This is a genomic window from Streptomyces umbrinus, from assembly GCF_030817415.1.
GTDB lineage: Bacteria > Actinomycetota > Actinomycetes > Streptomycetales > Streptomycetaceae > Streptomyces > Streptomyces umbrinus_A.
Genome location: NZ_JAUSZI010000002.1, coordinates 10,222,979 through 10,684,351, shown reverse-complemented (window position 1 = coordinate 10,684,351; position 461,373 = coordinate 10,222,979). Strand labels below are relative to the sequence as shown.

The following is a 461,373-nucleotide window of genomic DNA, read 5'->3' as shown; positions in this document are numbered from 1 at the left end:
GTTGCACCGCAACGTGCCCCCAGCGGTGCTGGACCGGATCCGGCGCAGTCACATCTCCAACTACTCGATCCATCTGCTGGGCGACCGGCTGTTCGGCTACTTCGAATATCACGGCGCCGATCTCGAGGCGGACCTGGCCGTGATGGCCGAGGACGAAGCCACGCAGCAGTGGTGGAGACTCACCGGCCCCTGCCAGGAGCCGGTGGCGGAAGCGGCCACCGGGGAGTGGTGGGCGACGGCAGAACAGGTGTTCCTCATGGAGTGACGGAGTCAGGCGGCGCGGCGCGTCTACCGGATCTACCGGATCTACCGGATCTACCGGATCTACCGGATCTACCGGATCTACCGGATCTACCGGATCTACCGGATCGAGGACGCGGGGGCGGGCTCGTCGCCTTCGTCGCGCTGGCGTTCCATGCTGCGCGTGAGGTGCTCAGTCATCGCCTCGGCCGCCCGCTCGGGATTGCGGCGCAGCACCGCGCGTACGATCCGCTCGTGCTCCGCGACGGTCGGGCCCCCCGCGCCGACGACGTTGCTGAGCCGGAAGATGTGCAGGTGGGCGTGGAGCCGCTCCACCGCGTCCGCCAGCAGCGGCCGGTGCGCGGCCTGTCCGATCGCCTCGTGGAAGCGCTGGTCGAGAGCGGCGAAGTCGCGGTAGGACGCGTACCGTCCGTTCGGGCTCGGTTGGACCTGCATCTCCTCGACGATCCGTTCCAGGCCGTCGAGTTGCGCCTCGGTGGCGTTCGCGGCAGCCAGAGCGGCCGCCCTGGGTTCCAGCAGCAGGCGCATCTCGAAGAGTTCCTCAAGGCCCTGACTGGTCAGCAACTCCGTGGCCCGATAGCCGGAGAGAGCGCGCTTCACCACCAGGCCGTCGGACTCCAGCCGGGCCAGCGCCTCCCGGACGGGGGTCGGCGAGACCTTGAGCGCTCGCGCCAGCGACTCGATGCCCACGCGTGCGCCGGGGGCGATCTCGTGGTCCATGACCATCGCCTTGATGCGTTCGTAGACACTGTCCGACAGGGCCTGCCGGACGGGCGGCTCACTCCGCTCGTCGCCCTCGTCCGGGACACCGGCCGCGGAAGGGCTGTGCGGCGGCATCCCGGCTCCTCCTCAAGACTCGGCGTATCCCTCACAGTTTAAGCCGGTGGCGGTGAAACACACCGGGAGTGGGTCAGGAAGCGCTGTCGCGCACGTCCAGGTGGGACCAGAGATCCTCGGCCGGCGGATCACCGGCGGCCTCCTCCGCGGCCACCGCGGCGGCGGCCTCCTCCGCGGCACGCTTCGAGAACGCCACGGCGCGGCGGGCCTTGGCGATGACCTCGGCCTGCTCCGCACCGAACCTCGCGGAATCGAGCCGGGCGTTGAAAGCGGTCAGCACCTCGGGGTTCATCACCTCGAGCGCGGCGCGCAACTCGGCGAGCGTCTGGGGGCCCTCGGCGAATTCAAGCTGGTAGGGATCTTCGAACTGGTACGGATCCGAATCGGCCTGCGGGCTCGGCTCGTGCGGTAGCGCGGACATGTGCGTGACCTCCGGTCTTGATGGATCCCACGGTACGCGGTCGATGTGCCCCGCCGTGCAGGGGTACGAACGATCAGTAGTCCCCGCCTGCCTGTTGACCCTGAGGAGCGAGCTAAGAGCGGAGCGTGACATCGACGAGGGATCCGGCCACGGAAACGCCTCGTCGCGCCGGAGGTGGCGAAGAACACGTCCGGGCGAAATGCGCAGCCCGCCCGCCGGAGCGGCGCTTCGACCCGACCCGACTGACGCGCCATCAGGCTCCCGCCAAATCCCTTGCGACACAACCCTGTTGGGCCCGTCGACGGGAGCGTGAGACCCCGGAGAAAGATCAAGTATGTCCGTGATCGGGCGTCGATGTCGCATTCCGTACCGGGCGCCGCATTCGCCATCCCCACTGGCGTTCACCGAATGCGGGCACATACTCAGTCATGCGCTGCTGCTTCTCCGCTCCCCTCGCGGCCATGTCGGCCCTGCCCTCTCCCTGTGAAGTCCTACGTTCGGGTGCTCTGCTCGCCCCCACCCTGCTGCGGGCAGCCGCCGGAGCCCTCCACGGGTCCACACGCAAGAGCCACGCCCACCACCCCGACGCCTTGACGGCCGTCCACCTGGAACTGGTCACCCTGACCGAGGACCGCGCCATCATCACCTGGTACACCGGGGTGCCCGGCACCAACGACGGACTGGGCCACATGCTCCCCGCCGTCACGGAGGGTGAGGTCGTCTACGGCACCCACCCCTCCCGGCTGGACCGCAGCGCGGCGGAGGACCGGCCCACGGCGCACCACCATGTCGAGCTCACGGACCTGGAGCCGGGGCAGACGTACTACTACCAGGCCCGCTCGCGGGGCACGGCGGCCACACCCACGCCGCTGCACCTCATCCGCGGCAACGCCGTCGGCACCAACCGCTACGGGCTCGGTTCGAGCGGGGGCCCGTACTCCTTCACCACACCGCAGCCCCCGCCGGGGCGGCATCTGCTGTCGATAGCGCTCTGCAACGACTTCCACATCGGGGAGACCACCGCCGGTCTGATGGCCGGCCTGCCCCTGCTGCGTGGGGTCGCGCAGGAACCGGGGCTCGCGCCGTATCCGGAGATCATGACCCGGGCCCTGGTCGAGGAGGCACGGCGGCGCGGGGCGGATCTGCTGCTGGCCGCCGGGGACATCTCGGCAGGCGGGGCGCCGCGGGACCTGGCGGAGGCCAAGCGGATCCTGGACGGCTTCGGCAGCCACGGACAGGACTACTTCGCCGTACGCGGAAACCACGACCGGCCCCGTCACCGCGACGCCGGAGACGCCTTCCGCGCGGAGTTCCTCGGCGGCACGGGGCCCGCGTACTTCGCCCGCGACCTCGGCGGGTTGCGGATCATCGGGCTCGACACGTACGAGAAGGACGGCAACGGCGCCGACGCCGGCGGGCTCGGTGACGAGCAACTCTCCTGGTTCCGGGCCCGGTTGAAGGAGCGCGGCGATCAGCCCACCGTCGTGTTCGGCCACCATCCGCTGACCGTGCGGGACTCCCTCTTCCCCGTGAGCGGTGGGCAGCGCCTCGGCCGCCGCCAGGCCCGCTCCATCCTCGACGCCTACGCCTCCGCGCCCGGTGTCTTCCTCCACCACGCGGGCCACACCCACCGCAACAAGCGCACCCTCCTGCCGCAGGCACCGCACGTCACGCTGCAGGAGGTCAGTGCCGCCAAGGACTATCCCGGCGGCTTCAGCCTGCTCCGGATCCACTCCGGCGGCTATGCCCTCAACCACTACAAGACCAGCAGTGCGCAGGCCCGTGAATGGGGTGAGCGCAGTCGCCGGGTGGCCGGGGGGCTGTGGCCGCACCACGCCCTGGGCCGCTCGGTCGCCGACCGCAACAGCATGACCGCCCATGATCTGTCCGGCGTCAGCCCTCGGGGCCTTCCGGCCACGGCATCGGTAGGCGCCCGTCCCGGCCCGGGCACCGCCGCCTCATGACCGTCCCCTCATCACCGCCGCCTCATGCGGGTTCCGGAAACCCGGCCGGGCCCGTCGAAACCGGCAGGGGAAAGATCAGCCGCAGCTTCTGAACCCTTCTGTTCTCGCGGAACATGAGCCAGGCGAGGGTCGGCGGGCAGATGTGGTCGGCGGCGGGTCGGTGACGTGGTGCGTGACGTCCATTTCCCAGATGGTGATGTCGCGGCCGGCCACCACATGGCGCAGGCTCTGGCGCACCCCGAAGTCCAGGGTCTGGCGCATGACAGGGACAGGATGGGTACGTTCTCCCGGCCGGCTGAGCGGACCCACCAGTTCGCTGTCCGCAGGCCACAACTCGGAGATCTCCTGGGGGAGTTGGCCGCGCTCGGATGCCTCCAGGGTCTCCACGGCCTCGTGTCGGCTGTCCTCGGTGAGTGCGGCGGCGTCGTCGTGCGTCTGGTTGGCGGTCGACAGCAGCACCTGGGCCATCTTCTCCCTGGCCTGGTTGAGCCGGCTGCGTACCGTGCCGACCGGTACCTCGCAGACATCGGCGATCTCCTGGTAGGAGGTGACGCCGCTGAAGTGCCGCAGCATCCGCACCAGCCGGAGCTTCGGCGGCAGTTCGTCCACCGCGTCCCAGATCCAGTCCCGCATCGCGTGCTGCTCGATGAGCTGCTCCGGGTGCGAGGTCTCCTGGTCGCGAAGCCGCAGGTGGTCGAGCCCGTCCAGGCCGGGCGTCTCCCGGGTGTCGCGCAGGCGCGTGCGGGAGGCGTTGCGCACGATCGCGCGCAGCCACGCTCCCACGGCCGCCGGATCCCATACGTCGCCGATGCGCCGCAGCGCGGTGTCGGCGTGCCGGATCACGTGGGTGTTGGCGGGCGTCACGGTGAGGTCGACGGTGGCGTTCCCGCGGATGTACGGATGTCCCTCCAGCTTCCGTGTACGTATCCACCGGTTGCGGTACCACTCGGCGCGTCCGCCCCGCAGCCGGATGCCGTGGAGCATGCCGTGACCGGTGAACCAGTGGCCCGTGTCCCGGCCGGGCAGCGGGTTGGGGCCGTTGCGCAGATAGCGGCCTCCAGGTCGGTCGGCAGAGAGCCCCGCACGGTGAGACCGGCCGCGCCGTGCTCCTCGGGGACCGGGGCGAAGCGGCCCCGCAGATACAGGGGAAGAGCTGTCTGGTCGGTCATCGCGCTCTCCTCGTGCCCTTGGCGCGGTGAGTTCTTCGGCCGCGCGAGGCTGCCGGAGCCCTGCGGAGGGGACCGCCTGTCAGGGAGCGGCCGTGGCCGACGCCTGGGCCAGCAGTCGCGCCTGGGCCCGGGCGGAATGGACCTTCGTGAAGACGGCAGGTCCGACGAGGCCCGCGACGTGGGCGGAGATGCCGGCCCAGGCCGGGGCGTCGAGGGCGCCCGCAGACGGCCAGGCTGACGGCGATGAAGGTGAAACCGGCACCCCAGGCCGTGGTGATGTGGTTGTTGACCCGGATGAACTCCGGCATGTCCCAGTACTCGCGGGGTGTCTGGCGCCGGGCGATGCCGAGTGTGAAGGGGCGGCGGATCGCCGTGGTTCCCCACGCGGTGGCGGCCAGCCAGCCGAAGGAGATGACGTCGGTGTGGTCGGCCAGAACCGAGTCCGGGTCGGTGACGGCGACTGCGCCGACCACCACGAAGTACATGATGGCGCTGATCTCCAGGACCAGGGCGTCGAGGTCGACACCGCGGCGGCGGTCCTGCAGCAGGAGCAGTAGCCCCGTGACGAGTCCTCCCATCGCACCCCAGCGCCAGTCGAAGGACGACACGACGCCGGAGACGATCCAGGGGATGAATCCACGCAGATAACCCATTGAACGTTCCTTGGTGAACAGAAGTGGACGGCCGCGGAGGAGTGGCGTTCCGCGGCCGGTCGATGGCCGGACGCCGACTGGATGCACGGCGGACGCCGAAGTTCGAACTTCGGCGTGTGGCGCTCGTCACAGGTGTTCGGGGGCGCTGGGTGAAGGGGGGTTGCCCCCGGCCGAGGGAGGTAACCCCGGCCGGAGCGCTAGGAGGTCGCGGTCGCCGGGAGGTCGGGGCGGATCGAGTGGGCGCCGGGCGCGGCCGGGAGGGTGAGGACCATGGTGAGGCCGCCCCCGGGGGTGTCCTCGGCGGTGAGGGTGCCGCTCATCGCCTCCGCGAAGCCCCGCGCGACCGCGAGACCGAGGCCCACTCCGGATCCGCGCGGAGCGTCGCCGTACCGCTGGAAGGGTTCGAAGATGCGGTCCTTGGCCATGTCCGGGACGCCCGGGCCGCGGTCCACCACCCGGACCTCCACGCGATCGGCCATGGCACTCGCCGACACCAGGACCCGTTCCTCGGCGGGGCTGTACTTCACCGCGTTCTCGACGAGGTTGGCGACCGACCGCTCCAGCAGGCCGGGGTCGACGGCGACCATCGGCAGCGTCTCGGGGATGTCCAGTTCCACGCTGTCCTCGGGGACTCCGCCGAGCGCCATCGGGACGACCTCGTCGAGGTCGATCTCGCGGATCAGCGGCGTGACGGTGCCGGTCTGGAGCCGGGACATGTCGAGCAGGTTGCCCACGAGGTTGTCCAGCCGGTCCGCGCCCTCCTCGATGCCTTCGAGCAGCTCGGCCTGATCCTCCTCGGACCAGGCCACGTCCTCCGAACGGAGCGAGGAGACCGCGGCCTTGATCCCGGCGAGCGGGGTGCGCAGATCATGGCTGACGGCGGCGAGGAGGGCGGTGCGGATGCGGTTGCCCTCGGCCAGCGCACGTGACTGGTCGGCCTGGGACTGCAGCCGCTGGCGGTCCAGGACCACCGCGGCCTGCGCGGCGAACGCGGCGAGCACCCGCCGGTCCTCCGCCGGCAGCACCCGTCCCGACAGCGCGAGGGCCATGTGGTCACCGACCGGCATGTCGACGTCCGCGTGCTCGGGGCTCTGACAGGGCCGCGGGCCCACGCTGCCCGCGCAGGTCCACGGATCGACGTCGCTGTCCCGTTCCAGCAGGGCGACCGACTCCATCCCGAAGGTCTCCCGGACCCGCTCCAACAGCGCCTCCAGGCTGGTCTCCCCGCGCAGCACACTGCCCGCCAGGACCGAGAGGATCTCCGACTCGGCCCGCAGCCGGGCCGCCTGATGCGTACGCCGGGCCGCGAGGTCCACCACGGAGGCGACCGAGACGGCGACACCCACGAAGATGGCGATGGCGACGATGTTCTTGGGGTCGGCGATCGTCAGGGTGTGCACGGGCGGGGTGAAGAACCAGTTCAGCAGCAGCGAGCCCACCACGGCCGAGGCCAGCGCCGGGAAGAGGCCCCCGAGCAGGGCCGCGGCCACCGTCAGCGTCAGGAACAGCAGCATGTCGTTGGCCAGGCCGACCGAAGGCGTGACGCCGGTGAGCAGCAGTGTCAGGAGGGCGGGGCCGCCCACACCGACCAGCCAGCCCCAGATGACCCGGGACCGGCCGAGCCGCGCGCTCCGGGCGACGGGCAGACCTCGCCCCTTGCCCGCCTCGTCGTGGGTGATCAGGTGGACATCGAGGTCGGGCCCCGACTCCCGGGCCACCGTGGCTCCGACGCCGGGTCCGAAGACGTACTGCCATCCCTTGCGGCGGGACACCCCGAGAACTATCTGCGTGGCGTTCACCCCGCGCGCGAAGTCCAGGAGCGCCGTCGGTATGTCCTCCCCTATGACGTGGTGGAAGGTGCCGCCCAGGTCCTCCACGAGGGTGCGCTGGACGGCGAGTTCCTTCGGGGAGGCGGAGGTCAGGCCGTCGCTGCGGGCGATGTAGACGGCCAGTACCTCGCCGCCGGCACCCTTCTCCGCCAGCCGGGCGGCTCGGCGGATCAGCGTACGGCCCTCCGGTCCGCCGGTCAGGCCGACGACGATCCGCTCGCGGGAGCCCCAGATCTTCGAGACCCGGTGCTCGTTGCGGTACTCGGTCAGGTATTCGTCGACGCGGTCGGCAACCCACAGCAGCGCCAGCTCGCGCAGGGCGGTGAGGTTTCCGGGGCGGAAGTAGTTGGACAGTGCCGCGTCGACCTTGTCCGGCTTGTAGATGTTGCCGTGCGCCATCCGGCGGCGCAGGGCTTGCGGAGACATGTCGACCAGCTCGATCTGGTCGGCCCGCCGTACGACCTCGTCCGGCACGGTCTCCTGCTGCCGTACGCCGGTGATGGACTCGACGACGTCGCCCAGCGACTCCAGGTGCTGGATGTTGACCGTCGTGATCACGTCGATGCCGGCCGCGAGGAGTTCCTCGACATCCTGCCAGCGCTTGGTGTTGCGCGAGCCGGGGATGTTCGTGTGGGGCAGCTCGTCGACGAGGGCCACCCGTGGGTGCCGGGCGAGCACCGCGTCCACGTCCATCTCGGTGAAGACCGTGCCCCGGTACTCCAGTTCCCTGCGGGGTATCTGCTCCAGACCGTGCAGCATCACCTCCGTACGCGGCCGGTTGTGGTGCTCCACGAACGCGACCACGCAGTCGGTGCCCCGCTCGACACGGCGGTGCGCCTCGGAGAGCATCGCGTACGTCTTGCCGACGCCGGGCGCCGCACCGAGGTAGATCCGAAGCTTGCCGCGTGCCATCTTCTCGTCTCTTCGTCTCTACGGGCTTCAGTCTTCGAAGCGGTAGCCCATGCCCGGCTCCGTGATGAGGTAGCGGGGGTGGGAGGGGTCCGTCTCCAACTTGCGGCGCAGTTGCGCCATGTAGACCCGGAGATAGTTGGTCTTGTTGCTCTGGGAGACGCCCCACACCTCCTGGAGCAGGTGCTTCTGTGTGATGAGCCGCCCGGGGCTGGTGACCAGGATCTCCAGCAGATGCCATTCGGTCGGCGTGAGGCGTATGTCGCGTCCGGCCCGGGTGGCCTTCTTCGCCAGCAGGTCGATGGTGAAGTCGTCCGTCGTGACCGTGGCGGTCTCCTGGGCGAGCGGGGCGGTCTCGGTCCGGCGGACGGCGGCCCGCAGGCGGGCCAGCAGTTCGTCCATGCTGAACGGCTTGGTGACGTAGTCGTCGGCGCCCGCGTCGAGCGCCGCCACCTTCTCGTCGGAGGCCCGGCGGGCGGACAGCACCAGGATCGGTACGCGGGTCCAGCCGCGCAGGGCCTTGATGACGTCCACTCCGTCCATGTCCGGCAGGCCCAGGTCGAGGACGACCACGTCGGGCTGGCGCGTGGCCGCGAGACGGAGCGCGGTGGCGCCGTCGGGTGCCGGGTCCACTGCGTACTTGCGGGCCTGCAGGTTGATCACGAGGGCCCGGACGAGCTGAGGGTCGTCCTCCACCACCAGTACCCGGGTCATCGGCGTACGCCTTTCCTGTCGCGCGGAGGGCCGAGGTCGTGCGGAACAAGCTTCATGGCTACGGGAGTTGACGGCACGGGGTGTCGCTCCGGCCGCCAAGTCCCGCATGGTGCGCGTAAGGCCATCAGCTCTTGGCCACGAGTTCCTTGAGCGCGATGTTGAGTTGGAGGACGTTGACCGTGGGCTCTCCGATGAAGCCGAGCGTACGGCCGTCGGTGTGGTCGTCGACCAGCTTCTGGACCTGGGCGACGGACAGCCCGTTCTTCTCCGCGACCCGGTGGACCTGGATGTCGGCGTACGCCGGGGAGATGTCCGGGTCCAGTCCTGAGCCGGAGGAGGTGACCGCGTCGGGCGGCACGCTCTTGACCGTGTAGCCGTTCACGGAGTTGTCCTTGATGACGGCGTCCTTGGCGGCGACGACCCACTGGCAGAGGGTGGCTTCCTCCGCCTTCGCCGGATCCTTCGGGCACGCTCCGTCGACCGCGCCGTTGTCTCCGGAGCGGTTGGTGGCGCCCGACAGGATCAGCTTGTACTGGGTGTTCACGCTGTTGGTGCCCAGGCCGTTCTGCGGACGGCCCTGGAACCACTTCAGGTCCGGCTCCGGCGTCTCCTGGCCCTTCTTCAGGGGCAGGTTGTACGCCTGGCCGATGAGCGAGGAGCCGACGACCTTGCCGTTCGACGTGATCTCCGAGCCGTTCGCCTTGTCGTTGAAGAGGCCCTGGGCGACGCCGGTGATGGCCAGCGGGTAGACGATGCCCGTCACCACCGTCAGGACGAGAAGCGCGCGCAGGCCGGCCCAGAGCAACCGAGCAGTGTTGGATACCGAGTTGTTCATAGTTGATCAGCACGCTTTCAAAAAGTTACAGCCCGGGGATGAGGGAGATGATCAGGTCGATGATCTTGATGCCGATGAAGGGCGCGATCAGCCCGCCCAGGCCGTAGATCCCGAGATTGCGCCGCAGCAGCTTGTCCGCGCTCACCGGCCGGTACTGCACACCCCGCAGGGCGAGCGGCACCAGCGCGATGATGATCAGCGCGTTGAAGACGACCGCGGACAGGATCGCGGAGTCGGGCGAGGACAGCTGCATGATGTTGAGCTTGTCCAGGCCCGGGTAGACCGCCGCGAACAGCGCCGGGATGATCGCGAAGTACTTCGCGACGTCGTTGGCGATGGAGAACGTCGTCAACGCGCCCCGGGTGATGAGGAGTTGCTTGCCGATCTCGACGATCTCGATGAGCTTGGTCGGGTTGGAGTCGAGGTCGACCATGTTGCCGGCCTCCTTGGCGGCCGACGTACCCGTGTTCATCGCCACGCCGACGTCCGCCTGGGCCAGCGCGGGGGCGTCGTTCGTGCCGTCGCCGGTCATCGCGACGAGCTTGCCGCCCGCCTGCTCCCGCTTGATGAGGGCCATCTTGTCCTCGGGAGTGGCCTCGGCAAGGAAGTCGTCGACGCCGGCCTCGTCCGCGATCGCCTTGGCGGTCAGCGGGTTGTCGCCCGTGATCATGACGGTCTTGATGCCCATGCGGCGCAGTTCGTCGAACCGTTCGCGCATGCCGTCCTTGACCACGTCCTTGAGGTGGATGACGCCCAGCACCCGGGCGCCATCGGTGTCTTCGACCGCCACGAGCAGCGGAGTGCCGCCCGCCTCTGAGATCCGGTTGGCCAGGGTGTCGGCGTCCTCGGACACCTCGCCGCCCCGCTCCCGGACCCAGGCCATGACCGAACCGGCCGCGCCCTTGCGGATCCTGCGCCCGTCGACGTCCACGCCCGACATGCGGGTCTGGGCGGTGAAGGCGATCCACTCGGCGCCGGACAGCTCGCCCTGGCTCCGCTCGCGCAGCCCGTACTTCTCCTTCGCCAGGACGACGACGGAGCGGCCCTCGGGCGTCTCGTCGGCCAGCGAGGAGAGCTGGGCGGCGTCGGCCAGAACGGCGTCGGTGGTGCCGCTCACCGGCACGAACTCGGCGGCCTGGCGGTTGCCGAGCGTGATGGTGCCGGTCTTGTCGAGGAGGAGGGTCGACACGTCGCCCGCGGCCTCAACTGCCCTGCCGGACATGGCGAGTACGTTCCGCTGCACCAGCCGGTCCATACCCGCGATGCCGATCGCGGAGAGCAGCGCGCCGATCGTGGTCGGGATCAGACAGACAAGCAGGGCCACCAGCACGACCATCGTGAGGTGCGTGCCCGCGTAGTCCGCGAACGGCGGCAGCGTGGCGACGGCCAGCAGGAAGACGATCGTCAGCGAGGCGAGCAGGATGTTCAGCGCGACCTCGTTGGGCGTCTTCTGCCGGGCGGCGCCCTCGACCAGGGCGATCATGCGGTCGATGAAGGTCTCGCCCGGCTTCGTCGTGATCTTGATGACGATGCGGTCGGACAGCACCTTCGTACCGCCGGTGACCGCGGACCGGTCGCCGCCGGACTCGCGGATGACCGGGGCCGACTCACCGGTGATGGCCGACTCGTCCACGGACGCGACGCCCTCGACGACGTCACCGTCGCCGGGGATGATGTCGCCCGCCTCGCAGACGACCAGGTCGCCGACGCGCAGTTCGGTGCCGGGCACCTGCTCCTCGGAGCCGCCGTCCTTGGACAGCCGTCGCGCGACGGTGTCGGTCTTGGCCCTGCGCAGGGTGTCCGCCTGCGCCTTGCCGCGGCCCTCTGCCACCGCCTCCGCCAGGTTGGCGAAGATCACGGTGAGCCAGAGCCAGGCGCTGATGGCCCAGCCGAACCAGTCGCCCGGGTCCTTGAAGGAGAACACGGTCGTCAGGACCGAGCCCACCAGCACCACGAACATCACGGGGGACCTGACCATCACCCGCGGGTCGAGCTTGCGACAGGCGTCCGGCAGCGACTTCAGCAACTGCTTCGGGTCGAACAGACCCGCGCCGACGCGTCCTTCGTCCTTGTGACCGGTCGGCACATCGCTGTGCGGCGCCCGAGTGGGAGTAGTCGTGGACACGGTGTCCTCTTGCTTCTCTGTGCGGGTGGTCATGACGCCAGCCCCTCGGCCAGCGGTCCCAGCGCGAGCGCCGGGAAGTAGGTCAGACCGGTGATGATGAGAATCGCGCCCACCAACAGCCCGGTGAACAGCGGCTTTTCGGTGCGCAGCGTGCCCGCGGTCGCGGGCACCGGCTTCTGCTCGGCGAGCGAGCCGGCCAGCGCGAGCACGAACACCATCGGCAGGAAGCGGCCGAGCAGCATCGCCAGCCCCAGTGTGCTGTTGAACCACTGCGTGTCCGCGTTCAGACCCGCGAACGCCGAACCGTTGTTGTTCGAGGCCGAGGTGTAGGCGTACAGGATCTCGGAGAAGCCGTGCGCCCCGCTGTTCGTCATCGAGTTGCCCGGGGTCGGCAGGGCCATCGCCGCGGCGGTGAAGACGAGCACCAGCGCCGGGGTGATGAGGATGTAGCAGGCGGCGAACTTGATCTCGCGGGTGCCGATCTTCTTGCCCAGGTACTCGGGCGTACGGCCCACCATCAGACCGGCGATGAACACCGCGATGATCGCCATGATCAGCATGCCGTAGAGGCCGGAGCCGGTACCACCGGGCGCGATCTCGCCGAGCTGCATGCCGAGCATGGTGATGCCGCCGCCGAGTCCGGTGAACGAGGAGTGGAACGAGTCCACCGCGCCGGTCGAGGTCAGCGTCGTGGCCACCGCGAAGATCGACGAGGCACCGACTCCGAAGCGGGTCTCCTTGCCCTCCATCGCACCGCCCGCGATGTCGAACGCCGGGCCGTGGTGGGCGAATTCGGTCCACATCATCAGGGCCGTGAAGCCGATCCAGATGGTGACCATCGTGGCGAGGATCGCGTAGCCCTGCTTGAGCGAGCCGACCATCCGGCCGAAGGTCCGCGTGAGCGCGAACGGGATCAGCAGGATCAGGAAGATCTCGAAGAGGTTGGAGAACGCGTTGGGGTTCTCGAAGGGGTGGGCGGAGTTGGCGTTGAAGTAGCCGCCGCCGTTGGTGCCCAGCTCCTTGATGGCCTCCTGGGAGGCGACCGCGCCGCCGTTCCACTGCTGCGATCCGCCCGTGAACTGGCCGACCTCGTGGATGCCGGAGAAATTCTGGATCGCGCCGCACGCGACGAGCACGATCGCGGCGATCACCGAGATCGGCAGCAGGATGCGGATGGTGCCGCGCACCAGGTCGGACCAGAAGTTGCCGAGCTCACCGGTGCGCGAGCGGGCGAAGCCGCGGACGAGCGCGACGGCCACCGCGATACCGACCGAGGCGGACAGGAAGTTCTGCACCGCGAGGCCGCCGGTCTGTACGACGTGGCCCATGGCCTGCTCGCCGTAGTACGACTGCCAGTTGGTGTTGGAGACGAACGACGCGGCGGTGTTGAACGCCTGGTCCGGGTCGATCGAGGAGAAGCCGAGCGAGCCGGGCAGGCTGCCCTGGAAGCGCTGCAGCAGGTACAGGAACAGCACACTCACCGCGGAGAAGGCGAGGACACCGCGCAGGTACGCGGGCCACCGCATCTCCGTGTTGGGGTTGGCGCCGATGCCCTTGTAGATCCACTTCTCGACGCGCAGGTGCTTGTCCGAGGAGTAGACCTTGGCCATGTAGTCGCCGAGGGGGCGATGGGCGAGCGCCAGTGCCGCTATCAGAGCGAGCATCTGGAGCACAGCAGCGAGGACGGGACTCATAGTGCTTCTCAGAACCTCTCCGGGAAGATCAGGGCGAGGACGAGATAGCCCAGCAGGGCGACGGCCACGATCAGGCCGACGATGTTCTCGGCGGTCACAGCTTCGTCACCCCCTTGGCGACCAGAGCCACCAGCGCGAACACCGCGATCGTGGTGACGACGAAGGCCACGTCGGCCATCGCAAGCTCCTAGATGAGGTTCGAATCGAACGGACGATTAGAGGAAAGCGCCTCTCCGGCCGGATTCGAGCGCCGTTGACGGCTCCCATACGCAGGTTCGTACGGCTTTGACGGAACCCATACGGCGGGCTGATCCAACTGCGTGAACCAATCCCCCCGGGCGCCTGAACACCCCGTCCGTCCCCGGCGCGGGACATGCGGGATCAGATGAGGAACCGCAGCCGGCAGATCACCGCGTCCGTGTCCTTCCGGACGGCGTGGGCGACCACGGCACCGCGCTGGTTCTGCAGCAGCCGCTGCCACAGCCGGTCCGGCTCGGCCTCGGGGATCAGCACGGTGACGCGGGTGCCGGGCACGGCGGCGGCCGCCTCGCCCACGTACGCGGCGATCGGACGGCCCAGGGCGCGACGCTCGGAAGTGAGCCGGATCAGCGGCACCCCGGGGTCCCAGCGCGCCCAGTCGCGCTCCAGGGCGTACAGCTGGGCGCGATCCTCGGGGTCGGGGTTGCAGACGGTCACCGCGCGCACCTCGTCGCCGAGCGAGGCGGCGGCGTTCAGGGCCAGATGCTGGACGTTGAGGGCCGTGACGACATCGATCCCGGCCGCGAGCAGTTCCTCGATGTCCTGCCGCCGCTTGGGGTTGCGGCCTCCCCCGGGAACGTTGCTGTGGGCGAACTCGTCGACGATCGCGACCTGCGGGCGCCGCGCGAGGACGGCGGCGAGGTCCATCTCCTCGAACTCCCCACCGCGGTAGGCCCACTGGGCCCGCTCGACGACCTCCAGACCGTCGAGCATCCCTTCCGTGCGGGGCCGCCCGTGGCACTCGACGAACCCCACCACGACATCGACACCACGCGCCGCCCTGCGCCGCGCCTCGTCGAGCATGCGGTAGGTCTTCCCCACTCCCGGGGCGGCTCCGAGGTAGACCTTGAGGCGTCCGGGGCGTCCAGGACGTACGTCACCCGCACCGGCCCCAGCCCCGCTCCCGCCGGTCCGTACGTCACTCGTCCTGTCCCGTACGTCACTCATCGCAGCCGACGTGCTCCGCTCACTGGCGATCAACTCCCCGAGGGGAACGGTTACTTCCCCCACCGAAGCGCTTGTCCAGGGCTCTCGGAGCACTCCTTGACGCATCCTTGTCGCCGGTCACAAGGACGTTGACACCGCCTTGACGGGGCCCGGGCCGAGCAGGTGACGAGGGTGTGCCGCGTCGGGCGGGCAGGGCCATGCCGACGAGCGGTCGGCCTCCCCGTCGGATGCCTTGCCCGCCATGGATGTCGGCGCCTTCGCATCGCCCGTACGGCACGAGAGTGAAACGGTGACCTCTCCGCCGGAAGACGCGCCGATACCGATCAGCGAGGACGACCGCGACACGGCCGTGCAGCGCCTCCAGGACGCCTACGCCGCAGGACACATCTCGCACGAGGACATGGACGGACGCCTCGACCTGGCGCTCACCGCCAGGACGCACAGCGAGCTCGTTCCGGCGCTGGCCTCGCTCCCGGCGGAGAGTACGACCACCACGTCCACGATCGCCGCCGCCGGGGGACGGATCCATCGGCGCGGCCCGTGGCGGGTACCTCGGTTCCTCAAGGTCGAGTCCGCGGTCGGCAGGGTGCGCCTGGACCTGTCCCGGGCGGTCATCGAGCATCCGGTGGTCGACATCGAGCTGCAACTGGGCACCGGCAGGGCCAAGATCAAGGTGCCTCGCGACGCGATCGTCGAAATCGAGGGTCTGCGCACCGGGTGGAAGGACTCGCGCTACAAGCCCCGGCGACGCTCCCCCGGCACCGGCGGCCCGACGATCCGGATCTCAGGGGCCATGGGGTTCGGACGGTTGACGATCCGCCACGCCCGGCGTTGAGGCGCCGTCCGGCACGGTGACGATCCCGTTCGCGGCGGCGCATGCCGACCGACTTCCGCACACAGCCGGGACCGTGCGCTGGTGCACCCCGAGTCACACGTCCAGTTGCGCGCGGATGAGCGTGTCGAGTCGCTGCCACGCCGGGGACGAGGCGTTGACCGTGCCCTGGATGAGGGCGGGGATCTCGGAGGCCGCGTCCAGCCCGGGCAGTTCGTCCGGTCCGTAGCGTTCGCGGGTCGCTTCGGCGGCACGGCGGGCGAGGTCGTCGATGCGGGGATCGTCGGCGTCGAGGCCGTACGCGTGGTCGTAGTCGAGGAAGAGCTGCCGCAGCGCCGAGTCGGCGAGGATCTCGGCCTGGTCGTGGAACAGGGCGATCGCGCGGTCCGGGTGGGTGGCGAACACGAGGATCCACAGGTCGCGTTGCAGGTCCACCCAACGAGGCGTGAATCCCCACCGGGCCAGGTCCTCCAGATGGGCGCCGACCTCGGCGGGCAGCGATGCGACATCCCCGGCGGCGAGCCTGCGCAGGCGCCCCTGCGTTGCCCGCAGGCCACGGATGCGGTCGGTGAGCCCGTCGTCGATCTCGCGCAGCGCCTGCTGGAACTCCTCGTCGCCCGCCGATCTCAGGTCCCGGATACGAGCCAGGGGGACGCCGGCTTCGGCGAGCGTGCGAATCTTGATCAGGTCGATGACGTCGTTCGCGCCGTACCGCCGGTAGCCGGACGCGTCGCGGTCGGGCTCGGGGAGCAGGCCCTTGTCGTGGTAGACGCGGATGGTCTTGACCGACACCCCGACGTACCCGGCCAGCTGCCCGATGGTGATCACCCGGCCATCGTGCCACTTGACCCTGCCCCTGGGGCGGGGTTGCAGCATGGCCCCATGACGAACATGAATGTCGACCCGGAGACCCTGCGCGAGCTGGCCGATGCGGGCAACGAGACCGCACTGGACCGCCTTGCCGACCTCGCCGACTCGGCCGGTGACCTCGGGGAACTGAGCGAGCTGCTGGACGAGGGATCCATGCGCGCGGGCTTCCTGCTCACACGACGCGCAAAGGCGACGGGCGACCTGCGCGAGCTGCAGCGGATCGCCGACGCCGGGTACGACGAGGCCGGGCACGAGCTGGACCGACTGCTGAAAGCACCGACCGAGGGGCAGTGGGATTGATGCCCCGGCCGCTGCGGCGGCTGGCGCTCCGGGCCGCGTCGATCGGCACGAGGCTCCTTGCCGGTCCGCGTCACGTTCGTGCGGAGAACCCGTCTGACGGCGTACTAGGTGACGCTGGGCGTCCGTGCCCGACGGGCACGCCAGAGCTCCCCTCGAACGGCCCAGGCCACTCCCCCGAGGCCAAAACGTCGTCGTCCTGATGTCCCACCGACGCTCGAACGGTCTGTCTTAACGGAAGCTTGACGCCTGTGGCGGCCTCATCCGTGGGCCTGTGCGTCACGCTCTGCATACGCTGGTGCCGCCGTCCGCGTGATGGCCGGAAACCGCACGTCGAGCCGGACATCTGGAGCACGCCGATGGCCACCACCGAACACCCTCCGCCCAGTCGCCTGCGCGCCTGGATGCTGGAGGGGCTGTCCGACATGGGCAAGGGCCGGCAGGCGGCACCGCGGCCCGCCGAGCCGGAGCCCGTGCACAAGGGCCAGCGCTGGTGGCGGGTGATGTGCCTGACCGGCGTCGACTACTTCTCCACGCTCGGCTACCAGCCTGGCATCGCGGCTCTCGCCGCCGGGCTGCTGTCACCGGTGGCCACCATCGTGCTGGTCGTCGTCACACTGGCGGGCGCGCTGCCGGTGTACCGGCGGGTGGCCGAAGAGAGCCCCCACGGCGAGGGCTCGATCGCCATGCTGGAGCGGCTGCTGACCTTCTGGAAGGGCAAGCTGTTCGTCCTGACCCTGCTCGGTTTCGCCGCGACCGACTTCCTGATCACCATCACCCTGTCGGCCGCCGACGCCTCCACCCACCTGGTGGAGAACCCGCATCTGGCCGACGCACTGCACGACAGACAAGTGCTGATCACGCTGGTGCTCATCGCTCTTCTCGGCGCGGTGTTCCTCAAGGGCTTCCTGGAGGCGATCGGTGTCGCTGTGGCGCTGGTGGGCCTGTATCTGGCGCTCAACGTCGTGGTCGTGGTGACCGGGCTCTGGCACGTGGTCACCGAGGGGCATGTGATCAGCGACTGGTCCACCGCTCTGACCGCCGAGCACGGAAACGTTTTTGCCATGGTGGGGGTGGCCCTGCTGGTCTTCCCGAAGCTGGCGCTCGGCCTGTCCGGCTTCGAGACCGGCGTGGCGGTCATGCCGCACGTCGAGGGCGACCCCGACGACACCGAGGAAAACCCCAAGGGCCGTATCCGCGGCACGAAGAAGCTGCTGACCACGGCCGCGCTCATCATGAGCGTGTTCCTGATCGCGACCAGCTTCATCACCACGCTGCTCATCCCGGAGAAGGAGTTCGAGTCGGGCGGCGAGGCCAACGGCCGCGCGCTCGCGTATCTGGCGCACAAGTACCTGGGCAACGCCTTCGGCACGGTCTACGACGCGTCCACCATCGCCATCCTGTGGTTCGCCGGCGCCTCCGCCATGGCCGGGCTGCTCAACCTGATGCCCCGCTATCTGCCCCGCTACGGGATGGCCCCGCACTGGGCGCGCGCCGTCCGCCCGATGGTGATCGTCTTCACCCTGGTCGGGTTCCTGGTCACCTGGATCTTCGACGCTGACGTCGACGCACAGGGCGGCGCGTACGCGACCGGCGTCCTCGTCCTCATCAGCTCGGCCGCGATCGCGGTGACCATCGCCGCGCGCAAGGCCGGCCAGCGCAACTGGACCATCGCCTTCGCCGTGATCTCGGCGGTCTTCCTCTACGTCACCGTCGCGAACGTCATCGAGCGCCCGGACGGCGTGAAGATCGGCGCCTGCTTCATCGCCGGCATCATCCTCGTCTCCCTCCTCTCGCGCCTCGCCCGTGCCTTCGAACTCCGCGTCACCAGCGTGACCATGGACGGGATGGCCCAGCGGTTCGTACGGGACATCGCCAGCCGCCGGATCCGGTTCATCGCCAACGAACCCGACAACCGCGACATCACCGAGTACCGCGAGAAGATCGAGCAGATCCGCGCGGACAATGACGTGCCCGCCCAGGAGGACTTCGTCTTCGTCGAGGTCACGGTCCTGGACCCGTCGGAATTCGAGGCGGGCCTGACCGTACGCGGCGAGGTCCTGCACGGCCGCTACCGCGTCCTCACCCTGGAGTCGTCCTCCGTCCCCAACGCCCTGGCCGCCCTCGTCCTGCACGTCCGCGACACCACCGGCTGCATCCCGCACATCTACTTCGAGTGGACCGAGGGCAACCCCTTCACCAACTTCCTCCGCTTCTTCCTCTTCGGCCAGGGCGAGGTCGCCCCGGTCACCCGGGAGGTCCTCCGCGAGGCGGAACCGGACCGGGCACGACGGCCGCGGGTGCACGTCGGCTGAATCGGACCGACGTTCGACGTAGAACCGTTCCGCGTAGAACTGTTCCGCATAGAACCAACTGGCTGAAGCCGGTCAGCCGTTGCGGTAGAGAGCCGTGAGCAGTTCGATCGCCGCCTGGGTGGCGGGGTGCGGGTCGTCCCGCCACCAGGCGAGGCGTACGGCGATGGGTTCCGCGTCGCGGACCGGCCGGTAGACGATGCCGGGCCGGGGGTACTGGTGGGCGGTGGACTCCGCCGTCAGGCCGATGCAGCGGCCGCTGGAGATCACGGTGAGCCAGTCGTCGACGTCGGACGTCTCCTCGGTCTCCGGGCGGGCGTCCGGCGGCCAGAGTTCGGCGGTCGTGGTGCCGGTGCGACGGTCGACCAGCAGGGTGCGCCCGCCGAGGTCGGCGAGCCGGACCGAGCGGCGCCCGGCCAGGGCGTCGTCGGCGGCCAGGGCGCACAGACGCCGTTCGAGCCCGACGATGGCGGAGTCGAACCGCCGGTCCTCCTCCAACGGCCTGCGCACGACCGCGAGTTCGCAGGCGCCTTCCGCCAGACCGGCGGTGGCGGAGTTGACGCGGACCAGCCGCAGGTCCGTCTCCGGTTGCGCCTTGGCCCAGCGACGCTGAAAGGCCGACGTGTGGCGGCCGAGCGCCGACCAGGCGTACCCGATCCGCAGACGCGTATGACCCGACCTGGCCTCCTGGACCAGATCGGTCACCTCAGCGAGCACCCGCCGGGCGTGCGCCACCACGCGCAGTCCCGCCGGGGTCGGCGCCACCTCGCGCGAGGTGCGGCGCAACAGCCGTACGCCCAGGGCTCGTTCGAGCGAGGCCAGGGTCCGGGACACGGCCGCCTGGGAGACGCCGAGCGCGATGGCCGCGTCGGTGAAGGTACCCTCGTCGACGATCGCGACGAGACAACGCAACTGCCGTAGCTCCACATCCATGACTGAAGCGTATAGATTTATCGCTGGGTGCATTTTGCGCAAGAGCTGCCAAGTCACACGATCGAAGCATGCGAGCCGCACCCACACCGGGCACCACCGCCTCCGTACGCCCCACAGTCGCGCCCCGCCCCGCGGCACCCGCGCGCCGGGCGGCCCAGGGTCTTCCGGATCCGCGGCCGACCGGACCGTCACAGCGGCTCGCCGGTGTGGCCACGATGATCGGCAGTGGTCTGTCCACGCAGACCGGCGCCGCGATCGGGTCCCTCGCGTTCCCCGTGCTCGGTCCGGCCGGGGTCGTCGCGGTCCGCCAGTACGTCGCCGCGGTCGTCCTGCTGACCGTCGGCCGGCCGCAGCTGCGGTCGTTCACCTGGTGGCAGTGGCGGCCGGTGCTGATGCTGGCCCTGGTGTTCGGGACGATGAACCTGTCCCTCTACAGCGCCATCGACCGCATCGGCCTGGGACTGGCGGTGACCTTGGAGTTCCTGGGCCCGCTCGCCATCGCCCTCACTGCCGCGCGCCGCCGCGTGGACATCCTCGCCGCGGTGGTCGCCGCCGCCGGCGTGGTGACGCTGATGCGCCCCCAGCCCTCGACCGACTATGCCGGGATGGCCCTGGGCCTGCTCGCCGCCGCCTGCTGGGCGTCGTACATCCTCCTCAACCGGACCGTCGGCCAACGCGTCCCCGGTGCACAGGGTTCGGCCGCCGCGTCGGGAGTCTCCGCTCTGATGTTCCTGCCGGTCGGCGTCGTCCTGGTGCTCCGGCACCCGCCGACCGCCGAGGCCGTCGGTTACGCCGTCGCCGCCGGGGTGCTCGCCTCGGCGGTGCCGTACCTCGCGGACATGTTCACCCTGCGCCGCGTACCCGCCCAGGCCTTCGGGCTCTTCATGAGCGTCAACCCCGTCCTCGCCGCCGTGGTCGGCTGGATCGGCCTCGGCCAGAACCTGGGCCCGACGGAGTGGGCGAGCATCGGGGCCGTCGTCGCCGCCAACTCCCTCAGCATCGTCACGCGGCGCACCTGACCGGTGCGTGATCCTCACGTGTCGTCCACCGGCCACGACGACCGAAGGAGTATGCGTGTTCGGTCGGAGGAAGAGCCCGCGGACGTCGCACCACCTGCAACTCGAAGCCGGGTAGCCTCTGTTCACATCAAGCGGAAGCTCGTGGACCACCGGCTCGTGACCCTTCGTGGCGGTGAGTGGGGCCGAAGTGCCGACCGAGGGGAGACAGTCAGATGACGAAGCCGTCGACAGACGACTTCGATGCCACCTCCGGTGGGGTTGGCGACAGAATCGGCCGGTACCGACTGCTCAGAACCCTCGGCGCGGGCGGCATGGGCCGCGTCTGTCTGGCGCGTTCGGAGGGCGGGCGCACGGTCGCGGTCAAGCTCATCAAGCCGGAGCTGGCCGCCGAACCCGAGTTCCGCGAGCGCTTCCGGCTGGAGGTGGCGGCGGCGCGCAGGGTGAGCGACCGCTGGACGGCGCCGGTCCTCGACGCGGACACCGAGGCCGAAACGCCGTGGGTGGCCACCGGCTACATCGCGGGTCCCTCGCTCGAACACATCGTCTCGCCCCACGGACACGGCCCGCTGCCCGCCCCTTCCGTACGCACCCTCGCCCATGGACTCGCCTGCGCCCTGCTCGACATTCACGGCGCGGGACTGGTCCACCGGGACCTCAAGCCCTCCAACGTCCTGATCACCATCGACGGCCCCCGGGTCATCGACTTCGGCATCGCGCGGGCGCTGGACGCGGTACCCGGTTCGACCCCGACCAGCTCGGGCGTGCTGGTCGGCTCACCCCGCTTCATGTCGCCCGAGCAGCTCAGGGACGAGCCGGTGGGCCCGGCCTCCGACGTCTTCTGCATGGGTACGGTCCTGGCGTATGCGGCGACCGGGCAGACGCCGTTCGGCGGTGGCGGTTCCGGCGGGGTCCACGCCGTGATGTTCCGTATCGCGCAGGAGGAGCCGGACCTGACGGGGATCGAGGAGCCGGTACGGGGACTCATCGCCGACTGCCTCGCCAAGGACCCGGCGGCCAGGCCGACTCCGCAGCAGGTGGTCGAACGGATGCGACCGGTGGCAACCGGCGCCTCGTCCCCGCCGTGGCTGCCTGCCCAGATCATCGCCGAACTGGGGCGCAGCGCCGTCCAGTTGCTCGACACGGACACTCCGCCGCATGCGAGCGCGATGGCAGCGCCCGCACCGGCCACCGTCGTGTCGTCGCCCGCACCGGCCGCGCCGGCGCCTTTGTCCGCGACTTCGACCGCCGCCTCGCTCGTCACCTGGGAGGAACCTCCCGCGTCGGAGCAGTCGGAACGGTCGGAGTGGGGAACCCAGGTCGTGCCGAGGCCGGACCACAGGCACACGGAGTCGACTCCTTCGCCGCGCCCTCGCCCGACGGGCAGGGGCCGACGGGCCGCGCTCGCGCTGGCGGCGGCCGCCGTGGTGGCAGGAGGCGCGTACGCCGCGTGGGCTGCCGATCTCCCGCTGCCCGACGGGGGCTCGGAATCCGGCTCCAATGACAGCGGCGGCGTGACGTCCGACGTGCCCGAGGCGTTCGTGGGCATCTGGGCGGGCGAGGTCGAGCGGGACGGGAAGCCCACCGATCAGTACCGCCGGTTCGTCGTCTCGTCGGGGCAGGTGGGCGAGGTCGTCGCCACCAGCATCAGCCTCGGCAAGGAGTACGAGTGCAAGAGCGACGGCAAACTCGCCGCCAAGCCGTCCGGCGGCGGTACGTCTCTACGGCTGGACACCAAGGTCGTCAACAGCGTCCCCCCGGGCTCCTGTTCGGCCCTCGGCGAGCATGTCCTCTCCCGGTCCGGCGGTGACTCCCTCCGCTGGGAAGCGGCGGGGCGCAGCGCCGAACTGCACAGGATCAAGGGCCCGGAGAAGCTGCCCGAAGAACTGCTCGGCACCTGGCAGCGTTCCCTCGCCAACGGCGGCACCCAGCGCATGACCATCGACCGGTCGCCGGTGGGCAGCCCGGCCGCCACTCTGGTCTCGAACGGCGGCGGCGAACACTGCGAGGCCGACATGAACCTGGTCTCCGTGGGCGACACGAACGATCCGGCACGCTTCGCCCCACCGGCGATCGACCGGACCGCCTCCTCCGGCCCCTGCCTCCGCGGCGGCTCCTCCACCCTGCGCACCGAGGGCGACACACTCGTACGCGAACTGGCCGACGGGCGGCGGCTCACGTATACGCGGGTCTGAGGGCCGCCGGACCGCCCACCCGGACCACGTACCGGCCCGGCCCGCCTCAGCGCCCCACGTCCATGCTCTGCGTGCCGATGACCGACAGCAGTCGCAGTGCCTCCTCGGACGGTGAGCCGGGGGCGGCGGTGTAGATCACGACCTGCTGGTCCCGGTCGGTGATGTCGAGGGCGTCGCAGTTGACGGTGACCGGGCCGACCAATGGGTGCTGGAAGGTCTTGCACAGGGTGGGCTCGGCGCTCACGTCGTGGGAGGCCCACAGCCGGCTGAAGTGCTCGCTTCCGGCGAGTAGTTCACCCACCAGCCCGGTCACCTCGGGGTCGTCGGGATAGCGGGCGGCGGTGGCGCGCAGCCGTTGCGTCGCGTTGCGGGCGAACGCGTCCGCGTCCGACACTCCGTACAGCCGCCGCCCCTGCGGGTGCGGCCCGAGGAAGACACGGCGTACGAGGTTGCGGTCGCGCCGCGGAAGGGCGGAGAAGTCCTCCATGAGGGCGGCCGCCAGATCGTTCCAGGCGATCACCTCGAACGTCGCGGACGTCACGATGGCGGCGGCCTGCGGCAGCCGGCTCAGCAGGTCGAGGATGCTCTGCCGCACCTCGCGCGAGGGCCCGGGCGGCGGGCCGGGCGGTGCGCCGGCGAGGTGGTGGAGGTGGTCGCGCTCGGCGTCCGACAGGCGCAGGGCCCGGGCCAGCCCGGCCAGCACCTCGCGCGACGGGCGCGGGCCGCGGGACTGCTCCAGGCGCGTGTAGTACTCGGTCGAGATGAACGCCAGCTGCGCGACCTCCTCGCGGCGCAGTCCCGGCGTGCGGCGGCGCGGCCCGGCGGGCAGCCCCACGTCGGCGGGGGTGATCCGCTCGCGCCTGCTGCGCAGGAAGGCCGCCAGTTCTTGTCTGTCCACACCCCCAGTGTGCGCGGGTGGCGTGGGCCCATCCAGGTACCGCCGGTGCCTGGATGGGCTCCGCGGACCGGCGCAGGCTCACTGCCATGGACAACACACGAACCACCGGCACATCCGCCGCCCCTGCCACCTTTGGCCTGCTGGACGGCAAGGTCGCCTTCATCACGGGCGCCGGTCGCGGGATCGGCGCGGCCGCCGCGCGGCTGTTCGCCCGAGAGGGCGCCCGGGTACTGCTCGCGGCCCGGACGGAGGCCCAGCTGAAGGCGGTGACCGAGGAGGTCAGGGCGGCGGGCGGCATCGCGGACCACGTGGTGTGCGATCTCGCCGACCCGGACGCCGTACGCGCCGCCGTGGACCGCGCCGTGGACCTGTACGGCCGTCTCGACATCGCCTTCAACAACGGCGGTACGTTCGTGCCGCCCGGCCCGATGGACCAGGTAACCGAGGCCGACTTCGACCACGTCTACGCCGTGAACCTCAAGGGCCCGTGGCTGGCCATGGTCGCCGAGGTCGCCGCCATCCGGGCCACCGCCGGGACGGGGGCCATCGTCAACAACTCGTCCGTCGGCAGCCTGATGGGCAACCCCGAACTGCCCGCGTACGGTGCGATGAAGCGAGCGGTCAACAGCCTCACCGAGTCGGCCGCCATCACGTACGGCCCGGAAGGCATCCGCGTCAACGCCATCGCCCCCGGCAACACGCTGACCGAGATGATCCGTACCTGGGAAGAGGAATCACCCGGCCTCCAGGAGCGGCTCCGGGCGCACACACCTCTGCGCCGCGCGGCCGACCCCGACGAGATCGCCCAGGCCGCCGCCTGGCTCCTCAGCGACCGCTCCTCGTTCGTGACCGGCACGGTCCTGCGGGTCGACGGCGGCGCGCGAGCCTGAACCGTAGGCACGCGTTTGCGTTCACCGGATGAGCCCGGGCGACCGGGCACTAGAGTGAAGGGTCCCTGTCAGGAAGACCCGGGCCGGAACCACCCAGGCGTGCATTGGTGAAGGAGACACGGTGACCCTGCGCGAGAACGATCCGCGGTCAGTCGGCGGCTACCGGATCGAATCGCGGATCGGGAGCGGCGGCATGGGCGTCGTCTATCTCGGCAGGTCGGCCTCGGGGCGGGCCGTCGCCGTCAAGGTCGTACACACGAGGTATGCCGACAACGCCGAGTTCCGGGCCAGGTTCCAGCAGGAGATCGTGGCCGCGCGCCGGGTCAGCGGGGCGTTCACCGCGCCGGTCGTGGACGCCGACCCGGACGCGGAACGACCGTGGATGGCAACCGCGTTCGTCCCGGGCCCCACTCTCGCCGAACGGGTCGCCGAGGCGGGTCCGCTGGATTGGCGGGCGCTGCGTCGCCTCGGCACCGAACTCGCCGAGGCGCTGCGTGAGATCCACCGCGCGGAGGTCGTGCACCGGGACCTCAAGCCGAGCAATGTGCTCCTGCTGGAGGGCGAGGGCGACGACGGGGCGGCACGCGTCATCGACTTCGGCATCTCGCGTGCGGCCAGCAGTGATGTCCGCACCCAGACGGGCATGGTGATGGGCTCGCCGCCGTTCATGGCACCGGAGCAGTTCAGCCGCCCGCGCGAGGTCGGCCCCGCCGTCGATGTGTTCTCGCTGGGGGCGGTACTCGTGTACGCGGCCACCGGGCGCAGCCCCTTCGAGGCGGAGAACGCCTATCTCGCCGCGTACAACACCGTGCACAGCGAACCCGAGCTGGGCGGGCTGCCGGAGCCACTGCGTCCGTTGGTCGCGTCCTGTCTGGCGAAGGAGCCGGCGGACCGTCCGACGTCGAGCGAGGTGCTGGGCGCACTGACCGGGCTGCCGGAGGAGCCGGCTGACGAGGAGTCCGACGAGGAGCCGTCCCGGATCCCGGTGACCGTGCTGTCGGAATCAGGGGCGTCGCCGTCCTCGGGCGCGAAGCCGACCGAACGGAAGCGCCGTGGGAAATGGCTGTGGACCGCCCTCGTCGGCGCGGTCCTCCTCGGTATGACGGGCGTTGCTTCGGTCACCGTGCTGGACGACGACCCGGCGAGCACGGTCGACGAGGCCGACCAGGCCGGCCCGCAGGCGTCGCCCCGTGGTTCGGCACCAGCGGGCTGGCGGCCCTGGCACAACGCACTGGAGCCGGACGAGGACGATCCGATGCCCATGGGCCCGACGTGTGTTCCGGACGCGCTCGGTGTCTTCTGCTCCTCTCCCCAGGTCGCCCTCATGCGACTGAGCTCGGCGACGGGCCGGGTGGACTGGACGAAGCCCATGAGCAGGAAGCAGGTCGACGGTTTCTCGCTGCGCGATCCCGTCGTCCGCGAGGGTGTGGTGTTCGTCAACAGCTCGGACCGTTCCGAGGGAGTGGACGCCTACGACGCCAGGACCGGCGCGCGGCTGTGGCATGTGGACGGTCCGGTGGGCGACTTCGCGTACCTGAGCGGGGTGCTGCTCGTACGGCTGGACGAGCTCGGGCCTTCCGACACCGCGCGCTTCGCGGCGTACGAGCCGCGCACAGGGGAGGAACTGTGGCGGCGCAAGCTGGCTTCCGCGTCGGCGAGCCCGTTCCACGAGGGGTCCAAGGGGACGTTGTACGCCGATCTGCGCGGCGGCTCCGGCGGCATAGCCCGCCTCGACGCACGGACCGGCCGGACCCTGGGCAACGTCGAGGCACCCAAGGGCGATCTGTGGCTGGCCACCGTCCACGACGACACGGCGTACTACGCCCGCTGGGACGACAACTCCGGGGTATCCGCCGCCTTCTTCATCCAGGAGCTCGACAGCGGGAAGACCCGCCGAATCGACTTCCCCTGGAGCGTCGAGCCGGAAGCGCCGCCGCTGGTCCGCGGCGACACCATGTACATCTTCGACTACGGCAACGAGACCCTGCTCGCCCTCGACCTGAAGCGCGGGAAGCCGCTCTGGACCAGCTCGCGCGACCTGCGCGTCTTCAGCGAACCGGCCCTCCACGACGGCCGGTTGTACGTCACGATGCCGGACACCAGCGTCCTGGCCCTCGATCCACGCACCGGCAAGGAGATCGGGCGTACCGCCTCGTCCTTCGACACCGAGGGCCGCTCCTTCGAGGAACTGACGCCGAACTCGGTGCCGCCGCTTCTGGTGGGCGGTGTGCTGTACGGGGTCAGCGGGCCGGGGGTCTTCTCGGTGGCCGATGTTCCCTGAGCGCCGAGGTCGTCGGGTTGAGCGGCCCTGACGCCCAGCGCGCCGGAGCGCCCGAACGTCGGAGCACCGGAGCCCCCGAGCGCCGGGCGACGCCCTTGCCCAGCCCCCGGCTCCGTATCGCCCTCACCACGTTCTTCGCCCTCGACGGCTTCATCTTCGCCGGCTGGGTCGTCCGCATTCCCGCCATCAAGGAACAGACCGGCGCCTCCGCCAGCACACTGGGACTCGCCCTCCTCGGCGTCTCCGCCGGAGCCGTCGTCACGATGATGTTCACCGCCAGGCTCTGCCGCCGCTACGGCAGCCACCCCGTCACCGTCGTCTGCGGCATCCTGCTCTCCCTCAGCGTCGCACTGCCACCCCTCACCCACACCACCTGGACACTCGGCACGGTCCTGCTGATCTTCGGCGCCGCGTACGGCGGGATCAACAACCAGCAAACACAAAGACTCCCGCAGCCGACCGGACTGCGAGACCTTCGGGCGCCGCCGTGACGCCCCCTCTCCTGGTTGAAGGCCAACGGAGTGTTTTGTCCTGGGGAAAGTGTTTGGTGACTCTTTGGGCGTCAGGTCGATCCAAGAGTGCCGGGGCCAGGGATATCTCGTGTGTCAGGTGATGCAGTTGACGACAGGCGCAGGCCCTTTTCGGCCCGTTCGCTCCTGTCTGATCCCAAGGCGCCCCTGCTGAACCCCTTTTCGCCCTGTCGATGCGAGGGTCTCGACGGCAATACCGAAACATGACGCGACAGCGCCCGTATCCCAGCGATCTGTCCGATGCCCGCTGGGAGTTGATTGAGCCCGCCCTGACCGCCTGGCGGGCCGAGCACAGGGGAATGGGTCTGGATATCGGGCGCCGGCCCCAGCATGACCTGCGCCGGATCATGGACGCCATCCTGTATGTGGACCGGACCGGGATCCCTCGGCACCACCTGCCGCACGACTTCGCACCGCGGGAGACCGTCTACGGGTACTTCGCCGCGTGACGGAAGGACGGTGTCTTCCACCAACTCAACGGCGCCCTTCGCCATTTGGTGCGCCAGGCCGAAGGCCGGAACGCCGAGCCGAGCGCCTGCGCGCTCGATGCCCAGAGCGTCAAGACCTCCGCGAACGTGCCGGCTTCTGGGCAGGGAATCGACGCAGGGAAGAAGATCGCAGGCCGCAAGCGTCACCTCGGCGTCGACACTCCCAGCCGACTCCTCGCCGTCCGGGTCACCGCTGCCAGCGTCTCCGACAACATCGGCGGCATCCACCTACTGTCCCGGATCGCCACCTCAAACCCACAGGTCAGAAAGGCCTGGACGGACACCGGGTACCGCACCAAAGCCATCGGTCACGGCGCACGTCTCGGTATCGACGTCGAAGCCGTCCGCCGGGATCCGTTCGCGAAGGGATTCAAGGTGACCCCGCGGCGCTGGGTCGTCGAGCGGACCTTCGGCCTGCTGATGCACCATCGCCGTCTCGTCCGCGGCTACGAGACCCATCCGCATCGCCCCGAAGCCATGATCCGCATTGCGATGATCGACCTCATAAACAGACGACTAACCCGCGAACCCACCCTGAACTGGCGCAATGCCCGACTTGGAACCAAACAACAAAATACTCTGCACAGATCCGAACGCTCGTTACGCCCCGCGTCTCACGACGTGATGACATGCACCACCGGGAACGATTCGAGGGACCAGCCGCTGCTTCTGCCCCTTCCGCTCGGGTAACGAGTGCCCTGCCGTCTACTATGGATCTGCGTACAACAACGGCGGAGAGGAACGGTCATGCGGCGGCTGGGAGATCTCGAGGCGGAGATCATGGACCGCCTGTGGAAGTGGAACCGTCCCGCCACGGTGCGTGAAGTCGTGAACGACATCAACAAGCAGCGGGAAGTCGCGTACACCACGGTCATGACCGTGGCCAACATCCTCTACAACAAGGGCTGGCTGCTGCGCACCAAGCAAGGCCGCGCCTGGCTGTATGCGCCGGTCCGCACCCGCGAGGCCTACTCGGCTGCGCTCATGGAAGACGCGCTGGGTGCCAGCGAGGACCGCTCGGTGGCCCTGTCCCACTTCGTGGAGAACATGTCCGAGGACGAGATGGCCGCCCTGCGCAAAGCCCTGCGGAACGCGGGGCGTCGGGCCAAGGCCTGAGCACCTCCCCATCGGTTACGCGACGACGATCGACGTTGCCGCGCCATATGCGACAGCGCACAGCACCCGAACCGCATCGCGCACCTGTACCCATCTGGTGTACGTGGGCACGCGTCAACGCACCTGCTGGTCACCTATCCCTTCCGAACCACGACAACCGTGGGCGAGAACCCCCCTTTTCGGACTCGGCTTGCCACCCGTTCTACGAATCTACTAAGTTTTCCCTCATTCGGGCGACGTAATCCATGCACGTCCCGGCCCACGTGCAGACGAGCAGAGGAGTGCCCACGGAATGGGAACCCACCGCCGCCCGAAGCCGCCCAGTCGCACCCGGATCGCCACCCTCGGCATAGCTGCCGGTGCCGTCAGCCTCCTGCCGACGCAGAGCCAGGCCGCCCCGAAGCCGACGATGGACGAGGTGCGCAAGCAGGTGGAGAAGCTCTACGAGGAGGCTGAGGCCCCCACCGAGGAGTACAACGCGATCCGCGAGGAGCAGAAGAAGCTCCAGCGCGAGGCCGACCGCGGGCAGGACCGCATCGCCCGCAAGCAGGAGGAGGTAAACGAACTGCGCGCAAAGATAGGCCCGTTGGCCACCGCGCAGTACCGCAGCGGCGGGATCGACCCCAGCGTGCAGCTCTTCCTGTCCGGCGATCCGGACGACTACCTCGACAAGGCCCAGATGATGGGCCGTACCAGCGACCGGCAGGCCGACGCTCTGCGCGCCATGCAGAGCAAGCAACGCGAGCTCACGCAGGACCGCGCGGCCGTCACGAAACGGCTGAAGTCCCTGGAGGAGACGCGCGCCAAGGCCGCTGAGACAAAAGACGAGGTCCAGGGCAAACTCGCCGAGGCCCGCAAGCTGCTGAACAGTCTGACCGTCCAGCAGCGCGCCAAGATGGAAGCCGACCAGGAGCGCGACGACGCCGCCACGGGCGCCAGCGACACAGCCGCCTCCTACAACGGCCCCGCCAGCGGCCGCGCCAAGGCCGCACTTGACTTCGCCTACGCACAGCTCGGCAAGCCCTACGAGTGGGGCTCGACCGGCCCCAACTCCTTCGACTGCTCAGGGCTGACGGGTGCGTCTTGGCGTGCGGCGGGCGTCTCGCTGCCGCGCACCGTCCAGCAGCAGTACGACGCGGGCCGCAAGGTGGCCAAGTCGGATCTGCAGCCCGGCGACATCATCTATTGGTACAACAGCACCCAGCACAACGGGATGTACGTCGGCAACGGCAAGGCCATCCACGCCCCGCGCACTGGCAAGAACGTCGAGATCGTCCCTCTGGACAGCATGCCGTTCTTCGCCGCCAGCCGACCCTGACCTACGCGGCCGACCGGCCCTGGGCATCAACACCCGCACCGCCCGAGGAACTTCCGTGACTGCACGCCCGGCCGCCCGCCCTCTCCTCGCTGCTGCGAGCGTCACGCTCGCAGCCCTGGTCCTCGCCGCCTGCAGAGGCGGTTCGTCAGACACGGACACGGGGACAGACGCATCGGGTTCCTCGGAGATGCTCGCGCATGTGCACGGCCTGGGTGTCGATCCGGCCGACGGACGTGCGTACGTCGCCACTCACAACGGTCTCTACACGGTGGCCAAAGGGCAGAAGCCGAAACTCGTCGGCGACCGCAAGGACGACTTCATGGGCTTCACGGTGACCGGCAAGAACACGTTCATCGCCAGCGGACACGGCGCGCCCGACGGCGACCGCCCCGGCAATCTCGGCGCGATCGAGACCAAGGACGCGGGCCGAACGTGGACGTCGCGGTCGCTGTCGGGAGAGGCCGACTTCCACTCGCTGAACTCGGTCAAAGACACGGTCTACGGATACGAGAGCGGACAGGTCAAGGTCAGCGGTGACCTCAAGAGCTGGGACAACAGGGCAACACTGGACGCTCTGGCCCTCGCGGCGGACCCGACCGGAAACGAGACTCTGTTGGCCACGACGGCCGAAGGGGTTGTCTCCAGCGCCGACGGCGGGCGCACCTTCGACAAGGGGGCCGGACCAGTCCAGGCCTTCCTGTCCTGGCCCGTCGAGAAGGCCCTGTTCGGCATCGACCCGGCCGGAAAACTGAGCCGCAGCGAGGACGGCGGCACGACGTGGAAACAGCTGTCGGCCGTACCGGGCGGGCAGCCCCAGGCGCTGACCGCCGTGGACGCCGACCACGTCCTCGCCGCGACTCAGACCGGCGTGTACGAGTCCCGCGACGGCGGGAAGACCTTCACCGAGCTCGCACCGCTTACCTCCTGAGACCCAGCCTGCGAAGTACGCTGCCGAATTCGCGCGGCCCCGCCCATTCGCTTGTCCAGTGGCACAGCGTCGAAGGTCGGAAGGTCGGGGCGAAGTCGCCGGATGAGGGCGGCTCGACTGGCCGCGTTCCCCGGAGGCGGGGATTCATGGTCATGACGATCCGTGGCTGCTCATACCGCCGCCGATCGCATCTTCGGCCCTCTGGGGCTGGCAGTACTTCTCACCGCTGCCGTCAGCTTCTTCGGTCTGCGCGCGGTGGCGGAGGGGATGGCTGAACCCTCCGGCGAGAGCGGACACAGCCACGGCGGCGGCACGGAGGAGGAAACGACCGAGCACGACACCAAGGAGGACCCGCCCGCCTCCGCCTCCGAGTCCCCCGCACCGGAATCGAGCGTGACCTCCGCGGAGTCCCGTCACGAGGAGGACGGTCACGGTCACTGACTCCAAGAGACAAGCCACCTGTACGCCGCGTTCGGCCGGACTCACCAACCGCCGGTGAGTCCGGCCCTGCACGGGAAGCGATCGTCAGGCCCGATAGGCCACGTTCGCCATCATCCCGGCCTCTCCGTGGTACGCGTTGTGGCAGTGCAGCATCCACTGGCCCGGGTTGTCCGCGTCGAAGAACACGGACAGCTTCTTCTTGGGCAGCACGATCGCGGTGTCCTTGCGCGGGCCGGAGCCGCCGAGTTGATACGTATGGCCGTGCAGGTGCATCGGGTGCCACATGTCGGTGGTGTTGACGAAGTCGAGCCGCACCCGCTGACCCTCCTCAACGAGGATCGGGCTCGCCTCGGGGGCGTTCATGTCGAACGGCTCTCCGTTGATGGCCCAGTTGTACTTCTCCATCCCGCCGGTCAGCTCGATCCGGTGCACGACGTCGGCCTCGGCAGACTTCAGGCGCACCTCGTCGGCAGCCCGCAGCCGGGACGCCGTCATGATCATGCCGTCGAGCTCCTTCGGCCGGACGGCGGCGGACGGCGTGCCCCCCGAGCCGGTCCGCACCAGGGCCAGGCCAGTGGCGTCCTTACCCTCGGCCAGGGCGACGAGCGGAAAGACGCCGTCGCCGAGGGTGACGAGGACGTCGTACCGCTCCCCCATGCCGACCAGCAGCGCGTCCACCTCCTGGTGCCGGACCGGGAAGCCGTCGGTGTGGGTGATGGTCAGCTTGTGGTCGCCGAGAGCGACCCGGTAGGCGGTGTCCCCGCCCGCGTTGATGATCCGCAGCCGCACCTTCCTGCCGGGCCTGCCGGTGTAGACGTCCGGATCGGCCGCCACCCGGCCGTTGACCAGGTGGTGCGGGTATTTCACGTCGCCGGCGTCACCGCCGAGCAGATCGCTCTCTGCGCCCATGAGCATGAACTTCATCGACATACCGTCGGACGAGGCGGAGGCCGAGGGGGACGCGGCCTCACCCATGTCCATCCCGCCCATGTCCCCCATGTCGTGGCCTTCCATGCCGCTGGAGCCCGCGCTGGGGCTGCTGTCCCCCATGCCCATGCCGGCCATGCCCTGCTTCAGCTCGGCGAAGACTTCGTCGGGGGTGCCGGTGACTCCGTCCACCCAGTCGTCGAGCAGGACGACCCACTCGTCGTCGTAGTCGAGGCTCTCCTTCGGGTCCTCGACGATCAGCGGAGCGTACAGGCCACGGTCCAACTGGACGCCGACGTGCGGGTGGAAGAAGTACGTACCGGGGGCGTCGGCGATGAACCGGTAGGTGAAGGTGGAGCCGGCCCGAACGGTGGTCTGGGTGGCGGGCGGCACGCCGTCCATGTCGTTGCGCAGCGCGATGCCATGCCAGTGGATCGACGTGGCGGTCTTGTTCGGGAGCTGGTTGGACAGCTCAGCGACCAGGGTGTCGCCGACGGAGAGCCGGACCTCCTTGCCCGGAGCGCGGCCGTCGAACGCCCAGGTCTTGGGCATGACGCCGCCACCCAGGTCGATCATGGCGGGTGCGGCGGTCAGGGTGAGCCTGTGCTTCCGTCCGGTGCTGGCGCGCTTCTTCTCGCTGTCGGCGACCGCCGAGCCGGCAGGGTTGACGAGAGCGGTGTTGCTGGAGCCGCTGCTGCAGGCGGCGAGCGCGCCGGCCCCGGCGACGCCCAGCCCAGCGAGCAGGACGGAACGGCGGTTGGTGCTGTTCATTGCCTTGTGTCCTCTGTTTGAAAACTGCCGATGTGGTCGCGGAGGGACGGCACATCGCGCGCCGTCCGGCGCGGCCTATATGCGCAGTTGAGAGAGGACGGACAGATCGGGCGGTGCACGGCCGACCGTGGCGCCGGGCGTGCGTCCGACCGTGTACTGCCGCAGGTTCGACAGCGGGTCGAACGCGATCAGGCCAGGCACGGCGAGCTGCACGGAGCCGATGCTCACCGTGGCGCAGTGCTGCATTCCGGGTGCGGCACACCCGCTGTCGCCGACGTTGTGCGGCGAGGCGCCCGAGACGGACCATGCCGCCTCGCCCGGCATCACGTGGAGGATATGAGCAGCGCTCGACATGGCGCCATGTGCTGCGCGCTGCGCCGACGGGACACCTGGCGCGGACGTTTCGTGGTGAACGAGAACGGCCAGCGCGACAAAAAGGGCGAGGAACGCCCCGTACGCCCAGCGGACGGCAGTGCCGCCGACGCTGCGAGCTGCCCGTATCGTCATCGTCTCCACCTGTGGTTCGGCACCTGCCGTGTCGCACAGCCGTGTGCGAGCACCGAAGCCCTGTACGACTATACCCCCGGGGGGTGTTGTACGTTTTCCCGGACCACCCCGCTCCGAGCCCTCCATTGGCTACAGCAGGGCCACGGCTGCGGACGACGCCCGGCACTCGCGTACCGCTTCCTGTGCGCCAAGCCGCGACCGCGCCCCACGACCGGCCGCGCAAACGTGCGGCCGGAGTCCACCGTGCCACTCAGGGGCCGGACGGGTGCTGCGCTTGCGGCACCCACCGACCGGCAGGGATACGAAACATCTTAGTAGACGCAGACGGTGCTCAGTCCGCGGCTGCATCGCTCTGCCCGCATACGATCATCGATGCGTCAACTCGCCCGCAGGATTCCGAGGCACCGCCGACAGAGACATAGACCCCAGTCGAGGCCGACTCCTCCCAGCACGCCCAGTGGGCCCGGGCCGCCCAGCCCCGCTCCCCCGAAGGAGAGCAGCGGCAGACGGCTGTCCTCGCCCTGGGTCTACCGTGGTTGGCGACCGTAGAGCCGACCGGCACCTTCCTGGTGGACGTCCCGCCCGCCTCACCGATCGCCGCACTCGGCATATCACCGGCATACACCCCGGCGAAGATGTCTGGCGTTCTGCAGGATCGCGGGCCTGGCCTCCGGCATCGTCAACACCACCTACCAGGTGGGCTCCACCCTCGGTCCGGCAGCGGGCACCGCGGCCGCCGGTGGCCTGCTGACCGCACCGCCTGATGCGCAGTAGCGGGTCCGCGAGCCACCAGGGAGCGCAAGAACCCACTGCTCGACCGCAGGACGAATCCGCGAACACCTAGGAGGTCAATGGAACTCTGTGACTTCCTGCACAGGAGGCGACCTGGGCGGGCACCGCATGAGCCGGTCGAGGGGTGGAATCCTTCGGGGACCGTACGGGGCCCGTCCCCCTGTGACCGGGGCACTCAACTCCACGAGCAGCACAGCGCCCCACGCATTCGCTACGAGCAACTCGCCTAATCCACACACCAGTTGTTAAGACACCGTTCCGGAACCGGGTCATCCATGCGGCAACGGACGCGTTAGGATCACGGCGTGGTTACGCCTTGGTCTCCCTCCGGTACGCCGCAGACTCGCCCTTGGGCCGGTCTGCTGCATCTGTTTGGGCTGGCCACCATGCTGTTCGGCCTTGTATACGCCCATAGCGTGAGCACGGAGAGCGTCGCGAGCCACGTTGCCCCCGCCACGGCGACGGCCACCCATGGCGGCAGCGGCCAGGCCGAGGCCGCCACCGAGGATGCGGAGCCGGTGCTCCTGGAGACACCGTCGGGCTCCCATGGCGACGGTCATCAGACCTCCCACCCCGCACAGAAATGCGTCCCCGGTCAGCCGCAGCACGGCGTCTCACTCGACGCGCCCGGCACCTCACCGCTGGACATGGCGTTCTCGGCCGCCGAAGCGACACTCGGTCAGGCCGCCCCTATCGGATCGGGATCTACCGGGTCCGGGCTCGCGGAGTCCAGAACGTCAGCTGTGATGCAGGTCTAGATTTCGGCGCGCCCCTTCACTGGCCAATACCGTTCTGAGCCACATGGACCACTAATGTCCACTGTGTGCGGCTTTGGCTGGATCCAGGCGCCCGACCTCCCGTACGGCCTCTCGCAGGCCGTGAACGGGCCGGACGAGGGCGCTCGCTCACCGCTCGCCGACGCCTCGCCGCTCCCCTCTGCCCAACCATGCCGGGGGGACGGCTGCCGCACGGAGGACCTGTGCCGATCCCTCCCCTCGTACGTCTCGCCCGACCGGGCTCGCCGTCACCCCGGCGGTTACTGGCCTGGGTGCTGGGCGCGCTCCTGCTGACGGGCGTCCTCCACTGCCCTACTTCGCCTCATGACGCGGGTCACGGTCACTCGCCGCCGCTGGTACTGGCCAGTGACGCCTCGCCCGAGGCAGAGTCACCCGACCGGGACGCGCCCGCGCATTCGCATTCCGGCACTCTCTGCACGGCCCTCGGCCTGACCCCCCAAGCCCACGGCGGAACGAACCCACCGGCGCGTACGGCGCTCCTGCCTCTCACCGGAGTCGCTGAGGGCGCAGCTGCCGAACGCCTGTTGCCGACTCCACGCGGGTCTGACAGACGGATAGCCACACCCGGCCGCTCCACGCTCACGATCGTCTGTCGGTGGCGCATCTAGACCTCTCGGCCGCAGCCGTACGAACCGGCTGCCGCGCGCTGCCCGACCAGGGCCGGGGCACCCCCTGCCCTGGTCGGGCCGCATGCGAGATGAGCGAACACCTGACGCACATCTTCGAACGAGAGCGGACCATGAATTCCCCCACAACTGATCTGACCTCTCCTGCCCGCTCCACCCTGTCCGGGCTGGTCGGCAATACCCCTCTGCTGCACGTATCCGAACCCCTCGCCTCGGCAGGACGCGGATTCTGGGCGAAGCTCGAGGGCTTCAACCCCGGCGGCATCAAGGACCGTCCGGGCCTGCACATGGTGGAGCGTGCACGCGCCCGCGGCGATCTGCGCCCCGGAGCCAGGATCATCGAGTCGACCAGCGGCACGCTCGGCCTGGGCCTCGCCCTGGCCGGCATGGTCTACGGCCATCCGGTCACCCTGGTAACCGATCCGGGCCTGGAGATGTCCATGACCCGGCTGCTCACCGCGTACGGAGCCCAGGTCAACCTCGTCTCCGAGCCACACCCGACCGGCGGCTGGCAGCAGGCCCGCCGCGACCGGGTCGCGCAACTGATGGAGCAGTATCCCGGCTCGTGGTGCCCGGACCAGTACAACAACCCCGACAACACAACTGCGTACACTCCGCTCGCACTCGAACTGGCCACGGAACTCGGTCACATCGACGTACTGGTGTGCAGCGTGGGCACCGGCGGACACTCCGCCGGAGTCTCCCGGGTCCTCCAACAGCTCTATCCCGATCTGAAGCTGGTCGGCGTCGACACCATCGGCTCGACGATCTTCGGGCAGCCCGCCCGGCCCCGGCTGATGCGGGGACTCGGCTCCAGCATCTACCCGCGCAACGTCGCCTACGACAACTTCGGCGAGGTCCACTGGGTCGCCCCGGCAGAAGCGGTGTGGACCTGCCGTCAACTCGCCGCGTCCCACTACGCAACCGGCGGCTGGAGCGTCGGCGCGGTGGCGATGGTCTCCGGCTGGCTGGCGCGCACGCTACCCACGGACACCCGGATCGCGGCGATCTTCCCCGACGGCCCGCAGCGCTATCTCGGCACGGTCTACGACGACGACTACTGTGCCGCGCACGGCCTGCTCGACGCCCCGCCCGCACCCGAACCTGAGGTGATCGGCCGACTGAACGAAAAGGAGGTCACCCGCTGGACCAGGTGCACCACCGTGGTGGATCCGCTCGCGCTGAACGGCCGGGAGCAGGACACCGACGTGGTGGACCTTGCTCCCGCCTCCGAGGCCGACTCCGAGGAGACGCCGTGATGAAGAGCACCCTCGCGCAGGTTCGTACCTACGAGCGCAGTGTTCAGCTGCTGATGGTGAATCAGTTCAGCATCAACCTCGGCTTCTACATGCTGATGCCGTACCTGGCCGCGCATCTGGCAGGCCCGCTCGGCCTGGCCGGCTGGCTGGTCGGGCTGATCCTCGGCGTGCGCAACTTCAGCCAGCAGGGCATGTTCCTGGTGGGCGGCACGCTGGCCGACCGGCTCGGCTACAAGCCGATGATCATCGCCGGGCTCGTACTGCGGATCGTCGGCTTCGCGACCCTCGGTCTGGTGGAGTCCGTACCCGCCCTGCTCGCCGCTTCGGCGGCGACGGGACTGGCAGGAGCGCTGTTCAATCCGGCCGTGCGGGCCTACTTGGCCGCGGACGCGGGTGAGCGACGGGTCGAGGCGTTCGCGCTGTTCAACGTCTTCTACCAGGCCGGGATACTGCTCGGCCCGCTGGTGGGCATGCTGCTGACCGGTGTGAGCTTCCGCGTCACGTGCCTCGTCGCGTCAGGGATCTTCGCTCTGCTGAGCATCGTCCAGATCCGGGCCCTGCCCGCCCGCCGCGGCGATGACGCGAAACGCGAGCAGGACCAGGAGAGCGTGCTGGCCCAGTGGCGCGGCATCCTCGCCAACCGGCCGTTCCTGCTGTTCTCCGTGGCCATGATCGGCTCGTATGTCATGTCCTTCCAGGTCTATCTCGCGCTGCCGCTGGAGGTACGGCGGCTGGGCGGAGACGGGACGTTCGGCACGGCCGCGGTGGCGCTGCTCTTCGCCGTCTCCGGACTGAGCACGATCCTCGGGCAGACCAGGGTGACCGCATGGTGCAGGGCCCGCATGGAACCGGGCCACGCGCTGGTGTGGGGTCTGCTGGTCATGGGAGTGGCGTTCGTGCCGCTGTTGGCAGCGACCGCAATTCCCGTACCGGACGGCGGAATGGGCCTGTGGCTGCTGGCGGCCGTGCCTCCGGCACTCTCCGCGCTGCTGCTCGCTCTGGGCACGATGATCGCGTACCCCTTCGAGATGGACACCATCGTCCGCCTCTCCGGTGACCGCCTCGTGGCCACCCACTACGGGCTCTACAACACCATCTGCGGCATCGGCATCACCCTCGGAAACCTGCTCACCGGTGTCGCGCTCGACGCCGCCCGGGACGCCGGGATGTCCGCGTTGCCGTGGATGGCGCTGCTCGTGCTCGGCCTCAGCTGCGCGGCCGCCCTGTACGGGCTGCACCGCACGGGTCGGCTCGCACCGCCGACGCGCGTCAAACAGCGCGAGCCCTCGACGGCCTGACACAACCGGCCCATAACGGAGACGCATAACAGAGGGGCGGGCGGTGCCAGCGAGCATCGCCCGCCCTTCCGCTCTCAAGAAGTCGAACTCCGCACCGTCTGAGAGTGGTTGTGGCCGTGACGGGTCCCCTTGTCCGGTAACCAATGGGTTCTGCGGCGCCTCTCGGTCTACCCTCGTATACTACGAATACGCTTCGTAGCAATCCACGCTCCCCAATCCTGACAACCGCGACACACAGCCGCGTTGACCCCACGCGAGCCCTGGAGCCACGAGCCCCAACCTGCGGGAACCGAACAAGGTCGCCGCTCGTCTACTAATCTACTTAGCTGTATTTGGATGGAGGACGACTGTGCAAGACAGCCGACGGGGGCACAAGGAGCGCGCAGAGCAACGGCCTCGGCGCAGGCGGCTGGGGTTCGCCGCACTCGCCGTGGCCGGAATCGTGACTCTGGCCGCCTGCAGTCAGTCCGACGGTGGAGCCTCGAAGGAATCGCCGGCCTCGGATTCAAAGCCGGGTGCAGAGGTGGACGGGGATTCCGGCAGGAACGGGTCAGCTGCCGTCACGGTCTCTCCCGCCACGGACAGCAAGGACGTCATACCCGGCGAGCCGCTCACAATAAGGGCGAGCGACGGGAAACTGGCATCGGTCACGGTCACCGCCGGTGACGGCAAGGCACTCGACGGCTCGCTGTCCTCCGACGGCACCTCCTGGATCTCGTCCCATGCCACCGGGTACGGCACCACCTACACACTCAAGGCCCAACTCGCCGCCTCCGACGGCGAGAAGAAGACCCGCACCAGCAGCTTCACAACGCTGAGCAAGGACGAGATCTTCGTCGGCACCTATAACGTCGACAAGGGCGCCACCGTCGGCGTCGCCCTTCCGGTGTCGATCGTCTTCAACAAGGCGATTCACGACAAGGCGAGGGTGGAGCGAAGGCTGAACGTGACCTCCTCGCCGGCCGTCGAGGGCGCGTGGAACTGGATGAAGGACCGGGACGGCAAGGACCGGGTCGACTTCCGGCCCAAGGAGTACTGGAAGCCCGGCACCAAGGTGAAGCTGCGGTTGGACCTGGTCGGCGTAAAGAACGGCGAGCTGATCGGCACCCAGAAACGCGAGGTCGACTTCACCATCGGCAAGTCGGTCGTCAGCACGGTGGACGTGGTCAAGAAGACCATGACCGTGGCCGAGAACGGCAAGGTCATCAAGACTCTCCCGGTCTCCACGGGTAAGAAGACCTTCGAGACCTGGAACGGCACCATGGTGGTGCTCAGCAAGGTGCCGACGATCCGGATGAACTCCGCCACGGTCGGCATCTTCGGCCCCGAGGCGTACGACCTCGGCGCCGTCAAGTGGGACGTCCAGCTCACCCCCTCGGGCACCTACGCCCACGCCGCCCCGTGGAACGACGGCAAGTTCGGCAAGGTCAACGCCAGCCACGGCTGCATCGGCCTGAGCACCTCCAACGCCAAGTGGTTCTACGACCAGGTGAACTACGGCGATCCCGTCATCGTCGTCAAGTCCACGGACACCGTGGACGTGAACAACGGCTACAGCGCCTGGAACGTCAACTGGGAGACATGGAAGAAGGGCAGCGCGCTCGCCTGACGTCCGCGCACCCGAAGAGAGCCCTGCCCGCCGACCCAGTGTCGGCGGGCAGGGCTTCGTCATGTGACACGTCCGAAGGCATGGAGAGCATGCCCGGCGTGCCCTGAGACTCAGCAGTGCTGCGCCGGATCCGTCGGCCGGGACGTGGCACCGCTGGTCCACTCCCTGCACAGCCTCCGGCTCCGGCACTCGTCGGTGCGACTTGTCCGAAGGCATGCGGTCGTACGAGGCTGTGGTGGAGGCGACGAGGAGGCCACCCGGCTTGTCGGACCTGGTTGGGAATCACCCGCACGTCCGTTCCTGGGCCACCGATCAATACACACTCGTGGAGATCTTCCGGAATTGCGGCGGGCGACACTGCCGCCGATGGCTACCCGGCTCCGGTCGCGCGAGGCCTGCGCCAGCCGCATTCACGGAGTCGATCCGTGAGGAATGCCGCCGACCGTGACGTACTGGGGCTGGTGGAGCAAGGCCGCGATGTGGTGTCGGCGGTCGCGGAGGCGTCCCTCCGGTGCAGGTACGGCATCGACCGCGCGGCGGTCAGGAGACCATCATCAGCAGCATCGCCGACATGGCCCCTCCCATGCCGATGTGTGCGGCCAGGGCCGCGTCCGGCGCAGCACCGAGGCGACGACGACGCCCGTGGCCGCTGTTGCCCGCGACGGCGCCGCGCCCACGGGCGGTGCGGGCTTTGTCCCATACGGAGATGGTCAGGGAAGCGATGAAGACGACTACGGTGTCCGGCATCGCGAGCGCCCAGTGAACCCAGGCCCTGCGACGACCTGCTTCCCGGCCTGTCGCGGATGCCATCCGATCGGTGCCGCGGACCCGCGCCCACACAGACGCACCGATCGACAGCAGGAAGTACACCGCTAGCGCCCCGACAACGAACCGCCACACAGAGGTGGAAGCAGAAGCAACCGGAGTGTCACTGCCGGCTGCGGCGGCGGCCATGCCCGGCATCTCCATTCCCGCCATGCCCTCCATTTCCGCCATGCCCTCCATACCGGCCATGTGTTCCGTGCCTGCCGTCGTGTTGTCCATGCCGGCCATGTGCTCCATGCCCGGCATGTCCGCCATGGAGTTTCCCAGAGCGAGTACCGGCCCGGAGGACGTGCTCGTCATGGCCAGCGTCATGATCACCATGCCGACGCTGCCCACGATGAGGTGTACCCAGTGGCGGCCATGGCTCCAGCCGGATTCCTTCGTGTGACGTACGGCCATCACCACACCGCCGAGACCGAGAAGGGCGAACGCCGCTGCCCACCACATGCCGTACCCGGCGTACCAGGCCGCGGTCGCAGGCAACGCCATGGCCGCCATGCACACACCCATCAACAGATCGCCGCCTGCGGCGAACCTCACTCCGCCCCTGGTGGTAAGCACCCGAACCATGCTGACTGCGGCTACCAAGCCGGCGATCAGCGCAACCGACCAGCTCAGAGACAGACTTCCCATCATCACCCTTCCGCATCGGCCGGCTGGCGAGCGGGCGCGGCCGAACACCGACTCGCGGCACGGCAGCCTTCGAGTCCTCCGACGGTCAACTACTGATGTCCTTAGTACGTAGCGGAATAGGTGACCGTTCACGGGACGGCGGGATTTCAGGTGCTCGATGATCCACATGCAGACTCGCACGGCCGCAGTGGGAGTGACCGACTGCGGCCCGTCGGATACGCCACCTGCGGTGCCGGCACGCGGACCGGACCCCGAGGGGGCGTATCAGGGCGCTTCAGATCATGTCCCGATTCCCTACCGTGCGCAGGGTGAGCGGGCGGGCAGCACGCAGCGGGCCACCGTCGAGACGGGCGGCGCGGTTACCGGCGGATCTACCCGATGCTCGGAACACAGCCGACAAGCAAGGGGATCAGCGGGACAATCGCGGCTGCGGCCGCCATCGAGATGGACAGCAACGGATGCGGGCGCCGCGGCGGAGCGAGCACGCGCTGGAGCCGTGCGAGGGCGGCGGGGCCACCGATGGCGAAGGCGCCCTCAGGCGCCTTCGCGGCGGCCATCTCGTACAGGGCCGTGGCAAGAACCTCGCGTGACTGGCAGCGCAGGGCACGGTCATCAGCGCTCATCTCCAGGAGCATCGCGGTCTGCTCCCGCGCGTGCCGGCCCAGCGGCAGCCACCAGAACACCCACGCGAAGGCCTCCGCGGTGGCCATGGCCAGGTGGTGGCGGCCCGCGATGTGAGCCCGCTCGTGTTCCAGTACGGCTTCGAGCTGGTCGTCGGAGAGCAGGCGCAGGGCACCTCGGCTGACGACTACACGAGGGTGCCGGCCGGGCAGGCAGTAGGCGGCGGGCAGGTCGTGTTCCAGGACGGTGGCGCGCAGTGAGGTCGAGCGGCGGCCGACGACGTCCAGAATGTACAGATGGCGCGAGCGTGCCCGACGCGCGCGTACCACTTGGTAGGCGAAGGACCCGAGCAGGAGCGCCATCAGCAAGACGGGCAGGGCGATCGCCAGAGCGTCCGCCGTGTCCGGATTGGGCGTGCTGCCGGTGTCGAGAGCCAGTCCACAGGTGTGGAGGATGCCGACCACACCTGCATGGAGGTGCTCCGTCGGCACGGCGAGGTGGTAGGCAGCCAGCGCGACCGCCAGGGTGAAGGACACGGTCAGCGCATGCCACGTCGCGACGGCAAGGGCAGGTGAACGGTGCGTCCACGTGCTGCGGAGCAGGAGACGCGGAACTGCGACACCGACGGCGGCCGCGTAGCCGATGAGGGCGGGGACTGCATTCATGCGGCGCCGCACCTCCCCGCGGTCCGCACGGGACCGTGTCCGACAGCCGCGGGGCAGTCCTCGCGGCTGTGGACCGGCTCGTGCAGCACGGCTCGGCTCTGCATCTGTTCCCGCACCAGCACGCCCTTACTGTTGGGTGATGTCGCCGACGGCCATGGCCGTGACACACGTGACCACTCTGGTCCTGTCGAACTCGTCGTCACTCCCCCGCGCTGCCACCGGATGTCTCCGTCTGCGCAGGCTGTTCACAAGCTCCGCTTCAACGTACCCGAGCCGCCACATGAGTTTTCTCCCGTGGAGCAGCAGACGCGGTTCATCGTAGAGCCGTTGCAGGCCCGGTACCCGCCGATCGGTACCGGGCCTGCACCAGGGGCTCAGGCGGCTGCGCGGAATCGGCGCAGCCGCAGCGAGTTCCCGACGACGAACACGGACGAGAAGGTCATGGCGGCCCCCGTAATCATGGGGTTCAGCATGCTCGCCGCGGCCAGAGGCAGGGCGGCGACGTTGTAGCCGAAGGCCCGGAAAAGGTTGCCTTTGATGGTGGCCAGGGTGCGGCGGGAGAGCCGGATGGCATCAGCCGCGACCCGCAGATCGCCGCGTACGAGCGTCAGGTCGCCGGCCTCGACGGCCGCATCGGTGCCGGTGTCCATGGCCGGACCGAGGTCGGCCTGGGCAAGGGCTGCGGCGTCGTTGACCCCGTCGCCCACCATCGCGACCCGCCCCCACCGCGCGGAGCATCAGGCGGCATCCGCACCAGGGCGGCAAAGGGTTGATCTCGGTCGAGCGCCTCACTCAGAGTGCGCGCCACGAGCGAGCGGGCCTCGGCGTGCGGTAATTCGGCGGCGTTGATCTCCAGCAAAGGCCACCCCGACCATTCGGCGGACATGGATCTCTCCTCTGACTCGATATCAGGTTGGGCAACCTAAATCTTGTGGACGCGCGTCCACAAGATACTCAAGTACGGTTCCCCGCACGGGTTCTGCCTGTGACGAAGACCCCGAAGCAGCAGGCACATCTTCGGGCCGCCGCGCCTGGGGAAGTCTTGGCCGTGCGCAGATCGTGGCCGCCGCTCTGGAGATCGCGCGCAATGAAGGCATGCATGCGCTGACGATCCGGCGGCTCGCGTCCGACCTCGGTGCCTCGCGTATGGCGCTGTACCGGCACGTGCCGGACAAGAACGGGCTGATCGATCTCGTGATGAACGCCATCGCGGAACACGATGTCGTGCCGCCGGACATCGACGAAGGCCCTTGGCAGGAGCGGCTGCGGCGGCTCGCCGACGGCATGCGCCGCGAACTGGCCGCCTATCCCGGTCTCGTCGACATCCTCATGACCCGTGCCAACCACGGACCCGGCGCGCTACGGCTGGTCGAGACCGTGCTGGACATCCTCGCCGACGCCGGACTCGACGAGCGCCGGGCGGTCCGCCACTACGTGCTCTTCATCGACCTGGTCCTCGGACGGCTCCACCGTGAACTGCTCGGCGATCCCATGGATCACCACCGCACCGCCGGCCTGCCGGCTCTGGCCGAGGAGGTCGGCGAGTATCCGCGTCTCCGCGCCGCCGGTCCCTATCTGCGCGACATCACGTCCCGGCAGGTCTTCGACGACGAGATCGCCATGCTCATCCTGGCCATCGAGTCCTCTGCCCGCGAGGCGTGACGCCGGCTTTCCGGCCCTACAACCGAGGTTCCGTCCTGCGGTACAGCCGGCATCAACACCCGCCCGCCCACGCCCAAGTGGCGATCAGAGCCGACGAAGCAACCGTGAACAGAAAGCCACCCATGGCCGCCAGAGACTGTCGTCCCCCACTCGCGGGAGCCCTGCTCAATCGGCGGATACGTTCACTGGCGCCTTCGGTGCCCGCCTGCAACGCCCCCGCGCCGAGCGGCATCGCGACCAGGACGGACAATGCCGTGGCCACCGTCTCCGAGCGGAACCGACGGGACGCATGGTCGTCCGCGGCCAGTTCGATGAGCCGGGCCATCGCAGGGCGGACCAGGTGGAACAACGGCACGTAGGGGAACGCCCGGGCGAGCGAAGCCGCCAGAGCCGCCATCAGGTGATGCCGACCACGCAGGTGCGCCTGCTCATGGGCTATGACGGCGGACACCGTGCCGGGCGGCAGCCGCCGCAGTGCACTGGAGGTGAGCACCACGCGCCCTCCTTTGGTCGGTACGCAGTAGGCGGCCGGCGCGGTGTGTTCCAGGACCACTGCGGGCAAGTCCTCCAGCGGACGGGCCAGCAGGTCAAGTGCGTCCACGTGATCGCGCCATCCCCTACGCAGGCGCCAGAGCGAGCCCGTGCCGACGATGACGCCTCGCAGGACGACCACCGCGGCGCTCAACGCACCCGCCACGCACAGGATGACCACCAGGTGTCCCCCCAAGGCGTCAAGGAGCCGTGTCCAGCCCCAGACGAGGTCGGCGGCATGCCACCGCACGTGCCGCGCGGTCATCACTCCAAATGCCACCGCTCCGGCCGAAACCGCCACCACCAAGCCCGCCCAGAGCGCGATGGCCGCACGAGGGAAACGCGAGACCCATGCGGCCCGGGACAGCAGCCACGGAACCCAGGTCGCGCACACCACCAAATAGCCGGCCAGCAGCGTGAGGCGGATCATGCGTCGGCATCGTCTTCGGCGGGGAGCCGGTGGAGGGCGGAGCGCAGCGCTGTCGATCCCTCCGAGCCGAGTCCTTCGACGAAGTGGAGGAGTGCGACCTCCGGATCGGCGCTCTTTCCGAGCACCTGCGTCATGAGACGGGCGACGCATGCGTCCCGAGCCTCGACGGGTGCGTAGAAGTACTGCTTGCCGGACTTGCTGCGCTCCAGCCAGCCCTTGCGGAACAGCTTGTACATCGTGGTCATGACCGTGGTGTACGCGAGCGGTTGTGCCCTGGCAGAGTTGATCTCACCCGCCACGTCGCGGACCGTGACCGGTTCCTCGTTGGACCAGATCCGGTCCATCACCTCAGCCTCGAGACTTCCCAGGTTCCACATCGCCCGTCCTCCCCAGCGCGCGCTGCGATCATAGCGACGGAGACGCGCCCGGTTCCCTCCCGGACTCCGGTTCCTCCTGGGCCTCGGGCTTTTTGAGCACGGCGAGCAGGGTGCGCTCCAGCGTGGATGCGGCCTCCCCGGCCTTGAGTCGCCGCGCCCCGGTCTCCCCGGCCGCTGCGTGCAGCAGACTGTAGAAGACGGTGACCAGCCAGGGACGGGGAAGGTCGGTGCGGAAGACGCCTTCCTCCTGGCCCCGGGCGATGAGCCGGTCGACCCGGTCCAGCACCTTGCGGTGCTGCCGTCGCCGACGCGGCTCTCCGACGAGCCCTTCGGACGCCGTCACCAGAAAGGAGTGCTGCGCCAGGATCCGCCAGCAGGAACGCACCATCCGGACCATGCTCTCGTCGGCGGGTCCGCTGTCCAGCTCCTGCGCTTCGAGTGCCTTGTCCGCCTCGCTCACCGAGTAGGCCAGGACTGCCTCGAACAACTCCTCGCGCGAGGGGAAATGGGCGTACAGCGTCACCCGGCTGACCCCTGCGGCGCGAGCGACGGCTGTCATGCTGGCGTTCGGGTCCTCGCGGAAGCACTCAAGCCCGGCGGCGACGATCGAGCCGATGCTGCGCTCGGCGTCGGCGCGCCGCCGTGGCGCCCCACCGGATGCGCCGGAAGCCGTCCGCGCCGCGCCGCCGTACTGCGCGTTGCGGCTGGGAGTCGTAGGCATGGGTGGAGGGTACGTCACCGGCCCTTTCTCATCCAGAACTGCTGACCTTGGCCTGACACTCCGCGGTCGCCGAATCGTGCGCCGGGACGAGATGCCGGGAGACGCTGCGCAGCTTCTCGCAGGTTTCCTCGAATTCACGCTCGGGGCGGGATTCGCCGACGATGCCGGCTCCTGCCCGAAGCCACGTACGCCCGCGGCTCCGGTACACGGTGCGCAGCACCAGGGCCGCGTCCAGATCACCCTCGCTGCTGACCATCAGGACCGCGCCGCTGTACAGACCTCGGGGTTCGGGCTCATGACGGCGGATCAGGTCGTACGCGGCCGATTTGGGCACGCCGGACGCGGTGACGGCCGGGAAGACCGCGGCCAGGGCCGGCCAGGGTCCCTCGGTGCGCTCGGCGAGGCGACCGGTGACACGCGAGGCGATGTGCTGGACACTGCCGCGCTGCTTCACGTCCATCAGCTCCTCGACCCGTACCGACCCGGGGGCGCAGGCCTCGGTCATCTCGTTCCAGGCCACCTGAACCGATATGGCGTGCTCGTACACCTCCTTGGCGTCTGCGAGCAGTTCGATCCGTAGTTGTGCGTCCTGGGGCGCGTCCCCGGTCAGGGCGCGGGTGCCGGCAAGCGGTTGGGTGGAGACGGTTCCGTCGGCGGCGACCTCCACGACGGTTTCCGGACTGAACCCGGCGGCTTCGATCCCGCCGAGACGCAACAGGAAGGAGCGGGCCGGGTTGTTGGCCCGCCGGCCCGTCACATACGTGCCGACCAGATCTATTTCCTGCTCCACCTCGACGGTCCGGGAGAGGATGACCTTGTGCAGTTCGTTGTTGCGGATGGCCGAAACCGCGGCGGACACCGCCGTCTGGTACGGCTCGCGTCCGCCGTCGACGATGTCCGCGGAGAACGCAGGCGCGGGCACCGGGTCGGAGTCCGCGCCGGCCAGGAGGCTGCGGACCTTGTCCGCCATCGCGGGGTCGGTACATCGGATCAGTGCTTCGCCCGAGCGGAGGCGCACCTCCACCGCGGGTACGACGAGATGCAGTAAGGCGTCCCCGCCCACCGGGACCTCTTCGTCTGCCCGGTCGGCGAGCGCGTATGAGAGCTCGAACGTCGCCCAGCCGAATGCACGCCAGCCGTCGAGCGGCAGGCTGCCGAGCAACTGGTGCACCTGCCGTAGCGGTTCGTGCGCGCACGGCACGGAGGAGCGTTCCGTCCCTGCCCTGAAGTCGATGACGTCGCGGAAGACGGTGAGTTCGGCTTCAGCGCCCCCCGCGTAGTACCAGGCTCCCTGTCGTTCGTACACCACGTACTGCTCGTACGGTCCGCGGCGGGCGAGGCGGGTGGCGTGAAGCATCGGGTCGCCCTGAACCGGCACGGTGAATTCGAAGTAGCGCTGCCGTTCGGCCATGGGTGTCCTCAAGGTTGAAGGTCATCTGGTCGGACCGGAACACGCCGATGGGCGGGATCCCTCCGGGCCCCGCCCCGGGATCGCCGGAGCGGAGATGCATCCCAGAGGCACCGGGAGCGGGGATCCGCCCTGGGGTCACCGGGCGCGGAGGTCCGCTGCCGTCGCACCGGGGTCGGGCGCGACGGACCGGGCAAGTTCGCGTTTGTCGACCTTGCCCACGCTGGTCAGAGGGAAGGAGTGGCAGATCCTCACCACGTCGGGGATCTTGTACGCCGCCAGCCCTCGGTCGTGCAGGAAGGCGGCCATGTCGGGCACGTCGTCGTACCCTTCGCGCAGGAGCAGGCAGGCACAGGTTCGCTCGCCGAGATACGGGTCGGGAACAGGCACCACGGCGGCGTCGAGGACCGCGGGGTGAGCCCGCAGATGGTTCTGCAACTCGTCCGCGGAGACCTTGTCTCCGCCTCGGTTCACGAGGTCCTTCTCCCGACCCTCGACGACGAGTCGACCTTCCGGGGTGAGCCTCACCAGATCGCCGGTGCGGTAGAAGCCGTCCGGGGTGAAGGCCCGGAGGTTGTGTGTGGGCGCGCGGTAGTAGCCGCGCAGCGTGTACGGACCTCGGGTGATCAGGCTGCCGACGGCACCGGGCGGGACGTCTCGGTCCGCCTCGTCCACGATCCGTATCTCGTCGTCGGGGCAGAGCGGGAGGCCTTGAGTTGTCGCGACGGTCTCCCCGTCGTCGCCCCGGCGGGTATAGCTGAGCAGGCCCTCCGCCATGCCGAACACTTGCTGGAGTTCGCAGCCGAGGGCCGGGCCGATGAGCCGGGCCGTGTCCGGGGAGAGCCGGGCACCGCCCACCTGGAGGAGGTCGAGGCTGCTGATGTCGGCGGTATTCCATTGGACGGCCTGGGACCACAGAGCGGCCAGGGGTGGCACGACCGCGGTGACCGTCGCCTTGAACCGTTCGATGGCGGCGAACGCGACCTCGGGGCTGGGTGACGGGCACAGCGCGACTGCGCCGCCGACGTGGAGCACCCCGAGGACGCCTGGGCAGGCGAGCGGAAAGTTGTGCCCCATGGGCAGCACCGCGAGGTAGACGCTGTTCTCGTCCAGCCCACAGACCTCAGCGCTGGCGCGGAGGTTGTAGAAGTAGTCGTCGTGGGTGCGCGGGATCAACTTGGGCAGCCCCGTGGTGCCGCCGGAGACCAGCAGCAATGCCGGGTCGCTCGCCCGGGGCGCGGGCCATGGCCGTGGGGCGGCGTCGATCTCGTGCAAGGGAGTGTGCGCCCCCGGTTCCCCGGCGACCAGCACGTGGCGCAGTGAGGGTGCCTTCGCGCGCACTTCCTCGGCGAGCCTGCGGTAGTCGAAGCCGGTGTCCGGATCCGTGTCCGGAATGACGTAGGCGACGGCATCGGTGCTCAAGCACAGGTGAACGGCTTCGCTGCTGCGGTAGGCGGGCAGCCCCAGCACGGGGAGAGCGCCCAGGCGAAACAGGGCGAAGAGCAGCGGCAACATCTCGGGGACATTGGGAAGTTGGACGACCACCCGGTCCCCGGCGCGGATGCCCAGTTCGGCCAGTCCGGCGGCGAGCCGGTCGCTCCGCTCGTCGAGCTCGGCGTAGCTCCACAACAGGTCACCGCAGAGCAGCGCAGTGGCATCGGGGTGCTCGCGCGCTCCATCGCGCAACAGGTCGCCCAGCGGTCGTCCCCGCCAGTATCCGGCACGGCGATACCGTTCGACGAATTCGGCGGGCCACGAAACCACGTCCACAGGATTCACACCCCTCAAATCGAGATTTTCAGGGATCCACGAACTCTTACTGAACCGTAAAGAATCTGTCTCCTCCAAAGAGCCAAGTCAATAAATGAATGGCAACTAATAGGTAAAGTAAAAGTCAAGTTCGGCTCCATTTTGGGCGGATTTGAAAGGATTAACCGGTCAATTACGACATACCCCCGCCGGGTACTACTCCTTCGAGTACCTCCCTTCCCGGAGACGCACATGGTGTTTTACGTTGAGTCGGCATGAGCGACTCCAAGGACAACGGCATGAATTCTATGAATTTCCCGCGATCGCCATTAGAAAATCGCCGGTAACCCAGCCGGCGAGGCCCCGGAGAGAGGACAGCGATGACACACGCCGCACCCGCTGTGGAACGCCAGATCCGCGAGGCCGTGTCCGAAGTGCTCGGCCTGCCGCCGGACGCCGTGGCGGAGACGGACAACCTGATCTCGCACGGGCTCGACTCGATCCGCACCATGGCCCTCGTCGGGCGCTGGCGCTCGTCCGGAGCCGAGGTCGACTACGCGGAACTGGCCCAGGAGCCGACCATCGGCGCCTGGACACGGCTGCTGACGCAACGACTCTCCGGTACCGGGACCGCGGAAGTGGACCGATGTACCGACGGCCCGCCCGGACCGGCCGAGACCGTGGCGGACGAGGCGGCCGCCTTCCCCCTGACACCGGTGCAGCAGGCGTACTGGATCGGGCGGACGGACGGCCAGTCGCTGGGCGGCAACGGCTGCCACGCGTATATGGAGTTCGACGGCCGGGACGTACGGGCCGACCGCCTCGAGTCCGCCGTGCGGGCCCTCATCGCTCGACACGCAATGCTCAGGGCCCGCTTCCTGGAGGACGGGACCCAACGCGTCGCGACCACCTCACCGTGGCCGGGGCTGACCGTGCACGACGTGCGGACGTTGCCCCGGGCAGAGGCGGACGAAGCCCTCAGCCGCGTCCGCGAACAGCTCTCGCACCGGCGGTTCGACGTGGCCGCCGGTCATGTCTTCGACGTCCAGCTCTCCCTGTGTCCAGACGGTGCCACACGCATCCACTTCGGGATCGATCTGCTCGTCGCCGACGTCCTCAGTATCCAGCACCTGCTCGCCGAGATGGCCCTGTACTACGCCGAGCAGCCGGAGGCATCCAGCAATCCGCCGGCCGAGCCCGCGTACTCCTTCCCCCGCTACCTCACCGACCTCGCCGGGCAGCGGAGTTCGCCCAGGGAGAAGGCCCGCGCCTACTGGCAGGACCGGCTCCCCGAGCTTCCGGGCGGCCCCGCGCTGCCGCTGGCCGTGGATCCCGAGCCGGTGGAGCGGCCGAGGTTCACCCGCCGTCGTGCGCGACTGGCACCCGATGCCTGGCAGAGTTTCACCGAGCGGGCCCGAGCACACGGAGTCACGCCTGCCATGGCCCTGGCCGCCGCCTACGCCGAGGTACTCGGTGCCTGGAGCGCCCAGCAGCGCTTCGTACTGAATCTCCCCCTCTTCGACCGGCAGCCCGTGCACCCCGACGTGGGCAGCCTGGTCGCCGACTTCACCAATCTCGTCCTGGTGACCGCCGACACCTCGGACGGAGGGCCTTTCATCGCTCACGCCCGACGGCTGCAGGCGCAGTTCCAGAGCGATGTGGCACATGCCGAGTACTCGGCGGTCGAGGTGTTGCGCGACCTGGCGCGTGCCCGGCCCGGGGAACGGGCATCCGCCCCCGTCGTGTTCGCCAGCAATCTCGGTTCCGAGTTCGTCGACGAACGCTTCCGGAACACACTGGGTGAGTTCGGCTGGATGATTTCCCAGACCCCGCAGGTGTGGCTCGACCATCAGCTGTACGAGGATGCCGAGGGGTTGCTCCTCGCCTGGGACGCGGCCGAGGAGCTGTTCCCTGACGGCCTGCTGGACGCCATGTTCAGCGCATACGAGCAACTCGTCGAAGCCCTCGCCACCACGGACAATGCCTGGTCCTCCCCCGTCACCGGGCTCCTGCCCGCTCAGCAACGCGCCACCCGTGAGCGCGTCAACGACACCGGCGCGCCCGAGACAGGACAGTTGTTGCACGACGCCGTCGTCCAGGCGGCGCAGTGTCACGGCCGGCACATCGCGCTGCGCTGGGGTGCCGACGGGCAGATGAGCTACGACGAACTCCTGCGCCGCGCCCTGGCCGTGGCCCACGAACTCCGTGCCCGGGAACTGCGGGCCGCCGAGCCGGTCGCTGTCATCCTGGACAAGGGCTGGGAGCAGATCGTCGCAGTCCTCGGCATCCTGCTCGCAGGCGGCGCCTATCTGCCTGTGGACACCAATCAGCCGCCGGCCCGCCGGAACGTCATGCTCGCGGACGCCGGAGTGCGTGAGGTCCTTGTCCACTCCCGGTCGGCGGCCTTCGAGGAACTCCCCACCCCACTGCATTCCGTCGAGGTCGACACCCTCACCCCCGCTGCCCCCGGCACGGAACTGCCCGAGCCGACGGCGAGTGGCGACGATCTCGCGTACGTCATCTACACCTCGGGCTCGACCGGTCGCCCCAAGGGCGTGATGATCAGCCATCGGAGCGCGGTCAACACCGTCACGGACATCAACCACCGGTTCAAGGTCACCGCCGAGGACCGTGGGCTCGCCCTCGCCGCCCTGGGATTCGACCTGTCCGTGTACGACGTATTCGGCCTCTTGGGTGTCGGCGGCTGCCTCGTCCTGCCGGATCCGGAGCGCCGCGGCGATCCCTCGCACTGGGCGGAACTCATCGACCGTCACTGCGTCACCGTGTGGAACTCCGTACCGGCCCAGCTCCAGATGCTTCAGCACTACGCGGAGAGCGAGCCGACGCCAGACCTGGCCTCACTCCGGCTCGCCCTGATGTCCGGGGACTGGATACCGGTGACCCTCCCCGATGCCGTGCGCCGGCGCTGTCCAGGTCTCGAACTCATCAGCCTCGGCGGTGCCACGGAAGCGGCGATCTGGTCGATCTACCACCCCATCGGTGAGGTACCCGCCACCTGGCGCAGCATCCCGTACGGCACACCGCTCGCCAACCAGACCTTCCACGTGCTGGACGCGGCTCTGCGACCCCGCCCCGAACTCGTACCGGGCGAACTGTGGATCGGAGGTGTCGGCGTCGCCATGGGCTACCTGGGTGACGAACAGCGCACCGCCGAGCGGTTCGTCACCCACCCCGCCACCGGGGAACGCCTCTACCGCACCGGCGACATGGGCCGCTACCTCCCGGACGGCAGCATCGAGTTCCTCGGCCGTGAGGACACCCAGGTGAAGGTGCGCGGGCACCGGATCGAACTGGCTGAGATCGAGGCGGCGTTGCTCGCGCACCCGGACGTCGCAGCCACGGCTGTCGTCGTCGACGGCACGAACTCCGCGAACCGACGGATCGCCGCAGCGGTGACCGGCAGCCGCCACAAGGAGCCCACCACCGCTGCCGAAGAGGCCCGCGTGCTGGCCGGGGCCGCCCACTCCGCGGGCGCGCGAGCAGCCGGACGGACGGCACTCACGCATGTCGAGGCGGCGCAGCACCGGCTGAACCAAACGGCGTTCACCGCCATGGCGGCGGCCCTGCGCAGCCTCGGTGCCTTCCCACCCGGTGCCGAGCCGCCGACGGCGGAGCAGGTGCTGCGACGCGCGGGGGTGCCGCTTCGCTTCCACCGCGTCGTGCGCCGTTGGCTCGCGGTGTTGGAAAGTGAAGGCCTGGTGCACCGCGACCCGGACACGGGACGCTATCGGGACCTGATGCCGGCCGACGACGCGCTCCTCGCCGAGGAGCTGTACCGGCTGGAGACCGAGGGCTGCGAGCCCATGTGGACCGCACCCGTCCTCCAACTGCTCACGGCGAGTATGCGGCGGCTTCCCGAACTGCTGCGCGGTGAACTGGATCAGGTCCGGCTGCTGTTCCCCGACGGAGAGTCGGAGGCCGCTCGGGCGCTCTACGCGGACAACGCGATCATGCGGTACCTCAACCGTGCCACCGCGGGCCTCGCCGCGCACCTTGCCGCCGGCGCCGACCCCGGACGCCCCCTGCGCATACTCGAAGCCGGAGCCGGGGTCGGGGCGACGACCGACCAGATGATCTCAGTGCTGCCCGGGGCCGCAGGGGCTCCGGGGATGGAGCCCGACTACCTCTTCACCGACGTGTCGCACTTCTTCCTCAACGAGGCACGCAGCAGGTTCGCCGCCCATCCGTGGCTGCACTACGGCCTGTTCGACTTCAACGCCGACTACCGCGGCCAGGGTCTCCGGCCGCAGAGCTTCGACATGATCGTGATCGCCAACGCGCTGCACAACGCCCGTGACATCGACGCGGTGCTCGGCAGGCTCAGGGAACTGCTCGCTCCCGGTGGCTGGCTGGTCTTCACCGAACTCACCGTGGACCGGCCCGACTTGATGACCTGGATGGAGTTCCTCATCCAGCTCGACGGTACGGCACCGGACGCGGAGGGAGACTTCGAGGACCGGCGGCGTGGGCGCGACCAGACCTTCTTCGGCGTGGACGAGTGGCGCACGCTGCTCGCCGAGGCCGGGGCGCAGGCCGTGGTGGTACTCCCGGAGGACGGTGCCGAACTCGCCCTGTTCGGACAGCATCTGATCGCGGCCACCTTCAAGCGGGACCGGGCCGGCATCGATCTGGAGGACCTGCGCGAGCATCTGTCCGAACAGCTCCCCGAATACATGGTTCCTGCCCACATCGAGACGGTCGAGGCCCTGCCTCTCAGCTCGAACGGCAAGGTCGACCGCAAGTCCGTGCTCTCCTGGGTCACCGAGGGCCGCAAGGAGGACGCGGTTCGCTCGGCGCCCCCGTTGGACGAGCTGGAACGGCTCCTGGCCGGCATGTGGGCGGAACTGCTCTCCGTACGCTCGGTCGCCCGTGACGACAACTTCTACGACCTCGGCGGGGACTCCCTGCTCGTCGCCCAGTTCATCGGACGGCTTCGCCGGGAGCTGTCGGCGGCCGCGGCGCTGTCCTTCGACGAACTGCTGCGGACCATGGTGCGCCGGCCCACTCTCGCCGCGGTCGCCGAACGGCTGCGTCAGATGGACGGAAAGGTGGCGGACCGGTGAACCGGACGATACCCGGGGTCACCGGCCTCGCCCAGGAGTGGCTGCGCAACCCACGGCCGCGACGCCGCCCGCGACTGCGCCTTGTCTGCTTTCCGCACGCGGGGGGATCGGCCCGTTTCTTCTACCCGTGGCTGCGTGAACTCCCTGTGGCAGTCGAGCTGCTGGCAGTTCAGTACCCAGGACGCGACGATCGCCTCGACGAGCCCGTGCTCGACCGGATGGACCTGCTGACCGACCCGCTCGCCGAGGCCGTCGCCGAGGTCGCCGACGTACCGCTGGTGCTGTTCGGACACAGCATGGGTGCATCCGTGGCCTTCGAAGTGGCACGCCGTCTCGACAGTCGGTCTCCCGATCTCGTACGCCACTTGTTCGTCTCGGCACGGCCGGCCCCCTTCTCCTCCGATCCCGCTCTCGCACAGCAACGTGACGACGACACCCTGGTCCGGGAACTGGCCCGGCTCGGCGGGACGGACTCAACGCTGTTCGACGATCCCGAGATACGTGCCACGCTCCTGCCCGCCATCCGCGGGGACTACCGGCTGATCGAGGGCTACCGCTACCGGGCGGGCCCACCGCTCACCTGCGCCACCACAGCCGTGGTGGGGAGCCATGACCCGGAAGTGCCGAACCGTCTGGCCGAGGGGTGGCAGGCGGCCACCACCGGCACCTTCACGCTGCGCGTCATGCCTGGCGGCCACTTCTACCTGACCGAGCGCAGGTCCGAACTGATCGCCTACCTGCTCACCGCCCTCGGAATGCGGGGCGGCCACGGAGGCGGCCACGCCTCGACCCCGTGATCCGGACCACGCTCACCGTATTCAGCCCATGCCCGAGAACCGGACCACTTCATGGAGGACACGTGAGCGGGCTCGACAACGGACACATGCCCGAGGGCGGTTCCCGGTGAACGATCCGCTCGCCAAACCCCGCGAGGCGTGCGGTGTCGTCGGCGCCTGGGGCCCGGCCACGCCGGCCGTGCGCACCATGCTCATCGCCCTCCAGCACCGCGGGCAGCAGAGCGCCGGCATCGCCATCTGCCGAAACTCCGGCATCGACTGCCGGACCGGATCCGGCCGGGTGACGGACGTCTTCCCGAACCCCGAGGCACGTGCACTGCAGGGCGGGGCGGGGGCCATCGGACATGTGCGGTACGCGACTTCGGGCGGCGAAGGGCCCGACGACGAGCTGGCTCAGCCCATCGTGATGCAGGCCGGCACGAACAGCACTCTCGCCCTGGCGCACAACGGCACGCTCGTGAATACCGACGAGGCCCGTGCGGGACTGGGTATCTCCACCGATGCCACCGACACCGCCGTCCTCGGTCGGCTGCTCACGGCGGTCATGGAGAACGCCGGCATGACCTTGTCCCAGGCACTCCACGAGGTACTGCCGCAGGTCACCGGCGCCTACTCGCTCGTGCTCACTGACGGCCGTCGGATGTACGGGGTCCGCGATCCCCAGGCGTTTCGGCCCCTGTGCCTGGGCCAACTCGAGGACACCTGGCTGCTGGCCTCGGAGTCCGCCGCCATCGCCGCGGTCGGCGCAACATTCGTCCGCGAGCTGGAGCCGGGCGAGGTCCTGGAGGCCGATGCCGACGGCATTCACAGCAGCCGTCTCGACGTGCCGGGGGCTCGGCGCGCCTCGTGCCTGTTCGAGCATGTGTACTTCGCCCGCGCCGACTCCCGTATCGGCGGCCGGAGCGTGTACGAGGCGCGGTACGCGGCCGGGCGGGAGCTGGCAGCGTACGCTCCTCCACCGCCGTCCTCGGACGTGGTGGTGGCCGTGCCCGATACGGCCCGGGTCGCGGCCGACGGATATGCCTGGCACGCCGGACTTCCCGCCGTACAGGGGCTGTTGCGGCACGAAGGCGTGGGCCGCTCCTTCATCACCGGCGACCCGGCGGGCCGCGAGGCCGCCGTCCGTCAGAAGCTGTCCGCCGTGCCTGCCGCCGTCGCGGGACGCGAGGTCGTCCTCGTCGACGACTCGCTCGTCCGGGGCACCACCATGACAGCCGTGGTGGCCATGCTCCGGACGGCCGGAGCGCGCGGCGTCCATCTGCGGATCGCGTCCCCACCGCACCGCTGGCCGTGCTTCTACGGCATCGACACCGGGCGCGGGGACGCGCTGCTCGGCGCACAGGTTCCTCTGGACCGGCTGGCCGGGCATCTCGGCTGCGACAGCGCGGAGTTCCTGCCGCTGGAGTCCCTGCTCAACGCGGTCGGCGGAGATCCGGACACCTACTGCACCGCCTGTCTCGACGGCCGGTTCCCCACCGCGGTGGACCTCCGAGACGGGGCTTTCCTACAGCAGCAGCGATGACACGACTTGTGCCGCACCGGCCAACCGGAGGGAACCGATGAGTACTTCACTGCAGATCCGAGTCCTCAATCTCCTCTCAGCGGCCGGACGCCCGATGCAAGGGCGCGAGGTTCAGGAGCAGCTCAACAAGGAACGGGAGGACCGGCTCGCCTACACCACGGTCCTGACCGTGCTGACCAGGCTGGTCAGCAACGGCGCCGCCGCCCGCCACCGCAACGGGCGGCATTACGTCTACCACGCCACATGCCGAGACGAGGTGGGCCTGGCCGTACGAAAAGTGCTCACCAGTTTCGGGACCGACGCGGTCGCCCACTTCGTCGACCAGGCGTATGCCGACCCCGCACTGCGGGCGGAACTACGCCTGGCCGTCGACGGATCGGCGCTACTGAGCGAGCCCTCCTAGCGTCGCGAGAGTGTGGTCACGCAGGCGCTGCACGGTCTCCTCTTCGCAGCACGCGCCGTCCCACCACCAGTCGATGTGGATCCTGCCGGACTGCCGGTAGGTGCGCACATCGAGCGCGTGGCCACGAGCCAGGGCGGGCTCGCCGAGGGGGAGGTCACCCAGTGGTACGGCTTGTAGTGGCGTCCGGCGGGTGGTGGCCGTCCCCTCCTTTCGCACTCCGCCGTCACCGAAGGTCACGTCCGCAGCGGACAGCTGTCGCAGGGCCTCGGCTGTCTGCGGGTGAAGATGACGCAGCACGCCGTAGTGCACGCCGTGGAACGGGATGCTGTCCAGCGCCTCGCGCGTATCGCTCAGCAGGCGCGTCCGGTCGTCGCGGTTCGCGCCGACGACGAGCGGGTGCACGGAGGTGCAGCGGCCCACGGTCCGGCTGAGATCGATACCCGGGAACTCGCCGTTCCTCGCACTGTCCATGACGTCGATCAGTACACCCTCGCCACCCGCCTCGTCGGCGAGCGCCGCGGACACGGCCGCGAGCACCAGCGTGGCGGATCCCAGGCGCTCCCGCCTCTGCACGGCCCGAAGCGAACCCGTCAGTGACGCGTCGACCGTGCTGCGCAGTAGGTGTACGGGTCCTCGGGCTCCCGGTGCACCTGGGGCGTTGCCGTCTCCGGACGCAAGCGCCGGCCGTGCGCCCGCGCGGCGCATCAGGTCCAGCCAGAACGGGCGCTCAAGCAGCACGGCGTCGTCGAGCGCCCAGGTCGTCAGACAGTCGGACCAGGTCTGCCAGGTGGTGCTGACGGCTGGCAGGTTGACCGGCCGTCCTGCAAGGAGCTGGCGGCAGGCGGTGGTCACGTCCTCGGCGAGCAGGCGCTGTGCGGTGAGGTCGATCGCCGTGGCGTGAACCAGGAGCACGAGGTGACGACCCCTCTCCGTCCCTCCGTCGACGAGTACAGCCTCCACGGCGGCGCGCCTCCCGGGAATGCGACGGCGCCGAGCCTCGGCAGCGGCGGCGTCGACCATCGCGGCAGGACCCGTAGGGCCGTTCTCTTCCCACGACATGACGGTCAGCAGGGGGCCGTCCAGGGCCGCCCTGCGGTGCTCCCACATCCCGGACCGCTCGACCAACTCCACCCGAAGCGCTTCGTGATGGCCCACCGCCCGCAGCACGGCTTCGTCGAGCACCTCCGGGGCAACCTCGTCACCGACGCGGAACACCAGGGGAACGTCCAGGTCCGGCAGGACGGAGGAGTCAGCCGTCAACTCCAACTGGGCTGGCGTCAGGGGGAGTTCTTCAGTCCCGGACACCGGTGGGCGGCTAGAGGCGGCGGTCACCTGGGGCGTCGAACCGGTCGCGTCTGGGTCCACCGCATCACTCAAGGACCGCAGCGTGGGGTGCTGGAACATTGCCCGAGGGCTGAACCGCAGTCCGGCCGAGCGCGCGCGGCCGGCAATCTGCGCGGCCATCACCGAGTCGCCGCCGAGCAGGAAGAAGTCGTCGTCGGGGTTGACCGAGTCGATTCCGAGAACATCGGACCAGAGGGCGGACAGGACCTGTTCCGTCGTACCCGCCACGAGGTCGGGCTCCGCGCTCACCGGGGCGCCGCCGTTCGTCGTGTCCCCTTGGATCGCCGCTTGTGTTTCGGCGTACGTCGAGTCCAGCCAGTGCCGCGACCGCTGGAAGGGATATCCGGGGAGAGGGGTCCGGCGACGTCCGGGACGCATCGGCGCCCAGTCCACCGGCGCTCCGTGCGCCCACAGTCCCCCCAGGGCGCCCAGGAAGACCGCGGCGTCGTCGGCATCCTCATCACGGCCGCGTACGAGGTGCAGATCTGCACGCCCCCGGTGTTGAGGTCCCGCATCGACGAGCAGGTACTTCCTGTCGGCCAAGGCGGTGTCCAGTACCACGTCCCAGCGCACAGGCGCGCCGGGAGTCTTCGACCACCGTCCGGCATCTGTCGCCTCGTCCGGGGACAGCCATTTGCCGGTCTCCGCCGAGAGGAGAGGCAGCGTGGGCGCCGCCAGTGTCAGGTCCGCAGGTTCTCGCCCGGCGACGAGCCGCACAGCATCAGGGAGGCTCATCACTCCCGCCAGTTCGGCTGCGACGTACTCACCGACGCCTCCGCCGGCGACCGCGGTCGGGTGCACCCCCCATCCCTCCAGGGCGCGGGCCATCGCGTATTCCACGCAGAACGTGCGTGCCTCGGCTGCCCGTGGGTACTGCGACGATCCCACTGAGTCCGGACGGAGAGCGTCCCCGAACTCGGCGCCGAGCTCTGTGGCGAACAACTCCGCGCAACGGTCGAAGGGTTCCGCGAACAGTGGATCAACCTCGTACAATCCCGATGCCGTTGGCGCGTGGCTCTCCACCGCTCCCGAGAACAGCAGCAGCACGGCTGGTGCTTCGCCGGTCGCCTGACTGTCGGCGACCGGGTGTGCGGTCCGGAGCGCGGTCGCAGCTTCCTGTCCGTCACGTGCGACGACGGCTCGGCGGTAGCGAAACGCCCGGCGGCCGTCCGCGAGAGTCAGCGCTGTGTCGGCCAGGTCGGCGACGGGCCGCTGACCAAGGTGTGCCGCGAGACGCTCACCCGACTCGGCGAGGGCTCGTTCGGTACGCGCGCTCAGCACCAGTACCTGTGGTTCGGAGTGCGCGGACGAGACATCGCGCTTCGGCGCTTCCTCCAGCACCACGTGCACATTGGTACCGCCCGCACCCAGCGAGGTCACGCCGGCAAGCCGCGGCCGGTGGCCGGGCCAGTCGGCCAACTCGGCCTGTATGCGGAACGGGCCTCCTGCCAGCTCGAGTTCGGGATTGGCCTCGGTGAAGTGGAGTGTGGGCACCAGGGTCTGGTTCTCGAGACACAGGACGGCCTTGATGAGGCCGACGACTCCGGCCGCCGTCTCACAGTGCCCGACGTTGCCCTTCACCGAGCCGAGCGCGCACCAGGGCCCGTCGGGCTGCTCGCCGAACGCCCTGCGCAGGGCGGCGACTTCCACGGGGTCGCCGAGCGCGGTGCCGGTACCGTGCGCCTCCACGTATCCCACGTCGCGCGGGTCCACCCCGGCCACGGCGAGAGCTTCGCGGACCACGGCCGCCTGCATTTCGACGCTGGGGGCGGTGTACCCCATCTTGAGGGAGCCGTCGTTGTTGACCGCGGAACCCCGGATGACGGCCCGGATGTCGTCACCATCGGCGAGCGCGTCGCTCAGCCTCTTGAGTGCGACCACTCCCCCACCACTGGTGAAGACCGTCCCACCGGACTTCGCGTCGAACGGCCGGCAGTGACCGTCCGGCGACATCACCGAGTCGAGATCTCGGAGGTAGCCGACGCGGTGCGGCACCTTGACGGACATACCGCCCGCCAGCGCCATGTCGGACTCGCCGCACAGCAGACTCTGGCAGGCGAGATGGACGGCGGTGAGTGCGCTGGAACACGCGGTCTGCACACTCAGTGCCGGGCCGTGCAGGTCGAAGGCATGGGCGATACGTGTCGCGTAGAAATTGACGTCGTTCGCCGACCACAAGGACATTTGGGCCGACGACGAACCCGCGCCCAGCAGCGTGCGCAGATTGTGCCGGGACAGTACGTGATACGGGTAGTAGCCGCAGGCGGATCCGGAGACGAACACCCCGATGGAGCCCCCGTGGCGTGCCGGATCGCACCCGGCGTCCTCCAGCGCGTGCCAGGAGCATTCGAGCAGCAGCTTCTGCTGCGGGTCCATCGTGGCCGCGAGGCTCGGTGCGAAACCGAAGAACTCAGCGTCGAACTCCTCGATCCCCTCAAGTGTTCCGGCACGCCGCATATAGGTGGGATCGCTCAGCACGGAGTCGGGTACGCCCTGGCGACGGAGTTCCTCATCGTCCAGGGTCTCCAGGCATTCCCTGCCCTCTCGCAGGTTGCGCCAGAACTCGGCGACCGTGCCCGCCATCGGGAAACGTCCAGCCATTCCGATGACCGCGATGCCCTCAAGCGGTTCTTCCGCCATGTCCATATCCTGCGCGGGTCCGACGTTCACTGAGGCCGCCTCCTTCGTGCCTGCTGTGCCGTGCGTGTACGACGGCTTCGGATTCGCCGCTCGGCCTGGCCGGCTGCAGGTTCCGTCGGCTCCTTCGCCTGGTCGGTGAGACCGGCGACGATTTCGGTGGCCAGCGCTGTCACGCTCACCCCCTGCAAAAGACGGGACACAGGGATGTCGAGGCCGAAGTCGTCCCGTAGAGCGTTCTTGATCCGCACGGCGGCCAGGGAGTCGAGCCCCAGATGAACGAGGGGTGTGCCGAGCGGCAGTCTGGTGGTCCGGTGGCGGAGCAGCGGGCGGATCCGCTCGGTGAGCCTCCCTGTCACCGCATGACGCACCGCCTCCAGGCTCATTGCCTGGAGGCGGTGCCGGTCGAACCGGGCCGTGTCCGCCAGGTCCTGTGCCAGTCCCGCGACGATCCGCGCGAAGTAGGACGAGCGGCGGATCTCCGGGAACACGGTCGAGAAGTCGCGCCCGAGACGCACGACACCTGCCTGGGTGCAACCGTGGGCCAGCAGTTCCTCCAGGGCGGTGAACGCCTCCCGCGGGCGTATTTTCCCGAGCCCGCCGACGCTCGACTCCCGGGCTCCCCCGATCTCGGCCCAGGGCCCCCAGTTGACGGAGAGCGCGGGCAGTCCGTGCGCGTGCCGCCACCAGGCGATCGCGTCCAAACAGGCGTTGGCGGCGGCGTAGTTGGCCTGACCGGGGGCATCCAGCAGTGCGGCGGAGGACGAGTAGCCGATCCACCAGTCCACACCGTCCTCCGGTGTGGCGAGGTGGAGCCGCCAGGCTCCGACGGCCTTCGCCGACCACACCCGTCCGATGCGTTCCGCGTCGAGGTCTGTCACCAGGGCGTCGTCGAGTACGCCGGCGGCGTGCACCACTCCGCGGACCCGGGCACCGACTTCCGTGACCGCCCTCATCACCAGGTCGGCGACGCCCGGTTCCGCGATGTCGCCGAGAACGACCACGACGCGGGTGCCGGTGGCTCGGATCTCCTCGATGCCGCGGGCCGTGTCGGGTCCGGGAACGGAGCGCCCGTTCAGCACGACACAGCCGGCGCCTCGTTCCGCCAGCCAGCGAGCGGTGGCGAGCCCGAGTCCCCCGGTGCCTCCCGTCACCACATAGCCTCCGCCCGGCCGCACCACCGTGCGCTCGGGTGCTGCGGGGCGATCGGCCTTCATCGGATTCAGGCGGGCCACGTGGCGCACCCCGCCCCGCCACACCACCTCGTCGTCCGCCGCGGCGGAGCACAGTTCCCGTACCAGCTGGACGGGGTCGGGTTGCGGGTCCAAGTCGACCAGGGTGGGCCTCAGTTCGGGCCGTTCGGCGCGCAGCGACCGGGTCAGTCCGACCAGCCCGCTCTGAGCGAGGTCGAAGGGAATCTCTCCGGTGGGCGGGCATGCACCACGCGTGACCGCGTACAACCGGGGTGATCCGGCCGCCTCGGAGCTGCGAACCAGTCCTGCGGCGAGCTGCACCATGGACAGCAGGCGACGGTCGGCGCCGACCGTCGCATCGGGGCCGTCCGAGGTTGTCCGGCCGGTCTCCCAGCCGAGGAGTACCACACCCTGTACAGCCGGTGCATCCGTCTCGGTCTCGAGTGTCCACTCCGAGTGGTCTGCGCTGTCGAGCAGTGTCGGCCGAAGGCCGGCACGCTCCATCTGCGTGAGCAGCTGCGCGCTGAACTCCTCTTCCGCGCCGCCGCCGCACACCAGCCAGGTGCCCGTCGGCGGCGACCCGGATTCAGTCGGCAGGGGTACCGGTTCGTACTCCAGCGTGTAGAGCAGTCCGTCCGTGGAGGCGGGGAAGGCATCCTCGTCGATGTACCGAAACGCCACTCCGAGAAGTTCTGCCACGAGCAGCCCGTCCTCGTCGTACACCTCCAAGTCGGCCGTGCAGCCACGGTCGTCGGTTCGGACCCGGGCTCGGCATACGACGTTGTCGCTCAGCTCACCGGTCAGCCTCACGCTGCCGACGCCTTCGGGCAGACAGGCCTGGCCGGTGTCACGTACCAGCTCCGCGGCCACTCCGTGCAGGCAGGCATCGAGCAGAGCGGGATGGAAACCCATCCGGGGGTCGGGCTGCGCGGCAGCCGGGCGGCTCACTCTGGTGAGAGTCAGGTCCCCGGTGGCCGAGAGCCCGGTGAGGCCGGCGAACGCCGGACCGTGGTGGAGACCGGCGCCGCGCAGCTGAGAGTAGACCTCGGCGGGACTGAGGAAAGGGCCGGACAGGCCATTCGGGTCCAGTGTGTCCGTGTCGGCTGGTTCCCGTGTCCGTACGGCGACCTTCGCCGTCGCGTGGACGATGTCCGCGTCTCCTTGCCGGCCGGCGATCTCCACTTCTCCTTCGCCTGCCCCGGTGACGGTCAGAGACGTGGTCACGGTCACGGGTGAAGCGAGGGGCAACAGCCTCCGGAAGGCGACCTCTGTCAGGACGATGTCCTCCGGTTTCGCCTCGAACGCGACACACGCCGTGGCCAGTGCCATTTCGCAGTAGCCGGTGCCGGGAAGGAGAGGAAGCTCATCGAGGCGGTGGTCGGCCAGCCAGGTGAGGCGCGAGGTGTCGAGGGTCGTCTGCCAGATGTGCCGAGCCGGCGTGCTGGGCAGCCGGACGTGCACCCCCAGCAGCGGGTGAGTGCGTTCGGCCGCGACGGCGACGCGGCCGGTCACCGGTTGACGCTGCCCGTGGTCCCAAGGCGTCGACGGAAGATCCACGAGGCGGCCCGACGGATACAACCGCGCCCAGTCCACGTCGAGGCCCCGGCAGTGGGCCCGAGCGAGCCCGAACAGTACGGCGGATCCTGCCGATTGCCCTCTGCGCAGGGACTCCCAGACGGCGACGCCGCTCACCTCGTTGTCGGCCAGGGTGTCGGCGAGGGACCGCACGGCGACGGGGTGCGGGGCGACCTCGATGAAGGTGCGCAGACCATCCGCCACGGCAGCGTTGACCGCGTCCAGGAGCCGGACCGGACGGCGGACGTTGGCCGCCCAGTAGGCGCCGTCGAAGGCCGGTGTGGAGCGGGGGTCCGGCAAGGTCGTGGAATAGAAGCGGACCGAGGGCGTCGTGCCGTTCACATCCGAGAGGAGGGCGGTCAGCTCCGGTACGACGTGGTCGGCGAACCTGCTGTGCCCGGCGGCGTGACCTCCGCGGACGGGATACGTTGCGATGCCGTCAGCCTCGCAGGACGACAGGAAGTCCTCCATGACGTTCCGGTCGCCCGCCACCACGGTGGCTCGCGTCGAGCTGTAGACGGCGATTTCGAGATCGATACCGGCCCTCAGCCGCCGCTCCACCTCCTGAGCGGGCAGCTCCACGACGGCAGTGGCGCCGAGACCGAACATGCGGCGCTGCATGACCTCGGAGCGCCGCAGAATGACGTGTGCCGCATCCGCGAGGGACAGCCCGCCGCTCACCACGGCGGCGGCGAGTTCCCCCATCGACTGCCCCAGGACCGCAGCAGGCCTGATGCCATACTCCTGCCAGACCACGGCGAGCCCCACCTGCATGGCGAACAGCGCGGGCTGTACGAACGAGGCATCCGCCTGCGAGAGGTCGGTCCCTGTCAGCAACTGACGCAGCGAACCGCGGCCTTCGGCACGAAAGATGGGCTCTAGCTCGTCCAGCACGGCGGCGAAGGCCGGTTCCGCGAGCAGGCCGCCGCCCATGCCGTCCCATTGCGAGCCATATCCGGAGAAGACGAAGACCACATCGGACGCTCCCTGTCGCGCTGCCTCCGCAGCGACGATGCCTTCCCCGCTCTCGCCGGCCGCGAGCGTGTGGAGCCGGTCCATGAGCTCATGGCGGTCATGGGCCAGCACCACGCCCCGCACGGGGAGATGGGAGCGACGTCGGGCCAGTGTGTGGGCCACATCGGCGAGGTCGGCATCGGCCCCAGGACCCGTGAGCCAATCGGACAGACCCGCGGCCCTGGCTCGTATCCCCTTCAGGGAGCGGCACGACACGGGAAAGAGCAGCGGGCGCGCGGCCGGCATCTGTTCACTCATCACAGGTACTCGGCCTGTTCGCTCAGTTCCGTGTACCAGTCGAGGAGTGGCAGCACGTCCTCCCTCTCGCCGGGAGGCAGCGTGAAGACGCACCGGCTGACGCCCGCCTCCATGCACCGGGCGACCGCCTCTTCCTCCGGCGGAACCTCCACGACCGTGACCGGAACCTGTCCGAGCCCCAACTCGGCGGCCTGCTCGTTGAGCTGGGCGATCCGCTCGGCCAGGCCCTCGCCTTCCAGGCCGTACATGGGCATCCATTCCGCCCGGGCCGCTGTCACGCGATCCAGTGCCCTGGTTCCGGTCAGCCCCATCAGGATCGGCGGATGCGGTCGTTGCACCGGCTTCGGCAGCGAGACGATGGGATCGAACTTGACGAACTCTCCGGCGAACGAGGCCTCGTGGTCGGCCCAGATGGTCCGCATGACCTCCAGGTATTCCATGAGGCGCGCGGTCCGGGTGGCGGGGTCCACCCCGTGGTTGAGCAGTTCTTCGCGTACCCAGCCGGTCCCGACGCCGAACAGGAACCGGCCCTGGGAGAGCACGTCGAGGCTGGCAACCTGCTTGGCCAGGATGATCGGATCGCGGGTCGGGACCTCGCAGATCCCGGTGCCGATGAGCAGTCGGGAGGTCGAGGCGGCGATCGCGGACAGCGCCGTGAAGGGGTCGAGGCCCTGCATCGCTTCGGGGACGACCGGTCCGCCGTCCGGCCGCCGGCTTTCGATGTGTACGGGCATGTGCGTGTGCTCCGGTACGAAGAGGGAGTCGAAGCCGCGCTCCTCCGCCTGGCGTCCGAGTTCTCTCGGGTCGATGGAGAAGTCGGTGATGACGGAAAGCAGTCCGAACTTCATGAACACCTCGCAGTCACGGGCGTACGGGTCGGGGCAGGTCGGAGAGAACGGCGTGCGCGTTGGTCCCGCCGATGCCGAAGGAACTGACACCGGCCACGCGTTCGCCGTCGCCCGCGGGCCATTCGGTCAGTCGCGAGACCACTTCCATCCCCAGGCCGGTCAGTTCGATGGCGGGGTTGGGCCGCGTGTAGTGGAGAGTGGGGGGAATCCGTCCGTGGTGCAGCGCCAGGATGTTCTTCACCAGGCCCACGAGACCGGCGGCGGCTTCGAGATGGCCGAGGTTGGATTTGACCGATCCGATCAGCAAGGGGGCGGCTTGCGGCCGGTCACGCCCCAGGACGTTTCCCAGGGCACCGGCTTCGATGGGGTCGCCGAGGCGGGTGCCGGTGCCGTGCGCTTCCACATAAGCCACCGCGGTCGACGGGATGCCGGCACTGGCGTACACCTGAGCGAGCAGAGCTTCCTGCGCTGCGGGGCTGGGCGCTGTCAGTCCGTTCGACCGGCCGTCCTGGTTCATGGCGGTGGCGCGTACCAGGGACAGCACCCGGTCGCCGTCCCGCACCGCGTCGCCGTACCGTTTGAGTACGACGCTCACGCAGCCTTCGCCGCGTACGATCCCGTCCGCGTCCGCGTCGAACGGGCGGCAGCGTCCGGTGGGTGAGGACGCCGACGCCTGGTCGGCGTACACCGTTCCACCGGGCGAGAGCAGCACATTGACGCCACCGACGATCGCGAGTTCGCTCTCGCCCGTGAGCAGGCTCTGGGCCGCCAGGTGCAGAGCGACGAGCGAGGACGAGCAGGCGGTGTCCACGGTGAGGCTCGGGCCGCACAGGTCAAGAACGTAGGACAGCCTGTTGGCGATCACGCTGAGGGTCGTGCCCGGCAGCGACCAGCCGTTGATGCCCTGAAGGTCCTCCATGCGTCGACGCGCGAAGTCGTCCCCGCTCGCGCCGACGAACACCCCCGTGCGGCTGCCCGCCAGGGTGTCCGCCGGGATCCCCGCATGTTCCAGGGACTCCCAGGCGACCTCCAGAAACATCCGCTGCTGCGGGTCCATCTCGGCGGACTCCGCGGGAGAGATGCCGAAGAACTCCGCATCGAATCCATCGATGTCGTCGAGGAAGCCGCCGAATTGGGTAGTGCGGTCGAGCACCGTGGCATGTGCCGGGGATGCCAGGCGGTATGCCTCCCATCGGTCCTCCGGTACCCGACGGACTGCGTCACCACCGGCTCGGAGGAACTCCCAGAGCCCGTCGGGTGTGGAGATTCCGCCCGGCAGCCGACAACCGATACCGACCACGGCGAGAGCACGATCGGCAGTCTCGCCGGGGCGGACGGTGGTGGCCGCTTCGCCGTGCCGGAGCTTCGACGCAGGCTGCGCGGTGCCGTCCAGGTGGTCGGTCAGCCGACGTACCGTCGGGTGTTCCCAGATGATCGTCGGGGCGACGGCCCTGCCGAGGAACTGTGCCAGCTGGCCGGACAGGGCGACCAGGTTCCTCGACGTCAGTCCGTACTCCCGAAACGGCCGGTCGACATCGATCCGGTCGGCCTCGGTGGCGCACAGCCGGGCGAGCCGCTCCACCAGCCACTGCCGCAGTTCCGTCATGAAGGCGTCCGATCGGCAGCCACGATCTGCGCTGCGAGCTCCCCGCCGGTGTACATGTCCCGGCAGACACGGCGGCGGAGCTTGCCGCTGGAGGTCTTGGGAATGGTGCCGCGGGTGACGAGAGCGACGTCGTGCAGATCGATGTGGTGCGCGTCCGCCACAGCGGCGCGGATCGCGGTGCGCAGGTCCTCCGGGTCGACGGTGGCATCGGGACGCAACTCGGCGACCACGACGGCCAGTTCACGCTCCCCCGTCTCGACCGGGAAGGCGGCGACATGCCCCCGCCGCACCGCAGGGCTGACCTGCTCGACCGTCACCTCGATGTCGATCGCGTGGTGGTTGCGTCCGTCGACGATCACGATGTCCTTCGTCCGGCCGGCGATGAACAGTTCGGCGCCGTGGAAGAAGCCGAGGTCGCCGGTGCGCAGCCAGTGGGCCTCGCCGTCGAGGACGTTGCGGAACGTCTCGTCGCTGTCCGCGCGCTGCCAGTACCCCTGGCACACATTGCCGCCGCGGACGAGCAGTTCGCCCACCTCGCCGACGGGTACCTCCTGCCCCGTGGCGGGATGAACGACGCGGACGTCCTGTCCCTGGAAGGCCTCGCCACATCCCACGAGAGGGCGTGCCGCCGGGTCGGTGTCTGCACACGGTTCGACGCGGCCTGCGGCCAGTGCCGTACGGTCGAAGCTGCTCACCACCGGCTCGGCCTCTGCGCTGATCCCGGTCACGATCAGAGTGGCCTCGGCCAGACCCCAGCAGGGCGAGTGGGCGGTATGCCGGAAACCGTGCGGGGCGTACGCCTCGGTGAAGCGCTCCAGCGATTGCGCCCGGACAGGTTCGGAGGCGTTGCCGAAATACCGTATGGACGAGAGGTCGAGGCCCGGCCTGTCCTCCTCGGGGATCGCGTCCACGCACACGTCCAGGCCGAAGTTGGGAATCATCGTGTGTGTCCCGCGGTACTCGCCGAAGAGCCCTAGCCAGCGCAGCGGTTGCTGGATGAAGGCGTACGGGGTCATCTGCACCGCGGGAATCCCGACACCCAGCGGAAGGATCAACGCGAAAACGAGCCCCATGTCGTGGAAGAACGGGAGCCAGCTCACGATCGTCGAGTGCTCGTCGACCCGTTGGCGGTCGACGTGCTGGGCGACCGACACCGCGATGTTCTGATGCGTGACCTCGACGCCGCCCGGATTCCTCGTCGAGCCGGAGGTGTACTGGAGGTAGGCGGTGCCGGAGAGATCCGTGTCCACAGGGATCCACGAGGCCGCGTGCGCATCGTCCACTTGGTCGGCGAGGACGATATGCGCACGAGATGTTGAGCCGCCGACCGTGGCGAGTGCCTCCGCGACCGAGTCCTGATGCCGGCTGATCGTGACGACCACCGCGGGTGCGCAGTCCGCGAGGGTGGGGGCCAGCCGCTCGGTGCGGCGCTGGAGCTCGGGCGGCAGCAGGGTTACGGGCAACAGCCCGGCGTACAGGCAGCCCATGAAGGCCGCCACGTACTCGGGTCCGTTGGGACAGAGAATGGCCACCCGGTCACCTGGACTCGCCAGCTTCTGCAGCAGTCCGGCCATCGCGGTCGCTCTGCTGTCGAGATCACCGCGGGTCAATCGCGTCGTCCGGCCCGCCCAGTCGGTTTCGTAGTCGAGGAACGTCATGGCGACCGCATCGGGGCGTTTCCTGGCGAGTTCCCGCACGGCTGGGGCGAATCCGCCGTTCAGTGCGGAGAGTTCCTCCCGCAAAGCCGACGTCACGATGTCGTGCACAACGAGTCACCGTCCTTCGCAAGCCAGTTGGAGAACGCTGCCAGGTCGGGAAGGATCACCGTCGAGCACGAAAGAACGGCCACGTTGTAGCGCATCTCCGTGATCGTGACGACGGTCCGTCCCGCCTGGAAGGCGCCGTACATTTCGGCGGCGGTGCCCATGCTCGGTTCGTGTCCGGGCAGCCAGACGACGCAGATGTCGCTGGCCGAGGCGAGCCGGGCCATCTCGTGGAACACGTCGAGGAGTTCGAGCACCTCGGGATCGAGGTGCTCGCGGACGATGACAGGGGCGTCGGTGGCGGCCGCGAGTGCCCCTCGGATCTCGGTTACGCGGTCGCCGTAGCGCCGCAACACCAGTTCATGGGGGTCGTGCACCACGGCGGAGGGGCGGAGTCTTTCGATCATCCTGCGCAGCAGGAGACGGTAGGACTGGTCGGCGGCATCGATGTCGCGGCGGCTTCCCTGCATGACGCCGGCCAGGAAAAAGCTCGTTGTCACTCGTCCTCCGCTGAGTATTCGGGCCACTTCTGGTCGAGCGGTACGACCCGGTGGTAGATCGCCGCGGCATCCATGACGAACTCCGTGACCTCGGCAGGTGTGCCCTTCACCGCGTCGGCGATCAGCTCCAGTACGCGGTCGAACGCGGGTGTCCCGGCTCTGCTCACCCGGCCCTGGTTGTCCTTGGCGATCAGGAAGGCGGGGTCCACCAGTTGGTCCCGCGGTCGTCCGCCGAACGGCAGGACGAGCTCGCCCATCCTGAGTTCCTGACGGTGCAGGGCGCGGATGGAGAGGTTGTTCTGCATGGGCTCCAGCAGAAGTCGTCGTGCGAACCCCGACGGCACTGGGAACGCCGGAAGTTCGGTGCCCAGATGAAAGGTGAATGCACGATGCGTCACCATGGCGGATCGTCGGGGGCTGTATCGGGAGTACTCGAGGAGGAAGACCCCGTCGCCCACCCACCACGTCGCGCTCAACCGTGACGGCGCGGGCGTCCCGTCGGCGCGGACCCTGAGCGGATAGGCGTCCGTACCTGCCCGCACCGTTCCGGACACCGTGTCCGCGCGGCGCAGTCGGAGCGGTTCGAGATGGGGCAGATAGGGGTCGAGGACTGTGATCTCCCCCTCTCCGAAGTACATCGCCGGCGAGTGGCCTCCCGCATACAGATGCGTCGGGCGAGCGCCGCACCGCTCCTCCACGAGTCGCGCGACCTCGAAGGTCTGCCAGCCGCAGCCGCGGCCCAGACGCCACGGCGGCGCCCCTTTCCCGTAGTACTCGTGATAGGAGGACGCACTGCTGTACGGCACTCGGAACTGCACCTCGGCCAGCGCTTTCGAGAAGACTGACGCCCCCGTCACCGGCGGATCGCCGTTCCGGTGAAGTAGGGCCCGCTGAAGGGGGGCCTGGGCTTGATCGGCACCGGCGGATCGGAAACCTGCACCTCGAATCCCAGGGCCTGCATGCGCTCGATCGACCGCCGGTTGGGACGGCAGCCGAACTGCACGCGCCGGAGCAGCGGGCTGGTCAGGTCCTGGGTCCGGCCGCGTCTGCCGACGTCACGGACATGCTCGAAGAAGGACAACCTTCCTCCAGGCTTCAGGACTCGGTGAATTTCGGTCAGCACGCCGTCGAGATCGTCCACCACGCACAGAAGCAGAAAGGAGACGGCGGCGTCGAATTCCTCGTCCTCAAAGGGGAGACGTTCGCCCGTCGCATCGATGACTTCGACCGCTGGTGCCGCGCTGTCTATTTTCCCCATCAATTGCGAGCGCATCCCGGAGGACGGCTCGACGGCAACGACGTGGTCAGCCTTGCTGTAGTACGGAAGATTACGTCCGGTGCCCGCACCTATTTCCACCACCCGACCGGTCAAATCACCCACGAGAGTGGTGCGCAGTTGGGGCCCACCGATGCCTCTTTCAAGTCTTTCAGAAATGCGATCGTATTGTCGGGCGAGCACTTGAGATACGCGACCGTTTCCCATGCCTGGCGACTCTAGTCCCGAGGTCTGAACCGCCGCAATAGGCAGATGAATTTCTACGAATTCGTAGAACTACAACGTCGTAGAAAATTTGAGGACCTGTTGCTTCTGTCACGCATTCATCGCTACGGTCATTTCAGGAGACGAGGAGGCGAACGTGATCCACACTGATGCTTGGGTGCTCCATGCCGGTCCGGAGACCGCCGACGCGGAGACTCGACCGACCGGGACTCTACACCGAGAGTCGTTTTCCTTCGTCGAACCGAGAGACCACGAAGCATTGGTCGAGCCCCTGTACGGATCATGGGAAGCGAACATTGAGCATGCCAGGTCGCGAAGGCCGATCGATGTCTGCCGTCTCCGGCACGAGGAAAAGGTGGTTCTGGGAAACCTCGGCATTGTGAGGATCCTGAACCCGGGCACGTCTGCTTCCCTCCAAGAAGGAGACATCTGCATGGTGATGCCCTTCTCTAAGCGCGACCGCTATGGCTATGCGGAACTTGTCTACGCCTATGAGGCGCCCCGGACCGTTGGGCTCCTGGCGAAGCGCACAAAGATAGACTCCGAACTCCTCCTGCCCATTCCCGAGGACAGCAAGTACTCGCTCCCGCAGTGGGCGGCATACGCGCGCTACTTCACCGCTTGGGACAACTGGCGCATCGCCCACCGCTGCTGGTCGACACAGATGGAAGGCCAGGACCCCGGCGACCACCTGGTTTTCGGGTGGGGCGGCGGCGTCGTGCTCGCCGAGCTGCAACTGGCCAAGCGCGCCGGGTTCCGGGTCGCCATGACCGCCGGGAGCAATGCCCGGCTGGCCGAACTCGACAGGCTCGGCATCACCGGAGTGGACCGGCGGCTCTTCCCTCATCTGACCAACGATCCTGACAACCCGCCGAGCGATCCCGCCTCAGTGGCGAGTTACCGCACGTCCGAGAAGGAATTTCTGAGAACGATCAACGCACTCAGCGACGGGGCCGGCGTGGCCATATTCGTCGACAACATGGGGGCACCGCTGTACAAGGCAACGGTCAAGGCCATGGCTAGGCAAGGAGTCATCACCACCGTCGGCTGGAAGCAGGGGATGCGAACCTACAATCTGCGGGCAAGCGAGTGCATCAATCGGCACCTCCACGTGAACACACATGTCTGGCGATACGACGACTGCGCGACCATACGCGACCAGCAGGAGCGCACGGACTGGATTCCCTCGGTCGATCCGGCCGGAATCTACGACTTCGACGACGTCGAGCAGCTCGCTGGGGACTACTCAAAAGGAAGGGTCGAATCCTACTTTCCGCTCTATCGCGTGCACCAGACCTGATGACTTGTCGCACGATACCCGCTCGGGAAAGGAAATTACTCCATGGCGAGGCATTCACTGTACGAAACGGAGAGCCAGCCAGGGGTGGGAATCAGAGCGATCGGCCGCTACCTCCCGGCCCGTGTCGTCACCAACGCCGAGCTGGCGCGGACACTTCCGACGAACGATGAATGGATTCGCGAACGAATAGGTATCGAGGAACGCCGCTTCTCCGCGCCCGACGAGTGGTCGTCCGATCTGGGAGCGAAAGCCCTTGCCGACGCCTGCCACCAGATGAACATCAACGTCCGCGACGTGGACCTGGTCATCTGCAGCACCTACACGCCCGACCATATGCTGCCCAATACCGCGGCCGCGATCATGCACAAGGCCGGTATGCCGCCCACTCCAGGTTTCGACGTGAACAGCGGAGGGTGTCCTGGAGCAGTATTCGCACTCGACATCGGTGCGAAGTACGTCTCCTCCGGTGGTTATCCGCGTGTTGCCGTAGTGCTCACGGATGTGGGATCGAAGCTCTTCGACCCGGAGGATCGCACGGTCGGCGTCATCTTCGGCGACGCGGCGGCCTGCTACATCCTGGAGCCGACGCTCCCAGGAAAGGGGATGAGGGACGTCCTCCTTCGCAGTGACCCCGATCACTACTCGTCGGTGTACGCAGCCCGCGAGTTACGCACGGACCGGAACGGGCTGCCGAAGAAGTCCGCGTTCGGGGACAACTTCACGACCATGCGGGGAAACGACATCAAGGAGTTCGTCCTCGGCGTCATACCTGACTTCATCCGAGAGTTCGTGCTGAAGGCCGGTCTGGAGCTCGACGACATCGACTTCTTCGCCCTGCACCAGGCCAACCGAAATCTGGTGCACGGAATCGTTGACGCGCTCGGCCAACCGCGCGACAAGACACTGACGAACATCGAGCGCATCGGCAACACCTCCGGCGCGTCCGTTCCTCTCGTCCTGCGGGAGGCGGTCGACTCGGGCCGGCTGCTTGCAGGCCAACTCGCGTTGCTGACTGCGTTCGGCGGCGGACTCAACTACGGGGCCGCCCTGGTCCGTTGGTGTGGGCCAGAAGACTTCGTCATCCAAGAGACGTGATCCTCACCCGGCAAGGAGACAACTCTTGCACGTCACCTATGACTTCACCGGACGGACGGTGCTCATCACCGGCGCCGGCCGGGGCATCGGCCTGGCCGCGGCCCGGTTCTTCCACTCCGCGGGAGCCGTCGTATGGCTCGTCGGCCGTGACGGGGCCCGGCTCAAGGAAGCGGCCGACAGCCTGGACGGTGCCCGTTTCGCGGAAGTCGACGTCACTCGCACACAGGAGGTCGACACCGTCGTGTCGGATGTCATCTCGGACACCGGCCGGATCGACATCCTGATCAACAATGCAGGAATTCTCCGGGACAGGATGATCTGGAACCTTGCCGACGAGGACTGGGACTCGGTGCTCGCAGTGCACCTCGGAGGTCCCTTCCGCTTCATTCGTGCCAGCGTTCCGCACTTCCGTCGGCAAGGCTGGGGCCGTGTGGTGAACGTGACGTCGTACGCCGGCATGCACGGCAACGTCGGTCAGACGGCCTACTCCGCCGCGAAGTCGGGGATCATCGGTCTCACCAAGACGGTGGCGAAAGAACTGGTGCGATTCGGTGTCACCGTCAATGCGATATCTCCCGTGGCCGAAACCCGAATGATCACAGCCCTGCCCGATGAGCAGCGCGAACGACTCCAGGACATCATTCCAGCGGGATACTTCGCCCCCGCAGCCGAAATATCCTGGGCCTTGGCGTATCTCGCATCCGATCAGGCCGGCTATGTGACAGGCACTGTGCTCCCTGTCGACGGCGGGATGTCGATCTGACTCCGGATCCTGGCCGCCGACGAGGTAGGCCATCATCGAACGCTGTCGGTCAGCCGGGCTGCTTCTCCTGGAGGCGAATACTCTCCGCCCTGCCGGGAGCAAGGAGCAGGACGGCCACCGCACCGACCGCCACGAACGCCGCGGCAACGAGCATCGCCCGATCCAGCCCGTCGGCGAAGGCATAACCGGCCGCGTCAGCCACCCGGGCGCCGGCGCTTCCGCCGATCCGCTCCGCGATGGCCAGCGCGGCATCAATGGAGTTACGCACCACAGCCAGCGACTCCGAAGGGATCGAGTCGCTGCGTTCACCGACACCGGAACGGTAACCACTGTTGAAAGCGCTGCCGAGGATTGCGATGCCCAATGCTCCGCCCACTTCGCGGGTGACATCGTTCACCGCGGACGCCACGCCCTGCTTCGAGGCCGGAAGGGAGGCGACGATCGAGTCGGTGGCCGGGGCCAGACACATGGCGATCCCCGCACCGACGACCGACGTGCCCAACAGCACGGGAAGGTAGGTGGAGTCCTTGTCCAGAGTGGCCAGAACTCCCATACCCCCGGCCATGATCGTCATGGCCACCGTCATCACGACCCGCAGGCCCAAGCGCCGTACGAGAACGGGAGCGGCGGGCGAGACCACAGCGACAGCGACGGTCATGGGCATCAGGGCAAGGCCCGCGACCAGCGGCGAATAGCCCTTGATCCACTGCAGGTACTGCAGCATCACATAGAACAGGCCGAAGATTGCCACGCTCGCCATGACGATCACGACCGAACCGGCGGCGAAGGCTCCGATACGGAAGAACCGGGGGTCGAGCAACGGATGTTCGACACGCAGCTCCCACAGCACGAAGGCCAACAGAGCCGCGGCACCACCGACCGCCGCCACCACGACGGCGATATCGGTCCAGCCGCGCTCGGGGCCTTCGATGATCGCGTACACGATGGCCACGAGCCCGACGACCGACAGCAGTGCGCCGACCACATCCACGGGGGTCTCGTCCGGATCCTTCGAGGTCGGAACGGCCGCGAGAACGAGAACCCCGGACACGACTGCGAGTCCGGCGCTCACCCCGAAGGTCGACCTCCAGGAAAACGCCTCCAGCAGAGCTCCGGAGATCAACAGACCCATCAGCGCGCCGCCTGCGGCCACCGCCGACCAGATCGCCACGGCCCCCGCCCGCTCTTCCGACGGAAAGATGGTGGTGACGATCGAGAGCGTCATCGGCATGATCATGGCTGATCCCACACCGGCCACCACCCGTAAGAGGATGAGCACGCTCGGATCGTCCACCCACATGGCCGCCGCCGACGCCGCTCCGAAGACGAGCACACCGGCCAGCAGCATGCCCTTGCGACCGTATCGATCGCCCAAGGCTCCGGCGGGCAGCAGGAATCCGGCGAAGACGAGACCGTAGGAATTCATGATCCACAGCAACTCGGCCTGACTGGCTCCGGTGTCTCCGGCAATGCCCGGCAGCGCCACGGTGAGCCCGACGACCATGCTGACGATCATCATCAGGGCCACACACATGACGGCCAGAACGAACCGCCGTCGCGCCAGTCCGGGCGGCGCGCTCGCTACGGGAGACGGAGTCGTCCCCTGCGCTTTCTCCATGTTTCGCTCCTTGCGCGGCCATGCCCGAGTGAGGCGGCGGCCTGCCGATGTAAACGATTGATTGAAACGATCGCTTGAACTACCGTACGGGAGGCGCGTCGAGCGCCGCAACCAGGTGCGCAGCACCAACGACCACGGGAGGTAATCGCCTTGACTCCGCAGGGCAACATCGAGAAGAACAAGGAAACGGTTCGCGCTTTCATCGACGCGCTCAATCGTCAGGACCTCGCCGGGCTGGATGCGCTCCTCGCGGATGACGCGACATGGACGGTGTGCGCACGCGATATTCCGGGAGCCGGCTCACACGAGAAGAAGGTGGTCCTGGAGCGGATTCTCCCGACCATGCTCGCGATCTTCGAAGCGGGCGAGCCTCGGACAGAAATCACCCGCATCGTCGCCGAAGGCGATGTCGTCTGTGCGGAGGCGGTCAGCCACGGCCGACTGCTCCACGGCGCGGTCTACAACAACCAGTACTCGCACGTGTACGAGGTCCGAGGGGACCGCATAGCGTCCATCAGGGAGTACACGGATACCGACTACGCGGCGAAAATCATGGCGGGAGCAGTCGAAGCAGGCCATTCGCTCGACCTCTGACGAAAATCGGGCGCGGTACGACAGGACGCGACACCAACACGCTGGGCCCGTACCGCTCTACTCGCCTTGAAAGACCGCCAGCACAGCGCCCACGAGTCGCTCCGTTTCCCTGTCCGGCTCCGTCGGCTCGGGAGCGGACCGCGCGGCAGCACCGTGCGGAGCGAGGTCGGCGAGCGCACCCGCCTGATGCAGGGCGAGGAGACCGACCATGACGCGGTAGCGGAAGGTGACCTCGTCCGGCGACAACGCGGGCAGGGCTCGGATCAACTCCTCCAGATAGCGGCCTTCCACCGTTTCGACTTCCTGGGCGAACAAGTGCCGGACCTCCGGGTCCGGTTCCACCATCACGCGACCGAGGAGGCGTACGACAGCCGGCGTTCCGTCCCTCCGTTGCCGCGTCAGGTTTGCGCCCGTACGAACGAAGGCACCGACGAGGTCGGCCACTTCGGGCTTGGCTTCGCCGGCGAGGAAATCGTCCAACAGGCGCTGCCGCTCCTCGTTGACCGGCCGCATGGCCCGTCCGACCACCGCACGCAGCAGGCCTTCTTTCGACCCGAAGTGGTAGTTGACCGCGGCCACGTTGGCGCCGGCGGCTTCGGTCACCGCGCGAGTCGAGGTCGCCGCGTAACCACGCTCACCGAACAGCCGCTCAGCGACATCGAGAATCCGGTCCCTGGTGCCCGGAGGCGTGGCCGCGCCCTTCTCAGTCATGACCTCAATCTAAAACGGTCGCTTGAAACGGGCAAGGCCGACCTTGCCCAAGGCGGGACGCAACACCATGCACGCCGGCAAGCGGTCGCGGATGCCGGCGACCAGGACGGCATCAACCCGGCACGACAGCCGGAGGAATCTTTACATCACTGTTCACTTTAGGAGTCGACCTCGCTACGGTAACCCTTACAGAACTGTTAGAGATCAGGAGCACCGGTGACCCAGGAGAGCCCACCCCACGGCCCCGCCCACGCAGGAGCGCAGCACCATGAGCACGAAATCCACCCGCCTGTCCCGCGCCGCTGGGCGACGCTGGCTCTGCTGTGCATGGCTCAGTTCCTGCTCATCGTGGACGTCACCGTCATCAACGTCGCCCTGCCCACGGTCGGCGACGAACTCGCCCTGACTGCCGGCCAACTGACCTGGGCTGTGACCGCGTACACCCTGTGCTTCGGCAGTCTGCTGCTGCTCGGCGGCCGCGCCGGTGACACCGTAGGCCGCAAACGGATGTTCCTCGCCGGACTGCTCGTCTTCACCGCTGCGTCCCTGGCGTCCGGTCTGGCCGAGGACGGCGGAACCCTGATCGCCGCCCGCGCCGCTCAGGGTGTGGGCGCAGCCATGCTGTCGCCCGCCGCGATGGCGATCATCACGTCGATGTTCCATGGCGCCGAGCGCAATCGCGCGCTCGGCGTGTGGGCAGCCATCGGAGGCAGTGGTGCCGCCTTCGGAGTACTGCTCGGAGGTCTGCTGACCACCAGCCTGGGCTGGGAGTGGGTGTTCTTCATCAACGTCCCGATCGGGGCGGCGGTCTTCGTCTGTGTCGCCATCGTGCTCAAGGAGAACGCGGAGAGCCCCGAGGGCCACCGCCGGGACTCCCCCGGAGGCATCGACCTGGCCGGCGCACTCACCATGACTGCCGCGCCCGGTCTGCTGATCTACGGACTCGTCCAGGCCCGCGACCACGGTTTCGGCTCGGCCTCGAGCCTGCTGCCCCTGGCAGGCGCGCTGGTCTGTGCGGGGGTGTTCGTGGCGGTGGAGAAGTCGGTCCGCGCCCCGCTCGTCCGGCTCTCCGTGCTGACGCGCCGCAACCTGGTCGGCGGCAGCGTGGTCATGCTCGCCGCATCAGGCGTCCTGATCTCCATGTTCTTCCTCTGCTCGCTCTACCTGCAGCACGTCCTGGGGCTGAGCGCCCTCAAGACCGGGCTGGTCTTCCTTCCTGTGGCGGTCGCCATCACGCTCGCCGCGCACCTGAGTTCGCAGGCGATCGGTAGGTTCGGCTGGCGCCCCGTGGCGACCACCGGGTTCGTGCTCGGCGCCGCTGGCAGCCTGCTGCTGTCCCGGGTCGAGGAGAGCGGGAGCGCATGGACCCAGGTGCTCCCCGGCTTCCTGCTCGTCGCGATCGGCCTGGGCGCCGGGTTCGTTTCAGCCACCACCAGCGCGATGAGCGACCTGCCGCACGAGGACATGGGGCTCGCCTCGGGCCTGGTGAACACCTGTCATGAGATGGGCGCCGCCCTGGGCGTGGCCGTGGTGGCCGCGGTCGCGGGCGCGAGTCTGGAAACCGGAGGGAATTCGGCCCCGTCGGTGAGCGGTTTCGACAGCGCGTTCCTGGCCTGCGCGGTGATCTCACTGGGCGCCGCTGTCGCCGGCGCGCTGCTACTCCCGCGTGGGCGCCCCGACCCGTCGCAAGGACCGGTCTTCGCACACTGACCCGGCACTGCCTGCCATCTGGCGCTCCAGGTCAAGCGGCGTTCATCAGACGCCCACGCAACGCCCACCACCCGGCCGTTTCCCCCGAGGCGGCCGGGTGGCGGGTCGCTTCAAACTGCTTGACTATGTAAATACGGCGATCGATAGTACTTTCCGATGACAAGCATTGTTCGTTGTCTATCGGGAGGGACATCGTCGTGGGGGAAGACCGTTCCTGTTGTCGTCAGGCACAGTGCTTATGACTGCGGCCACGGGGGGCCGCAACACAACGTCCGAGCAGTACGGCCCACCAGCGAAGAACCGCTCGGACGGCCACATCCTTCTGATCGATCCCGACCCCACCTCCCGGATCCTGATCCGACGGGCCCTGGAGGAAACCAGCCCATCCGCACCAGTGACATCGGTCGCTACCTCGGCGAGCATTCCCGTCGGCGGTCTGGGCGCTCCACTGACCCTGGTCGTCTCCTCCGAGGTCAACCATCACGATGTAGCGCCCCTCGTGGACTTGCTGACCCGGCAGGACACGCACGTCGTCATGATCCTGCGTATGCAGACGCGCGAACGATTCGAGGATCTGCTGGGCTTTCCCCTGGACGCCGTCGTGCATAGCGAGGATCTTCGCGGCCCGGCGGTGGCCGAAGCCCTGGCCCACCGAGCCGACGAGACGGTCGCGGTCTCCCGGCACGCTGTTCGCCAACTGCTCCATCTGGCCGGCAACTCGGCCGCCTCGGAAATCTCCGCACCTTCGCTCACCGCGCGGGAGGTGGAAACGCTAAGCGGCATGGCGGCGGGCATGAGCAACCGTCAGATCGCTCGCGACATGGGCATATCGGAGCACGGGGTCAAACGCCACGTCGCTCACATCTTCGCCAAGCTGAACTGCCGTAACCGCACAACCGCCGTGGCCGTGGCCCTCCGAACAGGTCTGGTGCCGTATCGGCCCACACAAAGTCGGTGATGCCCAGGCTGGTGCGGTCTCCGCTCTGGGCTCGGGGCTGCTCAGTCCTCGCCCACGACGGTCAGGTCGTCGTCCAAGGCCGCGGCGATCTGGGCAGCCCTGGAGTGGTCGTCCAAGCGACGCGTCAGATAGGCGCAGCCATGTTGGTGCCGGAGCGACCACCAGGCGGCCGAGCCGCCGATCCCGCCCTTGGCGATCTTTCCCTTGTCTCGTACGAAACCCAGCGTCCAGGTGATCCTGGTGCCGAACACCTCGTCGTAGTCGGTGACTTGGGAGGTGAGGAGCTCGGTGTGCAGCTGCGGCCCCAGCAGTTCTCGTACTGGTCCGTCCTCGCTGGTGAGACGGGAGAAGAACGCCGCCATCGCGGTTGCGGTGGTGTGCAGGTTGACCGCTCCGAAAACCGACTGCCGCCAGGCCCGGGAGTTGGCGCGCTCCGTGTCCAGAACACCGGCGGGGATCTGGAGCCAGGGTGCCGCGTGGAGCTGCCGCGGCCAGTCCGGGTTCGCGTACTCGAGGTCGGCGACGCGGTCCAGCGCCTGATCCGGCACGCCGAACCAGGCGTCGAGCCCGAGCGCGGGCCGCACCACGTCGTTGAACATCTCCCCCAGCGTCGTCCCGGCGCCCGCGCGCAGGATGCCGTCGACCAAGTGGCCGTAGGTCAGGGCGTGTTCTCCGAGCGACGTCCCGGGAACGTACTCCGGAGCCGCCTGCGCCAGGCTCTCCCGCAGCCCGCTGTCGTCCAGCAGGTCGAGCCCCGCGGCTTCGGGCGCGAAACGCGGCTGGCCCGCCCGGTGCGTGAGCACCTGTCTCAGGGTGGTCCGCTCCTTGCCCTGGCCCCCGTACGCGCCCCAGTACCGGGCGATCGGTTCGTCCAGCGCCAACGCGCCGTCACGGACCACCACCAGGACGGCGAGCGTGACGAACGCCTTCGACAACGAGTAGGGCTGGACCAAGGTGTCGCTGCGCCAGGGCCGGCTTCGACCGGCATCGGCCCACCCGGCGTTCAACCGGACGACCTCACGCCCTTCCCGCCAGACCGACAGGCCGGCCCCCGTTTCCAGACCATCGTCCACCAGTCGCTGAAAGACCTTGCGCACCTCGCCGTATCCGTCCCCGGCAAACCCCTCGACGTCCATCGTGCCCGCTCCCTTCATGGCTTCGGCTCGTCACCAACCGGATTGGATACCCCGGTGGGGTATATGCCTACCAATGCTCTCCCACGACGGCAAGCCCCGGGAGGACGGTTGGCGGTCGAAGCGGTCATCAAGCGCCAACTAGGCGTGCTCTGCTGGTGTTACGCGGGCACGGCCCAAAGCCCCGAGCAGCGACCTTCGATCAGCATGGCGATGAGGACGGCGTCCAGGATCACCGACGCGATCGCGTGCCGACCGTGAGGACGGCGGCGGTTCCCGACACAACGGCGAGCAGGGCGTAAGAAGCTTGCGGTCCAGCGAACGCGGCGAGCGCCCCCGCGATGATGGCGGGGGTGCCGTGAGCAATGCAGAGCGGCTGCCGTAATGAGTGCAGGCCCTAGATCAGCCCCTGTTGCGCGGCCTTGGCCGCCAACTCCCCGCGGTCGACGGCCCCCAGAATTGTCATGAGCCGCTCAATCCGGCGCGAGATGGTACGGCGCGAGACACCCACTCCGGCCCCGACGTTGGCGATGGACTCGTCCTGACCCATCAAGCGGAGAATTTCGACGTCCAGCGGGGCTAGCTGAAGGTGGGGCGTGTCGGCCGTGGGGCGGGCCGGCGGCGGGACCGTGCCGTCAGCCCACCCCGGAGCTCCAGCCTGCTCAGTCATGACGTCGTTTCCCTTCTGCACCGGCAAGAGGGGGGCGTTGACCCCTCCCCGGGGTGACTTCCTACCAGAGAGCGGCGTGTCCGCGCCGGGTTCGCTAGAGGTTGAGGCCATCCTCCGCCAGAGCGGCGGAAGCCACGTTCAGAAACCGCACCAGTCCCCCGGCCGGTCGCCCGGTGCGCCGCGCTGCCCATCCAATCGGGACGAACAGCCCCCGGGAGGCGACAGGAGCCCGCGACGACTGCCTAGGTCGTCAGCTCCGTGCGGCTGGGCTCCATTGACCGCAGAGACGTTTCCTTCCGGCACCCCAAGCCCCTGGCGACCAGGCACCGAATACGCCCTTGCCCAGCCCCCGGCTCCCGCCTAGCCTGAGTTTGTGCCGCTAATAAACAAATCCCGAACGCACAAAGACGTGCCGGGCCACAGCAAGGACCTCACCCGGCTCCGCATCGCCCTCACCACCTTCTTCGCCCTCGACGGCTTCATCTTCGCCGGGTGGGTCGTCCGCATTCCCGCCATCAAGGAACAGACCGGCGCCTCCGCCAGCACACTGGGACTCGCCCTCCTCGGCGTCTCCGCCGGAGCCGTCGTCACGATGATGTTCACCGGCAGGCTCTGCCGCCGCTACGGCAGCCACCCCGTCACCGTCGTCTGCGGCATCCTGCTCTCCCTCAGCGTCGCACTGCCACCCCTCACCCACTCCACCTGGACACTCGGCACGGTCCTGCTGATCTTCGGCGCCGCGTACGGCGGGATCAACGTTGCCTTCAACAGCGCCGCCGTCGACCTGGTGGCCGTACTGCGGCGGCCGATCATGCCCAGTTTCCACGCGGCCTTCAGCCTGGGCGGGATGATCGGCGCCGGTCTCGGCGGACTGGTCGCGGGCTCGCTGTCGCCGACGCGGCATCTGCTGGGCCTGACCGTGATCGGCCTGCTGGTGACGGCTGTCGCGGGACGCGCCCTGCTGCGGCACAAGTCCCCCGCACCGCAGCCGGCTCCCGGACAGCCCGAGGAACATGCGCCGCGCAGACCGGACCCCCGTACGCGCCGGCTGGTCGTCGTCTTCGGTCTGATCGCCCTCTGTACGGCCTACGGAGAGGGGGCCCTGGCCGACTGGGGCACCTTGCACCTGGAGCAGGACCTGGACGCGCACCCGGGCATCGCGGCCGCGGGCTACTCGTGTTTCGCGCTCGCCATGACGATCGGCCGGCTCTGCGGGACCACGCTCCTGGAGCGGCTCGGGCGGACCCGGACAGTGGTCGCGGGCGGCACCATGGCGGCTGTCGGCATGCTCGTCGGATCGCTCGCCCCCTCCGTGTGGGCGGCCCTCGTCGGCTTCGCCGTCACCGGGATCGGCCTCGCCAATATCTTCCCGATCGCCGTCGAGCGGGCCGGTGCCCTGGCCGGCCCCAGCGGCGTCGCCGTCGCCTCCACCTTCGGCTACGGCGGCATGCTCCTCGGGCCGCCCGCCATCGGCTTCATGGCCGACTGGCTCTCCCTGCCCATCGCCCTCACCAGCGTGGCGACCCTGGCCGCGGTGGCCGCCGTCATCGGATACGGGACGCGGCGGGCGACGGCCGACTGACGGCTTCGTCGGAGCCGCCACCGGGACCCGGTGCGCGGCGCGCCCGGCCCGACATCGCCACGGCACACAGCACAGCACAGCACGCCACAGCAGGGCAGGGCAGGGCACAGTGGTAATCGACGCACCATACGGATCAGGAAAGTTGATGTCATGACCGACAAGCTCACCGTCAGTGTCCTCGGCACCGGGATCATGGGCGCCGCGATGGCCCGCAACCTCGTCCGCGCCGGACACACCGTCCGGGCCTGGAACCGCTCCCGCGACAAGGCCGAGCCTCTCGCCGCCGACGGCGCACACGTCGTCGACACCCCCCTGGAGGCGGTCGAGGGCGCCGATGTCGTCCTCACCATGCTGTACGACGGTCCCTCCGCGCTGGACGTGATGCGGCAGGCCGCGCCCGCCCTGCGTGCCGGCACCGCGTGGGTGCAGTCGACGACCGCCGGGATCGAGGCCGTCGTCGAACTGGCCGACTTCGCCCGCGAGAAGGGCCTGGTCTTCTACGACGCGCCGGTTCTCGGCACCCGACAGCCCGCCGAGGCCGGTCAGTTGCTCGTCCTGGCCGCCGGTCCGGTCGACGGCAGGGAGGCCGTGACCCCGGTCTTCGACGCCGTCGGTGCCCGTACGGTGTGGACGGGTGAGGACGGTGCGGCGGGCAGCGCCACCCGCCTCAAGCTCGTGGCCAACAGCTGGGTCCTCTCCGTCACCAACGCGACCGGTGAGGTGCTGGCCCTGGCCAAGGCTCTGGACGTGGACCCGCAGAGCTTCTTCGACGCCATCGCAGGCGGCCCGCTGGACATGGGCTATCTGCGCGCCAAGGCGGGGCTCATCCTCAACGACCAGCTTTCACCGGCCGCCTTCGCCGTGGGCACCGCCGCCAAGGACGCCCGTCTGATCGTCGAGGCGGGCGAGCGGCACGGCCTCCGTCTCGACGTCGCCGCCGCGAGCGCCGAACGCTTCGCCCGCGCCGCCGCCCAGGGCCACGCGGACGAGGACATGGCCGCCGCGTACTTCGCGAGCTTCGACGAGAAGGACGCGAACGCCGGGGGCTGACCGCGGAGTTGGACGCGCGCCGCCTCATGCCGAGCGGGCCGCACTCGGTGTCGTCGTACCCGATGACAGTGTCGCAGTACCCGATGACAGGCCACGTCGTCGGGTACAACGCTCCGAGCGGCGGGCCGCACCACCCGGGTCAGAGGCGGAAGCGAGTCGCCCGCCGTCCCTCCTGGAGCCCGCCCCATCCGGCACACTCGCCTGCATGGAGACTGCCGAGTTCGTTCGAAGCCTGGACCGGGAAGGCGGGTTGCTGGCCGAGGCCGCGGAGGCGGCCGGGGCCGACGCCAAGGTGCCCACCTGCCCGGAGTGGCAGGTCCGGGACCTATTGCGGCACACCGGCATGGTGCACCGCTGGGCCACGGCGTTCGTGGCCGAGGGGCACACCTCGTACCATCCCGACGGCGGCCTGCCCGGGCTGGACGGCACGGAGTTGCTGACCTGGTTCCGGGAGGGGCACCGCAGGCTCGTCGACACGCTCGCCTCCGCCCCTCCCGACGTGGAGTGCTGGAGTTTCCTGCCCGCCCCTTCGCCGCTCGCCTTCTGGGCTCGGCGGCAGGCCCACGAGACGACCGTGCACCGGGTGGACGCGGAGTCCGCACGCGGTGGCGCCCCGACCGCGGTCCCGGTGGACTTCGCGGTCGACGGCATCGACGAACTGCTGCTCGGCTTCCACGCCCGCAGCAGGAGCAGGGTACGGACGGACGAGCCGCGCGTCCTGAGGGTGCGGGCCTCGGACTCGGACGCCGTGTGGAGCGTACGGCTGTCGGCCGAACCCCCGGCGGCCGAGCGGGGCGAAGTGGCGGACGCGGACTGCGAGTTGGTGGGGACGGCAGCTCAGCTCTATCTGGCGCTGTGGAACCGCGGCCCGTTCCCGGGTGTGACGGGAGACTCGTCGATCGCGACACTGTGGCGGGAGAAGTCGGCGGTCACCTGGAGCTGAGGGGCGGCACGCGACAACAGCGGCGGCGGGCGGGCCGCATCAGCGACTCAACCGGCCCGGCCAGTTCGCCCCGCCCAGCCAGTTCACCCCGCCCGGCCGATCTCGCGACCCGGCCGGGCTCCCAGCCCAGTCGTTGGCCCAGCCCGGCCGGACCGCCTCACCCGGCGGAGCCACCCGCCAGCATCCGCCCCAGCACCGCGCGCTGCACCGGCAGCACCTCGCCGTGCAGCGCGCGCCCCTTCGGTGTGAGGGCGACCCGGACGCCTCGCCGGTCCTCCGGGCACATGCAGCGCTCCACGAGGCCGTCCTTCTCCAGGCGACCGATCAGCCGGGAGAGCGCGCTCTGGCTCAGATGAACCCGCTCGGCGATCTCCTGGACGCGGTAGGAGATGTCACCGCCGTCGGCCGGCGCGGTCGCGGCCAGCACGTCCAGGACCTCGAAGTCGCTTGCACCCAGGCCGTGTTGGTGCAGAGTCCGGTCCAGTTCGCAGAGTGTGCGCGCGTGCACCGCGAGGATGTCGCGCCACTGGTCAACGAGGCCCTGCTCGGCCTTCTCGACAGCCGCCATGGCCCGCACCCTAGCAAAAAACCACCTTTGTTGCATCCGCATTAAATGCGCTTGCATTGAATGCATGCGCATGTACTGTGTGGCGCATGACCTCTCCGCTCACCCCCTCCGCGGCACCGTCCTCGACGGTTCGCTGGACGCCTCGCCTGTGGGGCACCCTCCTGGTGCTCTGCGCCGCGATGTTCCTGGACGCGCTGGACGTGTCGATGGTCGGCGTCGCCCTGCCGTCCATCGGTTCCGAACTCGATCTCTCCACCTCGACCCTGCAGTGGATCGTCAGCGGCTACATCCTCGGCTACGGCGGCCTGTTGCTCCTCGGCGGACGCACCGCCGATCTCCTCGGCCGCCGTCAGGTCTTCCTGGTCGCGCTGGGCGTCTTCGCGCTCGCCTCGCTGCTGGGCGGGCTCGTCGACTCGGGCCCGCTGCTCATCGCGAGCCGGTTCATCAAGGGCCTGAGCGCCGCGTTCACCGCTCCCGCCGGCCTGTCGATCATCACCACGACGTTCCCGGAGGGCCCGCTGCGCAACCGCGCGCTCTCCATCTACACCACCTGCGCCGCGACCGGCTTCTCGATGGGTCTCGTCCTGTCCGGGCTGCTCACCGAGGCCAGCTGGCGCCTCACCATGCTGCTGCCCGCGCCCATCGCGGTCATCGCCCTGATCGCCGGCCTCAAGCTCATCCCGCGCAGCGAGCGCGACCGGACCCACCGCGGCTACGACATCCCCGGCGCCATCATCGGCACCACCTCGATGCTGCTGCTCGTCTTCACCGTCGTCCAGGCACCCGAGGTGGGCTGGACGACGGCCCGTACGCTGCTGTCGTTCCTCGCGGTGGCCGTCCTGCTGACCGTGTTCGTACGCGTCGAGCAGCGCAGCCCCAGCCCGCTGATCCGGCTCGGGGTACTGCGCTCCGGCAACCAGGTCCGGGCGCAGTTGGGCGCCATGGCGTTCTTCGGCTCGTACGTGGGCTTCCAGTTCCTGGTGACGCTCTACATGCAGTCGCTGCTCGGCTGGTCGGCGCTGCACACCGCGCTGGCCTTCCTGCCCGCGGGCGCGCTGGTGGCGCTGTCCGCGACGAAGATGGGGGCGATCGTCGACCGGTTCGGCACTCCGCGGCTCATCGTGGCCGGCTTCGCCCTGATGGTCGTCGGCTACGCGCTGTTCCTGCGGGTCGACCTGGACCCCGTGTACGCGGCGGTGATCCTTCCGTCGATGCTGCTGATCGGCGCGGCCTGCGCACTGGTCTTCCCCTCGCTCAACATCCAGGCCACCAACGGCGTGGACGACCACGAGCAGGGCATGGTCTCGGGTCTGCTCAACACCTCGGTGCAGGTGGGCGGCGCGATCTTCCTCGCGATCGTGACGGCCGTGGTGACCGCGAACTCCTCCGAGAGCTCCTCGCCCCAAGCTGTCCTCGACAGCTACCGTCCCGGTCTGGTCGTCGTCACCGCGATCGCCGTGGCGGGCCTGCTCATCACGGCCACCGGACTGCGCGGGCAGCGGACGCGGCAGACGACGATCCTGGTCGCCAAGTCCGACGACGTGCGGGAGGACGAGCGGGTGCAGGAGGACGCGGGGGAGCAGGAGGACGCGCGGGTCGCGGCCCGCGACTGACACCCTCCAACGCGACTACGCGCCCCGGCGGGGGCCTTCCCTCACGACGACGTGCGCCCGGCGGCCTTCCTTGCCCGCCGGGCGCGCCTTTCCTTGCCCCGCCGGGCGGTCCCCTGTGAGACTGCCCGTATGGGACAGACCAGGGGGCGGCGGACTCAGTCCGAGCGGGACGAGATGACCGTCGAGATCGGATACGCGTTGTTCAGCGCCGCGTTCGCCGCGGCGGTGGCGTTCGGAGCCCTGGCCGGACCCGCACTGCTCTTCGACCTGCCGGTCACCATCGAGAAGATCCAGCTCGCGGCCGGGACCTCACTCGCGGCCGTGCTCTTCGTCTTCCGGGTGGCCAGTGTGCTGGTCCGTTTCCGGCAGCCGCCTCAGCCCAACCAGCCCGGCCGCACCAGGCCCGACTCATAGGCCAGCACGACCAGTTGGGCCCTGTCGCGGGCGCCCAGCTTCACCATGGTCCGGCTGACGTGGGTCTTCGCGGTCAGCGGGCTGACGACCAGCCGGCGCGCGATCTCGTCGTTCGACAGTCCGATGCCGACCAGCGCCATCACCTCCCGCTCCCGCTCGGTGAGTTCGGCCAGCGCCCCGGCGGCCGCGGGCTCCTTGGAGCGCGCCGCGAACTCTGCGATCAGCCGACGGGTCACACCCGGCGACAGCAGTGCGTCACCCTCGACCACCGCCCGCACGGCGCGCAGGAGTTCCTCCGGTTCGGTGTCCTTGACGAGGAAGCCGGACGCTCCGGAGCGGATGGCCTCGAAGACGTACTCGTCCAGCTCGAAGGTGGTGAGCATGACCACCTTGACGTCGTTCAGGCCGTCGTCGTCGGTGATGCGGCGGGTCGCGGCGAGGCCGTCGAGCAGGGGCATGCGGATGTCCATCAGGACGACGTCCGGCCGCAGTTCGCGCACCGCGCGCAGCGCCTCCTCGCCGTCGGCGGCCTCTCCGGCCACCTCGATGTCCGGCTGTGCGTCGAGGAGTGCCTTGAAGCCTGCGCGGACCAGTGACTGGTCGTCGGCGAGCAGTACGCGGATCACCGGTCCTCCTTGAGCTTGAGGGATTCCTCGGACCTCTCGGACGTCCCGGCCGACGCCCCTGACGTCCCGCGCGAGTTCTTGAGCGGCAGCAGGGCCAGCACCCGGAAGCCTCCGTCCTCGCGCGGTCCGGCCTCGATCGTGCCACCCAGGGCCGCGGCCCGCTCCCGCATTCCGGCCAGCCCGTTGCCGCTGCCGCCCGCGTCCTCGCCCGTCGCGGGTCCGTCGTCGTCGATACGCAGCGTCAACGCGTCGCGCGCGTAGTCGACCCGCACGCGGGCGTGCCGTGATCCGGAGTGCCGTACGACGTTGGTCAGCGCCTCCTGGATGACGCGGAAGGCGGCGAGGTCGGCACCCGGCGGCAGGGCCCTGCGGTCGCCCCCGCTCTCGACGTCGACGGTCAGTCCGGCACCCGCGGCCTGCTCGACGAGTTCGGGGAGCCGGTCGAGGCCGGGCGCGGGCGCGCGCGGCGCGTCTCCGGACGTACGGAGCGTGTCGAGGACCTGGCGCACCTCCCCCAGGGCCTCCTTGCTCGCGGCCTTGATGGTGGTGAGCGCGGTGCGCGCCTGTTCGGGGTCGGAGTCGAGCAGCGCGAGGCCGACACCCGCCTGGACGTTGATGACGGAGATGCTGTGCGCCAGGACGTCGTGCAGTTCCCGGGCGATCCGCAGCCGCTCCTCGTCGGCGCGCCGCTTGGCCGCCTGCCGACGCTCCGCCCGGTCGCGGTCCCACTGCTCACGGCGTACCCGGGCGAGTTCGGAGACCGCGAGGATGGCGATCATCCAGGCGGCGATGGCAACCTCCTCGCCCCACGAGGAGACCGGGTCGCCCTTCGGCGGCAGCCACCGGTAGAGCCAGTGCCCCACCAGGAGATGGACCACCCACAGCGTGCCGAGCGCGGTCCAGGCCGCCCAGCGCTGCCCCGCGACGATCGCGCTGAAGCACGCGAGCGCCACCGTAAGGAAGATCGGCCCGTACGGATATCCGGCGCTGAAGTAGACGAGCGCCGTGGCCGCGGTGCCGAACACCACGGCCACGGGATACCGCTGCCGCCACAGAAGCAGAGCGGCGCCCCCGAAGAGGAGGATCCGCGCGAGGACGTCGAGCTCTTCCCGATCGGGCTGTTGCTCCGCGGCGAAGTTGCTGCCGACGAGGACGAACACGGTGAGGAGCAGCGTCGAACGCCACGGCCAACGCGGACGGCCGCCGCCCTCTTCCTCCTCGTCGCGGCGGTTCCACCACGGGGGTCCGTGCCACCGGCCCCGCGGCGGGCCGCCCCCGGCCCAGGGGGGTCCACCCCACCGGCGTGTGCGCTGCTCTTCCATGCCTGCCACGCTAGACGCCGCGGGTCGCCGGAGGCGTCAGCCGAGCGTGGTGATCACACGTACTCCCGGCGGAGTACCCGCTCCGGCTCGGGCTCGGGCTCGGGCGCCTCCTTGATCCGGAAGCGGCGCAGCGGCTTCGGCGCCCACCAGTTCGCGCGCCCCGCGAGCCGCATCGTCACCGGCAGCAGGACCACCCGGATGAGGGTCGCGTCGACGAGGATCGTCAGGGCCGTGCCGATGCCGAGCTCCTTCAGGAAGACGACGCCTCCGGTCGCGTACGACAGGAAGGACAGCGCGAGGATGCCGGCCGCCGCCGTGATCAGCGGGGCGCTGCGCCGGATGCCCTCGGCGACCGCGCGCCCGGTGTCGCCGGTGCGGTCGTGTTCCTCCTTGATGCGGGACAGCAGGAACACCTCGTAGTCCATGGACAGGCCGTAGGCCACGCAGAACATCAGCACCGGGATGCTCGGCTCGATCGAACCGGTCGGCGTGAAGCCGAGCACTCCGGAGAGGTTCCCGTCCTGGAAGACCCACACCAGGCAGCCGAACATCACGGACAGGCTGAGCAGGTTCAGGACGGTCGCCTTCAGGGGGAGCAGCACGCTGCCGGTCATCAGGAAGAGGATCAGGTACGTCGCCCCGAGGACGAGCCCGGCGGCGAGCGGCAGCCGGTCGAGGAGCGTGGCTCGGAAGTCGGTGGTCTCGCCCGGGTAGCCGCCGACCAGTACGCCGGCGGGTGCGGGGACGTCACGGACGCGTTCGACGAGCGCCGGTACGTCTCCGCGCATCGTCTCCTGAGTGGGCACCAGCGCCAGCCGTACGCGGCCGTCGGGCGCCGTCAGCCGGTCCTGGCCCGGCGCTCCGGTCCGCTGCCCGTCTCGGTAGGTGCCGGAGGGGGCGTCGACCTGGAACACGCCCTGGATCGAGGAGAGTTCGGTGGCGTAGGCGCGCGTGGCGGCCGTGGTCGTGGGCGCCTCGGTGGGCGCACCCGTGAGTGATTTCGTGATCGGTTTCGTGAGGACGACCTGGATGGTGTCGGTGGCCTCGGCGGGGAACTCCTCGTGCACGATCTCGGAGGTGGTGCGCGAGGAGGTCCCGTCGGGGAGGGCCCGCTCGTCGGGGAGTCCGAAGCGCAGCCCGAGGAGGGGCGAGGCGGCGAGGAGCAGGACGGTGAGCACTCCGGCGCCGGCGAGCAGTGGGCGGCGCATGGCCGCCAGTGCCGTGCGGTGCCAGAAGCCGGACGACGTGCGGGCTGCGGGCCGTTCGACCCGGTGGCCCCAGCGGGCCAGGGCAGCCGGCAGGAAGACCACCGCTCCGGCCACCGCCGTCACCACGACGAGGACACCCGCGTACGCGAACGAGCTGAGGAAGAAGAACGGGAACACCAGCAGAGCGCTCAGCGACACCGCCACCGTCACTCCGCTGAACACCACCGTGCGCCCGGCGACCGCGGTCGCCCGAACGACGGCGTCGGGCCCCGGGCGCCCGGCCGCGCGTTCCTCGCGGTACCGGCTGATGACGAACAGGCTGTAGTCGACGCCGAGTCCGAGGCCCAGGACGAGGGCGAGGTTCGCCGCGAAGGTCGACACCTCGGTGAACTGCGCGATCGCGCGCAGCCCGGCGAGGGTTCCGAGGACGGACAGCAGACCGACCGCGACCGTCAACAGGGCTGCCGTGGTGCGTCGGTAGACCAGGACGAGGAGGAGCAGGACGGCGGGCAGTGCGAAGAGTTCGGCGCGCAGGAAGTCGGTGCGGGCCTGTTCGCCGACCTGGCGCGAGATCTCCTCCTGGCCGCCCACCTGGACGGTGAGCTCGGGTGTCGTGCGCGTCAACCGTGGTGAGAGTGTGGCGAGTTGTTCGCGTGCTTCCGTGGCGCTTGCTTCGAGGCGGACGAGGACGAGCGCGCGACGGCCGTCGGTGCCGCGCAGGGCGAGGCTGTCGGCGTCCCAGTACGAGGTGACGTCGGTGACCAGGGGCAGCCGCTCCACCTCCTGGGCGAGCGCGCGGGCCGCCTCCCGTGTGCGGGCGCTGTCCACGTCGCCGTCGCGTGCCGTGACGAGCAGTGCCAGGTTGGGATTACCGGTGCCGAACTCCTCGCGCAGTACGTCCCCCGCGCGCACCGACTCCGTGCCGGGCGAGCTCCAGCGCGCGAGGTCCAGGTCGTTCTGGGCGCCGGCCCCGTAGGCGGCGAGGCCGAGGAAGGTGAGGAGTACGCCGATGAGGACGGCGCGGCTGCGCCGCACCGCCAGGCGGCCGAGCCGGGTGAGCATCGTGGTGTGGCCTTTCGCCGGGGATCCGTCGCGGCCACGGTCGTCGGCGCCGCTGACCGTCCGCTGGAAGATCCACTGGAACGCCGGTGCCGGGATACTCTCGACGCATGGGTGAGGGGACACCGAGGGGCTTGCGCGAGAGCGGTTCGGCCGAGGCCGAGGGGGCGTCCGACGGCCTGCGCTTCGAACTGCTCGGCCCGCTCAGGGCATTGCGCGACGGCGTCGAGATACCGCTCGGCCCGCCGAAGCAGCGCGCCGTACTCGCCGTACTGCTCCTCCAGGAGGGGCGCTCCATCTCGTACGACGCCCTGGTCGAGGCCGTGTGGGGAGGGGCCCCGCCCCTGCATGTACGCAACCTCGTGCAGAAGTACGTCTCCGGGCTGCGCCGAGCCCTGGGCGGCGCCGCGGAGTTGGTGTGGACGGGCAGCGGCTACCGGCTCACCGGCGCGGACGCCGACGACCTGCGCGAGCGTCGGCGGTGGGTGGACGAGGCACTCGCGGCGCGCGACGCGGGTGAGCTGCGGCGAGCCGGCGAACTGGTCGAGCGCGCCGAGGAGTTGTGGCGCGGCGAGTTCGCCGAGGGGCTGCAGGCGCCCTATCTGGCGGCGGAACGGCTGCGCTGGGCCGAGAAGCGACTCACGGTGCTGGAGGCCCGGCTGGCCGGCGAGATCGAACTCGGCAGGTCCTTCGAGTACGTCCATGAGCTGGTCCGGCTCGTAGCCGCTCACCCGCTGCGGGAACGGCTCGTGGAGCTGCTGATGCTCGCGCTGTACCGGACGGGCCGCTCCTCGGACGCGCTGACCGCCTACGAGGCCGCACGGCAGCGGCTCGCCGAGGCGCTGGGCGCGGACCCGGGGCCGCCGCTCCGGTCACTGCACGCGCGGATCCTCCGTCAGGATCCCGCCCTGCTGCCCCGGCCGCCCGTGCCGGTGTCCTGAGGGAACACGAGGCCCACACCATGACCGAGTTGGGCGACGGCGTGCCGGAAGAACGGCTCGCGGTCCTCCACGACTCGGTTGAACTGCCCGAACAGCTCGAAGCCGACGAGTCCGTAGAGCTGCGCCCAGGCCGCGACGAGCGCGGTGACCACCGCGGGCGGCAGGTCGGGGGCCAGGTCATCGGCCAACCTCCGCGCCTCGGGCCCGAGTTCGGCGGGCAGCGGAGGAAGGGCGACGCCTGCGCCCTGTTGCGCGTCCCGGAGGATGCCGATGAGGAGCAGCCCGACGCGGGACGCCGCCGGCACGGTGGTGGCGGGTGCGACGTACCCGGGCACGGGCGATCCGTAGATCAGCGCGTACTCGTGCGGGTGCCCCAGAGCCCACTCGCGCACCGCCTCGCACACCGCGGTCCAGCGGCGGACCGGTCCGGCGTCGGCCACCTCGGCGTGCGCCGTTTCGGCGGCGGCGCCGAGCGAGTCGTAGGCGTCGATGATGAGCGCGGTCAGCAGGTCGTCGCGGCTGGGGAAGTAGCGGTACAGCGCGGAGGAGACCATGCCGAGCTCGCGGGCCACGGCCCGCAGGGAGAGCTTGGCCGCGCCGTCCTCGGCGAGCTGTCTGCGCGCCTCGTCCTTGATGGCCGCGGTGACCTCGATCCGGGCTCGGGCGCGGGCTCCTTTGGCGGTACTCATGCACGCCAGTGTTCCATATTTCCAGAGCAGTGCACACAAACGAGAGCGGTGCACGCAAACGTGAGCAGTGAACCACTACGAGAGCACTGCTCTTGCTTTGGATCACCGATCTCGTGCACACTGCTCTCAAGCGAGAGCAGTGCTCACACTTTCCGCTTCAGGAGGAAGTCACCATGACCACGTCCACGCACGTGAAGAAGCCCGGCTGGTTCACCGTGAAGGTCTTCAACAGGACCATCGCCTGGATGACCCGCCGCGGCCTCAGCGTCTGGGGCTCCCGGGTCCTGGCCGTCCGCGGCCGCAAGAGCGGCGAGTGGCGCACCACCCCCGTCAACCTGCTGACCGTGGACGGCACGCAGTACCTCGTCGCCCCGCGCGGCCACGTCCAGTGGACGCACAACATGCGGGTCGCGGGCGGCGGCGAGCTGCACCTCGGCAAGAAGGTGGACGTGTTCACCGCCGTGGAGGTCGCCGACGACGACAAGGTCCCGCTGCTGCGCGCCTACCTCAAGCGGTGGAAGGCCGAGGTCGGCGTGTTCTTCAACGGCGTCGGCCCCGACTCGTCCAACGAGGAGCTGCGGCGCATCGCCCCCGACCACCCGGTCTTCCGGATCACCGTCAAGAGCTGAGCCCTCAGGTCACCGGTCGAGCGCGGTCAGGGCGCGCCCCGCCATCGGATGCGAACGTACGAGCTCGCCCAGCGAGGTGGATCCGCGGGTGATGCCCGCGAACGCCTTCCAGGCGGGCCGGAAACCGGTGAGCGCGGCGTGGAACATGCCGGGCCGCCGCTGGAAGATCGTGAGCATGCTCTTGCCGACGCTCATCTCGACGCCCAGTCCCGCCTTGATCGCGAAGGCGTAGTTCAGCGCCTGCCGTCGCGTGTCCACGGCGTCGTGCGCCTCCGCGATCCGCACCGCCCACTCCCCCGCGAGCCGCCCCGAGCGCAGCGCGAAGGAGATGCCCTCGCGGGTCCAGGGTTCCAGGAGCCCCGCCGCGTCCCCGCACACCAGCACCCGCCCCCGCGACAGCGGCGAGTCGTCGGCACGGCAGCGCGTCAGATGCCCGGACGAGATGCTCGGCTCGAAACCGGCGAGGCCGAGCCGGGCGATGAAGTCCTCCAAGTACCGCTTGGTGGCGGCGCCTTCGCCCCGCGCCGAGATCACTCCGACGGTGAGTGTGTCGCCCTTGGGGAACACCCATCCGTAACTGCCGGGAAGGGGGCCCCAGTCGATGAGGACCCGTCCCTTCCAGTCCTCCGCGACCGTCTCCGGCACCGGGATCTCCGCCTCCAGGCCGAGGTCGACCTGGTCGAGCTTCACCCCGACGTGTGCCCCTATGCGGCTGGCGCTGCCGTCCGCGCCGACCACGGCCCTGGCCAGCACCGTCTCGCCGTCCTGGAGGACGACGGCCACCGTGCGCCGGTCGGGGACGGCCGAGCCGTGCTGCTCCACCCGCGAGACCGTGACGCCCGTACGCAGTTCGGCGCCCGCCTTCTGGGCATGCTCGACGAGCTGCTGGTCGAACTCGGGCCGGTTGATGAGCCCGAAGAGCATCTGCTTGGAGCGGCGGGTGCGCGTGAACCTGCCGTCGAGCGAGAACGTGACCGCGTGCACCCGGTCCTGGAACGGCAGCTCGAAGCCGGGCGGCAACGCGTCACGGGTCGGTCCGATGATGCCGCCGCCGCACGTCTTGTAACGGGGGAGCTCCGCTTTCTCCAGCAACAGGACGCTGCGCCCCGCGACCGCTGCCGCATAGGCGGCCGAGGCGCCCGCAGGCCCCGCGCCGACCACGACGACGTCCCACACCCGCTGTGCGTCGTCCGAAGAGTTCTCGCTGCTCACGATGGTCTGCTGCTCCGATCCAGCCGCCTGCCGCACCTACTCCACGCATCCTACGGCGACGTCCGGCCAGGACCGCTGTGGGAGGATCTGCAGCGAATGCAGCGCGCACACCCGTATGCGCGCATCGCAGACGTACCCATCCGTATAACGTCGCACCCACGAGGAGCGTGCCCATGTCGTCGAATCCGGTCGCCGAGACCGTCGCCTCGTTGATGCCGCGGGCGAAGGCGGAGCTCACCGAGCTGGTGGCCTTCAAGTCGGTGGCGGACTTCGACCAGTTCCCCAGGAGCGAGAGCGAGGGCGCCGCGAACTGGGTGGCCGACGCACTGCGCGCCGAGGGCTTCCAGGACGTCGCGCTGCTCGACACCCCCGACGGCACACAGTCGGTGTACGGCAGCCTGCCTGGCCCCGAGGGCGCGAAGACCGTCCTCCTGTACGCGCACTACGACGTGCAGCCGCCGCTCGACGAGACCGGCTGGGCGACCCCGCCGTTCGAGCTGACGGAGCGGGACGGCCGCTGGTACGGGCGCGGGTCCGCCGACTGCAAGGGCGGCCTGGTCATGCACCTGCTGGCGCTGCGCGCGCTCAAGGCCAACGGCGGGGTCCCGGTCAACGTCAAGGTGATCGCGGAGGGTTCCGAGGAGCAGGGCACGGGCGGCCTTGAGCGGTACGCCGAGGAGCATCCCGAGCTGCTGGCCGCCGACACGATCATCATCGGCGACGCGGGCAACTTCCGGGTCGGCGTCCCCACGGTGACGACCGCGCTGCGCGGCATGACGCTCGTCCGCGTCCGGGTCGACACCCTCGAAGGCAACCTGCACTCCGGCCAGTTCGGCGGCGCCGCCCCCGACGCACTGGGCGCGCTGATCCGCGTACTGGACTCGCTGCGCGCCGAGGACGGCTCGACGACGGTCGACGGGCTGACGGGCACCTCCCGTTGGGACGGCCTGCAGTACGACGAGGCGCAGTTCCGCAAGGACGCGAAGGTGCTCGACGGTGTGGAGCTGATCGGTTCGGGGACGGTCGCCGACCGCATCTGGGCGCGACCGGCCGTGACCGTGCTGGGCATCGACTGCCCGCCGGTGGTCGGCGCCACCCCGTCCGTGCAGGCGGGCGCCCGCGCGCTGGTCAGCCTGCGGGTGCCGCCGGGCGTGGACACGGTCGAGGCGACCAAGCTGCTCCAGGCCCACCTGGAGGCGCACACCCCGTGGGGCGCGCGCGTGCAGCTCGAACAGATCGGCCAGGGCCAGCCGTTCCGGGCCGACACGACCAGTCCGGCGTACGCGGCGATGGCGCAGGCGATGAGCGTCGCGTACGACGGGGCGGAGATGCAGTACGCCGGTCAGGGCGGCTCCATCCCGCTGTGCAACACCCTCGCGTCGCTGTATCCGCAGGCGGAGATCCTGCTCATCGGGCTGAGCGAGCCGGAGGCGCAGATCCACGCCGTGAACGAGAGCGTGTCACCCGAGGAGCTGGAGCGGCTGTCCGTCGCGGAGGCGCTGTTCCTGCGCAACTACGCGGCGAACTAGGCGAGTCGGTCCGACTGGCGTGCCCCACACACAACCGGGGCACGCCAGTCGTCCCTCGTACGCCCTTCGCCCCCCCACCGTCGCCGGGACAGCTACCCCTTGGGCACCCCGGCCTCCAGGTACAGCGCGGCTCCCCGCTCCCGTGCGCGTAGTGCCCAGCGCAGGCGCTCGTAGCGGACGGGCGGCAGCAGTCCGGCCGCCTCCTCCTCGGTGACGAAGCGCCAGGCGCGCAGTTCGGGGCCCGGCAGCAGCATCCGCCGGGCCTCGTCGCCGTCGAGCCGGCCGCCGTCGTAGAGGAGACGCAGTCCGCCGTAGGCGGGAGGTACCGGTGGCTCCCAGTCGACGACCAACAGGCTGGGTACGTCGACGAGTTGGATGCCCGTCTCCTCGGCGACCTCGCGGATGCCCGCGCGCGCGGGCGCCTCGCCGGATTCGACGACGCCGCCCGGGAACTCCCAGCCGGCCTTGTAGGTCGGGTCGACGAGCAGCACCCGGTCCTGCTCGTCGAAGAGGAGTACGCCCGCGGCGACGGTCTCCGAGGTGGGCTCGGGGGTCTGCACGATGTCGCAGACGGGGACGGTTCCGCCGCTCACGGCCCCGGCGATGCGCACGGCGGCCTCGTACGGGGTGAGCGCGCTGGTGTCGACCGGGTGGGCGTCGGCGGTGAGCCAGCCGGCGAGGGCGGCGTGGTACGGCTCGATGTGGTCGTACGACCACTGCCGCACCCGTATCTCCCCGTCGGGGAGGTCCGGCGGGACCTCCCGGTCGGCTATTCGCTCGCGCAGGATCGTTTCCGCCGGGGCGAGAAGCACATGGCGTACCGCGATCCTGCGGGATGCGAGTCCGCCGAAAATCTCGTCACGGTAGTCCTGGCGGAGCAGCGTCATGGGGACCACGAGTACGCCCCCGAGCTCGGCGAGCATCGCGGCCGCGGTGTCGACCACGAGCCGTCGCCAGATCGGCAGGTCCTGGAAGTCGCCGACCTCGGCGAGGCGCTTGGCGGGCAGGAGCCGCGTCAGCCCGGCGCCGATGAGCTCGGGGTCGAAGAGTGTGCTGTTCGGGATCAGGTCGATCAGTTCCCGTGCGGTGGTGGTCTTCCCCGCACCGAACGCACCGTTGATCCAAACGATCACGGTTCCCCCTCTGCTGTTGGCCCCCTGAGGCTTGCCCGCTCCACCCTGCCACGGAAACCAGGCCCTGAAGAGGTCGCGTTCGACGGGTCGGACGCATGCGAAAGCCCGGCCCTCGACGGGCCGGGCTGATGGTCGGGACGGTCCTGACTCGTGGGTCAGCCCCGCTGCTCCTCGGGCTTGTCGTCCGTGGCCAGACTGCCGTCGCTGATCGTCTGGTCGAGGCTGCTGAGCGTGTTCTGTACGTCGAGGCTGCCGAGGGCGTCGCCACCCTCCGCGGAGTGGGACGGCGTGACGGCCGCGACCACGAATCCGGCGGCGAGGGAGGCGATGGCGAGCATGCTGCGCTTCTTCATGCCCGGTTCAACTGCCGACCCGCCCATGGGTCACGGTCGGCCTTTCCGTCGTTCCGCGGCACGGCCGCGCCACACAGGAGATTTCGCGGGGACATCCGATGTCCCGCCGCACTTCCGGGCACCACGGGCTCCTTGAGCGATAGCCATGCCGCCACTCCCGCCGTGGGGCACAACTCAACACAAACACACGCGAGGCTTGAATCCCATTCCCTAGTGAGAGCATCGTCTAGGGTTTTGACGGGATATCGAACAAACGTTACCGCACCTCTTCCACCACAGTGCGACAGGTCCTACCGTAAACGCGCACGGATGACGCGGACATGAAGACATCCAACCTTTCGCGAGTACGGAGGACGTAACGATGCGTCACTTTCTCACCCGCACGACTCGCCGAAGAGTGGTCGGAGCGCTCACCGCAGGGCTGCTCGGCACCTTGGGGCTGACCGGGCCGGCCCCGGCCGCCAACGCGCAGACACCGGCCGGAACCTCGGCCGGAACTCCGGCAGCACCGGCCGCACCCGCCCCGGCCGAAGGTCTCGCCCTCACCCCGCCCATGGGCTTCAACAACTGGAACTCCACGCACTGCCGTGCGGAGTTCAACGAGGAGATGGTCAAGGGGATCGCGGACATCTTCGTAGCCAAGGGGCTCAAGGAGGCCGGATACGAGTACGTCAACCTGGACGACTGCTGGGCGCTGCCCGCCCGTGACGCGAACGGCAAGCTGGTGCCCGACCCGGTCCGATTCCCGGGCGGGATCAAGGCGGTCGCGGACTACGTGCACGGCAAGGGACTCAAGCTCGGCATCTACACCAGCGCGGGCACGAAGACGTGCAACGACGCCGGCTTCCCGGGTGCGCTCGGCCACGAGTACAGCGACGCCCAGCAGTTCGCGGACTGGGGTGTCGACTACCTGAAGTACGACAACTGCAACAACCAGGGCGTGGACGCCAAGCAGCGGTACACGACGATGCGTGACGCCCTGAAGGCCGCCTCCGAGTCGACCGGCCGCCCCATCGTCTACAGCATCTGCGAGTGGGGCGAGAACAAGCCCTGGGAGTGGGCGGCCGACGTCGGCCAACTGTGGCGTACGACCGGGGACATCAGCGACAACTGGGGCTCGATGCTCTCGATCATGAAGCAGAACCTGCCGCTCACGCAGTACGCGGGTCCCGGGCGCTGGAACGACCCCGACATGCTGGAGGTCGGCAACGGCGGCATGACGGACACCGAGTACCGCACACACTTCTCGATGTGGTCGATCATGGCCGCGCCGCTGCTCATCGGCTCGGACCTGCGCTCCGTCCCCGAGGAGACCTTCGACATCCTCGGCAACAAGGAGGTCATCGCGGTCGACCAGGACCCGCTCGGCAAGCAGGGCGCGGTGCTCTCCTCCGAGGGCGGCCGCTGGGTCGTCGCCAAGGAGATGAAGGACGGCAGCCGCACGGTCGCCCTCTTCAACGAGACCGGCAGCGCCCAGCGCATCGCCACGACCGCGAAGGCCGTCGGACTGCCCGAGGCGGACGCCTACACGCTGCGCGACCTGTGGCAGCACAAGAGCTACAACACGGCGGGCGCGATCTCGGCGACCGTCCCGCCCCACGGCACGGTCCTCGTACGCGTCTCGACGGACGGCCGCTGGGCCAAGTACCCGCCCGCCGTCGAACTCGGCCTGGACGGCAGCACGTTGATCGAGGCGGGCACGCCGACCGCCCTGACGACCTCGGTCACCGACCTGGGCCGCACCCCCGCGAAGCGCGTCTCCGTCTCCGTGAGCGGACCCCAGGGCTGGAAGGTGAAGGCCAAGTCGCCCACCACGACCGGCTCCCTCCCGACCGGCAGGGCGCTGCGCACCAAGTGGACGGTGACCGCGCCGGCGAGCACGCCCGCGGGGTCGTACGAGCTGACGCTGAAGGCGACTTACCGCTCGCCGAACGGGGTGCGGGCCGAGAGCGTGCTGCCGCTGACGGCGTCCGTCGTGGTGGCCCCGCCCTCGGGCGCTTCGAACCTCGGTGACCTCCCCTGGCTCTCGACGACCAACGGCTGGGGGCCCGTCGAGCGCAACACCAGCAACGGCGAGAGCGATGCGGGCGACGGCACCCCGATCACGATCAACGGCGTCGTCTACGCCACCGGGCTCGGCGTCCATGCGGAGAGCACCGTCGAGTACTACACGGGCAAGGCCTGCGAGACCGTCACCGCGAAGGTCGGTGTGGACGACGAGGAGGGCACGGACGGGTCCGTCGCCTTCGAGATCTGGGCCGACGGCACAAAGGTGGCCTCGACCGGCGTCCTCACCAACGCCCAGCCAGTACAGGCCCTTTCGGCCGACGTGAGCGGCGCCCAGGTCATCCGCCTCGTCGTCACGGACGGCGGAGACGGAATCACCTCGGACCACGGCGACTGGGCAGACACCCGACTCACCTGCTGACACCAGCCCACCCCACTGCGGGCCGGTGGGGGCCGACCAATCAGCTTCCCCGCGCCCCGAGACACCTGGGGGCGCGGGGAACTGCGCGACAAGCCCCCACCGGCCGCCACACAACAACGCTCGGATCGAATCCCCACCCGAACCACAGGGGGCGGCTCAGCCGCCAACCACCGCCGTGGTGGCGCTCGACCTACGGCTGAGCGCAGCGGCCGCCGCACCCACAAGCCCCGCATCCGTCCCCATCTGCGCAGGCGTCACAGTGAGCCGCTGCACGAACGACAAGGTTGCGTAGTCGCGCAACGCGGCACGCAGCGGCGTGAACAGGACGTCACCCGCCTTCCCCACTCCCCCGCCAATCACCGCGATGTCGATCTCCACCAGCGTCGCGGTCGCCGCGATTCCGGCGGCCAGGGCCTGGGCGGCACGCTCGAAGGACGCCACCGCGACGGGATCGCCGGCGCGGGCGGCGGCGGCCACGGCGGCCGCCGAGGTGTCGCCCTCCACCCCGGGCTGCCAGCCGCCCTCGATGGCGCGGCGCGCGATGTTCGGGCCGCTCGCGATGCGCTCGACACAGCCGCGGGACCCGCACGGGCAGCGGTCGCCGTTGAGCTCCACGCTGATGTGGCCGATGTGACCGGCGTTGCCGGTGGGTCCGGGGTGCAGCTGTCCGCCCAGGACGAGACCGCCTCCGACACCGGTCGAGACGACCATGCAGAGCGCGTTGTCGTGTCCGCGGGCCGCGCCCTGCCAGTGCTCGGCCGCGGTGATCGCCACTCCGTCGCCGATCAGCTCGACGGGCAGCCCTGCCGTGGCGGCCCGGACCCGCTCGACGAGGGGGTAGTCGCGCCAGCCGGGCACGTTCACAGGGCTCACGGTGCCCGCCGAGGCGTCCACCGGGCCCGCGCTGCCGATGCCGATGGCCGTGGCGCGGCTCCACAGCGGCGAGACGGTCAGTTCGCCGAGCACGGCGTCGACGGCCGCCATGACGGTCTCGCCGCCCTCCTGCGCGGGCGTCGGCCGCTGGGCGCGCAGCAGGATCCGGCCGTGGCCGTCCACCAGCGCTCCGGCGATCTTGGTGCCGCCGATGTCGAGCGCGGCCACGAGGTCGGTGTGCATCAGTGTGAGTTCTCCCGTTTGGATCCCATTTGGACCATGAGAAAAGGGCAGGCCGGTCTCGCAGTGAGGAAGGGTAGGCCGGAGATTGCGATGGACAGTCTCTCCCGCATCTGACAACGTTGTCCAGGCTCTATGCTCGACGCCACACCCCGATCTGGCGACCAACCGAGCATCCTCAGGACCGACGCAGCCCCATGGACTACAGGACAGGACAGCGCATCGTGGCCGAGACCGCCCGCCGAACCGAGAGCCGCTACGGCAACCGTCCCACGATGAAGGACGTCGCGGCGCGTGCCGGAGTCGGCCTGAAGACGGTATCGCGTGTAGTCAACGGCGAGCCAGGAGTCACCCCGGACACCGAGCGCCGGGTGCAGGAGGCGATCGACGCGCTGGGCTTCCGGCGCAACGACAGCGCTCGGGTGCTCCGCAAGGGGCGTACGGCGAGCATCGGCCTCGTACTGGAGGATCTGGCGGACCCGTTCTACGGCCCGCTGAGCCGGGCGGTCGAGGAAGTGGCCCGCGCCCATGGCGCCCTGTTGATCAACGGCTCCAGCGCCGAGGACCCGGACCGCGAGCAGGAGCTGGTCCTCGCGCTGTGCGCGCGTCGCGTGGACGGGCTCGTGATCATCCCGGCCGGTGACGACCACCGCTATCTGGAGCCCGAGATAAAGGCGGGTGTCGCCACGGTCTTCGTGGACCGCCCCGCCGGACAGATCGACGCGGACGTCGTGCTCTCCGACAGCTTCGGCGGTGCGCGCGACGGCGTCGCCCACCTCATCGCGCACGGCCACCGCCGGATCGGGTTCATCGGTGACATGCCGCGCATCCACACCTCCGCCGAGCGTCTGCGCGGCTATCGCGCCGCCATGGAGGACGCCGGTATTCCGGTGGAGGACGCCTGGATGTCCCTGGGCGTCACCGACCCGCAGCGGGTGCGCAAGGCGGCCGAGGACATGCTTTCTGGCCCCTCCCCCGTCACGGCGATCTTCGCGGGCAACAACCGTGTGACGGTCACGGCCGTGCGCGTCATCGCCGAGGGTTCCCGCCCGGTGGCCCTGGTCGGTTTCGACGACATCGAGCTCGCCGACCTCCTCCAGCCCGGGGTCACCGTCGTCGCCCAGGACGCCGCGCAGCTCGGCCGCACCGCCGCGGAGCGCCTCTTCCGTCAGCTCGACGGCTCGCTCGTCCTTCCCGAACGCATCGAACTCCCGACGCGTCTGATCACCCGCGGCTCGGGCGAACTGCCGCCCTCGGGCTGACACATGACGGCCCGCGACCCGTACGCCGCCCGCACGCTGGAAGCCCTCGGCCTGGCCGAGGCGCCACGCGACCGTCCGCTGACGTATCCGGGCGCCTGGCCCGAGGAATCCGGACTCCTGGACGGGGACCGGCTGTTGCCCCTCACCGGCCACACGTTCCCGGGCCGCGTCCCGGTCCTCGCGGTCGGCTCCAACGCCTGCCCCGCGCAACTCCGGCACAAGATGCGGGATTACGAGCTGTCGTCCCCGATCCCGCTGGTGAAGGCGCGGGTCACCGGGTTGGAGGTGGGCGTCTCGGCGCACGTCAGCGCGATGGGGTACGTGTCCGCGTCGCCCTTCTGCGCACCCGGGCACACCCGCGAGCTGTTCATCACCTGGCTGGACCCCGCACAACTCGCGGCGGTCGACGCGAGCGAGGGCGTCACGGCGCCGGCGGGGGCGTACGACCGTGTGTCGCTGCCCGCCTCCGACGTCCGGATCGAGTTGGAGTCGGGCGCCGCGCTCGACGGCGCCCACCTCTACGTCAACCGGCGCGGAGTCCTCCACGACGGTACGGGGACGCCGCTGAGGCATCCCGGCGAGCGGCCGCTGCTCACCCAACTCCTCGGCCGGTCACCGCGGTTGCGGGACCTGTTCGGCGCCACGCCCGAGGAGTTCTGTGCCCGGGCGCGCGGCGATCTGCGGCTGTGCACCGCGGGCACCCGGCTGTTCGCCGAGGAGGGGTGGACAACGGCCTCCGGACTGGAGAAGTACCTGCCCGGTCAGCAGACCGGCAGCCCCGGGACCGGCGCGTCGTTGTCGCCGCCCTTGATGTAGACGTCGCTGACGAAGACGTTCGTGTTGCCGCTGTCGTCGTCGGTCTTCGCCCACCAGACGTTCGTCCACTCGCCGTAGGTCTCACGGCGGCCGAGGTTCTGCTGGCAGTAGAAGTAGTTGGTGCCCGCGTTGAGAGTGCCCGCCTCGGCGCCGGCCGCGGTGTAGGACTTGGACGTCTTCCAGACCTCGCAGTTGTACTTGCCGCCGCCGATGGCGTGGCAGACCGGGGCGGGGCTGGACTCGCCGCCTCCACCGGTCGTGCCGCCGTCCGAACCACCGCCCGTCGTACCGCCGTTGCTGGGCTCGGGCGAGGGAGTCGATGCCTTGTCCGTGGGCTTGGTGTCCTCGGTGCGATCCGGCTTCTCGCTCGGCTTCGCCGACTCCTTCTTGTCGCCCTGCTCCGTGGGCTTGGTGTCGTCCGACAGGTCGATCGAGCCACGGCTCGCGCCCTCTGACGGGGTGGCGTCGCCGCCCTGGGAGGCCCTGGGCCCGGCGGTGGACTTCGACTCGTCGCCGCCGTTCATGAGAGCGACGGTGACGCCGGTCGCGGCCAGCACGACGGTGACCGCGGCGGCGGCGAGAAGGACCCGGCCCTTATGGCGCCGGAGGCCGGCCGGAACGGCGGGCTGAGCCATCGACTCGGGCGGACCGAAGCCCGGCCCGGCCATCGGGGGTGGCGCGGAGGAGCCCACGGCCGAGGGGGTGCCGTGGCCGCCTGCCTGCTGGGCCCCGGGTGCTGTCGGGCCCGCGTCCGGGAATCCGGGCCCGGAACCGCTCGCCGCGGAAGGCGATGCCGAGGCGCCCGTCCCGTCCGTCGCCGGACCTGCGGGCCCCGGCTGGCCTCCTCCGGCTCCGGAGGCTCCGGGCCCGGTCCCGCCGACGCCCGCTGCGCCGAACGCGGCTGCTCCTGCACCCGGGCCCGCGGCCCCGGCCGGTTCCGGGGCGCCGAAGCCTGAGTGACCCGTCGCCGGAGCGCCGGGCGCGGAGCCGCCGAACGACCCGGCTTCCGCCCTGTGCTCGCCCGCGGGTCCGAAGCCCGCGCCGCCCGACTCCGGCGGGCCGAAGCCCGGCGGCACCGCCGGCACGCTCCGCTCGGTCGCCTCGCGCGGCCGGGGCGCGGGCGGGCGCAGGCCCGTGGTCGCCGAGTCGGGGCTGGTGGTGGCGTCCGCCACCGCTTGCAGCAGGCGGCTCGCTTCGTCGGCGTCCGGGCGGGACTCCGGCTGCTTGTGCATCAGTTGCTGCAGGACGGGACCGAGCGGTCCGGCGCGCTGCGGCTCCGGCAGCGGTTCGACCACGATCGCCGTGAGCGTGGACCAGGTCGACGTACGCCGGAACGGCGAGGCCCCCTCGACGGCCGCATACAGCGTGGCGCCCAGGGCCCAGATGTCGGAGGCGGGACCCGGTTCATGGCCCTGCGCCCGCTCGGGTGCCAGGTAGTCCAGGGAACCGACCAGTTCGCCGCTGCGGGTGAGATGGGTGGCGGAGCCGTCGCCCGGGTCGTCCATCGTCGCGATGCCGAAGTCGGTGAGGACGACCCGGCCGGAGCGGTCGAGCAGGATGTTGCCGGGCTTCACGTCACGGTGGAGCACTCCCGCGCGGTGGGCCGCGGAGAGCGCGTCCATGACCTTCGCACCGATCCCGGCCACCTCGCGTGCGTCGAGGGTGCCGCGCTCGCGCAGGACGTCGTCCAGGGACGGCCCGTCCACCAGCTCCATGACGATCAGCGGCCGGCCGTCGACCTCCGCCACGTCGTGCACGGCGACGACTCCGGGGTGGCGCACGCGGGCCGCCGCGCGCGCCTCGCGCTGCATGCGCAGCCCCAGGTCGGCCAGTTCGGGCGCGCCCGCGTCCGAGTACGTACGCAGTTCCTTGACCGCGACCTCGCGGCCCAGGACCTCGTCGAGCGCCCGCCAGACGACGCCCATGCCGCCGCGGCCCAGTTGGGCGACGACGCGGTAGCGTCCGACGAGGAGCCGGCCGATTCCGTCGGGCTGGTCAGGCCCGTCCGGCCGGTCCTTCTCCTCTGGTTGTTGGTTCTCCCCCGAAGACACCGCTGCCCCGTTCCTGAGTCACACCAATGAGTGGCGTCCAGAGTACGGGGCGGAAGTGACAGTGGGGGCGGGGGCGCTGTCGCTGTGACCTGGTCGCTACGTGCGGGGTGCCACCGGTGTGCGGGGGCTACCGGTCGTCGTGGTGCCGCGGGCCGTCTGTGGCTTGTCGCGCAGTTCCCCGCGCCCCTGGCGGGGCGGGGGGCCCTACGGAGTCGAGATTGTCAGGTCCGCTCGCCTCGGGCTTGCGAAAGCCTCCAGGTCGGCGCGGGTCAGGCCCGCCGCTCGGGCCACCTCGGCGATGTCGAGGGCGCCGCAGTCCAGGCCGCGCAGGAGGTAGCCGCTGAGGGCCTTGGCGGTGGCCGGCTCGTCCATGACGTCGCCGCCGGCGTGGTTGGCGTACCGGGCGAGACGCCCCGCGGCCTGCTCGAAGCCCTCCCGGTAGAACGCGAACACGGCCGCGTAACGCGTGGGGATGTGGCCGGGGTGCATGTCCCAGCCCTGGTAGTAGGCGCGGGCGAGCGCGCGGCGGGTGAGGCCGAAGTGCAGCCGCCAGGCGTCGTGGACCTTCGGCGTCGGGCCGACCGGCAGGACGTTCGTGGAGCCGTCCGAGACACGGACGCCGGTGCCCGCGGCCGCGACCTGCATGATCGCCTTGGCGTGGTCGGCGGCCGGATGGTCGCTGGCCTGATAGGCGGCGGAGACGCCGAGGCAGGCGCTGTAGTCGAAGGTGCCGTAGTGCAGGCCCGTGGCCCGCCCCTCCGCCGCCTGGATCATGCGGGCGACGGTCGCGGTGCCGTCGGTGGCGAGGATGGACTGGCTGGTCTCGATCTGGATCTCGAAGCCGATCCGGCCCTGCTCCAGGCCGCGTGCCTTCTCGAACTCCTCAAGGAGCCGCACCATGGCCGTGACCTGCTCGGCATAGGTCACCTTGGGGAGGGTCAGCACCAGCCCGTCGGGCAGGCCGCCCGCCTCCATCAGGCCGGTCAGGAAGATGTCGAGCGTGCGGATGCCCCGGTCACGGACCGGCGCCTCCATGCACTTCATGCGGATGCCCATGTACGGGGCCGCCGTGCCGGTCTCGTACGCCTCCGACACCAGCCGTGCCGCGCGGGCCGCCGCCTCGTCCTCCTCGGCGTCCGGGCGCGGGCCGTAGCCGTCCTCGAAGTCGACGCGGAGGTCCTCGACGGGCTCGCGCTCCAGCTTGGCGCGTACGCGGTCGTACACGGGCGCGGCGAGGTCGTCGGACAGGCCGAGGACCGCGGCGAAGGAGGCGGCGTCGGGCGCGTGTTCGTCGAGGGCCGCGAGGGCCTGGTCGCCCCAGGAGCGGATGGTGTCGGCGGCGAAGACGTCACCGGGGACGTACACGGTGTGGACGGGCTGGCGGGTGCCGGGGTCGCCGGGGTAGCGGCGCTCCAACTCGGCGTCGACCGGGGCGAGGGAGGCGCTGATCTCCTCGCTGACCGCGCCCGCGAGGCTCGTCGCCACCTTCTCGTGCTGGCCCTGACCCATTCCACACCCTCCTGTTTTCCGCTTCACGGAATCAAATATCCGTAGAGCGAAGTTATCCGCGGACCTTCCCGCCGGTCAACACCCTCCGGACTCCCGGGTCACCCCCAGGGCTCCCGCCCCGACCGCATCGGATACCCTGCCGGGCCACGTCCGTATTCCTTCCCTGGTCGTCGCCGGATCCCTTCCCCGGCGGCCCGGGACTCGCACCGCGGCCGCCCCTGAATTCCCTCGGGGCCGCCCTCGGGACTTCCTTCGGGGTCCACCCCGGGATCTCGACATGTTCACGCCCAGCTTCGAAACTGCGATGCGCACGACTCGCCGCCATCCGCAGCAGAACCGGTGTCCCTCACAGGAACCGGCCTCCGCCAGAGAAGGAGCCACCCGTGCCCCATCGCAGTCGAGTCACGCGTCGCCTGGGTCTCAAGACCGCTCTCGCAGCGGCGGTCACGCTGCCTCTGTCCAGTACAGCACTGTCGACCTCACCCGCCTCCGCGTCGAACCGAATATCGCGGAGCCGCCGACTGGAGGTCATGTCGTTCAACCTGCGTTACGCGAGCACCGCCGAACCCAACAGCTGGACCGTCCGCCGCCCCGTGATGCGCGAACTGCTGCGCCAGGAGCAGCCGCACGTCATGGGCGTCCAGGAGGGCCTCTACCAGCAGGTGCGCGACATCGAGGCCGACCTCGGACCGCACTACGACTGGATCGGCACGGGCCGCGCGGGCGGCAGCCGCGACGAGTTCATGGCGGTCTACTACGACACCCGCAGACTCGCCCCGGTCGAGTACGACCACTTCTGGCTCTCCGACACCCCCAACGTGATCGGCTCGAACACCTGGGGCGGCGGGTCCATACGCATGGTGACCTGGGTCCGCTTCCGCGATCTGGGCGACGGCGAGCGGCAGTTCTACGTCCTCAACACCCACCTCGACAACGCGAGCCAGAACGCACGCGCGCGTGCGGCGTCCCTGATCACCTCACGGATCGCCGGTCTCGACCGGACCCTGCCGCTCCTGGTGACCGGCGACTTCAACATCGCCGCCCACCAGAACCCGGTCTACGACACGATGCTGGCGGCCGGACTCACCGACACGTGGGACACCGCGGCCGAGCGGAGCACGCTGTACGCCACCTTCCACGGCTACCAGCCCCTGATCCCGGGCGGCGACCGCATCGACTGGATACTCGCCACGCCCGGCGTGACCGCCCACCGGGCGTCGATCAACACCTTCTCCGTGGGGGGACAGTTCCCGAGCGACCATCTGCCCGTACAGGCGTCGCTGACCCTGGCATGAGACGAGGCCCCGGAGACCGTGACGGTCTCCGGGGCCTCGTAGGTCACGGGGTACCCGCGAAACACCTGCGGGGCACCTGTGAGGCGATCAGCCCTTTCGGGTGTTGATCTCCTCGGTGAGCTGCGGGACGACCTCGAAGAGGTCGCCGACCACGCCGTAGTCGACCAGGTCGAAGATCGGCGCCTCGGCGTCCTTGTTGACCGCCACGATCGTCTTCGAGGTCTGCATGCCGGCGCGGTGCTGGATCGCGCCGGAGATGCCGGAGGCGATGTACAGCTGCGGGGAGACCGACTTGCCGGTCTGGCCGACCTGGTTGGTGTGCGGGTACCAGCCGGCGTCCACCGCGGCACGCGAGGCGCCGACGGCCGCGCCGAGCGAGTCGGCGAGGGCCTCGATGATCGAGAAGTTCTCGGCGCCGTTGACACCGCGGCCACCGGAGACCACGATCGCGGCCTCGGTCAGCTCGGGGCGGCCCGTCGACTCGCGCGGGGTGCGGCCGGTGACCTTGGTGCCCGTCGCCTTGGCCGAGAAGGAGACCGCGAGGGCCTCGACGGCGCCGGCGGCCGGGGCGGCCTCCACGGCGGCCGAGTTCGGCTTGACCGTGATGACCGGGGTGCCCTTGGAGATGCGGGACTTGGTGGTGAAGGAGGCGGCGAACGCGGACTGCGTGGCCACCGGGCCCTCGTCGCCGGCCTCCAGGTCGACGGCGTCGGTGATGATGCCCGAGCCGATACGGACCGCGAGACGGGCGGCGATCTCCTTGCCCTCGGCGGAGGACGGCACGAGCACGGCGGCCGGGGAGACGGCCTCGTACGCGGCCTGCAGCGCGTCCACCTTCGGGACGACCAGGTAGTCGGCGTACTGGGCGGCGTCGTGCGTGAGGACCTTGACCGCGCCGTGCTCGGCGAGCGCGGCGGCGGTGTCGGCGGCGCCGGGGCCCAGCGCGACGGCGACGGGCTCGCCGATGCGGCGGGCCAGCGTCAGCAGCTCAAGGGTGGGCTTGCGGACGGCACCGTCCACGTGGTCGACGTAGACGAGAACTTCAGCCATGGGAATGCTCTCCTGCTTGCGAAAGATGAGGGGCGGTCGGCGAACAGAGGTTCAGCGAGCCTCGAACGGGCCCTAGATGAACTTCTGGCCCGCGAGGCTGCATCAGACGAATTTGCGCTCCGCGAGAAAGGCGGCGAGCTGCTTGCCGCCCTCGCCCTCGTCCTTGACGATCGTGCCGGCGGTGCGAGCCGGGCGCTCGGTGGCGGAGTCGACCTTGGTCCAGGAGCCTTCGAGACCGACCTCGTCCGTCTCGATCTCCAGGTCCTCCAGGTCCCAGGACTGCACCGGCTTCTTCTTGGCGGCCATGATGCCCTTGAAGGACGGGTAACGCGCCTCGCCCGACTGGTCGGTGACCGACACGACGGCCGGCAGGGAGGCCTCGAGCTGCTCGGAGGCGGTGTCGCCGTCGCGGCGGCCCTTGACCGTACCGTTGGGGCCACCCTCGACTGAGACCTCGGAGAGCAGCGTGACCTGCGGAACACCCAGACGCTCGGCGAGCAGCGCCGGGACGACACCGGCGGTGCCGTCGGTGGACGCCATGCCGGAGATCACCAGGTCGTAGCCGGCCTTCTCGATGGCCTTGGCCAGCACGAGCGACGTACCGATGATGTCCGTGCCGTGCAGGTCGTCGTCCTCGACGTGGATCGCCTTGTCGGCGCCCATGGACAGCGCCTTGCGCAGGGCGTCCTTGGCGTCCTCGGGGCCGACGGTCAGCACGGTGATCTCCGCGTCGTCCGCCTCGTCGGCGATCTGCAGGGCCTGCTCGACCGCGTACTCGTCGAGCTCCGACAGCAGGCCGTCCACGTCGTCACGGTCGACGGTCAGGTCATCGGCGAAGTGCCGGTCGCCAGTGGCGTCGGGCACGTACTTCACGGTGACAACGATCCTCAAGCTCACGCCGGCTCTCCTACTGCATCGTCTTTTCTGGGCTGCCTGCTTATGGGCAGCATAGGCGCCTGAAGCGGCCGTTCCCGGTGGGGGCGACCCGCGCTCCGAGCGAAATATTACTCGCCAGTACGCACATCTACGCTCCCGCAGGTGGTTCCATCTAAGCAAGCGCTTTGAACTGTGACCTTCGCAACGCAGCGTAATCGGAACTCGACGCTCACGCAGGCGAGGTGGGCCGTACGGCCCGACGCGTCATTCCCGCAGCCCCTTGAAGTCGCCCTGGTGGTACAGGAGTGGGCGGCCCGCGCCGGCGGGGTCCCCGAGGACCACCTCGGCCAGCACGATGCGGTGGTCTCCGGCCGGCACGCGGGCGACGACCCGGCAGACGAGCCAGGCGAGGACGTCGTCGAGTACGGGAACGCCCTCGGGGCCCTCCCGCCAGGCGGTCGGCGCGCCGAAGCGGTCGGCGCCGCTGCGGGCGAAGGTGGCCGCCAGCTCGCGCTGGTGCTCGCCGAGTATGTGGACGCCGACGTGGTCCCTCTCGGCGATCGCCGGCCAGCTGGAGGCGCCGGTGCCGACACCGAAGGAGACCAGCGGGGGTTCGGCGGACACCGAGGTGAGCGAGGTGGCGGTGAAGCCCACCGGACCCTCGTCGCCCTGGGCCGTGATCACGGCGACTCCGGCCGCGTGCCGACGGAAGACGGAACGCAGGAGGTCCGGGGAGGCGAGTTCGGGAGAGGTGAGTCGAGGGGTTCCGAGATCGGGCGTGGCCGTCATGGAGTTGTCCTTCTGCGGGAGGCGACGAGCAGGTCCTGGGCTGGTCAACAGCCCGGACAGTGCGCGCTCGCGCAGCGGCCGGGAGCCGCGGTCCGAGGGCGTTCGCGCTCGACGAGAAGGAGTTCCAGGGGCATACGGTCAGGCTGACGATAGGTGGTGCGTGCAGTCAAGTGCGTCCCGGCATATGGGAGATGCGTCACCGGTGCCCTCCAGCCTCATGCAGCTTCACAGGTCAGGGTGTTCCGACCGCCTCACCGAGCGCGGCGATCACGTCCGCCTTGCGCGGCTGCCCCGTCGCGCGCCGGACCACGCGTCCGTCCGCGTCGAGGACGAGCACGGTCGGCGTCTTGAGGATGTCGAGTTCCCGTACGAGGTCGAGGTGGTTCTCGGCGTCGATCTCGACGTGCGCCACGCCCGGAACCAGTTCGGCGACCTCGCCGAGGACCCTGCGGGTCGCCCTACAGGGTGCGCAGAAGGCGCTGGAGAACTGGACGAGTGTGGCTCGCTCACCGAGGTCCCCGCCCAACTCGGCCGCGCCCAGCCGTTTTCCGCCGTCCCGCCCGCGCACTCTGACTCTCCCGCTCCGCCGTCGGTTCAGCACTCCGAAGGCGCTCGCCGCCACGAGCACCACCACGCACACCACGATTCCGGCCATCTCCGCCTTCAGCATTCACGAGACTGCAAAGATTCCCGTGGCGGCGAATCGTTTTTCATGCGGAATGCTTGATTCATGGACATCGATGCAAGAGGGCCGCGTTTCGGAGCGGCCGTGACGACCGTCGTACTGGCGGTCGTACTGATCACCGGCAGCGCCTGGCTGCTGGCCTGGCAGACGCTGGCGTTCGCGCTCGGCGCCGCCGGTGGCGTGGCGCGTTCCCCGTACGGCTGGCTGTTCCGCAAGGCGGTGCGTCCCCGGATCGGGCCGCCGACGGAGTTCGAGGCGCCGGAGCCGCCGCGGTTCGCGCAGGCGGTCGGTTTCGCGTTCGCGGCGCTGGGGTTGATCGGCTTCGGAGTGGGGCCCGAGTGGCTGGGACTCGCGGCGACCGGGGCGGCGCTCGCGGCGGCGTTTCTGAACGCGGCGTTCGGGTACTGCCTCGGTTGCGAGATGTACCTGCTCGTACGTCGGCTCACGGTTCGCGCAGAGTAAAGGCGGCTTAAAACTCCGAGGTGGATCAAGGGGTGACGTGACGAGGATCTCGCCCTTGCGCGGCACGAGGACTGGCCACTCGTCCGTTCTTGGGGCACGATCTGCGCAATGCCGTAAACCTACGGCAGCGTAACTTCCCGCCGGGAGCCGCCTTCCCAGGCAGACCAGAGAGAAGGGTCCACTCCGTCCATGGCTGAGCTTGCCTACCGTCCCGCCATCGGTCTCGCCCAGACGTTGTTCAAGGCCTGGGACCTGAAGATCGACCTCAAGGGAACGGAGAACATCCCGCGCTCCGGCGGTGCGGTGCTGGTGAGCAACCACATCAGCTATCTCGACTTCATCTTCGACGGTCTGGCCGCCCTTCCGCAGAAGCGCCTGGTCCGCTTCATGGCGAAGGAGTCGGTGTTCCGGCACAAGATCTCCGGCCCGCTGATGCGCAACATGAAGCACATCCCGGTGGACCGCAAGAACGGCGAGGTGGCGTACGCCCACGCGCTCGACTCGCTGCGCTCCGGCGAGATCGTCGGCGTCTTCCCCGAGGCCACGATCTCCCAGTCGTTCACGCTGAAGAGCTTCAAGTCGGGTGCCGCGCGCATGGCCCAGGAGGCCGGCGTCCCGCTGATCCCAATGGCGGTGTGGGGCACGCAGCGGCTGTGGACCAAGGGGCACCCGCGCCACTTCAAGCGCAGCCACATCCCGATCACCATCCGCGTCGGCGAGGCCATAGAGGCCTCGCGCGACAAGTACGCGGGCGCGATCACCCGCCAGTTGCGCGAGCGTGTGCAGGAGCTGCTGGAAGCCGCGCAGCGCGCATACCCCGTACGCCCCAAGGGCCCGAACGACACCTGGTGGATGCCGGCCCACCTCGGCGGCACGGCCCCGACCCCCGAAGAGGTCAAGGCCGCCGAGGCCCGCTGAGCGACCACTCGCGCCGGGCCGCTACCGAGGCGCTTGGACGGTGATCCGCGCCCCTGGGCTGAACTTCTCCAGCAGTTCGGCGAGTTCGGCCCCCGCCGCCTCGACGTCGGCCACCGGCATGGGTGTGAGGCTCTCCAGGAGGAAGACCGCCGAGGTCGACTCCTCGGTGAGGCGGGTGCGCGGGCCCTGGCGCCAGTTCCAGCGGCGGCAGGTCACGCCCCTCTCGTCGCACCACACCACCTCGCCGGCGTCGGGGTGTTCGACGGTCTCCTCCCCCGCCGTGACGGTCACGAAGTCCTCGTCGCCCGTGGCGCGCACGAGACGCATCCCGCCCTGGATCCGGTCGAGGTCCTCCCCGCCGACCGGGACGAGATGGGCGACGCTGATCGCGTTGTAGAGGTCGACCAGCACGTTGATCCGGGGCAGCCCGGCGTCCGAGAGGGCCCTCTTCGCCAGCGCCTCCGCCGAGTTGCGCGTACGCGAGGGCTTGGAGCCGAACGCCGTGTAGACCTCGCGCCAGGCGGCCATGTGCGGGTCCTCGTGCGGGGCGCGCCCGGCGAGGCGGGCGGCGAGTCGGCGGGCCGCGTCGTCGAGGAGTTCCGAGGTGCCGTCCGTACTGGGCCCGTTGACGAGTCCGTACGCCTCGACGGTGAGGTGAGTGAAACCGGGCGCGAGGGCGCGCACCTCGTCGGACACGGTGAGCGGGAGGGTCATCTTCTGCCTTGTCTGCCTTGCCTCAGAGTGCGGTGGGGAGGTTCTTCCACAGGTGCGGCCGGTCGGGGGCTGCCTTGAGGGCGCTCAGGACGACCGGATGCGGTTCAGCGTACAGTACTGGGTAGTCCACCTCATTGGACTGCGCATCGACGGGGAAGGCCAGCCGTTCGCCGTCGAGCGAGAACCGGGCGTCCACGCCCGGCTTGTTGCCGCGACAGTCCTGCCGATGCCAGGCCCCGTTGAACCGCACGGCGACCAGGCCGTGCACGACATGCCCGCTTCCGTCGTCATGGAGAAGCGACTGGTAGCAGAAGGCGGTGGGGATGTCCTCGGCCCGCAGGAGCGCGGCGAGCGCGTGCGCCTTGGCGTGACAGATGCCGGTGCGCAGTTCCAGGACGTCGGAGGCGCGCCAGGTGACGCGCAGATCGCCCGAGTCCTGGGAGTGCGGGACGGTGTCGCGCACGAACTCGTACGCGGCGCGCGCATACTCATACGAGTCCGCCACCCCCTCGGCGAGACGCGCAGCCGTCTCCCGTACGAGCGGATGATGGTGGTCGACCACCTCGTCAGCGGCCAAGTATGCGGACAGGTCGCGGGTGTTCTGGATCAGCTCCATGCCCGCAGAGCATAGGAATGCGATCACCCAAGAGTCAATGACTTTTCGGGTGACCGCATATCTATGCAATCGATGCTGGGTTGCTAGCGGGCCATTTCCTCCTTGAGCGCCGCCACGAAACCGTCGACGTCGTCCTCAGTCGTGTCGAAGGCGCACATCCAGCGGACGTCGCCCGCGGCCTCGTCCCAGAAGTAGAAGCGGTAGCGCTTCTGCAGGCGCTCGCTCACGTCGTGGGGCAGCCGGGCGAAGACGGCATTGGCCTGCACGGGGTGGAGGATCTCGACGCCGTGCACCGCGCGCACGCCCTCGGCGAGGCGCTGGGCCATCTCGTTCGCGTGGCGGGCGTTGCTCAGCCACAGGTCCTTGGCGAGCAGCGCCTCCAACTGCACCGAGACGAAGCGCATCTTGGACGCGAGCTGCATCGACAGCTTGCGCAGGTGCTTCATGTGGCTGACGGCGTCGCGGTTGAGGACGACGACGGCCTCGCCGAACAGCGCGCCGTTCTTCGTACCGCCGAAGGAGAGGACGTCCACGCCGACCGCGTTGGTGAACGCCCGCATGGGGACGTCCAGCGAGGCGGCCGCGTTGGCTATCCGCGCGCCGTCGAGGTGCACCTTCATGCCGTGCGCGTGGGCGTGCTCGCAGATCGCGCGGACCTCGTCGGGCGTGTAGACAGTGCCCAGTTCGGTGTTCTGGGTGATCGACACGACCTGCGGCATCGCACGGTGCTCGTCGTCCCAGCCGTACGCCTGCCGGTCGATCAGCTCGGGAGTCAGCTTGCCCTCGGGCGTGGGCACCGTGAGCAGCTTGAGCCCGCCCATACGCTCGGGGGCGCCGCCCTCGTCGACGTTGATGTGTGCGCTCTCCGCGCAGATCACCGCGCCCCAGCGGTCCGTGAGCGCCTGGAGCGCCACGACGTTCGCGCCGGTGCCGTTGAAGACGGGGAACGCCTCGGCACTCGCGCCGAAGTGGCCCCGGATCACCTGCTGGAGGTGGTCGGTGTAGTCGTCCTCGCCGTACGCGATCTGGTGCCCGCCGTTGGCCAGGGCCAGGGCGGCGAGCACCTCGGGGTGGGCCCCCGCGTAGTTGTCGCTGGCGAATCCGCGGATCTCCGGGTCGTGACGCCGCCGGGCGTCGGTCTTCGGAGGGTTCACGGCTTCTCGGTCAGCCACAGACGCTTTCCGTTCACTTCGGAGGCGGGCCGCTCCCAGACGCCGGTGATGGCCTCGGCCAGCTCCTTGACGTCCGTGAAGCCCGCGAACTTCGCGTTCGGGCGCTCGGCGCGCATCGCGTCGTGCACCAACGCCTTCACCACCAGGATGGCAGCCGCGGACGTCGCCCCGTCCGCGCCCTCGGAGACTCCTGCCTTGCGGAAGAAATCGGCCATGGCCAGCGTCCATGCCTCGGCCGCGGCCTTGGCGGCGGAGTAGGCGGCGTTGCCCGCGGTGGGCTTGCTGGCACCGGCGGCGCTGATCAGGACGTACCGGCCGCGGTCGCTGCGCTGCAGCGCCTCGTGGAAGGCGAGGGAGGTGTGCTGCACGGTTCGGATGAGCAGCATCTCCAGCAGGTCCCAGTCGTCCAGGACCGTCTTGGTGAAGGTCTCGCTGCCGCGCCAGCCGCCCACGAGGTGGACCAGGCCGTCGACCCGCCCGAAGTCCTTCTCGATGCGGGCGGCCCAGTCGTGGCTGGACTGCAGGTCGAGCAGGTCGACCGTGTCGCCGACGACCGTGGAGCCGCCGTGCGCGTACCGGGCCGCGTCCACCGCCTCCGCGAGCCGCTCGGGATCGTTGTCCGCGCCGACGACGGTCGCACCCGCCTCGGCGAGCCGCAGAAGCGCCGCCCGGCCCGCGGGTCCACCCGCGCCGGCCACCGCGATCACCGCACCGCTGAGAGCCCCATTCCCCATGATCCTCGCCTCCTGAGCAGTGTTTTTGGCGCGGTCGCTCACGCGGCCACCCGCTCGGCACTCTCCGCCGTGATGCCCTTCGTGGAGGCGATCACGTTCTTCAGCTTCTTGGAGAGGGCCTCATAGAACATGCTCAGGGGAAACTCGTCCGGAAGCACGTCGTCCACGAGCTTTCGCGGCGGCTGGTTCAGATCGAGGGCGTCCGGGCCCTTGGCCCAGCGGGATCCCGGGTGCGGGGCGAGGTACTGGGACACCATGTCGTACGCGGCGAACCAGTGGACCAGCTTCGGACGGTCGATGCCGTCGCGGTACAGCTTCTCGATCTCGGCGCACAGCTGGTTGGTGACCTGCGGGGCGCGCTGCCAGTCGATGTGCAGCTTGTTGTCGGTCCAGCGGACGACGTCGTGCTTGTGCAGGTAGGCGAAGAGAAGCTGGCCGCCGAGCCCGTCGTAGTTGCGGACGCGGTCGCCGGTCACGGGGAAGCGGAACATGCGGTCGAACAGCACCGCGTACTGCACGTCACGGCCCTGCGGGAAGCCGTCCGCCTCCAGCTTCACGGCCTCCTTGAAGGCGGTGAGGTCGCAGCGCAGCTCCTCCAGGCCGTACATCCAGAACGGCTGGCGCTGCTTGATCATGAAGGGGTCGAAGGGCAGGTCGCCGTGGCTGTGGGTGCGGTCGTGGACCATGTCCCACAGGACGAAGGCCTGCTCGCAGCGCGCTTGGTCGCCGACCATCTCGCGGATGTCGTCGGGCAGTTCCAGGCCGAGCGTGTCGACGGCGGCCTCGGTGACCTTGCGGAAGCGGGCGGCCTCGCGGTCGCAGAAGATGCCGCCCCAGCTGAACCGCTCGGGAGCCTCGCGCACGGCGATGGTCTCCGGGAAGAGGACGGCCGAGTTGGTGTCGTATCCGGCCGTGAAGTCCTCGAAGGTGATGCCGCAGAACAACGGGTTGTCGTAGCGGGTGCGCTCAAGATCGGCCAGCCACTGGGGCCAGACCATGCGCAGGACGACCGCTTCGAAGTTGCGGTTCGGATTGCCGTTCTGCGTGTACATCGGGAAGACGACCAGGTGCTGGAGCCCGTCCTCGCGGTGCGCGGCGGGCTGGAAGGCCAGCAGGGAGTCGAGGAAGTCGGGGACCTGGAAGCCGCCCTCGGCCCAGCGGTGCAGGTCCTTGACCAGCGCCTCGTGGTAGGCGACGTCGTGCGGAAGGAGCGGGGAGAGCTCCTCGACCGCGTCGATGACACGGCGCACGGCGAGACCGGCGTCGGCCTGATCAGGGGCGCCCTCGGCTTCGAAGTCGACCGAACCGTCCTTGGACTGCCATGGCCGGATCCGCTCCACAGCATCCTTGAGCACGGGCCAGGCCGGGTGCTCCACCACCCTGTCCCGGGGAGGAGCCTGCTCCTCCGTACCCACCTGCACAAGAATTTCCGTCATGACCCATCCTCCACGGGAGAACCTCGCGTATGGACACCGTATGCGTGCAGGGTTCTCCGCCACAAGTGCAGACTCGGGAGATTATCCTGCCTCTCCCTGCCTTCACCGCTCTTTTTCCTGCCGGACGCCACGGGGACGACTACTTCCGCCGATCGCTGGGTAGCCGTCGGAGTTCGGTCAACCCACCCGGGACTCGCCCACGCAGGAGTGAGGCGGGAGGGGCCCGGCGCGGCCTGTTCTCGCCGCTGGAAGGCCTCATTCCCCGCCGCCGGAGCGGGTTCAACGCCGGGCCGGGCCATTAGGCTGCGGCCTTGCCGCGTGGGCACGGGACCGCAGCACGTGGCAGCCGAGCCGCCGTCGACGGAAGCGGAGTCAGCCTTGAACTTTCTCACCATCGGGCACCGCGGAATCATGGGTGTCGAGCCCGAGAACACCCTCCGCTCCTTCATCGCCGCCCAGCAGGCCGGCCTGGACCTGATCGAACTCGATCTGCATCTGAGCAAGGACGGCGCGCTCGTCGTCATGCACGACGCCGACGTGGACCGTACGACCGACGGTTCGGGGCCGATCGCCGAGAAGACCCTCGCCGAGCTGCGGGTGCTCGACGCGGGCCGCGGTGAGCGCATCCCGGTCTTCGAGGAGGTACTGGACGCCGTCACGGCTCCTCTGCAGGCCGAGATCAAGGACGTGGCCGCGGCCCGGGCGCTGGCGGAGGTCATGAACCGGCGCGATCTGGTCGGCAGGGTCGAGGTTCTGTCGTTCCACGACGAGGCCATCGCCGAGATCGCGCGGCTCGTCCCCGGCGTCCGCACGGCGCTGGTCGCCAGCCGCTATGGCATCGATGTCGTCGAGCGGGCGACCGCGGTCGGCGCCACGAGTCTCGTCCTGAACATCCGGCGGCTGACCCTGGAGGTCGTGGAGCGGGCGCGCAAGGCGGACCTGCGGATCATCGGCTGGGTCGTGAACACCCAGGACCATCTGCGCCTCGTACGCGCCCTGGAGCTGGACGGCGCGACCACCGACTATCCGGAGATCAAGCGCACCGGCCGCTTCACCGCGTAACGGCCGGGCCGCACGGCGTAACGATTATGCGAGCAGCTTGACTATGTGAGCGGCTTCACCAGGAGCTCGAACTGCAGGTCGTCGCGCTGCGGGATGCCGAAGCGCTCGTCGCCGTACGGGAAAGGGGTCATCTTTCCCGTACGGCGATAGCCGCGCCGCTCGTACCAGGCGATGAGGTCCTCGCGTGCGGAGATCACCGTCATGTGCATCTCCTTGACGCTCCAGGTCTCGCGGGCGAACCGCTCCGCCTCGGCGATGATCACCTTGCCGAGGCCGGCGCCCTGGAGCGTGGGACTGACCGCGAACATGCCGAAGTAGGCGTGGTCGCCGCGGTGTTCGAGCTGGCAGCAGGCGACCACCGTGCCGTCGCGCTCGACGGTCAGCAGGCGGCTGTCGGGAGACTTGATGACCGCGCGCACGCCTTCCGGGTCGGTCCGCTGGCCCTCCAGGATGTCCGCCTCGGTCGTCCACCCCGTGCGGCTGGAGTCTCCCCGGTAGGCCGACTCGATCAGCACGACCAGGGCGTCCACGTCGGCGTCGGTGGCATCGCGGAACGTCAGTCCGGTGGCGGCGGTGTCCATGGAGCGGTTCTCCGATTCTCGGGCGCGGCTCGGGCACCGCTGAGCGTAACCCCCCTACTAGGCTCCGGGCGCATGGTGCATGTACTGAGCAGCCGGACCTTGCTCCGCCCCACCGACCCCGAGCGTTCCCGTGCCTTCTACGGCGAGAAGCTGGGCCTGCCCGTCTACCGCGAGTTCGGTACGGGTCCCGAGCGCGGCACGGTCTACTTCCTGGGCGGCGGCTTCCTGGAGGTCGCGGGCCGCTCCGAGGAACCCCCCTCCCCCGCCGTCAAGTTGTGGCTCCAGGTCGCGGACGCCGCAGCGGCCTACGAGGAACTCGTGGCCGCGGGCGTCGAGGTGCGCCGGCCGCCGGTGAAGGAGCCGTGGGGGCTGATCGAGATGTGGCTCACGGATCCGGACGGCACGGAGATCGTGGTGGTGGAGGTACCGGCGGACCATCCGCTGCGGTACCGGCCCTGAGCGGAGGCACTGCGCGGACGGTCCTCGGCGGACGGCCCTGGGCGACGGCTCCTGCGGGCCCCCTGGAGAGCAGCGCGAACGCCCGTCGCGCTTCCGGTCAGTCCCAGCACAGGCAGAACGGGTGGCCGGCCGGGTCCGCGTACACGCGCCATCCGCGGGTGCCGCCCTTGTCGTCCAGGTCGAGCGGGGTGGCGCCCAGGGCCAGCAGCTGCGGCTCGGCCGCTTCGATGTCCTGCACGGTGAAGTCCAGGTGCAGCTGCTGGGAGTTCTCGTCGGCGCGCGGCCAGTCCGGCGGGCGGTGGTCCGGGACCCGCTGGAAGGAGATGCGGTGACCGCCGGGCACGTGGAGGTCGTACCAGTCGTCGTCGTACTGCTTGACCTCACCGCCGAGCACGCCCGCGTAGAACTCCGCGAGGGCGGGTGGGTCCGGGCAGTCCAGGGCTACGAGGGTGTACGTGGCGATGGCCATGATCTTCCCTTCGGTCGGCCGCCGAGAGGTCCCTTCGGAGGCCTGAGAGACCCCTCAGAGGTCCTTCACAGGTCCTTCAGTGCGGGGAGCAGTTTCTTCTCGGCCCAGTCCAGGAAGGGGAGTTGGTGGTCACCGCCGATCTGGACCAGGGCTGTCTCGGTGAAGCCGGCGGTGACGTAGGGGCGTACGGCCTCGACGAAGGTGTCGACGTCGTCGCCGCACGGGATCGACTCCGCGACGTCCTCGGGCCGGATGTGCCGGGTGGCCGTGTCGAAGCCCGTCGGGCCGGGCAGTTCGGAGTTGACCGGCCAGCCGCCGAGCGACCAGCGGAACTGTTCGTGGGCCCGCCGGACCGCGGCGTCCCTGTCGGGGTCGTAGCAGACGGGCAGTTGGCCGACCTTGGGCCTGCCGCTGCCGCCGTGCCGTTCGAAGGAGTCGACCAGTTCGGCCTTCGGCTCGGTGGCGATCACGAGGTCGGCCAGCCGGCCGGCGAGGGCGCAGGAGCGTTCGCCCGAGACGGCGATGCCGATCGGGGTCGGTTCGTCCGGCAGGTCGAAGAGCCGGGCGTTCTCCACGTCGAAGTGCGGGCCGTGGTGGTTGACGTTCTTGCCGTCGAAGAGCGCACGGATGATCTCCACAGCCTCTTCCAGCATCTCCAGGCGTACGTGCGCGGCGGGCCAGCCGCCGCCCACCACATGCTCGTTGAGGTTCTCGCCGGAGCCGAGTCCGAGCCGGAAGCGGCCCTCGGCCAGCAGTTGCGTGGTGGCGGCCTTCTGGGCGACGACCGCAGGGTGGTAGCGGGTCGTCGGACAGGTCACGTACGTCATGAGGGGGATCGTGGAGGTGGCCTGCGCCGCGGCGCCGAGGACGCTCCACGCGTACGGGGCGTGCCCCTGCTCCTCCAGCCAGGGGAAGTAGTGGTCGGACGTGACGGAGAAGTCGAATCCGGCCTGTTCGGCGGCCACCACGTGTTGTACCAGGTCACGGGGGCCCGCCTGCTCGGTCATCATCGTGTATCCGATGTGGGTCATGTGTTCCGAGTGGCCGGTCGGGGGTACCCGAAACGTGCCCGCAGGGCGGCGCCACCAGTGGCCGCCCCGCGATGCTCCAGTCCCCGGACAAGTGGAGGAAGGGAACCCATGCCCAGGCCGCAGATCAAGGACGAGAGCACCTACCAGGCGCTGCGCCGCGAGGGCGCGGGCAAGGAGAAGGCGGCCCGGATCGCCAACAGTCCGAAGTCCTCCTCGCGCAAGGGCGGCAGGAGCGGCTCGTACGAGGACCGGTCGAAGCAGGATCTGTACGAGCAGGCGAGGAAGGTCGGTGTCGAGGGCCGCTCGTCGATGTCGAAGGACGAGCTGATCAAGGCTTTGCGGAACCGCTGACTGCCGGACGGCCGAACTACCCCTGCCCCTGCCCCTGCCCCTGCCCAGACTCCGGCGAGACCGGCGGCGAGCGCGTGATTCCGTGGTCCTCGGGCCGATGCACGAGGGAGCACGGACGAGGACGCATGGACGCGCCGAGGAGTTTTGGCGCCTTATACGGGCAGAACGCTCCTCATGACACCGCGACTCTCCGTGACAGCCCGCACCGCGGGGCCCGGCGTCCTGCCGCCCCTTCGTCCGATCCCCCTCGGTGGCACGGGTCCCGAGGATGTCGTCGTCGACCGTGAAGGCCGCGTGATCACGGGCGTGGCCGACGGCCGCATCCTCCGCGTCCGGCCGCGCGGTCCCGCCCGTGTGGTGCAGATCGCCCGGACGGGAGGGCGCCCACTGGGACTCGAAGTCCTGCGGGACGGGCGGCTGTTGGTGTGCGACGCGGAGCGCGGACTGCTGCGGGTCACGCCGGAGGCCGACTCGGGGTCGGGGACCGGGTCCGCAGGGAGGGTCGAGGTTCTGGTCGACCGTGTGGCGGGTGAGCCGTTGCGGTTCTGCAGCAACGCGGCCGCGGCGGCGGACGGCACCGTGTACTTCACGGCCTCCAGCAGGCGCTTCGGGGTTCAGGAGTGGCTCGGCGACCTGATGGAGCGGACGGCGACAGGACGGCTGCTGCGGCTCCCGCCCGGCGGTGGCGAGCCCGAGGTCCTGCTGGACGGCCTGGACTTCGCCAACGGAGTCGTGCTGGCCGAGGACGAGTCCTGGGTCGCCGTGGCCGAGACCGGTGCGTACCGTCTCACCCGGCTGTGGCTGTCCGGCCCGCGGGCCGGACAGCGCGACACCCTGGTCGAGAACCTCCCCGGATTCCCGGACAACCTGTCCCGTGGCGCGGACGGCACGGTGTGGGTCGCGCTGGCGAGCCCGCGGCAGCGGCCCCTCGACTGGCTGCGTCGTACGCCCGCGGGCGTACGACGGGCGGCGTGGCGAGCGGCCCGGCCCCTGCCGATCCGCCCTCTCCCCGTCGCCCGTGTGCTGGGCATCGGCCCGGGCGGTCGCATCCGTCACGACCTCAGGCGTCGCAGGGCGGGCTACCGGATGGTGACCAGCGTGTACGAGCACGACGGCATGCTGATCATGGGCAGCCTGCTGGAGAAGGGGATCGTCGTGTGCGACCTGCCGGGGCGGGCGTGAGGGCGCTGCAACGGAACCTGGCGCCACAGGGCCCGTACGCCCCAGTGCCAGATCCCCTCGGCGGTGGCCGGTCCCGTCAGTGGTGGCCGAGCCCGCCGCTGCCGAAGCCGCCGCTGCTGTTGCGGCCCCAGATCGGTCGTGTCTGGTCCTTGGCGCGGCGCGAGGACACGTTGCCGTGCAGTTCGTGCGGGGTGAGGACCCTGCCGTTGTGCGGCATCTCGTCGGGCTCGCGCATTTCGCTGATCTCGTGGACCGCGCCACCTGCGGGCAGATGGGGGTGGTCCTCGGGGCGCGGTGGACCGGGTTCCCGGGCGCGCACCCGCATCCCCCACCACACCGCGACGATCAGCATCGCCGTGATCAGAAGTCCCACCACGAAGGGTGCCGAACCGGCCACGACTTCGTGGGGAATGGCTATCTCCCTGCCGAAGCTGTCCATAAAGGCATAGTACCCACCCATAACGACCCAAACAGAGCCCCGTCGGCGTTCCCTCGACGGTGTGCCGAGGGCCGCCAAGGGTACGGAGAGGGGATGCGTATGGGTGTACTGGACGTCGGCTCGAACACGGTAAGACTCGTCATCGCGGAAACAGATGGAGCCGTTCCGCTCCCCGTGCACACGGCCAAGCGCCGGCTGAGGCTCTCCGACCATGTCGAGCGGGGCGGTCACCTGCCGGAGGAACAGGTGAACCGGCTGGTGGAGGCGGTGGCGGAGGCCAGGGTGGAAGGCAGGCGGTGGGGGGTGACCCAGCCCTTCGCCTTCGCCACGGCGATCGTGCGGGACGCCCCGAACCGCCCCGAGATCCTGGAGCGGGTCACCGCGGAGGCGGGAGTGCCACTGCATGTCCTGCCCGGCGAGGTCGAGGCGGAGCTGACCTTCCTGGCGGCGCGGCGCTGGATGGGCTGGCGCGCGGGGCCGCTGGCCATGCTGGACATCGGGGGCGGCACGCTGGAGGTGGCGTTCGGCCGGAGCAAACTGCCGGACTTCGCGATCTCGCTGCCGCTGGGGGCCGGCCGCCTGACCCGCGAGTTCTTCCGCGGCCAGGACCCGCCGTCACTTCGCCGGGCCAAGCTGCTCCGCCGGCACGTACGCCACCAGCTGCGTGACGTCGCGGCCCGTATCCGCTGGGAGGCACCGCGTACGACGGTCGCCACCTCGCGCACGCTCCAGCAGCTGGGCCGGCTGTGCGGCGCGGCCCCCGGCCGGTCGGGGCCCTTCACCCCGCGCGGCATCACCCGTACCGACCTCCGCGTGGCCGTCGAGCGGCTGGCGGTGCTGCCCGCCGCCGATCGCGCCCTCCTGCCGGGCATCTCCCCCGCACGGGCCGGTCAGTCCCTGGCCGGGGCTATCGTCACGCACACCACGATGAAGCTGATGGGCATCGAAGAGATGACCCTCTGCCCCTGGGCGCTGCGCGAAGGGGTCCTGCTGCGCTGTATCGAGGACGGCAATGCCGACTGGTGGGACGGAACGGCCCCCAGCCTCCGCGATCAGGAGGCCGTACCGCCGCGGGTGCTCCGCCCTGTCGGAGGAGTGGACGCGAGCGCTGCGGTGTCCGCCACCGCGTCCTCCGCTCAACTCCCCAGCAGGTCGGGGCAGTTCACCTGATGCCGGGCGCCGGCGGGCAGGTCCCGTCGGCACCCGGTGCGCCAGGGCTGGGCACCCCCGCCCCCTAGGACACCGTGCAGGCCGTTCCGTTGAGGGTGAAGGCGGTGGGATCGGTGTTGCCGCCGGACAGGAGCCGTTGAAGCCGAAGGTGACCGACGCACTGGGCGCGATCGCGGCGTTGTAGGTGGCGTCGGCCGCGGAGACCGCGGAACCCGACTGGGTGACGGTGGCGTTCCAGGCCTGCGTCACGCTCTGCCCGGCGGACCAACTCCACGCCAGGGTCCAGCCGTTGACGGCGGCGATGCTCGTGTTCCTGGTGGTCACCTCCGTCCTGGAACCGGTGCTGCACGAGGAGCTGCGTCGCCTCGGCGTACCCCTCGTGGTGATCGACCCGGCGGGCTCACCCGCGATGGACGTGCCGACGGTCGGGGCGACGAACTGGGCGGGCGGGATGGCCGCCGCCGAGCACCTGCTGCGGCTCGGCCATCGCAGGATCGGGTTCGTCGCGGGTCCGCCCCGGCTGCTCTGTTCCCGGGCCCGCCTCGACGGCTACCGCGCGGCCCTGGACCGTGCGGGGATCGCCGTCGACGCGTCGCTGATCGTGCCCGGCGACTTCTACCAGGAGTCCGGCTTCACCGGCTGCAACGCCCTCCTCGGCCTCGCCGAACCGCCCACGGCGCTCTTCGCCGCGAGCGACCAGATGGCGATGGGCGCGGTCGAGGCCCTGCGGCGACACGGAGACTCCGGGCAGGGGCGTGAGCGACGGCAGGTCGGCCACGTCGGCGTTCAGGATGACCTCGGTGTCGCTCGTGTGCCGGAAGCCGGCCCTTTCGTAGGCGGCACGGATGTGCGGCCAGGGCCGTGGCAGTCCGTAGACGACGGGTGCGGGCAGGGATCCGTCGGCGTATCGGAGGCGGACGTTCCAGCGGGCCAGCTGGGCCAGGCAGGCAGCCATCAGCAGATCGGAGGCCTGGTCGGAGTCCGGCCAGAAGGAGGCGGGCGGATGACAGACGAACCAGTCGATCGCGCCGGCGTCCCGGAAGCTCTCGCCGACCTCGGTGTCGGCGCGGTAGCGCAGGAGATGCGCGCCGGCCACCACGTACCGGCGCTGCTCGGCGACGAGCGTGATCCGCTCGGCCACCCACGGGTCGGTGATGAACTCGTCCGGCTGCCGTGTCATACCGCTGAGCACGGCGTTCACGGAGACGGAGACACCGGGGACGACAGCGGCGGGGGCCCCCGCTCGAGCGAAGTCGAGAGTGGGGGAGCGCGTTGACGAGTTCGGTGAGCTGGTCGCGGTCGTCGCGGTGGAAGGGGCGCACCGTGAGCGCGGGCATGCGGAGACCTCCGGATCGGGTACATGAGGAGGCCGCCATGAGGTGCGGTACGCGGGCGAGAGTACGCCTCACCGGGTGCCGCCGCCATGTGGTCTTCCGTCGGCTCGCCGGGGCCCGTGGCCGGGACTAGCGTGCGAGGAGGAGCCCGTCGCCCTCCTGACGTGCTCCCTTCCGAGAGTCGGAAAGAAGGTCGGCCATGAAACTGGACAAGCCGGTGCCCGGTGGGCCCTGCTGGACCGAGCTGGGGACCAGTGACCTGGAGGCGGCCAAGCGGTTCTACGCCGATGTCTTCGGCTGGCGCCCGGAGACGGATCCGCGCGCTGAGGCGGGCGGCTACACGCTCGCGCACCTCGGCGACGCGGCGGTGGCCGCCCTGACCCCGCTGTTCCAGGAGTCGCAGCCGGTCGCCTGGAACGTGTCGTTCGCGGTGCCCGACGTGGACACGACCGTGCGGGCGGTACGGGAGGCGGGCGGCTCGGTCGTCCTGGAGCCGATGGACGTCTTCGACCTGGGCCGTTTCGCGGTGGTGGCCGACCCCGGCGGCGCGGTGTTCCAGCTCTGGCAGGCGCGCTCCTTCGCCGGTGCCGGTCTGTTCAACGCCCCCGGCGCGCTCGGCTGGGTCGAGCTGATGACACGTACTCCCGACCTGGTCACCGCCTTCTACACGACGGTGTTCGGCTGGACCGTCAACGCCTCGGAGCACTACACGCAGTGGGGCATCGACGGCGCCGACTTCGGCGGCATGGTGGAGATGGGCGACAAGTTCCCCCACGAGGTGCCCTCGCACTGGCTGCCGTACTTCGCCGTCGAGGACGTCGAGGCCACTGCCGAGGCGAGTACGCAGGCGGACGGCGGCGTCCTCATGGAACCGACGTCGGTCCCCGAGGGCCCGCGCATCGCGGTGCTCCGGGACCCGCAGGGCGCGGTGTTCGGCATCTACAGGGCGGGCGACGAGGGCTAGGGAGCCAGAACGAGCCGGAAGCGATCGGGACTCGACGCTGTCGGCGGTGGGGCGTCAGCCGCGCGGGGTGCGCAGCCGGCCCTCCAGCTGGACCAGCAACTCGCCCAGCAGCGCGGCCAGTTCTCGTTGTTCGGCGTCGTCGACCCCGGACAGGACCGCGGTCTCGTACGAGAGCTGCTCGGGCAGGATGGAGTCGACCAGTTCGCGCCCGGCGTCCGTGAGGCGCACATGGGCGACGCGTCGGTCGCGGGTGTCGCCCCGCCGCTCGACCAGGCCTCGCTCGGTCAGCTGCTTCAGCCGCTTGGTGACGGCGGCGCCGGAGGAGAAGGTCTCGCGGGCCAGCTCGCCGGGGGTCAGTTCGAGGCCGGTGCGGCGCAGGGCGCCGAGGAGGTCGAACTCGGGGCGGGTGAGTCCGGCGTGTCGCAGGGGCGCGTCCTCGGCCTGCTGGAGGAGCGCCGCACAGCGGTTGATGCGGCCGATGATCTCCATGGGACCGGTGTCGAGGTCGGGGTGAACTGTCTTCCACTGCCGTACCACCGCGGCGAGGGTGTCCCCCGCGGCCGCCCCTCCATGGACCGCGCCGCCCCCTCCGCCCGCCGTCCGCCCGTTCGCTGCCGTCATGCCCGTGTGCCCTCCAGAACGTGCAGTCCCTGCCGTCGTACCGCAGTCGCGAGCGTACGGTGTCCGGTCCGCTCTGCTTGCAGCACCCGCTCCTCCGGCACGGCGCGCTGCCACCACTCGCCCGCGGCCGCGTCGGCCGTGGCGCGCAGCTCGACGAGCGCCGTGGCCAGCCTGCGGCGGGCGGCCTCCAGAGCGCCTGGGCCGGGCCGCTCGGCGGCGATCAGTCGCGCGGCGTGCTCCCGGGCGCGTTCCACCGTGTCGAGGGCGTTCTCGATGCGGTCTCCGGCTCGCCGGTTGGTCACCGCGACCGCGCCGGCGAAGCCGACCAGCGCGCCGACGGCCGTGTCCACGATCCGGTCCGTCATCAGTTCGCCGGGCTGCTGGAAGCCCGTGAACTCGGTGATCAGCAGCGCCATCGGGGTCACACAGATGCTGCCGAGCCAGTAGTTGCGGCTGATCAGGGCCTCCGCGCCGAAGTTGAAGGCGAGGCAGCACAGGACTAGGGCGGCGGGGCCGAGGTGGGCGAGCGGGGCGACGGCCGCGAAGAGGAGTACGCCGACGAGGTTGCCGACGACGCGCTGCACTCCGCGGCTCCAGGTCAGCGTGATGTTCGCCTGATAGAGCGAGGCGGCGGTGACCAGGGCCCAGTACGGGCGGCCGACGCCGAGGGCCAGCGACACGTAGCCGGCGAGGGCGCAGCCGAGTGCGGTGCGCAGGGCGTGGGGCAGGAGCGGGCCGAGTCTGTCGGCCAACGGGCTCCTGTCTGCTGCCCGTTCGGCCTCCACGCCGAGGAGTTCGTCGGCCGCCGATGCCAGCTCCACGCGCGGCGCGGGGCCCGTTCCGCGTAGGTCGCGTGCCCAGGAGCGAAGCCGCCCGGGGTCCGTGCCGACGGGTGCGGCGAGCGCGATCTCGGCCCGCACGACGAGCCGTTCGAGGGCACGCCGGGGCTCCGAGCGGGCGCCGCCGGCGAGCAGCGACTGCCAGGCGGCGTGCACGGCTGCGGCCGCGGCTGCCCCGGCGCGCTCGCGTCCGGGGGAAGCGGTGGCGGTCGTCTCGGCGTACGCGGCGGCCGCGTTCAGTGCCCGGGCCGTGGCCCGGCGCTCCGGCCCGTGCGGTCGTACGAGGCCGGGGGCCATGCCGACGAGCCACGCCCAGGTGCCCGCCGCGGCGGCGAGGGCGAGATGGCCGGGGACCTGGCCGAGCGTCTGCGGGGTGAAGAGGGCGGCCGAGCTGATGAAGGCGAAGATCACCGGTCCGGGCGGACCGATGCGCGTCGCGTCGCAGAGAGCTTTCTGGGTGGCGGCGAGCAGCGCGCCGACGGCGACGAGGACCAACGCGGAGGACGTGAGCGACGCCGTGACCAGGGCGACCGCCACCGAGGCGAGCATGCCGAGCATGACCCAGGAGAGGGCCCGGGCGCGGGCCGCGTACGGCAGGTTGTGGGCGTAGAGCGCGCAGAGCGACCCGGCCATCGTGTACATCGCGAGGTCCAGCCGGCCGAGCGCCAGCAGCGTCAGGTTCGGCACGCCGACCGCGACGACCACGCTCAGCGCGGGCTTGAACCAGATGTCGGAGGGGCGGCCGACGCGCAGGACGCCGGCGAGAGGCAGTCGGCGTGCGGGGGTGGGGCTGGGTGCGGCGCTGCTCATGACAATAAGGTTAGCAGGTGTTTTACTCGTGAAGGATATCGTCCGCACTCCCGCACGCTCCCCCGCGTACACCCTTGCGCTCGCTTGCGCTCCGCCCCGTCCGGGCATCTCTTCGAGCGGACTGTTCGACACCGTCGAGCGGGGAGGTGCGCGGTGCACGGTCCTGCGTCACCGGGCTGGCTGCTCGTCGCGCTGTGCGCGGCGACCGGGGCCTACTGTCTGCTGCGGATGCGCAGCAGTGTCGAGGAGCAGCGCCTCACCGCCGGCGGTGAGGCGCTGATGGGGTTCGGGATGGCCGCGATGGCCGTGCCCGCGGCGGCGCTCGCGCCACCGCGCTGGGCCTGGGCCGCCTACGCGGCGGTGTTCGGGGCGGCCGGGCTGCGCGCCCTGTGGGCAGCCCGGAGCAGCACTCACCATCTGCACCACCTGGTGGGCGCGTTCGCGATGGTCTACATGGCGGCGGTGATGGCGAGCGGGGTGCACGCCGGGGTTCCCGTCCTGACGGGGGTTCTCCTCGCGTACTTCACCGCGTATGTGCTGTGGACCGGCACGCGGCTGATACCGGTCGCCGTCGCAGGGGGTGGCCCCGGAGAGAGTGTCCGGGCCGCCGGGTGGGGCGACCGGCTGGAGCTGGCGCGGGCATGCCGCCTCTCGATGGGCATCGGGATGCTGGCCATGCTTCTCACACTCTGAACCGGAACTTCTCACGTTCCGGGCCGATGCCGCCCACGTTCCGGGCCGGCGGCATCTCACGTTCCGAACGGGCATCTTCCGGTTCCCGGGCCCGCTTTACGAAACCGTGGTGTACGTCACTTGCCGCGACAGCCCGTATCCGCCGGTGGTGCCCCGCTCATAGGCTGCAGCCATGATGGTCCCCGCGGCACTGCTGCTGCTCGGCGCCCTGGCCGCCGTCCTCGCTCCGCGGCTGCTTGCCCGAACGGACTGGCAGGACCGTGAACCGGTGGTCGCCCTGTGGGTCTGGCAGTGCGTGGTGATGGCCGTTCTGCTGTGCTGCGCGCTGTCGATGACGCTCAGTGCGGCGGCCGCCTGGCAGGCCGTCCGCGGCCATGTCTTCGCCCCCGCCCCGCATGCCGTCGTGGAGAGCTACGCGCTCGCCGGAGGCCCCTGGGCCGCGGCGACCGCGGTGGCACTCGCGCTCGGCGGTGTCTGGAGCGCCGCGATGCTGGCCCGCGAGATCACCCGGGCCAGGACCCGGCGCCGTCGTCGGCGGGCCGAACTCCTCGTACGTGCCCCGGTGTTGCCCGGCGAGGAGCCCGGCAGCGATCGGCTGGTCGTCCTTGAGGGCGAGCGTCCGGACGCCTGGTGGCTGCCGGGGGCGGCGCCCCAACTCGTCATCACCACGGCCGCGTTGCGCCGCCTCAAAGGCCGGCAACTGGACGCGGTGCTCGCCCACGAGCAGGGGCACGCGCAGGCCCGGCACGACTGGCTGCTGCACTCCTCGGCCGCGCTGGCCAACGGCTTTCCGCAGGTCCCGGTGTTCGCGGCGTTCCGCGACGAGATGCACCGGCTGGTCGAACTCGCCGCGGACGACATGGCGTCACGCCGCTTCGGCCGGCTGACGATCGCCCTCGCGCTGGTCGAACTCAACGAGGACAGGGGCGTGTTCGGCCCCTGCCCCACGCTGCAGGCCCATGTTCCGCAGCGTGTCCACCGGCTGCTCACTCCCCCGGACCGCCTCCCGCCCGCCCGCCGGCTGCGGCTCACGGCGGCCGCCGCGCTGGTGCCGGTGGTCCCGGTCCTGGTGACCTTCGTACCGGGTCTGCGGGCGCTCGGTTAACCGGCTCGCAGCGCCCCGGGCACCCCGGGGTCGCCTTTCACCCCACCGGTCGGCGAGGATCGGTGTATGCACTCCCCACCCGTCGACTCGCCGCCCCACGCTCCTGGTCCCGGGATCGCCGTACGTGTCGCGGCGGCTGTCGCCCTTCCGTCCGTACTGTTGCTCGTCCTGGTCGCGATGTCCTGGGACCCGCTCATCGCCCTCGACGGCGACATCGCCCGCACCACCCACCGCTGGGCGGTGGACGACCCCGACACGACACAGACGTTCCGCATCCTCACGGACTGGGTGTGGGACCCCTGGACGATGCGTGCCCTGTGCGCCGTCGCCGTGCTGTGGCTGGTGCTGCACCACTCGGCATGGTGGCTCGCGCTGTGGCTGACGGCCACCTGTGTGCTCGGCACACTGCTCCAGCAGGGACTCAAGGCGGCCGTCGACCGGAAGCGTCCGGTCTGGACCGACCCCGTGGACTCCGCCCACTTCGCGGCCTATCCCTCCGGCCACGCCATGACGGCCACGGTCGTGTGCGGCCTGCTGCTGTGGCTCCTGCACCTGTACGGCGCCGGACGCGTCCTGTGGCGTATCGCGCTCACCCTCTCCGTCGTGTCCGTCCTCGGTGTCGGACTCACCCGTATCTGGCTGGGCGTGCACTGGTCGTCGGACGTGCTCGGCGGCTGGCTGCTCGGCGTGCTGGCGGTGGCGCTCGCGGTGGCGTCGTACACGAGGTTCCAGGGCACCGCCGAGCTGCGCTGACAGCGGCGTCGGCCCGTCCTGCGGCCTCCACTTGCGGACGAGACTGTTCAGCCCCACCCGCCCCAGGACCGTGCATACGATCGAGCACGGCTCCGGGAGACACCCGGCAGAGCCGCGCAGAGGGGGCGCCTTGTCCAGTATTTCGAGACGTTCGTTACTGGGGTACTCGGGGACCACCGCGGCGGGCGCGGTCGTCGGTGCCGCCGGGTCGGCACAGGCGGCGGAACCCGATGCCCCGACCGCGGCCGAGTCGTCGTCGGCCGACTTCCCGAGCGGCACCAGGTTCAGCGCGGACTACAGCATCGGCCCCATCGACGCGTATATGACGCTGACCTTCAGCGTCTCGGTCATGGACACTCCGACGCAGAACGTCATCACCCCGATCGAGATCGCCAACCTGCTCAACGAGCTTGCGGAATCCCGCGGTTGGCCACCCGCCACCTTCTACGGCACCCCGGCTCCGGCCCCACTGACCTGAACCACCCGAGGAAACGCCGGCAGTGATCCACCCCGCCGGAGCCGACGCCCTCGGAGTGACCCGGTGGCACTGCTCCGGCGGGGTGACCTCCAGAGCCAACTGCCCGGCCGCCACCCGCACGTCGAGCCTTGCCACGGACTTGCCCGAGCGGTCCGGCATGCGGTGGATCCGCGCCGCCGGGTACCTCAGGCTCGTCAGGTTGCTGTCGGCGACCGCCCACATGAGGGCCCGTACTCGATCCACCGGCACATCAGCTCACCAGCGAGCATCCGTTCACCGAATCCGCCGCCGTCGGCAGTCTCGGCCGAGGTGCCCTAGAGTCGCCGGATGCGGCGAAGGACAGGACTGGCGATGGCCGGGGTTGCGGCCATCGCCTGGGGCGAGTGGTTGAACTGGCGCTGGTCTCGAACACTTGTGGGGACCAGCGGGGGCGCTGCCGAGACCGTGGTCGTGTTGGGTTTCCGGAATCCCGAAGCGACGGCGAACGTCATCAACCGATGGCGAGTCCGAGCCGGCATTCGCTCCATCACCGCTGACAGTGCGCAGGGCACCCGCGTGATCTTCAGTGGCGGTGCGACCAGCGGTGGCGCTTCGGAAGCCCAACTGATGGCCGACTACGCGAAGTCGGTGCTCGAGTTCGACGGCACAGTGCTCCTCGAAGAACAGAGCGCGACGACCTGGGAGAACATCACGAACGTGATCCCCCTGCTTGAGGACGCCGATCACATCAAGATCGCCTCGCAGCCGGCTCACGCGCTCAAGGCCCGCGCGTACCTGCGGCGGCAACGCCCTGATCTCGCAACGAGACTGGTGCGCGCGGACGACTACCGCCCTGGCGAGTGGCTGCTCGTCAAACCGCTGCTGGCCGTGTACGGACTCTGGGCCCTCCGCGGCCTCAAGGCCGACGAACGGAAGATCTCGCCGTAGCCGGAGTCTCGGTCAGCGGCCTCCTGGCCGGCAGCGCCTACCGGCTGCTGCCGGCCAGGAGGTCCGGCCTCACTTCAGGTGTCGGTCCAGGAACCGGCACCCGTCTTCCAGCTCGAACCACGGGGTGCCGGTGTGCCCGCCCAGATTGGCGTGCAGCGTCTTCTCCTTGCTGCCGAAGGCGTCGAACAGGTCCAGAGCCCGTTGCCGGGGGTTCCCTTGGTCGTCCCACTGCAGCAGGAACATCAGCGGGATGGTGACCTGCCGGGCCTCCTCGCGTTGGGCGCGGGGCACGTAACCCCCGGCGAAGAAGCCCGCGGCCGCGATGCGCGGCTCGACCACCGCCAGCCGGATGCCGAGGGCGGCCCACCCCCCGGAGTACCCGACCGGGCCGCCGATCTCGGGCAGCTCGAGGAGGGCGTCCAGGGTGGTCCGCCATTCCGGGACCGCGTTTTCGACCAGCGGGCCGATGAAGGACTCGAAGATCTCATCGACCGGCTCGCCGGCCTGCATCGCCCGCCGGAGGTCGGCACGGGCCTGCTCGTCGGCGGCGGAACGAGGCCGGTCGCCGCACCCGGCGGCGTCGATGGTGGCCACCGCGTAGCCGCGCGCCGCGGTGTACCGGGCCCGGGCCGCCAGCCGGGGATCCGCCTTGGGCAGGCCGTTGTTGTGGGACATCAGAATCAGCGGGGCCGGTTCGGATCCAGGCGTCCACAGGGTGCCGGGGATCTCGCCGAGGGTGAACTCGCGCTCGAGGACGCCGTCGTCGAGGCGCTGTTCGGATGTGAATTGCATGGTCGGGCCTTTCGGGAGGGCTGCTTTACGGCGCTCCCGGACGACCTACCGCCCGACCGTGACCCCGGAGGGGAGCACCCATGTCGAAACTGCGTTCACGGGTACCACCTCCTCGTTCTGTCGCACGGCCTCCGGAAAAGTAACAGTGGTCGCCGTGGTCCACCAACGGGTTTTCGCGGAGACGCCGCGGCCGGATGCCGCCCCACTGCACAGGGCCGGTACGCACAGGACCCAGTACCGCATCCCGGGCAACCGGACACGGCTCCGGCCTGGCCCCCGCAGGTGCGGGGGCCAGGCCGGAGGATTCACCGGCGCCGGGCAACGGCCGCCGTCGTGCGGTCACTTCATGGGGCGAGCCGGTAGGCGTTCGTGATCGTCTCGCGCACGGTGTTGCCGCCCTTGTCCTTCAGGTCCACCCGGAAGGACACGGCCTTGGCGGTCGCCGGGTGCTCGACGCTCACCGAGCGCGCCCCCTTCGCGTCGGTCGTCACGGTGAGCGGCTTCCAGGTCCGGCCGCCGCCGTAGGAGACCTTCACGGTCAGCGCGGCGACCTGCCCGGCCACGGCGACCGCGCCGCTCAGCTTCAGCGGCACCGTGAGCGTGCCGCCCGCCGGAGCCGTCCCGCGCAGACTCAGCTTCGGAGCGAGCCACACCGTCGACAGCGGCGGCCTGGCCGTGGGTTGGGACGTCGGCAGGGCCGAGCTGAACGTCCACACCCCTGTCACCTTCGTGCTGGTGGAGGTGTCCTCGGCGGAGCGGCTCGCCTCGACCGTCAGGCGGTACGGGGCGGAGGCGGCGGGGTCTTCGGTGGTCAGCCATTCCGTGGGCGAGCCCTCGCTGAGGATCCGCCCGCCGGATTCCAGCCGGGTGAAGCCGCCGGTGACGACCGAGGACCCCGGGTTACCGCTGCCGTCGTTGAACAGCGGGATCCTGGCGCTGAGGTGGTCGCCGGTCCGCTCGGCGCCCTGCAGCTCCGGGCTCCCGGCCGCGAGATCGGGACCGGCCACACCGGTGTTGAACCTCAGCGTGCGGCTGAAGCCCGGCTTGTAGGTCACCCAGTCCTTCGTGTGGACGATGCGCTCCTCACCGCCGGCGTCGAGCTGCGCGGCCTTCCAGGACCAGTGCACGCCTTCCGCGCTGAGGTAGTGCGTGGTGCTCTGCTCCTGCGGGTCCTGTATGCCGACGCCGATCCCGCGCTCGTCCAGCGGCGTGATGTGACTGCCGCCCACAGCGCCGGGGCACCGAATTGGGCGTCTCCAAAGCCTCGCCGTCGACCGCACGCAGCGCACGGCGCTCCCGGACGGCCACACCCGCGAACGGGTCACCGACTGAGGCCCTTGCTTCGGCGCCGCCCTTCCGGTAGCCGACGATCAGCGGCAGCGTGGTGCGGTGCGCGTCGTCGTACCCGCCCTTGACCAGCTGCGCGACGTCGAACAGCTTCCGGTCGAGCACGCCGTCGGCGACCGGGCGCAGGGCGTCCTGCGGGAGGGCGTACGTGTGGCCGGCCTCGCGCCGCACGGAGAAGCCGATCTCCTCGCGGCCCTTGCCGCGCTTGAGCCGAACCACCCGGCCGTCGGAGTCGACGTCCACGCGGTCACCGGTGATCAGCGTGACGGTAGCCGGTGGCTTGGTCTTCGCCTTCGCCTTCGCTTTCGCCGAGGCATTCGTCCCGTCCTGCGCGGCGGAGCCGGCGGCTTGCGCCGGCTGGCCGCCCGCCGATACCACCCCCCGTGACCACCGCCCCGGCCACCGCGGCGGCCAGTGCCGCCGTTCTCGCGCGTGCTGTGAATCCCACTCGCGTTTCCCGCGCCCTCGTGTGCATGCCAACGCGTTCTCCGCTGTCACGCACGGAGATCGCGTTCGGTTGTCGGCGGCACTCGCAGATCGACGGAGGGCAGCAGGCGCGGCCGGCCAGTGGCCTTGCCGAACCGGGCCTGTTGCCGAAGGGGCTGCAACTCCCTGACGTTCACGGCGAGTTCAGCGCGCGAACCGATGCCCAGCTCGGTGTCGTCGAGGCGGCCGGTAAAGTCCCGCGCTTGGCTGCCGTGTTGTTCGACTTCTCCGGAACCCTCTTCCGAATCGAATCCACCGAGTCCTGGCTGCGCGCGGTCCTGGCCGACTCCGAAGTCTCCCTGCCCGAGCCGGAGTTGATCCGGGCGACGAAGGAACTGGAGGCCGTGGGCGCACTGCCGGGCGGGGCCCCTCCATCGGAGCCGGTGCCGGACGACGTGGCCCCGCACTGGGGCGTCCGCGACCAGAGCTCCGAGCTGCACCGGGCGGCGTACACCGGTGTCTCCCGTCAGGTGACGCTCCCCGATCCGGACCTGCACGACAGGCTGTACGACCGCCATATGGCGCCGGCCGCCTGGCGCCCGTACCCCGACACCGCCGAGGTGCTGGGCGCGCTGCGCGAGCGCGGTGTCGCCGTCGGCGTGGTCAGCAACATCGGCTGGGACCTGCGGCCGGTGTTCAGGGAGCACGGCCTCGACCCGTACGTCGACGCCTACGTGCTGTCGTACGAGCACGGCATCCAGAAGCCGGACCCCAGGCTGTTCGCTACCGCCTGCGACGCACTCGGGGCCGATCCGCGGGACACCCTGATGGTCGGCGACGACCGGCGCGCGGACGGCGGAGCCGCGGCCCTCGGCTGCGGGGTGCACTTCGTCGACCACCTGCCGGTCACGGAGCGCCCGGACGGCCTGCGGCCGGTACTGGACCTGTTGGGATGACCCTCGGCGGGCCGGTCAGCTCTGGTAGCCCTCGACCTGCGTCGACGGACGGACGTGCGCCTCGTCCGGGTTCTCGCCGAACTCGGACTTCGCGCGCCGCTGGCGCAGCAGGTCCCAGCACTGGTCGAGCTCGCGCTCCAGCTGTCCGAGCCGTTCGTGCTCGGTCGTGCTGTCGATCTGCCCGGACGCGACGGCGTCACGGAGCCTGCGTTCGTCGTCGACCATCGCCGTGATCCTGGCCAGGATCTGCTCTTGATCCATGTCCTACGCCTCCTCGGCACTCCAGCCCACTGTAAGGAGCGGGCGACGGCTCGGCGACAGCTGCTGGTCAGACCCGGGCGTCTGTGCGGGACGGCACGGACGCGGCAGTACTTCCCGTCCGCCCGGGACGATCCCCCGCGTCGCCCCGAGCGGACGGCAGCCCGGAGAAGATCCCTGACGGGACTCGCTCCGGACGCGCTGAGTATAGTTGGCTGGCAGCCAGTCAACGCAGGAGTACATAGGATGTCCCCTCGCAGCGCCTCGGTCAATGAAGAGTTGCGGCGGCGTTCCCGCGAGAGGCTTCTGCAGGCGGCCCTGGAGCTGGTCAGCGAGCGTGGGTACGAGGCCACGACCTTGGGCGACATAGCGGACCGGGCGGGCTCCGCCCGTGGCCTGGTCTCGTACTACTTCCCGGGCAAACGCCAGCTCGTACAGTCGGCGGTGCACCGGCTGATGCACCGCACGCTGGAGGAGGCGCTGGAGCGCGAGCCGCGTACGGAGGACGGCCGGGAGCGCATGGCGCGTGCCATCGACGCCGTCCTGGGCCTGGCGCGGGACCATCCCATGCTGATGCGGCAGCACATGGCGGGCATCCTGCAGGCCGAGGGGTTCATGCAGTGCCCGGAGCAGCAGCGCCTGGCGGAACTGCTCAGCGACACTATGGCCCGCTACGGCTCACCGGACGCCGCCACCGACTACCCGATGCTGCGCGCGCTCCTGATGGGTTCGGTGTACGCGGCGCTGGTGCCCGGGGTCCCGATGCCGCTCCGGACGCTGCGGGCCGAGCTGTTCCGGCGCTACCGGCTCGACTGGGAGCGGGGTGCCCCGCCGGGCGCCGAGGCACCCGACGGGACCTGCCACGAGGACCTCTCACGGTTCTTCGCTCCCCAGAGCCGCGAACAGGGCCGTGAGCACAACCGTGAGGCGGACGAGACCGACCGGCCCGGCCGACCGGAGTAGTCCGGCCGGCCGACCAGGCCGATCGAAACGGTCCGGTCGGCCGGAGCCGTCCGATCGGCCGAAACAGTCCGTCCCGCCAGAACAGTCCGGTCAGTCGAAGTAGTCCGGCTGCGTCTGGACGTTCAGCTCACGCAGGCGCTGCCACTTCGCCGGGTCCGTACGACGGTCATTGATCTTCAGAACGTCGAAGCCCTTGGCGATGTCGTTCGAGTAGATGTAGCCGTTGTAGTAGTACGCGGACCAGGAGCCACCGGTGACCATGCTCGTGGTGCTCAACGGACCGCGCTCGAAGTAGGCGATCTCCTTGGGCTTCGAGGAGTTGGTGAACTCCCAGACGGAGATGCCGCCCTGGTACCAGGCCTGGACCATGATGTCCTTGCCCTTGACCGGGATCAGCGAGCCGTTGTGGGCCACGCAGTTCTCGGTGTCCGCCTGGTGGCGCGGGATCTTGAAGTAGCTCTTGAAGACGAGCTTGCGCTTGTCGCCCTTGCCGACGATGTCGTAGATGCCGTCGGCACCGCGGTTCGGACCGGTGGCCTCGTTGCAGGTGGCCGCGCCGCCGCCGCCCAACTCGTCGGTGAAGACGACCTTGTTGGCCTTCTGGTTGAAGCTCGCCGAGTGCCAGAACGCGAAGTTCACGTTGTCCTGGACCTGGTCGATGATCTTCGGGTTCTCCGGGTCCTTGATGGAGAACAGGATGCCGTCGCCCATGCAGGCGCCCGCCGCGAGGTCCTTGGAGGGCAGCACGGTGATGTCGTGGCAGCCGGTGGTCTTGGAGACGCCCGGGTTGGTGGGCCCGCCCGGGTTGCCGCCGCCGTCAGGCCCCGAACCGGGGAACAGGACGGGGAAGTTGACGATCTTCGCCTTCTGCGGGGCCTTGCGCGGCACCTTGATGACCGAGATGCCGTCGTGCGGCGGCTGGCAGTCGGGGAAGGAGGCGCTGGGCGAGTACGAGGAGACGTAGATGTAGACGTTCTTGCGCTCCGGCACCAGCGTGTGGGTGTGCGAACCGCAGGCGGTCTCGACGGCAGCGACGTACTTCGGGTTCTTCTTGTCGCTGATGTCGAAGACCTTCATGCCCTCCCAGGAGGACTTCTCGGTCGCGGGCTGCGTGGTGCTGTTGCAGGAGTTGTCGCTGCGCGAGGAGTCGGTGGAGAGGAAGAGCAGGTCGCCGGAGACGGTGATGTCGTTCTGCGAGCCCGGGCAGAGCACCTGGGAGACCGTCTTCGGGGACTTCGGGTTGCTGATGTCGAAGATGCGGAAGCCGTCGTAGTTGCCGGCGAACGCGTACTTGCCCTGGAAGGCCAGGTCCGAATTGGTGCCCGCCAGCGTGCCCTTGGGGATGTTGGCGAGGTGCTCGATGTTGTCCGAGTGGACGATCTCGTCGTGCCCGGGTATCTCGCCGTTCGCTATCGCGGCCCTGGCCTCGGCCGCCTCGCTCTTGGAGACCTTCTGCGACGTGGTCGGCGAGTCCCCGGGGTCTGGGGTCGCGACCGCCGGACCGGCCGTGAGCAGCGCGGCCAGGAGGCCGGCCGCGGTGGCGGCAACTCCCAGACGTCTGCGCCGCGTTCGGTGATTGTTCAACAGGGTCACTGCGTCCTCCCTTGTAGCCGTTCGCAGTCGAACGGTTCAGGTTCCTCCGAAGTATCGTCTTCATCATGCACAGATCAACAGGCGGCAACGCATTCGTAATGAATGTTTTTGATCAATCACGTTCAGCAGCGTGCTAAGACGGTCATCAACACTCACGAGGTGTCTGTTGTCCCGGGTGACTCAGGAGGTCGCTGTGCCGTTTGGCCGTACGTCCCTGTTCCGCGTCGCGATCGCGGTGTCCGCCGTCCTCGCACTCGGGGGCTGCACCGGTTCGGACGACGAGAGCCCGTCCAAGTCCGCGGCGGGCACGGGCCCTTCGGTCATCGCCCCCGGCAAGCCGGGCGAGGCCGCCCAGACGCTCTCCGCCGAGGACGCCGCGAAGCACCGGGCGGAGGACGACTCACCCAACACCGCCGACCGCGACTACGCGCGCATGATGATCGAGCATCACGCGCAGGCGCTGGAGATGACGGAACTCGCCGCGAAGCACGCCGAGTCGACCCGGGTGAAGGGGCTGGCCGACCGGATCACGGCCGCGCAGCGACCCGAGATCAACACCATGAAGAGCTGGCTCAAGAACCACGGCGGTGCCGGGAAGAGCAAGTCCCACGACCACGAGCCGATGCCGGGCATGGCGACCGAGGCGCAGCTCAAGAAGCTGCGGGCGGCACAGGGCAAGGCGTTCGACGAGCTCTTCCTGAAGCTGATGATCACCCACCACGACGGGGCCATCACCATGGCCACCGACGTGAAGGCCCAGGGCAACAACCTTCAGATCGAGGAGATGGCCGACGACGTGATCGCCCAGCAGACGGCCGAGATCAGCCGGATGCGCGACATGTCCTGACGGCGCCCGACCCGGTCGGCGGCGGATCAGCGGCGAACATGACGCGGCGTCAGCAGACCCGCGTCCCGCGCTCCGGCGATCAGCCTGAGCGCGCGTCGGCGGCCGTGTCCGGTCGCGGACATCACCGCGAGCACCGGGTCCAGGCCCGCCCCCTGAGCCGCCAGATACTCCCCGGCGACGAAGCGCCGGCCCTCGATGCCGCGCGGCCGGGCGGGGCGCGCGTGCCGCTTCTCCGGAGCCCCGTCGGCCAACGCGGCGCCCACCGGTTCCACCGCGCCCCCGCACGCCTCCAGGAGCGGGCCCTCGATCCAGTCCGGAAGAGCCGCCAGGTCGTCGAGCGAGAGCGCCGGCCGGGCCCGTACGTCCTCGACGGAGACACATCCGTCGCACACCACGGCAAGCATGTCGACCTGGGCACCGTCGTCGAAGGACAGTCGGACGTTGCACCACGCCGTGGCGGTGTCGCGCTCCTCCCCGTGCTCCCGCACTTCCCAGGCGGGCCACACGGACACGACACCGTCCGGCGCATATCGATCAAAAAGATTAAGAAAGGATGCTTCCAGCACATACTCAACGTAACCGCATGATCACATTCACTGCGAATGGGCACGCATACGTTCCCGGCGGGGCACCCCGTCGGCGCAGCACCGTGTTCTGCCCCTCCCCGGGCGCGCCGTGCGGTGCGATGCTGGAAGCACCAGCGATCTCCTCGTTCTCCTCGGGGAAGGGGCTCAGCCGTGCTGCAGGTCGCCGTCGTCGGCTCGGGGCCGAGTGGGGTGTACACCGCGCAGGGTCTCGTCCAGCAGGGCCAGGTGCCGGAAGTCAGAGTGGATGTCCTGGACCGGCTGCCGTGCCCGTACGGGCTGGTGCGCTACGGCGTGGCACCCGACCACGAGAAGATCAAGTCACTGCAGAACAATCTGCGTACGGTCCTGGAACACGAGCGCGTCCGGTTCCTCGGCGGTGTCCTGGTCGGCCCGGACGGACTGCCTGCCGCCCGGCTGCGAGAGCTCTACCACGCGGTCGTGTACTGCGTGGGCGCCGCCACCGACCGGCATCTCGGGGTGCCCGGCGAGGAGCTGCCCGGCAGTTGGTCGGCGACCGAGTTCGTGTCCTGGTACAGCGCGCATCCGGACTCCCTGTCCGACGGTTTCGTGGTCGGCGCGCGGGCGGCGGTCGTCATCGGCGTCGGCAACGTGGCGGTGGACGTGACCCGGATGCTGGCCCGCGGCACCGCGGAGCTGAGCCCCACCGACATGCCCCAGTCGGCGCTCGCCGCACTGGCCGACAGCCGGGTGCGGGAAATCCAGATGGTGGGACGGCGCGGCCCGTCACAGGCCCGCTTCACCACCAAGGAGCTGCGCGAACTGGGCGGCCTGCCGGACACCGAAGTGGTCGTGGATCCAGCCGAGTTGGCGCTCGACCCGGCGTACGCCGACCCCTCCGCGCTGCCCGCCGCACAGCGCCGCAACGTCGAGGTGCTGCGCGGCTGGGCCGAACAGCCACGCCCTTCCGGCACCCGCCGGATCCGTCTCCGCTTCTTCCTCCGCCCGGTCGAACTCCTCCCGGACGCCGGGCGCGTGGGCGCCGTCCGCTTCGAACGGACACTCCCGGACGGCCGGGGCGGCGTGACGGGGACGGGCCGATTCGAGGACATCGAGGCCCAGTTGGTCCTGCGCTCGGTCGGCTACCGCGGAGTGCCCCTGGAGGGCCTCCCCTTCGACGCGGGCCTCGGCACCGTGCCCCACCTCGCGGGCCGCGTGCTCCGCGACGGCTCGGTCTCCCCCGGCGAGTACGTGGCCGGCTGGATCAAACGCGGCCCCACAGGCGTCATCGGCACCAACCGCCCCTGCGCGAAGGAAACGGTGACGTCACTCCTGGAGGACGCGCCCACGCTCGCGCGTCGCGATGTACTGCCCGACCCGCTGACTGCGCTGAGGGCGGAGGGCCTGCACCCGGTCGAATGGGAGGGCTGGCAGGCAATAGAACGGGCGGAGGCAGCACTGGGCACCTCCCTGGGCAGGCACGTGGTCAAACTCCCCGACTGGCAGTCCCTACTGGAAGCAGCCCGCGCAACAGACGCCCCTTAAGGGGCTCGGGGAACTGCGCGACCAGCCACATCCAGCCCGCGGATAGCCACGCACCTCTCGGGGCATGACACCTGCCGCAACAGACCGGAAATCAACAAACTGTGTAATCCGCATACGGTCTCAGGCAGTCCCCACCTCCCCGCCGCTCCTGGAGTGCCCATGGCAACCCCAACCCCCACCCCCGCACGTCAAGTGCACCCCGTGGACGAGGTCCCACCTGTCCGCCACCTCGCCGCCTTCGGCCTGCAGCACGTCCTCGCCATGTACGCGGGCGCGGTCGCGGTCCCGCTGATCGTCGGCAGCGCGATGAAGCTGTCGCCGGCGGACATGGCGTACCTGATCACGGCCGACCTGCTGCTGTGCGGCATCGCGACGCTCATCCAGTGCGTCGGCTTCTGGCGCTTCGGCGTGCGGCTGCCGATCATGCAGGGCTGCACCTTCGCGGCCGTGTCGCCGATGGTGCTGATCGGTACGGGCGGCGGCGGACTGCCCGCGATCTACGGGTCGGTGATCGTCGCCGGGCTGGCGATCATCCTGCTGGCGCCGGTCTTCGGGAAGCTGCTGCGGTTCTTCCCGCCGCTCGTCACGGGCACGGTGATCCTGATCATCGGGCTCTCGCTGCTGCCGGTGGCGGGCAACTGGGCGGCAGGCGGGGTGGGTTCACCTGACTTCGGCGAACCGAAGAACCTCGCGCTCGCGGCCTTCGTCCTGGCGGTCGTGCTCGCCGTGCAGCGGTTCGCGCCGGTCTTCCTGAGCCGGATCGCGGTGCTACTCGGCATCGCGGTGGGGCTCGCGGTCGCCGTGCCGTTCGGCTTCACGGACTTCGACGGGGTCGGGAACGCGGACTGGCTCGGCATCAGCACGCCGTTCCACTTCGGCGCCCCCACGTTCGAGGCGTCGGCGATCGCTTCGATGCTGGTCGTGGCGCTGGTGACGATGACGGAGACGACCGGTGACTTCATCGCGGTCGGCGAGATGACCGACCGGAAGATCGAGCCCCGCTCGCTCGCCGACGGCCTGCGCGCGGACGGCCTGTCGACGGTCCTCGGCGGTGTCTTCAACACGTTCCCGTACACGGCGTACGCGCAGAACGTCGGTCTCGTCGGCATGACACGGGTCCGCAGCCGCTGGGTGGTCGCCACCGCCGGCGGCATCCTCGTCCTGCTCGGCCTGCTGCCCAAGCTGGGCGCGGTGGTCGCGGCCATACCTGCTCCGGTGCTCGGCGGCGCGGGCCTGGTCATGTTCGGCACGGTCGCCGCGAGCGGGCTGCGGACGCTGGCCCAGGTCGACTTCAAGGGCAACAACAACCTGACGGTGGTGGCCGTTTCGGTCGCCGTCGGGATGCTGCCGGTCGGAGTGCCGACGGTGTACGCGAAGTTCCCCGACTGGTTCCAGACGGTGATGAACAGCGGTATCAGCGCGGGCTGTCTCACCGCGATCGTGCTGAACCTGCTCTTCAACCACCTTCCCTCGAAGGGCGGTTCAGCCGCTCCCGAGGCGGACGGCCTGGCGAGCGGCGGCGGCGAGGACACTGTCGAGAAGCCCCGGGAAGAGGTCGTCTAGGTCGTCCCGCCGCAGCCCGTTCATCTTGGCGGTGCCCCGGTAGATCTGCCGGATCACGCCCGCCTCGCGCAGCACCCGGAAGTGGTGCGTGGTCGTGGACTTGGTGACGGGCAGGTCGAAGTGCGAACAGGAGAGATCGTCGCCGTCGGCGGCGAGCTCTCGCACGACCGACAGCCGCATCGGATCGGAGAGAGCGTGCAGCACGGCCTCCAGCCGGATCTCCGCGCGCCCGGGGTGCGGAAGGTCGCGGCTGCTGCTGGTGGGGGCGGCGGTCGTCACGGCGGCTCCAGTCCGTCGGGGCCGGAGATCTGAGGTCCGAGATCTCCGGAGAACCTCATTGTACGAGAGGTCTCGTAGTTTGACATCCGCCGTACTACGATGCCTATCGTACGAGTCGTAACCCGGCCCCGTCACGAATTGGAGTCCGCCGTGAGCGCGCTCTTCGAGCCCTACACCGTGCGCGATCTGACCGTCCCGAACCGGGTCTGGATGCCGCCGATGTGCCAGTACTCGGCCGCGCCGGAGGGCCCGGAGACGGGCGCCCCGAACGACTGGCACTTCGCGCACTACGCGGCGCGGGCCGCCGGCGGGACGGGCCTGATCATCGTCGAGGCCACCGCGGTCAGCCCCGAGGGGCGGATCTCGCCGTACGACCTGGGCATCTGGAACGACACCCAGGTCGAGGCGTTCCGGCGGATCACGCGGTTCCTGGTGTCCCAGGGCACGGTTCCCGCGATCCAGCTCGGGCACGGCGGCCGCAAGGCCTCGACAGACCGCCCCTGGAAGGGCGGCGCGCCCGTGGGCCCGGACGCGTACGGCTGGCAGCCGCTCGGACCGAGCCCGGTGGCCTTCGACGAGAACCACCCCGTGCCGACCGAGCTGACGGTGGACGGGATCAAGGAGATCGTCGGCCAGTTCGCCGACGCCGCGCGGCGGGCGCTGGACGCCGGCTTCGAGGTCGCCGAGATCCACGGCGCGCACGGCTACCTGGTCGGCGAGTTCCTCTCCCCGCACTCCAACCGGCGCACCGACGCGTACGGCGGCTCGTACGAGAACCGCGTGCGCTTCGCCCTCGAAGTCGTGGACGCCGTGCGCGAGGTGTGGCCGGACGACAAGCCGCTGTTCTTCCGCGTCTCGGCCACCGACTGGCTGGAGGAGAACGGCTGGACGGCCGACGACACGGTCCGCTTCGCCGCCGAACTGACCGCCCACGGCGTGGACCTGCTCGACGTCTCCACGGGCGGCAACGCGTCCGGCGTACGCATCCCCGTCGGGCCGGGCTACCAGGTGCCTTTCGCCGCGCGCGTGAAGGGCGAGACGTCGATGGCCGTCGCGGCCGTCGGTCTCATCACCGATGTCGAGCAGGCCGAGAAGATCGTCGCCAACGGTGAGGCGGACGCCGTTCTGCTCGGCCGGGAACTGCTGCGCAACCCGTCGTGGGCCCGGCACGCGGCCCGCGAACTCGGGGGCGATGTGCACGTGCCGGACCAGTACCACCGTTCCGTCTGACGGGACCTGCCTCTGACGCGGCCTGCTTGCTTACGCGGCCTACTTCTGGCGGCCGAGCCATTCCGTGAAGCTCGTCCCGGCGACGTGGGCGTCGGGGCCGGGCAGCAGCTCGCGCCCCTGGGGGTGCGCGCCGAAGTAGCCCACGGACTCGTCGGTGACGACCTCGCGCGGGTCCTTCTCGGCCGCCAGGCCCGTGCGGACGAACTCGTCGAGGTGGAGCTCCTCGGGGCCCGCCACCTCGGTGGTGCCGTTCAGCGGAGCCGCCTCGGCGGCCCGGGCGACCGCCGCGACCACGTCGTCGGACGCGAGCGGCTGGAGGAGCGAGGAGGGCAGCCGGACCGTGTCGCCCTCGGTGGATCCTGCAGCGATGCCCTTCACGAACTCGAAGAACTGGGTGGCGCGGACGATGGTGTACGGGATCCCGGAGCCCTTGATCAGCTCCTCCTGGGCGACCTTGGCGCGCAGGTAGCCCGAGTCGGGCAGCTGTTCGCTCCCCACGACCGACAGGGCCACGTGGTGTCCCACGCCCGCCGCGGACTCGGCCGCGACGAGGTTGCCTGTGGACGTGCGGAAGAACTCCAGCACCGCGCTGTCCTCGAAGGAGGGCGAGTTGGACACGTCGACGACGACCGAGGCGCCCTTGAGCGCGTCGTCCAGGCCCTCGCCCGTGATGCTGTTGACGCCGGTGTTCGGCGAGGCGGGCAGGACCTCGTGGCCGTCCGCCCTGAGCCTCTCCACCAACTTCGACCCGATGAGCCCAGTGCCGCCGATGACTACGATCTTCATGGTGCAAACCTTCCGGTTTCGTCCGACGGAATCGGACCTGCTGACCATGTGGACCGGACAGGGTCCGGGTTTGTGACAGCCGCGGTCCTCTTCCTGGCGCCGCCCGGCTCTCCTCCCGGCGCCCGCCTGCTACGAAGTGCTGCGAGGACCCGACAGCGACCGGACGTACGGGTCGAGCTTGGCGGGGTTCATCACCCACATGATCCGCTCGATGCCCTGCGCGGAGGCGTCGACGGCGAGCAGGGCGACGGCTCGGCCCTCGTGGGAGACGAGCACGGCCGGGCGGCCGTTCGCCTCGGCCCACTCGACCTCGGCGCCGGGCCAGAACCTCGGCGCGAAGGCCGCCAGGTATTTGGCGACGCGGGCACTGCCGAGCACCGGGATCCTCGACGCGCCACGCACTCCCCCGCCGTCCGAGTAGCTGACGACGTCCTCGGCGAGCAGCTCTTCGAGTACCGCGAGGTCACCCGTCCGCGCCGCCGCCAGGAAGGCTTCGAGCAGCCGCCGGTGCTCGCCCGCGTCCACCGGCTCCCGCCGCTCGGCGGCCAGGTGTCGGCGCGCCCGGCTGACCAGCTGACGGGCGTTGGCCTGCCCCGTTTCGAGGATGGCCGCGATCTGCTCGTACGGGTAGTCGAACGCCTCGCGGAGGACGTAGGCCGCCCGTTCCGTCGGCGTCAGTTTCTCCAGGATCAGGAGCACCGCGAGCTCCACCGCCTCGCCCCGTTCGGCCCCCACCTGCGGGTCGAGGCTGGTGTCCACGGGTTCGGGAAGCCACGGGCCGACGTACGTCTCGCGGCGCACGCGTGCGGACTGGGCGACGTTGATCGCCAGACGGGTCGTCACGGTGGCGAGATAGGCGGGCGGGTCCAGGACGACCGTGCGGTCCGTCGACTGCCAGCGCAGCCAGGCCTCCTGGACCACGTCCTCGGCCTCCGCAGCGCTGCCGAGCATGCGGTAGGCGATGCCGAAGAGCTGCCGCCGCACGCCGACGAAGACCCTCGCCGCCTCGTCCAGCGCGCCCTTCTCGGGGTCCTGGTCTGGATCCTCCGAATGCGTCGCCTCTGCGGCTCCCTCCGGATGGTGCGAACCCGTCGTCCCGGCTCTCTCCGGCTGGTCCGAACGCATCGCCGCCGCTGCCTCCGCCTCCGTGAGCCGCTCCGTGAACGTGCGGATTGTTTCACGGGGCACACAACATGCCGCGGGCGGCCGCGGTGTTCACGCCACCGCGGTCCGCCCCCTCAGCCGGTCTTCCAGCCCCACTGGGGACCGACCCGCTCCCACTCCGTGTCCCACTCGTCCATCCGCCGCCGTTCCAGACGGCCGCGGACCACCCGCCCGCCGGCGAAGGGCACGGCCGCGGCACTCACTCCGATCAGAATGCCGATCATCGCCGCCCGCAGAGCGGCCTGGGCCTCCGTCGCGGGCCTGGTGACGAGGAGGCCGTCGGGGTCGGTCCAGACGGTGACCGGGGTGCCGGCCGTGCTGCCGGGGTCGACCCGGGTCTGGCCCTCGTGGGCCGTACCGTCGGGCGCGGTCCAGCGGACCTTCGCCCACACCCGCTCCACACCGGCTTCCCTGGTGCCGGGCGCTCGCTCGGTGAGCAGTGCGGGTACGGGCCGCCACTCGACGCGCTCCCTGGCGAGGGTGCGCTCGACCGACTGAGCGGCCGCCAGTCCCGCGATCATCCCGGCGAGCAGGACGAGCAGCCAGGTGGCGAGCACGGCCCAGGCCTCCAGCCTGTCGCTGCGGCGTCGCAGCGGATTGGGCCACCAACGCCACAGCAACGCCCTCGGACCTCGTAACGCCGCCATCGCGGGCCCTCCCTCATCACCAGCACACCGACGCCCTCCCATACGAACGCCACCGCCCTGTTGCTCAGGAGACGTACCCCACATCGTCGGCGCCACCGAAGAAACGTTCTGACCTGCACGAATGTCGCGTCCGGGGGTGACTGTCAGTGCCGGGGTGCAGACTGGCCGATATCTGAGACACCGACGTCCGGAGGTGGCCGGCATGGCCGAGGTACTGCTCACGGTAGGCACACGCAAGGGACTGTTCATCGGGCGGCGGCGCGGCGGTGCCTGGGAGTTCGACGACAGTCCGTATTTCAATGCCCAGGCGGTCTATTCGGTCGCGATCGACACCCGTGGTGACGTGCCGCGGCTCCTCGTCGGCGGCGACAGCGCGCACTGGGGCCCGTCCGTGTTCCACTCCGACGACCTGGGCCGCACCTGGACGGAGCCGGCCAAGGCCGCCGTCAAGTTCCCCCAGGACACGGGCGCTTCGCTGGAGCGCGTGTGGCAGCTGCACCCGGCGGCGGCCGAGCCGGACGTGGTGTACGCGGGCACGGAACCGGCGGCGCTGTACCGCTCGACGGACCGCGGCGAGTCCTTCGAGCTCGTCCGTCCCCTCTGGGAGCACCCCACCCGCTCGAAGTGGGTGCCCGGCGGCGGCGGAGAGGGCCTGCACACCGTCCTCACGGACGCGCGCGACCCGCGAGCGGTGACGGTCGCCGTCTCCACGGCCGGCGTCTTCCGCACGAAGGACGGCGGGGAGAGCTGGGAGCCGTCCAACTCCGGTGTCGAGGCGGTGTTCCTGCCGGATCCGAACCCGGAGTTCGGCCAGTGCGTGCACAAGATCGCGCAGGACCCGACGACCCCTGACCGCCTGTATCTGCAGAACCACTGGGGCGTCTACCGCAGCGACGACGCCGGGGCGCAGTGGACGGACATCGGCGAGGGCCTGCCGTCCACGTTCGGCTTCGCCGCGGCGGCACATCCGCATCGCGGTGACACCGCCTACGTCTTTCCCATCAACGCCGACTCGGACCGGGTTCCCGCCGAGCACCGATGCCGTGTCTTCCGCACGGCGGACGCGGGAAGGAGCTGGGAGCCGCTCTCGGCGGGGCTGCCGCAGGAGGATCACTACGGCACGGTGCTGCGCGACGCCATGTGCACGGACGACGCGGACCCGGCGGGCGTGTACTTCGGCAATCGCAACGGCGAGGTGTTCGCGTCGGCGGACGACGGGGACAGCTGGCAGCAGCTGGCGTCCCATCTGCCGGACGTCCTCTGCGTACGGGCCGCGGTGATCGATTGAGCCCCGGGACCGGGCTGGCCCCCGCCACCCTCCGGGGCCCCAACACCCGCCGCTGTCACCGCACATACCACCCCGGGCCGTGCGGCGACCACCGGTTGATCGACCATGCGCGTACGGCAGTAGGGTGACGCCGTGGCACCACGACCGTTGCATGAAATCGTCGAACAGGGCTGGGCGAAAGCCCTCGAACCCGTGGCCGGACGGATCGCCGAGATGGGGGACTTCCTGCGCGCGGAGATCGCCGCGGGACGCACCTATCTACCGGCGGGCCCGAACGTGCTCCGCGCCTTCCAGCAACCCTTCGACGACGTCCGGGTCCTCATCGTCGGCCAGGACCCCTATCCGACCCCGGGACACGCGGTGGGGCTGTCGTTCTCGGTCGCACCCGAGGTGCGTCCGCTGCCCGGCAGCCTCATCAACATCTACCGGGAGCTGACCACCGACCTGGGCCTGCCCCCGCCGACGAACGGCGACCTGACTCCCTGGACCCAGCAGGGCGTGCTGTTGCTCAACAAGGCGCTGACCACGACCCCGCGCAAGCCGGCCGCCCACCGCGGCAAGGGCTGGGAAGAGGTCACCGAGCAGGCGATACGGGCACTGGCCGCGCGCGGACGTCCGCTGGTGTCGATCCTGTGGGGGCGCGACGCCCGCAATCTCCGGCCGCTGCTGGGCGATCTGCCGTCGGTGGAGTCGTCGCATCCGTCACCGATGTCGGCGGACCGCGGCTTCTTCGGTTCGCGTCCGTTCAGCCGGGCCAACGACCTGCTGGCCCGCCAGGGCGGCGCCCCCGTGGACTGGCGGCTGCCGTGACCCGTCCCGGCGGGACGTCGGGGGTGTCGGGCGTACTGGCTGTGGATTCCGGGGGTTCGGGGCTGCGTGTCGTCCTGGCCGTCGACGGCGGCCCGGTCACGGCTCCGCTGGCCTCCCGGGAGCCGGTGCGTACCGGCCCCCGGGGCATCGACGCCGGGCATCTCCTCGAACAACTGGTGCCGATGGCCCGGCGGTTGACGGCCGGGACCGGGGTCGAGGGGCTCCGGGCGATCGCGATCGGCGCCGCCGGTCTCACCACCCTGGGCGATTCGCTGCGCGCCGATCTGCCGTCGGCGCTGGCCCGCGAGCTCGGCGTACGGAGGCTCGCGCTGGTCGCCGACGCCGTCACGGCGTACACGGGTGCGCTGGGACAGCGGGTGGGCGCGGTCGTCGCGGGCGGCACGGGGATGATCGCGATCGGCACGGATCTCAAGAGCTGGCGCAGGGCGGACGGCTGGGGCCATCTGCTCGGCGACTGCGGCAGCGGCGCGTGGATCGGGCGGGCCGGACTCGAAGCGGCGCTGCGCGCCGACGACGGACGGCCCGGCGGCTCCGCCGCGCTCCTCAGCCGCGCCGAGGAGATGTTCGGCTCGGCCTCGGCGCTGCCGGGGCAGCTCTATCCGCGCTCGGACCGCCCCGCCGTGCTGGCGTCCTTCGCCCCCGAGGTGGCCGCCTGCGCCGACGACGACCCGGTGGCGTCGGACATCCTTGCCGCCGCGGCCCGGCACATCGCCGACTCGGCGGCCGCGGTGTGCCCGGACGAGGGACCGGGAGAAGTCCACGTCGCTCTCACGGGTGGTCTCTTCAAGATGGGCGACCCCCTCCTCGTACCGCTGCGGGACGCCCTGGCGAAGCGGCTGCCCTACGCCCGGCAGGTCCCGGCAGCGGGCGACCCGCTCGACGGTGCCGTACGCATCGCCGTCGACCTGGCCGACGACCGGCTGACGCTGCCGCGCGACGAGAGCATGCTGTACGTCGTGACGGACACCGCGGAGCCCCCGGACCCCCACCGACCGACGCACTCCCCTTGATCCGTGGACAGCCAGTGAGATCAATCCGTCCGTAACTCATCAGACAAAACCGGACGGATACCGCTCACCTGCACCCTCCCCGAACAGGGGAGCCCAGGAAACCAGTAACATTCGGCGCCATGAGCTCCCCCACTGGGCCCGCGTCCGGCCTGCCAGTACGAATGCCGCGACCCCGCCAGCCCGGCCGGCACCGCCGACCGGAACCGTTGGCGGCTCCCGAGGGCGCGCCCGCGCTCGTCCTCGCGGTGCCGGGCATGCCCAGCGCCGCCACCCGCAGCCTCGCCGAGGAGGTCGTGAGCATCGCGCGCTCCGAACTCCCCGGTCTCGACGGCCGGATCGGGTACCTCGACGGGGACGACTCGGAGTTCCCCACGCTCCAGTCCGTACTCGCGCACGCCTCCGAGGAGCGCATCGCGCGTTTCGAGCAGGCCCGCGCCGCCGGTGTGGACGTGGTGGAGCCCGACGGCCCGGTCGCCGTGGTCGTGCCGCTGCTCGCGGGTCCGGACGGCGCGCTGCTGCGCCGGGTCCGCCAGGCCGTCATGGACAGCCGCGTGGCGGCCGAGCTGACCGATGTACTCGGCCCGCACCCGCTGCTCGCCGAGGGGCTGCACGTGCGGCTGTCCGAGGCCGGTCTGGCCCGCGCCGACCGCGCCCGGCTGTTCACCGTGGCCACGGCCGCGGACGGCATCATCCTGGCGTCCGTGGGCGGCGACGAGGCCGTGCAGGCGGCCGGGATCACCGGCATGCTGCTCGCCGCGCGGCTCGCCGTGCCCGTGATGGCGGCGGCGCTCGACGTGGACGGCGCGATCGCGGCCACCGCCGAGCAGCTGCGCTCCTCGGGCTCGCAGCAGCTTGCGCTCGCCCCGTACCTGATCGGTCCCGAGCTGGACGCGGGGCTGCTCGACGCCGCCGCGAAGGAGGCGGGCTGCTCCGCCGCCGAGGCGCTGGGCCCGTACCCGGCGATCGGCAAGCTGGCGCTCGCGAAGTACACCTCGGCGCTGGGCATCGCGCCCCCGCAGCCGCAGGGCGCGCCGGTCCGCTGACGCGGGCCGCAGTCGCACACGCACAAATCCCGAAGGGCCCGCTCCGCTGACCGGAGCCGGGCCCTTCGGGGTTTCGGGGTTCTTCCCTCGGATGTCCTGGCGGTCCTCCCCGCCGGTGTCCTAGTCGAGCACCACGCAGGACGCCGCGGGTGCCTTGACCGAGCCGCCCCGCTTCGGCACGCCCGTGTCCTGGTCCACCTCGAACCACGTGACGTTTCCCGAGCGCTCGTTCGCCACGTACAGGAAGCGCCCGGTCGGGTCGAGGGCGAGCGCCCGCGGCCAGGTGCCCCCACAGGGCACTGTGGTGACCAGTCGGGGCCCTTCGCCGGGCGGGCCGGGCACGAGCACGGAGAGGACGTCCTGGCCGCGCGTGGCGGTCCACAGGAAGCGGCCGTCGGGCGACACGACGATGCCGGACGGGTAGGCGTCTCCGTCGGGGAGGTCCGGCAGCACGGACGTCTCACCGACCGGCCGGAGCGCTCCCTCGACGGCGTCCCACCGACAGGCCGTGACGGTCGGCGCGAGCTCGTTGAGGACGTACGCGCGCTCGCCGTCCGGGTGGAACGCCAGGTGGCGGGGCCCCGAGCCGGGCCGCAGCGCGAACTCGCGGTGCAGGGCGAGCGCTCCGTCCCGCAGCGCGCACACGCGTACCGAGTCGGTTCCGAGGTCGACGCTCACGGCCCAGCGGCGGCTCGGGTCGGGCTGCACGTGGTGGGCGTGCGGGCCCTGCTGGCGCTGGCCGTGCGGGCCCGATCCCTTGTGCCGCAGCACACCGGAGGCGGTGGCGAGGCTCCCGTCGTGGCGGATCGGGACGGCGCTGACACTGCCGGAGCCGTAGTTGGCCGTCAGGACGTGCCCGTCGAAGAGGCTCAGATGGGTGGGTCCGCTGCCGCCGACCGGCACCAACGGGCCGGCCAGGGAAGGCTCATCGCCCTTCAGCCGGTACGCGGCGATCGCGCCGTCGGCCGTCTCGCTCACCGCGTAGAGCATGTCCCCGGCGGGCGACAGGGCGAGATACGAGGGGTCGGCGACGCTGTTCACGGCGCCCAGCAGCGTCAGGGCGCCGCTCTCCTCGTCCACGGCCGCGGTGAGGACACCGAGGCCCCCTGCCGCCGTGAAGGAGCCGATGTAGGCCCGTCGCCGCCGTCCGTCGTCGTCCGCCACTGCCGTCCCCTCTCGGTACCCAAGCCGTTCGGGGCGACGGTAGCAGTCAATGGCCTAGACCAGACGGGAGGCCTCGGCCGTCGGCCCGCCGGTTCCGTCGCCCGTGAGGCGTTGGCCGGTTCTGTGCGGGGCATTGCGCATCGTGCGCGCTCAGGCGGCCGCGCCCGCGGACCGCTCCCGCGCGGCCCGCGGACTCCGTGCGGCTGACAGCCGCGGGGTTACCCGTCCGACGGCCTGATCCACCCTCTACGTGACCGGTGAAACTGTCTCATTCATGGGCAATGTGTCCAACCGCGGTGCGTACGGAGAGGGTTCAGGCGCTCACGGCGGCCGAGCCGCGCAGGGGCGTGGCCAGCGCGGCGAGCGCTCGTTCCAGGCCATGGAGGTGGGCCAGCGCCTGCTCGGTGCCGGGGTGGTGGACCCGGGCCGCGGAGTGGTGGCCCGGCGCGCCCGCGGTCGTCGTCACGGCGCGTTCGGGCACCGCGCCGACCAGGACCTCCACCGCCGCTTCGACACGCCCGCAGGCGGCCGTCAGGCGGGCGTCGTACGAGGCGTCCGGGTCGGCGACGACGGCCGCGAGACCGCGTGTCTCCCGGGCGCAGTCGTCGAGGAGGGCGAGCACCTGACGGGCCCGGGCCTTGCGGGCCCGCATCGGGTTGAGGGGGTGCACGAGCGGCGCGAGGGCGAACCGGACCCGGCCGAGCATCGCCTCCAGTTCCGCCGCCTGCGGCGCGGGGTCGGCGTCGGGGTCACCCGCGAGGCGTCGGGCCGCCGCCGCGGTGCATCCGTGCACGGCGCGTACGGCCTGGCCCACCCAGCGGTCGGTGACCGCGTGCGTGGTGACGGGCAGGATCACCGCGACGGCGAGCGCGGCGCCGAGCGCGCCGGCGGCGGTCTCCGCGAGACGCAGCCCCAGCAGGCCCGGGTGCAGCACACCGAGCAGCCCGTAGAGCAGGCCGGCCATGACGGTGACGAAGAACATCATCCAGCTGTACGAGAGAGCCGCGGTGTAGAAGATCCCCCAGACGCAGACCGCCACGATCGCCGCGGTGGGTGCGGGGGCGCCGTCCAGCGGTACGGCGATCAGCAGGCCGGCCACGATGCCGGTGACCGTGCCGACGACGCGCCGGAAGCCGCGTACGAGGGTCTCGCCGCGCGAGGACGTGTTGACGAAGATCCACCAGGCGGTGCCGACGGCCCAGTACCAGCGCTCGTGGGAGAGGACCTGGCCCGCGGCGATCGCGAACGCGCAGGCGGCCGTCGCCTGGAAGGCCTGGCGGGTGGTCGGCCGGGAGAGCCCGCGGCCGGCCGGCGCGGCGGGCGTGACGGGCGGAGCGGTGCGCCGCTCGATGCACCACACGCCGAAACGCACCACCGAGGACGCGGCCAGCCCCAGCGCCATCGCGGCGTACAGCTGCGGGAGCTGGCCGGGCACGGCGTGCAGGAACTGCGTGATGAAGAAGGTCATGAACGCGAAGATGCCGAGCGCGTGGCCGCGGGGACCCCAGCGGCGGGCGTACACCCCGCAGAAGATCACGGCGAGCCAGATCGCGTCGCGGACGGTCGGCATCGAGTGGAGCGTGGCCGCGAGGGCGAGCACGGGGAAGCCGACGACGGGCAGCAGGGCGGTGGTGACCGCCTGGCCGCGCACGGTCGGGTCGCTGACGGTGAACAGCGCGAGGAGCGCGGCGAGACCGCCCGTGATCGAGGCGGGCAGCGAGAGTCCGGCCAGCTCCGACGCGGCCACCGCGAGACCGATGCCGAGCACCGCCCGCAGCGAGATCCGCAGCCGTGCCAGGCCCGGATCCGGAGCCATGAACATCTTCTTCACCGTCGGCAGCCCGCCCCCACTTCGTGTCGACCCCACCGTCAGGACGTGCCTTGTTCAAGACGTGCCTTCAGGACATGGCAATGGCGCCGCGGGTCCGGATCCGGCTTCCTTGCCGTCCGGCGCTTCGCGGCGCCATGAATGACGCGTGTCCGCGCCATGGATACCCACAAGGTAAGCAGTGCGAGGGCAGTGGCTCAACCGGCTCGTGATCGACTGAGCCATTGGTACAGTCGGGAACGATCATCCCAGACCGCAGGGAGACCAACGGACCATGGCCGTGGACGAGCTCGACACCCGCATCCTGCGGCTGCTCATGGAGCAGCCGCGCACCAGCGTGCGCGAGTACGCGCGCATCCTCGGCGTCGCCCGCGGCACCCTGCAGGCGCGGCTCGACCGGCTGGAGCGGGACGGCGTGATCACCGGTACGGGTCCCTCGCTCTCCCCCGCCGCGCTCGGGCACCCGGTGCTCGCGTTCGTGCACATCGAGGTCACCCAGGGGCATCTCGACGACGTGGGGGACGCGTTGGCGGCCGTACCGGAGATCATCGAGGCGTTCTCGATCACCGGTGGCGGGGATCTGCTGACGCGGGTCGTCGCGCGGGACAACGGCCATCTGGAGGATGTGATCCAGGCTCTGATCAGCCTGCCGGGCGTCGTCCGCACCCGGACCGAGGTCGCGCTGCGCGAGCGGGTGCCGCAGCGGATGCTGCCGTTGGTGGAGTCGATCGGGCGTACGGCCCAGGGGTGACCGGAGCGTACGGCCCGGGTTGACCGTGGGTGCGGCCCGGGGTTGATCGTCGGCTTTCGGGACCCGGCATCCTGGATCCCATGAGCAATCTCGGCAGCACTTCGGTCATCTTCGATCTCGACGGAACGCTCGTGGACAGCGAGCCGAACTACTACGAGGCGGGACGGCAGACGCTCGCCGGGCAGGGCATCACGGACTTCACCTGGGCGGACCACGAGCGGTACGTCGGCATCAGCACGCAGGAGACGATCGCGCTCTGGAGGGAGCGGTACGCCCTGGAGGCCCCGCTGGACGTGCTCCTCGCGGACAAGAACCGGCGCTATCTGGAGCTGGCCCGCGCGTCCACCCCGGTCTACCCGGAGATGCGCAAGTTCGTGGAGCTGCTGGCCGGGGAGGGTGTGCCGATGGCTGTGGCCTCGGGGTCGTCGCGCGAGGCCATCGAGGCGATCCTGGCGGGCACGGGGCTGTCCGCGTATCTGCGGACGATCGTCTCGGCGGAGGAGGTCGCCTCCGGCAAGCCCGCTCCGGATGTCTTCCTGGAGGCGGCACGGCGGCTCGGGGCGGTTCCCGGGGACTGCGTCGTCCTTGAGGACGCCGCGCCGGGGGCCGCCGCGGCGCACGCGGCCGGGATGCGGTGCATCGCGGTCCCGTACGTCGCGGGGCAGGCCGATGATCCGGCGTTCGCGACGGTGGGGTTGCTGTTGCGGGGTGGGCAGGCCGAGTTCACGGCTCGGGCCGCGTACGAGTGGCTCCGCCGGTTGGGCGGGGAGGCGTAGGTGAGCTTGTGCTTGTCGGCTGCGGGTTGGCTGTGGCTGAGCGCGCAGTTCCCCGCACCCCTGAAGGGGGTGCGGGGAAGTCTTGCGTCTGCGGGTCGGCTGTGGCTTGGCGCGCCGTTCCCCGCGCCCCTGAGGGGGCGCGGGGAGGTTTGCGGCTGTCGGTTGTTCGTGGCTGAGCGCGCAGTTCCTCGCGCCCCTGGAGGGCGTGGCTGGCGCGGGTGGGTCTCCCGGCTCAGCCCCGTAGGGCCCGTGCGCGGTCCTCGTTTTATGCGACGCCCGCCGCGTCCAGCAAGGCCGTTGCCGTTGTGGTGGTCAGGCCGGCCAGGGTTTCTGCCTTTGCTCCGGCTCGGGCGCTTGCTCCGTCGAAGACGAGGGTGAGCTGGCGGGCGAGGAGCTGGGGGTCGCGGGCGCCGCCGCGCTCGGCCTCGACGCGGAACGCCTCGGTCAGGGCGCCCTTGGCCCGCAGGGCGACGGCCCTCGCCGGATGCTCGGGGTCCTTCACCTCGACCAGGGCGGACAGGAACGGGCAGCCGCAGTAGTCGTCCCGCGTCGAGGCCTGCTCCAGCAACTCGAAGACGTGCAGGATCCGGGCACGGGGCGGCCGGGTGTCGTCGGGGTCGAGGTCCAACTGCCGCGCGTACTCCGGCGCACGCCGCTCCAGGCTCGCCGCGAGCACCTCGTCCTTGCTGGCGTAGAGCTGGTACATCGAGCGCTTCGACACCCCGGCGGCCCGGCACAGCGCCTCGACTCCGATGGAGACGCCGTCGCGATAGAAGAGCTCCGTGGCCGCGTCGAGCAGCCGGTCCCTCGTGGATGTCTTGTCCGTACTGGCCATGAGCGGAGGGTACCTCCGTCGGGGAGGGCCCCCAAAACCGATCGGTCTACTGCCGACGCGGTTGCTGGAGGCTAGGCGACGAGCTGCGGATACAGGACCGAGAGGTCCGCGGACAGCCCGGACTTCACCTGGCGGGACAGATCGTCGGCCAGCACCTCGAACGCTCCGCTCTCGATGCCGTCGAGCGCCTGGGAGGCCACATCCTCGGGCGAGGCCTTGGGGGCGTCGATCTTCGCCGTCATGTCCGTGTCGACGTAACCGACGTGGAGCCCGGTGACACCGATCCCACGCGGCTTGAGGTCGAGCCGCAGGGAGTTGGTCTGGGACCAGACCGCGGCCTTGGACGCGCTGTACGAGCCGGCGAGGCCGATCCACGACAGCACGGAGTGGACGTTCAGGATGTGGCCGCCGCCGTTGCGCTCGATGACCGGGACGAACGCCCGCGCGGTGAGCAGCGGTCCGTAGAAGTTCGTCTCGAAGTCCCGGCGCACATCCTCGACCGGCGCCTCCAGGAAGGACGCGTTCACGGAGACCCCGGCGTTGTTGATCAGGATGGTGACGTCGCCGGCCTGCTCGGCCGCCGCCGCGACGGACGCGGGGTCGGTGACCTCCAGCGCCAGCGGGACCGCCCGGGGATGCGTGACCGTCCGCGGATCGCGGGCCGTGGCATACACCTTCTTCGCCCCCCGCTCGAAAAGCCCTTCCACCAGCGCCTTGCCGATCCCCCTGCTGCCGCCGGTCACCAGGACGACGGAACCCTCGATAGCAGTCATGTCACTCTCCGAACTCAGTACACGAACACCTGGAAACCGATCGGTTTCCCTTCATCAGGAACAGTAAACCGATCGGTTTCACAAAGCAAGGCGGGCGAACCTCGGGCGAACGCGAGTGGGGCCCCGTCGCAGTGACGGGGCCCCACATGGCCGGTGAACCGGTGCCGGCCGGTTGGATCAGTGCCGGTCCGCGGAACCGGTGGCGGTCGGTCGTTGTTACGCGCCGCTCGCCCTGAGCATGTCCTCGCGCTCGACGAGCTTCACGCGCTCGCGGCCCTGGGGCTCGCCCAGCGCCTTCTCCGCGGCGTCCAGGCGGTACCAGCCGTCCCACGTGGTGAAGCGGACGCCCCGCTCGGCGAGGAACGCATCCACAGCCTCCGGACCAGGCGAAACAGGCGTGTGCAAACGGCCGTTGGCGTGGTCGTCCAGCAGGCTGGCGACCGTCTCGTTGGCATCACCCTTGGTGTGGCCGATCAGGCCGACGGGCCCGCGCCGGATCCAGCCGGTGACGTACGCCGACTGCAGGTGCTCGCCGGTCTCCTCCATCACCCGGCCGCCCTTGTCCGGGACAGTGCCCGTCTCCATGTCCCAGGGCAGCTTGGGCAGCTTGTCGGAGAGGTAGCCGACGGCCCGGTACACCGCGCCGAGGTCCCAGTCCTTGAACTCGCCGGTGCCCTTGACGTTGCCGGTGCCGTCGAGAGTGGTGCGCTCGGTGCGCAGACCGACGACCTTGCCGTCCTCGCCGAGGATCTCGGTCGGCGACTCGAAGAAGTGCAGGAACAGCTTGTGCGGCCGGTCGCCGACATCGCGGATGGCCCAGTTCTCCAGGGTCTTGGCGACCATGTCGGCCTGCTTGTTGCCCCGCCGGGTGGCGATCGAGCCGTCGTCGTAGTCGATGTCCTCGGGGTCGACGATGACCTCGATGTTCGGGGAGTGGTCCAGCTCCCGCAGCTCCATCGGGCTGAACTTCGCCTGCGCCGGGCCACGGCGGCCGAACACGTGGACCTCAAGAGCCTTGTTGGCCTTGATGCCGTCGTACACGTTCGCCGGGATCTCGGTCGGCAGCAGTTCGTCGGCGGTCTTGGCGAGGATTCGCGCCACGTCGAGCGCGACGTTGCCGACGCCGAGGACGGCGACCTTCTCCGCCTCCAGGGGCCAGGTGCGCGGCACGTCCGGGTGCCCGTCGTACCAGGAGACGAAGTCCGCCGCCCCGTACGAGCCGTCGAGGTCGATGCCGGGTATGTCGAGGGCCCGGTCTGCCGTGGCGCCCGTGGAGAAGATCACCGCGTCGTAGAAGGCACGCAGGTCGTCCAGGTTGATGTCGCCCGGGTAGTCGACGTTGCCGAAGAGACGGATCTGCGGCTTGTCGAGCACCTGGTGCAGGGCGTTGATGATGCCCTTGATGCGCGGGTGGTCGGGGGCGACGCCGTAGCGGATCAGGCCGAACGGGGCCGGCATCCGCTCGAAGAGGTCGATGGACACGCCGGGCTCGACGGCCACTGCGGACTTCAACAGCGCGTCGGCGGCGTAGATCCCGGCGGGGCCGGCTCCGACTATGGCTACCCGCAGGGGGCGAGACATGTTCAGGTTCCCTTCGAGCGATGATCGATCAGGAGTACTCACCCGGAGCCTAAACTAAGGCATGCCTAAGTCAGTAGTCGGGCCCGATCTATGACCCCATAAGGCCGCTTTATGGGGTCCGCGCGCATGAAGAGGCAGGGATCGACTCCCGTGTCGGCTCAGCTGTCGTAGTCGACGGTCAGCGTCTCGGAGACCGGATACGACTGGCAGGTGAGCACGTACCCCGCGTCGACCTCGGACGTTTCGAGGGCGAAGTTGCGGCGCATGTCGGCCTTGCCGTCGGTGACCAAGGCCCGGCAGGTGCCACAGACGCCGCCCTTGCAGGCGAACGGCAGATCGGGGCGGGTCTTCTGGGCGCCGTCGAGGATGCTCCGGTCCCGGGCGAGGGCGGCGGTGGTGGAGCGCCCGTCGAGGGTGATGGTCACCTGGCTGACGGCCCCCTCGACGGCGGCCTCCTCGTGACGCACTTCCCGTACGGGCTCGTCGTCGGCGTAGAACAGCTCCTGATGGACGCGGTCGCCGGGCACCCCGAGACCGGCGAGGACCTCCTGGGCGTCACGGACCATGCCGTGCGGGCCGCACAGCCACCAGTGGTCTGCCGCCTTCACGTCGACCAGGGCGTCGACGAGCGCCGCGAGCCGCTCGGCGTCGAGGCGGCCGGAGAGCACCTCGGCCTCCCGGGGCTCGCGCGACAGCACATGGGCGAGCTGGAAACGGGCCGGATACAGGTCCTTCAGGTCCGCCAGCTCGTCGGCGAACATCACCGTGCCGGTGCGCCGGTTTCCGTAGAAGAGGGTGACGGTCGAGCGGGAGTCCGCGGCCAGGACGGACTCGGCGATGGACACCATGGGCGTGATGCCGGAGCCCGCAGCGATCAGCACGTGATGGCCGTGCGTGGTCAGGTCGGGGGTGAAGAAGCCGGTGGGGGCCATCACCTCGACGGTGTCGCCGGGGCGTACGTCCTGCACGAGCCACGCCGAGAACAGGCCGCCCGGCACCACCCGCACCCCGATGCGCGGCACCGAACCGGCCGGGGAGCAGATCGAGTACGAGCGCCGCTCGTCCCGTCCGTCGATCTCGCGCCGCAGCGTGAGCGACTGTCCGGGCGCGAAGGCGAACTCCTCGGCCAGCTCCTCCGGGATCTCGAAGCTGACGGCCGCCGCGTCCTCGCACAACGGCTGCACGGAGGCGACGCGCAGGGTGTGGAAGACCGGGCGTCGGTTGCGGCCACGCGGACGCACCGCCGGGCCGGAAGCAGGACCGGAAGCGGGAGCGGCGGCCGACACGGCCGCGTCCTTCAGCCCTCCCATCGGCTCTTCCCTCAGGCCTTCCATCAGATCTCCTTGACGTACTCGAACGGCTCGCGGCAGGCGAGGCAGCGCCACAGCGCCTTGCAGGACGTGGCGGCGAAGCGGGAGGTCTCCTCGGTGTCCGCCGAACCGCAGCGCGGGCACGCCACCGTGCGCCGGACGGGCGACAGCACGAGCGGTACGGGACCGGCGACGCGGCGGGGTGCGGCTCCGGGCGGCGCGATGCCGTTCTCGGCGAGCTTGCGCCGGCCCTCCGGGGTGATCCAGTCACTCGTCCACGGCGGGTCCAGGACCGTACGGATCTCCACGCGCGCAAAGCCCGCGCCGCGCAGCCGTGCCGCCACGTCCGCGCGCATCTCGGCCATCGCCGGGCAGCCGGAGTAGGTCGGCGTCAGACTCGCGACCACGGTCCCGTCATCGGTCACCTCGACGGAGCGCAGGACGCCGAGGTCGGCCAGGGTCAGCATGGGCAGTTCGGGATCCGGCACCCGCTCGGCGATGTGCCGGGCGCGCCGCACGTCCGTCAGTACGGTCACCATGTCGCCCCCGGGTGCGCTCGGGCCACGCTCTGCAACTCGGCCAGCAGCGGCGCGAGATGCTCGGTGTGCTCCCCCGCGCGGCCGGCGCCGGGCAGCGGCCGGTACACGGGCATGGGCAGCCCGGCCGCCTCGGTGACCTGCCGCAGCACGGCGACCACCTCGTCCCGCACGTCGTACGCCGTGAACAACTCGCCGAAGTACGGGGCGACCTGCTCCATGGCCCTGCGCGTCCGGCGGCGCGACTCGTCCGTGCCGTCACCGAGACGCACCGCCCACTCGGCCGCGTACTGCCGGTGGTAGGTCAGCTCCTTGACGCCCTTGGCGGCGATGGCCGCGAGGACGGGGTCGGGGTGCGCCGAGAGCTGCTCGAAGTGCGCCAGGCGCCAGCTGGACAGGACCAGCAGCCGCACGATCGAGAACGCGAAGTCCCCGCACGGGAGTTCGGCCAGGCGGACGTTCCCGAAGTCCTCCGCGTCCCGGAAGTAGGCGTACGCGTCCTCGTCGCGCCCGGTGCCGTCGACCTGCCCGGCGCGTGCGTACAGCAGGCGGGCCTGGCCGAGGAGGTCGAGGCCGATGTTGGCCAGCGCGACCTCCTCCTCCAACTCCGGGGCGCGGGTGGTCCACTCGGCCAGCCGCTGTGCGGAGACCAGCGCGTCGTCGGCGAGTGCCACGCAGTCCGCGGCCAGCCGGCCCGCGTCGACACCCTCGGGCACGGTGGTGTCCACGCCGTGCAGCGGGTCCTCGAAGCCGGTGCCGTACGCCCAGCGGGCGTCGTCCTCGTGTCCCTCGGCGAGGGTCATGTAGACGTGGTCGTCACTCATGCCCTGCTCCTCAGATGTGCGGGACGTCGTCGGGGATGTCGTAGAAGGTCGGGTGGCGGTAGACCTTGTCGGCGCTGGGCGCGAAGAAGGGGTCCTTCTCGTCGCGCGTGGACGCCGCGATGTGCTCCGAGCGCACCACCCAGATCGAGACGCCCTCGTTGCGCCGGGTGTACAGGTCGCGGGCGTGGGTCAGCGCCATGGCGTCGTCGGCTGCGTGCAGCGAGCCCACATGGACGTGGTTCAGCCCGCGCTTGCCGCGCACGAACACCTCGTACAGCGGCCAGTCGCCCTTGCCGGTGCCCTGAGTGGGGCCCGGGGTGATGTCACTCATGCCGTCGCTCCTTCGCGCGCGCGTGCCGCCTGCTTGGCCGCGTGGGCCGTGGCCGCCTCCCGCACCCAGGCGCCCTCCTCATGGGCGCTGCGGCGCCGCTCCACCCGCTGGGCGTTGCACGGCCCGCCGCCGGAGATCACCTGCTTCAGCTCCGCCCAGTCGGGGGTGCCGAAGTCGTGGCTGGCGCGCTCCTCGTTCCAGCGCAGGCCCGGGTCCGGCAGCGTGACGCCGAGCTTCTCGGCCTGCGGGACGGTCATGTCGACGAACCGCTGACGCAGTTCGTCGTTGCTGTGGCGCTTGATCTTCCAGGCCATCGAAGCCGCCGAGTTGGGCGAGTCGCCGTCGGGCGGGCCGAACATCATGAGCGACGGCCACCACCAGCGGTTCACCGAGTCCTGGACCATGGCCTTCTGGGCCTCGGTGCCGCGCATCATCGTCATCAGCAGCTCGTAGCCCTGCCGCTGGTGGAACGACTCCTCCTTGCAGATCCGCACCATCGCGCGCGCATAGGGCCCGTAGGAACTCCTGCACAGCGGAACCTGGTTGCAGATCGCGGCGCCGTCCACGAACCAGCCGATGACGCCGACGTCGGCGAAGGTCGGTGTGGGGTAGTTGAAGATCGACGAGTACTTCTGGCGCCCTTCGATGAGCCGCTCGGTCAGGTCCGCGCGGTCGGCACCCAGGGTCTCCGCCGCCGAGTACAGATACAGCCCGTGGCCTGCCTCGTCCTGGACCTTCGCGAACAGGATGGCCTTGCGGCGCAGCGAGGGCGCGCGCGTGATCCACTCGCCCTCCGGCTGCATGCCGATGATCTCCGAGTGCGCGTGCTGCGCGATCTGCCGCACGAGCGTCTTGCGGTAGCCGTCCGGCATCCAGTCGCGCGGCTCGACCCGCTGGTCCCGCGCGATCGTCGCGTCGAACTGCTGCTGCAACTCCTGGAGCGGCACCTCGGCGGAGTGTGTCGTCGTCATCGATACCAGCTTCCCAACCGACCATTCGTTCGGTATCAGTGTGACGTGTTTCTGCCGACCGGGCAAGACCCGGGCACAATCAGGGGCGGTGCGCCTCGGGGCCCGTGAGCACCTGGGCCACCCACGACCGCCGATCATGTGATTGTGGAATAATTCAACATCAGCTACGAAAGGTTACTTTCGTGACCAAGATGAGCAATGAGGCCGGCTACGAGAGCATTCGGTTTGACCGCAGCGGTCAGGCCGAAGCCTTTGACGCCATCGGCGACCGTTATGACGAGGCCTTCCCGCACAAGGAGGGCCAGCTCTCCGCCGGAGAATGGCTGATCGACTCGCTGCCGGCGGGTTCCCGCGTGCTCGACCTCGGCTGCGGCACCGGAGTGCCGACCACGCGCCAGATGACGGACGCCGGATTCGAGGTGGTGGGCGTCGACCTGTCGCGCAGGATGGTGCAGCTCGCCCGGGGGTACGTTCCCGCGGCGACGTTCCACCAGCTGGACATCGCCGACCTGCGCCCCGGCGGCCCGCAGGACCTCGGCCGTTTCGACGCCGTCGCGGCCTTCTTCTCCTTGCTGATGCTGCCCCGCGTGGAGATACCCCTCGCGCTGCAGACGGTCCGCCACCTGCTGGTTCCCAGTGGCCTGTTCGTCCTCTCGATGGTGGAGGCCGATGTGGACAACTACGCGATCCCGTTCCTCGGCAACACGATCCGGGTTTCCGGATACGTACTGGAGGACCTGCACAAGGTCATCGAGGCCGGTGGCTTCGAGATCGTCAAGGAGACCGCTTACACCTATGCCCCGGCGGTCGCCGACGTCCCGCCCGAGGAGCAGGTCTTCCTCTGCTGCCGACGGCTCGACTGAACAGGCACGACCCTTCACCGCGGACCGCGGCGCACCGACGGGACGAAACGCGTGACGGAGCACCCCACCCCACAGGGCCCGCGGGTCACCCGGACCCCTCAGCCGTCCCCTCCGCACGGCCGCCGTGCGGAGGGCGGGGGCTCCCAGTCCCAGGACCCGGTGCCGGGCAGCCCTCCGGAACCAGGTCCTGACAGGGGAGGAGAGCAGACCGACAGGCTCCAGTACCTGGACGTGGCGACCCGACGGATCGCCCGCGGGATGGACCTGGACGAGACGCTCCGCGAGCTGCGCCGGGCTGCCGTCCCCTCCTTCGCCGACGCGATCATCGTCCATCTGCACGATCCGCTCCCCGTCGGGGACGAGAAGTCGGCTGCACCCGTCGTCCTTCAGCTGCACAGCGTCAGCAGGAAGCCGCAGGCTCCCCAGGCCTCCCGATCGCCGCTGTTCAAGACCCATCCCCTGCACTCGGACATCGCCGAGCTCGTACGGCCGGACGTCGCCGGACGGCTCTCGAAACTGCTGCTGGCCGGACGGCCCGCCTTCGGTGACGCGCCCGGGATCGCACCCGCGGTTGCCGAACTGCTCGGACCACTGGCGAGTGTGCCGGAGGCGATTCCGCCGGGGCGCCGGCTGATCATCGCCCCGCTGCACGGCCGCAGGCACGTCATGGGAACGGTCGTCCTCCTGCGCCGGCCCGACCGGACCCCCTTCACCCGCGACGACCTGCTCGTCGCCTCACAGCTCGCGACGCACACCGCCATCGGCGTACAGAAGGCGGTGATGTACGGGCATGAGGCCTCCGTCGCGGACACGCTGCAGCACACCATGCTGCCGTCGTCACTGCCCGAGCCCACCGGGATCCGGCTGGCCAGCCGCTATCTGCCCGCCTCGAAGACCGCCCAGGTCGGGGGCGACTGGTACGACGCGATCCCGCTGCCCGGCAACCGCGTCGCGCTGATCGTCGGAGACGTCATGGGGCATTCCATGACCTCCGCCGCGATCATGGGCCAGCTGCGCACCATCGTGCAGACCCTCGCCGGGCTCGACCTGCCTCCGGACGAGGTCCTGCACCACCTGGACGAGCAGGCCCAGCGCCTCGGCAGCGACCACATCGCGACCTGCCTCTACGCGATCTACGACCCGATCTCGCACCGGCTGCTCATCGCGAACGCCGGCCACCCGCCCGCGGTGCTCCTGCACCCGGACGGCCACGGCGAGGTGCTCCGCGTCCCACCGGCCGCCCCCATCGGTGTCGGCGGGGTCGACTTCGAGTCCGTGGAGATGCACGCCCCCACCGGAGCGACCCTGCTGCTCTACACCGACGGCCTCGTCGAATCGCGCGAGACGGACGTGGGAACAGGCGTCGAGGCCCTGCGCACCAGCCTCCGAACCGTGGCGAGCGGACACTCCGCCCCCTCGCTCGAACTGCTCTGCGACCACATCCTGGGCGTCATGGTCCCCGGCTCCCGGGACGACGACATCGCTTTGCTCACCGCCCGGTTCGAGGGCTTCCCCCCGGACAGCGTGGGGTACTGGCACCTGGACCCCCACCCGCTGACCGCCGGACAGGCCCGCCGCCTGACCCGCAGGGCACTTCGCCGCTGGGACCTGGAATCCATGCTCGACTCGACGGAACTCATGGTCAGCGAGGTCGTGACGAACGCCGTCCGTTTCGCCTCACGGCCCATCGCACTACGGCTGCTGCGCACCGACATCCTCCGCTGCGAGGTGACCGACGACTCCTCCCAGGTGCCCCGGATGCGGCAGGCCCAGCCGGGCGACGAGGGCGGCCGAGGCCTCTTCCTCGTGGATCAGCTCGCGCAACGCTGGGGAGCGACGAGGCTCAGCACGGGCAAGGTCGTCTGGTTCGAGCAGCAGATCCCGAAGAAGCCGAAGGAGTAGCCACCCCAGCCGTCACCAGCCTGACCGGTGATGACCCTTGCATGCCCTGATGTCACCCGTCAGGATGGTGACGTGAATCTGGATCATGCCTTCTTCTGCGGGAACCCCGCGCTCGACTTCGCGGCCACGCTCCGCGCGCGCCGCACGCTCCGGTTCGAGACGCTCGTGTCGCCGGACCGGCTGGACGCCTGGTACGTCGAGTCCGGAGTCGTCGACGCCGTATCCCCCAGCCGGGAGGCCGACGTCGAGCAGGCGATCGTCGTCCGGGAGGCCGTCTACGACCTGATCACCGCCCGGCGGTTCGGCGCGGCCTACGACGAGGAGGCGCTCGCCGCGGTGAACGGCGCGGCCCGCAGGCCCTCGGCGACGCCTCAGCTCACCGCGACGGGGCGATGGACGGCCGCGACGCCCGAAGAGGCACTGGCCACCGTGGCACGCCAGGCCGTCGAAGTCCTCAGCGGACCCGACGTTCCGCTGCTGAAGGAATGCGGCAATCCCGAATGCACCCGCGTCTACATCGACCGGTCGCGCGGTGTGCGCCGGCAGTGGTGCGGCATGGAGTCGTGCGGAAACAAGGTCAAGGCCGCGGCCTACCGGGCTCGCAAGAAGCAGGCGCAGACAACCGCAGCGCACTGACGCACGGGGATCTCAAGGTTCCCGAGCCACGGTAAGCATCCGCGGCCTACGCCGGCAGCCGGGCCCCGAGGATGGCGAGGCAGTTCCTCCAGAGGACGTCGAGGCGCTCGGGGTCGTTGTAGAGCTTGGCGAAGAGCACCTGGCCCTCGAGTTGCGCGACGACGGACCGGGCGGCCTCGCGGTGGTCGCCGACGGCGATCTCTCTCCGCTCCGCGGCCTCGGCGACGACCTCCTCGACCATGCCGACCTGCGCGTCGAAGATTCCTTGCAGGCGCGAACGAACGGCCTCGGTCTGGTTGCTCAGTTCCAGGGTCAGATTCCCGAACAGGCACCCTGAGACCGTGCCGCAGCTCTGCTGTCCGGCGCGCTGGCCCGCCTCGGTCTCCTCGAACAGCCGGCGCAGCCGCTGGAGCGGTTCACCGTCGCCGCGCAGGATGCGGCTCCAGTCACCGCGCTGGGTCTCCCAGCGCTCGTCGAGAACAGCCAGGGCGAGCGCTTCCTTGGTCTCGAAGAAGTAGTAGAAGCTGCCCTTCGGCACGCCCGCGACCTTGCAGATCTCGGCGGTGCCGAGGGCCGAGTAGCCTCGCTGCCCGATGAGTGACTGCGCGGCGGTGAGGATCTTCTCCCTGGCGTTGCTGGTCCGTCCCATACGACCAATATACGACCGATCGACTATTTACCCCGCGGGCCAATCACCCGTGGGATCCGGTCACCCGTCGGTGTTCCGGCGCGGGTTCGGGTCAGAATCCGCGCCAGATGTTGTCGAAGGCCGCGTCCTCGATGGATCGGCGCTGGCGCACGGCCTCCAGTTCCATCACCGCGTCGTTGACCGCGGCCAGTACCGTCGCCACCGCGTCGTCAGTGATGTCCGGGACGTCGGGAGGCTTCGGGGATTCCTCGGCGTCCTCGTCGAGAGGCTCGCCGTGCAGCGCGGCAGCCGTCACGAGGGCGACCAGCACGGGCTCGTGGGATTCCCAGCGGTCGACCGCTCCGCGGCGGGCCGGGGAATCGACGAGTGCCACGTCACCGGCCCGGAAGGACATCAGGCGGCGGCGCTGCCGGGTGAGCCGGCCCTCGGTCTCGAACGCGGCCAGATACACCGAGGACAAGTCACGGCCTCGGCGCCACAGCCAGTCCTCGACCGACTCGTACGGCTCCTGGCGGGTCAGCGCCGACTCGGCCTCGCGCAGCAGGGGGTCGTCCAGGGAGGGCCGGCCGCCGGGGACGATGCGATCGCCGTCCAGCTCGACCGCTCGGGCACCGAGGAGGTCGATGACCTCGGCCCCGGCGAGCGCCAGGGACAGGCTGCCGCGGTCCGCAGGGCGGCCGGACTCCACATCCATGGCAACGATCAACAGGTCCCGCGGTGTGGTCATGATCCGGTTCCCCTCGAAGGTATGAGCAAGCCTACGTCGCCGCCGTCGAGGCCCGCCGTCCGGTCGACCGGACTCACAGGCACGTACGGACGAGCCACTCGTCGGAGTTGTACGTGTCCCTCGCCGGGTCGGGCACGGTCGCCGGCCTCTCCTCGACCATGTCCGCCAGGCCGATGCGCTCCGGCAACGTGCCGAATCGCGTACGGCGTGCGGCCTGGGCGGCGTCCGGAACGTTCTCCTGATGCGTCATCTCGTCCTCCTGAGTTCGGTCCGGGTCCGATCGTGGCGAAGGCGGCGTCACCCGACTCGCTCGCGTCACCTGCGAAACAGGTGATGATGATCGCAGCGGCTTTCGTCACCTGTCAAGGTGGTGACGCACCGGTGATCCCCGTCAGAAGCCCCACCGCGGCCGGAAACGGCAGCCCGGACGCCCGCGGCGACGATCTGTTCGGCAGGACTTACCAAACTTGGAACCTTCGCTTTCTTGAACTGTTCGTGTTTAGGACGCTAGGTTTGGCGCCATGACCACACCCCGTACTCCGACCACCGCAGAGGAGCTGCGCGGTGTCGGCCTGCGGGTGACGGCCGCCCGCGTCGCGCTGCTCGAGACCGTCCGCGGAGGCGACCACCTCGGAGTCGAGGCGATCGCCTCCGGGGTACGCGACCGCGTGGGCCACATCTCCCTCCAAGCCGTGTACGAGGCCCTCCACGCACTCACCGCGGCAGGGCTCATACGCCGCCTCGAACCGCCCGGCAGCCCGGCCCGGTTCGAGGGACGCGTCGGAGACAACCACCACCACCTCGTGTGCCGTACGTGCGGTGTCGTCGTCGACGTCGACTGCGCGGTCGGCCACGCCCCCTGCCTGACCGCGTCCGACGACCGTGGTTTCGCGATCGACGAGGCCGAGGTCATCTACTGGGGCCTGTGCCCCGCCTGTTCCACCAGCAGCAGTTCCTGAGCACCGTGATCCACCCAGTTCGGAAGGACTCTCATGACTGAGAACCATGATGCGATCGTCACTGACCCGAAGCCCGAGGAGGCAGGCGGCTGCCCGGTCGCGCACGGGCGCGCGCCGCACCCGACTCAGGGCGGCGGAAACCGCCAGTGGTGGCCGGAGCGGCTCAACCTGAAGATTCTTGCCAAGAACCCCGCGGTGGCGAACCCCCTCGGTGAGGACTTCGACTACGCCGAGGCGTTCAAGAACCTCGACCTCGCTGCCGTTAAACAGGACATCGCCGAGGTACTGACCACCTCGCAGGACTGGTGGCCGGCCGACTTCGGCAACTACGGCCCGTTCATGATCCGTATGGCGTGGCACAGCGCGGGCACCTACCGCATCAGCGACGGCCGCGGCGGCGCCGGTGCCGGTCAGCAGCGCTTCGCTCCCCTGAACAGCTGGCCGGACAACGGCAACCTGGACAAGGCCCGCCGTCTGCTGTGGCCCGTGAAGAAGAAGTACGGCCAGAGCCTCTCCTGGGCCGACCTCATGATCCTCACCGGCAACGTCGCCCTGGAGCAGATGGGCTTCGAGACCTTCGGCTTCGCCGGCGGCCGTGCGGACGTCTGGGAGTCCGAGGAGGACGTGTACTGGGGTCCCGAGACCACGTGGCTCGACGACCAGCGCTACACCGGCGACCGCGAGCTGGAGAGCCCGCTGGGCGCCGTCCAGATGGGCCTCATCTACGTCAACCCCGAGGGCCCCAACGGCAACCCGGACCCGATCGCCGCGGCCCGCGACATCCGTGAGACCTTCCGCCGCATGGCGATGAACGACGAGGAGACCGTCGCCCTCATCGCCGGTGGTCACACCTTCGGCAAGACCCACGGTGCGGGCCCGGCGGAGAGCGTCGGCGACGACCCCGAGGCCGCCCCGATCGAGGCGCAGGGCTTCGGCTGGAAGAACTCCTTCGGTACGGGCAAGGGCGCGGACGCCATCACGTCCGGCCTGGAGGTCACCTGGACCACCACGCCCACCCAGTGGAGCAACGGCTTCTTCGACAACCTCTTCGGCTACGAGTGGGAGCTCACCCAGAGCCCCGCCGGCGCCAATCAGTGGAAGCCGAAGGACGGCGCGGGCGAGGGCACCGTCCCGGCCGCCCACGACGCCTCGAAGAAGATCGCCCCCTCGATGCTCACGACCGACCTGTCGCTGCGCTTCGACCCGATCTACGAGCCCATCTCCCGCCGCTTCCACGAGAACCCGGCGGAGTTCGCGGACGCGTTCGCCCGCGCCTGGTACAAGCTGACGCACCGTGACATGGGCCCGAAGTCGCTCTACCTCGGCCCGGAGGTTCCGGCGGAGACCCTGCTGTGGCAGGACCCGCTGCCCGCGGCGGAGGGCGAGGCCATCGCCGCCGAGGACGTCACCGCTCTCAAGGCGAAGATCCTCGGCTCGGACCTGACCGTCTCGCAGCTCGTCTCCGCCGCGTGGGCCTCGGCCTCGACGTTCCGCGGCAGCGACAAGCGCGGTGGCGCCAACGGCGCTCGCGTCCGTCTGGAGCCGCAGCGCGGCTGGGACGCCAACGACCCCGACCAGCTCGCCCAGGTGCTGCGTGTCCTGGAGGGCATCCAGGCGGAGTTCAACTCCGGTGCCAAGAAGGTCTCCCTGGCCGACCTGATCGTGCTCGGTGGCAGCGCGGCCGTCGAGAAGGCCGCCAAGGACGCCGGTCACGACGTCACGGTGCCCTTCACCCCGGGCCGTGTCGACGCCACGGAGGAGCACACCGACGCGGAGTCCTTCGCCGCGCTCGAGCCGACCGCCGACGGGTTCCGCAACTACCTCGGCAAGGGCAACCGCCTGCCGGCCGAGTACCTGCTGCTCGACCGTGCAAACCTGCTGACCCTCAGCGGCCCCGAGCTGACGGTCCTCGTCGGTGGTCTGCGCGTCCTGGGCGCCAACCACCAGCAGTCGTCTCTCGGTGTCCTCACCGAGACCCCCGGCAAGCTGACGAACGACTTCTACGTCAACCTGCTCGACCTGGGCACGACGTGGACGGCGACGTCCGAGGACGCGACCACCTTCGAGGCCCGCGACGACGCCACGGGCGACGTCAAGTGGACCGGCACCCGTGCCGACCTCGTCTTCGGCTCGAACTCCGAGCTGCGCGCGCTCGCCGAGGTCTACGCGGCCGACGACGCGAAGGAGAAGTTCGTGAACGACTTCGTCGCGGCGTGGACCAAGGTCATGGACCTCGACCGGTTCGACCTCGTCTGATCAGTTCATCCTGACGTCCGGGCCGGCCTGCACAGGCCGGCCCGGACGTTCTCGTTCCGGGACCCCTCCCCGAACGGGTCCGTATAAGTGGGAGGGGGATGTCCCCTCGCCCAGAGCTCGGAGCTCAACGGCGGTAGCAGGCGTACGAGTTGACACGCGTCGAAGGGTGAGCGGATGAGCACGGGCAGGGGCCGGGTCGGCGTGGCGGGGGCGCTGACCCTGATGGTGGTCCTCAGCGGCTGCGGAGGGGGTGGCGGCGGCCGGGACGACGGCTCCGGGGAGGGGGCGGAGTCGTCTTCCACGCGTACACCGTCGGAGTCGGCGCGGCCGTCCTCGCAGGCGGCGTCGCCGTCCACCTCTCCGTCCGCGAGTGGACCGGGCACGTCGGACTCCCCCGACGACCGCACCGGCGGCGGCACCGATGCCGACGCCTGCTTCGACGGGCGGTGCGAGATCACCGTGCCGAAGCCCATGACCATCAAGGTCGACAGCCGGTTCGGCGTCAGCAACCTCCGGGTCACGAAGGTCACGGAGGATGCCGTCATGCTCCAGTCCTCCGGCTCCGGCGTGTTCCTGAGCACGTCGGTCGGCGAGGGCGGCACCGGCGGGCTGAACAGCCTGGGCTTCCGCGTGAAGTCCCTGAAGGGCGGCAGCGCGGTGCTGGAGTTCTTCCCCAAGGACTGACTCCCGGCCGGGGGTGATCGGTCGCCCGGCACCACCCGTGAAGGGGCCATACGAACCTCGTACGGCCCCTTCACGGATATTCGCGCTCCCTCACCCGGCCCCTCAGCGCACGACCAACGGTCGGAACGCGGAGCGCACGTCGGACTTGGACTCGCTGACGTACCTGGTCGACGGCGGGCCCGAGTCGGAGTCGCTGGAGGTGAAGTACGTGATGAGGGAGGGGCAACTCGACCCGTTGATCTGGATCTTGCGCTTGGCGACGAGTTTGCCGGTGCGTACCTCGTAGACCTTCACCGGGATCGCGATCTTGTGGAAGGTCACGTACGTGGTGGAGCCGGAGGACCGGCCCTGGTACGGGCAGGTCCGGACGGACGAGCCGAAGGTGTCCTCGCCCATGCAGACCACCAGGACGGCGTCGGCCGCGTCGGCCGCCTTCCAGGAGCCGGGGAGCTTGTCGGAGTAGTCGTCGCCGTATGTGCTGCCGGTGTAGAACAGCGCGCGGTTGGTGCCCTTGCCCATGGGCTTGGCGCCGCTGTACTTCGCGGGGCGGGAGCAGTACTCGGGCTGGGCACCGGTGCCCGGTGTGAGCAGGCTGCGCACGTTGGCCAGCTCGATGCTCTGGGTGGCCTTCCGGGCTCCCTTCCTGGCCTTGTCCGCGAGGTCGTCGCCGGGGTAGCGGTCCAGCAGCTGCTCGTAGTGCGTCAGGGCGTTCTGCCAACTGCTGTCCGCCATCAGCTCGTCACCGCATCCGACGAGCGCGGCGGGTGCGGTCCGCCGGGCCGTGCCGGCGGACCGGTCCAGTACGTCGTGGCTGCGCTTGCGGTCGCGGAGCCATTCGGTGACGGTGACGGTGGTGCAGGGGTCCTTGGCGGGCAGGCCCCCGAGGAAGCCGGTCAGGGTCGTCTCGACCGTCTTCTCGTTGCCGGGTTCGGCGAGGACGGAGGCGAGTGTGCCGAAGCCCTCGTCCAGGGCATCGGTGTTCCCGGTCAGCGCGGTGTTCAGTTCGGTCCGGGCCGACCGCAGCCGGTCGCATGCCTCTACGCTCTCGTCGCCGCGGGCGGACAGCGGGGCGTCGGCGACGCGATGCCCGAACCACACCCTGTCCTGGGCACTCAACACCCCCGCGCAGTCGCCGCTTTCGCGGGCCTCGGTGACGCTCTCCTCGATCCTGGACGCGTCGAATCGCAGCAGTGTCACGGCCAGCACCACCGACAGCGTGATGCAGAGTGCGACCACGCGCCGGCCGCGCAAGGCGACCCCGCTGCCGCTTCTGCGCGCCAGGAACCACCCGTGGGCGACGACCGCGACCCACCACACGAGCACGGCGATCTCGTACGCCGGCCGGGCGGTCGAGACGAGCCGGGAGACGAGCACGACGGTGACGACCGCTGCGGCGACGGCGAGTCTGCGCCGCCGCAGCATCAGGTAACCGACGCCGAGAAGGGAAGCGTTGCCGAGGGCGACGGCCAGCGGGTCGTGCGCCCGGCTCTCGATAGGCGTGGGCTCCGGCACCTCGGGCAGGGCATGCGTCGGTTCGTTCATCCTGGTCTCCCCCGGTCGCAGAACGAGTCTCGATGTCGGCATGGTGCGGCCCCGCCCCCGGGACCCCTCCCGGGGATCTGCGCACTCAGCGCATGAGCGCGCCGCGCAGTGTGAGGCCGTAGTTGGTACGCAGGCGGCGCAGTTCCCAGAGGCCCACCGCGGTGACCGACAGCGGCGCGCCGAGCGTGACAACGATCCGGACGGGCCCCGGCAGGGTGTCGTAGGCCCCTGTGAACATGTCCACCAATGCCATCTCCCACACGAGCGTGATGGCCAGCAGCGGCGGCACCGTCTCATGGATGTCCGCGGTGCGGAAGACATGGACGAGGGACACGCCGATGCCGTAGAAGACGAACGGGAGGACCCAGACGATCGTGAGCAGTATGACGACCACCGTGACCACCGTCATCGCGGGATTGGTGGCGAACCTCCCGCTGACGAAACCCGTGAGCACGCCCGCGGGGAACACGAACATGGCGCCCATGATGGCCAGGATCGAACCGAAGGGCTTCGCGGTGCGGCGCAGCAACTCCTGACGGGCCGGCGGCCGGGCCGCGGCGATCAGCACACCGACGGCCACCGGGAAGGTCACCGCGAGCACAAGTACGTTGTTCCAGGCCTGGTTTCCGCGGTCGCTCGCGATGTCCCCAGCGGACTCGGCAAGTTTGTAGGAGATCGTCACCCACACAACGGCACACAGGCCGACGATGGTGCGAATCTTCTGGATGCGGGCGACCACCTCGTCGTCCACCCGGCCCGGCCGCGACGGCGTGAAGACCTTGCGCCCGATCGCGATGGGCCCCGCTGTGCGCCAGAGCCGCCCGAGCGGTCCCACGCGACGCGGGGGCAGCGGCCCCGGGTACGGCGGGCCGGGCTGCGGAGGATAGGGATACGGGCCGCTGGGATACGGGGCATTGGGATACGGGGCGTTGGGCGGGTAACCGCCGGGCGGCGGTGCGGTGTTGTACGGGTACGGACCCTGGGGCTGCGGGGGCATATTGCCACCGTGCGGGTCGTACGGCGGCGGCCCCTGCGGGTTCCAGGCGTTCATCTCTGCGGCTCCCCCGATTCGCGGCTGAAGTGACGGACGCGTCGCCGCAGTGTATTGGTTGCAGACGGGAAGCATTTTCCGAGGCCGGGGCGAGGGGCGAGGGACTCGGCGGGGTCACTCCCAGACGACGACGTTGCGTCGCACGGGCACCGTCGAGGCGTCGGTGGCGAACAGTTCCGGCGAGTGCGCGCGGATGCGTTCGATGTCGCTGAAGACGGCCCGCAGGTGCGTACGCATGGCCGTGCGGGCGAGCGGGACGTTCCCGCCGACGATCGCCTCGAAGATCTCGTGGTGCTGGGCGGCGAAGACGGCCGGGGACACGTTCTCGTGCAGGCCGAGGCGCCGGGCCCGGTCCAGGTGGCCCTTCGCCGCGGCGACGGTGGTCCACACGTTGCCGTGACCGCTCAGGCGCATCAGGCCCTGGTGGAACGCCTCGTCCAGATCGAAGAACTCCTCCAGGTCGAGGTCCGCGCGCCGCTGGCGGTTCAGGTTGCCCCGCAGCTCCTCGACGACCGCGGGGTCGAGCCGCTCCGGAAGATCGTCGAGCGATGCCAGCTCCACCGCCTCCCGGAGGAACTGCGCGTCGGCGACCTGCGCCGGATCCACCCGCGACACGAACGACCCGATCTTCGGGAAGACCTGCACCAGGCCCTCCTGGGCGAGCAGGATCAGGCTCTCCCGCACGGGCGTGCGGCTGACGCCCAGCGACGCGGCGAGTTCGTTCTCCGAGAGGGCCGCGCCCGGGGGAAGTTCGAGGGTCAGGACCAACTGACGCAATTTCAGATAGATATCGCGCCGACTCGTCCGCCCGTTCGTTTGAGCCATGTGCACATCGTACGTAGGGCTGCGGCACAAGTATTGCCTTGCTGCGCGACAGATGCTTGTATACAAGCACTTCGCGACCAAGGAGTACCTGTGAGCAAGATCGAACGCGTCGAGGTGTTCGTCGCCTCCCCCGGCCGTACCTTCGTCACACTGCGCATCACCACCACGGACGGGGTGACCGGGCTCGGTGACGCCACGCTCAACGGTCGTGAACTGTCCGTGGCGAGCTATCTGCGCGACCACGTGGTTCCCCTGCTGATCGGCAAGGACCCCGCCCGCATCGAGGACATGTGGCAGTACCTCTACAAGGGTGCCTACTGGCGGCGCGGGCCGGTCACCATGACCGCGATCGCCGCCGTCGACACCGCCCTGTGGGACATCAAGGGCAAGACCGCCGGGCTGCCCGTCTACCAGCTCCTCGGCGGCCGGTCCCGCGACGGCGTGCTGGTCTACTCGCACGCCAGCGGCACCGACACACCCTCACTGCTGGACGACGTCGAGCGCTATCTGGAGCTGGGCTACAAGGCCGTACGGGCGCAGGCCGCCGTGCCCGAGGTCGGCGGCACGTACGGCGTGCGCAAGGGCAAGGTCTACGAGCCGGCCGCGACCGAGCTGCCCGACGAGCAGCCCTGGGACACCGAGGCCTATCTCGGCTTCGCACCCACCTATCTGGAAGCGGTGCGGGAGCGCTTCGGTTTCGGCTTCCACCTGCTGCACGACGTCCATCACCGGCTGACCCCGATCGAGGCGGCCCGGTTCGGCAAGAGCGTGGAGGGGTGCCGGCTGTTCTGGATGGAGGACCCGACCCCGGCCGAGAACCAGGAGTCATTCCGGCTCATCCGGCAGCACACCACGACGCCGATCGCGGTCGGCGAGGTGATGAACTCGATCTGGGACGTCCAGCACCTGATCACCGAGCAGCTCATCGACTACGTACGCACCACCGTCGTCCACGCCGGCGGGATCACCCACCTGCGGCGGATCTTCGACCTCGCCGCGCTCTACCAGGTGCGGACCGGATCCCATGGGGCGACCGACCTCTCCCCCGTCAGCATGGCGGCCGCCGTGCACGTCGACATCACCGTGCCGAACTTCGGTATCCAGGAGCACATGGGCCACCCCGACGAGACCGCCGAGGTGTTCCGTACGGGGGTGACCTTCGCCGACGGCATGCTGCACCCCTCCGAGGAGCCGGGCCTCGGCGTCGAGTACGACGAGAAGGCCGCCGAGCGCTTCCCCTACCAGCGGCGCTACCTCCCGGTCGCCCGCCGTCTCGACGGGTCGGTGCACGACTGGTGAGCGCCGACGACCTGTTGAGCCGTGAGGCCCTCCTCCGGCTCCCACCCGAGCAGCGGCCCGCCGTCGATCCGGCCGAACTGCGCACCCGTGTCGTCCACTTCGGGCTCGGGGCCTTCCACCGGGCGCACCAGGCCGTGTTCACCGAGCAGGCCGCCGCGCGCTCGGGCGAGCCCTGGGGCATCACCGCGGTCGCGCCCCGGTCGGCCGCGACCGTGCGCGCCCTGCGGGACCAGGACTGTCTGTACTCGCTCACCGAACGCCGTCCGGACGGGCACCGCACGCGTGTCGTGGGCTCGGTCGTCGGTGCGCTGGCCATGGGCCCCGATGCCAGGACCGTCGACGCCCTGCTCGCCGACCCCGAGGTGACGGTGGTGACGTTGACCGTGACGGAGAAGGGCTATCACCGTTCCCCGTCGACGGGCGGCCTCGACACCGCGGCCGGACCGGTAGCCGCCGACCTCGCCGCGGGCCCCGACGGGCCACTCACCACGGTGGTCGGACGGCTGGCCGCCGGGCTGGCCGCGCGGATGCGGGCGGGCGCTCCCCCGGTCAATGTCGTGTCCTGCGACAACATGGCCGACAACGGCGCAGCGCTGAGCCGTGTGATCCACGACTACATCCGTGCGTCGGCCTGGCCGGACCGTGCGGAGATCCTGGACCGGATGGCCGAGGCCGTCGCCTTCCCCGCGACCGTCGTGGACCGGATCGTGCCCGCCACGAGCGAGGCCGACCGGGCGGCGGCCGTCGTCGCGCTCGGGGTGCGCGACACCCTCCCCGTGACGGGCGAGCCGTACCGGCAGTGGGTGCTGGAGGACTCCTTCGCCGCGCCCCGGCCGCCCTGGGAGCTCGACGGCGCCCTGTTCGTGCCGGACGTCGCGCCCTACCAGCTCACCAAGCTGCGGCTGCTCAACGGCTCCCACTCCGCCCTCGCCTACCTCGGCAGCGCCGCGGGGCTCACCACGATCGCCGAGACCATGGCGGCGGACTGGGGCGAGCGCCTCGTACTGGCGCTGTGCGCGGAGGTAGACCCCACCCTCCCGGCCGACGGCCCCGATCCGGTCGCGTACGCCGACGATCTCGTCGTACGTTTCCGCAATCCCGCCATGCACCACCTGCTGCGGCAGATCGGCTCCGACGGATCACTGAAGATCACGGAACGCTGGCTGCCGGCCCTGCGCGAACTGCGGGCCCGCGGCGCGAGCACCTCGGTCCTCGAACTCGCCCTCGCCGCCTGGGCGGACAGCACCCGCCGGGCCGACGCACCCACCGATCCCGCCGCCGAGGCGCTCACCGCCTGCTGGGAGCCCGCGACCCGTCCCGCCGAGACCGTACGCGCGCTGCTGCGCGTGCTCGGCGCGGCGGACCTGGCGGACGACGAAGCGCTCACCGGCGCCGTCGCGGACCGGCTCCCCGCGCTGCGGGCCGGCCGCGTCGAGCTCTGATCCAGGTCCGTTCCCTCAGCTTCCCCAGTCCCTCCCCGCTGCTTCCCCCCGTCCCCGAACATCGTTCGCCGAACAATGGAGTTCACGATGAAGGACAGCGTCATAGCCGCTCAGCAGACGCCATCCGCTCAGCGCAGCACCCGCGATCTGACCCGGGCCGCCGTCTCGGGCTGGCTCGGCACGGCCATGGAGTTCATGGACTTCCAGCTCTACTCGCTGGCCGCCGCGATCGTCTTCAACAAGATCTTCTTCCCGGACGTCAGCCCCGCCATCGGGCTCATCGCCGCGATGGCCACCTACGGCGTCGGATACGTCGCCCGGCTCGCCGGCGCCGTCTACTTCGGGCGGATGGGCGACCGGATCGGCCGCAAGAAGGTCCTGTTCCTCACGATCCTGCTGATGGGCGCCTCAACCACCCTGATCGGCGCCCTGCCCACCTACGCCACCATCGGCATCCTCGCGCCGATCCTGCTCGTCGTGCTGCGCCTGGTGCAGGGTTTCGGCGCGGGGGCCGAGATCGCCGGAGCGACCGTGATGCTGGCCGAGTACGCGCCCGTGAAGAAGCGCGGGCTGATCTCCTCGCTGGTGTCGCTCGGCACGAACTCCGGGACGCTCGCCGCCTCCGGTCTGTGGGCCATCCTGCTCGCCGTGCTCAGCGAGGACCAACTGCTGTCCTGGGGCTGGAGGTTGCCCTTCCTGCTGAGCTTCGGGTTGATGATCTTCGCGGTCTGGATCCGCCGCAGTCTCAAGGAGAGCCCGGTCTTCGAGGAGCGCCCCGACGTGGTCGACGGTGTGGCGCTGGCCCGTGACGAGGTCGAGTCCGTGATCGCCACGTCGGACGAACACAAGGGCAGCGTCCTGGCGGCGGGCATCCGCCAGCGCAAGGGCAAGGCGTTCTTCCTCGCGCTGGGGCTGCGCTTCGGCCAAGCGGGCAACTCCGGACTGATGCAGACGTTCCTGGTCGGCTACATCGCCACCAACCTCGCGGTCGGCCGGTCCGTACCGACGGACGCGATCGTGTACGGCTCGCTGGTGGGCTTCGCCACCGTGCCCGTGATCGGTCTGCTGGGCGACCGCTTCGGACGCCGCGTGATCTACCTCGCGCTCTCGGCTCTGACCGTCGTCCTCGCCTTCCCGGTGATGCTCCTCATCACCTCCGGCTCGACCCCGGGCATCATGCTCGGCATGGTCCTCGGCCTGAACGTCGGCGTCCTCGGGCTGTTCTCGCTGGAGAGCGTCACGATGGCCGAACTCTTCGGCTCCCGCACCCGGTTCACCCAGCTCGCGCTCGCCAAGGAGATCGGCGGCATCCTCGCCACGGCGATCGGACCGGTCCTCGCGGCCACGCTCACGGCCGTCACCGGCAGCTGGTGGCCCATCGCGGCGATGCTCGTCGTCTACTCACTCATCACCTTCGTCAGCGCGTTCCTCGCGCCCGAGACACGCGGACGCGATCTGGTCCGGCTGGAGGACGCCGTATGAGGGCGGTTGTGGTGCACGGTCCCGGCGACGTACGCGTCGACGAGCGGGCCCGGCCGGTACCGGGCGCGGGCGAGGTGCTACTGGCCCTGGAGTGGGGCGGGATCTGCGGATCCGACATCGCGTACTGGAAGAAGGGCGCGTCCGGCACGGCCGCGCTCGCTCACCCGCTGGTGCTCGGGCACGAGTTCGCGGGCCGGGTCGCCGCGCTCGGCAACGGGGTCACCGGCCTCCGGGAAGGGCAGCCGGTCACCGTGCACCCGGCCCAACTGGTCGGCGACGGCGTCCTTCCCGAGCGGATCGCCGGACGGACCAACCTCTACCCGCGCGTCCGCTACTTCGGCTCGGCGGCCTTCGACCCGCACACCGACGGCGGGTTCAGCGAGTACCGGGCGGTCCCCGCGGCCCAGGTCCGGCCGCTGCCGGACGGTGTCGGCACCGAACAGGGCGCCCTCGCCGAGCCGTTGGCCGTCGCCCTGCACGCCGTCGGCCGGGCCCCCGAGCTGAGCGGCCGTACGGTCCTGGTCAACGGCTGTGGCCCAATCGGTTCCCTGGTCGTCGCCGCCGCGCGCTATCGCGGAGCGGGCCGGGTGGTCGCCGCCGATCTGGCCTCGTCGTCCCTCGCCGTCGCCCGCGCCATGGGCGCCGACGAGACGTGCGACCTCTCCGCCGGTGACGCGCTGCCCGAGGACGTGGACGTGGTCTTCGAGGCGTCCGGCGCCCCGGCCGCGCTCGGTCCCGTACTGCGGGCCACGGCCCGCGGAGGCACCCTCGTCCAGGTGGGCAACCTGCCCGGTACGGCCGTGGCCGCCGCGCTCGGCGACCTGGTGACCCGGGAGATCACCTGGATCGGCTCGTACCGTTTCGTCGAGGAGATCGACGAGGCGCTGCTCGCGCTCCGGGACGGCCTGGACGTGACCCCGCTGATCACCCACCGCTTCCCGCTGGACCAGGCCGAGGAGGCGCTCGCCGTCGCCGCGGACCCGGGGAGCGGGAGCAGCAAGGTGATGTTGCGACTTGGGGCAGATATACCCGATGCACCCGATACGTCCGACGTCACCGCAGCCGCCGCAGCCGTCGGGTTGTGACGCGGCGGGTCCTTGTGCCCGGGCCCGCCCACCACGCCGCCTCGCCATTGAGTCCGCACTCCCGTCCCGCCCCGTCCGCCAGGAGAATCCCGTGTCCCTGCCGTACCCTCCCCTCGCCGCCGACAGCCAGGAACCGGTGGCCGACGTCGTGTGCGTCGGCGAGACGATGGCCGTGCTCAGTCCGCCGGACGCCCGCCCCCTCGCCGAGCAGGCCGTGCTCAGCATGGCCATCGGCGGCGCCGAGTCCAACGTCGCCTGCGGACTGGCCGGACTCGGGCACCGCGCCGCCTGGCTGAGCCGACTCGGTGACGATCCCTTCGCCCGTCGCATCCTGGCCGAACTCACCGCGCGCGGCGTGGACGTGAGCGCCGTCGAGACCGATCCTGAGCGGCCGACCGGCGTCTACTTCAAGGACCCGGGTCCGGACCGCACCCGGACGCACTACTACCGCGGCGGATCGGCCGCGTCCCGGATGGGGCCGGAGCTGGCCGGACGGCCCGCACTCCGCCGGGCTCGCATCGTGCACCTGTCGGGCGTGGCCGCGGCCGTCTCCGACAGCTGTGCCCGCCTGTTGGAGGCGCTGCTCCTGGGCCGGGAGGGCCGCGCCGGGCGTGGTCCGGTCGTCTCCTTCGACGTGAACCACCGTCCCGCCCTCTGGCGCGGCGGCGATGCGGACGCCGCGCGAAACCTGCTGGCGCTCGCCCGCGCCGCGGACATCGTGTTCGTGGGACGGGACGAGGCCGAGGAGTTGTGGGGCACCGCCCGTCCTGACGACATCGCGGCCCTGCTCGCTCCCGCACCCGTCGTAATCGTCAAGGACGCCGAGCACGGAGCGACCTCGTACGCCGACGGGGTGCGGACGTTCGTGCCCTCGCTGCCCACCAAGGTGGTCGAACCGGTCGGCGCGGGGGACGCGTTCGCGGCCGGCTATCTGGCCGGCGTCCTGGAGGACCGCGACGAACGGTCACGGCTGCGCCTCGGTCATCTGGCGGCCGCCGCCGCGCTGCGGACCCGGGACGACGTTCCCGTCATGCCGCCGCGGACGGAGACCGACCGGTGCCTCGCCCTGGACGACGACGCGTGGGCCGCCCCGGCACCACGCTGAGGAAAACGCCGTGCAACAGCCCGAGCCGGGCCCCACCGAGCCAGGCCCCACCGAATCGGGCCCACCGAAGGAGAACTCCCGCCCATGACCGCCGACTTCCTCTCCCAGCTGTCGAAGGACCGCGTGATCGCCGTCGTCCGCGCACCGGAGATACCCGACGCGGCGGCGTTGTGCGCGGCCCTGCGCGCCGGCGGCATCCGCTGGATCGAGTTCACCCGCACCACCCCCGGACTCGCCGCGCACCTGCGACGGGCGGTGGCCGAGGACGGGGACGGCATCGGCGCGGGCACGGTGATGACCGGCGAACAGGCCGAGGAGCTGATCGACGCGGGAGCCAGGTACCTCGTCACCCCCGGCTGCCGCCCGGACGTGGCGAAGGCGGCGTCGGCGGCCGGAGTGCCGGTCGTGCTCGGTGCCCTCTCCCCGACGGAGGTCGGGCTGGCGCTCGACCTCGGCGCCGACGCGGTGAAGATCTTCCCCGCGCGCGCCTTCGGCCCCGGCTACCTCCGGGATCTGGCCGGCCCGTTCCCGGACGTGCCGCTGGTGGCCTCGGGCGGCGTCGACGAGGACAACGCGGCCGCCTTCCTCGCCACCGGGGCACGTGCGGTGTGCGCCGGTTCGAACGTCGTACCGCCCTCCCTGGTGGCCGCCGGGGACTGGCCGGAGATCACCCGACGGGCCCGTGCCTTCACGGACTCCTGTCGATGAGTCGATGACGGCCGGGGGCAGCCTCAGGCGGGCCTGTCCCACAGCACGTGCAGGGTGAGCGGCTTGCGGAAGACCAGACCGTACGGAGTGGTGGGGTGCTCCGGGTCGAGGCGCAGGGCGGGGAGGCGTTCGAGCAGCTGCTGGAGCGCGATCCGGGTCTCCAGGCGGGCGAGGTGTGCGGCGAGGCAGTAGTGGGGGCCGTGGGCGAAGGCCAGTTGGAGGCGCGCGTTCTCGCGGCGCACGTCGAAGCGGTCGGGGTCGGGGAAGACGGCCGGGTCGCGGTTGGCGCCCGTCAGGGAGACGGTGACCAGGTCGCCCTTGCGTATCGAGGCCGGGCCGAGGACGGTGTCACAGGTGGCGTAGCGGTCCACGACCGCGGCCCCGGGTTCGAGGCGCAGCGATTCCTCGATCGCGCCGTCCAGGAGGCCGAAGTCGCCCCGGACCAGGGCGAGTTGGTCGGGATGATGAAGCAGATGCAGCAGCGCGTTGGTGATCATCCCCTCGGTGGTCTCGATGCCTCCGAACATCAGGACCGCCGCGTTGGAAGCCACTTCGGGCACCGCCAGCCGTCCGGCGGCGGAGACGAGGAGCGACGACGTGCCCCGGTCCGCGAGGGTGGCTTCCACGGCGGCCCGTAGTTGCGCATACGCAGCGGCGCCGGCGGGCGCCGCCTCATGTCCGGCGGTGATGTCGGAGACCGACCGCACGATGGTGTCGTACCAGGAGAGCACGGTCTCCGCGTCGGTGCCCACCAGCCCGAGCGCCTCGGTCACGACGGCGACCGCGAGCGGTCCGGCGAAGGCGCGTCGCAGGTCGACGGCGCCGGCCGGTTCCAGTTCGGTGATGAGCCGCTTGGTCTCCCGCTCGATGAACGAGGCGAAGCCGTCACGGACCTCGCGCGGGCGGAAGGGCTGGTTGAAGGGCTCGCGGTGGCGGGTGTGCTCGTCACCGTCCAGCGACAGCATGCTCGGCCCGACGACCTGAGCGGTGGAGAACCGGGGGTCGTCGACCGTGAAGGTCGCCGCGTCCCGCATCACACGCAGCGCGAGGTCCCGCCGGGTCACCAGCCAGCCGTCCAGCTCGGGCAGCCACGAGACGGGCTCCCGCTCACGCAGCTGTGCCAGTCGCGGATGCGGATCCCGGGCGAGCTCGGTGAGCGTGGTCGCGGCCCCGAGCGGGAAGGAGTCGACGACGCTCATCGCGTACTCCGGCATCGCGTACTCCGGCCGTGTGCAGAGAAACCGATCATAGCCAATGCTAGCCGCTGAGTGCGGGAGCAACGAGAAGCGGCCTGTCCCCTCCCCCGTGAGAGGACAGACCGCGGTTCCTCACCTCAAAGGGCGACGATCCGACTCGGCGTCCCCTTTGGTGTCGTCTTCGACGTCAGCAGGGGAAGAAGACGCTGTTGTCGTTGGCGAGCCGCTTGAACGCGGCCTTGGTACCCGATCCTGCGATCCCGTCGATGGCGCCCGTGTAGCCCCAGTTGAAGGCCAGCTTGCGCTGCAGCGCCTTGATCGTGTTGGGGCCGACGATGCCGTCGATGGCACCGGTGTAGCCCCAGTACTCCTTGAGCCAGCGCTGGTACGCCTTCCAGCTGTTGGTGCCCAGCAGTCCGTCGATGGCGCCGGTGTAGCTCGCCGGAGCGTTCCTCAGGAAGCACTGCATGTTCTTGGCCTGCTGAGTGCTCAGGCCGAGGTTGTTCGTCGCGAGGACGGTGACGTCCTGGGCGCTCACCGCCGGCTTCGCGGCCGGTGCGGAGTCCGCGAAGGCGGCGCCCGAGCCCGCCAGGCCGCCCGCGGCGATCCCGACTGCGGCGGTGACACTGACGATCGTCCTCGTCAGAGCTCGCATACTTTCCCCTCCGATGCTTCGGTTCCCTCTGTGCCCTCGGTGGGCGGGGCCAACCGTGTGGTCGGCTCGGCAATCAGACTGTGTGGCGGGCGGTGTGCCGCGCCACGACCGCCGGGAAAGTGACGTCATCGCGGGACGTCCCACCCGCTGACCTGCGAGGACCTCATTCACTGGAACGAACCCGCGGGACGGTTCCGGCCGGGCCGCCGTGGCGGACGATGGCCGATTCGGTACGGAGGCGGAACCGGTGTATGGGGCACATCGTGAAAGCTGATGCAGAATGCGCGGGAAAATCGGACCGCTGACCTCGGTCCGCGAACGCGAGTGGGGGGAACATGTCGCGTTGGAAAGTGCTGCCCGGAGAACTGGATCCGCGTGTACGGCAGTTGGTGGTGCGTCTACGCCGGCTCAAGGACCACAGCGGTCTGAGCCTGCGGCAGTTGGCGGCGAAGACGGGGTACAGCGCGTCGTCGTGGGAGCGGTACCTGGGCGGGCGGTCGCTGCCGCCCCGGGAGGCCGTCGAGGCGATGGCCCGGATCGGCGGTGACGATCCGACCCGGCTGCTCGCGTTGCACGAGGTCGCCGCCGAGGCCTGGGGAGACGGACGCACGGGCACGCCGGCACCGGAAGCGCCGGAAGCATCCGAAGCAACTGGCACGGCTGGTGCGGCTCACACGGTTGACGTTGCTGGGGCGCTTCAGGCAGCCGGAGCCGATGACACCGGGCCGTACAACCTGTCGGCCCCCGACGAGGAGACGCGGCACGGCCGTTCGCTGCGCGTCGCGCTGGTGGCGGGGTCCGTGGCGCTGGTGCTGGCCGTCTCCTCGGCGGTCCTGCTGGCCGTACGGCTCTCGGACGGCGACAGCAGGGCGTCGGCCACTCCTCTCGGCTCGGCCGGCTCGTCCGTGTCGGCGTCACCGTCGCCGTCGGGGCCACGTACGTACGCCTGCGAGGTGGAACGGATCGACGGCCGCTGGTACGCGGGCAACAGCCGTACCCGGGACGCCGTCCTGGCGGAGGGCCTCGCCGGTCCTGAGGTGGCCGAGGCGCAGTGTCTGCTGCGCAGGGCGGGCTTCGCCCCGGGGGTCGTGGACGGGATCTTCGGTCCGCACACCAAGAGCGCGGTCGAGCAGTTGCAGAAGCAGGCGGGCCTCGTCGTGGACGGCATCATCGGCCGGCACACCTGGGGAGCGCTACGGCGATGACGCGCACGACGCCGTCGCCGGAACGTGCACGACTGGCGGCAGCGCTGCGGGACCTGCGGACACGTACCGGTCTGAGCATGGCGGGCCTGGCGGAACGGACCGCGTTCAGCAAGTCGTCCTGGGAGCGCTATCTCAACGGCAAGAGCGTGCCGCCGCGCGACGCGGTGCGGGAACTGTGCCGGCTCGCCTCCGAACCGGAGGGGCGATGTCTGGCGCTGTGGGAGATCGCGGAGTCGGAGTGGAGCGGGCGCGCGGCACAGGCACGGCGTACGGATGCGCCTGCGGAGACGCCGTCGACAGCTCCGGAACCGGTCCCGTCCGAGGCGTCCGCTCCGGCCGCGCGGGATGACACGCGCTCAGGGCACAGGGGCGCGGCCGTGGCGGTGCTCGCGTCGGTGTGTGCCGTGGTCGTCGGCGGTGTGGCGATCACTCTCTTCCTCGTCCTGGGCAAGGACGCGCCATACCCGTCCCCCTCCGCCTCCCCGTCAGCCACCGGGCCACGCTGCCGGGGAGCGGCGTGCGAGGGCAGGAACCCGATGGACATGAAGTGCGGGGTCGGGCCGCAGACCCTCGCCTCGCACCGCACCGCCTCGGGAGCGATGCTGGAACTGCGCCACAGCCAGCCGTGCGGGACCAGTTGGGCCCGGATGTGGGGGACGCGGATCGGCGACCGGCTGGAGGTGACCGCGGACGGCCGCCCCCGTTCCGCCGAGGTCGAGGACGAGGCCGACGCGGAAGCGTACGTCTACACCCCGATGACCACCGCCCGCTCCGGCCAGGTCGTACGGGCCTGCTTCCGTCCGGCGCCGGACGGCAGTGCGGACGGCAAGAAGGAGTGCTTCGAGAGCCGCGTCCGCTGAACGACTGATCGCGCGCCCGGCGGGCCCACCCGAATCGCACGCGCCGGACTGACCGGCCGACCGGACCGGTCCGAGGAGCCGTCACCTCTCCGGACCGGCCTCGGCGGTCAGCCCAGAGTCACCCGCAGGACGCGGTCCGCGCCGTCCGGCTCGCCTCCGTTGGCGTCGGCGTTGGTGGTCGCCAGCCACAGCTGTTCGCGGCCTGGCACCTTGACGACCGTACGGAGCCGGCCGTACGTGCCGATGTAGTACGCCGTCGCCGTGCCCACGTTCTCGGTGTCGCCGTCGATGGGGATGCGCCAGAGGCGTTCCCCGCGCAGTGCGGCCATGTAGACGACGTTGTCGGCGATGGCGATGGCGCTGGGCGAGGCCTCGCCGGTGGTCCAGGTCTTCTTCGGGTTGGTCATCCCGGCGGTCGAGCAGGTGCCCTCGCAGGTGGGCCAGCCGTAGTTGGCGCCGGGCTTGATCAGGTTCAGCTCGTCGAACCGGGTGTTGCCGAACTCGGCCTCCCACAGCCGCCCGTTGCGGTCGAAGGCGAGTCCCTGCGGATTGCGGTGGCCGAGGCTGTAGACATGGTTCCCGAAGGGATTGCCGGGGGCGGGCTGCCCGGAGGTGGTCAGGCGCAGGATCTTGCCGTTGAGGGAGTTCCGGTCCTGGGCGAGAGCCGTGTTCTGGGCGTCGCCGGTCGTGGCGTACAGATAACCGTCGGGGCCGAAGGCGAGCCGTCCGCCGTTGTGGTACCGGGCCTTGCTGATGCCCTGGAGGATCACCGTGTAGCCGGTGAGCGAGGTGCCGTTGTACGTCATGCGGGCGATGCGGTTGCCCTCGGCGGCGGTGTGCATGAAGTACACGTAGCGGTTGGTGGCCCAGCCGGGGTCGACGGCCACCCCCATGAGTCCGCCCTCGCCGTTGGTGGTCTGGCTGTTGGGGACGGTCCCGACCTGGGTCTTCGCGCCGTCGGGGGTGACCTTCCAGACCCGGAAGTCGTCGCGCTCGGTGACCAGGGAGTGGGAGCCGTCGGGCAGCCAGCCGACGCCCCAGGGGACGGTCAGCCCGGTGGTGATGGGGGTGACGCCTGTCGGTACGCCGGCGACTGCCGCCGGGGCGGTGGTGCCGGCGGTGTCGGCCCGGGCCGTGCCGAGTCCGGGGACTCCCGTGAGCAGCAGCCCGGTCAGGAACAGGGCCGCGCCCGCGGTCAGTGCTCTACGGGTCATGCGCCTGCTGGTCGTTCGCATCGGTCCTCCAAGTGGGGGTTGGAAGGGTTCTGGTGGTGGGTCACACCCTCCGAGGGCCCTGCGGGGCGCCTCGCGGGGGATGGGAACGGGGGACCGTCGGCGGGGCGGCCCGCGATACGGGCGCGTCGACGAGTGTCCGTACCAGACCGTGGTCGGGGGACAGCCGGCACACGGGATCGGTGCGGGAGGCGTCGCCGGTGAGCGCGTACGCCTGGCAGCGGCAGCCGCCGAGATCCGTTTCCCGCTCGGGGCAGGAGCGGCAGGGTGCGGCCATCCAGTCGGTGCCCCGGTAGCGGTGGAACGCGGGCGAGTGGCGCCAACTCCACTCCAGGGAACGGTCCTTGACGTTCGGGGCGTCGAGCCCCGGCAGTGTGGCGGCGGCCGGGCAGGGCAGCACCGTGCCGTCGGGGGCCACGGTCAGCGAGACGGCACCCCAGCCGCCCATACAGGGCTTGGCGATCCCGTCGATGTAGTCGGGCACCACCCACACCACGTCCACCCGACCGGCCAGTTGCTCCCGCCGGGCCTCTACGACGGCCCGCGCCCGGTCGATCTGCTCCCGACCGGGCAGCAGGCGGTCCCGGTTGACCAACGCCCAGCCGTAGAACTGGGTGTTCGCCAGCTCGATCCGCTCGGCGTCCCAGTCCAGGGCGAGATCCAGGAGGGCGCCGATCGCGTCCAGGTTGTCCCGGTGGAGTACGACGTTCAGGCCCAACGGCAGTCCCGCCTCCCGGACCAGGGCCGCGGCCTTCCGCTTGGCGGCGAAGGAGCGGGTCCCGGCGATCCGGTCGGAGGCGGCGGATTCGGCGTGCTGCACGGAGAGTTGGACACTGCGCAGCCCGCGGTCGATGAGGGCGGTCAGCCGCTCCCGGGTCAGGCCGACGCCGCTGGTGACCAACTGGGTGTAGATGCCTGCCGCGTCGGCCGCCTCGACGATCTCGGGCAGGTCGCGCCTCAGCAGCGGTTCACCGCCGGAGAGGTGGGTGTGGACGACGCCCAACTCCCCGGCCTGGCGCATGACGTCGGCCCACTCGTCGGTACGGAGTTCCGCGGATCTGCGGACCAGCTCCAAGGGGTTGGAGCAGTAGGCGCAGTGCAGCGGGCAGCCGTGCGTGAGTTCCGCGAGCAGCGCCCAGGGAGGGGCGACGGGCGCGGCGGAGACCTCGGTCATCGAATCCAGCCCTCCTCACGCATCCGCCCGAGGAACTCCGGAACCTCCGTGGCGACCGACGCGTCGGGAAAGCGCTCGGCCAACTCGGCGACGATCGCCGCGACTTGGCGTCGGCCGTCGCAGAGCCTCAGGACGGCACCCGCGCTGCCCCGCAGCACGACCACCCGTTCCGGCATGAGCAACAGGTCGGTGCCGCGCACCCGGTCGTGCCGGAGCATGACGGACCGGCTCAGCGCCGGAGTCCAGTGCCCGGCGTCCGCAACGGTGCCTTCACCCGCCTCCGCGCCCGTGTCCGTGATGGCGTCCTCGTTCGCGGGCGAGGCGCGACCGCCGGGAGGCGCCTCCCTCAGGGGTTTCATGGCCCCTCCCCCGCCCCGTCCACGGCGTCGAGCAGCGACCACAGCACATCGCACTTGAAGGCGAGCGCGGCGACGGCCCGTTCCTGTTCCTCGCGGGTGAGCGCCCACCGTTCGACCAGTGCGAGCGCCTCGGCGCTGTCCCGGCTGCCCTGCTCGACGCGGGTCCGGAAGTAGGCGAGCCCCTCGGCCTCGATCCAGGGGTAGTGGAGTTCGAAGGCGGCGATGCGGGTGCGCATGATGCCGGGAGCGGACAACTCGGTGAGGGAGGCGGCGACGGCTTCCAGCGGGGACCTGAGCCGGCAGAAGTTGACGTATCCGTCGACGGCCAGCCGCACCCCGGGCAGTACATCCTCGGCCGACCACAGCCGTTCCCGGTCGAGCCCGGCCGCCTCGCCGAGCCGCAGCCAGCGCTCGATGCCGCCTTCCCCTTCCCGTACACCGTCGTGGTCGACGATCCTGCGCAGCCACATGCGGCGCAGCGCCGGGTCCTCGAACTTGGCGAGGATCAGGGCGTCCTTGACGGGGATGTGCCGCTGGTAGTGGAAGCGGTTGGCGATCCAACGGCGCAGCTCGGCCGGGGTCAGAGCGCCCTCGTGCATCCGTACGTTGAAGGCGTGGCGGTCGTGGTAGCGGGTGGTGGCGATGTCGCGCAGTCGCTCTTCGAACTCCGGGCGGCTCCAGGGGTTCTGCCGGTCCTGGGCGGTCGTGTCCCGTACAGGTGTTGTCGTCACAGCTCGATGACCATTCCGTCGGCGGCGACCTCTAGTCCCCGGTCGGCCAGTTGTTTGTGCCGGTCGTCGTCCGGGTCGGTCAGGGGGTTGGTGTTGTTGAGATGCGTGTACAGACAGCGGGCGCGCAGCCCGGTCAGCCGGTGCGCGGTGCCGGCGGGGCCGTCGATCGGCAGATGTCCCATGCCGCTCGCGGTCCTGGTGGAGATGCCGGTGCGCACGGGCTCGTCCTCGTCCCAGAACGTGCCGTCGACGATGACGCAGTCGGCGGTTTCGGCGGCCTCCTGCAGCGCCTGGGGCCAGGCGGCGAGGGCGGGGCCGTAGACGAGGGTCTTCCCCGTGGACGGTTCGCGGAGCACGAGGGCGACCACCCAGCGCGGGTCGTCGTCGCCCGTTCCTACCGCGTACCGGGGGCGTTTGGCGGCGATGGGCACGGCGACGGCCTCCAGTTCCGGGCCGAGCGGCAGCGGAGCCGTGCCCAACTCCCGCCAGAGCAGCTCTGTGTACGGTCCGAGCACGGCTCCGAGGCGCGGGCCCGCGAGCAGTGCCTCGCGCACCGGGGCGGTGGCGACCAGTTCCACGCCGTCCGCCTCGCGCAGCCGCGCGACGCCGAGGGTGTGGTCGAGTTCGGCGTCGGTGAGGACGACGCCCGCGACCGGCGTCTGCCGGGCACCGGGGCCGGGGTGCAGTGCGGGGGTGTCCTCGATCTGGTCCCCGATGTCGGGGGTGGCGTTGACGATGTACCAGCGACCGGCGTCCGCTCGCACGGCGAGGGACGCGTGGCGGCGGCGCCGCTCCGGATGGGCGCGTGCCCCGGCACAGCCGGGACACGCGCAGTTCCACTGGGGCAGTCCGCCGCCCGCCGCGGTGCCGAGCACCTGCAGCAGCACAGCGGCGGGGTTACCGCGTGACCAGTGCGTACGCCGTCACTTCGAGCGCGGTGTCGACGACCTCGTACTCGGGTGACTGCCAGCCCGTCCCACCGGTGAAGGTGGCTCCGGACCGGTCCGGCGTCTCCTGGGTCCTGCTGATCTCCTGGGGCTCCCGGATCTCCTGCATGTCTGTTCCTGCCTTCCTGCGTGGGGGTTCAGGATCGAACAGATCATTACTGGTGTACCTGGACAGACTGGACACGGCGTTCATAAGAGTGCTTCGCGTTCAGTCCTCTGCTCCAGCATCACCATCTGACGGAACACGGTCAATCACTCGAACCGAACCGAATCAGATCCGACCCGATTCCGCGCCGGACGGAAAATGCGTCGACACCGCCTCGCCGGGCCCGGCAGAGTGACCGGTCGTGACGAGCAGTGAGCTGTGGACCCGAGCGACCGCCGACCGCTACGACGCCGAGGAGAGCGAGAGGTCCTCGGCTGCCTTTCTGGGACCGGCCCTCGCATTCCTCGCCGACCTCGCGGGAGACGGCCGGGCGCTGGAATTCGCGATCGGAACGGGTCGGGTGGGCCTCCCGCTCCGGGAACACGGCGTGCCGGTGGCGGGCATCGAGCTGTCCGAACACATGGCGGCGGTCCTGCGACGCAAGATCGACGAGGACACGCTCCCGGTCACCATCGGGGACATGGCCACGACCGTCGTGCCCGGCGATTTCACGCTGGTCTACCTCGTCTACAACACCATCACGAATCTGCTCACGCAGGACGAGCAGGTCGAGTGCTTCCGCAACGCCGCGCGCCACCTGACACCCGGCGGCCGATTCGTCATCGAGTTGGGCGTGCCGCCGCTGCGGTTCCTGCCGCCCGGGCAGGTGGCGGTGCCGTTCGACGTGTCCGAGCGGCATCTCGGCTTCGACACCTTCGACCTCGTCGAGCAGATGCTTGTCTCGCACCACTTCACCCGCGACGGCGACGACGACCGCTACCGCCGCGACAGTTCACGGCACCGCTACGCATGGCCGGCGGAGCTCGACCTGATGGCCCGGCTCGCGGGGCTCGAACTGGAACGGCGTGTCGCGGACTGGTCCGGCGAGCCCTTCACCGAGAACTCCGCGAAGCACATCTCGGTCTGGCGCAAACCGGCCTGAAACGGGCCCGCACCGGGGCCACCCGGGAAACGACGGGCGAACCCGACGACTAACATTGTCCCGGTTCACCGTAGGTTCGAGTCCGCTCCCCCAAGGAGCTGCGCTTCCTGCCGGAACCGGCTGCCGTACGAGCTGGTCGTACGAGCTGACCGGAGCCGAGTCCTTCTTGGCGGCGGAGGGAAGTCCGGAAGCCTCCTCGCCGGGTCGGAGACGGCGGTTCGGCCTCCGGTGAGACCGTAACGCCCGGATCGCCCGTACCCTTCGAGGTGTCTACGGCGTCACATAGCGGGCGCCAAACTACTGGAGGCAACACCTCGTGCTCATTGCTCAGCGTCCGTCCCTGACCGAAGAGGTCGTCGACGAGTTCCGCTCCAGGTTCGTGATCGAGCCGCTGGAGCCGGGCTTCGGCTACACCCTCGGCAACTCGCTCCGCCGCACGCTCCTCTCGTCGATCCCCGGCGCTGCTGTCACCAGCCTCCGCATCGACGGTGTCCTGCACGAGTTCACCACCGTGCCGGGCGTCAAGGAGGACGTCACCGACCTGATCCTCAACATCAAGCAGCTGGTCGTCTCCTCGGAGCACGACGAGCCGGTCGTGATGTACCTGCGCAAGCAGGGTCCGGGTCTGGTCACCGCCGCCGACATCGCGCCCCCGGCCGGTGTCGAGGTCCACAACCCCGACCTCGTCCTCGCCACGCTCAACGGCAAGGGCAAGCTGGAGATGGAGCTGACCGTCGAGCGCGGTCGCGGTTACGTCTCCGCCGTGCAGAACAAGCAGGTCGGCCAGGAGATCGGGCGCATCCCGATCGACTCGATCTACTCGCCGGTCCTCAAGGTCACCTACAAGGTCGAGGCGACCCGTGTCGAGCAGCGCACCGACTTCGACAAGCTGATCGTCGACGTCGAGACCAAGCAGGCCATGCTTCCGCGTGACGCCATGGCGTCGGCCGGCAAGACCCTGGTCGAGCTGTTCGGTCTGGCCCGCGAGCTCAACATCGACGCCGAGGGCATCGACATGGGCCCGTCCCCGACGGACGCCGCGCTCGCCGCCGACCTGGTGCTGCCGATCGAGGAGCTCGACCTCACCGTCCGCTCCTACAACTGCCTCAAGCGCGAGGGCGTCCACTCCGTGGGTGAGCTCGTGGCCCGGTCCGAGGCGGACCTGCTCGACATCCGCAACTTCGGTGCGAAGTCGATCGACGAGGTCAAGGCGAAGCTGGCCGGCATGGGCCTGGGCCTCAAGGACAGCCCTCCCGGATTCGACCCCACCGCCGCCGCCGACGCCTTCGGCGCGGACGACGACGCGGACGCGGGCTTCGTGGAGACCGAGCAGTACTGATCCGTGCGCCACGACCGGGTCACGGGGGACCCGGGACAACAGTGGAGCCGGTGAAGCGGAAACAGCACGCCAGAGGGCGTCCGCCGCGGCGGACGCCCTCTGGCGGCTGGCCTTCTCAGGATGAGCCGGCCGGCACCTCACCCGTTCTGTCCGCGACGCCAACCTCCATGAGCGCCGCATCGGTTGTTCCGAGGCAGACGAGGCTGGACGAGTCGAAGACCCGGCCGTAGCCCTTTGGGGCACCCTCGAATGTAAGACCGACGCCCGCCCGTCCCGCGGCATCCTTGATGTGGTCCACGACGCGTACGCCAGGGAGCTCGGCCATGGCGCGGTAGATCGCGGCGCCGAGGTCGGGCAGCAGGGTGGCGTCGTCGATGCCGGCTCGGAGGCTCTCGACGACGACCTCCGTGCGGCGGCTCGCTGCCACATTCCTGGCGTCGCCGGAGAGCTTCTTCAGCAGCGCGCCGGGATCGGTGGGCAGCGCCTGAAGCTGCCGGAAGCCCAGGTATCCGGCGCCGCTCATGGTCATCACGTCCTTGTGGGCAAGGTCGGGTTCGCCCGTCGAGGACAGCCCGCCGGACTTCCGCACCGTCCCGCTCGCCGTCCACCGAATCCCACTGCTCTCGCCGGACGGTTCCCTCGTACGCCACCGGGACGGGCGTGACGAGCCCCTTGGCGTCCTTCGGGGGCATCGCGGGCCGGCCCAACTCGTCTGACGACCCCTGCGACTTGGTGTAGACGTACTGGTCGTCGCGCACCGTGACCGCGGGGCGGTCGGCCGCCACCACGCCCAGTCCGACGACTGCGGCAAGGCGCAAGCGGCGCGGCGACGAGAACGAGGCACCGCCCGGGGCGCCGGCGTGCGGGAATCACGGGTGAGATGCTCGACGAGGCATTCGTCGTGCCCAACTGCTCGTGGGCGCTCTGCTCGTGGGCGTTTTCGCGGGTGATGTGCTCCATCCTCCATCAGATCGTCCCTCAGTACGCGATGGACCAGCCGTGCCCAGCTTGTCGCGGGGACCTACGTCGTCGTGCCCGCCGAACGCGTGCCACCGTGGCGCCCGGTGCGCGTCATGGTGGGCCGGGCAGGGGAGAATGAGGGCCGTACCCAACGGTCGACCCTTGCGGAGGAGCGGGCACATGCAGAATGCGCGAGCGGGGCAGGTCGCCGGGCCCGAGGACCTCATCGATGTGGCCCGCCTGGTCACGGCGTACTACGCGCTGCATCCCGACCCGGCCGAGCCCGGGCAGCGGGTGGCGTTCGGCACCTCGGGACACCGCGGCTCGTCCCTCGTGGCGGCGTTCAACGAGGACCACATCGCGGCCACCAGCCAGGCCATCTGCGAGTACCGCGCCGCCCAGGGCACCGACGGCCCCCTCTTCCTCGGCGCCGACACCCACGCCCTGTCGGAGCCCGCGAGAATCACGGCGCTCGAGGTCTTCGCGGCCAACGACGTCACCGTCCTCATCGACCAGACCGACGGCTACACGCCCACCCCGGCCGTCTCGCACGCCATCCTCACCCACAACCGCAACCGCTCCTCCGGCCTCGCCGACGGCGTGGTGGTCACTCCCTCGCACAACCCGCCCGCCGACGGCGGCTTCAAGTACAACCCGCCGAACGGCGGCCCCGCAGGATCCGAGGCGACCTCCTGGATCCAGGACCGCGCCAACGAGATCATCACCGGCGGCCTGAAGGACGTACGGCGCATCCCCTACACCCGCGCCCTGGCCGCACCCGGGACCGGCCGCCACGACTTCCTCGGCACCTATGTGGCCGACCTGCCGAACGTGCTGGACCTGGAGGCGATCCGGTCCGCCGGAGTGCGCATCGGCGCCGATCCGCTGGGCGGGGCTTCCGTGGCCTACTGGGGCCGGATCGCCGACGAGCACCGGCTCGACCTCACTGTCGTGAACCCGCTCACCGACCCCACCTGGCGCTTCATGACGCTGGACTGGGACGGCAAGATCCGCATGGACTGCTCCTCGCCGTACGCCATGGCCTCGCTCATCGAGCAGCGCGACCGGTTCGACATCGCCACCGGCAACGACGCCGACGCCGACCGGCACGGCATCGTCACGCCGGACGGTCTGATGAACCCCAACCACTATCTGGCCGTGGCGATCTCCTACCTGTTCTCGCACCGGGAGCAGTGGCCCGCGGGCGCCGGGATCGGCAAGACCCTGGTGTCGTCGAGCATGATCGACCGGGTCGCGGCGGACGTCGGCCGTCCGCTGGTCGAAGTTCCCGTCGGCTTCAAGTGGTTCGTGGACGGCCTGTCCGACGGCACGCTCGGCTTCGGCGGCGAGGAGTCGGCGGGCGCGTCCTTCCTGCGGCGCGACGGCTCGGTGTGGACCACCGACAAGGACGGCATCATCCTGGCCCTGCTCGCCTCCGAGATCACGGCGGTCACGGGCAAGACCCCGTCGCAGCACTATGCCCGGCTCACCGACCGCTTCGGCGCCCCCGCCTACGCGCGCGTCGACGCACCTGCCTCCCGCGAGGAGAAGGCCCTGCTCGCCAAGCTGTCCCCGCGCCAGGTCACCGCCGACACCCTCGCCGGCGAGCCGGTCACCACGGTGCTCACCGAGGCTCCCGGCAACGGTGCGGCCCTGGGCGGCATCAAGGTCGCCACCGCCAACGCCTGGTTCGCGGCCCGCCCTTCGGGCACCGAGGACGTCTACAAGATCTACGGAGAGTCCTTCCTCGGCCCGGACCACCTGCGCCAGGTCCAGGAGGAGGCCAGGTCCGTGGTGCTGGCGGCGCTGAACGCCTGACGCGAACGAGAAGCCGTATCTCAACCGCTCTTGCAGCATGACGCTTGACGGCTGCGGCTGCGGCTGCGGCTGCGGCTGCGGCTGCGGCTGCGGCTGCGGCTGCGGCTGCGGCTGCGGCTGCGGCTGCGGGAACGGTGATGCACGCTACGTGCGGTGTGCAGCCGTTGAGCGCGGTTACTTCGATTCCGGCTGCGGGCGCCACGTGCCGTCGAGCGGAATGCCGGCGGCCGCCGCGATCCGGTTGCGTGATTCGAGCAGTCGGGTCCTCAGCGCCGGCAAGTCCACGCCCACCAGCACGCCGTCGCGTTTCACGACGCGGCCGGCGACTGGGACGGTGTCCACCAGGCCGGGATGGCCGGCGCTGACGACGGTGGCGACCGGGTCGGTGACCGGGAACACGGTCAGGTCGTCGGCGCGCAGAAGGATGATGTCGGCGTCCTTGCCGGGCGTGAGGCTGCCCGTTCGGGCGTCGAGCCCGCACGACTGGGCGGCATCAATGGTGGCGAACTCCAGCAGGTCCCGGGAGCGCAGGCCGCCGTCCGGGCCGCGTTGCACGGCGAAGGCGGTACGCATAGTGGAGAACATGTCCCCGCCGACCGACGGGACGTCGTCGATGGACAGCGTCGGGCGCAGGCCGGCGGCCAACGCCCGGCCGGTGACCGGCGATCCGAACCCCATCTTCAGCTCGACGTCCGGGCTGATCGACAGCGAGCTGCCCGCGTCGGCGAGCATCCGCAGCTCTTCGTCGCTGATCCCGTTGGCGTGCACGAACGTGGTGGTGTCCCGCAGGAGACCGTGCTCGCGCAGGTCGGTGACCGTACCGCTCGCTTCGATGTGCAGGCTGGTGTGCAGGCCGAGTTCGGCCGCCAGCTTCAGTTCGCGGGCGACGGTGTCCATACCGGTGGCCTCGGGTCCCGCGCAGCCCCAGTGCCATGGTGACCAGGCCGTCGCCGGCCAGGTCGGACCGGACGCGGCGGATGTCGGCGCCGAGGAGGTCGGCGGTGCTCCAGCCGGCGCCGAGGCAGAAGATCGACCGTCCCGGCGCGTCCCGCAGCGCGGCGACGGCGGCGTCCTCGTGCTCGTGGCTCTGCGCGACGTACCAGTCCAGCATCGTGGTCACGCCGGAGTGCAGGGCCTCCAGGCGGCCGAGGAGGGTGCCCGCGTAGACGTCCTCGGGTTGGTAGTGGGGTTTGACCGTGCGGTGCATGGCCAGCGCCCACTCGGGGAACGTCCAGTCCGCGCCGACGCCTCGGAAGGCTGTCTGCCAGGAGTGGCGGTGGTTGTCGACGAAACCGGGCATGACGATCCGGTCGGTCGCGTCGATCACCTCGGCGTCGGGCGCGTCGACGCGCTCGGCCACCTCGACGATCACACCGTCCTCGATCAGGACGTCACCGCGGTCGAGATCGCCGACGGCCGGGTCCATGCTGACCACGGTGCCGCCGGTGAGCAGGGTCTTCTTCGTCATCGGATGCACTCCTTCACAGTCACGCACGGGCGCTCACGGGCGCTCACGGTCGCGCACGGGCGCTTTCGGGTGGTTGAAGATCAGGTCTGCGCAGCGTTTCCGGCGAGCCCCGCATCCGCCGCTTCGAGCGCGTCGGCGACCAGGTCGGCCGTGTCCTCCGTGCTCGCGGCCAGCCGGACCAGGCCGGGCGGAACGGACTCCGCGAGCTGTTCCTCGCTGAGCATTCCGCGCCACATCGACGCCGGATGCACGGCCAGCGATTCCACACCGCCGAGGCCGGCCGACCGGCGGGGATGGCGCAGCCGGCCGAGGAAGGCGTCTGCCATCTCGAACCCACCGGCGAACTCGATACCGAGCACCCCGCCGAAACCGCTCATCTGGTCGACGGCCAGGTTGTGTTGGGGGTGGGTCGCCAGACCGGGATAGTGCACCTTCGCCACCACCGGATGCTCGTTCAGCGCCTCGGCGAGCGCCAAGCCGTTGGCGTTGTGCCGCGGCACCCGCAGCGGCAGGGTGCGCATACCGCGCAACAGCTCGTAGTGGCGCAGCGCGCGGACGCTCACTCCCGCCTTCTCGGCGACCTGACCAATACGTACGGGTCTTCGCCTCGTCCGGCAGGTTCGATTTGCACCTGACATCAACGTCAGGTTTTAGCGTAGTGGGCGTCGGCGCTCGCCGAGCATTCACCCCACTGGTTTCGCGAACGGCCGGTTCAGGCCGCGTGGAAAGGCAGAACGTCATGCGCGCAGTCCGCTATCACGAGTACGGCAGTGTGGAGACCCTGGTGGTCGAGCAGGTGCCGGACCCGCATCCCGGGCCCGGCGAGATCCGCGTCCGCGTCGCGGCGGCCGGCGTCAATCCCGTCGACTGGAAGGTGCGTTCCGGTGCGGTGCACGAGGTGCTCCCCGTGGACCTGCCCGCGATTCCTGGGCGTGAAGCCGTCGGCGTGGTCGACGAGACCGGCGAGGGCGTGCAGGGGGTGAGCATCGGCGACCGTGTCTTCGGGCTGGGTGGCGTCACCGGCGCGACAGCGGAGCTGGCCGTGCTCTCGGCCTGGGCCCACGCGCCCACCACGTGGACCGACGAGGAGGCCGCCGGCGCCGGTCTGGCATCCGTGACCGCGATGGGCGGACTGAAGGCGCTCGGTCCCCTGCGGGGGCGCACCCTTCTCGTCGAGGGCGCCGCCGGCGGCGTGGGCAGCGCCGCGGTCGAGATCGCGGTGGCTCAGGGCGCCACCGTGATCGGGACGGCCAGTGAGCGCAACCACGAGTTCCTCACCTCTCTCGGAGCCGTCCCCACCACCTACGGCACCGGCCTCGCGGAGCGCCTCGCCACCCTGGCTCCGGACGGTGTCGACATCGCGCTCGACACCGCGGCCTCCGGATCCCTGGCCGATGTCGTCGCGATCGTGGGCGACCCTGCTCGCGTGTCGACGATCGCCGACCACACCAACGCGCATCGCCTGGGTGTGCACATAGCCAACGCGGAGAACGACTCCACGCTCCTCGCCGAAGCGGGCGAACTCGGCCGGCAAGGCCGCTACACACCGCGCGTCGAGCGGGCCTACCCGCTCGAACGGATCGCGGAAGCGCACGCATACGCCGAGCGCGGACACACCCGAGGGAAGATCGTGGTCTGCATCTGAGCTTGTCCCACTGCTTGTCCCCGTTCGGGGCTTCCCACGGCTTCAGCTGCGGGAAGCCCGCGCCTCCGGATCACCGGTCCTGGAGTGATCCGACCACCTCGGAGATCATTCGTCTGGAGCTCTTGGCCAACCGGCGGGTCACTCCACAGACCGTGGCCGCCTCAGGCGAAGTCCGCTGCGGTGATGCCGTCGGGATGTCCGGACGGCCACTCGACCAGCTCGATCCGGTAGCCGTCCGGGTCCGTGAGCCACGACGTCCTCGGGCCGTGAGGGCCACCCGGGTACTGGAGGGGTTCGGGCCCAAGGCCGGCTTCGGTCAGCGTCTCCAGGGTGGTGGCTAGCGTTTCCACCTGGATCGCGAGGTGGTCGAACCCGCTGCCCACGTCGACCGGTCCGTCGCCGGGGCGGTGGACCAGTTCGAGCGAGGCCGCCGGCTCGTCGGGGAACTTGAGGATCACGAGGTGAGCCCCGTCGCCGCCCTCGACCCTGCCCAGTTCGACGTAGCCCAGGGCGGTGTAGAAACCGAGCGAGCGGTCCAGGTCGGTGACGCGGTAGGAGACGAAGAGCGTCTTCACGCGGCCTCCCCGGACCGACGCACCCGGTAGCGGAGGTGCGTGACGTCTCGATCCTCGAGCCGTCGGACCAGGTCGAGTTCGATGTGATCACTACCCAAGTGGTCGAACAGCCGTCGGCCCTCCCCGAGGAGGACCGGAATCAGGTGGATCTCCATCTCGTCGACCTGCCCGGCCCGGAGAAGCGCTTGCGCAGCCCCCGCCCCATGGACCATGACCGGCCGGTCCCCTGCGGCTGCGCGAGCCTGACGGGCGCAGTCCTCGACATCGGTGACGAAACGCGCGTGGCCGGGTGGCACGTCCCCGTCGTCCACCTGGTGGGTGAGGACGAGGATCGGCACGCCGTCGTGGTGGTCGCCCTGCCAGCGCCCGGCGAGTTCGAAGGTCCGTCGGCCGGAGATCACCGCGCCGGTCGCCAGCGCCTCGCGGTAGACCTGGCCGCTCGGACCGTCGGACTCCCGGTCGTCGAGCCAGTTGAAGAGCCGCCCACCGTCGCGCCCGAGCTCCTGCCCGGGCCGATCGTCCGGGCCGGCGACATAGCCGTCGAGCGACATCGACATGTACAGCCGAATCGGACTCTTCATCCTGGCCTCCGTCTCTCCTCCATGACACCGGGATCCGGCGTTTCCCGATCCGCCGACGGGGCGGGAGTGTCACAAGGGAGACTTCGGACAACCGGCAAACTCATCGGCCCGACCCGCTGCCGAGGCGGCCACCGGCCGCCTCGGCAGCGGTGAGGACGATCTCGCTCATCCCAGGAAGCTCAACCGCACGTGACGGTCGGTATTGGAGATGTTGGTGTCGACCAGGCACACCGACTGCCACGTCCCCAGTTCCAGGCGGCCTCCCAGTACCGGCAGCGTGGCGTGCGGGGGCACGATCGCCGGGAGGACGTGGTCGCGGCCGTGGCCGGGGCTGCCGTGGCGGTGCTGCCAGCGGTCGTCCGAGGGGAGGAGAGTGTGGAGGGCGGCGAGCAGGTCGTCGTCGCTGCCGGAACCCGTTTCGATCAGGGCTACTCCGGCTGTCGCGTGGGGCACGAAGACGTTGAGCAGGCCGTCACGATCGCCCGCGACCTCGCGGAGGAAGGCCTCGCATTCACGGGTGAGGTCGACGACCCTCTCCCTGGATCCGGAGGCGATGTTCAGTACACGGCTGGTGAAGGCATCGGACATGGGCCAATCCTCGCCGATCCCCCGGATTCCGCACCCGCTGTCGGATCCCACGCCCAATACGGCTTGGGTTCCGCGGGCCCGGCCGCTCCTCATCAGTCCCGGCAACTCCCCCGTCCAGCAGTACCGGCCGCTCCCCGGCCCACCAGGGCACCCCACTCGCCCGACCCGTGATACCCGAGGTCCACTCCGCGAGACGCCATTGACCGTACGCGGCCCAGCTGGCTACTTTCAGCCGCATGTTGCGTTCAGTCATGCTCACCACGCGCGGTCACATCGACCTGCTGCGGGTGGCCTCCGCCGCGTGTCGCCGCGGACACTGACGCCTTTTCACCCGCTTCACCTCTCCTGCGCCTCAGCACACCTCTGCGTCCGCACGTCTGATCTGAGCCGGACGCCGGGACGCTGACGCGCGCCCCGCCCCTCGCACACCCCCTGCACCCCGCATCTCCCCTGCGCGTGCCCTCCGTCGCTCTCCTGCCGTGGAGCCCTCATGAGCATCAGCCATGCCCCGCCGGACTCTCATGGACCCGATATTTCGGGAATATCAGAGTTCGCTGACCCCAAGTCCAGTGGCCCAAGGCCCGGCGACACCACGTCCGCCGACCACGCCCTTCCCGAGCTCGAACCCATCGTCCCCGCCTCGACCCGCCGCACCCGCGTCCCCCGTTGGCTGCGCCGCACCTCCGGCCCCGTACTGCTGCTCGTCCTGTGGCAAGTCCTCAGCAGTACGGGCGTGTTGACGGCCGATGTGCTGGCCTCGCCCGGCACCATCGCGCGGGTGGCCGGCGATCTGGTCTCCGACGGGTCACTGACGAACGCGATGGGTGTCTCGCTCCAGCGCGTCGCGGTGGGGCTCCTGCTCGGCACCGTCGTCGGTACCGGACTCGCCCTGGTCTCGGGCCTGTTCAGGATCGGCGAGGACCTCGTCGACGCGAGCGTCCAGATGCTGCGGACCGTGCCGTTCGTCGGCCTGATCCCGCTGTTCATCATCTGGTTCGGCATCGGCGAGGCCCCGAAGGTCGCGATCATCACGCTGGGCGTGTCCTTCCCTCTCTACCTCAACGTGTACGCGGGTATCCGCGGCGTCGACTCCCAGCTGATCGAGGCCGGCGAGTCACTGGGCCTGTCCCGCTGGGGACTCGTACGGCATGTCGTTCTGCCGGGCGCCCTCCCCGGTGCCATGACCGGTCTGCGCTACTCGCTGGGCATCGCCTGGCTGGCGCTCGTCTTCGCCGAGCAGATCAACGCGGACGCCGGCATCGGCTTCCTGATGGTCCAGGCGCGCGACTTCCTGCGTACGGACGTGATCGTGGTCTGCCTGATCGTCTACGCCTTCCTCGGCCTGCTCGCCGACTTCATCGTCCGCTCCCTCGAAAGGCTGCTGCTGCAATGGCGACCGACGTTCACCGGCCGGTGACCACCGAGAAGGTCACGACCGTTCCCGCCGCACCCGCCCCCTCCTCGGTGGTACGCGTCGACGGCCTGACCCGCTCCTTCGACGGCCGCGCCGTCATCGACAACCTCCGACTCGACGTGAGGCCGGGCGAGTTCGTGGCCCTCCTCGGTCGCAGCGGCTGCGGCAAGTCCACCCTCCTGCGCATCCTCGCCGGGCTCGACCGCGACATCGAGGGCACCGTCCTCGTGCCGCGCCGCAAGGCCGTCGCCTTCCAGGCACCCCGGCTGATGCCGTGGAAGAAGGTGTGGCGCAACGTCCTGCTCGGGCTGCCCGGAAAGCCCGAACGCGCCGTCGCCGAGCAGGCGTTGACCGAGGTGGGCCTCGCCGACCGCGCCGACGCCTGGCCCAAGACCCTCTCCGGCGGAGAGGCCCAACGCGCCTCGCTGGCCCGCGCGTTGGTGCGCGAACCTGATCTGCTGCTGCTCGACGAGCCGTTCGGCGCGCTGGACGCGCTGACCCGGATCAAGGCCCAGCGGCTCGTCGGCGAGCTGTGGCAACGGCGGGGCTGCGCCGTCCTCCTGGTCACGCACGACGTGGAGGAGGCGGTACTGCTGGCCGACCGCGTCCTCGTGATGGACGACGGCGTGATCGCGCACGAGACCGAGGTCGAGCTGGACCGTCCGCGGGACATCACCGACCCGCGGTTCGCCGAGCTGCGCGCCGGGCTGCTGGAACGGCTGGGCGTCGACACCGCCGCCGAAGCCGCCTGAACCTCCCCTACAGACAGCTCAGTTACGCCGCCCCCTCCCCCCCCTCTGAACACCCACCGAACGGAATCCTCATGCGACGACACCTCGTCCCCGCCGCCCTGCTCCTCCCCCTGGCCCTGCTGGCCTCGGCCTGCGGCGGGAACTCGTCGGCCAGCACCTCGACGGGCGACGGAACCGACGGGAAGGGATCGCTCATCCTCAACGTCGGTGACCAGAAGGGCGGTTCGGAAGCGGTACTGCGGGCCGCCGGAGAACTCAAGAACCTCGACTACAAGATCAAGTGGTCGACGTTCACATCCGGCCCGCCCCTCCTGGAGGCGGTCAACGCCAAGGCCGTCGACATCGGCGGCGTCGGCAACACCCCGCCGGTCTTCGCGGCCGGCGCCGACTCCAAGATCACAGCCGTCGCGGCCTACCGGGGCAGGTCCAAGGGCGACGCGATCCTCGTTCCCGAGGACTCGAAGCTGAAGAAGGCCGAGGAGCTGAAGGGCAAGTCGGTCGCGGTGGCGCAGGGTTCGTCCGCGCACTACCAGTTGGTCGCGTCGCTCAAGGCGGCCGGGCTGACGCTGGGCGACGTCAAGGTGAAGTACCTCCAGCCCGCCGACGCGCTGGCCGCGTTCACCTCCGGCAAGGTCGACGCGTGGGCGGTCTGGGATCCGTACACCTCCCAGGTGCTGCAGGCCAAGCAGGGCAGGGTCCTGACGGACGGCGACGACGTGGTCAACGGGCTCACCTTCCAGGTGGCGGCGCCCGGAGCGCTCAAGGACAAGAAGAAGGCCGCGGCGATCCGCGACTACCTGGACCGGCTGCGGCGGGCGCAGGACTGGGTCTACGAGCACCCCGAGGAGTGGGCCAAGGTCTGGGCGAAGGACACCGGGCTGCCCTACGAGGTGGCGCTGGCCTCGGTGAAGCGGACCAACGCGACCAGGGTTCCGGTGGCCATCGACAAGCCGCTCATCGCCTCCGAGCAGGAGATCGCGGACACGTTCACCGACCTGAAGCTCATCCCCCGCAAGGTCGACTTCGGCGACTTCGTGGACACCCGCTTCAACGGCGACCTGCCGCCGTCCACCACCACTCCTCGCCCCTCGAAGGAGTCGTGACGTCATGACCGTACATCTGCACTGGTTCCTGCCGACGGGCGGCGACGGCCGCACCCTCGTGGACCGGCACGCCTACGCGGCCAACCCCGTCGACCGCACCCGGCCGGTCAGTGGGGTGCGCCCGCCCGACATCGAGTATCTGGCCCAAATCGCCAAGGCGGCTGAGCAGTTGGGCTTCGAGGCGGTGCTCACACCTACCGGTACGTGGTGCGAGGACGCCTGGCTGACGACGGTGGCGCTGGCCCAGCACACCGAGCGGCTGAAGTTCCTGGTCGCGTTCCGGCCCGGAGTCATCTCGCCGACGCTCGCCGCTCAGATGGCTGCCACATACCAGCGCATCACCCGGGGCCGGCTGCTCCTGAACGTCGTCACCGGCGGCGACTCCACCGAGCAGCGCCGCTTCGGCGACCGACTCGGCCACGACCAGCGGTACGCGCGCACGGACGAGTTCCTGTCCGTCGTGCGCGGGGTGTGGAGCGGGCAGCCGTACGACTTCGACGGGGCGCACTACCAGGTCGAGGGCGGGCTGACCGCGCTGCCACCGGATCCGCTGCCGGAGATCTTCTTCGGCGGTTCCTCGGCGGCCGCGGGGCCGGTCGCGGCGCGGCACGCGGATGTGTATCTGACCTGGGGCGAGCCGCCGGCGCAGGTCAAGGAGAAGATCGACTGGATCCGCTCGCTCGCCGAGCGCGAGGGGCGTACGGTCCGCTTCGGCATCCGGCTGCACACGATCTCGCGGGACTCGTCGGCCGAGGCGTGGCGGACGGCGGGTCGTCTGCTCGACGACCTCGACCCGGAGTCCATCGCCGCCGCGCAGGCGGCGCTCGGCCGCAGCGAGTCCGTCGGCCAGCAGCGCATGCTCGCGCTGCACGGCGGTTCGTCCGACCGGCTGGAGATCTCCCCGAATCTGTGGGCGGGCGTGGGTCTCGTGCGTGGTGGCGCCGGTACGGCGCTCGTCGGCAGCCATGCCGAGGTCGCCGACCGGATCGAGGAGTACCACGCGTTGGGCGTCGAGCACTTCGTGCTGTCCGGGTATCCGCATCTGGAGGAGGCGTACTGGTTCGGGGAGGGGGTCATTCCCGAGCTGGCCGTGCGGGGGCTGTTGTCGCGTGTTCCTGCCTCCGGGGCGCCGATTCTGGTCGCCGGCGGTCGCTGAGCGATCGGCTGGTAGCACCGTTCGCCATCTGCGGGCCGTCCGTGGCTGATCGCGCGGTTCCCCGCGCCCCTGAAGGGGCGCGGGAAGATCCTTGCCATCGGCGGGGTTGGTAGAAGCGTGAACAACACCGGAGCGCAGGCGGGGGCAGTGCGGGAAATCGATGTCGTCGTGATCGGCGCCGGGCAGGCCGGACTGTCCAGCGCCTATCACCTGCGGCGCACGGGCTTCGAGCCGGAGCGGGACTTCGTGGTCCTGGACCACGCTCCGCGGGCGGGCGGGGCGTGGCAGTTCCGGTGGCGGTCCCTCACGTACGGCAAGGTGCACGGCATGCACGCCCTGCCGGGCATGGAGCTGACGGACGCGGATCCGGCGCGGCCGTCCTCCGAGGTCATCGCGGAGTACTTCGACACCTACGAGCGCACCTTCGATCTGCGGGTGCGGCGGCCGGTCGACGTGAAGGCCGTGCGCGAGGGCGATGGAGGCCGGCTGCTCGTCGAGACCTCCGACGGTACGTGGACGACGCGGGCGCTGATCAACGCGACGGGCACCTGGGACCGGCCGTTCTGGCCGCGCTACCCGGGGCAGGAGACCTTCCGGGGGCGGCAGTTGCACACGGCCCAGTACCCGGGTCCCGAGGAGTTCGCCGGCCAGCGGGTCGTCGTGGTCGGCGGGGGCGCGTCCGGCACGCAGCATCTGCTGGAGATAGCGCCGTACGCGGCCGGGACCACCTGGGTGACGCGGCGGCCGCCGGTGTTCCGCGAGGGTCCGTTCACCGAGGACGTGGGCCGGGAAGTGGTCGCGCTGGTGGAGGAGCGGGTCCGTCAGGGGCTGCCGCCGAAGAGTGTCGTGTCGGTGACCGGGCTGCCGCTCAACGACGCGATCCGGCAGGGCATCGAGGACGGTGTCCTGGACCGGCTGCCGATGTTCGACCGGATCACTCCGGACGGCGTGGAGTGGGACGACGGGCGTCGCGTGGCCGCCGACGTCATTCTGTGGGCGACCGGTTTCCGCGCCGCGATCGACCATCTGGCACCACTGCGGCTGCGTGAGCCCGGCGGCGGCATCCGTGTCGAGGGGACCCGCGCGGTCGCCGATCCGCGGATCCATCTGGTCGGGTACGGGCCGTCGGCCAGCACGATAGGAGCCAACCGCGCCGGGCGCTCGGCGGTGCGGGACATCAGGCGGCTGCCGGCGGTCGCCCCGGACACCGCCCCGAGGGCTGCGACGAAGGTTGCGCCGGTGGGATGAGCTCAGCCGGACTTCGGCGACGCGCTCTTGTTGGTGCGGTTGAACTCCGCGACGTTCCTCCGGTGCTCCTCGTAGTCGGCGGTGAAACGTGTGTCACCGGGCTTGACGGTGACGAAGTAGAGCCAGTCGCCCTGCGGCGGAGCGACCGCGGCACGCATCGCCTCCTCACCGGGGTTGGCGATAGGCGACGGCGGCAGCCCCATCCGCACGTACGTGTTGTACGGGCTGTTGAGCCGCGTGTCGTTCTCACTGGTGCGGAGGGTGTTGCGGTTCAGCGCGTAGTTGATCGTGGAGTCCATCTGCAGCGGCATGCCCCGGTCGAGCCGGTTGTAGATCACGCGGGCCACCCTGCCCATGTCCTTCTTGGTGGCCGCCTCGGCCTGGACCATGCTCGCCACGGTGACGGTCTGATAGACGTTCATCGCGTTCCGCTCGGCCCCGGCCGTGACCGTCCCGCCGCCGAACCTCTTGTTCGCCGTATCGACCATGTACGTCAGCAGGGACACCGGGGTCGACTTCTTGTCGATGGGATACGTGGCCGGGAACAGATACCCCTCGGGGTTGCCGCTCGCGTCGTTCGGAAGCTTGAGGTTCGCCTTCTCCAGGGACTTCTTCGTGGTGCCCCCGGGCAGGGCGAGGACCTTGTCGACGGCCTCGTAGACCTGGCCGGCGCGCCAGCCCTCCGGGACCACCAGGGCGAGCGGCTCCTTCTTCTCGTCCGTGCTCAGCAGCGGCACCGCCACGGCGGTGGCCGCCACGACGGCGCCGGTCACGATGAGGGCGGTCCGGCCCCGGCTCGTCAGTCGAATCGTTCTCCGTGGCCGACTGGGCGGCGTGTAGATCTGCATGCGGGCACGGTAACCCGCATATCGCCATAATCTCGACATATATTCATCTTGTTGGCTCCAGTTGGGCGTCTCTGCGGACCAGTGCGGCGTAGCGGCCCTCGCGCTCCAACAGCTCCTCGTGCGTGCCCCGTTCCGCCGGTCGGCCACCGTCCAGGACCACGATCTGGTCGGCGCCCCGAATGGTGGACAGCCGGTGCGCGATGGTGAGGGTGGTCCGGTTGGCCGACAGGGCGTCGATGGCCTCCTGAACGGCTCGCTCGGTGCGGGTGTCCAGGGCGCTGGTCGCCTCGTCGAGGATCAGGACCGGCGGGTCCCTCAGAATCGTCCGGGCGATGGCCAGGCGCTGCTTCTCGCCGCCGGAGAACCGGTGTCCGCGCTCCCCCACCACCGTGTCGTACCCGTCGGGCAGCGACGCGATGTGGTCGTGGATCTGCGCGGCCTTCGCGGCCTCGTACAGCTGCTCGTCGGTGGCGTCCGGCTTGGCGAACCGCAGGTTCTCGGCGACCGTGGCGTGGAAGAGGTACGTCTCCTGGGAGACGACGCCGATCCCGCGGGCGAGGGTGTCGAAGTCGAGGTCGCGCACGTCCACCCCGTCGAGCGTGACACGGCCGCCCGTGACGTCGTACAGACGCGGCACCAGGTAGCTGAGCGTGGACTTGCCCGCGCCGGTGGCGCCGACGACGGCGAGGCTGCCGCCGGCGGGCACGGTGATGTCGATGCCGTCGAGGACGGGGCCGCTCTTGTCGTCGTAGCGGAACTCCACGCCCTCGAAGCGCACGTCTCCCTTGACCTGGTCGAGGTGGATCGGATCCTCGGGCTCGGTGATGTCGATGGGCAGGTCGAGGTACTCGAAGATGCGCTGGAACAGGGCGAGCGAGGTCTGGATCTGGACGCCGGTGGACAGCAGACTCACGGTCGGCCGGAAGAGGCCCTGCTGGAGCGAGACGAAGGCGACGAGCGTGCCGATGGAGATGGCGGGTCCGCCGAACTGGAGGGCCATGCCCGCGGTCCAGTAGATGACGGCCGGCATGGCGGCCATGACGATCCCGATGACGGCCATCCGCCAGCGGCCCGCCATGTTCGACCGGACCTCCAGGTCGACGAGGCCCTCGGACTCGTCGGCGAAGGAGCGGGTGAGCGAGTCCGAGCGGCCCATCGTGCGGCCGAGCAGGATGCCGCTGACGGAGAGCGACTCGGTGACGGTGGCGGCCATGGCGGCCATCTGCTTCTGGCGCTCGGTGGTGATCTTCTTGCGTTCGTTGCCGACGCGGCGGCTGATCCACACGAACGCCGGCAGCAGGAGCAGCGAGACGACGGTCAGCCGCCAGTCCAGGGCGACCATCGCGACGATCGTGGCGATGACGCTGGTGAGGTTCGAGACGAGCGAGGTGGCGGTCGAGGTGACCGTGGCCTGCATACCGCCGATGTCGTTCGCGATGCGCGACTGGACCTCGCCGGTGCGGGTCCTGGTGAAGAAGGCGAGCGACATGCGCTGCAGCCGGCCGTAGACGGCGGTGCGCAGGTCGTGCATGACGCGCTGGCCGACCGTCGTGGAGATGAGGGTCTGCAGGACTCCGAAGACACCGCCGAGGACGGCACTGAGAATCATGCCGAGCGCGAGCAGGCTCAGCAGGCCGGTGCGGCCCTGCGGGATCGCGGTGTCGAGGATCTCCTTGAGCAGGAAGGGCGTGGCGACCGAGACCAGGGACGCGGCGCCCACGAGGAGGCCTACTACGGCCAGTCGGCCGCGGTAGGGACGGAAGAGCTTGAGAATGCGGCGCACCTGCCGGGGCTGTCCGTCCTCGACAGGTGGCGGTGTCCAGTTGATGTCGTCGCGGGGCATGGGCTCCTACGGAGGGTGAGAGAACGATGACTGACGGAGCATAGCTCATTGTTACCTATACTCACAATGAACGAGGTCCTGATATTGTTCCCGTCATGGACACCCCCGACGCCGACGGTCTGCTCGCCGAGCAGCTGCTGCGGTTGACCCGCCGTGTGCACCGCATCCAGAAGCGTCAGCTGGAGAAGCGCGGGCTCGGCATCACTCCGGCCCAGTCCCGGCTCCTGCGCACCCTCGCGCACTACGGCTCGCCGCCGCGCATGGCCGACCTGGCCGAGCGGCTGGAGGTGGTGCCCCGGGCCGTGACGACGCTGGTCGACGGTCTGGAGGCGAGCGGCAAGGTGCGTCGCGTACCGGACCCCACCAACCGCCGGGTGATCCGCATCGAGCTCACGGACGACGGCCGCGGGGCCCTGCGCGAGCTGCGCGCCGCGCGGCGGACCGCGGCGGAGGACATCCTGGCACCGCTCTCGGACGACCAGCGCAAGGTCCTTGGGGGGCTGCTGGACACGCTGGTGGACGGAATGGGCGCGGTGGAGGCGCCCAAGCGCGACTGCTGAACGGGGTGGTGCCGACGGGGGCCGCCGGAAGGCGCGCCGACAGGGTGAGGGGCCCGCTCCCACTGCGGACCACGGGCCGACGCATGCCCCGCTCCACCACCGGGCCGGGCTGGCGATGGCTCCGCGCCGCCCACTCTCACCCGCGCACAGAAGTCCAAAGACCCAGCCCCGGAAGTCCAACTCCCTGGCCACTTCGGCCCCTTGCGACCCGGTCGGCCCCCTAGGAGGGTGACAGCGCGCCGAACCCGCGCTCACCCACCGAGGAGGTCCGATGCACGACGAGCACGCGACACCGGAACCTGACGAGAACCCCAAGGGCTACTCCCGACGCTCGGTCCTGCGCACTGCCGGAGCCGCCGGAGCGGGTCTGGGGATCGGCGCGCTCGCGGGTGGGGGCACGGCTCACGCGGCCGAGCCCGGGGCGGCGGCGGAGGCCGCACCCGGGGCCGCGGCGGAAGCCGAGTCCGCCATGCCCGCCGCGAAGGGCAGAACCATGATCGGCGTGCCCTTCGAGGGGCGCGGCACGGTACGGGTGGGGATCATCGGGCTCGGCAACCGTGGCAACGGCATGATCGACCTGTTCCTCGCCCTCGACGGAGTCCGCGTCGTCGCGCTGTGCGACCCGGTCAAGGACAAGACCGCGAGCGCCGCGGCCAAAGTGGTGGCCGCGGGACAGCCCGCCCCGGCGACGTACACGAAGGGCGATCACGACTTCGTCGGTCTGTGCGAGCGCGGCGACCTCGACTTCGTGTACGTGGCGACGCCCTGGGACTGGCACTTCGAGATGGCGAAGACGGCGATGCTCAGCGGCAAGCACGTCGGCGTGGAGTGTCCGATCGCGATGCGCCTCGACCAGCTCTGGGAGCTGGTCGACCTCTCCGAGCGCACCCGCAGACACTGCATGCAGCTGGAGAACTGCTGCTACGGCAGGAACGAGATGCGGGTCCTGCGCATGGCGCACGCCGGGAAGTTCGGCCGGCTGCTGCACGGCGCGGGCGCCTACAACCACGATCTGCGGGGCCTGATGTTCGACCCGGACTACTACGAGGGCCCCTGGCGGCGGCTCTGGCACACCCGGCTGCGCGGCGACCTCTACCCGAACCACGGTTTCGGGCCCGTCGCCAACTACATGGACGTCAATCGCGGTGACCGTGTCACCCACGTCTCCAGCTTCGGCACGCCCTCGCTCGGACTGGCCGAGTACCGCGCCGCGAACATGCCGCCGGGCGACCCGAGCTGGAAGGAGACGTACATCGAGAGCGACCGGACCATCAGCCTCGTACAGACGGCGAAAGGGCGGGTGATCCGGCTCGAACACGATGTGTCGACGCCACATCCCTACTCGCGGATCAACAGTCTCGGCGGCACGAAGGGTGTCTTCGAGGACTACCCGGAGCGGATTTACCTAGAGCCCGACCACACAGATGACGCCTGGGGCGACTTCGGGGCGTACGCCGACTGGGATCACTGGCTGTGGAAGGAGCACTCCAACCCTCCCGGCGGACACGGCGGGATGGACTACATCATGCTGTTCCGGCTGATGCAGTGCATGCGGCTCGGGCTCGTACCGGACTTCGACGTGTACGACGCCGCCACCTGGACCGCGCCGGTGCCGCTGAGCCATGCCTCGATCAAGGCGCACGGGGCACCGCAGGCGATCCCGGACTTCACGCGCGGACTGTGGAAGAAGGAGCGGTCGGGGGTGGACTCGGAGAAGCCGCAGGGGTGACCGGGCGGGAGTGACCTCCGGTGCGGGTCCTCCTGGAGTCCTTCGGGAGTCCTCCGAGGCCTTCAGGGGCCTTCGGGGATGGGAAGCGTGGGGCCCGGCGTCGAGCGGATGCGCCGGGCCCCGGCGCTCAACTCACCTCGCCCGCAGGCTCCTTGGCCAACGAGGCCTTGGGCCCCGCGGGATCCTCCGCCGTGTCCGCAGGCTCCTCGCCCGCGTCCGGAGCGTCCGCCGGCGCGGTCTGGGCGGTCTTGGCGGTCTTGGCGGTCTGCGAGGGCACTTCCGCCGTCGGGTCGCTGCCGGCGGGCGTCACGTCCTCCTCCACGAAGGCGATCTCGCCGTCGAGCATCTTCTTCGCCCGGTCCATGTCCAGGGCGCCCTCCCAGCGGGAGACCGCGAAGACGGCGACGCAGTTGCCGAGCAGGTTGGTGACGACGCGCATCGAGTCCATGATGCGGTCGACGCCGAGCAGCAGGGCGACGGCCCCGGCGGGGATGGCGCCGAGCGAGGAGGCGGTCGCCGACAGGGCGAGGAAGGCCGAACCGGGGATGCCGGCCATTCCCTTGCTGGTCAGCATGAGCACCAGGATCACGGTGACCTGCTGGCTCAGGCTGAGGTCGACACCCACGGCCTGCGCGATGAACAGCGTGCCGATGGAGAGATAGATCGAGGCGCCGTCGAGGTTGAAGGAGTATCCCGTCGGCAGCACCAGACCCACCGCGTCGTCACGGGCACCCGCCTGCCGCAGCTTCTGCATCATGCGCGGCATGACCGTCTCGCTGGACGCGGTGCCGAGCGCGAGCAGCAACTCCGCGCGCGTGTAGCGGACGAACTTCCACAGGCTCAGCCCGGTGACCAGCTTCAACGCGACCGCGAGCAGCACGAGGAAGAGCACCGCCACGGCGTAGCAGAGAACGATGAGCTTGCCGTACGTCTTCATGACCCCGAGGCCGTACTCCCCCACCAGGTGGACCATCGCGCCGAAGACGGCGAGCGGGGCCAGCTTCATGACGAAGCCGACGATCGCGAAGATGATCTCCTGCGCCTGCTCGATGGCGGGCAGGATCGCGGGCACCTTGGTGTGGCCGAGGTGGAGCAGCGCAGCACCCGTGAGGCAGGCCAGCACCAGGACCTGCAGCAGTGAATTCTCGGCGAAGGCGCCGACCGCGCTCTGCGGCAGCGCGTTGAGGACGAACTCGGTGGTCGACGGCAGCGCGCCACCGGCGGTCTTGTCGTCGACCGCCGAGGCGTCGAGCTTCGACGGGTCGACGTTCATGCCCGACCCGGGGGCGAAGACGTTGGCGGCGATCAGGCCGATGAGCAGCGCGGCCGTGGAGGCTATCTCGAACCAGATCAGGGCCTTGAGGCCGATCCGTCCGAAGGCCTTCAGGTTGCCGGCCTTGGCGATGCCGACGACGACCACGCAGAACACGAGCGGCGAGATCACCGTCTTGATGAGGCGCACGAAGCCGTCGCCGAGCGGCTGGAAGGTCGTGGCCGTGTCCGGCCACAACCTTCCGACGACGATTCCGAGTACGAGCGCGCAGGCGACCTGCGCGAACAGTGAGGTACGCAAGATGCGTGCGACGCGTCGCGGGGACGGTACAGACGGCGGCACGGGCACTCCTCCAGGGGGACTTCTGGGATGCGGAAAGCGGATTCCGCGGTGATCACTATCGGGGGAGTTTGCTACCGCCGGAGACCTCGATGTGACAGGCATGTAAATCATCGAGGGATGTGGCACGTCCCACACCGGACCGTTCAGCAGGCCGCGCGGTCCTCGGTGAGCGTCCCCTGCACGGTCACCAGCGTCCGGTCGTGACAACCGCCCGTTCCGTACAACCGGTAGCGCTCACTGGTCGTACCGACCGCGTGCCGCTGGTCGCGCGGCACGTTCGCCGTATACGTGGCGTCACCCGCGTAACTGTCGTCGAGCCGGGACCACGCCGTGCGCCGGCCGCCTCGCGTCTCCTCGACCGCGGCCCGGTCCCCCAGCGACAGCACCGTCCGCAGCCGGTCGCCCGCGCCGAGTGTCGTGGTGCCGTCCATGGTGTAGGTGCGGTGCGTCCGGGTCGACTTGGCGGGCCCGCGACCGTCCACGGTGACCGTCTCGTCGTCGGTCCAGGTCCCCTTCAGCGCGTCGGTGTTCTCGCCGTCGGTCCAGCGGTGCACGGAGGTGTTGGCCAGCCTGCGATCGACGGTGGTCTTCACGCGGCCGTGCGAGGTGTCGACGTACCCGGCCACGGTCAGCCGATGCCCGGCCTCTGTGTCGAGACGGTGCTCCGAACCCGGCGTGTACGCAGAGGAGTTGTCGAGGTCTCCCGCCCTGTGCGCGGTGAGCTTCCCGGTGACGTGCTTGCTCTTCGCGTCCTGCCAGACGAGGACGTTCACCGGGGTGCTCCAGCCGGCCTGCCCCTCGGGAACGCCCACTACGGAGACGTCGATCCGGTGCGGTCGGCCGTCGTTGAGGAGCCCGGCGAACGGTGTCAGGTCGTACTCGACGGGCTTGATGTCGAAGGCGCGCGGGCCCGGAATCACGTACCAGAGGAAGGGGTTGGACCAGCCTCCGGTCCAGACGGTCGGGAACGGCGCCGCGATGCCCGCGAGCCGGCCGTCGACCTTGACCTGCACCTCGCGGTAGGGGCCGTCGCCGGCCTTGCAGGAGTACGGCGCGACGTCGGGCACCGTCAGATACCAGTACTCCTCGCAGCCGCCGCCCGACCCTGTGGCGTATACCTCGGCGACGATGCGTTCACTGTTCCGGGGCGTGGTGAGGGTGCCGTCCTGGAGGGTGAGGACGCGGTCGGGGGTCTTCACGGCGGTCTCGCCCGCGTTGATCGTGGCGGCGGGCTCGCCCGCGTAGAAGGTGAGTGTGACCTTGACGTCGATGATGCCCGTGTAGGTGTCGTCGACGACGTTCCCGATGAGCATCTCGACATCCTGGTCCTCGCGCAACGTGTCGCTGTAGCGCGTGACGTCCTTCTCCACCGACCACTCGATGCCGTCGGGCGAGGGCTGCGGCGTGGACGTACGGAAGACCTCGACTCCGCCGATGTGCAGATAGCCGAGCCGGTCGAACTGCCGTCCCTTGACCTTGCCGTCGAGGCGCAGGACAACCTTGTTCCAGCGGTCGCCGCAGCCGCGCGGGGGTGCGTACGTGCCCTTGTAGGGCGTGAAGTCGCGGAACTGTGCCTCGGCGACGGTGACGTCGCAGGACTTGGTGTCCGGTCGGGTGACCGGTGGGGCGGCGGTGACCGGGTCGTGCCAGTCGGCGCCGAACTCGGCAGGCACGTCGGCCGATTGCGCCGGGGCCGCCCCGAGGAGGGCTCCCGCCACGAGGGTCACCCCGGCGAGCATGGACATGATGATCCGTCTTCTCATGGGCGGTGTTCTACGGGGAGTTGGCCCGGGCCGCAATGCGTCCTCGGGTCATGACGGGCCCCCTCGACCGGATCGGTCCCCCTCAGTACGGTGATGCCACCGGTTGGCGGGGGGACGCTATGGATCGGGAACAGGACGACGCGCCATGCGAGTTACCTCGTTTCACCCTCGGTCCCGTGGCGGCTCTGGCGGCCGTTCTCGCCGCCGTACTGACCGCGCTGTCGGGCCGATACGGGTACCACCGCGACGAGTTGTACTTCCTCGCGGCGGGCGATCATCCGGCTTGGGGGTATGTCGACCAGCCGCCGCTGACGCCGTTCCTCGCGCGGGCGGCCACTGCGCTGTTCGGGGATTCCACCGTCGCGCTGCGGGTCCCGGCAACGTTCGCGTTCGTGGGCGCCGTCTTCGTGGTCGCCCTCGTCGCACGGGAGTTGGGCGGAGACCGCAGGACGCAGGTGGTCGCGGCGGGGCTCGCGGGCGTGTCCGCGCAGCCGTTGGGCGTCGGGCACATGATGTCGACCGCGACCTTCGACCTGCTGGCCTGGCTGCTGATCTGCTGGCTGGTACTGCGCCTGCTGCGCACCGGCGACGGGCGGTGGTGGCTCGCGATCGGCCTGTGCGTCGGGGTCGGTCTGCTGAACAAGTACCTCGTGGCGCTCCTGGTCGTCGCGCTGCTCGCGGGCGTGCTCGCCGTGGGGCCGCGGCGGGTGCTGCGCAGACCGTGGCTGCTCGCCGGCGCTGCCGTGGCTCTCGCGGTGGCCGCGCCCAATCTGTGGTGGCAGGCGGATCACGACTGGCCTCAACTGACGGTCGCGGAGGGGAATGGCACGGACGACGGGACCGAGAACCGGATCCTGTTCGTGCCCGAGCAACTCATCTATCTGTCCCCGCTGTTCGTGCCGGTGTGGGTCGCGGGCTGGCTGCGGCTGTGGCGCGATCCGGCCCTGCGCTGGGCTCGTCCGGCAGCGGTCGCGTACCCCCTGCTGTGCGTGCTGGTCGTGGCGCTGGGCGGCAAGGGGTACTACGTCGTTCCACTGCTGATCGTGCTGCTCGTGGCGGGCTGCGAGCCGGCTCTGGCCTGGACGCGGCGGCACGGCCGTACGTGGCCCGTGGTGGCCGTGCTGGTGACCGTCGCGGTCAACGCGATGGTCACCCTGCCCGTGCTGCCGCCGAGTTCGCTCGCCGTGCCGATGGCGCTCAACAAGGAGCAGGGCGAGCAGATGGGCTGGCCCGCGCTCGCCGACGCGGCCGCGGAAGGCTGGGCCGCGATTCCCGCGGGTGAGCGGGCGCGCGCCGTGGTCTTCACGCAGAACTACGGAGAGGCCGGCGCCCTGGATCGCTACGGCCCCGCGCGCGGGCTGCCTCGGCCCTACTCCGGCCATATGAGCTACGCCGACTGGGGCCCTCCGCAGGACTCGGCCGACGGACCGGTGCTCGTCGTCCGGCAGGAGGACGCGGACGGCATCGAGCGGTACTTCACCGACTGCCGTCGCGTCGCGCGCGTGGACAACGGGCACGGCGTGGAGAACGAGGAGCAGGGCGCGGCCGTGGTGTTGTGCTCTGGGACGACGCAGCCGTGGTCACGCCTGTGGCCGTCGCTTCGCCACTACTACTGAGCGGCCACGGTGGTACGGCTGAGGACGTGTTGGTACGGCTGGGGGCAGGTGGTACTGCTGAGGGCGCGGTGGCCGGTGACGGGCGGTCAGGCGGCCTTGAGGTTGGCCTTGTCGCCCATCACCACGACCGGTTTCTGGTCCGGGTCGAGGGTGCGCAGCAGGTACTCCATGCCGGACTTGGGCAGGCTCACACAGGCCGACGTACCGCTGCCGTGGTCCATGTGCAGCCAGATGCTGCCGCCCTTGGACTGGCCCTGGGGGCGGGTCGGGTCGTTCGGTGAAGTGCCCTTGACGCGGTTGTAGTCGATGGCGATGACGTAGTCGAAGTCGTTCCAGTGCGACTTGGCCCAGTAGTGCGGGGCCTGGAAGCCCGCCGACTCGGTGTACGGAAGCTTGGCACCGGGGTCGGTGAGGACGCCGCCCGCGTCGCTGAGCGTGAAGACCCCGACGGGGCTGCGCTTGTCGTTCTCGCGGTGGTTGGTCGTCCAGCCCTTCTTGCCGTTGTGGCCCTTCCAACTGCGGGTCTTGTCCCAGGTGGAGCCGGACTTGGTGTAGAGGACGATCGTGGAGTCCGCCGAGTTCTCGCCCTCTCCATAGACGGCCACGACCTGGCGGGAACCCGAGGGGATCTGCTTCTGCAGCTTGTCGCCGATGTCGGGGATGGCCTTGAGGTCGACGGTGCGCGCCTGCCCGGTCCCGGTCCCGTCGCCGGCCTGTCCGTCGCTCTTCTTCCCGCTCCCGCCGTCCGAACCGCCGCAGGCCGCCAGGGACATCAGAAGGGCACCGGACACCGCGGCCGCGGCCGTCGTACGCATCGCACCGCCTGTTCGCGTCGCACCGCCTATTCGCATCGGTCCATCGTCGCACCACGATCCGGACGATTGCGTCCGGCCCCCCGGCTTCCGGGCGATATGCGGGCGGTCCGGGCCGAATCTTTGCCTCGCGGCGGAAAACCGTTTGCCTGCGGACACGCTGTGACGCGAACCTTTCACGGTTTGTTGCCTCCCCCACTCCGTTCAACGACCCCCCTGGGACGTCATGCAGATTCAAGACCTTCCGTATCCCGACCCGGGTGTGCCCGACGCACGCTCGGGGCCCCGGTTCCTGGTGTGGCTCGGCCGGAATCAGCTCGGCGGACAGGCGAAGGCCCTGGCCTGGGGGCTGATGCACTTCCTGTCCGTGTCCGGACTGCCCTTCTGTGTGGGCTTCGCCGTCCAGGCCGTCGTGGAGCGCTCCGGTGCGCGGCTCGGCATGGCGGGCGGGCTGATGGCGCTGTGCGGGGTAGGTATCGCGCTGGGCGACTCCATGCTCCACCGGGCCGCGGTCACCAACTGGATCACCGCGGCCGCACGCGTCCAGCAGCTCCTGGCGCGCAGGACCGCCCTGCTGGGCTCCGCGCTGACACGGCGCGTGGCGGCAGGTGAGATCGTCGCGGTCTCGACCGGTGACGTGGAGAAGATCGGCTGGTTCGTGGAGGCCGTGTCGCGGTTCACCGCGGCAGCGGTCACGATCGTGTTCGTCTGCGTCGCCCTGGTGGTCTACCAGCCGGCGCTCGGCGTCGTCGTCGCCGTGGGTGTGCCCGTCCTGGCGCTCGCGGTGCTGCCCCTGCTGCCCCGGGCGACCCGGCGCGCCGACTTCCAGCGCGAGAAGGCGGGACACGCCACCGAGCTCGCCTCGGACACCGTCGCGGGTCTGCGCGTGCTGCGCGGCATCGGCGGCGAGGAGCTGTTCCTCGACCGCTACCGCCGCGCCTCGCAGGAGGTCCGGCACGCGGCCGTGCGCAGCGCCCGCATGTGGGCGCTGATCTCCGCGATCCAGGTACTGCTGCCCGGACTGCTGCTGATCGTCGTCGTCTGGCACGGCGTGAACCTGGCTCGCGACGGCCGGATCACCGTCGGCGAACTGGTCACCGTGTACAGCGCCGTCATGCTTCTCACCTATCCGCTCCGTCACTTCGAGGAGATCGCGATGGCCTACTCCTTCTCCCGGCCGTCCGCGAAACGCGCCGCCCGGGTGTTGTCGCTGGAGCGGGCGACGGACGGCGAGGGCTCGCGCGGGGCCGTCGTACCGGCCGGTGATCTGTACGACCCCGCGACCGGGCTGCTCGCGCCCGCCGGACGGCTCACCGCGGTGGTGTGCGGTGACCCGGACGTGGCGGGTGTGCTGGCCGAGCGGCTCGGCGGTCACGCGGCGGACTCCTCGGAGCTGCCGTCGGCGCTGGTCGGCGGCGTGCCGCTGGACGAGCTGCCGCTCGACTCCGCCCGCAGCGCCGTCCTCGTCCAGGACAAGGACCCGGTGCTGCTCTCCGGCACCCTGCGCGAACTGCTCGACGTGCCCGCCTCCGGGGACGTCAGTGCCGAGAAGGCACTGGCCGCCGCGCAGTGCGGCGACGTCCTGGACGCGCTCGCCCAGGGGTCGCTGGACGCCACCGACCCGATGGACGCCCGGATCACCGAACGCGGCCGCTCCCTGTCTGGCGGCCAGCGCCAGCGTCTCGCGCTGGCCCGGTCCCTGATCACGGACCCGGAGGTGCTCGTCCTGGACGAACCGACGTCCGCGGTCGACTCGCACACCGAGGCACGCATCGCCGACGGCGTCCGCTCCCTGCGCCAGGGCCGTACGACGGTGGTCTTCACCTCGTCGCCGCTGCTCCTGGACCACGCGGACCGGGTCGTACTCGTCCACGAGGGCGAGGTCGCGGCGGTCGGCGTGCACCGCGAGCTGCTGCACAGCGAGCCCCGGTACCGGGCCGTGGTGACCCGAGAGACCGAGGACGAGGCCGGCGCACACGAACTGGGCCGCCTGCGAGAACTGGAAGAAATCGAGGAAACCGCATGATCGGCGTGGCGCCACCGGCCTACGACCCGGCGGCCCCAACGACCGCAGAGACCCTGCCCGTCGGCGCCCCCGCGACCGTACGCGCCTACGTGGCCGAACTGTTCCAACGGCATCGCCGGGCCTTCCTGCTGCTCATCACCGTCAACACGGTCGCCGTCATCGCCTCGATGGTGGGCCCCTATCTGCTGGGGTCGCTCGTCCAGCGCGTCTCCGACGGCACGGCGGCGGCACTCGAACTGCACATGGAGCGCACCGCCGCGCCGTTCGTCCTCGCCCTCGTCGTCCAGGCCGTGTTCGTACGCCAGGTGCGGCTGCGGGGCGCGATGCTCGGCGAGCGGATGCTGGCCGACCTGCGCGAGGACTTCCTCGTACGGTCGGTGGGGCTGCCGCCGGGCGTTCTGGAGCGGGCCGGGACGGGCGATCTGCTGTCCCGGATCACCACGGACATCGACCGGCTGGCCAACGCCATGCGCGAGGCCGTGCCGCAGCTGGCCATCGGTGTGGTGTGGGTGGCGCTGCTGCTCGGCGGACTCGCCGTGACCGCGCCGCCGCTCGCGCCTGCCGTGCTGGTCGCCGTCCCGATCCTGGTGGTCGGCTGCCGCTGGTACTTCAAGCGCGCGCCGTCCGGCTACCGCTCCGAGGCCGCCGGTTACGCCGCGGTGGCCGCCGTGCTCTCGGAGACCGTGGACGCCGGCCGCACGATCGAGGCGCACCGCCTGAGCGAGCGCCGCATCGCGCTGTCGGACCGGCGGGTCCAGGAGTGGACCGCCTGGGAGCGCTACACCCTGTGGCTGCGCTCGGTGCTCTTCCCGGTCATCAACCTCACCCATGTCACGGTCCTCGGCTCGGTCCTGATGATCGGCGGGTACTTCGTCCTCCAGGGCTGGATCGGGGTGGGGCAGCTGACGACGGGCGCCCTGATCGCGCAGATGCTCGTCGACCCGGTGGGTCTGATCCTGCGCTGGTACGACGAGCTCCAGGTGGCCCAGGTCTCGCTGGCCCGGCTGGTCGGCGTCCGCGACATCGAGCCGGACGCCGGTGACGCGTCGCTGGCCCCCGAAGGACGGGACGTGCACGCCGACGGGGTGCACTTCGGCTACCGCGCGGGCGTCGACGTGCTGCGCAAGGTCACCCTGGAGGTCGCGCCGGGCACCCGGCTGGCCCTGGTCGGCCCGTCCGGCGCGGGCAAGTCCACGCTGGGCAGGCTGCTCGCCGGGATCTACGCACCCCGGGCCGGCCGGATCACCCTGGGCGGCGCCGAACTGTCCCGGATGTCCGCCGAACGGGTCCGCTCCCATGTGGCGCTGGTCAACCAGGAACACCACGTGTTCGTGGGCGCCCTGCGCGACAACCTGCTCCTCGCCCGCACGGAGGCCGACGACGCCGAACTGTGGGCCGCCCTCGGCGCGGTCGACGCCAACGGCTGGGCGCGGGCGCTGGACGACGGCCTGGACACCGAGGTCGGCTCGGGCGGGCTCGCCCTCACCCCGGCGCAGGCGCAGCAGATCGCGCTCGCCCGGCTGGTGCTCGCCGATCCGCACACGCTGGTCCTGGACGAGGCCACCTCGCTCCTCGACCCGCGCGCGGCCCGGCATCTGGAGCGCTCCCTGGCCCGCGTCCTGGACGGCCGCACCGTGGTCGCCATCGCACATCGGCTGCACACCGCCCACGACGCGGACGTCATCGCGGTCGTCGAGAACGGCCGCATCAGCGAGCTGGGCAGCCATGATCAACTGGTCGCCGCGAACGGCGCGTACGCGGCACTGTGGCGGTCCTGGCACGGGTGAGCGGGCGCTGCCCCCTGTGTGCGCGTGCACTGCCCCGGGTCGGCCTCCGTGCGGGCCGACCCGGGGCCGCTCCGAGGTCCACACATGAACGGAGCGGGGTCGGGCAACGGCGTGCTCCCCGCCCCGGCCCGTTCCCACCGCTGGTGAGAGGGCCGGAGTCTGCCGACGGGCCCCGTGCCGTTGCGCGGTGTCGAAGAGGGGTGGAAGGGTGGATGTCGCCACCGGCTCGGGGAACGCCCGGGAACCGCCTGGTTCCGAGCGCTCCGTACGCCGTACAGGCGAGGCCTGGGCCGAGCGGCCCGCGCACCCGCCACCGAACACGGTGACAGCAGGCCGGCCCGCACCACCTGGAGGTACCCGTGGACAGCGCCGACGGTTGGGGAGACGACGTCTACCAGCCCGACGGATCCGAGGTTCAGGACGACGCGGGGCTGCTCGACGCCGAGGACACCTTGGAATCCGACGGCGTGGACGATCCTCTGGACCGGGGCTGGTCACCACCGGAGCGACCGTGGGCGGTGGAGCGCAACGACGTGACCGCCGCCGAGCGGCATCGAGGCGAGACCCTGGACGAGCGCCTTCTGGAAGAGGTCCCGGAGATCGCGGCGCCGGACGGTGACGGCATCGGAGACTGCCCGGACTCGGACGGCGAACCCCTGGACAACGAGGTGGGCGACCTCCGCTCCGGCCGTCTCGTGGCGCCGAACGAAGGAGCGCACGAGGATGGGGAGAGCGGCCTGATCGCCACCGACGTGGGGATCGACGGCGCCGCGGCCTCGGCGGAAGAGGCCGCCATGCACATCGTCGACGAGGACTCCCCGTACGGCTGACGGGGCTGATCCCGTCGTCTCCCCCGACCTGTCCGCGCACCTTCTCCCCAGGCAAGGAGCACTCATGCAGCAGGACAAGCAGCCCGACTACCACCCCGTGGTCTTCCGTGACCGCGCCGCCGGATACGCCTTCCTCACCCGGTCCACCGCGACGAGCGACCGGACGATCGACTGGGACGACGGCGAGACGTACCCCGTCGTGGACGTGGAGATCTCCTCCGAGAGCCACCCCTTCTACACGGGCAAGGCCCGGACCGTGGACACGGAGGGCCGGGTCGCCCAGTTCGAGAAGCGGTACGGCAAGGGGAGCCAGGACCAGGCGCCGGGCGGGGGCGACGCGGCCTGATCGTGTGCGGCCTGATCGTGTTCCGGGGCGAGTGTCGGGCCGTCGGGGGACGGCGCTCGTCCGGTGGTCACGGTCGTTCAGATGAAGTTGAGAGCGGCCGCGCAGCCCACTCCGCCGAGCAGCATGAAGGCCGGCATCAGGACCTTCAGCTCGACCCAGCTGCCCGCCCTGAACCGCATCGCCTTCGGCGGTCCGATCGGGTACCAGCGCTTGCGTCCGACCGGGATCGGCCACAGGATCGGGCAGCCCGACACCGTCAACGCGTCCCCGATGTCGTGCACCAGCGCGCCGAGCAGGATCGGCAGTCCGAGCCACAGGTACTCCTGGCCGGGCGCCGTGAACAGCCAGTCGGCTCCGTTGCCGGGCTTGTCCAGTACCCCCGCGAGGATCCAGGCACTCGTCGCGGCCAGCAGCCACACCAGGATGTCGGCGCTGGAGCCGCGCGTCGCCCGCCAGAGCAGGCCCTCGATCGCGAGCACTATGTGCACGAAGAGAAGTGCCAGGACTCCCCAGCGGCCTCCCGTGATCGCGATGGCCGAGGCCCCGGCGCCGATCATCACCGCCCACAGCCAGGTGTGCGTCAGGGTGCGGTGCCCGCCGGAGCGACGCGGGTCGCCCGCCTTCTTCGTCCCCTTGTAGACGGCGTAGGAGAGCTTGTCGACGATCTCGCACAGCCCTCGCGAGACGGGGCCGAAGGCCCGCGAGATGGTGGCCGCCTTGTGGTCCAGATCCGGGGCGAGTGCCGCGCCCGCGCAGATCAGCGCGCCGACCAGGAGGACCGGCCAGGGCATCGTGTGTCCCGTGGCGGCCGCCGCGGCTCCGACGCCCAGCCAGGCCGCCGCTCCCGACAGTGAGTGTGCTGGTCCCATCATCGCCGTACCCCGCCCCATTCCACTTGTACTGACAGCCAGTTGCCCAGGCGCGCTGACGCTCCGTCGGCGCCACAGCGTAGCGTTCGTGATCTTCCGCCCCACAGCCGATTCCCCCCTCAAGGGCGTTCACAGGCAAGATGGGTGCGTGACCCTTATCGATCAGCTGCCGAAGACCGCAGATCCCGACGCCCTCTACGAAGCCTTCGAGTCGTGGGCCGGGGAACGCGGTCTCACGCTCTACCCCCACCAGGAGGAGGCGCTGATCGAGGTGGTTTCGGGTGCGAACGTGATCGTCTCGACACCCACCGGTTCCGGCAAGAGCATGATCGCCGCGGGCGCGCACTTCGCGGCGCTCGCCCGGGACGAGGTCACCTTCTACACGGCGCCGATCAAGGCGCTCGTCTCGGAGAAGTTCTTCGAGCTGTGCAAGATGTTCGGCACCGAGAACGTCGGCATGCTGACCGGCGACGCGTCCGTGAACTCCGACGCGCCGGTCATCTGCTGCACCGCCGAGGTCCTGGCGTCCATCGCGCTGCGCGACGGCAAGCGGGCCGATGTCGGCCAGGTCGTGATGGACGAGTTCCACTTCTACGCCGAGGGGGACCGCGGCTGGGCGTGGCAGATCCCGATCCTCGAACTGCCGCAGGCCCAGTTCATCCTGATGTCGGCGACGCTCGGCGACGTCTCGATGTTCGAGGAGGACCTGACCCGGCGCACCGGGCGTCCCACCTCGGTCGTCCGCTCGGCCACCCGGCCCGTACCCCTCTCCTACGAGTACAAGCTGACGCCGCTCACGGAGACACTCACCGAGCTCCTGGAGACCAAGCAGGCGCCCGTCTACATCGTGCACTTCACGCAGGCGCAGGCCGTGGAGCGGGCGCAGGCGCTGATGAGCATCAACATGTGCACGCGCGAGGAGAAGGACCAGATCGCCGAGCTGATCGGCAACTTCCGCTTCACCACCAAGTTCGGCCGCAATCTCTCCCGTTACGTACGGCACGGCATCGGTGTGCACCACGCCGGCATGCTGCCCAAGTACCGGCGTCTGGTGGAGAAGCTGGCGCAGGCCGGTCTGCTGAAGGTCATCTGCGGCACGGACACCCTGGGTGTCGGCGTCAACGTCCCCATCCGCACCGTGCTGTTCACGGCTCTGACGAAGTACGACGGCACCCGGGTGCGGACGCTGCGAGCTCGTGAGTTCCACCAGATCGCGGGCCGTGCCGGACGGGCGGGCTTCGACACGGCCGGCTTCGTCGTGGCGCAGGCTCCCGAGCATGTCGTGGAGAACGAGAAGGCCCTCGCCAAGGCGGGCGACGACCCGAAGAAGCGTCGCAAGGTGGTGCGCAAGAAGGCGCCGGAGGGCTTCGTCGCCTGGACGGAGAACACGTTCGCGAAACTGATCTCGTCCGATCCGGAGCCGCTGACCTCGCGCTTCCGGGTCACTCACACCATGCTTCTGTCGGTGATCGCCCGGCCCGGCAACGCCTTCGCCGCGATGCGGCATCTGCTGGAGGACAACCACGAGCCGCGCAAGCAGCAACTGAGGCACATCCGGCGGGCGATCGCCATCTACCGCTCGCTCCTCGACGGCGGGGTCGTGGAGAAGCTCGACGAGCCGGACGCCGAGGGGCGCATCGTGCGGCTCACCGTCGACCTGCAGCAGGACTTCGCCCTCAACCAGCCGCTGTCGACCTTCGCGCTGGCCTCGTTCGAGCTCCTGGACCCCGAATCGCCCTCGTACGCCCTGGACATGGTGTCCGTCGTGGAGTCCACGCTGGACGATCCGCGGCAGATCCTCGCCGCCCAGCAGAACAAGGCCCGCGGCGAGGCCGTCGCGGCGATGAAGGCGGACGGCGTCGAGTACGAGGACCGCATGGAGCGGCTCCAGGACGTGTCGTACCCCAAGCCGCTGGAAGAGCTGCTCTTCCACGCGTACGACACCTACCGCAAGAGCCATCCGTGGGTGGGCGACCATCCTCTCTCCCCGAAGTCCGTCATCCGTGACATGTACGAACGGGCCATGTCCTTCACGGAGTTCGTGTCCTACTACGAGCTTGCCCGCACCGAGGGCATCGTCCTCCGGTACCTGGCAAGTGCCTACAAGGCCCTCGACCACACCGTCCCGGACGACCTCAAGTCGGACGACCTGGAGGATCTGATCGCCTGGCTCGGCGAGATGGTGCGTCAGGTCGACTCCAGCCTCCTCGACGAGTGGGAGCAGCTCGCCAACCCGGAGGTGATGACGGCCGAGGAGGCCCAGGAGAGGGCAGACCAGGTCAAACCGGTCACCGCCAACGCCCGCGCCTTCCGCGTACTCGTCCGCAACGCCATGTTCAGGCGCGTCGAGCTCGCCGCCCTCGACCATGTCCGGGAACTCGGCGAGATGGACGGCGAGTCCGGCTGGGACGCCGACGCCTGGGGCGAGGCGATGGACAAGTACTGGGACGAGTACGACGACCTCGGTACCGGCCCCGACGCGCGCGGACCCAAGTTGCTGCTCATCGAGGAGGAGCCGCAGAACGGGCTGTGGCGCGTTCGCCAGGCCTTCGCCGACCCGAACGGCGATCATGACTGGGGTATCAGCGCGGAGATCGACCTCGCGGCCTCGGACGCCGAGGGCCGCGCCATCGTCAAGGTCACCGACGTCGGCCAGCTGTGAGCACAGGAGAGCGCGACACATGACGAATCCAGCGGAGAGACTCGTCGACCTGCTCGACCTGGAGCAGATCGAGGTAAACATCTTTCGTGGCCGGAGCCCGCAGGAGTCCCTGCAGCGGGTCTTCGGCGGGCAGGTGGCGGGCCAGGCCCTGGTCGCCGCCGGCCGCACCACGGACGGCGAACGCCCCGTGCACTCGCTGCACGCGTACTTCCTGCGCCCGGGCCGGCCGGGCGTGCCGATCGTGTACCAGGTCGAACGGGTCCGCGACGGCCGGTCGTTCACCACGCGTCGCGTCACCGCCGTGCAGCAGGGCCGCACGATCTTCAATCTGACCGCCTCCTTTCACAAGCCTGAGGAAGGGAGCTTCGAGCACCAGCTGCCGCCGGCCCGTGAGGTCCCGGATCCCGAGTCGCTCCCGACCGTCACTCAGGAGATCAAGGAGCATCTGGGCGCGCTCCCCGAGACGTTGGAGCGCATGGCCAGGCGCCAGCCCTTCGACATCCGCTACGCGGACCGGCTGCGCTGGACCCCCGAGGAGATCGAGCACGCCGAACCGCGCAGCGCCGTGTGGATGCGTGCTGTCGGTCCCCTGGGCGACGACCCGCTGGTTCACACCTGCGCGCTCACCTACGCGAGCGACATGACACTCCTGGACGCCGTCCGCATCCCGGTGGAACCCCTCTGGGGCCAGCGCGGTTTCGACATGGCGTCCCTGGACCACGCGATGTGGTTCCACCGGCCGTTCCGTGCCGACGAGTGGTTCCTGTACGACCAGGAGTCGCCGATCGCGACAGGCGGCCGCGGGCTGGCCCGGGGCCGGATCTACGACCTGGAAGGACGTCTGCTCGTCTCGGTCGTCCAGGAGGGACTGTTCCGCAAGCTCGAGGGCTGACGCCGACGAGGTCAGGCGTTTCTGCGGCGCAGCCAGCCGAGGAGGCGTCGAGGGCGTTCCGGTTCGTCGATCGTCGGTCGTGCTTCGGCCTGGTCCCGGCGCACTCCTGTCAACTGCCGTACGTCGGCGTGTTCCTGCAGTCCTGTCGGCTGCCATACGCCGGCCGGCCGGAGGGGTTCGGTCGGCTGCCGCACGTCACCGGACCGTCGCCGCTCCTCGATCAATCGCCGCCGCTCCTCGATCAGTTCTGATCGTTCCCGACTCGCGACCGAAGTCGAGGGCTTCGGTGTCGGCCTCGGCGCCCGACGGTGTGCGCGCGCCTCTTGCAGCGTGTTGGCCAAGTCGGACCGGAGCCAGCTGATCTCGTCAGGGTCCTCCGCCGTCATGATCCGTGCGGCGACGTGGGCGGCGGGCGAGTCGGGCGCGCCGTGCGTGGTCCGTTCCGGATCGAAGCGGTTCATGTAGGCGCGTTCGTATGGATCGGCGACGATCTCCGCGACCTGCGCGGGATCGAGCAGTGAGGCGACCGCCGCGGCACGGGCCCAGGGATCCTCGGTCTGCCGCAGCAGGAAGCCCACGTGGCGTCCTCGCCAGTTCCGGGCCCTCAGGTCCAGGCCCGCGTCCAGTTGGTCGCGCAGCCCTTCGGGGGTACGCCCGTTCAACAGCGGAGCGTTCTCCTCGGCCGCGGCGAACTGCCGCAGTTCCTCTGCCAGGTACAGCCAGACGACGGCCCTGTAGCGGTTCAAGTAGAACTTGACGGGCACGACGAATCCCAGGCGCGCGAACCTCGTGAACCGGGCCGCCGTCACATCCATGAGAGCCGCGCCCTCCGACGTACCGACCGCCTCGACACGTTTCCTCAACCCGTCCGGGAACCCGTCCTCGGACATCACCCGGTCGATCTCCGCGCGGGCCACGCGACGGCCTCCGCCGCCTTCGTCCGGGACGGTTCGGATGCAACCGAGTCGCACGGCGAGGTCGAACTCGCCTCGTTTGAGCCCCAGCTCCCGTGCCGCGCGGCTCTGTGCGAGCGTCTGCCGGGGCACCGTGGCGACGGCCGGATTCACGCCGACGACGGTGGCGTTCACAAGAGTGGCAGCGGTGTTGGCGCTGGGCGTGACGGACTGCGTGATGGTGTTGCCGGACATGGTGGTTCTCCCCCGTAGCAGTGGTGTGCACTCGCGTGCGCTTGCTTCGAGAAAAACCGTAGCCGGTTCGCCGCGACTCCCGCAGAGCCTGTGGATAACTCTGGCGGCAGAGCGTTTACGCAGGTCAGAGGTCGATCGAAGAGGAGTGTTCCGGCTGACGAGCATCGACGTGGAGGTGTTCGCCGACGCGGTTGACGAGCAGCGTCATCTCGTACGCGACCTGGCCGATGTCGGCCTCCGCCGCGCTGAGCACGCACAGACAGCTGCCGGTACCGGCCGCCGTGACGAAGAGCACGGCGTCATCGAACTCGATCATCGTCTGGCGCACCCGGCCCGCGCCGAAGTGCCGGCCCGACCCCTTGGCGAGGCTGTGCAGGCCCGAGGAGACGGCGGCGAGATGCTCGGCGTCCTCCCGCCTGAGCCCTGTGCTGGCCCCGGTCACCAGGCCGTCGTTCGACAGCACCAGCGCGTGTCGTACGTGCTCCACACGCTGGGTGAGGTCGTCCAGCAGCCAGCCAAGTCCCTGGTTCTCAGCCATGATCCGTCTCCCCGTGGATATGTGGCTCCCCCTGGCCGGAGGATCTGATCAACCAGCCTTCCCCACCACCGCCGTCCGGGCAAGGAGGATAGGGGCATGGCACACAAGATGACCGATGAGGAATGGCGGGCCTTCGTCTCGAACGGCACCCGCACGGGCAAGTTGTCGACCGTCCGGGCCGATGGGAGCCCGCACGTGGCGCCGATCTGGTTTCTGCTCGATGGGGACGACCTGGTCTTCAACACGGCGAAGACCACGGTCAAGGGACGGAATCTGGCCCGCGACGGCCGCGTCGCCCTGTGCGTGGACGACGACCGGCCGCCGTTCGCGTACGTCGTCCTGCAGGGGCGCGCCCGGATCTCGGAGGACCTCGACGAACTCCGGCTGTGGGCGGGGCGGATCGGAGCCCGCTACATGGGCGAGGAACGGGCCGAGGAGTTCGGCGCCCGCAACGGCGTGCCCGGCGAACTGCTCGTACGCGTGAGGATCGAGAAGGTCCTCGCGGAAGCCGGCGTCGCGAACTGAACGGGCCTGCGGGGCGAGTGAGCAAGGGACCCGCGTCGGCCCACTGAAGGTCTTCGTGCCGGCCGAGCGAAGTCCTTCGTATCAATCCAGCGAAGTTCTTCGCGTCAGCCGACCGAGTCGAGCAGCCGGGCGGTGTGCATCCGCCCGGCGTACTCGACGAGCCGTATCAGCACCTCCTTTCCCGAGTCGCGGTCACGGGCGTCGCAGAGCACCACGGGCGTGCCCTTGTCGAGGTCGAGAGCGCGTGACACGTCGTGAGCGCCGTACGTCCGCGAGCCCGTGAAGCAGTTGACGGCCACCACGAAGGGGATGTGCCGGTGCTCGAAGTAGTCCACCGCGGGGAAGCAGTCCTCCAGCCGCCGGGTGTCGGCGAGGACGACGGCGCCGAGAGCCCCTTGCGACAGTTCGTCCCACAGGAACCAGAATCGGTCCTGGCCAGGCGTACCGAAGAGGTAGAGCGACAGGCCCGACCTGATGGTGATGCGGCCGAAGTCCATGGCCACGGTCGTCGTGACCTTCTGGTCCACCCCGTCGGTGTCGTCCACCGACTGGCCCGCCTCGCTCAGCAGTTCCTCGGTGCGCAGCGGCCTGATCTCACTGACCGCGCCCACCAGGGTGGTCTTGCCCACGCCAAATCCGCCGGCGACGAGAATCTTCAACGCCAAGGCTGTCTCGCCGCTCGTGGCGTCGGGGTGTTCGGAGACCATCGATCACTTCTCTCGTGAGTGCCGACAATGGTCGACATCAGTACATGTGTGCGGATTCAGCATCATGACAACTGCGGCTCCACTTCGAGGGGTTTGACAGCAAATTAGCCGTTCTGGCGGTCCCGTGCCCGTTCGGCGTCGGGATGAGCGCGGAACGCGGTGCGGACCGTTCGGCAGAGGATGTGATCCGTCATCTACAGGGCCCTCAGTCCTTCGATGACCTCGCGCAGGATGCGCTCGTCCGGCAGTTGCGCGGGCGGCACCGGGAGGCTGACCTTGACGCAGCCGAGTTCCAGGAGGTCGCCGAGGAGCACGCGCACCACGCCCACGGGCAGGTCGGCGTCCGCGGCCAGTTCGGCGACCGACTGGGTCTCGGTCCGGCAGAGTTCGATGAGGGCTCTGTGTTCCGGCCCGAGTCCGGTGTCGTCGCGGACGTCTGGTGCCCCTGTGTCGAGTGAGACGAGCGCGATCAGGTCGAAGCGCACCCCGGTCGGGCCGGACTTGGTCCGTCCGCCCGTCATCGCGTAGGGGCGGACGAGCGGCCCGGCCTCGTTGTCGTACCACTGACTGCCCGGCTGTTCAGGAGGGCCTGTCCGGTCCTCGGCCATGTGCGCCGGCATCGTCGCTCACCTGGCCGCGGGCGGGTGAGCGGCTGTGCGGGGAGCCGAGTAGAGGTGCTCCCCCACCCGTTTGACCAGGAGCGCCATCTCATAGGCGACCAGGCCGATGTCGGCCGTTACGGCGCTCAGGACGGCGAGGCAGGAGCCTTCTCCGGCGGCCGCCACGAACAGGAAGCCGTCGTCCATCTCCACCATGGTCTGGCGTACGCCACCGGCGCCGAAGTGACGGCCTGCCCCCTTGGCCAGGCTGTGGAAGCCGGAGGCGATCGCGGCGAGATGCTCCGCGTCCTCGCGCCGGAGTTCGCTGGACGCGCCGACCGCGAGGCCGTCGTTGGACAGCACGACGGCATGCCGCACTTCGGCGACGCGCAGCGCCAAGTCGTCCAGCAGCCAGTCGAGTTCGCCGGACCGCTGGGCGGTCCCCATGCCCGGTTCCTGGATCATGCGGGGTCTCCTTCGCTGCTGTCGCTGCCCGCTACGGGGTCGGGGGTGACGCCGAGGCCGGGTGCCCGGCCGCCGCCGCGGGTCCACCCCGCGCGATAGGCCGCCATGCGGTCCCGTACCGCCTCGGGGGTGCGTTCGTCGTCCGTCCGAGGCGGTGCTTCCGCGGGCTCGTCGGGCCGTCCTTCGCGCAGTTGCGGGGCGAGGCTGGCTTGTCGTACACGCCGTGGGAGTTCGTCGGATTCCACGGTGTCGTCCTCGGGTCGGTGCAGGCGCAGGGTGGTGACGCCTGGCGGCGTTCGGCTTTCGCGTTCGCCTTCGGAGGAGGCTTCCGCCTCGATCGGTATGGGGGGCACCAGGGCCGGCCGCTCGTTCAGCGCCTCTACCGACGGTGCCTCTACGGAGTCGCGTTTCCGGGCGGGGCCGGGCACGCGCGCGTACGTCCGTTCCGCGGCCTTCTCCGGGTCCGCCCGGCGGCCACCGGAACGTTCCTCCGCGGCGGCCTGCAGGAGTGGCGTGGGCAGCAGGACGACCGCGGTGGTGCCTCCGTAGGGCGAGGTCCGCAGGTGGACCTTGATGCCGTGGCGGGCCGCGAGCCTGCTGACCACGAAGAGGCCGAGCCGGTCGCTGTCGAAGAGGTCGAGTGCCTCGGACTGCTCGATGCGGCGGTTGGCCTCGGCGAGTGTCTCCTTGCCCATACCGAGCCCCCGGTCCTCGACCTCCACGGCGTAGCCGTTGCCGACCGGCTCTCCGGTCACGCGCACCCGGGTGTGGGGTGGTGAGAACTGGGCGGCGTTCTCGACGATTTCGGCCAGCAGGTGCGTGAGGTCCGCCACCGCGGCTCCGACGACCGAGGTCTCCGGGAGCTGTCGCACCTCCACGCGCGCGTAGTCCTCGACTTCGGAGACAGCGGCACGGACCACGTTCGTCAGGGAGACCGGCATGCGCCAGGCACGGCCGGGAGCGGCTCCGGAGAGGATGATCAGGCTCTCCGCGTGGCGTCGCATGCGGGTGGTGAGGTGATCGAGCCGGAAGAGGTCGCTCAGCTCGTTCGGGTCGTCGGAGCGGCGTTCCATGGCGTCCAGCAGGCTCAGTTGGCGGTGGACGAGCACCTGGCTGCGGCGGGCGAGGTTGACGAAGACCCCGGAGATGCCGCTGGCGAGTTCGGCGCGCTCGACCGCGGCGCGCAGGGCGGCCCGGTGCACGGTGGTCAGGGCTTCCGCGACCTGTCCCGCCTCGTCCTCCGCGGGTGGTCCCGGCGGAGCTTCGGCACGGACGTCGATCTCCTCCCCCGCGCGCAGTTTCCGTATGGCCTGCGGGAGTTTGCGCCGGGCGATCTCCAGTGCGGTGTTGCGCAGACTCACCAGCTCGATGACGAGGCCGCGTCCGATGCGTACGGAGATGACGAGCGACGCGGCCACGGCGACGAGTCCCAGCAGAACAGCGGCACCGGCCGGGGCGAGCAGACCGCGGCTGAGCGGATCGGCCCGGTCCGCGACACCGCTGCCGGCGTCCGCCTCGATCGTTCGCATGTCGCCCTGCACGCGCGCGTGTGCCGCGTTCCAGGTCTCCTCGGGCGCGGCGCCGAGCGCCCTGCCGCCCGGACCGGCCGCCAGCACGTCGTTCTCGACGGCGTGTACGTCGGCGTACGCGCTGCCCTCCACGAGGTTCTGCCAGGCGACTCGTTCGGAGCCGCGCAGATCGGCGACGGCCGACTCGGTGAGCAGCCTGCGGGTGTCGACCGCGCCGGTGAACATCCGGAGCCGCTGCCCGTCGAGGGTTCCGGCGAGCCGGGCACCCGTGAGTACCGCGTCCTCCTGCGCGAGGGCCTCACCCGCCCGGGAGAACTCGAGCAGCACGCGCGCGTCGGAGCCGATCTCCGCGTCCTGGATGCCGGTGAGCGCTCCGCCCACCGAGAAGGCCATCGAGATGGTCTTGGTGTACCGCTCGTGCGTCTCGTGCCAGCCGGCCCTCCGGTCGAGTACGGCGGTCCGCAGGGAGCGGAGCTGTTCGGCTCCGGAGACGAAGGTTTCGAGGCGTTCGGCCACCCCGGAGGGCAGCTCCTCGCTGTCGGCGACGGTGCTGTCGTCCCCGAGCCGGAGTTTCACCACGGCCCGGTCGGTGCGTGCCGTCAGCCTCTTGAGGTCGCTCGCACGGTCGGCGGCGGGTTCGGTCGCGTAGCCGACGGCCGCCGCCCGTTCTTCCTGGAGCGCGGCGACGGCCGCGGCGACCGGGGCACGCACCTGGGAGTCCACGCGCTGCAACTGGCGCAGCCTGGAGACGTCCTGGGCGGTCGTGACGGTGGCGTACGCCCAGAGGGCGAGCAGGGAGACGACGGGCACCATCAGCAGGCAGACGATCTTCGCCCGCACGGTCCGGGGACGCAGGCTCCAACCTCCCGCGCGCGTGGGTGCGTCAATGAACTCCGTGTCGGCGGATTCCTCGGGGCCGGAGCCCTCGTCGGCCGGCGGTCCGGCGTGCGCGCGGCGGCCCCGCACCGGGTTGAGCGGTGTCTGGGAGCCGTCTGTCGGGGTCCTACGGGGTGTACGCATGGCCTCCTCGCTCGGAGTGGTTCGGTGGACGCGCTCTCCGGGGCGCCGGTCCGGGCCCTCCGCTAGCGGAGGGCGCTCTCGACGGGCCGCTGGGCCGAGGCGGAGGCCTCGCGCTCTCCCGCCGTCGGGGAGAGCGCGACGAACGCCGATGTCAGGAAGAGATAGGACCCGAGGCCGACGGCGAGGGGGAAGATGAACTGCATCGCCGTGGCCCCGGGCAGGACGTCGCCGGAGGGCGAGACCCGCACGCCGACCGCGATCATCCCGGTGTAGTGCATGCTGCTCACCGCCCCGCCCATGACGAGCGAGGCGACTGCGACTGCGATCGGCGACTTGATGTTGAGCGCCGCCCACAGGGCCGCGGTCGCCGCGACCACGGCGATCAGGACGGAGATCCCGACGAGCACCGGGTCGTAGCTGACGTCGCCGTGCAGCCGCAGTGCGGCCATGCCCAGGTAGTGCATGCTCGCCACGCCGAGCCCGGTGGTGAGCCCGCCGAGCACCAGCGCGCGGCCGCGGTCGCGGCCGTAGCCGACGGCGAACACGCCCGCGCCGACGACGACCATGGCGACGAGCAGGCTGAGCATGGTCAGTGGCACGTCGTAGCGGATGTCGGTGCCGCTGACGCTGAAGCCGAGCATCGCGACGAAGTGCATCGTCCAGATGCCCGTGCCGATGGCGGAGGCCGCGGTGAGCAGCCAGTTGCGGCGCGACCGCCCCGAGGCACCGAGCGCACGGACCGTGCAGCGCAGTCCGAGGGCGGCGCCTATGCAGGCCATCACGTACGACAGCGCGGGGGTCAGCCAGCCGAAGGTGGCGTGGTCCAGGTGTCCCATGGCTCCGGGACGCTAGTCCTGCCGGGAGCGCACGAAGGGGGCGCGTTTCGAAAGGTGGTGGAATCTGGCGCAGCAGTACACCGGAACGATCGCGTCACGCTCGAACATGCGCGCCGCGCCGTGCTCCGTGTCGACGTTCGATCGCGTCCCTCACCCGTCGGTACGAGATCATGCGGTGTATGAGCGACGACCACACGCATGTCCAGGAGTTCTTCGGGGCCCGCGCGGCCGACTGGGACACCCGGTTCCCCGACGACGGTCCGGTGTACGCGGCGGCCGTCACCGAACTCGGGCTGCGGGAGGGCGACCGGGTGCTCGACGCGGGCTGCGGTACGGGTCGTGCCCTGCCGCCCCTCAGGGACGCCGTGGGGCCCTCCGGAGTGGTCCTCGGCGCGGACCTCACCCCGGCCATGCTGGAGGCCGCGGTACGGGCGGGCCGTGACCGGGACGGACAGTTGCTGCTCGCCGATGTGGCGGGGCTGCCGTTGCGCTCGGGGTCCCTCGACGCCGTGTTCGCGGCCGGCCTCATCGCCCACCTGCCCAACCCCTCGGAGAACCTACGGGAGTTGGCGCGGGTCGTAAAACCCGACGGGACACTGGCCCTCTTCCACCCGATCGGCCGGGCGGCCCTCGCGGCACGTCAAGGCCGGCAGATCACACCGGACGACCTGCGGGCGGAGCCCAATCTCCGCCCGCTCCTGTCCGGCTCCGGCTGGCGTCTGACCTCGTACGTGGACGAGGACTCCCGGTTCCTCGCGCTGGCCGTACGCCTTCCCTGAGGCCGCGTATCAGGGCGTCCCGTCGGCCTCAGACCGTTCCGTCGACCTCAGACCGTTCCGTCGACCTCAGGCCGTCCCGGCAATCTCGGCGGCGAAGGCGGCCGGGTCGTCGAACATGACGTTGTGCCCCGCTCCGGGCACCGTCACCACGCGCACTCCGGCGTCCTCCAGGGCTTCCCTGCCCTTGAGTTCACCACTGAGAGCGCCCTGCAGATACACCCGGTCGATCGCAAGGCCTTCGAGCATGCGGCGCATCGTGGGGTTCGATCCGCGGAAGAGTCCGGCCGCGGTGCGGTGGAGGGCACGCGGGTCCGCGAGCCGCATGGTCGCCGCCCACTGCGGGCCGACCTTCTCCAGCACGCGCGCGTGGCCGTCGTTGACGTAGTCGTCCTCTTCGTAGGAGGCGATTCCGCTGCTGCCCGCGGTGACAGGAGGGCGCGGATCGAGGTTGGCCTCGGTGAGGACCAGCCGTGAGACGAGATCGGGCCGCCGATGCGCGAGCACGATGGCGACGGAACCGCCCATGCTGTGCGCGATCAGTTCCGCGTCGGTGGCGCCCGCCTCGTCCAGCGCCGCCGCCAGCGCGTCCGCGTGGTCCTCCAACGTGTAGCCAAAGTGCTCCGGCCTGTCGCTGATGCCGTGTCCGGGCAGGTCGACGAACAGGGAGCGCCGACCCGCCAGTTCGGGCCGCGCCGCGATGTGGGCGTGGTAGACGGTCGATGCGGCCCCCAGGCCGTGCACGTACACCCGCGCGGGATCGTCACCCGCCGTCTCCGTCCAGCGGACCCAGTTCCCCTTGCCGTCGAACTCGGCCTGCTTCATCGCCACTCCCCTGTTCCGTCGCATACTTCTCCAGGACAATACATCGGAACCGATGTATTGTTACTCCGATGTACCACGAGAGTGAGGCAGAATACGGGGATGCTGGAACTCGCCATCCTCGGTTTCCTGTACGACACCCCGCTGCACGGCTATGAGCTGCGCAAGCGCATCACCGCGCTCGCGGGCCATGTGCGGCCCGTGGCCGAGAGCACCCTGTATCCGGCGATCAAGAGACTGGAGACGGCCGGTCTGCTGGCTCGCGCGACGGAGCCGGGCACGGTGGCCGCCCCGCGTCACGTCCTGACGCTCACCGAGGACGGCAGGGGCGAACTGCGCCGCAGGCTGACGGAACCCGTTCAGCGCGACATCACCGACGAGAACCGCTGGTTCACGGTGCTCGCCTTCCTCCGGCACCTCGACGACGCCGCGGCCCAGGCCGCCGTTCTGCGGCGACGGCTCGCCTTCCTCGAGGAACCGGCGAGCTTCTTCTACGAAGGTGACCGACCGCTGCGGGCCGAGGAGTTGGACGATCCGTTCCGGCGCGGGATCCTCACCATCGCGCGCGCCACGAGCCGGGCCGAACTGGCATGGCTGCGATCCATGATCGACTCACTTGACCCGGGTGGACGGTGACCGCCCCACGACCCTGCCCCTCTTCTGAAGTCGAAGCTTCAACTCTACTTTGAGTAGCAGTACATGAGCGATCGGCTACGGCAACCGCACAGGGGGAAGGTGGCCCGCATGTCCGGCATATTGGCCAGACTCTGGAAGTTCGCTTCACGCCCGCGACCGATCGCGTCCCCGGAGCATCCGCCTCCGGCGAAGCGCCGTCCGGAGAAGCGCACCCACAACCTGTTCGAGGCCGCCGCGGCGTACGTGTCGGCGTGCGCCGAGGACGACCAGGACGGGATCGACGAGGCCGCGACCTGGGTGTCGCCGGAGGCTCTGTCGTTCGGGGTCAACGAGCTGGCCTGCCGGGCTGTCATCGCGATCGCGCGGGAGCGCGACGAGTCGCCCGCGACGGTGGCCCGGACGCTCCTGGGCCTGCCTGCCGCCTGACGCCGGCGGGTACCAGGACGATCCCGAGGCGGACCCCGGTGGGGACGGACGCGGGACGGGCGGGGCGGCGACCAGCGGTCGTTTCGCCCCCGTCCAGGGGGACAACCGCAGCTCCGTACGCATTCGGGACCCGTGACAAGCGCCGCGGGGGCGCATTAGGGTGCGCCGACGGACGTAGCGATGGGGAGGCAGGGATGGCCGGGACGGACGATGAGGCCGTCGCCGCCGGGGACGACGACGCGCTGTATGTGCTGACGGCGGTGCTCTTGACGCCTGCGCAGTTCCCCAGCGTGCTGGGCGACGACTACCCGGAGGCGTGTGCGGCTCTGGCGCTCGCGCCGCTCTCCGACGGGTACGGCCTGGTGCTCGGCCAGGACGGTGACGGGTCACGGTGGACGGTTGTCATCGACGACGTGTCGCTGGTGGCTGTCGCCATCGCGTCCTGGGACTGCGGCATGGAGTACGACCTGTCGCCGGACGAGCGCTCGATGGTCGCGGCGCTGCCCGGGTGGCCGCTCGCCGTGGCCGTGGCGGCGCCCGGTGTGCCCGCCCCGCACGATCCGCCGCCCGACATTGCGGAACAGGCGCCCCTGTCCCCGCCGGACACGTCCACGTGGGGCCCGGCTCAGCGGCGTCTGGGCGCCGACGAGATCGCCCTCCAGTGGGCGGCGTGGCGGGAGCAGATCGACGACAAGGAGTTCGCCGGCCAGAACGGCGAGGCACCGCCGGCGCAGGACACGCAGGACGACGAGGCCGGCCAGGGCGGCGAGGCCGGTGACAGCGGGAGCGTGCCTCTCACCGGCGTCCAGCGCGTCCTGGCCGAGGCTCGCTCGTACGTGGACTCGGCACCTCCCCTCGGCCGAGTGCGGTCGTCCTTCGCCTCGGGTGACGCGCGGATGCTTCGGGTCGACGGGCCGGGCTGGTCGATGGTGGCCAGGACCGACGACATCGCCTTCGTGCTCCTCGACGAGAAGCCCGGAGAGGTTCTGCCGGTCGGCCGCGGGCCCGAACTGCCCGGGCTGCTGGACGCGCTGGACAAGATAGCCGTACGTCCCAGCTGAGCCCGGTGGAACAGCTTCCGGGGCAGCTGGGGCCGCGTCCGAAGTGCTGCCCGGCTGACGGCAGACGCGATCACGGCGTGGGGTGGAGCAGGGGCGCGCGACCGCTCCCGGGCCATACCCTCGGCAGGGCCCGTGAGCGGCGGCATGGTCAACTCCTGCGCTCTGGAAGGGAATCGACCGGATCGGCGCCGCCTCAGCGGCCCAGCTCCTTGCGGGACACACGGCGCAACCTGCGCCGCTGTGAGGGGTCCAGCGTCAGATACGCTGCCGTCGGAACTCCCAGGACGATCAGGAGGGCAGCCCACCAGGGCAGCCAGATGAGCAGGAGAAGCCCGACCGCCACACCCCCTACGGCGATCTTCGCGTTCTTCGACATGTGCGTAGCCTCCTTCGCGGCCACTGCCGCTCTCTGTCTTGAGAACGGGTCCGTGTTCCCAGCAGTTCCAGGCCGCGACCCTGATACAACCCTGAGTCGCGTCCCCTACTCGACCCTGAGCGGCTCCCCGACCTCGTACATGTGCCGCAGGGCCTGCCGGTAGGAGTCCACGAGTCCCGTCTCCGCGTAAGGGATACCCAACTCTCGGCAGTGTGCGCGCACCAGGGGCCGGACGAGCTTCAGATGAGGACGGGGCATGCTCGGAAACAGGTGGTGCTCGATCTGGTAGTTGAGGCCACCCAGAAACCAGTCGGTCACGGCGCCCCCTCGGATATTGCGCGACGTGAGCACCTGGCGACGCAGATGCCCCCATCCCTCGCCATCGGGGTCGGGCATCTCCATGCCCTTGTGGTTCGGTGCGAAGGCCAGACCCAGGTGCAGCCCGAAGAGCGCCTGGTGGAGCGCGGCGAAGACGAGGGCCGCGCCGAGGGGCATCGAGCCGAGCAGCAGCGTCACGTACCCGGCGACGTGTGCCACCAGCAGGAAGCCCTCGACCGCGCGTTCCCGCGGAGGCTGTCGACGCAGGTCCTGGAAGCCGTGGAACTTCAGTGCGATGCCTTCGAGGAGGGTGAGCGGGAAGAAGAGCCAGGCCTGGTTGCGGGTGAGCCAGCGCCGGAAACCGCTGCGGTCCACGGCCTGTCCGCTGGTGAAGACCAGGACGTCGGCCACGACGTCGGGATCCTTGTGGATGTGGTTGGGGTTGGCGTGGTGGCGGTTGTGCTTGTCGTTCCACCATCCGTAGCTCATCCCGAGCAGCAGATTGCCGTGGATGAGCCCGATGAGACGGTTCACCGAGCGGTTGCCCGCGATCTGGGAGTGCCCCGCGTCGTGGCCCATGAAGGCGGTACGGGCGGACATCACGGCGAGCGGCGGCGCCAGGAGCAACACCCACCAGGAGTGGCCGATCAGGACGACGCCCGCGACGATTCCGGCCAGGACCAGCGCGTTGCCGGCGATGGCCAGCGCGTACCAGCCCTGCCTGCGGTCGAGGAGACCCTGGCCCTTGACGGTGCGCAGGAGCGGTGTGAACTCGCTTCCGGCGGAGACCCTGGGAGGGCGTTCCACGACGGCTGAGACGTTTTCGGGCATGGCTGGACTCCGGTTCTGGAGACTGGAGGAGCAGGCTGGAAGAGCGCTTGCGGCGGACCGGCCGCGGGGAACGCCGACCTCAAGAAACGTACGGATCAGCGACCCTGGGCGACCATGGCGCCACCCCCCGTGTCCGGGCGGGGGACAACCTCGGCCGCCGGGTGGACCTGACGACACCCCCTGGAGAGAGTGGCCTGTGTCACACCAATCGATGGCCGCCGAGAGTTACTCGTGCTGTATCCTCGGCGACCCTGACCCCAGGTAGTCAAATTTGAGGAACGCGTCATCGCTGTGCAGAGGATTCCTGCGGCAACCCCCTCCGAGATCTCCGAACTGGCCCGCTGCTGTGCCGTTTTCATGCCTGCCGATCCGGCCCGTACCGGCACCGTCGCCTTCTGGATGCCCGACGGTGAAGGGCCTCCCGCGGTCGACTCCGGTGCCGTCGAGGATCTGACGGTCGCGCTGCCCGGCGAGGACGGTGTCGAGCTGGTGACCGTGCCGGCCGTCGTGCTCCCGGTGCGGGCCGCTCTGCCGGTGCTCACGCGCGCGCGTGCCCTGGCGCACGCCCACAGGGCGACCGCCTTCTGGGGTGCCGCGGCCGTGCTCGCGCTCCAACTCGCCGCGCGGGGGCTGCTGCTGCCGGGTCTGAGCGCCGGTGACCACGACGCGTGGCGTACCGGGCCCATGGGGGCGGCGGACCTGGGGCGGATCCGTGAACTGGCCGCCGCGATGCCGCCGCACGCACACGCGGTGCCGATCGACGAGGCGGAGCCGCTGCGGCTCCCCGAGCCCGAGTGGCTGCTGCGTGCCTTCCTCGATGCGGTCGCCGACACACTGCCCCGCTCCCCCGCCGCGACGCTCGCGGCGGGCGGCCACGCCTTCGCCGCTCCCGAGCCGCAGCACGTGCCCGAGCAGCGTGCGTGGGCCGCCGACGTGGCCGCGGGGCACGACGCCGGCGTACGGATCTCGCTGCGCGTCGAGGTGCCGGGCCTCGCGTCGGTCGTGGCGGACGAGACCCGGCTGCCGTTCCGGGCGGTGCCGCAGTTGCACAGCGTGAGCGATCCGGCCCTGCTCGCGGACGCGTCCGAGGTCTGGGGCGGCACGAGTCCGGCTTTCGGCCCGCGCGCCCGGATGGACGCCCTGCTCGCGTTGCGTCGCGCCGCACGGGCCTGGGCCCCGCTCACTCCCCTGCTCTCGGCGAGCGTGCCGGACTCGATCGAACTCGCCGACGAGGAGGTCACGGAACTCCTCGGCGAGGGTGCCCGATCACTCGCGGCCGCCGGTGTGGAAGTGCACTGGCCCAAGGAGCTGGCTCACAAACTGACGGCCCGCGCGGTCATCGGTCCACCGGACGACGAGCGGGGCCCCGACAGGCTGTCGTCGGACACCCCGTCGTTCCTGTCGGCCGACGCGCTGCTGGCCTTCGACTGGCGGTTCGCCCTGGGCGACCAGCAACTGACACGTCAGGAGCTGGACCGACTCGCCGAGGCGAACCGCCCCATGGTGCGGCTGCATGACCAGTGGGTCCTCGTCGATCCCCAGGAGGTCCGTCGCGCCCGCGCCCAGCAGGATCACAAGCTGACGCCCATCGACGCGCTGAGCGCCGTTCTGACGGGCTCCACGGAGGTGGACGGCCAGCGGGTCGACGTACGGCCCACGGGATGGCTGACGACGCTGCGGGACCGATTGTCGGACCCGGAGGGGCAGGAGCCCGTCGGGCAGCCCGCCGCGCTGGACGCGACCCTGCGCGACTACCAGCTGCGCGGGCTCAACTGGCTGGCCCGTATGACCTCGTTGGGTCTTGGCGGCTGTCTCGCGGACGACATGGGCCTGGGCAAGACGATCACGCTGATCGCGCTCCATCTGCACCGGCAGACCGACGAGTCCGCCGCGGGCCCCACGCTCGTGGTCTGTCCGACGTCCCTGATGGGCAACTGGCAGCGCGAGATCGAGCGGTTCGCCCCGGGCACCCCTGTCCGCCGCTTCCACGGTGCGCGGCGGAGCCTCGAAGGGGTGGCCCCCGGCGAGTTCGTACTCACCACGTACGGCACGATGCGGCTCGACGCGCCACGGCTGGCCGAGGCGTCCTGGGGCATGGTCGTCGCCGACGAGGCACAGCATGTGAAGAACCCGCACTCGGACACGGCCAGGCAACTGCGGACGATCGGCGCCCACGCGCGCGTGGCGCTCACCGGAACTCCGGTGGAGAACAACCTCTCCGAGCTGTGGGCCATTCTCGACTGGACGACACCGGGCCTGCTGGGCCGGCTCGGCACCTTTCGCAACCGGTACGCCAAGGCGGTCGAGGGCGGGCAGGATCCAGGGGCGGCGGACCGGCTCGCCCAGCTCGTGCGGCCGTTCCTGCTGCGCCGCCGCAAGTCCGACCCGGGCATCGCACCCGAGCTGCCGCCGAAGACCGAGACCGACCGTGCCGTGTCGCTCACCAAGGAGCAGGCGGGTCTGTACGAGGCGGTGGTCCGCGAGACCCTCGCCGAGATCTCGGGCGCCGACAACATGGCGCGACGCGGACTGATCGTGAAGCTGCTGACCGGGCTGAAGCAGATCTGCAACCACCCCGCGCAGTTCCTCAAGGAGGACAGGCCGAGGATCCCCGGGCGCTCCGGAAAGCTGGAACTGCTGGACGAGTTGCTCGACACGATCCTCTCCGAGGGAGCATGCGTTCTGGTCTTCACGCAGTACGTACGGATGGCGCGGCTCATCGAGCGGCACCTGAGCGCACGCGGCGTCGCCTCGCAGTTCCTGCACGGGGGGACGCCGGTGCCCGAGCGCGAGGCCATGGTGGAGCGCTTCCAGGACGGCGAAGTGCCCGTCTTCCTGCTGTCGTTGAAGGCGGCGGGCACGGGTCTGAACCTGACACGGGCGGAACATGTCGTGCACTACGACCGCTGGTGGAACCCGGCCGTCGAAGCCCAGGCCACCGACCGGGCGTATCGCATCGGACAGACGCGGCCGGTGCAGGTGCACCGGCTCGTCGCCGAGGGGACGATCGAGGACCGCATCGCCGACATGCTGGTGCGCAAGCGGGAGTTGGCGGACTCGGTGCTCGGGTCCGGCGAGTCGGCCCTCACCGAGCTGACCGACACCGAACTGGCCGACCTGGTGGAACTGCGAGGAGGCACCCGATGAGTGACCCGTACGACAACACCCCGGAGCGCACCTTCGCCGCCCTGCCGCCCGCGCACGGGAGGGGCTTCGCGCTGACCTGGTGGGGGCAGGCCTGGCTGAAGGCCCTGGAGGACGCGGCGCTGGACACCCAGCAGGTGAAGACGGGCCGCAGGCTGGCCCGGGCTGGAGCCGTGGGAGCGGTGTCGGTGCGTCCGGGGCGCATCACCGCGGTGGTCCACGACCGCGACCGCACCTCCCACCGCGCCGACGTCCTGTTGCAGGAGCTGTCCGAGGAGCAGTGGGACCGCTTCCTGGGCATGGCCGTCGAGCGGGCCGGGCACATCGCGGCGCTGCTGGACCGCGAGATGCCGACGCACCTCGTCGAGGACGCGGAGGCCGCCGGTGTCGAACTCCTTCCGGGTCTGGGCGATCTGGAGGCGCAGTGCGACTGCGGCGCGTGGGACCACTGCGGTCACACGGCGGCGCTGTGCTACCAGGTGGCGCGGCTGCTGGATCAGGACCCGTTCGTGCTGCTTCTCCTGCGCGGTCGCGGCGAGCGCGAACTGCTGGACGAGCTGCAGGTGCGCAGCGTCCCCCGGACCGAGACCGAGGCTCCAGGGCAGGAGCAGGCGTACGAGGGCGTGGACGCGGCCGAGGCGTACGCGGAGGGGCACCTCCTGCCCCCGCTGCCCGACGCGCCTCCCGTGCCCGCAGAGCCGGGGCTGCCGCCCTCCCTGGACACGGAGACCGATCCGGCGTCCGGGGTCGATCCGGCCGCGCTGGAGTTCCTGGCGACGCAGGCCGCCCGCGAGGCGCACCGACTGCTCGCCGAGGCGCTCCGGGCGGGCCACGAACAACACTCCATAGCGGCCGAGTTGACGCTCTCACAGGACGCCGTGCGACTGGCGTCGGGTGTTCCCGACACCTCAGTGGCCGACCGGCTCGCGGAGGGGTCGGGCCGGGACCGCGAGGGGCTGGCCCTGGCCGTCCGCGCCTGGGAACACGGGGGCACCGCCGCGCTCGACGTGCTGGAGGCCGACCGGCCGGCGCAGCCGGAGACCCTCGCACGCGCGCGTGCCGCCCTGGAGTCGGCCTGGGAGGAGGACCGGCGGCCTGCCCTGCGCGCGTCCCGCAACCGCTGGACCGCGGCCGACGTCCGGACACAGTTGCGTCTGGGGACGGACGGCCGCTGGTGGCCCTATCGCAAGGAACGGGGGCGCTGGGCTCCCGCGGGTCCCGCGTCCCAGGATCCGGCGACCGCGCTCGCTCTGGCGGAGGGGCAGGAGTGACGCCTGCCTGACGGGCGCGCAAGGCGCGCAGGACATGCACGGCACGCACGGCAATTGGAGCACTGAGCACCGGAACCGGCACCGTCCTCCGGATGAGTGGTGGACGCCCGGTGTTCACTCTCCGGCCGTGCGGCGTTCGGGGCGGGGGCGAACTCTGGCCGCTGTCACCGAATTCGTTCCTCAGGAGGCCCCATGTCCCCGTACGCCGCAGGCCGGCGCAGCGTCCACCGTTCCGTCGCCGCGGGCGTGCCGCTCGCCCTGCTGGCCGCTCTCGCGGTGACGGGCACCGCGGTCGGCGCGCCCTCCGGGGAGGCGCGTGTCACGGGTTCCGCGACGCTCGGCGACATTCCGCTCGGCACGTTCAGCAACGCGCTGCTGCCGGGCACGGTGGGCGACGACCGGGGCGTGGACCTCGGCGGCATCGGCAGCGACATCTACCCCGCGGGCCGCAAGGGCGAGTTCTGGACGGTCACCGACCGCGGCCCCAACGGCCAGATCAAGGTGGCCGGCGCGAAGCGCCGCACCTTCCCCGTGTCCGGCTTCGATCCGGCGATCGTGAAGATCCGGGTGTCCGGCGGCACCGTGAAGGTGCTGGACGCGATCCCGATCACCACCTCTTCGGGGAAGCCCGTCACAGGCCTGTCCAACCAGAAGGGGCGCGACGAGGCGCCGTACTCGTACGACGCGAAGACACCGCTCTCGTACAACCCGAACGGTCTGGACACCGAGGGGATCGTGCGGGCCGAGGATGGCAGTTTCTGGCTCGTGGACGAGTACGGGCCCTCGCTGATCCACGTCTCCGCGCGCGGGAAGATACTCACCCGGTACGTGCCCAAGGGACTGAGCCTGACCGGTGCGGACTACCGGGTGGTCGAGGCACTGCCCGCCGTCCTGCTGCACCGGAAGATCAACCGCGGCTTCGAAGGGCTCGCCCAACTGCCTGGCGGCGACCTGGTGATGGCCGTGCAGAGCCCGCTGTCCCTGCCGGACACGGATGCGGGCGAGGCCTCGCTCACGACGCGCATGCTGCGCTTCTCGACGAAGAAGCGGGCCGTCACCGCCGAGTACGCGTACCGGTTCGACCCGGTGAACGTGGTCGACCCGAGCGAGGACGACACCTCCGAGCTGAAGATCTCCTCCGTGGTGGCCGTCGGCCGCGACCGGCTGCTCGTCGAGGAGCGCACCGACAAGGCCGCCCGGTTGCAGGTCGTGAAGCTGACCCGCGGTGCGGACATCCTCGGGGACAAGTGGGACGACGACACGACGTCGCCCTCCCTGGAGCAGCTCGACGACCCCGCGGCCTCCGGCGTTCCGGTGCTGCGCAAGCGTCTTGTCGTCGACCTCGGCGCGGTGAAGGGGGTGCCCGGGAAGATCGAGGGCGTCGCGCGCGTGGATCACGACACGCTGGCGCTCATCAATGACAACGACTTCGGGATGACGGACGGGCCGGAGGCTTTCGACGCCCGGGGACGGCTGGTGGACAGCGGCATCGAGACCACCGTGACGTACGTACGACTGCCGCGCGGGATCTGAATTCCCGCCCCCGCTCGGCGTTTTCACACCTCTGCGCGTACGTGCCTCACGTCAGCGGTTTGGTGAGCTTGCGTTTTCCGGCACCGACGTCAGCGGCCAGACTGCAGGCGACCTTGTCGATGCCGAGCTTGAACCCCGTGGGGTCGGGATACTGCACGAGGGTGCCCCGCACGGTGCCGGCGGGCTGCTTGGCCGCCTTGGTGTCCAGGGGTTTCGCGCAGAGGGCCGATGCCGCCTTCTTGAGGGCGGCATCGGTCGTGTAGGTGCCCTCCAGCTCGGCCACCTTCACGACCTCGGCGTCGTGCGCCGCGCGGCACGAACGCTTCGCGGCCTGGCCCGGCTTGGTGTCGTCGATGTTGAAGCAGTCACCGGTTTGCAGCATGTAGTACGGCACGTCGTCGCCCGCGAGGGACGGGAGCAGCGAGTCCAGGTCGGTCGGAACGTCGCTGGGCAGACCTGACGGCACATCGGTGGGCAGGGAGGGCAGTTCGCTGGGCAGCTCCGAAGGGATACTCAGCGAAGGCGTCGGCAGTCCCCCTGTGGTGGAGTCGCTCTCCGACGGCGACTTCTTGTCGGACGAACCGTCACCACTGGTGGCCACCAGGGCGACCGCGGAGCCGGCGCCGAGGACCACGATCACGGCCAGCACGAGGAACAGCACCCGGCGGCGCCGTCCAGGACCGCCCGGTCGCCCGGGAGGCGGCGATGGTGGCGGTGGCGGTGGGGGCTGCCAGCCTCCTCCGCCGCCCTGCCACGGCGGACCGTTGCCTCCAGGAGGAGGGCCGTAACCCTCTGGAGGAGGTCCGAAGCCTTCGGGCAGCGGGCCGAATCCACCGCCACCCGGAGGAGGCGTGTTGTCCGGCGGCCGAGGAGGCTGAGGCGGTAAGGGCGGCGTGGCCATACCGTCAAGAGTCGCCTCGAACCGGTCACGATGCGACCCCTGCGCGGAACTTGATACGGACTCATGGCGTGGATCGCATGATTCCGGAGGATTCCGCGCAGGAGTTCCAGGCCGCACGCCGACTGGTTACGACCAGTCGCAATCGGCCGTAACCAGTCAGAACGGAACGAAAGCCGAACAGAAGTCGTACGGAATCAGCCCCGGGCGCCCAGCAGGTGGTCCATGGCCAGCTGGTCCAGGTGCTCGAACGCCATCCCGCGCGCGGCGGCCGTCTCGGCGTCGAAGTCCTCGAAGGCCGCACGGTCCGCGAGCAGCGCCTGGAGACCGTCCGAGGCTGTGGGCTGCGCCAGTTCGTCCAGACGCGAGGCACGCAGGGCCTCCTGGACCTCGGGGTCGGCCCGGAAGGCGGCCGTCCGATCGCGCAGGATCAGGTAGTTGCGCATGCAGCCGGCGGCCGACGCCCACACGCCGTCGTAGTCCTCGGTCCTCGGCGGCTTGAAGTCGAAGTGCCTCGGACCCGCGTAACCAGCCGTCTCCAGGAGGTCGACGAGCCAGAACGCGGACCGCAGGTCGCCCGCTCCGAAGCGCAGGTCCTGGTCGTACTTGATGCCGGACTGGCCGTTGAGGTCGATGTGGAAGAGCTTGCCCGCCCACAGGGCCTGGGCGATGCCGTGCGGGAAGTTCAGCCCGGCCATCTGCTCGTGGCCCACTTCCGGGTTGACGCCGTACATCTCGGGCCGCTCCAGGCGCTCGATGAACGCCAGGGCGTGACCGACCGTCGGCAGGAGGATGTCGCCGCGGGGCTCGTTCGGCTTCGGCTCGATCGCGAAGCGCAGGTCGTAGCCCTGGGAGATCACGTACTCGCCGAGAAGGTCGAAGGCCTCCTTCATGCGGTCGAGCGCGACCCGTACATCCTTGGCAGCGCCGGACTCGGCGCCCTCACGGCCGCCCCAGGCGACGTAGATCTGCGCGCCCAGCTCCACCGCCAGGTCGATGTTGCGGATCGTCTTGCGCAAGGCGTACCGGCGTACGTCCCGGTCGTTGGCGGTGAAGGCGCCGTCCTTGAAGACGGGGTGCGTGAAGAGGTTCGTGGTGGCCATCGGCACGGTCATACCGGTCGTGTCGAGAGCCTGCCGGAAGCGCTTGATGTGCGACTCGCGCTCGGTGTCCGAGGACCCGAAGGGGATCAGGTCGTCGTCGTGGAAGGTCACTCCGTAGGCGCCGAGCTCCGCCAGGCGCTGCACGGATTCGACCGGGTCCAGGGCGGCCCGGGTGGCGTCGCCGAACGGGTCCCTTCCCTGCCAGCCGACGGTCCACAAGCCGAAGGTGAACCTGTCCTCGGGGGTGGGCTGGTAGTTCATGCCGCGGCTCCTTGCTTGCTCCGACTATTTCGTCATGGCACTTAACAAATTAGTATGCGGAGGCATCTCTGGGAAGAGACAAGATGTCCTCGAACGGGGACGAGGAGTGGAATGCGCGCCGCGTGGGCCCGGATCCACCCCGAAAACACCAGGTCAGATCCCGCGGAGCCGCGGAAGAGGGAGAGCCCGATGTCAGCAGCCGAGGGTCCGCTCGTCGTCGGCGTGGACACGTCCACGCAGTCCACCAAGGCCCTGGTCGTGGACGCGGCCACCGGCGAGGTCGTGGCGAGCGGCCAGGCGCCGCACACCGTCTCCTCCGGGGCGGGGCGCGAGAGCGATCCGCGGCAGTGGTGGGACGCGCTGTGCGAGGCGCTGCACCAGTGCGGGGACGCGGCACGCGAGGCCGCGGCGGTGTCCGTGGGCGGCCAGCAGCACGGGCTTGTCACGCTCGACACCCAGGGCGACCCCGTCCGACCGGCCCTCCTGTGGAACGACGTGCGCTCGGCGCCGCAGGCCCGCCGGCTCGTCGAGGAGCTGGGCGGCCCGAAGGCCTGGGCCGAGCGCTCCGGCAGTGTGCCGGGCCCGTCCTTCACGGTCACCAAGTGGGCGTGGCTCGCCGAGCACGAGCCCGACTCCGTCCGGGCGACCGCGGCCGTACGACTCCCCCACGACTACCTCACCGAGCGCCTCACGGGGCTGGGCACGACCGACCGCGGCGATGCCTCCGGTACGGGCTGGTGGGCGTCCGGTACAGAGGCGTACGACGAGGAGGTCCTCCGCCATGTGGGGCTCGACCCCGCCATGCTGCCCCGGGTTGTCCGGCCCGGCGAGGTCGCCGGAACGGTGCGCGACAGCGGCGACCTGCCCTTCTCCAAGGGCACGCTGGTCGCACCCGGCACCGGTGACAACGCCGCCGCGGGCGCTCGGGCTGGGGCTGCGTCCGGGTACCGCGGTGCTCAGCCTCGGGACGTCCGGAACCGTGTACGCGGTATCCACACGCCGCCCCGCCGACCCCACCGGCACCGTGGCGGGTTTCGCCGACGCGCGCGGCGACTGGCTGCCGCTGGCCTGCACCCTCAACTGCACGCTCGCCGTGGACCGCGTCGCCGCTCTGCTGGGCATCGACCGCGAGGCCGTCGAGCCGGGCACGAGCGTGACACTGCTCCCCTACCTGGACGGCGAGCGCACTCCCGACCTGCCGCACGCCTCGGGCCTGCTGCACGGGCTGCGGCACGACACGACACGCGGGCAACTGCTCCAGGCCGCGTACGACGGGGCGGTCCATTCACTGCTCGGCGCTCTCGACCTGGTGCTCGACGAGGACGCGGACCGTTCGGCACCGCTGCTGCTCATCGGAGGAGGCGCGCGGGGCACGTCCTGGCAGGAGACCGTACGACGACTGTCCGGGCGGCCCGTTCAGGTGCCCGAGGCCAAGGAGCTGGTGGCGCTCGGTGCCGCCGCACAGGCCGCCGGCGTGCTGACCGGCGAGGATCCGGCGGCCGTGGCCAGGCGTTGGGACACGGCCCGCGGGCCGGTGCTGGACGCCGTGGAGCGCGACGAGGCGGCGCTGGCGCGGATCGCCGGGGTACTCTCCGACGCGGCCCCGCTACTGGAGCGGGAGGCTGATCAGCGCTGACGCCCGCGTCCGAGGAGGCGGGGCCGATCAGCACCGGCGGCCCCCTTCCGCAGGCGGCGCACACACGAACAGATCAGCACGCACGGACAGAACCGCCCTGAGGCGACCGGCCGGACGAGGACTGACGGAGGCATGACCGCACCGCTGCACGAGGCCCATCCCAGCAGTCCCGGCCGTCGGCTGCCCGACACACAACAGGGCATGCGGCGCCGCAACCTCTCACGGGTGCTGCACGCCGTGAACGCCGAGGGGCAGCTGTCCCGTGCCGCCGTCGCCTCACGCATCGGGCTCACCCGCGCGGCGGTCTCCACGCTCGTCGACGAGCTGATCCGCTCAGGGCTCCTCGATGAACTGGGCCCCGAGCGGCCCGGGCGGGTGGGGCGGCCCGGCTCGGCGCTCGCCCTCAGCGGGCGCGGTCCGGCCGGTATCGGTGCGGAGGTGGGCGTCGACCATCTCGCCGTGTGCGCGGTCGATCTGCGCGGCGAGGTACGGGCCCGGGCGGTGCGGCACGGCACCAACCGCGGGCGGTCGCCCGAACCGGTGCTGCGGGAACTGACCCGGCTGATACGGCAGGTCGTCGCCGAGGCAGCCAAGGAAGGCCTGCGGCCCGCGGGACTCGCCGTCGCCGTGCCCGGCCTGGTGGCGCGCGACGCCCGGACCGTGGTGCGCGCCCCCAACCTCGACTGGCACGACACGGACCTCGGCGCTCTGCTGCCGGACGAGGTCCCGCTGACCGTCGACAACGAGGCGAACTTCGGCGGACTGGCCGAACTCTGGCTCAACGAGACCGCGCCGCGCGACTTCGTGCACGTGTCCGCCGAGATCGGCATCGGCGGGGCGGTTGTCGTGGACGGGCGGCTGCTGCGCGGAACTCATGGCTTCGCGGGCGAGTTGGGGCACATCCCGGTACGCCCCGAGGGGCCCGCGTGTGCGTGCGGCGGGCGCGGCTGTCTGGAGCAGTACGCCGGCGAGGAGGCCGTTCTGCGCGCGGCCGGCCTGGAACCGGGCGAGGACCGTGTCGGCCTGCTGGCCGAGCGTGCGGCGCAGGGCGACAAGAACGTGCGCCGAGCATTGCGTGACGCCGGGACCGCGCTGGGCATCGCGCTGACCGGCGCCGTCAATCTGCTCGACCCCGAAGCCGTTGTACTGGGCGGGGCTCTGTCCGGGCTCGCGCCCTGGCTGCTGCCGTCGCTGGAGCGCGAGTTGGCCCGCAGGACCGCCGGTCCCGTCTGCGCGGTGTCCGTCTCGCGGCTCGGCCCCGAGGGCCCGCTGCTGGGTGCCGCGCACTCGGTTGTGCGGGCCGTGATGGATGATCCGGCGGCGGTGGGGGGCGGGGCGTAGGGCACGGCGAGGACGTCCTGGGCCTGCTGGACCTGCTGGACCTGCTGGACGACTCGGGCTCGGGCTCGGGCTCAGGCGGTTCTCGGCCTGGTCTTCAGCCCCCGTCACAGCGCTCCCTTCGCTGCGACCCGGCTCCTCAATCCCCCTTGTGGGTGGCGGAGTTATCCACAGTCACAGCGTTGTCCACGGACCTGAGAGCGTTCTTCCTCCCCAACCGGCGAGAGCCGTACCGTGATTCACGCGAGACGCCACCGTCGGACGAACCGGACGGAGGCGTGTCCAGGCTGACGGCGCCGGTGTCGTACGGGGATTCGGTCGCCGCTGCCTGGATGATGGCCGCAGTGGTGGTGCTCGTGGTGCCGCTGCGACGTCGTCCGCCGCCCTTCGGCAGAACGGAGCTGTGCACCATGAGCGACCCGCGAATCCTGACCGTGCGTCCCGAACCCGGCGAGTACGCCTGGACGTTCGGCGGTGCGCCGCCAGTGGCGCGCATCGCGCCGGGCACGGTCCTCGACCTCTATACGGAGGACTGCTTCGCCGGCCGCGTGCGGTCGGAGAAGGACCTCGTGTCCGAGGTGTGCGAGTTCCCGTTCCTCAATCCGCAGACGGGGCCGTTCCATGTGGAAGGCGCGGAGCCGGGCGACACGGTCGCCGTGCACTTCGTGTCGATCGAGCCGGCGCGGGACTGGGCCGCGTCGACGACGGTCCCCCTGTTCGGAGCGCTCACGTCCACGCACACCACGGCCACACTGCAGCCGCCCCTGCCGGAGACCGTATGGATCTGGCAGCTCGACCGGACGCGCCGCACCGCGCTGTTCAGCGCTCGCGACAGCGACATCCGGATCGAGCTGCCCATGGACCCGATGCACGGCACCGTCGGTGTGGCGCCCGCCAACCTCGAGGTGCGTTCCGCCCTCGTACCGGACGCGCACGGCGGGAACATGGACACACCCGAGATGCGGGCCGGTGTCACGTGCTATCTCGGAGTGAACGTCGAAGGGGCACTGCTGAGCCTCGGTGACGGGCACGCGCGGCAGGGTGAGGGCGAGACCTGTGGGGTCGCCGTCGAGTGTGCGATGAACTCCGTGGTGATCGTCGAGTTGCTCAAGGGGGTCGCCACCCCGTGGCCCCGCATCGAGTCCGACACCCACATCATCTCGACCGGTTCGGCGCGCCCCTTGGAGGACGCGTTCCGCATATCGCAGCTCGACCTGGTGCAGTGGCTGGTGCGGGACTACGGGTTCAGCGAGCTGGACGCCTACCAGTTCGCGACCCAGACCGTCGAGTCGCCGCTGGCCAACGTCTGCGACACCAACTACACGTGCGTCGCCAAGCTCCGCAAGGAATGGCTGCCCGCACGGGAGACCCACCGGGGCCTGCACGCCCGGCTGCGCGAAGCCGCCGCCGCGCTGGGACGTTGAGTCGCCCCACCGCCACCGACACCGACACCACCGCGACTTGGCAAAGGCGCCCTCACCGCTCCCACCCCACTTCCCTTCTCGCAGAGAGGCACTCTCATGGACCGAGCCAAGTTCCTGCCCACGTCCCTTCCCAGCCGCCGGCGTCTGCTGCAGAGTGCGGCCCTCGCCACGCTCTCCACGGCGTTACTGCCCACCACCCGGGCAGGCGCGAAGCCTCAGGGGATCGACTACCCGCCGTCCGAGTGGTCGCCGGCCAGCACGTCCAACTACACGGTCGCCAACCGCCCGACGAGCCATCCGGTCGACTTCGTGATCATCCACGTGACGCAGGCGACCTACTCGGACACCCTGGCCATCTTCCAGAACCCCAAGAAGAAGGTGTCCGCACACTACGTCGTCCGATCGGCCGACGGCCACGTCGCACAGATGGTGCGCGAGCGCGACGTCGCCTGGCACGCGGGCAACTGGGACTACAACACCCGCAGCATCGGCATCGAGCACGAGGGCTGGGTGGACAAGCCCGCCTACTTCACCAACGCGATGTACGAGGAGTCGGCGAAGCTCACCGCGGCGATCTGCACCAAGTACCGGATCCCCAAGGACCGTTCGCACATCCTCGCGCACTACGAGGTGCCGGGCAGCGACCACACGGATCCCGGCCCCCACTGGGACTGGACGCGCTACATCAGACTGGTCAACTTCGCCTGACCAGCGGCCCGCCGAAAAGAAGCTCGAAGAGAGTCGGAGGGAAAGCCGTAGAGAAGCCGGAGGAAAGCCGGAGGAAAGCCGGAGGAAAGTCGGAGGAAAGTCGAAACAGAGCCGAAGGAGGGTCGAAAAGGGGAGCATCGGTAGCCACCACGGCTTGTGGTGGAGCCGGACCCGGAGTGGCCGCGGCACTTGTCCGCATCCGCCACCGGAGTGACGATGTCCCCAGCCGCACAGCCTTCCGGGGAGGCCGAGTTGACCGATCCATGGGTGGCCCTGGAACCGGGCGCCGATCCCGTCGAGCGGGTGCGCGTCCTGCGCCGCGCCCACGAGACGTTCACGGAGGCGGGCACGGTCCCGCGGCCGGTGCGGTCCGTGGTCGCCGACTCGTGGCGGCGTTCGGCACGGGCCGGGGTGGGTCCGGACGGTTCCGCGTGTGTGGAGCTCACGGACGGGGACCTCGGGTCGTATCGGGCGGAGCACCCGCTGGCACGGGTGATGCCACTGTTCCGTGAACTCATGGGGACGTTCGCGGCGGACGGCGAACACCTCCTCGCGGTGTGCGACGCGCAGGGCAGGCTGCTGTGGGTCGAGGGTCATCCCGGGACACGGCAGAAGGCGGACGGGATGAACTTCGTGCCGGGTGCGCGGTGGGCGGAGTCGGCGGTGGGCACGAACGCTCCCGGTACGGCGGTCGCGCTCGACCGGCCGGTGCAGGTGTTCGCGGCGGAGCACTTCATCCGGAGCGTCCAGCCGTGGACGTGCGCGGCGGCTCCGGTTCACGATCCGCGTACCGGACGGCTGCTCGGAGCGGTGGACATCACCGGCGGAGACGGGCTGGCCCATCCGCACAGTCTGGGTTTCGTGCAGGCCGTGGCCCGTGCCGCGGAGTCCCAGCTGGCGCTGCTCACTCCGGCCCAGGCCACGACCGACGTGCTCGAACTGACCGCTCTGGGCCGGGACGAGGCGCTGCTCGTCGCGGGCGGCAGCAAGGTGCGCCTGAGCCGCAGACACAGCGAGATCCTGGTGCTGCTGTCCCGACACCCCGAGGGGCTGACCGGCGACGAGTTGCTGTGCGCGCTGTACGAGGACGAGTCGGTGACGCCGGTGACGTTGCGCGCGGAGCTGGCCCGCCTGCGGCGCCTTCTCGGGGCGGGGGCGCTCGGTTCGCGGCCGTATCGGCTCACGGTTCCGGTCGAGTCCGACGTCGAGGTGGTGGAGCGCAAGCTCGGCGTCGGTGCGGTCATGGCGGCGGTGGCGGCGTATACCGGGCCCTTGCTGCCCGGTTCGCAGGCTCCGGCGGTGGTGCGGCTGCGCCGCCGGCTCGCCGACGGGTTGCGCGCGGCGCTCGTCTCCGGCCGCGACCCGGATCTGCTGGCGGACTGGGCGCACGCGCCGTGGGGCGAGGACGACCTCGACGCGTGGCGGGCACTGGCGGCGATACGTCCGACGCCTCCGGTACGGGCACGCCTGGAGGAACTGGAGGCCGAGCAGTCCGCGAGCCGTGGACGCGCTCCGCGCTGAGGGCCACCACGCTGACGGCTTCGAGGCTCACTCACGCCGACGGCAACAACGGGGAGTTCCCGGCCTAGCCCCACCCGAATTTCCGCACGCCTCACGCCACATGCCGACCCGCACCCCGCACCCCACACCCCGCAAGACTTAGCCCATAAGCCGCCCACGAGCCTCAACCCTCAACCTCCACCCCCGACATCGCAGCCAGGTCGTCGGCGCAACGTACCTGCAACCTCCGCGCGCCTAGCCTCGCGCCGAGAGCCGTCCAACGGCGGGCGGTCCTTCCACGGGAGGCAGAGCACATGACCCGTTACGCGGCGCCCGGCACCGAGGGCGCGATCGTCTCCTACCAGTCGCGGTACGACCACTTCATCGGCGGCGAGTACGTACCACCGGCCCGCGGGCAGTACTTCGAGAACCCGAGTCCGGTGAACGGGCAGCCGTACACAGAGATCGCGCGGGGCACGGCGGAGGACGTGGACCGCGCGCTCGACGCGGCGCACGCGGCCGCGGCCGCCTGGGGCCGTACGTCGGTGACCGCGCGCGCCGACATCCTCCTCAAGGTCGCCGACCGGATGGAGGCGAACCTGGAGAAGCTCGCGGTCGCGGAGAGCTGGGAGAACGGCAAGCCGATCCGCGAGACGCTGGCCGCCGACATCCCCCTCGCCATCGACCACTTCCGCTACTTCGCGGGCGCGATCCGCGCCCAGGAAGGCTCGCTCGGCGAGATCGACGACGACACCGTGGCGTACCACTTCCACGAGCCGCTGGGCGTCGTGGCGCAGATCATCCCGTGGAACTTTCCGATCCTGATGGCTGTGTGGAAGCTGGCCCCGGCGCTCGCCGCGGGCAACGCGGTCGTCATCAAGCCCGCCGAGCAGACCCCGGCATCGATCCACTACTGGATGAGCCTGGTCTCGGATCTGCTGCCGCCGGGCGTGGTGAACATCGTCAACGGCTTCGGGGTCGAGGCGGGCAAGCCTCTCGCGTCCAGCCCGCGTGTGGCGAAGGTCGCCTTCACCGGCGAGACCACGACGGGGCGGCTGATCATGCAGTACGCCTCGGAGAACATCAAGCCGGTCACGCTCGAACTCGGTGGCAAGTCACCGAACATCTTCTTCGACGACGTCTGGGCGCGGGACGACGACTTCCGGGACAAGGCGCTCGAAGGATTCACGATGTTCGCGCTGAACCAGGGCGAGGTGTGCACCTGCCCCTCCCGGGCGCTCATCCAGCAGGGCCACTACAGCGAGTTCCTCGACGCCGCGGTCGCCCGTACCGAGCTGATCAAGCCCGGCCATCCGCTCGACACCGAGACGATGATCGGTGCCCAGGCCTCCAACGACCAGCTGGAGAAGATCCTTTCCTACCTGGACATCGGCCAGCAGGAGGGCGCCAAGGTCCTGACGGGCGGTCACCGTATCGAGTACGACGGCGAGTTGGCCGGGGGTTACTACGTCCAGCCGACGATCTTCCAGGGCGACAACAGGATGCGGATCTTCCAGGAGGAGATCTTCGGGCCGGTCGTGTCGGTCACCTCGTTCGCGGACTTCGACGACGCGATCGAGATCGCCAACGACACGCTGTACGGGCTCGGGGCCGGTGTGTGGACGCGGGACATCAACACGGCGTACCGCGCGGGCCGTTCGATCCAGGCGGGCCGGGTGTGGACCAACTGCTATCACGCGTACCCGGCGCACGCGGCGTTCGGCGGCTACAAGCAGTCCGGCATCGGCCGCGAGAACCACAAGATGATGCTGGAGCACTACCAGCAGACGAAGAACCTGCTGGTCAGCTACTCACCGAAGAGGCTCGGGTTCTTCTAGGGGCACAAAAAGAGGCGGCTGACCTGGGCTTTTACCCGTCAGGCGCCTCTCGCTCGCCAAGCGTAGGGAGGGGTCGTGTCTACCCCGAAACTCCCAGTTCATCCCATCGGTATCCCACTTCTGACCAGCACATCCGGACCAGTCACGGACCAAAACTCCGGCTCAGTCCGCAGGGGCCTCACCTCGGCTGACGCGGTCCCACTCCTCCATGGACTGCTCGATGAGGCGGTTGGCCTGCTCCCGCACGCCGTCCAGGAACTTGGCGTAGCGCCGGAAGAGGACCCCATTCGGCGTGCAGCCCCAGGGGCCGGTTTCTTTCTGGCCATGCGGTGGGGCGGCTGGGCAGCGGGGGATGGGTGCGTGACGGCGGGCCCGTCGTCGTGTTGCGGATCGGATGTGGGCGAGCAGGATTACTCGTGGTCGGCGGCGGCTCGTCGAGTCCCTAGTCTCTTGGGCTCCGAGGCCAACCTTGCGACCGACCAAGCCCAGTGGGTCGGCCTGGAGCTCAACGAGTGTGGAAGGGAACCACGACATGCCGGAAGCCACATCAGCGCTGCACTACGAAACCTTGTGCATGCGCCGGTCAGGTCTGACCCGCGACCTGCCGCCTGGCACTCCGAAAGAGCTCCAGTGGGTGGTCAACACTGCGACGTTGATCTTCGGTGAGCGTGACGCCGTGCTGGTAGACACGTCCCCACCAGCGAGCCCCCGGCTATGTGGCAAGGCCGTCCTTCCTGAGAGGTTCAGCGCCGCGAGGCTGCCATTGACAAGGCCACAAGTGCCCCTGTGGAGCCGGCCTTGGGGCGCGTAACGGGAGCTTCCGAGCGAACCAAGTGGCGCACATGAGCCAGATCGTCAGGAAGGCCGAGACACATGGCGACACGTCGGCTTGCGTTCGTCGACTGGACGTTCTGTAACCATGAGAAGACCCAGGCCGTCGGAACCCTGGGTGGGCATATGGTGACGCTCACCGGGCAGGGCAACGTGACGACGGACCGGCCCCCCTTGGGCGCCGCTTTCCTCGACGGGACGTTCCCGGGCTTTCAAACGGCGGCGTTCACCCCGCCGCTCCCCGCCTCGGACCTGGTGGAAATCGTGGGTCTCAAGGGCGGGAGTTCGTTCAAAGTCGCTTTCGACGCCGAGGTGAAGGATCCCGTCCTTCATCTGGGATCGTTCGCCTCGACCATGGAGTTTCTGGATCTCCCGGTGGGTACGCAGGTCATCAAGCTCAGCGGCGACACCGACTTCATCGTCGACGGCAACAAGGTCATGGGCGAGGCGTACCAACCACCCCCAGGGTCGACCGAGCCCACGGATTCCGACGGCAGCGTGCGCCTCCAAGGCCTCTTCCGCTCTATTGCGTTCACTCTGAATCCGAGGTTCAGGGGCGGCGAAGGACACGACGGCGTGCACTTCCAGATCGGCGGGATGGTAAAAGTACCTCCGTTTGGTATGGGACCTGCTCGTCGCCTCCGATGACACCGAGCTTGTCATCCGGGCGCGCTGCCCGGGCTGGCCGGATCACCGCCATCACCCCCCCTTCGCGGTGCCCGTGCTCACGGCTGCTGCGCCGACGCGGACACCGACGGCACCACCGGGCCGGCCGGGACGGGCTTCGGCGGTCAGCCCCACGTGGACCGACGGGTGGCCCCCGACGGGTACCAGCCCGCCACCACCCGCGGCGGCGCGGGCACGGCGGGTCGGGAGCGGACGAAACGGGTGCGGGAGGCCGTGGCCCCGCCGAGCCGCAGCCGCCGTACGGCGGCCAACGCGCTGTCGCGGTGGCGCTCCCACCTTTCCAGGGCGTCGGAGACGATGGCCGGCGTCTCCACCGGTGGGGCGCGGCACAGGTACCGATCTGGGGACCAGTTGGGGACCACACGGTGTGCGCGATGCCGCGCTACCTGCCTCTGAGCGCATGCCATGCGTCCGTGAAATCGGCTATTCGTCATGATGAGTCGGGTGGCCCGCACTCCTGGGGGTCAAGTGGCCCCGCTGGCCCTTCGAAGTCCCGTGGCACCAGGACGGCAACCGAGAGGCCGCGACCTCCGCCGAATCCCACTGCGGACGGCCGGTGCGATGGAAGCTCATCAGCAGCCGCCGAGGCTCAGCCGCCTGGAAGGGTGTCGGGCCCGCCACCTCGATCGCCCTCAAGGCAGGCCAGGGCGAAGGCGACCCGATCACTTCCCGCGAGATCGCGGTCGCTGAACGCATGCCGGGCCACAGCCCGCTCATCGCTTCCGGCCGAACCGAGACCACCTCCTGGCTGATCACTCCGTGGCACGACGGCCCGTCCACATGGGACGTCCTCCACACCGTCCGTACCCCCGTTATCTTCTTCGCGGTCCCGCAATGGGACCGCTGGCCTCCGGGCCCGGCATGACTGTTCCCCCCTGTCGAAGGCATGACCTGGGGGGTGGTGTCACCGGGCCCGAGAGGCGTCGTTGGAGACGCTGATGAGAGGTCCGACTACCGCCCGGCCGAGCGCAACGCCCGGCCGTGTACGGGCGGCAGGTCTGCATAACGTGGATGCGCGCACGACGCCAACGCCCCGGCCAGCACCGCACGAACCCGTTCGGGAGGACGGCTTGAACGACAGCGACGAGATAGGCGTCTTCCTCGGCCTGGACGTCGGCAAAAGCGCCCACCACGGCCACGGCCTCACCCCGGCCGGCAAGAAGGTCTTCGACAAGCAACTGCCCAACACCGAACCGAAACTGCGGGACGTCTTCGACAAGCTGAAGACCAAGTTCGGCACCGTCCTGGTGATCGTGGACCAGCCGGCCTCGATCGGCGCTCTGCCTCTGACCGTCGCCCGGGACGCGGGCTGCAAGGTCGCCTACCTGCCCGGCCTGGCGATGCGGCGGATCGCCGACCTCTACCCCGGCGAGGCGAAAACCGACGCGAAGGACGCCGCGGTGATCGCGGACGCGGCCCGCACCATGCCCACACCCTGCGCTCGCTGGAGCTGACCGACGAGATCACCGCCGAGCTGACCGTGCTCGTCGGCTTCGACCAGGACCTGGCGGCCGAGGCAACCCGCACCAGCAACCGGATCCGTGGCCTGCTCACCCAGTTCCACCCATCCCTGGAACGCGTCCTGGGACCCCGGCTCGACCACCAGGCCGTGACCTGGCTGCTGGAACGCTACGGATCCCCGTCCGCACTGCGAAAGGCCGGACGCCGCAAGCTCGTCGAAGTCATCCGGCCCAGGGCCCCGCGCATGGCTCAGCGGCTGATCGACGACGTCTTCGACGCGCTCGACGAGCAGACCGTCGTCGTCCCGGGAACCGGCACGCTCGACCTCGTGATCCCGTCGCTGGCCCGCTCGCTCGGCGCCGTCCACGAGCAACGCCGGGCGACAGAAGCCCAGATCAACACCCTGCTGGAGGACCACCCTCTTGCCAAGGTCCTGACCTAATGGCGGTGCACGACGGTGACGGAGGGCCGGAGGACGTCTGGTCCTGACCCGGAGCTCGACTCCTACTTCATTGAGGCTGTGCGCAACCGGCCCTCCGTTCCCGGCACGTCGTGATCATCCGCTGGGTAGTGCGTCTTCCGAGCCGCCGGCAAGGAGACCTCTCATCGACACCAGAGCGACCTGCTCCGCATACAGAGCGAGGCCCTTGCCGACCGCTGGGGATGCGAACTGCCAATCGGATGCCGGACCTGCGAGTCCTCCCATTAGGGCGCGGCGTGTCCCTGCACTGGCTCCTGCACCATCTGTGTTCGAGGAGGGCCTACTTGAAGATCTTCTGCGGCATCGACTGGGCGGAGGACCACCACGACGTCGCCCTGGTCAACGAGCGGGGCGACCTGGTCGCCAAGCAACGGATCACCGACGACCTCGCCGGACTGGAGACCCTGCAGCAACTTCTCGCCGAGGCCGGGGACGGGCCCGAGGATCCGATCCCCGTCGCGATTGAGACCTCCCGCGGTCTACTGGTGGCCTGCTTGCGAGCCACCGGCCGCCCTGTCTATGCCATCAACCCCATGGCGGTCGCTCGTTATCGTGAGCGACGCTCGGTCGCGCGGGCCAAGTCGGACCATGCGGACGCTCTCGCTCTGGCCAACGTCCTGCGCACGGACGCGGACCACCACCGTCCGCTGCCCGCCGACTCCGAACTCATCCAGGCGATCGCCGTCCTGGCCCGGGCCCAGCAGGATGCGGTCTGGAACCGCCAGCAGCTGGCCAACCAACTCCGGTCCCTGCTGCGCGAGTTCTTCCCGTCCGCACTGGCCGCCTTCCAGGTCAAGAACGTGGGCCTGGCCCACCCGGAGGCCCGCGCTGTCCTGGCCGCAGCTCCCACTCCCGCCGCGGCTGCCGCGCTGAGCAAGGCACGGCTGCGGTCGCTCCTGCGCAAGGCCGGCCGCCAGCGCCGCATCGAGACCCGGGCCGAGCACCTCGCCGGGGTCCTGCGCGAGCCGCACATGCGTCAGCTCCCGCGCGTCGAGGAAGCCCTCGGTCAGCAGGTCAGGGCACTTGTCCTGCAACTCGATGCCGCCGCCCAGGCAGCCGACGACCTCGCCGCCGCATGCGCCGAGAGGTTCACCGAGCACGACGACGCGGAGATCATCACTAGCTTCCCCGGCCTGGGTGAACTCACCGGCGCGCGCATCCTGGCCGAGATCGGCGATGACCGGTCGCGGTTCACCGACGGCCGGGCGCTCAAGGCGTACGCAGGCTCGGCCCCCATCACCAGAGCCTCCGGCAAGAGTTTGATCGTCCACCACCGCAAGGTGAAGAACCAGCGACTTGCCGCAGTCGGCTACGTCTGGTCCTTCGCTGCTCTGTCCGGATCTCGCGGAGCTCGCGGCCACTACGACCGCCGCCGACGTATCGGGGACCGGCACACAGCCGCCCTGCGCAATCTCTTCAACCGGCTCCTCGGCCAGCTCCACCACTGTCTCATCACACGCCAGAACTACGACGAGAACACGGCCTTTCCCACCCCACTACCGGTTCCGGCTTGACGCCATAGACCGATCGGATGTCTCGATGCCCGGAATCGCGGTCAGGACCGCCGCCGTCCTGCTGGTCACCGTCGGCGACGGCACCAGCTTCCCCACCGCCGCCCACCTGGCCTCCTACGCCGGCCTCGCCCCGACCACAAAGTCGTCGGGGACCTCGATCCACGGTGAACACGCCCCACGCGGCGGCAACCGCCAGCTCAAACGCGCGATGTTCCTGTCCGCGTTCGCCGCCCTGCACGATCCCGCCTCCCACACCTACTACGACCACTGCCGGACCCGCGGAAAAACCCACACCCAGGCCCTCCTCCGCCTCGCCCGGCAACGGATCAACGTGCTGTTCGCGATGCTCCGCGACGGCACCTTCTACGAACCCAGAACCCCACGCCTCACTTGACGAAAGACATAGAGGCACCCCCCGGGCACCCCAAGGCCCGGGACGCGGCCTTCGAGCTGTGTCTCGCCGTCGCCGCCTTCCACCGACAGGGCTGGGTCCACGGCGACCTCCAGCCCGAGCCCTCGCCCCCTCCCTCATCTTCCGTGGTGGGCTTCCCCCACCTCCTGGCCCCGAGCCGGCCACCGCGATCGAATCCGGCCGCCGGCCGGTCAGAGTCGCCCCGGCTGCCGAGGCCTATACCCTCGCCGCCACCCTCTGGCGCAACGCCACCGGCACCTGGCCCTTACGGTCTCAAGGCTGTTCACGAGAGATGGCGTTGGTGCGCGGGGCGGCCTGCCACCAGCGAGGTGGGCTGTCGCGCGGGCCAGGCCGCCTCGGCGGCTGCGGAGTGCTCTGGCGTGCTGCAAGAATGTGCAATTCGGAGGAGCCGACGGACACCCACCATCCGAGACGACCACAGTCCTGAGCGGTCAGCGGCCGAGCACGAGCGGTCGCGCGGGGTCCTTGGACCACTCCTCCAGCGAGCCGTCGTAGAGCGCGATGTCCTCGCGGCCCAGCAGTGTGAGCGCGAGGGCCGTTCCCGCCGCCGAGATGCCACCGCCGCAGTAGACAACGACGGGCGATTCATCGGCGGTGAGCACGGCGCCGACGCGGGCGGCGAGTTCGGCACGGGGGAGGAACCGGCCGGAGCCGTCGAGCAAGCCCCGAGCCACCACCGTCGCGACCATCGCGCTCCGGTGGCACCTCGCACCCACCTCCTCCCGCGCACCCCGCGAGGTGGCCGGTGCGGCCCTCTCCCCGGACCGCCTGGTCATCACCCCCGAAGGCGCGCCCGCCGACCGGCGTGATCCGCCCCCGGACTGCCTGACACCACAGGAATCCGCGCAGCGGATTCATCCATGGAATAGCGAAAGAAGGACGACACCATGCTCGGACAGGTACAGAAGACCAACATGGACCGGGTCTTCGACACCCTCGACGTCACCCGCGACGGCGTCGTCGGCGCCGACGACTTCCAGATCACGGCCCAGCGCATGCGTTCCCTCCGCCCCAACATCGACCCGCAGGTGCTCGCCGAGATCGAGGAGACCTTCACGGCGTGGTGGGAGACGATCCGCGACGCCGCTGACGCGGACGGCGACGGACAGATCACCCGCGAGGAGTTCGTCACCGCCTCCGCACGGGGCCTGGAGAAGGACCCCGCCTACGTCGACAAGATGGTCAAGGTCTCGGAGGTCACCTTCCGCGCGGCCGACGAGGAGGGCGACGGCCAGCTCACCCCGCTCCAGGTCGACGCGGTCGACCGCACGTACGGTCCCATGTTGATCTGCTCCAGCAAGGGGCTCTTGTCCGTGCCGACGGAAACTTCGCTGCTCGCCACGGCCCCTTCATCGGCCACGACCAGGTACCGCGAGCCGGTGACCGGCAAGTCCCACGAAACCCTGTCAGCGCGATCCGCTCTGTATTCCCGGGCGGTGTTGCGCATTCGACAGCCATGGGGATTCACCACGTGAGGAACGAGTGCGTCCAGGATCCTCCCCCGTGGATCGTCGCAGTGGACACGTACGGGCAGACGTTCCGCTGGGACCGGCTGCTCGTCCGTTCGCGGTTCGCCCACGTCAGGGGGCGCGGGACCGTGGTTCCCGGTCGACACATGGCGTTGCCGGCCACCACCGCCTCGACCGAGCCGTCAGGCAGGGGGCGTCTCGACGCTGCCCTGCAAGGGGGCCTGGGGATCCATGCCGTCACGCCCACCACGTCACCGTCGGCCGGCCGCCCCCGCCGTTCGTCATCGTCCGAGCAGGGCCCGGGCGATCGCGTCGGAGATCGGCTGGGCCGTGTGGTCCTCGTAGAAGCTGTACGCGGGGCTGGGGTTGACCTCGAAGCAGAAGAACTCGCCCTCGTCCGTGAGGACGAGGTCGATGCCGGCGAGGGCGAGGCCCAGCCCGGTGGCGAGGTCCGCGCAGCGCAGCGCCAGTTCTCGGGGTGGGGTCCACGGCGTGAGGTCGGCGCGGCCGCCGTACCGGCCGGCGTAGCGGTAGTCCACTTGGTCGGTCTCGATGCGGGTGGCGAAGACCTCGCCCGCGACTACGTGCACGCGGACGTTCACGCCGGGGACGTAGCGCTGGAACTGGACGGGGCACGAGCGGATCTGCGGGAGCCGGGCGGCGGCCTCGTTGTCGAGCAGCCGTACGATCGAGCGCACTGCGCTGATCGACTTGTAGACGACCCGGCCGTGCCGGTCTCGGAAGGCCAGTGCAAGGTCGGGGTCGTCGGTGACGAGGGTCTCGGGGACGCGGAACCCGGCACTGCGGATCAGCTGGGCCTGGTAGGGCTTGGAGCGGTTGGTCGCCGTCGCGGAGGCGCGGTTCATCACGCGTCCCGGCGCGATCTCGATCCAGGTGCCGAGGGCCTCGTGCCAGGCCTGGCAGTGCCTCAGCGTCTCCTCGCCCGCGCCCCGCGCCTCCGGCAGCAGCCGCCAGTCCATGAGTCGGGTGTAGATGCCGGTGACGTCGGAACACGGGACGGTCCGGCCGTCGCATCGCAGGTGCCCGCGCACGTCCGTGCCGTCGACGCGGATGTCGATCGGGGTGTCCGTGAAGCGGCGCTGGTGCAGCACGGCGTGCGGCAGGCCCCGGCGTCGCAGCGCGTCGGTGACGAGGGCGATCGGGCGCTCGCTGGCGATGCCGCAGACGACGATCACCGGGGCCTCGCAGGCAGCCGGGTCAGGTACGCGTGAAGGCCGTCGAGCATCGAGGCGCCCGCGATCCGCAGGTCGGGCAGGAGCGTCGCCCCCGCGAATCGCGCGCCGTGCCGGGCGTGCGCGTCGGGCTCCAGGTGGATGCCCAGGAGGTCGGCTCCCGCGCTGCGGGCGAGGCTGAGGCAGGCCGGGGAGAGGCCGTCGAGCGCTTCGCCGCCGTGGACGCCGTAGACGTCGTCACCGAGGACGAGCAGGGTACGGGTGGGCGGCCGGTCCGTGGACCGTTCGTGCGTGGTGTCGTCGGTCAGCCTCAGCGGCGGCACCGCCAGTCCCGCCGCGGCGGCGAGCACGGTCCACTCGGCGGGCGAGCGGAGGATGCCGGACAGGCCGAGGGGGCTGGGGCGGTTGACCGTCACAGGGGCGAGGCACTGGAGCCAGCTGAGGACCAGCGCGTCCCATTCCGCCATCGCGTAGGCGGTGTCGGCCAGGGAGGCGAAGCGCAGATGGTCCACGGGTGCGTGGGTGAGCCGGTTGACCACGCCGTGGACGGCGTCGCTCGCGAGGTTGCGCCCGTCGGGCAGGGTGAGCTCGAAGCGCGCCCGATCGCCATCGGCAGCACCGTCGCCGGTCCGGTCCGACTCGATTCGGTCCTGCCCCTCGCCCCGTTCCTCCTCGATCCGGTGCGTGGACCGTGCGGTGCGGGTCAGCGTCGCAGCCTCGACGACCTCCACCGGGTCGAGCCCCCGTTCGCGCAGCCCGGCGGCGGCCCAGTGGGCCGCCCGGTCCCCGGCGTCGCACAGCACCAGCCACATGGCGACCGCCGCCGCGCTACGGCGTCGGGTCCTCGTGGACGAGTGCGCTCGTCGACAGGTCGGGGCGCAGCTCCGGGGGGATGAAGTGCACGTGCGGGGAGGCGGCACCGGTCCAGGCGACGAGCGGTGCGAGGGGTGTGGGGAAGAGGTCGCCGGCCATCATCAGCTCGTCCGGCTGGTCCTTCTGCTCCTTGTCCTTGCCGCCCTCCTTGCCCTCCTTTTCCTTGTTCTCCTTCTCCTTCTCCTTGCCGAGCTTCCGGGAGACTCTGAGGTGGAGCGTTCGCTCCTCCTCGTCGCGGGTGTTGGCCTCCAGGGTGAAGTCGGTGAAGTGATGCATTTGTCCGGCGCCGAAGGGGATGGACTCGACGGGAGGAACCTTGATGGTGAGGTGCCCGCAATCGTGGGGCGCGAGGGTCCGTGTCACCTCGTGCAGGAGGAAGCCGTCGCCCAGGTCGGCGCCCGCCGCGGTGTCGATGAACAGGTCTCTCGTACCGACGTTGGCCATGTTCACCACGATGTCGTCGACGGGGGCTCCCGGGAGGGCGAGCCGGCCGTGGGACCGTTCCATCAAGAGCCGCGGTTGACGGGTGTCCTTCTCGAGGTCCGACACGACCCAGACGAAGAGGAGTTCCGTCGACGCCTTGTTCGTGACGCGCATGTGCCAGAGCCGGCCGGACGGTTTGCTGATGTCCAGCCTGACCAGGAACACGTCCCGGGGCTCGCGGATCCAGGAGGCCTTGGCGACCCGCATCAGGGAGTCGTCGCGGATCACCACGGTGTCCGGTTCGCGCGGCACCAGAGCGAACTTGCCTAGTCCCGCGCGCAGTTCGATGGCCGGGGCCGCTTCCCCGGCTGGCGCGCACTCCGACCCCAGGGCGATGACGCAAAGGAACACGCCCGTCTTCGCGGCGCCCACCTTGAAGGCGACCGGAGCACTGGGAGGCGATCCCGCGGCGAGTCGCAGCGGCCCTTCCTCGGGGAACATCTGGAAGACCGGGTCGACCACGGTCACCACACTCCTAGGGAGACGATGTCGGCGTAGACAAGCCGCCCCGGGCCGTCCACGGCGGATCCCGTCTCGTTCGTGGCGGGCGGATGCGTCTCGTACTCCTGGACGACGATGCGCTGGGGGCGGTCCCCGGTGGCGGGGAGGTCGAGGTCGCGGGCCTGACCGAGGGGCCCGGAGGTCCGGAAGACGGTGCTCCAGCCCGCGCCGCCGCCTGCGGTCGGGTCGGAGCCCACCTGGAGTTCGGTACGGACGAGGTTCGACCGGGGGCCGGCCGGGCCGAGGCCGTCGACGAGCACGGTGGCCCGTCCCGTCGTGCGGGTGACGACGAGGCGTCGGTGGGGCGGGAGCTGGACGGGCTCCGTCCGCACCGAGGGGGACAGGGTGGGCACCCCGTCGACGGTGTGGGCCTGGTAGCGGGACAGGGCCAGCCGGACGAAGGGGAAGTAGGAGGCGGTGACGAGCGGGGACAGGTCGATGTCGGCGTACCAGCGGTCGGCGTCCTCGTCGAAGCGGACGGGGTACGCGATCACGTCGAGCGCGCGTTCCAGCTCCGGCAGGTCCGCCCGGTCGCCGCGCGGTGCGACGACGTCGCTCTGGCTGAGGACCGGGGGCGGGGCGCCGGTGGTCCAGATCGGGTCGCGGCCCGCGACGCTGACGTACCGCAGCACGTCGGCGGGGGCGGACGGGCCGGGCCAGGTGAGGACGGCGAGGCGTTCGTCGTCGCCGGAGACGTACCAGGGACGTTCGAGCAGGACCCGCAGGCCGCCTCCGTACCGCCACCGGGTGAGCGACTTCTGGCCGTCGTGCGAACGGGACCAGCGGAACGTCGGCACGGCGTGGAGGACCTTGGGCGCGGGCGGGCGGGCGGAGCTCGGCACGTCCGTGACCTCCAGGACACCCTCGCTCAGGCAGGCCTGGGAGTCTGCGGCGGTGGCGCGAGGGAAGCAGGACTGGAAGCGGGAGACGGCGGTGGCGCGGTACGTGACGTGTCGGCGGCGGGTGTCGCCGAACTCCTGGCGGATCGTGGGGAACGCCTCGTGCTGGCGGGCGCGCTGGATGTCGTACGGGCCGAGGAACGCGGTCTGCCGGCGCTCGGCCGGCTTCTGCGGCGGGAGGTCCTCGTGGTCGTTCCACTCGGCGCGCAGGTCGAGGCGGCCGGTGCTGGCGATGTGGATGCGCAGGCCGTCGGTGCGCAGGACGGCGCTGGTGTCTCCGGTGGTCCGGCGGGCGGCGAGCAGGCCGGAGGGGATCGCCAGGGGGCGCTGCACGGCGTGGACGAGCGTGACGGTGCGCGGCGGTGTGACGAGGCGGTTGCGGCCCTCGACGATGGGCGCGAACGCGGAGGGGTCGGTGGGGTCGATGCCCAGCCAGGTGACCATGCCGAACAGCTGGACGCTGCGGGTGCCGGGGCAGGAGGGGATGTCGAAGGTGACCTCTTCGGCGGGGCCGAGCGCGACTGTGAAGGTGCGCTGGTCCGGGGAGCGGGTGAGGGTGCAGCCGCCGGGGCCGCCGACGAGGCGGAGCGAGATCGGCGCGTACGCCGGCCAGGTGCCCTGCCACGCGCCGGTTCTCTTGTCTCCCACGACCGTTCCGCACTTTCCGGATTCGGGGTCGACGGGCCTGCGGCGTGGGTTCAGGGCGAGGTGCGAGGTGGCCGGGTCGGGGAGCCAGGGCAGGGAGACACCCGTCTCGGGGAGGAAGACGTACGGGGCGGGCACGGTGGAGCCGGTCTCCGTCCCCACGACCTTCGCGCCGGCGATGTCGGCGACGGAACGGTCGGCTCGCTTGGCGACCTCGAAGAACTCCTTCACCTTCGCGGTCGGTACGTCGGGGCCGAGGGCGGCGTCGAAGGTGCGCTCGTGCTGGAGGGCCAGTTCGAGGGAGCACGCGGGGGCGAGGAGGTGGCGGAGGTCGAAGGCACGGTGGCCGTGGGCCGCGGCGTACGCCTCCACCGTCGTGTCGCGGTCGCTGCGGATGACCATCAGGTCCAGGGTCTCGCCGTCGGCCAGTTCGCGGGTGGGGACGAGTTCCGGGGGCGGGAGGGGCTCGAAGCGGTGGTGCCGGAAGACATTCGTCCGTTCCTCTTCGGGTCCGGTCTCGTCGGGGCGCAGTCCGCCCCCGGCGAGGTCGGCGATCCGGACGCGGAGGCGGTAGTCGCGGCCGAACCGCAGGCGGGGCAGCGATCCCGGGTCGGTTTCGACGACCGCGTCGAAGGGGGGCGGGTCGGCCGCCACCGGCATCTCGTCCCCCGTGTCGACGATCCGCTCGGGTCGCTCCACGACCGGGCTCCAGCCGTCGAAGCGCATCACGATCTGGTGGAGGTACAGGGCGTCCTGCGCGTCGGCTCCGGTCGTCGACGCCTCGGGGCGTACGAATCCCTCCTCGAGGAGGCCGGCGGGGCCGCTGCCGCCGGACGCGTCGTGCCCGATCGTCACGTCGCCGATCTTGTAGCGGACGCGCCTGCGGCAGAGGGGGAACCACTGCCTCCTGGCCACGTCGAAGACGTCCACCCGGTAGCCGCCGAGCAGTGAATCCGCCGTCACCGGCTGGGAGGTGAGGCCGGCGGCCGTGGCTCGCTGGGCGGCCCGCCGGAGCTGCCTGCCGTGTTCCTGTACGCGGTCCCGCTCGACGAGGGCGAAGCCCATCGACCGCAGGGCGGGCAGCGCGCCGACGTCGGCCCGGTCCTGCGAAGCCGTCCGGGCGCGGTCCGACTCGGCGACGCCGACCATGCGCAGGGCGGACCCGTCGACGTCGAACGGCATCACCTCGTACCGCGCGGCGGTGTCGGAACCGGTGGGCGACGCCACGCCGGCTCCGGCCAGGGGCAGCATGCCGCGCTTGAGTTCGGTGGCCGCCGGTCCCGGCAGTGACGCGGTGACGAAGCGCTTCCCCTCCAGGAGGTAGGCGGTCTTCGGGGACAGGTCGTCCTGGGTGGCGTGGGACCAGCCGGACGGCACGGAGCCGTCGGGATTCGGCCAGCGCGGGACGACGCGCAGCTCCTTCGCGCCGCCGGCTTCGGTCAGCGGAGCCGGCTCCACTGCCAGGTCGATCAGCAGTCCGAGCGCGCGGAGGAGCAGCGGATGGTCGGCGAGGCGGGAGACGGTCTCGTGGAACTCGTGCACGGGCGCGACGGTGGGCGGCGGCAGCGCCGTGAACGCGTCGGAGTCGCGCTGGTAGAAGGTGTACGCCTGGGCGAGCGCCGACCGGGGTGCGGACGGGTCGTCCTCCGCGGTGCCGTCCAGAGGCGCGAGTCGCGCCTGCCACATCGCGGTCACCCGGCTCAGCGCGGCCCGCAGCTCTGGATCGGTCTCGGGGACCCCGCCGTCGTGGTCGAGGTGGACGCGGGCCGTGGCCGTGTACGCCTCGCGTACCTCGGTGGCTGCCTCGGCGGCCGGGAACTCGCGGACGTCACGTTCGTCGTAGGAGGTCGTCCGGTACGGGGTCACCGGCGAGTCGCCGGTGAACAGGGCTTTCCATGCGGAGAGTTGGCGGGCGGTGGTGAAGCGGACCTCTTTCTGCTCGATGGTGAGGTGCGGGACCTGGTGGGAGACGACGGGCTGCGTTCCTCGGAAGACGTCGAACCGGAGGGCGGCGAGCCGTTCGGGCCAGGTCTGCATGCCGAAGTCCGACAGCTTCCGGTCTCCCGGGGGTCCCAGCAGCCGGGGGGGGTGAGGAGGACGGACAGCAGGGCCATCGGGGTGGAGTGTCCCGGGACGAGGGCGACCCGCCCGGCCGGGATCGGGGTCCAGACGAACTGTCGCCGCAGGTCGGAGACCAGCATGGGTCACTCCGTAAGTTGTTAGGCGGCCCGGGAGGGCCGGGTGTGGCTTATGGGTTCTTGCCTTCAGTGGCTTCGAAGGAGTGGCCGCCCGGCTCTCCGGGGCGCCCTGGCTGCTGATTGAGATGTGCGCGCTTCGTGCGGTCGCTGATTACGGAGATGACAGCGGGGTGTTCCTCGGGCCGACGGCATGCCGAACGGCGCGAGGAGGGCGAGTGAGCAAGCGGAGGGCCCAGCTCTGGGCCGGTGTCGACGCGGGCAAGGGCCACCACTGGGCGGCTGTGGTCGATGAGACCGGCGCCACGTTGTGGTCGAAGAAGATCGACAACGACGAGTCGGCGATCCTGGCCGCGCTCGGCGAGATCCTCGATCTGGCGGACGAGGTTCACTGGGCGGTGGACATCTCCGGCACGTCCTCGGCTCTGCTGTTGGCCCTGCTCGCGGCCCACGGCCAGCGGGCCGTCTACGTGCCTGGCCGCACGGTCAACCGCATGTCGGGTGCCTACCGGGGTGAGGCGAAGACCGACGCCCGCGACGCCTACGTCATCGCCGAGACCGCCCGCCACCGCAACGACTTCACCGCCATCGACGTGCCCGCCCAGCTGGCCGCCGACCTCGCGCTGCTGACCGCCCACCGCTCCGACCTGGTGGCCGACCGCGTGCGGATGATCAACCGCCTGCGCGATGTGCTGACCGGCGTCTTCCCCGCGCTGGAGCGGGCCTTCGACTACAGCTCGCACAAAGGCGCGCTGGTCCTGCTGACGGGTTACCAGACCCCGGCCGCCATCCGCCGCCGCGGCCGGGCGAGGCTGACAGCCTGGCTGGCCAACCGCAGCGTGCGCAGCGCCGACGAGGTCGCCGCGACCGCACTGGAGGCGGCACAAGCCCAGCAGACCGCGCTGCCCGGCGAGGACGTCGCCGCGCAGATCGTGGCCGACCTGGCCGGGCAGATCCTGGCCCTGGACGACCGGCTCAAGCGGATCGACAAGCAGATCCGCGACACGTTCCGCGGTCACCCGCAGGCGGAGATCATCGAATCCCTGCCCGGGATGGGCCCGATACTCGGGGCCGAGTTCGTCGTGTCCGCCGGCGACTTGTCGGCCTACGCCGACGCCGGCCACCTGGCGTCGGCGGCCGGGCTGGTGCCCGTCCCGCGTGACTCCGGCCGGCGCACCGGCAACCTTCACCGGCCCAAACGCTACAGCCGCCGCCTGCGACGGGTGTTCTACATGTCCGCGCAGACCAGCATCATCCGCGAGGGACCGAACCGGGACTTCTACCTCAAGAAGCGGGGCGAGGGCTGCAAACACGTCCAGGCCGTCATCGCCCTGGCCCGCCGACGAGCGAGTGTGTTGTGGGCTCTGCTGCGTGACGGACGGGTGTTCACCTCCGCTCCGCCGGTCACGCAGGCGGCTTGACTTCGTCATTGAGACTCCTTCGCGAAGGCCCGGCAGTACGTCTGCCACGGGAACGAGGAGCCCTGGGGGCCGAGCGCGGCCTCGACGGTCGAGGCCGACAGCGCCGCGTCCTCGGAGGGCTGCCGTGCCTCCACGGACGTCAGGGCGTCCCGGGGGTCGGCGGCGAGGCTGGGGCCCTTGAAGCTCTTGTGGCATTCGAGGGTGACGGAGGTGGACCAGAAGGTGAGGTCGACGGTGATCACGAGCCGGGCGGAGCCGTGCAGCTCGTTGCGCTCCACGTCGTAGGCGAGGCTGAGCGTCAGCTCCACGGAGACCCGGATCAGGCCCAGGACGGAGACGCTGCCGCCGATCCGCAGATAGCCCGTGATCTCGATCGTCCTGCCCTTCTTGACGAAGACGACACCGCCGAAGACGTGGACCTCGCCGGCCGCGATGCCGAAGTTCATGGCGACGCTGGCGCCGAACTCGATGCCGCCGACGAACCGCTGCAGTCCCCCGTCGGGTTCTCCGGCGCTCACTCCGAGCTCCAGATAGCCGCCGCCTCCGAAGCCGCTGACGGTGACGAGGAACGGCCGTTCTCGGGTGGCGAAGGCGAAGTCGATCTCGATGGGCCGCTGTTCGAGGGAGAGAGTGAGGCCGGTGCGGATGGCCAGGTTCTGCACGGTGAAGACGCCCATGGCGAGGGTGGGCACGGCGATCGTGTAGGTGGCCCTGATCTGGACCGCCGAGGTCTCGACGCGCGGTCCGCCGCGGCCCGCCTGTGGGATCTTCTCCGCCAGCGTCTTGACGAAGTTCAGCTTCCCGGCGAGCCGTGCGTCCGCGAGCTCGAAGGTCAAGGAGGGGTTCTCTCCGGAGTTGCCGGTGAAGCGGACCTTCTTGAAGGTGAGGACGACGAGGGCGCAGGCGCGGGTCGGGATCTCCAGCGTGAAGTCCGTGACCTCACCGGTCGTGCGCAGCCGGGGCCGACCGGCGACGACCTCGGAGAGGACCTCCAGGAAGACCTTGGAGGTGGGCGTCTTGGGGTGGAAGGGTTCGACCTCCGTCGTCAGCTTCTCGCTCCACGTCAGCTTCGCGGACGGCGCGCCGACCACATCGGACCACGTGATCTGCGGGCGCGAGGTGATGACGGACACGATGCGGCGGAGCGAGATGACGCCGAAGAGTCTGGCGTCCTCGGCGAACATGTCCTGCGGTCTCGGCGGGAAGGGGCCGCCGGCGATCGGTCCGGCCAGCCGGGAGATCTCGGTGACGGCCATGTTCGGCGCGGCCACCATGCCCGTACGCGCCCCGGACGCGGCGAAGTCGATGACCTTCGGCTCCAGGAGGGCGAGCAGGACCTCGGGCCGCTGGCCGCCCGTGGCCGTCAGGAACGCCTTCGAGAACTCGGCCGGCACCGTCGGCGACGATCCGATCAGCTGGCGCACCGCCGGCAGCGCGACCTCCATGCGGGTGACGCGGGGGTGGAATCCGACGCCGTTCGCGGCGAGGGCGGCGCCGGTGCCGCCGAAGGACATCGACCGCACTTCCTGGACCGCGCCTTCGAGCGGCTGGGTGGCGGTCTTCATGGCGAGCGCGATCCTGCGGCCGATCTCTCGCGTGGGGTGTCCCGTGGCGCGCTGGACGCCCGAGCGCGGTCCGCGGGCGTACTCGGCGTCGTGAGAGGCGGCGTGGGAGGTGCCGACGGCCGCGTCGTCGACGAACAGCATCGGCAGCCGGAAGTCGACGACCTCCCGGTCCGCCCCCGCACGTACGGTGAACTCGACGGTGGCTCCCGACTGCGTGGGCCAGAACGCCTTGCCGGGCAGCCACACCGCCGCGTCCAGGTCCGTCAGCTGCCGCGGATCGACGGACACCTCCTGGAAGGGGAAGGCACGCTCGTACGCCTTTCCGGCGCCGTCGCCGATCCCGTAATGCCGTGTCGGCTCGGTGACGATCAGCGTGCGCGTCGTGCGGAGCGCCGCCACGGCCGGGGGCTGCCGGTCGAACCGGCGCTCGGTGACCTCGACGAAGGCGGCCCGGTGTCCGAAGGGGAAGAGCGCGCCGCGGGTGAGGACGCGGACGTAGTAGTCGCGGCCCATCGCGGTCTGGTGGGTCCAGTCGAGTGTGGGCCATGAGGCGGAGGCGCCGAACCAGGCGCCGAACGCGCTGAGGATGAGCCGGTCGACCGTCACGGGCGGATCGGCGGACTGCACTCCGAGGGCGGCGATCGTCGCCGTGTAGTGGCCGAGCGGGGTGGCGAGGGCCGGCTCGTCCGGGAGGGCCTTGACGGGCCTCACCCGCAGCGCGTCGGCCCCGTCGGGGCGCGTGATCCGGCTGTGCCACAGCTCGGTGGTGCCGTTGTGGCCGACGGCGGGCAGGGCGTGGTGCGTGCAGCGGGCGCCGTTCGGCAGCTGCAGGAGCAGGCGCCAGGGCAGTTCGAGGCGGGCGCTGTCCGCTCCCGCGGTCTCGGGCGTCGCGACCAGGGGCAGTTTGCGCATGGCGGTCAGTACGCCGTCGACGGTGAGCGGTACGGCCTCCTGGCCGATGGCGAAGGCCAGCCGTGAGGGTCCCGCGATCCGCGCCTGGCTGGTCGTGCCCGTCTCGGAGACGGTCTCGGCGATGTGCTGCGGTGGGAACTCCACGATGAGCCGGGCGTCGGACCGGGCGGCGACGAATTCCACCACGCCGTCGGCGCGGACTCGTTCGCGCAGTCCGCTCCCGCGGACGGTCAGTGCGACGAGGTCGTCGGGGCGCAGCGCCTGGTAGGTCCGCACGTCGGCCCAGATGTCGACGAGCCGCCAGTCGGACCAGGTGCGGTCGAGCTGCCGGTGCATCAGGGCCGTACCGGCCCAGACGGCGAACACGTGGGTGGACCCGGCCTCGTCGTGGACGGCGGCGATGTGGGGGGCCGGTCGTGTCGTCGGTGGTGAGGTCGCCGCCGAGGTCCTCCCATGCGGTGCTCTCCGTCCACATGCGGTGCCACAGTCTGTGACCGGCGACGGCGAAGAGGTCACGTTCCGTCGTGGCGAAGGCGGTAGAGCGAGGGTCGACGTCGGAACGTCGGCCCTCGGAGAGCTGCCTGCGGAGGAGCGTCAACTGCTCTTCCGTCGGGAGCGGGTCGGCCGCCGCGGGCCGCGCGGCGAGCGGGTCGGGCGACGTCCACGGGGTCCAGCCGTGGCCGGCCGCGTCACCGAGGACATCGTCGACGGCATCGCCGACGACATCACCGGCTCCGCCGCCCGCCTCGGCGCCGGCGGCGTCCCCGGCCTCGGCACCGGCCTCTTCGAGGAGCGTGTCGAGGGCGCCGTCACGGGCCGCCGCGAAGAGCCTGTGCTTCGTCCCGCGACCGCTGTCCAGGGCGAGGAGTTCGATCCGGCCGGGGCCGGAACGCACGGCGGTCAGCCAGCCGGTGTGCTCCGGCGCTCCGGGCGAAGGCCACGGCCGGCCGAGCGAGTGCCACGCGCCCCAGCGGCCTCGGAGCGCGTCGGGGGGCGTCGTGCGCGTCCTGTGCCATACGCCGCCGCCACCGTCGCCGACGAACAGGTCAAGGCGGCCGGGGGCGGCCGAACAGGCGGTGAGCGCGGTCACCGTGGAGCCCAGCATGGGACGTCACCTCATACGGCGGTCACAGCGTCTGGTAGGCGGGCTTCCCGGACCCCTGTACCTCCCGGATCGGTTTGGCGGACGCCGGCGCGGCGCCGGGCGGGGAGTCGGCGGCCATGCGGCCGTAGAACCACTGCACGAGGTCGATGTAGTAGTCCCACGGGAAGTACGGACCCGGGTCGGTGTGGCTGTTGTTGGGCACGTTGTAGTGTCCGCCGAAGCCCGTGAACCAGTCGCGCTCGTTCGGGGCGAGCGGCACCTCGATCGGGATGGCGTACGTGTGGCACAAGTACGCCGACAGCTCCGCCGAGGACTCCATCATCTCTGTGGTCCAGTCTCGTGCTCGATGCCGATGTAGCGGGTGTTTCCTCCCTTGCAGTGCCAGGCCGTGTACCGCCCGTCCCGTGGGCCGTTGGTGTCGGGGTCGGGCAGCGGGACCATCTGGATGCGCCGGCCGTCCCTGGCGACGATGAAGTGCGCCGAGACCTTGGACGCGGAGTTCTGGAAGTGGCCGATGGCTCCCTCGTACTTGCCCTGGGTGTAGTGGACGACGATGCCCTGCGGGACCAGCGGACCGTACGCGTCACGGTTCGGACTGTTCGTGTACGGAATACCGAGGCTCCGCAGGTTGCCCAGGTCCTGATGGAAGGCCAGACCCGATTGCTCGGGCGCCTCGCCGTCCGTCTGCACGGCGTACGTCGACACCTCGCCGCAATTCGGGCAGGTGAACTGCATGTTCTTGATGGTCATATCGCTCTCCGGAGACTGATCCGGCTCAGGGAGATGCCCTCCACACAGGGGAGGAGAACGATCGTTGATGTGACAACTTCTCAGCCGTGACAGACGATTCCGGTCCGCACTGAACTGTCTCCTTCCATACTCGTACGCATTCAGCAACCGCTCAACCGGGGAGCCGTGAGCGAGCGCGCGGGGGACGAGACCGCACCGCATGAGCGAACGATCCGGTGAGTACGGGACGGTGTTCCGGACGGCCGCCGGCCTGGTGCGCGGCAGGGAAGCCGACGCCGACGGTGTCGTCGCCGTTCCCGGAATCCCTTACGCCGCCCTGCCGTTCGGCGTCCGGCGCTTCGTCGAGCCGCAGCCCTCGCGGGCCTGGGCGGTACGGCGTTCGGGCCCGTAGCCCCGCAGTCGGCGGAGCTTCCCGGGGCGCCCGTGTGGCGCCCCGCGGACGAGGAAATACTCAGCGTTAACGCATGGCCCCCAGGTGTACGGAGTGTGACGAACTGCCGGTCTTCTTCCGGATCCACGATGGGGCCAACACCTTCGGGTCCGCCGCGCAGCCCGACGACGACGGCGCCGCGCCGGCCCGTGCCGCACTCGTCGTCGTCGGCTGCAACTGCCGTGTGGGGTGCGAGGGTTACGGGCACGTGCTCGGCGCCGTCCCCGACAACCGCGGGCTGCTCGACAAGGCGGCCGCGCTGTCCCGGGTCCAGGAGAACATCGCGGCATGCGGCGGCGACCCCACGAACGTCACCCTCGCCGGGTACTCCTCCGGCGGCAGCGCGGTGGTCTGCCCGCTGGCCATGGAGCGGACGCGGGGGCTGTTCCGTCGGGCCGTCGCGCACAGCGTGCCGCAATTCCTCCACTCGGCCGGGCTCGCGGCGGAGGTGACCGGGCGGATCGCGGAGGAGGCCGGGGTCGCCCCCACGGCGGAAGGGCTGCTGTCCGTTGCGCGCGAGGAGTTGGTGGCCGCCTCCAACAAAACCGCCGCCCGCTGCACCGACGATCCGGTGGCCCCGATCCACGCCTACGCGCCGGCGATCTTCCAGCCCGTCGTGGACGATGAGGCGCTGCCGGCTGATCCGCTGACCGCGCTCACCTCGGGAGCGGCGCAGGACGTCGAGCTGCCGGTGTGCCACGCGACGGAGGAACAGTGGTTCCTCCACACGGTCGGAGCCGTACGGGAGGGCGCCCCAGAGGCGGCGCTCGCGGAGTTCGCGCAGGCGCTGCGGCTCCCCGCCCGCCTGGTCGACGGCTACGCCGGGACGATGCCGGACACCCCGGTCCTCGACCGGCACCTGGCACCCTTCGGCGACGCGCAGTTCGGCGAGTACACCACCCGGCTCGCCGAACAGCACGCGCGCGCGACGGTCGGGCCCACCTGGCCCGCTTCACCCGCTGGCGCGGTGCCGCCCGGCCGTGGCACACCGCCGACGTTCCCTTCGCCTTCGGCAACTCGTCGCGCCGGGCGCGGACTTCCTCATCAGAGGCACCTAGTGTCTCGTGATCCTGTTTGCATCACTTTGAGTTGTTTGCGACGAGCTTCTTGATGTTGGTCTGGACGAGGCGGACCTTCGCCAGGATCTCGTCGGCGGTTGCAGTCCAAGTGAAGGGCCTGGCCTCGGCGTTCCAGGAGTCGATGTAGTTGCGGATCTGCGAGATCAGGACGTTGACGCTGGCGAAGGTGCCGCGGCGGATCGACTGCCGGGTCAGGATTCCGAACCAGGTCTCGATCTGATTGATCCAGGAAGACCCGACGGGGGTGAAGTGAAAGTGGACGTGGGAGTTCTTGGCCAGCCATTCCTTCACGTCCGGTGTGGTGTGGGTGGAGAGGTTGTCCAGGACGACGTGGATCTCCTTCCCTGCATGTGGCTTTACCGCCTTCTTCAGAAAGGCCAGGAAGTTCTTTCCGTTCCGGCTCGGCTTGCACTCGCCGATGACTTCACCGGTGCCGACGTTGAGGGCGGCGAACAGGTTCGTGGTGCCGTGCCGGACGTAGTCGTGGGTGCGCTTCTCGGTGGCCGCGAAGGTGACCGGCAGCACCGGCTGGGTTCGGTCCAGCGCCTGGATCTGCGTCTTCTCGTCGATCGAGAGCACGACTGCGCCACCGGGCGGGGCGAGGTAGAGGCCGACCACGTCCGCGACTTTCTCCGCGAACGCGGGGTCCTTGGAAATCTTGAAGGTTCCGTTACGGTGCGGCTTGAGTTGCTCCTCACGCCAGATCCGCGCGATGTAGTGCCAGGACACGCTGACGTTCTCGGTCCGCTTCAGGTACTTCGCCAACTCGCGCGTCGACCAGTGCGACAGTCCGGTGCAGGCCGGCGGCGTCATACGCGTCAGAGCAATCACCCGTGCCCGTACCCGTGCCGGTACCTGGTCCCGGGCCCCACCGGGGCGATCACCTTCCAGCCCGGCCAGCCCGCGCTGGGAATATCGGGTCTTCCAGCGGTCCACGGTCGGCAGCGACACCCCGAGCAACTCGGCAATGTCCTTGCGTCGCCGCCCCTCGCCCGACCACAGCACGATCCGGGCTCGCGTGGCCAAATCCGCAGGAACATCCCGGCTGTTCGCCAACTCCCGCAACTCGGCGGCCTGTTCCACGGAAAGCTCCATGCCAGCACCAACGAGACACGCAAGATCACGTAACGCCGACGGAATCACGAGACACTAGACGACGAGGACCGCGCACTGTCCCGCCATATGCTCCGCGCCTGGGCCGATTTCGCGACGGACGGCGACCCGGGCTGGCCCGCGTCACCGCCACCGCCACGCCGGTCCACTCCTGGGCCGTTCCCACCGATCTGAAGACCCCCGACGACCTCTCCCCCATCCGCATTCCACCTTCTGACCAGCAGCGACGCGTGAGCGAAACACTGACTCGACGTAAGTTGCGGCCGTGAGACCGGTCCGCGTCGGGCACGGCGCCGGGGCGCCGGGCGCGGAGCGGAGGCGCTGGGGCGCTGGGGCGCTGGGGCGCTGGGGCGGTGCGGCGGTGCGGCGGTGCGGCGGCGATTCGATCCGCTGGTGGAGCCGGAGGACGAACGGCACTGGCGGGCGCAGTTGATCCATGAGGGATTGCTCTTGCCACGGGTGTACGAGGAGTACGAGCGGTACGCCGAGCTCGCGGACCGGCCCGGCGCGATCAGGGAGTTGCAGGGCGAGCGGCTGGCGTCGGTGCTCCGGCACGCCGTCAGCGCCGTCCCCGCGTACCGACGGACGGGGATCACCGCCGAGGACGAGGTGGATCCGTGGCGGCTGCTCTCCGCCTTCGCGCGGGTGATGCTCCAGGCCCGTCTCCCGGACCATTCGCGGTCCAAAGTCCTCCACGTCGCCATCTCGGGTTCAGCAACGAGGCGGCCAAAGCGACCCAGGACGCACCAGGGGCCAAGCCGCTCGGCGATGGTTCGTCGGTCGGCCCGGCCCCGGAGCGGCGCGCGCCTAAGATCACCGGGACGGGGGACGGCGGACGAGACATGGGAGAGGCGGCAGACATGGCGGAGGAGCGCGTGTACCTGGTGACCGGGGGCGGAACGGGGATCGGGGCGGCGACCGCGCAGTCATTGGCCTGGGCGGGACACAAGGTGGCGGTGTCCGGGCGCCGCCCCGAGCCGCTGCGGCTGGTCGCCGAGGAGACCGGCGCCCTGCCCGTACCGTCGGACATCGGTGACCCCGCCGCGGTGGTTTCGCTGGTCGAGACGGTGGTCGGCACGTACGGGCGGCTCGACGGTCTGGTGCTCAACGCCGGCATCGGGCGGGGCGGCGGGGTGGGCGAGGTGACCCTGGAGGACTGGGACGAGGTCATGCGGACCAACCTCACCGGTCCGTTCCTGCTGCTGCGCGCCGCGCTCCCGCACCTGCTCGACGCCCGCGGCGCGGTGGTCGCGGTGGCCTCGGTGTCCGCCCTGCGCAACGGCGTCGGGAACACCGCCTACGCCACCTCCAAAGCGGCACTGCTCCAGCTGTGCCGCTCGCTCGCGGTCGACTACGGGGGCGCGGGGTTGCGCGCCAACACCGTGTGCCCGAGCTGGGTGCGCACCGACATGGCGGACCGCCGAATGAACCGGTTCGCCGACGAGGCGGGCCTGGACGGGAACGGCCTGGAAGCGGCGTACGAGGAGGTGACCCGGGTCCTGCCCGCCGGGCGGCCCGGCGAGCCGCACGAGGTCGCGGAGGCCATCGCCTGGCTGATGTCGCCCGCCACCTCGTTCGTGAACGGTGCGGTGCTCACCGTCGACGGCGGCGCGACCGCACTCGACCCGGGCACCCTCGGCTTCGAGTTCCGGCTGGAGCCACGCGCCCCGCGGGCCTGACCGACAGTCACGGCCGAGGTGACCGGTCACGTTCAACCGACCGGCCACCCCGCACGGACGGGGCGGTCGCGGTCATCCCGCACGATCGGGGCGACCAGCGGCGCGCCGCTGGTGGCGGGGGACCAAACAACCGCCGCACCCATCGCCGCCGCCGCCGCGAGGCGCCGACACGCTCGGGAGCAAATTCTTCTAAGAAGCAGAGAGCTGCGCCTGACCCGGCCGGCCCGGGTGGCTCCGTCCTGACGTGCCTGCGGCGCGCCACAGGCGGACAGGACCGCGAGGGCCTCGCCTGATCGAGTCGGTCTCAACGGCACGCCCCCACGTGATAGCGACGGCCGCCGCATCGTCGACCTGCTCAACGGCCGGAGCTCGGCCCGCGGCTCCAGAAAGAGCCGCATATCGAAGAGCTTCTCCACCCCTCGCCGCTCCAGCAGTTCGGTGTTGCGGTGGCCCGAGAGCGACGCTTGACGACCAGGCCGTCCGTCTCGAGGCAGGCAAGCGCCTCGCACACGGGAGTGGCGGACACACCGATCGACCGGGACAGGAACTCTATGCCGACCCGGCCGCCCGGCTCGATCGCCTGATCCATCACTATGGCCTTGGCCGCCGAACGGGCGGGTCGTCAGGGTTGGGGATCGGCGGGGAGTCGCTGACGACTCGTTTGCCGTCCAGGGTGTAGTCGCGGTGCCGTCGCCGCGGTAGATAGCCCTCGGGGCAGAGCCTTCTGCCCTCCACGGCCGGCGCCGACGGGGGCCCTGACCCTTCTTCCGGGAGATCGGGGGACGGTGGCGGTCCGGCGCGGTCGTCCGTTCGGTCGATCCGGACGCACTCGACGTCCGGATCGACCTCGGACGGGATGACCTCCGGGTGGTCGTCCCGCGCCGGGACGTCACTCGACTCCACCCGGGCCTCCCCAGTAGAAGTGCGATCCCCAGGTCGACGTGCCGGTGAAGTCGGTGGAGATCTGGTAGGCGTTCGGGTTCGTCACATAGGGGTAGCCCACCACCGGCTTCATCGTGCCGGCCGCGTCGGACTGGTAGGTCAGGTTGCGCATGTAGGCCGCGCGGCTCCAGCCCTCGGACGGGAAGCGCCCGCTGCCCATCCAGGTGTACGTGGCCTCGGGGTGGTTGGCGACGTCGTCGACGATCTCGCCGCCCCAGTCGATGGAAGCCGCTTGGTCGCGCAGTCCCGTGGCGTTGAACAGGCTGGTGGGGTAGCCGCCCATCCATTCGTTGCCGATCCGGATCCACCACTTGTTCAGGTACAGCATGACCTTGATGGCGAGGTCGTACTGGTCTCCCGCGTAGACGCTCTCCGCCACGCGGATACCGGGGTAGACCGTGCTCGACAGCTGCTCCCAGCCCTTCACGTCCCGGTTGTAGCCGCCTAGGTAGTTGCCCATCTGCGTGTAGTTGTTGGTGGTGTAGAAGATGAACAGGTGCGGATACCAGTCGCCGTAGAGGTCGTAGTAGGTCTGCACGCCCACTTCGACGGTCTGCAGATCGGTCCCGGCCCCCGATCCCCTTACCTCCCACAGCTGCCCCAGGGAGAACTCGTTGGACCACTGGACGTAAGGCCGCCACGTGTTGATGAAGCCTTCGGTGCCGTAGTTGGTCACGCCCTGGGCGGCGTGGGCGTATTTGTGCACGGCGGTGGCGGCGCGGGGCAGGGCGAGGCCGGGGTCGTCGGGCGGCGTGGACCGCTTCGCGTAGATCCCCTTCGACAGGTAGTCCTGCAGGGTTCCGACCGGGGTGATGCGGTCCAGCGGCTTGCGCAGCATCGGGACGGTGCCGGGGGGACCGGTCTCTTCGCGCGACTGGCCCGCTTCGAAGGGCTGGGGCGAGGACGGGCGGTCGGGGTCGTAGGGGCGGTCCGCCGCTTCGATGTAGGGCGGTTCGCCCTGGGACTCGACGGGGACCCAGTCGAGCGCGTCGCCGGACTCGGTCGTCGTGCGGGCGACGACGTTGCGCTCCGCGTACTGGTCCTTGAAGTACTGCCGGATCTCGTCCAGTCGCTCGGCCGCGTCGTGTTCCAGCTCACGGCCCGATCGGGGGTGTAGTGGTGGCGTCTCCGGCATGTCGGGGTTCCGCTCAATCCTGCCCGATTCCATCGTGCTCTCCTTCGTGGCCGAGGCCTTGGCGGCCGAAGGCCGGCGGCCGTACGCCTCCGCGGACGAATGCGACGCACGGGAGCGGTGGCCCTGGGACAGAGCACCGGCATGGGTTCGGTGCGGCGGAGAGGAATCGGTACGGGGAGGTCGGCCGTCAGCGGCGGAGTCTCACTTGTGCCCCTTCTTCACCGTACGCGCATTTCCCCGGGTCCGCGCGGGGGTTGCCCTCCCGCGCGCAGACAGCCGATTGCAAGGGGTGTTGTCCCGCAGGAGACTGAAGGTGTACCCCGTTCCTGCAGGACTCGGTTCGATTCCCCTCGACATCGGAGGAGTCCGCCATGGGACCGCACAAGACCGACTCGAGACGCACCGTTGCCGGCGTCGGCACCACCAGACCCGGTCAGAGACAGGACGGCTTCGAGTACGTCCAGCTATTCCTGGTTGAGCTCGGGTACATCCCCGCGCGCTCCTACGAAGCGGGGCGCCTCGACGACATCACCGCACTGGCCCTGGCCTGGTTCCAGGAGCACAGCGCGCTCACACCGACAGGTGTCTTCGACCACAGCACGCGTGCCGAGATGCTGAAGTCCCGCTGCGGGTTGATGCGTACCCCTGTCCTCCGCGCGTCCGGAGAACCCAGGCTGGCCAACGGACAGATCCTGCGGCACTTGGGAGGCACGTCCTGGGACACGATCGACACCGACCTCCGGACCTTGGAGATCAGTGTCGGCGCCGGGGACGTGTACCAGCTCCTCGACACGGGAGAGATCTTCCGGTATCCGCCGAGCGGCGGGGTGGAGCAGATGTGCCACCTCCGGCTGCCGGGTCTGCCCATCCCGGTCGCGATCGCCAGTTCGAGCACCCAGCTGTACCACCTGCGGCAACGGAGAGCTGATGCGGTACTACAAGTAGCGCCTACCGGCCGCGTGCGGTGGGGCGTCGTGGAAGTTGAAGTCGGCGGAGTGACGTACGAGAATGGAGGGAGGTACATGCTCATCGGTAGCGCCGCAGTCCTCGCGGCGCCCATCTCCTTCGTACGCAAGGAGGGTCGATCGACATGGAGTTGTTCACTGGAGCGTACGGCGACAATCTCCAAGCCGAGGGGGCAGCCGACCGTAACCGGAGCATGCAGAACGCGCTCAACGGTTTCATGAACGGGCTGTCCGGAGCCGACCGCACCGCACTCGAACGGGTCGCCCTCACCGTGGTGGCTCTGGAAGGCACTGACGAGCGAGCGTGGGCGGGCCACCGGCAGAACGAGGTCCACTTCTCGGGCAGCCTGGTCAAACTCCTCGCCATGTACGCGGCACACACACTCCGTTTCTTCTCCCGTCAACTGCTCCTGGAACAGCAGCCGTCGTCGTCGGACGCGTTCTTCCTCGCCCTCTCGTCCGACTTCGACCACCAGATCACGACCGCGACCCCGAGCACCATCACCGCCCAGCACGGGAGCGACGCCACCAAGATCGTGCCGGCCTACCGGACGGTTCTCGACCCGCAACTCGACGCGACGGGGCGGCCGATCGACGTCGAGTTCACCTTCGACTACCGCACCCAGCTCAGGGGGATGCTCCTCCAGCAGCAGAACCCGGGCGCTGCGGCCAGCATCCATGGCGTCGCGTTCGGCTTCATGAACGCCAAGGCCGGAGACGACGGCTTCTTCCGGAAGCCGACCCAGCAGGGCATCTGGCTCGCCGGTGACTACCTGGGGCAATGGACCCCGGTGCGGATCGCGTCCACGAACGACGGGCAGGTCGCCCAGGCGACCACAGCCGTGGACATGGCGAGACTCGTCACCCGGATGTTCGACGGCAGCCTGGAGAGTGGCAGCCCGACGGATCTCGTCCAGATGCTCCTGGGTGGCGGCCGCAGCTGGTTCCACCGCGAACTCCTGTGGCCGAACGGCGGGCTTTCCGCCACCCACGCGAAGATCGGCATCGGCCCGCTCAAGCCCAACAGCGCCGGTGTCGTCGAGAAGGTGGTCTCGGAGGCACTGAAGGTCCACGACAACAACCGGAACCTCGATTTCGTGGTCGTGTGGCAGAACCTCAAGGTCCCCGCCGATCCGACCAGAGCCGAACTCGAGCGGGTCTCCCGCATGGTCGAGGCCACCATCAGCGGCTTCCAACCAACCGCATGATGGTACGCATTCGGCGTCATGGACCGATGAAGAGCAGGCCGGTGGCCCGGGAGAAGGTTGCCGACCGCTACACCCCCGAAGCGGGTGGAGCGATGTGGCCGACCGTGCTTCGGCGTGATGTCGCTCAGGAGTCACGAAGAGTTGATCTTTTTGAGCCGCTTGGCGCAATAGGTGTGGGTGCGCGTCCGGTCAATGCCGAAGCTGGCAGTGACTGAACCGGGGTTCGTCATCTCGCGAACCTTCACAGAAGAGCGAAGACCGCACTCGACACAGAGGGATCCTCCATGGCCGACCAGCTTCCGAGCATCTACTTCAAGCACCCGCTGTTCCAGAGCGAAGCACTGGCTGGGAGCGTGGAGAAGATGCGTCGGTCCATCACGTCCACCACGGTCCTGGAGGCCGCCTACCGTTCCGGGTCGGCGGAAGCACAGGCCCGCAACCTCAGCGCGACTCCGGAGGAGGGCCGCGAGGCGCTGGACCTGTACAACAAGGCCGTCCGGGATGGGCGGTACATCAAGGAACTCTCCACCGACCCCGTGCGCGTGGCGGAGCAGCTCGACGTGTCTCTTTCACCAGGCGCCGCGGCCCTGCTGCAGGAGGCGACGACGCTGAGCCTGATGCAGGGAGCGGATGGCACCGGTATGGCCCGTAGCGACACCGAACTCATCGCCGTGGCCGTCATCGTGATCATCATTCTGCTCGAAGCTCCCACGCCCGACACAGAGGTGATCGTCGACGAGAGCGGCCAGGTCAAGCTGTAGCACCGGCCCGCGCAGTCTCGCTGAACGTGGAGGGAACGCATTCGTGACGCAGTACGACGTCGTCCTGGTGAGCATGCCCTGGGCACCGCCCGCCGAGCCGACTTTGGGACTCGGGATCCTTTCCGGCTGCCTCAGCGAGGCCGGAATCCGTTCACGAGTGGTCCACGTTGCTCCGCACTTGCTGAGATGGCTCAAGCCTGGCACCTACCAGTATCTGGCAAACGCCTGGGGACTCAACGAGTTCGTCTTCACCGGAGAACTCGATCCGCTACTCGACGAACAGCAGGAGAAGGCCGTCGTCGACCGGATCCTGAAGTACACCCAGGGCAATCCGCCGCCCGAGGGATACGCGGACGCCGCGGCGGTGCTCGAGCTGTTCCTACGCGTACGTCATGAGGTCGTCCCGCAGCTTCTTGACGACGTCGCCGAGCGCATCCTGGCCATGTCTCCCCGACTGGTGGGGTTCACCTGCCTGTTCGACCAGACCATGGCTTCTCTGGCGCTCGCCACCCGGCTCAAGGCCCGCGATCCGGGACTTACGGTCGTGTTCGGCGGCTACGCCCTGGAAGGGGAGCCCGGACGCACCGTCGCCCAGGCCTTCGATGTCGTCGACACCGTGGTGCAAGGCGACGGAGAGCAGGTCATCGTCGACCTCGCCCTCGCCGTTCTCGGGGGTGGTGACCGGGCCTCGTGGCCAGGTCACCTCGCCGACCGGATCATTCGCCCGCCCAGGTTCGACCTCACCCGTACGCCACTGCCCGACTACAGCGACTGGTTCCACGACCTCGACGCACTCGCCGCGGAACACCGCCTTCGTATCCCCACCACAGTGCTGCCCGTGGAGGCGTCACGCGGCTGCTGGTGGGGACAGAGCCAGCACTGCGTGTTCTGCGGTATCGACGACGACACGCTGAAGTACCGGCACCGATCAGCGGCTGACACGCTGCGCATGCTCACGACACTCCGCGAACGGCACGGGGAGACCACGTACCGCTTCTCCGACTACATCATGCCGAAGGACTACTACACGGACTTGCTGCCCAAACTCAGCGAGCAGCAGCCGAAGTTCTCGCTCCACAGCGAGATCAAGGCGAACCACCCACCGGAGCGGGTTCGCGCCCTCGTCGATGCCGGCTACGTGGCGGTCCAGCCCGGCATCGAGTCGTTCGCGTCACCCGTCCTGCGATCCATGCGCAAAGGTGTGCGCGGCATCGACAACGTCTCTCTGCTGAAGGCGGGATACGTCCACCGTCTGGCGATCCACTACAACATTCTCTACGGCCTCCCCGACGACTCACTGGAGGTCTATCAGGAGATGCTCAGAAGGCTGCCCACGCTGTACCATCTGGCCCCGCCGGTGGCACGTTCTGAGACCGTGGTGACGCGATTCGCTCCACTTCAGACGGACCCCGCTCGATTCGGCCTCACGCAGCGCGCAGTCCATCACGAGTGCTACGACGTACTCCTCTCCAGGGCATTCCTGGACAAAACGGGATTCTCCTTGGACGAGTACGCCTACTATTTCCAGCGGAACTTCGAGTACGCACCTGATCTCGATCTTGCCTACGGCCAGCTCCGAACGCAGATCGACCACTGGAAGAAGCAGCACCGCGAGCGGTTCGTCGAACTCTCGTGGACGCAGGTGGGCGCCGCCTTGGTGATCAACGACAGCCGCTTCGACACGGACCCGCACACCTACACACTGTCGCAAGCCGCCTCGTTGCTCTACCAAGAACTCGATGAGCGGCCGCTCAACATCGGGCGTATCACTCATGGACTGGTCGAGGCCGGTGCCCTGTGCGAGGAGGATGCCGAGGGAGCGCTGGCAGAGCTGCTTCACCGTCGCCTGCTCTGGACTGAAGGGGATCTCGCGATCGGCCTGGCGGCACCGTCTTCAGTAGCCGCTTCCCATCGCGCCGAGTCCTGGTCCCGGCAGTGGCCAAGCATCTGGGTCTGATCTGGCCTTCGCGGTCCCCCGCAAGATCCGGACCGTTCCCGGGCCACCTCGGCGACCAGGAGCGCCTGTTCCGGCGTTGCCGCCGGCCAACCCCGCGAGAACGGCGTCGCGCCGACGACGGTCCGGGGCAGGCCTCTGCTGGTCGGGTGAATTCCGCACCGGACCGGGGGCGTCCCGCGATTCGTGGCCGCGCGCCGGTCCTCGGGCGGGGATAGCGTCGGGGGTGTTCCCGATCCCCATCCGCCTCGGTTCCAGAGTCACCCGGTGACCCGTGGGCGGAGAACGGTGCCGATCAGATGAACGTCCCCCATCTCCCCACGGCCCGCTGATGGCAAGCCCATTGCCGCAGTTGGCGGCCGAACTCCGCGCGGGACTCGACCCGGTGCTCCCGCTCCTCTCCGGTCTGTCCCCGGCCGACCGCAGGAAGCGGCTCGCGCAGGCGCTCGGGCTGCCCAGTGACGCGCTGACGGCGGACGCGCTGCTCGTACGGTTCGCCCTGCCGCACGTGGCGGCCCCGGGCGACGTGTGGCCGGTCCTCGTCGACCTGCTGCGGACGGCCGTCAGACAGTCCCCGCCGGGATGGGCGCTGGCTATCGACCAGGTCCTCACAGCTGGGCCGGGTGGCGTGGAAAACCCCCTTGTCGGGGCCCTGCCCCCTAAGATCGACCTTTCCCTCGTCCTCACCGGCGCGCTCCCTCTCGTACCCGGCCTGGCCGTACGCGACGGGGTCAGTCTCGTGCTCTCCCTGCCGTCCGCCGCGCCCGACACCTCCTCGCTGACCTTCCGGGCCGACGGTGTCGACTTCGCGCTCACCGACCACGCGCTGCTGAAGCTCCTCGTCCCCGGCGGCCTCGTCCTCAAGGGCCGACTGGGCGCCACGCTCGGCAAGGGGGGACTGCGCCTGGACGGCGGCGGCAGCGGCAGGGGTATCGCGGTCCCCCTGAGCGGGGCGCCCTCCGGGGTGCGCGCGCCCTCGCTGTACGTGTCCGCCCAGAACGGCGGACTGCGGCTCGACGCGTCCTTCCGGGCGTCGCTGCTCGGTCTCGCGGACGCGGCGGTGGACGGCGCGGGTCTTGAGGTCCGCCCGGCGGGCACGGGGTACACGGCGGCTCTGGTTCCGCCGAAGGGCCTCGGGCTGACCCTCGCCGTCGGCCCCGCCAAGGGCGGCGGGTTCCTCGCCGAGCACGACGGTCAGTACCGGGGGGCGCTGTCGCTCAGCCTCGGCGTCGTCGAGGTGCAGGCCTTCGGGATCCTGGACACCCGGCCGGTGTCGGTCCTGGTCGCGATGAGCGCCGAGTTCACTCCGGCCATCGAACTGGGCCTCGCCTTCACGCTGAACGCCGTCGGTGGTCTTCTCGGCATCGGCCGCGCGCTCGACCGGGCGGGCCTCGCTGAGGTCGTCCAGTCCGGTCACCTGGACGACCTGCTCTTCCCCGCGGACGCGGCTGCCGCGGCGCCTCGCATCCTGGCCTCGCTGGGCGCGGTGTTCCCGGCCCGCTCGGGAAGCACCGTCGTGGGCCCGATGTTCCGGGTCGGCTGGGGCCGTCCGGTCTCCTTCCTCACCGCGGATGTCGGGGTGGTCCTCGAGCTGCCCAGCGGTGTGGTGGGGATCCTCGGCCGGCTCAGGGTCGCGCTGCCCGCCCCGCAGGCTCCGATCCTCGATCTGCGCGCCTCGGTCGCGGGGGTCGTGGACGCGGCGAACGGGCTGGTCGAGATCAACGCCAACCTGGCGGGTTCCCGGCTGCTGACCGCCTCGATTGAGGGCGGTCTCGCGCTGCGGGCCAAGAGCGGGCAGGACGCTACGTTCATCCTGAGCGCCGGCGGCTTCCACCCCCGGTTCACCCCGCCCGCGGGCTTTCCGACGCCCAAGCGCCTCACGATCCCGATCGCGGACAGCCCGCTGCTGCGGATCGTCTTCAGCGGCTACTTCGCCCTCACCCCCGGCACCGTCCAGGCGGGCGCCGAGCTCTCCGCGGTCATCGGTTCCAGCCGCACCGGGGTGTCCGGGCGGCTCTCCTTCGACGCCCTGGTGCGCTGGGAGCCCAGCTTCGGCGTCATGCTCGACCTCGCCGGCTCCTTCGCGCTGCGCTTCGCCGGGGAAACCCTGTGTTCGGTCGGGCTGCGCGTCGACGTGGAGGGGCCGACGCCCTGCTGGCACGTCGCCGGCCGCGCCAGCGTGTCCATCCTCTTCTTCGACGTCAGTTTCCCCTTCGACGAACGCTGGAACTGCACCGGCGAGGCCAAGGCCCCGCCGCCCCCGGACGTCGGCCGACTCCTCGAACAGGCCCTGAAGGACCCCCGGAGCTGGGAACCGGTCCTCCCGGAGGGGGCACGCACAATGGTGTCGCTGCGTTCCGACGACGCCGCCGCAGGGGGGCGTCTGCTGCACCCTCTCGGGCGGCTCCGCTTCAGCCAGCGCACGGTTCCCCTGGACACCGAGGTGGTCCGGTTCGGACCGGGCCGGCTGCCGACGCCGGCGAAGTTCGGTGTGAAGGTCGCGTTCTCCGCCGGGGCGGGCGACGTGAAGCCCGTCGAGGAGGACTTCGCACGGGCCGACTTCTTCGATCTGACCGACGACGAGAAGCTCACCCAGCCGGCCTTCGAGCGGTTGCGCTCGGGCAGCGAGCTGACCCCGCCCGCGTCCTCGGCGGCTGCCCCCCGTTACTCGGTGCCGGTCGAGTACGAGACCAAATGGCTCGGCGGCACGGTCATCACCCCGGGCGCGCACTGGGTGCTCTCCGACGCCGCGCTGACGGCCGCACTGCCCCTCGGGGCCGTCGGCCGCAGTCTCGTGCACGAACTGCGCAGCCGGTACTCCACTGCGCCGATCACGTCGGTCCTGAAGGAGCGGACGTACGCGATCGTGGGGACCGGCACGCTCAAGGAGGCCGGCGGGTTCGTCCGGACGGCCACGTTCACCGAGGCCACCGCCCAGCTGAGGACCGTGTCGGGCCGGTCCGCGCTGTACCAGGTCGTGTCCGCACACGAGGTGAGGCCATGACCACGTACACCTTCGCGTCCTGGCAGCGGGTCGGGGCCGCCGCTTCGCTCGCCGACCCCGACACCCTGGTCAACACCCTGCCCGTACGGGGCTCGCTGGCGGCCACCGCCTCGGTGAACGACCGCCCCGCGCAGCCTGTTCCGGTCCCCGCACTGCAGCTGTACGGGCCGGGCGACGTGCGGGCGCTCGACCCCAAGGAGATCGTGCGGCTCTTCCCGCTGCCCGGCACACCGGACGCGGAGACCACCAAGTTCCCGATGGTGGAGTTCGAACGGGCCGAACTTCCCTGGCTGTTCACCCCGTTGGCGCCGGGTCCGACGGGCGCCCTGCGGCCCTGGCTCGCGCTGGTCTGCGTTCCGTTCGCGGCGGGCCGGCCGCAGCGGGAGCCAGGCATCCAACTGCCCGTGCTGCGGGTCGACGGGACCGAACTGCCCGATCCGGCCTTACTGCACCTGTGGGCCCACGCACAGACCCTCCCGGGGCACGAGACCGACCCCCGCCGGTCGGTCTCCCGGCTGCTCGCTCCTCGCCGGCTGCTGGCGCACACCGCCTACACCGCCTGTCTGGTCCCCTCCTTCGAGGTGGGGCGGCTGGCCGGGCTCGGCAAGGACGTCGCCGGCGGGAATCTCGCGCCCGCCTGGACTCCGGGGGCCCGCTGCGAGCTGCCGGTCTACTTCTCCTGGACGTTCTCCACCGGCGAGGGCGGCGACTTCGAGACGCTGGCCGACCGGCTGCGGGCCCGCCCGCTGCCGCCGAAGGCCGGCCGGCGGCCGCTCGACGTGAGCCGCCCCGGGCTCTTCGCGACCGGTCCCGGGCCCGTCGTCCAGGAGGTGGAGAGCGCCCTGCGCGACCCGAACGCCCCGGCACGCGACCCGTGGCCGGTCGGCGAGCCGAGCGCCGAGTGGCAGCAGCGGCTCGCGAAGGCGCTGGTGCCGGTGGCGGACGGCACGGGCGACGAGGATCCCGATGTCCTGCCCCCGCTGTACGGCGGTTTCCACGCGCTGTCGAAGGGGGCCGCCCCGGCGTCGTCGGGCTGGCTCGACACCTTGAACCTCGACCCCCGTTGGCGGGTGGCCGCCGGGCTCGGCGCGCGGGCCGTGCAGGCCGACCAGGAGCGGCTCATGGCCTCGGCGTGGCGGCAGCTCGCCGACGTACGGGCCGCCAACCGGCTGCTCGAACTGGCCCGGTTCGCCCGGCTGGTCGCCGGGCGGCTGCACCTGCGGCACGTACGGCCGCTCTCCACCGACGAGGTCCTGCGCCTGGCCACACCCCTGCAGAGCCGTCTCGCGCTGACCGCGGACACCACGCTGTGGTCGTCGATCCGGACGAGTCTGCTGCCGAACGCCATGGCCACCATGGAGTTCCACCGCGCGATGCGCCCGATGGGCGTGCTCAGCCGGCGGGTGGGGCTCATCGCCGGGCGGTCGACGGACGCGCAGCAGCCGCCGTTCGCCACGGTGCTCGCCTCCGTCGCCGGTTCCCCCACCGGCCTCTCCGTGCCCCGGCGGGATCCGGACGGCGCGGTGGCGTTCGCCGTCGCACCGGAGCGGGTCGTGGCCCCGGAGCGTCTCTCCGCGGTACGCGAGGTCTTCGCGCCCGAGGACGGGGCGCCGGACGCCTGGCGGCGGGTGGCGAGCGAGGCGACCCAGCGTTCCGTGCAGCGCGCGGTCACCACCGAGCAGCTCGGCGCCACACGCCCGCTGGCCGCCGGCGCGCTCAACCGCGCGTTCCGGCTGTCGGCGCTGCCCGAGATCGAGGCTCCCGCGGACTTCCTGGCGCGGACGAAGGTCACCCCGCACGGCGACCTGGTCTTCCCCAGTGGCCGGAGCGGTCCGGCCGGACTGGGTCTGTTCACCGGGGAGTCCACCACCGTCCCGGCCCCGGGACGGTTCACCGGCGCGTTCGACGGGCTGTGGACCGGGGAGGAAGCGGGCGACCCCGCGGGAGAGTGGCATGGAAAGTGCACCGGCAGCTGGGACATGGGCGCCGGGCGATCGGGCGTCTGGAAGGGCGACTACGCGGGCAACTGGAGCAACGCCTCCGGGCAGGACGGCGGTGACCCCACCTGGATCGCCTTGTACACCGGCACCTGGGAGTCCGGCACGGAGCACGGCACCTGGCGGGGGGTGTGCACCGGCACCTGGAGCCCGGAGAACATCAGCTCCGACGGCGTCTTCACCGGAACCTGGCAGTCCGCCGACCGCCACGGCACGTTCCGGGGCGGCTGCCCGGGCAGCTGGGACTGGTGCGACGCCGATCCGACGACCGAGCTGTGGTGGGCGGACTGCTCCGGCGTGCTGCGGGTCACCGGCGAGGGCCCCGGCCCCGAGCAGGAACCCTGGACGGCCGACGGCCTCAAGGGCCTCGTCGACGAGTGGTACGAGACGGGTAGCCTCGGTCTCGGCGCGTTCACCCACCCGGGCCCGCTGGCGAAGCAGGGCGATCTGCTGCCCGCCCCGGCCGTGCTCGACACCCGCCCCGAGGACGTCAGGGACATGGTGGTCCAGGCGCACGACAGGGTGCTCGGCCCGTCGCACGCACCGCCGGTCCCGCCGCGGGACCCGTTCCCGGCTCAGCAGGCGCAGCAGAAGATCGTGGATCTGACGGACCCGGCGGTCACCGTGCCCGCCGTGGTCGACACCCTCGTCGAGCGGCCCGCGGGCACCGATCCGGAGGTTCCGGTGCAGTGGGCGCCGGTCTTCGCCGACCCCATGTGGCCCCCGCTGTCCGCGCAGTCCAACGAGTGGATGTTCGCCGGTCTCGAGCACGTTCCGGCCGACACGGCGGTGCTCGCCCTCACCAACGCCCCCTTCGTCGCCGCGTACATGGTCGGGGCCAACCACGAGTTCGCGCGCGAGCTGCGCTGGCGCGAGTACCCCACCGACCAACGCGGCACGTACTTCGCCTCGTTCTGGGGGCAGGCGACGGATCTGCCGCCCCTGCACACATGGAAGCGCGACCTGACGCTCGGGACGCATGTGACCGCGCCGCCCGACCGGGTCGTGCTGGTGCTGCGCAGCGCCCTGCTGCGCCGCTACCCCGGCGCGATCGTCTACGCGGCTCCGCTGCTCGGCACCGAGCCGAAGGATGCCGACGCCCGCCATCCGATCTTCCGGGGCGGCCTGGATCCCGACACGGCCATGATCGGTTTCGACCTCACCAAGACCGAACTCCTCGCCTCGCCCTGGTGCTTCGTGATCGCGGAACAGCCGACCGAGCCGCGGTTCGGGCTCGACGACCCGCCCGACAACGCGCTCACCGACCCTCCGACGCCCGGTATCTGGGGCCGCCCCTACAGCCCACCGCCCAACACCCCCAGCACGGCGGACGACTGGAACAACCTCGACTGGAGTCACCTCTTCGACTCCAAGGAGGCCTATCTGGCCGCGACCCACGCCCCGGGGAACCAGCGGCCCAACGTCGCCCACGACGGTCTCGTGTGGGGCGCGAGCGCCGCCGGGACCGCCCGCCAGTGTTTCCAGCAGCCCGTCAGGGTCGTGCTGCCGGCCGCACGACTCCTGTCCCCTTGAGGAGAACGACACATGACCGATCTCGGCGCACTGCGCCGGGCCGTGGCCGAGGCCGAGGAGCACCGTGCGCTCCTCGGCGCCCGGGCCACCGCCACCGACCGGCAGCACGCCTTCACCCGCCTCGGCACCGCCCGGGGCGCCCTGGACGAGGGCGTACGCGCCTTCGCCGGGACGGGGTTCGCCCCGCTGCTCGCCGGCCTGGACCCCGAAGTGCCCCTGCTGCTCCTGCCCGTGCGGCTGGAGACCCGGGTACGGAGGGACGAGGGCCAGGACAAGCTGCTCGTGCGGATCTTCCCCGACGACATTCACGTCGAGTCGCACGAACCGCATCCCACCGCCGGTGAGGTGCAGCAGGGCCGCCGCTACTGGCGGACGGTGTGGCGGGCCGGCCGCAGCGACAACGCGGACGGGGACCGGGCCCGGCTGCTCCTCGCCGCCTGGGGACAGCTGTCGGGCGCACTCGGTGCGCAGCGGGCCCGCTGGCTCGTACGGCTGCTCACCCCCGTCTCGGACACCCGGCCACCGTCGCCGCTGTCCGACTCCGCGCCGGATCTGGAGCCGTCCTGGCCCGAGGTCCCGGTCCGCGGGCGAGGCTGGAACCGGGCGGCGACCGCCTCGACCCTGCCGGACCTCTTTGTCGTACGGGCGTATCAAGGCGATGTGCTGGTCGGTGAGAAGGAGGGCAAGCCGGTCCCGGACGTCGTGCAGGTCGGGCCCGACCCGGACGCGACGCCCGAGGAGGGCGAACCGCACCTCGACCCGGAGCTGCGCTGGCTGACGAAGTTCTCCGAGGCGGAGGAGAAGGGGCTCGCCGTCACCGTGCTGCTGGACCGGGACGGTTACGAGCCGGCCAGGGAACCACTGCTCACCCGGGTGGTCGCGTTCGGGGTGTCCGGCTCCCTCGACCCCGAGGCCTCGGCGGGACGGCTCACCCGACTGCTGGCCGGCCGGGACGGGGACGGCGAGGCGGCATTCGTGCGGCAGGGCACGGCGACCAACAACACCCGGGACGAGGCCGGTTCCGCACCGCCGCCCCCGGACGTGGACCGGCTGCTCGGTGCCTTCGGCCCCGCCGCAGCGCCCGACGAGTGGGCGAACTGCTCCCGCCTCGCGGCCGCGTTCGGCATTCCGGTGTCCGCGCTCACGGCCCTGCCCGGGGCCGACGAGCCGGAGCAGGCCGACGCGCGCGCCCTGCAGATGGCCCTGTGGAGCGCCACCGGGGACTTCTACCTCGACGAACTCCTGGAGAAGGACCGGGGAGGTACGGAGCTCACCGTCGAACGGTCCTGGCTGCGCCGCCACTACTACGAGAACGTACGGGCCCGGGGGCCGCTCCCTGTTCTGCGGGTCGGCAGGCAGCCGTACGGGGTGCTGCCGGTCACCGCCACCGCGCGCTGGCAGCCCGACGGGCACGAGCCGTCGGGTCTGAAGGGGCTGCACCGCGTCCTCGGCGTGCTGCGCCCGTTCTGGGAGGTCGGCGTCGACACCCTGCCCCGGGTCGGCGGCCCCGACCAGCCCGGGGAGACTCTCACGCTGCCCAAGCCCGAACGTGACGTGCTGCGCGCCCTCGGGATGGCGCCGGTGTCGCGGACGGTGTCGGTGCGTTCCGTCCAGGGCGGGCTCCTGGCCTGTTTCAAGGACGCCTCGCTCAGCATGAGCGGCATCAGCTTTGGTGGCACCGGGTACTGCGTCGGCGACACCCCGGAGGACCGGCACTCCCAGGCACTCAACGCGGCGCTCGGCATCAGCTACCGGCCGAAGATCAGTCACCAGATCAACGGGGCGGCCACCCGGCTGTGGCTGCCGTACGTCCGTCCCGCGAAGCTGCCCGAAGGCACCGACCCGGCGGACGACCTGATCGGGTTCCTCAACGCCGTCGTCGAGCGCTTCGAACTGATCAGGCTCACGGTCCGCAAGGAGGAGGCGCGCACCCTCCTGGAGGCGCTGCTGCGGCACACCGCGAACCTGGAGTACGGGCGGGCCGCGTCCGGAGTCCGTGACCCGGACGCGCCGTGGCCCCGGCTGCGGTTCGCCGACGCCCTGCTCAACCCCACGCACGAGCTGAACACCCTCACCAGCGCCAAGCTGCTCGCCCGTCCCTTCACCCTGGGCAAGATCATGGCGCTGTCCGCGCCGACGGCCGTCGCGGACGGCGGGACCGATCGCGGCTCGACCGTGTACCGGACCATCCTCGACGCTCGTGCCTCCATGGCCGGACAGGTCTTCGAGGCGGCGACCCGGCGCAACGGTGTTCTCGGCCTGCTGGGCACGGAGCGGCCCTGGAGCGTGCGCCTGGCGGAGATCGACGCCGCGTTGCAGTACCTGGCCGGCCGGGTGAAGACCTGGCAGGGCCGCAAGGAGGATCCCTTCGCCGCCATGGAGCGGCTGCTCGGCGAATGCCTCGATCTCGTCTCCCACCGGCTCGACGCCTGGATCGGATCCCTCGCCACCGCCCGCCTCCACGCACTGCGCCGGCCGGGCCGCCGCCCGACCGGGGTGCAGCTGGGCGCGTACGGCTGGGTGGAGAACCTGACGCCCGCCGGCGTGCCGCGCAGCCGGGGATGGGTGCTCGCTCCCTCGCTGCCGCAGGCCGCCACCGCGGCCGTGCTGCACAGCGGCAACCTGTCGCACCCTGCCGACGCCGGTGCCTTCGCGGTCGACCTGTCCTCGCGGCGGATGCGGGTGGCCATGACCGTCCTCGACGGCGTCGCCCAGGGCCAGCCCCTGGGGGCTCTGCTCGGCTACCGGCTCGAACGGCGGCTGCACGACGAACGGGAACTGGCCGACGCACCCCTGGAGTTGGACCGGTTCATCGCTCCCCTGCGGGCCAAATGGTCGGTGCAGGGCGTCCAGCACCCCGCCGCGGGAGCGCAGGAGTTCATCGGTGCCCACGACGTCACGGACGGCGCACGGCTCGCCGGGGTGCCCGTGAACGAGGTCGTCACGCACCTGCGAGCGAACTCGGGCGGCTCACCGATGACCCCCGACGAGGAAGGGGCCGTCCGGCGCCACCTGACCGCACTCCGCGACGACCTCGACGCCGTCGGGGACCTGCTCCTCGCCGAGAGCGTCCACCAGCTGACCCAGGGCAATCCGGACCGCGCCGGTGCCACACTGGACTCCCTCGCCGCGGGCGGGCAGCCGCCACCACGGCCCCAGGTGCTCGACACGCCGCGGCGCGGCATCCCGGTGAACCACCGGGTCCTCGTCGTCGTCCCGGAGGGCTCGCCCCGTGCGGCGGGCTGGGACGGCGCCCAGCAGACCGCACGGCCGAGGGCCGACGCCGAACCGCTGCTCGACACCTGGGCCGGCCACCAGCTGGGGGCCACCCAGCGGATCAGGCTGCGCGCCGAGTGGCTGCGGCCGGGCCAGGAGGTCGGCACGGGCACGGCCACGGTCACCGAGCACACGTGGCCGCTCACGCGGCACTGCGCCCTGGACCTGGTGGCGCTCGCCGCCGCGGGCAGGCTGCGGACCGTGCTGGAGCGCGCGCTGCTGCCGGAACAGCCGTCGACCGTGCCCGACGACGCCGTCCCCGTCCTGCTCGCAGGCCGGGGCTCGGGCTGGGCCCGTACCGCCGTGGACATCGACCAGCTGGAGGCGCTCGGCGCGGCGGCCGCCGCGGTGCTCGCGGCCGCCCGGCCCGGCACCACGGCCGACCTGGCGCCCGCGGACAACGCACCTCCAGCGGCCACGGACCCGGAGTTCACAGGCCGCGCGCAGCGGGCCCTCGCCGGCCTGCGGGCCGCGGTGGCCGCGGCGAACCTGGAGCAACTCGCCGCCTACGGGGTGACCGGGCCGCCGACCGGACCGGTCGACGAGCAGGCCGACCAGCTGGCCGCCGCCCTGCGCGAGGCGAAGGAGCGGATCCGGCTCGCCGAGCAGGAGACGGCGGAGGGCGGACCGGGGGCCGCGGCCGAGGTCCTGGAGGCGGTGTTCGGACCCGGGTTCCGGGCCGTGGGCCGGTCAGCCGCGCCCGCCACCGATGCGCTGGACGCCTCGTTCGGCTCCGGGCTCGACCGCGGCGGCGACGCCCGGCTGGTGCCGGGTGACTGGGCGGAGCTGATGGGCACGGTGCGGCCGGGCACCGGCGCCTTGGCGGATCTGCTGCTGCACACCGGTGCCGCGGCGACGGGTACCGGCTACGCCCTGCGGATCGGGCAGGTGCCCTTCGCGCCGGGCGACCGGTGGGTGGGCGCCCTGCGCAAACCCACCGACGAGGACAAGCCGGCCACCGGTCTGTTGGTGCACGGCCCCGCACAGCCGCTCGGAACGGGCAAGGCCGCCGTGCTCGTCGTCGATGCGTGGGCAGAACTGATCCCCGCTCAGCGGCACACGGCGGGCGCCACGTTCCACTACGACGCGCCCGGGGCGCGGGCTCCGCAGGCGGTGCTGGTCGCGGTGCCGCCGGTGGTCGGGGTGCCGTGGACTCCGGACGTGCTGGCCGCCACCGTCGACGAGGCGTTCGCCCTGGCGAAACTACGGCTCGTGGACCTGGACGCGCTGGGCTGGCTGGGGCGTTACCTGCCGGCCGCGTATCTGCCCGAGGGGGCGATGGGGACGCAGCCCTCGGTGCACCTGCTCAACATCATGAAACGGCCGGACCTGGCCGACGTGATGGAGCAACTGATCAAGAAGGAGTCCTGACGATGTTCGACGTCATTTCCTTCAACCAGTACCACCGCCTGGAGCCGGTGGTACGGCCGAGCGGCACCGGCGGACAGCTCGACGAGTCGCTGGCCGCCCGAGTGGCCGACCCGTTGTTCATGCTCGCCCGGCAGTGGCAGCTGGCGGAGTTCGCGGGCGAGGACGGCGGCTCGCCGGTGTGGTGCGAGATCGCCACCGAGAGCACTCCGCTCGGCGCGTTCCGCCCGGCGGGTGGAGGGGCGGAGATCCCCCTGCCGAAGGGGGTTCCGCTGGAGTTCCTCGCGGAGGCGGGGGGCGCGCCCGGCGAGACCGCGAAGGCGCTGCCCCTGCGGGCCTCCGCCCGGGCCGGGCGGCGCTTCCTCGACACGCTGCGCACCCAGAGCCTGTCGGACACCGTCCTGGAGCAGATCGACGCCGCGGTGCTGGCGAAGGCGCCGCTGCCCCGGCCGCCCGCGCAACCGGAGGAGGATCCGCTCCGGCGCGACCCCGGCGGGCGGGCGTTGCGCGCGGTGCTCGCGGGCAGGGTGCCCGACGGGGTCGCGCTCGCCGGGCACTTGGACGACGGCTGGCGGCCTCCGGGGCTCTCCGGAACGCAGCAGACCGCGTTCGACAAGGCAGCGGAGCTGTGGCTGGAGTGGTTCACCGATCGGTACGGGGCACCGGTGCCGTCGAGTTGGGCCCGGGAGCGGCTCGAGCACCGGTTCGCCGTCACGGCCGAGCCGGGCGGGCGGGCGGTGACACTGACGGCCCCCGAGTTCACCGGGGGCGCCGCCGACGCGTACCACTTCGACCTCGACGCCGGTTCGACCCCGCTGCCCGCGCCGACCGGTGGCACGGCGAAGGGCGTACTGCCCACCCGGGTCACGTATCCGGGCATGCCGGCGAACCGCTGGTGGGAGTTCGAGGACGCGCGGGTCAATCTGCCCGCCGTCGGGGCGGGGGTGCCGGACCTGGCCCGGCTCCTCGTCGTCGAGTTCGCGAACATCTACGGCAACGACCACTGGATGATCCCGCTGGAACTGGCCACGAGCGCGCTCCACCGGATCTCCGGGCTCACGGTCGTCGACACCTTCGAGGACACCACGGTGGTCGGACCGGCCGAGCACGACGCCTGGTCGGTGTTCCGGTTGACGAACGCCCAGGACGGCAAGGCCGGGCCGCCGTTGCTGCCGCTGTTGCCGACCGCTTCGGCTCGGCTGGAGGGCACGGCCGTCGAGGAGGTGCTGTTCGCCCGCGACGAGATGGCCAACCTGGGCTTCGCGATCGAACGGGTCGTGCAGAGCGCCACCGGCAGGCCACGGGTACGCGCCGACGAGCCATCGGACGCGGATCCGCAGGTGCCACCGACCGATCCGGCGGCGCTCGCCTACCGACTGCTCACCCCCGTGCCGGCGCACTGGATCCCGCTCGTGCCGGTGCCCCTTGAGGCGGGATCGGCCGCCGTCTGCCTGCGACGCGGGCAGATTCCCCGCTTCGCGGCGAACGGTACGCGGCTGCCGCAGGTCAAGGCGGCCGGACGGATCCTGGAGCCGGAGGTGAAGCGGGTGTCTTTCCGCGACGAGGAGATCCCCCGGTCGGGAGTGACCGTCACCCGCGTGCCGGTGGTGGCACGCGGTGAGGACGGCCGGGTCTTCCAGTGGGTAGGCCGCCGTGTGCGTGCCGGGAGGGGCGAGGCCTCCAGCGCCCTCGCGTTCGACGGAGCCGTACCGCCGAAGGAGCAGCGGTGAACGCGGGGCGGGGCAGCCCGCTCCCCCGGCTGGGACGGATCCGCACCGAGGCCGCGGGAACCGAGGCACTCGGGATGACGCGGTTCGGGACCGAGGCGTCCCGGATCGATGGGTCCGGGTTCGACATCCGCACGGATGTGTCGGTGATCGCGCTGACCTCCGACGACGCGGAGATCGTCGGCACGGACTGTTACGGAAGGATGTTCCGCTGGGAGAGGCTGACCGGGCTGCAACTGGCCGGTCCGTTCGCTCTGCACGCCAAACGGACCATCTGGGGAATGGTGCTGACGCCCGATGACCTGGAGGTCGTCACCGGGGGCGCCGACGGCACGCTGGGGCGCTGGGAGCGGACGACCGGCACGGCCTTCGCCGACCGCTTCGCCGCCCATGCGGCACCGGTCCTCGGCCTGGCCCGCACCCGCGACGGCCACGAACTGGTGACCGCTTCCCGGGACGGCACGGTCCGCCGCTGGGAGCGGACGACCTGGAGCCCCCTCGGCGAACCACTGCGCGGACCCTTCGGCGCGGTGCGAGCGGTGGCCCTCACCCCCGACGACGACCTGATCGTCACGGCTGGCCAGGACGGCACCGTACGGCGCTGGAACCGTACGGCCGGCACGCCGCTCGGCGAGCCGCTGCGCGGACACGACGGTCCGGTGCAGTCGCTCGCGATCGGCCCCGAGGGACGGGAGTTCGCCTCCGGCGGCCTGGACGGCACGGTGCGCCGGTGGGACCGCGGTGCGGACCGGCCCGCTGGGGCGCCGCTCATGGCGGGGGCGCCGGTGCGGTGCGTGCTGCTCACGGGGGACGGCGAGATCACGGCGGCCTGCTCGAACGGCACTCTGCACCGCTGGGACCGGACCGGGCAGCGTATCGGTGCGGCGCTGCCCGCGCACGCGACCGCCATCTGGTCCATGACGACGACACGGGACGGGTCCGAGCTCCTGACGGGCGGCTGGGACCGGCGGATCCTGCGGTGGGAGCGGATCACCGGCGTGCCGCTGCGGCCCGCCCGCACGCCGACCCGGATCGAGACCGTGCCGCGCCTGGAGATCCAGGGAACCACACCGTTCTGAGCAGCTTTCGGATGCCCTGAGCCGTTCGCCCCTTCTCGGGAGAGCCGATGCCTTCCATCACCATCGACACCTCACAGCTGACGTTCCCCCTCGTCTCGGTCTCCCGGGACGACTCCGGGGCCGGGGCCGGGAACAGCCCCTGGGACGGCCTCGTCGACGGGGCCGCCGTACCGCCGCCGGAGGTGGCGCTACCCGCGGGCACGGGCTATCGGCTGCGTCTGGGCGACGGCACGACGGCCGCCGTCACCTTCGAGGTACGCGAGGACGGAACCCTCGACTTCGCACCCGAGCACGACGCGTTCCTCGACGGCCGCGGCGAACACCACCTCACCGTGCGAGGGGTGCCGGTCACCATCGATGCCAGAGCTCTGGACCACCCGCTCACGCCGGAGCTGCCGGGCGCCGGTCCGCTGTCCTCGGACCGCGTCCACGAGTTGCTCCTGCTGCCCTCCACGACCTACCGGCTGCTGGTCGAGGCGGGCACCTCCGTCGGCGCCCTCGCCTTCTCCGTCGCACCCGACGGGCAGGTCCAGCTCGCCCTGAAGGCCGCGGAAGCCGGTGTCGCCGAGGCCACCGGAAGCACCCTCACGATCCAGGGACGCACCGTCACGGTCGACGGCCGGTCCCTCTCCCACGGCCTGCTGCCGGTCGGCGTGCCGGACGCGGGCATGGGCTCCTTCCTGTCCCCGGACACCGTGCACCGGCTCACGATGCTTCCGGCCGCCGGATACACCTTCCACACCGCACCCGGTCTGCCCGCCGACTTCTCGTACACCGTCCGCGCCGACGGGAACGTCGACTACGACCCGTCCTGCGACACTTTCCTGACCGGGCGCGGCACACGCACCCTCGTCGTGAGCGGGTTCCCCGTGGCACTCGGCGCCGCCGAAGCGGACAGCGACCTCGTCGGCATCGCGGCCCTCGACGGCCTGCCACACAACCCCCGCGAACTGACCGCCGTCCTCGCTCCCGCGAGCGGCTACCAGCCACGGACCGCGCACGGCGTGTGCAGCGGCTTCCGGGTCACGCGCGACGGCACCCTCGTCGTCGCTCCGCCGGGCACCCGCTCGTACTCCTCGGCCCCGAAGGGCTCCCCCGCGACCGCGACCGCTGGATTTGCGGCCCTCACGGTCCGCATCGCCCGGGCCGTCCCGGGCGGAGCCCCGCCCCGGGGCAGGGTCACGTTCACCGCGGACGGGGTGCCCCTCGGCACGGTCCTCCTGGACGAGCTGGGCCTGGCGACGCTGCGCACGGCGGCCCCGCCGAAGGGCGATCAGGAGATCGTCGTCGCCTACGAAGGGGACGACGCGCACCGCCCGAGCATGACGACGCTGCACGTCCGTGGAGGCGCGCACACACCCTGAGGAGCGACAGGGCAGGACCGGGGGGACAACAGCAGGGTGGGGTCCGCTGTCCGAACAGGCCCGGAGACACGTTTCCGTCTGACACGACACCGCGCGGCACACCCGACGACCGCACCACCCGCAGCGCCGTGTCGGCGAGCACGTGGGTGTCCACCGTCACGGATTCGCCGATCACGGGGAGCCCGGGCTCAGGGAGTCACGAAACGGAACTCCGGTCCGTAAGTCTTGCCGCTGCCGTCGGGCAGCGTACGCTTCATCAACTCGCGGGCGGGCGACTTCAGCCCGAACATCTTCACCACCGCGTCGTCCAGCAGGTCCGCGGCCTGGGCAGGGTCGTCTTGCTGCCACACCTGTTCGAGGAGCCGCAGCATGTCGCTGTAGACGCGATTGCACTTGTCGAGGAGAACCGTCACGTCGGCGGCGGGCGCGCCGGGGCCCGTCCGCGGCCAGCCCCCCTGCGGCACGATCCCCATGGGGAGGGCAGGAGGCATCGGGACGGGCGGGCCCTGGAAGTCCCACACATCAGGATGGCCGGGCGGGTGGATCAGTTTGCGTCCGTGCAGGACCTCCAAGAAGGCGTAGTAGTGGGCCAGCTCGCCCGATGCCGCCTCGTTCGGGTGCGGGTTCTGGGGCGACACGGACGTCCCCTCGCCTTGTTCCTTGATGATCGCGACGGCCGTCTCGACGGCGCCGAGCGTGGTGAGAGCCACGAGGCTGTTCCCCGAGCCGTGGTGCGACATGTCCTTGATCACCTGCCGGCCGCCGGTGATCAGGTGCGAGCTCGCGCGCAGGGCGTCGAGGATCGCGCTGTAGAAGGCTCCGATCGAGGTGTACGCCGGAACCGCCCGCACGATCGGGTCGTCGGGCTCCTCGATGCTCGCGTACATGGCGACCGAGTCCTTCGTCAGGCCGCTCAGGAAGACGGTGAGTTCGGGCCGTACACCGCCGGGCAGCGGGCCCGGGTACGCCGGCACCAGCGCCTCGTCCGCGAGACGAGGGGAACCGCCGACGGTGGTGAGCAGATTGCAGGCGAGGCCGAGGTGCGACATCTCGTCGAACACGATGGTGCGCAGGGCGCGGAAGACCTGGGTGTCTCCTCCGCCCGTGGTGTCGATCGACCACATGCCGCACAGGTACGGCGGGAGCGTGGCGAGTTCCAGCAGGACCGCCTGTTGTACCGCGTCCTTCACCCACTCTGCGTCACGCTGCTCCGCGGGCCGCCGCATCAGCTCGACGATCCGGTTGCTCTGCGTGTACTCAACGGCTTTCACCACCGGCCTCCTTACGGACGAGTCCCCCGGAGTCGATCATCAGACCATGCCGCCACCCCACCGTCATTGCCGTCGTCTCAGCGGTTCATCCGTTCCTCACCACCGTTCATCGCGTGCCGGAAGGCCTCGCAGTGCCGGAGGGCCTCGACCAGATTCGATGCAGTCGCTGTCGTCCGAGTCGGGCAGCGGATCGCCCTGGTCCAGCAGTCCCGTCAGCGCGAGATCCACGCGGAGCGGCCCACGGCCGCGGACGGCGTCGAGCGCGATCCCGGCAAGGGTCTCCGCGGCGACGGAACGACGGATATCCCGCCGGAGCCCGACGCAGGCCGGGAGACGCTGGGCGTCGCCGCACTGCCGTGGAGGTGAGGGGGAGGGATTCACATGCCGTCCCTGAACGCTGCGAGCGAGACCCGAACGCGAGTCCCGGTTTCCACCGCCCCGCCCATCATAGGGCGGGGAGCGTCCGGGGGCCTGTCGTGGGAACCGCCCCTCCTGGGCCCTCGCCGACGACCGGCCAAGATCCGGGCCATACACGGACCAGCTGCCTGTGACTTGACCGAATGGCCGCCGTTTCCACAGGTCAGCGGCCTTGCGAGGCGCGTACTACCAGCACACGAAGAACGTTCTTGTTTCATACAGCCCGAAGAAACTTGGGTTCTTCTAGAGCTACAAGTCGGTTGTCTGGAGGGAGCTTTTCCCTCCAGACAACCCAGATCCTCAGCCACTGTACGCAGTCACTCCAAGACGCTCCGGCGCGAACCGTTGCAAATCCACGCAGTCCTCGGACCAGCCACGGACCAGTTGGAGCTCCACCATGTTCCGCGCTCTACGCCGCGTCTGCGCCCCCAGGCGTACCCCCGAGATGAAGCGACCGAGCCAACTCCTCCCGCCCATGCATGATCGGCCGATCCCCTGGCCAGTATGCGCAACCGGGCGATCTGCACCGGCCCGTCACCCGACTTGGCCCGAGCGCGGGCCCGACCGCCCAGCACCGCCCCGGGTCGCGTTCTGGGCATCGAGCGGGTCCGTCTTGCCGCGCCGGCGACGAGCAGTACGGTCGAGCCGGTTCTCGTCGAACCGTCCCCCTGGACCCAATACATTGCGAGACAGCGACGCCCCGAAGGAGCCCGTCCCCCTCCACCCTGGCCCGCCCCACCGCACCCAACTTCCTGGCCCAATCCAGCAGATCGCGGTACCCAGCCGCGGCGGCTGGGAACTCGCCAGTGGCGAGCCCCGCCCCCACGGAGGAGAGCACCACAGCCACATGCTCATCCCGGTGCGTGTCCACTCCGAGAACCGCCTCCCCCACGGGCTGGCGACGGCACGTACGCGGGACAAGCGACGTACCAGACACGCTCGTTGGGTACATTCTCGTTCGCCTCGGAAGCATGGCTTGCTAGCCTCGTTCTCGGTTCGGTGTCCCGCCCACATCGAGCCTGGTTGGCCAGGAGCCCCACCCTTCTGCGGTGGCCGCCGCGGACCACAAGGGCGGGACTCCTAGTATCGGTTGTTCGTAGGTCCCCGTCGGCGCCCGGGCCCTGCGGCCTGCGCCAACCGGCCAACATCATCAGCTTCTCGGCCCGAGCCATCACGATGCAGACCATCTGCTGCAGCGTCAGCCAGGCGTACTTGGTGAAAGGTCAGGACGCGGTCGCGCCAGAAGGTCAGGCGGAGGAAGTTCTCCCCGCTCACCGAGGTCGGTGTCACGGTTGGCAGCACCGCGTCAGTACGCTGCTCCTCGCATCGCACGGCGTCGTGGCGGAGCGTGTCTAAGGGGGCGATACCGATGATGGATCTTGACGGTCGGCGGCAGCCGTTCCGATTTCTCCCACAGGCACCGTCGGCACGGGGTGAATGTGTAGGTGGCGACCGACCCGGCCGGGCGGCTGCTGTGGTTCTCGCGCCCCCACTGCCCGGCCGCGCGCACAACCTCACCGTGGCACGCGCCCACCGGATCATCCGGATTTGTGAGCGCCAGGGCATCCCGGTCCTCGCCGACCGTGCCCATATGAGAGTCGGCCCATGGGTGACGACGGCCCTCAGACGCCCGCCGGGTCGTGACCTCACACCACCCAACAGACCGTCAACCACGCGCTGTCCGCAGCCCGGGCACCGGTCGAGCGTGGCATCGCACGACTGAAGTCCTGGCGGATCTTCCGCTCGCCCGTAGTGCAGCCCGAATCGAATGACGTCAATCGCCACCGCCGGCCTCACCCTGGAGCGGCAACGCTGAGAGAGCTCAGTGCCCCAGACTCTGCGAGCAGCCCTTCCGATGGGCTGCCCGGTCTGCATCGGGCGGCCGAGCCGGCTCGCCCCGGCTGCATGTGCGGGGCCCAGTCGGCTGTGCGACGCTAGGAGGTGGTGGGGGCACAGGCAGGTGATCGGGCTGTGGACGCTGTCCGCCGACCGGAGCCGACCCGGGCCACCACCCTCGGTAGTCAGAACGATCCGGGAGCGAGCCATGTTCGCCACAGTGGACGATTTCGACCTTGACATCCGGCTGGAGCCGACGCCCGCGCCAGCGCCGGAGAATGGCGACAAGAACAGCCCCAAGAACACCGAGCCGGGAAGCACATGCCAGTTCTCGTGCTCCGTGACATGCGGTGGAACCTGTGACTGCCCCACCAATCCGGTGCGCTGCAGCAATCCCCAGGTGCTGACTCGCAACTGCGACTCCACCTCGGTGTGCTGAACGGCACCGGCCGTGACCGCCGTCACCACCCCGCCGTACGAGCGCGGGAGACTCATCACGCGCTACTCGCTCACGACTTCGCCACTGTATCCGGAGGTCCACAACTACCTCGCGCCGCTGAACCTCCCGGCGTCGTCGGCGGCCGACGAGCAGGAGCCCGACCACGTCTTCGGCCGCATGCTGGTCGCGGTGCGCCGGGAGTGCCACCGGTACGAGGCGGTCGCTGAGGCACTGCGCCGCGTAGCCGCCTTCACGGAGGACAGCTTGAGCGAGGAGTACGTCACGGCCTTCTTCCGGATCCGCTCTACGGCGGACGACCTGGTGTCGACCTACGTGTCCACGGTGTACGCCCGCGCGCTGATCCATCTGGGGCGTGAGCCTGACACTGAGACGTTTCCCCAGTACATCCGGGGGTTGCTGGCCCAACCGGTACCGGCGTTGGCCCGATTGAGAGCAGTTCTGGACGCCTGTCCGGAGGATTTCGTCGGGCATATGGTTGCCGAGGCGGTGGCGCGGCGAGGCGAAAACCCGTTCTTTCGTGAACGGCTCGACCACGCCCAAGTGTTGTTCGAGCAGTACAGCGGCCCCGCAGCGTCCTGGCAGGAGCCCGATGCGCAGTCGCTGTCAGAGATCGGCACTGGCCGTCTCGACCACCCCGCCGCGCTGCCTGCCCATATGGCCTTGGTGATGACTCTCTATGAGTAGCCAGTCCTCGGCTCATCGGTCCGCGTCACCGATGGGTGTTTCACCCACAGTCGCCTCGCCCGCCGAGCTCGTCGACGCGGCGGTGCGGATCGCTGGCCGTCTCACCTCAACGGTGCGGGTGGCTGAGACGATTCGCAGCACAGCCGCAGCTGACGGCGGCGTCCCGCCGTGGTTCTGGCAGGCTCACGGCACAGCAACCGGCTTCGGTGGGCTGGCGATGCTCTTTGGCTGCCTTGACCGGGCGCTGCCCGGCAAGGGTTGGGACAGGGTGGCCCACGAGCACCTGACAGCCGCGGTCGATTCGGCACAACGGGTCGGCGTGCTACCCATCGGACTGTCCGATGGTGTGACCGGACTCGCCTTCACTGCTCTGCTTCTGAACCGCGACGGCCTTCGCTACCGCAGGCTGAGGCGTTCACTCGATCAGAATCTCGCCGACAAGCTGGTCGGGTTCCTGGAGGAGCGGCGCTCGCGGGGCGAGCTCTTCTCGCCTGACGTCGACGTGATCAGCGGCGCGGCGGGCATCGCCTCATACCTGGTAAGCAGACCCGAGACCGACACCCTGTCGGCCCTCGGGGCCGAACTGCTGGGCTGGCTGGCCAACTGTGTGACTGAGGAGCGGCTACCGCTGAGACCGGCCAGCCGCGCCGTCGATTGCGGGCTCGCTCACGGGCTGCCCGGAGTGGTTGCCGCGCTGGCTGTGTCGCATATGCGGGGGGCCGCGACGACCAGATCGGCGGCGGCGCTGCGCAGCGGCACCGACTGGCTGTGGGCGCACCGGGTCACCGACCGGTGGGGGCCGAACTGGCCGGTGGACGACGCCCATCCGTCATCCGGGCCGGCGCACGCCGCCTGGTGCTACGGGGCACCCGGCGTGGCGCGGTCGCTGCTGCTTGCGGGGCGAGCTCTCCGGGATACCGCGCTGCAACAGGCCGCCCTGCGGGCGAGTACGGCCGTGGGCCAGCGGCCCGAGAAGGAACGTCGGCTGATGTCGCCGGGTTTCTGCCACGGTACCGCCGGCCTCGCCCACATCCTCCATCGCACGGGCATGGAGAGCGGCCGGGCCGATCTCGTCGCCGAGGCGCACAAGATCTTCGCTGAGCTGGTCGCGGGCTTCGACGCCGACAGCCACTTCGGCTGCCGCAACCCGCACGTCGGCGCACCCACGGACAACTCTCCAGGCCTGTTGGACGGCGCCGCCGGTGTCGCGATCGTGCTGCTGTCGGCGGCCGGTCGCCCCACCCCGCGCTGGGACCGGCTCTTCCTGATCCGATGACCGGCCGCAGCCACCGCCCCTGGCCGTACCGGCCCATGGACTGGTTTACGGTGCGGACGCCCCTGATCCCGGTCGAACCGGCCAGCGGGTTGTCCATGACCGCTCCGTCCATGGCCGATCCCCGGGTGAGCCTCGCGCTGTGGATCGGTAGCCCCGACCTCTGGGACTCCATCCACGGACCGAACCGAGTCGGTGCGGTCCCCGGCTCGCCCCGCCCAGCCCCGGACAGCACGGTGAAGGCCCGGCATTACCTCGACCGCATGTCCAACCGGCCAACGCCGTACGGCCTGTTCGCCGGCGTGGCGCTGGGCTCGTGGGCGTCCCGGACCGATCTCCGTGTGCGGCAGATGCCGGGACGGACCTTCACCCGCCTCGACATGGGCTGGCTGCTCGCCCTCGTGGAGCAGCTCGAAGCCGACATCGTCGTGCGGCGTCAACTCGGTTTCGTATGCCACAGCGCCGTGCTGGTGTCGGCGGGGCGGCTGTACTTGCTGGACCCACCGGCCACAGCATCGCCGGCAGGCGAACCGACGCGAGAGGCGTGGCCGACCGGCTGCCTGTCGCTGCGGGCGACCACGCCGGTGCTGGCACTGCTCGAAGCGGCGCGGAACACCGTGCCGTACGAGCGGCTGCTGGAGGCAGTCGACACCGCCGCGCCGGGAAGTCCGATCGACCGAGTCGAGGTGTTGATCGAGCGGCTGAGACGTGCCGGCGTCCTGCAGAGCGATCTGCGGCCCGCGTTGACGGTACCCGACCCCGGACGGTACCTGGCCCAGCGGCTCGCAGATGTTACGGACGCGGCCAGCCGGCCGCAGTGGCTGCGATGGCTGACCGAGGAGGTGAGCCGCTGCGACACGCTCGATGCGGTTGGCGGCCTCGCGCTGCGCCGTTCCCTGACAGGCGCCGCCCGGAGAGTGCTGCCTGGCGTCTCCCCGGTGCTCCAGACCGACGCCACGGTTGAACTCGCCGGCACCGGGCTGCACCGCTCGGTCGCGCGCGCCGCCATGCAGGCGGTGGACCTGCTCCTGAGGACATCGACTCTGCCCGCACGCCCCGCGGACCTCGTCGCGTACCAGCGTGCGTTCGAGGAGCGCTACGGCTGGCAACGGTCAGTACCACTGCTGGAGTTGATCAATCCACACGTGGGGCTCGGATTCCCGGAAGACCGTGGCGAGACGCCTGCCGGAGCCGTCGTCGGCACAGGAGCGCCGCAGCGCGACGACGTGCTGGTGCAGTTGGCTGCGCGGGCGCTCGCACTGGGCATCCAGACCGTCGAGCTCGACGACCGGATGCTGGCCCACCTCGAGCACGACGTGGACCCGCGCGACCTGCCCCCGACGCTCGAACTGATGGCGACCGTGGAGGCAACCGACGTCGCGTCCATTGACGCCGGGGACTTCGCCTTGGTTGTCTCACCGGCCGTTGGCTCGTCGGCGGCTGGGCGTACGCTCGGACGCTTTCTCTTCCTGCTCGGCGAGCAGGCACATCACAAGCTGCAGGCAGAGCCGCACACCGACTCCGCCTCGCACCGCGGCGGCATCGACGTGGATCTCGTCTACCAGCCGCTACAGGCCCGCGCGGCCAACGTCGCCATCTGCCCGGCGCGGCAAGGACACATCATCAGGATAGGTGTCGGAGCACACCCTCAGGACCCACCAGCCATTCCGCTCGACGAGATCACCCTCTGCCTCGAGGAAGGCGGCCTGGTGGCGCGCTGGGGATCCCGCGGGCCCCGGCTGCGGCTGCACACGCCGCACATGGTCAACTGGGACGGCGCACCGAGACTGGCCAGGTTTCTACTGCGAATCGGCCAACCACCCGTCCTCCAGTCCTTCGACTGGGGAGCCGCACATCGGCTGCCGTTCCTGCCCCGACTCACACGCGGAGCCGTCGTTCTCTCTTCGGCGCGCTGGCGGCTCGGCCCCACGCTCCTCCCGGCGGAAGGGCGGGCCCAATTTCCCGCAGCTTTGCGCGAGTTCCGCACCGCGTGGCGGATGCCCGGTGTCGTGCGGCTGGTCGAGTACGACAATCACGTCACCGTCGACCTGGACCGGGCGGAGGATGTCGAGGAGATCCGCCGCAAACTGCGCCGGTCGGGGACGGTCGTTCTGCAGCAGTACCGTCCACCGCAGGACCAGGCCTGGCTGCCCGGACCGGACGGACGCCGGGTGGCTGAGATCGTCGTCCCCTTCGTACGGAACGTGCAACCGGGCCGCGCCGAACATGCGGTCGACGCGGAGCACCGGGATCGGACGCCGGCATTGCACGGACGGGCCGCGACGGCGGCCGACCGGGTTGTGCGGTGGGCCTGTCCCGGCTCGCAGTGGATCTACGTCAAGGTCTACGCGCCGAGCGTCACCCACGACGACCTGATCACTGGCACGATTCACCACCTCGCCGGCCGATTGCTGCGGTCCGGAACCGTCCTTGCCTGGCACTTCCTCCGCTACCGCGACCCCGATTCGCACCTGAGGCTCAGGTTCAAGCTCACAGACTGCTGCCACTGGCCCGCGGCCGCCGCCGAGCTCTCCCACGGCCTCCAGGCAGACATGGCCGAGGGGCTTATCAGCCGTTTCGCCTTCGACACTTACGACCGTGAGATCGAGCGTTTCGGCGGGCCGGATGGAATCGACTTCGCCGAATGCGTCTTCTGTGCCGACAGCACATCTGTGCTGGGGCTCCTCCGAAGCATCGGACGGCGCAGGATTGCCCTCAACGGAGCGGTCCTGGCCGTCGTCACCATCGACCGCCTCCTTGCCGACCTCGGCTTGGCACCCGAGGACCGGCAGTCACTGGCCGAGTCCATGGACCGGGGCAGCGACCACACCGCCGGCACGGCTTTCCGCGCGTCAAAGGCCGAGCTGCGCGACCTGCTCGGCGCGCGGGGACTGCCACCGCCCGTCGAGTCCATCCTCGCGACACGAGGTTCGGCGATCGCCTCCGCACTCAGGGCTCAGCCTCACGGAGCGGACTGGTTCAGGTACGCCGATCGGGCCACCGACATCGCCGCTGCCTTCACCCACCTGCACTGCAACCGCCTCTTCGGGATCGACCGCGCGCAGGAGCAGTTGGTCTACGGGTTGCTCGCCCGCACCCGGCGGAGCATCTCTCGTTGGTCGACACCCGTGTCCCCGAAGGAGTCGGGCTGACCGGGCCAGAGCCGATGCCCGTACAGTCCCGCCCCGGGGGAATACCTTCGCTCCAAACAGGTCCTTCCTCTTGATGTCCACGCTGATCACCAGCTGTCCGGCGTCCCGGTACCTGTGTGCCTGCTCGTTGAGACACCGGAACTGGGCGTCGCGCTCCGGGCGCTTGCTGCCCTCGATCGTCTTGGCGTTGGCCTGCAGGCTGAAGCCTTCCTCCCTAAGCAGGCCGACGACGGTGTCGGCACTGACGCGGTGCCCGGCCCGGGCACCCCACCCCGCAGGGAGCTCGGTGTGAGTAGCGGAGGTATGAGAGCTAGATCAGCAAGCCCTTCGACCCGTCGACTGGTAGTCCAGCCGCGCGGCGCCGCATTTGGCCAGGTCTGATGCCCTTGTACCATGCGCCTGGAACCCGCCTGACAACACTGACGCCCGGCTACACAAGCTGGGGTGGCGCGTTGTCTTCCCTGGTGGCTGCTGTACCACCCGATGGGCCAGGACATGACGGACCACGACACGCGCCCAGGGGCCGATCAGCTGAACCGGCTGCTGGAGAGGCACGAGACCACCGGGGAGTAGCAAGCCTCCGCAGACAGGTCACGGGGAAGCAAGCTCTGTGCCGATTGGTCCAGCTACCTGTGAGTGGGCGAGATAGCGTTCGATCGAATGCGGCTCGTCACCGTTCTCCACTTTCACGTCCTCGAGCGGAGGGCCCCATTTTTTCCGCAATGGATGCCCAAGGGCGACGATGTCGTTCACGTCGTAGGTACTGAGCCATTCCACTCCAGGGTTCTCTTCATAGGTCGGGTCGCCGAGGTTTTTGCGAACGGCGTCGATGCCCAGCGGTGAGCCGGCCGTCACCCACAGTCTGGTACGGGCGCGCAGGTCAGCGTCGCCGAGCAGATCACGTGCCACCACAGTCCCCAAGCTGTGCGAGACCAGGACGACAGGCCCGTCAGAGGGGATCTGCTCCCTCACCAGAGAAAGGACCCGAGTCCTGGCCCGTGTCAGATAGACAGCCACATCACGCAGATGCGCGGCGATAAATTCCTGGTCGAACGGGGTGCGGCGGGCGAGCCAGTCAAGCGCATCTCGAGCGACTTTCCAGGACAAAACGTCTGAGAGACCTTCCAGCCCATCGTCATCGCTCCCAGGAACCCAGCCTGCTCCTGCGGCCATGTCCAGCAGCATCTTCCGTTCCACAACGCCGATGTCCGACCCCAGGTAGGGGTGCAGCGGACCGGGCCTGTCGGGGTCCGAGGGCAGCGTTTCCAGGTCGATGTCCGCGTGGCTCTGGGCCAGTTCGTCAGTAATTCTGCGCAACAAGTTGCCGAAGTACGGGAAGACCACGGGGGCGTCCATGGGCGGCAAGCCGGCTTTCACAAGCCCTGCTGCCAGCCCTGCCTGCCACTTGCGCTGGAGCTCAAGGGGCTTCTTCCACTCCTGCTTGCGACCGTGGATCAAAACCAACGTTGCACTCATACGCTTGCACCCGCCTCGATCGCTGCGTCGATCAGGCCCCGCATCGGAGCATCGAGCGGGGCCTCCCTCAACCGCTTGACAATTCTGCTCACCCTGGCGCCTTCATTTCCCATGTAGGCGGCTGCGTCGGGGCCCATGTCGCGTGTCCAGCGCTCCCCGCTCCGGGCGAGCGGCGCACCCGATGCGTCAAGCAGTTTGATACCTCTGCGATGGAGCGCGACCATCTCCCACTGATCGTTGAAGACGGGCGCTCCTGACGAGCCTTTCCGGGTGTCGCTTGTATATCGCAGCCAGAGCTCGTCCTGGGCCACCATCCGGTTTTCCCGGATACTGACGCGCTTCCTGTCACCGCCGGGATGATGGATCACGTTCAGCGGCTCGCAGTTGATTGCTTTCCCGGTCTGCTCGATGAGCGGCACCCAACCGTACGCATCTCCCGGCGCCTTTCCGTGCAGGTCGGCGACAGCCACTACGGTGAAATCCAGTTCTTCGTCGGTGAACCAGCACACTTCCGGGGCAAGCGCGTAGGTCACGTACTCGCATTCACGGCCGGCCTCATCGATCTCGAAGCCGAACTGTACAGCCGCTTCCGAAGCATCGACTTCGCCAGGTACCACATGGTTGTTCGTCAGCAGCAGCCTCGGAGAGACGAGTACTCCGGTAGCGAGTGGGACGGGCGGATCCCGACGCAACGCCACGTTGACGACACGACCGACCGATCTGGCAGCGGTAGAACCGCGGCTCAAGAAGTTCGTCCGGACGGAGTCGTCGTCCCCGACGAGCGCCTCCAGGTCGAGTCCCTGTTCGGATAGCCGCCGCTGACGCCGGTCGATCTCGTCCGGGGCGTTGGCGAGAGTCAGGTTGCGCTCGCGTAGCGCTGCCGCTGTATTGGTGACCTGGTCGACACTGGCCGCCCAACGAGCGGCGATGTCAGCGGAGACGGCATTCCCTTCATCTGACATTTAAGAACCTTTTCATAGCTCGATGGCACGAACTCGATCGAACCCCAGGATGACACGACAAGAGTCACGGCAGAGTGCGACAAACGCTTCCCGAGGCGGATTCCCCGTCGAGCAAACGGGTCGGGACCGCCTCTGACGATCCCCACACAGGAAGGCTGGCGAACACGCCGAATGAGATGACCTGTCAGTTCCGTTCCGGGCCGTTGTCGGAGACGAAGCGAAATGGCGGGTCGAACGGGCCCATCACCAAGAGTTGGACGGCCGGGGCCGCGATGTCGACCAGTCGCTGATGCGAGGCGGCCGGGCTCTTCTCGTGGGGGTGTGGGAAGTCAGCACGGTCGACGGATTCCATCCGAACCGTGTTCTCGCTCGCCTGTTTGATCCGGCCCCGGAATTCATTCAACCAGTCTTCCCGGGGGCCGTTCCTCTCGAAGACCTTCAGCATGGCGATCTCGACCGTGCGCGCGGAGAAGTCGGACAGGTCGGGCGGTCTCAGACGGGCCAGATCAGTGGCTGCCTTGAGGTAGACCGCCTCGTCGTCGGGGGTGAGCATCGGGCAAGTCCCTCCACCGAATGCCGAAGGGACGGCGGCCCTCTGTATCGGCCGCCGTCCCTTGCACCGATCGCTCAGGCGATGGCGCGGATGACGTACGGCAGCGCGGTACCGACCACGTCCAGGGCATCGTCCCAGAAGCTCTTCTTCTCCCTGTCACTCATGCCGGCCGGGAGCTCGACGTCGATCTTGCCGACGCTGGGACGCTCATTGGGCTTGAAGTCCTTGGTGATCGCGTCGATGACAATCGGCGCCGCGATACCGATCAGCGTCTCCACGATCCCGAAGAACTTCGGGTCGCCCATCCGTGTCTGCGGGACCGCCCGCGCGATCTCACGGTGCACCTCCTGCGGGTCGGCAGCCTTGGTGTGACCCTTCGCGGGACCGCCGCTCTTGGTGAGCTCGTCGAGGACGGCTGGTACGACGACCCGTGCGAGCCGGGCCGCGGAGTCCCAGAAGCCCTTGTCGAGGAGATTGTCCGCGTCTGCCACGGACGGTTGCACGGCGAAACTCTTGCCGTTGGCCGGGATCGCGGCCGCCATGGCGGGGGCGAGAACGGCGGCGACCGTCTGGGTGTCCAGCCGGTAGGTCAGGTCGGACGTGAGGTCAGTCCAGGCCGACTTTCCCTTACCTGCCGCCTTGACGCCGGCAAGGATCTCTTCGGTGGCCGCGCCGACCGACTTCTCAAGCTCTGCTGTGCTCATTCCTTTTACCTCCGGTGTGTAACTTTTCGTTGAGGCTCCTTCGCCCTTTCCAGGAGCGGAAGGTTTGTGTCCACCGCCTGCGTATGCCACCTCTTTGAGCATCTCCTCGACCTGTCGGATCATCTCCTTGCTCTTTGTCTGCTGCCTGGAGATAAACGTTTCGGTGAGGAGGTGCGGTTGATCCGAGGGAGCGAAGGCGCAAGGCGTCTGGCTCATATTGAGGTCTTCGATGCGCGCCACGGTTCGGTCGCGCAGGGCGGAGACGGAAATTGACGGGTCCAACTCCGTGGTCAGGGCGTAGGTGAACGCCGAGAGCCAGTTGGTCGCGGCGCTGCCGGCCGCCGCCGTCTGGTCCGCCTGACAGGCCGTGAGGAGCACCGCGTTCAGTTCGTTGGCCCCTGTGATGGCGCCCTTGGCCATGGGCGCCTTGTTGGGGACGTGCGCCATGTTCAGGGTCAGGGACGCCTCGTTGCGCAGAGTGGTGCGGCCGAAGGGCTTCAGTGCGCGCGCGAGAGACACGGACTTGGCCCGTTCCAGGAGTTTCTCCCGAGGTGGCATAAACACCTTGGTGCGCACGCTCTCCGGCAGTCCCTTGCGGAAGAGTGCCTTTTCCATTCCGCCGGAGTGGCAGGAGTCGAGGACCACGGTGAGGACGCCTTGGGGAAGAAGGGCGGTGCGGTCGGCGAGCTCCGTGTCCTCCATGAACTCGTCGTACGCGCAGAGCACCTCCGTCATGACGTCACCCTTTAGGTAGCGATAGCCGTGGGAGGACTGGAAGAAGACCAGCCGGTCCCCCTCCTGAGCCCCGTCCACCAGCCAGTCAAGACCGTCCCGAGTAGCCGCCAGGGTTGCGTCCGCGTTGTGCAGCACGCGGATCCCGGAGCTGTCGAAGTCGAGCTGGCCGAGCAGGTCGGTGAAGGCCACGGTGTCGGCGACGCAGCTGTTGAGGTTGTTCAGCGGATCCGGATACTCATCGATGCCTATGAGCAACGCGCGATCTGTCATCGCCCATCCCTTTCTGTGTTTCTTCTGAATGCCGTGCCTGCCGCACAGAATCGATTCTTCGACGTGCAGTGCAACCAAATCGGAGCAATGCGCCGTTCAGTAGAAGGAAGGGTCCAATGTGTCGGCTTGCTTTCATGGTTTACCCCTGTCGTGGAGCGGGCAAGTCGGTGTCGATTGGTACTGCTGACTTAAAGCGAGCCATTCATCAATATGACCGGAAGGTGCTCCGATGCCACGGCCGGGGCAGTTGAGGGCAGCGGCCAGTGACGGATTGTCCGACCGCATTGCCCTCGCACTGCTGATGCGTACATTTCCGCCTGAGGCGGTAGATCGCGTGATCGCAGAATGCGGTAGGACCGAGCGGCGCAACCGGCTTCTGCCCGCCCGCACGGTGGTGTACTTCATCCTCGCCATGTGCCTGTTCGCCCAGCACAGTTACGAGCAGGTGGCCAGAATGCTGGCTGAGGCGACGACCTGGGTGACCCGGCAGGATGGATGCCCTCCTCCGGTGCCCACGTCAGCTGCTATCTCCCGGGCTCGAGTGCGTTTGGGGCCAGAGCCGCTGGCCGCGTTGTTTGCGCAAGCTACGCGGGCACGGCGTGCCGAACGGGAGAGGTGTGCCCGGTACTTGTGGTGGCGGGTGATAGCGGTCGACGCGACAGCGGTGGGCGTTCCGGACACGCCAGAAAACCGGGCCCGTTACAGCTACCCGTCGATCACTGAGGCGGAATCTACAGCCCTGCCGCAGGCGCATCTGACGGCATTGGCGGAATGCGGCAGTCACGCCATCACCCGGGCCGCGCTGGGGAAGCCGTCTGCCGAGACGGGGCACGTACTCACCCACGATCTGCTGGCAACCCTTACACGCGGAGATCTGCTGCTTGCCGACTGCGGATTGGCCGCCCTGGAACTGCTTCCCACAATCCGTGCCGCTGGAGCGGACGTGCTGTGGCGGGCCGGTCCCTGGCCCGTACTGCCGGAGCACACCGTTCTGCCGGACGGCTCCTACCTCTGCGACTTGCGCTGCGGGCCCGCGTTGCCGCGTACCGAGGTCAGGGTGATCGATGACCCTCCGCACCGCCTGATCACGACCCTTGTGGACCACGAAGCACACCCGACGCCCGTCTTGAAAGCCCTGTACCGCCAGCGGTGGGGGATCAGGGCCTCTCTGGAAGCCGTCGGTATGTTGCGGCGGGACACCCCGCCGGTCCTGCGGTCACGCTGGCCGGGCGGTGTTGAGCAGGAGTTGTGGGGGCACCTGCTCGTCCACCACACCATCCGTTCGCTCCTGCATCCTGCTTAAGTAAGCGCTGAACGCTGTCATCATGGATATCTTCGGCAAGCACCCGTTGCTTCGTGAAGTTGATGGGCGGTGACCTGCTTCGACCGGGGCAAGACCTTGCGGGGCCGTAAGGGGCGAAGTCGAGGATCGGCTCGGCGACGGTGCCACCGGCAAGGCGGATCTCGGTGCGCAGCCGTTCGGCGCGTTCTTCGATGCTCTGGGTGGTGTCGGCGTCGCGGATGAGGGCGGCGATGTTAAACGGGCCGCCGGCGGTCGTCGAAGACGGGCTGGCGTATTCCCCGGCGGCCCGGTCCTGGACGTGCCCGCCAAGTCAATCCCGGCGCTGGTGGACTGAGCACTGCGCGAGGCGAAGCCCGGCCAACCGAGGCTGCCCGAGCCGGGCAAGGGCGCCGGCCCGCTGCTCGTGCTCACCGAGGCAGCGCTGCAGCGCTTCGGCCTCGCCACCACCCTCGCGGAGGAGGAGCCACCGGTTCGGAGCGGGCCTGCGTGCGGCTGTGCAATCCGTCGTGGCACGCGCTGGACGCCCAGCACTGGGGCGAGGCCCGGCTAGCTAACGCCGACAGGCCTCGCACGGGTGCTGGGTGTGCACGCGTCCGGCTCGACCGCCGAGACCGGCCTGGAGCTGATGACCGCCCGGCACCCGGCGACCCGGGCCTCCGAGCCGGACGCCGACGGCAAGCTGCACACCGAGCACAACCACGGCTCGCTGGGCAAGGACCCGGTCGACTGCGCGCCGTGCGAGACCCCCAACGGGCACGGATGCGCACATGCATGTCCAGCGGCGAGGGGCGATTTCCAGATCGACGGCCATGACGTAGGACCAGCCGCGGTCCTCCAACGCGAGCCGGAAGCCGACACTGCGTCCGTAGTCGGCATCGGCCACGAGCACCGGCACCGCCAGTCTCTGCCCCAGTGCCAGCCGTGTCTTCGACACGTGTCCGACGTCGTCCGGCACTCTGACCGCATGGCGCCGTCTGTCGTCCGCCGCCCATTCCTGGGGCCGGAGGGGGACGGATGGGAACCGCCAATCGGTCAGGACCGGAGCGGCAACCGCAGGCACAGATCGTCCGGCTCTGGCGGGCGGTGAAGTACTTCAACCCGCCGAAGGTCAATCCGGCGGATCCGGGCGAGAGCATCTTCTCTGTGCAGCAACTTGGCCCACTGCCCTGGGAAGCCAGTTCCACGATCAGTGAGGCTCAGCCCCGTCCGCACTTCGTGTGGCAGCGCGCACCGTGTGAGCCGGGATCTTCGCCGTCGACGAAGTGCGCGACGCGTTGCGGGACGCCTTCCGCGTGCCGGAGTCCGAGTAGGAGGTCTGACCGGCAGCTCCACGCATGACGTCGCATCCACGGGGCGGGCGCGCTGCCGTACGACACTGCCACGAACAGGATCCGGACCAGTCCCGGACCAACTCGGCTTCACATCAGGAGAATCCACGCATTAGTGCAGTACAGAAGGCCATTAGGCCCAATGCCGTTGCGTTATGGGTCTGTGGGTTGGGGTCGTTTGATGAGGATGGCTTGGGTGCCGGTGCGGGTGGGCTGGGGCCAGTGGCGGTGTTCAGCCCGTTTGAGCCAGTAGTTGGACATCTTTCGTTTGACGACGCGGGGCTGGCTGCGCAGGCGTCTGGCGGGGAGGAGTCTTTCCAGCAGGTCTTCCTGGAGTAATCGCAAGGCCTGGACCAGGAGGTCAGGGGGAAAAGCTGCCGGGCGTGACGGTCACACTGCGGCGGGCGGAGCGCAGGGTCTCGGTGAAGGAGATGCGGTCGGGGTCGAGTTGGCGGGTAGCCGCGGTTCTGAGCATCAGTTCCCGCAGTGCATGGTGGACCAGGAGATGGGCCCAGATCTGTTGCAGGACACCGTCGGGTGTCTTGCTGCTGAGGACCACCTTCGCGCCGCGCTGGTGGGTTTTGATCTCGGCGAAGACGGATTCGATCTCCCAGCGTTCGCGGTAGAGGGCGGCCAGTTGCCGGGCCGGATAGCGGCGGGCGTCCAGGAGAGTGGTGATCAGGCGGTAGTCCTGGGCCGTGTCTTTGAGCTGGTAGGCCAGGACACGCACGGTGACCGGGTTGCGGTGGGAGGCGTCGGTGCCGGCATGGATGCGTGAGATCCAGGACCCGTCGCGCAGTGGCCTGTCGATGGGCAGGACACGGTTGGCGGGCACCCGCCACAGCAGGTCGGCGCCGGTGGCGGTGAAGGCCTGCCACAGCGGGACGCCGAGGAACTCGCGGTCGGCCAGCACGAGTTGGCCTGGCCCGCAGGAGCGGGGCAGGCGGCCCACCAGGGTCACTTCCCCGGTGCGGCAGCCGGCGAGTTCGGCGTCCAGCACTGCATGGCTGCCCACCTCCACCAAGGCGGCCATCCGCACCTGCACAAAGGCGCTCCGGCCGGTCCCACGACCGTTGCCGGGACGGCCGAAGGCCGCTTGATTGGCCTCACTGTCGGCGACATCCCAGCAGGTCCCGTCCACCGCCAGAACCCGCAGGCCCCGCCAGAACGCCCCCGGAGTCGCCTCGGTGGCCATCGGCTTCGCGGTCGTGGCGAACAGCACCCGCAGCGGCTCGGATCCCAGCCGCTGCCGGGCCCGAAACAGTGACGACTTCGCCGGAACATGCCAGTCACCCAGCAGTCCCAGACCGCGAAGCCCCGCGACCAGGTGCCGCATCACTTCTAGATACGGGGCGGGAGAGAACAGCGCCAGCCCCAGCACGAAGTACACCACCAGCCGGGCGGGCAGCAGCCGCTTACGCCGCTCGGACCGGCCACACGCTGCCACCACCCGATCCACCAACCCCGGCGGATACACCCAGGTCAACAGCCCCAGACCCGATAAGTCAGACACCCTCGCGGCCACCCGCACCACCCCCGGGACCCACTCCCAACCAGCCTACGCCCAAGGCAAAAGCAACGGCATTGCCATTAGGCCGTGTACCACCAAGAGACGAAGAACCTCCTCGTGTCGTATTCGGCGAAGAAGCTGGGCTTCTTCTAGGCACAGGAAAAGGGCGCCTGACCAGGACAAGTGCCTGTAAGGCGCCCTTCGCCGCGCAGAGCCGAGCAGCGAGCCGAATCACGCCCTTGCTCCGGTTTGCCCCACCCGCATCCCAGTGCCGACCAGCCGTTCCGGGCCATTCGTGGGCCATTCGCGAGCCGATCGACGGCACATCACGGCCCTTGCGGCGGACCGCTCAGCGGGCTTCCCCGGCCGGCACATCGGTGGTGTCGGTCGAGCGGCGGAACAGCAGCCGGGCCGAGAACGCCAGCAGCCTCCAGTACTTGGCCAGGGATGGCGAGAAGAAGGCCACCGGGACCGAGGTCGCGAAGACCAGGATCAGCAGGACGCTGCGGCGGACCGCCTCTTTGAGTACCACGGGAGAGGTGTCCGTCGCCGTCAGCGCGGGCTTTGCGAGCAGGCGGAGGTACATCGAGCACAGCAGGGTGCCGGCCACGGCGATCGACGCCCCGTAGAAGGCGGTGGCCGTGGTCGTCTCGCCATACTCGCTGAGCAGCCGGGTCGGGAAGGGCAGCGCTGCAACGAGCGCCAGGAGCCCGAAGTAGAAGTGGAGCAGCCAGCGGTCGAGCGACCCGATCAGCCGGAACAGGGCGTGCTGGGCCAGCCACATGATGCCGATGACGGCGAAGCTGAGCAGATAGGCACCGATGGCCGGGAGCACCTCCCGGACGGCGTGGACGACTTCGGAGTCGGGCAGGCCCTCCGGAATGGTGATCTCGAGGGCGAGCAGTGTCATCGCGATCGAGAACACGGCGTCGCCGAGCAGCAGTAGCCGTTCGGGGCCTACGGAGACTTCGCGGCGGAGATGGCCGAAAGAGCGGTTGTTCACGTCTGCGCCACCACAGGAATCGTTGACGAGCAGAGCCGGCAGTCGAGCCGGGAATGCAAGAAGGCAAGAAGTTCCACATGGCACTGTGCGACCGGGGTGACTCAGGTGGGCTGTTCCATGCGCACACAGGGTCACAGGGTTGCGGGAGCGCCAAGGCGGGACGAACGGCGGGCATGCGCACCCCCGCGGACGAACGAAGCCTGGCCGGAAGCTGCAACTCGCTTCCTTCACAGCTTACTTCATGCCTTGACGAAAGCGGTCCAGACCTTTAGGTTCACGCCTCAGCATCGCACCGTGTGACACATCCAGCGTTCACAAGGTGAACGGTGCCCCGCTTGCTCATCCCCCCACGAAGGGCCCCTGCGCGCATGCCCAGACCTCTCTCCGCAGTTGTCTCCCTCGCAGCTCTCTCCCTCGCCACCGGCCTGCTCACCGCGTCCCCCGCGCAGGCGGCCACCGGCACCATCACCGGCCTCGCCGGGAAGTGCCTGGATGTCGCCGGGGCGAACTCCGCCGACGGCACGGCCGTCCAGCTCTACGATTGCAACGGCACCGCCGCCCAGCAGTGGACGGTCGGCAGTGACGGCACCGTCCGCGCCCTCGGCAAGTGCCTGGACGTCACGGGCAGTTCGACTGCCGACGGTGCCACCGTGCAGCTGTGGAGCTGCACCGGCGGCGCCAACCAGAAGTGGAAGGTCTCCTCCGGCAACGACATCGTCAACCCGCAGGCCGGCAAGTGCCTGGACGTCACCGGCAACAACTCCGCCAACGGCACCCGCATACAGATCTGGAGCTGCGGCGGCGGCGCCAACCAGAAGTGGACCGCGCCCGCCCCCGATGACGGCACCACCCCGTCCGCGCCGATGGCCGTGGCGCCCTATCTCTACAACGGCTGGGGCAGCCCGCCGAACCCCACCACGGTCACCAACGCCACCGGCGTCAAGTACTTCACCCTCGCCTTCGTGCTCAGCAACGGCTACTGCAACCCCCAGTGGGACGGCGGACGGGCGCTGACCGGCGGCGTCGACCAGCAGACGATCAACACCGTGCGGGCGAACGGCGGCGACGTCGTCCCGTCCTTCGGCGGCTGGAGCGGCAACAAGCTGGAGAGCTCCTGCTCCACCGCGAGCGAACTCGCCGCCGCGTACCAGAGGGTCATCAGCGCGTACGGGCTCAAGGCCATCGACATCGACCTCGAAGCCGACGCCTACAACAGCCCGACCGTGCAGCAGCGGACCGTGGATGCCCTGAAGACCGTGAAGGCCAACAACCCGGGCCTGAAGGTCTACGTCACCATCGGCACCGGTCAGAGCGGGCCAGACACCAGCCTGATCAACCGGGCCGCCGCCTCCGGTCTGACCGTGGACGCCTGGACGATCATGCCGTTCAACTTCGGCGGCGCCGGCCAGAACATGGGCAACCTCAGTACGCGGGCCGCCGAAGGCCTCAAGAACGCGCTGAAGAACGCCTACGGCTACGGCGACGACCAGGCCTACCGGCTCATGGGCATCTCGTCGATGAACGGCATCACCGACCAGAACGAGACCGTCACGGTGAACGACTTCCGGACGATGCTCGCCTACGCCCAGCAACACCACCTGGCCCGGCTGACCTTCTGGTCCGTGAACCGCGACCGTCCGTGCACCGGCGGCCCCGCCGACAGCTGCTCCGGTGTGGGCCAGTCCAACTGGGACTACACCCGCGTCTTCGCCGCGTACACCGGCTGATCCAGCCCCAGCCCCACCCCCACTCCCACCATTCGCCGAACCCTTCGGCCCCCACCCCCCCCATTCGCCGAACCCTTCGGCAAGGAGAATCCGTGTTCACCCACTTGCCCGCCGCGCTCAAGCGCCGCCGCAGATCCACTGCCGCCGCGCTGGTCACCGCGGCCGTCGCTTCTCTGCTCACCTCCGCACCCGCGCCCGCGAGTGCGGCGGCGAGCGCGGCCGCCGCACTGCCCACCGGCTTCGCCACCGTCATGAACGCCGCGAGCGGCAGATGTCTGGACGCCAGGTCCGCCGCCACCGCCAATGGCACCGTCGTTCAGCAGCACGCGTGCAACAGCTCAACGGCCCAGCAGTGGAGCTTCACCGCCACCAGCGACGGCTACATCCGTATCAACAACGGCAACAACACCGGCCAGGTCGTGGACGTCGCCGACACGTCCACGGCCGACAACGCGCCCGTCCACCTGTGGGCCTACGGCGGCGGCACCAACCAGCAGTGGCTGCCGGTCGACGAGGGCGGCGGCGCCTACCACTTCGTGAACCGCAACAGCGGCAAGTGTCTGGACGACCCCGGCGCCTCGACCGCGGACAGCGTGCAGTTCGTGCAGTACACCTGCAACGGCAGCGCCGCCCAGCGCTTCCAGGTGGTCCCCGTGACGCAGTCCGGCACGAATCCGGACCTCGGCCCGAACGTCGTCGTCTTCGACCCGTCGATGTCGTCGTCGACGATCCAGACCAGGGTGAACTCGATCTTCCAGCAGCAGGAGACGAACCAGTTCGGCTCCCAGCGCTACGCCGTCCTGTTCAAGCCGGGCTCCTACAACGCCGATGTCAACGTCGGCTTCTACACCCAGGTCGCGGGTCTGGGTCTGACCCCGGACGCGGTCACGATCAACGGCGCGGTGCATGCCGAGGCCGACTGGTTCCAGGGCAACGCGACGCAGAACTTCTGGCGCGGCGCCGAGAACCTGTCCGTCAACCCGACCGGCGGCACCGACCGTTGGGCGGTCTCGCAGGCAGCTTCGTACCGCCGGATGCACCTGCGCGGCAACGTCGCCCTCGACGACAACGGCTGGTCCAGCGGCGGTCTGCTCGCCGACACCAAGATCGACGGGCAGGTCAACTCCGGCAGCCAGCAGCAGTGGCTGACCCGCAACTCGCAGCTCGGCAGCTGGACCGGCTCCAACTGGAACATGGTCTTCGTCGGCAGCCAGGGCGTCCCGGCCACCAGTTTCCCCAGCCCGCCGTACACCACGGTCGGGCAGAGCCCGGTCAGCCGGGAGAAGCCGTCCCTGTACGTCGACGGCAACGGCGCCTACCAGGTCTTCGTGCCGTCCGTGCGGTCCAACTCCACCGGCACCAGCTGGGCGAACGGAACCCCGTCCGGCAGCTCGCTGTCCCTCGACACCTTCTACGTCGTGAAGCCGGGTGCGACCGCCGCGGACATCAACGCGGCGCTGGCGGCAGGCAAGAACCTCCTGGTCACCCCGGGTGTCTACCACCTCAACCAGACACTCCAGGTGAACCGCGCCGACACCGTCGTGCTCGGTCTGGGCCTCGCCACGTTCATCCCGGACAACGGCGTCACCGCGATGAAGGTGGCCGACGTGGACGGCGTGAAGGTCGCGGGCGTCCTCTTCGACGCGGGCACCACCAACTCACCCACTCTCATGGAGGTCGGCCCGACGGGCTCGTCCGCCTCGCACACCGCGAACCCGACGTCCCTGCACGACGTGTACTTCCGCGTCGGCGGCGCCGCCGTCGGCAAGGCGACCACCAGCCTGGTGATCAACAGCGACAACGTCATCGCCGACCACACCTGGATCTGGCGCGCCGACCACGGCAGCGGCGTCGGCTGGAACACCAACACCGGGGACACCGGCCTGATCGTCAACGGCGACAACGTCACGGCGTACGGCCTGTTCGTCGAGCACTACCAGAAGTACCAGACCATCTGGAACGGCAACGGCGGCCGCACGTACTTCTACCAGAACGAGATGCCGTACGACCCACCGAACCAGGCGTCCTGGATGAACGGCTCCACCCAGGGCTACGCCGCCTACAAGGTCGCGAACTCCGTCACCAGCCACCAGGTGTACGGCTTCGGCAGCTACTGCTACTTCAACGTCAACCCGGGCGTGGCCGCCGAACGGGCCATCGAGGCGCCGACCAACTCCAATGTGCGCTTCACCAGCATGGTGACCGTCTCCCTCGGCGGAGTGGGCACCATCCGGCACGTGGTCAACGGCACGGGCGGCCCCTCCAACTCCACGACCAACGTGGCCAATCTGACCAGCTACCCCTGAACACCCCAGCTCCGACGACGGCCGTCCCCTCGCTCAGGGGACGGCCGTTCCACCCCTTACACCCAAGGAGCGTCCTCGACCATGTACAGACCCCGTTTCCTCGGCCGGACCGCGGTCTTCGCCGCGCTGTCCGCGGTCCTCACCGCCCTGCTCACCGTGACGCCCGCCCAGGCCGCCGACGGCTCGATCACCGGGCTCGCCGGCAAGTGCGTCGACGTCGCGGGCGCCAGCAACGCCAACGGCACCGCCGTACAGCTCTACGACTGCAACGGGACAGGCGCCCAGATCTGGTCCAACCCGGGTGACGGCACACTGCGTGCGCTCGGCAAGTGTCTGGACATCGTCGACCGCGGCACCGCGGACGGCGCGACGGTCCAGCTGTGGGACTGTGCCGGCAGCTCCAACCAGCAGTGGGTGGTCAGCGGCGCGAGGGACATCGTCAACCCGGCCGCGAACAAGTGCCTGGACGTCACCGGGAACAACAGCGCCAACGGCACCCGCCTGCAGATCTGGACCTGCTCGGGCGGCGCGAACCAGAAGTGGAACGCGCCCGCGAGCGGTGGCGGCGGCACACCGTCCGGATTCGTCGTCACCGAGGGCCAGTTCAACCAGATGTTCCCGAGCCGGAACTCGTTCTACACGTACAGCGGCCTGACCGCCGCGCTGAGCGCCTACCCGGGCTTCGCGAACACCGGCAGCGACACGGTGAAGAAGCAGGAGGCCGCCGCCTTCCTCGCCAACGTCAATCACGAGACCGGCGGTCTCGTCCACATCGTCGAGCAGAACACCGCCAACTACCCCCACTACTGCGACTGGGGCCAGCCGTACGGCTGCCCGGCAGGCCAGGCCGCGTACTACGGCCGCGGACCGATCCAGCTCAGCTGGAACTTCAACTACAAGGCCGCGGGCGACGCGCTGGGCATCGACCTCCTGGGCAACCCCTGGCTCGTGCAGAACGACGCCGCCGTGGCCTGGAAGACCGGCCTCTGGTACTGGAACACCCAGAACGGCCCCGGCACCATGACCCCGCACAACGCCATGGTCAACCAGGCCGGCTTCGGCCAGACCATCCGCTCCATCAACGGCTCCCTGGAGTGCGACGGCAAGAACCCCGCCCAGGTGCAGAGCCGTGTGGACGCCTACAACCGCTTCACCTCGATCCTCGGCGTCTCGCCGGGCGGCAACCTCTACTGCTGACGCCGGCCGCTCAGTTCAACCAGGAGTCCGCATGCGCAAGTTGAGATCCCTCGCCAACGCACTTCTCGGCACACTCGGCGCGATGACGCTCGTCGTCGCGATCCCGGCGACCGCCCACGCCAACGTCCTGACCCTGCTGCCGCAGAACGCGAACGGCCTGGAGCAGACCTACTCCCCCGCCTACGACTACGACAGCGACGGCTGCTACGCCACCGCCGCCATCGGCGCCGACGGCACCATCAACCCCGGACTGAAGCTCGGGGGCGACGTCAACGGCAAGTGCCACGACCCCGCCCAGCTGAACAACGCCAACACCTACTCGCGCGAGAAGTGCAACAACGGCTGGTGCGCGGTCATGTACGCCAGCTACTTCGAGAAGGACCAGGTGACGCTCGGCCCGGCGGCCATCGGGCACACCCACGACTGGGAACACGTCATCGTGTGGATCAACAACAACGAGGTCCAGTACGTGTCGGTGTCCCAGCACAACAGCTACCAGACGCTCGCACGGTCGCAGATCCGCTTCGACGGCACCCACCCGAAGATCGTGTACCACAAGGACGGCGTCTCGAGTCACTGCTTCCGTTTCGCCAACAGCAACGACGAGCCGGCGGAGAACGCCACGGGAAACTGGTTCTACCCGCGGCTCGTCGGCTGGGAGGGCTACCCGGCCGGTTACCGCGACAAGCTCAGCAGCGCCGACTTCGGCTCGGCCACATTCAAGATCGACGACGGCGACTTCCAGTGGGCTCTCGACTACACGAGCCCGGCCGGAACCCCCTTCGACCCGTACGCCTGACGAACGGCCCTCCGAGGTCGGCAACGGTCCGCCGAAAAGCCCCCGCAGGCTCTTGCCTGCGGGGGCTCTCCTTTCGCGGGAGGCGGTTCCGGCGCTCGCCGCCGTGCCCGCGCCCCGGACCTCCGTGGCTCAGCCCGGCGCGTCCATCAGGGCGGTGACATAGGCATCCAGCCGCTCCTCCACGACACGCGTCGTCAGCTCCGTCCTCTCTGCCTCCCGCCATGGCTGCGACACCAACCGCACTTCTTCTGAGAACGCCAGCCCGTCCCGCACCCGCCAGTACAGCCGCGCGCTCGCGGTCGCGGCCGGCATCCCGCCGGCCTCCTCGTACGCCTCAGCGAACCGCAGACCCCACGCCGGGCCGTGCAGCAGCGCGAGGTTGGTGGAGCAGTGCGCCACATCGAGATCCACCGGGCCCCAGGAGGCAGCCGCCCAGTCGACGACACCGGTGATCCGGGCCCCTGCGGGCCGTGCGGGCGCCACGTCGAACAGCACGTTGCCGGGGTGGAAGTCCCGGTGCAGGAACCGCCCTTCACAGGGCGGCGCGGGCTTACGGATCACGTCGATCGCCGCGGCCCATACCACCGCGTCGGCGCCTTTCGGAGTCACAACAGTGTCGGCGGTGGTCAGCGCCACATACTCCCGGGGCCGCTCGGCGGGTCGAACAGCGTGGATCGCCACGAGTTGACGGGCCAGCAGAGGGACGCGCGTCTCCAGTCCCTCGTCGTCGAGGACCGTCCGGCCCGCCAAATGCGTCATGAGGAGCGACGGATACTCGCAGTACGCGGCGGTCGGATCAACCCCGACCAGTCCAGGGGCCGGCACGCCGGTCCCCTTGAGCAGGGTCAGGGCGCCTGCCTCCCTGTTCAGCCACTCCTCGGCATGCTCCACGCCGACGAAAGTCCGCAGGACCAGGTCACGGGTGCCGCCGTCCCGCGTGCCGACGGTCAACCGCCGCGTTTCGGCGGTGATGCCGCCGTGCAGCACCTCTGTCCTGACGATCCGTTCCCCGGCTTCCAGGTGCCGGCTCACCCAAGCCAGAGTCAACGGACGGACACCCGCCGCCTCATCGTGGTCGGTCACCGTGCCACCCCACCATCCGGACGACGGCACAGGCAAACACCTTTGCCGGGCGGTCCGGCCGTCATGGTTTCGCTGATCCGCTTGGTCAGCCGTCCACGGTCGAGCGGGGTCCTGCCGGATGGATGTGCGGCAGGCGGAGGCGGAGTCTCGTCCGCCGCTGTCAGGGCCCGGCGCATCCAGCCGTGCTCGACCGTTCTTCGGACATGGCGTCCCCGAGTCCTGCGTCGTCTCCCACTCCGCCCGCCTGACCGTGGTGAAACACCTGCCCGCGAGCGGCAGCACCAGGGCGTGCCTTCCGTACGAGCTCGGTCGCTCCGGCAGGCCGTATCGCGGAGTCCGGCAGGTCCGCAGCAGCACTCGTCTAGGCGGACTTCCGCACGACCAAGCGTGTCGGGGTGACCACGGAGGACAGCGGATGGCTGTCGTCTCGCGACGCGAGCTCGTCCGATGTCTGCTTGAACAGCAGCCGGGCCATCAGGCGTCCCATGTCCTCGATGTCCTGGTGCACAGTGGTCAGTGGTGGCTCCGTCGCCTCGGCGATGGGCGCCAGGTCGTCGAAGCCGACAACCGCCACCTCCTCCGGCACGCTCCGCCCCCGCTCCCGCAGCACCCGCAGGGCACCGGAAGCCATCAGGTCCGAGGCGACGAAGACCGCGTCCAGATCGGGGCACCGGTCGAGGAGCTCGGACATGACGGTGGCACCACCCTGCAGCGTGAAGTCGCCCTCGGCGATCAACCGGGGCGGCGTGTCCAGGAGTACGTCCCGGTAGCCGTCGAGACGGTCGATCGCCGAAGCCTGGTTGAGCGGCCCGGTGATGGTCCCGATGTGTCGGCGTCCCAGTGATACGAGATGCCGCACGGCTTCCCTGGCTCCGCCGCGGTTGTCGGCGTCGACGTACGTGTAGCCGTGGCTGCGGTGGCCGGAGCCGACGGCCGGGCGCCCGCCGAAGATCGCGGGCAGGCCCATGTGCTCGACCATGGAAGGCAACGGGTCGTCGTTACGCAGCGAGAACAGCAGGGCGCCATCGACATGGCCGCCGCCCAGGAAGTTCCCGACACGCGGATAGTCGTCCGGCTCCTCGATGAACAGCAGTACCGGCTGTGCTCCCTGTTGGACGAGTTCCTGCCGGATGCCACGCAGGTGACAGTCGAAGTACGGATCCACGAAGAGCCGGTTCTGCGGTTCGGTGACCACGACGGCGACGGCGTTGTTGCGGCGGGTGACCAGGCTTCGGGCGGCTTGGTTGGGTACGTAGCCGAGTTCGTCCACGGCCTCTCGGATGCGTTCTGCGACCGCGGCCCGCACCCTGGGCTCGCCGTTGATCACACGGGACACCGTGGACTTCGACACCCCGGCCCTGCGCGCCACGTCCTCGAGTGTGGGGCGATATCCGTTCAACCGTTCCGTCAACACCTTCTCCGATTCGCGCAGTTCCTCGGGCGCTGGACACGTTAACCGTCGAGAGCGGGACCAGCAGTTCGATTCGGCCTGGTGCCGGCCCTGTTCCGCCAAACCGGCCGGGTGCTCCGACACGACCGTGGGTCCGTGGGCGATCAGCGAGCACCTGACGGACGCGGCCGGCGTAGCGCTCGGTGCGGCTGCTGACCAAGTTGCGGCCGACTGCGCCGAAGGCCGTCCGGAGTGGCCGGCCGCGTCCATGGTTCGCCCGCCGCTCCAACAGCTACAGCACTCTCCCGAGCCGCTCCGCGCCCAGTCCCGACACGCCCGCCAGCCCCGCGGCCCGGCCCGTTGCCAGGAGGAGCAAGTCGCCTGCCGGGCCCCGCACTTCGTCCTGGCCCACGCCCCTCGACCAGTTCGCGTCGGTGGCGACCAGCCGTACGCCCCGCAGGCGTTTGCGGGCGCCGTAGAACGGGCTGGCCAGGACGTGTTCCAGGGACGCGACCGTCTGCTCCTGAGGGGTGGGGCGTACGCGGCCCAGCGGGCGGGCGATGTCCCGGCCGTGGACCAGGACGTCGACCAGCGGATCCAACGGCGCGGACAGGGGCGCGCGGCGGGCCGAGGCCGCGGTCTCGCGGAACTGCGCGATGAGTTCGGCGGGGCCGAAGTCGGCCGCCCGTCGCCTCGCCGCGTCGAACTCCATGCGCTCCCAGTCGCCGCGCGCCCGGACCATCCCCTTGACCATTCCGGGCAGTGTGGTGCGCGTCGACAGGGTCAGGTGAGCCACCACGTCGTGCACGGTCCAGCCGGTGCAGAGTGATGGCGCTTCCCAGTCGGTGCCTTCGAGATCGTCGAGAAAGTCTGCGAGGCCGAGCCGTTCGGCCTTCGTCCAGGAAAGAACCCGTTCACGGTCCATGGCCGGCTCTCCTCACAGGGAATGCGGGCGATGTCGTCGGTATGACCGGCTGTCTCCGCCGAACTGACCGGCCCCGCTGTGTGACCCGGCGCACACATACCCCATCCTCCGCCACACAGCCGTTCACGTATGAGGACTCCCTGGGCACATCGCCCTGCGGATGTTAAGGGCTTGCTGCACACCCCTTGACGCCTTCGACGCCACCGACTCAATAATGAGCGTCCACATATCTAAATCAGGTTTTTCCATGTGGACAAAGTTCGTGGTCGTAGAACAGCGCGGAGGAACAGTGACCGACCCAGGCTCAGTACGCACTCCTTCGGCCACCCGCATCCGCCGGGGGCGAACGGCGGGCGCGCTCGCGTCCGTTGGCGTACTGCTCGCCGTCTCGGGATGCTCGGTGGCCGGCGGCGACCCCATCGGGGAAGGCCCCGGCACCCTGCGCGTCGTACTGCCCGAGGAGCCTCCGACCCTTGAGCCGTGCGATGCCTCGCTCACCGCGACGGGCCGGGTGACGCGCGCCAACATCACGGAGGCGCTCACCGAGCGCGACCCGTCCACCGGGCGACTGGAACAGGCACTGGCCACCAAGTGGACGCGTAACTCACCCACTTCGTGGACCTTCACCCTGCGCGAAGGGGTCAAGTTCCATGACGATTCTCCGTTCACGGCCGAGGCCGCCGCGTTCTCCATCAAGCGCGCCACGGACTCGGACATCGACTGCAACGTCGACGGATACATCTTCACCGACAGCAAGATCACCGCAAAGGCGGTCGACGACACCACACTTGAGGTCACCACGGCCGAGCCGGACCCGATCCTCCCGCTGCGTCTGTCCTTCGTCGAGATCGTGCCGACGAGCACGGACCCCGATTCCAGAGTGCGTGAGCCGGTCGGTACCGGTCCGTACCGGATCGACGAGTGGAGCCAGGGCCGCTTCCTCCGGCTGAAGCGCTTCTCCGGCTACTGGGGCGAGACCCCCGACTACGCGGCGGCCAAGTACGTCTGGCGCGCGGAGGGCAGCGTACGTGCGGCCATGGTCACCAACAACGAGGCGGATGTGGCGATCGGGCTGGCTCCCGAGGACGGGGCGGGCGACCGGGCCGTCGAGTTCACCACCAACGAGGTCTCGTACCTGCGGATGGACGCCACCAAGGCGCCTCTCGACGACGTGCGGATCCGACGAGCCATCAACTACGCCGTCGACAGGGAAGGTCTGGTCACCGCGGTCTTCTCCGGGCGGCCGAGCGGACAGCTCGTGTCGAAGGGCGTCACCGGATACAACCCGCGCGTCAACCCCTGGCCGTACGACCCGAAGCGCGCCAAGCGCCTGGTCGCCGAGGCCCGGGCCGACGGAGTGCCGACCGGCACCACCATCACGATCATCGGCCGCACCGGCATCTACCCGAAGGCCGCCGAGGCGATGGAGGTCGTGCAGGACGGCCTGCTCAAGGCGGGACTGAAGGTCAAGATCAAGATGCTGGACGTCAACGCCTGGCTGGAGTACCTGCTGCGCCCCTTCCCCAAGGGCATCGGCCCCACCCTCCTCCAGGCACAGCACGGCAACCAGGCGGGAGACGCCGCGTTCACGATGGGACAGATCTACGGCAGCAAGGGCGCCCAGAGCAGCTACGGCACCCCCGAACTCGACGCGCTGACGAAGCAGGCGCAGCTCGCGTCGGGCGACAAGCGACAGAAGGCCTTCGCGGACGCGTTCGCCCACCAGAACGACGAGGTCGTACGGGACGCCGTGATGGCCAACATGACCGGCATCCTCGCCCTCTCCTCGCACGTCCGCTACCGGCCGGACTCGGCGACGAACGACGAAATGCGGCTCTCCGACATGCGCCGCGCGGACCGAGGAAGGAGCTGACCGATGTTCACGATGCTGCGTCGCCGCGCGGTCTCCAGTGTCATTCCCCTGCTGGTCGTGGTCCTGGGAGTGTTCTTCCTGGCCCGGCTCACCGGAGACCCCGCCAATCTGTATCTCCCCCTCAGTGCGACCCCGGAGATGAGGGCCGAGTTCTCCGCCCGCAACGGCTTCGACCAGCCACTGGTCAACCAGTTCGGCGACTACCTGGTCCAGGTCGCCCACCTCGACTTCGGCGAGTCGCTGCGCACCGCCCAGTCGGCGAGCGAGTCGGTCCTGCGGGCCTTCCCCGCCACCCTCCAGCTGGCCGGATGGACGATGCTGCTCGCCATCGTGGGTGCCGTGGTGATCGGCAGCCTGGCGGCCTACCGGCCCAACTCGGCCACCGACCGGATCGCGAGCTTCCTGTCCTCGACGGCCGCGAGCGTGCCCGACTTCTGGTTCGCCATCATGGGCGTGCTGGTCTTCGCGGTGACGCTGGGCTGGCTGCCCACCTCCGGCACGAGCGGCGCCGCGGCCTGGGTCCTGCCCGTGGCCACACTGCTCATCCGCCCCTTCGGTGTGCTGGTCCAGGTGGTGCGCGGCGCCATGGTCTCCGCGCTCTCCGCCCCGTACGTCAAAGTCGCGCGCAGCAAGGGTGCCAACGAAGTGCGGGTGGTCTTCGGGCACGCCCTGCGCAACGCGGCCGCGCCCGCCCTCACCGTCGCGGGCGACCTCGCCGTCGGACTGGTCAACGGTGCCGTCGTCGTCGAGACCATCTTCGGCTGGCCCGGCATCGGCAAGCTCATGATCGACTCGGTTCTTCAGCGCGACTTCGCGGTGTTGCAGGCCGCCGTGCTGCTGACCGCCCTGGTGATCTTCGCGCTCAACATCCTCGTGGACATCTGCCACGCGATCCTCGACCCGCGTGTCCGGCAGCGGGCGGCGGCGTGAGTCAAGGAAGTGACATGCTCCAGAAGAACAACGGCCAGAGCGACATCGCCGGGAGCGGCGACGTCCCGGAGGACGCGGGCAACGGCAGCGGCACAACTCCTGCGGCCGACCAGGTGGTGACGGCTCGGCGGAAGTGGCTCGCCCTGCTCCTCCAGGACCGGTTCGCCTGCGCGGCGGTCCTGATCCTCATCGGCGTCGCACTGTGTGCCGTGCTGGGTCCGCTGCTCATCGGGGACCTGGCGACACGTCAGAACCTCCGCGATCCCGGACGGGAGCCCTTCAGTCTCGACCACGGCTGGGCATTCTTCCTCGGCAGCGACTCCCTGGGCCGACCGGTCGCCGCTCGGCTGATGGCCGCGGCCGGGACCACCCTGTCCGTGGCCGTGCCCGCCGTGCTGTGTTCGCTCGTCGTCGGCTCGGTCTGGGGCATGTGGGCGGGCTACCACGGCGGTTGGCGCGAGAACGTGTCCCTGCGGATCGCCGACGTGATCCTCAGCTTCCCGTCTCTTCTGCTGGCCGTGGTCGTGCTGTACGTGTTCTCGCCAAGCGCCTCCGGGATCGTGCTGGTACTCGCCGTCGCCCGGATCCCCGTGTACCTGCGCACCGCGCGGGCCGAGTCCGCGGAACTGCGCAGTCGCCTGTTCATGGACGCGGCCCGCACCTTCGGCACCAGCAGTTGGGCGAGCATCCGACGCCATGTCGCTCCCACCGTGCTGCCCACCCTGCTCACCGTCGCCGCGCTCGACTTCTGCTTCGTGATGCTGACCGAGTCCTCGCTGAGCTTCCTCGGCATCGGCATCCAACCGCCGGACGTGAGCTGGGGCCTGATGGTGGCCCAGGGGCGCCAGGAGCTCCAGAGCTCGTGGTGGATCGCGGTCTTCCCCGGGCTCGCCATCGTCGTCACCACCGTGTCGGCGACCGTCCTCGCCGCCTGGGCCCGCCTCGCGACCGACCCGGGCCAGCGGTGGCGGCACGGCCTGCGCCGCGGGGGCCGCGGACGGCTCAGCCGGCCGGCGACCGGGGCGAAGGGGGCCCGTCAGAGTTCGACCGCCGAGACGGCCGCGGTCATGGCGGGGGCGGAGCCCGAGCACGGCCCGACCCCATCGGGGTCGGAGATCGAGCACGCCCCGGCCGTACCCGAAGCCGCACCTCATCCCCCAGCCGTACCCGAGGCAGAAGCCGAGCCCGCCCCGGCAAAGCCGGGAGCCGCTCCCGCTCCCGGCGACCGTGCCTCAACCCGGGCCGATACCCTGACCGTTGACACCCTGACCGTCGACGGCCTGTCGGTCGACATCCGTACCGCCACAGGGCCCCTCCCCGTCGTACGCGGCGTGAGTTTCGCCGTGCGTTCGGGCGAGACGCTGGCTCTGCTGGGCGAGTCCGGGTGCGGCAAGAGCATGACGGCGCACGCGGTCGCCGGGCTGCTCGATCCGGCCGCCGAAGTCGTGGGCGGGCAGGCCCTGTTGGAGGGCGAGGACCTGCTCGCGCTCGGCTCACGGGCCAGGCGTCGGCTCGCCGGACCGGGCCTCGCCATCGTCTTCCAGGACGCTCTCAGCGCGCTCAACCCCGTCCAGACGGTGGGGGCGCAGCTCGCGGAGCCGTTCCGCATCCACGAGCGGTTGTCCCGGCGCGCGGCGCGGGCGAAAGCGGTCGAGCTGATGGAACGCGTCGGCATCCCGGAGGCGCGCTCGCGTGCGGGCGCCTACCCGCACCAGTTCTCCGGAGGCATGCGCCAGCGGCTGCTGATCGCGATGGCGGTCGCACTCCGGCCGAAGGTCCTGCTCGCCGACGAACCCACCACAGCGCTCGACGTCACCGTGCAGGCCCAGATCATGGACCTCCTGCGCGAACTGCGGAGCGAGCAGAGGATGGCCCTGGTGCTCATCACCCACGACCTCGGCCTGGTCGCCGAGCACGCGGACCGGGTCGCCGTCATGTACGCGGGTACGGTCGTGGAGACCGGCCCGGTTGCCGAGGTGTTCGGCAAGCCCAACCATCCGTACACGCGGGGCCTGTTGGAGTCTGTGCCGGCCGAGCAGCACAAGGGCACCCGGCTGAACTCCATCCCCGGCAGCCCGCCCGATCCCCGCTCCGTACCCTCCGGCTGCGCCTTCCGTCTGCGGTGTCCCATGGCCCGCGACCTGTGCGCCACGCACCTGCCGGTACTGGCCGCGACCGGAACCGACCGCGCCGCCGCCTGCCACTTCGGGAAGGAACTGGCCGATGCCTGAGCCCGGGACGACACTGCTGGAGGCCACCGGCCTGACGAAGAGCTTCGCGGTTCCGCGTACCGCGAAGGGCAGCACCAGGCTGCGCGCGCTCGAAGGGGTGGACCTGCGTCTGGAGCGCGGGGAGACGCTCGGCCTGGTCGGCGAGTCCGGTTGCGGCAAGACCACGCTGGCCAGGGTGCTGCTGATGCTGGAGCGGCCCGACGCGGGCACCGTACGGTTCGACGGAGTGGACCCGTTCTCGTTGTCGGGGGCGAAGCTGCTCGCCTGGCGCCGCAAGGTGCAGATGGTCTTCCAGGACCCGTTCGGCTCGCTCAACCCCCGGCTGTGCGCGGCGGATCTGATCAGCGAGCCGTGGCTCACCCACCGCGACCTCGTGCCCGCCTCGAAGCGCGCGGCGCGCGTGGGTGAGCTGCTGGAGATGGTCGGGCTGCGCGCGTCCGACGCACGTCGCCACCCGCAGGAGTTCTCCGGGGGCCAGCGGCAGCGGATCGGGATCGCCCGCGCCCTGGCGCTGGAGCCCGATGTCATCGTGTGCGACGAACCCGTCTCCGCGCTCGACCTGTCGGTGCAGGCGCAGGTGCTCAACCTGCTGGGTGATCTGCGGGACGAGCTGGGACTGGCGTATGTGTTCATCTCGCACGACCTGTCCGTGGTCCGGCATGTCGCCGACCGGGTCGCCGTGATGTACCTCGGCAGGATCGTGGAGACGGGACCGGCGGAGGAGCTGTTCGAGCAGCCGCGGCACCCCTATACGGCGGCACTTCTGTCGGCGGCCCCGTCCCTGGCGACCGGGGGCGGGCCGAAGAGGGAGCGCATCCTGCTGACCGGCGAAATCCCGTCACCGGCCGACCCGCCGTCCGGCTGCAGGTTCAGAACCCGCTGCTGGCGAGCGGAGGACATCTGCGCCGAGACCTCCCCCACGCCGACACCCGAGACTGCCCACCACAGGGCGGCCTGCCACTTCCCACTGGAGGAGGCGCTGGCGCCCCTCTAGGGGCGCGGGGCTGTATCGATTTGCGGCTCCGCCGCGGGGCGCGCCCAGCCACAACGAACCCGCAGGTTCACAGCCCCACCAAGCGGAGCGTCTAGCTCGCCGTACGCCGAATCCGCCCCGCATACCGCGTCTCAAGGTCAAGGTTCCCCTCGAACCCCCCGGGCACATTGGCCGACACGTAAACCGGCGGTCGCACCCCCGCGGCAAGCAGCAGCGAGGCCGCTTCGGCGACGGCCATCTGGACGAGCATCACGCCGGTCAGAGTCGACAGGGCACAGACGGAGCCACCGCCGGGGAGTTCGAGCAGAGCGTCCCCCCGTGGCGCGGCGTTGTCCAGGACGACGTCGGCGATGTCGGCGAGTTTCCGGCCGCTGGGGTGGGAGGCGGGGACCGCCCGGGTGTGGCTCAGGGAGGTGATGGCCAGGACGCGGTGACCGCGTTCCTTGGCCCGCAGAGCCATCTCCACGATCACACTGTTGACGCCCGAGTTGGAGATGATCACGAACAGGTCCTCGGGCCGGGGCTCGGCGAGGTCGTAGATCCGCTCGGCGACACCGGGCTCGCGCTCCAGGAGCGGGTCGTCGAGGACGCTCGGGTCGTCGCCGCCGTACAGCACGAGGTCGGCGATGCTCAGCCGGTTCGTGGGCACGAGCCCCCCGGCGCGTCCGGCGAGTTCCAGGACGAGGGCCTGGGAGTGGCCGGTGCCGAACGCCTGGACGACGCCGTCGGTCCGCACACAGTGAGCGATCAGCTCGGCGGCGCGCCGCACTTCACCCTCGGCGGACTCGGCGGACGCGGCGATGCGGTTCAGGGCGTCCAGGCCTTCACGCGCAAACCCGCTGGCGTTCACAGAGTCGACGGACACGCGGCACTCCCCACCGGTGGATGAAACCACCATCCCTTACGAGCTTACTTGAATGAATAAACCATAGGTCACGAGCGGCGGGCAACGCCCCCTCCACCGGCGCCGTCACCGCACCCCGGACCCGGCCCGGGCCAGAGGCACCTTTGGTCCTGAGATTCAATCTGCGAGATGGTGGGTGGCTGATACATTCTCAGCTGCACAGCAGGCACCACCGAGGAGATCGGGTACCCCATGGAACGGACCGGCGCCGGCAACGGAATGCCCCCGACGGACGTCACCTCACTGATCCGCACCGAGCTGCCCCGGCTGGCCGGCTCGCTCCGGAAGGTGGGCGAGCTGATCCTGGCGGATCCCGCGGCGGTCACCCACTCCTCCGCCGCCGAGCTGGGGCGCCGCACGGGCACGTCACAGGCCACGGTGACCCGGTTCTGCCGTGCCATCGGCCTCGACTCGTACCAGCACCTGCTGATCGAGCTGGCCCAGGAGCGCGGACGCGGCGAGGTGTCCGACTGGGGCAGCGCGGAGATCGGCCCCGAGATCTCCCCGGACGACGATCTCGAACGCGTCGTCGCCGTCGTCGGCAGCGCCGACCTGCGCGCGGTCCAGCAGACGATCGACCGCATGGACCTGGACGCGCTGGAGCGGGCGGCCCAGGCTGTCGCCCGTGCCCGCCGCATCGACGTCTACGGCGTCGGCGGCAGCGGCGCGGTCGCCCAGGAGACCGAGACCCGGCTGTTCCGCATCGGCTGCTCGGTGCGGGGCTGGAGCGAGGTGCACGGGGCGGCCACCTCCGCCGCGCTGCTCACCCCGGCGGACGTCGCCATCGGCATCTCGCACTCCGGGGCGACCCGCGAGACCATCGAACCCTTCGAGCTCGCCAAGGAGCGCGGCGCCACCACCGTGGCGCTCACCTCCGACCCGCGCTCGCCGCTGGCCCGGGCCGCCGACATCCGGCTGATCTCCGCCACCTCGGAGACCAGCTTCCGCACCGGGAGCATCGGCGGACGGCACTCCGTGCTCGTCCTCATCGACTGTCTGTACGTCCGGGTCGCCCAGCTCTCCTACCAGCGCGCGAGCGCCTCACTGGCGCTGACCGACCACATCACCCCGCAGCACACGGTGAAGAGCCGCCGGACTCGCTGACCCTGGCCGACGATGACCGGCGATGTATGGATGAACCACCGAGAAAACATGAAGATGGTTGTTTGAACCATCCTCTCGGTGCCACGATGGTGCTCCGCCGAGCATCCTCGTAGGAGCCCCATGCGCGTCACCTCTGTCGAGTCGACCGAGCTCTTCGCCGGAACCACCGAGCAGCCGCGCCAGATCGTGGCCGTCGAGCTGAGCCACACCCCCGGCCGGACCGTCCGTCTCACCGTCGAGGGCTCCGGTATCGCCGGGGAGGCCCTCGTCACGGTCGCCGACGACGGCACCGCACGCGCCGAGATACCCGTGCGCACCGGCATCGCCCCGGGCGAGTGCCGCGGCATCTCGGTGACCGCGACCGACGTGATCGCCACCGACGAGGCCCAAGTGGCCGTGCACCCCGCCGAGTTCACGGCGGCGGAGCCGGGCTGGACGATGTTCATGGTCAGCCACTTCCACTACGACCCCGTCTGGTGGAACACCCAGGGCGCGTACACCGAGACCTGGGACGTCGCCGACGACCCGGCGTCGACGGGGCTGCCCGCGCGCACCTTCGACTCCCGCGGCCAGTCCGGTATGAGTCTCGTACGGGCCCACTGCGATCTGGCGCGCCGCGACCCGGCGTACACCTTCGTGCTCGCGGAGGTCGACTACCTCAAGCCGTACTGGGACGCCTTCCCGGAGGAGCGCGCCTTCCTGCGGGAACTGCTGCGGACCGGCCGGGTCGAGATCATGGGCGGCACCTACAACGAGCCCAACACCAACCTCACCGGCGCCGAGGCCACCATCCGCAACGCCGTCTACGGGGACGGCTTCCAGCGAGCCGTCATGGGCGCGTCGCCGGAGACGGCCTGGCAGCTGGACGCCTTCGGCCACGACCCGCAGTTCCCGGGGCTGATGGCCGACGCGGGACTGTCCTCCAGCTCGTGGGCGCGCGGCCCCTTCCACCAGTGGGGTCCCACGCTGTCCGTGTTCGGCGAGGAACCCCGGGATCCGAACCGGATGCAGTTCCCCGCCGAGTTCTCCTGGATCGCCCCCTCGGGGCGCGGGCTGCTGACCGCGTACATGGTCAACCACTACGGCGCGGGCTGGGCCATCGACAACGCACCGACACTGCCCGAGGCCCAGGCGGCCGCGCTCAAGCTCTTCAAGGGGCTCAAGCAGGTCGCGCTCACCCGCAACGTGCTGCTCCCGGTCGGCGGGGACTACGCGCCGCCGTGCCGCTGGGTCATGGACATCCACCGGGACTGGAACGCCCGGTACGTCTGGCCCCGCTTCGTCAGCGCCGTGCCGCGCGACTTCTTCGCCGCCGTGCGGGCCGAGCTGGACGCCGAGGGGCGCACGGCGTCACCGCAGACCCGGGACATGAACCCCGTCTACACCGGCAAGGACGTCTCCTACATCGACACCAAGCAGGCCCAGCGGTACGGGGAGACGCTGCTCGCCGACGCCGAGGCCTGGGCGACGCTCGCCTCGCTCGTCACCGGGCACCCCTATCCGGACGCGGCCCTCGACAAGGCGTGGCGGCAGCTGATCTACGGCGCCCATCACGACGCCATCACCGGCTCGGAGTCCGACCAGGTCTACATCGACCTGCTCACCGGATGGCGGGAGCTGGCGGACCTCGCCGAGACCGTGCACGCCGACGCGACCGACGCCCTTGCCCGGCACGTGGCCCCGCTGCCGGGCGGCGGCCCCGACCTGGTGGTCTTCAACTCCGCGACCTGGCAGCGGCAGGACGTACTGACCGTCGACGACCCCGGACTCGTACCGCTCGACGACACGGGTCTCCCGCTGCCCGCCGTGCGGGAGAACGGCGAGCTGCGCGTGATCGTGCCGGAGGTCCCCGGCATGGGGCTCAAGGCGCTCCCGCTCGCGCGGGGCACCGTCTCCGAGTGGGTGCCGGGCGTAGGCACCACGATCAGCAACGAGTTCTACGAGCTGACCGTGGACCCGGGACGCGGCGGCGGGGTGAGCCGGCTGCGCGCGCTCACGGAGGGCGGGCGGGACCTGCTGCGCGTCGGCGACATCGGCAACGAGCTGGTCGTACAGGAGGAGTACCCGCGGCACCCCCGCTTCGGCGAGGGCCCCTGGCATCTCACCCCGACCGGCACCACGGCCGCCCGCAGCCGCGACGTGACCGCGGGCGTCCGGGTCGAGCACTCCCCCGCCGGCTCCCGCATCACCGTCACCGCCGACCTCGGCCTCTTCCGCTACACACAGCGGCTGTGCCTGTGGAAGGGGGTCGCGCGCCTCGACGTGTCCACCACGGTCGACGGGTACGACGGCGCCGACCGGCTGATCCGGGTCCGCTGGCCCTCCGACGTACGGGGCGGGCTGCCGGTGCACGAGGTGGCCGACGCGGTGATCGGGCGCGGGTTCGGCTTCGTGGAGGTCGACAGCGAGCGGTTCCCCTGGACGCTGGACAACCCGGCCAACACCTGGTTCGGCCTCGGCTCCACGGCCCGTGCCGAGATCCGCGACGACACGGGCGCGCTCCTGGGCCACCGTTCGATCGGCGTGGCCGAACTCGTCTACGCCTCCTGGGACGAGGCCGGTGAACTCGGCACCCCGCTCGCGGCGGCCCTGGTCCGCGCGGGCGTCACCGCGACCTCGACGATCGCCGACGGACCGCGCTACGGCGACCTGGAGATCGACTCCAACCTGCCCGACATCCGCATCGCCGTCGGCGGCCCCGAACGCAACACGGTCGTCGCCGAAGCGCTCGGCTGGGACCCGGCCGCCGGACGCGAGCTGCGCCGCCAGCTGGCCGCGCACGGCATCGCGGCCGTCTGGGTCGCGCCGCGCGCGAGCCTGCGCGAGGAGTGGGTCCCCGGAGCCGACCTCCGCGACCTCGAACGGCTGCCGCTGCTCGTCGTGGCGGGCGCCCGCCCGCAGGACGACGCCAAGGCGGTCGACGCGCTGGTGGCCGACCTGGACGACGCGGTCCTGGGGGCCACGGCGGCGGGCGGCGGCGAGGCCCTGCCACCCGGCGACGCCTGGGACGGCCGCAGCTTCGCCGTCCTCAACCGCGGCACACCCGGCTGCGTGGTCACGTCGTCCGGGGACCTCTACATGTCGCTGATGCGCTCCTGCACGGGCTGGCCCTCGGGCATCTGGATCGACCCGCCCCGCCGAACCGCCCCCGACGGCTCGGCCTTCCAGCTCCAGCGGTGGTCGCACACCTTCGAGTACGCCGTGGTGGGCGGCGAGGGCGACTGGCGGAAGCTGGGACTGCCGCGCACCGGCCACGCGTACAACCACCCGCTCACGGCACGGCTGCGCGACGGCGACGCATCACCGCAGGACCCCGTCCTGCCGAGGAGGGCGAAGCTGCTGGGACTGGAGCCCGAGGGCGAGGTCCTGCTCGACGCGCTCAAGCCCGTCGGCTCGCCACTGGCCCGCGGCAGCGTGGCCCCGGCGGACCCGGGCCGCGGAGTCGTCGTACGGATGCACGAGGTGTCCGGCCGTCCGGTCCTGGCCCAGGTGAGCGGCCCGCTGGCATGGACGGCCGGAGCCCGGGCCGACGTCCTGGAGAACCCCGGGACACCGCTGGTCCCGGGCCAGGAAGGTGTTCTCGACGTCGGCCTGACCGGGTTCGAGGTCGCGACGGTCCTGGCGACTCCCGAGGCCGGAAAGACTCCGCACGGCCCCGGCGTCGCCGCGCACGAGCCCGCGCAACCCGTCCACACCCGGTACTGGCTGCACAACTCCGGCCCCGCCCCGCGCGGCAACATGCCCGTCGCGGTGTACGTCTCGCCGACCGCGCTCACCGTCTCCGGCCGCCCCGTGACCGCGACGGTCCGTGTCGGCTCGGAGCTCACCGACGCCCCGGTCTCGGGCACGGTCGCCCTGCGCGTACCGCCCGGCTGGTCCGCCGAACCCGCCGAACTGCCGTACGCGCTGGGCCCCGGCGGCTTCACCCTCTCCGAGGTCACCGTCACCCCGGCCCCGGACGCCGCACCCGGCCGCCACTGGCTCGCCGCGCTGCTGTCGTACGGCGGTCAGACGTACGAGGATGTCGTGGCCCTCGACGTGCCGGGCACCGTCCCGGAGGGCGAGCCGGACGGCCGTGCGGGCCCGACTCTCGTGTCCCGCCTGGGGGTTGAGCGCATCAGGGTGCGCGCGGGCGAGCTCGGCCGGGTTCCGGTGACCGTCCGCAACACCACCCGCGGTCCGGTCGACGGCACCCTGTGGGCGGTGTCGTCGTGGGGCACCTGGCCGGGGGTGGGTCCGGGCTGCCAGGGCTTCACCGTGCCCGCCGGGGAGCGGCTGGAGTGCGTGATCGAGGTGGACGGCCGTGCGGTGCCACCGGGTTCGTACTGGCTGATGGCGAAGATCGCCTGGCACGGCAACGTCGCCTACACGGAGGCCGTACCGCTGGAGGTGCTGCCGTGAGCGACCACGTACATGCGCGTTCACATCCACCCGGCAGCCCCGCACACGTCCACCTGCCCGAGGGAGTTGCCGCGCTCGTGCACGGTGACTCCCTCGCCGCGGCGCACGTGGACGCGCTGCTGAGGGTCGTACCGCCGCGCGATCCCGTAGCTCGCCCCGACGCGTCGGCGCGTGCCGAACGGCAGCGGCGGCGCTGGGCGACCCAGGTGGTCGTCGTGGACGAACTGGCCCGCCGGGCCTGCGCCGAGCGCGGGCTGAGGCCTCCCGAAGAAGTCCGGCCGGCCCAGGTGCTCGCCGTGGCCGAGGAGGACGTCGCGGATCTCGGCAGCATCGTCGCCGCGGTGCTCGCCCACTCCCCGGCCGCCCGTGTCCTGCTCGCCGCGCTGGAGAGCGAGCAGGACGTACCGGAGTCGGCGGTACGGGACTATTACGACCGCAACCCGGACCGCTTCCTCACCCCGGACGCCCTGCGACGCGGAGTGGACCCCTTCGGGGGGACGGACACCTCGGACCACCTTCCGTACGAGGGTGTACGCGAGCGTGTCGCCCACGAGTTGCGCCGGTCCGCCGGCCGGCGTGCCTTCTTCGCCTGGCTCGACCGGGCGCGGGCCGGGGTGGTGTACGCCGCCGGGCACGAGCACCCCGGCGATCCGTCGCACCCGGACCACGAGCACCGGCACTGACCCGCACGCCGACCGCGTACGGCCGCGCGCGCCGACGGCGTACTGACCGCGCACCGACCGCGTCCGGAACCTAAAAGCAACACAGCACCCATTGACCTCCGATGAATTCTGGTCCACCTTTTCATCAATCGGAGTCGAAGTTGGTGAATTGAACCAGCAGCAGACTGGGTCTCAGGAGGGCAGCAATGCGCGCAAGAAGACTGACAGGATCCCTGGCCTGGCTCGTCGTGGTGACGTTGACGGCCGCAGGCTGCGGCCTCTCCGGCGGCTCCGACGACGGTGGCGCCACCGCGGGCGGTTGCAAGGTCAACGAGGGAAACGTCGGGTCGGGCAAGCTCACCGGTGACGTCAAGGGGAAGATCACTTTCCAGACGACCAACCTGAAGAAGGACTTCGGGGGCTTCTTCAACGGGGTGATCAAGGACTTCGAGAAGGCCAACCCCGGCACCTCGGTCAAGTGGATCGACGACCCCGGCGACAACACGTTCACCCAGCGCACCGTCGCCGACGCCCAGGGCTGCACGATGCCGGACGTGATCAACATCGACGCCCCCACCGCGACCGCCCTCACCAAGGCCGGTTACCTGCTGAACGTGGGCGTCAAGGACCCGGACGCCGCCAAGCCCTTCGTCCCGGCGTTCTGGAAGTCCAGCACCTACAAGGACGCCTCGGGGAAGGCGGCGCACACCGTGCTGCCCTGGTACACCGGAGGCGTCCTCCTCACGTACAACACCGACATGCTGAAGAAGGCCGGGATCGACCCGGCGAAGCCGCCGAAGACGATGTTCGGTCTGTTCGCCGACTACGAGAAGATCGCCAAGTCGGCCAAGGGCAAGTACTTCGCGACGATGGCCAACCCGATCTGGCGGATCCCGGCCGACTGGGACCAGATGAACATCAAGACCCTCTCCGCCGACGGCAAGTCGACCGCCTTCGCCGACGACCCGAGGACCGCCCAGTGGGTGGCCTGGATGGCGAAGCTGTACAAGGAAGGCGCCATGCCGAAGGACTCGCTGTCCTCCAGCAACGACCCCTCCACGCCGTACAGCCAGGGCCAGGTCGCCTACGGTTCGACGAACCCGAGCTTCGTGCGCTTCGTGAAGCAGAACAGCCCGTCGGTGTACGCCAAGACCGGCGTCGGCCAGCAGCCCTTCGACGCGCTCGGCCACACCACGGCCGCCCCTCAGTACATCTCGGTCGCCGCGACCAGCAAGCACGCCCCCACCGCGCTCGCGTTCGCCAAGTTCCTCACCAACGCCGAGAACCAGACGGCCTGGTGCAAGGATCCGAAGGTCGTGATCTTCCCGACGACCACGACCTCGCTCGACGACCCGTTCTTCCAGAACGCGACCGGCAGCGACCCCTTCTCCCAGGCCCGCAAGCTCGTCGCCGAGCAGCTCAAGACCACCACCGCCTACCAGACCAACGTCTCCCCGGCCGTGCAGAAGGCCATCGTGTCCCAGGTCCAGCTGGCCATGCAGGGCAAGAAGAGCCCCGAGCAGGCCGTGAAGGACGCCCAGGAGAAGGCCGACGAGCTGTTGAAGCAGGCAGGCTGATCGTGGCGACGCAGACCGCGAAGCCGGTGTCGGCGCCCGGTGCGGAGCACACAGTCTCCGTGCCGGGCGCGGCCCCGTCCCGCATACGCCGACTGAGCCGGGCGGTGCTGCCCGGCCCCGCTCCCGGCGCCAACGGCGCGGCGCTGTACCGCCGTTGGTGGCTGCCCTGGCTGTGGACCGCCCCCGCGATCGTCTGCGCGGTGGTCTTCGGCGTGTTCCCGTTCCTCAACACGCTCCTGCTGTCGTTCACCGACGCCAAGCCGCTCGGCGGCGCCGCGAGCTTCGTGGGGCTGGACAACTACACCCGGATGCTGGACGACTCGGACTTCTGGCTGGCGACCCGCAACAGCATCCTGTACGCGCTGATCGTCGTACCGCTGATGGTGCTGCTGCCGCTGCTGCTGGCCATCCTGGTGGAGAAGAACCTGCCCGGCATCGGCTTCTTCCGCTCCGCCTTCTACACCCCGGTGCTCGCCTCCAGCGTGGTCGTGGGTCTGAGCTGGCAGTGGCTGCTGGCCGACGACGGGCTGATCAACACCTGGCTGGAGAAGGCCCATCTGATCAGGGACGCCATCCCCTTCCTGTCCGACTCGTGGCTGATCCTGTTCTCCGCGATGGGCCTGACCCTGTGGAAGGGCCTCGGCTGGTACATGATCTTCTACCTGGCCGCGCTGGGGAACGTGCCCAAGGAACTGCACGAGGCGGCGTCCATGGACGGCGCCGGTGCGGCCCGCCGCTTCTGGCACATCACCGTGCCGGGCGTGCGGCAGGCCATGATGCTGGTCGGCACCCTCACCGGCATCGGCTCACTGCGGGTGTTCACCGAGCTGTACATGCTCGGCGGTCCCACCGGTGGCCCCGGTGGCGCGGACCGGACCCTGCCCTTCTACATCAAGGACGTCGGCCTCGACCCGATCACCGGCAACGCCGGCTACGGCTCGGCGGTCAGTGTGGCGCTGTTCCTGCTGACGCTGGGGCTGACCCTGCTGGCGCAGCGGCTGACGAGGGAGGACGAGTCATGACGACCGCGACCGCAGCCTCGACCGCAACCGCCGCAGAGACCGCACCGCGCCGCAGGAGACTGCTCCCGCGCTGGCGGGACTACGGCCGCCCCCGCGAACTCGTCGTCCGCTACCTGCTGTTGCTCTTCGTGCTCGGCATCACCGTCGGGCCGTTGGTCTGGCAGCTGCTGGCCTCGCTGAAGAGCACCAGCGAGGACGTCTTCGGCGCGAACGCCTCGCTGTTTCCGCACGAGCCGACCCTGCGGGCCTACCGGGCGGTCTTCGACCAGGTGCCGGTGGCCACGTACATCAGGAACAGCATGTTCGTGGTCCTCCTGTCGGTCGGCAGCCAGCTGCTGTTCTCCACCACGGCCGGCTACATGCTCTCCAAGCCCAACTGGAAGGGCCGCAAGGCGGTTTGGGTCGTACTGATCGCCTCGATGATGTTCCCCTTCGAGTCGATCATGGTGTCGCTGTTCCTGAGCATCCGCGACCTGGGCCTGGTCGACAATCTGGTGGGCGTGTGGCTGCCGGGGTTCGTCGGTGCGATCAACGTGCTGCTGATGCGCGCCGCTTTCATGGCGGTGCCGCGCGAGATCGAGGACTCTGCGATGCTCGACGGCGCCGGCGAGTGGCAGCGCTTCCGGTACCTGTATCTGCCGTCCGCGTGGGGCGCGATCCTGGTGGTCACCATCAACACCTTCATCAGCGCCTGGGACGACTTCCTCTGGCCGCTGATCGTGCTGCGCTCGGAGGAACACATGACGCTGACGCTGGGTCTCTCGCGGCTGCAGAGCTCGTCGTTCGGCTACGACCAGCGGGTGGTGATGGCCGGTTCGGTCATCTCCGTCATCCCGGTGCTGGTGCTGTTCGTGATCACGCAGCGGTGGTTCTACAAGGGGGTTTCGTCGGGGGCCGTGAAGCTCTGACGACCTGCCGGCCGTCGCTGTGGACCGGCGCCGTCAACCGTCGATCCGCAGCACGGCCGGTACGGCGTCCAGCGCGGCCCGCGCCGATTCCGCGACGCGGATCTCCATGGTGCCGGGCAGCACGCCCGTCTCCAAGTCGGCGCCGACCTGCGCGAGTTGGTCGGCGCCGAGGGGGATGGCGACTGTGCGGGTCTCGCCCAGAGTGAGTTCGACGTTCCTGAAGGCGCGCAGTTCGAGCGTGCGCGGCCACACGGGCGTGACCAGTCGCCGGATGTAGAGCTGGACGACAGTACGCCCGGCCCGTTCCCCCGTGTTGGTGACGTCGACCGTGACAGTGCGCCCGGACAGGAGCGGCGGGCCATAGGCGAAGCTCGTGTACGACAGCCCGTGCCCGAAGGAGTAGAGCGGCTCGACGCTCTCGTCGACGTAGGCCCCGTACTCGGTGTCCTTGTGGTTGTAGTACACGGGGAGTTGGGCGGCCGAGCGCGGGACCGAGACGGGCAGGCGCCCGCGCGGCTCGGCGTGCCCGAGGAGCACCTCGGCGAGCGCGTCGCCGCCCCACGGGCCCGGGTACCAGGCGGTGAGCAGCGCGGCCGCGCGTTCCGCCGCCTCCGGGACGGCATGCGGGCGGCCCTGCACCAGGACCACGACCGTGGGGGTGCCGGTCGCCACGACGGCGTCCAGCAGGGCGTGTTGGGCCCTGCCGAGCCGCAGCCCCGCGAGGTCGGCGCCCTCTCCGCAGGTCATCTCGGAGACGGCGCCGAGGGCCGCGCCGTTGGCGGCGAAGTCGGTCTCGGGGGTACGGGCGCTGCTGCCGCCCAGCGCGAGCACGGCCAGGTCGGAGACGCCGGCCTGGGCGATGGCCTCGGGGATCCCCGAGAGGTCGTTGCCGGTGAGGGCGCAGCCGCGGGCGTGGCGGACGTCCACTCCGGGCGGGGCGAGTCGCCGCAGCCCGTCGAGGAGACTGGCGCCGGTGCCGGGGCGCTGCGGGGCCGTGTAGTCGCCGAGTTGGTGGGCTGTGGTGGCGGCGTGCGGACCGAGGACCGCGATGCGGGACACCGCCGGGCGGACGGGCAGGACGCCCCCGTCGTCGTGCAGGAGTGTGACCGCGCCTCGGGCGATGGCGGTGCTCAGTTCCCGGCCGCGGTCAGGTGACGGATCGGTCAACCGGTCTTCGGCACAAGGCCGTTCGAACAGACCGAGGCGGAACTTGAGGCGCAGCACCCGGGCGACGGCGGCGTCGAGCACGTCCTCCTGGACGAGTCCACGCTCGACGGCTTCTTCCAGGTGCGTGAACCCGTCGTCCCAGAGGCTCAGATCGACACCCGCGTCGAGCGCGAGGGCGCCCGCCGAGACCGTGTCGCCGGTGATCCGGGCCAGCCGGTCGACGGCCAGCCCGTCGGCCATGACCAGCCCGTCGAAGGCCCAGCGCTCGCGCAACAGCCCGGTGAGCAAAGCCCTGTTGCCCGCGCAGGGAAGCCCGTCGACCTCGTTGTACGCGGCCATGACGGCAGCGGCTCCCGCCCGGACTCCGGCCCGTGCGGCGGGGAGATGGATCTCGTGGAGCTCTCGGGGCCCGAGCTCGGACTCCGCGGAGTTGCGGCCCCCGACGGTGGCGCCCTGTCCGGCGAAGTGCTTGAGCACCACGGCGGCCTTGTCCTCGGCGAACTGCCCGTCCGCGCAACCGGATTGACCCTGCATACCCCGCACCAGCGCCTCGGTGAGCCGGGCGGCCAGATACGGGTCCTCGCCGAAGCACTCCTCTGTACGGCCCCAGCGGGGGTCGCGCGCGAGGTCGAGGGCGGAGACGAGGGCGACATGGCCGCCACGGGCCCGCAGTTCGGCCGCGGCATGGGCGGCGGCCTGCTCGTACAGCTCGGGGTCCCAGGTGGCTCCGACGGCGAGGTTGACCGGCAAAACCGTGCCGTCCAGGGCCATCAGGCCGTGCGGAACCTCCTCGACGAGGAGCGCCGGGATGCCGAGGCGGCTGCTTTCCATGACGTGGCGCTGCACCAGGTCGGCGAGCGTGGCTCCGTCGGCCGCGCCCGCGCCGGTGGAGTGGTCGACGCCCGACCAGGCGTCGGCGCGCAGGAGTCCGTACAGGGCGCCGAGGCCTGCGAAGCGCTCGGTCTCGGCGTACAGCGCCTCGGTGAGTTCGAAGCCGTCCGGTGTGCGGCGGTAGGCGTCCCAGCCGTACATCCGCTGGTTGAGCTGGCCGGCCTTCTCCCGCAGGGTCATCCGGGCGAGCAGGTCGGCGACCCGGTCGTCGACGGCGGCGTCCGGGTCCAGGTAGAGGGGGCCGTGGGTGTCGTGGCCCCGGGAGACCTCGGGTGTCGGCTCGGGCCGGGCGGCCGCGTGTTCCGGAGTCGGCATGCGACCGGTCCTTCCGTGCTGTTGTCGCGGGGAGTGTCGAGGGGCGTACCGGTCAGGTGGCCGGGGTGGAGGGTGTCGACGAGCGGCCGTGCCCGAGCCGGGCGAGGGCCACGGCACCCCCGCAGCCGTCCGCCACCCAGTCCAGCGTCAGGCCGAGTGCCTTGAGGCGCTCGCTCAGAGGAACGGTCAAGGGTCCTTCGGGGCCGAGCAGTCCGCCGGTGGCGACGATCCGTTCGCCCTGGCGCGGTTCCAGCGCGCGGACCGGCTCCAGCAGATGGTCCGCCGCCTCGTCGAGGATCGCCTGCGCGACCGCGTCCTTGTGCCGGGCCGCCTCGGCGACCAGCGGGGCGAGACGGGCGAGGTGGATCGGGGGCTCGGCCATGACGGCGGGCAGCAGGTGCATGCGGTAGGCCGCGCGCTGCGCGGGCGACCACTTCGGCTCCGCAGGGAGGCGCTCATGGGCGGAGCCGGATGCGACGGAGGTGCTGCCGGAGGCATCAGCACCGCCCGGGCCCACCGGGTGGTTCGGACCGCTCGCACCATTCGGGCTCGCCACGCCATCGCGGCCACCCGCACCACTCGGGCTTCCCAGGCCATCTCCGCCGCCCGCACCACTCGGACTTCCCACACCATCCCGGCCGCCCGCACCGCCCAGGCCGGCCGGGCCTCCGTACGGCCGGTCCTCGGCGTACGGCAGCGCCTCGGCCGGCAACCCCAGTGCCCGGCCGACCGCGTCGGCCAGCGTCGTGGGGCCGCCGCGGCCGTCCGCCATCCGCAATGCCGCCCGTACCGCGCTGCGGCCGATCCAGAAGCCGCCGCCGTCGTCCCCGAGCAGCCAGCCGTCACCGCCGACGGTCACCGCGCAACGGCGGCCCCTGATCCGCATCGCGACCACGCCGGTGCCCGCCACCAGGGCCAGCCCGTCGGCCGGGGCGCCGGGTGCGGAGGCGAAGGCCGCCTCGATGTCGCTGCTGACGCCGACCGAATCCGCCGCGATGCCCAGGCGTCGCAGCGCGGCGGTGAGCGCGGCCAGGGCGTTGAGGCGGCCGGGCTCGTCCGGGGCGGTCTCCGCAGCGCCCGCGAAGCCGCCGGCCACGGCGACGACCCTGGCGCGGTCCGGCTCCGGCACCGCCCGGGCGACGGCCTCGGCCAGGTGTTCGGTGAGCAGCGGCACGGGGACGGTCAGGGCGTTGCCGGGTCCTGCCACGCCCTGACCGAGCACGCGGCCGTCCACCACGGACGCCAGAACGGCGCGGGTACGGGTACCGCCGGCGTCCAGGCCCACCACGAGATCCCGATTCCGCACCCGATCCCGCGCCCGACCTGGATCCTGGTTCAAATCATTGTTCATTGGCGACCATGGTGGTTGATACATTCGCCGAGAACAAGCCCCGGCCGCGCGTCGGCACAGGTTTCCGAGGAGGACCCCATCAGCACTCCCCCCGTATCCAGCGCGCCCGCGCCCCGCTTCGGTGTGAACTACACGCCCCGCCGCGGCTGGTTCCACTCCTGGCACGACTTCGATCCGGCCCACGCCCGCGAGGACCTCGCCCAGATAGCCGGGCTCGGCCTGGACCACATCCGCGTCTTCCACCTCTGGCCGCTCCTGCAGCCCAACCGCACGCTGATCCGCGGCGCGGCCGTCGACCAGTTGGTCCAGCTCGTCGACCTGGCGGCCGAGGCCGGTCTCGACGTCCTCGTGGACGGAGTGCAGGGCCATCTGTCCAGCTTCGACTTCTATCCGGAGTGGACCCGCAGCTGGCATCACCGCAACGTGTTCACCGACCCCGAGGCCATCGAGGCCCAGGCGGAGCTGCTCCGCGTCCTCGGCCGCGCACTCGCCGACCGGCCCAATCTCATCGGCCTCCAGCTCGGCAACGAGCTCAACAACCTGGTCGAGCACAACCCGGTGACGGTCGCGGAAGTGGACCACTACCTCGACACCCTCCTCGCCGCCGCCCGGGACGGTCTGTCCACGGCCCCGCCCGGCCGCCTCGTCACGCACTCCGCTTACGACGCGGCCTGGTACGGCGACGACCACCCGTTCACGCCGGAGGCCTCGGCCCGCAAGGGCGACCTGACCACCGTCCACCCATGGGTCTTCTCGGGCGACTGCGCACGCCGTTACGGCCCCCTCTCGCCGCAGGTCCTGCACCTCGCCGAGTACGGCGTGGAGCTCGCCAAGGCCTACGCCGAGGACGTGACACGGCCGGTCTGGGCGCAGGAGACCGGGGCACCCGAGCCGCACATCCCGGCGGCCGACGCACCGGAGTTCGCCCGCGCCACCGTGCTCAACGCCTCCGAGTGCGCGGGGCTGTGGGGCGTGACCTGGTGGTGCTCCCACGACGTGGACCGCTCCCTGGCCGACTACCCGGAGCTGGAGTACACCCTCGGCCTCTTCGACTCCTCCGGCCGCCCCAAGCCGATCGCCGCCGCGCTCGCCGACACCGTCGCAGAGGTGCGCGCCAAGCCCCGCCCCGCTCAGCCGCGCGACCTGGCCCTGGTCCTGGACTGCACACCCGCCACCCGGTCCGTCTCGGGTCCGGGCGGCGCGTACTTCGAGGCGTGGATGTGGCTGCGGAGCCAGGGCGTCCGCCCGACGGTGGTCCTGGCCTCGCACACGGACGACGCCGACTACCTTTCGGCCCGCGGCATCACGGACCTCGTACGGAATCCGTGACCGCGCCGGACACCGAAGCCGGTCAACGTGACGGAGCGTGCCGGTGAGCGGCTACTCGCCCGCCAGCGCCTCCGCCAGCGCCCGCAGGTTGGCCCGGCCCCGTCCGTACGAGCACAGGTCGTCCCCGTCCTCGGGGAGCCCGGTGGAGACCCGTACGGCGTCCGGTCGCCGGGTCAGCAGGGAGCCGCGGAGGCGAGCCTGCCAGGGGTGGAGCCCGGCGTCGTTCGTGGCGACGATCAGCGGGGAGCCCTCGGCCCACCGCAGGATCCCGGCGACGAGGGCCGCCGGGTCGGCCGGCTCCCCGGTGACCGCGGTTCCCGAGGCCGTGGGGTCGACGGCACGCAGCTCGGTCAGCAGGTCCTCGCCGCCCCAGTTGAGCGCGGGATGCGGCGGCGGGAACAGGTCGACGACATGGGCGCCGGACACGGGGTGCCGGGCGGGCCTGCTGCGTACGGCCCGGCGGGCGGCCTCCGCTCCGGCCCCGGAGTCCCATGCGGCGACCGTGCCCGGGGCGGCCGGCGTCGCGTACCGCTCGGCGAGCCGGCGGACCCGCCCGGCGGCCTCCCACACGCGCTCGTCGGGCAGCGCTCCGGTGCGCAGCGCGCCGAGTACCGCGTCACGGCAGGCCAGTGTGGTCTCCAGGTCCGGTACGGCGACGATGACCTGGTCGGCTCCCGCGGCGAGGGCGATCCGGGCCCCTGCGGCCTCTCCGTAAAGGTCGGCGATCGCCTTCATCTCCAGCGCGTCGCTGACCAGCACCCCGTCGAAGCCGATCTCGTCGCGGAGCAGATCGCGCAGGATGCGGCGGCTCAGCGTGGCCGGGCGGTTCGGGTCGAGCGCCGGGAACACGACATGCGCACTCATCAGCATCGGAACGCCCGCGGCGACGGCCGCACGGAACGCTTCGAGGTCGGGGAGCAGTTCGTCGTACGGCCGTGGGTCGACGGCGGTGTCGTGGTGACTGTCGGTCACGGTGCCGCCATGGCCGGGGAAGTGCTTGGCGCAGGAGGCGACTCCGCGGGCTTCGGTGGCAGTGATCCACGCGCGCAGGTGGCGCCCGACGAGCGCGGGGTCGGCGCCGAAGGAGCGAGTGCGCACGATCGGGTTGTCCGGGTGGTGCTGGAGGTCGGCGACCGGCGCGTACGAGGCGGTGATGCCGAGGGTGGCGAGGTGTCCGGCGAGCGCGTCGGCGCAGCGGGCGGTCAGATCCGTGTCGTCGACGACGCCGAGCGCGAAGTTGCCGGGGACGTCGGGTGCGCCCGCGCCCACCAGGTGGCCGATGCCGCCGCCCTCGTTGTCGATGCCGACGATCAGGTCGGGGCGTATGGCCCGCAGCTCGTCGGTGAGCCGGCGCACCTGCTCGGCGTCGCGCACGTTGCGGGTGAACAGGATGACTCCGCCGAGCCCCCGGTCGACGAGCCGTTTCAGGGTGGTGGGGACGCTCGCGGTCCCGTCGAAACCGGCGACGAGGCAGCGGTGGGCGGCCTCGTCCAGATCGACGGGCAGCCCGGGACCGTCCAGTGCGGCGGGCAGGGGATGGATCACGTCGACTGTCCTCCGGTCGGATGACGGATCGGATGATGCAAGCCACCAAAAGATAACCCGAAGGTGAATCAATCAACCAGCCCCCTTGACGCAGCGTGTGCGCCGCACCACGCAGGGAGGTGGTCGGGAACGATCTCCTGACGCGGCACTGACGCCCGTCCGTCGGCTCGATAGGGTCCGCGACAGCGGTCAGGACCTGGTCCGGTACGCCTCGAAGCGATGAGGAGTGATGCACGGTGATCCCATCCGCCCCGCGCGTGGAGCTGACGCCCGCCGCCGCCGAGCTGCTGCGCCGACTGCGGGCCGCCCACGGTCCGCTGATGTTCCATCAGTCCGGTGGCTGCTGCGACGGCAGCGCGCCCATGTGCTACCCGGAGGGCGAGTTCCGGACGGGCGACTCCGACGTGCTCCTCGCCTCGCTGGCCGTCGAGGGCGTCGACGAGCCGGTGACGTTCTGGATGTCGCGGAGCCAGTACGAGGTGTGGAGCCACACCCGGCTGATCGTCGACGTGGTGGAGGGGAGGGGCAGTGGTTTCTCGCTGGAGGCACCCGAAGGGGTGCGTTTCCTGACCCGTTCGCGTCTCGTCGGCACGTAGTCGTCGTCACGCCACCTGCTCTGTGGTGAACTCCCTTGTGTCCTGGGCCATTTGAGGAGACAGCGGAGAGAGCAGGGGCAGCGTGAGACGACGCACCGGACGACTCAGAACCGCACTGACGGTTGTAGCGGCATGGAGCGCACTGGCCGGTGCCGCCCTCGCGGGGGCGGCACCGGCCAGTGGCGCGCCGGACGGCGGCCCGCCGGGTTTCCACCGGCTCGCACCCGGCGTGCGCTACACCGAGTTCGACATTCCGGCCGCCAAGGGTGTGGCGCACGCACATGTGCTCAGCGTCGATCTCCGCAATCCGCGGGTGAGTGTGGACCTGCTGCACCCCGGCGTGGTCGCGGCGCGGGCTCCCGTGTCGCGGCTGGCCGACGCACAGGGTGCCGTCGCGGGCGTCAACGGCGACTTCTTCAACATCACCGAGACCCAGCATCCGGGGGTCGAGGCGACCGGCGCGTCCGTCGGTCCCGCGATCGCGGGCGGGCGCACGCTCAAGGCCGCGGTCCCCGACGGCCAGCGCTTCGGCCCCGCCCTGCCGCCCGGTACGAGCACCCGGGACGTACTCGGCGTGGGCACGGACCATCGGGCCCGCCTCGACAGCCTCGCCCTCGACGGCTCGGTCGCCACCACCGAGACGCGGCTGCCGCTCGGCGGGCTCAATCAGTACGCCCTGCCGGTCGGCTCCGTCGGCGCGTTCACCTCGGACTGGGGCACCGTCTCGCGGGTGCGGGCCACCTGCGGGACGGACACCGACCGGGCCGCGCCCTGCAGCACGGACACCCATGAGGTGACCGTCCAGGACGGCCGGGTCGTGTCATCGGCCGACACACCCGGCAACGGACCCATCGCTTCCGGCACCACTGTCCTGGTCGGCCGGGAGGCGGGCGCCCAGCAGTTGCGGAAGCTGTCCCTCGGTGAGCGGGTCACGGTGCGGCACCGGCTGGTGGCAGCCGCGTCGAGGATCCCGTACCGGTTCGTGATCGGCGGCTATCCGGTCCTGAGAGGCGGGCAGCCGCTCGCGGGTCTGGACACCACGACCGCGGCGGTACGGACCGCCGCGGGCATCTCGGACGGCGGCCGCCGGCTCCTGCTGCTCGCGCTGGACGGGGCACCCGAGTTCCGCACCGGACTCACCATCGCGGAAGTCGCCGACGCCATGCGGGAGTTGGGTTCCATGGACGCCTTCAGCCTCGACGGCGGCGGTTCGACCACGCTGGCCGCCCGGGAGCCGGGCTCGACGATGGCGACCGTGCGCAACCATCCCAGCGGCGGGGCGGAGAGGCCGGTGCCCAACGGGATCGGCGTGTTCTCGCGGTAGTGATCCGCCCGCCTCACCTCTGCCGCGGGCTCACGGCCTGAGGCTGCTGACGACGTCGGCGGTCGCCGTGAGCCCGCTGTGGATGGTCGGCGCCATGCTCGTGCTCGCGAGATAGAAGCCGAGCAGCACGCAGACCACGGCGTGCGAGAGCTTCAGCGCGCCGTTGCGGAGGAAGACCACCGCAAGGATCAAGAGCAACAGGACCACAGAGATGGAAATGGCCATCGTCAACCTCCTCCGCCACGTCCACACCGCGGCTTTCGGCCGCAAGTGTGGCGTAGCGGGAGGTTCGTCCGGGCGGCTGACGTGTCCGCCGAACGTGTGTTGACTGCGCGTGAAAGCGCTGGGCTACGCCCGTCGGTCGGTGATCGCTGGGCCACGCGCGCTCGTGGACCTACTTGTGGGCGTCCAGGAACGCTTCGAGGCCCGCGAGGTCGTCGGTGTTGACGTAGTCGGCGTCGGCGGCGAGGAGTTCGCCCCAGACCGCGTCACGGGCGGGCCCCGCCAGATCCGGGGTGGCCCAGAAGCGGACCTTCTGCCCGCGGGAGTGCGCCGCAGCGATGATGCCGCGCAGCTTCTGGCGCTCGACCTCGGGGAAGGCGCCGACGCCCTGCCAGGTGAAGTTGAGCGTCCAGTTGTCGCTGATCAGCGGGATGAAGGAGGCGGGGGCCGGCACGGGGGCCAGGAGGTCGAGGAGGCGGCCGTCGTAGAAGGCCCGCCGCACGGTCTGGGCCTCCATCGGGACACGGGCCGCGCGGTCGCCGGAGACCACGGCCGTCACCGCGCCTGGGAGGACCCGGCCATGCGCGTACGTCGTGAACAGGTGCCGGTAGCGGCGCAGTTGGCGGTCGAGCTCCTGGTATGTGGACGCGCCCTCGGTCTTGATGTCGATGAGCAGCTGGAGCGGCTTGCGCTGCCCCCGGTACACCGAGCCGCGGTTGGCCTTCACACGGGCTGCGAGCGGGGCGAGGTAGAGGGATTCCAGGGTCCGGGTCGGGTCGAGCTCGACCGGGTCGTGGGCGACCAGGAGCTGGTTTCCGACGAGGAAGATGTCCGACTCGACGCTTCCGAAGCGGTGGTCGAGCGCGTCGAGGAGGGGCCGGGGGTGGAGGTAGTCGTTGTGCGCATGGGCGCGCCACAGGGGGCGCGGCCGGTGTCCGCCCTCGGTCGCCTGCGCGTACGCGGGAACGGCGACGCTGCCCGCCACCGCGGCGGCGAGGGTGGTGAGGGCTCTGCGACGGGTGGTGAGGGCCATGTCTGCCTCCCTGAGATGCCGTATGGGCCTCAGCGAGTATCGGTCCTCGCGGGGGTCAAGGAGCAGGGCCGTGCGGGGAGTTGGCCGGACTGCCGCTGTGCGTTCACTTCGGTCGACCGCCTCCGGCGGACGTTCACACCGAGGTCAACTCGGCCCACCCGACCGTCCGGTCGCACCACCGCTCCAGCAGTACCCGGTCGTGCCCGACGGCCAGCAGTCCGGCCCCGCTCTCCCGCCGGTAGGTCTCCACGACGCCGACCAGCGCGGCCGTGGTCGAGGCGTCGAGCATCGCCGTCATCTCGTCGCAGACGAGCCAGCGAGGCCGCAGCGCGAGCGCCCGCGCGAGACAGGCGCGCTGCAGCTGCCCATCGCTGACCTCGTGGGGCCGACGGGCCAGCAGGTCCGATCCGAACCCCACGGTTTCGGCCAACTCCCGTACGCCGTCCACGGTTTGCCCAGTGGCCCGGAGCGGCTCGGCGATCAGGTCCGCGAGCCGCAGCCGGGGGTCCGCCGAGAGGCGTGGCTGCTGGAAGACGATCCCGAAGGCGGTGCGCTGGGCGCGCGGCGCGCGATGGCGCCAGCCGCCGGCCGGCTCGCCGTCCATGACGACCTCGCCGGAGTCGGGCCGGTGCAGCAGCGCGGCGACCCGGGCCAGCGTGGACTTGCCGCACCCGCTGGGTCCCTGGAGCCCGACGGCCTCCCCGGCGCTCAGGCTCGATGACCTCCGAGGTGCCCGCCTGCACCTCGACCTCGACGCCGATCTTCTTGGCGTCGGAGGCGTACGCGAGGGCGTGGTCCTGACGGAGCTTGTCGCCGGAGACGTACCAGAGCGGGAAGCTCGCGCGGACGCCGTCCTTCACGCGGATCCCGTCCTTGCCCGGCTTCCAGCCGGCCGCGTCGAGGACCGTCCGCGCCTTCTTCGGGTCGTACGTCCGCTCGGTGCCCTCGGTGAACCACTCGCTGTCCGTCGGGACGGGTCCGTGGGCCACCTTGCTGGCGCCTTCGAGGATGCCGTCGACCATGGCCTGCCGGTCGACGGCGATGTCGAGGGCGCGGCGCACGGCGGTGTTCCCGGTGACCTTGTTGCCGGTCGGCAGGGTGACCGCGCGGTAGTCGAAGCTCTTGGCCGCGTACGTCTTCTGCCCCGACCCCCGGAAGGCCTTGGCGAGGTTCGGCGGGAGGATCGCGCCGTCGAGGTCGCCGGAGCGCAGCCGGGTGGCGCGTACGTCGTCGTCCTTGATGATCGCCATGGTGAAGCGCTCGATCTTCGGAAGTCCGCCCCAGTAACCGGAGTTGGCCTGCAGGACGAGCTGCTCGCCCTTGGACCACTTGGCCAGCTTGTAGGGCCCGGTGCCGACGGGCTCCGTCCCGAACGAGCCCGTGTTGACGTCCTGGCCGCCGGCTATGCGCTCGGGCACGATGGGCAGCACCGTGCGCTCCGCGAAGGGCGCGTAGGGGTACTTGAGCCGGAAGACGACCGTGTCGTCGCCCTTCGCCTCGACACTCTCGATCGCGTCGAGCTCGCCCTTGGAGGCGTTGTTGGTCTTCTCGTCGAGGATCGTCTCGTAGGTGAAGACGACGTCCTTCGCGGTGAACGGCTCGCCGTCGCTGAACTTCACGCCCTCGCGCAACGCGTAGGTGTACGTGCGCCCGTCGTCGCTCACCTCGGGCAGGGCGGCGGCGAGTGCGGGCTTCAGCTTCAGGTCGGCGTCGTGGGTGAGCAGCCCGTCGAAGATCTTGGAGTTGCCGTCCTTGCCGAAGCCGAGGAGCGGGCTGAGGGTCTCCGGTTCGTAGGCGATGCCGACGACGGCCGAGGTCGCCGCATCCCCGCTCGCCCCCTCACCGGGCGCCGAACACGCGGAGGCGACGGTCGCCAGAGCGGCGGCCGTCGCCAGGGTGCCCATGCCTCGTATCGATCGGGCCCTCATGCCACCCCCACCCCTAATGAACATCAACAGTTATTGCGAACAGTTCGCAATTATGCATGATGGGGGACGTGGGTAAAGCGAAGGCCCGCTCCTGTCCGGGGGGTCGGAGCGGGCCTTCGTGCCGTCGGCGGAAGTGGACCAGGTCGAGGTCAGGGGGCCTGAAGGTCCACCAGACCGGCCAGTGCCTCGCGATGGGCGCCCGCCGTGCCGTACGCGATCGAGTCGGCCTTGGCGCGCTTCAGGTAGAGGTGGACCGGGTGCTCCCAGGTCATGCCGATCCCGCCGTGCAACTGGACCGCCTCCTCGGCGGCATGGACCGCGACGGGCGCGGCGTAGGCCTGGGCGACGGCGACCGCCACGTCGGCGTCAGGGCTCCCGGTGGCCAGCGCGTCGGCGGCGTTGCGGGCCGCGGCGCGCGTGCCCACGACCTCCTGCCACAGCGCGGCGAGCCGGTGCTTGAGCGCCTGGAATCCGCCGACCGGGCGGTTGAACTGCTTGCGCTCCTTCAGGTAGCGGACCGTCTCCGTCAAACACCAGTCGGCGAGGCCGAGTTGCTCGGAGACGAGCAGTCCGGCTCCGGTGCGCAGGGCACGCCGTACGGCCGGTGCGGCGTCCGGGGTGAGGAGGCGCGCCGGGGCCCCGTCGAAGGTGACCGTGGCGACCGGCCGGGTCAGGTCGAGGGAGACCCGCGGGGTGACCGTGACACCGTCGGCACCGGCGTCCACTGCGTACAGGCCGCCGTCGTCCGCCGGCACGAGCAGCACGTCCGCGGCGACCGCGTCCGCGATGCCGGTCAACTCCCCGCGCAGAGTGCCGTCTTCATGGCGTACGGACTTGTAGGGCGCCCCGGGAGCGGCGGACAGCGCCACGGCGAGCGCGCCGATGGTGCGGCCGGACGCGAGGGCGGTGAGCAGTTCGGCGGCCTCGTCGGACCCGCACGCGAGCAGCGCCTCGGTCGCGACGACGGCACTCGTCAGATACGGGACGGGGGCGACCGCGCGGCCCAACTCCTCCACGACGACGGCGACTTCGCGGTGCGTGGCACCCTGGCCGCCCTGTGCCTCGGGGACGAGGAGGCCCGCCAGGCCCATGCCGTCCGAGAGTGCCTTCCACAGCTCTGGGTCGTGCGGCCGGTCCGACTCCGTGCGGGCGATGACTCCCGGCGCGTCGCAGTGGTCCGTGAGGAGGTCGCGGACGGCGGCGCGCAGCGCCTCTTCCTCTTCCGAGTACAGCAGGTCGGGGGCGCTCATCGGGCGAGGTCCTTCCAGGCGACGTCCTTGTCGGTGCGCGGCTCGGAGGGCAGGCCCAGCACACGTTCGGCGACGATGTTCAGCAGGACCTCACTGGTCCCGCCCTCGATGCTGTTGCCCTTGGAGCGGAGGTAGCGGTAGCCGGCGTCGCGGCCGGTGAAGTCGACGAGTTCGGGACGGCGCATCGTCCAGTCCTCGTACAACAGGCCCTCCTCGACGAGGAGTTCGACCTCCAGGCCGCTGATCTCCTGGTTGAGGCGGGCGAACGCCAGCTTCATGCCGGAGCCCTCGGGGCCCGGCTGGCCCGCGACGAGCTGCTGGCGCAGGCGCTCGCCGGTGAGCCGTGCGACCTCGGCCTCCACCCACAGCGTGAGCAGCCGCTGGTGCAGGTCGTGGGTGCGCAGATCGGGACGCTCGCGCCAGGTCTTGGAGACCGGGCCGATCATGCCGCCCTCGCGCGGGATGCGCATGCCGCCGATGGAGACGCGCTCGTTCATGAGCGTGGTCTGCGCGACCCGCCAGCCGTCGCCGACCTCGCCGAGGCGGTGGGCGTCGGGGATGCGGACGTCGGTGAGGAACACCTCGTTGAACTCGGCCTCACCGGTGATCTGGCGCAGCGGCCGCACCTCGACACCGGGGTCGGTCATGTCGCAGATGAAGTACGTGATGCCGCGGTGCTTGGGCGCGTCCGGGTCGGTACGGGCGATGAGGATGGCCCAGCGGGCGAGGTGGGCGCTGGACGTCCACACCTTCTGGCCGTTGACCACCCAGTTGTCGCCGTCACGCACCGCACGCGTGCCCAGCGCGGCCAGGTCGGAGCCCGCGCCCGGCTCGCTGAACAGCTGGCACCAGACCTCCTCGCCGACCCAGAGAGGCCTGAGGAAGCGGCTCTTCTGCTCCTCGGTGCCGTAGCCGAGGACCGTCGGCGCGGCCATGCCGAGGCCGATGCCGATGCGCCGCGGGTCGTTGTCGGGCGCGCCCGCGGCCTCCAACTCGGCGTCCACGACGGCCTGGAGGGAACGCGGCGCACCGAGTCCGCCGAGGCCCTGCGGGTAGTGCACCCAGGCGAGTCCGGCGTCGAATCGGGCCTTGAGGAAGTCCACCCGGTCGGTGCCGGCTACCGGGTGCGTGGCCAGCAACTCCTGGGTGCGGCGGCGCAGTTCGGCGGCGTCGATCGCCCCGCTCCCGCCCGCTGCGTCGGTCATGCGACGGCTCCGTTCTCGTCGAGGGAGGGCACCACGGCGACACGGCCGGTGGTGACGCCGTCGGCGACGCGCTGCACCGCGGCGGCGGCCCCGCTGAGCGGCACGCGCTCACTGACGAGCGGCTTGATCCCGCCGCGGGCGGCCAGCTCGGTCAGCTCCTCGTGGCAGCGCAGGACCAGCTTCGGGTCCTTGGTGTTGTAGAGGCCCCAGTGCAGGCCCAGGATCGAGTAGTTCTTCACCAGCGCGTGGTTGAGGCCCGGGCTCGGGATGCTGCCGCTCGCGAAGCCCACGACCACGATGCGGCCCTCGAAGGCCACGACCTTGGTGGACTGCGTGTAGGCGTCGCCACCGACCGGGTCGTAGATCACGTCGGCGCCCCGGCCTCCGGTGGCCTCCTTCACGGCGGCGACGACGTCCTCGGCACGCCGGTCCACGACGACGTCACAGCCCAGCTCACGGGCGACGGCCGCCTTGTCGGCGCCGCCCACGACGCCGATGACCTTGGCGCCCGCGGCCTTCCCGAGCTGCACGGCCGCGCTGCCGACCCCTCCTGCGGCAGCGTGGACGAGCAGCGTCTCTCCGGCCTCCAGACGAGCCCGCCGGTGCAGCCCGAACCAGCCCGTCTGGTAGCCGATGTGCAGCGCGGCCGCCTCGGCGTCGTCCAGCGCGTCGGGTGCAGGCAGGAGAGCGGCGGCGTCCGCGACGGCGTACTCGGCGAAGCCGCCGTACGGCAGCGCCGGGTTGGCGATGACGCGCCGCCCGTCCTCGGTCTCGCCGCAGATCTCCACGCCCGGCGTGAACGGCAGGGGCGGCCTGACCTGGTACTGCCCGCGGCACATCAGCGCGTCCGGGAAGTTGATGTTCGCGGCGCGCACCTTGAGCAGGACCTGGCCGTCACCGGACGTGGGCCGCTCCACGTCCTCAAGCCGCATCACCTCGCTCGGCTCGCCGATCTCGTGCACTTGCCATGCCTGCATGCCGGGCCTCCACGGGACTGCTTTGTCTGACCGGGTTCGATTGCATACTAAGCGGTCGCTTGCCCATCAGGGAACAGTCGGCACCTGTCGGTGTCAGTCGTCTTCGCCACGCTTCTTCGGGCGCGCCCGTACGTGCATTCGCTCCCCCTGCCGCCCGAAGAGACTCAGGAACTCCACCGGCCCCTCCCCCGTCGACCCGAACCAGTGGGGCACACGCGTGTCGAACTCGGCGGCCTCCCCCGGGCCGAGGACGACGTCGTGCTCGCCGAGCACCAGGCGCAGCCGCCCGGAGAGGACGTACAGCCACTCATAACCCTCGTGCGTCCGCGGGTCCGGCTCCTGCTTCCGCCGCGGTTCCAGCACCTTGTAGGCCTGGAGACCGCCGGGCTGGCGGGTGAGCGGCCAGTGCGTACGGCCGTGCATGACGATGGGCTTCGCCGCGCGGATGCGGGGGTCGCCCACCTCCGGGGCCCCGACAAGTTCGTCGAGGGGCACCTGGTGGGCACGGGCGATGGGCAGCAGAAGCTCGAGACTGGGTTTGCGCAGCCCGGACTCCAGGCGGGACAGGGTGCTCACGGAGATTCCGGTGGCGGAGGACAGACCCGCCAGGGTGGCTCCCCGCTCCTTGCGGATGCGGCGCAGTCGCGGTCCGACTTCGGCGAGGACGCCATCAGTGTCGGTATCGGTGTCTGCGCCGGTGCCGGTGCCGGTGCTGGTGTCCGTGCCGGTGCCGGTGCTGATGTCCGTGCCGGTCCCCTCGTGCTTCTTGTGCTCGTCGCGCTCGCTCATCTCTTCATTGCAGTTTCGGCAAAGATGTTTGTCAATACGGCAGGAGGTGAGCGACCTTCTCAGTGGAGGTGGTCACCATGACCGAGAGGTACGAAGTGGTCGTCGTCGGAGGCGGCGCGGCCGGACTGTCCGCCGCGCTCGTCCTGGGACGCGCACGACGGAGTGTGCTCGTGATCGACACGGGCGAGCCGCGCAACGCGCCCGCCGCGCACATGCAGGGCTATCTGTCGCGGGACGGCATGTCGCCGATGGAGTTCCTCGCCGTGGGACGCGAGGAGATCACGCGCTACGGCGTCGAACTCGTCCGGGACCGGGCGGTGGACGTGGCCAAGGACGCGGACGGGGAGTTCGACGTGACGCTCGAAGGCGGGCGCACGGTGCACGGGCGCCGACTGGTCGTCGCCACCGGCCTCGCGGACGAACTGCCCAAGGTGCCGGGTGTCGCCGAGCGCTTCGGGCGGGACGTGCTGCACTGCCCGTACTGCCATGGCTGGGAGGTACGGGACCAGGCCTTCGGCGTGCTCGCCACGACCCCCATGGGCGTCCACCAGGCGCTGATGGTCTCCCAGTGGTCGAAGGACGTGACCCTCTTCCTGCACACGGTCGCCGAGGACGAACTCGCGGACGAGGATCTGCGCAGGCTCGCCGCGGCCGGGGTCGACGTGGTGCCCGGCGAGGTCGCCGGGCTGGTCGTCGAGGACGACCGGCTCACCGGGATCCGGCTCGCGGACGGCACGACGCACGAGCGCTCGGTCCTGTTCGTCGCACCCCGGGCGATCCCGCGCACCGGCCTCCTGGAGCGGCTCGGCGCCGAACTGCAGGAGACACCGTTCGGCACGTACGCCGTGGTCGACCCGACGGGTCTGACCAGCGTGCCCGGCGTCTGGGCGGCGGGCAACGCGATCGGTTTCGGCGAGCAGGTGGTGAACGCGGCGAGCGGCGGCTACCGGGCAGGAGCCACGATCAACGGCGAACTGCTCTTCACGGACCTCGACGCGGCCGTGGGGGCGTAGCCCGAGGCAGATCCGCGGACGCGGGCTGGGCGAGCACCGGCCGAAGGGGTGGGCCGGGCGCAGACGTAGGGCGGGCGGACGCGGGCCGAAGACCCTGCCCTGCGGGTGTCCGCCGTGCGGGTGTCCGCCGTGCGGGTGTGGATCGGGCGCCTCCGTTGCACCATGGCTCCATGCTGCTGCACCGGCTCGCCCGTGTGTCCCAGGAGGTCGCCGCCACCTCGGCGCGGTCCCGGAAGACGGCTCTGCTCGCGGAGCTGTTCCGGGACGCCGAGGCGGACGACGTGCCGATCGTCATCCCGTATCTGGCGGGCCGCCTTCCCCAGGGGCGGCTCGGCATCGGCTGGAAGATCCTCGGCACACCCGTCCCGCCCGCCGAGGAACCCACGCTGACCGTGCGGGAGGTGGACGCCCGCCTCACGGATCTCGGCAAGGTCTCCGGCGCCGGCTCCCAGGCCGAACGGGCTCGACTGGTCGGCGAGTTGATGGGTGCGTGCACGGAGCCCGAGCAGCGGTTCCTGCTCGGGCTGATCGGCGGTGAGGTGCGTCAGGGCGCCCTGGATGCCGTCGCCGTGGAGGGCCTCGCCCAGGCGACGGGCGCGCCCTCCGCCGACGTACGGCGGGCGGTGATGCTGGCGGGTTCGCTCCAGACCGTGGCCGAGCGGCTGCTCGCCGACGGACCGGGGGCTCTCACCGAGTTCCGGCTCACCGTCGGCCGTCCCGTCCAGCCGATGCTCGCGCACAGCGCCTCGTCGGTCGCCGAGGCGACCGACAAGCTCGGCGCGTGCGCGGTCGAGGAGAAGCTGGACGGCATCCGCGTCCAGGTCCACCGCGACGGCGACGACGTACGCCTCTACACCCGCACACTGGACGACATCACGGACCGGCTGCCCGAACTCACCTCCGCCGCACGGGAGTTGAAGGGTGAGCACTTCATCCTCGACGGTGAGGTCATCGCGTTCGACGAGGGCGGGCGGCCGCGGTCGTTCCAGGACATCGCTGGCCGCGTTGGCTCCCGCGTGGACGTCGCCACGGCCGCCGAGGCCGTCCCCGTCTCCCCCGTCTTCTTCGACGCGCTCTCCGTGGACGGCCGAGACCTGCTCGACCTGCCGTTCGCGGAGCGCCACACCGAGCTGGCCCGTCTGGTTCCCGAGCCGATGCGCGTACGCCGCACCCTCGTGGCGGACCCGGCGGACGAGCGGGCGCGGGCCGCCGCCGAACAGTTCCTCACCGACACGCTGAAGCGCGGCCACGAGGGCGTCGTACTCAAGGCCCTCGACGCCCCGTACAGCGCGGGCCGCCGCGGTGCCTCCTGGCTGAAGGTCAAACCCGTACACACCCTGGACCTGGTCGTGCTGGCCGCCGAGTGGGGTCACGGGCGGCGCACCGGCAAGCTCTCCAACCTGCATCTGGGTGCCCGCAATCCGGACGGCTCCTTCGCCATGCTGGGCAAGACCTTCAAAGGGCTGACGGACGTGATGCTGGCCTGGCAGACCGAACGGCTCCAGGAACTCGCCGTCGAGGACAACGGCTGGGTCGTGACCGTCCGTCCCGAACTCGTCGTCGAGATCGCGTACGACGGTCTGCAGCGCTCCACTCGCTACCCGGCGGGCGTGACCCTCCGCTTCGCCCGGGTCGTGCGCTACCGCGAGGACAAGACCCCGGCACAGGCCGACACCGTGGAAACCCTGCTCGCCACGCACCCGGAGGTCACCCCGTGACCGCCACCGCGAAACGCAGCGCGGGCCTGCTCCTGTTCCGCCGCACCGACCACGGCGTCGAGGTACTCCTGGGCCACATGGGCGGCCCGTTCTTCTCCCGTCGCGACGCCGGAGCCTGGACCGTACCGAAGGGCGAGTACGAGCCCGACGAACCGGCCTGGGACGCGGCACGCCGAGAGTTCCAGGAGGAACTGGGGCTCCCGCCTCCCGACGGCGACCCCATCCCCCTCGGCGAGGTCACCCAGACCAACCGCAAGGTCGTCACGGTCTGGGCCATCGAGGCGGACCTGGACGTGAAAACGATGATCCCCGGCACATTCACGATGGAATGGCCGCCGGGCTCGGGCCGGGTCCAGGAGTTCCCCGAACTGGACAGAGTGGAATGGCTGAGCCCGGCCCGAGCACGCCCCCTCCTAGTCAAGGCCCAGACAACATTCCTGGACCGCCTCGAAGGGCATACGGGCTAGCTCCAAGGGCACGCGTGCAGTGGAACGCGCCCTTTGGGGGCGCGGGGAACTGCGCGACCAGCCAGATACGGCCCGCGCTTTGAGTACCACACGTTGCGGCACCTCCCACCCAGCGAGAGGGTCGAAGGCACACCCTGCATCAGGAGGTCACAGCCATGCCCATCGCCACCGTGAACCCGGCAACCGGCGAGACGCTCAAGACCTACGACGCCTTGGGCCCCGAGGAGATCGAACACCGGCTCGCGACAGCCGAGGCCGCCTTCCACACCCACCGCACAACCTCGCTCGCGGAGCGCTCAACGCTGATGCACCGCGCCGCCGACCTGCTCGACGAGGACGCGCAGGACATCGCCCGCGTGATGACGACGGAGATGGGCAAGCCGGTCAAGCAGGCCCGCGCGGAGGCCGCCAAGTGCGCGAAGGCGATGCGCTGGTACGCCGATCACGCCGAGAAGCTCCTTGCCGACGAGGAGGGCGACCCGGCCGACGCGCAGGACTCCGGCGCCTCCCGCGTCCTCGTGCGCTACCGCCCGCTCGGCCCGGTCCTGGCGGTCATGCCGTGGAACTTCCCGCTCTGGCAGGTGATCCGCTTCGCCGCGCCCGCGCTGATGGCGGGCAACGTCGGCCTGCTCAAGCACGCCTCGAACGTCCCGCAGACCGCCCTCTACCTGGAGGACCTGTTCCGCCGGGCGGGCTACCCGGAGGGCTGTTTCCAGACCCTCCTCATCGGCTCGGGCGCGGTCGAGGACGTCCTGCGCGACCCGCGGATCAAGGCGGCCACCCTGACCGGCAGCGAACCGGCGGGCCGCGCGGTCGCGTCGGTCGCCGGGGACGAGGTCAAGAAGACGGTCCTGGAGCTCGGCGGCAGCGACCCGTACGTGGTGATGCCGTCGGCGGACGTCGAACGGGCGGCTCAGATCGCCGTGACGGCCCGGGTTCAGAACAACGGGCAGTCGTGCATCGCCGCCAAGCGTTTCATCGTGCACACGGACGTCTTCGACGCCTTCGCCGAGCGCTTCACGGCGGGCATGAAGGCCCTGACGGTGGGCGACCCCCTGGACGAGACCACGGACGTCGGCCCGCTCTCCACCGAACAGGGTCGCGGCGACCTGGAGGAGCTCGTCGACGACGCCGTCGAGAGCGGCGCGACCGTCCTGTGCGGCGGCGAGCGCCCCGACGGGTCCGGCTGGTACTACCCGCCGACCGTCCTCGCCGACATCACCCCTGAGATGCGCATCCACCTGGAGGAGGCCTTCGGACCGGTGGCGACGCTCTACCGCGCCGCCGATCTCGACGAGGCCCTGGCGATCGCCAACGACACGCCGTTCGGGTTGAGTTCCAACGTCTGGACCCGCGACGAGACCGAGATCGACCGTTTCGTACGTGATCTGGAGGCGGGCGGCGTGTACGTCAACGGGATGACGGCGTCCCACCCGTCGTTCCCGTTCGGCGGGGTGAAGCGGTCCGGTTACGGGCGTGAGCTGTCGGGACACGGAATCCGAGAGTTCTGCAACATCACCACCGTATGGCACGGAGCGTGAGCGTTCCGGAGCTACGATCCCCTCTGTGAACCGCGAAGTGACCCTGCCTCTGATCGTCGACGACCGCGGTACCTTGCAGGTTTCCGCGGCCGACGTGAGCAAGCTCCTGCGAACGATGGGTGGTCGGTGGCTGCATCTGGTGGAGGCGGGACAGGATGGGCTCGACGAGGACACCGTCGCCGCGCTCACCATTGAGCTTGCGAAGCTTGCCGACCGGATTGATGTGGCGTGCATCGCGCACAGCAGTGGGAGTGCGTCCGGCTAGGGGTGTCGTTTCTGAGGTCGTCTGAACGCTGCGGGTTCGTTGTGGCTGGTCGCGCCCACGCGGCGGAGCCGCAAATTGATACAGCCCCGCGCCCCTTACGGGGCGATCCGCTGGTCCAGTTCCCACAGTGCGTGCCAGAACTTCGTCTCGTAGGTCTGTAGCAGGCGGCCGTAATGGTGGACGTCGCTCTCGTTCAGCCCCCCGGCGTCGAGGCCTCCCTGCACAGCTGCCAGGGCCCTCTGCTCCAGCTCGGGTGCGGGCTCGGCGAAGAAGTCGAAGAAGCCGCAGGGCTCGTCGTCGAAGCCGTAGTGGCGGCGCAGGGACTCGGCGATCGTGGCGCAATAGCCGCCCCAGGCCGCGAAGTTGGCGCTGAGGGCGAGGACCACCTCGGCCGGTGAGCCGTTGAGGGCCAGCCAGGCGACGTACGCGGGATAGGCCTGGCAGTCGGCGAGGGGCTCGTACGCCGCCTCCCGTGCCGTGTCCACGCCGCAGGCCGCCGCGTACGCCCCGAGCCGGTCCTGGGCCAATGTCTCGCCCTCCGCGAGCATGCCGAAGAAGGCCGCGCACTCGGGACCCGCGGTCGTCCCCGCCGCGGCCGACCGTTCGGCCAGGTGGAGGAAGGCGCGGCGGTCCGCGGCGATGACATGGCGCTGTTCGAGGGCGAGGGCCGCGAGCGTGTCGCGGCGGGCCGCTCCCCGGGCGATCAGCGGGAGGAGCCGGTTGGCGTGGGGGTCGGGGGCGAGCTTTCCGGTGGTGCTCTCCAGCAGTTCCCTGGCCGTCCGCGTCATCGCGTACTCCTTCGGTTCGGCTGACTCGCTGACCCTGCGACCAGGGTGCCACGCCGGCCCCGGGTCCCCGATCTGGAGTAACCCGGCGCGATATCCCCGCCGCGCCGGGTGATCGTGGTGGAACCACCCTTCCGCCGAGGAGAGGGAGTTCCCGGCGGGCGAGAGAAGGCGCAGGCACATGGCGACTTTGTGCAGACCCGCGGTCTCCGTTCCGGAATACGTGATCACGATGGAGGAGACGCTGGAGCTGGCGCGCTCCCGTCACCCCGATCACCCCCAGCTGCCGCTCGCGCTCCGGTTGATCGAGAACACCGGCGTACGCACCCGGCACATCGTGCGGCCCATCGAGGAAACCCTGAAGCACCCGGGCTTCGAGGAGCGCAACAAGGCCTACGAGGCCGAGGCGAAGGCCCGCGTGCCGGCTGTCGTGCAGCGGGCGCTCGAAGAGGCGGGAGTCCTGGCCGCCGACATAGACGTGATCATCTACGTCTCGTGCACGGGCTTCATGATGCCCTCGCTCACGGCCTGGCTGATCAACTCGATGGAGTTCTCCAGCGACACGCGCCAGCTGCCGATAGCGCAGCTCGGTTGTGCCGCCGGGGGCGCGGCGATCAACCGGGCGCACGACTTCTGCACGGCCTATCCCGAGGCCAACGCCCTCATCGTGGCCTGCGAGTTCTGCTCGCTGTGCTACCAGCCGACCGACCTGGGCGTCGGCTCGCTGCTGTGCAACGGCCTCTTCGGGGACGGGATAGCCGCGGCCGTCGTCCGCGGACGCGGCGGCGAGGGCATCCGCCTGGAGCGCAACGGCTCGTACCTGATCCCCAAGACCGAGGACTGGATCATGTACGACGTCCGGGCCACCGGCTTCCACTTCCTGCTGGACAAGCGGGTGCCGACCACGATGGAACCGCTCGCCCCCGCTCTGAAGGACCTGGCGGGCCTGCACGGCTGGGACGCCTCCGACCTGGACTTCTACATCATCCACGCCGGCGGTCCGCGGATCCTCGACGACCTCAGCACGTTCCTCCAAGTGGCACCGGAGGCCTTCCGGTTCAGCCGGGCGACGCTCACCGAGTACGGGAACATCGCCAGCGCCGTCGTCCTGGACGCACTGCGCCGGCTGTTCGACGAGGGCGGCTCCCACCACCAGGCACGCGGACTGCTCGCCGGCTTCGGGCCGGGGATCACGGCCGAGATGGCGCTGGGCCGCTGGCATCGTTCAGACGAAGAAACGGCATGACATGACCATGAGCGAAGAGACGACGGCGACACCCCCGGTACGGCACTGGCCGGCCCTGGACCTCACGGGGGTCGACTTCGACCCCGTCCTGTCCGAGCTGATGCGCGAGGGGCCCATCAACCGGATCCAGCTGCCCAACGGCGAGGGCTGGGCCTGGCTGGTCACGCGCTACGAGGACGTACGGCTGGTCACGAACGACCCGCGGTTCAGCCGCGCGGAGGTGATCGGCCGCGAAGTCACCCGGCTCGCACCGCACTTCATCCCGCAGGCGAGCGCGATGAACTTCGTCGACAAGCCCGACCACGGCAGGCTGCGCAGGGCGGTGAACGCCGCGTTCACGACCCGCGGCATCGAGCGGCTGCGCGACGGCGCCCAGAAGACGCTTGAGGGGATGGTGGACGAGATGCTGCGGGACGGACCGCCCGCCGACCTCATCGACCGTGTCCTGGCCCCGTTCCCTATCACCGTCATCTGCGAGCTCATGGGCGTCCCGGCCACCGACCGGCACACGCTCCACACGTGGACGCAGGCGATCCTCTCCTCCTCCCAGGGGGCGAAGGTCAGCGAGCAGGCCAAGCGGGACATGGAGGCGTACTTCGCCAAGCTGATCGCCGAGCGCCGCGGCGCGACCGGCGAGGACGTGACCTCGCTGCTGGGCGCGGCGGTGGGCCGGGGGGACATCACCGAGGAGGAGGCGATGGCGCTCGCCGGCCCGATCCAGATCGGCGGCGAGGCCGTCACGAACAACACGGGCCAGATGCTCTACGTCCTCCTCACCCGGCCCGCCCTCTTCGACCGGCTCCGCGACGAGCCGGAGCTGCGCCCGCAGGCGATCGACGAACTGCACCGGTACATCCCGCACCGCAACGCCGTCGGCCTGTCCCGCATCGCCACGGAGGACGTGGTGCTCAGAGGCGTACGGATCAGCAAGGGCGACCCGATCTACGTCTCCTACCTGGCCGCCAACCGCGACCCGGAGGTCTTCCCGGACCCCGACCGGATCGACTTCGAGCGCGGCTCCAACCCGCATCTGGCGTTCGGGCACGGTCCGCACTACTGCGTGGGCGGCATGCTGGCCCGCATGGAGCAGGAGCTGATCGTGAACACGCTCCTCGACCGGATCCCGACGCTGCGTCTGTCGGTCTCGGAGGACGAGGTGCCGTGGCGGCGCGGCGCGCTGATCCGCGGGCCCGAGGCCCTGCCCGTCACCTGGTGACCGCCCTCACGCCGCCGCCCGAAGGCCTGCTGGTCCCGCCCGGTCACGGCCGTACGGTCCGTACCCCGGCCCAGCACGTGACCTTCAAGGTGACCGGCACGCACTCCCGGACGGCGTCCAGCTTCGAGGTCGTCGTCCCGCCGGGCTTCGACGTCGGCGCGCACGTCCACTCGCGCAGCGAGGAGCTGTTCTACGTGCTCGAGGGCGAGCTGGACGTGCTCGCCTTCGAGCCCCTCGTCCGCACACCCGACAACTGGCAGCGCTGGCAGTCCGGTTCGGGCAACCAGGTCGTACGGGCGACACCGGGCACGGTGATCGTCGTACCGCCCGGTTGCCCGCATGCGTTCGCCAACCCCACGGGGAATCCGGCCAAAATGTTCTTCCAGGCGTCCCCTCCACCGGATCACGAACGGTACTTCGAGGAGCTGCTGAAGATCCTCGACGGGGGTGGCCCGCCGGACCACGCCGCGATCGAGGAGCTGCGTTCGAGGTACGACATCGAGCAACTCACGCCTTTGAAACACCGCTGATTTTCTGTTGTCGGCACGCTGCGGGTCCATACAGCTAGCGGATCGGCATGCCCGACAGGGTGCGGGCGATCACGAGGCGCTGGATCTCGCTCGTGCCCTCGAAGATCGTGTAGATGGCCGCATCGCGGTGCATCCGCTCGACCGGGTACTCCCGGGTGTACCCGTTGCCGCCCAGGATCTGGATCGCCTGCCCGGTGACCTTCTTGGCCGTCTCGCTGGCGAAGAGCTTCGACATGGAGCCCTCGGCAGATGTGAACTGCTTGCCGTTCACGGCCATCCAGGAAGCGCGCCACACGAGCAGCCGCGCCGCGTCGATGGACGTACGCATATCGGCCAGTTGGAAGGCCACACCCTGGTTGTCGATGATCGGGCGCCCGAACTGCGAACGCGTCTTGGCGTAGTCGAGGGCGACCTCGTACGCGGCCCGGGCTGTGCCGACCGCCATGGCGCCGACGGCCGGGCGGGACGCCTCGAACGTGGCCATCGCCGCGTTCTTCAGCCGCTCGCCGCCGCCGGCCTTCGCCCGCTCACGAGCGCGGGCGAGGCGCTCGTCGAGCTTCTCCTTGCCGCCGAGCAGGCAGGAACCGGGGACGCGTACGTCCTCCAGTACGACCTCGGCGGTGTGCGAGGCGCGGATGCCGTGCTTCTTGAACTTCTGTCCCTGGGACAGACCGGGCGTGTTCGGCGGGATGATGAAGGACGCGTGGCCCTTGGACCCCAGCTCGGAGTCGATCACCGCGACCACGACATGGACGTTGGCTATGCCGCCGTTGGTCGCCCAGGTCTTCGTGCCGTTGAGGATCCACTCGTCCTTGGCCTCGTCGTACACGGCACGCGTACGCATCGAGGCGACGTCGGACCCGGCGTCGGGCTCGGAGGAGCAGAAGGCGGCGACCTTGACGTCGTTGGTATCGCCGTACATCTGGGGGATCCAGGTGCCGATCTGCTCCTCGGTGCCGTTGGCGAGGACGCCCACGGCGGCGAGGCCGGTGCCGACGATGGAGAGGGCTATGCCCGCGTCACCCCAGAACAGCTCCTCCATGGCCATGGGTATGCCGAGGCCGGTGGGGTCGAAGTACTGCTGGGCGTAGAAGTCCAGGGAGTAGATGCCGACCTTCGCGGCCTCCTGGATGACCGGCCAGGGAGTCTCTTCGCGCTCGTCCCATTCGGCGGCCGCGGGGCGGATGACGTCAGCGGCGAACCCGTGGATCCAGTCCCGGACCTCCTTCTGTTCGTCGTTGAGCTCCATGGTGAACTCGGCCATGTCCCCTCCAGCGCTGCACTCACGTGTTACTTGCGGTAACCGTAGCCTGTTACCGGTGGGTAGGAAAAGTCAACTCCCCGTTCCCGCCCGGCAGCCCGTTCGAGGCAGAATTGTGTGCGGGTGTTACGTTGCGCAGGCGTCACCGAATAAGCACGGGTGGGGAGAGCACATGGACACCACGCAGCGGACCGATCAGCAGAGGTCCGCCGACCGCCGACGGCGCGAGCTGTTGGAGGCCGCCGACCGGGTGGTGCTCCGCGACGGCCCCAGTGCGTCGATGAACGCCATCGCGGCGGAGGCAGGCATCACCAAGCCGATTCTGTACCGCCACTTCGGCGACAAGAGTGGACTGTACGCGGCTCTCGCCAAGCGGCACACGGACGCCCTCCTCGGAGCCCTGCGCGCGGCCCTCGACGCACCGGCCGAGCGCCGCGAACGCGTGGAGGCCACACTCGACACGTACCTCGCGGCGATCGAGGCACGCCCGCAGGTGTACCGCTTCCTGATGCATCCGTCGGAGGGCGGCCCGCAGAGCGACCAGGGCTTCGACGCCGGGCAGCATTCCGCTCCCCTGCTGCGCCGCATGGGCGAGGAGCTCGCCGAGGTCATCGAGGAGCGCGTCGACCTCGGCCCGGACAGCCAGCAGCTCGCCCGCGTCTGGGGCCACGGGATCGTCGGCATGATGCACGCCGCGGGCGACTGGTGGCTCGGCGAACGCCCTTGCGCCCGTGCGGAGTTGGTCCGGGCCCTGGCCGACCTCCTGTGGGGTCGCCTGGCGGCGGCGGGCGACAAGCTGGGTGGCCCCGCCTTTTAGCGTTCCGCTGGATGTGCGGTTCGTTCTGGATGCGCGGTTCGTTTGCTGCGGGCCGGTGGGGGCCGATCGCGCAGTTCCCCGCGCCCCTAAAAGATTGCGCAGTTCCCCGCGCCCCTTGAAGGGGCGCGGGGAACTGCGCGGCCGGCCCCCACCCACCCGCAGCCGACCGACGTCCCTCAACGCCCCCAAGAAGCCCGCGAGGCCTGCCACATCACCTTGCGGCGGCGCCATCCGCGAACCCGATCCACGTACAACCCACCGTCAAGGTGATCGCACTCGTGCTGAAGGCACCGGGCGAACCACCCCGTGCCATGGATCCGCACGGGTTCGCCCTCCACGGTGACCCCCTCCACCACGGCGTGGTCGTACCGCTCCGTGCCCGCCTCCAGCCCCGGCAACGACAGACACCCCTCGGGCCCCCGCAGCACCAGCCCGTCCGCCTCGACGAGCCGCGGGTTCACCACATGCCCCACATGCCGCCGCTCCTCGTCGTCGGGGCAGTCGTATACGAAGACCCGCAACGATTCTCCGACCTGATTCGCGGCAAGACCGACACCCTGCGCCGCATACATCGTCGAGAACATGTTCTCGACCAGCCGCGCCAGTTGAGGCCCGAACTCCGTGACTTCTTCACACCGTGTGTGCAACACGGGGTCGCCGAGCAAAGACAGAGGAAGGACGCGCCCTCGGGCGCCCGGGATCGAGCCGTGTCGCATGGCGGCAAGGGTACGGTCCTCAATGTCGCGGGTGCTGCGGAGGTGCCGCGATTCGGGCCGGTGAGTGGATCTCGATAGGCTGAGGGCCACACGTTGCCGGGAGCAGGGCGCGGCGCCGTACGCAAGGAGGATCGGGAACTGATGGCAGGCAACTCGGACCCGCTGTCGCCGCGGGCCAAGCTGGCCGTGACGGCGGGCAAGGCGGTCGCAGCGGCGTCACGCGCCGCGGGCCGTGGCAGCGGATCGGTGATCGGCGGCCGGGTGGCGCTCAAACTCGACCCCGACCTGCTGGCCAGTCTGGCCCAGCACCTGGACGTCATCCTGGTGTCGGCCACCAACGGCAAGACCACCACGACACGTCTGATCGCGGAGGCGCTGCGCGCGGCGGGCCCCGTCGTCTCGAACGCGCTGGGGGCGAACATGCCCGCCGGCATCACGTCCGCGCTGGCCGGCGGCTCGGAATCGCGGTACGCGGTCATCGAGGTGGACGAGAAGTACCTCTCCGGTGTGGCGCGGGACACGGATCCCAAGTGCATCGCCCTGCTCAACCTCTCCCGCGACCAGCTCGACCGCGCGGCCGAGACCCGCATGATGGCCGAGCACTGGCGTGAGGGCCTGGCGGGCTCGAAGGCCGTCGTCGTGGCCAACGCGGACGACCCGCTGGTCGTGTGGGCCGCGTCCTCCTCGCCGAACGTGGTGTGGGTGGCCGCCGGCCAGATGTGGAAGGACGACGCCTGGTCCTGCCCGTCCTGCGGCGGTGTCATGCAGCGCCCCGGCGACGACTGGTTCTGCGGCGACTGCGGTTTCCGCCGTCCCACGCCGAGTTGGGCGCTCTCCGGCGACCACGTCCTCGACCCGCACGGTTCGGCCTGGCCGATCCACCTCCAGCTGCCGGGCCGCGCCAACAAGGCGAACGCCGCGTCGTCGGCCGCCGTCGCCGCCGTCTTCGGCGTGCCTCCGCAGGTCGCCCTGGAACGCATGTACCAGGTGCAGGCGGTGGCCGGCCGCTACGACGTCGTCCAGTTCATGCAGCGCGACCTGCGTCTGCTGCTCGCCAAGAACCCGGCGGGCTGGCTGGAGACGTTCTCGCTGATCGACCCGCCGCCGACGCCGGTGATCCTTTCCGTGAACGCGCGCGGCGCCGACGGCACCGACACCTCCTGGCTGTGGGACGTCGACTACACGCAGCTGACCGGCCACCCGATCTTCGTGCTCGGCGACCGGAAGCTGGACCTGGCCGTCCGTCTCGAGGTCGCGGGCCAGCAGTTCCAGGTCTGCGAGAACCTCGACCAGGCCGTGCAGATGGCACCGCCCGGACGCATCGAGGTCGTCGCGAACTACACCGCTTTCCAGGACCTGCGGCGTCGTGTCGGCAACTGAACCCCGGAGGACCAAGAGAATGAGTGACAACAGCCTGCGGCTGGTGTGGATCTACCCGGACCTGCTGAGCACGTACGGCGACCAGGGCAACGCCCTCGTCGTCGAGCGCCGGGCCCGGCAGCGCGGTCTGGACGTGGCCCGTCTCGACGTACGCAGCGACCAGGCGATCCCCACCTCCGGTGACATCTACCTCATCGGCGGCGGCGAGGACCGGCCGCAGCGGCTCGCGGCCGAGCGGCTGCGCCGCGACGGCGGTCTGCACCGCGCGGTCGGCAACGGCGCGATCGTCTTCTCGGTCTGCGCCGGCTACCAGATCCTCGGCCACGAGTTCATCAACGACCTCGGCCAGCGCGAGCCGGGTCTCGGCCTGCTCGACGTGCACTCCACCCGCGGCGAGGGCGAGCGGTGCGTCGGTGACGTGCTGGGCGACATCGACGCGCGGCTGGGGCTGCCTCCGCTCACCGGCTTCGAGAACCACCAGGGCATCACACACCTCGGCCCCACGGCCCGCCCGTTCGCGAACGTGCGGCTCGGCAAGGGCAACGGCACGGGCGACGGCACGGAGGGCGCGTACAACGACACGGTCTTCGGCACGTACATGCACGGGCCCGTGCTCGCCCGCAACCCGCTGATCGCGGACCTGCTGCTGAAGCTGGCCCTCGACGTCAACGCGCTGCCGCCGATCGACGACCGCTGGTACGAGGCGCTGCGCTCGGAGCGCATCGCGGCTGCTCAGCAGCCCGCCTGACCTCACGGTCAGGGCCCGTCTGGCGGAGCGTCCGCTCACCTGTGCGGGGACGTCCAGCAGGCGGACGCACGATGCGGACCCGCCCCCTGCCGCCGGTAGGGTGGCGGCGTCCCGCCGGACAGCGTGGTCCGGTTCCCGGCCCACGTTGAGAAGGTATTTCGGGCTATGCGTATTGGTGTCCTCACGTCCGGCGGCGACTGCCCCGGCCTGAACGCCGTCATCCGGTCCGTCGTACACCGTGCCGTCGTCGACCACGGCGACGAGGTCATCGGCTTCCGCGACGGCTGGAAAGGCCTCCTGGAGTGCGACTACCTCAAGCTCGACCTCGACGCGGTGAGCGGCATCCTGGCTCGCGGCGGCACCATCCTCGGTTCCTCCCGCGTCCAGCCGGCGCATCTGCGTGACGGTGTGGAGCGGGCCCGGGGGCATGTCGAGGAGCTCGGGCTCGACGCGATCATCCCGATCGGCGGCGAGGGCACGCTCAAGGCGGCCCGTCTCCTGTCGGACGGCGGCCTGCCGATCGTCGGTGTGCCGAAGACCATCGACAACGACATCGCGGTCACCGACGTCACCTTCGGCTTCGACACGGCCGTCGGTGTCGCGACCGAGGCCCTGGACCGGCTGAAGACCACCGCCGAGTCCCACCAGCGCGTCCTGATCGTCGAGGTCATGGGCCGCCACACCGGCTGGATCGCCCTGCACTCCGGCATGGCCGCGGGCGCGCACGCCATCGTCGTACCGGAACGGCCCTTCGACATCGAGGAGTTGGCCGAGAAGGTCGGCGAACGGTTCTCGGCCGGGAAGAGGTTCGCGATCGTCGTCGCCGCCGAGGGTGCGAAGCCTCGCGAGGGCACGATGAGTTACGACGAGGGCCGCAAGGACGCCTACGGGCACGAGCGCTTCGCGGGCATCGCCCGGCAGCTCTCCATCGAGCTGGAGGAACGCCTCGGCAAGGAGGCCCGGCCGGTGATCCTCGGGCATGTGCAGCGCGGGGGTACGCCCACCGCGTACGACCGGGTGCTCGCGACCCGGTTCGGGTGGCATGCGGTGGAGGCTGTGCATCGGGGGGAGTTCGGGAAGATGACTGCTCTTCGGGGGACGGACATCGTGATGGTGTCTCTGGCGGAGGCCGTGGAGACGTTGAAGACCGTTCCGGACGAGCGGTACGCGGAAGCGGAGTGCGTCTTGTAGGTGGTGGGCGGCTGCGGGCTCGTCGTGGCTTGTCGCGCAGTTCCCCGCGCCCCTGAAATGGTGCCCCCGGTCCTCACAGTGACCGGGGGCAGTTCTAGTCTGGGTGCGGACAGACAGCGCAACCAGTACGAAACAGGAGCCGGCGGATGGATCACAGCGGGCACGGCATGACGATGGATCTGCCGCCGTTCACGCTGGGGCGGGGGCTCGCGTGGTCGCCGGACCCGTTCTTCCTCGTGGCCTGCCTCCTCGGGCTCGCGCTGTACGGGTGGGGTGTGGTGCGGCTGGTCCGGCGCGGTGACGCCTGGCCGGTCGGGCGGACCGTGTCGTTCGTCGTCGGTGTCCTGAGCGTCATGCTCGTGCTGTGCACCGGGCTCAACGACTACGGCATGGTCATGTTCAGCGTGCACATGGTGCAGCACATGGTGATCAGCATGCTGTCGCCGATCCTCATCCTGCTCGGCGCGCCCATCACGCTCGCCCTGCGCGCGCTGCCGACGGCCGGACGTGACCGCAAGGGGCCGCGCGAGCTGCTCCTGATGTTCCTGCACAGCCGGTTCATGAAGGTCGTCACGCATCCGGCGTTCACGATCCCGCTGTTCATCGCGAGCCTGTACGCGCTGTACTTCACTCCGATCTTCGACTTCCTGATGGACTCCAAGACCGGCCACATCGCGATGATGTGCCACTTCCTCGCCGTCGGTCTGGTGTTCTTCTGGCCGATCATGGGCGTCGATCCCGGCCCGCACCGGCCCGGCTATCTGATGCGGATGCTGGAGCTGTTCGCGGGCATGCCGTTCCACGCGTTCTTCGGCATCGCGCTGATGATGGCGTCCGAGCCGATGGTCGAGACGTACAAGAACCCGCCCGCCTCGCTCGGCATCGACGCGCTCGCCGACCAGACCGCGGCCGGCGGTATCGCCTGGGCGTTCAGCGAGATCCCGTCCGTGCTCGTGCTGCTCGCGCTGCTCTTCCAGTGGCACCGCTCCGAGGAGCGGCAGGCACGGCGCTCGGACCGGGCCGCCGACCGTGACGGCGACAAGGAACTCGAGGCATACAACGCCTATCTGGCCTCACTCAACGCACGCGGTCGCTGAGCCCCTTTTCCCCTTTCGGTCACTCCGTACACACTGGAAATTCCCCTTGACTGAAAGGCTTTTCCATTCAGTAGCATGATGCGTGACGCCCTGCTTCCGTTCTGCAGGGTTACGGGGGATCCGCTGGGGGGAGCGGTCATGACAATTCACGCATGCTTGCTGAGGACCGGAAAAACCGTGGTCCGAAGGCTTGCCGTGCTACTTGCCGCTGCGGTGATCCTCAGCGGATGCACGGAACAACGCCTGTTCGCGGTGAAGGCCGTCGCCGCCGGAGTGCCGTCACTCGCACCTTTTTTCGAAGAGGACGGCTCGCTCGGCACCGACGAGACGAAGCTCAGGCCGGAGCAGGCGCACAGTGGCCTGCAGCAGGGCAACACCCCTGGTCTGTACGGGGGTACGCAGGAGCCCAAGGTCTGTGACGTCGACCGTCTCAAGGATTTCCTCACCGATCCCAGGAACCGTCAAAAGGCCCGGGAATGGGCCCGCATCGTGGGCATTACGCCTGATCGGATCGAGGGGTACATCGACGACCTCACACCCGTTCTGCTGCGTCACGACACTCTCGTGAAGAACCACGACTACAAAAAGGGCAAGGCTGTCGCCTTCGACGCATTGCTGGAGGCCGGGATCGCGGTATTGGTGAACGACCAGGGACTTCCCGCCGTGAAGTGCTCGTGCGGAAATCCGTTGCGGTCCTTCGACAAGGATCCCGAGAAGATCTCGGTCAAGTTCGAGGACGGCAACAAAAAATGGGACGGCTACGAGAAGTCCGACGTGGTGACCGTCAAGCCCGCGCCCGAGCCGCTGGAGCGGATCGCACTCATCGACGTGGACGACCCGGACCAGGGCATCAACCGCCCCGTCGGCAGCACGGGCGAGAACGACGAGCCGTTCGACGCGACGAAGCAGCACGCGGTGCCGCGCGTCGCCGGGATGACCTTCGACCAGGCCAGTCAGCGGCTGTCCGAGCTCGGCCTTGCGGCGGCCTACTCCGACGGACTCCCGCCGGGGGACGCGGCGGTGACGGCCTCCGATCCGGGGCCGGGGACCGAGTTGCGGTTCGGGGAGGCGGTGACCCTGAGCGTCGCGGACGACGGGGAGGAGCCGGGTACGCCTCCGAAGTCGGACCCGACCAACGGGCCGAGCACGAACGACCCGACATCGGACGACCCGACGTCGGGCGAGCCGACCACCGTAGGACCGACCACGGACGAGCCGACCACGGACGACCCGTCGACGAGCGACCCCACCACGGAGGATCCGGACACGGGCGATCCGGACACGGGCGATCCGTCATCCAGCGAGCCCACCACCGACCGGCCCACGACTGGCGAACCCACCACGAGCGAACCCACGACGGCCGTCCCGACCACCCCCACCACGTCGAGCACGCCGCCCACAGTCGAGCCGACCTCCGCGGAGCCCACATCCGCGGAGCCGACCTCCGCCGATCCGACGTCCGTCGAGCCCACGCGGAGCGAGCCGGTGACCAGTGAACCCGCGTCGAGCGCACCCGGCTCGTCCAGCGCGCCGGCCTCGGGCGAGTCCGCTGTCGTTCCGGCGTAAGCCCACCCAGAGCCGAACCCCGGGAGTGACCGGATGGCATCAGGATCACCGCAGTCGGGAGTCGGCCGGGTCATCGCCGGCCGGTACCTTCTGCTGAACCAGCTGGGCAGCGGCGGCATGGGACATGTCTGGCTCGCCCACGACCAGCGGCTGGCCTGCGAGGTCGCGCTCAAGGAGATCGTGTTCCGCAGCCCGGGCGAGGACGGCGACCGCTCGGCCCGGGTCGCCCGGGCCCGTGCCGAGGCCCGGCACGCCGCGGGGCTGCGCGGCCACCCGCACGTGGTGACCGTGCACGACGTGCTGGAGCACGAGGGCCTGCCCTGGATCGTCATGGAGTACGTGCCGGGCGCGCTCGACCTGCACGCCCTGGTCACCCAGCGCGGGCCGCTGGCCCCCGCCGAGTGCGCCCGCGTCGGACTCGCCGTGCTGGACGCGCTGACCGCCGGGCACGAGCGGGGCGTCATGCACCGGGACGTGAAGCCCGCCAACATCCTGCTGGCCCCGGACCGCGCCGGGTCGCCGTACGCCCGGGTGCTGCTCACGGACTACGGCATCTCCGTGCAGCCCGACGGCGGCGAGACGCGCTACACGCAGACCTCCGTGCTGGTGGGCACCGCCGGGTATCTGGCGCCCGAGCGTGCCCAGGGCGGGCCGCCCACCGCCGCGGCCGACCTGTTCTCGCTGGGCTGCACGCTCTACTACGCCGTCGAGGGCTACGGCCCCTTCGACCGCGACTCGGGGCTCGCGGCGCTGACCGCCGTCGTACTGGAGGAGCCGCGTCCGACACTGCGCGCGGGCGCGCTGGAGTCGCTCCTGGCGGCCATGCTCACCAAGAACCCCGTCCACCGGATCACCGCGGAGGAGGCCGAGGCCGCGCTGTCCGCGATCCTGACACCGCAGTCGCACCCCCGGACCCAGTTCGACCCCGGCTCGGAGCCGCCCTGGGCGGGCGGGCCCACCCATACGGCCGCACCCCGTGCCCCCGAGCCACCCGGGCCCTCGCAGAGCCACGCGAACGGCTCACAGTGGTACGCGCCGTCGGCCGCCCAGGAGTCCTCGGCGGCGCCCGGCCAGGAGACCCCCGCCACCTGGCCGCCGCCCGGGCAGGGGCCCTCCCCATGGCCGATCGGGCAGGGTTACGGGCCTCCCCCGGCCACCACCAGCAGGCGCCGGCCGCGCCACCGCGTCCTGAAGGCCCTACTGGCGACCGCACTGGGGCTGGCCCTGGCGGGCGGCGGGGCCTGGTACGCGATGGCGTACTTGCCGGGGAAGGGTGCCGGGAAGCCGTATGGGGAGGCCGTCGGGCTCACCACGCCGCTCCAGGACGGCGACTGCATCGACGCCGAATGGCCCGGCACGCCGTTCTCGGGCGAGCCCGCGCTCAAGGTCGTGGGCTGCGACGACAGGAACAACGAGGGGCAGGTCCTGGCGGTGTTCGAGACCGGGTCCGCCGAGGAGGCCCGCACCGGAGCAGCCGCCCAGTGCGAGCAGCGCACCGGGGAGACCCGTAAGAAGCTGGCGGACATCCGCGCCTTCGCCGCTGTCCCGACCGCCGACGGATTCGACGCCGCCGACCGTCGCGTCGCCTGTCTGCTGCTGGACGCACATGGCTTTCCCGTGTACGGCCCGCTCGGGGACAACCGCAAGCCGGGCACGCTCTTCAAGGACACCGCCACCATGCAGAAGCGGGACTGCCTCGACAAGGTTTCCGGCAACCGCGCAAAGCTGGTTTCCTGTGACGGTCCTCATGAGCAGCAGGTGCTCGACTTCTTCCGCATGCCTCCGGGTACCAGCCTCGACGACGCACACGACAAAGCACCCGAAACCTGCCAGAAGGAGATCCCGCCCCAGGACTACGGCTACGACCCCAGCGTCTACGAGGCCGCCGCCTGGGTGGGTAACAGCGGGTGGAACTCGGGGACGCGTTTCGTAGTGTGCACTGCAATTCGCCAAGACCGGGGCACCATGGAGAAAGACGAACCATGAGGAGGGTGTTGCGATGCCCGGTTCCACGAAGACCATGGGAGTGCTCACCGTAGGCGGACTGGTGGTGGTCACGGCCTACACGGTGGCGCTCGGGAGCAGCGGCTGGCTGTGGTTCGGCTGGGTGGTGCTCGGTCTGATCACGCTGGCCATGGTGGTGTCGCGCCCCACCTGACGTGTTCCGCAATCAGTCCCCCGGGCAGCTTCGGCGGTTCTTCGCCCGGGGGCTCATTCGCGGGGCAGGCGCCCCGCCGAGTGCACGCCCGGCTGGTATTTCGGCAGCCTGGCGGTGATTTTCATGCCCGCTCCGAGTGCGGTCTCGATGACGAGGCCGTAGTCGTCGCCGTACACCTGCCGCAGCCGGTCGTCGACGTTCGACAGGCCGATGCCGCCTGAGGGGCTGACCTCGCCGGACAGGATGCGGCGCAGCCGGTCGGGGTCCATGCCGGGGCCGTCGTCCTCGATGACGACCAGCGCCTCGGCGCCCGCGTCCTGTGCGGTGATGCTGATGCGGCTCTTGTCGACCTTCCCGGTGCCGCCTTCGAGGCCGTGCTTCACGGCGTTCTCGACGAGCGGCTGGAGACAGAGAAAGGGCAGGGTCACCGGGAGTACCTCGGGGGCGATCTGCAGGGTGACCGAGAGCCGGTCGCCGAAGCGGGCCCTGACCAGCGCCAAGTAGTGGTCGATGGCGTGCAGTTCGTCGGCGAGCGTCGTGAAATCACCGTGCCTGCGGAACGAGTAGCGGGTGAAGTCGGCGAATTCCAGGAGGAGTTCACGGGCACGCTCGGGGTCGGTGCGGACGAACGAAGCGATCACCGCGAGCGAGTTGAAGATGAAGTGCGGGGATATCTGGGCCCGCAGCGCCTTGATCTCGGCCTCGATCAGCCGGGTGCGGGACTGGTCGAGGTCGGCCAGTTCCAGCTGGACCGAGACCCAGCGGGCGACCTCGCCGGTGGCCCGGACGAGCACCGCCGACTCGCGGGGCGCGCAGGCGACGAGCGCCCCGTGCACCCTGTCGTCGACGGTGAGCGGGGCTACGACGGCCCAGCGCAGGGGGCAGTACGGCTCGTCGCAGTCGAGGCGGAAGGCCTCGCCGCGGCCGGTCTCCAGGGGACCGCCGAGCCGCTCCATGATCTGGTCCCGGTGGTGCTCGCCGACGCCCTCCCAGGCGAGGACCGTGTCCTGGTCGGTGAGGCAGAGCGCGTCGGTGCCGAGCAGGGTGCGCAGTCGTCGCGCCGATTTTCGGGCCGTCTCCCCGGTCAGGCCGGCCCGCAGCGGCGGGGCGGCGAGCGACGCGGTGTGCAGGGTCTCGAAGGTGGCGTGCTCGACGGGGGTGCCGAGGCCGCCGAGGCTCGACGGGCGGGAGGTGCGCCGGCCGAGCCAGAATCCGGCGGCCAGCAGCGGGAGTACGGCCACGCAGAGCCCGGCCAGGAAACCGCTCATGCCTTGACCTCCGCGCGTACCTGTCCGCCGGCCAGTTCCTCCGGCAGATGGAAGCGGGCGAGGATGGCGGCCGTTCCGACCGGCACCCGCCCGGGTGTCGCGAGGGACACCAGCACCATGGTGAGGAAGCCCAGGGGCACCGACCAGAGCGCGGGCCAGGCGAGGAGTGCGTGCAGCGAGCCCGTGCCCGGGAAGCCCGCCATCGTGGCGGCGACCGCGAGCAGCGCCGAGCCGCCGCCGACGATCATCCCGGCCGCCGCGCCCGGCGGGGTGAGCCGGTGCCACCAGATGCCGAGGACGAGCAGCGGACAGAAGGACGAGGCGGACACCGCGAAGGCCAGTCCCACGGCGTCCGCGACCGGCAGTCCGCCGACGATCGAACTGGCCGCGAGCGGCACGATCATGGCGAGAACCGTGCCGAGCCTGAAGTGCCGTACGCCGCGCGAGGGCAGCACGTCCTGGGTGAGCACGCCCGCCACCGCCATGGTCAGGCCCGATGCCGTGGACAGGAACGCGGCGAAGGCCCCGCCCGCCACCAGCGCGCCCAGCAGGTCCCCGCCGAGCCCGCCGATCACCCGGTCGGGCAGCAGCAGTACGGCGGCGTCCGCGTCCCCGGTGAGGGTCAGCTCGGGCGCGTACAGGCGGCCCAGCGCTCCGTAGACGGGCGGCAGCAGATAGAAGGCGCCGATCAGGCCGAGCACGGCGACGGTGGTGCGGCGGGCGGCGACACCGTGAGGGCTGGTGTAGAAGCGGACGACGACGTGCGGCAGTCCCATGGTGCCGAGGAAGGTGGCGAGGATCAGTCCGTACGTGGCGTACAGCGGACGTTCCTCGCGGCCGGCGGCGAGGGAGGTGGACATGCCGCCGTTGCTGCCGCGGTCCGCGACGGGGACCGGGTCGCCCTTGGTGAAGGTCAGCCGGGTGCCCTGTTCGATGCGGTGGACGCCGGCCGGGAGCCGGACCCGATCGTCCTCGTACCGCTCGCCGTCGACCGTGCCCGTCGCGGTGACGCTCAGTGGTTGGCCGAGCTTGAGGTCGAGTCCGGCGTCGATGCGGACCACGCGGTGCTCGCGGAACGTGGCCGGTTCGTCGAAGGGGCGGTCCGGGGCTCCGTCGCCCTGCCAGGCGAGGACGAGGAAGAGCGCGGGGACGAGCAGGGCGGTGAGCTTGAGCCAGTACTGGAAGGCCTGCACGAAGGTGATGCTGCGCATGCCGCCCGCGGCGACCGTCGCGACCACGACCACGGCGACGATGATGCCGCCGAGCGGCTTGGACGCTCCGGTCAGGACGTTCAACGTCAGTCCCGCGCCCTGGAGTTGGGGCAGGAGGTAGAGCCAGCCGACGCCGACGACGAACGCTCCGGCCAGCCGCCGTACGGCCTGCGAGGCGAGGCGGGCCTCGGCGAAGTCCGGCAGCGTGTAGGCGCCGGAGCGGCGCAGCGGGGCCGCGACGAAGAGCAGCAGGACGAGATAGCCGGCGGTGTAGCCGACCGGGTACCAGAGCATGTCGGGGCCCTGGACGAGGACGAGGCCCGCGATGCCGAGGAAGGAGGCGGCGGAGAGGTACTCTCGCCGCTGATGGCCGCCGCGTTCAGCCGGGGGCCGACCGTGCGGGAGGCCACGTAGAAGTCCGAGGTGGTACGGGATATGCGCAGGCCGAAGGCGCCGACGAAGACGGTCGCGACGACCACGAGCGCGACCGCGGGGACGGCGTAGTTCTCGTTCACGGGCTGCTCTCGATCACGGGCTGTTCTCGATCACGCGGTGCTCTCGTCCATGGGCTCAGTGGGTCTCGGTCACGGGCTAGCGGTCCTCGACGAGGCGGACGAAGTCCTTCTCGTTGCGGTCGGCGCGGCGCACGTACCAGCGGGCGAGGATCACCAGCGGCGGATAGACGCAGAAGCCGAGCACGATCCACTCCAGGCTCGAACTGTCGCCCATCGAGGCGAACACCAGCGGCAGCGGGCCCACGAGGAGGACGAGCACGGCGAACACGGTGAGCGCTGCGCGCAGTTGGGAGCGCATCAGCGAGCGGACGTAGGTGTGCCCGAGCGTGGTCTGCTCGTCGATCTCGGTGCGCGGCCGGGAGCGGCTCAGCGGGCGCGTACGGCGCGGCGGCCCGGTGACGACGACCCGGCGGTCGGTGGGGTCCTGGGGCATCTCGGGCCTCCTCAGCTCGCGGTCCGGCGCATCAGCAGGTCGCGCAGTTCGCGTGCGTGACGGCGGCTGACCTGGAGTTCGACCGAGTCGACCAGGACGCTGACGGTACCCGCGTCCAGCCGGAGTTCGCTGATGTGGCCGAGGGCGACGAGATGGCGGCGGTGGATGCGTACGAAGCCGCGCGAGCGCCAGCGTTCCTCAAGAGTAGAAAGCGGGATGCGGACGAGGTGACTGCCCTGGGCGGTGTGCAGTCGCGCGTAGTCCCCGTGGGCCTCGACGTGGGTGATGTCCTCCACGGCGACGAAGCGGGTGACTCCCCCGAGCTCGACGGATATGTGGTCCGGGTCGGGTTCGTGCACGGGTATGAGCGGGGCCGCGTCCATCTGCTCGACGGCCCGGCGGACGGCCTCGGCCAGGCGTTCCCGGCGTACGGGCTTCAGGACGTAGTCGACGGCCTTGAGGTCGAAGGCCTGCACGGCGAAGCCCTCGTGGGCGGTGACGAAGACGACGAGCGGGGGTTTGGCGAACCCGGCGAGCAGCCGTGCCATGTCGAGCCCGTCGAGGCCCGGCATGTGGATGTCGAGGAAGACGACGTCGATGCCCTCGTCGCCGCCGGGGCCGCTCTCCAGGGCGCGGTTGATCCGGCGCAGGGCGGCGGTGGCATCGCTCGCACCCTCGACGCTGCTCACCCGTGGATCGGCGTCCAGCAGATAGAGCAGCTCTTCGAGGGAGGGCGGTTCGTCGTCGACGGCGAGGGCGCGCAGCATGAACCCGGAGTGTAGGAGCAATTCGCACGCCTGCACATGCGGCGGGCCAGGTCGTGGCCGCTGGATACAGTGCCCGCATGACACCCACGTCCGCCCCCTTCGACGATCTCGACCGCAAGATCGTCACGGCTCTGATGGCGAACGCCCGCACGAGCTTCGCCGAGATCGGCGCGGCGGTCGGTCTGTCCGCCACCGCGGTCAAGCGCCGGGTCGACCGGATGCGCGAGACCGGCGTGATCACCGGGTTCTCGGCGACGGTGGAGCCGGCCGCGCTGGGCTGGCGTACGGAGGCGTACGTGGAGGTGTACTGCGAGGGCGCCGCCCCGCCGCGGCGGCTCGCGGAGGTGATGCGCAACCATCCCGAGATCACCGCCGCCATGACGGTGACCGGCGGCGCGGACGCGCTGCTGCATGTGCGGGCCCGGGACGTGGAGCACTTCGAGGAGGTGCTGGAGCGGATCCGGGTGGAGCCGTTCATCCGCAAGACGATCAGCTACATGGTGCTGTCGCATCTGCTGCCGGAGAGCCCGGAGGCGGGGGCGAGCCAGCCCGCTCCGGAGGCGTGAGCGTTTCCCGACCCGGACTGCGGGAGCATGAGAGTTCCCGACCCCCCGGACAGCGGGAGCAGGAGCGTTTCCAGGCCCGGACAGCGGGAGTGAGCCCCCTCCGGACCACCCGCGCAGCAATCGTGCGTGGACCGGTCCGAACACGCAGCATCCCTGCGGTGACGCGCAATCCCCGATTCTTGTCGAGACCGGCCTCCGCTTCCTACCGTTGAGGTATCCCACCCAACACCGCAGGAAAGCGGAGGAACCCCTCTGTGCCCATGAGCCGTGTGCCGCGATCGAGGCGCTTTCTTGTCTGCGAACCCAGACACTTCGCCGTGCAGTACGCCATCAATCCCTGGATGCATGAGGACACACAGGTCGACGTCGATCTGGCCCGAGGACAGTGGGCGGAGCTGATCCGCGCCTACCGCGCCCACGGCCACACCGTCGACAGCGTGGAACCGGTCGACGGTCTGCCCGACATGGTCTTCGCCGCGAACTCGGCGCTGGTCGTGGCCGGCCGGGTCTTCGGCTCGCTCTTCCACGCGCCGCAGCGCCGCCCGGAGTCGACCGCGTACGAGACGTGGTTCAAGAACGCGGGCTTCGACGTCTACCGCCCCGAGGCGGTGTGCGAGGGTGAGGGCGACCTGGTCTTCGCCGGCCGCCACCTGCTGGCCGGCACCGGATTCCGTACGGAACGGGCCGCCCACCACGAGGTGCAGGAGTTCTTCGGCGTCCCGACGGTCAGCCTCACGCTGGTGGACCCGCGCTTCTACCACCTGGACACCGCGCTGTTCGTGCTCGACGACGGACCCGAGGCGAACATCGCGTACTACCCGGAGGCCTTCTCCGCGGGCAGCCGTGAGGTGCTGCGCCTGCTGTTCCCGGACGCGGTGATCGCCACACACGAGGACGCGATGGCGTTCGGGCTGAACTCCGTCTCGGACGGCCGTCATGTCTTCATCGCGCCGCGCGCCGAGGCACTCGCGGGCGAGCTCGCCCGCCACGGCTATGTTCCCGTCCCCGTCGACCTGTCGGAGTTCCAGAAGGCAGGCGGGGGCATCAAGTGCTGCACCCAGGAGATCCGCTCATGACCGTCGCTCCCAGCCGCTGCCTGCGTTCGTCCGCCGAGCTGATCCGCGCCGAGGAGCCCGTCCTCGCGCACAACTACCACCCACTGCCCGTGGTCGTCGCGCGCGCCGAGGGCGCCTGGGTCGAGGACGTCGAGGGCCGCCGCTACCTCGACATGCTGGCCGGCTACTCGGCCCTCAACTTCGGGCACCGCCACCCGGCGCTGATCGAGGCGGCACACCGGCAGCTCGACCAGCTGACGCTCACCTCGCGAGCCTTCCACAACGACCGGCTGGCCCAGTTCGCGGAGTCCCTGGCCGAGTTGACGGGCCTGGACATGGTGCTGCCGATGAACACGGGCGCCGAGGCCGTGGAGAGCGCCATCAAGGTGGCCCGCAAGTGGGCGTACGAGGTGAAGGGCGTCGCACCGGACCAGGCGACCATCGTCGTGGCCGCGGACAACTTCCACGGCCGTACGACGACCATCGTCAGCTTCTCCACCGACGAGACGGCCCGCGCCGGCTTCGGCCCCTTCACGCCGGGCTTCCGCGTGGTCCCGTACAACGATCTCGCCGCGCTCGAAGCGGCGATCGACGAGACGACCGCGGCCGTCCTGATCGAGCCGATCCAGGGCGAGGCGGGTGTCGTCATCCCCGACGACGGTTATCTGCGCGGCGTCCGCGAACTGACGCGGCGCACCGGCTGCCTGTTCATCGCGGACGAGATCCAGTCCGGCCTCGGCCGTACGGGACGCACGCTCGCCGTCGAGCACGAGGACGTCGTCCCGGACATGCTGCTGCTCGGCAAGGCGCTCGGCGGCGGCATCGTGCCCGTCTCCGCGGTGGTCGCCCGCCGCGATGTGCTCCAGGTGCTGCGCCCCGGCGAACACGGGTCGACGTTCGGCGGCAACCCGCTGTCCGCGGCGGTCGGCTCGGCCGTCGTGGAACTGCTGGAGACCGGCGAATACCAGCGCAGGGCCGCGGAGTTGGGCATCGTCCTGAGGGGCGGTCTGACCGCCCTCGTCGGCAAGGGCGTCCAGGGCTTCCGGGCCCGCGGCCTGTGGGCGGGCGTCGACATCGACCCCGCCATCGGCACCGGCCGCGACATCAGCGAACGCCTCATGCGAGAGGGGGTCCTCGTGAAGGACACCCACGGCTCGACGATCCGCCTCGCCCCGCCTCTGACGATCACGGGCGAGGAACTCCAGACGGCGCTGGGTTCCCTGGAAAGGGTCCTGACGGAAGGGGCCTGACGGCGAGGGGCGCACCTCCGGGGATGCGGGGGCGCCCCTCCAAGGCCTTCAGGGGGCGGCCCCTCAGCCGACTTGAGGGGCCGCCCCTTCAGACACTCAGCGGGGGGCGCGGGGAACTGCGCGACCAGCCCCCACCGGCCCGCGGCCAACGAACCACCGGGGCAGGGGGCGAAGCCCCCAAGACCCGCTCCGCGGCACGACGGCTCAGCGGAGAAGCCGATCGAACCGAAACGGCGCGAGCCCTTCGGGCCTCCGCCCCGTACGGATGTACTCGGCAAGCCGATGCCCCGTGACCGGCCCCAACGTGACCCCAAGCATCCCGTGCCCGGTAGCCGCGAACGCGTTCTCGTGCCCCGGCACCCGGTCGATCACCGGAAGCCCGTCGGGAAGGAAGGGCCGCCCACCCACCCAGGGATCCCGGATCAGGCTGACGAGGTCGTCCGGATCGTCGAACCAGCGCCCCAGGTAGTGCCGACTCGCAAGCGCGACAGCCACGATGCGACGCCAGTCGAGGCGGTTGTTGTTCCCGCTCAACTCCATCGTCCCGCCGATCCGCGTCGTACCGCCGATGGGCGACGCGACAGCCCTGCGCTCGCCGAAGTACAGCGTGTGCCGGGGCGCCGGATCCAGGTCCACCGAGAAGCTGTAGCCCTTGCCCGCCTGGAGGGGCAACGGACTCCCCAGGGCACGCAGCAGACCCGGCGAACGCATCCCGGCCGCGACCACGACGGCTGAGCAGGGAATCTCGCCCTGGGCGGTGCGCAGCGCGGTGACCTGCCCGCCCGAGGACCGGAATCCGGTCGCCTCCGCGTTCTCGTGGACCTTCACGCCCAGGGTCGCCAGTGCCTCACCGAGCGCCCGGGCGAACGCCTCGGGGTCGACCACGCCCTCCCCCTCGACGAGATAGGCCGCCCGCACCCGGGACGACAGTGCGTCGTCCAGCAGGCGCGCCTCGGGACCCGTGGTCACGTCGTCGGGCATCGGGTAACGGCCGTCCGCCATCTCCCGCTGGACCGCGAGATGGTGCCGGGCCTCGGTAGCCGACAGGAAGGCGTGCACCATGCCGGGCCGGGTCAGCGTCGTGTCGACCCCGGCCTCGCGCAGACCGTCGAAGAGGTCGAAGGTGTCCTGGTTGAGCTCGGCGATCGCCGCGTAGCCGCGCCGGAAGGCGGCCGGTGTGCTGCTGCGCCAGAACCGCCACAGCCACCGTACGAACGCCGGGTCCGGCAACGGCCGCAGATAGAGCGGCGAGTCGGGCCGGCCCAGCGAACGCAACGCGTAGCGCACGACCCCCGGGGCGGGCACCGGTGTCGAATGGCTGAGGCAGACCCAGCCGGCGTTGCCCCGGGACACCCCGGAGCCGAGGCCGCGCCGCTCGACGACCTCCACGGGGACACCGGCCACGGCCAGGTAGTACGCCGTGCACAGTCCGACGACGCCTCCTCCGACGACCACGACGGGGTGGTCGCCGACCGGTCCCCTGGTACCGGCCGCGGTGGACGCAGCGGTCATGACGCGGTTCCGTACGAGGCGAGGAACTCCCGGGTACGGGCCTGGGCGGGGCTGTCGAGGACGTCCTCGGGCCTGCCCTCCTCCACGATCCGGCCGCCGTCGACGAAGACGACGTGGTCGGCCACCTCGCGGGCGAAAGGCAGTTCGTGGGTCACCAGCAGCATGGTCATCCCGTCCGCGGCGAGTTCGCGCATCACGCTCAGTACCTCCCGGGTGGCCTCCGGGTCCAGGGAGGACGTGGGTTCGTCGAAGAGGAGCACCTCGGGCTTGAGCGCGAGGGCCCGGGCGATGGCGACTCGCTGCTGCTCGCCGCCGGAGAGCTGGTCGGGGTGGGCGAGGGCGCGGTGGGCGACCTTGACCCGGCGCAGCAGGGCGACGGCCCGTTCCAGCGCCTCCTGTTCGGGGATGCCCGCCTTGCGCTGGGCGAGGACGACGTTCTCGACGGCCGTGAGGTGCGGGAACAGGTGGAACCGCTGGAAGACCATGCCGACGGTGCGACGCAGCCGGGCCAGGTCGCGGCAGACCGTACGGCCGCCTTGATGGACGATCTCTCCGGCGACCTCGACCGTGCCCTTGTCCGGCCGTTCGAGGAGGTTGACGCAGCGCATCAGGGTCGTCTTGCCGCCACCGCTCTGGCCGATGACGCTCACGATGCGGCCGCGGCCGACCTCCAGGTGGACGTCGTCGAGCACGAGGCGGCCGTCGAAGGACTTGCTCAGCCCGTCGATCCGTACGACCGCGTCGGGAGCCGGAGACTCGGCCGTGGGCTCAGTGGTCTTCGTGGTGGTGACGGGCTCGGTCATACCGTCGCCTCCTTCCGGTCGGCGTCCACGACGAGGTCGCTCGCGAGCAGCGCGCGGGCCGCCCGCATCCGGCGCCGGCGCCACGGGGACAGCGGGACGCCCGCCCGCACCTTCCGCTCCAGCAGCAGGAGGAGCTGGGAGAGCGGGTAGCAGAGGGCGAAGTAGATGGCCGAGATGACCAGGTAGACCTCCAGTGCCCGGAAGGTGGCCGACGTGATGAGCCGTCCCTCGGACATCAGCTCGGCCGCGGAGACGGTGACGAGCAGCGAGGTGGACTTCAGCAGGTCGACCAGCATGGTGTTGGTGCCGGGCAGCGCCTGCCTCAGCGCCTGTGGCAGGACGATGTGGCTGAAGATGCCGGTCCTGCCGAGCCCGAGCGCCTCGCCCGCCTCGGTCTGTCCGGCATGTACGCCGCTGATCGCGGAGCGGAAGATCTCGGACAGGTAGGCGGCGTAGAAGACGACGAGGCTCAGACAGCCGGCCGTGAACACGTCCAGCCGCAGCCCGGCCGAGGCCAGGCCGAAGTAGGTCAGGAAGATGATGGCCAGCAGCGGGACGTTCTTGAAGACCTCGGTGTAGACGGCTGCGACGGCCCGCGCGGGCCATGCCTTGCTCAGCCGCAGCAGTGCCACCGCGAGACCGAGGGCGACCGCGCCGACGAAGCTCACAGCCGTGTAGGAGACGGTGCGCCAGAGCGCGTCGAGGAGGTCGGGCCGGTATTCGGACCAGGGGACCTGGAAGAGGCCGGAGGCGATGTCGTTCATGGATGTTCCTCCCCTCACTGCGCGATGGACGGGGGTGTCCAGTCCTGAGGCCGGTCCACTCCCCGGCGCGCTGTGGCGACGTCGGCGGAGGGCTTGAGGAACTGCTCGGGGTCGCCGCCGTACTTCTTGACGAGTTTCTCCAGCTCGCCGTTCTCGTACATGGCGTCGATCTGCGCGGAGACGGCCTTCTCCAGCTTGGTGGCCTTCTTGGGCAGGTAGAAGCCGGTCTGGTACGGCTGGAAGTACTCGTACGCCGGCTTCGCCTTGACCTGTGCGGCGGTCGGCGGCGTCATGTACTGGGTGTCGATCTTCAGCTCCGGGCGTTCCTTCTGCGCCGCGATGATGATCAGCGGGTCGAGGAAGCCGACGTCCACGCGGCCCGCGCCGAGGTCGTCGAACACGCCGTTGGCGTCGGGGTAGGCGTGCAGTTCGGCGCCGGGCACGGCCTGGATGGACTTGACCCAGACGTACCCCTCGACCGTCCCGAGCTGCAGGCCCTTCAGGTCGTCGACCGTCTTGTACGTCTTGCCGGACCGTACGGCCATCGCCGGGGGCGAGTAATAGGGCGGGTCGGTGAACAGGCCCTGTTTCTGACGGTCGGCGGACCAGGCGACGCCGCCGATGGTGATGTCCACGCGGCGCGACTGCACTCCGGCGAGCATGCCCGCGAAGTCCGTCACCTGGGGCTTGACCTCAAGGCCGAGCTTCTTGGCCGCGTAGGCGAGGATGTCGCCGTCCAGGCCGACGATCCTGTCGCCCTGGACGCTGGTGTAGGGCGCGTACGGCTGGACGGCGACCTTGATCACGCCTGGCGTGATCGTGCCCAGGGCGGCGGTCTTCGCGGACACGTTCTTCGGTTCGTCGTCGCCGTCCGAACCACAGCCGGCGACCGCCGGTATCAGGAGCATCGCTGACAGAACAGCGACAAGTGAGCGCACACGGATCATCGGCTTGGGCCTTCCGTAACGGCACGGGTATCGGCAGTGAAGGGGCCCGCCGTTCACCGCGCTGTGCCCCCGGCGGGGATGTGATGGGCTCATACGCTAGGGACAGGCCGGTCGTGCGTCACCGTTCACTTCGTACGAACTTGCGGCCGAAATCGCGCGGTCTGCTGTACGGTGCGTCCACTTCGACACCTCGGATCCATCGTCGATCCACCCCAGGTCCGTCCCCGGTCCGTCCCGGGATGTTCCCGGGATGTCCCCTCGACGGGAGGAACGCCCGTGCTGAGTCCGTCACTCGCCCAGGAGATCGCCGGGGACACCTCCGCGGTCATCGGCTTCAACGTGCTGATCACCGACGCGGACGGGATGGTCATCGGCAGCGGCGACACCCACCGGGTCGGCACGTTCCACGAGGCGTCCGTCGAGGTGATCCGTACACAGGAACCGGCCACGCACAACGCGTCGCAGGCCCATCTGCTGCAGGGCGTACGCCCGGGTGTCACGCTGCCGCTGGTCACCGACGGGCAGGCGGTGGGGACGGTCGGGATCACCGGTACGCCCGCCCAGGTGCGCCGCTTCGGACTGCTGGTGAAGCGGCAGACGGAGATCCTGCTCCGGGAGTCGGTGATGCTCCGCTCGCGGCTGCTCGCCGAGCGAGCGGCGGAGAAGCTGCTGGCCGACATCGCCTCGTACGACCCGCAGGTGGTGGAGGGTGACTTCCTCGTCTTCCGGGCCGCCGAGCTGGGCTTCGATCTGCGGTTGCGGCGGGTCGCGGTGGCCTTCGAGGTGACCGTGCCGGACACCGGCGGCCGTCGGCACGGCACGCCGACCCGGGACATGGCGCTGGTCCGCTCGGAACTGCTCCGCACGGTCCGCGAGGTGTTCGCCGACCCGCAGGACATCATCGCCACGACGGCTCCCGGCTGGATCGGCGTACTGCACCGGCTCCAGCCCGACCAGCCCGAGGACGCCCTGTCCGTCGGCTGCCGGCGCGTCACCGACCTGATCGCCACGCAGGGCGGCCTCACGGCCCGCGCGGGGATCGGCGAACCGGCCGCCTCGGTCGGCGCCCTGCACGACTCGTACCAGGACGCGTGCGACGCGCTGCGCCTCGGCGCCCGGCTGGCGGGCCGCGCCCCCGTCCACCTGATCACCGATCTGCGGGTCCACCAGGTCCTGGCCACGGTCGGCCAGCCCGCGCGCAGCCGCCTGCTCGCCCTGACCGCCACGGACCTGCGCGCCCAGCCGGACTGGCCGGTGCTCCGCGACACGATCACCGCGTGGTGCGAGAACGGCTTCAACCTCGTACGGGCGTCCGCGGCCCTGCACGTCCACCGCAACACCGTGGTCTACCGCATGAACAAGATCGAGCAGATCACCGGCCGCCCCCTGAGGGAGCACCGGACCACCATGGCGCTGTATCTCGCCTGCCTGGCCGACCAGTTGGGCAGCGGCGACGCGGCAGGATCGAGCCAGGTACTGCCCTGACGGGTGGTCCGGAAGAGGGCAGCGGGGCAGCATGAGTGCGTTCGGAGACGGTTACGGAGATCCGCCTCTGCACATACACTGGCGTCCCGCAGCACACCTGTTGACCAGCCAGAACGCGGCGGTTGAGCCGATCCTGTGAAGTGAGGAGCGACCCCTTGTTCTATTACGTTCTCAAGTACGTGATTCTGGGACCGCTGTTGCGGCTGGTCTTCCGCCCTCGGATCGAGGGGCTGGAGCACGTACCGGCGACGGGTGCGGCCATCGTCGCAGGCAATCACCTGTCGTTCTCGGACCACTTCCTGATGCCCGCGATCCTCAAGCGGCGCATCACGTTCCTCGCCAAGGCCGAGTACTTCACGGGCCCGGGCGTCAGAGGCCGGCTGACGGCGGCCTTCTTCCGCAGCGCCGGGCAGATCCCGGTGGACCGCTCCGGCAAGGACGCGGGGCAGGCGGCCATCCGCGAGGGCCTCGGCGTGCTGAGCAAGGACGAGCTGCTCGGCATCTACCCGGAGGGCACGCGCTCGCACGACGGCCGCCTCTACAAGGGCAAGGTCGGCGTCGCGGTGATGGCTCTCAGGGCCGGGGTCCCGGTCATCCCGTGCGCGATGATCGGCACCTTCGAGGCCCAGCCCCCGGGCCGCAAGATCCCCAAGATCCACCCCGTGTCGATCCGCTTCGGGGAGCCCCTCGAATTCTCCCGCTACGCCGGCATGGAGAACGAGAAGGCGATCCTGCGCGCCATCACCGACGAGATCATGTACGCGATCCTCACCCTCTCCGAGCAGGAGTACGTCGACCGGTACGCGGCCGTCGTCAAGGCGGAGGAGGCCGCCGAGAAGGCGGCACTGGCGAAGCGCAAGTTCCCCCGTATGCCGCTGAGGTGACCGTCACCGGACCGGCGTCCGCCGAGCCGGGACGATCTGCCCACAGCTAATGCACTGGGATCCCGGCGGCCGGGGCCCTACGGTCGCCCCATGGGACGAGCTGTGGTGATCGGAGCGACGGGACAGATCGGGCGGGTGGCCGTGGGGGCGCTCGCCACGGACGGCTGGGAGGTGACGGCCGTCTCACGCGGCGGCGGACGGGACGGGTCCTGGCCCGACGGGGTACGGACGGCCCGGGCGGACCGCACGGACGACTCCGCCCTGGCCGCCGCGGTCGGAGACGGCTGCGACGTACTGGTGGACATGGTGGCCTACGGGCCCGAGCACGTACGGCAGTTGACGAATCTGGCCGGTCGCGTCGGATCGGCCGTGGTGGTCTCAAGCCTGTCGGTGTACGAGGACGACAAGGGCCGCAACTTCGATACGCAGGAGCAGCCCGACGGGTTCCCGGAGTATCCGGTGCCCCTGTCGGAGAAGCAGCGGACCATCGCGCCCGGCGAAACCTCCTACAGCACCCGCAAGGCCGGTCTGGAGCGTGAACTCCTCGCCGTCGCCGACGAGTTGCCGACCACGCTGTTGCGCGCGGGAGCGATCCACGGGCCGCACTGCCGTACCCCGCGTGAGCTGTACTTCGTCAAACGCAACCTGGACGGCCGGCGTCGGCGTGTACTCGCGTACGGCGGGGAGAGCCGCTTCCATCCGGCGAGCGTCCACAACATCGCGGAGCTCGTCCGGCTGGCCGCGCGGAAGCCCGGCGCCCGGGTCCTGAACGCCGTCGATCCCGACGCGCCCACGGTGGCGGAGATCGCCGTCGCCGTCGACGCGGTGATGGGTGTCGAGACCGAGAGCGTCCTGGTCGACGGACCCGCGCCCGCCGAGACCGTGGGCGACACCCCGTGGTCCGTTCCGCACCCGGTGGTCTGCGACATGACGGCCGCCGAACGGGAGTTGGGGTACCGGGCGGTGGCGCGGTACGCGGAGACGCTGCCCGACACGGTCGCCTGGATCGAGCAGCAACTGGCGGGGCGGGACTGGCGGGAGGCGTACCCGAAGATGTTCCAGAACTACGGCGACCTCTTCGACTACGCGGCGGAGGACGCCTGGCTGCGGGCATGAACGAGGGGCGGTCGGAATCCCGGCCGCCCCTCATCCACGTGCTGCTACGGCTCTGCTACCGCTACGGCTTGGGCGTGGCGTGCGGGGTGCACGTCACGTCGGCCGAGTCGACCTTGCCGGTGAGCAGGTAGGTGTCCACCCGCTCGTTGATGCAGGGGTTGGTCAGACCGGTCACACCGTGCGAGCCCGCGTCCTTCTCGGTGATCAGGCGGGAGCCCTTGAACCGCTTGTGCAGCTCGACGCCACCTTCGTACGGAGTGGCGGCGTCACGCGTGGCCTGCACGATCAGGACGGGCGGCAGACCCTTGCCGGACTTCACGTTGACCGGGGTCTGCTGCTTGGCGGGCCAGGTCGCGCACGGCAGGTTCAGCCAGGCGTTGGCCCACGTCATGAACGGGTAGTTCTTGTGCAGCTCGGTGTTGTCGCGGTCCCACTTCTTCCAGCTGGTGGGCCACTTGGCGTCGGTGCACTCGACCGCCGTGTAGACGGCGTTGCCGTTCTCCGAGGCGATGTTGCCCGCGGTGTCCGACGGGTCGGGGGCCGCGGCGTCGACGAGTGCCTGGGTGTCACCAGCGACGTACTTGCTGAAGACGGTCGCGACCGGCACCCACGACGAGTCGTAGTACGGGGCGCTCTGGAAGAAGCCGATCAGCTCGGCCGGGCCGACGACCCCGCCGATGGGGTTCTTCTTGGCGGTGGCACGCAGCTTCAGCCACTGCTCCTGGACCTTGGCCCGGGTGTCGCCGAGGTGGAAGGCCGCGTCGTTCTTGGCGACCCAGTCCTGCCAGTCCTTCCAGCGCATCTCGAAGGCGACGTCCTGGTCGAGGTTGGCCTCGTACCAGATCTTCTCGCGCGACGGGTTGACGACACTGTCCGCGATCATGCGGCGGACGTGGGTCGGGTACATCGTGCCGTACACGGCGGCGATGTACGTGCCGTACGAGACGCCCAGGAAGTTGAGCTTCTTCTCGCCGAGCGCGGCCCGGATGACATCCAGGTCACGGACGGTGTTGGGGGTCGTCATCTGCGGCAGCATGTCGCCGCTGCGCTCGGCACAGCCGTCCGCGTACTCGGCTGCGAGCTTGCGCTGGGCGCGCTTGTCGGCCTCGGAGTCCGGCACCGGGTCCATCTTCGGGGCCTTCACGAACTCCTGCGGGTCGATGCAGGAGATGGGCGCCGAGTGACCGACGCCGCGCGGGTCGAAGCCCACGAAGTCGTACGCCTTCGATGCCTTCACCCACAGCGGGTTCTTGGTGGTGACCCGGAGCGGGAAGCGCAGTCCGGAGCCACCGGGGCCGCCCGGGTTGTAGACGAGTGCGCCCTGGCGCTCCGCCTTCGTACCCGTGTTGCCGATGCGGTCCACGGCGAGCTTGATCTTCTTGCCGTTGGGCTTCGCGTAGTCGAGCGGCACGGTGACCCAGCCGCACTGGACGGGCTTCGCGATTCCCCAGTCGGCCGGACAGTCCGTCCAGTCGATGCCTGCCTTGGCCGCGCGAGCGGCGGCGATCGCGGCGCCGCGCGTCTGGCTGTCCTGGCCGTGGCGGCTCTCCGCGCTGGCCGTCGGGGCCGCGACGGCGCCGGCTATCAGCGTCGCTGTGACGAGCGCTCCGGCCGAGCCGAACGCCGTCGCCCTTCTCAAACCCCTCAAGTGAGTCCTCCCCCTACTGTCTACTGTCGTTGTGGTCAGTAGGGGGATCCTTCCGGCTGTGAGGTCCCTGAGAACAGGGGTGAAGTGGCTTCTTTGCCAATCCGATAGCCGGAACATCACTGCCCGTTGAGCGGTGCGGTTTGTTTCAGGCGAGTGCGCCGAGCGCCTCGTCGAGGATGCGCCGCAGACGCAGCGCGTCGGGCGCGAGCGCGGTCACGAGAGCTCCGGGACCGGCGAGCGGAGTGAGCACGGCGTACTCCCCCAGCAACCGCGCCTCGACCGGCTTCCGGCCGAACTCCGGTCGTACGACGACGAGTTGCCCGAGCGCGCGATGCCCGGCGAGCACGGCGGGACCGTCCCATCCACCCGGCGCCCCGGGCCCGCAGGAGAGCTCCTGATCGAGCAGCGGACGCCCCTCGAGCCGCACGGTGAGCCGACTGGCAAGCCGCCCGGGCTCCTCGTTGGCCCGCCCGAGCACCTGCTCCTCGCGCAGCACCAGCCGCGCACCGGCAGCAAGGTCCACACCGGTGCTGACGCACAGCTCGCTCCCGTTGGCGGAGATCAACTGCTCGGGCAGCCAGCGCAGTTCACCGCCTTCGGCCACCGTGAGCCGTACGTCGTAGCGCGCCTCGCCCTTGGCCTGCCCGGGCAGCGCGATGGTGGCCGCGGCCGACCCGACGTGCAGCCGCGCACCGTCACCGACCTCGGCCTCGACGGTGAAGTGGTCGCCGCCCAGGGGTCCGCTCATCGCACCGACCAGCATGACCCGCGCCTCGGAACCACTGGCCCGCGTGCGGCGCAGGGCGAGCGGCCCCTGCCCCTCCAGCGTGGGCAGCGCGGTACCGCCCCGCCCGTCGGCCCGCGCCCCGATCCGCGCGAGGGCACGCACCCCGGAAGCCCCGGACACCGCAGGCATCCCGGCCTCTCCGGCCGTCATGCCGTCCACGCGGCGAGCTGCGCCCGCACCCAGGCGGCGACGTCCTTCACCCCGTCCTCGGCCCGCAACGACTGGAAAACCACCGGCAGTTCGGCCCGCTGCGCCTTGGCGTCGGCGGCCATCCGCCCGAGGTCGGAACCGACGTACGGAGCGAGGTCGGTCTTGTTGACGACAAGCAGGTCGGCGGTGGTGACCCCGGGCCCACCCTTCCGCGGAATGTCGTCCCCTCCGGCCACATCGATCACAAAAATCTGAGCGTCGACAAGCCCCCTGCTGAAGGTCGCGGTGAGGTTGTCACCCCCCGACTCGACAAGGACGAGATCCAGGGGCCCGACCTCGTCCTCCAGGTCCTCGACGGCTTCGAGATTCGCGGAGATGTCGTCCCGAATCGCCGTGTGCGGACAGGCTCCGGTTTCCACAGCCGTGATCCGTTCGGGCGGCAACACGGCCTCCCGCAACAGGAACTCGGCGTCCTCACGCGTATAGATGTCATTGGTGACAACCGCCAACGACAGCTCATCCCGCAGAACCCGACAGAGCGCTGCCACGGTGGCTGTCTTCCCGGACCCGACGGGACCCCCGAGCCCGATCCGCAGGGCCCGACGCCGCCCGTCCGGCCGGTGGGCGTCGGCGCTGACGGCGGAGGCACCATCGTGGGAGTGGTCAAGATGCATGGATACGGCTCCACTTCTTCAACTGGGTCACATCCAGCCCACCCAGCCCGTCCGGCGCTTGAGGACGAGGCCGTTCAGGCCGATGCGGGGGTCTGGGGGCGCAGCCCCCAGAAAGGGACGGGAATGGGTAGGGGCGGCGGGGGCGAAAAAAGCCCTAGGAGGCAAACAACCGCACAGCCCAAGCAGCATGCACCTCCGCACTGATCTCCAGCACCGGCGCGGAAGCCGCAGGCAACACCCCGACCCCGCCCTCCAACGCACACCGCGCCGCCGCACTCGCCTGCTCCGCCACCAGATCAAGCTCGGGCGCCAACCGAGCCAACACCCCGGTCGCATCGAACGGATCAAGGCTCAGCAACCGCACCGTCGCACTCGCCGGCCCACTGACACTCTCGTACAGAGCGCAGTACGCGGCATCCTCCGCCCCGAGCCCCGCGGCCCGGGCAGCCAGCCCGAGAACGACCGGCTGATGGGCGCCCTTGGGGAACACCCTTGCCAGCGCGTCGAGTTCGGCGGACGGCCACGTCGCCCGAGCGGCGCGCATCAACTGCCGCCCGAGCTTCCGGGCGGCGACCCGCAGGGCGAGGGACGGCGTACGCGCGTCCGCGGCACCGTCCAGTTCCACCGGATCGAGCCCGAGGGCGGCGGCCGCGGCGAGCGAGGCAGACACCAGCCCCGCCGTGTGCAACCGCCCCCGGCAGAACTCCGCCAGGCTCTCCGCACCAGTGATCCGCCCGGCCTTGACCGCGGCCTCGGCCCCACCGGAGTGGGCATGCCCCCCGGCGGGAAACCGGCCGTCGGCCAGCACAAGCAACGCAGCACGCGACATGACGAGCCTCAGAACGCAGAGTCGGAGTCGGAACCGGAATCGGACCCGGAGACGACCCCGGAAGGTCAGAACAAGAAATACCGCTGGGCCATGGGCAGTTCGGCAGCGGGCGTGGCCTCCACCAGCTCCCCGTCGATCGTGACGGCGAAACTGTCGGGATCGACCTGCACCCGCGGCCGCGCGTCGTTCTCCCGCATGTCCGCCTTGGTCACCCCGCGGGTCGACTCGATCGACACGAACCGCTTGCCGAGCCCGAGCCGCTCGGGCAGCCCGTCCTCGATCGCGATCGGTGCGACGAAGTTGAAGGAGTTGGAGGCGGGCGCCCGCCCGATCGCCCCGAACATCGGCCGGGGCAGGATCGGCTGCGGTGTGGGAATGGACGCGTTGGCGTCGCCCATCTGCGCGTACGCGATCTGCCCGCCCTTGACGACGAGATGCGGCTTGACGCCGAAGAACGCGGGCTCCCACAGCACGAGATCGGCGAGCTTCCCGGTCTCGACGGAGCCGACCTCGCGGGCGAGCCCCTGGGCGAGGGCCGGGTTGATTGTGTACTTGGCGACATAGCGACGTACACGATGGTTGTCCGCGCGTCCGTCCCCGGGCAGCGCGCCCCTCCGCCGCTTCATGACGTGGGCCGTCTGCCAGGTCCGCATGATGACCTCGCCCACGCGCCCCATGGCCTGTGCGTCGGAGGAGATGATCGAGATGGCGCCGAGGTCGTGCAGGATGTCCTCGGCCCCGATGGTGGTGGGCCGGATCCGGGACTCGGCGAAGGCGAGGTCCTCGGGCACGGCCGCGTTGAGGTGGTGGCAGACCATCAGCATGTCGAGGTGTTCCTCGGCGGTGTTGACGGTGTAGGGCCGGGTCGGGTTGGTCGAGCTGGGCAGCACGTGCGCCTCGGAGACCACGGTCATGATGTCCGGCGCGTGCCCGCCGCCGGCACCCTCCGTGTGGTACGCGTGGATGGTGCGCCCCGCGATCGCGGCGAGCGTGTCGGCCACGAACCCGGCCTCGTTGAGGGTGTCCGTGTGGATGGCGATCTGCGCGCCGGTCCGGTCAGCCACCGTGAGCGCCGCGTCGATGACGGCGGGCGTGGAGCCCCAGTCCTCGTGCAGCTTGAGTCCCAGCGCCCCGCCGCGCAGCTGGGAGAGCATCGCCTCCTGGGAGACGGTGTTGCCCTTGCCGAGGAGCCCGAAGTTGAGCGGGTACTCCTCCATCGCCTCCAGCATCCGGGCCAGGTGCCAGGGACCGGGCGTGACGGTGGTCGCCTTGGAGCCCTCGGCCGGACCGGTGCCGCCGCCGATGAGCGTCGTGATCCCGGAGGCCAGCGCCTCGTCGGCGATCTGCGGACAGATCAGATGCACATGGGCGTCGATCGCCCCCGCGGTCAGGATCCGCCCGTTGCCCGCGATGATCTCGGTCTCCGGGCCGATCACCAGGTCCGGGTGCACCCCGTCCATGGTGTCCGGGTTGCCCGCCTTGCCGATGCCGGTGATCCGGCCGTCGCGGATGCCCACGTCGGCCTTGATGATCCCCCAGTGGTCGATGATCACCGCACCCGTGATGACGGTGTCCGGGGTGCCGTCTGCGCGCGTAGCACGCGACTGGCCCATGGACTCGCGGATGACCTTGCCGCCGCCGAACACGGCCTCGTCACCGGCGCGTCCGGGACCGCCGGAACGATCCTCCTCGATCTCGATCAGCAGATCGGTGTCGGCGAGCCGGATGCGGTCGCCGGTGGTGGGGCCGAACAGGTCGGCGTACGCGGCACGCGAGATCTCAGGCATCGAGGGCACCTCCGGTCTCGCCGCGCAGGCCGGGCACGACACGGGCGCCGGTGAGCGGGACGAGTTCGACGTCGACGGGGATCCCGGGCTCGAAGCGCACGGCGGTGCCGGCGGCGACGTTGAGCCGCTTGCCGCGCGCGGCGGCGCGGTCGAAGTCCAGACCGGGGTTGGCCTCGGCGAAGTGGTAGTGGGAGCCGACCTGGACGGGCCGGTCGGCGGCGTTGAGGACGGTGAGCCGGGTGACTTCGAGGCCCTCGTTGAAGGCGACGGGTCCGTCGGCGAACAGGATCTCTCCGGGAATCATGGCTGCCGCTCCCCCCGTCAGACGATCGGGTCGTGGACGGTGACGAGCTTGGTGCCGTCCGGGAAGGTGGCCTCCACCTGGACGTCGTGGATCATCTCGGGGATGCCCTCCATGACGTCCTCGCGGGTGAGGATCTTGCGCCCGGAGGCCATCAGCTCGGCGACGGTACGCCCGTCCCGGGCCCCTTCGAGGATGTGCGAGGTGATCAGGGCGACGGCCTCGGGGTGGTTGAGCTTCAACCCCCGGGCCCGGCGCTTCTCGGCCACATCGGCGGCCACATGGATGAGCAGCCTCTCCTGCTCGTGCGGCGTCAGTTGCACGGCGTCCACCTCACAGTCCTCGCTCCGGACCGTGCGGGGTCCGGTTGCCGCAGCCACCACGAAGGATTCGGATGCAGTACGCGACTGCGGTACGCGGCCGGAATGCGCGACTCTGCGCGTCCCGGGCTGCGAAAACCCCTGGTGACGTGGTGGTGCAGGCTAGTTGCGCGGGATTTCAGGGACGTTAACCGCCGCGCGGGGATTGCGGACCACGAGCCGACCGGCGGACCTGATCGTCGGTGTGTGCCGCACGCTCGGACCGGTCGGCGTCAACGCGGCTGCTCCATGCTCATCAGCGCCCGCAGACCGTCCTGGATCACCTCGACCGGCGCCGAGCCGAAGAGCGCCTGCTGGGCGGCGAACCCCTGCGCGGTGGCGATCATCGTCCTGGCGACGTGGTCGGCGGGAATGTCCGCGCGCATCAACCCGGCTTCCTGATAGCCCTCGACGACCTTCACCCAGGCCGCGCGCACGGTGCTGAAGCCCGTGCGCAGCACCTGTGACAGCTCGCTGTCACGGAGTGTCTCCGTCCAGACCTGGATCATCAGCCGGGGGAAGGAGGCATCCCCGTCCCACGCCAGCCCGTGCTTCGCCTCGCCGCCCCCGAGGCCGAGCACCTGGGTCATGACCCGGCCCACGAGTACGTCGGGCGGCGGGGGCGGAGTCTGCCGGGCTGCTTCTTCGAAGGCCTCGCGAATACCGCCGAGGACCTCGGTGACGATGGCCGCGATCAGCTCGTCCTTGCCGCTGAAGTAGCGGTAGACCGCGCCCGCCGAGAGGTCCACCTCCTTCAGCACGTCCTGCATCGACGTGGCATGGAACCCGTTACGGGCGAAGCGGCGGGCCGCGCCGTCGAGGATCTGGCGGCGACGGGCGTCGAGGTGTGCCTGGGATACACGAGCCATGACTGAAAGCTAAAACGAACATTCCTTCTTGACAAGTCACGGCACCCGCAGGACAGTGACGGAACGAGCAAAACGAACGATCCTTCTTTTTAGTGACTGCCGGCCCCCCATCGCCATCCACATCAAGGGAAGAGACCATGTCCGCCAAATCCGCTACGTACACCGGGACCGCGCCACCACGCTCACCGCAGCCGTCACGGTCGCCGCAGCAGTCGGCCTCGTCGTCGCACCGCCGCCATGTCGTCGCCGTCGTGGTACTGGTGCCCGTGCTGGTGGCTCTGGCCCTGTGGGCCTTCGCCTGGCCCGCGGCCCGTACCGCGCCGCGCGATCTGCCGCTCGGCGTGGCGGGCCCGGCGACAGCGGCCGCCCAGGTCGAGAAGCAGCTCACAGAACACGAGGGCGCCTTCGAGATCCACCGCTACGCCGACGAGGCCGCCGCCCGGGACGCCATCGAGGACCGGACCGTATACGGCGCGGCGGTCGTCACCGAGCAGGGGCCGAAGCTGCTGACCGCCTCGGCCGCGAGCCCGTTCGTGGCTCAGCTGCTCCAGCAGTCGGTGACCCAGCAGGCGGGCGGCGCACAGGTGCGTACCGTCGACGTCGTACCGGCCGCCGAGGACGACCCACGCGGCTCGGCCCTGACGTCGAGCGTGCTGCCGCTGACGCTGGCGGGCATCGCCGCGGGAGCCGTCGTGACCCTGCTCGGGCTGCGCGGGCGGCGCGCGATCGCCGCCCTGGTCGGCGCGTCCGCACTCGTCGGCCTGGTGGCGGCAGCGCTCGCCGGCAGCTGGCTCGGCGCGCTCACCGGGAACTGGTGGGCCCAGGCGGGCGCCCTGGGCCTGGCCACACTGGCGGTCGGCGCCGCCGTCGCGGGACTTGCGGCCCTGCTGGGCACTCCGGGCATCGGACTGGGCGCGTTCGTGGTGATGATGCTCGGCAACCCGTTCTCCGGCGCCGCCACGGCACCCGAGATGCTGCCCGACCCGGTCGGGACGATCGGTCAGTGGCTGCCGCCGGGCGCCGGCGTCTCACTGCTCCGCTCGATCTCCTTCTTCGACGGAGCCGCCGCATCCGCCCCGGCCCTCACCCTGACCTGGTGGGCCGCCCTGGGACTCGGCACAGTCCTCCTCGGCAGCGCACTCAAGCGTCGCAGGGAGACCAACGAGTCAGCCCCCTCAGTGCGTGAGCCCGCCCCGGCGAACTGACCCACAGAGCCGACCGTGCACCCCTGAAGTAGCGGACAGGGGTGCACGGTCATACGCGTTCAAGGGGTACGCGACCTCGCGCGCCGACTTGTTCAGGCTTGCGCATGCGACTCACCTCGACGACCACCCACCCAGGGGCGCGGGGAACTGCGCGATCAACCCCCACCCACCCGCACCCGGCAACAATCCGCAACACCCACCCCAACCCGCCCTAGGACGCCCCCGGCGCCCGATGCTCCGCCGCAATCCCGAACCGCTGCCGTTCGCGAGGAGCGGAACCCACCTCCCGAACACTCGACACCGCACTGACCACCGGCGACTCCACCCCCGCCTCGATCGCCGCATCGAGTTTCTCAAGTCGCTCCAGGTCAGCCGCGGACACAAGAGCGACAAGCGGCTTCCCGTGCCGCGTCACGACGACGCGCTCCCCGCCGTACACCACCCGGTTGATCAGGTCGGCGAGCTCAGCCCTGGCTTGCGTCACCGGAATCTCGTAGGCCATGCTCCCCAGTTTACGGCGCGTCTATCTGGTTCACCGTGGTCTGTGACGACATCAAAGTTCCAGGTCAGGGGCTCTCACGTGCTCCCGTGCGCTCTCGTCTGTGAGAAATGTGTGAGACGAGGTGAGACGAAGAGCTATCTGGTCGCACTGAATCCTGGCAGGTCTCCGGTGCGGCGGGACGCCCCGCTCCGAGGGGCCCTGCGCAGAACTCCGGCCGGGCGGGTGCTTGCCCGTCGACGCACCGGAGGCTGGGCGGATCTCCGCCCAGCCTCCGTATCGGCAAGCCGTGGTGGGCCTCATGCGCGCGGCCTGATCCCGGCCGTTTGCCTCGCCCATCGGCTCGGGGGTAGAGCCGGGTGATCGTCACAGCGCTGGCGACCTCGGGGTACCTGCGCAGGCGGCCTTGGTGCGCCGCCGGGAGGACGGGCGGGCATGGGCAGGGCCACCCGCCCGAGCGCGACGGACAGCATGGTCTTGCCGACCCCGGGTGGATAGCGCAAATGACTGGTGGTACCTCGCATGCGATCTCCCTATGACCAGGCAAACGCCGCGACCACCACCTGTGCACTATTGATCAGCCCGGCTCGGCGGAGAGGACGCTTACCGGGTCCGGCTGGTCAACGCCCTGCTCGGCATGGTGCAGAGGGAGGCGGCGCTCGCCGACGGTGTCGTCCTGGACGACGACGCCCGCCACGCGTCGTGGGAGGCACAGCTGAAGGTCGCAGGTGCCGGGCAGGACGACCCGGTCAAGCGTGTCGAGTTCATCCGCTGGCAGGCCCTGCGGGCCGCCACGCCGCTCAGGTTGATGGCCCAGCACCATGCGACCGGGCCGATCCCGCTGGCTGCCGCGCACGCGGCGAGTGGCCTGCACCTGCTGCTCGGCGTGATCGCCGCGAGTCAGGACGCCGTCGCCCAGGGCGACGTGGACACCTTGGCCGCGCAGGCCGAACAGCTGGAGGCGGCCCGGGAGGCGCTGGAGACTGCGATCGGCAACACCGACATCCTGCTGAACATGCTCAAGTCGGTCGGCCTGTAGGAGGCGCTGGTGGCGGGGATGCCGACTCCCGGGAACGTGCGGCGGGTGCGGGCGAAGCAGATGGAGGAGGCCGCGGCGAGGAAGGCGCTGAAGGCCCAGCGGCGTGAGGAGAACGAGTGGAACCGGCTGGCCAAGGAAGCGCGCCGAGGTGACTCATCGGTACACGAACGAGACTCGACGGGGACATCGATAAGACGCCGACTGATGCCGGTGTACCTCTTGGAGTTCTGCGCACGTCCTCACGGTGTCTCGCGCATGCCCCGACAGTGCCGCACTGGCGTCGCACACAGAGCCTTCGAAGGACTCACCTGTGCAGGGATGCCGGGTGGCGTCTCCCAGGAGACACGACCGGGGCTCCACAGGGACGCCGTTCGTACTTCGCTGCGCCTCTTCTGGAAGGGCCAGGCTGGTGCTTCCGCCGGAGGAGCGGCTGGTGGCGCGGGCCGCGAGTATCGAGGCGAAGTGGGTCATGCAACCCCGCGGAGGTCTCGGCCGATGAGGTCAAGGCCGCGCAGCGGGCCGCGATGACTCGCATCGAGGTGGTGGAGGCCGTCCCGACAGCCCTGCGGCGCCGGTACTTGAGCAGCGGCTCAGGCTGACGCTGCCCGGGTTCCGAGCTCCCGGATTCCGTCTCTGCTGGTCAGCGCGCCATCTGCTCATGTAGACCGTCGAGTGCTCATCTACTGCTGAGATACGGACTCGTTTACTGAAGTAGATCGGACCCCTACAGGTCAGAACGAGCCGGGCTCGATGATCTCCTCGCCCTCGTCGTGAGGGGGCTCAAAGCGGGCGTAGAAGTCCTCCAGCGCCGACTCCGAGACGGTCAGCGCGTTGGCGTCCTGGCGTCGGGGTCGTCGGCGGGGGGGGCGCGAAGCTGCAGTGCCCGGTGGGGCCTGCCGGTGTTGTAGTGCGCGGCGTACTCGGTGAGCACGTGCCGGGCGTGCTGCTCGTTGTAGAGGGGTATCCGGGAAATTTCTCTGCCTGGGTCCTCAGACCTGTCGGTGCTCAGCCTTGCCGAGCGCCGACAGCACGCGAGTCGGATCGTCGATCAGATCGAACAGGCCGCTGGTCCGTCGCGCCCACTGCTCTGGATCCTCTCCCTCCGCGAACGCGGCAGCCGACGCGAACTGGTCCTGAAGGTTGACCGGCAGACTGCCGACCAGAGACGCACCGAGCTCTCGGCCCAGGACGGCTCGCGACCAAGGCGGCTGCATGCGGCGGGCCGGCTTGCCGGTCGCCGGGACGGCGATGCCGCTCACGCCCTCGAGAGCCGCGACGGCCTCTCTCACCCAGTCGGCGTCCCAGGCATCCGGGAGCGGAACTGGGACCTGCTGAACGCCGGCGATCACTTCCCGCCCCAGCGCCAGGGAGAGCCCGCCGGGGTCCTCGTGGTAGTTCAGGTAGCGGGCGACGTCGACGCCTGGAGGGCAGACCTTGTCGAGGACGACGTCGCCGACGAAGTCGCTGGGATCGATGAGCCAGCCCTCGCGAACCACGACGGACGGATTCAGATGGACTCGGTACAGGTAGAACTGGTTGCCCCGGTCGGCCTGGTCGCGGATCTGCCTGAGCATGTTGTGGACCGCGGCCTCGTACGTGCCGATGTGGAGCGCCTTTGCCCGCTGGCGTGCGGCCCAAGCGGCGACATGCTCACCGCCGCCCATCATCATGCGGGTCTCGGGCGTGAGGACGGCGGCCGGATCGAAGATGCACGTCGGCCAGTCCGGCTGCGTGCTCGTGTGGTACCAGAAGAACCGCGCTACCCGGTCGTCGTCGAGCGCCGGGTCATCGGGGTCGACCGTCACCCGGGGCGAGTCCTCGTGCTCGCAGGTCATGCCACAGCCGGGGCAGGTCTCCTCCCCCTGCTCCCACCGGTCGATCCAGTCCAGATCGACGCGCCACTGGTGGCCGCACGCCCCGCACAGCATGCGCCGGTCGCGCGAGAAGTCGATCCGCCGTTCCATGGAACCATTCTCCGCGTGAAATAGGTCCGAGGCAGGAAAACACCATCGCGAGTTCGGCACGCGACACACACGACTGTGCGCATCAGTGATGCCTCCGCCAACTTGAAGTCGCAGGTCAAATTGCTTGTGTGACCGATCCTCGGGGTACTCGCGCTGGTCACGGGCGACTGTCTGTGGAGAAGATCGTCCGTCAGCGCGGTCGGAGCCAGAGTCGAAAGGCGGTCGACGGGATTATCTCGTGCAGGGGATCATGCGTAGGTGTCGCCGATCGAAGCCGCAACCGATGACCTGCAAGATCTCGCTGTTCTCTGGAGTATCGGCGAGGCCCATGCTCACGATGTCGTCGAGGCTGGCTGCGCTGCACTCGTTGCCGGACTAGACAGCCCGGCACTGCGCGTTCTCGCCGGATACACACGTGCCGAGGCGGAGTACGACGTTCCCGACCTGCTTCCCGTCGTACTCGACGAGCTGGACCTTGTGTTCTACCCGCGCGACAGCGAGGCCGGGCAGGACGCTGCCGTGCGGGCGCTCGCGCGCCAGATGCTGGCGGGCCGGCTGACGCCGCAAGAGCTTGCTCTGCGCATCCACCAGTGGTTCGGCCACCAGCTACCCCTCGCCGAGCGCCTTGCTGAGCTTGATGACGAGTACGACATCGTCGAGTACGGGAACAGGACGTTGGCCCAGCTCGATGCCGAGGTCACAGCCGAAGCTCAGCGTCTGGCGCATGGTCGGCCCGGCCGGAACCGACATTCGTAGCGATCGAGCCCTGAGTAAGCGGTGTCAACAAGAGCAGGGCGAGACAGCTCTTCCGCGTCCGGGACCGGCTACATGAAGGGAGAATCGTTGCATGCCGGAACTCTCGCCTTCAGGCGACTCGGACGCCAGGACGTCCGCTCTCGACACCAGCGTCATCCCGCTCGGTGAGCGCGCCCTGCGGGGCGTTCTCAACCACGTGGTCGCTGTCGGCGACGAGGCCGAGGCGACCTACCTCGAGGTCAAGAGCCCTCTCGACATGAACAGCAAGGCGACCACGGCCAAGATCGCGAAGTTCCTCCTGGGCGCAGCGAACCGGCGTCCGGGCGAAGCGGCCCGACACTTCCACGGCTACGCGGTCCTGGTCATCGGCGCACAGAAGAACAGCGCTCCCGGAGTACCGCGCGGAACCGAGGCCCACGAACTCGAGGACCGGCTCCGCCCCTACCTCGGGCCCCAGTTCCCGGCCTTCGAGTTCGGCCGGATCGGCATCGACTCCGACCACGAGGTCCTGTTCGTCATCGCCCAGCCGCCGGAGGATGGCCAGACGATCTTCCCGTGTCACAAGAGCTATCAGGGCGACGACCGCCGCGACAACATCGAGGACGGCGCGATCTACGTGCGAGGCACCAGCAACACGCGGCCCGCACGCTCCGGAGAAGTCCTCGCCCTCGTCGAGCGCGTCCGCCGGGGCGGGAAGCCACCGATCGACCTCGAGGTGCAACTGCTCGGCCCGATCTGCAGGGTCGACCACGTGGACGAGATCCTGGAAGGCCTGCGCGGCTACGAAGAAGAGCAGTTCACCAAGCAGCCGACACCGGCTGAAGACACCTTCGCCTCGACGTCGTTCAAATTGGCTTCGAACGTCTTCGGCAGCCCGAAGCGGCTGTCGACGGAGGACCGGGAGCAGGCCCTCGCCGCATGGCAGAGCAAGAAGGCCGCGCACATCGCGAAGGCTCGGGAGCACTTCCTGGGCGTCGGGATGCCGGGTGCCGGCGTCCAGGTGGTCAGCCGCGATCGTTTCGTGGCCAAGCCGCACCTGGTTCTGACGTTCCATCACTGCGAGCTGCTGGATTACCTCGAGCCGGACGACGCCGACGTCGAGCAGACCGTCGAACCAGTGCTGCGGCCGCACGATCCGTTCCTGCCGAGCTTCGACTACTCGGCTCTGCGACCCCTCCCACGGGGGTATCCCGTGACCTGGAGCAACCACGGCGAGGACGCTGAAGTTGTGCTCACTCCGGAGTCGTTCCGCCCGAACGTACCCTGGACGAGCGACCGAGACGACTACGTGATCATCGCGAGGGATCCCCAGGCCAGTTCGGTGGAGGTCTCGTGGGAACTCACCGAGGACGGCAACGACGTCGTGACCAGTGGTGAGCTCCGGGTACCCACCGAGCCCCTCATCGACGCGGCCGACCTGTTCAAGTCGGTCTTCCTCGGCAAGGACTAGCAAGCTCCCAGGAACCGCCGCCCGGCCTCAGAAGACTGGCGCGGCAGATGAGGCCGCGAACTCCCTGGATGACCCCTCGCTCGCTGGAGCGATGTCGCCGGGGTTTGTTCTTTCAAGGGCCTGCCCGGGTGTCCGTGTCCCGGACCTGAACGAGATCAGCGGGAGCGTCGCGACGTGCTGGGCGTTGCGGGTCGCCGCGACGACGAGCGGCACACAGCCCAGCGGAAGGAGGCTGTCGGCACTGCTGGAGATGGACCGGCCGAAGAGCCGCCTGATCTGGCTCCGCAACCCCAGCGCCATCGGGCTCCTCCGGGGCCTGGCCACCGACACCACCCCGCTCACCCACGACGGGCTGCACCAGGAAACGCCCTGGCGAACCGCCGCTCACCTGCGTGATCTGCTGATGGACAGCGGCGTCCTGCCACGCGTCGACCGGCAGCTCATGCTCTATCAGCGTGGGCTGACCGAACGGCTCGCCGTCATCGAGGACCCCGAACACTGCCGGCGTTTACAGCACTTCGTCAGCGGCGGTCTCCGGCGTTCTGGTCCGTGTGATGCAGGAGTGGGCGCAGACCGCGGAACCAGAGCTCCCCGAGGACGGTTCGCTAGAACTGCCCTGGGACTACAGGCATCGCCCGGACCGTCGGCAGCTATCTGGTGGCCACGACCTCCGGACCGCCCGGCGACCTGATCCCCCTCCTGGAGGCATTCCGCACGGTAGCGGCCGCCATGCCCAGCACGGAGTAGCTACGGCCGGGGCCGTACCGGATGCACTCGCCGCCACAGTCAGGGGTACTGGGAACGCCCCATGAGCACGTGACGCAGTGGGCTGTCGGGAGTGGCGGGCCATGCGCAGCAGCTCGCGCACCACTTCGGCTTAGTCTCAGCACCAGCTGGGCGCGGCTCGAACGGTAGTGCCAGATAGGCCGGTTATCTTCGGGCGACTGAGCCGGCCTGACGCCCGTGAGCTGTTCGCCCCACCAGAGGATCCTGGGGTCGACCGCGAGGCGTTGCGGGTGGCCGTTCAGGAGCGATTCGACGGACTGGCGGCCGACGGCATTCTCAGCTTCGAGAAGGTCCGTGAGCAGTCGGCCCGACTTCGTGGCCGACTCAACGAGATCGACAGTCTGCTCGCACCTCAGCCGTCGAACCCTGGCCTTGAAGTGGTGGAGGCTCCAGACGTGGCCGCAGCCTGGAAGGCGCTGGACATCGAGCTCAAGCGGATCAGCCTGCACGTGCTGATGACGGTGACGATCCTGCCGTCTCGGAGTGGCGCCAAGGGCTTCGACTCGTCACTGATTCACATCGACTGGCATTCGTGGTTCCATTGATAGGGCCTTGATAGACTAGTCGAATCGTGTAGAGTGACGTTCATGCCAACACTCTGAACGGATATGAATGCCGTATCGAAAGGCTCTGGCACACAGATGATGATGAGGCCCCGACTGTTATCGCCCGCTTGATCTAGTCGGCAAGCAATCTGCCACTCGAGGGTTGTCTGCCATGTCCAAGCTGGATGTCGAAGCCGCAGCTGCACGGCACGATCGCAGCACTACGGTCACTCGTCGGCGTGCCGTCGCCGACCCCACCTCGCATGAGGCTCACATACGAGCAATTGAGGAGGCTGCGCCGAAGCTCAGCGAGGCGCAAAAGGCCCGTATGGCCATCGCGCTCCGAAGCGGTGGTGTCGTACGGACATCGAGGGCAACGGCCTTCTGATCGTTCGTGAGAACGCTGTCGGCGGCAGGTGATTTTAGGGCGCTCATCGCCGCGTTACCCCTGCTCGACACAGGCCGCAGCCAGGAGGGGGCCGTCTCCTCGCCGAACGACTGCCCGCAGGCGGCCAGCTGCTGGTCGCGGGCAACGGCGGCTCGGCGGCCGAAGCCCAGCACCTGACCTCCGAACTCGTCGGCCGCTTCGGCACCGAGCGGGCGCCGCTGTCCGCCATCGCACTGCACGCCGACTCTTTTCGGCTTCCCAATCTCATGAAAGAGCGCCACGTCCTCAACCGTCCACACCTCAACATTCGTCCGGGTGAGCCGAATTCCAAGACGCCCGGGCAAGGAAGATTGGGCATGAGTTACTCCACATTGGTGCGAGATGAAGCACCCGTGGTCACGCTGCTCCCCGGCCCCGCAGCCATTTCGGCGCACGAGTGGAATGCGTTGGTCAGTCCGGGGGGGTTCTACAGCAGTCACGCATGGGTGGCCGGCCTCGCGCATGCGCACGGCCCGAGTCCCGTCCTCTCAGCCTTCTCTGCGGGCCGGCTTGAGGGCGTCGTCCCTACCTGGACGAATGCGGACTCAACTGGGCTGTTCTCACTGGAGGAAATGACCCGCACCCTCCCGGGCGTAGTGAGCGCCGACTACCTCTGGCTGGGAACTCAACGCAGTACTGCGAATGTGGCGACCATCACGCGCAACCCCGCCAAACGTGCCCGAATCCTCCGGGCGCTGCTGGAACACGCGCGGCACCTGGCCGCCCGGAAGGGACTCAAAGGAGTCCTGTGGCCCTACCTCTCCGGCCCTTCCGCGCAGGAGATCGCCTCGTCCCATCCGCTCGCGCATGCCGTACTGCACTCGACAGATGCTGTCGTGAATGTGCCCACTGACGGGATGGCCGGGCTGGAGTCGTCGGTCTCGAGCAAGGAGCGCATGAAGTGGCGCCGCGAACGGCGCATCTTCCGGTCATCGTGCAGTTCAGTTGAGTGGACATCGCTGTCGCCCGACGTCTGCGAGCGCGTGGCACCTCTTCTGGCGAACACCCGCGACAAGTACGGCTCTCCGGGCGGCACGGCATGGATGCGTCGCACCCTCTCAGGACAGCTTTCATCCGGCGTGGCACGGAATGCCTTCGTGGCGCTCGTGCACAGGGGCAACGACGTAACCGCAGCAGCGCTCTTCTACGGTCACGGTGACTGGCTTTACGGCCGGTACTGGGGCGCGTCCCACGCAGCACCGGACTATGCGTATTTCGTCCTGACCCACTATGAAGCGGTCGATTTCGCGGCCCAACACGGCTTTCGACGACTTCACCTTTCGGTTCCAGCATCGAAATCAAAGACTTCCAGGGGAGCCGCACTCACGCCGTTGGCTCTCGTCGCTGTTCCCTCTGGCGCCACCTCCATCGAAGGCCGGGCCTTGACATTTGTCAACCGCCGCCGCGCACAGGACTGGATTGGAGCTGCCCCATCCGCCGGGCCGGAGACGCTCGATCCGGAATGGATTCCGTGAATACAAGAGAAAGATAATTAGTGCTCTACCTGGAATACACCTTCAAGCCCACCGAACATGCGCACGCCCACCAGGCGGAATTCTGGCGATGGATGAGCGAAAGGGAGCCCTGGTTCTATGCAGACTTCCGCATGGTGCGAGGAACGAGCTGGCGCATGGAGAGCTCAGGTACCCGCCCACTCATCCATCACCTCGTGGAATTCGACGACACGAATTCCATTGCAGAATATCGCGCGGCCGTTGCCGCCAAGGCAAAGGAAGACCCTCTGTGGGAGAAAAAAAGAATGGAGCAGGATCTGTGGTACGAGATCATCGGCCGGAGCGTACAAACCTCCTCACTCGCTGACCTGGGTTTTCAACGGTGATGTGGACCTGGGGTTTATCCCACAGGAACTCAGCATTACGTCGTTGTGCACGGGCGATGGGCCTCAATGCGTGCCCGGCATGACGTACGTCGCGCCCCCCTTGGCTCTCCCCCGCTCCATCCGGCATCGGCCGGGAGCGGGGGCTGGGCCGTATTCTTCCTGGCTCTCTGCCTTCGAACACCCCTGCTCCCTAAGCCCGGATCCCTTCACTCCCAGCCAGACCTTGGCCGCGCGCGGAGGCGCAGGGGGCAGCAGACCATGACCCTGATCGCGCAGCCGCCCGCGGCAGGTGCCCAGCAGCACGGTCCAAAGTCTGCGCGCCACCTGCTCGTCGCCTACTACGCGGGGCTCGGAGTGGTAATGGCCGTCTGGGGCGCGCGGATGCCCGCCGTCCAGGCCGCGGCCCAGCTCAGCGCGGGGCGTCTGGCCGTGGTGCTGCTCGCTGCGGCCTTCGGTATGGTCGCCGCTCTCCAGGTTGGCGGTCGTCTGGTTCACCATTACGGCGCGGCCCGGCTGTTGGTAGGCCCTGCCGTGTTGTTGGGCGTGACCCTGGTGGCTCTCGGCTGGTGCCGCAATTTGCCCGCGCTCATCACGGCCGCGTGCTTCTTCGGCATCGCTCATGGGCTGTTTGACATCGCGACCAACGCCTCCGCGGTGCGGTGCCAGGATGCCTACGGGCGGCCGATCATGTCCGGGTTTCACGCGGCGTACAGCGTGGGCGGACTTGTCGGCGCCGGCCTGGCCGTCGCCACCGCCCGCTGGCCACATGAGGTCCTGTTCGCCGGAGCCGGAGCGGTGGCCGCGTTCGTCGCGCTGGCCAGCGTGCCGGCGACGCGATGCGTGGCCGACCTCGACAAAGCAGCCGTCGCGAACACGGCTGCAGGCCCCGGCCCGGCCAGCGGGCCGCGGCCGCGGGTCTGGCTCCTGGGCGCGATGGCCGGCGCCTGTCTGCTGGGCGAGGGTGCGGCGGCCGACTGGGCGGCCGTTCATCTGCACACGCTTCAGGCGCCTGCCACCATCTCAGCTGCCGCCTATGCCGCCTACAGCGCGGCGATGGCGGCCGGCCGCCTGGCCGGCGACCGCCTCACCGCCCGCTATGGCCCGGCACCACTGATCCGTGCGGGTGCCGCACTGGCCGCCGCAGGCCTCGGCATCGGGGTTGCCGTGGGCACCGTCCCCGCAGCCCTCGTGGGCTGGACCCTGCTCGGCCTGGGCCTGTCCACCGTCGTGCCCGCAGCGGTCACCGCCGCCGGGCACGGTGGTCCACGCGCTGTGGCCTCCGTCGCGGCGGTCGGCTACCTCGGCATGCTCGCCGGACCCGCCGTGATCGGCGCCCTGGCATCACTGAGCAGCCTGCCCGCAGCCCTGTTCCTGCCTGTCTTGCTCGCCGGTGTCGTCGCCGTTGCCTCGCACCGGGCCCTGAGGCCGGCCCGATGACCACACTCCCCACCGGATCTGGCCGGTCGCCGACTCTGACCGCCCGTAAATCGCCCGTCTCGCGCATCTGCGCAGAGCACGGTCCCACAACCCCCTTTCGGAGAGCAGCAGATGTGCGGAATCGCAGGACTGGCCGGACCGGGCTCCGCCCGTCACGAAGACACCGTCGTCCGCATGGGGCGATCGCAGTCCCACCGCGGACCCGACGGCACCAGACACACCACCGCTGTGGACGGCCATGCGGTGCTCGCCATGAACAGTCTCCGCATCGTCGACGCGGAGGCCGACTTCGGTCCGTACGTGCATCCGGGCACGGGCTTGGCTCTCACCTTCAACGGGGAGATCTATAACTACCGTGCTGTGGCCGCCTCGTGGGACATTCCGCTCGCGCCCGGTGAGACGGACGCCCATCTGGTGCTGCGTATCTGGGCGAGGCTCGGCCCGGCCGCGCTCGACCTCCTCGACGGGATGTTCGCGCTCGCCGTGTACGACCCGCGGGACCAAAAGCTGTTCCTGGCCCGGGACCGGCTGGGCGAGAAGCCCCTGTACTGGCGGACCGAGGGCACAGCCCTGGCCTTCGCCTCCGAGGTCTCCGCGCTGCTCGGATTCGGACCGGCGCCGGTCGTCGTCCGGCCGGAAATGCTCGCCGTGGAGACGCCGCTCGGCGTCACCACGCCCTTCGAGGGGATTCAGCTGCTGGCCCCGGCCACCGTGCTGGCTTTCGACATCACCACCGGCGACGTGGACCAGCATGCCTGGTGGTGCCTCGAAGACGTCCACCCGTGGGCCGGGGACGGGGAGGACTACAACGCTGCCCTCGACACGTTCTCAGGCACGCTCACAGAACAGGTCCCTGCGCGCGTACCCCGGGGCGACTTCGCGTTGCTTCTCTCGGGCGGGCTCGACTCGTGTCTGCTCGCCTACCTCATGCGTCCGCCGGTCTGCGTCACCGTTCGCTACCCCGGCCAGGACCGCCTCGACGAATCCGCGATCGCGGCCACAGTCGCCCAGGACATCGGTGCGGAGCTCGTGATCGTGGAGCCTGGCATCGATGATCTGCGCAGCGCACTGCCCCACATCACAACGGCGTTGGACTACCCGATGGGCAATGCATCGACGCTCTCCGAGTACATGGCCTACCGGGCGGTGGCCGACCTCGGGATCCGGGTCGTGGTCGGAGGCCTGGGCCCGGACGAGTTCCTGATGGGCTACGCCCGTCATGCGTTCAGCCTCTTCGGCCCCGACGCTTCCCTCGCGGCCGGGCTGGAGGCCTACCGGCCGCTCGCGGCCAAACTGTTCCACCCCGCCGATGAACCACTGCAACCCGCAGAAAAAATGACCCGGCTGATCCTTCGCGGCCCCGACCCCGACGGACGGATCCACGACCTGGCCGCCGACGCTCTGCGGCGCGCCGACGGAGACCTGTCACGAGCCCTCACCCTCACGGAACTGGCGACCGCCTGGAGGCCTCTGGTGATGACCAGCGACAAACTCGCCTCGGCATTCAGCCTGGAGCGGCGCTCCCCCTACCTCGCGCAAGACCTCGTCGAGCTCGCCTATCAGCTGCCGGCCCACTTCAAGATCCGGCATCCGGCGGAGGGCAAACGGATCCTGCGGGACACCGCCAGGGCACTGGGCCTGCCTCGCGAGATCTGGAACAGCCGCGAGAAATTGGGCTTCGCCAGCCCCGTCCCGACCTGGCTCACCGGTCCCCTCGCCTCCTGGGCCGATTACCAGATCCGTGCCGCGCTGGCGGATGCTCCCGCTGCTCTGCGACCGCTGCTGCAAGGTGGTCTGACACACCGTGGGCGCTGGGACCGTACCCGGATGCAGGCCCTGATGGCTGCGGCCTGGCTGGCCGACCAGCCCGTACCGGCCAGCGCGTGAGCCCCGACCCCCTCTACTCCGGAGAGCTAATGTCTTCCACCTCCACCGCCCGTGGCGCAGTCGCGATCATCACCAACTCAGCGGGAGAACTCCTCCTCCACCTGCGCGATAACTTGCCAGGTGTTGTTTGGCCCGGTCACTGGAGCCTGCTCGGCGGTGCAACGGATGCCGGCGAGGAACCCCCCGGCACCATCGTCCGTGAACTGCAGGAAGAAGCCGGCCTCGCTGTCGAGACGATCACTGAGCTGTTCGACGTGCGCGACGAGTACGGGTCCGGACAGGTGATCACCTTTTTCGGCGCTCGATGGGACGGCGACGAGACGCGGCTGCCCCTGACCGAAGGCGTCGAACTCCGATTCTTCGCGCCCGATCACCTGCCGATGCCGATGCCGCCCTACATCCGCTTGGCCATCGATCGCTACCTCGCCGACACCGCCGTCTGACTCCAGCCCCAGGGAAGCCCTCTTCCTCCAACCGAAGGGAACACTGTGCACCTCACCGTCATCGGCTGCGGCTACCTCGGCGCCGTCCACGCAGCGGCTATGGCCGAATGCGGCCACGACGTCCTCGGCGTCGACGTCGACCCCGACAAGATCGCCGCCCTGAGCGCCGGTCAAGCACCCTTCCACGAACCCTTCCTCGACGCGCTGCTGGCACAGCACACCGCCTCCAGGCGACTGAGATTCACCACCTCCTACCAGGAAGCGGCTGCATTCGGCGAGATCCACTTCCTGTGCGTCGGCACCCCCCAGCGCACGGACTCCGACGCCGCCGACACGACCTACCTCGACGCGGCGGTCGACGCCCTGACCACGCATCTTGGTGGCGGGCCCGCACTGATCGTCGGGAAGTCGACCGTGCCCGTCGGCACCGCGCAACGCATAGCCCAGCGTCTCCCCGCGGGCGCCGAACTGGCCTGGAACCCGGAGTTCCTCCGCGAGGGCTTCGCCGTGGAGGACACCCTCACCCCAGACCGTCTCGTGCTGGGCGTGGAGAGCCAGAACGCCGAGATGATGCTCCGCGCGGTGTACGAGGCCGCCATCGACGCCGGTACACCGGTGGTGATTGCCGACTTCGCCACCGCGGAGCTGATCAAGACAGCCGCCAACGCCTTCCTCGCCACCAAGATCTCCTTCATCAACGCCATGGCGGAAGTCTGCGAGGCCGCCGACGGTGACGTGACCGTGCTGGCCCGGGGCATCGGCTACGACGAACGCATCGGCAGCCGCTTCCTGCGCCCCGGGGTCGGTTTCGGCGGAGGCTGCCTGCCCAAGGACATCCGTGCCTTCGCCGCCCGTGCCACGGAACTGGGCACGGGCCAGTCACTCGAATTCCTCGCCCACATAGACGCGATCAACCTTCGGCGTCGGCAGCGGGTCGTCAACCTGGCGCGGCAGCTGTGCGATGGCTCACTCGCCGGCAAGCGGGTAGCCGTTCTCGGCGCTGCCTTCAAACCCGACTCCGACGACATCCGCGACTCGCCGGCCCTCGACGTAGCAGCCCGCATCCACGCCGAGGACGCCGAGGTCACCGTGCACGACCCCAGAGCCATGGACAACGCCCGCAAGTCACACCCGCAACTCAACTACGCCGCCAACCCAAGAGCCGCCGCCGAAGACGCCCACCTGCTCCTCCACTTGACCGAGTGGCCCGAATTCGCCCGCATCGATCCTGCAACACTGCCGGTCGCCGCCCGCACAGTCATCGACGGCCGCGGCGGCCTGGACCCCGCGCGCTGGCGTGCGGCCGGATGGACCTACCAGACCCTGGGACGCTCCTGACCACGGCTGCCACCAGCCAGCCCGACCGGTCACACCTCATGGTGCACGCCGGCTCAGCAGAGGCCCGAATGCATGGCCACGACCTAGCCCCCAACGCCGGCACGGGCTCAGGTTCCTCGGACGTCAGGCTTCCCGGGCATACGACCTGCCACTTGCTCGTCCATTTGTCGGCGTCCAATTCCGCGTCCCCTTGCCCCGGCCAACCTCGTCACACGCAGAAGCAGCAACGAGTTCATGCACTCGAGTCGAGACGGGGAAGTCGTTCCCCCCGCGGCACGGGATGCGTCGGGCCCCGGAACTCAAGACATGTTCCGGGGCCCGACCACGTCCGACGGTGACGTCAGGCGGGCGTGATGTTCTCCGCCTGCGGGCCCTTCTGACCCTGCGTCACGTCGAAGGTGACGACCTGGCCTTCCTGGAGCTCGCGGAAGCCGGAGGAGTTGATGTTGGAGTAATGGGCGAAGACGTCCGGTCCGCCGCCGTCCTGCTCGATGAAGCCGAAGCCCTTTTCAGCGTTGAACCACTTGACGGTTCCCCTGGCCATGCTGGTGCCTTCCAGTCGATATCGGGAACCGCACCGCGCGGCCCCGGAGGTGATCGCCCTGGTCCTGCACTGCACAGCAAGAAGCCCGCGCCGGAGCGCGGGCAGGTACTGCGAACCACGACATCTGAGGACGACGCTACACGGCGAAACCGGATGCCACCAGAGAGCAACAGCCGTGATCCGGGCCGCGTCGCGCATGCCGGCCCATAGCCCTCCGCGCACTGCCGGCCCAGGTCCGGGGCGTGGGTGCCGTGTCCTCACTTGGCATAGATGACCCCGCCAAAGTGCCAGGGAAGGAAGAGGGGCATGGACAGGGAACCGGAGTGCCACCGGGTCGAGTTCGCGAGCGGTTCCGCCGCCTCGGTGGAGAACCGGCGCTCCTTCCGCGACCACGAGCGGAACGACATAGAACCCGACCTGCCCGGCTGGCCCCCTGGACAGCCCTTCGCCGTACGGGGGTTCTTCGGCAAGCTCGGCCGACACGTTCATACGGTCGTCACCACGCTCCTGATGCTGCCGCTGTACATCATCGCCGGCGCCCTCGGTAGTCCCGCGTCGCCCGACAAGCGGGGGAGGCTGGAGGAGCGTGAGAACGAAGTCGACGACTTCCCCGTCATCTGGGCGGGCGTGGGCGAGACGGCTCGCACGCTGCCCTGGCAGCTCGATCCCTCCCGGCGGTCCTGGCGCATGGTGACCGAGCTCGAACTGACCGAGCCTGACGGGCTCGTGCGCATTACGTCCTACGAGGACACGGCGCGGGGCAGTCGGTTTCTCGCATGGGGCGGTGGCGAGAAGGTTCCGGGATCCGAGGCCGTCCTGTGGACGTTGCCCCGGAAGGAAATCGTCGGCGTGGAGACCAAGCGATTCAGCATGGCCGAGTCCGACTTCAAGATCTCCTTCCGGGACGGGTCGTGGGCCCGGCTGACGACGAATTCGTCGGACGGCGCACGCAGGATCGCGGCACTCCTCGGCTAGGCGCTTCCTCCGGCTCCTGTCCGACGGCCATGCGCACCAGGAGCAGCACGACTGACGTTCGTACGCCGCGCGACGCCTCCTAAGAAGTCATCTCATTTGGCGAGTCTGCGGTAGCAGATCAGGGTGCAGGCGATGCTGGTGAAGGCGAGGAAGTGGTCGGCTTTGCGTTCGTAGCGGCGGTGTAGGCGTCGGCATCCGGCGAGCCAGGACATCGTCCGCTCCACGGTCCAGCGGTGGGCGCCCAGGCGGGCCGAGGACTCGATACCTCTGCGGGCGATGCGGTGCCGGATTCCTCGGCTGGATAACCATCGTCGCAGGTGGTTGTAGTCGTAGCCCTTGTCGGCGTGGAGTTTGTGGGGTCTGCGTCGCCGGGGTCCCCGGCGGGAGCGGATCGGCGGGATGCCCTTCACCAGCGGGATCAGTGCCTGGCTGTCGTGCGTGTTGGCGCCCGAGATGCCGATGGACAGGGGCAGTCCGGTCCGCTCCGTGATCAAGTGGATCTTTGACCCGTACTTGCCCCGGTCTACAGGATTCGGGCCTGTCAGCTCCCCCTTTTCAGGGCCAATGCCGCGTAGTTAAGCGTCGGGTGGGCTGGTCAACGGCGGAGTCTGCAGGGGTAGTTGTTGATCGTTGTGGATCCATGCTGGTGTCAGTACGTAGGTGCCGCGGCTTACTCTGCGTAGGAGTCCGTCTTTGGCCCAGCGGCTTAGTTGAGCGCACAGGCTGCGAAAGTGCGTGTTCTCAAGCGCCTGGGAGATTTCCCGGGCCCGCCAGGGCCGATGGGGGTCGGTGCGCATCAGTTGGAGGGTGCGGTCTTTGCAGCCGTTCCCGGCTGGTGCGGTTGTCTGTTCTCGCGAAGCGTTCTGCGAGGTTGGCGGGAATTCAGCGATGGCTGGGCGGTGATGGATGTTGATGTCCAGATGGGTGATGTTCTGGCTGGTCAGGGGTCGCTCTTCGCCCGGTTTGAGGGGATAACGCGACATCGGGCACTTCACCCTGCGGGCGCTGATGCGTGAGCGGCGTGCGGGCAAGGGAGCGGTCAGGACGGCAGTGGCGATGGTGCTTTCTGTGCCGGGAGTCTCGCCGGTGGGCAGGACACCACCAGCGCTGACCACCTGGTCGCGAGCGGCCTGGAGGGCGGCGGTGAAGCTTGCCCGGTCTGGATCGGAGCCTGGAACGGACTCGACGGCGTCCACCATGGCGCTGCGAAGTGCCTGGTAGAGGGTGAGGAGGGCCCAGATTTCCTGTTCCAGGCCGAAGGGGTCGCAGGAGCGCAGCACCCGCCCGTTGAGCAGAGTATGGCGCAGGGAATAGAAGGCTGACTCGACTTCCCAGCGTTCATGGTAGAGGCGCACCAGGACCTCGGCCGGATCGGTGCGGTGGTCCAGCAAGGTGGTAGCCAGGCGATAGTGATCGCCGACGCGCTTTCCGTCGCTGGTTGTCACGGTGATGCGGGCCTCGATGATACGGAGTTTCAGGCCACCCAGGAGGGTCAGGAAAGAGCCGTCGGGCAGGGTGGCCAGCACTGCCGGGCGGCGCCTGGGATTGCAGCGGACCAGCATCTGAGCACCGGTGTCGGCCACCGAGACAAGGAAGCCATCCGCGTCAAAGCCGCGGTCAGCCAGCAGCAGCATCCTCGCGTTCAGCAGTGGCAGCAGCCTCGAGGCGTAGGCTGTCTCGCCGGTGCTCGTCGGCCCGAACGCGGCGCCGAGCAGTCCGCGGGTTCCCGTCTCACACAAGGCCATCAGCCGAAGCGCCGGATAGCCGGCCAGGCCCCAGTGATGCTGGATCTTGCCCAGCACAGCGCGGACGCGTGGCTGGTCGGGTGCTTTGAGCGAGCCGCAGCCGTCGAAGGCCACAGTCCGCCAGCGCCGGTAGCACACACCTGGTGTCGAAGGCTGGGCCAGCGGCCCGGCCAGTACCTCGAACAGTGCCTTCAGCGGCGCGGGACCCAGGCGACGGCGCAGGTCACGTAGTCCCTTCTCGGAAGGGCGGTGCAGCTTCAGCCCGTGCAATCCCGCAACCAGTCTGTCCCACACCCGCGTATATCCGAGCGAGGGGAACAGCGCCAGGGTCAGGAGAAAGTACACCCCCACACGGGAGGGCAACCGGCGCAGCCGCCGTTGCGCGGTGCGGGTGCGGGCCAGGACATCGTCGACGAGTTCGAATGGAACGTATGGGGTCAGCTCGCCCAGGTGTCCCGGGGCGAAGACGCCCTCGGCGACAGTGACGGTGCGGGTGAGTGTGCAGGTGGCAGACTGGCCAGGCAACGGGACCTCTTGTGGCAGGAAGATCTTGGTCGGTTTCCCTGCTCTACCAGAGGTCCCGTTCGCATACCGGCCGAACCCCCAAGCCCGCACGTCAACTTGACCAGCCCACCCGACGCTTAACTACGCGGCATTGTTTTCAGGGCCCGCATGTTGACCGAGTCGATCGCACACCGGGACCAGTCCAGCTCGCCGCGGGATCCGAGTTCATCGAGGACCAGGCGGTGGAGTTTGGCCCACACACGGGCCTTCGTCCACTCGGTGAAGCGTCGATGGGCCGTCGCGCCGGACGGGCCGAACGAGGCGGTCGGCACCTGCTGCCACGTGCAGCCCGAGGTCGCCACGAAGACGATCGCGGCCAGCACTTCACGGTCGCCGTGCCGACGCCGGCCACCACCCTGAGGTCGCGACGGCGCCTCGGGCACCACCTGCTGGAACAGCTCCCACAACTCGTCCGGCACCAGCCGCTCAACGATCTTTGACACGCCACAAGTCTAGTCACCCAAATGAGATGACGTCTAAACTCCCGTGTCATGCCTTCTCCATCCCCTCATGCCACCGTGCTCCATGCCGGCCGCCGAACCGTGCTGGGCCTCCTGATTGCAGCTGCCATCCCACTCCTCCTGGGGGTCGCGGGAGTCGCCGGACTGGTGACAGGCCGGGTCTCCGCGGCGGTAGTGGTCATGGTGGGGGTTGGCGCGCTCGGCGTACTGCTACTGGTGGTCGCATGGCGGCAGCGGCACCAGAAGATCGCCGCGGACCACACCGGACTGTGGGTGCACAACGGCCGTGCCATGCAGGTCATCCAGTGGCAATCGGTGGCCGGCATCGGCGTGTACTACACCGCACAGGCCGTATCGCTGGAGGTGGTCCCCCGCGGTCCGGCTGATGACCGCGACCCCGTCCTGCGTGCCCTGATCCGCGATGACGAACCTCTGGCACCAGAACTGCCCCGACTCCGCTACCGCATCTCACTGCCCCAGGTCGGATGGCGCACTCTGGCGGAGGCGGTCCGGCGCCACAGCGAACCCCACCCCTCCCTCCTGTGGTGTGGCCAGATCAACTACAACCCGGTCACGGCGGCTCTCGCCCGCCGGCGCGCTGATCGCAACTGACGAGCCCCACACCTGCTGGGTGGATCTCTCCACCCGCCACATCGGTGTCAACGCTCCGCGCGGTGGCCAGACTCCGGCCATGGACGGAATGGATGACCTTGGCCAGCGCAGGTGTGCCATCATCGCCACCGCATCCGCGGCGGTTCTGAAGCGTGGCCGCTGGCGCCGCGAGACCGGAAGTCGTTGCCATGATCTCGGTCGCGCCCGCCGGCCATTCCCGGGGCCGTGGGGCGCGCATTCGTCAAAGGAGCACGCTTCGTCATGCCGTTGAAGAAGATGAAGGGGCGGCGTCGCTCGCACCACGTGGGCGACGTTGAAGACGATCCCCTCCACGCCGGCCGATGCCCACTGCCGCATCCACGCCTGAGCCTCGTCCGGGTCGGCAGTCGCGGGCGTCAGCGCCCACGGTGATCGCAGTTCGTGGCCCCGGAAGAGCGACTCCAAGGCAGCGCGGCGTTCGCGATACGGCCAGAGGGGGTGAGCAACTCGGTGCCCGCGTGGTGGAGCAGGTCGAAGGCGTAACCGCGCGAGTTCCTAGAATCCTGAGCCACGAAGCAGAGGAACCCGTAAGTGAACCCCGCATCAGCGCTGGAGACGCGTACGGGTTGGCTTACGGGGCAGCGTGGCACCACGTGGTGGCTGGTGCTGAGGCACGAAGAATTGCCGGAGCCCGGGTGCGCGCGGTGATCGCAGACCAACCTCGGCCAGCACAAAGTCGTCCGCCACGCGAACCCTGTCGCACCGTCGCCTAAGGCCCAGTAACCTGCGGTTGCACAGGGCAATTGGCGGTTGCAGCGGGGAAAGATTCGAACATGCGCGTGGCGGACGGGCAGTACCCTCATCCCTTCGGCCAGGATGTGGTGGACGCGTTTGAAGACCTGCTCGGCGGGACCATGCGCCCTCGGCTGCGCCGCGATTTCCCCGCCTGGATCCTCAAGGCGCCGTTCGTCGAGGCGAATCGGGGCGTGTTCATGCTGCGGTTCATGGCGAAGTGGCAGGAGTGGGCTGCCACCGAGGCACAGCGGATCGGCATCGACACAAGCGATGTCCTGGCGGGCGAGGCCGGATGGAACCAGCTGACCCTGCTGCATGACGCGCTGCGTGTTCAGTTGCGGCAGATCGCTGATCGACGTTCCGCGTTCAGCTGGCTGGTAATCACGAGTCGGATCAACCCTGCGGATCTGCTGCCTGCCGCCCGTGCCTCGATCTCCGCGGCCGTGTTGTCGTTCGCCCTGAGTGAGGTGGGGTCCAGCAGTCGCCCGTCCAGGTCGGCCGAGCTGATTACGAGCCGGTGGTGGCTTGCCCCCCAGGCCCTGACCGACCTGGACGAGTTGTGCTCGGTCGGGATGCTGCTGTTCAACGTGCACAACGCCCGTAGGCGCGTGGCCAAGGGCCAGAGTCTCAGGCTCGGTGGACCGCACCTGATTCCGGAGGTTGCCGACACGGACGACACCGTTGAGCGTGCGATCTTGCTCTACGACGGCCGGCTGAACTTCGCCGGAGGCCGCGGTAATGACCTGGGCTCGTTCCCGAGACAGGTTACGGATCGCCGCGAGTCTGCGAACATCATCACCTGGGCGGACCTGCGCGGCGAAGACCTCGTCTCGCGCGATGACCTCGCACGACTGCTTCAGAAATACGGCCCAGTCTTCCCTCTCGGCACGAACGTCGAGGACCTCGCGCCCGCGGCCTTCTCCAGCGGCGTCGGCCTGACCCTGGAGACCCAGGCCGCTGCCGCGGTCCTTTCAGCGGCTTGGACCTATCTCGCGGATCACGGAGCAACCTGGAAGTCCGTTCCGGGAGAATGGTCCCAGTACGGCTATCTGCGCTGCCCGCGCGACTGGTTCATCGCTCGCTTGGAGGACGGTCCGGCGCTGCCCGAACTGCTCGGCTCATCCTGGCGCGTGGGCGCGACGGTTCGCGGAGTGATCACGCTGCTGGCCCGCGAGCGGGTGGTGCTGCCGGTCGGGCGCTACTTTGTTGTCGATCTCACGGGCGCCACCTCGTTGCTGATGCGCAGCTTCGAGCGGGCCAGGGAAGGGGCCGCGGCCAACGAATGGGGCAGCTCGTTCGAAGCCGCCGCGCAGACGGCGATCGACACCACGCCCTGGAAGCCGACCGGCGCGCTGCGCTCGGTGATCGGCAAGAAGGTCAAGGACGAGAACGGCAATGTGATCACGGACATCGACGCCGTCGCCTTCCACACAGGGGCCCTGTGGCTGATCAGCGCGAAGGCATTCCAAGCCGGGCCCGACTACGCGGTCGGTACCTACGACGCTGTCAGGAGGATCGCGCGCAAGGCGGTGGCGGCGAGCGAGCAGTGGAACGGCTACCTCGAGAGGATCCGCCGGCGTCCATCCGCGCTCGGGGTGGACCTGCCTGACGGATGCACGCTCGAAGGTCTGGTCGTAATGCCCTTCGTCCCGTACGTGCCGGTCGACTCCTCGGCCGCACAGCCGGTGGGAGACCTCTGCCACGTCTCGAGTATCCATGAACTCATCGCAGTGGCCTTGCGGGCGTAGAGCCGTCCGGATCCCGGCACCCGCCGGGCCACCGACGTCAAATTGCGCGGCCGCGATACTCAGAGGTCGAACTGGCTCCGCGGGGCGGGTCGCGCCAGGACGCGAGCTGCGGCCTCGGGGTAGAGGCTGTTGAGGCCCCGGGTGGTCAGTAGGTGCCCGCAGCAGCTCACCGCGGCAGGGTCCACCGGCACGGGCGCCACCGTCCCGGGGCGCACGAGCGTTAGCACGCGACTTTCGAAATCTGGCACAAAACCGCAGATTACGGTGATCGCTCGCAGAATCTGCGAGTTACTGCTGAGATCTCACACCAGCGAGTGAAGAGCCACCAAGGGTCGATCTACCTGCTGAAATGCTGACTCGCGGTCACCGGTCGGCTCCCGGGAACCCGCGCGTACTCCACTAATGAGATGGGCCGGCTGCTGCCGGGCCAGTTCGGCGACGGTCCGCGGTCGACGGTTCGTACGCCGCTGCAGCGCACCGAAATCGAGCCGGCCCTCGATGTGGATGACGGCCTCGCCGTCGATCACCACGTCCTCGCCGAGCGCGACGGCCGCTTCGGCGATCTCCGGGAACGCGGCGGTCAGGTCACGCAGGTTGCGGGACTGCAGGAACACCCGGCCCGCCTCGCAGAACACCAGCAGGCGGAGAACCGTCGTACTTCGGCTCGAACCGCGTGGCGCCGGGAAGCATGTGCGGTCCCGGCAGGCGCGGGACGGCCCGGGCGAGCATCGGCTCCAACGGCGGCACCAGCACAATCACCATATAAGCACTCAAAAGTGAGAAAATCGACCCAGGTTCCGTCGTCTGCTGGGAGGACGCTGGTGGACCTGGATGCTGTCGCCGACGAGCTGTACGGGCTGCGACCGGATGAGTTCATCGCCGCCCGCGCCGAGCGCGCGGCGGCGGCCCGCACGGCCGGTGACCGCAGGCTCTCCGAACAGATCGGCCGCCTGCGCCGCCCCAGCATGTCCGCCTGGGCCAGCAACCTGCTGGTCCGTGAGCAGCCCGACCAGGTCCAGTCCCTGACCGGCCTGGGCGAGGCCCTGCGGCAGGCCCACCAGGAGCTGGACGGTGAGCAGCTGCGTGACCTCGCCCACCAGCAGCGGCTGCTTGTCGGCGCGCTGTCGCGGCAGGCCGCGCAGCTCGCCGCGCGGGCCGGCCGCCCCATCGGCGATGAAGCCCAGCGCGAGATCCAGGAAACCCTTCAGGCGGTGCTCGGCGATCCCGACGCCGCCCGGCAGTGGGCCGCGGGCCGGCTCGTCAAGCCGCTCGCCCCGGCAGCCGGCTTCCCTGCCGCCACGGCACCGCCACGGCGCTCCAGCCCTCCAGGCCGTCCGGTATCGCCGTCACCTGCCCAGACATCCGCCTCACCTGCTGTGTCGGAGCGACGCCGAGGGCAACTGGACGACGCCCGGCGGGCGGCCGAGGAGAGCGACCGCGAAGCCCGAGCGCGCGAGGAGGAGGCAGGGGCCGCCGGACATCAGGCACGGGATGCCAGGCAGCGGCTGGACGAACGGCAGCAGCGCGTCACCGCCCTGACCGCAGAGCTCGAACGGGCCGAGGAGGAGTTGCGAAAGGCCCGCGTGGACGACCGCGCGGCCCGAGAAAGGGCGCGGGAAGCCGACCGCCAGGCACGTGAGGCCCGGCGCCGGGCCACGACGGCGGCCGCGCGCGCTGACCGGCTGGCCGCATGTGACCGTTCGCGATAGTTGGCGGATGGCCCGCGGACTCCTCGCAGGTCATTGCGTTTCTGTTCATCACAGTTGGCGGGACCTGTTCACGGTAGTTGGCGGCTCCGAGGCCCGAACCAGGTGCTCCACCAGCGAAATCGCAGCTGTGACTGGTCGAGGTAGATGACACCAGCGGGGTCCGCCGAGCAGGCTCGATGCTCCACTCTGGTCTCGATAGTTGGCGCCGTTTGGTCATCGTGGTTGGCACCTGCTCGGGTTGGTCGGCTGACCTGGCACGTCGTGGTCGCCGCCACGCTGGTGGCCGGGGTGGTGCGGCTGACCCTGTGTACCCGACACCGACTCCCGCCGTGGTGTGGATCTACACCGCCGTACTCGTCCTGATCGCGGTCGGTGGCTAGCGGCAAGGGCCCGCAAGCCACCGTGTACGGGACCTTCATACCCGCCACCCTCGTCTCGGCCGTCTACGGCGGCTTCCTCGCCCTGGTCTGGACCCACTCGTACTCCTGCGCTCCCAGGAGGCAGGAAGCGTACGAGCCGGCCGCCTTCGGCAGGGGAGAAGAGGATGCGACGGGGGCATTCACGGATGTCCCGCTGGCCACTATGGTATGGGAGCGCTCCCATTCGCCTTACGGCGATCCGGTCCCTGGCCGGCCGGGTGCCTTGGTGGGTGCGCGGCACTTCTACAGTCGGGCGGTTCGGCGGGCGAGTCGCCGCTCGGCCGACCTGACGTCTGCGCGCCGATGCCGGTCGGCTGCCCGCCGTGCCGCGTCACCGCGGAGGAGATCCCCCACATGATCATCGGATACGTCGGCCGGAGCCGGAAGCGGCTCCGCTTCCACCGCTTATTCGCCCTGCTGGGAGCCGTGTTACTGGCCCTCGCCGTGGCCTCGCTGCCCTCCCCGGCGGCGGCGCACGGCGTCGCCATGGGGCCCGGCTCGCGCACGTATCTCTGCTACCTGGACCTGCTCCAGAACGAATCGACCCAGATGCCCTCCAACCCGGCCTGTCGCGCCGCCGTCCAGGGGGCCGGCACCACGCCGCTGTACAACTGGTTCGCCGTGCTGGACTCCAACGCCGGTGGCAGGAGTGTGGGCTACGTCCCTGACGGGAAGCTCTGCAGCGCCGGCGACAGGAGCCCGTACAACTTCTCCCCCTACAACGCGGCCCGCACGGACTGGCCGAAGACGCACCTCACCTCGGGCTCGAGCATCCAGATCAACTACAGCAACTGGGCACACCACCCGGGCAAGTTCGAGGTGTACATCACCAAGAACGGCTGGTCGCCCACCACTCCCCTGGCATGGGGTGACCTGACGCATCTGCAGACCGTCACCGACCCGCCGCAGACGAGTGGCCCGGGTAGCGTGGGCGGCCACTACTACTGGGACCTGCGGCTGCCGGCGCGGTCCGGTCCGCACATGCTCTTCGTCCAGTGGATCCGTTCGGACAGCAATGAGAACTTCTTCTCCTGCTCCGACGTCGCCTTCGACGGCGGCCAGGGCGAGGTCACGGGTCTGGGCGGTGGCCGGACGACGGCCGACGCGATCGCCGCGAAGGCGGCGGACTCCACCGGCATCCAGGCAGCGGCGGCTCACACCGGGCACGGGACGCATGCCGCCGCGGCGCCGGACGTGGACGCGGTGAACGCCGCCGGCGAGGCAACGAGCGGCTCGCCGCTCACCGCGCTGGCCGGCTCGCTGGCGGGAGCCGCGGTCCTGGTGGCCTGCGTCGCGGGTGCGGCGTTCCACCGCGGACGGCGCCGTCCGCAGGCCGACGCCCGACCGTGATCCCCATCCCCTTTGGGCCTGTCCGGTGGATCGTGTCGCAGCACCGGGTGCAGTACCCGCCGGTGCGGTCCCGCAAGGGGCCGTCGCTTACCGCGGCATGATCCGCTGGAGAGGCCCTGACACCAGGCGCGGCCTTGAGGCGGCGAACGTCGCCGCCTCGAGGCCGCGCCACAGCGACGGTCGGCGGGTGTGCTCGCGCACCCGCCGGATGAAGCCCGCACTCACTCGACCGTGGAGCCGACTCCTTCCCGTCCGTGAGGCGGCTCTCCCTCGCCCGTGGAGCCGACATGCTGAAACGACGCTGGGCAATACTCCTGCTGATCGCCTCACTGCTGTCCCTCTCGACCCTTCCGGCAGTCTCCGCCTCCCCGCTGGAGCCCTCGAGACCCGCCGACGCTGGCGCGGAGTCGTCCGTACCGCTGCCGGAGATCGCCGCGCACACCACCCAGGTCGCCTCCGGCCTGAAGCGCCCCACCGCCATCGCCGCGCCCGACGACGGCTCGGGCCGGCTGTTCATCACCGAGAAGCGCGGCACCGTGCGGGTGTACCACCCGGACACCGGCCTCGCGCAGACCCCGCTCATCGACATCACGGCCGCGGTGGACGAGTCGGGCAACGAGCGCGGGCTGCTCGGCATCGCGACGGCGCCCGACTTCCTGGACAGCAGGGAGGTGTATCTGGCGTACACCGCGCTGCCGGATGGAGCGGTGACCCTGGCCCGGTACGACCTCGACGACGCGAGCCTTAAGGCGCTGCTGTCCCAGGAGCACGCCACGTACAGCAACCACAACGGCGGCCAGCTCGCCTTCGGCCCCGACAGCCACCTGTACTGGAGCATCGGCGACGGCGGCGGTTCCGGAGACCCCTTCGACTCCGGGCAGCGGGTGGACACCCTGCTGGGCAAGATCCTGCGCATCGACGTGAGCCGGAGCTGCGGGGACCTCGCGTACTGCGTGCCCGGGGACAATCCGTTCGTCGGCGTCGCGGGAGCCCGCCCGGAGATCTGGACCTACGGGCTGCGCAACCCCTGGCGGTTCTCCTTCGACCCCGCGGACGGCTCGCTGTGGATCGGTGACGTCGGTCAGGGCAGGTGGGAGGAGATCGACCGGCTGCGCCCCGCGGAGCAGCCCGGGGCAAACCTCGGCTGGTCCTGCCGCGAAGGGCTGGTGGTGTTCGACGAGGCCCAGTGCGGGGGCGGCGCCGAGCTCACCGATCCGGTCTTCACCTACTCACCGCGCACCGGCAGCTGCGCGGTCATCGGCGGGCAGGTGTACCGCGGCAAGCAGTTCGCGGACCTGGTCGGGGGCACGTACATCGCCACCGACTACTGCTCGTCCACCGTCTGGGCGCTGCGCGACGACGGCGCGGGCGGCTACCTCCAGGCGGAGATCGGGCAGACGCCAACCCAGGTCACGGCGTTCGGCGCTACGTCGGAGGGGGAGCTCTACGTTGTCAACGACCTGCCCGGTGGACTGCACCGGGTGTCGTTCGAGAGGGTCGCGCCGGCCTGCCGGATCACCCAGACCGCGAACGCCTGGGGCGGCGGCCTGACCGCGAACCTCACCCTCACCAACACCGGCACCACACCCGTCTCCGGCTGGAAGCTCGTCTTCCCCCTCGCCCTGGGCCAGACGATCATCTCGGACTGGAACACCGACCTCGTCCAGAACGGCGACATGGTCACCGCGGCCAACGCCGCGTACAACGGCACGATCGCGCCGGGCGACAGCGTCGAGATCGGCTACCTGGCCAACCACACGGGCGACACCTCGGCCCCTGAGAGATACACCCTCAACGGACACGCCTGCACCATCGGCGACTGACCCGGGCTCCGTTCGCCGGCCTGGCTGCCGAACGGAGCCCGCCCACGAGCGGGTTTGCTCCGGAATCCTCCCGGCCCGACGCGATCCTCGTACGCTCCTTGTGATGAGTGGCGGACGCGCACACCACCATCGCGAGTTTCAGCTCGAGCGTCTCAAGGCCGAGCCGGCCGCTCTGGAGGTAACAGCTCGCGAGGTCATGGCAGGGTTCCAGGACTTGATGCGTAAAGACGAGGTCCCAAGGCTCGACGCCTTCCCCTTGATCTTTGTCACGGTCTTGGCCCGGCGACCGGCATGCGCGGCCGGCGCCAAGGACTCCACCCATCCGTCTGGGCCGGCATGCAGCGGAGTCCGGCGATGGGCATCGATCCCGATGCGCCGTCGGGGCCGATCATGAATCCGTAGGCCATGGACACCCGGCAGCGTCCCGCCGCTGACAACCGGCCCTCAGTGGCCGAGCCCTCGGGACCGTCGGCTTCCAGGATGCGCGGACCGCCCCCGCAGAACGGGGCAGGCGGCAGCGCCAGACCACCCAGCGGTCCTGAAAGGCCGCGGCCCGGTCGATCTCCGCGATTGCGGCAGGCGCGACCAGGATGGGCGATACGGGAGCCGCGGCCGTCATGATGCCGGAGTCCAGCGGCGGGGCCAGGCAGCGCTTCGGGTGTCGGTCGTCGCGACCAGGTGTCATCTATTGCGACCAGTCACAGCAGCTCACGTGACCGTCTCGGCGGCTCCGCCAACAAGCGTGAACACCCGCCAACTACCGCGAACAGTCACACCGCAGACGATCAAGGAACGTGACCCCACCACACGTGGCGGACTCGAACATTTGTACGGTTCTCGGTTATGGTCTGGAGACAGAGGTCAGGGAGGGACACGCGAGAAACAGGAGGTGCAGCGCCGTGGATTTACTCATCTCCGAGTCGCTTCCGGTTACAGCGCCCGCTATGGCGCCGCCCTCCCCGCCGCCCTCGTGCAGCGTGCCGTCGAGCGCGGAATGACGACCCTCGCGCTGACCGACCGGGACACCGTCGCGGGCACGGTCCGCTTCGCCAAGGCCTGCGCGGCCGCCGGTATCCGCCCCGTGTTCGGCGTCGACGTCGCCGTCGCGCCGCTTTCCCCGGCGGACCCGGCCGCCGGCCGGCCGCGTACGCCCGCACGCGGCGGCGCCCACGTGATCGAGCCACCCCTGCGGATCACCCTGCTCGCGCAGAACGCAGCCGGGTGGGCGCGGCTGTGCCGCCTGGTGTCCGCCGCACACGCCGAGACGCACAGCACGACGCCGGTCGTGTCCTGGCCCCTCCTGCGTACGTACGCCGACGAGGACCTGGTAGTGCTGCTCGGCCCCTCCTCCGAACCGGTCCGGGCCCTGTCCTCCGGCCGCCCCGACATCGCCGAGCAGCTCCTCGCGCCGTGGCGTGAGCTGGCCGGTGAGCGGCTGCGGCTGGAGACCGTGTATCTGGGGCGGCAGGGCACCGGCGCGGGCTCGCTTCGGCTCGCCGCGCGCACCGTGGGCCTGGCCGACCAGCTCGGCGTGCGTACGGTGCTGACGAACGGGGTCCGCTACGCCGACCCCGGCCAGCACCGGCTCGCCGACGTACTCGATGCGGCCCGGCTGCTGCGGCCCGTCGACCGCCGGTACCTGGACGGCGGCGAGCGCTGGCTGAAGGACCCTCTCTCCATGGCGGCGGCCGCCGAGCGGATCGCCCAGGCCGTCGGCGACGACCGCGCCCGGGCCGTACGCCTGCTGGCCGAGACTGAGGCCACCAGCCAGTCCTGCACCCTCACCCCGGCCGGTCTCGGACTGGGGCAGACGCACTTCCCCGAGCCGTCCGTCGTGGGCGCGGGTCCGGAGCCCGGTTCAGCGATGCGGCTGCTGCGGCAGCGGTGTGAGACCGGCATGGTCGCCCGCGGCCTGGACCGGGACGAGCGTGCCGTCCGACAGCTCGACTATGAGCTGGAGTGCATCGGCCGTCTCTCCTACGAGGGGTACTACCTGGCGGTGGCCCAGGTGGTCGCGGACACGAGGGCGCTCGGGATCCGGGTCGCGGCGCGCGGCTCCGGCGCCGGAAGCATGGCCAACCACGCGTTGTTCGTGGCCACCGCCAACCCGCTTGACCACCATTTGTTGTTCGAACGCCACCTGAACGATCGCCGCACCTCCCTCCCGGACATCGACCTCGATGTGGAGTCCGAGCGGCGTCTGGAGGTGTACGACGCGATCATCGCCCGGTTCGGGCGGGAGCGGACCGCGGTCACCGGAATGCCAGAGACCTACCGGGCCCGGCACGCGCTGAGGGATACCGGGCTCGCCCTTGGGATTCCGCCGCAGGTCGTGGGCGAGATCGCCAAATCGTTCCCGCACATTCGTGCCCGGGACATCCGCGGCGCCCTGGCCGAACTCCCGGAGCTTCGGCAACTCGCGGCTCAGGCGGCCAGGTTCGGGCCGCTGTGGGAGCTCGCCGAAGGCCTGGACGCGCTGCCGCGCGGCTACGCCATGCACCCCTGTGGGGTGATCCTGTCGAACGGGTCGCTGCTGGACCGGCTTCCGGTGCAGCCGACACCGGCCGGCTACGCGATGCTCATGGCGGACAAGGAGGACGTCGAAGACCTTGGGCTTCTCAAGCTCGACGTCCTGGGCGTTCGCATGCAGAGCGCCATGGCGCACGCGGTCGCCGAGATCCGCCGCACGACCGGCCGCGCGCTCGACCTCGACAACCCCGACCACGTCAGCCTGAATGACCCGCGGGCCTTCGAGATGATCCGCGCCTCGGACACCGTCGGCCTCTTCCAGCTCGAAAGCCCTGGTCAGCAAGATCTCGTGGGGCGTCTACAGCCCCGGCACATGCAGGACGTCGTCGCAGACATCAGCCTCTTCAGACCCGGCCCAGTGAGCGGGGGCATGCCCGCGCTGTTCATCGCCGCCCGGCACGGCGCCGCCCCCAAGTACCCGCACCCGGACCTGGAGCCGATCCTCAACGACACCTACGGCGTGGTGATCTGGCACGAGCAGATCATCGCGGTCCTCGCGAAGATGACCGGCTGCGACCGTGCCGCCGGCGACGTCGCCCGCCGTGCCCTGGCCGACCCCGACCGGCTGCCGAAGGTCGAAGCCTGGTTCCGTCGTACGGCCGGGGAGCGCGGCTACGCCAAGGACGTGCTGGACGAGGTGTGGGAGATCGTCTCCTCCTTCGGCGCGTACGGCTTCTGCCGTGCCCATGCGGTCGCCTTTGCTGTCCCCGCTCTCCAGTCCGCGTATTTGAAGGCCCACTTCCCGGCGTACCTGTATGCGGGGCTGCTGGAACACGATCCGGGCATGTGGCCGCGCCGGGTCATCGTCGCCGACGCCCGCCGCCACGGCGTCCCCGTGCTGCCCGTCGACGTCAACCACTCCCGCTCGCAGCACAGCGTGGAGGAGACCGGACAGGGCCGGGGCGTGCGCCTGGCGTTCTCCACGGTCAAGGGCATCAGCGAGGCGGAGACCGCCCGCCTTACGGCCAGCCAGCCCTACACCGGGCTGCAGGATGTGTGGCTGCGCGCCCGCCCGTCCCTGCCGCTCGTGCAGCGCCTGATCCGTATCGGCGCCCTCGATACCCTCTCCCCCGGCCTGACCCGGCGGGACCTGCTGCTGCAGGCCACCGAACTGCACCGTCAGTCCCGCAACCGCACCGCCACCGACGGGCAACTGCCCCTGGGCGGCGAGCTGGTGACCGCGACCCCGAGTGGCCTGCCGGAGATGACCAGCCGCGACAAGCTCGGCGCCGAACTCGACACCCTCTCCATCGACGTGAGCCAGCACCTGATGGAGCACCACCACCGGCTGCTGCGCGAGCTCGGCGCGACCGACGCCGCCCACCTGCGCGCCATGGTGCCCGGTCAGAAGGTGTTGGTCGCAGGAGTGCGGGCCTCCACGCAGACGCCGCCGATACCGTCCGGAAAGCGAGTGATCTTTTGCACCCTGGAGGACGGCTCCGGCCTGGTCGACATCGCCTTCTTCGAAGACTCCCACGAGGCCTGCTCGCACACCGTGTTCCACTCCGGGCTGCTGCTGGTGCGTGGCGTTGTCGAGGCGCGCGGCCCGCGCCGCACCGTCGTCGGTGAGATGGCCTGGGACCTGGACGAGGTGGCCGCCGCCCGCCGCGACCACGGCCCCCAGGCCGCACTCGACCTCCTCGGCCGCACTGGCCCGGCCCCCACCCCCGCACAGCCGGCCACGCCCCAGCGCACGCTCGCCGACGGTACGGCCGGAGCGCGACTTCATCCCTATGCCGATCTCCAGCCTGCCGGAACCCGCTCCGCGGACCTGCGCCGGCTCGGCCACCGAAGCCAGGGAAGCGCAGGGTGATCATGATGAGCGGCCGCCGTATCCTCCGCCTCTCCTTCGATCTGCCGCCCGACGCCGACGCCGGCCTCCCGGAACGACTGCGCCGCCTGCTGGAGGACTTCACCCCGCGCGTGCAACTGCTCGAGGACGGTGCCCTCCTCGACCTCACCGGGGCGACCCGATGGTGGCAGCGCGATGCCCGCGGCATCACCGAACTCGTCCAGCTCCGCGCGCTCGCCTACTTCGGGCTGCGCAGCTCGGCGGGCGTGGCCAACACCCCGATGCTCGCGGCCATGGCCTGCGCCCTCACCCCGCTTGGGCAGCGCACTGTCATCGACGACTCCCCCGAGGCGATCTCGGCCTTCCTCCGGCCCCGGCCCGTACGGGAGCTTCCCGGTGTAGGCGGGAAGACCGCGACGCTGCTGGGCGAGTACGGCCTGCACACCGTCGGCGAGGTCGCCGACGTCCCCCAGCTCACGCTGCAACGGCTCCTCGGCGCCCGAGCTGGCCGCACCCTCCACCAGCATGCCCAGGGCCACGACACCACGAGCGTCGACCCCGCCCCGGCGCCGAAGACCATCAGCACCGAGCACCGCTTCGCCCGCGACGAACTCGACCCGGCCCGGCACCGGCGCGCCCTGCTCGCCCTCGCCGACGACCTCGGCACCCGGCTGCGCGCCTCCGACCAGATCGCCCGAGGTCTGACGTGCACCATCCGCTACGCCGACGACAGCGGCACCCGACGCAGCCGCACCCTGCCCGAGGCCACCCAGCACACGGTAGTCCTGGCCCGTACTGCGTACGCGGCCTATGAGTCCCTCGGGCTCCAGCGCGCCCGGGTTCGCAGCATCGCCCTGCGCGCCGACGCCCTTGGCCCGGCCGACCGAGCCACCCGGCAGCTCACCCTCGACGCGCAGGACGACAAACCCCTCGCGATCGAAGCCGTCGCCGATCGCGCCCGCGTCCGCTACGGGCGCCAGGTGCTCTACCCCGCCGCCCTCGCCATCAGCTCCCGTCCCACGTCAGCCCCGCATCAGGACGGAGGTGGTCGCCCGGAGGACACGCGTGGACATCGTGCGACGTAAGTACCACAGACGCTCGCGATGTGGCTCATTGCCTGGGTGCTGATGCCGGATCCTCTCGGTTCTGCGACCATCTGCCCCATGGTCGACAGCAGGGATCGTTCAGCGCTGCGCACGCTGGTCGGCGAGGCCGTCGCGGGGCTTGGGTCTGACGCACCGGGAGCTGACCCCGGCCTTCGAACATCTGGGGATGCCACCGGTCCCTGATGATGCCGGGAGCAAGCGCGAGCGCATCGAGCTGAGTGTCGGTCAGGTATCCGACGCTGAGCTGCAACAGGTCACGCGACGCATCCTGGAACAGAGCCCTGTCCATGTGAGTCCGTCGATCCGCTACCAGCTCGAGGACCTGCTGTGGAAAGAGAACGCACCGCCCGAGATACCCAAGAAGGCCCGCCGCGAACGGGCGCGCGCCCTCGACCTGTCGGAGCTGGTCCAGCACCACGACCGCTTCCTGCGGCTACTTGACCGATTCTGGATAGCCGCGGACTCGGGCCTCTCCTTCAAGGAGTTGGAGGGCCTGCTGTTGAACGGGACGCGTCCGGTGACGCTGAGAGACCGCATCGAGCGGTACGTCTTCCGTAATCCAGGTGACTGGTCTACGGAAGACCTTTTCGACAACCTCGGGGTGTTCGAGGCTGGCGACGCAAGGCTCGCCCGCTTCCTGGAGGGCCTTGTATCAGCGGACGTCCTCCTTGATGAGCGCCTCCAGGAGAAAACCGTCGGCACGATCAACGGTCATCTCCGAGCCGCCGGGGTCGAGTTGAGAATGACCGGCAACGATGGTGGCTATCCCGTGTTCACCGTGGTGTCGACACGACTGCATGGCAACCGGCGGCCGAAGAACATCATTTTTGCCTCGTTCACCAAGCCGGACATCCGCTTCCAGTCCTCGGTGGACAACGACATCGAGATCGTCGGAGGCAACCCGGACGACACCCTCGTCTATGACCGTGAGATCCCCATCGAGGGCCTGCGCTGGCGCGATCTGCATGCCTGGTGGCAGGACGTCCGCGAGACCAGCAGCGAGACCGAGGCCAGAGGGGACCTGTACCAAAGACTCCTCAAGAGCCTGCCGGACAACTCGGAAGGCCAGAAAAACCTCTTCATCGCCTACCACCAGATTCTCGGCCCCTCCCCCGGGGATCCGGCGCTCCTGCCCGAAGTGTGGCTGCACTGGGACCACAGGACCGTTCACGAGCGCGGCCCCGAGGCGCTGCTGCGCTCCCGCATGGATTTCCTCCTGCTGCTGCCTCATGGACAGCGTGTTGTCCTGGAGGTCGACGGATCCCAGACCTACACCCGCGACCGCGGCCGCACTCCGGACACCGCCAAGTACGCGGAAATGGTCGCTGCCGACCGAGACCTCAAGCTCAGGGGGTACGAGGTGTTCCGCTTCGGCCACGACGAGCTCAAGCTCTTTGCCGACGCCGAGGCGCTTCTGCGGCAGTTCCTCCCGGACATGTTCCGCCGCCTCAGAGTGAGCAGCTGACGCCTCGGTGCTGGCGCGGGATCCTACGCACGGGCACGCACCCCGGGGTGAGCTCCTCAGGCCAGCGGCAACTGGCCAAGCGGCCGGCCACGGTCGGTCTGCGCCTCCAGCAAAGCGGCCACGTCCGGACTCCTCGTGAATACGGGGCCGTTCCAGTACGCCGGGACTGCCCCGGCCGCGAGGTGCACCTCGGTGCCGTAGACGCGCGCGGCGTCGAAGAGGGTTTGCAGCAGGTGCACGCTCGCCAGGTCGAGCGTGCCAATACGGGCATGCCACGTCCGAGTCTCGGGGGCGTACGTCGCGATCACGCGGAGCTTGTCGAGTTGCTCGTGCCACTGAGGATCGGCGGCCGACGCTGTCTGGATGTTGGCCTCCAACACCCATGCGTTGTCACGGGAAGTTCGGCGAAGTGGTCATGCCTGCACGGTAGACGTCGTCACTGACAAATCGCCCGGTTGAGTGAATCCGGATCCTGATGAGAACCTCGCGATGCACGAACGCGTACTGACAGACGTGGACCCGATCCAAGAAGCGCATCTGTCCGAACCCGGCCTGCTCGTTATCGACGCGGCCAGCATGGACGACGACACCGTGTTCGCCTTCCAGGACACGATCTCCCGCATGTGGGGAGCCTCGACCACCGACACCACCACCCGGGATGCCGGCCAGCCCGGCGTGCGGCTGCGTCTGTACGTCGACCTGCGGCAGGTCCTCACCCAGACCCCGGCCGGAGCGGGCGATGGCCACCAGCACGCAATGAGGTCTGGTCCGCCACCACGGAGGGAGTGACGGACCAGGCCTTCACGCGAGGTGCACCGCAGAGAGGCGACACGTGGCCCGGGAGCGCCGACACTGCCGGGCCACGCCGATGGTGAGGGCTACTGTGCCTCGGTTCTGCGGGTGCGGCGTTTTCGACGTGTCGGCACAATGCGTCGACCGAGCGTGCCAGGTCCTGCGCGTACTTGATCTCGCTGATGTAGTTGAGCCCGAGGGCCGCGCTCATGCGCCGGCGGGCTTCGCCTACGCCCGCCAGGGCCGCCATGCTGGGACCAGCCGCACGGGAGAGGGTCTGCGCCCGGTCCTCGGCGTGAGGAATCAGAACCATGAGATGTCCTCGAAGCTTTTGGATGAGCTGCGGGAGGACGGTGGTTTCTGGGAGTTCGGCGTCGTCACCGATGAGCTGTGCCGCGTCGGCCCTCATCGCGTCGATATCGATCCGGATGCGAGGGTCGGAGTCGCGTCGGCCGCGAGCGATCTCCAGGGCTTGCTGGAGCGTGGCCGTCGGCGTCAGGCCCTGTGAGGGGGCAGCAGCCAGTACGAGCCAGGAGGGGCTTCCCGGTGCTTGGGCGGGAGCACCACATGGGTAGTGCCTTCCGTGCCGCTCAAGGCCGTGGTATCGGGCACCATCCAACCTCCGGTGGTGCCCGCGGGAACGAAGAAGTACAGCACTGGCTCAGGCGAGTTGGGATCGACGGCGACCGCACCGGGATGCTCGATGTGCTTGAGCGCCTGGAGGCCGAGGAACCGGCGTGCCTTGACGACATCCCACTTCACTCCGGCCTGCGCAAGCCGCATGCCGGCCGCGGTCTCCACGGTTGTTGGTTCGTCGAACATGGTGGTCCCCGTCGTCGTGGTGCTGTCCCGCAACCGTAGACCTGTTGCTGCCGGGCAACCCGAACTGTGGGTTCGGGCGAACCGGGCGTTCGCCGTCGGGCGGTCAGGCGAGCTGCAGCCGTTCGACGAGACCGGAGACCTGCCGGCGGAAGACGGGCCGGATCCGCCGCTGCAGCTGGAGGACCATGTCTCGGGCAAGCGGACTGTGCACCAGGTCCTCCGGGGCGAGGTCTTCCAGGTCGAGGAGGTGCACCAGGACGGCAGTCGTCGCGGCGCAGGGCGTGGCAGCTGGCGAACTCCAGGCGGTGCGTGAACTGGCGCTCTCGGCTGGGCAGTTGTCCGGTGTCGATCTGGTCAGCCAGGCGCAAGCCCTCGGCGGCGTCCCCGGCGAGCATCTCGACGCTGATGGCGTGCAGGGCGACGTTGGTCCGTCCAAAGACCGGCCAGGCGATATTGCCCTCACCGACCTGCTCGGCGAGCGGTGCGGCGCGCTCGGCCAGGCGCCAGCGGGCATCCTTCCAGCGGCGGCGCCGTGCGTCGGAGACGACCGCGACCAGTTCCAGAGCGCCCTGTAGGGCGGCCGCCTCCAGCGATGCGTGGGGCGGCATGGCGTAATTGGTCGACCGCCTGGAGCGCGATGTCCTTGGCCTCCTCCACGGCACCGGGGTCGGTGTGGGAGAGCAGCACATGGCCCAGGTTCCAGGTGCCGACGGCAATGCGTACCGGGTCGTCGGCGTCCTCGGCGGCCCGGATGGCGCGGTCGGCGACCATGAGGGACAGGTCGAGGCGGCCGGTTCTGCGGCAGTACGAGCGCAGGAGCCCGTACAGATCGGCCGCTACCCGCAGCACCTCGCGCCGTGCTGCGACATCACCGGCGCTGCGGTGGGTGCGCACGGCATGTTCGATGTCTTCGATCAGCGCGGGCAGCCGGTCGTCGCGGACGGCGACGACCAGGTCGACGTCGGATAACCGGTCCGCGGTGCCGGTGGCGAGCGACCCGCGAACCAGCAGGTGTGTCACGGCGGTTGTGGCCGACAAGGCGTGGACCAGGTCACCCAGGACGGCGAGCTGCGCCGGCCGGTGCGCGTGCGCCAGCTCCTCCAGCGGGGTGAGTTCGGTGGGCGGAAGTACGGGGGGTGGGCATGCGGTGTCCTCTCGGGTGAAGGGATCGGGGCGAGGTCAGGGGCGGGCGAGCAGGTGCGCCTTCGCCGCCCGCCAGCGGCCTACGTCGGCGTCCGCGCGGCGGCCCGCGTGGAGTTCGGCGATCAGGTCGTACGCGCCGCCCTCCGGCCCGCTCCAGTAGCCCGGCCCGGTCGGCCGACGTCATCTCCGGCAGATCCGCCGCGTCCCCATCGCGCAAGTATGGGCGGGCGGCCAAGGCGCCATAGGTGTCGTCTGCGTACACGTCCGCGATCAGGTGGAGCCGGTCCAGGCCCGTGGAGTTGCACACCCCGTGCGCCTGCGAGGGCGTCAGCCGCCACAGAGACCCCGCCCCCATGTGGACCCGGGCCCCCGCGGTGACCAGGACGGCCGACGCGTTCGTGACGAGCGGGACGTGCAGACGGTGCCGGCCACGCTCACTCAGCTCCGCGTAGTCGCGGTGTTCCCACAGATAGGAGTGCGGCTCCAGGCGGGCCAGCCGTACGTACATGAAGTTGAGCCCCAGCGAGTCGAGGAAGCGCGCGGTGGCTGGCATCTCCTCGAGTAAAGAGGTGGGCTGGGGGCAGCCGTCGCCGATCACAACGTCGTGCGGGTCGCCGGAGTGATTCATCAGCGACGTGGTCCACCAGCCTCCCGACTGGGACTCGCCGTACGCGACGCCGCGCGTGGGCGCCCCCAGCGCCTCGGCCCGGTGGAGGTCTCGGAGGACGAGATCGAGGGGCACCGACGAATGTGAAGCGGCCTGCGAATACGCCAGGATGGCGGCCCTGGTTTCCCAAGCACTCAATGGATGCCTCCCGGAGAGCCATGGCTTCATCGGCGAAGGGGCTCCGACACATGGTCAGGGCCCCCACCCGCCGCAGGACTACCACCACCGACCGTGAAACCTCGTCAGCCTGCGCGTCACTCCGGGGTCAGGTCCCCTGGACCGGTGCTGTCGCCCTCAGCAGGGTCTTCGGCCTCCATCCATGCGTGCAACCTGGCCAGTCCTTTCTCGTCGAAGTCGAACTCGCCGCCGGGCGCCTTGCGGCCCACGCGGTCGAGCTGCGCCAGGACCTCCTCGATCGTCACGTCCTGCGACGCTTCGTCGGGGGACGGGACTCCTGCGATGTCTTCTCTCATACCTATACATCTCCCGAGCCGTCCAAGACGTTTAGTCAATGTCGACAATTCAAGTGACGTCCAGGCGTTTTGTCGGCGCAGGATGCCGACATACGTCGGTGCTCCATCGAGGGCGCGCAGGCCCTCATCGACCACATGACCCGCGACAGCCTGGAAGGCAGCGAGTTCGTGGACCACTACGCGGACGCACTCGCAGAGGTCATCAAGGCCAAGAGGGAAGGGCACGCACTCCCCGCAGCTCCCGAAGCGGCGGCGCCGGCCGGGCAGGTTGTCGACCTCATGTCCGCGCTGGAGGCGTCCGTGAAGAAGGCGCGGGCCTCCTGCGGCGAGGACGGCAACGCCGACGTGCACCAACTGCCCGCGAAAAAGAAGACCACGGCCAAGAAGACGGCGAAGAAGGCGGCCGCCAAGAAGACCACCGCGCCAGGAAGACGGCGGCGAAGCCATCAACGCAGCGCGTGATCCGCCGTGGGGAGGGCGTGGATGGTGATGCGACGGCCCCGCGCTGACCAGCCGTGGTCGGGGCGGCAGCCCATCGTCGACGGGCGGTGTGCACGTCTCACTCGGGTGGCGCATGGCCTGGGTGGAAGGCAAAGGCCGTGACGTGGACGCTGCCGGACCCGATGCTCGCCGCTTCCGCTGCCAGCCCTGATCTGCCACCGGGGTGGGCGGGGGAACCGAAGTGGGGTGGCGGGCGCAATTCTCCGTCGACCAGACCCAGATTCAGATAGCGCCATCACCGGGTGGTGCTGCGTTCCCGGCGGGGCACCGACATGGCGCCGGGTTTCCCGGAAGTGGTAGCCGCCGCCGGGCAGCTGCCGGACGCGACGGCACTGGACGGCGTTATGTTGTCTGTCAACCTGTCTCAAGGCCTACGTGTCTCATGGCGGCCTACCAGGTTTCCCGTCCGTGCCAGGGCGAGGACGCGCTCGGTGTTCTCCTCGTACATCCACCACGGGATCACTGGCTCGGGCGCCTCACCGTACGGCAGCAGCCCAATCTCGCGAGCCAGTGCGAGCAGAGCGCGGGCTGTACTCTCTCCGGTTTCGAGGAGACAGCAGGCTTGCCGCAGTCCAGCCGTCACAGTGTGGCCCTTCTGCTGAGCCTCCGCGACGGCCCTGGCCACCACCTCGATGCGGGGAAGGAAGTAGCTGTGCCAGCGCTCGCTCATCCGCTGCCGTAGACGGCCATCGAGCTGAATCTCGGCATATACCCAGGGGAAGATGTCCTTCTGGAGCTTCACCTGCTCCGCCCAACGCCTGTAGGCCACCGTATCCGGGGAGGTTGGCGGTGTCGGTTGCCAACCAATGGGCTTCCAGGTCCACCTGCCGTCGGCGGCGATCGTGATCAAGTTCGGGACCATCACAAGCGCTCGTGTGAGAGGCCCAACCAGATCATCCAGTGCTCGGCCGTGGTCTGCGGCGCACGGCACACCCAGCAGGGGCATGCCGTTGGGCGATGCGAAGGTGCCGTTCTCAACCCGGAAGGCCGCGCACACATCGATGTCCGAGCCATACCGGGAAGCCAAGTTGAGGCGAAACCGGGGCGGGAAGAAGGCCCCCGCCACCGGCACGAGCTGGTCCTTGCGCCATTCCCGCTCGGTGTTGTCATGGAACGTGGGAGTGACGTAAAGCCCTGACCAGAGACCCTCCAGATAGTGCGGCTGTGTTCTCAGAGAGACGTCCATGGCGCCAGGCTACGGACGCCCGGCAGCCTGGGAGTGCGAAACGACCTGTCCCCCTGGCCGGCGCCCATGGATGCCATCGGGGGAGGAAGCTGCTGGAGGGCCTGTGACGGATCTGCCGACTGCCGCCGGGGGATGGACCGCAAGGGAGGCGGTCGCGTTCACCCTGCTTATGGAGTTCTACCTCCTGATGATCGGGATGGGTGTCTATGCGGTGCACGCGCGGAGCGCTGTGTGGGTGGGGGCCACGGCCGTCGCGGGCCTGGGCGCTACGGCATGCCTCACCACGTGGCTCGCGTTCCGTGGAGAACGGCTTCGAACGCGTCCCGGAGAGGCCGGGGGAAGGCCCTAGACAGTTGGGGGCGACGGCGTTACGTCTCATCGGTGAACTGTTCCGGCACGCGTCCGGTCAACCAGCACAGCCGGACGTAGGCGAACTGGCGGTGCTCGTCGTCGAGGGTGGGGTCTTCTTCCAGGGCCGTGAGGAGATCGACAGCACGCTGGCTCTGGATCTTTGTAAGTCCTCCGGCTATGCGATAGAGGCGGATATGAGCATTGTGTCGACGGTCAGGTAATTCCCCACGATCTACATGATCAGCGTCACGTAATTCCCCATCCGTGCGATCACGGCTCCCCATGGGGACGGCGAATCCGTCGGTGTGCACTCGGCAGGCCATGACCGGCCTCTGCGATGATCCGGCATCGATGGCGATTTTCACCATCTGGGGCGGTTTGATCTTTGCATCATGTTCTGTGCCGATTCCTCCTGATTGGCCATGGGTAGCGCGGAGTCCGGGACCGAGGGACCTGGTCGTCGCGGAGCTGCCTGTGTTCCTCGCCCCGTGGTTCGGCAGGCCGATGGGCAGCCCGGATGGCAAGGAGAACGTTCGTCGTGGTCGACATCACCGAGATCTACGTCCACTGGTACGCGGGCCGCTCGAAGAGCGCGCTGGCCGCGTCGCTGGGGGTGGACCGCAAGACAGTCAGGAAGTACCTGGCGCCAGCGGAGGCGTCCGGGATCACCCCGGGCGGCCCGCCGATGACCGAGGCCGACTGGGCCGGGCTGATCGAGGGATGGTTCCCCGGCCTCGTCGACAGGAGACTGCGGCAGGTCACCTGGTCCGACATCGACCAACACCGCGACTACATCAAGGACTTGCTCGGAACGGTGACGGTCTCCACGATCCACCAGCGGCTGCGGGACGAGCACAAACTGAAGGTATCGATCTCCTCATTCCGCCGCTGGGTGCACGCCACGCTGCCCGACGAGGTGAGCCGCTCGCAGGTCACCGTCCTGCGCGACGACATCGAGCCGGGCGAGGAGGCCCAGATCGACTACGGCTTCCTGGGCCAGTGGACCAACCCCCGCACCGGCAAACGGCACCGCGTCTGGGCGTTCGTGATGGTGCTGCCCTGTTCACGGCACATGTTCGTCCGCCCGGTCCTGAACCTGGACCAGCACGCGTGGACCGAGGCGCACGTCGCGGCCTTCCGCTACTTCGACGGCGTCCCGCGTCGGCTGGTGCCCGACAACCTGAAGACCGGCGTCGACAAGCCCGACCTCTACGACCCCAAAATCAACAAGGCGTATGCCGAACTCGCCACCCACTACGGGGCGTTGGTGGATCCGGCGAGAGCCTTGAAGCCGAAGGACAAGCCCAGGGTGGAGCGACCCATGCCCTATGTCCGCGACTCGTTCTGGCGCGGGCGGGAGTTCACCTCGATCGAGCACATGCAGACCGAGGCCGTCACCTGGAGCCAGCAGGTCGCCGGGCGCCGGCAGTGCCGGCCGCTGGGCGGGGCGGCCCCGATGGCAGTGTTCGGCGCCGTCGAGGCCGCCGCCCTGCTGCCGCTGCCGCCCACCCCGTTCACCCTGGCCCGCTGGTCGACGGCCACCGTCGGCCCGGACATCCACATCAAGGTCGGCCGCACCCTCTACTCCGTGCCCTGGAAACTGATCGGCCGCAAGGTCGACGTCCGCTCCACCGCCACGATGGTGCAGGTCTTCCTCGACGGCAACCTGGTCAAGACCCATGCCGCCCTTGACCAGGGGAAACGGACCGACAAGAGCGACTACCCGCCGGAGAAGATCGCCTTCCAGATGAAGACGCCCGTCTGGTGCCGCACCCAGGCGTCCGAGATCGGCGACGCCTGCCGCGAGGTCGTCGACCAGCTCCTGGAGGTCAACGCGCTCTACCGGCTCCGCGCCGCCCAGGGGGTCCTCGGACTGCGCAAGAAGTACGGCGACACACGCCTGGAGGCCGCCTGCGCGAGAGCGATCACGGTCGGCGACCCGTCCTACCGCACCGTCAAGGGCATCCTCGTCGCCGGCACCGAGACCGATCCCGAGCCCGAGACCAGCGGAGACGCGGGCGCCGCGGCCTTCCTCCACGGGCCGCAAGGGCTCTTCGGATCCGCTTCGCCCCCGGACACGCCGGAGGGCACCCGCGACGACCAGGCCCACGGCGAAGACGAGGTGGCAGCACGATGAGCGTGATGGACACCGCCCTGCGCGAGTCACTGAAGTCCCTGCGGCTGTCCGGGATGTTGGAGACCCTCGACGCCCGCCTCGCCCAGGCCCACGGCGGCGAACTCGGCCACCTCGACTTCCTCCAGGTCCTCTGCCAGGACGAGATCACCCGCCGCGAGACCGTCGCCTTCCAACGCAGGCTCCAGCGCGCCAAGTTCGAGCAGCAAGTCACCCTGGAGGAGTTCGACTTCACCGCCTCCTCGAAACTGCCCGCCGCCCAGATCCGAGACCTGGGAGCCCTGCGCTGGCTCCACGCGGGCGAGTCCGTCATCCTGTTCGGCCCGGTCGGGGTCGGCAAGACGCATATCGCCCAGGCGCTGGGCCACCTCGCCGTCCGCCAGGGTGCCCACGTCCGCTTCGCCAAGACCAGCCGGATCCTCGCCGAACTCGCCGGCGGCCACGCGGACCGCACCTGGGAGAAACGGATCCGCGAACTCGTCCGGCCCGACGTGCTCATCCTCGACGACTTCGCCATGCGCCAGCTCTCCGCGGCCCACGCTGACGACCTCTACGAACTCGTCAGCGAGCGGCAGGGCCGGTCCCTGATCATCACCAGCAACCGGGCGCCCAGCGACTGGTATCCGCTCTTCCCCAACCCCGTCGTCGCCGAGTCCCTCCTCGACCGGGTCATCAACACCAGCCACCAGGTCATCATGAACGGCCCCAGCTACCGCCCCAACAAGCGCCCCAAGACGCCGAGCGGCAAGTCGGACTCCACAAAGATCAAATAACCGCTGTCGTGACGCCGGCGGGCCGACGGATGATGCGGCTGCGTGAAACGCTTCGAACACACCAGCACTGCACTTCTGGAGGGACCCATGTCCTGGTCAGCCGGCCACAGCGCGGTCGAACACGAAGACCTGCCGAAGCTTCGTGACCTTCTCGACGACGGCTACGACATCGAGGACGACAACGGCGACGGCTGGACCCTCCTGCGACACGCCATCGATACCGAAATCGACGGCCACATACAAAGCGGCGAGCCCTTGCACATCGACGTGACCGCGTTCCTCCTGGCCCGCGGAGCAGATCCTCTCCGCAGCACCAACGGTGTCCTCCCGGCGGACGAGGCCGACTCTCGCGGTCACTGGCTGGCTGCTGAACTCATCCGAGCCTGGACCACACGACCAGCCACAGCTGGCGACAAGCTGGGCTGAAAACCAGATCCCCGGCACCGACCCACAACGCAGACACCACAGGACGCTCGACCATCCGAGGCTGGGGAATTACGTGAACTCAGCCCCGGGGAATTACGCGATCGTTCACACATTGAAGCTCGTGCCGAGTCCCAGGTCGTAGAGAAGATCCTGCGCGCGTTGGCTGCCGAGTTCCACCAGGGAACCAACTGCCCGGATGCGGTTGTGATGCTCGAAGAGGGTGTCGCGGGCCAGGGTATCGAGTGTGCTGGCCGCAGCATCGGCAACGCCGACGGGGAGTCGTGTTCGCAGATGCACTTGCCGGGCGATGAACTCGCAGCCGTCGAGGGCGTCGGTGGCCCAGCGCATGAGCAGCCGGTTCATACCGGGGTCCTTGTACGCGCGCTCGATGAGAAAGCCAAGGTAGGACGATTGGAACGGGGGCGGCACCCAGGCCATGTGCCCTCGCTCAGGAGCGTCCCCGATGCCGGGTCCTCGCTCAGGGGGCCATTTCACCACTTCCAGCCTCAGCCGGGTGCTGATCGTGTTGGCGAGTGTCTCCTGGTCGCGAGTGGCGTGGCATGCAGCGAAGTACTCCAGGAAGCTCTGGTGCAGGAAGACGAGCTCAGTTCCGCGGAGAGTAAGCAGACCGCTGCGCCGTAGAGCCTCGGCGAGGAAGTCTCTCCAGACCTCCGTGTTGTACTCCGAGAGACGCTCCGGTGGTCGGGCATCGGGATGGGCCGTGAGGATGTCGAGCGCTGGCTCAGTGTTCCCGTCGTACAGTTCGGCGGCGAGGTAACTGATGAGCTTCGGCAGACCGTTGAGTGTGTGCTCGGCCCGGAACACGGCGTCGATTCCCCAGCGCTTCAGGGCCGCACAAGTTTGGGCCTCGACGCCGGAGATGCCGGCGGCGTGCTGATGTGCGTGCAGCAGGCTGACGAACTGATGGTAGATCTCGCCCCGGGTGCGGGGCAGCGACCCGCCGGATTCCTTGACGTGCAGCTGACAGAGCATGGCAGTCATGAGCGGTGTACGAGCCACGTCGGTCAGGTGGGCGTCGCCCAGAGCCGCGGAGAGCCGAACAGCCTCCTGATCGGCATCGGAACGCCCAAGCGCGTGGAACCAACGACAGATGACCTGATGTAGGTCGTCGGGGCTGAAGGGCTCCATTTCGTAGCGGAGCAGGCCCTCGCCAAGGACGTCGAGATCCTCGCTGGGCAGGGGCCGGGTCGCTACTGCGAACCGGTACAGCTCAGTCTGTGGGCCACCGCGCACAGAGGCGATCGTGCTGAGCACTCGGCGCCGGGCGGCGAGGTTAATGATCTCGTCCAGGCCATCGATCAGCACCAGCCACGATACGTCCGGATAAGGGGGTGCGGCGAAGAACTCCGGGGGCAATGCCTCGGTAAGGCCGAAGGGCGCCAGGTTTGCACTGACAGCCGCAGCGAGGGCGGGGGCCAGCGACAGCTGGCTGGCAAGAGCGACAGCAGGCACCAGAACCGGCACAGTGTCCCCGCCTGCGCCCTGGAGCCAGTGCTCGGTGCTCGTGGCGAGATGCATGCGCAGAAGGCTGGACTTGCCGCCGCCGGACCCGGCGAGCACGATGCAGGTCTTCCCGTCGGACAGAACATCGTCGGTGGACAGCCATGCCGCGTCGTTGGCTGACACCAGAGTGCCGTCACGGTGGTCTTCGGCGTCATCGAGGCGGTGGAGCTGCTGGGGCTGGTAGACGGAGGCCAGCGGCAACACCGCGCCCGGGACCACGCCAGCGTAGGGATGCTCATCGGCGGCACGCCGGGCGGCGACAAGGTAGGCGTCGAGTCGGCGCGTGCGCGCATCCGCCCGCTCCCGCAGCCGGAGCAGTTCCTGCAGCAGCTTCCCGGTGATGTTCAGGGCGCCGGCCAGCAGTTCGAGGGTGGAGACTTCCGGCACGGACTTCATGTTCAGGAGATTACTGAGAGCCCCAGTGGAGATCTCCGCCTTCCTGGCGAGCTCGGCTTGCTTCATCTTCTGGTCAGTCATGGCCTTTCGGATTCGCCTGACCAGCTCCTTGTGCACATCCCCAGGGCCGCCGTCCCCCGCACTGGTCACTGAGCCTCCTGACTCCGCCGTTCATCCTCGTTCACATCAACCCTATGAACGCCCATCCAGGCGAAGGTGGTTCCAGACCGGCCGGTCGCCCGAATCGTCACGATGAACACGGAGGAGTACCGGAGATGAGCATCGAACTGGCGTTGGTCAGCGCCCCCGCTCTGCTGGTAGGAGTGCTTGTGGTGCGGCGGCGCAAGGCGCAGTCGAAGACGTTGGGACTGGTCCGCGAGCTCCGCGACTTGATCACGTTGCGCATGGTGCTACGCGATGCGAAGCCTAACCAGCGGGAGAAGCTGCTGGCGGCACACCGCAAGTGGCGGTTCGAGCCGACCGAGAAGTCCCGAGGCTGAAGTCCGGAGACCAGCACGGGCGGGGAGAGCCCCCGGGACTCATGGACGAACCGGCCGTACAGCATGACATCCCGCATGTAATTCTCGTGGCCGTTGTCAGATCGGACGCCCCAGCTGTCGAGCTCGCGGCCGAACCGGTTCGGGTGGAGGTCGTACGCCCAATCCGCGCCGAGAGCGAAGCACTTCCCCTCGCTTGCGCCGGCCCGCTCCAGGACCGCCAGCGCATCGACGTTCAAGCCTTGGGCGATCCGTGAAGGCGAGGTCCGGTGCAGTTGGACAACAGCCTCCGGTCTTCCGCGGGGGCTGATGATGTCGGGCTGGACGTCCGTGCGGTCAGCGGACATTAACGGATCGGCGCTTGGCACATGGCCCCCTGAGAGTGCGGCTACGGCAACGTGATCGCATGATCGATGAGACAGCCTGAAGCGCCAACATAAAGGCCGACCTCGCCGTGGACACCGGCCAGGCCCTCCTGGACCTCGGCGACACCAGCCGCGCCCACCAGCTCATCACCCACGGCGAACGCCTCCTGCCGCCCGCCCGGAACAAGACGAAAGGTGTCTTCCTCGCCTACCGAGCCGCGAGCTATCTCGACTTGAAGGAACCCGAGCCCGCCGCGGCCGCCGCAACCCAGTCCCTTTTGCTGGCCCGTCACATCGGCGCGCCGCGCTGCGTCAGCCTCGTCGACGACCTGCTCCCCCGCTTCCAGCCCTACCGGCATGCTCAGGGCGTTCCGGAGCTCCTCCACCTCGCCGCCGCCTGACGCTGCGTTGAGCCAGGGCTGCGATGGGGCTGGGGCTCCTACTCACGACTTGATGGCTTGGTCAGTCCTCGCGCTGACAGGCCAGCAGCATCTCGGTGATCGGCGCTGGGGAGTATCCGGTCTGGAGGACGACTTGTCGTGCGGCTTGGTGTACAAGCATCGGCAGCCCTCCCACTACGCGCCGCCCGGCTTCTTGGGCGGTGTGCGCGAAACGGCTGGGCCAGGGACGGTAGACGACATCCATGAGGGTGCCGGTGCCTGGTGTCCACAGCGGGGCGAGAGCATCCGCAGCATGGGGTGGCATTGCGGATACGACGAGGTCGACGGCCAGATGATGGTCGGCGGCTGTCCACGGCTCGATGCTGATCTTGATGCCGATTCGTTCGGCCGTCGGCCCGAGCAGGGAACTGGCCCTGCCTGTGTCGCGGGCGATCACGACTGCCTGATCGCAGCCCAGTTCGCGTCCGGCGGCGAGCGCTGTGCAGGCCGTCGCCCCCGCACCGAGCACGGTGACGGTAGTGGCCGTGGTCACGTCTGCCTCGCGCAGGGCCCGCATCATGCCGTAGAGGTCGGTGTTTTCCCCAAGGAGTCGGCCGTTGGGTGTCACGACGATGGTGTTCGCCGCGCCGATCCGCGTGACTGTCTGCGACGCCTCGTCCAGGAGCGGGACAACGGTCCGCTTGAGCGGCATGGTCAGCGAGAAGCCGCGCCAACTGCCGTCGAGGGCGCCCAGGAAGCGCGGCAGATCCTGTGGTTGGCATTCGATGGCGTGGTAAGTCCAGGGCAGCCCCATCGCTGTGTAGGCCGCCCGGTGCAGGGCGGGCGACAGCGCGGCGTCGACGGGGGAACCGAGCAGGGCGAGCCGTGTCACGGCGCGTGGTGAAGGATCGCGGCCACTCCTTCGTCGCTGTGTTCGTAGGCGATGCCCCGCAGCACGGCGACGGGGGCGCCGCGTCCGCGCTGTCCGAGGATCAGGCCGGCTGCTGCGGCCACCAGGTCGGTGAGGGTCTCCTCCTGCCGTTTGGTCTTCCCGTCGGGCTCGGTGTGCTCGGTGACGCGTAGCGGCGCGATGCCGGCGGCGCCGATGCTGATGACGGTGGCGCCGCGCCGGTCTGCGCGTCCGTCGGAGTCGGCGATCACCACTGCGACGGTGGCGCCGCTGAGTGCGGTGATTGCGTCGCGCAGCGCGCGGGCGGATGCGTCGGGGTCCTTGGGCAGCAGCCACGCGCCGTCGGGCCCGGCGCGGTCGATGCCGGCCGACGTCAGCTGATATCCGATGTGGTGTCGGGCGATGATCGGCCCGCGCTCGCCGGCCACGAAGTGGTCGCTGGATTCTCCGAGGATCAGTTCCACGATCTCGGCCGGTTTGCCGGTGCGCGCGGACAGGTCGAGGGCGGCCGGGCCGGGGGTCACACCCGCGAGGTCGACAAACCGCTCCTCGGCGATCGAGACGACCTTCGAGGCGATAACGATCACGTCGCCGTCCTGCAACTCCGTTGCCTGGGCGGCCAGGACCTCCGTGATCACGCCAGAGAGATCATCGCCGCGGGTGATGGTGGGGAATGGTTCCAGAGCGAACGCGCGGAAGGCGCCGGTGGTGGTGCTCATGAGATGCGGCTCCGGGTGGAGTGGGCGGTTAGGACCCCGAACAGCCGGGTGTGGGCGGCGGCTAGCTGCGCCGCCCTTTCGTTCGGCGGTGTCGCGGCGGTGAGCCAGGTGCGGACGCGGTGGACGTAGTGGGGCCACAGGCCGTGGGCTGCCTCGTGAGGGGCGGTGCCGTTCCTGACGGAGTGCCAGGCATCGGCTACAGCCACCGGCCACGGACAGGCATCGTATCGGGGGTCCGCGGGTGCGAGTGCATGGAGCGTGGCCAGCATGGCGGCGCGACGGCCGGGGTCCAGGGTGCGGTGCGCGGGACGGTAGGGCGGAGCACTCGCTGCCGGTGCGAGCCGGTGGGGCCAGTAGGCGGTGAGTGCCAGGAGGACCGGCACGGCCTGGTCGTAGATCTGTGGCAAGTGCGGAAACGACGCGGCGTGCGTCTTCGGAGCCTGCACGGTGACGGAGGTGAGGCGGCCGGTGGGGGCGGCCGTCAGCAGGAGGAACGCGTCGATGCCGTATCCGTTGACAGCCGGGTGGAGTTGCGCGTCCATCGTGTTGACGGCGGTCCGTACGGCGCGGATGGCCCGGGCGGAGAGTGCCAGGTCGCCTGCGAGCGGCTGGGGGACGTCGTGGCCGGTGGCGGCTGCGATCAGCGGGCGAGCCAGGTGTGAGGTCAGGTTGGCCTCGTCCCAGTAGCGCGGGTAGTCGGCGATGGCGAATCCGCGTTCTCCGTGTACGAGGAGTTCGCGGTACACGTCGGGGTCGGGGTTGCGGGTGTCAGTGTCAGCGATGAGGACGGGGCCGTCCGTGTCCGGCAGGTGTGCGAGCGCCTTCAGGATCTGCGCGCCCTTGCCCCGGGGGACGTTGGTGAGGCTGATCTTGCGGGCGCGGGTGGGGGTAGCGGTGAAGTGATCGCTGGTCGTGGGGTGGTCGGAGGAGTCGGTGTGGATGATGACCGCGCGCGGGTCGTTCAGCGCGGTGTCGACGGCCGCGGTGACGGCGGCAATGGTGGCGGGTTCGTCGCGGCTGGGCAGGATCGCGGCGGGCTCCGGCGTCACAGGTACTCCCCGGTGATGAGGTCGGCGGCGGTCTGCGGGTCGGGCGCGTACAGGTAGGTGTACGGGTGCTGTTCGAGCCGCGTGATCAGATGGGTCCGCCAGCGGGCGAGCGGGAGATCGTCCAGTGGCCATACCGGTCCGTACGGCGCTCCGGTGGGGCCGGTCAGCGGGGTGGGGAGTCCGCTGATGTACCGGGCGAGGGCCTCGTGGAGGCGGAGTTGCTCGTTCGCGGAGAACGGTGTGGCCGGTACGAGCTGCGGGCGGGGAATGGCGGGGTGGACGGTGAGGCGGATGACCCCGGCCAGGGGGACGGGGACGCGGAGGAAGGGGGCGAGGTCGACGATGGGCTTCGGGGCCTGCCACAGCTCCGGGTCTTGCGGGCGGACGGCGGCTGTCTCCTTGCCCGGCAGGATCAGCAGCTCGTCCTCATGCTCGGCCAGGACGGTCAGGTCGTCGCCGGCGTGGGTCCAGCCGCGTTCGCCGAGCGCCAGGGTCACGCTGGTCTTGCCCGCGCCCTTGTTGCCCAGCAGCAGGACGCCGCGTCCGCTCGGCGTGACGGCGGCGTTGGCGTGGAGGGTGAGTATCTGCCGCTCCTGGCGGGCTCGCTCCAGCGCGGTATACGTCGTGTACGCGAGCGTCGCGGACCGGGCGGCGCCGCAGGTGAGGCTCATGCGGATCGTCTGCCCGTCCACGGTGACCTTCGGCTCTGCGTCGGCATAGGTCACCTCCACGACCGGGCAGTCCCGGTTCTCGGGGCCCGGGGCGAAGAGGTGCCAGCCGCCGGGGAGCCGGTTGGCCGCCGTGACGGCCGGGCCCGTGTCCAGCCCCGGAGGAAGCTCCAGGGCAGCAGTGAGGTGGCCGGTCGCCAGGGCGGCCGGGTTCACGACAGCGTGGGCGGGTCGAGTTCGGCCAGCAGCTGGTGCACCGGCAGAACGGCGGGCAGGTAGCGCTGGTTGTCCACGAGGTCAGGCACCCAGTCCGTACGGCGTAGCACGTCGCGCACCAGCTCGGCGTTCGCCGGGTCGGGGTGTGTGGCGGTGATGTCGAGCGAGGCGGGCTCGGGGTAGGCGCTCCCGTTGCGCCACATCACCGCGATGCGGCACAGCCCGCCGGTCTTCTCGGCGAGCGTGCGGCTCGCCTCGTCGACGAGCCATCCGCCGACCTTGCCCACGTGGTAGGCGGGATTCTTCCCGAACAGCGCCTCGTTGCCGGCCTGCTGGCCGGGGGTGATCAGCCCGGAACGTGCGTTGCCCCGGCCGACCAGCCCGTCTTCGCCGTAGTCGATCGCCGATCCGGAGACGGTGAAGTACTGGCCCGAAAGTGGGCCCGTGCGGCTGTTGCGGGTGTTGCACACGACCGTGACCGGGCCGGGCAGGTGTCCCAGGAGCTGGGTGGTGAGTTCCTGGGCGGCGTCGCTGACTGCGTCCTCGAACTCCGCGCTGCTGGCCAGGTGTCCGGCCACGGCCGGGACGCACACGGTGACGTTCAGCACGTGCTCGTCGCGGATGACCAGGGCCTTGATGTCGCTGCCCGCCCACGGCTGCTGGCGGAACCAGGCTTCGGTGAGCAGCGCGACGGTCTCGGCCGTGGTGCGCGGCGCGGTGCCGACGAGGAACGCGGTGTCGTTCGAAAATGCGGTGGGGCGCTCCGGCAGGTCCTGATGGCCGTGAGGGGCGAACCAGCGCTCGAACTTGGAGGAGTCGGTCGTCTCGTGCTGGGCCTGCCACGTGATGTGCTCGAACCTCGGCAGGGCGGTGCGCAGTTGCTCGGCGGCAGCGGCTTCGAGGATCTCGCGTACGGGGATCGTACGGCCGGCGAAGGATGTCGAGATCCGGCCGCCGAAGATCACGCGCACGGGCCGGTCGTACGTGCCGTCGGTGTCCCCGAAGCGGGCGCGGCCCCCGAGGACGGCGACCTTGTCGAGGTTGTGGTGCAGGACGGCGCCGAACTCGCGCAGGCAGTATTCGCTGTAGCGGATCGAGGCCAACTCGGCGATGGAGTCGGCGAGGGTGTCTGGGTGCCCGACGCCCTTGCGCTCGACGACCTCGACACTGAGGTCATGCGGCAGTACCGGCCTCAGGAACGTTGCGTGCGGTGCGGTAGGCATGGTCGATGACCTCCAGGATGCGGCGGAGCTGGGGAAGCGGGAACAAGGACGGGTGGTACGGGTCGGCGGTCCCGGCGGGCAGGGCCCGGTACATGGCCTGGCGCAGCGCCAGGTCGCCGGGCGCGGCCAGCGGATCGCCGAGGCCGGCTTCGAGGTTCCGGCCGCGCACATGCACGTGCTGTCCGTCATCCAGGTGCAGCGTGACCTCGTGGCGCCGCTGTTGGTCGACGCTGTCGACCCGGGCGTCCACCGTCAGAAGCGCGCCGTCCGCGAACGTCACCGTCGCTGTGATGCGGTCTTCCGATTCGGCCCACCGCCGTTCGCGGTGCACCTCGGCGGTACAGGAGGTGATGGGCGCGGGGGTCAGGAGGCGCAGGGCGAGGGCCAGGCCGTGAATGGCCTGCTGGTGCAGGACGCCCCCGGCGGTGGCGTATCGGGTGCGCCAACTCCGGTAGTAGGCCTGGTCCCGGCGGCACACCAGCGTCACCGAGGCCCGGCGGACCGCCGGTGCCTGGGCGAGCAGCCCGGCGAGTCCGGGGGCGAAATGCGGCTGGAAGGTGACGAAGATCCGCCGGTCCTCCGGTGCCGGGGTCAGATCGGCGGGATCGAGCGTGACGGGCTTCTCCACCAGGACGGCCGTGCCACCCCGCGCGGCGGCGCGGGCGGCCACCAGGGCAGTGCCGGGCGGCGTCGCCACCACGACTACGTCCGGCGCGAGGGTCTCCAGCGCCGTCTCCCACCGGGCGAGCAGCGGCACCCCAGCAGGCGGGGCAACGACCGGCGAAGGGTCGGCGACGCCCACCAGGCCCATTCCGTCGGTGCGGGTCACGGCTTCGGCGTGCTTGGCTCCGACCTCCCCCGAGCCGATGAGCAGGACCCGCCTCACGCCAGGCCGCCCGCGACGGCACCGCGCAGAAATGCCGCGCCACGCGTCAGCGCCTCGCCCGGACTCTCGCGCACGTGCGTCTCCAGCGCGTACGGCAGCACCGGCCGCACCCGGTGCAGGACGGGAAGCAGGTCCGTATACGGCACATCGCCGGCACCCGCCGCCACGAACTGCTTCATGCCGTCGCCGCGCGGCACGTAGTCCTTGATGTGGATGTACTCGACGTACGGGGCGAGGACCTCGACGGCTTCCGCCGTGCCGTGGCCGACCTCGTACAGGTTCCCCAGGTCGAGCCACAGCCCCAGGCCGGCGTGCTCGCGGAGCACGTCCAGGAGCGATGTCGGCTCGGCGACCGTGCACACCGGCTCGTTCTCCAGCAGCAGCCGCACCCCGGCCCGCTCCGCGGCCTTGAGGGCGTACGTCAGCAGAGGGTCGCCCAGGAACGTCTCCGTCTGCTCGCCCACGGACAAGTGGGAGAAGACGCGGACCCGGTCGGTGCCCAGGATGTCGGCGACGGCGAGCGCGCGGTCCACCCAGCGTTCCCGGTCCTCGGCCGGCACCTGCGTGGGGAAACCGAAGCTGTCGACCTTGCCGGGAACGGCCTCGGGGCGGCACCACTTCCACAGCGGGGACGCCAGCGCCGCCACGCGCAGACCCCGTTCGTCGGCCAGCCGCCGGACCTCGCGAAGCTGCGCGTCGTCCAGTATCAGGGCGTTCGAGCCGTAGGCCGTACGGATCTCCAGGTGGCCCACGCCCAGCGCGAGGGCCAAATCCATGCCGACAGCGGGGTCCTGCCCCAGCTCGTCTGGGTTGAGCGCGATGATTCCCTGCACGAGGTTCTCCTTGTCGATGCCAGCGCCTGAGAGACAGCGACCGTGCGCCCCGCCGGAGACGGGACGCACGGCCTGGTGCCGGGGACTTACGAACCGCCACCCGGCGGGGGCGGAGTCGGGATCGGACCCGGCGGGGGCGGCGGCGGGGGCGGAGAAGGCGGCTGCGGCATGTCGGAACACTCCTTCGAC

At 70.1% G+C, this 461,373-nt stretch carries 396 protein-coding genes and 24 pseudogenes (1 of these 420 running past the window's edge); 218 read left to right on the top strand and 202 right to left on the bottom strand.

Annotated elements, in window-relative coordinates:
- Positions 1-265, top strand: partial view of an L-rhamnose mutarotase gene (locus QF035_RS47355; RefSeq protein ID WP_307528377.1) — the 3' portion only. Its footprint begins 59 nt before the window's first position; 265 of the gene's 324 nt are visible here — the last part of the coding sequence; its start codon lies off the left edge, out of view; the stop codon is at positions 263-265.
- Positions 266-360: 95 nt separating this feature from the next.
- On the opposite strand, the gene QF035_RS47350 is transcribed toward QF035_RS47355, so the two are convergent.
- Positions 361-1,098 carry a GntR family transcriptional regulator gene (locus QF035_RS47350; protein WP_307528376.1) on the bottom strand — a complete coding sequence of 246 codons (738 nt, stop codon included), beginning with the start codon at positions 1,096-1,098 and terminating at the stop codon, positions 361-363.
- Between the two features lie 73 nt (positions 1,099-1,171).
- Positions 1,172-1,519: a hypothetical protein gene (locus QF035_RS47345; RefSeq protein ID WP_307528375.1), complete on the bottom strand. Its 348-nt coding sequence runs from the start codon at positions 1,517-1,519 to the stop codon at positions 1,172-1,174.
- A gap of 428 nt (positions 1,520-1,947) precedes the next feature.
- Here QF035_RS47345 and QF035_RS47340 point away from each other — a divergent pair, with 428 nt between their 5' ends.
- Positions 1,948-3,483, top strand: coding sequence for a purple acid phosphatase family protein (locus QF035_RS47340; protein ID WP_307528374.1), 1,536 nt, complete (start codon positions 1,948-1,950; stop codon positions 3,481-3,483).
- 75 nt (positions 3,484-3,558) lie between these two features.
- On the opposite strand, the gene QF035_RS47335 is transcribed toward QF035_RS47340, so the two are convergent.
- From QF035_RS47335 to QF035_RS47295, 9 genes are all read right to left on the bottom strand, one after another.
- Entirely contained in the window at positions 3,559-4,509 is a 951-nt protein-coding gene (locus QF035_RS47335; RefSeq protein ID WP_307531899.1) for an RNA polymerase sigma factor, read from the bottom strand.
- Positions 4,510-4,648: 139 nt separating this feature from the next.
- Entirely contained in the window at positions 4,649-5,305 is a 657-nt protein-coding gene (locus QF035_RS47330; RefSeq protein WP_307528373.1) for a hypothetical protein, read from the bottom strand.
- Positions 5,306-5,502: 197 nt separating this feature from the next.
- A complete protein-coding gene (locus QF035_RS47325; RefSeq protein ID WP_307528371.1) occupies positions 5,503-8,046 on the bottom strand; it encodes a sensor histidine kinase in 2,544 nt (847 codons plus the stop codon).
- A 27-nt stretch (positions 8,047-8,073) separates the two neighbouring features.
- A complete protein-coding gene (locus QF035_RS47320) occupies positions 8,074-8,757 on the bottom strand; it encodes a response regulator (RefSeq protein ID WP_307528369.1) in 684 nt (227 codons plus the stop codon).
- Positions 8,758-8,881: 124 nt separating this feature from the next.
- Complete coding sequence (locus QF035_RS47315; protein ID WP_307528367.1) at positions 8,882-9,592, bottom strand: potassium-transporting ATPase subunit C; 711 nt, start codon at positions 9,590-9,592, stop codon at positions 8,882-8,884.
- A gap of 25 nt (positions 9,593-9,617) precedes the next feature.
- Positions 9,618-11,750, bottom strand: coding sequence for a potassium-transporting ATPase subunit KdpB (gene kdpB, locus QF035_RS47310; protein WP_307528364.1), 2,133 nt, complete (start codon positions 11,748-11,750; stop codon positions 9,618-9,620).
- Positions 11,747-13,411 carry a potassium-transporting ATPase subunit KdpA gene (kdpA, locus tag QF035_RS47305; RefSeq protein ID WP_307528362.1) on the bottom strand — a complete coding sequence of 555 codons (1,665 nt, stop codon included), beginning with the start codon at positions 13,409-13,411 and terminating at the stop codon, positions 11,747-11,749. The genes kdpB and kdpA overlap by 4 nt, the downstream gene beginning before the upstream one ends.
- Positions 13,412-13,419: 8 nt before the next feature.
- On the bottom strand, positions 13,420-13,509 hold the full coding sequence (kdpF, locus tag QF035_RS47300) for a K(+)-transporting ATPase subunit F (protein ID WP_037659531.1): 90 nt from the start codon (positions 13,507-13,509) through the stop codon (positions 13,420-13,422).
- 283 nt (positions 13,510-13,792) lie between these two features.
- On the bottom strand, positions 13,793-14,617 hold the full coding sequence (locus QF035_RS47295; protein ID WP_307528360.1) for a histidine kinase: 825 nt from the start codon (positions 14,615-14,617) through the stop codon (positions 13,793-13,795).
- Between the two features lie 289 nt (positions 14,618-14,906).
- Here QF035_RS47295 and QF035_RS47290 point away from each other — a divergent pair, with 289 nt between their 5' ends.
- Positions 14,907-15,452, top strand: a complete 546-nt coding sequence (locus QF035_RS47290) for a DUF1707 SHOCT-like domain-containing protein (RefSeq protein ID WP_373466834.1) — start codon at positions 14,907-14,909, stop codon at positions 15,450-15,452.
- 93 nt (positions 15,453-15,545) lie between these two features.
- Here the strand turns inward: QF035_RS47290 and QF035_RS47285 are convergent, their stop codons facing one another.
- On the bottom strand, positions 15,546-16,277 hold the full coding sequence (locus QF035_RS47285) for a MerR family transcriptional regulator (protein WP_307528358.1): 732 nt from the start codon (positions 16,275-16,277) through the stop codon (positions 15,546-15,548).
- A 54-nt stretch (positions 16,278-16,331) separates the two neighbouring features.
- On the opposite strand from QF035_RS47285, the gene QF035_RS47280 reads away from it, so the two are divergent.
- Positions 16,332-16,619 carry a hypothetical protein gene (locus QF035_RS47280; protein ID WP_307528356.1) on the top strand — a complete coding sequence of 96 codons (288 nt, stop codon included), beginning with the start codon at positions 16,332-16,334 and terminating at the stop codon, positions 16,617-16,619.
- Positions 16,620-16,975: 356 nt separating this feature from the next.
- Positions 16,976-18,931 carry an amino acid transporter gene (locus tag QF035_RS47275; protein WP_307528354.1) on the top strand — a complete coding sequence of 652 codons (1,956 nt, stop codon included), beginning with the start codon at positions 16,976-16,978 and terminating at the stop codon, positions 18,929-18,931.
- A gap of 72 nt (positions 18,932-19,003) precedes the next feature.
- On the opposite strand, the gene QF035_RS47270 is transcribed toward QF035_RS47275, so the two are convergent.
- A complete protein-coding gene (locus QF035_RS47270) occupies positions 19,004-19,861 on the bottom strand; it encodes a LysR family transcriptional regulator (RefSeq protein ID WP_307528352.1) in 858 nt (285 codons plus the stop codon).
- 68 nt (positions 19,862-19,929) lie between these two features.
- Here QF035_RS47270 and QF035_RS47265 point away from each other — a divergent pair, with 68 nt between their 5' ends.
- Positions 19,930-20,880, top strand: coding sequence for an EamA family transporter (locus tag QF035_RS47265; RefSeq protein WP_307528350.1), 951 nt, complete (start codon positions 19,930-19,932; stop codon positions 20,878-20,880).
- A gap of 212 nt (positions 20,881-21,092) precedes the next feature.
- Positions 21,093-23,072, top strand: coding sequence for a serine/threonine-protein kinase (locus tag QF035_RS47260; RefSeq protein WP_307528348.1), 1,980 nt, complete (start codon positions 21,093-21,095; stop codon positions 23,070-23,072).
- Between the two features lie 46 nt (positions 23,073-23,118).
- Here the strand turns inward: QF035_RS47260 and QF035_RS47255 are convergent, their stop codons facing one another.
- Complete coding sequence (locus tag QF035_RS47255) at positions 23,119-23,970, bottom strand: helix-turn-helix transcriptional regulator (protein WP_307528347.1); 852 nt, start codon at positions 23,968-23,970, stop codon at positions 23,119-23,121.
- A gap of 86 nt (positions 23,971-24,056) precedes the next feature.
- Here QF035_RS47255 and QF035_RS47250 point away from each other — a divergent pair, with 86 nt between their 5' ends.
- The 8 genes and pseudogenes from QF035_RS47250 to QF035_RS47215 all read left to right on the top strand — a co-directional run bounded on the left by QF035_RS47250 (position 24,057) and on the right by QF035_RS47215 (position 31,962).
- Positions 24,057-24,860: an SDR family NAD(P)-dependent oxidoreductase gene (locus QF035_RS47250; protein ID WP_307528346.1), complete on the top strand. Its 804-nt coding sequence runs from the start codon at positions 24,057-24,059 to the stop codon at positions 24,858-24,860.
- A 121-nt stretch (positions 24,861-24,981) separates the two neighbouring features.
- On the top strand, positions 24,982-27,141 hold the full coding sequence (locus tag QF035_RS47245) for a protein kinase domain-containing protein (protein ID WP_307528345.1): 2,160 nt from the start codon (positions 24,982-24,984) through the stop codon (positions 27,139-27,141).
- Between the two features lie 95 nt (positions 27,142-27,236).
- Positions 27,237-27,569, top strand: a pseudogene (locus QF035_RS47240) (MFS transporter); the annotation flags it as partial.
- Between the two features lie 305 nt (positions 27,570-27,874).
- A pseudogene (locus QF035_RS47235) lies at positions 27,875-28,705 on the top strand (IS5 family transposase); the annotation flags it as partial.
- 201 nt (positions 28,706-28,906) lie between these two features.
- The gene (locus QF035_RS47230) at positions 28,907-29,275 is read left to right on the top strand and encodes a BlaI/MecI/CopY family transcriptional regulator (protein WP_307528343.1); all 369 of its coding nucleotides are present in this window, start codon (positions 28,907-28,909) and stop codon (positions 29,273-29,275) included.
- Between the two features lie 292 nt (positions 29,276-29,567).
- A complete protein-coding gene (locus tag QF035_RS47225) occupies positions 29,568-30,593 on the top strand; it encodes a C40 family peptidase (RefSeq protein WP_307528341.1) in 1,026 nt (341 codons plus the stop codon).
- A gap of 55 nt (positions 30,594-30,648) precedes the next feature.
- Complete coding sequence (locus QF035_RS47220; protein ID WP_307528339.1) at positions 30,649-31,521, top strand: F510_1955 family glycosylhydrolase; 873 nt, start codon at positions 30,649-30,651, stop codon at positions 31,519-31,521.
- 162 nt (positions 31,522-31,683) lie between these two features.
- Complete coding sequence (locus tag QF035_RS47215; protein WP_307528337.1) at positions 31,684-31,962, top strand: hypothetical protein; 279 nt, start codon at positions 31,684-31,686, stop codon at positions 31,960-31,962.
- An 84-nt stretch (positions 31,963-32,046) separates the two neighbouring features.
- On the opposite strand, the gene QF035_RS47210 is transcribed toward QF035_RS47215, so the two are convergent.
- Both QF035_RS47210 and QF035_RS47205 read right to left on the bottom strand, forming a co-directional pair.
- A complete protein-coding gene (locus tag QF035_RS47210; RefSeq protein ID WP_307528335.1) occupies positions 32,047-33,660 on the bottom strand; it encodes a multicopper oxidase family protein in 1,614 nt (537 codons plus the stop codon).
- Positions 33,661-33,735: 75 nt separating this feature from the next.
- Positions 33,736-34,167, bottom strand: a complete 432-nt coding sequence (locus QF035_RS47205) for a DUF6153 family protein (RefSeq protein WP_307528333.1) — start codon at positions 34,165-34,167, stop codon at positions 33,736-33,738.
- A gap of 512 nt (positions 34,168-34,679) precedes the next feature.
- Here QF035_RS47205 and QF035_RS47200 point away from each other — a divergent pair.
- The 5 genes and pseudogenes from QF035_RS47200 to QF035_RS47180 all read left to right on the top strand — a co-directional run.
- Positions 34,680-34,905 (top strand): annotated as a pseudogene (locus QF035_RS47200) (MFS transporter); the annotation flags it as partial.
- A 470-nt stretch (positions 34,906-35,375) separates the two neighbouring features.
- The gene (locus tag QF035_RS47195) at positions 35,376-35,717 is read left to right on the top strand and encodes a hypothetical protein (RefSeq protein ID WP_307528331.1); all 342 of its coding nucleotides are present in this window, start codon (positions 35,376-35,378) and stop codon (positions 35,715-35,717) included.
- Between the two features lie 778 nt (positions 35,718-36,495).
- Positions 36,496-37,641 (top strand): PLP-dependent cysteine synthase family protein, encoded by a 1,146-nt coding sequence (locus QF035_RS47190; protein WP_307528329.1) that lies wholly within the window; start codon positions 36,496-36,498, stop codon positions 37,639-37,641.
- On the top strand, positions 37,641-38,939 hold the full coding sequence (locus tag QF035_RS47185; RefSeq protein ID WP_307528327.1) for an MDR family MFS transporter: 1,299 nt from the start codon (positions 37,641-37,643) through the stop codon (positions 38,937-38,939). The genes QF035_RS47190 and QF035_RS47185 overlap by 1 nt, the downstream gene beginning before the upstream one ends.
- A 523-nt stretch (positions 38,940-39,462) precedes the next feature.
- Entirely contained in the window at positions 39,463-40,548 is a 1,086-nt protein-coding gene (locus tag QF035_RS47180; protein WP_307528325.1) for a L,D-transpeptidase, read from the top strand.
- 540 nt (positions 40,549-41,088) lie between these two features.
- Here the strand turns inward: QF035_RS47180 and QF035_RS47175 are convergent.
- The 3 genes and pseudogenes from QF035_RS47175 to QF035_RS47165 form a co-directional block, all read right to left on the bottom strand.
- Positions 41,089-41,943 carry a DUF5134 domain-containing protein gene (locus tag QF035_RS47175; protein WP_373466832.1) on the bottom strand — a complete coding sequence of 285 codons (855 nt, stop codon included), beginning with the start codon at positions 41,941-41,943 and terminating at the stop codon, positions 41,089-41,091.
- Positions 41,944-42,377: 434 nt separating this feature from the next.
- On the bottom strand, positions 42,378-43,292 hold the full coding sequence (locus QF035_RS47170; RefSeq protein ID WP_307528321.1) for a M56 family metallopeptidase: 915 nt from the start codon (positions 43,290-43,292) through the stop codon (positions 42,378-42,380).
- 374 nt (positions 43,293-43,666) lie between these two features.
- Positions 43,667-44,008 (bottom strand): annotated as a pseudogene (locus QF035_RS47165) (heavy metal translocating P-type ATPase); the annotation flags it as partial.
- 343 nt (positions 44,009-44,351) lie between these two features.
- On the opposite strand from QF035_RS47165, the gene QF035_RS47160 reads away from it, so the two are divergent.
- Positions 44,352-44,954, top strand: a complete 603-nt coding sequence (locus QF035_RS47160) for a TetR/AcrR family transcriptional regulator (RefSeq protein ID WP_307528319.1) — start codon at positions 44,352-44,354, stop codon at positions 44,952-44,954.
- Positions 44,955-45,006: 52 nt separating this feature from the next.
- Here QF035_RS47160 and QF035_RS47155 read toward each other — a convergent pair whose 3' ends face one another.
- The 5 genes from QF035_RS47155 to QF035_RS47135 all read right to left on the bottom strand — a co-directional run bounded on the left by QF035_RS47155 (position 45,007) and on the right by QF035_RS47135 (position 50,185).
- Positions 45,007-45,915 carry a M56 family metallopeptidase gene (locus QF035_RS47155; RefSeq protein WP_307528317.1) on the bottom strand — a complete coding sequence of 303 codons (909 nt, stop codon included), beginning with the start codon at positions 45,913-45,915 and terminating at the stop codon, positions 45,007-45,009.
- Positions 45,912-46,292 (bottom strand): BlaI/MecI/CopY family transcriptional regulator, encoded by a 381-nt coding sequence (locus QF035_RS47150; protein ID WP_307528315.1) that lies wholly within the window; start codon positions 46,290-46,292, stop codon positions 45,912-45,914. The genes QF035_RS47155 and QF035_RS47150 overlap by 4 nt, the downstream gene beginning before the upstream one ends.
- 28 nt (positions 46,293-46,320) lie before the next feature.
- The gene (locus QF035_RS47145) at positions 46,321-47,013 is read right to left on the bottom strand and encodes a TetR/AcrR family transcriptional regulator (RefSeq protein WP_307528313.1); all 693 of its coding nucleotides are present in this window, start codon (positions 47,011-47,013) and stop codon (positions 46,321-46,323) included.
- Positions 47,014-47,041: 28 nt separating this feature from the next.
- Positions 47,042-48,424, bottom strand: coding sequence for a salicylate synthase (locus QF035_RS47140; RefSeq protein ID WP_307528311.1), 1,383 nt, complete (start codon positions 48,422-48,424; stop codon positions 47,042-47,044).
- A gap of 135 nt (positions 48,425-48,559) precedes the next feature.
- On the bottom strand, positions 48,560-50,185 hold the full coding sequence (locus QF035_RS47135; protein ID WP_307528310.1) for a (2,3-dihydroxybenzoyl)adenylate synthase: 1,626 nt from the start codon (positions 50,183-50,185) through the stop codon (positions 48,560-48,562).
- 365 nt (positions 50,186-50,550) lie between these two features.
- Between QF035_RS47135 and QF035_RS47130 the strand changes: the two genes are divergently transcribed.
- From QF035_RS47130 to QF035_RS47115, 4 genes are all read left to right on the top strand, one after another.
- Complete coding sequence (locus tag QF035_RS47130; protein WP_307528308.1) at positions 50,551-55,254, top strand: non-ribosomal peptide synthetase; 4,704 nt, start codon at positions 50,551-50,553, stop codon at positions 55,252-55,254.
- Positions 55,251-56,051 (top strand): thioesterase II family protein, encoded by an 801-nt coding sequence (locus tag QF035_RS47125; RefSeq protein ID WP_307528307.1) that lies wholly within the window; start codon positions 55,251-55,253, stop codon positions 56,049-56,051. The genes QF035_RS47130 and QF035_RS47125 overlap by 4 nt, the downstream gene beginning before the upstream one ends.
- Before the next feature lie 106 nt (positions 56,052-56,157).
- Positions 56,158-57,573 (top strand): amidophosphoribosyltransferase, encoded by a 1,416-nt coding sequence (purF, locus tag QF035_RS47120; RefSeq protein WP_307528304.1) that lies wholly within the window; start codon positions 56,158-56,160, stop codon positions 57,571-57,573.
- A 37-nt stretch (positions 57,574-57,610) separates the two neighbouring features.
- The gene (locus QF035_RS47115; RefSeq protein WP_307528302.1) at positions 57,611-57,976 is read left to right on the top strand and encodes a BlaI/MecI/CopY family transcriptional regulator; all 366 of its coding nucleotides are present in this window, start codon (positions 57,611-57,613) and stop codon (positions 57,974-57,976) included.
- On the opposite strand, the gene QF035_RS47110 is transcribed toward QF035_RS47115, so the two are convergent.
- From QF035_RS47110 to QF035_RS47075, 8 genes are read right to left on the bottom strand one after another with little or no spacing between them, the layout of a single operon-like run.
- Entirely contained in the window at positions 57,956-61,960 is a 4,005-nt protein-coding gene (locus tag QF035_RS47110; RefSeq protein WP_307528300.1) for a type I polyketide synthase, read from the bottom strand. The two genes, QF035_RS47115 and QF035_RS47110, sit on opposite strands and share 21 nt — an antisense overlap.
- Positions 61,961-61,986: 26 nt before the next feature.
- On the bottom strand, positions 61,987-65,997 hold the full coding sequence (locus tag QF035_RS47105) for a type I polyketide synthase (RefSeq protein WP_307528298.1): 4,011 nt from the start codon (positions 65,995-65,997) through the stop codon (positions 61,987-61,989).
- Positions 65,997-66,845, bottom strand: a complete 849-nt coding sequence (locus tag QF035_RS47100) for an LLM class F420-dependent oxidoreductase (RefSeq protein WP_307528296.1) — start codon at positions 66,843-66,845, stop codon at positions 65,997-65,999. The genes QF035_RS47105 and QF035_RS47100 overlap by 1 nt, the downstream gene beginning before the upstream one ends.
- Positions 66,846-66,858: 13 nt before the next feature.
- Entirely contained in the window at positions 66,859-68,451 is a 1,593-nt protein-coding gene (locus QF035_RS47095; protein WP_307528294.1) for a type I polyketide synthase, read from the bottom strand.
- Positions 68,448-70,217, bottom strand: a complete 1,770-nt coding sequence (locus tag QF035_RS47090; RefSeq protein WP_307528292.1) for a fatty acyl-AMP ligase — start codon at positions 70,215-70,217, stop codon at positions 68,448-68,450. Before QF035_RS47090 ends, QF035_RS47095 begins: the two co-directional genes overlap by 4 nt.
- Positions 70,202-70,714 (bottom strand): hypothetical protein, encoded by a 513-nt coding sequence (locus tag QF035_RS47085; protein WP_307528291.1) that lies wholly within the window; start codon positions 70,712-70,714, stop codon positions 70,202-70,204. Before QF035_RS47085 ends, QF035_RS47090 begins: the two co-directional genes overlap by 16 nt.
- Positions 70,711-71,571, bottom strand: coding sequence for a hypothetical protein (locus QF035_RS47080; RefSeq protein WP_307528289.1), 861 nt, complete (start codon positions 71,569-71,571; stop codon positions 70,711-70,713). The genes QF035_RS47085 and QF035_RS47080 overlap by 4 nt, the downstream gene beginning before the upstream one ends.
- On the bottom strand, positions 71,568-72,197 hold the full coding sequence (locus QF035_RS47075; RefSeq protein WP_307528288.1) for a class I SAM-dependent methyltransferase: 630 nt from the start codon (positions 72,195-72,197) through the stop codon (positions 71,568-71,570). Before QF035_RS47075 ends, QF035_RS47080 begins: the two co-directional genes overlap by 4 nt.
- 154 nt (positions 72,198-72,351) lie before the next feature.
- Here QF035_RS47075 and QF035_RS47070 point away from each other — a divergent pair, with 154 nt between their 5' ends.
- From QF035_RS47070 to QF035_RS47060, 3 genes are read left to right on the top strand one after another with little or no spacing between them, the layout of a single operon-like run.
- On the top strand, positions 72,352-73,515 hold the full coding sequence (locus QF035_RS47070; protein ID WP_307528286.1) for a zinc-binding dehydrogenase: 1,164 nt from the start codon (positions 72,352-72,354) through the stop codon (positions 73,513-73,515).
- Positions 73,516-73,557: 42 nt separating this feature from the next.
- Positions 73,558-74,610 (top strand): 3-oxoacyl-ACP synthase III family protein, encoded by a 1,053-nt coding sequence (locus QF035_RS47065; RefSeq protein ID WP_307528284.1) that lies wholly within the window; start codon positions 73,558-73,560, stop codon positions 74,608-74,610.
- A complete protein-coding gene (locus QF035_RS47060) occupies positions 74,576-75,373 on the top strand; it encodes an SDR family oxidoreductase (protein WP_307528282.1) in 798 nt (265 codons plus the stop codon). The genes QF035_RS47065 and QF035_RS47060 overlap by 35 nt, the downstream gene beginning before the upstream one ends.
- A 49-nt stretch (positions 75,374-75,422) precedes the next feature.
- Here the strand turns inward: QF035_RS47060 and QF035_RS47055 are convergent, their stop codons facing one another.
- Positions 75,423-77,117, bottom strand: coding sequence for an MFS transporter (locus QF035_RS47055; RefSeq protein ID WP_307528280.1), 1,695 nt, complete (start codon positions 77,115-77,117; stop codon positions 75,423-75,425).
- Positions 77,118-77,141: 24 nt separating this feature from the next.
- On the opposite strand from QF035_RS47055, the gene QF035_RS47050 reads away from it, so the two are divergent.
- On the top strand, positions 77,142-77,585 hold the full coding sequence (locus tag QF035_RS47050; RefSeq protein ID WP_307528278.1) for a nuclear transport factor 2 family protein: 444 nt from the start codon (positions 77,142-77,144) through the stop codon (positions 77,583-77,585).
- A 57-nt stretch (positions 77,586-77,642) separates the two neighbouring features.
- On the opposite strand, the gene QF035_RS47045 is transcribed toward QF035_RS47050, so the two are convergent.
- Positions 77,643-78,296 carry a TetR/AcrR family transcriptional regulator gene (locus QF035_RS47045; RefSeq protein WP_307528276.1) on the bottom strand — a complete coding sequence of 218 codons (654 nt, stop codon included), beginning with the start codon at positions 78,294-78,296 and terminating at the stop codon, positions 77,643-77,645.
- Between the two features lie 216 nt (positions 78,297-78,512).
- Between QF035_RS47045 and QF035_RS47040 the strand changes: the two genes are divergently transcribed.
- Together QF035_RS47040 and QF035_RS47035 are read left to right on the top strand one after the other, a co-directional pair.
- Positions 78,513-80,006: an MFS transporter gene (locus tag QF035_RS47040; protein ID WP_307528274.1), complete on the top strand. Its 1,494-nt coding sequence runs from the start codon at positions 78,513-78,515 to the stop codon at positions 80,004-80,006.
- Positions 80,007-80,244: 238 nt separating this feature from the next.
- Positions 80,245-80,964 (top strand): helix-turn-helix transcriptional regulator, encoded by a 720-nt coding sequence (locus QF035_RS47035; protein ID WP_307528272.1) that lies wholly within the window; start codon positions 80,245-80,247, stop codon positions 80,962-80,964.
- Positions 80,965-81,005: 41 nt separating this feature from the next.
- On the opposite strand, the gene QF035_RS47030 is transcribed toward QF035_RS47035, so the two are convergent.
- Both QF035_RS47030 and QF035_RS47025 read right to left on the bottom strand, forming a co-directional pair.
- Positions 81,006-82,100 carry a serine hydrolase domain-containing protein gene (locus QF035_RS47030; RefSeq protein ID WP_307528270.1) on the bottom strand — a complete coding sequence of 365 codons (1,095 nt, stop codon included), beginning with the start codon at positions 82,098-82,100 and terminating at the stop codon, positions 81,006-81,008.
- Between the two features lie 394 nt (positions 82,101-82,494).
- Complete coding sequence (locus QF035_RS47025; protein ID WP_307528268.1) at positions 82,495-82,767, bottom strand: hypothetical protein; 273 nt, start codon at positions 82,765-82,767, stop codon at positions 82,495-82,497.
- Positions 82,768-83,176: 409 nt separating this feature from the next.
- Between QF035_RS47025 and QF035_RS47020 the strand changes: the two genes are divergently transcribed.
- From QF035_RS47020 to QF035_RS47010, 3 genes are all read left to right on the top strand, one after another.
- Complete coding sequence (locus QF035_RS47020) at positions 83,177-84,349, top strand: MFS transporter (RefSeq protein WP_307528266.1); 1,173 nt, start codon at positions 83,177-83,179, stop codon at positions 84,347-84,349.
- A gap of 150 nt (positions 84,350-84,499) precedes the next feature.
- Complete coding sequence (locus tag QF035_RS47015; protein WP_307528264.1) at positions 84,500-85,399, top strand: NAD(P)-dependent oxidoreductase; 900 nt, start codon at positions 84,500-84,502, stop codon at positions 85,397-85,399.
- 205 nt (positions 85,400-85,604) lie between these two features.
- The gene (locus tag QF035_RS47010; RefSeq protein WP_307528262.1) at positions 85,605-86,342 is read left to right on the top strand and encodes a maleylpyruvate isomerase family mycothiol-dependent enzyme; all 738 of its coding nucleotides are present in this window, start codon (positions 85,605-85,607) and stop codon (positions 86,340-86,342) included.
- Positions 86,343-86,499: 157 nt separating this feature from the next.
- Here QF035_RS47010 and QF035_RS47005 read toward each other — a convergent pair whose 3' ends face one another.
- Positions 86,500-86,910, bottom strand: a complete 411-nt coding sequence (locus QF035_RS47005; protein ID WP_307528260.1) for a MarR family winged helix-turn-helix transcriptional regulator — start codon at positions 86,908-86,910, stop codon at positions 86,500-86,502.
- An 86-nt stretch (positions 86,911-86,996) separates the two neighbouring features.
- On the opposite strand from QF035_RS47005, the gene QF035_RS47000 reads away from it, so the two are divergent.
- Together QF035_RS47000 and QF035_RS46995 are read left to right on the top strand one after the other, a co-directional pair.
- A complete protein-coding gene (locus QF035_RS47000; protein ID WP_307528258.1) occupies positions 86,997-88,523 on the top strand; it encodes an MFS transporter in 1,527 nt (508 codons plus the stop codon).
- Between the two features lie 129 nt (positions 88,524-88,652).
- Positions 88,653-88,937: a DUF6332 family protein gene (locus tag QF035_RS46995; RefSeq protein ID WP_269653569.1), complete on the top strand. Its 285-nt coding sequence runs from the start codon at positions 88,653-88,655 to the stop codon at positions 88,935-88,937.
- Here QF035_RS46995 and QF035_RS46990 read toward each other — a convergent pair.
- From QF035_RS46990 to QF035_RS46980, 3 genes are read right to left on the bottom strand one after another with little or no spacing between them, the layout of a single operon-like run.
- Positions 88,898-89,563, bottom strand: a complete 666-nt coding sequence (locus tag QF035_RS46990; protein ID WP_189838596.1) for a response regulator — start codon at positions 89,561-89,563, stop codon at positions 88,898-88,900. The genes QF035_RS46995 and QF035_RS46990 overlap by 40 nt on opposite strands.
- Entirely contained in the window at positions 89,560-90,885 is a 1,326-nt protein-coding gene (locus tag QF035_RS46985; RefSeq protein WP_307528254.1) for a sensor histidine kinase, read from the bottom strand. Before QF035_RS46985 ends, QF035_RS46990 begins: the two co-directional genes overlap by 4 nt.
- Positions 90,886-90,938: 53 nt before the next feature.
- Positions 90,939-93,278 (bottom strand): MMPL family transporter, encoded by a 2,340-nt coding sequence (locus QF035_RS46980; RefSeq protein WP_307528252.1) that lies wholly within the window; start codon positions 93,276-93,278, stop codon positions 90,939-90,941.
- Between QF035_RS46980 and QF035_RS46975 the strand changes: the two genes are divergently transcribed.
- Positions 93,263-94,093 carry an AfsR/SARP family transcriptional regulator gene (locus QF035_RS46975; protein ID WP_307528250.1) on the top strand — a complete coding sequence of 277 codons (831 nt, stop codon included), beginning with the start codon at positions 93,263-93,265 and terminating at the stop codon, positions 94,091-94,093. The genes QF035_RS46980 and QF035_RS46975 overlap by 16 nt on opposite strands.
- Here QF035_RS46975 and QF035_RS46970 read toward each other — a convergent pair.
- Positions 94,048-94,782 (bottom strand): TetR/AcrR family transcriptional regulator, encoded by a 735-nt coding sequence (locus QF035_RS46970; protein ID WP_307528248.1) that lies wholly within the window; start codon positions 94,780-94,782, stop codon positions 94,048-94,050. The genes QF035_RS46975 and QF035_RS46970 overlap by 46 nt on opposite strands.
- Positions 94,783-94,955: 173 nt before the next feature.
- Between QF035_RS46970 and QF035_RS46965 the strand changes: the two genes are divergently transcribed.
- Positions 94,956-95,411: a nitroreductase family deazaflavin-dependent oxidoreductase gene (locus QF035_RS46965; protein ID WP_307528246.1), complete on the top strand. Its 456-nt coding sequence runs from the start codon at positions 94,956-94,958 to the stop codon at positions 95,409-95,411.
- Between the two features lie 9 nt (positions 95,412-95,420).
- Here the strand turns inward: QF035_RS46965 and QF035_RS46960 are convergent, their stop codons facing one another.
- Entirely contained in the window at positions 95,421-96,623 is a 1,203-nt protein-coding gene (locus tag QF035_RS46960) for a geranylgeranyl reductase family protein (RefSeq protein WP_307528244.1), read from the bottom strand.
- A gap of 173 nt (positions 96,624-96,796) precedes the next feature.
- On the opposite strand from QF035_RS46960, the gene QF035_RS46955 reads away from it, so the two are divergent.
- Positions 96,797-98,152 (top strand): dipeptidase, encoded by a 1,356-nt coding sequence (locus QF035_RS46955; protein WP_307528243.1) that lies wholly within the window; start codon positions 96,797-96,799, stop codon positions 98,150-98,152.
- Between the two features lie 92 nt (positions 98,153-98,244).
- On the opposite strand, the gene QF035_RS46950 is transcribed toward QF035_RS46955, so the two are convergent.
- Positions 98,245-99,285 (bottom strand): NUDIX hydrolase, encoded by a 1,041-nt coding sequence (locus QF035_RS46950; RefSeq protein WP_307528240.1) that lies wholly within the window; start codon positions 99,283-99,285, stop codon positions 98,245-98,247.
- Positions 99,286-99,440: 155 nt separating this feature from the next.
- Complete coding sequence (locus QF035_RS46945; RefSeq protein WP_055613458.1) at positions 99,441-99,638, bottom strand: hypothetical protein; 198 nt, start codon at positions 99,636-99,638, stop codon at positions 99,441-99,443.
- Between the two features lie 361 nt (positions 99,639-99,999).
- Between QF035_RS46945 and QF035_RS46940 the strand changes: the two genes are divergently transcribed.
- The gene (locus tag QF035_RS46940; protein WP_307528237.1) at positions 100,000-102,066 is read left to right on the top strand and encodes an NPCBM/NEW2 domain-containing protein; all 2,067 of its coding nucleotides are present in this window, start codon (positions 100,000-100,002) and stop codon (positions 102,064-102,066) included.
- A 156-nt stretch (positions 102,067-102,222) separates the two neighbouring features.
- Here the strand turns inward: QF035_RS46940 and QF035_RS46935 are convergent, their stop codons facing one another.
- The gene (locus QF035_RS46935; RefSeq protein ID WP_307528234.1) at positions 102,223-103,182 is read right to left on the bottom strand and encodes an ROK family protein; all 960 of its coding nucleotides are present in this window, start codon (positions 103,180-103,182) and stop codon (positions 102,223-102,225) included.
- Positions 103,183-103,376: 194 nt separating this feature from the next.
- Between QF035_RS46935 and QF035_RS46930 the strand changes: the two genes are divergently transcribed.
- Both QF035_RS46930 and QF035_RS46925 read left to right on the top strand, forming a co-directional pair.
- The gene (locus QF035_RS46930; RefSeq protein WP_269655115.1) at positions 103,377-104,441 is read left to right on the top strand and encodes a LacI family DNA-binding transcriptional regulator; all 1,065 of its coding nucleotides are present in this window, start codon (positions 103,377-103,379) and stop codon (positions 104,439-104,441) included.
- A 3-nt stretch (positions 104,442-104,444) separates the two neighbouring features.
- The gene (locus QF035_RS46925; protein ID WP_307528231.1) at positions 104,445-105,257 is read left to right on the top strand and encodes a hypothetical protein; all 813 of its coding nucleotides are present in this window, start codon (positions 104,445-104,447) and stop codon (positions 105,255-105,257) included.
- On the opposite strand, the gene QF035_RS46920 is transcribed toward QF035_RS46925, so the two are convergent.
- Together QF035_RS46920 and QF035_RS46915 are read right to left on the bottom strand one after the other, a co-directional pair.
- The gene (locus QF035_RS46920; RefSeq protein ID WP_373466831.1) at positions 105,203-107,308 is read right to left on the bottom strand and encodes a serine/threonine-protein kinase; all 2,106 of its coding nucleotides are present in this window, start codon (positions 107,306-107,308) and stop codon (positions 105,203-105,205) included. The two genes, QF035_RS46925 and QF035_RS46920, sit on opposite strands and share 55 nt — an antisense overlap.
- A gap of 204 nt (positions 107,309-107,512) precedes the next feature.
- Complete coding sequence (locus QF035_RS46915; RefSeq protein WP_307528229.1) at positions 107,513-108,817, bottom strand: DUF6986 family protein; 1,305 nt, start codon at positions 108,815-108,817, stop codon at positions 107,513-107,515.
- 383 nt (positions 108,818-109,200) lie between these two features.
- Between QF035_RS46915 and QF035_RS46910 the strand changes: the two genes are divergently transcribed.
- Complete coding sequence (locus QF035_RS46910; RefSeq protein WP_307528227.1) at positions 109,201-110,112, top strand: endonuclease/exonuclease/phosphatase family protein; 912 nt, start codon at positions 109,201-109,203, stop codon at positions 110,110-110,112.
- An 87-nt stretch (positions 110,113-110,199) separates the two neighbouring features.
- On the opposite strand, the gene QF035_RS46905 is transcribed toward QF035_RS46910, so the two are convergent.
- The 4 genes from QF035_RS46905 to QF035_RS46890 form a co-directional block, all read right to left on the bottom strand.
- On the bottom strand, positions 110,200-111,162 hold the full coding sequence (locus tag QF035_RS46905) for an electron transfer flavoprotein subunit alpha/FixB family protein (protein WP_307528225.1): 963 nt from the start codon (positions 111,160-111,162) through the stop codon (positions 110,200-110,202).
- 102 nt (positions 111,163-111,264) lie between these two features.
- Positions 111,265-112,059 (bottom strand): electron transfer flavoprotein subunit beta/FixA family protein, encoded by a 795-nt coding sequence (locus QF035_RS46900; protein ID WP_307528223.1) that lies wholly within the window; start codon positions 112,057-112,059, stop codon positions 111,265-111,267.
- 243 nt (positions 112,060-112,302) lie between these two features.
- Positions 112,303-112,827 (bottom strand): flavin reductase family protein, encoded by a 525-nt coding sequence (locus QF035_RS46895; RefSeq protein ID WP_307528221.1) that lies wholly within the window; start codon positions 112,825-112,827, stop codon positions 112,303-112,305.
- Between the two features lie 232 nt (positions 112,828-113,059).
- Positions 113,060-113,482: a TlpA family protein disulfide reductase gene (locus QF035_RS46890; RefSeq protein ID WP_307531896.1), complete on the bottom strand. Its 423-nt coding sequence runs from the start codon at positions 113,480-113,482 to the stop codon at positions 113,060-113,062.
- A 75-nt stretch (positions 113,483-113,557) separates the two neighbouring features.
- Here QF035_RS46890 and QF035_RS46885 point away from each other — a divergent pair, with 75 nt between their 5' ends.
- Positions 113,558-113,974 (top strand): DUF4395 domain-containing protein, encoded by a 417-nt coding sequence (locus QF035_RS46885; protein WP_307528220.1) that lies wholly within the window; start codon positions 113,558-113,560, stop codon positions 113,972-113,974.
- A gap of 189 nt (positions 113,975-114,163) precedes the next feature.
- Positions 114,164-114,892, top strand: a complete 729-nt coding sequence (locus QF035_RS46880; RefSeq protein WP_189842202.1) for a lysophospholipid acyltransferase family protein — start codon at positions 114,164-114,166, stop codon at positions 114,890-114,892.
- A 21-nt stretch (positions 114,893-114,913) separates the two neighbouring features.
- Here QF035_RS46880 and QF035_RS46875 read toward each other — a convergent pair whose 3' ends face one another.
- The 5 genes from QF035_RS46875 to QF035_RS46855 all read right to left on the bottom strand — a co-directional run bounded on the left by QF035_RS46875 (position 114,914) and on the right by QF035_RS46855 (position 119,564).
- Positions 114,914-115,606 (bottom strand): B3/B4 domain-containing protein, encoded by a 693-nt coding sequence (locus tag QF035_RS46875; RefSeq protein ID WP_307528218.1) that lies wholly within the window; start codon positions 115,604-115,606, stop codon positions 114,914-114,916.
- Between the two features lie 22 nt (positions 115,607-115,628).
- Positions 115,629-116,222 carry a transglutaminase domain-containing protein gene (locus QF035_RS46870; protein ID WP_307528215.1) on the bottom strand — a complete coding sequence of 198 codons (594 nt, stop codon included), beginning with the start codon at positions 116,220-116,222 and terminating at the stop codon, positions 115,629-115,631.
- An 83-nt stretch (positions 116,223-116,305) separates the two neighbouring features.
- Positions 116,306-117,376: a threonine aldolase family protein gene (locus QF035_RS46865; protein WP_307528213.1), complete on the bottom strand. Its 1,071-nt coding sequence runs from the start codon at positions 117,374-117,376 to the stop codon at positions 116,306-116,308.
- Positions 117,373-118,128, bottom strand: a complete 756-nt coding sequence (locus QF035_RS46860; protein WP_307528211.1) for an SDR family oxidoreductase — start codon at positions 118,126-118,128, stop codon at positions 117,373-117,375. The genes QF035_RS46865 and QF035_RS46860 overlap by 4 nt, the downstream gene beginning before the upstream one ends.
- Before the next feature lie 38 nt (positions 118,129-118,166).
- Complete coding sequence (locus QF035_RS46855; RefSeq protein ID WP_307528209.1) at positions 118,167-119,564, bottom strand: DUF6421 family protein; 1,398 nt, start codon at positions 119,562-119,564, stop codon at positions 118,167-118,169.
- A 378-nt stretch (positions 119,565-119,942) separates the two neighbouring features.
- Here QF035_RS46855 and QF035_RS46850 point away from each other — a divergent pair, with 378 nt between their 5' ends.
- Positions 119,943-120,626 (top strand): glycerophosphodiester phosphodiesterase, encoded by a 684-nt coding sequence (locus QF035_RS46850; protein ID WP_189842207.1) that lies wholly within the window; start codon positions 119,943-119,945, stop codon positions 120,624-120,626.
- A 41-nt stretch (positions 120,627-120,667) separates the two neighbouring features.
- Here the strand turns inward: QF035_RS46850 and QF035_RS46845 are convergent, their stop codons facing one another.
- The gene (locus QF035_RS46845) at positions 120,668-121,207 is read right to left on the bottom strand and encodes a GNAT family N-acetyltransferase (RefSeq protein ID WP_307528206.1); all 540 of its coding nucleotides are present in this window, start codon (positions 121,205-121,207) and stop codon (positions 120,668-120,670) included.
- 72 nt (positions 121,208-121,279) lie between these two features.
- On the opposite strand from QF035_RS46845, the gene QF035_RS46840 reads away from it, so the two are divergent.
- Positions 121,280-121,666, top strand: coding sequence for a VOC family protein (locus QF035_RS46840; protein WP_307528204.1), 387 nt, complete (start codon positions 121,280-121,282; stop codon positions 121,664-121,666).
- A 97-nt stretch (positions 121,667-121,763) separates the two neighbouring features.
- Here QF035_RS46840 and QF035_RS46835 read toward each other — a convergent pair whose 3' ends face one another.
- Positions 121,764-122,135, bottom strand: coding sequence for a VOC family protein (locus tag QF035_RS46835; RefSeq protein ID WP_307528202.1), 372 nt, complete (start codon positions 122,133-122,135; stop codon positions 121,764-121,766).
- 65 nt (positions 122,136-122,200) lie between these two features.
- Entirely contained in the window at positions 122,201-123,166 is a 966-nt protein-coding gene (locus QF035_RS46830) for an LLM class F420-dependent oxidoreductase (RefSeq protein WP_307528200.1), read from the bottom strand.
- Positions 123,167-123,274: 108 nt separating this feature from the next.
- Here QF035_RS46830 and QF035_RS46825 point away from each other — a divergent pair, with 108 nt between their 5' ends.
- Positions 123,275-123,517, top strand: a complete 243-nt coding sequence (locus QF035_RS46825) for a DUF7218 family protein (protein WP_307528199.1) — start codon at positions 123,275-123,277, stop codon at positions 123,515-123,517.
- Between the two features lie 174 nt (positions 123,518-123,691).
- Entirely contained in the window at positions 123,692-124,699 is a 1,008-nt protein-coding gene (locus QF035_RS46820) for an SMP-30/gluconolactonase/LRE family protein (protein ID WP_307528197.1), read from the top strand.
- 76 nt (positions 124,700-124,775) lie between these two features.
- Here the strand turns inward: QF035_RS46820 and QF035_RS46815 are convergent, their stop codons facing one another.
- Positions 124,776-125,138: a DUF6479 family protein gene (locus tag QF035_RS46815; RefSeq protein WP_307528195.1), complete on the bottom strand. Its 363-nt coding sequence runs from the start codon at positions 125,136-125,138 to the stop codon at positions 124,776-124,778.
- Positions 125,139-125,231: 93 nt separating this feature from the next.
- Between QF035_RS46815 and QF035_RS46810 the strand changes: the two genes are divergently transcribed.
- A complete protein-coding gene (locus tag QF035_RS46810; protein WP_307528193.1) occupies positions 125,232-126,308 on the top strand; it encodes a Ppx/GppA phosphatase family protein in 1,077 nt (358 codons plus the stop codon).
- 171 nt (positions 126,309-126,479) lie between these two features.
- On the opposite strand, the pseudogene QF035_RS55985 reads toward QF035_RS46810, so the two are convergent.
- Positions 126,480-126,632 (bottom strand): annotated as a pseudogene (locus QF035_RS55985) (cellulose binding domain-containing protein); the annotation flags it as partial.
- Between QF035_RS55985 and QF035_RS46805 the strand changes: the two are divergent.
- Positions 126,622-127,047 (top strand): annotated as a pseudogene (locus QF035_RS46805) (substrate-binding domain-containing protein); the annotation flags it as partial. The pseudogenes QF035_RS55985 and QF035_RS46805 sit on opposite strands and share 11 nt — an antisense overlap.
- Here QF035_RS46805 and QF035_RS46800 read toward each other — a convergent pair.
- A pseudogene (locus tag QF035_RS46800) lies at positions 127,042-127,645 on the bottom strand (N-acetyltransferase); the annotation flags it as partial. The pseudogenes QF035_RS46805 and QF035_RS46800 overlap by 6 nt on opposite strands.
- 196 nt (positions 127,646-127,841) lie before the next feature.
- On the opposite strand from QF035_RS46800, the gene QF035_RS46795 reads away from it, so the two are divergent.
- Entirely contained in the window at positions 127,842-128,606 is a 765-nt protein-coding gene (locus QF035_RS46795; protein ID WP_307528191.1) for a VOC family protein, read from the top strand.
- A 54-nt stretch (positions 128,607-128,660) separates the two neighbouring features.
- Here QF035_RS46795 and QF035_RS46790 read toward each other — a convergent pair whose 3' ends face one another.
- Together QF035_RS46790 and QF035_RS46785 are read right to left on the bottom strand one after the other, a co-directional pair.
- Positions 128,661-129,227, bottom strand: a complete 567-nt coding sequence (locus QF035_RS46790; protein WP_307528189.1) for a MarR family winged helix-turn-helix transcriptional regulator — start codon at positions 129,225-129,227, stop codon at positions 128,661-128,663.
- Positions 129,224-130,876 carry an FUSC family protein gene (locus QF035_RS46785; RefSeq protein ID WP_307528187.1) on the bottom strand — a complete coding sequence of 551 codons (1,653 nt, stop codon included), beginning with the start codon at positions 130,874-130,876 and terminating at the stop codon, positions 129,224-129,226. The genes QF035_RS46790 and QF035_RS46785 overlap by 4 nt, the downstream gene beginning before the upstream one ends.
- Before the next feature lie 153 nt (positions 130,877-131,029).
- On the opposite strand from QF035_RS46785, the gene QF035_RS46780 reads away from it, so the two are divergent.
- The 5 genes from QF035_RS46780 to QF035_RS46760 all read left to right on the top strand — a co-directional run bounded on the left by QF035_RS46780 (position 131,030) and on the right by QF035_RS46760 (position 134,832).
- A complete protein-coding gene (locus tag QF035_RS46780) occupies positions 131,030-131,569 on the top strand; it encodes a DUF5134 domain-containing protein (RefSeq protein WP_307528185.1) in 540 nt (179 codons plus the stop codon).
- Between the two features lie 172 nt (positions 131,570-131,741).
- Entirely contained in the window at positions 131,742-132,674 is a 933-nt protein-coding gene (locus QF035_RS46775) for a M56 family metallopeptidase (protein WP_307528183.1), read from the top strand.
- A 66-nt stretch (positions 132,675-132,740) separates the two neighbouring features.
- Entirely contained in the window at positions 132,741-133,427 is a 687-nt protein-coding gene (locus QF035_RS46770) for a phosphatase PAP2 family protein (RefSeq protein ID WP_307528181.1), read from the top strand.
- 130 nt (positions 133,428-133,557) lie between these two features.
- Positions 133,558-133,905: a hypothetical protein gene (locus tag QF035_RS46765; protein ID WP_307528179.1), complete on the top strand. Its 348-nt coding sequence runs from the start codon at positions 133,558-133,560 to the stop codon at positions 133,903-133,905.
- Positions 133,906-134,232: 327 nt separating this feature from the next.
- Complete coding sequence (locus QF035_RS46760) at positions 134,233-134,832, top strand: YdcF family protein (RefSeq protein WP_307528177.1); 600 nt, start codon at positions 134,233-134,235, stop codon at positions 134,830-134,832.
- A gap of 69 nt (positions 134,833-134,901) precedes the next feature.
- Here QF035_RS46760 and QF035_RS46755 read toward each other — a convergent pair whose 3' ends face one another.
- The 3 genes from QF035_RS46755 to QF035_RS46745 form a co-directional block, all read right to left on the bottom strand.
- A complete protein-coding gene (locus tag QF035_RS46755; RefSeq protein WP_307528175.1) occupies positions 134,902-135,624 on the bottom strand; it encodes an alpha/beta hydrolase in 723 nt (240 codons plus the stop codon).
- Between the two features lie 344 nt (positions 135,625-135,968).
- Entirely contained in the window at positions 135,969-136,751 is a 783-nt protein-coding gene (locus QF035_RS46750; RefSeq protein WP_307528173.1) for a hypothetical protein, read from the bottom strand.
- Positions 136,708-137,349, bottom strand: coding sequence for a hypothetical protein (locus tag QF035_RS46745; RefSeq protein WP_307528171.1), 642 nt, complete (start codon positions 137,347-137,349; stop codon positions 136,708-136,710). The genes QF035_RS46750 and QF035_RS46745 overlap by 44 nt, the downstream gene beginning before the upstream one ends.
- 311 nt (positions 137,350-137,660) lie before the next feature.
- On the opposite strand from QF035_RS46745, the gene QF035_RS46740 reads away from it, so the two are divergent.
- Positions 137,661-138,353 (top strand): HAD family hydrolase, encoded by a 693-nt coding sequence (locus QF035_RS46740; RefSeq protein WP_307531894.1) that lies wholly within the window; start codon positions 137,661-137,663, stop codon positions 138,351-138,353.
- Between the two features lie 15 nt (positions 138,354-138,368).
- Here the strand turns inward: QF035_RS46740 and QF035_RS46735 are convergent, their stop codons facing one another.
- Positions 138,369-138,614 carry a DUF2630 family protein gene (locus QF035_RS46735; RefSeq protein ID WP_307528170.1) on the bottom strand — a complete coding sequence of 82 codons (246 nt, stop codon included), beginning with the start codon at positions 138,612-138,614 and terminating at the stop codon, positions 138,369-138,371.
- Between the two features lie 243 nt (positions 138,615-138,857).
- Between QF035_RS46735 and QF035_RS46730 the strand changes: the two genes are divergently transcribed.
- The gene (locus tag QF035_RS46730) at positions 138,858-139,574 is read left to right on the top strand and encodes a TetR/AcrR family transcriptional regulator (RefSeq protein ID WP_307528168.1); all 717 of its coding nucleotides are present in this window, start codon (positions 138,858-138,860) and stop codon (positions 139,572-139,574) included.
- 90 nt (positions 139,575-139,664) lie between these two features.
- Here the strand turns inward: QF035_RS46730 and QF035_RS46725 are convergent, their stop codons facing one another.
- Positions 139,665-141,167 carry an LVIVD repeat-containing protein gene (locus QF035_RS46725; RefSeq protein ID WP_307528166.1) on the bottom strand — a complete coding sequence of 501 codons (1,503 nt, stop codon included), beginning with the start codon at positions 141,165-141,167 and terminating at the stop codon, positions 139,665-139,667.
- Between the two features lie 193 nt (positions 141,168-141,360).
- Here QF035_RS46725 and QF035_RS46720 point away from each other — a divergent pair, with 193 nt between their 5' ends.
- The gene (locus tag QF035_RS46720) at positions 141,361-142,014 is read left to right on the top strand and encodes a DUF305 domain-containing protein (RefSeq protein WP_307528164.1); all 654 of its coding nucleotides are present in this window, start codon (positions 141,361-141,363) and stop codon (positions 142,012-142,014) included.
- A gap of 26 nt (positions 142,015-142,040) precedes the next feature.
- Here the strand turns inward: QF035_RS46720 and QF035_RS46715 are convergent, their stop codons facing one another.
- On the bottom strand, positions 142,041-142,526 hold the full coding sequence (locus tag QF035_RS46715; protein WP_307528162.1) for a DUF6214 family protein: 486 nt from the start codon (positions 142,524-142,526) through the stop codon (positions 142,041-142,043).
- A gap of 225 nt (positions 142,527-142,751) precedes the next feature.
- Between QF035_RS46715 and QF035_RS46710 the strand changes: the two genes are divergently transcribed.
- A complete protein-coding gene (locus tag QF035_RS46710; protein ID WP_307528160.1) occupies positions 142,752-144,104 on the top strand; it encodes an FAD-dependent oxidoreductase in 1,353 nt (450 codons plus the stop codon).
- Positions 144,105-144,263: 159 nt separating this feature from the next.
- Positions 144,264-145,667 carry a nucleobase:cation symporter-2 family protein gene (locus QF035_RS46705; RefSeq protein WP_307528158.1) on the top strand — a complete coding sequence of 468 codons (1,404 nt, stop codon included), beginning with the start codon at positions 144,264-144,266 and terminating at the stop codon, positions 145,665-145,667.
- On the opposite strand, the gene QF035_RS46700 is transcribed toward QF035_RS46705, so the two are convergent.
- Positions 145,587-145,946: an ArsR/SmtB family transcription factor gene (locus QF035_RS46700; RefSeq protein WP_307528156.1), complete on the bottom strand. Its 360-nt coding sequence runs from the start codon at positions 145,944-145,946 to the stop codon at positions 145,587-145,589. The two genes, QF035_RS46705 and QF035_RS46700, sit on opposite strands and share 81 nt — an antisense overlap.
- Before the next feature lie 150 nt (positions 145,947-146,096).
- Between QF035_RS46700 and QF035_RS46695 the strand changes: the two genes are divergently transcribed.
- Positions 146,097-147,176: an NADH:flavin oxidoreductase/NADH oxidase gene (locus tag QF035_RS46695; protein ID WP_307528154.1), complete on the top strand. Its 1,080-nt coding sequence runs from the start codon at positions 146,097-146,099 to the stop codon at positions 147,174-147,176.
- A gap of 39 nt (positions 147,177-147,215) precedes the next feature.
- On the opposite strand, the gene QF035_RS46690 is transcribed toward QF035_RS46695, so the two are convergent.
- The 3 genes from QF035_RS46690 to QF035_RS46680 form a co-directional block, all read right to left on the bottom strand.
- Positions 147,216-147,962 carry an SDR family oxidoreductase gene (locus tag QF035_RS46690; protein ID WP_307528152.1) on the bottom strand — a complete coding sequence of 249 codons (747 nt, stop codon included), beginning with the start codon at positions 147,960-147,962 and terminating at the stop codon, positions 147,216-147,218.
- A gap of 129 nt (positions 147,963-148,091) precedes the next feature.
- Positions 148,092-149,150, bottom strand: a complete 1,059-nt coding sequence (locus QF035_RS46685; RefSeq protein ID WP_307528150.1) for an RNA polymerase sigma-70 factor — start codon at positions 149,148-149,150, stop codon at positions 148,092-148,094.
- Positions 149,151-149,200: 50 nt separating this feature from the next.
- Positions 149,201-149,773, bottom strand: coding sequence for an Rv1733c family protein (locus tag QF035_RS46680; protein ID WP_307528148.1), 573 nt, complete (start codon positions 149,771-149,773; stop codon positions 149,201-149,203).
- Positions 149,774-149,975: 202 nt separating this feature from the next.
- On the opposite strand from QF035_RS46680, the gene QF035_RS46675 reads away from it, so the two are divergent.
- The 4 genes from QF035_RS46675 (at position 149,976) to QF035_RS46660 (ending at position 153,945) form a co-directional block, all read left to right on the top strand.
- Positions 149,976-151,061 carry a WD40/YVTN/BNR-like repeat-containing protein gene (locus QF035_RS46675; RefSeq protein WP_307528146.1) on the top strand — a complete coding sequence of 362 codons (1,086 nt, stop codon included), beginning with the start codon at positions 149,976-149,978 and terminating at the stop codon, positions 151,059-151,061.
- A 132-nt stretch (positions 151,062-151,193) separates the two neighbouring features.
- The gene (locus tag QF035_RS46670) at positions 151,194-151,871 is read left to right on the top strand and encodes a uracil-DNA glycosylase (protein ID WP_307528144.1); all 678 of its coding nucleotides are present in this window, start codon (positions 151,194-151,196) and stop codon (positions 151,869-151,871) included.
- Positions 151,868-152,902, top strand: a complete 1,035-nt coding sequence (locus QF035_RS46665) for an N-acetylglucosamine kinase (RefSeq protein ID WP_307528142.1) — start codon at positions 151,868-151,870, stop codon at positions 152,900-152,902. The genes QF035_RS46670 and QF035_RS46665 overlap by 4 nt, the downstream gene beginning before the upstream one ends.
- A gap of 119 nt (positions 152,903-153,021) precedes the next feature.
- A complete protein-coding gene (locus tag QF035_RS46660) occupies positions 153,022-153,945 on the top strand; it encodes a sirohydrochlorin chelatase (protein WP_200400138.1) in 924 nt (307 codons plus the stop codon).
- Between the two features lie 120 nt (positions 153,946-154,065).
- On the opposite strand, the gene QF035_RS46655 is transcribed toward QF035_RS46660, so the two are convergent.
- Together QF035_RS46655 and QF035_RS46650 are read right to left on the bottom strand one after the other, a co-directional pair.
- Positions 154,066-155,109, bottom strand: a complete 1,044-nt coding sequence (locus tag QF035_RS46655) for a lactonase family protein (protein WP_307528139.1) — start codon at positions 155,107-155,109, stop codon at positions 154,066-154,068.
- A 313-nt stretch (positions 155,110-155,422) separates the two neighbouring features.
- Positions 155,423-156,931, bottom strand: coding sequence for an FUSC family protein (locus QF035_RS46650; protein WP_307528137.1), 1,509 nt, complete (start codon positions 156,929-156,931; stop codon positions 155,423-155,425).
- A gap of 280 nt (positions 156,932-157,211) precedes the next feature.
- On the opposite strand from QF035_RS46650, the gene QF035_RS46645 reads away from it, so the two are divergent.
- A complete protein-coding gene (locus tag QF035_RS46645) occupies positions 157,212-157,688 on the top strand; it encodes an Lrp/AsnC family transcriptional regulator (RefSeq protein WP_307528135.1) in 477 nt (158 codons plus the stop codon).
- 80 nt (positions 157,689-157,768) lie between these two features.
- Positions 157,769-158,464, top strand: coding sequence for an HAD family hydrolase (locus QF035_RS46640; protein ID WP_307528133.1), 696 nt, complete (start codon positions 157,769-157,771; stop codon positions 158,462-158,464).
- A 265-nt stretch (positions 158,465-158,729) separates the two neighbouring features.
- Here the strand turns inward: QF035_RS46640 and QF035_RS46635 are convergent, their stop codons facing one another.
- From QF035_RS46635 to paaA, 8 genes are all read right to left on the bottom strand, one after another.
- Positions 158,730-159,299, bottom strand: a complete 570-nt coding sequence (locus QF035_RS46635) for a TetR/AcrR family transcriptional regulator (RefSeq protein ID WP_307528131.1) — start codon at positions 159,297-159,299, stop codon at positions 158,730-158,732.
- A gap of 71 nt (positions 159,300-159,370) precedes the next feature.
- A complete protein-coding gene (locus QF035_RS46630) occupies positions 159,371-160,072 on the bottom strand; it encodes an SDR family oxidoreductase (RefSeq protein ID WP_307528129.1) in 702 nt (233 codons plus the stop codon).
- 216 nt (positions 160,073-160,288) lie between these two features.
- The gene (locus QF035_RS46625; RefSeq protein ID WP_307528128.1) at positions 160,289-161,653 is read right to left on the bottom strand and encodes an FAD-dependent oxidoreductase; all 1,365 of its coding nucleotides are present in this window, start codon (positions 161,651-161,653) and stop codon (positions 160,289-160,291) included.
- 158 nt (positions 161,654-161,811) lie between these two features.
- On the bottom strand, positions 161,812-162,987 hold the full coding sequence (gene paaE / locus QF035_RS46620; RefSeq protein WP_307528126.1) for a 1,2-phenylacetyl-CoA epoxidase subunit PaaE: 1,176 nt from the start codon (positions 162,985-162,987) through the stop codon (positions 161,812-161,814).
- Positions 162,987-163,502 (bottom strand): 1,2-phenylacetyl-CoA epoxidase subunit PaaD, encoded by a 516-nt coding sequence (gene paaD, locus QF035_RS46615; protein WP_307528124.1) that lies wholly within the window; start codon positions 163,500-163,502, stop codon positions 162,987-162,989. The genes paaE and paaD overlap by 1 nt, the downstream gene beginning before the upstream one ends.
- Positions 163,496-164,323: a 1,2-phenylacetyl-CoA epoxidase subunit PaaC gene (gene paaC, locus QF035_RS46610; RefSeq protein ID WP_307528122.1), complete on the bottom strand. Its 828-nt coding sequence runs from the start codon at positions 164,321-164,323 to the stop codon at positions 163,496-163,498. The genes paaD and paaC overlap by 7 nt, the downstream gene beginning before the upstream one ends.
- A 10-nt stretch (positions 164,324-164,333) precedes the next feature.
- Entirely contained in the window at positions 164,334-164,654 is a 321-nt protein-coding gene (gene paaB, locus QF035_RS46605) for a 1,2-phenylacetyl-CoA epoxidase subunit PaaB (protein WP_269649095.1), read from the bottom strand.
- Positions 164,651-165,625 (bottom strand): 1,2-phenylacetyl-CoA epoxidase subunit PaaA, encoded by a 975-nt coding sequence (gene paaA / locus QF035_RS46600; RefSeq protein WP_307528119.1) that lies wholly within the window; start codon positions 165,623-165,625, stop codon positions 164,651-164,653. Before paaA ends, paaB begins: the two co-directional genes overlap by 4 nt.
- 191 nt (positions 165,626-165,816) lie before the next feature.
- Between paaA and QF035_RS46595 the strand changes: the two genes are divergently transcribed.
- The 3 genes from QF035_RS46595 to QF035_RS46585 all read left to right on the top strand — a co-directional run bounded on the left by QF035_RS46595 (position 165,817) and on the right by QF035_RS46585 (position 169,026).
- The gene (locus QF035_RS46595; RefSeq protein WP_307528117.1) at positions 165,817-166,488 is read left to right on the top strand and encodes a class I SAM-dependent DNA methyltransferase; all 672 of its coding nucleotides are present in this window, start codon (positions 165,817-165,819) and stop codon (positions 166,486-166,488) included.
- Positions 166,489-166,746: 258 nt separating this feature from the next.
- Positions 166,747-168,390: a SpoIIE family protein phosphatase gene (locus tag QF035_RS46590; protein ID WP_307531892.1), complete on the top strand. Its 1,644-nt coding sequence runs from the start codon at positions 166,747-166,749 to the stop codon at positions 168,388-168,390.
- 72 nt (positions 168,391-168,462) lie between these two features.
- Positions 168,463-169,026, top strand: a complete 564-nt coding sequence (locus tag QF035_RS46585) for a CGNR zinc finger domain-containing protein (RefSeq protein ID WP_307528115.1) — start codon at positions 168,463-168,465, stop codon at positions 169,024-169,026.
- A 46-nt stretch (positions 169,027-169,072) separates the two neighbouring features.
- On the opposite strand, the gene QF035_RS46580 is transcribed toward QF035_RS46585, so the two are convergent.
- The 3 genes from QF035_RS46580 to QF035_RS46570 all read right to left on the bottom strand — a co-directional run bounded on the left by QF035_RS46580 (position 169,073) and on the right by QF035_RS46570 (position 170,652).
- Positions 169,073-169,675, bottom strand: a complete 603-nt coding sequence (locus tag QF035_RS46580) for a TetR/AcrR family transcriptional regulator (RefSeq protein ID WP_307528112.1) — start codon at positions 169,673-169,675, stop codon at positions 169,073-169,075.
- 91 nt (positions 169,676-169,766) lie between these two features.
- The gene (locus QF035_RS46575) at positions 169,767-170,402 is read right to left on the bottom strand and encodes a GOLPH3/VPS74 family protein (RefSeq protein WP_307528110.1); all 636 of its coding nucleotides are present in this window, start codon (positions 170,400-170,402) and stop codon (positions 169,767-169,769) included.
- A gap of 73 nt (positions 170,403-170,475) precedes the next feature.
- Entirely contained in the window at positions 170,476-170,652 is a 177-nt protein-coding gene (locus tag QF035_RS46570; RefSeq protein WP_307528108.1) for a hypothetical protein, read from the bottom strand.
- Positions 170,653-170,923: 271 nt separating this feature from the next.
- Between QF035_RS46570 and QF035_RS46565 the strand changes: the two genes are divergently transcribed.
- From QF035_RS46565 to QF035_RS46555, 3 genes are all read left to right on the top strand, one after another.
- On the top strand, positions 170,924-171,361 hold the full coding sequence (locus tag QF035_RS46565; RefSeq protein WP_307528106.1) for a Fur family transcriptional regulator: 438 nt from the start codon (positions 170,924-170,926) through the stop codon (positions 171,359-171,361).
- 33 nt (positions 171,362-171,394) lie between these two features.
- Complete coding sequence (katG, locus tag QF035_RS46560) at positions 171,395-173,617, top strand: catalase/peroxidase HPI (RefSeq protein WP_307528104.1); 2,223 nt, start codon at positions 171,395-171,397, stop codon at positions 173,615-173,617.
- Between the two features lie 174 nt (positions 173,618-173,791).
- Positions 173,792-174,301, top strand: coding sequence for a hypothetical protein (locus tag QF035_RS46555; protein WP_307528102.1), 510 nt, complete (start codon positions 173,792-173,794; stop codon positions 174,299-174,301).
- Positions 174,302-174,403: 102 nt separating this feature from the next.
- Here QF035_RS46555 and QF035_RS46550 read toward each other — a convergent pair whose 3' ends face one another.
- The 3 genes from QF035_RS46550 to QF035_RS46540 all read right to left on the bottom strand — a co-directional run bounded on the left by QF035_RS46550 (position 174,404) and on the right by QF035_RS46540 (position 177,719).
- Positions 174,404-175,843 carry a tetratricopeptide repeat protein gene (locus QF035_RS46550; protein WP_307528101.1) on the bottom strand — a complete coding sequence of 480 codons (1,440 nt, stop codon included), beginning with the start codon at positions 175,841-175,843 and terminating at the stop codon, positions 174,404-174,406.
- A gap of 85 nt (positions 175,844-175,928) precedes the next feature.
- The gene (locus tag QF035_RS46545; protein ID WP_307528100.1) at positions 175,929-176,894 is read right to left on the bottom strand and encodes a hypothetical protein; all 966 of its coding nucleotides are present in this window, start codon (positions 176,892-176,894) and stop codon (positions 175,929-175,931) included.
- A gap of 114 nt (positions 176,895-177,008) precedes the next feature.
- A complete protein-coding gene (locus QF035_RS46540; RefSeq protein ID WP_143633164.1) occupies positions 177,009-177,719 on the bottom strand; it encodes a GntR family transcriptional regulator in 711 nt (236 codons plus the stop codon).
- Between the two features lie 90 nt (positions 177,720-177,809).
- Between QF035_RS46540 and manD the strand changes: the two genes are divergently transcribed.
- The 6 genes from manD to QF035_RS46510 all read left to right on the top strand — a co-directional run bounded on the left by manD (position 177,810) and on the right by QF035_RS46510 (position 184,840).
- Positions 177,810-179,018, top strand: a complete 1,209-nt coding sequence (gene manD / locus QF035_RS46535; protein WP_307528099.1) for a D-mannonate dehydratase ManD — start codon at positions 177,810-177,812, stop codon at positions 179,016-179,018.
- Complete coding sequence (locus tag QF035_RS46530; protein ID WP_307528098.1) at positions 179,015-180,460, top strand: mannitol dehydrogenase family protein; 1,446 nt, start codon at positions 179,015-179,017, stop codon at positions 180,458-180,460. The genes manD and QF035_RS46530 overlap by 4 nt, the downstream gene beginning before the upstream one ends.
- A gap of 87 nt (positions 180,461-180,547) precedes the next feature.
- The gene (locus QF035_RS46525; RefSeq protein WP_307528097.1) at positions 180,548-181,942 is read left to right on the top strand and encodes an MFS transporter; all 1,395 of its coding nucleotides are present in this window, start codon (positions 180,548-180,550) and stop codon (positions 181,940-181,942) included.
- Positions 181,939-183,027 (top strand): L-idonate 5-dehydrogenase, encoded by a 1,089-nt coding sequence (locus QF035_RS46520; RefSeq protein WP_307528095.1) that lies wholly within the window; start codon positions 181,939-181,941, stop codon positions 183,025-183,027. The genes QF035_RS46525 and QF035_RS46520 overlap by 4 nt, the downstream gene beginning before the upstream one ends.
- A gap of 91 nt (positions 183,028-183,118) precedes the next feature.
- Entirely contained in the window at positions 183,119-184,132 is a 1,014-nt protein-coding gene (locus QF035_RS46515) for a sugar kinase (protein WP_307528093.1), read from the top strand.
- Positions 184,133-184,216: 84 nt separating this feature from the next.
- Positions 184,217-184,840 (top strand): bifunctional 4-hydroxy-2-oxoglutarate aldolase/2-dehydro-3-deoxy-phosphogluconate aldolase, encoded by a 624-nt coding sequence (locus QF035_RS46510; protein ID WP_307528091.1) that lies wholly within the window; start codon positions 184,217-184,219, stop codon positions 184,838-184,840.
- 23 nt (positions 184,841-184,863) lie between these two features.
- On the opposite strand, the gene QF035_RS46505 is transcribed toward QF035_RS46510, so the two are convergent.
- Positions 184,864-186,039, bottom strand: a complete 1,176-nt coding sequence (locus tag QF035_RS46505; RefSeq protein ID WP_307531890.1) for a cytochrome P450 — start codon at positions 186,037-186,039, stop codon at positions 184,864-184,866.
- Positions 186,040-186,223: 184 nt separating this feature from the next.
- Positions 186,224-186,691 carry a peptidoglycan-binding domain-containing protein gene (locus QF035_RS46500; RefSeq protein WP_307528089.1) on the bottom strand — a complete coding sequence of 156 codons (468 nt, stop codon included), beginning with the start codon at positions 186,689-186,691 and terminating at the stop codon, positions 186,224-186,226.
- Between the two features lie 335 nt (positions 186,692-187,026).
- Between QF035_RS46500 and QF035_RS46495 the strand changes: the two genes are divergently transcribed.
- Positions 187,027-187,896, top strand: coding sequence for a peptidoglycan-binding protein (locus tag QF035_RS46495; RefSeq protein ID WP_307528087.1), 870 nt, complete (start codon positions 187,027-187,029; stop codon positions 187,894-187,896).
- Positions 187,893-188,756, top strand: a complete 864-nt coding sequence (locus QF035_RS46490; RefSeq protein WP_307528085.1) for a helix-turn-helix domain-containing protein — start codon at positions 187,893-187,895, stop codon at positions 188,754-188,756. The genes QF035_RS46495 and QF035_RS46490 overlap by 4 nt, the downstream gene beginning before the upstream one ends.
- Before the next feature lie 107 nt (positions 188,757-188,863).
- Here the strand turns inward: QF035_RS46490 and QF035_RS46485 are convergent, their stop codons facing one another.
- The 6 genes from QF035_RS46485 to pqqA all read right to left on the bottom strand — a co-directional run bounded on the left by QF035_RS46485 (position 188,864) and on the right by pqqA (position 193,281).
- Complete coding sequence (locus QF035_RS46485) at positions 188,864-189,970, bottom strand: PQQ-dependent sugar dehydrogenase (RefSeq protein ID WP_307528083.1); 1,107 nt, start codon at positions 189,968-189,970, stop codon at positions 188,864-188,866.
- A 61-nt stretch (positions 189,971-190,031) separates the two neighbouring features.
- Entirely contained in the window at positions 190,032-191,162 is a 1,131-nt protein-coding gene (gene pqqE, locus QF035_RS46480; protein ID WP_307528082.1) for a pyrroloquinoline quinone biosynthesis protein PqqE, read from the bottom strand.
- Complete coding sequence (gene pqqD, locus QF035_RS46475) at positions 191,159-191,521, bottom strand: pyrroloquinoline quinone biosynthesis peptide chaperone PqqD (RefSeq protein ID WP_373466830.1); 363 nt, start codon at positions 191,519-191,521, stop codon at positions 191,159-191,161. The genes pqqE and pqqD overlap by 4 nt, the downstream gene beginning before the upstream one ends.
- Complete coding sequence (gene pqqC / locus QF035_RS46470; RefSeq protein ID WP_307528080.1) at positions 191,518-192,252, bottom strand: pyrroloquinoline-quinone synthase PqqC; 735 nt, start codon at positions 192,250-192,252, stop codon at positions 191,518-191,520. Before pqqC ends, pqqD begins: the two co-directional genes overlap by 4 nt.
- Entirely contained in the window at positions 192,249-193,139 is an 891-nt protein-coding gene (gene pqqB / locus QF035_RS46465; RefSeq protein WP_307528077.1) for a pyrroloquinoline quinone biosynthesis protein PqqB, read from the bottom strand. The genes pqqC and pqqB overlap by 4 nt, the downstream gene beginning before the upstream one ends.
- A 10-nt stretch (positions 193,140-193,149) precedes the next feature.
- On the bottom strand, positions 193,150-193,281 hold the full coding sequence (pqqA, locus tag QF035_RS46460; protein WP_307531887.1) for a pyrroloquinoline quinone precursor peptide PqqA: 132 nt from the start codon (positions 193,279-193,281) through the stop codon (positions 193,150-193,152).
- Positions 193,282-193,546: 265 nt separating this feature from the next.
- Between pqqA and QF035_RS46455 the strand changes: the two genes are divergently transcribed.
- On the top strand, positions 193,547-194,287 hold the full coding sequence (locus tag QF035_RS46455) for a class I SAM-dependent DNA methyltransferase (RefSeq protein ID WP_307528074.1): 741 nt from the start codon (positions 193,547-193,549) through the stop codon (positions 194,285-194,287).
- 316 nt (positions 194,288-194,603) lie between these two features.
- Positions 194,604-195,626, top strand: coding sequence for a DNA-directed RNA polymerase subunit alpha (locus QF035_RS46450; protein ID WP_055614988.1), 1,023 nt, complete (start codon positions 194,604-194,606; stop codon positions 195,624-195,626).
- Between the two features lie 115 nt (positions 195,627-195,741).
- Here QF035_RS46450 and QF035_RS46445 read toward each other — a convergent pair whose 3' ends face one another.
- A complete protein-coding gene (locus tag QF035_RS46445; RefSeq protein WP_307528070.1) occupies positions 195,742-196,149 on the bottom strand; it encodes a hypothetical protein in 408 nt (135 codons plus the stop codon).
- On the opposite strand from QF035_RS46445, the gene QF035_RS46440 reads away from it, so the two are divergent.
- Both QF035_RS46440 and pgm read left to right on the top strand, forming a co-directional pair.
- On the top strand, positions 196,148-196,342 hold the full coding sequence (locus tag QF035_RS46440; RefSeq protein ID WP_307528068.1) for a hypothetical protein: 195 nt from the start codon (positions 196,148-196,150) through the stop codon (positions 196,340-196,342). The two genes, QF035_RS46445 and QF035_RS46440, sit on opposite strands and share 2 nt — an antisense overlap.
- Positions 196,343-196,766: 424 nt before the next feature.
- Complete coding sequence (pgm, locus tag QF035_RS46435) at positions 196,767-198,404, top strand: phosphoglucomutase (alpha-D-glucose-1,6-bisphosphate-dependent) (protein WP_307528067.1); 1,638 nt, start codon at positions 196,767-196,769, stop codon at positions 198,402-198,404.
- Between the two features lie 174 nt (positions 198,405-198,578).
- Here pgm and QF035_RS46430 read toward each other — a convergent pair whose 3' ends face one another.
- From QF035_RS46430 to QF035_RS46420, 3 genes and pseudogenes are all read right to left on the bottom strand, one after another.
- Positions 198,579-199,301 carry an amidohydrolase family protein gene (locus tag QF035_RS46430; RefSeq protein WP_307528066.1) on the bottom strand — a complete coding sequence of 241 codons (723 nt, stop codon included), beginning with the start codon at positions 199,299-199,301 and terminating at the stop codon, positions 198,579-198,581.
- Positions 199,302-199,473: 172 nt separating this feature from the next.
- Positions 199,474-199,704, bottom strand: a pseudogene (locus QF035_RS46425) (amidohydrolase family protein); the annotation flags it as partial.
- Positions 199,705-199,952: 248 nt separating this feature from the next.
- Positions 199,953-200,510 carry a PLP-dependent transferase gene (locus tag QF035_RS46420; protein ID WP_307528064.1) on the bottom strand — a complete coding sequence of 186 codons (558 nt, stop codon included), beginning with the start codon at positions 200,508-200,510 and terminating at the stop codon, positions 199,953-199,955.
- Positions 200,511-200,611: 101 nt separating this feature from the next.
- Between QF035_RS46420 and QF035_RS46415 the strand changes: the two genes are divergently transcribed.
- Positions 200,612-201,517: an NADP-dependent oxidoreductase gene (locus QF035_RS46415; protein ID WP_307528062.1), complete on the top strand. Its 906-nt coding sequence runs from the start codon at positions 200,612-200,614 to the stop codon at positions 201,515-201,517.
- A 161-nt stretch (positions 201,518-201,678) separates the two neighbouring features.
- On the opposite strand, the gene QF035_RS46410 is transcribed toward QF035_RS46415, so the two are convergent.
- The 3 genes from QF035_RS46410 to QF035_RS46400 all read right to left on the bottom strand — a co-directional run bounded on the left by QF035_RS46410 (position 201,679) and on the right by QF035_RS46400 (position 203,261).
- Positions 201,679-202,092: a VOC family protein gene (locus QF035_RS46410; protein ID WP_307528060.1), complete on the bottom strand. Its 414-nt coding sequence runs from the start codon at positions 202,090-202,092 to the stop codon at positions 201,679-201,681.
- The gene (locus QF035_RS46405) at positions 202,089-202,673 is read right to left on the bottom strand and encodes a dihydrofolate reductase family protein (RefSeq protein WP_307528058.1); all 585 of its coding nucleotides are present in this window, start codon (positions 202,671-202,673) and stop codon (positions 202,089-202,091) included. The genes QF035_RS46410 and QF035_RS46405 overlap by 4 nt, the downstream gene beginning before the upstream one ends.
- Positions 202,674-202,838: 165 nt before the next feature.
- Positions 202,839-203,261 carry a secondary thiamine-phosphate synthase enzyme YjbQ gene (locus QF035_RS46400; RefSeq protein WP_307528056.1) on the bottom strand — a complete coding sequence of 141 codons (423 nt, stop codon included), beginning with the start codon at positions 203,259-203,261 and terminating at the stop codon, positions 202,839-202,841.
- A 236-nt stretch (positions 203,262-203,497) separates the two neighbouring features.
- Here QF035_RS46400 and QF035_RS55980 point away from each other — a divergent pair, with 236 nt between their 5' ends.
- The 6 genes from QF035_RS55980 to QF035_RS46375 all read left to right on the top strand — a co-directional run bounded on the left by QF035_RS55980 (position 203,498) and on the right by QF035_RS46375 (position 208,934).
- Positions 203,498-203,581: a putative leader peptide gene (locus tag QF035_RS55980; RefSeq protein ID WP_353963658.1), complete on the top strand. Its 84-nt coding sequence runs from the start codon at positions 203,498-203,500 to the stop codon at positions 203,579-203,581.
- 170 nt (positions 203,582-203,751) lie between these two features.
- A complete protein-coding gene (locus QF035_RS46395; RefSeq protein WP_307528054.1) occupies positions 203,752-204,678 on the top strand; it encodes an ABC transporter permease in 927 nt (308 codons plus the stop codon).
- Entirely contained in the window at positions 204,651-205,427 is a 777-nt protein-coding gene (locus tag QF035_RS46390) for an ABC transporter ATP-binding protein (protein WP_307528052.1), read from the top strand. Before QF035_RS46395 ends, QF035_RS46390 begins: the two co-directional genes overlap by 28 nt.
- 71 nt (positions 205,428-205,498) lie before the next feature.
- A complete protein-coding gene (locus QF035_RS46385) occupies positions 205,499-206,530 on the top strand; it encodes an ABC transporter substrate-binding protein (protein WP_307528050.1) in 1,032 nt (343 codons plus the stop codon).
- A gap of 4 nt (positions 206,531-206,534) precedes the next feature.
- On the top strand, positions 206,535-207,686 hold the full coding sequence (locus QF035_RS46380) for an LLM class flavin-dependent oxidoreductase (RefSeq protein WP_307528048.1): 1,152 nt from the start codon (positions 206,535-206,537) through the stop codon (positions 207,684-207,686).
- 117 nt (positions 207,687-207,803) lie between these two features.
- The gene (locus tag QF035_RS46375) at positions 207,804-208,934 is read left to right on the top strand and encodes an NAD(P)-binding domain-containing protein (protein ID WP_307528047.1); all 1,131 of its coding nucleotides are present in this window, start codon (positions 207,804-207,806) and stop codon (positions 208,932-208,934) included.
- 2 nt (positions 208,935-208,936) lie between these two features.
- On the opposite strand, the gene mltG is transcribed toward QF035_RS46375, so the two are convergent.
- On the bottom strand, positions 208,937-209,782 hold the full coding sequence (mltG, locus tag QF035_RS46370) for an endolytic transglycosylase MltG (protein ID WP_307528046.1): 846 nt from the start codon (positions 209,780-209,782) through the stop codon (positions 208,937-208,939).
- A 43-nt stretch (positions 209,783-209,825) separates the two neighbouring features.
- Entirely contained in the window at positions 209,826-211,625 is a 1,800-nt protein-coding gene (locus QF035_RS46365; protein WP_307528044.1) for an ABC transporter ATP-binding protein, read from the bottom strand.
- A 95-nt stretch (positions 211,626-211,720) separates the two neighbouring features.
- On the opposite strand from QF035_RS46365, the gene QF035_RS46360 reads away from it, so the two are divergent.
- Both QF035_RS46360 and QF035_RS46355 read left to right on the top strand, forming a co-directional pair.
- Positions 211,721-212,185: a MarR family winged helix-turn-helix transcriptional regulator gene (locus QF035_RS46360; protein WP_143633093.1), complete on the top strand. Its 465-nt coding sequence runs from the start codon at positions 211,721-211,723 to the stop codon at positions 212,183-212,185.
- Positions 212,186-212,456: 271 nt separating this feature from the next.
- The gene (locus tag QF035_RS46355) at positions 212,457-213,914 is read left to right on the top strand and encodes a Gfo/Idh/MocA family protein (protein ID WP_307528041.1); all 1,458 of its coding nucleotides are present in this window, start codon (positions 212,457-212,459) and stop codon (positions 213,912-213,914) included.
- A 127-nt stretch (positions 213,915-214,041) separates the two neighbouring features.
- Here QF035_RS46355 and QF035_RS46350 read toward each other — a convergent pair whose 3' ends face one another.
- On the bottom strand, positions 214,042-215,529 hold the full coding sequence (locus QF035_RS46350; RefSeq protein WP_307528039.1) for a cation:dicarboxylate symporter family transporter: 1,488 nt from the start codon (positions 215,527-215,529) through the stop codon (positions 214,042-214,044).
- A gap of 143 nt (positions 215,530-215,672) precedes the next feature.
- Positions 215,673-217,292, bottom strand: a complete 1,620-nt coding sequence (locus QF035_RS46345; protein WP_307528037.1) for a peptide-N4-asparagine amidase — start codon at positions 217,290-217,292, stop codon at positions 215,673-215,675.
- A gap of 176 nt (positions 217,293-217,468) precedes the next feature.
- Here QF035_RS46345 and QF035_RS46340 point away from each other — a divergent pair, with 176 nt between their 5' ends.
- A complete protein-coding gene (locus tag QF035_RS46340; RefSeq protein WP_307528035.1) occupies positions 217,469-218,908 on the top strand; it encodes an ArnT family glycosyltransferase in 1,440 nt (479 codons plus the stop codon).
- Between the two features lie 86 nt (positions 218,909-218,994).
- Here QF035_RS46340 and QF035_RS46335 read toward each other — a convergent pair whose 3' ends face one another.
- Positions 218,995-219,723, bottom strand: a complete 729-nt coding sequence (locus QF035_RS46335) for a hypothetical protein (protein ID WP_307528033.1) — start codon at positions 219,721-219,723, stop codon at positions 218,995-218,997.
- A 223-nt stretch (positions 219,724-219,946) separates the two neighbouring features.
- Between QF035_RS46335 and QF035_RS46330 the strand changes: the two genes are divergently transcribed.
- The 4 genes from QF035_RS46330 (at position 219,947) to QF035_RS46315 (ending at position 224,709) form a co-directional block, all read left to right on the top strand.
- Positions 219,947-221,746 carry an ABC transporter transmembrane domain-containing protein gene (locus QF035_RS46330; protein WP_307528031.1) on the top strand — a complete coding sequence of 600 codons (1,800 nt, stop codon included), beginning with the start codon at positions 219,947-219,949 and terminating at the stop codon, positions 221,744-221,746.
- Entirely contained in the window at positions 221,743-223,533 is a 1,791-nt protein-coding gene (locus tag QF035_RS46325) for an ABC transporter ATP-binding protein (protein ID WP_307528030.1), read from the top strand. The genes QF035_RS46330 and QF035_RS46325 overlap by 4 nt, the downstream gene beginning before the upstream one ends.
- A gap of 359 nt (positions 223,534-223,892) precedes the next feature.
- Positions 223,893-224,363 carry a DUF5709 domain-containing protein gene (locus QF035_RS46320; RefSeq protein ID WP_307528027.1) on the top strand — a complete coding sequence of 157 codons (471 nt, stop codon included), beginning with the start codon at positions 223,893-223,895 and terminating at the stop codon, positions 224,361-224,363.
- A 64-nt stretch (positions 224,364-224,427) separates the two neighbouring features.
- Positions 224,428-224,709: a type B 50S ribosomal protein L31 gene (locus QF035_RS46315; protein WP_266749207.1), complete on the top strand. Its 282-nt coding sequence runs from the start codon at positions 224,428-224,430 to the stop codon at positions 224,707-224,709.
- Between the two features lie 77 nt (positions 224,710-224,786).
- On the opposite strand, the gene QF035_RS46310 is transcribed toward QF035_RS46315, so the two are convergent.
- Complete coding sequence (locus QF035_RS46310) at positions 224,787-225,581, bottom strand: metal-dependent hydrolase (protein WP_189843756.1); 795 nt, start codon at positions 225,579-225,581, stop codon at positions 224,787-224,789.
- Positions 225,582-225,726: 145 nt separating this feature from the next.
- Between QF035_RS46310 and QF035_RS46305 the strand changes: the two genes are divergently transcribed.
- Complete coding sequence (locus QF035_RS46305) at positions 225,727-228,240, top strand: DEAD/DEAH box helicase (RefSeq protein ID WP_307528023.1); 2,514 nt, start codon at positions 225,727-225,729, stop codon at positions 228,238-228,240.
- 19 nt (positions 228,241-228,259) lie between these two features.
- Positions 228,260-229,132: an acyl-CoA thioesterase gene (locus QF035_RS46300; RefSeq protein ID WP_143633072.1), complete on the top strand. Its 873-nt coding sequence runs from the start codon at positions 228,260-228,262 to the stop codon at positions 229,130-229,132.
- A gap of 11 nt (positions 229,133-229,143) precedes the next feature.
- On the opposite strand, the gene QF035_RS46295 is transcribed toward QF035_RS46300, so the two are convergent.
- Both QF035_RS46295 and QF035_RS46290 read right to left on the bottom strand, forming a co-directional pair.
- Complete coding sequence (locus tag QF035_RS46295; RefSeq protein WP_307528021.1) at positions 229,144-230,280, bottom strand: DUF6397 family protein; 1,137 nt, start codon at positions 230,278-230,280, stop codon at positions 229,144-229,146.
- A gap of 124 nt (positions 230,281-230,404) precedes the next feature.
- On the bottom strand, positions 230,405-230,818 hold the full coding sequence (locus tag QF035_RS46290; RefSeq protein WP_055611773.1) for a roadblock/LC7 domain-containing protein: 414 nt from the start codon (positions 230,816-230,818) through the stop codon (positions 230,405-230,407).
- 96 nt (positions 230,819-230,914) lie between these two features.
- On the opposite strand from QF035_RS46290, the gene QF035_RS46285 reads away from it, so the two are divergent.
- The gene (locus QF035_RS46285) at positions 230,915-231,343 is read left to right on the top strand and encodes a PPOX class F420-dependent oxidoreductase (RefSeq protein ID WP_307528018.1); all 429 of its coding nucleotides are present in this window, start codon (positions 230,915-230,917) and stop codon (positions 231,341-231,343) included.
- 104 nt (positions 231,344-231,447) lie between these two features.
- Here the strand turns inward: QF035_RS46285 and QF035_RS46280 are convergent, their stop codons facing one another.
- From QF035_RS46280 to QF035_RS46260, 5 genes are all read right to left on the bottom strand, one after another.
- Entirely contained in the window at positions 231,448-232,050 is a 603-nt protein-coding gene (locus QF035_RS46280; protein WP_307528016.1) for a GTP-binding protein, read from the bottom strand.
- Positions 232,051-232,244: 194 nt separating this feature from the next.
- Entirely contained in the window at positions 232,245-232,658 is a 414-nt protein-coding gene (locus QF035_RS46275) for a DUF742 domain-containing protein (protein WP_055611776.1), read from the bottom strand.
- Between the two features lie 18 nt (positions 232,659-232,676).
- A complete protein-coding gene (locus QF035_RS46270; RefSeq protein WP_307528013.1) occupies positions 232,677-233,114 on the bottom strand; it encodes a roadblock/LC7 domain-containing protein in 438 nt (145 codons plus the stop codon).
- Complete coding sequence (locus QF035_RS46265) at positions 233,111-235,663, bottom strand: sensor histidine kinase (protein WP_307528011.1); 2,553 nt, start codon at positions 235,661-235,663, stop codon at positions 233,111-233,113. The genes QF035_RS46270 and QF035_RS46265 overlap by 4 nt, the downstream gene beginning before the upstream one ends.
- A 62-nt stretch (positions 235,664-235,725) precedes the next feature.
- A complete protein-coding gene (locus tag QF035_RS46260) occupies positions 235,726-236,499 on the bottom strand; it encodes an MHYT domain-containing protein (protein ID WP_307528009.1) in 774 nt (257 codons plus the stop codon).
- A gap of 179 nt (positions 236,500-236,678) precedes the next feature.
- Between QF035_RS46260 and QF035_RS46255 the strand changes: the two genes are divergently transcribed.
- Complete coding sequence (locus tag QF035_RS46255; protein WP_307528007.1) at positions 236,679-237,278, top strand: class I SAM-dependent methyltransferase; 600 nt, start codon at positions 236,679-236,681, stop codon at positions 237,276-237,278.
- A gap of 66 nt (positions 237,279-237,344) precedes the next feature.
- On the opposite strand, the gene QF035_RS46250 is transcribed toward QF035_RS46255, so the two are convergent.
- Positions 237,345-238,100 (bottom strand): alpha/beta fold hydrolase, encoded by a 756-nt coding sequence (locus QF035_RS46250; protein WP_307528005.1) that lies wholly within the window; start codon positions 238,098-238,100, stop codon positions 237,345-237,347.
- 99 nt (positions 238,101-238,199) lie between these two features.
- Here QF035_RS46250 and QF035_RS46245 point away from each other — a divergent pair, with 99 nt between their 5' ends.
- The 3 genes from QF035_RS46245 to QF035_RS46235 all read left to right on the top strand — a co-directional run bounded on the left by QF035_RS46245 (position 238,200) and on the right by QF035_RS46235 (position 240,220).
- On the top strand, positions 238,200-238,733 hold the full coding sequence (locus tag QF035_RS46245) for a PadR family transcriptional regulator (RefSeq protein ID WP_307528003.1): 534 nt from the start codon (positions 238,200-238,202) through the stop codon (positions 238,731-238,733).
- Between the two features lie 108 nt (positions 238,734-238,841).
- Positions 238,842-239,159, top strand: coding sequence for a hypothetical protein (locus QF035_RS46240; protein WP_307528000.1), 318 nt, complete (start codon positions 238,842-238,844; stop codon positions 239,157-239,159).
- 194 nt (positions 239,160-239,353) lie between these two features.
- Positions 239,354-240,220, top strand: coding sequence for a hypothetical protein (locus QF035_RS46235; protein ID WP_307527998.1), 867 nt, complete (start codon positions 239,354-239,356; stop codon positions 240,218-240,220).
- A 193-nt stretch (positions 240,221-240,413) separates the two neighbouring features.
- Here QF035_RS46235 and QF035_RS46230 read toward each other — a convergent pair whose 3' ends face one another.
- Positions 240,414-240,596: a hypothetical protein gene (locus QF035_RS46230; RefSeq protein WP_055611783.1), complete on the bottom strand. Its 183-nt coding sequence runs from the start codon at positions 240,594-240,596 to the stop codon at positions 240,414-240,416.
- Positions 240,597-240,701: 105 nt separating this feature from the next.
- Positions 240,702-241,745: a fatty acid desaturase family protein gene (locus QF035_RS46225; RefSeq protein WP_307527996.1), complete on the bottom strand. Its 1,044-nt coding sequence runs from the start codon at positions 241,743-241,745 to the stop codon at positions 240,702-240,704.
- A gap of 291 nt (positions 241,746-242,036) precedes the next feature.
- Between QF035_RS46225 and QF035_RS46220 the strand changes: the two genes are divergently transcribed.
- The 3 genes from QF035_RS46220 (at position 242,037) to QF035_RS46210 (ending at position 247,693) form a co-directional block, all read left to right on the top strand.
- Positions 242,037-244,892 carry a DEAD/DEAH box helicase gene (locus QF035_RS46220; RefSeq protein ID WP_373466829.1) on the top strand — a complete coding sequence of 952 codons (2,856 nt, stop codon included), beginning with the start codon at positions 242,037-242,039 and terminating at the stop codon, positions 244,890-244,892.
- Positions 244,889-246,160 (top strand): SWIM zinc finger family protein, encoded by a 1,272-nt coding sequence (locus tag QF035_RS46215; protein ID WP_307527992.1) that lies wholly within the window; start codon positions 244,889-244,891, stop codon positions 246,158-246,160. Before QF035_RS46220 ends, QF035_RS46215 begins: the two co-directional genes overlap by 4 nt.
- Positions 246,161-246,352: 192 nt before the next feature.
- Positions 246,353-247,693, top strand: coding sequence for an esterase-like activity of phytase family protein (locus QF035_RS46210; protein WP_307527990.1), 1,341 nt, complete (start codon positions 246,353-246,355; stop codon positions 247,691-247,693).
- 46 nt (positions 247,694-247,739) lie between these two features.
- Here the strand turns inward: QF035_RS46210 and QF035_RS46205 are convergent, their stop codons facing one another.
- Both QF035_RS46205 and xylA read right to left on the bottom strand, forming a co-directional pair.
- Positions 247,740-248,354 carry a hypothetical protein gene (locus tag QF035_RS46205; protein WP_307527988.1) on the bottom strand — a complete coding sequence of 205 codons (615 nt, stop codon included), beginning with the start codon at positions 248,352-248,354 and terminating at the stop codon, positions 247,740-247,742.
- Between the two features lie 434 nt (positions 248,355-248,788).
- Positions 248,789-249,955: a xylose isomerase gene (xylA, locus tag QF035_RS46200; RefSeq protein ID WP_307527986.1), complete on the bottom strand. Its 1,167-nt coding sequence runs from the start codon at positions 249,953-249,955 to the stop codon at positions 248,789-248,791.
- 189 nt (positions 249,956-250,144) lie between these two features.
- Between xylA and xylB the strand changes: the two are divergent.
- From xylB to QF035_RS46165, 7 genes and pseudogenes are all read left to right on the top strand, one after another.
- Positions 250,145-251,591 (top strand): annotated as a pseudogene (xylB, locus tag QF035_RS46195) (xylulokinase).
- Positions 251,592-251,723: 132 nt separating this feature from the next.
- Positions 251,724-252,932 (top strand): ROK family transcriptional regulator, encoded by a 1,209-nt coding sequence (locus QF035_RS46190; RefSeq protein ID WP_307527984.1) that lies wholly within the window; start codon positions 251,724-251,726, stop codon positions 252,930-252,932.
- 407 nt (positions 252,933-253,339) lie between these two features.
- Positions 253,340-254,353 carry an acetamidase/formamidase family protein gene (locus tag QF035_RS46185; protein WP_307531883.1) on the top strand — a complete coding sequence of 338 codons (1,014 nt, stop codon included), beginning with the start codon at positions 253,340-253,342 and terminating at the stop codon, positions 254,351-254,353.
- 96 nt (positions 254,354-254,449) lie between these two features.
- Entirely contained in the window at positions 254,450-255,061 is a 612-nt protein-coding gene (locus QF035_RS46180) for an N-acetylmuramoyl-L-alanine amidase (RefSeq protein ID WP_307527982.1), read from the top strand.
- Positions 255,062-255,277: 216 nt separating this feature from the next.
- The gene (locus QF035_RS46175) at positions 255,278-256,582 is read left to right on the top strand and encodes a GAF domain-containing protein (RefSeq protein ID WP_307527980.1); all 1,305 of its coding nucleotides are present in this window, start codon (positions 255,278-255,280) and stop codon (positions 256,580-256,582) included.
- Between the two features lie 293 nt (positions 256,583-256,875).
- Positions 256,876-258,399, top strand: a complete 1,524-nt coding sequence (gene exaC / locus QF035_RS46170) for an acetaldehyde dehydrogenase ExaC (protein WP_307527979.1) — start codon at positions 256,876-256,878, stop codon at positions 258,397-258,399.
- A gap of 873 nt (positions 258,400-259,272) precedes the next feature.
- Positions 259,273-259,878, top strand: a complete 606-nt coding sequence (locus QF035_RS46165) for a hypothetical protein (protein WP_307527978.1) — start codon at positions 259,273-259,275, stop codon at positions 259,876-259,878.
- 143 nt (positions 259,879-260,021) lie between these two features.
- On the opposite strand, the gene QF035_RS46160 is transcribed toward QF035_RS46165, so the two are convergent.
- Complete coding sequence (locus tag QF035_RS46160; protein WP_307527977.1) at positions 260,022-260,231, bottom strand: hypothetical protein; 210 nt, start codon at positions 260,229-260,231, stop codon at positions 260,022-260,024.
- A 242-nt stretch (positions 260,232-260,473) separates the two neighbouring features.
- Here QF035_RS46160 and QF035_RS46155 point away from each other — a divergent pair, with 242 nt between their 5' ends.
- The 4 genes and pseudogenes from QF035_RS46155 to QF035_RS46140 form a co-directional block, all read left to right on the top strand.
- Positions 260,474-260,782: a hypothetical protein gene (locus tag QF035_RS46155; RefSeq protein ID WP_307527976.1), complete on the top strand. Its 309-nt coding sequence runs from the start codon at positions 260,474-260,476 to the stop codon at positions 260,780-260,782.
- A 205-nt stretch (positions 260,783-260,987) separates the two neighbouring features.
- Positions 260,988-261,817: pseudogene (locus QF035_RS46150) on the top strand (IS110 family transposase); the annotation flags it as partial.
- A gap of 326 nt (positions 261,818-262,143) precedes the next feature.
- Positions 262,144-263,373, top strand: a complete 1,230-nt coding sequence (locus QF035_RS46145; RefSeq protein ID WP_307527974.1) for an IS110 family transposase — start codon at positions 262,144-262,146, stop codon at positions 263,371-263,373.
- A 22-nt stretch (positions 263,374-263,395) separates the two neighbouring features.
- Positions 263,396-263,767, top strand: a pseudogene (locus QF035_RS46140) (transposase); the annotation flags it as partial.
- A gap of 470 nt (positions 263,768-264,237) precedes the next feature.
- On the opposite strand, the gene QF035_RS46135 reads toward QF035_RS46140, so the two are convergent.
- Positions 264,238-264,495, bottom strand: coding sequence for a sulfurtransferase (locus QF035_RS46135; protein ID WP_307527972.1), 258 nt, complete (start codon positions 264,493-264,495; stop codon positions 264,238-264,240).
- 198 nt (positions 264,496-264,693) lie between these two features.
- Between QF035_RS46135 and QF035_RS46130 the strand changes: the two genes are divergently transcribed.
- On the top strand, positions 264,694-265,281 hold the full coding sequence (locus QF035_RS46130) for an EF-hand domain-containing protein (protein ID WP_307527970.1): 588 nt from the start codon (positions 264,694-264,696) through the stop codon (positions 265,279-265,281).
- Between the two features lie 275 nt (positions 265,282-265,556).
- On the opposite strand, the gene QF035_RS46125 is transcribed toward QF035_RS46130, so the two are convergent.
- The 4 genes from QF035_RS46125 to QF035_RS46110 are packed head-to-tail and all read right to left on the bottom strand — an operon-like array spanning position 265,557 to position 271,906.
- Entirely contained in the window at positions 265,557-266,471 is a 915-nt protein-coding gene (locus QF035_RS46125; RefSeq protein WP_307527968.1) for an ATP-grasp domain-containing protein, read from the bottom strand.
- Positions 266,468-267,280 (bottom strand): hypothetical protein, encoded by an 813-nt coding sequence (locus tag QF035_RS46120; RefSeq protein ID WP_307527966.1) that lies wholly within the window; start codon positions 267,278-267,280, stop codon positions 266,468-266,470. The genes QF035_RS46125 and QF035_RS46120 overlap by 4 nt, the downstream gene beginning before the upstream one ends.
- A 16-nt stretch (positions 267,281-267,296) precedes the next feature.
- Complete coding sequence (locus QF035_RS46115) at positions 267,297-268,292, bottom strand: hypothetical protein (RefSeq protein WP_307527964.1); 996 nt, start codon at positions 268,290-268,292, stop codon at positions 267,297-267,299.
- Entirely contained in the window at positions 268,289-271,906 is a 3,618-nt protein-coding gene (locus QF035_RS46110; RefSeq protein ID WP_307527962.1) for a hypothetical protein, read from the bottom strand. Before QF035_RS46110 ends, QF035_RS46115 begins: the two co-directional genes overlap by 4 nt.
- Positions 271,907-272,282: 376 nt before the next feature.
- Between QF035_RS46110 and QF035_RS46105 the strand changes: the two genes are divergently transcribed.
- On the top strand, positions 272,283-273,485 hold the full coding sequence (locus tag QF035_RS46105) for an IS110 family transposase (RefSeq protein ID WP_307519482.1): 1,203 nt from the start codon (positions 272,283-272,285) through the stop codon (positions 273,483-273,485).
- Between the two features lie 5 nt (positions 273,486-273,490).
- Here the strand turns inward: QF035_RS46105 and QF035_RS46100 are convergent, their stop codons facing one another.
- The 3 genes from QF035_RS46100 to QF035_RS46090 all read right to left on the bottom strand — a co-directional run bounded on the left by QF035_RS46100 (position 273,491) and on the right by QF035_RS46090 (position 277,817).
- Positions 273,491-276,328 (bottom strand): hypothetical protein, encoded by a 2,838-nt coding sequence (locus QF035_RS46100; RefSeq protein ID WP_307527960.1) that lies wholly within the window; start codon positions 276,326-276,328, stop codon positions 273,491-273,493.
- Positions 276,329-277,089: 761 nt separating this feature from the next.
- A complete protein-coding gene (locus tag QF035_RS46095) occupies positions 277,090-277,389 on the bottom strand; it encodes a peptidoglycan recognition protein family protein (protein WP_307527958.1) in 300 nt (99 codons plus the stop codon).
- On the bottom strand, positions 277,386-277,817 hold the full coding sequence (locus QF035_RS46090) for an N-acetylmuramoyl-L-alanine amidase (RefSeq protein ID WP_307527956.1): 432 nt from the start codon (positions 277,815-277,817) through the stop codon (positions 277,386-277,388). The genes QF035_RS46095 and QF035_RS46090 overlap by 4 nt, the downstream gene beginning before the upstream one ends.
- A gap of 199 nt (positions 277,818-278,016) precedes the next feature.
- On the opposite strand from QF035_RS46090, the gene QF035_RS46085 reads away from it, so the two are divergent.
- The gene (locus QF035_RS46085; protein ID WP_307527954.1) at positions 278,017-278,208 is read left to right on the top strand and encodes a carboxylesterase family protein; all 192 of its coding nucleotides are present in this window, start codon (positions 278,017-278,019) and stop codon (positions 278,206-278,208) included.
- 73 nt (positions 278,209-278,281) lie between these two features.
- Entirely contained in the window at positions 278,282-279,358 is a 1,077-nt protein-coding gene (locus tag QF035_RS46080; RefSeq protein ID WP_307527953.1) for a carboxylesterase family protein, read from the top strand.
- Here QF035_RS46080 and QF035_RS46075 read toward each other — a convergent pair.
- Entirely contained in the window at positions 279,327-280,421 is a 1,095-nt protein-coding gene (locus QF035_RS46075; RefSeq protein WP_307518114.1) for an IS630 family transposase, read from the bottom strand. The genes QF035_RS46080 and QF035_RS46075 overlap by 32 nt on opposite strands.
- Before the next feature lie 878 nt (positions 280,422-281,299).
- On the opposite strand from QF035_RS46075, the gene QF035_RS46070 reads away from it, so the two are divergent.
- Complete coding sequence (locus QF035_RS46070) at positions 281,300-282,118, top strand: SDR family NAD(P)-dependent oxidoreductase (protein ID WP_307531881.1); 819 nt, start codon at positions 281,300-281,302, stop codon at positions 282,116-282,118.
- Positions 282,119-282,473: 355 nt separating this feature from the next.
- Here the strand turns inward: QF035_RS46070 and QF035_RS46065 are convergent, their stop codons facing one another.
- A complete protein-coding gene (locus QF035_RS46065) occupies positions 282,474-282,707 on the bottom strand; it encodes a GntR family transcriptional regulator (RefSeq protein ID WP_373466828.1) in 234 nt (77 codons plus the stop codon).
- A 300-nt stretch (positions 282,708-283,007) separates the two neighbouring features.
- Positions 283,008-284,228, bottom strand: a complete 1,221-nt coding sequence (locus QF035_RS46060; protein ID WP_307527951.1) for a neprosin family prolyl endopeptidase — start codon at positions 284,226-284,228, stop codon at positions 283,008-283,010.
- Between the two features lie 338 nt (positions 284,229-284,566).
- Between QF035_RS46060 and QF035_RS46055 the strand changes: the two genes are divergently transcribed.
- From QF035_RS46055 to QF035_RS46010, 10 genes are all read left to right on the top strand, one after another.
- Positions 284,567-285,382 (top strand): peptidoglycan-binding domain-containing protein, encoded by an 816-nt coding sequence (locus QF035_RS46055; RefSeq protein ID WP_307527949.1) that lies wholly within the window; start codon positions 284,567-284,569, stop codon positions 285,380-285,382.
- On the top strand, positions 285,286-286,368 hold the full coding sequence (locus QF035_RS46050; protein ID WP_307527947.1) for a hypothetical protein: 1,083 nt from the start codon (positions 285,286-285,288) through the stop codon (positions 286,366-286,368). Before QF035_RS46055 ends, QF035_RS46050 begins: the two co-directional genes overlap by 97 nt.
- A 284-nt stretch (positions 286,369-286,652) precedes the next feature.
- Positions 286,653-287,129, top strand: coding sequence for a hypothetical protein (locus QF035_RS46045; RefSeq protein ID WP_307527945.1), 477 nt, complete (start codon positions 286,653-286,655; stop codon positions 287,127-287,129).
- Between the two features lie 43 nt (positions 287,130-287,172).
- On the top strand, positions 287,173-289,086 hold the full coding sequence (locus QF035_RS46040; RefSeq protein WP_307527943.1) for a RiPP maturation radical SAM C-methyltransferase: 1,914 nt from the start codon (positions 287,173-287,175) through the stop codon (positions 289,084-289,086).
- A 328-nt stretch (positions 289,087-289,414) separates the two neighbouring features.
- The gene (locus QF035_RS46035) at positions 289,415-292,087 is read left to right on the top strand and encodes a DUF6603 domain-containing protein (RefSeq protein WP_307527940.1); all 2,673 of its coding nucleotides are present in this window, start codon (positions 289,415-289,417) and stop codon (positions 292,085-292,087) included.
- Positions 292,084-295,617: a hypothetical protein gene (locus QF035_RS46030; protein WP_307527938.1), complete on the top strand. Its 3,534-nt coding sequence runs from the start codon at positions 292,084-292,086 to the stop codon at positions 295,615-295,617. Before QF035_RS46035 ends, QF035_RS46030 begins: the two co-directional genes overlap by 4 nt.
- Positions 295,618-295,629: 12 nt before the next feature.
- The gene (locus QF035_RS46025) at positions 295,630-300,264 is read left to right on the top strand and encodes a hypothetical protein (RefSeq protein ID WP_307527936.1); all 4,635 of its coding nucleotides are present in this window, start codon (positions 295,630-295,632) and stop codon (positions 300,262-300,264) included.
- 2 nt (positions 300,265-300,266) lie between these two features.
- Complete coding sequence (locus QF035_RS46020; protein ID WP_307527934.1) at positions 300,267-301,991, top strand: hypothetical protein; 1,725 nt, start codon at positions 300,267-300,269, stop codon at positions 301,989-301,991.
- The gene (locus QF035_RS46015; RefSeq protein WP_307527932.1) at positions 301,988-303,067 is read left to right on the top strand and encodes a WD40 repeat domain-containing protein; all 1,080 of its coding nucleotides are present in this window, start codon (positions 301,988-301,990) and stop codon (positions 303,065-303,067) included. The genes QF035_RS46020 and QF035_RS46015 overlap by 4 nt, the downstream gene beginning before the upstream one ends.
- A gap of 47 nt (positions 303,068-303,114) precedes the next feature.
- The gene (locus QF035_RS46010) at positions 303,115-304,431 is read left to right on the top strand and encodes an Ig-like domain-containing protein (protein WP_307527930.1); all 1,317 of its coding nucleotides are present in this window, start codon (positions 303,115-303,117) and stop codon (positions 304,429-304,431) included.
- A gap of 188 nt (positions 304,432-304,619) precedes the next feature.
- On the opposite strand, the gene QF035_RS46005 is transcribed toward QF035_RS46010, so the two are convergent.
- Positions 304,620-305,702 carry a ferritin-like domain-containing protein gene (locus QF035_RS46005; protein ID WP_307527927.1) on the bottom strand — a complete coding sequence of 361 codons (1,083 nt, stop codon included), beginning with the start codon at positions 305,700-305,702 and terminating at the stop codon, positions 304,620-304,622.
- 66 nt (positions 305,703-305,768) lie between these two features.
- On the opposite strand from QF035_RS46005, the gene QF035_RS46000 reads away from it, so the two are divergent.
- The 6 genes and pseudogenes from QF035_RS46000 to QF035_RS45975 all read left to right on the top strand — a co-directional run bounded on the left by QF035_RS46000 (position 305,769) and on the right by QF035_RS45975 (position 313,524).
- A complete protein-coding gene (locus tag QF035_RS46000) occupies positions 305,769-306,068 on the top strand; it encodes a hypothetical protein (protein WP_307527925.1) in 300 nt (99 codons plus the stop codon).
- A 1,436-nt stretch (positions 306,069-307,504) separates the two neighbouring features.
- Positions 307,505-307,935, top strand: a pseudogene (locus QF035_RS45995) (transposase family protein); the annotation flags it as partial.
- A 228-nt stretch (positions 307,936-308,163) separates the two neighbouring features.
- Positions 308,164-308,394: an FDLD family class I lanthipeptide gene (locus QF035_RS45990; RefSeq protein ID WP_307527923.1), complete on the top strand. Its 231-nt coding sequence runs from the start codon at positions 308,164-308,166 to the stop codon at positions 308,392-308,394.
- 12 nt (positions 308,395-308,406) lie between these two features.
- Positions 308,407-309,099, top strand: a complete 693-nt coding sequence (locus tag QF035_RS45985; RefSeq protein ID WP_307527921.1) for a hypothetical protein — start codon at positions 308,407-308,409, stop codon at positions 309,097-309,099.
- 31 nt (positions 309,100-309,130) lie between these two features.
- Positions 309,131-310,375 (top strand): lanthionine synthetase C family protein, encoded by a 1,245-nt coding sequence (locus QF035_RS45980; RefSeq protein ID WP_307527920.1) that lies wholly within the window; start codon positions 309,131-309,133, stop codon positions 310,373-310,375.
- Positions 310,372-313,524: a lantibiotic dehydratase gene (locus tag QF035_RS45975; protein ID WP_307527917.1), complete on the top strand. Its 3,153-nt coding sequence runs from the start codon at positions 310,372-310,374 to the stop codon at positions 313,522-313,524. The genes QF035_RS45980 and QF035_RS45975 overlap by 4 nt, the downstream gene beginning before the upstream one ends.
- A gap of 9 nt (positions 313,525-313,533) precedes the next feature.
- Here QF035_RS45975 and QF035_RS45970 read toward each other — a convergent pair.
- Positions 313,534-313,788, bottom strand: a pseudogene (locus tag QF035_RS45970) (ISAzo13-like element transposase-related protein); the annotation flags it as partial.
- Positions 313,789-313,968: 180 nt separating this feature from the next.
- Between QF035_RS45970 and QF035_RS45965 the strand changes: the two are divergent.
- On the top strand, positions 313,969-314,097 hold the full coding sequence (locus QF035_RS45965; RefSeq protein ID WP_307527915.1) for a hypothetical protein: 129 nt from the start codon (positions 313,969-313,971) through the stop codon (positions 314,095-314,097).
- 18 nt (positions 314,098-314,115) lie between these two features.
- On the opposite strand, the gene QF035_RS45960 is transcribed toward QF035_RS45965, so the two are convergent.
- The 4 genes from QF035_RS45960 to QF035_RS45945 all read right to left on the bottom strand — a co-directional run bounded on the left by QF035_RS45960 (position 314,116) and on the right by QF035_RS45945 (position 318,224).
- Positions 314,116-315,000: a PGAP1-like alpha/beta domain-containing protein gene (locus QF035_RS45960; RefSeq protein ID WP_307527913.1), complete on the bottom strand. Its 885-nt coding sequence runs from the start codon at positions 314,998-315,000 to the stop codon at positions 314,116-314,118.
- Positions 314,997-315,962: a trypsin-like serine peptidase gene (locus QF035_RS45955; protein WP_307527911.1), complete on the bottom strand. Its 966-nt coding sequence runs from the start codon at positions 315,960-315,962 to the stop codon at positions 314,997-314,999. Before QF035_RS45955 ends, QF035_RS45960 begins: the two co-directional genes overlap by 4 nt.
- Before the next feature lie 184 nt (positions 315,963-316,146).
- A complete protein-coding gene (locus tag QF035_RS45950; RefSeq protein WP_307527909.1) occupies positions 316,147-316,515 on the bottom strand; it encodes a hypothetical protein in 369 nt (122 codons plus the stop codon).
- Positions 316,516-316,589: 74 nt separating this feature from the next.
- Positions 316,590-318,224: a caspase family protein gene (locus tag QF035_RS45945; protein WP_307527907.1), complete on the bottom strand. Its 1,635-nt coding sequence runs from the start codon at positions 318,222-318,224 to the stop codon at positions 316,590-316,592.
- Positions 318,225-318,495: 271 nt separating this feature from the next.
- Here QF035_RS45945 and QF035_RS45940 point away from each other — a divergent pair, with 271 nt between their 5' ends.
- Positions 318,496-319,527 (top strand): transposase domain-containing protein, encoded by a 1,032-nt coding sequence (locus QF035_RS45940; RefSeq protein WP_307527906.1) that lies wholly within the window; start codon positions 318,496-318,498, stop codon positions 319,525-319,527.
- Between the two features lie 236 nt (positions 319,528-319,763).
- Positions 319,764-320,284 (top strand): annotated as a pseudogene (locus tag QF035_RS45935) (telomere-associated protein Tap); the annotation flags it as partial.
- 102 nt (positions 320,285-320,386) lie between these two features.
- Here the strand turns inward: QF035_RS45935 and QF035_RS55975 are convergent.
- The 3 genes and pseudogenes from QF035_RS55975 to QF035_RS45920 all read right to left on the bottom strand — a co-directional run.
- Positions 320,387-320,482, bottom strand: a pseudogene (locus QF035_RS55975) (hypothetical protein); the annotation flags it as partial.
- A gap of 734 nt (positions 320,483-321,216) precedes the next feature.
- Positions 321,217-322,368: an IS4 family transposase gene (locus tag QF035_RS45925; protein WP_307518108.1), complete on the bottom strand. Its 1,152-nt coding sequence runs from the start codon at positions 322,366-322,368 to the stop codon at positions 321,217-321,219.
- Between the two features lie 346 nt (positions 322,369-322,714).
- Complete coding sequence (locus QF035_RS45920; RefSeq protein WP_307527903.1) at positions 322,715-323,368, bottom strand: TMEM175 family protein; 654 nt, start codon at positions 323,366-323,368, stop codon at positions 322,715-322,717.
- A 368-nt stretch (positions 323,369-323,736) separates the two neighbouring features.
- Between QF035_RS45920 and QF035_RS45915 the strand changes: the two genes are divergently transcribed.
- The 4 genes from QF035_RS45915 to QF035_RS45900 all read left to right on the top strand — a co-directional run bounded on the left by QF035_RS45915 (position 323,737) and on the right by QF035_RS45900 (position 329,397).
- A complete protein-coding gene (locus QF035_RS45915; RefSeq protein ID WP_307527901.1) occupies positions 323,737-325,095 on the top strand; it encodes a lectin in 1,359 nt (452 codons plus the stop codon).
- Between the two features lie 149 nt (positions 325,096-325,244).
- Entirely contained in the window at positions 325,245-327,401 is a 2,157-nt protein-coding gene (locus tag QF035_RS45910; protein ID WP_444968460.1) for an RICIN domain-containing protein, read from the top strand.
- Positions 327,402-327,482: 81 nt separating this feature from the next.
- Positions 327,483-328,598, top strand: coding sequence for a chitinase (locus QF035_RS45905; protein ID WP_307527899.1), 1,116 nt, complete (start codon positions 327,483-327,485; stop codon positions 328,596-328,598).
- A gap of 31 nt (positions 328,599-328,629) precedes the next feature.
- Complete coding sequence (locus QF035_RS45900) at positions 328,630-329,397, top strand: NPP1 family protein (protein WP_307527897.1); 768 nt, start codon at positions 328,630-328,632, stop codon at positions 329,395-329,397.
- A 129-nt stretch (positions 329,398-329,526) separates the two neighbouring features.
- Here QF035_RS45900 and QF035_RS45895 read toward each other — a convergent pair whose 3' ends face one another.
- From QF035_RS45895 to QF035_RS45885, 3 genes are all read right to left on the bottom strand, one after another.
- Positions 329,527-330,429: a phosphotransferase family protein gene (locus QF035_RS45895; RefSeq protein ID WP_373466826.1), complete on the bottom strand. Its 903-nt coding sequence runs from the start codon at positions 330,427-330,429 to the stop codon at positions 329,527-329,529.
- A 412-nt stretch (positions 330,430-330,841) separates the two neighbouring features.
- Positions 330,842-331,891 carry a LacI family DNA-binding transcriptional regulator gene (locus tag QF035_RS45890; protein ID WP_307527894.1) on the bottom strand — a complete coding sequence of 350 codons (1,050 nt, stop codon included), beginning with the start codon at positions 331,889-331,891 and terminating at the stop codon, positions 330,842-330,844.
- A gap of 271 nt (positions 331,892-332,162) precedes the next feature.
- The gene (locus QF035_RS45885) at positions 332,163-332,795 is read right to left on the bottom strand and encodes a maleylpyruvate isomerase family mycothiol-dependent enzyme (protein WP_307527892.1); all 633 of its coding nucleotides are present in this window, start codon (positions 332,793-332,795) and stop codon (positions 332,163-332,165) included.
- Between the two features lie 289 nt (positions 332,796-333,084).
- Here QF035_RS45885 and QF035_RS45880 point away from each other — a divergent pair, with 289 nt between their 5' ends.
- From QF035_RS45880 to QF035_RS45860, 5 genes and pseudogenes are all read left to right on the top strand, one after another.
- Entirely contained in the window at positions 333,085-334,668 is a 1,584-nt protein-coding gene (locus QF035_RS45880; protein WP_307527890.1) for an ABC transporter substrate-binding protein, read from the top strand.
- Positions 334,669-334,671: 3 nt separating this feature from the next.
- The gene (locus QF035_RS45875) at positions 334,672-335,598 is read left to right on the top strand and encodes an ABC transporter permease (RefSeq protein WP_269654867.1); all 927 of its coding nucleotides are present in this window, start codon (positions 334,672-334,674) and stop codon (positions 335,596-335,598) included.
- A gap of 14 nt (positions 335,599-335,612) precedes the next feature.
- A pseudogene (locus QF035_RS45870) lies at positions 335,613-336,521 on the top strand (ABC transporter permease); the annotation flags it as partial.
- A 144-nt stretch (positions 336,522-336,665) separates the two neighbouring features.
- A complete protein-coding gene (locus QF035_RS45865) occupies positions 336,666-337,829 on the top strand; it encodes an ABC transporter ATP-binding protein (protein WP_373467023.1) in 1,164 nt (387 codons plus the stop codon).
- Positions 337,822-338,823: an ABC transporter ATP-binding protein gene (locus tag QF035_RS45860; protein WP_307527888.1), complete on the top strand. Its 1,002-nt coding sequence runs from the start codon at positions 337,822-337,824 to the stop codon at positions 338,821-338,823. Before QF035_RS45865 ends, QF035_RS45860 begins: the two co-directional genes overlap by 8 nt.
- 91 nt (positions 338,824-338,914) lie before the next feature.
- Here the strand turns inward: QF035_RS45860 and QF035_RS45855 are convergent, their stop codons facing one another.
- Positions 338,915-339,688, bottom strand: a complete 774-nt coding sequence (locus QF035_RS45855) for an SIS domain-containing protein (protein WP_307527886.1) — start codon at positions 339,686-339,688, stop codon at positions 338,915-338,917.
- Between the two features lie 258 nt (positions 339,689-339,946).
- Here QF035_RS45855 and QF035_RS45850 point away from each other — a divergent pair, with 258 nt between their 5' ends.
- From QF035_RS45850 to QF035_RS45825, 6 genes are all read left to right on the top strand, one after another.
- Entirely contained in the window at positions 339,947-340,831 is an 885-nt protein-coding gene (locus QF035_RS45850; protein WP_307531877.1) for a MurR/RpiR family transcriptional regulator, read from the top strand.
- 120 nt (positions 340,832-340,951) lie between these two features.
- Positions 340,952-345,232, top strand: coding sequence for a glycoside hydrolase family 38 N-terminal domain-containing protein (locus QF035_RS45845; protein ID WP_307527884.1), 4,281 nt, complete (start codon positions 340,952-340,954; stop codon positions 345,230-345,232).
- On the top strand, positions 345,229-345,915 hold the full coding sequence (locus QF035_RS45840; RefSeq protein ID WP_373466825.1) for a peptidyl-prolyl cis-trans isomerase: 687 nt from the start codon (positions 345,229-345,231) through the stop codon (positions 345,913-345,915). Before QF035_RS45845 ends, QF035_RS45840 begins: the two co-directional genes overlap by 4 nt.
- Positions 345,916-346,100: 185 nt before the next feature.
- Entirely contained in the window at positions 346,101-347,471 is a 1,371-nt protein-coding gene (locus tag QF035_RS45835; protein WP_307527882.1) for an extracellular solute-binding protein, read from the top strand.
- Complete coding sequence (locus QF035_RS45830) at positions 347,471-348,493, top strand: carbohydrate ABC transporter permease (RefSeq protein ID WP_373467022.1); 1,023 nt, start codon at positions 347,471-347,473, stop codon at positions 348,491-348,493. Before QF035_RS45835 ends, QF035_RS45830 begins: the two co-directional genes overlap by 1 nt.
- Positions 348,490-349,401, top strand: coding sequence for a carbohydrate ABC transporter permease (locus tag QF035_RS45825; RefSeq protein ID WP_307527880.1), 912 nt, complete (start codon positions 348,490-348,492; stop codon positions 349,399-349,401). Before QF035_RS45830 ends, QF035_RS45825 begins: the two co-directional genes overlap by 4 nt.
- A 33-nt stretch (positions 349,402-349,434) precedes the next feature.
- Here QF035_RS45825 and QF035_RS45820 read toward each other — a convergent pair whose 3' ends face one another.
- Positions 349,435-351,639 carry a glycoside hydrolase family 3 N-terminal domain-containing protein gene (locus QF035_RS45820; RefSeq protein WP_307531870.1) on the bottom strand — a complete coding sequence of 735 codons (2,205 nt, stop codon included), beginning with the start codon at positions 351,637-351,639 and terminating at the stop codon, positions 349,435-349,437.
- 187 nt (positions 351,640-351,826) lie between these two features.
- Positions 351,827-353,125: a BadF/BadG/BcrA/BcrD ATPase family protein gene (locus QF035_RS45815; RefSeq protein ID WP_307527878.1), complete on the bottom strand. Its 1,299-nt coding sequence runs from the start codon at positions 353,123-353,125 to the stop codon at positions 351,827-351,829.
- Positions 353,126-353,133: 8 nt separating this feature from the next.
- Between QF035_RS45815 and QF035_RS45810 the strand changes: the two are divergent.
- Positions 353,134-354,454, top strand: a pseudogene (locus QF035_RS45810) (glycoside hydrolase 5 family protein).
- 51 nt (positions 354,455-354,505) lie between these two features.
- On the opposite strand, the gene QF035_RS45805 reads toward QF035_RS45810, so the two are convergent.
- Positions 354,506-355,999 carry a glycoside hydrolase family 3 N-terminal domain-containing protein gene (locus tag QF035_RS45805; RefSeq protein ID WP_373466824.1) on the bottom strand — a complete coding sequence of 498 codons (1,494 nt, stop codon included), beginning with the start codon at positions 355,997-355,999 and terminating at the stop codon, positions 354,506-354,508.
- Positions 356,000-356,238: 239 nt separating this feature from the next.
- Here QF035_RS45805 and QF035_RS45800 point away from each other — a divergent pair, with 239 nt between their 5' ends.
- The gene (locus tag QF035_RS45800) at positions 356,239-356,595 is read left to right on the top strand and encodes a DUF779 domain-containing protein (RefSeq protein WP_186001443.1); all 357 of its coding nucleotides are present in this window, start codon (positions 356,239-356,241) and stop codon (positions 356,593-356,595) included.
- 82 nt (positions 356,596-356,677) lie between these two features.
- Positions 356,678-357,919: a phosphodiester glycosidase family protein gene (locus tag QF035_RS45795; RefSeq protein ID WP_307527876.1), complete on the top strand. Its 1,242-nt coding sequence runs from the start codon at positions 356,678-356,680 to the stop codon at positions 357,917-357,919.
- 30 nt (positions 357,920-357,949) lie between these two features.
- Here QF035_RS45795 and QF035_RS45790 read toward each other — a convergent pair whose 3' ends face one another.
- The 8 genes and pseudogenes from QF035_RS45790 to QF035_RS45755 form a co-directional block, all read right to left on the bottom strand.
- Positions 357,950-358,144, bottom strand: coding sequence for a hypothetical protein (locus QF035_RS45790; protein ID WP_307527874.1), 195 nt, complete (start codon positions 358,142-358,144; stop codon positions 357,950-357,952).
- A 169-nt stretch (positions 358,145-358,313) separates the two neighbouring features.
- Positions 358,314-359,174 carry a phosphatidylinositol-specific phospholipase C/glycerophosphodiester phosphodiesterase family protein gene (locus QF035_RS45785; protein WP_307527872.1) on the bottom strand — a complete coding sequence of 287 codons (861 nt, stop codon included), beginning with the start codon at positions 359,172-359,174 and terminating at the stop codon, positions 358,314-358,316.
- A gap of 133 nt (positions 359,175-359,307) precedes the next feature.
- Positions 359,308-359,886 carry an ABC transporter ATP-binding protein gene (locus QF035_RS45780; RefSeq protein WP_307531867.1) on the bottom strand — a complete coding sequence of 193 codons (579 nt, stop codon included), beginning with the start codon at positions 359,884-359,886 and terminating at the stop codon, positions 359,308-359,310.
- Positions 359,876-361,102 (bottom strand): annotated as a pseudogene (locus tag QF035_RS45775) (ABC transporter substrate-binding protein); the annotation flags it as partial. The gene QF035_RS45780 and the pseudogene QF035_RS45775, both read right to left, overlap by 11 nt.
- Positions 361,103-361,251: 149 nt before the next feature.
- The gene (locus QF035_RS45770) at positions 361,252-362,352 is read right to left on the bottom strand and encodes an acyl-CoA dehydrogenase family protein (RefSeq protein WP_307527869.1); all 1,101 of its coding nucleotides are present in this window, start codon (positions 362,350-362,352) and stop codon (positions 361,252-361,254) included.
- Positions 362,349-363,557 (bottom strand): acyl-CoA dehydrogenase family protein, encoded by a 1,209-nt coding sequence (locus QF035_RS45765; protein WP_307527868.1) that lies wholly within the window; start codon positions 363,555-363,557, stop codon positions 362,349-362,351. The genes QF035_RS45770 and QF035_RS45765 overlap by 4 nt, the downstream gene beginning before the upstream one ends.
- Entirely contained in the window at positions 363,554-364,534 is a 981-nt protein-coding gene (locus QF035_RS45760) for an NADPH:quinone oxidoreductase family protein (RefSeq protein ID WP_307527865.1), read from the bottom strand. The genes QF035_RS45765 and QF035_RS45760 overlap by 4 nt, the downstream gene beginning before the upstream one ends.
- Positions 364,535-364,627: 93 nt before the next feature.
- Entirely contained in the window at positions 364,628-365,323 is a 696-nt protein-coding gene (locus QF035_RS45755; protein WP_307527863.1) for a helix-turn-helix domain-containing protein, read from the bottom strand.
- Positions 365,324-365,400: 77 nt separating this feature from the next.
- Here QF035_RS45755 and QF035_RS45750 point away from each other — a divergent pair, with 77 nt between their 5' ends.
- The 5 genes from QF035_RS45750 to QF035_RS45730 all read left to right on the top strand — a co-directional run bounded on the left by QF035_RS45750 (position 365,401) and on the right by QF035_RS45730 (position 370,327).
- Positions 365,401-366,336 carry an NAD(P)/FAD-dependent oxidoreductase gene (locus tag QF035_RS45750; protein ID WP_307527860.1) on the top strand — a complete coding sequence of 312 codons (936 nt, stop codon included), beginning with the start codon at positions 365,401-365,403 and terminating at the stop codon, positions 366,334-366,336.
- A 170-nt stretch (positions 366,337-366,506) separates the two neighbouring features.
- A complete protein-coding gene (locus QF035_RS45745; RefSeq protein ID WP_307527858.1) occupies positions 366,507-368,054 on the top strand; it encodes an ATP-dependent DNA ligase in 1,548 nt (515 codons plus the stop codon).
- Positions 368,051-368,521 (top strand): NUDIX domain-containing protein, encoded by a 471-nt coding sequence (locus QF035_RS45740; protein ID WP_307527856.1) that lies wholly within the window; start codon positions 368,051-368,053, stop codon positions 368,519-368,521. The genes QF035_RS45745 and QF035_RS45740 overlap by 4 nt, the downstream gene beginning before the upstream one ends.
- A 155-nt stretch (positions 368,522-368,676) precedes the next feature.
- A complete protein-coding gene (locus QF035_RS45735; protein WP_307527854.1) occupies positions 368,677-370,062 on the top strand; it encodes an NADP-dependent succinic semialdehyde dehydrogenase in 1,386 nt (461 codons plus the stop codon).
- A 25-nt stretch (positions 370,063-370,087) separates the two neighbouring features.
- On the top strand, positions 370,088-370,327 hold the full coding sequence (locus QF035_RS45730; protein WP_055617065.1) for a DUF6213 family protein: 240 nt from the start codon (positions 370,088-370,090) through the stop codon (positions 370,325-370,327).
- A 95-nt stretch (positions 370,328-370,422) separates the two neighbouring features.
- On the opposite strand, the gene QF035_RS45725 is transcribed toward QF035_RS45730, so the two are convergent.
- Positions 370,423-371,115: a transcriptional regulator gene (locus QF035_RS45725; protein ID WP_307527851.1), complete on the bottom strand. Its 693-nt coding sequence runs from the start codon at positions 371,113-371,115 to the stop codon at positions 370,423-370,425.
- Positions 371,116-371,293: 178 nt separating this feature from the next.
- Between QF035_RS45725 and QF035_RS45720 the strand changes: the two genes are divergently transcribed.
- From QF035_RS45720 to QF035_RS45710, 3 genes are read left to right on the top strand one after another with little or no spacing between them, the layout of a single operon-like run.
- On the top strand, positions 371,294-372,358 hold the full coding sequence (locus QF035_RS45720) for a type III polyketide synthase (RefSeq protein WP_307527849.1): 1,065 nt from the start codon (positions 371,294-371,296) through the stop codon (positions 372,356-372,358).
- 7 nt (positions 372,359-372,365) lie between these two features.
- Entirely contained in the window at positions 372,366-373,574 is a 1,209-nt protein-coding gene (locus QF035_RS45715) for a cytochrome P450 (protein ID WP_307531865.1), read from the top strand.
- Complete coding sequence (locus QF035_RS45710) at positions 373,571-374,104, top strand: cupin domain-containing protein (protein ID WP_307527848.1); 534 nt, start codon at positions 373,571-373,573, stop codon at positions 374,102-374,104. Before QF035_RS45715 ends, QF035_RS45710 begins: the two co-directional genes overlap by 4 nt.
- A 34-nt stretch (positions 374,105-374,138) precedes the next feature.
- On the opposite strand, the gene QF035_RS45705 is transcribed toward QF035_RS45710, so the two are convergent.
- Positions 374,139-375,368: an acyl-CoA dehydrogenase family protein gene (locus QF035_RS45705; RefSeq protein ID WP_307527846.1), complete on the bottom strand. Its 1,230-nt coding sequence runs from the start codon at positions 375,366-375,368 to the stop codon at positions 374,139-374,141.
- Between the two features lie 169 nt (positions 375,369-375,537).
- Between QF035_RS45705 and QF035_RS45700 the strand changes: the two genes are divergently transcribed.
- Positions 375,538-376,182 carry a TetR family transcriptional regulator gene (locus tag QF035_RS45700; RefSeq protein WP_143642952.1) on the top strand — a complete coding sequence of 215 codons (645 nt, stop codon included), beginning with the start codon at positions 375,538-375,540 and terminating at the stop codon, positions 376,180-376,182.
- A 176-nt stretch (positions 376,183-376,358) separates the two neighbouring features.
- Here QF035_RS45700 and def read toward each other — a convergent pair whose 3' ends face one another.
- Positions 376,359-376,898 (bottom strand): peptide deformylase, encoded by a 540-nt coding sequence (gene def / locus QF035_RS45695; protein WP_307527843.1) that lies wholly within the window; start codon positions 376,896-376,898, stop codon positions 376,359-376,361.
- A 141-nt stretch (positions 376,899-377,039) separates the two neighbouring features.
- Between def and QF035_RS45690 the strand changes: the two genes are divergently transcribed.
- The 7 genes from QF035_RS45690 (at position 377,040) to QF035_RS45660 (ending at position 385,038) form a co-directional block, all read left to right on the top strand.
- Entirely contained in the window at positions 377,040-378,278 is a 1,239-nt protein-coding gene (locus QF035_RS45690; RefSeq protein ID WP_055617072.1) for a MurT ligase domain-containing protein, read from the top strand.
- A 19-nt stretch (positions 378,279-378,297) separates the two neighbouring features.
- Positions 378,298-379,026, top strand: a complete 729-nt coding sequence (locus tag QF035_RS45685) for a type 1 glutamine amidotransferase (protein ID WP_200399773.1) — start codon at positions 378,298-378,300, stop codon at positions 379,024-379,026.
- Between the two features lie 165 nt (positions 379,027-379,191).
- Complete coding sequence (locus QF035_RS45680) at positions 379,192-380,217, top strand: 6-phosphofructokinase (protein ID WP_307527840.1); 1,026 nt, start codon at positions 379,192-379,194, stop codon at positions 380,215-380,217.
- Between the two features lie 146 nt (positions 380,218-380,363).
- Positions 380,364-381,314, top strand: a complete 951-nt coding sequence (locus QF035_RS45675; protein WP_307527839.1) for a cytochrome c oxidase assembly protein — start codon at positions 380,364-380,366, stop codon at positions 381,312-381,314.
- A gap of 177 nt (positions 381,315-381,491) precedes the next feature.
- A complete protein-coding gene (locus QF035_RS45670) occupies positions 381,492-382,880 on the top strand; it encodes a DUF6777 domain-containing protein (RefSeq protein WP_307527837.1) in 1,389 nt (462 codons plus the stop codon).
- 33 nt (positions 382,881-382,913) lie between these two features.
- On the top strand, positions 382,914-384,866 hold the full coding sequence (locus QF035_RS45665) for a serine/threonine-protein kinase (RefSeq protein ID WP_307527835.1): 1,953 nt from the start codon (positions 382,914-382,916) through the stop codon (positions 384,864-384,866).
- 13 nt (positions 384,867-384,879) lie between these two features.
- Positions 384,880-385,038, top strand: a complete 159-nt coding sequence (locus tag QF035_RS45660; RefSeq protein WP_107102596.1) for a hypothetical protein — start codon at positions 384,880-384,882, stop codon at positions 385,036-385,038.
- Between the two features lie 53 nt (positions 385,039-385,091).
- On the opposite strand, the gene QF035_RS45655 is transcribed toward QF035_RS45660, so the two are convergent.
- The 4 genes and pseudogenes from QF035_RS45655 to QF035_RS45640 form a co-directional block, all read right to left on the bottom strand.
- Positions 385,092-386,306: a sensor histidine kinase gene (locus QF035_RS45655; RefSeq protein WP_307527834.1), complete on the bottom strand. Its 1,215-nt coding sequence runs from the start codon at positions 386,304-386,306 to the stop codon at positions 385,092-385,094.
- Positions 386,303-388,032 (bottom strand): annotated as a pseudogene (locus QF035_RS45650) (sodium/solute symporter). The gene QF035_RS45655 and the pseudogene QF035_RS45650 overlap by 4 nt, the downstream one beginning before the upstream one ends.
- Positions 388,033-388,108: 76 nt before the next feature.
- Positions 388,109-388,465: a hypothetical protein gene (locus tag QF035_RS45645; RefSeq protein WP_307527833.1), complete on the bottom strand. Its 357-nt coding sequence runs from the start codon at positions 388,463-388,465 to the stop codon at positions 388,109-388,111.
- An 11-nt stretch (positions 388,466-388,476) separates the two neighbouring features.
- Positions 388,477-389,232: a LytR/AlgR family response regulator transcription factor gene (locus QF035_RS45640; protein WP_307527831.1), complete on the bottom strand. Its 756-nt coding sequence runs from the start codon at positions 389,230-389,232 to the stop codon at positions 388,477-388,479.
- Between the two features lie 77 nt (positions 389,233-389,309).
- On the opposite strand from QF035_RS45640, the gene QF035_RS45635 reads away from it, so the two are divergent.
- From QF035_RS45635 to rocD, 3 genes are all read left to right on the top strand, one after another.
- Positions 389,310-389,798 carry an Lrp/AsnC family transcriptional regulator gene (locus tag QF035_RS45635; protein ID WP_055617082.1) on the top strand — a complete coding sequence of 163 codons (489 nt, stop codon included), beginning with the start codon at positions 389,310-389,312 and terminating at the stop codon, positions 389,796-389,798.
- 254 nt (positions 389,799-390,052) lie between these two features.
- A complete protein-coding gene (gene ddaH, locus QF035_RS45630) occupies positions 390,053-390,874 on the top strand; it encodes a dimethylargininase (RefSeq protein ID WP_307527828.1) in 822 nt (273 codons plus the stop codon).
- A complete protein-coding gene (gene rocD, locus QF035_RS45625; RefSeq protein ID WP_307527826.1) occupies positions 390,871-392,103 on the top strand; it encodes an ornithine--oxo-acid transaminase in 1,233 nt (410 codons plus the stop codon). The genes ddaH and rocD overlap by 4 nt, the downstream gene beginning before the upstream one ends.
- 204 nt (positions 392,104-392,307) lie before the next feature.
- Here the strand turns inward: rocD and QF035_RS45620 are convergent, their stop codons facing one another.
- The 4 genes from QF035_RS45620 to QF035_RS45605 are packed head-to-tail and all read right to left on the bottom strand — an operon-like array spanning position 392,308 to position 396,090.
- The gene (locus QF035_RS45620; protein WP_307527824.1) at positions 392,308-393,615 is read right to left on the bottom strand and encodes an NAD(P)/FAD-dependent oxidoreductase; all 1,308 of its coding nucleotides are present in this window, start codon (positions 393,613-393,615) and stop codon (positions 392,308-392,310) included.
- Positions 393,612-394,418, bottom strand: a complete 807-nt coding sequence (locus QF035_RS45615) for an amino acid ABC transporter ATP-binding protein (RefSeq protein ID WP_307527822.1) — start codon at positions 394,416-394,418, stop codon at positions 393,612-393,614. The genes QF035_RS45620 and QF035_RS45615 overlap by 4 nt, the downstream gene beginning before the upstream one ends.
- Complete coding sequence (locus QF035_RS45610) at positions 394,415-395,182, bottom strand: amino acid ABC transporter permease (protein WP_269650940.1); 768 nt, start codon at positions 395,180-395,182, stop codon at positions 394,415-394,417. The genes QF035_RS45615 and QF035_RS45610 overlap by 4 nt, the downstream gene beginning before the upstream one ends.
- A 14-nt stretch (positions 395,183-395,196) precedes the next feature.
- Positions 395,197-396,090, bottom strand: a complete 894-nt coding sequence (locus tag QF035_RS45605) for a substrate-binding periplasmic protein (protein ID WP_307527820.1) — start codon at positions 396,088-396,090, stop codon at positions 395,197-395,199.
- Between the two features lie 315 nt (positions 396,091-396,405).
- Between QF035_RS45605 and QF035_RS45600 the strand changes: the two genes are divergently transcribed.
- From QF035_RS45600 to QF035_RS45590, 3 genes are all read left to right on the top strand, one after another.
- Positions 396,406-397,614: a CdaR family transcriptional regulator gene (locus tag QF035_RS45600; RefSeq protein ID WP_307527818.1), complete on the top strand. Its 1,209-nt coding sequence runs from the start codon at positions 396,406-396,408 to the stop codon at positions 397,612-397,614.
- Positions 397,615-397,769: 155 nt separating this feature from the next.
- A complete protein-coding gene (locus tag QF035_RS45595; protein WP_307527816.1) occupies positions 397,770-398,498 on the top strand; it encodes a lysophospholipid acyltransferase family protein in 729 nt (242 codons plus the stop codon).
- A 90-nt stretch (positions 398,499-398,588) separates the two neighbouring features.
- Positions 398,589-399,614, top strand: a complete 1,026-nt coding sequence (locus QF035_RS45590; RefSeq protein ID WP_307527814.1) for an NAD-dependent epimerase/dehydratase family protein — start codon at positions 398,589-398,591, stop codon at positions 399,612-399,614.
- A 61-nt stretch (positions 399,615-399,675) separates the two neighbouring features.
- Here QF035_RS45590 and QF035_RS45585 read toward each other — a convergent pair whose 3' ends face one another.
- From QF035_RS45585 to QF035_RS45550, 8 genes are all read right to left on the bottom strand, one after another.
- Entirely contained in the window at positions 399,676-401,262 is a 1,587-nt protein-coding gene (locus QF035_RS45585; RefSeq protein WP_307527812.1) for an alpha/beta hydrolase, read from the bottom strand.
- Between the two features lie 145 nt (positions 401,263-401,407).
- Positions 401,408-402,199 (bottom strand): urease accessory protein UreD, encoded by a 792-nt coding sequence (locus tag QF035_RS45580; protein WP_307527810.1) that lies wholly within the window; start codon positions 402,197-402,199, stop codon positions 401,408-401,410.
- The gene (gene ureG / locus QF035_RS45575; RefSeq protein ID WP_307527808.1) at positions 402,196-402,873 is read right to left on the bottom strand and encodes an urease accessory protein UreG; all 678 of its coding nucleotides are present in this window, start codon (positions 402,871-402,873) and stop codon (positions 402,196-402,198) included. The genes QF035_RS45580 and ureG overlap by 4 nt, the downstream gene beginning before the upstream one ends.
- Before the next feature lie 154 nt (positions 402,874-403,027).
- Positions 403,028-403,702: an urease accessory protein UreF gene (locus QF035_RS45570; RefSeq protein WP_307527807.1), complete on the bottom strand. Its 675-nt coding sequence runs from the start codon at positions 403,700-403,702 to the stop codon at positions 403,028-403,030.
- A gap of 65 nt (positions 403,703-403,767) precedes the next feature.
- A complete protein-coding gene (locus QF035_RS45565; RefSeq protein WP_307527805.1) occupies positions 403,768-405,489 on the bottom strand; it encodes an urease subunit alpha in 1,722 nt (573 codons plus the stop codon).
- A complete protein-coding gene (locus tag QF035_RS45560; RefSeq protein ID WP_143642976.1) occupies positions 405,482-405,793 on the bottom strand; it encodes an urease subunit beta in 312 nt (103 codons plus the stop codon). Before QF035_RS45560 ends, QF035_RS45565 begins: the two co-directional genes overlap by 8 nt.
- A 17-nt stretch (positions 405,794-405,810) precedes the next feature.
- Positions 405,811-406,113 (bottom strand): urease subunit gamma, encoded by a 303-nt coding sequence (locus tag QF035_RS45555; protein WP_055614092.1) that lies wholly within the window; start codon positions 406,111-406,113, stop codon positions 405,811-405,813.
- Positions 406,114-406,382: 269 nt separating this feature from the next.
- Positions 406,383-407,018 (bottom strand): TetR/AcrR family transcriptional regulator, encoded by a 636-nt coding sequence (locus QF035_RS45550; protein WP_307527802.1) that lies wholly within the window; start codon positions 407,016-407,018, stop codon positions 406,383-406,385.
- A gap of 137 nt (positions 407,019-407,155) precedes the next feature.
- Here QF035_RS45550 and QF035_RS45545 point away from each other — a divergent pair, with 137 nt between their 5' ends.
- A complete protein-coding gene (locus QF035_RS45545) occupies positions 407,156-408,223 on the top strand; it encodes an ABC transporter permease (RefSeq protein ID WP_307527801.1) in 1,068 nt (355 codons plus the stop codon).
- Between the two features lie 211 nt (positions 408,224-408,434).
- Here the strand turns inward: QF035_RS45545 and QF035_RS45540 are convergent, their stop codons facing one another.
- Complete coding sequence (locus QF035_RS45540) at positions 408,435-408,725, bottom strand: type II toxin-antitoxin system Phd/YefM family antitoxin (RefSeq protein ID WP_307527799.1); 291 nt, start codon at positions 408,723-408,725, stop codon at positions 408,435-408,437.
- Positions 408,726-409,314: 589 nt separating this feature from the next.
- Here QF035_RS45540 and QF035_RS45535 point away from each other — a divergent pair.
- Positions 409,315-409,761, top strand: a pseudogene (locus QF035_RS45535) (DUF6245 family protein); the annotation flags it as partial.
- Positions 409,762-410,584: 823 nt separating this feature from the next.
- Here the strand turns inward: QF035_RS45535 and QF035_RS45530 are convergent.
- Together QF035_RS45530 and QF035_RS45525 are read right to left on the bottom strand one after the other, a co-directional pair.
- Positions 410,585-410,725, bottom strand: coding sequence for an integrase core domain-containing protein (locus QF035_RS45530; protein ID WP_307531863.1), 141 nt, complete (start codon positions 410,723-410,725; stop codon positions 410,585-410,587).
- Between the two features lie 25 nt (positions 410,726-410,750).
- Positions 410,751-411,725 carry a hypothetical protein gene (locus tag QF035_RS45525; RefSeq protein ID WP_307527797.1) on the bottom strand — a complete coding sequence of 325 codons (975 nt, stop codon included), beginning with the start codon at positions 411,723-411,725 and terminating at the stop codon, positions 410,751-410,753.
- Positions 411,726-411,983: 258 nt separating this feature from the next.
- On the opposite strand from QF035_RS45525, the gene QF035_RS45520 reads away from it, so the two are divergent.
- From QF035_RS45520 to QF035_RS45475, 10 genes and pseudogenes are all read left to right on the top strand, one after another.
- Positions 411,984-412,481, top strand: a complete 498-nt coding sequence (locus tag QF035_RS45520) for a hypothetical protein (RefSeq protein WP_307527795.1) — start codon at positions 411,984-411,986, stop codon at positions 412,479-412,481.
- A 91-nt stretch (positions 412,482-412,572) separates the two neighbouring features.
- A complete protein-coding gene (locus QF035_RS45515) occupies positions 412,573-413,931 on the top strand; it encodes a hypothetical protein (RefSeq protein WP_307527793.1) in 1,359 nt (452 codons plus the stop codon).
- Positions 413,932-414,947: 1,016 nt separating this feature from the next.
- Positions 414,948-415,262 carry a hypothetical protein gene (locus QF035_RS45510; RefSeq protein ID WP_307527791.1) on the top strand — a complete coding sequence of 105 codons (315 nt, stop codon included), beginning with the start codon at positions 414,948-414,950 and terminating at the stop codon, positions 415,260-415,262.
- Between the two features lie 477 nt (positions 415,263-415,739).
- Positions 415,740-415,898: pseudogene (locus QF035_RS45505) on the top strand (SIS domain-containing protein); the annotation flags it as partial.
- A 108-nt stretch (positions 415,899-416,006) separates the two neighbouring features.
- A complete protein-coding gene (locus tag QF035_RS45500; RefSeq protein ID WP_307527788.1) occupies positions 416,007-417,164 on the top strand; it encodes a GNAT family N-acetyltransferase in 1,158 nt (385 codons plus the stop codon).
- Positions 417,165-417,184: 20 nt separating this feature from the next.
- A complete protein-coding gene (locus QF035_RS45495; protein WP_307527786.1) occupies positions 417,185-417,529 on the top strand; it encodes a hypothetical protein in 345 nt (114 codons plus the stop codon).
- Positions 417,530-417,787: 258 nt separating this feature from the next.
- The gene (locus tag QF035_RS45490; RefSeq protein WP_307527784.1) at positions 417,788-418,966 is read left to right on the top strand and encodes an MFS transporter; all 1,179 of its coding nucleotides are present in this window, start codon (positions 417,788-417,790) and stop codon (positions 418,964-418,966) included.
- 174 nt (positions 418,967-419,140) lie between these two features.
- Complete coding sequence (locus tag QF035_RS45485) at positions 419,141-420,853, top strand: asparagine synthetase B family protein (protein WP_307527782.1); 1,713 nt, start codon at positions 419,141-419,143, stop codon at positions 420,851-420,853.
- Positions 420,854-420,882: 29 nt separating this feature from the next.
- Complete coding sequence (locus QF035_RS45480; protein ID WP_307527779.1) at positions 420,883-421,296, top strand: NUDIX domain-containing protein; 414 nt, start codon at positions 420,883-420,885, stop codon at positions 421,294-421,296.
- 45 nt (positions 421,297-421,341) lie between these two features.
- Positions 421,342-422,634, top strand: coding sequence for a UDP-glucose dehydrogenase family protein (locus QF035_RS45475; RefSeq protein ID WP_307527777.1), 1,293 nt, complete (start codon positions 421,342-421,344; stop codon positions 422,632-422,634).
- A 340-nt stretch (positions 422,635-422,974) separates the two neighbouring features.
- Here the strand turns inward: QF035_RS45475 and QF035_RS45470 are convergent, their stop codons facing one another.
- Entirely contained in the window at positions 422,975-423,178 is a 204-nt protein-coding gene (locus tag QF035_RS45470; RefSeq protein WP_307527774.1) for a cold-shock protein, read from the bottom strand.
- A gap of 306 nt (positions 423,179-423,484) precedes the next feature.
- On the opposite strand from QF035_RS45470, the gene QF035_RS45465 reads away from it, so the two are divergent.
- Entirely contained in the window at positions 423,485-424,153 is a 669-nt protein-coding gene (locus QF035_RS45465; protein ID WP_307527772.1) for a hypothetical protein, read from the top strand.
- A gap of 92 nt (positions 424,154-424,245) precedes the next feature.
- Here the strand turns inward: QF035_RS45465 and QF035_RS45460 are convergent.
- From QF035_RS45460 to QF035_RS45450, 3 genes and pseudogenes are all read right to left on the bottom strand, one after another.
- A pseudogene (locus QF035_RS45460) lies at positions 424,246-424,704 on the bottom strand (IS5 family transposase); the annotation flags it as partial.
- A gap of 24 nt (positions 424,705-424,728) precedes the next feature.
- Positions 424,729-426,423 carry an IS4 family transposase gene (locus QF035_RS45455; RefSeq protein WP_307527770.1) on the bottom strand — a complete coding sequence of 565 codons (1,695 nt, stop codon included), beginning with the start codon at positions 426,421-426,423 and terminating at the stop codon, positions 424,729-424,731.
- Between the two features lie 134 nt (positions 426,424-426,557).
- A pseudogene (locus tag QF035_RS45450) lies at positions 426,558-426,905 on the bottom strand (transposase); the annotation flags it as partial.
- A gap of 48 nt (positions 426,906-426,953) precedes the next feature.
- Between QF035_RS45450 and QF035_RS45445 the strand changes: the two are divergent.
- Both QF035_RS45445 and QF035_RS45440 read left to right on the top strand, forming a co-directional pair.
- Positions 426,954-427,535, top strand: coding sequence for a hypothetical protein (locus QF035_RS45445; protein ID WP_307527768.1), 582 nt, complete (start codon positions 426,954-426,956; stop codon positions 427,533-427,535).
- Positions 427,536-428,347: 812 nt separating this feature from the next.
- Positions 428,348-430,057, top strand: a complete 1,710-nt coding sequence (locus QF035_RS45440; protein WP_307527766.1) for a hypothetical protein — start codon at positions 428,348-428,350, stop codon at positions 430,055-430,057.
- Positions 430,058-430,359: 302 nt separating this feature from the next.
- On the opposite strand, the gene QF035_RS45435 is transcribed toward QF035_RS45440, so the two are convergent.
- The gene (locus QF035_RS45435) at positions 430,360-430,692 is read right to left on the bottom strand and encodes an ATP-dependent DNA ligase (RefSeq protein ID WP_307527764.1); all 333 of its coding nucleotides are present in this window, start codon (positions 430,690-430,692) and stop codon (positions 430,360-430,362) included.
- 186 nt (positions 430,693-430,878) lie between these two features.
- Here QF035_RS45435 and QF035_RS45430 point away from each other — a divergent pair, with 186 nt between their 5' ends.
- The 6 genes from QF035_RS45430 (at position 430,879) to QF035_RS45405 (ending at position 442,250) form a co-directional block, all read left to right on the top strand.
- Positions 430,879-431,766, top strand: a complete 888-nt coding sequence (locus tag QF035_RS45430; RefSeq protein ID WP_307527761.1) for a hypothetical protein — start codon at positions 430,879-430,881, stop codon at positions 431,764-431,766.
- 773 nt (positions 431,767-432,539) lie between these two features.
- Positions 432,540-433,535, top strand: a complete 996-nt coding sequence (locus QF035_RS45425; protein WP_373466822.1) for a lytic polysaccharide monooxygenase auxiliary activity family 9 protein — start codon at positions 432,540-432,542, stop codon at positions 433,533-433,535.
- A 287-nt stretch (positions 433,536-433,822) separates the two neighbouring features.
- Positions 433,823-435,358 carry a PQQ-dependent sugar dehydrogenase gene (locus tag QF035_RS45420; RefSeq protein WP_307527759.1) on the top strand — a complete coding sequence of 512 codons (1,536 nt, stop codon included), beginning with the start codon at positions 433,823-433,825 and terminating at the stop codon, positions 435,356-435,358.
- Positions 435,359-436,247: 889 nt separating this feature from the next.
- Positions 436,248-439,700 (top strand): DNA polymerase III subunit alpha, encoded by a 3,453-nt coding sequence (locus tag QF035_RS45415; RefSeq protein WP_307527757.1) that lies wholly within the window; start codon positions 436,248-436,250, stop codon positions 439,698-439,700.
- A gap of 5 nt (positions 439,701-439,705) precedes the next feature.
- Positions 439,706-440,764 (top strand): DNA polymerase Y family protein, encoded by a 1,059-nt coding sequence (locus QF035_RS45410; RefSeq protein ID WP_307527755.1) that lies wholly within the window; start codon positions 439,706-439,708, stop codon positions 440,762-440,764.
- A 187-nt stretch (positions 440,765-440,951) separates the two neighbouring features.
- Complete coding sequence (locus QF035_RS45405) at positions 440,952-442,250, top strand: AbiJ-related protein (RefSeq protein WP_307527753.1); 1,299 nt, start codon at positions 440,952-440,954, stop codon at positions 442,248-442,250.
- Between the two features lie 56 nt (positions 442,251-442,306).
- Here QF035_RS45405 and QF035_RS45400 read toward each other — a convergent pair whose 3' ends face one another.
- Complete coding sequence (locus QF035_RS45400; RefSeq protein ID WP_307527751.1) at positions 442,307-442,630, bottom strand: hypothetical protein; 324 nt, start codon at positions 442,628-442,630, stop codon at positions 442,307-442,309.
- A gap of 109 nt (positions 442,631-442,739) precedes the next feature.
- On the opposite strand from QF035_RS45400, the gene QF035_RS45395 reads away from it, so the two are divergent.
- Positions 442,740-443,039 (top strand): DUF6207 family protein, encoded by a 300-nt coding sequence (locus QF035_RS45395; RefSeq protein WP_307527749.1) that lies wholly within the window; start codon positions 442,740-442,742, stop codon positions 443,037-443,039.
- Here the strand turns inward: QF035_RS45395 and QF035_RS55970 are convergent.
- Positions 442,963-443,451 carry a DUF6415 family natural product biosynthesis protein gene (locus tag QF035_RS55970; RefSeq protein ID WP_373466821.1) on the bottom strand — a complete coding sequence of 163 codons (489 nt, stop codon included), beginning with the start codon at positions 443,449-443,451 and terminating at the stop codon, positions 442,963-442,965. The two genes, QF035_RS45395 and QF035_RS55970, sit on opposite strands and share 77 nt — an antisense overlap.
- Between QF035_RS55970 and QF035_RS45390 the strand changes: the two genes are divergently transcribed.
- Positions 443,359-443,550, top strand: coding sequence for a hypothetical protein (locus tag QF035_RS45390; protein WP_307527747.1), 192 nt, complete (start codon positions 443,359-443,361; stop codon positions 443,548-443,550). The two genes, QF035_RS55970 and QF035_RS45390, sit on opposite strands and share 93 nt — an antisense overlap.
- Here the strand turns inward: QF035_RS45390 and QF035_RS45385 are convergent.
- Positions 443,538-443,897 (bottom strand): hypothetical protein, encoded by a 360-nt coding sequence (locus QF035_RS45385; protein ID WP_307527745.1) that lies wholly within the window; start codon positions 443,895-443,897, stop codon positions 443,538-443,540. The genes QF035_RS45390 and QF035_RS45385 overlap by 13 nt on opposite strands.
- 70 nt (positions 443,898-443,967) lie before the next feature.
- Positions 443,968-444,117 carry a hypothetical protein gene (locus QF035_RS45380; RefSeq protein WP_307527743.1) on the bottom strand — a complete coding sequence of 50 codons (150 nt, stop codon included), beginning with the start codon at positions 444,115-444,117 and terminating at the stop codon, positions 443,968-443,970.
- A 28-nt stretch (positions 444,118-444,145) separates the two neighbouring features.
- Between QF035_RS45380 and QF035_RS45375 the strand changes: the two genes are divergently transcribed.
- Together QF035_RS45375 and QF035_RS55965 are read left to right on the top strand one after the other, a co-directional pair.
- Entirely contained in the window at positions 444,146-444,439 is a 294-nt protein-coding gene (locus tag QF035_RS45375) for a hypothetical protein (RefSeq protein ID WP_307532067.1), read from the top strand.
- A 112-nt stretch (positions 444,440-444,551) separates the two neighbouring features.
- Positions 444,552-444,833: a hypothetical protein gene (locus QF035_RS55965; RefSeq protein ID WP_373467047.1), complete on the top strand. Its 282-nt coding sequence runs from the start codon at positions 444,552-444,554 to the stop codon at positions 444,831-444,833.
- On the opposite strand, the pseudogene QF035_RS55960 reads toward QF035_RS55965, so the two are convergent.
- The 3 genes and pseudogenes from QF035_RS55960 to QF035_RS45360 form a co-directional block, all read right to left on the bottom strand.
- Positions 444,834-444,884 (bottom strand): annotated as a pseudogene (locus QF035_RS55960) (hypothetical protein); the annotation flags it as partial.
- Positions 444,885-444,915: 31 nt separating this feature from the next.
- Positions 444,916-445,749 carry an aspartyl/asparaginyl beta-hydroxylase domain-containing protein gene (locus QF035_RS45365; RefSeq protein ID WP_307527741.1) on the bottom strand — a complete coding sequence of 278 codons (834 nt, stop codon included), beginning with the start codon at positions 445,747-445,749 and terminating at the stop codon, positions 444,916-444,918.
- A 179-nt stretch (positions 445,750-445,928) separates the two neighbouring features.
- Positions 445,929-446,147, bottom strand: coding sequence for a hypothetical protein (locus tag QF035_RS45360; protein WP_307527739.1), 219 nt, complete (start codon positions 446,145-446,147; stop codon positions 445,929-445,931).
- A gap of 135 nt (positions 446,148-446,282) precedes the next feature.
- Here QF035_RS45360 and QF035_RS45355 point away from each other — a divergent pair, with 135 nt between their 5' ends.
- The gene (locus QF035_RS45355) at positions 446,283-446,609 is read left to right on the top strand and encodes a hypothetical protein (RefSeq protein ID WP_307527737.1); all 327 of its coding nucleotides are present in this window, start codon (positions 446,283-446,285) and stop codon (positions 446,607-446,609) included.
- A 403-nt stretch (positions 446,610-447,012) separates the two neighbouring features.
- Here the strand turns inward: QF035_RS45355 and QF035_RS45350 are convergent, their stop codons facing one another.
- Positions 447,013-447,834: a hypothetical protein gene (locus QF035_RS45350; RefSeq protein WP_307527736.1), complete on the bottom strand. Its 822-nt coding sequence runs from the start codon at positions 447,832-447,834 to the stop codon at positions 447,013-447,015.
- 299 nt (positions 447,835-448,133) lie between these two features.
- On the opposite strand from QF035_RS45350, the gene QF035_RS45345 reads away from it, so the two are divergent.
- From QF035_RS45345 to QF035_RS45330, 4 genes are all read left to right on the top strand, one after another.
- Positions 448,134-448,406, top strand: coding sequence for a hypothetical protein (locus QF035_RS45345; RefSeq protein ID WP_307527734.1), 273 nt, complete (start codon positions 448,134-448,136; stop codon positions 448,404-448,406).
- Positions 448,407-448,723: 317 nt separating this feature from the next.
- Positions 448,724-450,322 carry an IS21 family transposase gene (gene istA / locus QF035_RS45340; RefSeq protein ID WP_307527732.1) on the top strand — a complete coding sequence of 533 codons (1,599 nt, stop codon included), beginning with the start codon at positions 448,724-448,726 and terminating at the stop codon, positions 450,320-450,322.
- Positions 450,319-451,092 (top strand): IS21-like element helper ATPase IstB, encoded by a 774-nt coding sequence (gene istB, locus QF035_RS45335; protein ID WP_307527730.1) that lies wholly within the window; start codon positions 450,319-450,321, stop codon positions 451,090-451,092. Before istA ends, istB begins: the two co-directional genes overlap by 4 nt.
- Before the next feature lie 87 nt (positions 451,093-451,179).
- Positions 451,180-451,518, top strand: a complete 339-nt coding sequence (locus QF035_RS45330; protein ID WP_307527728.1) for an ankyrin repeat domain-containing protein — start codon at positions 451,180-451,182, stop codon at positions 451,516-451,518.
- Between the two features lie 105 nt (positions 451,519-451,623).
- On the opposite strand, the gene QF035_RS45325 is transcribed toward QF035_RS45330, so the two are convergent.
- Positions 451,624-453,555 (bottom strand): helix-turn-helix domain-containing protein, encoded by a 1,932-nt coding sequence (locus QF035_RS45325; protein ID WP_307531856.1) that lies wholly within the window; start codon positions 453,553-453,555, stop codon positions 451,624-451,626.
- Between the two features lie 158 nt (positions 453,556-453,713).
- Here QF035_RS45325 and QF035_RS45320 point away from each other — a divergent pair, with 158 nt between their 5' ends.
- Positions 453,714-453,938 (top strand): hypothetical protein, encoded by a 225-nt coding sequence (locus tag QF035_RS45320; protein WP_307527725.1) that lies wholly within the window; start codon positions 453,714-453,716, stop codon positions 453,936-453,938.
- A 451-nt stretch (positions 453,939-454,389) separates the two neighbouring features.
- On the top strand, positions 454,390-454,701 hold the full coding sequence (locus QF035_RS45315; protein WP_307527723.1) for a hypothetical protein: 312 nt from the start codon (positions 454,390-454,392) through the stop codon (positions 454,699-454,701).
- A gap of 61 nt (positions 454,702-454,762) precedes the next feature.
- Here the strand turns inward: QF035_RS45315 and QF035_RS45310 are convergent, their stop codons facing one another.
- Genes QF035_RS45310 through QF035_RS45280 form a run of 7 tightly spaced genes read right to left on the bottom strand, consistent with a single transcriptional unit; the run spans position 454,763 to position 461,184 of the window.
- Entirely contained in the window at positions 454,763-455,572 is an 810-nt protein-coding gene (locus QF035_RS45310; RefSeq protein ID WP_307527722.1) for a shikimate dehydrogenase, read from the bottom strand.
- The gene (locus QF035_RS45305) at positions 455,569-456,309 is read right to left on the bottom strand and encodes a coenzyme F420-0:L-glutamate ligase (RefSeq protein ID WP_307527720.1); all 741 of its coding nucleotides are present in this window, start codon (positions 456,307-456,309) and stop codon (positions 455,569-455,571) included. The genes QF035_RS45310 and QF035_RS45305 overlap by 4 nt, the downstream gene beginning before the upstream one ends.
- The gene (locus QF035_RS45300; RefSeq protein WP_307527718.1) at positions 456,306-457,358 is read right to left on the bottom strand and encodes a hypothetical protein; all 1,053 of its coding nucleotides are present in this window, start codon (positions 457,356-457,358) and stop codon (positions 456,306-456,308) included. Before QF035_RS45300 ends, QF035_RS45305 begins: the two co-directional genes overlap by 4 nt.
- Positions 457,355-458,242: a hypothetical protein gene (locus QF035_RS45295; RefSeq protein WP_307527716.1), complete on the bottom strand. Its 888-nt coding sequence runs from the start codon at positions 458,240-458,242 to the stop codon at positions 457,355-457,357. The genes QF035_RS45300 and QF035_RS45295 overlap by 4 nt, the downstream gene beginning before the upstream one ends.
- Positions 458,239-459,465, bottom strand: coding sequence for a methionine adenosyltransferase (locus QF035_RS45290; protein WP_307527714.1), 1,227 nt, complete (start codon positions 459,463-459,465; stop codon positions 458,239-458,241). Before QF035_RS45290 ends, QF035_RS45295 begins: the two co-directional genes overlap by 4 nt.
- The gene (locus QF035_RS45285) at positions 459,416-460,351 is read right to left on the bottom strand and encodes a Gfo/Idh/MocA family protein (RefSeq protein ID WP_307527712.1); all 936 of its coding nucleotides are present in this window, start codon (positions 460,349-460,351) and stop codon (positions 459,416-459,418) included. The genes QF035_RS45290 and QF035_RS45285 overlap by 50 nt, the downstream gene beginning before the upstream one ends.
- Positions 460,348-461,184: a sugar phosphate isomerase/epimerase family protein gene (locus QF035_RS45280; RefSeq protein ID WP_307527710.1), complete on the bottom strand. Its 837-nt coding sequence runs from the start codon at positions 461,182-461,184 to the stop codon at positions 460,348-460,350. The genes QF035_RS45285 and QF035_RS45280 overlap by 4 nt, the downstream gene beginning before the upstream one ends.
- Between the last annotated feature and the right edge of the window lie 189 nt (positions 461,185-461,373).

Bases quoted from the DNA above. Each gene is read 5' to 3' on its own strand.
- QF035_RS45950 (WP_307527909.1), bottom strand. From the start codon at position 316,515: ATGCTCACCCCCGACGACGAGGCGGTCTACCTCAAGGCAGCCACTGAT.
- QF035_RS45395 (WP_307527749.1), top strand. From the start codon at position 442,740: ATGCACGAACGCGTACTGACAGACGTGGACCCGATCCAAGAAGCGCAT.
- QF035_RS46555 (WP_307528102.1), top strand. From the start codon at position 173,792: ATGAGCACGGGCAGGGGCCGGGTCGGCGTGGCGGGGGCGCTGACCCTG.
- QF035_RS45835 (WP_307527882.1), top strand. From the start codon at position 346,101: ATGCGCGCAAGAAGACTGACAGGATCCCTGGCCTGGCTCGTCGTGGTG.
- QF035_RS46500 (WP_307528089.1), bottom strand. From the start codon at position 186,691: ATGCGAGCTCTGACGAGGACGATCGTCAGTGTCACCGCCGCAGTCGGG.
- QF035_RS46080 (WP_307527953.1), top strand. From the start codon at position 278,282: ATGGCCCCCAGGTGTACGGAGTGTGACGAACTGCCGGTCTTCTTCCGG.
- QF035_RS46540 (WP_143633164.1), bottom strand. From the start codon at position 177,719: ATGGCTCAAACGAACGGGCGGACGAGTCGGCGCGATATCTATCTGAAA.
- QF035_RS46185 (WP_307531883.1), top strand. From the start codon at position 253,340: ATGAGCGACCCGCGAATCCTGACCGTGCGTCCCGAACCCGGCGAGTAC.
- QF035_RS46975 (WP_307528250.1), top strand. From the start codon at position 93,263: ATGGGTGAGGGGACACCGAGGGGCTTGCGCGAGAGCGGTTCGGCCGAG.
- QF035_RS47150 (WP_307528315.1), bottom strand. From the start codon at position 46,292: ATGTGGAACCTGGGAAGTCTCGAGGCTGAGGTGATGGACCGGATCTGG.
- QF035_RS45820 (WP_307531870.1), bottom strand. From the start codon at position 351,639: ATGACCCTGCGGGAGAAGGCCGGCCAGCTCAACCAGCGGATGTACGGC.
- QF035_RS46545 (WP_307528100.1), bottom strand. From the start codon at position 176,894: ATGAACGCCTGGAACCCGCAGGGGCCGCCGCCGTACGACCCGCACGGT.
- QF035_RS46395 (WP_307528054.1), top strand. From the start codon at position 203,752: ATGAGCATCAGCCATGCCCCGCCGGACTCTCATGGACCCGATATTTCG.
- QF035_RS46485 (WP_307528083.1), bottom strand. From the start codon at position 189,970: ATGACCCGTAGAGCACTGACCGCGGGCGCGGCCCTGTTCCTGACCGGG.
- QF035_RS46860 (WP_307528211.1), bottom strand. From the start codon at position 118,128: ATGGGGAATGGGGCTCTCAGCGGTGCGGTGATCGCGGTGGCCGGCGCG.
- paaD (WP_307528124.1), bottom strand. From the start codon at position 163,502: ATGGTGACCGTACTGACGGACGTGCGGCGCGCCCGGCACATCGCCGAG.
- QF035_RS46650 (WP_307528137.1), bottom strand. From the start codon at position 156,931: ATGTTCATGGCTCCGGATCCGGGCCTGGCACGGCTGCGGATCTCGCTG.
- QF035_RS46915 (WP_307528229.1), bottom strand. From the start codon at position 108,817: ATGGGTCAGGGCCAGCACGAGAAGGTGGCGACGAGCCTCGCGGGCGCG.
- QF035_RS46490 (WP_307528085.1), top strand. From the start codon at position 187,893: ATGACGCGCACGACGCCGTCGCCGGAACGTGCACGACTGGCGGCAGCG.
- QF035_RS45540 (WP_307527799.1), bottom strand. From the start codon at position 408,725: ATGGCCTACGAGATTCCGGTGACGCAAGCCAGGGCTGAGCTCGCCGAC.
- QF035_RS46130 (WP_307527970.1), top strand. From the start codon at position 264,694: ATGCTCGGACAGGTACAGAAGACCAACATGGACCGGGTCTTCGACACC.
- QF035_RS46010 (WP_307527930.1), top strand. From the start codon at position 303,115: ATGCCTTCCATCACCATCGACACCTCACAGCTGACGTTCCCCCTCGTC.
- QF035_RS46330 (WP_307528031.1), top strand. From the start codon at position 219,947: ATGCAGATTCAAGACCTTCCGTATCCCGACCCGGGTGTGCCCGACGCA.
- mltG (WP_307528046.1), bottom strand. From the start codon at position 209,782: ATGCAGATCTACACGCCGCCCAGTCGGCCACGGAGAACGATTCGACTG.
- QF035_RS45390 (WP_307527747.1), top strand. From the start codon at position 443,359: ATGTCCTCGAAGCTTTTGGATGAGCTGCGGGAGGACGGTGGTTTCTGG.
- QF035_RS45825 (WP_307527880.1), top strand. From the start codon at position 348,490: ATGACGACCGCGACCGCAGCCTCGACCGCAACCGCCGCAGAGACCGCA.
- QF035_RS46785 (WP_307528187.1), bottom strand. From the start codon at position 130,876: ATGAGCAGCGCCGCACCCAGCCCCACCCCCGCACGCCGACTGCCTCTC.
- QF035_RS46730 (WP_307528168.1), top strand. From the start codon at position 138,858: ATGTCCCCTCGCAGCGCCTCGGTCAATGAAGAGTTGCGGCGGCGTTCC.
- QF035_RS46820 (WP_307528197.1), top strand. From the start codon at position 123,692: ATGACACCGCGACTCTCCGTGACAGCCCGCACCGCGGGGCCCGGCGTC.
- QF035_RS46935 (WP_307528234.1), bottom strand. From the start codon at position 103,182: ATGCACACCGACCTCGTGGCCGCGCTCGACATCGGCGGCACCAAGATC.
- QF035_RS46060 (WP_307527951.1), bottom strand. From the start codon at position 284,228: ATGGAATCGGGCAGGATTGAGCGGAACCCCGACATGCCGGAGACGCCA.
- QF035_RS47270 (WP_307528352.1), bottom strand. From the start codon at position 19,861: ATGGATGTGGAGCTACGGCAGTTGCGTTGTCTCGTCGCGATCGTCGAC.
- QF035_RS47005 (WP_307528260.1), bottom strand. From the start codon at position 86,910: ATGGCGGCTGTCGAGAAGGCCGAGCAGGGCCTCGTTGACCAGTGGCGC.
- QF035_RS46680 (WP_307528148.1), bottom strand. From the start codon at position 149,773: ATGGCGGCGTTACGAGGTCCGAGGGCGTTGCTGTGGCGTTGGTGGCCC.
- QF035_RS47130 (WP_307528308.1), top strand. From the start codon at position 50,551: ATGACACACGCCGCACCCGCTGTGGAACGCCAGATCCGCGAGGCCGTG.
- QF035_RS45410 (WP_307527755.1), top strand. From the start codon at position 439,706: ATGAGCGGCCGCCGTATCCTCCGCCTCTCCTTCGATCTGCCGCCCGAC.
- QF035_RS46810 (WP_307528193.1), top strand. From the start codon at position 125,232: ATGCGTATGGGTGTACTGGACGTCGGCTCGAACACGGTAAGACTCGTC.
- QF035_RS47075 (WP_307528288.1), bottom strand. From the start codon at position 72,197: ATGGGAAACGGTCGCGTATCTCAAGTGCTCGCCCGACAATACGATCGC.
- QF035_RS47145 (WP_307528313.1), bottom strand. From the start codon at position 47,013: ATGCCTACGACTCCCAGCCGCAACGCGCAGTACGGCGGCGCGGCGCGG.
- QF035_RS46835 (WP_307528202.1), bottom strand. From the start codon at position 122,135: ATGGCCATCGCCACGTACACCCTCGTAGCCCTGGACTGCCCGGACCCA.
- QF035_RS46345 (WP_307528037.1), bottom strand. From the start codon at position 217,292: ATGAGAAGACGGATCATCATGTCCATGCTCGCCGGGGTGACCCTCGTG.
- kdpA (WP_307528362.1), bottom strand. From the start codon at position 13,411: ATGAGTCCCGTCCTCGCTGCTGTGCTCCAGATGCTCGCTCTGATAGCG.
- QF035_RS45320 (WP_307527725.1), top strand. From the start codon at position 453,714: ATGAGCATCGAACTGGCGTTGGTCAGCGCCCCCGCTCTGCTGGTAGGA.
- QF035_RS45860 (WP_307527888.1), top strand. From the start codon at position 337,822: ATGCCTGAGCCCGGGACGACACTGCTGGAGGCCACCGGCCTGACGAAG.
- QF035_RS46870 (WP_307528215.1), bottom strand. From the start codon at position 116,222: ATGGAGCTGATCCAGAACACCCGCGACCTGTCCGCATACTTGGCCGCT.
- QF035_RS46645 (WP_307528135.1), top strand. From the start codon at position 157,212: ATGGCCGTGGACGAGCTCGACACCCGCATCCTGCGGCTGCTCATGGAG.
- QF035_RS45645 (WP_307527833.1), bottom strand. From the start codon at position 388,465: ATGCCCCAGGACCCCACCGACCGCCGGGTCGTCGTCACCGGGCCGCCG.
- QF035_RS45755 (WP_307527863.1), bottom strand. From the start codon at position 365,323: ATGAGCGAGCGCGACGAGCACAAGAAGCACGAGGGGACCGGCACGGAC.
- QF035_RS47030 (WP_307528270.1), bottom strand. From the start codon at position 82,100: ATGGACGTCGAGGGGTTTGCCGGGGACGGATACGGCGAGGTGCGCAAG.
- QF035_RS45770 (WP_307527869.1), bottom strand. From the start codon at position 362,352: ATGAGCGCCCCCGACCTGCTGTACTCGGAAGAGGAAGAGGCGCTGCGC.
- QF035_RS45330 (WP_307527728.1), top strand. From the start codon at position 451,180: ATGTCCTGGTCAGCCGGCCACAGCGCGGTCGAACACGAAGACCTGCCG.
- QF035_RS46385 (WP_307528050.1), top strand. From the start codon at position 205,499: ATGCGACGACACCTCGTCCCCGCCGCCCTGCTCCTCCCCCTGGCCCTG.
- pqqD (WP_373466830.1), bottom strand. From the start codon at position 191,521: ATGAAACCCCTGAGGGAGGCGCCTCCCGGCGGTCGCGCCTCGCCCGCG.
- QF035_RS46635 (WP_307528131.1), bottom strand. From the start codon at position 159,299: ATGGCCAGTACGGACAAGACATCCACGAGGGACCGGCTGCTCGACGCG.
- QF035_RS46235 (WP_307527998.1), top strand. From the start codon at position 239,354: ATGGCCGGGACGGACGATGAGGCCGTCGCCGCCGGGGACGACGACGCG.
- QF035_RS55970 (WP_373466821.1), bottom strand. From the start codon at position 443,451: ATGAGGGCCGACGCGGCACAGCTCATCGGTGACGACGCCGAACTCCCA.
- QF035_RS46290 (WP_055611773.1), bottom strand. From the start codon at position 230,818: ATGGCTGAGAACCAGGGACTTGGCTGGCTGCTGGACGACCTCACCCAG.
- paaE (WP_307528126.1), bottom strand. From the start codon at position 162,987: ATGGAAGGCCTGAGGGAAGAGCCGATGGGAGGGCTGAAGGACGCGGCC.
- QF035_RS46335 (WP_307528033.1), bottom strand. From the start codon at position 219,723: ATGCGTACGACGGCCGCGGCCGCGGTGTCCGGTGCCCTTCTGATGTCC.
- QF035_RS46255 (WP_307528007.1), top strand. From the start codon at position 236,679: ATGAGCGACGACCACACGCATGTCCAGGAGTTCTTCGGGGCCCGCGCG.
- QF035_RS45420 (WP_307527759.1), top strand. From the start codon at position 433,823: ATGCTGAAACGACGCTGGGCAATACTCCTGCTGATCGCCTCACTGCTG.
- QF035_RS47340 (WP_307528374.1), top strand. From the start codon at position 1,948: ATGCGCTGCTGCTTCTCCGCTCCCCTCGCGGCCATGTCGGCCCTGCCC.
- QF035_RS46930 (WP_269655115.1), top strand. From the start codon at position 103,377: ATGGACTACAGGACAGGACAGCGCATCGTGGCCGAGACCGCCCGCCGA.
- QF035_RS45900 (WP_307527897.1), top strand. From the start codon at position 328,630: ATGCGCAAGTTGAGATCCCTCGCCAACGCACTTCTCGGCACACTCGGC.
- QF035_RS45785 (WP_307527872.1), bottom strand. From the start codon at position 359,174: ATGGCCCTCACCACCCGTCGCAGAGCCCTCACCACCCTCGCCGCCGCG.
- QF035_RS47170 (WP_307528321.1), bottom strand. From the start codon at position 43,292: ATGAATGCAGTCCCCGCCCTCATCGGCTACGCGGCCGCCGTCGGTGTC.
- QF035_RS45485 (WP_307527782.1), top strand. From the start codon at position 419,141: ATGGGGCGATCGCAGTCCCACCGCGGACCCGACGGCACCAGACACACC.
- QF035_RS45790 (WP_307527874.1), bottom strand. From the start codon at position 358,144: ATGGCCATTTCCATCTCTGTGGTCCTGTTGCTCTTGATCCTTGCGGTG.
- QF035_RS46415 (WP_307528062.1), top strand. From the start codon at position 200,612: ATGCGCGCAGTCCGCTATCACGAGTACGGCAGTGTGGAGACCCTGGTG.
- QF035_RS46845 (WP_307528206.1), bottom strand. From the start codon at position 121,207: ATGGACACCGCCGCCACCGGACTGACGTTCCGCGATGCCACCGACGCC.
- QF035_RS46075 (WP_307518114.1), bottom strand. From the start codon at position 280,421: ATGGAGCTTTCCGTGGAACAGGCCGCCGAGTTGCGGGAGTTGGCGAAC.
- QF035_RS46225 (WP_307527996.1), bottom strand. From the start codon at position 241,745: ATGCCCGAAAACGTCTCAGCCGTCGTGGAACGCCCTCCCAGGGTCTCC.
- QF035_RS46025 (WP_307527936.1), top strand. From the start codon at position 295,630: ATGACCGATCTCGGCGCACTGCGCCGGGCCGTGGCCGAGGCCGAGGAG.
- QF035_RS46045 (WP_307527945.1), top strand. From the start codon at position 286,653: ATGGCCGACCAGCTTCCGAGCATCTACTTCAAGCACCCGCTGTTCCAG.
- QF035_RS47210 (WP_307528335.1), bottom strand. From the start codon at position 33,660: ATGAACAGCACCAACCGCCGTTCCGTCCTGCTCGCTGGGCTGGGCGTC.
- QF035_RS45850 (WP_307531877.1), top strand. From the start codon at position 339,947: ATGCCCCCGACGGACGTCACCTCACTGATCCGCACCGAGCTGCCCCGG.
- QF035_RS46565 (WP_307528106.1), top strand. From the start codon at position 170,924: ATGACCACACCCCGTACTCCGACCACCGCAGAGGAGCTGCGCGGTGTC.
- QF035_RS46215 (WP_307527992.1), top strand. From the start codon at position 244,889: ATGAGTGACCCGTACGACAACACCCCGGAGCGCACCTTCGCCGCCCTG.
- QF035_RS46245 (WP_307528003.1), top strand. From the start codon at position 238,200: ATGCTGGAACTCGCCATCCTCGGTTTCCTGTACGACACCCCGCTGCAC.
- QF035_RS46825 (WP_307528199.1), top strand. From the start codon at position 123,275: ATGCCCAGGCCGCAGATCAAGGACGAGAGCACCTACCAGGCGCTGCGC.
- QF035_RS46380 (WP_307528048.1), top strand. From the start codon at position 206,535: ATGACCGTACATCTGCACTGGTTCCTGCCGACGGGCGGCGACGGCCGC.
- QF035_RS45640 (WP_307527831.1), bottom strand. From the start codon at position 389,232: ATGCTGCGCGCCCTCGCCGTCGACGACGAACCGCCCTCCCTCGAAGAG.
- QF035_RS46735 (WP_307528170.1), bottom strand. From the start codon at position 138,614: ATGGATCAAGAGCAGATCCTGGCCAGGATCACGGCGATGGTCGACGAC.
- QF035_RS46595 (WP_307528117.1), top strand. From the start codon at position 165,817: ATGAGCAATGAGGCCGGCTACGAGAGCATTCGGTTTGACCGCAGCGGT.
- QF035_RS46630 (WP_307528129.1), bottom strand. From the start codon at position 160,072: ATGACTGCTATCGAGGGTTCCGTCGTCCTGGTGACCGGCGGCAGCAGG.
- QF035_RS46660 (WP_200400138.1), top strand. From the start codon at position 153,022: ATGAGCTCCCCCACTGGGCCCGCGTCCGGCCTGCCAGTACGAATGCCG.
- QF035_RS47000 (WP_307528258.1), top strand. From the start codon at position 86,997: ATGACCTCTCCGCTCACCCCCTCCGCGGCACCGTCCTCGACGGTTCGC.
- QF035_RS47350 (WP_307528376.1), bottom strand. From the start codon at position 1,098: ATGCCGCCGCACAGCCCTTCCGCGGCCGGTGTCCCGGACGAGGGCGAC.
- QF035_RS46430 (WP_307528066.1), bottom strand. From the start codon at position 199,301: ATGGACACCGTCGCCCGCGAACTGAAGCTGGCGGCCGAACTCGGCCTG.
- QF035_RS46065 (WP_373466828.1), bottom strand. From the start codon at position 282,707: ATGGATCAGGCGATCGAGCCGGGCGGCCGGGTCGGCATAGAGTTCCTG.
- exaC (WP_307527979.1), top strand. From the start codon at position 256,876: ATGACCCGTTACGCGGCGCCCGGCACCGAGGGCGCGATCGTCTCCTAC.
- QF035_RS46090 (WP_307527956.1), bottom strand. From the start codon at position 277,817: ATGACCATCAAGAACATGCAGTTCACCTGCCCGAATTGCGGCGAGGTG.
- QF035_RS45905 (WP_307527899.1), top strand. From the start codon at position 327,483: ATGTACAGACCCCGTTTCCTCGGCCGGACCGCGGTCTTCGCCGCGCTG.
- QF035_RS46830 (WP_307528200.1), bottom strand. From the start codon at position 123,166: ATGACCCACATCGGATACACGATGATGACCGAGCAGGCGGGCCCCCGT.
- QF035_RS46875 (WP_307528218.1), bottom strand. From the start codon at position 115,606: ATGACCCTCCCGCTCACCGTGTCCGACGAGGTGCGCGCCCTCGCGCCC.
- QF035_RS47110 (WP_307528300.1), bottom strand. From the start codon at position 61,960: ATGGCGGAAGAACCGCTTGAGGGCATCGCGGTCATCGGAATGGCTGGA.
- QF035_RS46520 (WP_307528095.1), top strand. From the start codon at position 181,939: ATGAGGGCGGTTGTGGTGCACGGTCCCGGCGACGTACGCGTCGACGAG.
- QF035_RS47100 (WP_307528296.1), bottom strand. From the start codon at position 66,845: ATGAAGTTCGGACTGCTTTCCGTCATCACCGACTTCTCCATCGACCCG.
- QF035_RS45705 (WP_307527846.1), bottom strand. From the start codon at position 375,368: ATGGCCGAGTTCACCATGGAGCTCAACGACGAACAGAAGGAGGTCCGG.
- QF035_RS45765 (WP_307527868.1), bottom strand. From the start codon at position 363,557: ATGACCGACGCAGCGGGCGGGAGCGGGGCGATCGACGCCGCCGAACTG.
- QF035_RS45355 (WP_307527737.1), top strand. From the start codon at position 446,283: ATGACCCGCGACAGCCTGGAAGGCAGCGAGTTCGTGGACCACTACGCG.
- QF035_RS46890 (WP_307531896.1), bottom strand. From the start codon at position 113,482: ATGGCCGGAATCGTGGTGTGCGTGGTGGTGCTCGTGGCGGCGAGCGCC.
- QF035_RS45620 (WP_307527824.1), bottom strand. From the start codon at position 393,615: ATGACCGCTGCGTCCACCGCGGCCGGTACCAGGGGACCGGTCGGCGAC.
- QF035_RS46165 (WP_307527978.1), top strand. From the start codon at position 259,273: ATGGCGACACGTCGGCTTGCGTTCGTCGACTGGACGTTCTGTAACCAT.
- QF035_RS45685 (WP_200399773.1), top strand. From the start codon at position 378,298: ATGAGTGACAACAGCCTGCGGCTGGTGTGGATCTACCCGGACCTGCTG.
- QF035_RS46250 (WP_307528005.1), bottom strand. From the start codon at position 238,100: ATGAAGCAGGCCGAGTTCGACGGCAAGGGGAACTGGGTCCGCTGGACG.
- QF035_RS46190 (WP_307527984.1), top strand. From the start codon at position 251,724: ATGACCGCACCGCTGCACGAGGCCCATCCCAGCAGTCCCGGCCGTCGG.
- QF035_RS46760 (WP_307528177.1), top strand. From the start codon at position 134,233: ATGCGGCGAAGGACAGGACTGGCGATGGCCGGGGTTGCGGCCATCGCC.
- QF035_RS45405 (WP_307527753.1), top strand. From the start codon at position 440,952: ATGCCACCGGTCCCTGATGATGCCGGGAGCAAGCGCGAGCGCATCGAG.
- QF035_RS45490 (WP_307527784.1), top strand. From the start codon at position 417,788: ATGACCCTGATCGCGCAGCCGCCCGCGGCAGGTGCCCAGCAGCACGGT.
- QF035_RS46570 (WP_307528108.1), bottom strand. From the start codon at position 170,652: ATGACGCATCAGGAGAACGTTCCGGACGCCGCCCAGGCCGCACGCCGT.
- QF035_RS46360 (WP_143633093.1), top strand. From the start codon at position 211,721: ATGGACACCCCCGACGCCGACGGTCTGCTCGCCGAGCAGCTGCTGCGG.
- QF035_RS45745 (WP_307527858.1), top strand. From the start codon at position 366,507: ATGCTGCTGCACCGGCTCGCCCGTGTGTCCCAGGAGGTCGCCGCCACC.
- QF035_RS45675 (WP_307527839.1), top strand. From the start codon at position 380,364: ATGGATCACAGCGGGCACGGCATGACGATGGATCTGCCGCCGTTCACG.
- QF035_RS46995 (WP_269653569.1), top strand. From the start codon at position 88,653: ATGGGACAGACCAGGGGGCGGCGGACTCAGTCCGAGCGGGACGAGATG.
- QF035_RS45990 (WP_307527923.1), top strand. From the start codon at position 308,164: ATGTTCGCCACAGTGGACGATTTCGACCTTGACATCCGGCTGGAGCCG.
- QF035_RS46625 (WP_307528128.1), bottom strand. From the start codon at position 161,653: ATGTCTCGCCCCCTGCGGGTAGCCATAGTCGGAGCCGGCCCCGCCGGG.
- QF035_RS45605 (WP_307527820.1), bottom strand. From the start codon at position 396,090: ATGCTCCTGATACCGGCGGTCGCCGGCTGTGGTTCGGACGGCGACGAC.
- QF035_RS46795 (WP_307528191.1), top strand. From the start codon at position 127,842: ATGAAACTGGACAAGCCGGTGCCCGGTGGGCCCTGCTGGACCGAGCTG.
- QF035_RS45425 (WP_373466822.1), top strand. From the start codon at position 432,540: ATGATCATCGGATACGTCGGCCGGAGCCGGAAGCGGCTCCGCTTCCAC.
- QF035_RS46770 (WP_307528181.1), top strand. From the start codon at position 132,741: ATGCACTCCCCACCCGTCGACTCGCCGCCCCACGCTCCTGGTCCCGGG.
- QF035_RS46940 (WP_307528237.1), top strand. From the start codon at position 100,000: ATGCGTCACTTTCTCACCCGCACGACTCGCCGAAGAGTGGTCGGAGCG.
- QF035_RS46055 (WP_307527949.1), top strand. From the start codon at position 284,567: ATGGGACCGCACAAGACCGACTCGAGACGCACCGTTGCCGGCGTCGGC.
- QF035_RS46230 (WP_055611783.1), bottom strand. From the start codon at position 240,596: ATGTCGAAGAACGCGAAGATCGCCGTAGGGGGTGTGGCGGTCGGGCTT.
- QF035_RS46855 (WP_307528209.1), bottom strand. From the start codon at position 119,564: ATGACGGAAATTCTTGTGCAGGTGGGTACGGAGGAGCAGGCTCCTCCC.
- ureG (WP_307527808.1), bottom strand. From the start codon at position 402,873: ATGCATCTTGACCACTCCCACGATGGTGCCTCCGCCGTCAGCGCCGAC.
- QF035_RS47205 (WP_307528333.1), bottom strand. From the start codon at position 34,167: ATGACGATACGGGCAGCTCGCAGCGTCGGCGGCACTGCCGTCCGCTGG.
- QF035_RS46355 (WP_307528041.1), top strand. From the start codon at position 212,457: ATGCACGACGAGCACGCGACACCGGAACCTGACGAGAACCCCAAGGGC.
- QF035_RS45865 (WP_373467023.1), top strand. From the start codon at position 336,666: ATGGCGGGGGCGGAGCCCGAGCACGGCCCGACCCCATCGGGGTCGGAG.
- QF035_RS46310 (WP_189843756.1), bottom strand. From the start codon at position 225,581: ATGATGGGACCAGCACACTCACTGTCGGGAGCGGCGGCCTGGCTGGGC.
- QF035_RS46315 (WP_266749207.1), top strand. From the start codon at position 224,428: ATGCAGCAGGACAAGCAGCCCGACTACCACCCCGTGGTCTTCCGTGAC.
- QF035_RS45500 (WP_307527788.1), top strand. From the start codon at position 416,007: ATGAGTTACTCCACATTGGTGCGAGATGAAGCACCCGTGGTCACGCTG.
- QF035_RS46640 (WP_307528133.1), top strand. From the start codon at position 157,769: ATGAGCAATCTCGGCAGCACTTCGGTCATCTTCGATCTCGACGGAACG.
- QF035_RS46035 (WP_307527940.1), top strand. From the start codon at position 289,415: ATGGCAAGCCCATTGCCGCAGTTGGCGGCCGAACTCCGCGCGGGACTC.
- QF035_RS46840 (WP_307528204.1), top strand. From the start codon at position 121,280: ATGGTGCATGTACTGAGCAGCCGGACCTTGCTCCGCCCCACCGACCCC.
- kdpB (WP_307528364.1), bottom strand. From the start codon at position 11,750: ATGACCACCCGCACAGAGAAGCAAGAGGACACCGTGTCCACGACTACT.
- QF035_RS46690 (WP_307528152.1), bottom strand. From the start codon at position 147,962: ATGAAGATCGTAGTCATCGGCGGCACTGGGCTCATCGGGTCGAAGTTG.
- QF035_RS45550 (WP_307527802.1), bottom strand. From the start codon at position 407,018: ATGGCTCGTGTATCCCAGGCACACCTCGACGCCCGTCGCCGCCAGATC.
- QF035_RS46505 (WP_307531890.1), bottom strand. From the start codon at position 186,039: ATGAGCGTCGTCGACTCCTTCCCGCTCGGGGCCGCGACCACGCTCACC.
- QF035_RS47330 (WP_307528373.1), bottom strand. From the start codon at position 5,305: ATGGGTTATCTGCGTGGATTCATCCCCTGGATCGTCTCCGGCGTCGTG.
- QF035_RS46095 (WP_307527958.1), bottom strand. From the start codon at position 277,389: ATGATGGAGTCCTCGGCGGAGCTGTCGGCGTACTTGTGCCACACGTAC.
- QF035_RS46895 (WP_307528221.1), bottom strand. From the start codon at position 112,827: ATGACGGCCACGCCCGATCTCGGAACCCCTCGACTCACCTCTCCCGAA.
- QF035_RS46020 (WP_307527934.1), top strand. From the start codon at position 300,267: ATGTTCGACGTCATTTCCTTCAACCAGTACCACCGCCTGGAGCCGGTG.
- def (WP_307527843.1), bottom strand. From the start codon at position 376,898: ATGCGACACGGCTCGATCCCGGGCGCCCGAGGGCGCGTCCTTCCTCTG.
- QF035_RS45660 (WP_107102596.1), top strand. From the start codon at position 384,880: ATGCCCGGTTCCACGAAGACCATGGGAGTGCTCACCGTAGGCGGACTG.
- QF035_RS45635 (WP_055617082.1), top strand. From the start codon at position 389,310: ATGACACCCACGTCCGCCCCCTTCGACGATCTCGACCGCAAGATCGTC.
- QF035_RS45590 (WP_307527814.1), top strand. From the start codon at position 398,589: ATGGGACGAGCTGTGGTGATCGGAGCGACGGGACAGATCGGGCGGGTG.
- paaA (WP_307528119.1), bottom strand. From the start codon at position 165,625: ATGACGACGACACACTCCGCCGAGGTGCCGCTCCAGGAGTTGCAGCAG.
- QF035_RS55965 (WP_373467047.1), top strand. From the start codon at position 444,552: ATGGCCCAGGTTCCAGGTGCCGACGGCAATGCGTACCGGGTCGTCGGC.
- istB (WP_307527730.1), top strand. From the start codon at position 450,319: ATGAGCGTGATGGACACCGCCCTGCGCGAGTCACTGAAGTCCCTGCGG.
- QF035_RS45945 (WP_307527907.1), bottom strand. From the start codon at position 318,224: ATGACAGATCGCGCGTTGCTCATAGGCATCGATGAGTATCCGGATCCG.
- QF035_RS45665 (WP_307527835.1), top strand. From the start codon at position 382,914: ATGGCATCAGGATCACCGCAGTCGGGAGTCGGCCGGGTCATCGCCGGC.
- QF035_RS46180 (WP_307527982.1), top strand. From the start codon at position 254,450: ATGGACCGAGCCAAGTTCCTGCCCACGTCCCTTCCCAGCCGCCGGCGT.
- QF035_RS55980 (WP_353963658.1), top strand. From the start codon at position 203,498: ATGTTGCGTTCAGTCATGCTCACCACGCGCGGTCACATCGACCTGCTG.
- QF035_RS46790 (WP_307528189.1), bottom strand. From the start codon at position 129,227: ATGACGGCAGCGAACGGGCGGACGGCGGGCGGAGGGGGCGGCGCGGTC.
- QF035_RS45735 (WP_307527854.1), top strand. From the start codon at position 368,677: ATGCCCATCGCCACCGTGAACCCGGCAACCGGCGAGACGCTCAAGACC.
- QF035_RS47230 (WP_307528343.1), top strand. From the start codon at position 28,907: ATGCGGCGGCTGGGAGATCTCGAGGCGGAGATCATGGACCGCCTGTGG.
- QF035_RS47275 (WP_307528354.1), top strand. From the start codon at position 16,976: ATGGCCACCACCGAACACCCTCCGCCCAGTCGCCTGCGCGCCTGGATG.
- QF035_RS45845 (WP_307527884.1), top strand. From the start codon at position 340,952: ATGCGCGTCACCTCTGTCGAGTCGACCGAGCTCTTCGCCGGAACCACC.
- QF035_RS47035 (WP_307528272.1), top strand. From the start codon at position 80,245: ATGACTGCGGCCACGGGGGGCCGCAACACAACGTCCGAGCAGTACGGC.
- QF035_RS45955 (WP_307527911.1), bottom strand. From the start codon at position 315,962: ATGTCAGATGAAGGGAATGCCGTCTCCGCTGACATCGCCGCTCGTTGG.
- QF035_RS47345 (WP_307528375.1), bottom strand. From the start codon at position 1,519: ATGTCCGCGCTACCGCACGAGCCGAGCCCGCAGGCCGATTCGGATCCG.
- QF035_RS45470 (WP_307527774.1), bottom strand. From the start codon at position 423,178: ATGGCCAGGGGAACCGTCAAGTGGTTCAACGCTGAAAAGGGCTTCGGC.
- QF035_RS46365 (WP_307528044.1), bottom strand. From the start codon at position 211,625: ATGCCCCGCGACGACATCAACTGGACACCGCCACCTGTCGAGGACGGA.
- QF035_RS46945 (WP_055613458.1), bottom strand. From the start codon at position 99,638: ATGAAGAAGCGCAGCATGCTCGCCATCGCCTCCCTCGCCGCCGGATTC.
- QF035_RS45560 (WP_143642976.1), bottom strand. From the start codon at position 405,793: ATGATTCCCGGAGAGATCCTGTTCGCCGACGGACCCGTCGCCTTCAAC.
- QF035_RS46295 (WP_307528021.1), bottom strand. From the start codon at position 230,280: ATGTCCGGCAACACCATCACGCAGTCCGTCACGCCCAGCGCCAACACC.
- paaB (WP_269649095.1), bottom strand. From the start codon at position 164,654: ATGAGTGACATCACCCCGGGCCCCACTCAGGGCACCGGCAAGGGCGAC.
- QF035_RS46210 (WP_307527990.1), top strand. From the start codon at position 246,353: ATGTCCCCGTACGCCGCAGGCCGGCGCAGCGTCCACCGTTCCGTCGCC.
- QF035_RS45885 (WP_307527892.1), bottom strand. From the start codon at position 332,795: ATGGACCGTGAACGGGTTCTTTCCTGGACGAAGGCCGAACGGCTCGGC.
- QF035_RS46285 (WP_307528018.1), top strand. From the start codon at position 230,915: ATGGCACACAAGATGACCGATGAGGAATGGCGGGCCTTCGTCTCGAAC.
- QF035_RS45975 (WP_307527917.1), top strand. From the start codon at position 310,372: ATGACCGGCCGCAGCCACCGCCCCTGGCCGTACCGGCCCATGGACTGG.
- QF035_RS45525 (WP_307527797.1), bottom strand. From the start codon at position 411,725: ATGGAACGGCGGATCGACTTCTCGCGCGACCGGCGCATGCTGTGCGGG.
- QF035_RS47260 (WP_307528348.1), top strand. From the start codon at position 21,093: ATGACGAAGCCGTCGACAGACGACTTCGATGCCACCTCCGGTGGGGTT.
- QF035_RS46030 (WP_307527938.1), top strand. From the start codon at position 292,084: ATGACCACGTACACCTTCGCGTCCTGGCAGCGGGTCGGGGCCGCCGCT.
- QF035_RS45290 (WP_307527714.1), bottom strand. From the start codon at position 459,465: ATGCCTACCGCACCGCACGCAACGTTCCTGAGGCCGGTACTGCCGCAT.
- QF035_RS46985 (WP_307528254.1), bottom strand. From the start codon at position 90,885: ATGGAAGAGCAGCGCACACGCCGGTGGGGTGGACCCCCCTGGGCCGGG.
- QF035_RS45580 (WP_307527810.1), bottom strand. From the start codon at position 402,199: ATGACGGCCGGAGAGGCCGGGATGCCTGCGGTGTCCGGGGCTTCCGGG.
- QF035_RS47015 (WP_307528264.1), top strand. From the start codon at position 84,500: ATGACCGACAAGCTCACCGTCAGTGTCCTCGGCACCGGGATCATGGGC.
- QF035_RS46175 (WP_307527980.1), top strand. From the start codon at position 255,278: ATGTCCCCAGCCGCACAGCCTTCCGGGGAGGCCGAGTTGACCGATCCA.
- QF035_RS45980 (WP_307527920.1), top strand. From the start codon at position 309,131: ATGGGTGTTTCACCCACAGTCGCCTCGCCCGCCGAGCTCGTCGACGCG.
- QF035_RS45350 (WP_307527736.1), bottom strand. From the start codon at position 447,834: ATGGACGTCTCTCTGAGAACACAGCCGCACTATCTGGAGGGTCTCTGG.
- QF035_RS46970 (WP_307528248.1), bottom strand. From the start codon at position 94,782: ATGAGTACCGCCAAAGGAGCCCGCGCCCGAGCCCGGATCGAGGTCACC.
- QF035_RS45440 (WP_307527766.1), top strand. From the start codon at position 428,348: ATGCGCGTGGCGGACGGGCAGTACCCTCATCCCTTCGGCCAGGATGTG.
- QF035_RS47320 (WP_307528369.1), bottom strand. From the start codon at position 8,757: ATGACCCGGGTACTGGTGGTGGAGGACGACCCTCAGCTCGTCCGGGCC.
- QF035_RS47325 (WP_307528371.1), bottom strand. From the start codon at position 8,046: ATGGCACGCGGCAAGCTTCGGATCTACCTCGGTGCGGCGCCCGGCGTC.
- QF035_RS45715 (WP_307531865.1), top strand. From the start codon at position 372,366: ATGAGCGAAGAGACGACGGCGACACCCCCGGTACGGCACTGGCCGGCC.
- QF035_RS46275 (WP_055611776.1), bottom strand. From the start codon at position 232,658: ATGGCCGAGGACCGGACAGGCCCTCCTGAACAGCCGGGCAGTCAGTGG.
- QF035_RS46550 (WP_307528101.1), bottom strand. From the start codon at position 175,843: ATGAACGAACCGACGCATGCCCTGCCCGAGGTGCCGGAGCCCACGCCT.
- QF035_RS46390 (WP_307528052.1), top strand. From the start codon at position 204,651: ATGGCGACCGACGTTCACCGGCCGGTGACCACCGAGAAGGTCACGACC.
- QF035_RS46445 (WP_307528070.1), bottom strand. From the start codon at position 196,149: ATGAGCGGCGCCGGATACCTGGGCTTCCGGCAGCTTCAGGCGCTGCCC.
- QF035_RS45615 (WP_307527822.1), bottom strand. From the start codon at position 394,418: ATGACCGAGCCCGTCACCACCACGAAGACCACTGAGCCCACGGCCGAG.
- QF035_RS45570 (WP_307527807.1), bottom strand. From the start codon at position 403,702: ATGTCGCGTGCTGCGTTGCTTGTGCTGGCCGACGGCCGGTTTCCCGCC.
- QF035_RS47045 (WP_307528276.1), bottom strand. From the start codon at position 78,296: ATGACTGAGAAGGGCGCGGCCACGCCTCCGGGCACCAGGGACCGGATT.
- QF035_RS46575 (WP_307528110.1), bottom strand. From the start codon at position 170,402: ATGACCACACCGCGGGACCTGTTGATCGTTGCCATGGATGTGGAGTCC.
- QF035_RS46955 (WP_307528243.1), top strand. From the start codon at position 96,797: ATGTCGTCGAATCCGGTCGCCGAGACCGTCGCCTCGTTGATGCCGCGG.
- QF035_RS46885 (WP_307528220.1), top strand. From the start codon at position 113,558: ATGGACATCGATGCAAGAGGGCCGCGTTTCGGAGCGGCCGTGACGACC.
- QF035_RS45875 (WP_269654867.1), top strand. From the start codon at position 334,672: ATGTTCACGATGCTGCGTCGCCGCGCGGTCTCCAGTGTCATTCCCCTG.
- QF035_RS46110 (WP_307527962.1), bottom strand. From the start codon at position 271,906: ATGCAGACCTGGCCCGAACGGCTCGCCGCCCTCCGGTTCGACGTCTTC.
- QF035_RS45515 (WP_307527793.1), top strand. From the start codon at position 412,573: ATGCCGGAACTCTCGCCTTCAGGCGACTCGGACGCCAGGACGTCCGCT.
- QF035_RS46590 (WP_307531892.1), top strand. From the start codon at position 166,747: ATGGACCTGGACGAGACGCTCCGCGAGCTGCGCCGGGCTGCCGTCCCC.
- QF035_RS45760 (WP_307527865.1), bottom strand. From the start codon at position 364,534: ATGCAGGCATGGCAAGTGCACGAGATCGGCGAGCCGAGCGAGGTGATG.
- QF035_RS45465 (WP_307527772.1), top strand. From the start codon at position 423,485: ATGGACAGGGAACCGGAGTGCCACCGGGTCGAGTTCGCGAGCGGTTCC.
- QF035_RS46270 (WP_307528013.1), bottom strand. From the start codon at position 233,114: ATGATCCAGGAACCGGGCATGGGGACCGCCCAGCGGTCCGGCGAACTC.
- QF035_RS46510 (WP_307528091.1), top strand. From the start codon at position 184,217: ATGACCGCCGACTTCCTCTCCCAGCTGTCGAAGGACCGCGTGATCGCC.
- QF035_RS46905 (WP_307528225.1), bottom strand. From the start codon at position 111,162: ATGGCTGAAGTTCTCGTCTACGTCGACCACGTGGACGGTGCCGTCCGC.
- QF035_RS47190 (WP_307528329.1), top strand. From the start codon at position 36,496: ATGAATTCCCCCACAACTGATCTGACCTCTCCTGCCCGCTCCACCCTG.
- QF035_RS46420 (WP_307528064.1), bottom strand. From the start codon at position 200,510: ATGTCAGGTGCAAATCGAACCTGCCGGACGAGGCGAAGACCCGTACGT.
- QF035_RS46300 (WP_143633072.1), top strand. From the start codon at position 228,260: ATGACGAATCCAGCGGAGAGACTCGTCGACCTGCTCGACCTGGAGCAG.
- QF035_RS46135 (WP_307527972.1), bottom strand. From the start codon at position 264,495: ATGGTCGCGACGGTGGTGGCTCGGGGCTTGCTCGACGGCTCCGGCCGG.
- QF035_RS47185 (WP_307528327.1), top strand. From the start codon at position 37,641: ATGAAGAGCACCCTCGCGCAGGTTCGTACCTACGAGCGCAGTGTTCAG.
- pgm (WP_307528067.1), top strand. From the start codon at position 196,767: ATGCAGAATGCGCGAGCGGGGCAGGTCGCCGGGCCCGAGGACCTCATC.
- QF035_RS45700 (WP_143642952.1), top strand. From the start codon at position 375,538: ATGGACACCACGCAGCGGACCGATCAGCAGAGGTCCGCCGACCGCCGA.
- QF035_RS46775 (WP_307528183.1), top strand. From the start codon at position 131,742: ATGATGGTCCCCGCGGCACTGCTGCTGCTCGGCGCCCTGGCCGCCGTC.
- QF035_RS45565 (WP_307527805.1), bottom strand. From the start codon at position 405,489: ATGCCTGAGATCTCGCGTGCCGCGTACGCCGACCTGTTCGGCCCCACC.
- QF035_RS45445 (WP_307527768.1), top strand. From the start codon at position 426,954: ATGCCTTCTCCATCCCCTCATGCCACCGTGCTCCATGCCGGCCGCCGA.
- QF035_RS47140 (WP_307528311.1), bottom strand. From the start codon at position 48,424: ATGGCCGAACGGCAGCGCTACTTCGAATTCACCGTGCCGGTTCAGGGC.
- QF035_RS45915 (WP_307527901.1), top strand. From the start codon at position 323,737: ATGCCCAGACCTCTCTCCGCAGTTGTCTCCCTCGCAGCTCTCTCCCTC.
- QF035_RS47025 (WP_307528268.1), bottom strand. From the start codon at position 82,767: ATGACTGAGCAGGCTGGAGCTCCGGGGTGGGCTGACGGCACGGTCCCG.
- QF035_RS45610 (WP_269650940.1), bottom strand. From the start codon at position 395,182: ATGAACGACATCGCCTCCGGCCTCTTCCAGGTCCCCTGGTCCGAATAC.
- QF035_RS46495 (WP_307528087.1), top strand. From the start codon at position 187,027: ATGTCGCGTTGGAAAGTGCTGCCCGGAGAACTGGATCCGCGTGTACGG.
- QF035_RS46070 (WP_307531881.1), top strand. From the start codon at position 281,300: ATGGCGGAGGAGCGCGTGTACCTGGTGACCGGGGGCGGAACGGGGATC.
- QF035_RS46405 (WP_307528058.1), bottom strand. From the start codon at position 202,673: ATGAAGAGTCCGATTCGGCTGTACATGTCGATGTCGCTCGACGGCTAT.
- QF035_RS45545 (WP_307527801.1), top strand. From the start codon at position 407,156: ATGTCCGCCAAATCCGCTACGTACACCGGGACCGCGCCACCACGCTCA.
- QF035_RS47155 (WP_307528317.1), bottom strand. From the start codon at position 45,915: ATGATCCGCCTCACGCTGCTGGCCGGCTATTTGGTGGTGTGCGCGACC.
- QF035_RS46050 (WP_307527947.1), top strand. From the start codon at position 285,286: ATGGAGTTGTTCACTGGAGCGTACGGCGACAATCTCCAAGCCGAGGGG.
- QF035_RS46880 (WP_189842202.1), top strand. From the start codon at position 114,164: ATGGCTGAGCTTGCCTACCGTCCCGCCATCGGTCTCGCCCAGACGTTG.
- QF035_RS45480 (WP_307527779.1), top strand. From the start codon at position 420,883: ATGTCTTCCACCTCCACCGCCCGTGGCGCAGTCGCGATCATCACCAAC.
- QF035_RS45960 (WP_307527913.1), bottom strand. From the start codon at position 315,000: ATGAGTGCAACGTTGGTTTTGATCCACGGTCGCAAGCAGGAGTGGAAG.
- QF035_RS46525 (WP_307528097.1), top strand. From the start codon at position 180,548: ATGAAGGACAGCGTCATAGCCGCTCAGCAGACGCCATCCGCTCAGCGC.
- QF035_RS46085 (WP_307527954.1), top strand. From the start codon at position 278,017: ATGAGCGAACGATCCGGTGAGTACGGGACGGTGTTCCGGACGGCCGCC.
- QF035_RS46580 (WP_307528112.1), bottom strand. From the start codon at position 169,675: ATGGGACGGACCAGCAACGCCAGGGAGAAGATCCTCACCGCCGCGCAG.
- QF035_RS45725 (WP_307527851.1), bottom strand. From the start codon at position 371,115: ATGACGCGGACGGCCAGGGAACTGCTGGAGAGCACCACCGGAAAGCTC.
- QF035_RS46815 (WP_307528195.1), bottom strand. From the start codon at position 125,138: ATGGACAGCTTCGGCAGGGAGATAGCCATTCCCCACGAAGTCGTGGCC.
- QF035_RS45720 (WP_307527849.1), top strand. From the start codon at position 371,294: ATGGCGACTTTGTGCAGACCCGCGGTCTCCGTTCCGGAATACGTGATC.
- QF035_RS47280 (WP_307528356.1), top strand. From the start codon at position 16,332: ATGACGAACATGAATGTCGACCCGGAGACCCTGCGCGAGCTGGCCGAT.
- QF035_RS46280 (WP_307528016.1), bottom strand. From the start codon at position 232,050: ATGGTCTCCGAACACCCCGACGCCACGAGCGGCGAGACAGCCTTGGCG.
- QF035_RS47250 (WP_307528346.1), top strand. From the start codon at position 24,057: ATGGACAACACACGAACCACCGGCACATCCGCCGCCCCTGCCACCTTT.
- QF035_RS46925 (WP_307528231.1), top strand. From the start codon at position 104,445: ATGACGGCCCGCGACCCGTACGCCGCCCGCACGCTGGAAGCCCTCGGC.
- QF035_RS47265 (WP_307528350.1), top strand. From the start codon at position 19,930: ATGCGAGCCGCACCCACACCGGGCACCACCGCCTCCGTACGCCCCACA.
- QF035_RS46675 (WP_307528146.1), top strand. From the start codon at position 149,976: ATGGCCGAGGTACTGCTCACGGTAGGCACACGCAAGGGACTGTTCATC.
- QF035_RS46260 (WP_307528009.1), bottom strand. From the start codon at position 236,499: ATGGGACACCTGGACCACGCCACCTTCGGCTGGCTGACCCCCGCGCTG.
- QF035_RS45750 (WP_307527860.1), top strand. From the start codon at position 365,401: ATGACCGAGAGGTACGAAGTGGTCGTCGTCGGAGGCGGCGCGGCCGGA.
- QF035_RS47315 (WP_307528367.1), bottom strand. From the start codon at position 9,592: ATGAACAACTCGGTATCCAACACTGCTCGGTTGCTCTGGGCCGGCCTG.
- paaC (WP_307528122.1), bottom strand. From the start codon at position 164,323: ATGAGTGACGACCACGTCTACATGACCCTCGCCGAGGGACACGAGGAC.
- QF035_RS45815 (WP_307527878.1), bottom strand. From the start codon at position 353,125: ATGAACAATGATTTGAACCAGGATCCAGGTCGGGCGCGGGATCGGGTG.
- rocD (WP_307527826.1), top strand. From the start codon at position 390,871: ATGACCGTCGCTCCCAGCCGCTGCCTGCGTTCGTCCGCCGAGCTGATC.
- QF035_RS45305 (WP_307527720.1), bottom strand. From the start codon at position 456,309: ATGAGCACCACCACCGGCGCCTTCCGCGCGTTCGCTCTGGAACCATTC.
- katG (WP_307528104.1), top strand. From the start codon at position 171,395: ATGACTGAGAACCATGATGCGATCGTCACTGACCCGAAGCCCGAGGAG.
- QF035_RS45680 (WP_307527840.1), top strand. From the start codon at position 379,192: ATGCGTATTGGTGTCCTCACGTCCGGCGGCGACTGCCCCGGCCTGAAC.
- QF035_RS46965 (WP_307528246.1), top strand. From the start codon at position 94,956: ATGACCACGTCCACGCACGTGAAGAAGCCCGGCTGGTTCACCGTGAAG.
- QF035_RS45360 (WP_307527739.1), bottom strand. From the start codon at position 446,147: ATGAGAGAAGACATCGCAGGAGTCCCGTCCCCCGACGAAGCGTCGCAG.
- QF035_RS46755 (WP_307528175.1), bottom strand. From the start codon at position 135,624: ATGCAATTCACATCCGAACAGCGCCTCGACGACGGCGTCCTCGAGCGC.
- xylA (WP_307527986.1), bottom strand. From the start codon at position 249,955: ATGAACTACCAGCCCACCCCCGAGGACAGGTTCACCTTCGGCTTGTGG.
- QF035_RS47010 (WP_307528262.1), top strand. From the start codon at position 85,605: ATGGAGACTGCCGAGTTCGTTCGAAGCCTGGACCGGGAAGGCGGGTTG.
- QF035_RS45655 (WP_307527834.1), bottom strand. From the start codon at position 386,306: ATGAGCGGTTTCCTGGCCGGGCTCTGCGTGGCCGTACTCCCGCTGCTG.
- QF035_RS46440 (WP_307528068.1), top strand. From the start codon at position 196,148: ATGGTCATCACGTCCTTGTGGGCAAGGTCGGGTTCGCCCGTCGAGGAC.
- QF035_RS47105 (WP_307528298.1), bottom strand. From the start codon at position 65,997: ATGAGTGAACAGATGCCGGCCGCGCGCCCGCTGCTCTTTCCCGTGTCG.
- QF035_RS45690 (WP_055617072.1), top strand. From the start codon at position 377,040: ATGGCAGGCAACTCGGACCCGCTGTCGCCGCGGGCCAAGCTGGCCGTG.
- QF035_RS47065 (WP_307528284.1), top strand. From the start codon at position 73,558: ATGGCGAGGCATTCACTGTACGAAACGGAGAGCCAGCCAGGGGTGGGA.
- QF035_RS46240 (WP_307528000.1), top strand. From the start codon at position 238,842: ATGTCCGGCATATTGGCCAGACTCTGGAAGTTCGCTTCACGCCCGCGA.
- QF035_RS47095 (WP_307528294.1), bottom strand. From the start codon at position 68,451: ATGACGGAACTGCGGCAGTGGCTGGTGGAGCGGCTCGCCCGGCTGTGC.
- QF035_RS47175 (WP_373466832.1), bottom strand. From the start codon at position 41,943: ATGGTTCGGGTGCTTACCACCAGGGGCGGAGTGAGGTTCGCCGCAGGC.
- QF035_RS47295 (WP_307528360.1), bottom strand. From the start codon at position 14,617: ATGAGTGACGTACGGGACAGGACGAGTGACGTACGGACCGGCGGGAGC.
- QF035_RS46400 (WP_307528056.1), bottom strand. From the start codon at position 203,261: ATGTCCGATGCCTTCACCAGCCGTGTACTGAACATCGCCTCCGGATCC.
- QF035_RS46705 (WP_307528158.1), top strand. From the start codon at position 144,264: ATGGCAACCCCAACCCCCACCCCCGCACGTCAAGTGCACCCCGTGGAC.
- QF035_RS47225 (WP_307528341.1), top strand. From the start codon at position 29,568: ATGGGAACCCACCGCCGCCCGAAGCCGCCCAGTCGCACCCGGATCGCC.
- pqqE (WP_307528082.1), bottom strand. From the start codon at position 191,162: ATGACCGAGGTCTCCGCCGCGCCCGTCGCCCCTCCCTGGGCGCTGCTC.
- QF035_RS46120 (WP_307527966.1), bottom strand. From the start codon at position 267,280: ATGTGGCTGGTGCTGTGCGACGCCGGGGACCGGGCGGCCCACTGGGCC.
- QF035_RS46265 (WP_307528011.1), bottom strand. From the start codon at position 235,663: ATGCGTACACCCCGTAGGACCCCGACAGACGGCTCCCAGACACCGCTC.
- QF035_RS47115 (WP_307528302.1), top strand. From the start codon at position 57,611: ATGAGTACTTCACTGCAGATCCGAGTCCTCAATCTCCTCTCAGCGGCC.
- QF035_RS46325 (WP_307528030.1), top strand. From the start codon at position 221,743: ATGATCGGCGTGGCGCCACCGGCCTACGACCCGGCGGCCCCAACGACC.